443 protein-coding genes, 1 tRNA gene and 20 pseudogenes (2 of these 464 only partly in view) are annotated in these 448,721 nt (G+C 63.4%); 254 read left to right on the top strand and 210 right to left on the bottom strand.

The window, feature by feature from the left end; translation table 11 throughout:
* Together J4G43_RS21365 and J4G43_RS21370 are read right to left on the bottom strand one after the other, a co-directional pair.
* Positions 1 to 173: pseudogene (locus J4G43_RS21365) on the bottom strand (aldehyde dehydrogenase); it reaches 1,388 nt to the left of the window's first position.
* Positions 170 to 820 carry a GntR family transcriptional regulator gene (locus J4G43_RS21370; protein WP_028146609.1) on the bottom strand — a complete coding sequence of 217 codons (651 nt, stop codon included), beginning with the start codon at positions 818 to 820 and terminating at the stop codon, positions 170 to 172. The pseudogene J4G43_RS21365 and the gene J4G43_RS21370 overlap by 4 nt, the downstream one beginning before the upstream one ends.
* A gap of 156 nt (positions 821 to 976) precedes the next feature.
* On the opposite strand from J4G43_RS21370, the gene J4G43_RS21375 reads away from it, so the two are divergent.
* The 5 genes from J4G43_RS21375 to rnz all read left to right on the top strand — a co-directional run bounded on the left by J4G43_RS21375 (position 977) and on the right by rnz (position 6,745).
* On the top strand, positions 977 to 1,750 hold the full coding sequence (locus tag J4G43_RS21375) for an alpha/beta fold hydrolase (protein WP_208086191.1): 774 nt from the start codon (positions 977 to 979) through the stop codon (positions 1,748 to 1,750).
* A 397-nt stretch (positions 1,751 to 2,147) separates the two neighbouring features.
* On the top strand, positions 2,148 to 3,365 hold the full coding sequence (locus tag J4G43_RS21380) for a multidrug effflux MFS transporter (protein ID WP_208086192.1): 1,218 nt from the start codon (positions 2,148 to 2,150) through the stop codon (positions 3,363 to 3,365).
* 15 nt (positions 3,366 to 3,380) lie between these two features.
* A complete protein-coding gene (gene guaD / locus J4G43_RS21385) occupies positions 3,381 to 4,778 on the top strand; it encodes a guanine deaminase (RefSeq protein ID WP_208086193.1) in 1,398 nt (465 codons plus the stop codon).
* Between the two features lie 14 nt (positions 4,779 to 4,792).
* Entirely contained in the window at positions 4,793 to 5,776 is a 984-nt protein-coding gene (locus J4G43_RS21390; RefSeq protein WP_208086194.1) for an antibiotic biosynthesis monooxygenase, read from the top strand.
* Positions 5,777 to 5,842: 66 nt separating this feature from the next.
* Complete coding sequence (gene rnz, locus J4G43_RS21395) at positions 5,843 to 6,745, top strand: ribonuclease Z (protein ID WP_208086195.1); 903 nt, start codon at positions 5,843 to 5,845, stop codon at positions 6,743 to 6,745.
* A gap of 15 nt (positions 6,746 to 6,760) precedes the next feature.
* Here the strand turns inward: rnz and J4G43_RS21400 are convergent, their stop codons facing one another.
* Positions 6,761 to 7,621, bottom strand: coding sequence for an IclR family transcriptional regulator (locus tag J4G43_RS21400; protein WP_225005010.1), 861 nt, complete (start codon positions 7,619 to 7,621; stop codon positions 6,761 to 6,763).
* 96 nt (positions 7,622 to 7,717) lie between these two features.
* On the opposite strand from J4G43_RS21400, the gene J4G43_RS21405 reads away from it, so the two are divergent.
* From J4G43_RS21405 to J4G43_RS21445, 9 genes are all read left to right on the top strand, one after another.
* Positions 7,718 to 8,638, top strand: a complete 921-nt coding sequence (locus J4G43_RS21405; protein ID WP_208086196.1) for a dihydrodipicolinate synthase family protein — start codon at positions 7,718 to 7,720, stop codon at positions 8,636 to 8,638.
* A 27-nt stretch (positions 8,639 to 8,665) separates the two neighbouring features.
* Positions 8,666 to 10,105, top strand: coding sequence for an FAD-binding oxidoreductase (locus tag J4G43_RS21410; protein ID WP_208086197.1), 1,440 nt, complete (start codon positions 8,666 to 8,668; stop codon positions 10,103 to 10,105).
* A 2-nt stretch (positions 10,106 to 10,107) separates the two neighbouring features.
* Entirely contained in the window at positions 10,108 to 11,214 is a 1,107-nt protein-coding gene (locus J4G43_RS21415) for a four-carbon acid sugar kinase family protein (protein ID WP_208089377.1), read from the top strand.
* Positions 11,211 to 12,248 carry a 4-hydroxythreonine-4-phosphate dehydrogenase PdxA gene (gene pdxA / locus J4G43_RS21420; RefSeq protein ID WP_208086198.1) on the top strand — a complete coding sequence of 346 codons (1,038 nt, stop codon included), beginning with the start codon at positions 11,211 to 11,213 and terminating at the stop codon, positions 12,246 to 12,248. Before J4G43_RS21415 ends, pdxA (J4G43_RS21420) begins: the two co-directional genes overlap by 4 nt.
* A 13-nt stretch (positions 12,249 to 12,261) precedes the next feature.
* Complete coding sequence (locus J4G43_RS21425; protein WP_225005012.1) at positions 12,262 to 13,392, top strand: iron-containing alcohol dehydrogenase; 1,131 nt, start codon at positions 12,262 to 12,264, stop codon at positions 13,390 to 13,392.
* A gap of 58 nt (positions 13,393 to 13,450) precedes the next feature.
* On the top strand, positions 13,451 to 14,422 hold the full coding sequence (locus J4G43_RS21430; protein ID WP_208086200.1) for a Bug family tripartite tricarboxylate transporter substrate binding protein: 972 nt from the start codon (positions 13,451 to 13,453) through the stop codon (positions 14,420 to 14,422).
* A gap of 102 nt (positions 14,423 to 14,524) precedes the next feature.
* Positions 14,525 to 14,806 carry a hypothetical protein gene (locus J4G43_RS21435; RefSeq protein WP_208086201.1) on the top strand — a complete coding sequence of 94 codons (282 nt, stop codon included), beginning with the start codon at positions 14,525 to 14,527 and terminating at the stop codon, positions 14,804 to 14,806.
* A 152-nt stretch (positions 14,807 to 14,958) separates the two neighbouring features.
* A complete protein-coding gene (locus J4G43_RS21440) occupies positions 14,959 to 15,774 on the top strand; it encodes a hypothetical protein (protein WP_225005014.1) in 816 nt (271 codons plus the stop codon).
* Between the two features lie 403 nt (positions 15,775 to 16,177).
* A tRNA-Gln gene (locus J4G43_RS21445) sits at positions 16,178 to 16,251 on the top strand.
* Between the two features lie 570 nt (positions 16,252 to 16,821).
* Here J4G43_RS21445 and J4G43_RS21450 read toward each other — a convergent pair.
* From J4G43_RS21450 to J4G43_RS21520, 16 genes and pseudogenes are all read right to left on the bottom strand, one after another.
* Positions 16,822 to 17,808 (bottom strand): annotated as a pseudogene (locus tag J4G43_RS21450) (recombinase family protein); the annotation flags it as partial.
* Between the two features lie 187 nt (positions 17,809 to 17,995).
* A complete protein-coding gene (locus J4G43_RS21455; RefSeq protein WP_208086202.1) occupies positions 17,996 to 18,967 on the bottom strand; it encodes a hypothetical protein in 972 nt (323 codons plus the stop codon).
* 45 nt (positions 18,968 to 19,012) lie between these two features.
* Positions 19,013 to 19,699 (bottom strand): hypothetical protein, encoded by a 687-nt coding sequence (locus J4G43_RS21460; RefSeq protein ID WP_208086203.1) that lies wholly within the window; start codon positions 19,697 to 19,699, stop codon positions 19,013 to 19,015.
* Positions 19,696 to 21,375 (bottom strand): restriction endonuclease subunit S, encoded by a 1,680-nt coding sequence (locus J4G43_RS21465; RefSeq protein ID WP_208086204.1) that lies wholly within the window; start codon positions 21,373 to 21,375, stop codon positions 19,696 to 19,698. The genes J4G43_RS21460 and J4G43_RS21465 overlap by 4 nt, the downstream gene beginning before the upstream one ends.
* Positions 21,372 to 22,829, bottom strand: a complete 1,458-nt coding sequence (locus J4G43_RS21470; protein WP_208086205.1) for a type I restriction-modification system subunit M — start codon at positions 22,827 to 22,829, stop codon at positions 21,372 to 21,374. Before J4G43_RS21470 ends, J4G43_RS21465 begins: the two co-directional genes overlap by 4 nt.
* 3 nt (positions 22,830 to 22,832) lie before the next feature.
* Positions 22,833 to 25,268, bottom strand: a complete 2,436-nt coding sequence (gene hsdR / locus J4G43_RS21475; RefSeq protein ID WP_208086206.1) for an EcoAI/FtnUII family type I restriction enzme subunit R — start codon at positions 25,266 to 25,268, stop codon at positions 22,833 to 22,835.
* A gap of 136 nt (positions 25,269 to 25,404) precedes the next feature.
* Positions 25,405 to 25,584: pseudogene (locus tag J4G43_RS55630) on the bottom strand (HGGxSTG domain-containing protein); the annotation flags it as partial.
* Positions 25,520 to 26,203, bottom strand: a complete 684-nt coding sequence (locus J4G43_RS21480; RefSeq protein WP_208086207.1) for a hypothetical protein — start codon at positions 26,201 to 26,203, stop codon at positions 25,520 to 25,522. The pseudogene J4G43_RS55630 and the gene J4G43_RS21480, both read right to left, overlap by 65 nt.
* Positions 26,200 to 26,685 (bottom strand): hypothetical protein, encoded by a 486-nt coding sequence (locus tag J4G43_RS21485; protein ID WP_210387620.1) that lies wholly within the window; start codon positions 26,683 to 26,685, stop codon positions 26,200 to 26,202. Before J4G43_RS21485 ends, J4G43_RS21480 begins: the two co-directional genes overlap by 4 nt.
* A gap of 14 nt (positions 26,686 to 26,699) precedes the next feature.
* On the bottom strand, positions 26,700 to 28,655 hold the full coding sequence (locus J4G43_RS21490) for an AICE element replication initiation protein (protein ID WP_208086209.1): 1,956 nt from the start codon (positions 28,653 to 28,655) through the stop codon (positions 26,700 to 26,702).
* A complete protein-coding gene (locus tag J4G43_RS21495) occupies positions 28,652 to 29,548 on the bottom strand; it encodes a DUF7146 domain-containing protein (protein WP_208086210.1) in 897 nt (298 codons plus the stop codon). Before J4G43_RS21495 ends, J4G43_RS21490 begins: the two co-directional genes overlap by 4 nt.
* Complete coding sequence (locus J4G43_RS21500; RefSeq protein ID WP_208086211.1) at positions 29,538 to 29,780, bottom strand: hypothetical protein; 243 nt, start codon at positions 29,778 to 29,780, stop codon at positions 29,538 to 29,540. Before J4G43_RS21500 ends, J4G43_RS21495 begins: the two co-directional genes overlap by 11 nt.
* Positions 29,781 to 29,915: 135 nt before the next feature.
* Complete coding sequence (locus J4G43_RS21505) at positions 29,916 to 30,134, bottom strand: hypothetical protein (protein ID WP_208086212.1); 219 nt, start codon at positions 30,132 to 30,134, stop codon at positions 29,916 to 29,918.
* Positions 30,127 to 30,393 (bottom strand): DUF5659 domain-containing protein, encoded by a 267-nt coding sequence (locus J4G43_RS21510; RefSeq protein WP_208086213.1) that lies wholly within the window; start codon positions 30,391 to 30,393, stop codon positions 30,127 to 30,129. Before J4G43_RS21510 ends, J4G43_RS21505 begins: the two co-directional genes overlap by 8 nt.
* Before the next feature lie 12 nt (positions 30,394 to 30,405).
* On the bottom strand, positions 30,406 to 31,194 hold the full coding sequence (locus J4G43_RS21515; RefSeq protein WP_228411357.1) for an ImmA/IrrE family metallo-endopeptidase: 789 nt from the start codon (positions 31,192 to 31,194) through the stop codon (positions 30,406 to 30,408).
* Positions 31,195 to 31,242: 48 nt separating this feature from the next.
* Positions 31,243 to 31,593 (bottom strand): helix-turn-helix domain-containing protein, encoded by a 351-nt coding sequence (locus tag J4G43_RS21520; protein ID WP_208086214.1) that lies wholly within the window; start codon positions 31,591 to 31,593, stop codon positions 31,243 to 31,245.
* A 278-nt stretch (positions 31,594 to 31,871) separates the two neighbouring features.
* On the opposite strand from J4G43_RS21520, the gene J4G43_RS21525 reads away from it, so the two are divergent.
* From J4G43_RS21525 to J4G43_RS21535, 4 genes are all read left to right on the top strand, one after another.
* Positions 31,872 to 32,810 (top strand): tetratricopeptide repeat protein, encoded by a 939-nt coding sequence (locus J4G43_RS21525; protein WP_208086215.1) that lies wholly within the window; start codon positions 31,872 to 31,874, stop codon positions 32,808 to 32,810.
* A gap of 74 nt (positions 32,811 to 32,884) precedes the next feature.
* Complete coding sequence (locus tag J4G43_RS21530; protein ID WP_208083632.1) at positions 32,885 to 34,153, top strand: IS256 family transposase; 1,269 nt, start codon at positions 32,885 to 32,887, stop codon at positions 34,151 to 34,153.
* Between the two features lie 26 nt (positions 34,154 to 34,179).
* Positions 34,180 to 34,551 (top strand): tetratricopeptide repeat protein, encoded by a 372-nt coding sequence (locus J4G43_RS56015; protein WP_225005737.1) that lies wholly within the window; start codon positions 34,180 to 34,182, stop codon positions 34,549 to 34,551.
* Positions 34,548 to 34,880 carry a hypothetical protein gene (locus tag J4G43_RS21535; RefSeq protein ID WP_208086216.1) on the top strand — a complete coding sequence of 111 codons (333 nt, stop codon included), beginning with the start codon at positions 34,548 to 34,550 and terminating at the stop codon, positions 34,878 to 34,880. The genes J4G43_RS56015 and J4G43_RS21535 overlap by 4 nt, the downstream gene beginning before the upstream one ends.
* 170 nt (positions 34,881 to 35,050) lie before the next feature.
* Here J4G43_RS21535 and J4G43_RS56020 read toward each other — a convergent pair.
* A pseudogene (locus tag J4G43_RS56020) lies at positions 35,051 to 35,148 on the bottom strand (Hsp70 family protein); the annotation flags it as partial.
* 542 nt (positions 35,149 to 35,690) lie between these two features.
* Between J4G43_RS56020 and J4G43_RS21545 the strand changes: the two are divergent.
* Genes J4G43_RS21545 through J4G43_RS21590 form a run of 10 tightly spaced genes read left to right on the top strand, consistent with a single transcriptional unit; the run spans position 35,691 to position 41,681 of the window.
* Positions 35,691 to 36,932, top strand: a complete 1,242-nt coding sequence (locus tag J4G43_RS21545) for a phage portal protein (protein WP_208086217.1) — start codon at positions 35,691 to 35,693, stop codon at positions 36,930 to 36,932.
* The gene (locus J4G43_RS21550; protein WP_208086218.1) at positions 36,932 to 37,594 is read left to right on the top strand and encodes a tail assembly protein; all 663 of its coding nucleotides are present in this window, start codon (positions 36,932 to 36,934) and stop codon (positions 37,592 to 37,594) included. Before J4G43_RS21545 ends, J4G43_RS21550 begins: the two co-directional genes overlap by 1 nt.
* Before the next feature lie 2 nt (positions 37,595 to 37,596).
* Entirely contained in the window at positions 37,597 to 37,917 is a 321-nt protein-coding gene (locus J4G43_RS21555) for a gene transfer agent family protein (RefSeq protein ID WP_208086219.1), read from the top strand.
* Positions 37,914 to 38,459 carry a hypothetical protein gene (locus J4G43_RS21560; protein ID WP_208086220.1) on the top strand — a complete coding sequence of 182 codons (546 nt, stop codon included), beginning with the start codon at positions 37,914 to 37,916 and terminating at the stop codon, positions 38,457 to 38,459. The genes J4G43_RS21555 and J4G43_RS21560 overlap by 4 nt, the downstream gene beginning before the upstream one ends.
* 3 nt (positions 38,460 to 38,462) lie before the next feature.
* A complete protein-coding gene (locus J4G43_RS21565) occupies positions 38,463 to 38,957 on the top strand; it encodes an HK97 family phage prohead protease (protein ID WP_208086221.1) in 495 nt (164 codons plus the stop codon).
* A gap of 16 nt (positions 38,958 to 38,973) precedes the next feature.
* A complete protein-coding gene (locus J4G43_RS21570) occupies positions 38,974 to 40,110 on the top strand; it encodes a phage major capsid protein (protein WP_225005016.1) in 1,137 nt (378 codons plus the stop codon).
* Between the two features lie 12 nt (positions 40,111 to 40,122).
* A complete protein-coding gene (locus tag J4G43_RS21575; RefSeq protein WP_208086223.1) occupies positions 40,123 to 40,707 on the top strand; it encodes a hypothetical protein in 585 nt (194 codons plus the stop codon).
* On the top strand, positions 40,707 to 41,048 hold the full coding sequence (locus tag J4G43_RS21580; protein ID WP_208086224.1) for an HNH endonuclease: 342 nt from the start codon (positions 40,707 to 40,709) through the stop codon (positions 41,046 to 41,048). The genes J4G43_RS21575 and J4G43_RS21580 overlap by 1 nt, the downstream gene beginning before the upstream one ends.
* 4 nt (positions 41,049 to 41,052) lie before the next feature.
* On the top strand, positions 41,053 to 41,493 hold the full coding sequence (locus J4G43_RS21585) for a hypothetical protein (RefSeq protein WP_208086225.1): 441 nt from the start codon (positions 41,053 to 41,055) through the stop codon (positions 41,491 to 41,493).
* A 17-nt stretch (positions 41,494 to 41,510) separates the two neighbouring features.
* On the top strand, positions 41,511 to 41,681 hold the full coding sequence (locus tag J4G43_RS21590) for a phage head-tail connector protein (RefSeq protein WP_208086226.1): 171 nt from the start codon (positions 41,511 to 41,513) through the stop codon (positions 41,679 to 41,681).
* On the opposite strand, the gene istB (J4G43_RS21595) is transcribed toward J4G43_RS21590, so the two are convergent.
* The 4 genes and pseudogenes from istB (J4G43_RS21595) to J4G43_RS21610 form a co-directional block, all read right to left on the bottom strand.
* Positions 41,628 to 42,491, bottom strand: coding sequence for an IS21-like element helper ATPase IstB (gene istB, locus J4G43_RS21595; protein ID WP_208083951.1), 864 nt, complete (start codon positions 42,489 to 42,491; stop codon positions 41,628 to 41,630). The two genes, J4G43_RS21590 and istB (J4G43_RS21595), sit on opposite strands and share 54 nt — an antisense overlap.
* Positions 42,451 to 43,990: pseudogene (istA, locus tag J4G43_RS21600) on the bottom strand (IS21 family transposase). Before istA (J4G43_RS21600) ends, istB (J4G43_RS21595) begins: the two are co-directional and overlap by 41 nt.
* A gap of 92 nt (positions 43,991 to 44,082) precedes the next feature.
* Positions 44,083 to 44,274, bottom strand: a complete 192-nt coding sequence (locus J4G43_RS21605) for a hypothetical protein (protein ID WP_208086227.1) — start codon at positions 44,272 to 44,274, stop codon at positions 44,083 to 44,085.
* An 86-nt stretch (positions 44,275 to 44,360) separates the two neighbouring features.
* On the bottom strand, positions 44,361 to 44,654 hold the full coding sequence (locus J4G43_RS21610; protein ID WP_208086228.1) for a hypothetical protein: 294 nt from the start codon (positions 44,652 to 44,654) through the stop codon (positions 44,361 to 44,363).
* 190 nt (positions 44,655 to 44,844) lie between these two features.
* Between J4G43_RS21610 and J4G43_RS21615 the strand changes: the two genes are divergently transcribed.
* The 4 genes from J4G43_RS21615 to J4G43_RS21630 all read left to right on the top strand — a co-directional run bounded on the left by J4G43_RS21615 (position 44,845) and on the right by J4G43_RS21630 (position 47,620).
* The gene (locus tag J4G43_RS21615; RefSeq protein WP_208086229.1) at positions 44,845 to 45,114 is read left to right on the top strand and encodes a hypothetical protein; all 270 of its coding nucleotides are present in this window, start codon (positions 44,845 to 44,847) and stop codon (positions 45,112 to 45,114) included.
* A gap of 90 nt (positions 45,115 to 45,204) precedes the next feature.
* Entirely contained in the window at positions 45,205 to 45,444 is a 240-nt protein-coding gene (locus J4G43_RS21620) for a hypothetical protein (protein WP_208086230.1), read from the top strand.
* Positions 45,445 to 45,473: 29 nt separating this feature from the next.
* Positions 45,474 to 45,869: a hypothetical protein gene (locus J4G43_RS21625; RefSeq protein ID WP_208086231.1), complete on the top strand. Its 396-nt coding sequence runs from the start codon at positions 45,474 to 45,476 to the stop codon at positions 45,867 to 45,869.
* Positions 45,870 to 46,490: 621 nt separating this feature from the next.
* Positions 46,491 to 47,620 (top strand): IS3-like element ISRj2 family transposase gene (locus J4G43_RS21630; protein WP_129557670.1). Its coding sequence is split into 2 segments (ribosomal slippage): positions 46,491 to 46,743 and positions 46,743 to 47,620, totalling 1,131 coding nucleotides; the frame shifts between segments, so codons are not numbered across the junction.
* 228 nt (positions 47,621 to 47,848) lie between these two features.
* Here J4G43_RS21630 and J4G43_RS21635 read toward each other — a convergent pair.
* Complete coding sequence (locus tag J4G43_RS21635) at positions 47,849 to 48,181, bottom strand: site-specific integrase (RefSeq protein WP_249814806.1); 333 nt, start codon at positions 48,179 to 48,181, stop codon at positions 47,849 to 47,851.
* Positions 48,182 to 48,236: 55 nt separating this feature from the next.
* Here J4G43_RS21635 and J4G43_RS21640 point away from each other — a divergent pair, with 55 nt between their 5' ends.
* On the top strand, positions 48,237 to 48,542 hold the full coding sequence (locus tag J4G43_RS21640; protein WP_208086233.1) for a hypothetical protein: 306 nt from the start codon (positions 48,237 to 48,239) through the stop codon (positions 48,540 to 48,542).
* A gap of 20 nt (positions 48,543 to 48,562) precedes the next feature.
* Here the strand turns inward: J4G43_RS21640 and J4G43_RS21645 are convergent.
* The 4 genes and pseudogenes from J4G43_RS21645 to J4G43_RS21655 form a co-directional block, all read right to left on the bottom strand.
* Positions 48,563 to 49,830: pseudogene (locus J4G43_RS21645) on the bottom strand (IS256 family transposase).
* Positions 49,831 to 49,904: 74 nt separating this feature from the next.
* Positions 49,905 to 50,720 carry a site-specific integrase gene (locus tag J4G43_RS21650; RefSeq protein WP_208086234.1) on the bottom strand — a complete coding sequence of 272 codons (816 nt, stop codon included), beginning with the start codon at positions 50,718 to 50,720 and terminating at the stop codon, positions 49,905 to 49,907.
* A gap of 147 nt (positions 50,721 to 50,867) precedes the next feature.
* Positions 50,868 to 51,005: pseudogene (locus J4G43_RS56025) on the bottom strand (DUF6538 domain-containing protein); the annotation flags it as partial.
* A gap of 294 nt (positions 51,006 to 51,299) precedes the next feature.
* Positions 51,300 to 53,123, bottom strand: coding sequence for a caspase family protein (locus tag J4G43_RS21655; protein WP_208086235.1), 1,824 nt, complete (start codon positions 53,121 to 53,123; stop codon positions 51,300 to 51,302).
* A gap of 205 nt (positions 53,124 to 53,328) precedes the next feature.
* Between J4G43_RS21655 and J4G43_RS21660 the strand changes: the two genes are divergently transcribed.
* From J4G43_RS21660 to J4G43_RS21685, 6 genes are all read left to right on the top strand, one after another.
* On the top strand, positions 53,329 to 53,691 hold the full coding sequence (locus J4G43_RS21660; protein ID WP_208086236.1) for a DUF1428 domain-containing protein: 363 nt from the start codon (positions 53,329 to 53,331) through the stop codon (positions 53,689 to 53,691).
* A 369-nt stretch (positions 53,692 to 54,060) separates the two neighbouring features.
* A complete protein-coding gene (locus tag J4G43_RS21665; RefSeq protein WP_208086237.1) occupies positions 54,061 to 55,314 on the top strand; it encodes an ABC transporter substrate-binding protein in 1,254 nt (417 codons plus the stop codon).
* A gap of 67 nt (positions 55,315 to 55,381) precedes the next feature.
* Positions 55,382 to 56,245, top strand: a complete 864-nt coding sequence (locus tag J4G43_RS21670; protein WP_071914968.1) for a branched-chain amino acid ABC transporter permease — start codon at positions 55,382 to 55,384, stop codon at positions 56,243 to 56,245.
* A 13-nt stretch (positions 56,246 to 56,258) separates the two neighbouring features.
* A complete protein-coding gene (locus J4G43_RS21675; protein WP_063983868.1) occupies positions 56,259 to 57,230 on the top strand; it encodes a branched-chain amino acid ABC transporter permease in 972 nt (323 codons plus the stop codon).
* On the top strand, positions 57,220 to 57,987 hold the full coding sequence (locus tag J4G43_RS21680) for an ABC transporter ATP-binding protein (RefSeq protein WP_208086238.1): 768 nt from the start codon (positions 57,220 to 57,222) through the stop codon (positions 57,985 to 57,987). The genes J4G43_RS21675 and J4G43_RS21680 overlap by 11 nt, the downstream gene beginning before the upstream one ends.
* A complete protein-coding gene (locus J4G43_RS21685) occupies positions 57,984 to 58,703 on the top strand; it encodes an ABC transporter ATP-binding protein (protein ID WP_166352472.1) in 720 nt (239 codons plus the stop codon). The genes J4G43_RS21680 and J4G43_RS21685 overlap by 4 nt, the downstream gene beginning before the upstream one ends.
* On the opposite strand, the gene J4G43_RS21690 is transcribed toward J4G43_RS21685, so the two are convergent.
* Positions 58,685 to 59,350, bottom strand: coding sequence for a TetR/AcrR family transcriptional regulator (locus J4G43_RS21690; RefSeq protein WP_208086239.1), 666 nt, complete (start codon positions 59,348 to 59,350; stop codon positions 58,685 to 58,687). The genes J4G43_RS21685 and J4G43_RS21690 overlap by 19 nt on opposite strands.
* A 107-nt stretch (positions 59,351 to 59,457) precedes the next feature.
* On the opposite strand from J4G43_RS21690, the gene J4G43_RS21695 reads away from it, so the two are divergent.
* Positions 59,458 to 61,746: an arylsulfatase gene (locus J4G43_RS21695; protein ID WP_208086240.1), complete on the top strand. Its 2,289-nt coding sequence runs from the start codon at positions 59,458 to 59,460 to the stop codon at positions 61,744 to 61,746.
* Positions 61,747 to 61,794: 48 nt separating this feature from the next.
* Here the strand turns inward: J4G43_RS21695 and J4G43_RS21700 are convergent, their stop codons facing one another.
* The 4 genes from J4G43_RS21700 to J4G43_RS21715 all read right to left on the bottom strand — a co-directional run bounded on the left by J4G43_RS21700 (position 61,795) and on the right by J4G43_RS21715 (position 68,124).
* Complete coding sequence (locus tag J4G43_RS21700) at positions 61,795 to 62,970, bottom strand: IS481 family transposase (RefSeq protein ID WP_208085346.1); 1,176 nt, start codon at positions 62,968 to 62,970, stop codon at positions 61,795 to 61,797.
* 207 nt (positions 62,971 to 63,177) lie between these two features.
* Complete coding sequence (locus J4G43_RS21705) at positions 63,178 to 63,744, bottom strand: invasion associated locus B family protein (protein ID WP_063983864.1); 567 nt, start codon at positions 63,742 to 63,744, stop codon at positions 63,178 to 63,180.
* Positions 63,745 to 63,808: 64 nt separating this feature from the next.
* A complete protein-coding gene (locus J4G43_RS21710; RefSeq protein WP_208086241.1) occupies positions 63,809 to 66,955 on the bottom strand; it encodes a multidrug efflux RND transporter permease subunit in 3,147 nt (1,048 codons plus the stop codon).
* Complete coding sequence (locus J4G43_RS21715; protein WP_208086242.1) at positions 66,952 to 68,124, bottom strand: efflux RND transporter periplasmic adaptor subunit; 1,173 nt, start codon at positions 68,122 to 68,124, stop codon at positions 66,952 to 66,954. The genes J4G43_RS21710 and J4G43_RS21715 overlap by 4 nt, the downstream gene beginning before the upstream one ends.
* Before the next feature lie 397 nt (positions 68,125 to 68,521).
* On the opposite strand from J4G43_RS21715, the gene J4G43_RS21720 reads away from it, so the two are divergent.
* The 6 genes from J4G43_RS21720 to J4G43_RS21745 all read left to right on the top strand — a co-directional run bounded on the left by J4G43_RS21720 (position 68,522) and on the right by J4G43_RS21745 (position 74,628).
* Positions 68,522 to 68,761 (top strand): hypothetical protein, encoded by a 240-nt coding sequence (locus J4G43_RS21720; protein ID WP_071914955.1) that lies wholly within the window; start codon positions 68,522 to 68,524, stop codon positions 68,759 to 68,761.
* A gap of 424 nt (positions 68,762 to 69,185) precedes the next feature.
* Positions 69,186 to 71,735: a TonB-dependent receptor gene (locus J4G43_RS21725; RefSeq protein WP_208086243.1), complete on the top strand. Its 2,550-nt coding sequence runs from the start codon at positions 69,186 to 69,188 to the stop codon at positions 71,733 to 71,735.
* A 20-nt stretch (positions 71,736 to 71,755) separates the two neighbouring features.
* Entirely contained in the window at positions 71,756 to 72,445 is a 690-nt protein-coding gene (locus J4G43_RS21730; RefSeq protein ID WP_208086244.1) for a Fe2+-dependent dioxygenase, read from the top strand.
* Complete coding sequence (gene exbB / locus J4G43_RS21735; RefSeq protein ID WP_208086245.1) at positions 72,442 to 73,344, top strand: tonB-system energizer ExbB; 903 nt, start codon at positions 72,442 to 72,444, stop codon at positions 73,342 to 73,344. Before J4G43_RS21730 ends, exbB begins: the two co-directional genes overlap by 4 nt.
* Positions 73,345 to 73,347: 3 nt before the next feature.
* Positions 73,348 to 73,803, top strand: a complete 456-nt coding sequence (exbD, locus tag J4G43_RS21740; RefSeq protein WP_208086246.1) for a TonB system transport protein ExbD — start codon at positions 73,348 to 73,350, stop codon at positions 73,801 to 73,803.
* Between the two features lie 9 nt (positions 73,804 to 73,812).
* A complete protein-coding gene (locus J4G43_RS21745) occupies positions 73,813 to 74,628 on the top strand; it encodes an energy transducer TonB family protein (RefSeq protein ID WP_208086247.1) in 816 nt (271 codons plus the stop codon).
* Here J4G43_RS21745 and J4G43_RS21750 read toward each other — a convergent pair.
* From J4G43_RS21750 to J4G43_RS21760, 3 genes are all read right to left on the bottom strand, one after another.
* Positions 74,616 to 75,035, bottom strand: a complete 420-nt coding sequence (locus J4G43_RS21750) for a hypothetical protein (protein WP_208089379.1) — start codon at positions 75,033 to 75,035, stop codon at positions 74,616 to 74,618. The genes J4G43_RS21745 and J4G43_RS21750 overlap by 13 nt on opposite strands.
* Before the next feature lie 62 nt (positions 75,036 to 75,097).
* On the bottom strand, positions 75,098 to 75,778 hold the full coding sequence (locus tag J4G43_RS21755) for a site-2 protease family protein (protein WP_208086248.1): 681 nt from the start codon (positions 75,776 to 75,778) through the stop codon (positions 75,098 to 75,100).
* Positions 75,779 to 75,848: 70 nt separating this feature from the next.
* Positions 75,849 to 76,715 (bottom strand): LysR family transcriptional regulator, encoded by an 867-nt coding sequence (locus J4G43_RS21760; protein WP_208086249.1) that lies wholly within the window; start codon positions 76,713 to 76,715, stop codon positions 75,849 to 75,851.
* 90 nt (positions 76,716 to 76,805) lie between these two features.
* On the opposite strand from J4G43_RS21760, the gene J4G43_RS21765 reads away from it, so the two are divergent.
* Positions 76,806 to 77,717, top strand: coding sequence for a DMT family transporter (locus J4G43_RS21765; RefSeq protein WP_208089380.1), 912 nt, complete (start codon positions 76,806 to 76,808; stop codon positions 77,715 to 77,717).
* Between the two features lie 2 nt (positions 77,718 to 77,719).
* On the opposite strand, the gene J4G43_RS21770 is transcribed toward J4G43_RS21765, so the two are convergent.
* The 6 genes from J4G43_RS21770 to gntR form a co-directional block, all read right to left on the bottom strand.
* Positions 77,720 to 78,112, bottom strand: a complete 393-nt coding sequence (locus tag J4G43_RS21770; RefSeq protein ID WP_208086250.1) for a GFA family protein — start codon at positions 78,110 to 78,112, stop codon at positions 77,720 to 77,722.
* A 3-nt stretch (positions 78,113 to 78,115) separates the two neighbouring features.
* Positions 78,116 to 79,249: a serine hydrolase domain-containing protein gene (locus tag J4G43_RS21775; protein WP_225005017.1), complete on the bottom strand. Its 1,134-nt coding sequence runs from the start codon at positions 79,247 to 79,249 to the stop codon at positions 78,116 to 78,118.
* 69 nt (positions 79,250 to 79,318) lie between these two features.
* Positions 79,319 to 80,065, bottom strand: coding sequence for an SDR family NAD(P)-dependent oxidoreductase (locus J4G43_RS21780; protein ID WP_014495989.1), 747 nt, complete (start codon positions 80,063 to 80,065; stop codon positions 79,319 to 79,321).
* A 119-nt stretch (positions 80,066 to 80,184) separates the two neighbouring features.
* Entirely contained in the window at positions 80,185 to 80,916 is a 732-nt protein-coding gene (locus J4G43_RS21785) for an SDR family oxidoreductase (protein ID WP_014495988.1), read from the bottom strand.
* A 164-nt stretch (positions 80,917 to 81,080) separates the two neighbouring features.
* Positions 81,081 to 82,910 (bottom strand): IlvD/Edd family dehydratase, encoded by a 1,830-nt coding sequence (locus J4G43_RS21790; RefSeq protein WP_208086252.1) that lies wholly within the window; start codon positions 82,908 to 82,910, stop codon positions 81,081 to 81,083.
* A 122-nt stretch (positions 82,911 to 83,032) separates the two neighbouring features.
* Positions 83,033 to 84,133 (bottom strand): HTH-type transcriptional regulator GntR, encoded by a 1,101-nt coding sequence (gene gntR, locus J4G43_RS21795; RefSeq protein ID WP_208086253.1) that lies wholly within the window; start codon positions 84,131 to 84,133, stop codon positions 83,033 to 83,035.
* A gap of 201 nt (positions 84,134 to 84,334) precedes the next feature.
* Here gntR and J4G43_RS21800 point away from each other — a divergent pair, with 201 nt between their 5' ends.
* The 13 genes from J4G43_RS21800 to J4G43_RS21860 all read left to right on the top strand — a co-directional run bounded on the left by J4G43_RS21800 (position 84,335) and on the right by J4G43_RS21860 (position 96,946).
* Positions 84,335 to 85,396 (top strand): ABC transporter ATP-binding protein, encoded by a 1,062-nt coding sequence (locus J4G43_RS21800; protein WP_208086254.1) that lies wholly within the window; start codon positions 84,335 to 84,337, stop codon positions 85,394 to 85,396.
* Positions 85,397 to 85,467: 71 nt separating this feature from the next.
* Positions 85,468 to 86,781, top strand: a complete 1,314-nt coding sequence (locus J4G43_RS21805) for an ABC transporter substrate-binding protein (protein WP_208086255.1) — start codon at positions 85,468 to 85,470, stop codon at positions 86,779 to 86,781.
* 67 nt (positions 86,782 to 86,848) lie between these two features.
* Positions 86,849 to 87,796 carry a carbohydrate ABC transporter permease gene (locus tag J4G43_RS21810; protein WP_063983847.1) on the top strand — a complete coding sequence of 316 codons (948 nt, stop codon included), beginning with the start codon at positions 86,849 to 86,851 and terminating at the stop codon, positions 87,794 to 87,796.
* 2 nt (positions 87,797 to 87,798) lie between these two features.
* Positions 87,799 to 88,674, top strand: coding sequence for a carbohydrate ABC transporter permease (locus tag J4G43_RS21815; protein ID WP_208086256.1), 876 nt, complete (start codon positions 87,799 to 87,801; stop codon positions 88,672 to 88,674).
* 79 nt (positions 88,675 to 88,753) lie between these two features.
* Positions 88,754 to 89,740 carry a D-erythronate dehydrogenase gene (gene denD, locus J4G43_RS21820; RefSeq protein WP_208086257.1) on the top strand — a complete coding sequence of 329 codons (987 nt, stop codon included), beginning with the start codon at positions 88,754 to 88,756 and terminating at the stop codon, positions 89,738 to 89,740.
* 29 nt (positions 89,741 to 89,769) lie between these two features.
* A complete protein-coding gene (locus tag J4G43_RS21825; protein WP_071917523.1) occupies positions 89,770 to 90,756 on the top strand; it encodes a sugar kinase in 987 nt (328 codons plus the stop codon).
* Between the two features lie 13 nt (positions 90,757 to 90,769).
* Entirely contained in the window at positions 90,770 to 91,420 is a 651-nt protein-coding gene (gene eda, locus J4G43_RS21830) for a bifunctional 4-hydroxy-2-oxoglutarate aldolase/2-dehydro-3-deoxy-phosphogluconate aldolase (protein WP_208086258.1), read from the top strand.
* A gap of 57 nt (positions 91,421 to 91,477) precedes the next feature.
* The gene (locus J4G43_RS21835) at positions 91,478 to 92,647 is read left to right on the top strand and encodes an acetyl-CoA acetyltransferase (protein WP_063983845.1); all 1,170 of its coding nucleotides are present in this window, start codon (positions 91,478 to 91,480) and stop codon (positions 92,645 to 92,647) included.
* 123 nt (positions 92,648 to 92,770) lie between these two features.
* Positions 92,771 to 92,977, top strand: coding sequence for a hypothetical protein (locus J4G43_RS21840; protein ID WP_014495977.1), 207 nt, complete (start codon positions 92,771 to 92,773; stop codon positions 92,975 to 92,977).
* A gap of 119 nt (positions 92,978 to 93,096) precedes the next feature.
* A complete protein-coding gene (locus J4G43_RS21845) occupies positions 93,097 to 94,299 on the top strand; it encodes a CaiB/BaiF CoA transferase family protein (protein ID WP_208086259.1) in 1,203 nt (400 codons plus the stop codon).
* 124 nt (positions 94,300 to 94,423) lie between these two features.
* On the top strand, positions 94,424 to 95,416 hold the full coding sequence (locus tag J4G43_RS21850) for an OmpA family protein (RefSeq protein ID WP_208086260.1): 993 nt from the start codon (positions 94,424 to 94,426) through the stop codon (positions 95,414 to 95,416).
* A gap of 37 nt (positions 95,417 to 95,453) precedes the next feature.
* Positions 95,454 to 96,590 carry a thiolase family protein gene (locus tag J4G43_RS21855; protein WP_208086261.1) on the top strand — a complete coding sequence of 379 codons (1,137 nt, stop codon included), beginning with the start codon at positions 95,454 to 95,456 and terminating at the stop codon, positions 96,588 to 96,590.
* The gene (locus J4G43_RS21860; RefSeq protein WP_208086262.1) at positions 96,587 to 96,946 is read left to right on the top strand and encodes a Zn-ribbon domain-containing OB-fold protein; all 360 of its coding nucleotides are present in this window, start codon (positions 96,587 to 96,589) and stop codon (positions 96,944 to 96,946) included. Before J4G43_RS21855 ends, J4G43_RS21860 begins: the two co-directional genes overlap by 4 nt.
* A gap of 448 nt (positions 96,947 to 97,394) precedes the next feature.
* Here the strand turns inward: J4G43_RS21860 and J4G43_RS21865 are convergent, their stop codons facing one another.
* Positions 97,395 to 98,138, bottom strand: coding sequence for a FadR/GntR family transcriptional regulator (locus tag J4G43_RS21865; protein WP_225005018.1), 744 nt, complete (start codon positions 98,136 to 98,138; stop codon positions 97,395 to 97,397).
* A gap of 124 nt (positions 98,139 to 98,262) precedes the next feature.
* Here J4G43_RS21865 and J4G43_RS21870 point away from each other — a divergent pair, with 124 nt between their 5' ends.
* From J4G43_RS21870 to J4G43_RS21895, 6 genes are all read left to right on the top strand, one after another.
* Positions 98,263 to 99,669, top strand: coding sequence for an aspartate aminotransferase family protein (locus J4G43_RS21870; protein ID WP_208086264.1), 1,407 nt, complete (start codon positions 98,263 to 98,265; stop codon positions 99,667 to 99,669).
* Between the two features lie 20 nt (positions 99,670 to 99,689).
* Positions 99,690 to 101,294 carry an ABC transporter substrate-binding protein gene (locus J4G43_RS21875; protein WP_208086265.1) on the top strand — a complete coding sequence of 535 codons (1,605 nt, stop codon included), beginning with the start codon at positions 99,690 to 99,692 and terminating at the stop codon, positions 101,292 to 101,294.
* A 13-nt stretch (positions 101,295 to 101,307) separates the two neighbouring features.
* On the top strand, positions 101,308 to 103,365 hold the full coding sequence (locus J4G43_RS21880) for a N,N-dimethylformamidase beta subunit family domain-containing protein (protein ID WP_208086266.1): 2,058 nt from the start codon (positions 101,308 to 101,310) through the stop codon (positions 103,363 to 103,365).
* Between the two features lie 29 nt (positions 103,366 to 103,394).
* Entirely contained in the window at positions 103,395 to 103,544 is a 150-nt protein-coding gene (locus J4G43_RS21885; RefSeq protein WP_208086267.1) for a hypothetical protein, read from the top strand.
* 95 nt (positions 103,545 to 103,639) lie between these two features.
* Complete coding sequence (locus tag J4G43_RS21890; protein ID WP_028146557.1) at positions 103,640 to 104,167, top strand: carboxymuconolactone decarboxylase family protein; 528 nt, start codon at positions 103,640 to 103,642, stop codon at positions 104,165 to 104,167.
* Positions 104,168 to 104,193: 26 nt separating this feature from the next.
* Complete coding sequence (locus tag J4G43_RS21895; protein WP_014495972.1) at positions 104,194 to 104,496, top strand: nucleoside triphosphate pyrophosphohydrolase family protein; 303 nt, start codon at positions 104,194 to 104,196, stop codon at positions 104,494 to 104,496.
* A gap of 14 nt (positions 104,497 to 104,510) precedes the next feature.
* Here J4G43_RS21895 and glsA read toward each other — a convergent pair whose 3' ends face one another.
* The 6 genes and pseudogenes from glsA to J4G43_RS21925 form a co-directional block, all read right to left on the bottom strand.
* Positions 104,511 to 106,358 carry a glutaminase A gene (gene glsA, locus J4G43_RS21900; RefSeq protein WP_208086268.1) on the bottom strand — a complete coding sequence of 616 codons (1,848 nt, stop codon included), beginning with the start codon at positions 106,356 to 106,358 and terminating at the stop codon, positions 104,511 to 104,513.
* A 21-nt stretch (positions 106,359 to 106,379) separates the two neighbouring features.
* A pseudogene (locus tag J4G43_RS21905) lies at positions 106,380 to 107,219 on the bottom strand (TRAP transporter large permease subunit); the annotation flags it as partial.
* Between the two features lie 281 nt (positions 107,220 to 107,500).
* Complete coding sequence (locus tag J4G43_RS21910) at positions 107,501 to 108,526, bottom strand: IS110 family RNA-guided transposase (RefSeq protein ID WP_166353271.1); 1,026 nt, start codon at positions 108,524 to 108,526, stop codon at positions 107,501 to 107,503.
* A 155-nt stretch (positions 108,527 to 108,681) separates the two neighbouring features.
* Positions 108,682 to 109,950, bottom strand: a pseudogene (locus tag J4G43_RS21915) (TRAP transporter fused permease subunit); the annotation flags it as partial.
* A 42-nt stretch (positions 109,951 to 109,992) separates the two neighbouring features.
* The gene (locus J4G43_RS21920) at positions 109,993 to 111,156 is read right to left on the bottom strand and encodes a TAXI family TRAP transporter solute-binding subunit (protein ID WP_208086269.1); all 1,164 of its coding nucleotides are present in this window, start codon (positions 111,154 to 111,156) and stop codon (positions 109,993 to 109,995) included.
* A gap of 167 nt (positions 111,157 to 111,323) precedes the next feature.
* Positions 111,324 to 111,545, bottom strand: coding sequence for a biotin/lipoyl-containing protein (locus J4G43_RS21925; RefSeq protein WP_014495968.1), 222 nt, complete (start codon positions 111,543 to 111,545; stop codon positions 111,324 to 111,326).
* Positions 111,546 to 111,639: 94 nt separating this feature from the next.
* On the opposite strand from J4G43_RS21925, the gene J4G43_RS21930 reads away from it, so the two are divergent.
* The gene (locus tag J4G43_RS21930; protein WP_208086270.1) at positions 111,640 to 112,614 is read left to right on the top strand and encodes an IclR family transcriptional regulator; all 975 of its coding nucleotides are present in this window, start codon (positions 111,640 to 111,642) and stop codon (positions 112,612 to 112,614) included.
* Positions 112,544 to 114,102 (top strand): annotated as a pseudogene (locus J4G43_RS21935) (acyl-CoA carboxylase subunit beta). Before J4G43_RS21930 ends, J4G43_RS21935 begins: the two are co-directional and overlap by 71 nt.
* 491 nt (positions 114,103 to 114,593) lie before the next feature.
* Here the strand turns inward: J4G43_RS21935 and J4G43_RS21940 are convergent.
* The gene (locus tag J4G43_RS21940) at positions 114,594 to 114,869 is read right to left on the bottom strand and encodes a DUF3303 domain-containing protein (RefSeq protein ID WP_038941960.1); all 276 of its coding nucleotides are present in this window, start codon (positions 114,867 to 114,869) and stop codon (positions 114,594 to 114,596) included.
* A 269-nt stretch (positions 114,870 to 115,138) separates the two neighbouring features.
* Between J4G43_RS21940 and J4G43_RS21945 the strand changes: the two genes are divergently transcribed.
* From J4G43_RS21945 to J4G43_RS21960, 4 genes are all read left to right on the top strand, one after another.
* Positions 115,139 to 116,224 carry a molybdopterin-containing oxidoreductase family protein gene (locus J4G43_RS21945; RefSeq protein WP_208086271.1) on the top strand — a complete coding sequence of 362 codons (1,086 nt, stop codon included), beginning with the start codon at positions 115,139 to 115,141 and terminating at the stop codon, positions 116,222 to 116,224.
* A 12-nt stretch (positions 116,225 to 116,236) separates the two neighbouring features.
* Positions 116,237 to 117,265 carry an IS110 family RNA-guided transposase gene (locus J4G43_RS21950; RefSeq protein ID WP_038953117.1) on the top strand — a complete coding sequence of 343 codons (1,029 nt, stop codon included), beginning with the start codon at positions 116,237 to 116,239 and terminating at the stop codon, positions 117,263 to 117,265.
* A gap of 288 nt (positions 117,266 to 117,553) precedes the next feature.
* A complete protein-coding gene (locus tag J4G43_RS21955; RefSeq protein WP_208086272.1) occupies positions 117,554 to 117,811 on the top strand; it encodes a molybdopterin-dependent oxidoreductase in 258 nt (85 codons plus the stop codon).
* Positions 117,812 to 118,549, top strand: a complete 738-nt coding sequence (locus J4G43_RS21960; protein WP_208086273.1) for a molybdopterin dinucleotide binding domain-containing protein — start codon at positions 117,812 to 117,814, stop codon at positions 118,547 to 118,549. It abuts the gene before it with no gap.
* A gap of 20 nt (positions 118,550 to 118,569) precedes the next feature.
* Here J4G43_RS21960 and J4G43_RS21965 read toward each other — a convergent pair whose 3' ends face one another.
* The 6 genes and pseudogenes from J4G43_RS21965 to J4G43_RS21990 form a co-directional block, all read right to left on the bottom strand.
* Positions 118,570 to 120,045: an FAD-binding oxidoreductase gene (locus J4G43_RS21965; protein ID WP_208086274.1), complete on the bottom strand. Its 1,476-nt coding sequence runs from the start codon at positions 120,043 to 120,045 to the stop codon at positions 118,570 to 118,572.
* Positions 120,046 to 120,216: 171 nt separating this feature from the next.
* Positions 120,217 to 120,984 (bottom strand): amino acid ABC transporter ATP-binding protein, encoded by a 768-nt coding sequence (locus J4G43_RS21970; RefSeq protein ID WP_063983835.1) that lies wholly within the window; start codon positions 120,982 to 120,984, stop codon positions 120,217 to 120,219.
* Positions 120,985 to 121,024: 40 nt separating this feature from the next.
* A complete protein-coding gene (locus J4G43_RS21975) occupies positions 121,025 to 121,717 on the bottom strand; it encodes an amino acid ABC transporter permease (RefSeq protein WP_208086275.1) in 693 nt (230 codons plus the stop codon).
* Complete coding sequence (locus J4G43_RS21980; RefSeq protein WP_208086276.1) at positions 121,714 to 122,508, bottom strand: amino acid ABC transporter permease; 795 nt, start codon at positions 122,506 to 122,508, stop codon at positions 121,714 to 121,716. The genes J4G43_RS21975 and J4G43_RS21980 overlap by 4 nt, the downstream gene beginning before the upstream one ends.
* A 62-nt stretch (positions 122,509 to 122,570) precedes the next feature.
* Positions 122,571 to 123,463 (bottom strand): annotated as a pseudogene (locus J4G43_RS21985) (amino acid ABC transporter substrate-binding protein).
* A gap of 29 nt (positions 123,464 to 123,492) precedes the next feature.
* A complete protein-coding gene (locus tag J4G43_RS21990) occupies positions 123,493 to 124,653 on the bottom strand; it encodes an aminotransferase class V-fold PLP-dependent enzyme (RefSeq protein ID WP_208086277.1) in 1,161 nt (386 codons plus the stop codon).
* Positions 124,654 to 124,890: 237 nt separating this feature from the next.
* On the opposite strand from J4G43_RS21990, the gene J4G43_RS21995 reads away from it, so the two are divergent.
* From J4G43_RS21995 to J4G43_RS22010, 4 genes are all read left to right on the top strand, one after another.
* Positions 124,891 to 125,685: an IclR family transcriptional regulator gene (locus tag J4G43_RS21995; protein WP_208089381.1), complete on the top strand. Its 795-nt coding sequence runs from the start codon at positions 124,891 to 124,893 to the stop codon at positions 125,683 to 125,685.
* 380 nt (positions 125,686 to 126,065) lie between these two features.
* The gene (locus J4G43_RS22000; protein ID WP_071917521.1) at positions 126,066 to 127,490 is read left to right on the top strand and encodes a TadE/TadG family type IV pilus assembly protein; all 1,425 of its coding nucleotides are present in this window, start codon (positions 126,066 to 126,068) and stop codon (positions 127,488 to 127,490) included.
* Positions 127,491 to 127,500: 10 nt separating this feature from the next.
* Positions 127,501 to 128,058 carry a TadE/TadG family type IV pilus assembly protein gene (locus J4G43_RS22005; protein WP_135214335.1) on the top strand — a complete coding sequence of 186 codons (558 nt, stop codon included), beginning with the start codon at positions 127,501 to 127,503 and terminating at the stop codon, positions 128,056 to 128,058.
* Positions 128,058 to 128,711 carry a TadE/TadG family type IV pilus assembly protein gene (locus J4G43_RS22010; protein ID WP_208086278.1) on the top strand — a complete coding sequence of 218 codons (654 nt, stop codon included), beginning with the start codon at positions 128,058 to 128,060 and terminating at the stop codon, positions 128,709 to 128,711. Before J4G43_RS22005 ends, J4G43_RS22010 begins: the two co-directional genes overlap by 1 nt.
* 117 nt (positions 128,712 to 128,828) lie before the next feature.
* On the opposite strand, the gene J4G43_RS22015 is transcribed toward J4G43_RS22010, so the two are convergent.
* Both J4G43_RS22015 and J4G43_RS22020 read right to left on the bottom strand, forming a co-directional pair.
* On the bottom strand, positions 128,829 to 129,629 hold the full coding sequence (locus tag J4G43_RS22015) for a type 1 glutamine amidotransferase domain-containing protein (RefSeq protein ID WP_208086279.1): 801 nt from the start codon (positions 129,627 to 129,629) through the stop codon (positions 128,829 to 128,831).
* A 467-nt stretch (positions 129,630 to 130,096) separates the two neighbouring features.
* On the bottom strand, positions 130,097 to 131,272 hold the full coding sequence (locus tag J4G43_RS22020) for a patatin-like phospholipase family protein (RefSeq protein ID WP_208086280.1): 1,176 nt from the start codon (positions 131,270 to 131,272) through the stop codon (positions 130,097 to 130,099).
* 220 nt (positions 131,273 to 131,492) lie between these two features.
* Between J4G43_RS22020 and J4G43_RS22025 the strand changes: the two genes are divergently transcribed.
* The 5 genes and pseudogenes from J4G43_RS22025 (at position 131,493) to J4G43_RS22040 (ending at position 136,238) form a co-directional block, all read left to right on the top strand.
* Positions 131,493 to 132,275 (top strand): acetoacetate decarboxylase, encoded by a 783-nt coding sequence (locus J4G43_RS22025; protein ID WP_208086281.1) that lies wholly within the window; start codon positions 131,493 to 131,495, stop codon positions 132,273 to 132,275.
* Between the two features lie 113 nt (positions 132,276 to 132,388).
* Positions 132,389 to 133,339, top strand: a complete 951-nt coding sequence (locus J4G43_RS22030; protein WP_225005019.1) for a transporter — start codon at positions 132,389 to 132,391, stop codon at positions 133,337 to 133,339.
* Between the two features lie 63 nt (positions 133,340 to 133,402).
* Positions 133,403 to 134,671, top strand: a complete 1,269-nt coding sequence (locus J4G43_RS22035; RefSeq protein ID WP_208083632.1) for an IS256 family transposase — start codon at positions 133,403 to 133,405, stop codon at positions 134,669 to 134,671.
* Positions 134,672 to 134,705: 34 nt separating this feature from the next.
* Positions 134,706 to 134,813 (top strand): annotated as a pseudogene (locus J4G43_RS56030) (cobalt transporter); the annotation flags it as partial.
* A 21-nt stretch (positions 134,814 to 134,834) separates the two neighbouring features.
* A complete protein-coding gene (locus J4G43_RS22040) occupies positions 134,835 to 136,238 on the top strand; it encodes a carbohydrate porin (RefSeq protein ID WP_208086282.1) in 1,404 nt (467 codons plus the stop codon).
* Here the strand turns inward: J4G43_RS22040 and J4G43_RS22045 are convergent.
* Both J4G43_RS22045 and J4G43_RS22050 read right to left on the bottom strand, forming a co-directional pair.
* The gene (locus tag J4G43_RS22045) at positions 136,235 to 137,530 is read right to left on the bottom strand and encodes an MFS transporter (RefSeq protein WP_085401962.1); all 1,296 of its coding nucleotides are present in this window, start codon (positions 137,528 to 137,530) and stop codon (positions 136,235 to 136,237) included. The two genes, J4G43_RS22040 and J4G43_RS22045, sit on opposite strands and share 4 nt — an antisense overlap.
* Positions 137,531 to 137,643: 113 nt before the next feature.
* The gene (locus J4G43_RS22050; protein ID WP_208086283.1) at positions 137,644 to 138,840 is read right to left on the bottom strand and encodes an acetyl-CoA C-acyltransferase; all 1,197 of its coding nucleotides are present in this window, start codon (positions 138,838 to 138,840) and stop codon (positions 137,644 to 137,646) included.
* Between the two features lie 355 nt (positions 138,841 to 139,195).
* On the opposite strand from J4G43_RS22050, the gene J4G43_RS22055 reads away from it, so the two are divergent.
* Entirely contained in the window at positions 139,196 to 140,371 is a 1,176-nt protein-coding gene (locus J4G43_RS22055) for an IS481 family transposase (protein ID WP_208085346.1), read from the top strand.
* A 31-nt stretch (positions 140,372 to 140,402) separates the two neighbouring features.
* Here the strand turns inward: J4G43_RS22055 and J4G43_RS22060 are convergent, their stop codons facing one another.
* Entirely contained in the window at positions 140,403 to 141,173 is a 771-nt protein-coding gene (locus J4G43_RS22060; RefSeq protein WP_208086284.1) for an enoyl-CoA hydratase, read from the bottom strand.
* A gap of 153 nt (positions 141,174 to 141,326) precedes the next feature.
* Here J4G43_RS22060 and J4G43_RS22065 point away from each other — a divergent pair, with 153 nt between their 5' ends.
* On the top strand, positions 141,327 to 141,857 hold the full coding sequence (locus J4G43_RS22065; RefSeq protein ID WP_208086285.1) for a PaaI family thioesterase: 531 nt from the start codon (positions 141,327 to 141,329) through the stop codon (positions 141,855 to 141,857).
* A gap of 69 nt (positions 141,858 to 141,926) precedes the next feature.
* Positions 141,927 to 142,547, top strand: a complete 621-nt coding sequence (locus J4G43_RS22070) for a TetR/AcrR family transcriptional regulator (RefSeq protein WP_208086286.1) — start codon at positions 141,927 to 141,929, stop codon at positions 142,545 to 142,547.
* A gap of 109 nt (positions 142,548 to 142,656) precedes the next feature.
* Here J4G43_RS22070 and J4G43_RS22075 read toward each other — a convergent pair whose 3' ends face one another.
* Complete coding sequence (locus J4G43_RS22075; protein WP_028157678.1) at positions 142,657 to 143,565, bottom strand: LysR family transcriptional regulator; 909 nt, start codon at positions 143,563 to 143,565, stop codon at positions 142,657 to 142,659.
* 101 nt (positions 143,566 to 143,666) lie between these two features.
* On the opposite strand from J4G43_RS22075, the gene J4G43_RS22080 reads away from it, so the two are divergent.
* From J4G43_RS22080 to J4G43_RS22115, 8 genes are all read left to right on the top strand, one after another.
* Positions 143,667 to 145,163: a CoA-acylating methylmalonate-semialdehyde dehydrogenase gene (locus J4G43_RS22080; RefSeq protein WP_208086287.1), complete on the top strand. Its 1,497-nt coding sequence runs from the start codon at positions 143,667 to 143,669 to the stop codon at positions 145,161 to 145,163.
* Between the two features lie 23 nt (positions 145,164 to 145,186).
* The gene (locus J4G43_RS22085) at positions 145,187 to 146,332 is read left to right on the top strand and encodes an isobutyryl-CoA dehydrogenase (RefSeq protein ID WP_208086288.1); all 1,146 of its coding nucleotides are present in this window, start codon (positions 145,187 to 145,189) and stop codon (positions 146,330 to 146,332) included.
* Positions 146,329 to 147,396: an enoyl-CoA hydratase/isomerase family protein gene (locus J4G43_RS22090; protein ID WP_208086289.1), complete on the top strand. Its 1,068-nt coding sequence runs from the start codon at positions 146,329 to 146,331 to the stop codon at positions 147,394 to 147,396. The genes J4G43_RS22085 and J4G43_RS22090 overlap by 4 nt, the downstream gene beginning before the upstream one ends.
* A 30-nt stretch (positions 147,397 to 147,426) precedes the next feature.
* Positions 147,427 to 148,317 (top strand): 3-hydroxyisobutyrate dehydrogenase, encoded by an 891-nt coding sequence (mmsB, locus tag J4G43_RS22095; protein ID WP_208086290.1) that lies wholly within the window; start codon positions 147,427 to 147,429, stop codon positions 148,315 to 148,317.
* Entirely contained in the window at positions 148,317 to 150,032 is a 1,716-nt protein-coding gene (locus tag J4G43_RS22100; RefSeq protein WP_208086291.1) for an AMP-binding protein, read from the top strand. Before mmsB ends, J4G43_RS22100 begins: the two co-directional genes overlap by 1 nt.
* Positions 150,033 to 150,512 carry a MaoC family dehydratase gene (locus J4G43_RS22105; protein WP_208086292.1) on the top strand — a complete coding sequence of 160 codons (480 nt, stop codon included), beginning with the start codon at positions 150,033 to 150,035 and terminating at the stop codon, positions 150,510 to 150,512.
* Positions 150,513 to 150,631: 119 nt separating this feature from the next.
* Positions 150,632 to 151,549, top strand: coding sequence for an SDR family NAD(P)-dependent oxidoreductase (locus J4G43_RS22110; protein ID WP_071914878.1), 918 nt, complete (start codon positions 150,632 to 150,634; stop codon positions 151,547 to 151,549).
* 38 nt (positions 151,550 to 151,587) lie between these two features.
* Positions 151,588 to 152,766 carry a BaiN/RdsA family NAD(P)/FAD-dependent oxidoreductase gene (locus J4G43_RS22115; RefSeq protein ID WP_249814815.1) on the top strand — a complete coding sequence of 393 codons (1,179 nt, stop codon included), beginning with the start codon at positions 151,588 to 151,590 and terminating at the stop codon, positions 152,764 to 152,766.
* Here J4G43_RS22115 and J4G43_RS22120 read toward each other — a convergent pair whose 3' ends face one another.
* Positions 152,767 to 153,762 (bottom strand): MFS transporter, encoded by a 996-nt coding sequence (locus J4G43_RS22120; RefSeq protein ID WP_249814869.1) that lies wholly within the window; start codon positions 153,760 to 153,762, stop codon positions 152,767 to 152,769.
* A gap of 57 nt (positions 153,763 to 153,819) precedes the next feature.
* Entirely contained in the window at positions 153,820 to 153,984 is a 165-nt protein-coding gene (locus J4G43_RS22125; protein ID WP_225005023.1) for a hypothetical protein, read from the bottom strand.
* A gap of 94 nt (positions 153,985 to 154,078) precedes the next feature.
* On the opposite strand from J4G43_RS22125, the gene J4G43_RS22130 reads away from it, so the two are divergent.
* Complete coding sequence (locus tag J4G43_RS22130) at positions 154,079 to 154,981, top strand: LysR family transcriptional regulator (RefSeq protein ID WP_135214319.1); 903 nt, start codon at positions 154,079 to 154,081, stop codon at positions 154,979 to 154,981.
* Here J4G43_RS22130 and J4G43_RS22135 read toward each other — a convergent pair.
* The 3 genes from J4G43_RS22135 to J4G43_RS22145 all read right to left on the bottom strand — a co-directional run bounded on the left by J4G43_RS22135 (position 154,978) and on the right by J4G43_RS22145 (position 158,483).
* On the bottom strand, positions 154,978 to 156,057 hold the full coding sequence (locus J4G43_RS22135; RefSeq protein WP_208086293.1) for a D-TA family PLP-dependent enzyme: 1,080 nt from the start codon (positions 156,055 to 156,057) through the stop codon (positions 154,978 to 154,980). The two genes, J4G43_RS22130 and J4G43_RS22135, sit on opposite strands and share 4 nt — an antisense overlap.
* Before the next feature lie 108 nt (positions 156,058 to 156,165).
* Complete coding sequence (locus J4G43_RS22140; RefSeq protein WP_208086294.1) at positions 156,166 to 157,977, bottom strand: ABC-F family ATP-binding cassette domain-containing protein; 1,812 nt, start codon at positions 157,975 to 157,977, stop codon at positions 156,166 to 156,168.
* A gap of 2 nt (positions 157,978 to 157,979) precedes the next feature.
* Positions 157,980 to 158,483 (bottom strand): YaiI/YqxD family protein, encoded by a 504-nt coding sequence (locus J4G43_RS22145; protein ID WP_135214316.1) that lies wholly within the window; start codon positions 158,481 to 158,483, stop codon positions 157,980 to 157,982.
* Positions 158,484 to 158,590: 107 nt separating this feature from the next.
* On the opposite strand from J4G43_RS22145, the gene J4G43_RS22150 reads away from it, so the two are divergent.
* A complete protein-coding gene (locus J4G43_RS22150; RefSeq protein WP_208086295.1) occupies positions 158,591 to 159,391 on the top strand; it encodes a hypothetical protein in 801 nt (266 codons plus the stop codon).
* Between the two features lie 18 nt (positions 159,392 to 159,409).
* Entirely contained in the window at positions 159,410 to 160,834 is a 1,425-nt protein-coding gene (locus J4G43_RS22155; protein WP_208086296.1) for a DUF5107 domain-containing protein, read from the top strand.
* A 55-nt stretch (positions 160,835 to 160,889) separates the two neighbouring features.
* On the opposite strand, the gene J4G43_RS22160 is transcribed toward J4G43_RS22155, so the two are convergent.
* Positions 160,890 to 163,262 carry a xanthine dehydrogenase family protein molybdopterin-binding subunit gene (locus tag J4G43_RS22160; protein ID WP_208086297.1) on the bottom strand — a complete coding sequence of 791 codons (2,373 nt, stop codon included), beginning with the start codon at positions 163,260 to 163,262 and terminating at the stop codon, positions 160,890 to 160,892.
* 212 nt (positions 163,263 to 163,474) lie between these two features.
* On the opposite strand from J4G43_RS22160, the gene J4G43_RS22165 reads away from it, so the two are divergent.
* The 4 genes from J4G43_RS22165 to J4G43_RS22180 all read left to right on the top strand — a co-directional run bounded on the left by J4G43_RS22165 (position 163,475) and on the right by J4G43_RS22180 (position 168,283).
* Positions 163,475 to 164,548 (top strand): Ppx/GppA phosphatase family protein, encoded by a 1,074-nt coding sequence (locus J4G43_RS22165; protein ID WP_208086298.1) that lies wholly within the window; start codon positions 163,475 to 163,477, stop codon positions 164,546 to 164,548.
* Between the two features lies 1 nt (position 164,549).
* The gene (locus J4G43_RS22170; protein WP_063983800.1) at positions 164,550 to 165,242 is read left to right on the top strand and encodes an RlmE family RNA methyltransferase; all 693 of its coding nucleotides are present in this window, start codon (positions 164,550 to 164,552) and stop codon (positions 165,240 to 165,242) included.
* A 116-nt stretch (positions 165,243 to 165,358) separates the two neighbouring features.
* Positions 165,359 to 167,116, top strand: coding sequence for a hypothetical protein (locus tag J4G43_RS22175; protein ID WP_208086299.1), 1,758 nt, complete (start codon positions 165,359 to 165,361; stop codon positions 167,114 to 167,116).
* 37 nt (positions 167,117 to 167,153) lie between these two features.
* A protein-coding gene (locus tag J4G43_RS22180) for an IS3-like element ISRj2 family transposase (RefSeq protein ID WP_129557670.1) occupies positions 167,154 to 168,283 on the top strand; the annotation gives its coding sequence in 2 pieces (ribosomal slippage) (positions 167,154 to 167,406 and positions 167,406 to 168,283; 1,131 coding nt in all).
* A 300-nt stretch (positions 168,284 to 168,583) separates the two neighbouring features.
* Here the strand turns inward: J4G43_RS22180 and J4G43_RS22185 are convergent.
* The 3 genes from J4G43_RS22185 to J4G43_RS22195 all read right to left on the bottom strand — a co-directional run bounded on the left by J4G43_RS22185 (position 168,584) and on the right by J4G43_RS22195 (position 171,869).
* The gene (locus tag J4G43_RS22185; RefSeq protein WP_208086300.1) at positions 168,584 to 169,516 is read right to left on the bottom strand and encodes a TorF family putative porin; all 933 of its coding nucleotides are present in this window, start codon (positions 169,514 to 169,516) and stop codon (positions 168,584 to 168,586) included.
* A gap of 5 nt (positions 169,517 to 169,521) precedes the next feature.
* Positions 169,522 to 170,205, bottom strand: a complete 684-nt coding sequence (locus J4G43_RS22190; protein ID WP_208086301.1) for a VIT1/CCC1 transporter family protein — start codon at positions 170,203 to 170,205, stop codon at positions 169,522 to 169,524.
* Positions 170,206 to 170,378: 173 nt separating this feature from the next.
* A complete protein-coding gene (locus J4G43_RS22195; protein ID WP_208086302.1) occupies positions 170,379 to 171,869 on the bottom strand; it encodes an MFS transporter in 1,491 nt (496 codons plus the stop codon).
* A 469-nt stretch (positions 171,870 to 172,338) separates the two neighbouring features.
* On the opposite strand from J4G43_RS22195, the gene guaB reads away from it, so the two are divergent.
* The 3 genes from guaB to J4G43_RS22210 all read left to right on the top strand — a co-directional run bounded on the left by guaB (position 172,339) and on the right by J4G43_RS22210 (position 175,575).
* Positions 172,339 to 173,832, top strand: a complete 1,494-nt coding sequence (gene guaB, locus J4G43_RS22200) for an IMP dehydrogenase (protein WP_028150953.1) — start codon at positions 172,339 to 172,341, stop codon at positions 173,830 to 173,832.
* 196 nt (positions 173,833 to 174,028) lie between these two features.
* Complete coding sequence (locus J4G43_RS22205; protein WP_208086303.1) at positions 174,029 to 175,051, top strand: NADPH-dependent curcumin/dihydrocurcumin reductase; 1,023 nt, start codon at positions 174,029 to 174,031, stop codon at positions 175,049 to 175,051.
* Positions 175,052 to 175,278: 227 nt separating this feature from the next.
* Entirely contained in the window at positions 175,279 to 175,575 is a 297-nt protein-coding gene (locus J4G43_RS22210) for a hypothetical protein (protein ID WP_085402226.1), read from the top strand.
* A 9-nt stretch (positions 175,576 to 175,584) separates the two neighbouring features.
* Here J4G43_RS22210 and J4G43_RS22215 read toward each other — a convergent pair whose 3' ends face one another.
* From J4G43_RS22215 to J4G43_RS22260, 10 genes are all read right to left on the bottom strand, one after another.
* Positions 175,585 to 176,649 (bottom strand): LacI family DNA-binding transcriptional regulator, encoded by a 1,065-nt coding sequence (locus J4G43_RS22215; protein WP_208086304.1) that lies wholly within the window; start codon positions 176,647 to 176,649, stop codon positions 175,585 to 175,587.
* Positions 176,650 to 176,690: 41 nt separating this feature from the next.
* Entirely contained in the window at positions 176,691 to 177,719 is a 1,029-nt protein-coding gene (locus J4G43_RS22220) for a succinylglutamate desuccinylase/aspartoacylase family protein (protein WP_208086305.1), read from the bottom strand.
* A gap of 62 nt (positions 177,720 to 177,781) precedes the next feature.
* The gene (locus tag J4G43_RS22225; protein WP_018645782.1) at positions 177,782 to 178,126 is read right to left on the bottom strand and encodes a RidA family protein; all 345 of its coding nucleotides are present in this window, start codon (positions 178,124 to 178,126) and stop codon (positions 177,782 to 177,784) included.
* 58 nt (positions 178,127 to 178,184) lie between these two features.
* Positions 178,185 to 178,982: a transporter substrate-binding domain-containing protein gene (locus tag J4G43_RS22230; RefSeq protein WP_208086306.1), complete on the bottom strand. Its 798-nt coding sequence runs from the start codon at positions 178,980 to 178,982 to the stop codon at positions 178,185 to 178,187.
* 31 nt (positions 178,983 to 179,013) lie between these two features.
* A complete protein-coding gene (locus J4G43_RS22235) occupies positions 179,014 to 179,742 on the bottom strand; it encodes an amino acid ABC transporter ATP-binding protein (protein WP_208086307.1) in 729 nt (242 codons plus the stop codon).
* A complete protein-coding gene (locus J4G43_RS22240; protein ID WP_208086308.1) occupies positions 179,729 to 180,379 on the bottom strand; it encodes an amino acid ABC transporter permease in 651 nt (216 codons plus the stop codon). The genes J4G43_RS22235 and J4G43_RS22240 overlap by 14 nt, the downstream gene beginning before the upstream one ends.
* Before the next feature lie 10 nt (positions 180,380 to 180,389).
* The gene (locus J4G43_RS22245; RefSeq protein ID WP_208086309.1) at positions 180,390 to 181,049 is read right to left on the bottom strand and encodes an amino acid ABC transporter permease; all 660 of its coding nucleotides are present in this window, start codon (positions 181,047 to 181,049) and stop codon (positions 180,390 to 180,392) included.
* A 13-nt stretch (positions 181,050 to 181,062) separates the two neighbouring features.
* A complete protein-coding gene (locus J4G43_RS22250) occupies positions 181,063 to 182,220 on the bottom strand; it encodes an alanine racemase (RefSeq protein WP_208086310.1) in 1,158 nt (385 codons plus the stop codon).
* A gap of 141 nt (positions 182,221 to 182,361) precedes the next feature.
* A complete protein-coding gene (locus tag J4G43_RS22255) occupies positions 182,362 to 183,204 on the bottom strand; it encodes a metallophosphoesterase family protein (protein WP_208086311.1) in 843 nt (280 codons plus the stop codon).
* 70 nt (positions 183,205 to 183,274) lie between these two features.
* Positions 183,275 to 183,874, bottom strand: a complete 600-nt coding sequence (locus tag J4G43_RS22260; protein ID WP_208086312.1) for an acriflavin resistance protein — start codon at positions 183,872 to 183,874, stop codon at positions 183,275 to 183,277.
* A 167-nt stretch (positions 183,875 to 184,041) separates the two neighbouring features.
* On the opposite strand from J4G43_RS22260, the gene J4G43_RS22265 reads away from it, so the two are divergent.
* A complete protein-coding gene (locus tag J4G43_RS22265) occupies positions 184,042 to 184,416 on the top strand; it encodes an MAPEG family protein (protein WP_208086313.1) in 375 nt (124 codons plus the stop codon).
* Positions 184,417 to 184,527: 111 nt separating this feature from the next.
* Positions 184,528 to 185,826, top strand: a complete 1,299-nt coding sequence (locus J4G43_RS22270; protein WP_208086314.1) for an RsmB/NOP family class I SAM-dependent RNA methyltransferase — start codon at positions 184,528 to 184,530, stop codon at positions 185,824 to 185,826.
* Between the two features lie 212 nt (positions 185,827 to 186,038).
* On the opposite strand, the gene J4G43_RS22275 is transcribed toward J4G43_RS22270, so the two are convergent.
* From J4G43_RS22275 to J4G43_RS22285, 3 genes are all read right to left on the bottom strand, one after another.
* Positions 186,039 to 186,248: a cold-shock protein gene (locus tag J4G43_RS22275; RefSeq protein ID WP_008141931.1), complete on the bottom strand. Its 210-nt coding sequence runs from the start codon at positions 186,246 to 186,248 to the stop codon at positions 186,039 to 186,041.
* Positions 186,249 to 186,513: 265 nt separating this feature from the next.
* The gene (locus J4G43_RS22280) at positions 186,514 to 186,846 is read right to left on the bottom strand and encodes a DHCW motif cupin fold protein (RefSeq protein WP_208086315.1); all 333 of its coding nucleotides are present in this window, start codon (positions 186,844 to 186,846) and stop codon (positions 186,514 to 186,516) included.
* A 256-nt stretch (positions 186,847 to 187,102) separates the two neighbouring features.
* Positions 187,103 to 187,471, bottom strand: a complete 369-nt coding sequence (locus J4G43_RS22285) for a nuclear transport factor 2 family protein (RefSeq protein WP_208086316.1) — start codon at positions 187,469 to 187,471, stop codon at positions 187,103 to 187,105.
* Between the two features lie 149 nt (positions 187,472 to 187,620).
* Between J4G43_RS22285 and guaA the strand changes: the two genes are divergently transcribed.
* Both guaA and J4G43_RS22295 read left to right on the top strand, forming a co-directional pair.
* The gene (gene guaA, locus J4G43_RS22290) at positions 187,621 to 189,219 is read left to right on the top strand and encodes a glutamine-hydrolyzing GMP synthase (RefSeq protein WP_028150935.1); all 1,599 of its coding nucleotides are present in this window, start codon (positions 187,621 to 187,623) and stop codon (positions 189,217 to 189,219) included.
* A 291-nt stretch (positions 189,220 to 189,510) separates the two neighbouring features.
* Entirely contained in the window at positions 189,511 to 190,767 is a 1,257-nt protein-coding gene (locus J4G43_RS22295) for a tyrosine-type recombinase/integrase (RefSeq protein WP_208086317.1), read from the top strand.
* Here the strand turns inward: J4G43_RS22295 and J4G43_RS22300 are convergent.
* Positions 190,721 to 191,017 (bottom strand): helix-turn-helix transcriptional regulator, encoded by a 297-nt coding sequence (locus tag J4G43_RS22300; RefSeq protein ID WP_208086318.1) that lies wholly within the window; start codon positions 191,015 to 191,017, stop codon positions 190,721 to 190,723. The genes J4G43_RS22295 and J4G43_RS22300 overlap by 47 nt on opposite strands.
* Positions 191,018 to 191,380: 363 nt before the next feature.
* Positions 191,381 to 192,136, bottom strand: a complete 756-nt coding sequence (locus J4G43_RS22305; RefSeq protein WP_208086319.1) for a DUF4238 domain-containing protein — start codon at positions 192,134 to 192,136, stop codon at positions 191,381 to 191,383.
* A gap of 90 nt (positions 192,137 to 192,226) precedes the next feature.
* On the opposite strand from J4G43_RS22305, the pseudogene istA (J4G43_RS22310) reads away from it, so the two are divergent.
* Both istA (J4G43_RS22310) and istB (J4G43_RS22315) read left to right on the top strand, forming a co-directional pair.
* Positions 192,227 to 193,983 (top strand): annotated as a pseudogene (gene istA / locus J4G43_RS22310) (IS21-like element IS1631 family transposase).
* A 4-nt stretch (positions 193,984 to 193,987) separates the two neighbouring features.
* The gene (gene istB, locus J4G43_RS22315; RefSeq protein WP_038952109.1) at positions 193,988 to 194,755 is read left to right on the top strand and encodes an IS21-like element IS1631 family helper ATPase IstB; all 768 of its coding nucleotides are present in this window, start codon (positions 193,988 to 193,990) and stop codon (positions 194,753 to 194,755) included.
* On the opposite strand, the gene J4G43_RS22320 is transcribed toward istB (J4G43_RS22315), so the two are convergent.
* Together J4G43_RS22320 and J4G43_RS22325 are read right to left on the bottom strand one after the other, a co-directional pair.
* Complete coding sequence (locus tag J4G43_RS22320; RefSeq protein WP_208086320.1) at positions 194,747 to 195,091, bottom strand: DUF4238 domain-containing protein; 345 nt, start codon at positions 195,089 to 195,091, stop codon at positions 194,747 to 194,749. The two genes, istB (J4G43_RS22315) and J4G43_RS22320, sit on opposite strands and share 9 nt — an antisense overlap.
* Positions 195,092 to 195,151: 60 nt before the next feature.
* A complete protein-coding gene (locus J4G43_RS22325) occupies positions 195,152 to 195,376 on the bottom strand; it encodes a hypothetical protein (protein ID WP_208086321.1) in 225 nt (74 codons plus the stop codon).
* 99 nt (positions 195,377 to 195,475) lie between these two features.
* Here J4G43_RS22325 and istA (J4G43_RS22330) point away from each other — a divergent pair.
* Positions 195,476 to 197,015, top strand: a pseudogene (gene istA, locus J4G43_RS22330) (IS21 family transposase).
* On the top strand, positions 196,975 to 197,838 hold the full coding sequence (gene istB, locus J4G43_RS22335) for an IS21-like element helper ATPase IstB (RefSeq protein ID WP_208083951.1): 864 nt from the start codon (positions 196,975 to 196,977) through the stop codon (positions 197,836 to 197,838). Before istA (J4G43_RS22330) ends, istB (J4G43_RS22335) begins: the two are co-directional and overlap by 41 nt.
* Here istB (J4G43_RS22335) and J4G43_RS22340 read toward each other — a convergent pair.
* The gene (locus tag J4G43_RS22340; protein WP_208086322.1) at positions 197,785 to 198,183 is read right to left on the bottom strand and encodes a hypothetical protein; all 399 of its coding nucleotides are present in this window, start codon (positions 198,181 to 198,183) and stop codon (positions 197,785 to 197,787) included. The two genes, istB (J4G43_RS22335) and J4G43_RS22340, sit on opposite strands and share 54 nt — an antisense overlap.
* A 46-nt stretch (positions 198,184 to 198,229) precedes the next feature.
* Positions 198,230 to 198,625 (bottom strand): hypothetical protein, encoded by a 396-nt coding sequence (locus J4G43_RS22345; protein ID WP_208086323.1) that lies wholly within the window; start codon positions 198,623 to 198,625, stop codon positions 198,230 to 198,232.
* Positions 198,626 to 198,771: 146 nt separating this feature from the next.
* On the opposite strand from J4G43_RS22345, the gene ku reads away from it, so the two are divergent.
* On the top strand, positions 198,772 to 199,704 hold the full coding sequence (gene ku, locus J4G43_RS22350; protein ID WP_208086324.1) for a non-homologous end joining protein Ku: 933 nt from the start codon (positions 198,772 to 198,774) through the stop codon (positions 199,702 to 199,704).
* A gap of 170 nt (positions 199,705 to 199,874) precedes the next feature.
* Entirely contained in the window at positions 199,875 to 200,489 is a 615-nt protein-coding gene (locus tag J4G43_RS22355) for a cell envelope biogenesis protein TolA (RefSeq protein ID WP_208086325.1), read from the top strand.
* A 27-nt stretch (positions 200,490 to 200,516) separates the two neighbouring features.
* On the opposite strand, the gene J4G43_RS22360 is transcribed toward J4G43_RS22355, so the two are convergent.
* The gene (locus J4G43_RS22360) at positions 200,517 to 200,780 is read right to left on the bottom strand and encodes a hypothetical protein (RefSeq protein WP_208086326.1); all 264 of its coding nucleotides are present in this window, start codon (positions 200,778 to 200,780) and stop codon (positions 200,517 to 200,519) included.
* Between the two features lie 850 nt (positions 200,781 to 201,630).
* Between J4G43_RS22360 and J4G43_RS22365 the strand changes: the two genes are divergently transcribed.
* Positions 201,631 to 202,875 carry an IS110 family RNA-guided transposase gene (locus J4G43_RS22365; protein WP_208086327.1) on the top strand — a complete coding sequence of 415 codons (1,245 nt, stop codon included), beginning with the start codon at positions 201,631 to 201,633 and terminating at the stop codon, positions 202,873 to 202,875.
* A 541-nt stretch (positions 202,876 to 203,416) separates the two neighbouring features.
* On the top strand, positions 203,417 to 204,607 hold the full coding sequence (locus tag J4G43_RS22370; RefSeq protein ID WP_208089383.1) for a DUF932 domain-containing protein: 1,191 nt from the start codon (positions 203,417 to 203,419) through the stop codon (positions 204,605 to 204,607).
* 184 nt (positions 204,608 to 204,791) lie between these two features.
* Here J4G43_RS22370 and J4G43_RS22375 read toward each other — a convergent pair whose 3' ends face one another.
* Entirely contained in the window at positions 204,792 to 205,043 is a 252-nt protein-coding gene (locus tag J4G43_RS22375) for a helix-turn-helix domain-containing protein (RefSeq protein WP_208086328.1), read from the bottom strand.
* A 158-nt stretch (positions 205,044 to 205,201) separates the two neighbouring features.
* Here J4G43_RS22375 and J4G43_RS22380 point away from each other — a divergent pair, with 158 nt between their 5' ends.
* The 5 genes from J4G43_RS22380 to J4G43_RS22400 all read left to right on the top strand — a co-directional run bounded on the left by J4G43_RS22380 (position 205,202) and on the right by J4G43_RS22400 (position 207,732).
* The gene (locus J4G43_RS22380) at positions 205,202 to 205,474 is read left to right on the top strand and encodes a DUF2285 domain-containing protein (RefSeq protein WP_225005026.1); all 273 of its coding nucleotides are present in this window, start codon (positions 205,202 to 205,204) and stop codon (positions 205,472 to 205,474) included.
* Between the two features lie 164 nt (positions 205,475 to 205,638).
* On the top strand, positions 205,639 to 205,833 hold the full coding sequence (locus J4G43_RS22385; protein ID WP_225005028.1) for a transcriptional regulator domain-containing protein: 195 nt from the start codon (positions 205,639 to 205,641) through the stop codon (positions 205,831 to 205,833).
* Between the two features lie 115 nt (positions 205,834 to 205,948).
* Entirely contained in the window at positions 205,949 to 206,413 is a 465-nt protein-coding gene (locus J4G43_RS22390) for a DUF2285 domain-containing protein (protein WP_225005031.1), read from the top strand.
* A 134-nt stretch (positions 206,414 to 206,547) separates the two neighbouring features.
* The gene (locus J4G43_RS22395) at positions 206,548 to 206,829 is read left to right on the top strand and encodes a helix-turn-helix transcriptional regulator (protein WP_050625973.1); all 282 of its coding nucleotides are present in this window, start codon (positions 206,548 to 206,550) and stop codon (positions 206,827 to 206,829) included.
* Between the two features lie 21 nt (positions 206,830 to 206,850).
* Positions 206,851 to 207,732 carry a replication initiator protein A gene (locus J4G43_RS22400; RefSeq protein ID WP_208089385.1) on the top strand — a complete coding sequence of 294 codons (882 nt, stop codon included), beginning with the start codon at positions 206,851 to 206,853 and terminating at the stop codon, positions 207,730 to 207,732.
* A gap of 587 nt (positions 207,733 to 208,319) precedes the next feature.
* Here J4G43_RS22400 and J4G43_RS22405 read toward each other — a convergent pair.
* Positions 208,320 to 209,369 carry an IS110 family RNA-guided transposase gene (locus J4G43_RS22405; RefSeq protein WP_208086329.1) on the bottom strand — a complete coding sequence of 350 codons (1,050 nt, stop codon included), beginning with the start codon at positions 209,367 to 209,369 and terminating at the stop codon, positions 208,320 to 208,322.
* A 278-nt stretch (positions 209,370 to 209,647) separates the two neighbouring features.
* Between J4G43_RS22405 and J4G43_RS22410 the strand changes: the two genes are divergently transcribed.
* The 18 genes from J4G43_RS22410 (at position 209,648) to J4G43_RS22495 (ending at position 225,746) form a co-directional block, all read left to right on the top strand.
* Positions 209,648 to 210,112, top strand: coding sequence for a DUF2840 domain-containing protein (locus J4G43_RS22410; protein ID WP_208086330.1), 465 nt, complete (start codon positions 209,648 to 209,650; stop codon positions 210,110 to 210,112).
* On the top strand, positions 210,109 to 210,621 hold the full coding sequence (locus J4G43_RS22415; protein ID WP_208086331.1) for a S26 family signal peptidase: 513 nt from the start codon (positions 210,109 to 210,111) through the stop codon (positions 210,619 to 210,621). The genes J4G43_RS22410 and J4G43_RS22415 overlap by 4 nt, the downstream gene beginning before the upstream one ends.
* A 179-nt stretch (positions 210,622 to 210,800) precedes the next feature.
* Positions 210,801 to 211,520, top strand: a complete 720-nt coding sequence (locus J4G43_RS22420; RefSeq protein ID WP_208089386.1) for a lytic transglycosylase domain-containing protein — start codon at positions 210,801 to 210,803, stop codon at positions 211,518 to 211,520.
* Positions 211,513 to 211,770: a hypothetical protein gene (locus J4G43_RS22425; RefSeq protein ID WP_208086332.1), complete on the top strand. Its 258-nt coding sequence runs from the start codon at positions 211,513 to 211,515 to the stop codon at positions 211,768 to 211,770. The genes J4G43_RS22420 and J4G43_RS22425 overlap by 8 nt, the downstream gene beginning before the upstream one ends.
* Positions 211,767 to 213,530, top strand: coding sequence for a relaxase/mobilization nuclease domain-containing protein (locus J4G43_RS22430; RefSeq protein WP_208086333.1), 1,764 nt, complete (start codon positions 211,767 to 211,769; stop codon positions 213,528 to 213,530). The genes J4G43_RS22425 and J4G43_RS22430 overlap by 4 nt, the downstream gene beginning before the upstream one ends.
* Positions 213,531 to 213,574: 44 nt before the next feature.
* Entirely contained in the window at positions 213,575 to 215,566 is a 1,992-nt protein-coding gene (locus J4G43_RS22435) for a conjugal transfer protein TraG (protein WP_208086334.1), read from the top strand.
* Between the two features lie 4 nt (positions 215,567 to 215,570).
* Positions 215,571 to 215,996 (top strand): CopG family transcriptional regulator, encoded by a 426-nt coding sequence (locus J4G43_RS22440; protein WP_208089387.1) that lies wholly within the window; start codon positions 215,571 to 215,573, stop codon positions 215,994 to 215,996.
* A gap of 249 nt (positions 215,997 to 216,245) precedes the next feature.
* Complete coding sequence (trbB, locus tag J4G43_RS22445; RefSeq protein WP_210387348.1) at positions 216,246 to 217,166, top strand: P-type conjugative transfer ATPase TrbB; 921 nt, start codon at positions 216,246 to 216,248, stop codon at positions 217,164 to 217,166.
* Entirely contained in the window at positions 217,163 to 217,489 is a 327-nt protein-coding gene (locus tag J4G43_RS22450) for a TrbC/VirB2 family type IV secretion system protein (protein ID WP_208086335.1), read from the top strand. The genes trbB and J4G43_RS22450 overlap by 4 nt, the downstream gene beginning before the upstream one ends.
* A complete protein-coding gene (locus J4G43_RS22455) occupies positions 217,489 to 217,752 on the top strand; it encodes a VirB3 family type IV secretion system protein (protein WP_044587821.1) in 264 nt (87 codons plus the stop codon). Before J4G43_RS22450 ends, J4G43_RS22455 begins: the two co-directional genes overlap by 1 nt.
* A 10-nt stretch (positions 217,753 to 217,762) precedes the next feature.
* Positions 217,763 to 220,204, top strand: coding sequence for a conjugal transfer protein TrbE (gene trbE, locus J4G43_RS22460; protein WP_208086336.1), 2,442 nt, complete (start codon positions 217,763 to 217,765; stop codon positions 220,202 to 220,204).
* The gene (gene trbJ, locus J4G43_RS22465) at positions 220,201 to 220,932 is read left to right on the top strand and encodes a P-type conjugative transfer protein TrbJ (protein ID WP_208086337.1); all 732 of its coding nucleotides are present in this window, start codon (positions 220,201 to 220,203) and stop codon (positions 220,930 to 220,932) included. The genes trbE and trbJ overlap by 4 nt, the downstream gene beginning before the upstream one ends.
* Before the next feature lie 65 nt (positions 220,933 to 220,997).
* Positions 220,998 to 221,312, top strand: coding sequence for a putative entry exclusion protein TrbK-alt (gene trbK-alt / locus J4G43_RS22470; protein ID WP_249814873.1), 315 nt, complete (start codon positions 220,998 to 221,000; stop codon positions 221,310 to 221,312).
* 3 nt (positions 221,313 to 221,315) lie between these two features.
* Complete coding sequence (trbL, locus tag J4G43_RS22475) at positions 221,316 to 222,569, top strand: P-type conjugative transfer protein TrbL (RefSeq protein WP_208086339.1); 1,254 nt, start codon at positions 221,316 to 221,318, stop codon at positions 222,567 to 222,569.
* On the top strand, positions 222,569 to 223,252 hold the full coding sequence (trbF, locus tag J4G43_RS22480) for a conjugal transfer protein TrbF (protein WP_208086340.1): 684 nt from the start codon (positions 222,569 to 222,571) through the stop codon (positions 223,250 to 223,252). The genes trbL and trbF overlap by 1 nt, the downstream gene beginning before the upstream one ends.
* A 74-nt stretch (positions 223,253 to 223,326) precedes the next feature.
* On the top strand, positions 223,327 to 224,283 hold the full coding sequence (trbG, locus tag J4G43_RS22485) for a P-type conjugative transfer protein TrbG (RefSeq protein WP_208086341.1): 957 nt from the start codon (positions 223,327 to 223,329) through the stop codon (positions 224,281 to 224,283).
* Positions 224,280 to 225,497 (top strand): TraB/TrbI/VirB10 family type IV secretion system protein, encoded by a 1,218-nt coding sequence (locus J4G43_RS22490; protein ID WP_208086342.1) that lies wholly within the window; start codon positions 224,280 to 224,282, stop codon positions 225,495 to 225,497. The genes trbG and J4G43_RS22490 overlap by 4 nt, the downstream gene beginning before the upstream one ends.
* Before the next feature lie 6 nt (positions 225,498 to 225,503).
* On the top strand, positions 225,504 to 225,746 hold the full coding sequence (locus tag J4G43_RS22495) for a DUF2274 domain-containing protein (RefSeq protein ID WP_166342318.1): 243 nt from the start codon (positions 225,504 to 225,506) through the stop codon (positions 225,744 to 225,746).
* On the opposite strand, the gene J4G43_RS22500 is transcribed toward J4G43_RS22495, so the two are convergent.
* The 6 genes from J4G43_RS22500 to J4G43_RS22525 all read right to left on the bottom strand — a co-directional run bounded on the left by J4G43_RS22500 (position 225,716) and on the right by J4G43_RS22525 (position 230,847).
* A complete protein-coding gene (locus J4G43_RS22500) occupies positions 225,716 to 226,648 on the bottom strand; it encodes a LysR family transcriptional regulator (protein WP_208086343.1) in 933 nt (310 codons plus the stop codon). The two genes, J4G43_RS22495 and J4G43_RS22500, sit on opposite strands and share 31 nt — an antisense overlap.
* A 163-nt stretch (positions 226,649 to 226,811) precedes the next feature.
* The gene (locus J4G43_RS22505) at positions 226,812 to 227,618 is read right to left on the bottom strand and encodes an amino acid ABC transporter ATP-binding protein (RefSeq protein ID WP_208086344.1); all 807 of its coding nucleotides are present in this window, start codon (positions 227,616 to 227,618) and stop codon (positions 226,812 to 226,814) included.
* An 8-nt stretch (positions 227,619 to 227,626) separates the two neighbouring features.
* A complete protein-coding gene (locus tag J4G43_RS22510; protein WP_208086345.1) occupies positions 227,627 to 228,277 on the bottom strand; it encodes an amino acid ABC transporter permease in 651 nt (216 codons plus the stop codon).
* Positions 228,274 to 228,939: an amino acid ABC transporter permease gene (locus J4G43_RS22515; protein ID WP_208086346.1), complete on the bottom strand. Its 666-nt coding sequence runs from the start codon at positions 228,937 to 228,939 to the stop codon at positions 228,274 to 228,276. The genes J4G43_RS22510 and J4G43_RS22515 overlap by 4 nt, the downstream gene beginning before the upstream one ends.
* Positions 228,940 to 228,963: 24 nt before the next feature.
* Positions 228,964 to 229,806 (bottom strand): transporter substrate-binding domain-containing protein, encoded by an 843-nt coding sequence (locus tag J4G43_RS22520; protein WP_225005036.1) that lies wholly within the window; start codon positions 229,804 to 229,806, stop codon positions 228,964 to 228,966.
* A 123-nt stretch (positions 229,807 to 229,929) separates the two neighbouring features.
* Positions 229,930 to 230,847 carry a LysR family transcriptional regulator gene (locus J4G43_RS22525; RefSeq protein WP_208086348.1) on the bottom strand — a complete coding sequence of 306 codons (918 nt, stop codon included), beginning with the start codon at positions 230,845 to 230,847 and terminating at the stop codon, positions 229,930 to 229,932.
* 191 nt (positions 230,848 to 231,038) lie between these two features.
* On the opposite strand from J4G43_RS22525, the gene J4G43_RS22530 reads away from it, so the two are divergent.
* Genes J4G43_RS22530 through J4G43_RS22540 form a run of 3 tightly spaced genes read left to right on the top strand, consistent with a single transcriptional unit; the run spans position 231,039 to position 234,532 of the window.
* Positions 231,039 to 231,929, top strand: a complete 891-nt coding sequence (locus tag J4G43_RS22530) for an NAD(P)-dependent oxidoreductase (RefSeq protein ID WP_225005037.1) — start codon at positions 231,039 to 231,041, stop codon at positions 231,927 to 231,929.
* A 23-nt stretch (positions 231,930 to 231,952) separates the two neighbouring features.
* Positions 231,953 to 233,458, top strand: a complete 1,506-nt coding sequence (locus J4G43_RS22535) for an aldehyde dehydrogenase family protein (RefSeq protein ID WP_225005039.1) — start codon at positions 231,953 to 231,955, stop codon at positions 233,456 to 233,458.
* A 27-nt stretch (positions 233,459 to 233,485) separates the two neighbouring features.
* Complete coding sequence (locus J4G43_RS22540) at positions 233,486 to 234,532, top strand: glutamate cyclase domain-containing protein (protein WP_208086351.1); 1,047 nt, start codon at positions 233,486 to 233,488, stop codon at positions 234,530 to 234,532.
* A gap of 185 nt (positions 234,533 to 234,717) precedes the next feature.
* Here J4G43_RS22540 and J4G43_RS22545 read toward each other — a convergent pair whose 3' ends face one another.
* The gene (locus tag J4G43_RS22545) at positions 234,718 to 235,134 is read right to left on the bottom strand and encodes a hypothetical protein (protein ID WP_225005041.1); all 417 of its coding nucleotides are present in this window, start codon (positions 235,132 to 235,134) and stop codon (positions 234,718 to 234,720) included.
* Between the two features lie 84 nt (positions 235,135 to 235,218).
* On the opposite strand from J4G43_RS22545, the gene J4G43_RS22550 reads away from it, so the two are divergent.
* The 10 genes from J4G43_RS22550 to J4G43_RS22600 all read left to right on the top strand — a co-directional run bounded on the left by J4G43_RS22550 (position 235,219) and on the right by J4G43_RS22600 (position 246,214).
* A complete protein-coding gene (locus J4G43_RS22550; protein WP_225005043.1) occupies positions 235,219 to 236,052 on the top strand; it encodes a hypothetical protein in 834 nt (277 codons plus the stop codon).
* Positions 236,049 to 237,065, top strand: a complete 1,017-nt coding sequence (locus tag J4G43_RS22555; protein WP_028181943.1) for a glutamate cyclase domain-containing protein — start codon at positions 236,049 to 236,051, stop codon at positions 237,063 to 237,065. Before J4G43_RS22550 ends, J4G43_RS22555 begins: the two co-directional genes overlap by 4 nt.
* Before the next feature lie 17 nt (positions 237,066 to 237,082).
* Complete coding sequence (locus J4G43_RS22560) at positions 237,083 to 237,832, top strand: amino acid ABC transporter ATP-binding protein (RefSeq protein WP_081494947.1); 750 nt, start codon at positions 237,083 to 237,085, stop codon at positions 237,830 to 237,832.
* A 44-nt stretch (positions 237,833 to 237,876) separates the two neighbouring features.
* Positions 237,877 to 238,752: a transporter substrate-binding domain-containing protein gene (locus J4G43_RS22565; protein WP_035677874.1), complete on the top strand. Its 876-nt coding sequence runs from the start codon at positions 237,877 to 237,879 to the stop codon at positions 238,750 to 238,752.
* Positions 238,753 to 238,805: 53 nt separating this feature from the next.
* Positions 238,806 to 239,468: an amino acid ABC transporter permease gene (locus J4G43_RS22570; protein ID WP_225005044.1), complete on the top strand. Its 663-nt coding sequence runs from the start codon at positions 238,806 to 238,808 to the stop codon at positions 239,466 to 239,468.
* A complete protein-coding gene (locus tag J4G43_RS22575; protein WP_208086353.1) occupies positions 239,465 to 240,127 on the top strand; it encodes an amino acid ABC transporter permease in 663 nt (220 codons plus the stop codon). Before J4G43_RS22570 ends, J4G43_RS22575 begins: the two co-directional genes overlap by 4 nt.
* 219 nt (positions 240,128 to 240,346) lie before the next feature.
* A complete protein-coding gene (locus J4G43_RS22580) occupies positions 240,347 to 241,606 on the top strand; it encodes a Glu/Leu/Phe/Val family dehydrogenase (protein WP_208086354.1) in 1,260 nt (419 codons plus the stop codon).
* 344 nt (positions 241,607 to 241,950) lie between these two features.
* On the top strand, positions 241,951 to 243,186 hold the full coding sequence (locus tag J4G43_RS22585) for a DUF3422 domain-containing protein (RefSeq protein WP_208089389.1): 1,236 nt from the start codon (positions 241,951 to 241,953) through the stop codon (positions 243,184 to 243,186).
* Between the two features lie 132 nt (positions 243,187 to 243,318).
* Complete coding sequence (locus J4G43_RS22590) at positions 243,319 to 244,116, top strand: IclR family transcriptional regulator (RefSeq protein ID WP_208086355.1); 798 nt, start codon at positions 243,319 to 243,321, stop codon at positions 244,114 to 244,116.
* Positions 244,117 to 244,531: 415 nt separating this feature from the next.
* Positions 244,532 to 246,214 (top strand): methyl-accepting chemotaxis protein, encoded by a 1,683-nt coding sequence (locus tag J4G43_RS22600; protein WP_208086356.1) that lies wholly within the window; start codon positions 244,532 to 244,534, stop codon positions 246,212 to 246,214.
* A 306-nt stretch (positions 246,215 to 246,520) separates the two neighbouring features.
* On the opposite strand, the gene J4G43_RS22605 is transcribed toward J4G43_RS22600, so the two are convergent.
* Complete coding sequence (locus tag J4G43_RS22605; protein WP_225005045.1) at positions 246,521 to 247,000, bottom strand: hypothetical protein; 480 nt, start codon at positions 246,998 to 247,000, stop codon at positions 246,521 to 246,523.
* Between the two features lie 239 nt (positions 247,001 to 247,239).
* Here J4G43_RS22605 and J4G43_RS22610 point away from each other — a divergent pair, with 239 nt between their 5' ends.
* The 6 genes from J4G43_RS22610 to J4G43_RS22635 all read left to right on the top strand — a co-directional run bounded on the left by J4G43_RS22610 (position 247,240) and on the right by J4G43_RS22635 (position 251,320).
* Complete coding sequence (locus J4G43_RS22610) at positions 247,240 to 247,776, top strand: hypothetical protein (protein ID WP_208086357.1); 537 nt, start codon at positions 247,240 to 247,242, stop codon at positions 247,774 to 247,776.
* 1 nt (position 247,777) lies between these two features.
* Positions 247,778 to 248,242: a hypothetical protein gene (locus J4G43_RS22615; protein WP_208086358.1), complete on the top strand. Its 465-nt coding sequence runs from the start codon at positions 247,778 to 247,780 to the stop codon at positions 248,240 to 248,242.
* Between the two features lie 117 nt (positions 248,243 to 248,359).
* On the top strand, positions 248,360 to 248,728 hold the full coding sequence (locus J4G43_RS22620) for a hypothetical protein (RefSeq protein WP_208086359.1): 369 nt from the start codon (positions 248,360 to 248,362) through the stop codon (positions 248,726 to 248,728).
* A gap of 40 nt (positions 248,729 to 248,768) precedes the next feature.
* Positions 248,769 to 249,101, top strand: coding sequence for a septal ring lytic transglycosylase RlpA family protein (locus tag J4G43_RS22625; RefSeq protein WP_208086360.1), 333 nt, complete (start codon positions 248,769 to 248,771; stop codon positions 249,099 to 249,101).
* A 211-nt stretch (positions 249,102 to 249,312) separates the two neighbouring features.
* A complete protein-coding gene (locus J4G43_RS22630) occupies positions 249,313 to 249,666 on the top strand; it encodes a hypothetical protein (protein WP_208086361.1) in 354 nt (117 codons plus the stop codon).
* A 25-nt stretch (positions 249,667 to 249,691) separates the two neighbouring features.
* Positions 249,692 to 251,320 carry a hypothetical protein gene (locus J4G43_RS22635; protein WP_208086362.1) on the top strand — a complete coding sequence of 543 codons (1,629 nt, stop codon included), beginning with the start codon at positions 249,692 to 249,694 and terminating at the stop codon, positions 251,318 to 251,320.
* Positions 251,321 to 251,572: 252 nt separating this feature from the next.
* On the opposite strand, the gene J4G43_RS22640 is transcribed toward J4G43_RS22635, so the two are convergent.
* Positions 251,573 to 251,899, bottom strand: a complete 327-nt coding sequence (locus tag J4G43_RS22640; protein WP_208086363.1) for a hypothetical protein — start codon at positions 251,897 to 251,899, stop codon at positions 251,573 to 251,575.
* 276 nt (positions 251,900 to 252,175) lie between these two features.
* Here J4G43_RS22640 and J4G43_RS22645 point away from each other — a divergent pair, with 276 nt between their 5' ends.
* The 3 genes from J4G43_RS22645 (at position 252,176) to J4G43_RS22655 (ending at position 254,148) form a co-directional block, all read left to right on the top strand.
* Positions 252,176 to 252,388 carry a hypothetical protein gene (locus J4G43_RS22645; RefSeq protein ID WP_208086364.1) on the top strand — a complete coding sequence of 71 codons (213 nt, stop codon included), beginning with the start codon at positions 252,176 to 252,178 and terminating at the stop codon, positions 252,386 to 252,388.
* 142 nt (positions 252,389 to 252,530) lie between these two features.
* Positions 252,531 to 252,869, top strand: a complete 339-nt coding sequence (locus J4G43_RS22650) for a hypothetical protein (protein ID WP_208086365.1) — start codon at positions 252,531 to 252,533, stop codon at positions 252,867 to 252,869.
* A 322-nt stretch (positions 252,870 to 253,191) separates the two neighbouring features.
* Positions 253,192 to 254,148, top strand: a complete 957-nt coding sequence (locus J4G43_RS22655) for a hypothetical protein (protein WP_208086366.1) — start codon at positions 253,192 to 253,194, stop codon at positions 254,146 to 254,148.
* An 8-nt stretch (positions 254,149 to 254,156) separates the two neighbouring features.
* Here J4G43_RS22655 and J4G43_RS22660 read toward each other — a convergent pair whose 3' ends face one another.
* From J4G43_RS22660 to J4G43_RS22680, 5 genes are all read right to left on the bottom strand, one after another.
* Positions 254,157 to 254,450, bottom strand: a complete 294-nt coding sequence (locus J4G43_RS22660; RefSeq protein ID WP_208086367.1) for a hypothetical protein — start codon at positions 254,448 to 254,450, stop codon at positions 254,157 to 254,159.
* A complete protein-coding gene (locus tag J4G43_RS22665) occupies positions 254,441 to 254,662 on the bottom strand; it encodes a hypothetical protein (RefSeq protein ID WP_208086368.1) in 222 nt (73 codons plus the stop codon). The genes J4G43_RS22660 and J4G43_RS22665 overlap by 10 nt, the downstream gene beginning before the upstream one ends.
* 539 nt (positions 254,663 to 255,201) lie before the next feature.
* Positions 255,202 to 255,462, bottom strand: coding sequence for an antitoxin Xre/MbcA/ParS toxin-binding domain-containing protein (locus J4G43_RS22670; RefSeq protein ID WP_208086369.1), 261 nt, complete (start codon positions 255,460 to 255,462; stop codon positions 255,202 to 255,204).
* A 182-nt stretch (positions 255,463 to 255,644) separates the two neighbouring features.
* Complete coding sequence (locus tag J4G43_RS22675; RefSeq protein ID WP_208086370.1) at positions 255,645 to 255,860, bottom strand: hypothetical protein; 216 nt, start codon at positions 255,858 to 255,860, stop codon at positions 255,645 to 255,647.
* 139 nt (positions 255,861 to 255,999) lie between these two features.
* A complete protein-coding gene (locus J4G43_RS22680) occupies positions 256,000 to 256,185 on the bottom strand; it encodes a hypothetical protein (protein WP_208086371.1) in 186 nt (61 codons plus the stop codon).
* A 645-nt stretch (positions 256,186 to 256,830) separates the two neighbouring features.
* Between J4G43_RS22680 and J4G43_RS22685 the strand changes: the two genes are divergently transcribed.
* From J4G43_RS22685 to J4G43_RS22715, 7 genes are all read left to right on the top strand, one after another.
* Positions 256,831 to 258,495: an acetolactate synthase large subunit gene (locus J4G43_RS22685; RefSeq protein WP_208086372.1), complete on the top strand. Its 1,665-nt coding sequence runs from the start codon at positions 256,831 to 256,833 to the stop codon at positions 258,493 to 258,495.
* A 180-nt stretch (positions 258,496 to 258,675) separates the two neighbouring features.
* Complete coding sequence (locus J4G43_RS22690; protein ID WP_063983745.1) at positions 258,676 to 259,023, top strand: Lin0512 family protein; 348 nt, start codon at positions 258,676 to 258,678, stop codon at positions 259,021 to 259,023.
* A gap of 4 nt (positions 259,024 to 259,027) precedes the next feature.
* On the top strand, positions 259,028 to 259,720 hold the full coding sequence (locus J4G43_RS22695; RefSeq protein WP_208086373.1) for a GNAT family N-acetyltransferase: 693 nt from the start codon (positions 259,028 to 259,030) through the stop codon (positions 259,718 to 259,720).
* A gap of 75 nt (positions 259,721 to 259,795) precedes the next feature.
* Positions 259,796 to 260,980: a serine hydrolase domain-containing protein gene (locus J4G43_RS22700; protein WP_208086374.1), complete on the top strand. Its 1,185-nt coding sequence runs from the start codon at positions 259,796 to 259,798 to the stop codon at positions 260,978 to 260,980.
* 95 nt (positions 260,981 to 261,075) lie between these two features.
* On the top strand, positions 261,076 to 261,285 hold the full coding sequence (locus tag J4G43_RS22705; protein WP_208086375.1) for a YgaP family membrane protein: 210 nt from the start codon (positions 261,076 to 261,078) through the stop codon (positions 261,283 to 261,285).
* On the top strand, positions 261,282 to 261,803 hold the full coding sequence (locus tag J4G43_RS22710; RefSeq protein WP_063983741.1) for an RNA polymerase sigma factor: 522 nt from the start codon (positions 261,282 to 261,284) through the stop codon (positions 261,801 to 261,803). Before J4G43_RS22705 ends, J4G43_RS22710 begins: the two co-directional genes overlap by 4 nt.
* A gap of 3 nt (positions 261,804 to 261,806) precedes the next feature.
* Entirely contained in the window at positions 261,807 to 262,148 is a 342-nt protein-coding gene (locus tag J4G43_RS22715) for a carboxymuconolactone decarboxylase family protein (protein ID WP_208086376.1), read from the top strand.
* 42 nt (positions 262,149 to 262,190) lie between these two features.
* Here the strand turns inward: J4G43_RS22715 and J4G43_RS22720 are convergent, their stop codons facing one another.
* Entirely contained in the window at positions 262,191 to 263,531 is a 1,341-nt protein-coding gene (locus tag J4G43_RS22720) for an RtcB family protein (RefSeq protein WP_208086377.1), read from the bottom strand.
* 311 nt (positions 263,532 to 263,842) lie between these two features.
* Between J4G43_RS22720 and J4G43_RS22725 the strand changes: the two genes are divergently transcribed.
* From J4G43_RS22725 to J4G43_RS22735, 3 genes are all read left to right on the top strand, one after another.
* Positions 263,843 to 264,508 carry a DUF429 domain-containing protein gene (locus J4G43_RS22725; protein ID WP_208086378.1) on the top strand — a complete coding sequence of 222 codons (666 nt, stop codon included), beginning with the start codon at positions 263,843 to 263,845 and terminating at the stop codon, positions 264,506 to 264,508.
* A 118-nt stretch (positions 264,509 to 264,626) separates the two neighbouring features.
* Positions 264,627 to 264,770, top strand: coding sequence for a hypothetical protein (locus tag J4G43_RS22730; protein WP_208086379.1), 144 nt, complete (start codon positions 264,627 to 264,629; stop codon positions 264,768 to 264,770).
* A gap of 92 nt (positions 264,771 to 264,862) precedes the next feature.
* On the top strand, positions 264,863 to 265,567 hold the full coding sequence (locus tag J4G43_RS22735) for a glutathione S-transferase family protein (RefSeq protein WP_208086380.1): 705 nt from the start codon (positions 264,863 to 264,865) through the stop codon (positions 265,565 to 265,567).
* 2 nt (positions 265,568 to 265,569) lie between these two features.
* Here J4G43_RS22735 and J4G43_RS22740 read toward each other — a convergent pair whose 3' ends face one another.
* The 3 genes from J4G43_RS22740 to J4G43_RS22750 all read right to left on the bottom strand — a co-directional run bounded on the left by J4G43_RS22740 (position 265,570) and on the right by J4G43_RS22750 (position 267,573).
* Complete coding sequence (locus J4G43_RS22740) at positions 265,570 to 266,352, bottom strand: sulfite exporter TauE/SafE family protein (protein WP_208086381.1); 783 nt, start codon at positions 266,350 to 266,352, stop codon at positions 265,570 to 265,572.
* Positions 266,353 to 266,355: 3 nt separating this feature from the next.
* Positions 266,356 to 266,988: a TetR/AcrR family transcriptional regulator gene (locus J4G43_RS22745; RefSeq protein WP_208086382.1), complete on the bottom strand. Its 633-nt coding sequence runs from the start codon at positions 266,986 to 266,988 to the stop codon at positions 266,356 to 266,358.
* A gap of 213 nt (positions 266,989 to 267,201) precedes the next feature.
* Positions 267,202 to 267,573 carry a tRNA-binding protein gene (locus tag J4G43_RS22750; protein WP_208086383.1) on the bottom strand — a complete coding sequence of 124 codons (372 nt, stop codon included), beginning with the start codon at positions 267,571 to 267,573 and terminating at the stop codon, positions 267,202 to 267,204.
* 104 nt (positions 267,574 to 267,677) lie between these two features.
* Between J4G43_RS22750 and J4G43_RS22755 the strand changes: the two genes are divergently transcribed.
* A complete protein-coding gene (locus J4G43_RS22755) occupies positions 267,678 to 268,031 on the top strand; it encodes an ArsC family reductase (protein WP_208086384.1) in 354 nt (117 codons plus the stop codon).
* Between the two features lie 39 nt (positions 268,032 to 268,070).
* Here J4G43_RS22755 and J4G43_RS22760 read toward each other — a convergent pair whose 3' ends face one another.
* The gene (locus J4G43_RS22760; protein WP_208086385.1) at positions 268,071 to 268,751 is read right to left on the bottom strand and encodes a PAS domain-containing protein; all 681 of its coding nucleotides are present in this window, start codon (positions 268,749 to 268,751) and stop codon (positions 268,071 to 268,073) included.
* A 302-nt stretch (positions 268,752 to 269,053) separates the two neighbouring features.
* Between J4G43_RS22760 and J4G43_RS22765 the strand changes: the two genes are divergently transcribed.
* From J4G43_RS22765 to J4G43_RS22795, 7 genes are all read left to right on the top strand, one after another.
* Complete coding sequence (locus J4G43_RS22765) at positions 269,054 to 269,809, top strand: ABC transporter ATP-binding protein (RefSeq protein WP_063983735.1); 756 nt, start codon at positions 269,054 to 269,056, stop codon at positions 269,807 to 269,809.
* A complete protein-coding gene (locus J4G43_RS22770) occupies positions 269,802 to 270,548 on the top strand; it encodes an ABC transporter ATP-binding protein (RefSeq protein ID WP_208086386.1) in 747 nt (248 codons plus the stop codon). Before J4G43_RS22765 ends, J4G43_RS22770 begins: the two co-directional genes overlap by 8 nt.
* Before the next feature lie 48 nt (positions 270,549 to 270,596).
* Positions 270,597 to 271,820 carry an ABC transporter substrate-binding protein gene (locus J4G43_RS22775; RefSeq protein WP_208086387.1) on the top strand — a complete coding sequence of 408 codons (1,224 nt, stop codon included), beginning with the start codon at positions 270,597 to 270,599 and terminating at the stop codon, positions 271,818 to 271,820.
* Positions 271,821 to 271,892: 72 nt separating this feature from the next.
* Positions 271,893 to 272,756 carry a branched-chain amino acid ABC transporter permease gene (locus J4G43_RS22780; protein WP_208086388.1) on the top strand — a complete coding sequence of 288 codons (864 nt, stop codon included), beginning with the start codon at positions 271,893 to 271,895 and terminating at the stop codon, positions 272,754 to 272,756.
* Position 272,757: 1 nt separating this feature from the next.
* The gene (locus tag J4G43_RS22785; protein ID WP_085402820.1) at positions 272,758 to 273,726 is read left to right on the top strand and encodes a branched-chain amino acid ABC transporter permease; all 969 of its coding nucleotides are present in this window, start codon (positions 272,758 to 272,760) and stop codon (positions 273,724 to 273,726) included.
* Positions 273,727 to 273,882: 156 nt separating this feature from the next.
* Complete coding sequence (locus J4G43_RS22790; RefSeq protein WP_014495845.1) at positions 273,883 to 274,527, top strand: DUF47 domain-containing protein; 645 nt, start codon at positions 273,883 to 273,885, stop codon at positions 274,525 to 274,527.
* Between the two features lie 15 nt (positions 274,528 to 274,542).
* Complete coding sequence (locus J4G43_RS22795) at positions 274,543 to 275,550, top strand: inorganic phosphate transporter (protein ID WP_008143644.1); 1,008 nt, start codon at positions 274,543 to 274,545, stop codon at positions 275,548 to 275,550.
* On the opposite strand, the gene sugE is transcribed toward J4G43_RS22795, so the two are convergent.
* A complete protein-coding gene (gene sugE, locus J4G43_RS22800; RefSeq protein WP_208086389.1) occupies positions 275,543 to 275,857 on the bottom strand; it encodes a quaternary ammonium compound efflux SMR transporter SugE in 315 nt (104 codons plus the stop codon). The genes J4G43_RS22795 and sugE overlap by 8 nt on opposite strands.
* A 151-nt stretch (positions 275,858 to 276,008) precedes the next feature.
* On the opposite strand from sugE, the gene J4G43_RS22805 reads away from it, so the two are divergent.
* The 8 genes from J4G43_RS22805 (at position 276,009) to J4G43_RS22840 (ending at position 284,936) form a co-directional block, all read left to right on the top strand.
* Positions 276,009 to 277,628: a peptide chain release factor 3 gene (locus J4G43_RS22805; RefSeq protein ID WP_208086390.1), complete on the top strand. Its 1,620-nt coding sequence runs from the start codon at positions 276,009 to 276,011 to the stop codon at positions 277,626 to 277,628.
* Positions 277,629 to 277,837: 209 nt separating this feature from the next.
* Entirely contained in the window at positions 277,838 to 278,416 is a 579-nt protein-coding gene (locus tag J4G43_RS22810; RefSeq protein ID WP_028149740.1) for a UCP034077 family protein, read from the top strand.
* A gap of 166 nt (positions 278,417 to 278,582) precedes the next feature.
* A complete protein-coding gene (locus J4G43_RS22815) occupies positions 278,583 to 279,167 on the top strand; it encodes an NnrU family protein (RefSeq protein WP_063983728.1) in 585 nt (194 codons plus the stop codon).
* Between the two features lie 75 nt (positions 279,168 to 279,242).
* On the top strand, positions 279,243 to 280,835 hold the full coding sequence (locus J4G43_RS22820; RefSeq protein WP_208086391.1) for a class I adenylate-forming enzyme family protein: 1,593 nt from the start codon (positions 279,243 to 279,245) through the stop codon (positions 280,833 to 280,835).
* A 166-nt stretch (positions 280,836 to 281,001) separates the two neighbouring features.
* Positions 281,002 to 281,655 carry a tetratricopeptide repeat protein gene (locus J4G43_RS22825; protein ID WP_063983726.1) on the top strand — a complete coding sequence of 218 codons (654 nt, stop codon included), beginning with the start codon at positions 281,002 to 281,004 and terminating at the stop codon, positions 281,653 to 281,655.
* A gap of 44 nt (positions 281,656 to 281,699) precedes the next feature.
* Positions 281,700 to 282,251, top strand: coding sequence for a hypothetical protein (locus tag J4G43_RS22830; RefSeq protein ID WP_208086392.1), 552 nt, complete (start codon positions 281,700 to 281,702; stop codon positions 282,249 to 282,251).
* A 49-nt stretch (positions 282,252 to 282,300) separates the two neighbouring features.
* Positions 282,301 to 283,683 carry a ribosome biogenesis GTPase Der gene (gene der, locus J4G43_RS22835; protein ID WP_208086393.1) on the top strand — a complete coding sequence of 461 codons (1,383 nt, stop codon included), beginning with the start codon at positions 282,301 to 282,303 and terminating at the stop codon, positions 283,681 to 283,683.
* A complete protein-coding gene (locus J4G43_RS22840; RefSeq protein ID WP_208086394.1) occupies positions 283,680 to 284,936 on the top strand; it encodes a TCR/Tet family MFS transporter in 1,257 nt (418 codons plus the stop codon). The genes der and J4G43_RS22840 overlap by 4 nt, the downstream gene beginning before the upstream one ends.
* Before the next feature lie 105 nt (positions 284,937 to 285,041).
* Here J4G43_RS22840 and J4G43_RS22845 read toward each other — a convergent pair whose 3' ends face one another.
* From J4G43_RS22845 to radA, 7 genes are all read right to left on the bottom strand, one after another.
* Positions 285,042 to 286,268, bottom strand: a complete 1,227-nt coding sequence (locus tag J4G43_RS22845) for an ABC transporter substrate-binding protein (protein ID WP_063983724.1) — start codon at positions 286,266 to 286,268, stop codon at positions 285,042 to 285,044.
* A 166-nt stretch (positions 286,269 to 286,434) separates the two neighbouring features.
* A complete protein-coding gene (locus tag J4G43_RS22850; protein WP_208086395.1) occupies positions 286,435 to 287,598 on the bottom strand; it encodes an NHL repeat-containing protein in 1,164 nt (387 codons plus the stop codon).
* 78 nt (positions 287,599 to 287,676) lie between these two features.
* Positions 287,677 to 288,417 carry an SDR family NAD(P)-dependent oxidoreductase gene (locus tag J4G43_RS22855; protein ID WP_208086396.1) on the bottom strand — a complete coding sequence of 247 codons (741 nt, stop codon included), beginning with the start codon at positions 288,415 to 288,417 and terminating at the stop codon, positions 287,677 to 287,679.
* Positions 288,418 to 288,487: 70 nt separating this feature from the next.
* A complete protein-coding gene (locus J4G43_RS55335) occupies positions 288,488 to 288,619 on the bottom strand; it encodes a hypothetical protein (RefSeq protein WP_256461572.1) in 132 nt (43 codons plus the stop codon).
* Between the two features lie 15 nt (positions 288,620 to 288,634).
* On the bottom strand, positions 288,635 to 290,140 hold the full coding sequence (gene purF, locus J4G43_RS22860; RefSeq protein WP_208086397.1) for an amidophosphoribosyltransferase: 1,506 nt from the start codon (positions 290,138 to 290,140) through the stop codon (positions 288,635 to 288,637).
* A gap of 29 nt (positions 290,141 to 290,169) precedes the next feature.
* Entirely contained in the window at positions 290,170 to 290,799 is a 630-nt protein-coding gene (locus J4G43_RS22865) for a CvpA family protein (RefSeq protein WP_071914705.1), read from the bottom strand.
* Between the two features lie 166 nt (positions 290,800 to 290,965).
* Positions 290,966 to 292,414, bottom strand: a complete 1,449-nt coding sequence (radA, locus tag J4G43_RS22870; protein WP_208086398.1) for a DNA repair protein RadA — start codon at positions 292,412 to 292,414, stop codon at positions 290,966 to 290,968.
* Between the two features lie 201 nt (positions 292,415 to 292,615).
* On the opposite strand from radA, the gene J4G43_RS22875 reads away from it, so the two are divergent.
* Together J4G43_RS22875 and J4G43_RS22880 are read left to right on the top strand one after the other, a co-directional pair.
* On the top strand, positions 292,616 to 293,773 hold the full coding sequence (locus J4G43_RS22875) for an ABC transporter substrate-binding protein (RefSeq protein ID WP_225005046.1): 1,158 nt from the start codon (positions 292,616 to 292,618) through the stop codon (positions 293,771 to 293,773).
* A complete protein-coding gene (locus J4G43_RS22880) occupies positions 293,773 to 295,851 on the top strand; it encodes a putative bifunctional diguanylate cyclase/phosphodiesterase (RefSeq protein ID WP_208086399.1) in 2,079 nt (692 codons plus the stop codon). Before J4G43_RS22875 ends, J4G43_RS22880 begins: the two co-directional genes overlap by 1 nt.
* Positions 295,852 to 295,857: 6 nt before the next feature.
* Here J4G43_RS22880 and J4G43_RS22885 read toward each other — a convergent pair whose 3' ends face one another.
* From J4G43_RS22885 to J4G43_RS22920, 8 genes are all read right to left on the bottom strand, one after another.
* Entirely contained in the window at positions 295,858 to 296,583 is a 726-nt protein-coding gene (locus tag J4G43_RS22885) for a sulfite exporter TauE/SafE family protein (protein ID WP_063986422.1), read from the bottom strand.
* A gap of 104 nt (positions 296,584 to 296,687) precedes the next feature.
* Positions 296,688 to 297,134 (bottom strand): ribose 5-phosphate isomerase B, encoded by a 447-nt coding sequence (gene rpiB / locus J4G43_RS22890; RefSeq protein ID WP_028149726.1) that lies wholly within the window; start codon positions 297,132 to 297,134, stop codon positions 296,688 to 296,690.
* Between the two features lie 68 nt (positions 297,135 to 297,202).
* Positions 297,203 to 297,997 carry a transporter substrate-binding domain-containing protein gene (locus J4G43_RS22895; RefSeq protein WP_071914695.1) on the bottom strand — a complete coding sequence of 265 codons (795 nt, stop codon included), beginning with the start codon at positions 297,995 to 297,997 and terminating at the stop codon, positions 297,203 to 297,205.
* A 19-nt stretch (positions 297,998 to 298,016) separates the two neighbouring features.
* Positions 298,017 to 298,778: an amino acid ABC transporter ATP-binding protein gene (locus tag J4G43_RS22900; RefSeq protein ID WP_208086400.1), complete on the bottom strand. Its 762-nt coding sequence runs from the start codon at positions 298,776 to 298,778 to the stop codon at positions 298,017 to 298,019.
* A gap of 1 nt (position 298,779) precedes the next feature.
* Positions 298,780 to 299,454: an amino acid ABC transporter permease gene (locus tag J4G43_RS22905; RefSeq protein WP_208086401.1), complete on the bottom strand. Its 675-nt coding sequence runs from the start codon at positions 299,452 to 299,454 to the stop codon at positions 298,780 to 298,782.
* Between the two features lies 1 nt (position 299,455).
* The gene (locus tag J4G43_RS22910; RefSeq protein ID WP_208086402.1) at positions 299,456 to 300,139 is read right to left on the bottom strand and encodes an amino acid ABC transporter permease; all 684 of its coding nucleotides are present in this window, start codon (positions 300,137 to 300,139) and stop codon (positions 299,456 to 299,458) included.
* 11 nt (positions 300,140 to 300,150) lie between these two features.
* Positions 300,151 to 301,050 carry an NAD(P)-dependent oxidoreductase gene (locus J4G43_RS22915; RefSeq protein ID WP_208086403.1) on the bottom strand — a complete coding sequence of 300 codons (900 nt, stop codon included), beginning with the start codon at positions 301,048 to 301,050 and terminating at the stop codon, positions 300,151 to 300,153.
* A gap of 53 nt (positions 301,051 to 301,103) precedes the next feature.
* Positions 301,104 to 301,844, bottom strand: a complete 741-nt coding sequence (locus J4G43_RS22920; protein WP_208086404.1) for a FadR/GntR family transcriptional regulator — start codon at positions 301,842 to 301,844, stop codon at positions 301,104 to 301,106.
* Between the two features lie 180 nt (positions 301,845 to 302,024).
* Here J4G43_RS22920 and J4G43_RS22925 point away from each other — a divergent pair, with 180 nt between their 5' ends.
* The 3 genes from J4G43_RS22925 (at position 302,025) to J4G43_RS22935 (ending at position 303,701) form a co-directional block, all read left to right on the top strand.
* Positions 302,025 to 302,342, top strand: a complete 318-nt coding sequence (locus tag J4G43_RS22925) for a hypothetical protein (RefSeq protein WP_208086405.1) — start codon at positions 302,025 to 302,027, stop codon at positions 302,340 to 302,342.
* A gap of 77 nt (positions 302,343 to 302,419) precedes the next feature.
* On the top strand, positions 302,420 to 302,788 hold the full coding sequence (locus J4G43_RS22930; protein ID WP_028149720.1) for a GFA family protein: 369 nt from the start codon (positions 302,420 to 302,422) through the stop codon (positions 302,786 to 302,788).
* Positions 302,789 to 302,888: 100 nt separating this feature from the next.
* On the top strand, positions 302,889 to 303,701 hold the full coding sequence (locus J4G43_RS22935) for an SGNH/GDSL hydrolase family protein (RefSeq protein ID WP_208086406.1): 813 nt from the start codon (positions 302,889 to 302,891) through the stop codon (positions 303,699 to 303,701).
* 142 nt (positions 303,702 to 303,843) lie between these two features.
* Here the strand turns inward: J4G43_RS22935 and J4G43_RS22940 are convergent, their stop codons facing one another.
* A complete protein-coding gene (locus J4G43_RS22940) occupies positions 303,844 to 304,620 on the bottom strand; it encodes an exodeoxyribonuclease III (protein WP_208086407.1) in 777 nt (258 codons plus the stop codon).
* 68 nt (positions 304,621 to 304,688) lie between these two features.
* On the bottom strand, positions 304,689 to 305,069 hold the full coding sequence (locus tag J4G43_RS22945; RefSeq protein WP_208086408.1) for a hypothetical protein: 381 nt from the start codon (positions 305,067 to 305,069) through the stop codon (positions 304,689 to 304,691).
* Between the two features lie 50 nt (positions 305,070 to 305,119).
* Here J4G43_RS22945 and J4G43_RS22950 point away from each other — a divergent pair, with 50 nt between their 5' ends.
* A complete protein-coding gene (locus tag J4G43_RS22950) occupies positions 305,120 to 305,344 on the top strand; it encodes a cysteine rich repeat-containing protein (protein WP_071914679.1) in 225 nt (74 codons plus the stop codon).
* A 150-nt stretch (positions 305,345 to 305,494) separates the two neighbouring features.
* On the opposite strand, the gene alr is transcribed toward J4G43_RS22950, so the two are convergent.
* The gene (alr, locus tag J4G43_RS22955) at positions 305,495 to 306,772 is read right to left on the bottom strand and encodes an alanine racemase (protein WP_208086409.1); all 1,278 of its coding nucleotides are present in this window, start codon (positions 306,770 to 306,772) and stop codon (positions 305,495 to 305,497) included.
* 46 nt (positions 306,773 to 306,818) lie between these two features.
* Positions 306,819 to 308,327, bottom strand: coding sequence for a replicative DNA helicase (locus J4G43_RS22960; protein WP_063983703.1), 1,509 nt, complete (start codon positions 308,325 to 308,327; stop codon positions 306,819 to 306,821).
* 541 nt (positions 308,328 to 308,868) lie between these two features.
* Between J4G43_RS22960 and J4G43_RS22965 the strand changes: the two genes are divergently transcribed.
* The 4 genes from J4G43_RS22965 to J4G43_RS22980 all read left to right on the top strand — a co-directional run bounded on the left by J4G43_RS22965 (position 308,869) and on the right by J4G43_RS22980 (position 311,533).
* On the top strand, positions 308,869 to 309,072 hold the full coding sequence (locus J4G43_RS22965) for a transcriptional regulator (RefSeq protein WP_208086410.1): 204 nt from the start codon (positions 308,869 to 308,871) through the stop codon (positions 309,070 to 309,072).
* Positions 309,073 to 309,384: 312 nt separating this feature from the next.
* Positions 309,385 to 310,350, top strand: a complete 966-nt coding sequence (locus J4G43_RS22970) for a hypothetical protein (RefSeq protein ID WP_208086411.1) — start codon at positions 309,385 to 309,387, stop codon at positions 310,348 to 310,350.
* A gap of 108 nt (positions 310,351 to 310,458) precedes the next feature.
* Positions 310,459 to 311,055 (top strand): TetR/AcrR family transcriptional regulator, encoded by a 597-nt coding sequence (locus J4G43_RS22975; RefSeq protein WP_208086412.1) that lies wholly within the window; start codon positions 310,459 to 310,461, stop codon positions 311,053 to 311,055.
* 10 nt (positions 311,056 to 311,065) lie between these two features.
* Complete coding sequence (locus J4G43_RS22980; RefSeq protein ID WP_208086413.1) at positions 311,066 to 311,533, top strand: PaaI family thioesterase; 468 nt, start codon at positions 311,066 to 311,068, stop codon at positions 311,531 to 311,533.
* A 36-nt stretch (positions 311,534 to 311,569) separates the two neighbouring features.
* On the opposite strand, the gene rplI is transcribed toward J4G43_RS22980, so the two are convergent.
* The 5 genes from rplI to J4G43_RS23005 form a co-directional block, all read right to left on the bottom strand.
* Positions 311,570 to 312,172 (bottom strand): 50S ribosomal protein L9, encoded by a 603-nt coding sequence (rplI, locus tag J4G43_RS22985; RefSeq protein WP_063983702.1) that lies wholly within the window; start codon positions 312,170 to 312,172, stop codon positions 311,570 to 311,572.
* 48 nt (positions 312,173 to 312,220) lie between these two features.
* On the bottom strand, positions 312,221 to 313,198 hold the full coding sequence (locus J4G43_RS22990; RefSeq protein ID WP_208086414.1) for a YybS family protein: 978 nt from the start codon (positions 313,196 to 313,198) through the stop codon (positions 312,221 to 312,223).
* A gap of 220 nt (positions 313,199 to 313,418) precedes the next feature.
* Positions 313,419 to 314,606 carry a site-specific integrase gene (locus tag J4G43_RS22995; RefSeq protein WP_208086415.1) on the bottom strand — a complete coding sequence of 396 codons (1,188 nt, stop codon included), beginning with the start codon at positions 314,604 to 314,606 and terminating at the stop codon, positions 313,419 to 313,421.
* Positions 314,607 to 315,361: 755 nt separating this feature from the next.
* Entirely contained in the window at positions 315,362 to 316,903 is a 1,542-nt protein-coding gene (locus J4G43_RS23000; RefSeq protein WP_208086416.1) for a glucosaminidase domain-containing protein, read from the bottom strand.
* A 50-nt stretch (positions 316,904 to 316,953) separates the two neighbouring features.
* Positions 316,954 to 318,564 carry a phage tail tape measure protein gene (locus J4G43_RS23005; protein WP_208086417.1) on the bottom strand — a complete coding sequence of 537 codons (1,611 nt, stop codon included), beginning with the start codon at positions 318,562 to 318,564 and terminating at the stop codon, positions 316,954 to 316,956.
* A 757-nt stretch (positions 318,565 to 319,321) separates the two neighbouring features.
* On the opposite strand from J4G43_RS23005, the gene J4G43_RS23010 reads away from it, so the two are divergent.
* Complete coding sequence (locus J4G43_RS23010) at positions 319,322 to 319,948, top strand: recombinase family protein (protein WP_028149706.1); 627 nt, start codon at positions 319,322 to 319,324, stop codon at positions 319,946 to 319,948.
* A 370-nt stretch (positions 319,949 to 320,318) separates the two neighbouring features.
* Here the strand turns inward: J4G43_RS23010 and J4G43_RS23015 are convergent, their stop codons facing one another.
* The 6 genes from J4G43_RS23015 to J4G43_RS23040 form a co-directional block, all read right to left on the bottom strand.
* Positions 320,319 to 320,606, bottom strand: a complete 288-nt coding sequence (locus J4G43_RS23015; RefSeq protein WP_028149705.1) for a hypothetical protein — start codon at positions 320,604 to 320,606, stop codon at positions 320,319 to 320,321.
* A gap of 15 nt (positions 320,607 to 320,621) precedes the next feature.
* Positions 320,622 to 321,026, bottom strand: coding sequence for a hypothetical protein (locus J4G43_RS23020; RefSeq protein ID WP_155257817.1), 405 nt, complete (start codon positions 321,024 to 321,026; stop codon positions 320,622 to 320,624).
* Positions 321,023 to 321,208 carry a hypothetical protein gene (locus J4G43_RS23025; RefSeq protein WP_028149703.1) on the bottom strand — a complete coding sequence of 62 codons (186 nt, stop codon included), beginning with the start codon at positions 321,206 to 321,208 and terminating at the stop codon, positions 321,023 to 321,025. Before J4G43_RS23025 ends, J4G43_RS23020 begins: the two co-directional genes overlap by 4 nt.
* Before the next feature lie 463 nt (positions 321,209 to 321,671).
* On the bottom strand, positions 321,672 to 322,004 hold the full coding sequence (locus J4G43_RS23030) for a hypothetical protein (protein WP_208086418.1): 333 nt from the start codon (positions 322,002 to 322,004) through the stop codon (positions 321,672 to 321,674).
* Positions 322,005 to 322,117: 113 nt separating this feature from the next.
* Entirely contained in the window at positions 322,118 to 323,152 is a 1,035-nt protein-coding gene (locus J4G43_RS23035; protein ID WP_049832040.1) for a helix-turn-helix domain-containing protein, read from the bottom strand.
* Positions 323,153 to 323,226: 74 nt separating this feature from the next.
* On the bottom strand, positions 323,227 to 323,406 hold the full coding sequence (locus J4G43_RS23040) for a ribbon-helix-helix protein, CopG family (RefSeq protein ID WP_028154119.1): 180 nt from the start codon (positions 323,404 to 323,406) through the stop codon (positions 323,227 to 323,229).
* A gap of 506 nt (positions 323,407 to 323,912) precedes the next feature.
* Between J4G43_RS23040 and J4G43_RS23045 the strand changes: the two genes are divergently transcribed.
* Together J4G43_RS23045 and J4G43_RS23050 are read left to right on the top strand one after the other, a co-directional pair.
* A complete protein-coding gene (locus J4G43_RS23045) occupies positions 323,913 to 324,617 on the top strand; it encodes a hypothetical protein (protein WP_028154118.1) in 705 nt (234 codons plus the stop codon).
* 37 nt (positions 324,618 to 324,654) lie between these two features.
* Positions 324,655 to 325,083, top strand: coding sequence for a hypothetical protein (locus J4G43_RS23050; protein ID WP_028154117.1), 429 nt, complete (start codon positions 324,655 to 324,657; stop codon positions 325,081 to 325,083).
* Between the two features lie 49 nt (positions 325,084 to 325,132).
* On the opposite strand, the gene J4G43_RS23055 is transcribed toward J4G43_RS23050, so the two are convergent.
* The 6 genes from J4G43_RS23055 to J4G43_RS23080 form a co-directional block, all read right to left on the bottom strand.
* Positions 325,133 to 325,792: a hypothetical protein gene (locus tag J4G43_RS23055; RefSeq protein ID WP_028154116.1), complete on the bottom strand. Its 660-nt coding sequence runs from the start codon at positions 325,790 to 325,792 to the stop codon at positions 325,133 to 325,135.
* Positions 325,793 to 325,803: 11 nt separating this feature from the next.
* Complete coding sequence (locus J4G43_RS23060) at positions 325,804 to 326,499, bottom strand: hypothetical protein (protein WP_028154115.1); 696 nt, start codon at positions 326,497 to 326,499, stop codon at positions 325,804 to 325,806.
* Between the two features lie 73 nt (positions 326,500 to 326,572).
* Positions 326,573 to 326,836: a hypothetical protein gene (locus J4G43_RS23065; RefSeq protein ID WP_208086419.1), complete on the bottom strand. Its 264-nt coding sequence runs from the start codon at positions 326,834 to 326,836 to the stop codon at positions 326,573 to 326,575.
* A 634-nt stretch (positions 326,837 to 327,470) separates the two neighbouring features.
* Positions 327,471 to 327,881, bottom strand: coding sequence for a hypothetical protein (locus tag J4G43_RS23070; protein WP_155258219.1), 411 nt, complete (start codon positions 327,879 to 327,881; stop codon positions 327,471 to 327,473).
* Between the two features lie 931 nt (positions 327,882 to 328,812).
* The gene (locus J4G43_RS23075) at positions 328,813 to 328,980 is read right to left on the bottom strand and encodes a hypothetical protein (protein ID WP_155258218.1); all 168 of its coding nucleotides are present in this window, start codon (positions 328,978 to 328,980) and stop codon (positions 328,813 to 328,815) included.
* A 3-nt stretch (positions 328,981 to 328,983) separates the two neighbouring features.
* Positions 328,984 to 329,559, bottom strand: coding sequence for a hypothetical protein (locus J4G43_RS23080; protein ID WP_212479342.1), 576 nt, complete (start codon positions 329,557 to 329,559; stop codon positions 328,984 to 328,986).
* Between the two features lies 1 nt (position 329,560).
* On the opposite strand from J4G43_RS23080, the pseudogene J4G43_RS23085 reads away from it, so the two are divergent.
* Positions 329,561 to 330,657, top strand: a pseudogene (locus tag J4G43_RS23085) (IS3 family transposase); the annotation flags it as partial.
* 350 nt (positions 330,658 to 331,007) lie between these two features.
* Here the strand turns inward: J4G43_RS23085 and J4G43_RS23090 are convergent.
* The 5 genes from J4G43_RS23090 to rpsF all read right to left on the bottom strand — a co-directional run bounded on the left by J4G43_RS23090 (position 331,008) and on the right by rpsF (position 335,568).
* Positions 331,008 to 332,033: an IS110 family RNA-guided transposase gene (locus tag J4G43_RS23090; RefSeq protein WP_166353271.1), complete on the bottom strand. Its 1,026-nt coding sequence runs from the start codon at positions 332,031 to 332,033 to the stop codon at positions 331,008 to 331,010.
* A gap of 195 nt (positions 332,034 to 332,228) precedes the next feature.
* A complete protein-coding gene (locus J4G43_RS23095; protein ID WP_225005047.1) occupies positions 332,229 to 332,777 on the bottom strand; it encodes an acyltransferase family protein in 549 nt (182 codons plus the stop codon).
* Between the two features lie 172 nt (positions 332,778 to 332,949).
* A complete protein-coding gene (locus J4G43_RS23100; protein ID WP_208086421.1) occupies positions 332,950 to 334,293 on the bottom strand; it encodes an IS1380-like element ISBdi2 family transposase in 1,344 nt (447 codons plus the stop codon).
* A 523-nt stretch (positions 334,294 to 334,816) separates the two neighbouring features.
* Entirely contained in the window at positions 334,817 to 335,056 is a 240-nt protein-coding gene (gene rpsR / locus J4G43_RS23105) for a 30S ribosomal protein S18 (RefSeq protein ID WP_208086422.1), read from the bottom strand.
* A gap of 5 nt (positions 335,057 to 335,061) precedes the next feature.
* Entirely contained in the window at positions 335,062 to 335,568 is a 507-nt protein-coding gene (gene rpsF / locus J4G43_RS23110; RefSeq protein ID WP_014495806.1) for a 30S ribosomal protein S6, read from the bottom strand.
* Positions 335,569 to 335,912: 344 nt separating this feature from the next.
* Between rpsF and J4G43_RS23115 the strand changes: the two genes are divergently transcribed.
* The 9 genes from J4G43_RS23115 (at position 335,913) to gmk (ending at position 344,519) form a co-directional block, all read left to right on the top strand.
* Complete coding sequence (locus J4G43_RS23115; RefSeq protein ID WP_208086423.1) at positions 335,913 to 336,617, top strand: TetR/AcrR family transcriptional regulator C-terminal domain-containing protein; 705 nt, start codon at positions 335,913 to 335,915, stop codon at positions 336,615 to 336,617.
* Between the two features lie 3 nt (positions 336,618 to 336,620).
* Positions 336,621 to 337,646 (top strand): fatty acid desaturase family protein, encoded by a 1,026-nt coding sequence (locus J4G43_RS23120; protein ID WP_208086424.1) that lies wholly within the window; start codon positions 336,621 to 336,623, stop codon positions 337,644 to 337,646.
* A 172-nt stretch (positions 337,647 to 337,818) separates the two neighbouring features.
* Positions 337,819 to 338,778 (top strand): ACP S-malonyltransferase, encoded by a 960-nt coding sequence (gene fabD, locus J4G43_RS23125; RefSeq protein ID WP_038931867.1) that lies wholly within the window; start codon positions 337,819 to 337,821, stop codon positions 338,776 to 338,778.
* Positions 338,779 to 338,790: 12 nt separating this feature from the next.
* Positions 338,791 to 339,528 (top strand): 3-oxoacyl-[acyl-carrier-protein] reductase, encoded by a 738-nt coding sequence (gene fabG, locus J4G43_RS23130; RefSeq protein ID WP_208086425.1) that lies wholly within the window; start codon positions 338,791 to 338,793, stop codon positions 339,526 to 339,528.
* Positions 339,529 to 339,835: 307 nt separating this feature from the next.
* Positions 339,836 to 340,075: an acyl carrier protein gene (locus tag J4G43_RS23135; RefSeq protein WP_008130699.1), complete on the top strand. Its 240-nt coding sequence runs from the start codon at positions 339,836 to 339,838 to the stop codon at positions 340,073 to 340,075.
* A gap of 108 nt (positions 340,076 to 340,183) precedes the next feature.
* Complete coding sequence (fabF, locus tag J4G43_RS23140) at positions 340,184 to 341,449, top strand: beta-ketoacyl-ACP synthase II (protein WP_208086426.1); 1,266 nt, start codon at positions 340,184 to 340,186, stop codon at positions 341,447 to 341,449.
* Positions 341,450 to 341,574: 125 nt separating this feature from the next.
* Complete coding sequence (gene mltG, locus J4G43_RS23145) at positions 341,575 to 342,852, top strand: endolytic transglycosylase MltG (RefSeq protein WP_208086427.1); 1,278 nt, start codon at positions 341,575 to 341,577, stop codon at positions 342,850 to 342,852.
* Positions 342,853 to 342,968: 116 nt separating this feature from the next.
* The gene (locus J4G43_RS23150; protein ID WP_063983695.1) at positions 342,969 to 343,856 is read left to right on the top strand and encodes a YicC/YloC family endoribonuclease; all 888 of its coding nucleotides are present in this window, start codon (positions 342,969 to 342,971) and stop codon (positions 343,854 to 343,856) included.
* A gap of 3 nt (positions 343,857 to 343,859) precedes the next feature.
* Positions 343,860 to 344,519, top strand: a complete 660-nt coding sequence (gene gmk, locus J4G43_RS23155) for a guanylate kinase (RefSeq protein ID WP_208086428.1) — start codon at positions 343,860 to 343,862, stop codon at positions 344,517 to 344,519.
* Here gmk and J4G43_RS23160 read toward each other — a convergent pair.
* The 17 genes from J4G43_RS23160 to lptF form a co-directional block, all read right to left on the bottom strand.
* The gene (locus tag J4G43_RS23160) at positions 344,452 to 345,699 is read right to left on the bottom strand and encodes a hypothetical protein (protein ID WP_208086429.1); all 1,248 of its coding nucleotides are present in this window, start codon (positions 345,697 to 345,699) and stop codon (positions 344,452 to 344,454) included. The genes gmk and J4G43_RS23160 overlap by 68 nt on opposite strands.
* A gap of 151 nt (positions 345,700 to 345,850) precedes the next feature.
* Complete coding sequence (locus J4G43_RS23165; RefSeq protein WP_063983692.1) at positions 345,851 to 346,363, bottom strand: hypothetical protein; 513 nt, start codon at positions 346,361 to 346,363, stop codon at positions 345,851 to 345,853.
* Between the two features lie 28 nt (positions 346,364 to 346,391).
* Positions 346,392 to 347,738 carry a caspase family protein gene (locus J4G43_RS23170; RefSeq protein ID WP_208086430.1) on the bottom strand — a complete coding sequence of 449 codons (1,347 nt, stop codon included), beginning with the start codon at positions 347,736 to 347,738 and terminating at the stop codon, positions 346,392 to 346,394.
* 189 nt (positions 347,739 to 347,927) lie between these two features.
* A complete protein-coding gene (locus tag J4G43_RS23175; RefSeq protein WP_208086431.1) occupies positions 347,928 to 348,149 on the bottom strand; it encodes a hypothetical protein in 222 nt (73 codons plus the stop codon).
* A gap of 60 nt (positions 348,150 to 348,209) precedes the next feature.
* Positions 348,210 to 348,386, bottom strand: coding sequence for a hypothetical protein (locus J4G43_RS23180; protein ID WP_166095994.1), 177 nt, complete (start codon positions 348,384 to 348,386; stop codon positions 348,210 to 348,212).
* Between the two features lie 34 nt (positions 348,387 to 348,420).
* Positions 348,421 to 348,612, bottom strand: a complete 192-nt coding sequence (locus J4G43_RS23185) for a hypothetical protein (RefSeq protein WP_063983688.1) — start codon at positions 348,610 to 348,612, stop codon at positions 348,421 to 348,423.
* A 106-nt stretch (positions 348,613 to 348,718) separates the two neighbouring features.
* Positions 348,719 to 348,934 (bottom strand): DUF6894 family protein, encoded by a 216-nt coding sequence (locus J4G43_RS23190; protein ID WP_208089391.1) that lies wholly within the window; start codon positions 348,932 to 348,934, stop codon positions 348,719 to 348,721.
* A gap of 48 nt (positions 348,935 to 348,982) precedes the next feature.
* A complete protein-coding gene (locus J4G43_RS23195; protein ID WP_208086432.1) occupies positions 348,983 to 349,693 on the bottom strand; it encodes a Crp/Fnr family transcriptional regulator in 711 nt (236 codons plus the stop codon).
* A gap of 242 nt (positions 349,694 to 349,935) precedes the next feature.
* A complete protein-coding gene (locus J4G43_RS23200; RefSeq protein ID WP_208086433.1) occupies positions 349,936 to 350,172 on the bottom strand; it encodes a hypothetical protein in 237 nt (78 codons plus the stop codon).
* Between the two features lie 72 nt (positions 350,173 to 350,244).
* Positions 350,245 to 350,406 carry a Flp family type IVb pilin gene (locus tag J4G43_RS23205; protein WP_028147743.1) on the bottom strand — a complete coding sequence of 54 codons (162 nt, stop codon included), beginning with the start codon at positions 350,404 to 350,406 and terminating at the stop codon, positions 350,245 to 350,247.
* A 163-nt stretch (positions 350,407 to 350,569) separates the two neighbouring features.
* Positions 350,570 to 351,628, bottom strand: a complete 1,059-nt coding sequence (locus J4G43_RS23210) for an alcohol dehydrogenase (protein ID WP_208086434.1) — start codon at positions 351,626 to 351,628, stop codon at positions 350,570 to 350,572.
* Between the two features lie 22 nt (positions 351,629 to 351,650).
* Positions 351,651 to 352,508 carry a 16S rRNA (adenine(1518)-N(6)/adenine(1519)-N(6))-dimethyltransferase RsmA gene (rsmA, locus tag J4G43_RS23215; RefSeq protein WP_085402860.1) on the bottom strand — a complete coding sequence of 286 codons (858 nt, stop codon included), beginning with the start codon at positions 352,506 to 352,508 and terminating at the stop codon, positions 351,651 to 351,653.
* Entirely contained in the window at positions 352,508 to 353,542 is a 1,035-nt protein-coding gene (gene pdxA, locus J4G43_RS23220; RefSeq protein WP_208086435.1) for a 4-hydroxythreonine-4-phosphate dehydrogenase PdxA, read from the bottom strand. Before pdxA (J4G43_RS23220) ends, rsmA begins: the two co-directional genes overlap by 1 nt.
* Positions 353,542 to 354,477: a peptidylprolyl isomerase family protein gene (locus tag J4G43_RS23225; protein ID WP_208086436.1), complete on the bottom strand. Its 936-nt coding sequence runs from the start codon at positions 354,475 to 354,477 to the stop codon at positions 353,542 to 353,544. Before J4G43_RS23225 ends, pdxA (J4G43_RS23220) begins: the two co-directional genes overlap by 1 nt.
* Before the next feature lie 68 nt (positions 354,478 to 354,545).
* Positions 354,546 to 357,032, bottom strand: a complete 2,487-nt coding sequence (locus J4G43_RS23230; protein ID WP_208086437.1) for an LPS-assembly protein LptD — start codon at positions 357,030 to 357,032, stop codon at positions 354,546 to 354,548.
* Positions 357,032 to 358,129 carry an LPS export ABC transporter permease LptG gene (lptG, locus tag J4G43_RS23235; RefSeq protein WP_063983680.1) on the bottom strand — a complete coding sequence of 366 codons (1,098 nt, stop codon included), beginning with the start codon at positions 358,127 to 358,129 and terminating at the stop codon, positions 357,032 to 357,034. Before lptG ends, J4G43_RS23230 begins: the two co-directional genes overlap by 1 nt.
* On the bottom strand, positions 358,126 to 359,295 hold the full coding sequence (gene lptF / locus J4G43_RS23240) for an LPS export ABC transporter permease LptF (RefSeq protein WP_063983679.1): 1,170 nt from the start codon (positions 359,293 to 359,295) through the stop codon (positions 358,126 to 358,128). The genes lptG and lptF overlap by 4 nt, the downstream gene beginning before the upstream one ends.
* A gap of 341 nt (positions 359,296 to 359,636) precedes the next feature.
* Between lptF and J4G43_RS23245 the strand changes: the two genes are divergently transcribed.
* A complete protein-coding gene (locus J4G43_RS23245; RefSeq protein WP_208086438.1) occupies positions 359,637 to 361,136 on the top strand; it encodes a leucyl aminopeptidase in 1,500 nt (499 codons plus the stop codon).
* Positions 361,137 to 361,142: 6 nt separating this feature from the next.
* Complete coding sequence (locus J4G43_RS23250; RefSeq protein WP_208086439.1) at positions 361,143 to 361,595, top strand: DNA polymerase III subunit chi; 453 nt, start codon at positions 361,143 to 361,145, stop codon at positions 361,593 to 361,595.
* Positions 361,596 to 361,761: 166 nt separating this feature from the next.
* Here J4G43_RS23250 and J4G43_RS23255 read toward each other — a convergent pair whose 3' ends face one another.
* A complete protein-coding gene (locus J4G43_RS23255) occupies positions 361,762 to 363,105 on the bottom strand; it encodes an IS1380-like element ISBdi2 family transposase (RefSeq protein ID WP_208086440.1) in 1,344 nt (447 codons plus the stop codon).
* Between the two features lie 626 nt (positions 363,106 to 363,731).
* On the opposite strand from J4G43_RS23255, the gene J4G43_RS23260 reads away from it, so the two are divergent.
* Positions 363,732 to 364,220: a hypothetical protein gene (locus J4G43_RS23260; RefSeq protein ID WP_208086441.1), complete on the top strand. Its 489-nt coding sequence runs from the start codon at positions 363,732 to 363,734 to the stop codon at positions 364,218 to 364,220.
* Between the two features lie 484 nt (positions 364,221 to 364,704).
* Positions 364,705 to 367,554 (top strand): beta strand repeat-containing protein, encoded by a 2,850-nt coding sequence (locus tag J4G43_RS23265; protein WP_208086442.1) that lies wholly within the window; start codon positions 364,705 to 364,707, stop codon positions 367,552 to 367,554.
* A 172-nt stretch (positions 367,555 to 367,726) separates the two neighbouring features.
* Here J4G43_RS23265 and J4G43_RS23270 read toward each other — a convergent pair whose 3' ends face one another.
* Both J4G43_RS23270 and J4G43_RS23275 read right to left on the bottom strand, forming a co-directional pair.
* A complete protein-coding gene (locus J4G43_RS23270) occupies positions 367,727 to 369,070 on the bottom strand; it encodes an IS1380-like element ISBdi2 family transposase (RefSeq protein ID WP_060907906.1) in 1,344 nt (447 codons plus the stop codon).
* A gap of 469 nt (positions 369,071 to 369,539) precedes the next feature.
* A complete protein-coding gene (locus J4G43_RS23275) occupies positions 369,540 to 370,604 on the bottom strand; it encodes an IS630-like element ISRj1 family transposase (RefSeq protein ID WP_026192128.1) in 1,065 nt (354 codons plus the stop codon).
* A 67-nt stretch (positions 370,605 to 370,671) separates the two neighbouring features.
* Here J4G43_RS23275 and J4G43_RS23280 point away from each other — a divergent pair.
* Both J4G43_RS23280 and J4G43_RS23285 read left to right on the top strand, forming a co-directional pair.
* Positions 370,672 to 372,803, top strand: a pseudogene (locus J4G43_RS23280) (type I secretion system permease/ATPase).
* Positions 372,790 to 374,238, top strand: coding sequence for an HlyD family type I secretion periplasmic adaptor subunit (locus J4G43_RS23285; RefSeq protein WP_208086443.1), 1,449 nt, complete (start codon positions 372,790 to 372,792; stop codon positions 374,236 to 374,238). The pseudogene J4G43_RS23280 and the gene J4G43_RS23285 overlap by 14 nt, the downstream one beginning before the upstream one ends.
* Before the next feature lie 106 nt (positions 374,239 to 374,344).
* On the opposite strand, the gene J4G43_RS23290 is transcribed toward J4G43_RS23285, so the two are convergent.
* The 3 genes from J4G43_RS23290 to J4G43_RS23300 form a co-directional block, all read right to left on the bottom strand.
* Positions 374,345 to 376,207 (bottom strand): ABC-F family ATP-binding cassette domain-containing protein, encoded by a 1,863-nt coding sequence (locus J4G43_RS23290; protein ID WP_208086444.1) that lies wholly within the window; start codon positions 376,205 to 376,207, stop codon positions 374,345 to 374,347.
* A gap of 57 nt (positions 376,208 to 376,264) precedes the next feature.
* The gene (locus J4G43_RS23295; protein WP_208086445.1) at positions 376,265 to 376,438 is read right to left on the bottom strand and encodes a hypothetical protein; all 174 of its coding nucleotides are present in this window, start codon (positions 376,436 to 376,438) and stop codon (positions 376,265 to 376,267) included.
* A gap of 216 nt (positions 376,439 to 376,654) precedes the next feature.
* Entirely contained in the window at positions 376,655 to 376,906 is a 252-nt protein-coding gene (locus J4G43_RS23300) for a sulfur globule protein precursor (protein WP_208086446.1), read from the bottom strand.
* Between the two features lie 310 nt (positions 376,907 to 377,216).
* Here J4G43_RS23300 and ndk point away from each other — a divergent pair, with 310 nt between their 5' ends.
* The 4 genes from ndk (at position 377,217) to J4G43_RS23320 (ending at position 382,401) form a co-directional block, all read left to right on the top strand.
* Complete coding sequence (gene ndk, locus J4G43_RS23305) at positions 377,217 to 377,639, top strand: nucleoside-diphosphate kinase (RefSeq protein ID WP_027535388.1); 423 nt, start codon at positions 377,217 to 377,219, stop codon at positions 377,637 to 377,639.
* 41 nt (positions 377,640 to 377,680) lie between these two features.
* Positions 377,681 to 378,541, top strand: coding sequence for a TerC family protein (locus J4G43_RS23310; RefSeq protein ID WP_135215298.1), 861 nt, complete (start codon positions 377,681 to 377,683; stop codon positions 378,539 to 378,541).
* A 635-nt stretch (positions 378,542 to 379,176) separates the two neighbouring features.
* A complete protein-coding gene (locus tag J4G43_RS23315; RefSeq protein WP_208089392.1) occupies positions 379,177 to 381,222 on the top strand; it encodes a TonB-dependent receptor in 2,046 nt (681 codons plus the stop codon).
* Positions 381,223 to 381,321: 99 nt separating this feature from the next.
* Positions 381,322 to 382,401, top strand: a complete 1,080-nt coding sequence (locus J4G43_RS23320; protein ID WP_249814818.1) for a PepSY-associated TM helix domain-containing protein — start codon at positions 381,322 to 381,324, stop codon at positions 382,399 to 382,401.
* Here J4G43_RS23320 and ppx read toward each other — a convergent pair.
* The 4 genes from ppx to J4G43_RS23340 form a co-directional block, all read right to left on the bottom strand.
* Positions 382,398 to 383,900 (bottom strand): exopolyphosphatase, encoded by a 1,503-nt coding sequence (ppx, locus tag J4G43_RS23325; RefSeq protein WP_208086448.1) that lies wholly within the window; start codon positions 383,898 to 383,900, stop codon positions 382,398 to 382,400. The two genes, J4G43_RS23320 and ppx, sit on opposite strands and share 4 nt — an antisense overlap.
* Before the next feature lie 15 nt (positions 383,901 to 383,915).
* The gene (locus tag J4G43_RS23330) at positions 383,916 to 386,108 is read right to left on the bottom strand and encodes an RNA degradosome polyphosphate kinase (protein WP_208089393.1); all 2,193 of its coding nucleotides are present in this window, start codon (positions 386,106 to 386,108) and stop codon (positions 383,916 to 383,918) included.
* Between the two features lie 144 nt (positions 386,109 to 386,252).
* A complete protein-coding gene (locus J4G43_RS23335) occupies positions 386,253 to 386,930 on the bottom strand; it encodes a P-loop NTPase family protein (RefSeq protein ID WP_208086449.1) in 678 nt (225 codons plus the stop codon).
* 112 nt (positions 386,931 to 387,042) lie between these two features.
* The gene (locus tag J4G43_RS23340) at positions 387,043 to 387,585 is read right to left on the bottom strand and encodes a CDP-alcohol phosphatidyltransferase family protein (protein ID WP_208086450.1); all 543 of its coding nucleotides are present in this window, start codon (positions 387,583 to 387,585) and stop codon (positions 387,043 to 387,045) included.
* Positions 387,586 to 387,739: 154 nt separating this feature from the next.
* Between J4G43_RS23340 and purM the strand changes: the two genes are divergently transcribed.
* Positions 387,740 to 388,813 carry a phosphoribosylformylglycinamidine cyclo-ligase gene (gene purM / locus J4G43_RS23345; RefSeq protein ID WP_085402875.1) on the top strand — a complete coding sequence of 358 codons (1,074 nt, stop codon included), beginning with the start codon at positions 387,740 to 387,742 and terminating at the stop codon, positions 388,811 to 388,813.
* A gap of 14 nt (positions 388,814 to 388,827) precedes the next feature.
* On the top strand, positions 388,828 to 389,481 hold the full coding sequence (purN, locus tag J4G43_RS23350; protein ID WP_208089394.1) for a phosphoribosylglycinamide formyltransferase: 654 nt from the start codon (positions 388,828 to 388,830) through the stop codon (positions 389,479 to 389,481).
* A 95-nt stretch (positions 389,482 to 389,576) separates the two neighbouring features.
* Here purN and J4G43_RS23355 read toward each other — a convergent pair whose 3' ends face one another.
* A complete protein-coding gene (locus tag J4G43_RS23355) occupies positions 389,577 to 389,783 on the bottom strand; it encodes a cold-shock protein (RefSeq protein ID WP_007591938.1) in 207 nt (68 codons plus the stop codon).
* A gap of 373 nt (positions 389,784 to 390,156) precedes the next feature.
* Between J4G43_RS23355 and J4G43_RS23360 the strand changes: the two genes are divergently transcribed.
* Positions 390,157 to 391,323, top strand: a complete 1,167-nt coding sequence (locus J4G43_RS23360; protein ID WP_208086451.1) for an autotransporter outer membrane beta-barrel domain-containing protein — start codon at positions 390,157 to 390,159, stop codon at positions 391,321 to 391,323.
* 19 nt (positions 391,324 to 391,342) lie between these two features.
* On the opposite strand, the gene J4G43_RS23365 is transcribed toward J4G43_RS23360, so the two are convergent.
* Positions 391,343 to 392,383, bottom strand: coding sequence for a LysR family transcriptional regulator (locus J4G43_RS23365; protein ID WP_208086452.1), 1,041 nt, complete (start codon positions 392,381 to 392,383; stop codon positions 391,343 to 391,345).
* A 71-nt stretch (positions 392,384 to 392,454) separates the two neighbouring features.
* Here J4G43_RS23365 and J4G43_RS23370 point away from each other — a divergent pair, with 71 nt between their 5' ends.
* Genes J4G43_RS23370 through J4G43_RS23385 form a run of 4 tightly spaced genes read left to right on the top strand, consistent with a single transcriptional unit; the run spans position 392,455 to position 394,473 of the window.
* Complete coding sequence (locus tag J4G43_RS23370; protein ID WP_208086453.1) at positions 392,455 to 393,072, top strand: hypothetical protein; 618 nt, start codon at positions 392,455 to 392,457, stop codon at positions 393,070 to 393,072.
* Complete coding sequence (locus tag J4G43_RS23375) at positions 393,059 to 393,679, top strand: GNAT family N-acetyltransferase (RefSeq protein ID WP_063983664.1); 621 nt, start codon at positions 393,059 to 393,061, stop codon at positions 393,677 to 393,679. The genes J4G43_RS23370 and J4G43_RS23375 overlap by 14 nt, the downstream gene beginning before the upstream one ends.
* 25 nt (positions 393,680 to 393,704) lie before the next feature.
* Complete coding sequence (locus tag J4G43_RS23380) at positions 393,705 to 394,268, top strand: isochorismatase family protein (protein WP_208086454.1); 564 nt, start codon at positions 393,705 to 393,707, stop codon at positions 394,266 to 394,268.
* Positions 394,269 to 394,302: 34 nt separating this feature from the next.
* Entirely contained in the window at positions 394,303 to 394,473 is a 171-nt protein-coding gene (locus J4G43_RS23385; protein ID WP_166096098.1) for a hypothetical protein, read from the top strand.
* Positions 394,474 to 394,503: 30 nt separating this feature from the next.
* Here J4G43_RS23385 and J4G43_RS23390 read toward each other — a convergent pair whose 3' ends face one another.
* Positions 394,504 to 396,096, bottom strand: coding sequence for an FAD-dependent monooxygenase (locus tag J4G43_RS23390; protein ID WP_225005048.1), 1,593 nt, complete (start codon positions 396,094 to 396,096; stop codon positions 394,504 to 394,506).
* Positions 396,097 to 396,196: 100 nt separating this feature from the next.
* The gene (locus tag J4G43_RS23395) at positions 396,197 to 396,943 is read right to left on the bottom strand and encodes an IclR family transcriptional regulator (protein ID WP_208086455.1); all 747 of its coding nucleotides are present in this window, start codon (positions 396,941 to 396,943) and stop codon (positions 396,197 to 396,199) included.
* A gap of 155 nt (positions 396,944 to 397,098) precedes the next feature.
* Here J4G43_RS23395 and J4G43_RS23400 point away from each other — a divergent pair, with 155 nt between their 5' ends.
* Complete coding sequence (locus J4G43_RS23400; protein ID WP_208086456.1) at positions 397,099 to 398,430, top strand: MFS transporter; 1,332 nt, start codon at positions 397,099 to 397,101, stop codon at positions 398,428 to 398,430.
* A 195-nt stretch (positions 398,431 to 398,625) separates the two neighbouring features.
* The gene (locus J4G43_RS23405; RefSeq protein ID WP_208086457.1) at positions 398,626 to 400,008 is read left to right on the top strand and encodes an aspartate aminotransferase family protein; all 1,383 of its coding nucleotides are present in this window, start codon (positions 398,626 to 398,628) and stop codon (positions 400,006 to 400,008) included.
* A 255-nt stretch (positions 400,009 to 400,263) separates the two neighbouring features.
* Here J4G43_RS23405 and rnd read toward each other — a convergent pair whose 3' ends face one another.
* Positions 400,264 to 401,433, bottom strand: coding sequence for a ribonuclease D (gene rnd, locus J4G43_RS23410; protein WP_085402881.1), 1,170 nt, complete (start codon positions 401,431 to 401,433; stop codon positions 400,264 to 400,266).
* Positions 401,434 to 401,786: 353 nt separating this feature from the next.
* On the bottom strand, positions 401,787 to 402,683 hold the full coding sequence (locus J4G43_RS23415) for a LysR family transcriptional regulator (protein WP_063983659.1): 897 nt from the start codon (positions 402,681 to 402,683) through the stop codon (positions 401,787 to 401,789).
* A gap of 103 nt (positions 402,684 to 402,786) precedes the next feature.
* Between J4G43_RS23415 and J4G43_RS23420 the strand changes: the two genes are divergently transcribed.
* On the top strand, positions 402,787 to 403,776 hold the full coding sequence (locus tag J4G43_RS23420) for a zinc-dependent alcohol dehydrogenase family protein (protein ID WP_208086458.1): 990 nt from the start codon (positions 402,787 to 402,789) through the stop codon (positions 403,774 to 403,776).
* 30 nt (positions 403,777 to 403,806) lie between these two features.
* Here the strand turns inward: J4G43_RS23420 and J4G43_RS23425 are convergent, their stop codons facing one another.
* Entirely contained in the window at positions 403,807 to 404,541 is a 735-nt protein-coding gene (locus J4G43_RS23425) for a FadR/GntR family transcriptional regulator (protein ID WP_208086459.1), read from the bottom strand.
* 193 nt (positions 404,542 to 404,734) lie between these two features.
* On the opposite strand from J4G43_RS23425, the gene J4G43_RS23430 reads away from it, so the two are divergent.
* The 4 genes from J4G43_RS23430 to J4G43_RS23445 all read left to right on the top strand — a co-directional run bounded on the left by J4G43_RS23430 (position 404,735) and on the right by J4G43_RS23445 (position 408,733).
* Positions 404,735 to 405,874 (top strand): ABC transporter substrate-binding protein, encoded by a 1,140-nt coding sequence (locus J4G43_RS23430; protein ID WP_208086460.1) that lies wholly within the window; start codon positions 404,735 to 404,737, stop codon positions 405,872 to 405,874.
* Between the two features lie 66 nt (positions 405,875 to 405,940).
* Entirely contained in the window at positions 405,941 to 407,005 is a 1,065-nt protein-coding gene (locus tag J4G43_RS23435) for an ABC transporter ATP-binding protein (RefSeq protein ID WP_208086461.1), read from the top strand.
* Positions 407,006 to 407,016: 11 nt separating this feature from the next.
* Positions 407,017 to 407,901: an ABC transporter permease gene (locus J4G43_RS23440; RefSeq protein WP_071914578.1), complete on the top strand. Its 885-nt coding sequence runs from the start codon at positions 407,017 to 407,019 to the stop codon at positions 407,899 to 407,901.
* A gap of 10 nt (positions 407,902 to 407,911) precedes the next feature.
* Positions 407,912 to 408,733: an ABC transporter permease gene (locus J4G43_RS23445; RefSeq protein WP_014495741.1), complete on the top strand. Its 822-nt coding sequence runs from the start codon at positions 407,912 to 407,914 to the stop codon at positions 408,731 to 408,733.
* A gap of 75 nt (positions 408,734 to 408,808) precedes the next feature.
* Here the strand turns inward: J4G43_RS23445 and J4G43_RS23450 are convergent, their stop codons facing one another.
* The 4 genes from J4G43_RS23450 to J4G43_RS23465 are packed head-to-tail and all read right to left on the bottom strand — an operon-like array spanning position 408,809 to position 412,821.
* A complete protein-coding gene (locus J4G43_RS23450) occupies positions 408,809 to 410,140 on the bottom strand; it encodes an ABC transporter substrate-binding protein (protein ID WP_208086462.1) in 1,332 nt (443 codons plus the stop codon).
* A gap of 11 nt (positions 410,141 to 410,151) precedes the next feature.
* Positions 410,152 to 411,021, bottom strand: coding sequence for a carbohydrate ABC transporter permease (locus J4G43_RS23455; RefSeq protein ID WP_085402888.1), 870 nt, complete (start codon positions 411,019 to 411,021; stop codon positions 410,152 to 410,154).
* Positions 411,018 to 411,968 carry a carbohydrate ABC transporter permease gene (locus J4G43_RS23460; protein WP_208086463.1) on the bottom strand — a complete coding sequence of 317 codons (951 nt, stop codon included), beginning with the start codon at positions 411,966 to 411,968 and terminating at the stop codon, positions 411,018 to 411,020. Before J4G43_RS23460 ends, J4G43_RS23455 begins: the two co-directional genes overlap by 4 nt.
* A 1-nt stretch (position 411,969) precedes the next feature.
* Positions 411,970 to 412,821 (bottom strand): phosphodiesterase, encoded by an 852-nt coding sequence (locus J4G43_RS23465; protein ID WP_208086464.1) that lies wholly within the window; start codon positions 412,819 to 412,821, stop codon positions 411,970 to 411,972.
* A 260-nt stretch (positions 412,822 to 413,081) separates the two neighbouring features.
* On the opposite strand from J4G43_RS23465, the gene J4G43_RS23470 reads away from it, so the two are divergent.
* Positions 413,082 to 414,092 carry a M23 family metallopeptidase gene (locus J4G43_RS23470; RefSeq protein WP_208086465.1) on the top strand — a complete coding sequence of 337 codons (1,011 nt, stop codon included), beginning with the start codon at positions 413,082 to 413,084 and terminating at the stop codon, positions 414,090 to 414,092.
* A 75-nt stretch (positions 414,093 to 414,167) separates the two neighbouring features.
* Positions 414,168 to 414,701 carry an REP-associated tyrosine transposase gene (locus J4G43_RS23475; RefSeq protein ID WP_135215315.1) on the top strand — a complete coding sequence of 178 codons (534 nt, stop codon included), beginning with the start codon at positions 414,168 to 414,170 and terminating at the stop codon, positions 414,699 to 414,701.
* A gap of 120 nt (positions 414,702 to 414,821) precedes the next feature.
* On the opposite strand, the gene J4G43_RS23480 is transcribed toward J4G43_RS23475, so the two are convergent.
* Positions 414,822 to 416,300, bottom strand: coding sequence for a protein adenylyltransferase SelO (locus J4G43_RS23480; RefSeq protein WP_208086466.1), 1,479 nt, complete (start codon positions 416,298 to 416,300; stop codon positions 414,822 to 414,824).
* Between the two features lie 198 nt (positions 416,301 to 416,498).
* Between J4G43_RS23480 and aspS the strand changes: the two genes are divergently transcribed.
* A complete protein-coding gene (gene aspS, locus J4G43_RS23485) occupies positions 416,499 to 418,271 on the top strand; it encodes an aspartate--tRNA ligase (protein ID WP_208086467.1) in 1,773 nt (590 codons plus the stop codon).
* A 171-nt stretch (positions 418,272 to 418,442) separates the two neighbouring features.
* Here aspS and J4G43_RS55635 read toward each other — a convergent pair whose 3' ends face one another.
* Both J4G43_RS55635 and J4G43_RS23490 read right to left on the bottom strand, forming a co-directional pair.
* Positions 418,443 to 418,838, bottom strand: a complete 396-nt coding sequence (locus J4G43_RS55635) for an aq_1923 C-terminal domain (RefSeq protein WP_321576340.1) — start codon at positions 418,836 to 418,838, stop codon at positions 418,443 to 418,445.
* An 84-nt stretch (positions 418,839 to 418,922) separates the two neighbouring features.
* Positions 418,923 to 420,413 (bottom strand): hypothetical protein, encoded by a 1,491-nt coding sequence (locus tag J4G43_RS23490; protein WP_321576341.1) that lies wholly within the window; start codon positions 420,411 to 420,413, stop codon positions 418,923 to 418,925.
* Positions 420,414 to 420,659: 246 nt separating this feature from the next.
* Here J4G43_RS23490 and J4G43_RS23495 point away from each other — a divergent pair, with 246 nt between their 5' ends.
* From J4G43_RS23495 to J4G43_RS23505, 3 genes and pseudogenes are all read left to right on the top strand, one after another.
* Complete coding sequence (locus tag J4G43_RS23495) at positions 420,660 to 422,969, top strand: NADP-dependent malic enzyme (RefSeq protein WP_063983646.1); 2,310 nt, start codon at positions 420,660 to 420,662, stop codon at positions 422,967 to 422,969.
* Positions 422,970 to 423,319: 350 nt separating this feature from the next.
* Positions 423,320 to 423,682, top strand: a pseudogene (locus tag J4G43_RS23500) (DoxX family protein); the annotation flags it as partial.
* A gap of 397 nt (positions 423,683 to 424,079) precedes the next feature.
* Positions 424,080 to 425,393 (top strand): outer membrane protein, encoded by a 1,314-nt coding sequence (locus J4G43_RS23505; RefSeq protein ID WP_225005049.1) that lies wholly within the window; start codon positions 424,080 to 424,082, stop codon positions 425,391 to 425,393.
* A gap of 15 nt (positions 425,394 to 425,408) precedes the next feature.
* Here J4G43_RS23505 and J4G43_RS23510 read toward each other — a convergent pair whose 3' ends face one another.
* The 4 genes and pseudogenes from J4G43_RS23510 to J4G43_RS23525 form a co-directional block, all read right to left on the bottom strand.
* Positions 425,409 to 425,960, bottom strand: coding sequence for a dihydrofolate reductase family protein (locus J4G43_RS23510; RefSeq protein ID WP_208086470.1), 552 nt, complete (start codon positions 425,958 to 425,960; stop codon positions 425,409 to 425,411).
* 7 nt (positions 425,961 to 425,967) lie between these two features.
* A complete protein-coding gene (locus J4G43_RS23515) occupies positions 425,968 to 426,981 on the bottom strand; it encodes a polysaccharide deacetylase family protein (RefSeq protein WP_208086471.1) in 1,014 nt (337 codons plus the stop codon).
* Positions 426,982 to 427,146: 165 nt separating this feature from the next.
* Positions 427,147 to 427,712 (bottom strand): annotated as a pseudogene (locus J4G43_RS23520) (glutathione peroxidase).
* Positions 427,713 to 427,822: 110 nt separating this feature from the next.
* Positions 427,823 to 429,433, bottom strand: coding sequence for a L,D-transpeptidase (locus tag J4G43_RS23525; protein WP_208086472.1), 1,611 nt, complete (start codon positions 429,431 to 429,433; stop codon positions 427,823 to 427,825).
* A gap of 208 nt (positions 429,434 to 429,641) precedes the next feature.
* Between J4G43_RS23525 and J4G43_RS23530 the strand changes: the two genes are divergently transcribed.
* The gene (locus tag J4G43_RS23530; RefSeq protein ID WP_028157500.1) at positions 429,642 to 430,190 is read left to right on the top strand and encodes a CreA family protein; all 549 of its coding nucleotides are present in this window, start codon (positions 429,642 to 429,644) and stop codon (positions 430,188 to 430,190) included.
* An 11-nt stretch (positions 430,191 to 430,201) separates the two neighbouring features.
* Here J4G43_RS23530 and J4G43_RS23535 read toward each other — a convergent pair whose 3' ends face one another.
* A complete protein-coding gene (locus J4G43_RS23535; RefSeq protein ID WP_208086473.1) occupies positions 430,202 to 430,405 on the bottom strand; it encodes a hypothetical protein in 204 nt (67 codons plus the stop codon).
* A 413-nt stretch (positions 430,406 to 430,818) separates the two neighbouring features.
* Here J4G43_RS23535 and J4G43_RS23540 point away from each other — a divergent pair, with 413 nt between their 5' ends.
* Both J4G43_RS23540 and J4G43_RS23545 read left to right on the top strand, forming a co-directional pair.
* Positions 430,819 to 430,983: a hypothetical protein gene (locus tag J4G43_RS23540; protein WP_166096179.1), complete on the top strand. Its 165-nt coding sequence runs from the start codon at positions 430,819 to 430,821 to the stop codon at positions 430,981 to 430,983.
* A 59-nt stretch (positions 430,984 to 431,042) separates the two neighbouring features.
* Positions 431,043 to 431,408, top strand: a complete 366-nt coding sequence (locus J4G43_RS23545) for a hypothetical protein (RefSeq protein ID WP_063983641.1) — start codon at positions 431,043 to 431,045, stop codon at positions 431,406 to 431,408.
* 3 nt (positions 431,409 to 431,411) lie between these two features.
* Here J4G43_RS23545 and J4G43_RS23550 read toward each other — a convergent pair whose 3' ends face one another.
* On the bottom strand, positions 431,412 to 431,657 hold the full coding sequence (locus J4G43_RS23550; protein ID WP_071914551.1) for a DUF6719 family protein: 246 nt from the start codon (positions 431,655 to 431,657) through the stop codon (positions 431,412 to 431,414).
* Between the two features lie 67 nt (positions 431,658 to 431,724).
* On the bottom strand, positions 431,725 to 433,197 hold the full coding sequence (gene pdxR / locus J4G43_RS23555; protein WP_208086474.1) for a MocR-like pyridoxine biosynthesis transcription factor PdxR: 1,473 nt from the start codon (positions 433,195 to 433,197) through the stop codon (positions 431,725 to 431,727).
* 75 nt (positions 433,198 to 433,272) lie between these two features.
* Between pdxR and J4G43_RS23560 the strand changes: the two genes are divergently transcribed.
* The 5 genes from J4G43_RS23560 (at position 433,273) to kynU (ending at position 438,496) form a co-directional block, all read left to right on the top strand.
* On the top strand, positions 433,273 to 433,998 hold the full coding sequence (locus J4G43_RS23560) for a pyridoxamine 5'-phosphate oxidase family protein (protein ID WP_208086475.1): 726 nt from the start codon (positions 433,273 to 433,275) through the stop codon (positions 433,996 to 433,998).
* Between the two features lie 52 nt (positions 433,999 to 434,050).
* Entirely contained in the window at positions 434,051 to 435,328 is a 1,278-nt protein-coding gene (locus J4G43_RS23565; RefSeq protein WP_085398721.1) for an ArgE/DapE family deacylase, read from the top strand.
* A gap of 275 nt (positions 435,329 to 435,603) precedes the next feature.
* Positions 435,604 to 436,413, top strand: coding sequence for a hormone-sensitive lipase (locus J4G43_RS23570; RefSeq protein ID WP_208086476.1), 810 nt, complete (start codon positions 435,604 to 435,606; stop codon positions 436,411 to 436,413).
* A gap of 33 nt (positions 436,414 to 436,446) precedes the next feature.
* Positions 436,447 to 437,286 carry a tryptophan 2,3-dioxygenase gene (gene kynA, locus J4G43_RS23575; protein WP_208086477.1) on the top strand — a complete coding sequence of 280 codons (840 nt, stop codon included), beginning with the start codon at positions 436,447 to 436,449 and terminating at the stop codon, positions 437,284 to 437,286.
* A gap of 7 nt (positions 437,287 to 437,293) precedes the next feature.
* The gene (gene kynU, locus J4G43_RS23580; RefSeq protein ID WP_208086478.1) at positions 437,294 to 438,496 is read left to right on the top strand and encodes a kynureninase; all 1,203 of its coding nucleotides are present in this window, start codon (positions 437,294 to 437,296) and stop codon (positions 438,494 to 438,496) included.
* A 185-nt stretch (positions 438,497 to 438,681) separates the two neighbouring features.
* Here the strand turns inward: kynU and J4G43_RS23585 are convergent.
* Positions 438,682 to 439,469, bottom strand: a pseudogene (locus tag J4G43_RS23585) (cobalamin-binding protein).
* 119 nt (positions 439,470 to 439,588) lie between these two features.
* Here J4G43_RS23585 and J4G43_RS23590 point away from each other — a divergent pair.
* Positions 439,589 to 439,990 carry a PaaI family thioesterase gene (locus tag J4G43_RS23590; protein WP_208086479.1) on the top strand — a complete coding sequence of 134 codons (402 nt, stop codon included), beginning with the start codon at positions 439,589 to 439,591 and terminating at the stop codon, positions 439,988 to 439,990.
* Positions 439,991 to 440,140: 150 nt separating this feature from the next.
* On the top strand, positions 440,141 to 440,752 hold the full coding sequence (locus tag J4G43_RS23595; protein ID WP_028147806.1) for a GNAT family N-acetyltransferase: 612 nt from the start codon (positions 440,141 to 440,143) through the stop codon (positions 440,750 to 440,752).
* 78 nt (positions 440,753 to 440,830) lie between these two features.
* Here the strand turns inward: J4G43_RS23595 and J4G43_RS23600 are convergent, their stop codons facing one another.
* The 3 genes from J4G43_RS23600 to J4G43_RS23610 form a co-directional block, all read right to left on the bottom strand.
* On the bottom strand, positions 440,831 to 441,136 hold the full coding sequence (locus J4G43_RS23600; protein ID WP_135216870.1) for a hypothetical protein: 306 nt from the start codon (positions 441,134 to 441,136) through the stop codon (positions 440,831 to 440,833).
* 85 nt (positions 441,137 to 441,221) lie between these two features.
* Positions 441,222 to 441,521: a putative quinol monooxygenase gene (locus J4G43_RS23605; protein ID WP_208086480.1), complete on the bottom strand. Its 300-nt coding sequence runs from the start codon at positions 441,519 to 441,521 to the stop codon at positions 441,222 to 441,224.
* 25 nt (positions 441,522 to 441,546) lie between these two features.
* A complete protein-coding gene (locus tag J4G43_RS23610; RefSeq protein WP_208086481.1) occupies positions 441,547 to 442,233 on the bottom strand; it encodes a DUF2161 domain-containing phosphodiesterase in 687 nt (228 codons plus the stop codon).
* Between the two features lie 143 nt (positions 442,234 to 442,376).
* Between J4G43_RS23610 and J4G43_RS23615 the strand changes: the two genes are divergently transcribed.
* Positions 442,377 to 442,724: a GrlR family regulatory protein gene (locus J4G43_RS23615; protein ID WP_208086482.1), complete on the top strand. Its 348-nt coding sequence runs from the start codon at positions 442,377 to 442,379 to the stop codon at positions 442,722 to 442,724.
* On the opposite strand, the gene J4G43_RS23620 is transcribed toward J4G43_RS23615, so the two are convergent.
* Positions 442,721 to 443,401, bottom strand: a complete 681-nt coding sequence (locus tag J4G43_RS23620; RefSeq protein ID WP_208086483.1) for an SDR family oxidoreductase — start codon at positions 443,399 to 443,401, stop codon at positions 442,721 to 442,723. The two genes, J4G43_RS23615 and J4G43_RS23620, sit on opposite strands and share 4 nt — an antisense overlap.
* 118 nt (positions 443,402 to 443,519) lie before the next feature.
* Here J4G43_RS23620 and J4G43_RS23625 point away from each other — a divergent pair, with 118 nt between their 5' ends.
* A complete protein-coding gene (locus J4G43_RS23625; RefSeq protein ID WP_208086484.1) occupies positions 443,520 to 444,263 on the top strand; it encodes an SGNH/GDSL hydrolase family protein in 744 nt (247 codons plus the stop codon).
* Here the strand turns inward: J4G43_RS23625 and J4G43_RS23630 are convergent.
* Positions 444,253 to 445,001: pseudogene (locus tag J4G43_RS23630) on the bottom strand (tyrosine-protein phosphatase). The gene J4G43_RS23625 and the pseudogene J4G43_RS23630 overlap by 11 nt on opposite strands.
* A gap of 63 nt (positions 445,002 to 445,064) precedes the next feature.
* Between J4G43_RS23630 and J4G43_RS23635 the strand changes: the two are divergent.
* Positions 445,065 to 445,391, top strand: a complete 327-nt coding sequence (locus J4G43_RS23635) for an MliC family protein (protein WP_208089396.1) — start codon at positions 445,065 to 445,067, stop codon at positions 445,389 to 445,391.
* Positions 445,392 to 445,502: 111 nt separating this feature from the next.
* Here J4G43_RS23635 and J4G43_RS23640 read toward each other — a convergent pair whose 3' ends face one another.
* The gene (locus J4G43_RS23640; protein WP_028147811.1) at positions 445,503 to 445,706 is read right to left on the bottom strand and encodes a DUF2735 domain-containing protein; all 204 of its coding nucleotides are present in this window, start codon (positions 445,704 to 445,706) and stop codon (positions 445,503 to 445,505) included.
* Between the two features lie 535 nt (positions 445,707 to 446,241).
* Here J4G43_RS23640 and J4G43_RS23645 point away from each other — a divergent pair.
* The 3 genes from J4G43_RS23645 to J4G43_RS23655 form a co-directional block, all read left to right on the top strand.
* Positions 446,242 to 447,276 carry a glutamine synthetase beta-grasp domain-containing protein gene (locus tag J4G43_RS23645; protein ID WP_208086485.1) on the top strand — a complete coding sequence of 345 codons (1,035 nt, stop codon included), beginning with the start codon at positions 446,242 to 446,244 and terminating at the stop codon, positions 447,274 to 447,276.
* A gap of 198 nt (positions 447,277 to 447,474) precedes the next feature.
* Positions 447,475 to 448,176 carry a GrlR family regulatory protein gene (locus J4G43_RS23650; protein ID WP_208086486.1) on the top strand — a complete coding sequence of 234 codons (702 nt, stop codon included), beginning with the start codon at positions 447,475 to 447,477 and terminating at the stop codon, positions 448,174 to 448,176.
* 18 nt (positions 448,177 to 448,194) lie between these two features.
* On the top strand, positions 448,195 to 448,721 hold the 5' portion of the coding sequence (locus J4G43_RS23655) for a substrate-binding domain-containing protein (protein ID WP_208086487.1). The gene runs 157 nt beyond the window's last position; only the first 527 of its 684 coding nucleotides appear in the window; the start codon lies at positions 448,195 to 448,197; its stop codon lies beyond the right edge, outside the window.

Consider the following 448,721-nt stretch of genomic DNA (forward strand, 5'->3'; position numbering starts at 1 on the left):
ATCGCGCGGTCGATGTCCTCGGCGGTCGAATTGGGGATGCGGGCGATGACGTCGCCGGTCGCGGGATTGCGGACGTCGAGCATCACGCCGTTGCCGGCTTCGACTTCACGTCCGTCGATGAAATTGCCGTGGGTTTCGACGTCGATCGACGCGGGTTTTGACGGAATGTTCATGATGATCTCTCCTCGACGATGACGGCGTTGCGCTTGAGCGCCGGCAGAACGCGTTTTTCGGTGGCCCCGATATGGGCCTTGATGATGCGCGCCGCGGTTCGCGTTTCGCGGCTCTGCATGGCGTCGATCAGGGCGACGTGCTCGGCGACGAGCTTTGCCGGATCGTGACCCTTCAGGTTGGACACGCTGACGCGGACCAGCCGGTCGGCCTGGCCGATCAGGTCGCACAGCGCCGTCGCCATGCGGCGATTGCCGGACGCATGAGCCAGCGCGGAGTGGAAACCGCGGTTGTAGGCGATGAAGTCTTCGTGGTTGCCGGAGAAGCGGCGAAATTCATCGAGCGATTTCAGGACGCTGTCCGGAGCGCTCTCGATCGCCTCGGCGACGCAGGCCGGCTCCAGCGCAAGACGGAAGCGGAGGAGGTCGCGGGCGTCCGACAGCGAGATCGGCGTGACCCGGTAGCCCTGGCGCGGCTGCACCGTCACCAGGTGCTCGCGCTGCAGCCTCAAAAGCGCATCCCGAACCGGTTGGCGGCTCACCGAATAGCGTTCGGCCAGATCCTGTTCCCGCATTTCATCACCCGGAGCGAACCGGCATGCTAAAATATCAGACCTCAGAAGATCGTAGATGTTTTCGCGCAAAAGCATGATTCGAGGGACCTCGTTGGCTTCAATCTGGCAATCCTGATATTTCACGTCAAGAGCCAAATGCTTGAATTCCCTGACAGTTGATTTATCAATCGGGGGCCTCCACGGCACGCAAACGGGCGTGATCCCGCCGACGAAGTTAAGGAAAGACCGGACATGGACAGGCTTCTTGCCAACGGGACCGTCAACGCCGCGCAATCGGGCGATGGGCCGCCGCTGTTTCTCTTCCACTCGCTGTTGTCGGACCGTGCGAGCTTCGATGCGATCGTGCCCGAGCTTGAGGGATCGTTTCGTACCATCGTGCCGGAGTTGCCGGGGTTCGGCCGCTCACGCGCGGTCGAGGGCGGGCTCGTCGTTGTCGCAGACAGAATGGCGGAGGCCGTGAAAGAGGCTGCGGGCGGTGCGCCGGCGATCGTGCTCGGCAACGGCTATGGCGGCTTTGTCGCCTTGCAGATGGCGATCCGGCACCCGGAGATCGCCAGCAAGCTCGTTCTCGCCGATTGCGGCGCGGCGTTCTCGGAGCCCGGCCGCGAGGCGTTTCGCAACATGGCGAAGGTGTCTCGGGACAAGGGCCTCGAGGCGATCACTGACGTTGCGATGCGGCGCTTGTTTGCGCCCGAGTTTCAGGAGCGGCATCCCGAACTGATGCGGGATCGTCGTGAAGCTTTTCTGCAGACGGATCCCGATGTGTTTCGCAGCGCATGCGACGCGCTGGCAAGCCTCGATCTCCGCGCCGAACTTGCCGCGGTGAAAGTTCCTGCCCTCGTTCTGGTCGGTGAGCACGACGAAGCGACGCCTCCGCCAATGTCGCACGAGCTGGCCGCCGGTTTGCCGCGCGCCGAACTCAAGGTCATTCCAGGCTGCGCCCATGTGCCGCAGCTTCAGTCGCCGCGGCAGTTTCTCGGAGCTCTCAAGGGCTTCCTGCTTTGATCTGCGCCTGGCCGATGCCGACCCTGCGCTCGAAACGGCGATGCCTTCCGAACGGTTAATGGCTTCTGTGCGACGACGAATTCACAAGCGGGGATGGTGCAGTCCTGCGCCTGTTTTGCCCGACGTGTCAAACGTCCTCGGGGCCACGCTCGCGCCATGCCGGAGCGAAATTCTTCAATGATTTGTACTGTGCATGGGGTTGTTTTCGCATTTTTTATTGGAGCAGCCCCAGGCAGCGAGGACCAGGGCATGAGCCGCCCGCATTGAAGCGGGCCTCCTAAGAGTTTTTATACACAGTTCTGGCACGCTCCGCGCGTCAATATCCGCAACCTGCATCGTCGCCTCTCATTGCACGCACGAAAAGACAGGATCCGCGGGCATCGAGGGGGCGTGAGCCATGACTGCAGTTGCTTCGGACGCTGGTCGCGCGAAGGGCGGGATCGTGCCGATCCTGCTATGCGTGGTGCCGTTCAGCCAGATTCCGCTCGATGCCTATACGCCGGGCCTGCCGCAGATGGTGGTGGACCTCGCAACCGATTCCGCGTCGATGCAGAACACCGTCACCGCCTACATGCTCGGCATGAGTCTGGCGCTGGTGCCCGTCGGCATTGCCTCCGACACGCTCGGCCGCCGTAACGTCCTGCTCGCGGGACTATCGGTTCTCATCGCGATGAGCATCGCCTGTGCGCTCGCCACCAGCGCATCGCTGCTGCTTTCGCTGCGCTTCCTGCAGGGCGTCGGCGGCTGCACCTGCCTCGTCGTCGCCTATGCGATTGCGGCCGACTGCTTTCGCGGCCGCGAGCTCACGGCGATCTCTGGACTGCTTGGTGCCGCCTGGGGGCTTGCACCCGTGCTCGCACCGGCGGCTGGCGGCTTCATCGTCGAGCTGACGTCCTGGCGCGGGGTCTTTGTCATCATCGCCATCGCCGCGGCCATCGTCGCTGCGATCGTCGTGCTGCTTCTGCCCGAGACGCTGCCGGCCGAGCGACGTGCGCCGTTCGATCCGCGCCGCACGGCGAGCATTCTCCGCGAAGCGCTCGTCCGTCCGGGTTTCCTGGCCTTCGTGCTGGTGTTCGCCGCCGCGGCCAGCGCGCAACTGGCGTTCGGCGTCGTCGCGCCGTTTTTCTATCAGACCGGCCTCGGTTATTCCGCGGCCATCTACGGCCTCGTCGCGCTCGGTCTTGGCGGCGTCAATCTCGCCGGTGAGCTCGGCTGTGCGCATTTCGCGCGCTTCATGCCGGCCCGCGTGATGGGCTTTGGCGCCTTCGCGCTGTTTGTCGCGGGTGCCGCGGTCCTCACCGCGACCGGCATGACGCTTGGTCTCGACTTTATGTCGATCACGATCGGCGGTGCGCTGGTGCTCGGCGGTTGCGGCGTGCTGTGCCCGATGATGTACGGCATGGCGCTCGGCCTGTTCGAGCGCGACCACGGCCTGATCGGCGGCCTCATCAGCGCGCTCTGCTATCTCGCGGTCAGCGGCGCCATGGCGATCGCGGCGGTGTTGCCCGAAGCGACCCAGGCGCCGATCGGCTGGCTTTATCTCGGCCTCTGCGCCGTCGCAGGGACGCTGCTTGCGATCTCGTTGCCTGCGGCACGCCACGCCACACAGACTTAAGGAAGGAACCAATTCATGACCACCGTCGGTATTCGCGGCACGTTCTTCGACTTCGTCGACGACCCCTGGAAGCACATCGGCAACGAGCAGGCTGCCGCGCGCTTTCACAAGGACGGCCTCATGGTCGTCACGGACGGCGTCATCAAGGCGTTCGGTCCACATGACAAGATCGCCGCCGCGCATCCGGGCGTCGAGGTCACCCATATCAAGGACCGCATCATCGTCCCGGGCTTCATCGACGGCCATATCCATCTGCCGCAGACCCGTGTGCTCGGCGCCTATGGCGAACAGCTGCTGCCGTGGCTCCAGAAGTCGATCTACCCCGAGGAGATCAAGTACAAGGATCGCAACTACGCGCGCGACGGCGTGAAGCGTTTTCTCGACGCACTGCTCGCCGCCGGCACCACCACCTGCCAGGCCTTCACCAGCTCCTCGCCGGTCGCGACCGAAGAGCTGTTCGAGGAGGCGGCCCGCCGCAACATGCGCGTGATCGCGGGCCTCACCGGGATCGACCGCAACGCTCCGGCCGAGTTCATCGACACGCCCGAAAACTTCTATCGCGACAGCAAGCGGCTGATCGCGCAGTACCACAACAAGGGCCGCAACCTCTACGCCATCACGCCGCGCTTCGCCTTCGGCGCTTCGCCGGAGCTGCTCAAGGCATGTCAGCGCCTCAAGCACGAGCATCCGGACTGCTGGGTCAACACCCACATCTCCGAGAACCCGGCCGAGTGCAGTGGCGTGCTGGTCGAGCATCCGGACTGCCATGACTATCTCGGCGTCTATGAGAAGTTCGACCTGGTCGGGCCAAAGTTCTCCGGCGGCCACGGTGTCTATCTCTCGAACAACGAGTTCCGCCGCATGTCCAGGAAGGGCGCCGCGGTGGTGTTCTGCCCTTGCTCGAACCTGTTCCTCGGTAGCGGTCTGTTCCGCCTCGGCCGTGCCACCGATCCCGAGCATCGGGTCAAGATGTCGTTCGGCACCGACGTTGGCGGCGGCAACCGCTTCTCGATGATCTCCGTGCTCGACGACGCCTACAAGGTCGGCATGTGCAACAACACGATGCTCGACGGCAGCATCGATCCGGCGCGCAAGGATCTCGCGGAAGCCGAGCGCAACAAGCTCTCGCCCTATCGCGGTTTCTGGTCGGTCACGCTCGGCGGCGCCGAAGGCCTCTATATCGACGACAAGCTCGGCAATTTCGAACCCGGCAAGGAAGCCGATTTCGTCGCGCTCGATCCGAATGGTGGCCAGCTGGCGCAACCCTGGCACCAGTCGCTGATCGCCGACGGTGCTGGTCCGCGCACGGTCGACGACGCCGCGAACATGCTGTTCGCCGTCATGATGGTCGGCGACGATCGCTGCGTCGACGAGACCTGGGTGATGGGCAAGCGTCTCTACAAGCAGAGCTGAAGCGAACGGTCGCGATGAGCGCATCTCCGGATCCGGCGGCCCAGGCGGTCGCCCTCGTCATCCAGCGTCGCATCGCCGACGACGGCTTTGCCGCGTTCGCGCGGTGGAACGGCGAGGTCGGCGAGGTGCTGAAGGCGTGGCCCGGCTTCCTCAGCCAGGAGGTCGTGCCGCCGCAGCCGCCGGCGCATGTGGACTGGGTGACCATCCTGCGTTTCGCGAACCCGGCCGCTGCCCGCGCCTGGCTTCAGAGCGATGTACGGGCGCGGCTGATCGCGGACGTGCAGCGCTTCTTCGTCGGGTCGGAGGACGTCCATATCCTTCCCGTCACCGGCGTTCAGCGCGACAGCGCGGTCTCCGCCGTCATCTCCTTCAAGGTCCCGGATGGACTCGAGGATGCGTTCCTCAAATGGCAACAGCGCATCCAGGCCGCGGAGGCCGAGTTCAGGGGGTTCCTACGTCACAAGATCGAGCGGCCTATCCCGGGCCTGCACGACGAGTGGATCGTCATCCTGTCGTTCGACAGCGATGCCAACCTCAACGCGTGGCTGGACTCGCCCTTGCGGCAGACGCTGCTTGAGGAAGGCGCGCGCTTCAACGCCGGCATGAACGTGAAGCGGGCAAGCTACGGCTTCAATTTCTGGTTCCCGGCCGGCAAGACGCAGGCTCCGGAGCAAGGGCCCAGCCTGATCTGGAAGAGCAACCTCATCGTCCTGCTGGTGCTCTATCCCGTGGTCTATCTCTGGGGCTATTTCATCAGCGCGCCGCTGATCGACAGCCACGGCGTGCCGGTCTGGCTGTCGCTGTTCGTCGGCAATCTCGTGAGTACCCAGCTGCTCGGCTGGTTTCTCGTGCCGGTCGCCTTCAGGGCGCTCGACTGGTGGATCAAGCCGAAGGCAGCGCTCGGCCGCCGGATCGCGGGATATGCACTGCTCGCCGTGCTCTATGCGGGCTCGATGGGCCTGTACGCGCTGCTGCTCGCATGGCATTGGGGACGGTGAGGCCATCCACCGTGCGGACCGTTGCGGTGCTGTCGGGGAGAGGTCGGTCTCTGGACGCTGACGACCATGTTCGCCCTGACATTTCTCGGCACCTCGGCAAGCGTTCCCTCAGTGGAGCGCAACCATCCGGCCCTCCTGGTGGAGGCCGCGGGCAAGCGTATCCTGGTTGATTGCGGCGAGGGCACGCAGCGCCAGTTGCTGCGCGGCGGCGCCGGCTTTCGCCGGCTCGACCGCATCCTGCTGACGCACGGGCATCTCGATCATGTACTCGGCATCCCCGGTCTCTTCTCGACGCTGGGGTTGCGGCAGACCTCCGACGTGATGACTGTTCATGCGGGCCCGGGCACGCTCGACATAGTCGTTCGCATGCTCGCGGGCTTGTGGGGCGCGGGCAGGGCGCCGATCCCCGTGGCGTTCGCGCAGCTGACCGAGGGGCAAGTCATCGATGCCGGTGACTTCACCATCGACTGCTTTCCGGTTCGCCACCGCGACACCGACAGCTTTGGCTTCTCTTTCCAAAGCCCCGCGCGTCGCCACCTTCTGCCCGAGCGCCTCGCATCTCTCGGCGTCCCGGACGGGCCGATGCGCGGAGAGCTGGCCGCCGGACGGCCGGTCGTGATCGCCGGTCGAACCATCGATCCGGAGGACGTCCTGGGCCCGCCGGGCGGCGGCAGGAAGCTCGTCGTGGTCGGCGACACCGAAACGACCGATGGTCTATCCCGATATGTCGCCGACGCCGACTTGCTGGTGATCGAGGCGACGTTCCTCGATCGTGACGCCGCGACCGCGCGGGACTACGGCCATCTCACGGCGACCGAAGCCGCTTCGTTTGCCGCCGCCAACAACGTCAGGCAGCTCGTGCTGGTCCACATGTCGGGACGATACGAGGATGAAGAGATATTGGCCGAAGCGACAAGGGTGTTTCCGAATACGCGGATCGCCGCCGACTTCGATCGCATCGTGATCTAATCGCCATCACCGCACTCAGCTCGTCAATCCCGACTTGATCGCGAGATCCTGGACTTGGGCCGTCGCCTGCATGAGCCGCGGCAACGCCTGGTCGCGGAAGGCCGCCATGTCCATGCGCATCGCATCGACCGTGACGCTCAAGCCGCCGATCACAAAACCCTGAGCGTCGAAGATCGGCGTTGCCAGCGTGCGCAGGCCATAGGCATTCTCGCCGTCGGAGACGGCATGGCCTTTTTTCTTCACCTGATCGAGCCGGGCGAGCAGTGCATCGAGATCGGTCAGCGTTCGCTCCGACAGTTTGACGCGAGGACGCAACTCGAGCCGCTCGATCTGCTGGTCGCGTGGCAGATGCGCCAGCATGACATGGCCGAGCGCGGCGCTGTAGGCGGGAATGCGCGTGCCCGGCCGGCGGTCCATCTTGTGACGGTCGAGGCCGGCACCGATGCGCGCGAGATAGACCACGTCGCCGCCATCGAGAATGCCGAGCGAGGCCGCATCGCCGACATCAGGGACGAGGTCGCGCAGCAGCGGCTCGACGATCGGCCGCAACGAGCCGCGCGACAGCACGGTGTAGCCGAGGTCGAGACAGGCGACGCCGAGACGGAACCGGCGGCTTTGCGGAACGGCCTGGAGATAGCCGAGCTCGGTCAGCGTTTGAATCAGGCGGAACGCCGTCCCACGATCGAGATCGGCCCGTGCGGCAATCTCACTCAGGGTCAGCTCGAAGGTTTCGCTGGTGAAACTCTTGAGCACGGCAAAGGCCTTGCCGACGGAGGCGACATAATTCTTGGGATTTTTGGCGCTAGTTTCCGATACGCGCTTCGCGGCCTTCCCTGCGACCTTGGCCATGCTCGAATGCCCCACCATGACAGCCATGCCCTTGACGTCGGGCCGGGCTGATTTTACGACTGCACCAGCAAATAACAAATGTTCGCATTCCGAACAATATCGTTCTGACGATCGGAGGAAGTTTTGTCGACATCATCGCTGCACCCTCATGGCGTGTTCTCCGCCGCGTTGACGCCGCTCGACGCCGAGCTCGCTCCCGATCATGCGCGCTTCGTGGACCATTGTCGCTATCTGCTCGACGAAGGCTGCGACGGCATCGCGATGCTGGGCACGACGGGTGAGGCGAACTCCTTTTCGGTGGCCGAACGCACGGCGCTGCTCGAGGCGGTGGTGGCCGCCGGCATCGCGCCGCGGCGGCTTTTGCCCGGCACCGGCGTTGCCGCGCTCAGCGACACCATCGCGCTGACGCGCCACGCCCTCTCGGTCGGCGTCGACACCGTGGTGATGCTGCCGCCGTTCTACTACAAGAACGTCACAGATGACGGCATCTTCGCCTCCTACAGCGAAGTGGTGCAGCGCATCGGTGATGCGCGCCTGAAAGTCATCCTCTATCACTACCCGCAGATGTCGGCGCAGCCGATCTCGCATGCGCTGATCGAGCGGCTGCGCAAGGCCTATCCGGCCACGTTCACGGGCATCAAGGATTCGTCCGGCGACTTCGCCAACATGACGGCGATGGTCGAGCGCTTCCCGGGCTTCGCTGTCCTCGGCGGCGCCGATCCATTGATGCTGCCTCTGCTGCGCAGGGGCGGCGCGGGCTGCATCACCGCGACCTCCAATGTCATCGCGCGCAGTCTTGCCTATGTCTTCAAGCACTTTGGCGACAGCGACGACGATCCGGCGCTCAAGGCGGCGCAGGCGCGCATCGTGAAGGCGCGCGAGCTGGTCTCGCAATTTCCGCAGATGGCCTCGCTGAAGGCGCTTGCGGCTGATCGCACCAGGCATGCCGGTTGGCAGCGCCTGCGGCCGCCACTGGAGTCCTTGCAGCCGGACCAGCTGAAAGAGCTGCTTGCGAATGCGGCGGCATTCGCAGCCTCAGCCTAGGCCCGGTACGGACGACGAGGCGATCTGATGTCCGACTCATTCCAGGATGCATTGGCCGGGCTCGCCGCGATCGTCGGCGACAAGCACGTCATTGCGTCCGGAGCCGACCATGAGCCTTATGTGGTGGACTGGCGCGGGCGCTATCGCGGCCGCGCGGTCGCGGTGGTGAAGCCCGGCTCGACCGCCGAGGTCGCCTCAATCGTCAGATACTGCGCCGACAAGCGCCATGCGATCGTGCCGCAAGGCGGCAACACCGGCATGTGCGGAGCGGCGACGCCGGACGATCACGCGGGCAATGTCGTGGTCCGGCTCGACCGCATGCGAGCCGTGCGCGACGTCAGTCCGCTCGCCAACACGATCACGGTGGAGGCCGGCTGCATTCTCGCCGAGGTCCAGAATGCGGCGCGTAGCGTCGATCGCTACTTTCCCTTGAGCCTGGGTGCCGAGGGTTCCTGCCAGATCGGCGGCAACATCTCGACCAATGCCGGCGGCACGGCCGTGCTGCGCTACGGCCCGACGCGCGATCTCGTGCTCGGGCTCGAAGCCGTGCTGCCCGACGGGCGTATCTTCAACGGCCTGCGCGCGCTGCGCAAGGACAACACGGGTTACGCGCTCAAGCAGCTCTTCATCGGGGCGGAAGGCACGCTCGGCATCGTCACCGCGGCGGTGCTGAAACTGTTCTCGCCGCCGCGCAGCTCGGCGCTGGCGCTGGTGAAATTGCCGGGTGTCGCGCAGGCACTCGAGATCATGGCGCGCCTGCGCGGCGTGGTCGGCGACCGGCTCGGCAGCCTCGAAATCATGTCGCGCTCGCAGATCGAGGCGATCGCGGAGACCGTGCCGCATGTCACCATTCCGTTCGAGCTGACGACGCCGTGGTATCTGATCGTTGAGTTGAAGGACACGCTCGCGGGCGTCGATCTCGACGAGCCGCTCGCCACGGCGCTGGCGGATGCGATGGAGGCCGGCATCGCCGAAGACGTCATCCTGGCCTCCAACCTCGCGCAGGCGAAAGCGATCTGGGCCGTCAGGCACAGCGTGTCCGAAGGCAACAAGCGCAGCGGCTATGTGGTCTCGCACGACAGCGTTGTGCCGCTGGAGCGCCAGGCGGACTTCGTCACCAATGTCGAGGCGCGAATTGTGGCCGCGGTACCGCATGCCCGCGTGGTGATGCATGGCCATATCGGCGACGGCAACATCCACGTGATCGCCCTGATCGACCGTGCGCATTGTCGGGAGCCGGCGACGACGGCCGCCCTGGTGGCGCAAATCAATGAGATCGTCGACGACGAGACCGCAGCGCAGGGCGGGGCGATCAGTGCTGAGCACGGCATCGGCATCACCAATCGCGTCCGGCTGGCCCGCGTCGCCGATCCGCTCGATATCGAGCTGATGCGCGGCATCAAGCGCTTGCTCGATCCGAACGGCCTGATGAACCCCGGCAAGATCTTTGGCGCGGGAGCAGCATGACGATGACGGTCGTGCGCCTGCTTGCCGACGATCTCACCGGCGCACTCGACACCGCGGCGGAGTTCGTCGGCCTGTGCGGACCGTTCGACGTCACCTGGGCGGATTCGCCCACGACTCCAGGCGCGCAAAGCCTCGCGATCGACAGCGGCACCCGCGAGCGGTCGAAAGCCGACAGCGTCGAGATCGTCGGACGGCTGGCGCCGCAGCTTCAGGGTGGGACGATCGCCTACAAGAAGGTCGACAGCCTGCTCCGCGGTGCCTGGGCGGCCGAGCTCGGCGCCTGCCTGCGCGGCGGCGATTGGGCGTCATGCGTGGTCGCACCGGCCTTCGACTATCAGGGACGCCGCACCATGGGCGGCCAGCAATTTGCGCGTACGGTCCAAGGCGACTGGCATCGTGTCGGTGACAATCTCCTGGCTCAACTGCAGCTCGAGGGCATCGATGCACGGCAGGGCCGGGCCGATACGCTGTCGCAAGGCGGTGTTCAGGTCTTCGATGCCGAGAGCGACATCGACCTCGATCGCGTCGTCGAAATGGCGCGGCAGATGCCAGGGCCCGTGCTCTGGTGCGGAAGCGGCGGGCTGGCCGGCGCGCTCGCCCGCGGCCATCGCGCCGATGCCGCGAGCCGGCTGAAGCGGCCGGTGCTGGGGCTGTTCGGTTCCGACCAGGCCGCCACTGCCTCCCAGCTCGCAGCATGTGGCGAAGCCACCATCGCGTTGGCCGAAGGTGAGGGGGGCGCAGGCGTTCAACGCAAGCTGGCTGACGATGGCGTGGCGCTGGTGAAATTCGCGCTCGCGGATGGCCTTTCGCGCACCGAGGCCGCCCAGCGGATCGCGCGCGAGCTCACGACGCTGATTTCGGCGCTCGATCCGCCCGGAACCCTGATCGTCGCTGGCGGCGAGACCTTGAAGGCCGTATGCGTTGCGCTCGGCGCGCATGCGCTCCAGGTGACGGGGCGTATCGTGCCGGGGCTGCCGCGCTCGGTGCTGCAAGGCGGTCGCTGGGCCGGCGTCGACATCATCTCGAAGTCCGGCGCGTTCGGCCCCAGCGAGCTGTGGCGCGATCTGCTCCGGGACAATCATTTGCTCAATACGGGGAGCCCGACATGACCTCTCGTCATCTTGCCATCACCATGGGCGATCCCGCCGGGATCGGCCCGGAGATCATCGTCAAGGCCTGCGTCGGGCTGAAGGACCGGATCGCGAAAGGCGATCTGCGCATCCTGATCATCGGCAGTGGCGCCGCGCTCGAGGGTGCCAAGGCCGCGCTCGGCGCTGCCGTTGCGATTCCGGAGGTGAGTGCTGACGATGCTGACTGGCCGAACCTCTGTTTCCTCCAGGCGGATGTCGAGGGCACCCCGGTCAAGCCGGGCGTGCTCAGCGCAGACGGCGGCCGCTTTGCCTACAAGGCGATCGAGCAGGGCGTGCGTCTGACCCAGGCCGGCCGGACTGCGGCCATCGTCACCGCGCCGCTCAACAAGGAAGCACTCAACAAGGCCGGCTATCACTTCCCTGGCCATACCGAGATGCTGGCGCACCTCACCGGTGTGCGCGGATCGGTGATGCTGCTCGCCCACGGCAACATGCGCGTCAGCCATGTCTCGACCCACGTGGCGCTGGAAGACGTGCCGAAGCGCCTGACGCCGGAGCGTCTGCGCATGGTGATCGATCTCACCAACGAGGCCTTGCTGCGGCTCGGTATCGCCAAGCCGAAGATTGCGATCGCCGCGCTCAATCCGCATGCGGGCGAGGGCGGTCTGTTCGGCCGGCAGGATATCGACGTTTCGGCACCGACGATTGCCAAGGCCGTCGCCGATGGCCTCGACGTCGTCGGCCCGGTGCCCGGCGACACCATCTTCGTCAAGCTGCGCGCCGGCCAGTACGATGCTGTGGTCGCGATGTATCACGACCAGGGGCACATCCCCGTCAAACTGCTGGGCTTCCAGGTCGATCCCGCGACCGGCCGCTGGCAGGAGCTCTCCGGCGTCAACATCACGCTGGGCCTGCCGATCATCCGCACCTCCGTCGATCACGGCACCGCCTTCGACATTGCCGGCAAGGGCATTGCCAACGAGCACAGCCTGATCGAGGCCATCGACTATGCCGAGCGGCTCTCCGCCGGCGCCTCCGTGTCCAAGTCATGAGATCGAACGCACGATGACCAACGCCTTCACGCCCATCGAAATCCAACGTCCCACCATCCTGGAATTCGGCAACGGCACCATCACGGCTGCTGCGCGCTTCGCCGAGCGGATCGGCGCCAGGCGGCCGCTGGTGATTTCCGATCCGTTCAATGCGCGCCGCGTCGACGCGCTGGCGCTCCCGGGCGCAGTGAAAGTGTTCGGCGACGTCAAGCCCGAGCCGGACCTGCCCAATCTCGAGAAGGCCGTCGCGATGGCACGCGACGTCAAGCCCGATCTTGTGGTCGGCTTCGGCGGCGGCAGCGCGATGGATCTTGCCAAGCTGGTTGCAGTGCTCTGCACCAGCGACGTGGCCTTTGCCGATATCGTTGGGCCGGAAAAAGTCGCCGGCCGCAGCGTACCGCTGATGCAGATCCCGACCACGTCGGGCACCGGCAGCGAGGCGGGTACCCGCGCGCTCGTCACCGATCCCGTCAGCCAGAACAAGCAGGCGGTCCAGAGCCGCTTCATGCTTGCTGATATCGCCATCGTCGATCCTGATCTCACGATGACCGTGCCGAGGGAGGTCACTGCGGCCACCGGCGTCGATGCGCTGGCGCATTGCGTCGAGGCCTATACCAGCCGCAAGGCGCATCCGATGATCGACCTTTATGCGCTCGAGGGCGCGCGGCTGGTCGGGCAATATCTCAAGCGGGCGGTCGCCGACGGCGGCGATCGCGAGGCACGCGCAGGTCTCTCCCTGGCCTCGCTCTATGGCGGCTATTGCCTTGGACCGGTGAACACCACCGCCGGGCATGCCGTCGCTTATCCGCTCGGCACGCGCCATCATGTCGCGCATGGGCTCGCCTGTGCCGTGATCTTCCCGCATACGCTGGCCTTCAACATGCCGGCAGTCGAGGCGAAGACGGTCGCGGTGCTGGCGGCGCTCGGCCTGCCGGCGCAGAACGATGCGAAGCTCGCATTCGACGCCACTTACGAGTTCTGCAAGAACCTCGGCATCGAGATGCGTCTGTCCGCGCTCGGCGTGCCCAAGGGCGATCTCGGCGTCATGGCCGACGAGGCGCACGCCATTCGCCGCCTGCTCGACAATAATCCGCGAGAACTCGGCCGGGATGCGATCCTGAACATGTACGAGGTCGCGTTCTAGTCACCTCCGCCGCGCGCGGCACCCAATCAACAAAACAGTAGCAGTAGAGGAAACTTCGATGAGATCGATGTGGCTTGGTCTTGTGTCAGCCGTGCTGCTGGCGACGTTGCCGGCAAAGGCGCAGGACGGCTACCCGTCCAAGCAGGTGACGGTGATCGTCCCCTTCGCCGCCGGCGGTACCGCCGACATCTTCGCGCGCATGGTGTCGAACCATCTGCAAGTGAAGCTGGGCAAGCCGTTCGTGGTCGAGAATGTCGGCGGCGCCGGCTCGATCCTCGGCGTGACGCGGCTGGCGAAATCGGCGCCTGACGGCATTACGCTCGGGCTTGCCAGCACCTCCGCGCTCGCGATCAACCCCACGCTCTACGGGCCCAAGCTCAGCTACCAGCCGGACAGGGACCTGGTGCCGGTCGCCCAGATCAGCGTCGTGCCGAACGTACTCGTCGTGAACCCCAACAAGATCAAGGCGCGCACCGTGCCGGAGCTGATCGCCTATCTGAAGGCGAACCCGGACAAGGTCTCGTTCGGCTCGGCCGGCGTCGGCACCTCGCAGCATCTTGCCGCCGAACTGTTTCAGCAGATGACCGGTACCAAGATGGTGCATGTGCCCTACAAGGGCTCCAGCCAGATGCTGACGGATCTGTTGAGCGGCCAGATCGATCTTGCCTTCGACAACGTGCCACTGCTGCTGCCACAGGTGAAGACCGGCCAGCTCGCGATGCTCGCCACTGCAACGCCCAAGCGCGCCGCCTTCGATCCGGAAGTCCCGGCCGTCGCCGAGTTCCTGCCGGGCTTCGAGGCCGTGGCCTGGCACGGCTTCTTCGTCCCCGCGGTCACGCCGAAGCCCATCGTCGAAAAGCTGTCGGGCGAGATCCGCGCCTTCATGCAGCAGCCGGAGACGGTGCAGAAGATGGCCGAGCTCGGCGCGGCCGCGGTTGCGGTCGATTCCGAACCTTTCAAGGCCTACATCGCCTCCGAGACGGAGCGGTGGAAGAAGGTGATCGAAGCGGCGAATATCAAGCTGGAATAGGGGTGGTAGCTTATCCGGAGATGACGATCGGGTCGCTGTCGGCTCGGCTTCCTCACGAGCCCCCGCCGCTTCAAGGACGTGTTTGACGGGTCGGCGTTTCTGGTGTCGATCGTTATCGGATGCGTGGCGGGGATCTCCGCGGGGCTTATGGTCGAGCCGAAGGAAATCGGCCGGCAATTTCTCCTGAGCGTCCTGGCGGCCGGATACGCTGGCGCTGACTTCATCGACGCGTTCGTGAAGAAGAGCGTCCCCGACATCAACAAGGTTGCGGAAGCGGCCAAAGCCGTCGGTGGGCCGGAAAACTTGCCGGCCGTGAAGGCGCTTGGCGGTGAGGCTCCGGCCGTCGCTTACGCGATCCGCGCCAAGGTGGCAGCCGGGACTTGAAAGCCTGGTCGGAGGGGGAGGCGGTGATCGGGTGGTTTGTCGGGGCTTGATATCTGTCCGTCCGGCTGCGCCGATTTCACAGGCGAAAGGTCGGCGCCGCAGGTCGGGACGAGGGGCGGACAATTCGCAGCTTGGCAAAGGAGAGACGTGTCATGACTGTCCTGCTGAGAAACACCTTCAAGGCCTGGATCGACCGGGCGCCGGGCGCGCCGCCCAAGCTGGTCATGGTCGGCGACGTGAGGGTACCTACCGATGGCTGGCAGGCCCGGCTGACCAGGCGCTCGCCGCAGGGGATCAATCCGAAGATCCTGATCCTCGACGTGAACACGCAGCAGCCGGGCGGCGAAGCGCAGGAAGCGATCACCACGATCCCCCTCCGCTACGAGGAGAGCCCGCCGCAGGACGAATACGGCCAGGTGATGATCGCGAACGGCAAGGCTGAGATTGTGGTGCCTTCGCAACCGAGGCCGGCGGCGCGGCTGCTGGTCTTGATCGTCGGGCTCGTGGCGGCGGTGCTCGCTGGTCTCTACACCGCTTATGTCATTGCCTATTTTGCGACGGCGGAGGATCTCGCGACGCGACGGCGGAATGAGGTGGTGGTTTTTCTTCTTGCCGGAGGGGGCTGCGTCGTCGCCCTGGCTGCCCGCTTCCTTCCCTCCCTGGGCCATCATGCCCATGTTCGCATGGCGGCCCTGGTGGCCTGCGGACTCCTTTCTTTTTTGCTCCTCGATAGCGTCGCGCTGGGATACGTCCGCGCCGAGGAGTCGCAATTCGCGACCTTCTGGAGCGAGAGTGTCCAGAGGCATCAATTTCTTCGGACGACCAAGGACCTGGATGTTGTCGTCCCCAAGAGATCGGTCAAGCCGTCCATGCTGATGGACGGTGAGCTAACCAAAAATCCGGGCCAGCTGCCGAATGATTGCGTCGGTGAATTCTATGGCAAGCGATCCGTGGTCTTGGGCGATTAGGTCAGCGGATCAGGCTGTAAACCCTCCCGCGCTTCGTTCGGGCGATCGCCGGTTGCGGCGTGCCGGCGTCGAGCGCGCGCATCATGCCTGAGTAAAGCCGACAGACCATCCCCATTGATCGACGTGAAGCGGCACGCCGGCGCGCCCGTTGATCGTGGCATGTGGACGTCGTCGAGGCATGCGTGCCAAGTCTCCTGGTGCTGATTGCCGGAGCCGGCCGCGGGTGAGGGCGGACATGCCGCTACGGCGCGAACGCAGCGAGAACAAGCTGCGATGCTTACAGAGGGGCTAGACCGCGAACGCCGGCGCGGCTATATGAGCGCCAGCGCGCCGCTGATTTGCAAAACTTTTGCTGCGGCTTGCAAAACTTCCGAAGAAAGTCTTGTGATATCAAGTGCTTCGGTGGGGAATGGTGTAACGGTAGCACAACAGACTCTGACTCTGTTTGTCTTGGTTCGAATCCAGGTTCCCCAGCCAAATCTCATTTTTCGCCGACTTGGACTTCTCGCCCGTTCCCGACTGGGCGGAGTTACTTGCGGTTTGTGCAAGCAGATCAAAAGGTTCGCGGAAAGTGGCGACCACTTCACCATCTTCCCAAGTGCAGTTCGATAGTACGAAGTTGAGAAGGCGCCGCTTTTCTCGCGGTTCCTGCATCGCGAACAACCGTTGCGCGTTGCGAGCGAGGTCGAGGAGCGCAACGCCCTCGTCCTTGTAGGATTTATCGGCATTCTGGTGCCGCTCGATCTCGCGCTGGCAACGATTCTGCTCCTCGCGCCACTGGTTCGACATTCGCTCGTAAAAGGCAGTGTCCACCAGACCGTCGAGCTTATCGACATACATGGCGTTGATGCGATCCTGAAGCCGCTTGAACTCGGCCTGATGCCGCTTGATCGCTTCCTCGTGCTCTCGGCGCTCGTCGGCGTTGCTGGCGTGGAGAGCGTCGCGCACCCATTCCAGAACCTCATCGTCGAAGCGAAGCCGCCCGAGCAACTCGGCAAACTGCGCTTCGAGCGCTTCCTCGCGAACATATTTGCGTCGGCAGGATGCGGGATTCCCTTGGCACTTATCGGCGTAGCCGGTGCAATGATAATAGACGTAGCGTTGCTTCTTGATCTCGCCGACCACCGCGCAACCGCAGGCATGGCAGGCGATCAGCCCGGAAAACGCGAAGTCATGCCGGCCGCGCTTGGCCTTTTTGGCGAAGCGGCCGTCGAGCACGCCCTGCACGCGCTCCCACAACTCGACTGGCACCAGCGCCTGATGCTTGCCCTGAATGAGCTTGCCGTTCCATTCGAACCAGCCGGTATAGAGCCGATTGCGCAGGATGGTGTGAACAGTGCTCACCGGCACCTTCGCCCCGCTCTTGGGATAAGTGAGGCCCGCCTCGTGCGCCTTGCGCGCCGCCTCCTTCAGCGAAATGTTGCCGTGCGCATACCATTCGAACAGCCGCGCGACGATCGGCGCGAGCGCCGGATCGACGGCGATGATCTTCTTGCCGTCCGGGCCGGTGATGTTGCGGTAGCCAAGCGGCGTCTTGGTCGGCCAGATGCCCTGTTCGGCCTTCTCCTGCATCCCCTTGCGAGCTTCCTCGGACAAGTTGTCGATGTAGTTCTTCGCCATCAGCACCTTGATGCCGTGCATGAACTTTTCTGAAGACCGCGACTCGCGCGATAGCACTACGCCTTCCTTGGGGAAGTGCATCTCGACGTCCAGTTCGTCCACCGTCACCCAATCCTTTAGGTTGCGGTAGAGCCGGTCGGTCTTTTCGACAAGCATCAAGCGTACCGACGGATGCGCCTTAAGATAGGCGACCATTTCGCCGAACGCGGCACGGCCGGTCTGTTTAGCGGTCTCTACATCTACATATTCCTGCGCCACGGCGAAGCCGTTGGTGGCGGCATATTCCTTCAGGAGCTTCAACTGAGCCGGGATCGAAAAGCCCTCCTTCTCCTGCTCTTTCGAGGAGACGCGGGCATAGATCACTGCTTGGCGGCGAGTGGGATCGGCGGGCGGGAATTTTGAGGCTCTTTTCATTCGTTTAGTGTACACTAAACATAACACGAAATCAAGCGATCTTGTTCAGCCAACCGCCCCTGCAACGAGTGCATCGAACGACGCCAGCAATCCGCGCCCGCGCGGGCACCGCTGGCGCAGCGACGGTATCGGGTCAAAGGCATCGTCTGCATGGGCAACGGACGCAGATCCAGGATGACCTCGACGCTCAATCGTCTTTCGACATAACGTGCGCGTGGTAACTGCACAGATGGCCATCGCCATAGCGATAGTCGTCCAGGGTCAAACCCTCACCACAAACGCCGCACTCATAGCCGTGGAGGCTGAACTCGCAACCTGGATTGAGACATTTCTCCTCGGCAACAACATAGGTTTCCTTCAAGCACTCCGGGCATTCATCCAGGACTGGATCGCCACTTTCCATTGCAGCGATGTGGCCTTCAGCCCAAAGGCTTTCTTTGAGGGCCGCCTCGATCACCTCAACATGATCAGCCGGCTCGCCGCATTTGGAACAAACAAGAGCCAATTCATCGGGCTTCGTCGCCTTCGCGTTGTCATTGCGAACAAGAGTCGAGGAACACTTCGGGCATTGGAAGTCCTGAAACGCTTCCCCGAGCGTGTTGGTTTCCCAGTTAACTGCATCGAAGCTCGCCCGGCACGCTCTCTGTTCCTCCTTGAAAACGCGCGCCTCCTTGAGCAGTGCTTCCCACGCATCGTTACCAAGTAACGCTGATGGTTCCTCTTTAAGCTCCTTCACAATCACGTCGCGAATGATCGGCATCGCGTCGGCGATTGCCTCTTGGATCAGCGCTGGCGCATGATTTGGGTGCATGTGCTCGATGTCATTTCGGATACCAGCTAATCGTTTCAGGTTTGACAAATCGACAGCCGATTGGAGCTGTTTGAATGTCTCCTCAATTTCAAAGCGGTCGATCGTCTTCTTGCCATCGCCAACGAGCTTGACGGTCCCGTCCGCTTCCTTCACCGCCTTCTTCTTGGTGCGGATAAGGATTTCGTTTGAACCGGGCGGCGACAATTGACGCAATACTTCCTTGGCGAGCAAGAGCACGCCCGAATAAAGATTTCGAGCAGCGGAAATAATGCGGCGCTCGTCATCCGACGCGAAATCTTCCAAGCCGAGTTGTATCGAAACCACCGCGTTCTTCAACAATGGGTTCATTTCGCCCCTCCAGCTCGCGATCCTCGGCCGGCGGCGGCACTTCCGCTACCCATCGCGCACGCCAATGAGGTGCAAAGCCCGCCCAATGAACTCCTGCGCGCCGGCGGACTGATCGGCCAGCCGCTTTATCTTGCGGCCCTCCAGGTCCCACTGATCCACCTGCGTCTTCTGCTGCCGATAACGGTGGAATCGATCCCAGATAAACGCCAGCATGTCTGACCAGAGCAGTTGCTTCACTTGGGGATACGCCGCCTCAATTTCCTCGCTTCGATCGCGCCCCACCGCCACTAGGCGGATGCGAAGCGTGTCGCTGAGATGGAAACCCGCCCGATAGATATCCGTCGCCGCCGCTTCGATCCGCTCGGGCGGAAGGCACCCGATCGCTGCAAGCACGCGATGGACGTTCCGCCGATCTTGCCGCGTCCACGGCCCGTTCAGGGTGCAAGGCTGATTTGTTTTTACCTCGGCAATGACGATGTCGATCAGATCGCCGGATAGCGCGAGCTTCTGCACATCGTCGGCCATGATGTCGTTCGGATCATCGAACAGTCGCTCGGCACGAAACGGAAATCGAATTGCCAACAGATCGGCGTCAGTTCGCTGGCCGCCGCGCCTTTCGGGGTGAACGACGAAATTCTCGATCTGGAAGAAGCCGTTCAAGCGGAAATACCAGTATGCCAACTTCTCGGGATCGAGGCGCTCAACTAAGCGGCTTTCCGGGACGCGGCTCATTCCGCCGCCTCCATCTCGCGGGCGTCCACTGGCGCCAGGGCTTCCGCCAGCAGCGCGTCGAGCAGGCGGCGGCGGGTGGAGGCAGTGGCGGTGAGGCTCGCCTCCAGCCGGTCACACAGCGCCATAAGTGCATCGACCTTGGCGACGATGCGGTGTTGTTCGGCAAGCGGTGGTAGGGAAATGACGACTTGGGCTAACTGCCCGGCAGAAAGTTGAGGCGTAGCGCTTCCGCTGGCGCGGGTATCTAGTTGCGTCGAAAACACCTCAGACTTCATGAACGTCAGTAGGAAATCAACGAACTGAGGCAGTAGGCTTCGTACAATCAGAAGCTGCGCATTGATGAAGCCAGTTTTAATTTCCTCGCTCGCTCTAAACAGGCCAAACTTTCCAACCGAACCTCGGAGAGTTACAAGAATATCGTGGTCTTGCAGTTTGCCGCTTCTAAGAGAAGCAAATTTCGCTTCTGAAATGTAGTCCAGGTTTGTGAAATGCAATTTATGACCTGAAAGGTTCTTAGTGCTAAAGAATGCAACGCCAGATCCTAGAATATCTGCGCCGCTTGGATAGTTGGAACTGCGGTCTCCATTCTCGAAGATCGCGAGCTCGGCCAAGGTTGCATCAGTCCAACCTTCCGGCAGCGAAGTTGCAGTCGCAACTCGTGACAACGATGGTGCGCGGCTAGATTTTACTCGTCTCTGCCTTTCCTTCGCGATCCGCTTCAGCAGTTCCGCCGCTGGCTCGTCTTTTTCATTTTGCGGCACGAGTTTGCCGCGCACGGCGAGATTCAGGATGGTCTGGCGCAGGGCCTTGATCTGGTCGGGGCGCGCGGTGAGCGACGGCAGCGCGTCGTGGGCGAAGCGGGCGTCGACTTCGAATGTTTCGGGATCGGGCACGTTAAGTCGGGCGAGGCTCGCCGCCGCCAGCCGGTCGCGCACCCCCTCGCGGCCCGCCCAGGCCGACTCCAGCCGGTCGCAGAGGCCCATCAGTTCATCGACCTTGCGCTGGACCAATGGTGGAACGAGCGGCACCGGAACGTGAGAAACCTTGCCAACACTCAGCGAGACATTCGCCGTCCCGATCATTTGGGACACAAGCAACTCGTCCTTGAATGAGGTCAGATATTCGAAAAGAAAACGCGCCGAGATAAGTTCGGGCGCATGGGGAAAAATCGCGGCCAAAATACTGCCGAGGGCGAACTTACCTTCCTGATAATGGAGCCTTTGCAAGCTGGCCTTGCCATGGCCTGCCGATGAAACAAGCGGTACGATTGCAGCCGAACCCTCAAAATCAAAGTGATCGCAAGTCCCGCGTTCCTCAGCCGTAACCACAAGGGGATAAGCGCCGGGCTCAGCCTTCATGATGCCCGTCTGCCCTTTTTCGATCCTCGCGATTTCTCCAAGGCGGACAAAACTTGACGGGTCAGTGAAGCCTTTCGGCAAGTCCTCAAGAGAAACGGCGCTCAACGGACTTTGGTTACGAAGCGCTCCTTGTTGAACGAGAACGCGCTTCCTTGTTTCAATCTCCTTTAACAAACTTGAGGGTGCCAGCGCCGCTTCATCGGGTGCAACCAGCTTGCCGGACATGGCAAGGCCAACGACAAGTTTTCGAAACTGCTGGACCGTTTCCGGTCCATCACCAAGGCGATTGAAAGCATCGAGAAGGCGTTCGGAGTTCATAGAGCGAGCGCCTCGGCCAGGATCGCCTTCAATTCATCCCGCAAGCCCGCCGTCTCGGCTTCGGCGCGGGCGAGTTCGGCCAGCAGCGTTTCCGGGTCGCCGTGATCGTCGGCGACGCTGTGCGGGTTTTTGATATCGAGATTGTAGCCGCCCGCCTTCACCTCCTCGGCGCTCACCTTCCACGCCTGCGGCGTCTCCTCGCGGCCCTTGCGCTCCTTGCCGCCCCACCAGTCGATGCAGCCCTGAAAATAGTCCAGCCGGATTGGCTTGGTCATCGAATAGGCTTTCTGGCCTTCCGGCACGCGGTGCTCGTAGAACCAGATGTCTTTCGTCGGCGCGCCCTTCTCGAAGAACAGGAGGTTGGTGCCGATCGAGGCATAAGGCTTGAACACGGAATTGGGCAGGCGGACGATGGTGTGGAGGTTGCATTCCTCCATCAGATGTTCCTTGAGCCGCGTCTTCACACCCTCGCCGAACAGCGTGCCATCAGGCAGCACCACGGCGGCGCGACCTTCCGGCTTCAGTAGGCGCACGATCAGCGCCAGGAACAGGTCGGCCGTCTCTTTGGTACGGAAGGTCGGGAAATTGTTCTCAATGCCGTCTTCTTCCTTTCCACCGAACGGCGGATTGGTGACGATGATGTCAACTCGCTCATCCTTCGTCCAACTAATCAGCGCGCGTCTTAGCGTGTTGTCGTGGCGCACGAAGCTTGGGTCTTCGATGTCGTGGAGCAGCATGTTAGTGACGCAGAGCATGTGCGGAAGCTGCTTCTTCTCCACGGCCCGCAGGGCGCCTTGCATTTTTTCGCGCTGTTTCGGCGTGCGGACATACCCCTTGGCCTCCATGTGGCGGATGGCGCAGGTGAGAAATCCGCCCGTGCCGCAGGCCGGATCGAATAGGACTTCGCCCGGATGCGGATCGATGCGATCGACCATGAAGGCGGTCACGGCGCGCGGCGTGTAATATTCGCCGGCATTGCCGGCCGATTGCAGGTCGTTGAGCAATTGCTCGTAGAACTCGCCGAAGTGCCGCCGCTCGTCGAGATTATTAAAATCGACCTGATTGATCTTGTTCACCACCTGCCGCAGCAGTTGGCCGGATTTCATGTAATTGTAGGCGTCCTCGAACACGTCCCGCACCACGCGGCGGCGGTCGCCAGGTTTGGCCGAAATCTGCAGGCCCTTCAGCGCTGGGAAAAGCTGGTCGTTGATGAAGTCGAGCAACGCCTGCCCTGTGATGCCCTCCGGGTCCGCAGCCCAGTTGCGCCATTGGAATTTCTTCGGCAGCGGCGAGCGGTAGCCGTCCTTGGTCAGTTCGAGTTCCTGATCCTGATCGTCGATGATCTTTAGAAAGAACAGCCAAGTGAGCTGGCTGATGCGCTGCGCATCGCCGTCGACCCCCACGTCTTGGCGCATGATGTCTTGAATGGATTTGACAGAAGTGCGGACGATCATGGGTTAGGCGGTCTCCTGATAAAGCGCGTCCTGCATTTCGTGGACGGCTTTTTCGAAGCCTTCCTTGCCGCCGAACGCCCTGATGAGTTGCATGACGCTGCCCATCGCGGTGAAAGGCGTCACCTTCAGCACGTTGGCGTCGTCGAGATTGAGCACACCCTCGTCGCGGTACTTTTCCAGAAGCGCATCGAGCACGGTGCGAGCCTGCGGCCCGTATTTGGTGAACACGTCGCGCTTCTTCACGTTCTCGGCCCGCTCGCGGCGGGTCAGCGGCTTCTTGTCGAAGGCGACGTGGCAGATCAGATCGAAGGGATCGAGGTTCTTGCCGAGTTCGTCGGCTATGGCGTCGAGCGCCAAGCCCTCGGCTTCCAGTTCCTCGATGATCGCCTGTTTTCGTTCGGCCGATTTCCAGCGCTTGAGGAAATCGTCGAGGCTGGCGAAGCGCTTCTTCAGCGCCGTCTTGGTGAAGTCGCGCAGGGATTCGGTGACGAGCTTGCCGTTCTCGTCGAGATATTCGACGCGCTCGGCGAGGATGCGGGCGCCGACGCCATCAACATAAATCTTTCGAATCGGATCGCCGGGCGGGAGCGGCAAGCCCGGCTGATCGACCACGGTTTCGTCGTTGCCGGGTGTGGGCGGGATCGTGTGGTCGCCCTGCGGCGCGTCATCGGGCGGCGTGATCGGGTCGCCGTCGCCGGGCGCGTAAATCTGCACCGGCTCGCCGTCGAAATCCGGGTCGGCGAAATGGCTGGTCGCGCCGCGAAAGTCGATCAATGTGAAGAAGAACTTCTTGGTGTCCTCGTGAACGCGGGTGCCGCGCCCGACGATCTGCTTGAACTCGGTCATCGAGCCCACCGCGCGATCAAGCACGATCAAGCGGCAGGTCTGTGCATCGACGCCGGTCGAGAGAAGCCGCGAGGTTGTCACCAGAACGGGATATTTCGATTCCGGGTCGATGAAGTTGCCAAGCTGGTCCTGGCCTTCCTTGTCGCTGCCCGTGATGCGCATAACGTAGCGCTGGTTTTCGGACACCAGATCGGCGTTCTCGTTGACGAGCGCCTGCCGCATGCGCGCCGCGTGTTCCTCGTCGACGCAGAACACGATGGTTTTCTGGTAGCGGTCGCCACTTTCCTTGAGGAACTCAGTGATCTTCTTCGCCGTCAGCACCGTGCGGTCGTCGAGCACGATGTGCCGGTCGAAATCCTTGGCGTTGTAGATGCGGTCCTCGACCTCGTTGCCGTCGCGGTCGAGCTGGCCAAGTTCGGGCCGGTAGCCTTCTACGTCGCGGTCGATGTGCACCTTGATGACCTTGTACGGCGCGAGGAAGCCGTCGCTGATCCCCTGCTTCAGCGAATAGGTGAAGGCCGGTGCGCCGAAATAGTCGGTGTTGGAGACATATTCAGTTTCCTTCGGCGTGGCGGTGAGGCCGATCTGTGTGGCGCCCGAGAAATGGTCGAGGATTTCGCGCCAGGCAGAGTCCTCGGCAGCACTGCCACGGTGGCATTCGTCGATCACGATCAGGTCGAAGAAGCCCGGCGAGAACTCGCGGTAGAGCTTCTGGCGCTCTTCCGGTCCGGTTATCGCCTGATAGAGTCCGAGATAGACCTCGAAGGCGGTGTCGATCCGCCGTTTCTTGTCGAGCGCAAGCGGCAGTTCTTCCTTGGTGCCGTCCTGCTTCTCGATCGTCTTCGCGTTGGTCGAAAGTTTCGCCATAGCCGGGCCGAACGGGCGGAAATCGTTCACCATCGTCTGGTCGATCAGCACGTTGCGGTCAGCAAGGAACAGGATGCGCTTCTTGCGGCCGGCCTTCCAGAGACGCCAGATGATCTGAAAGGCCGTGTAGGTCTTGCCGGTGCCGGTCGCCATTACGAGCAGCACGCGGTCGCGGCCCTTGGCGATGGCCTCGATCGCGGCGTTGACGGCGTTGACCTGATAATAGCGCGGGGCCTTGCCGCTGCCGTCGTCGAAATAGTCCTGCAGCACGATCTGCTCGGCCTCGTCGTCCAGGCCTTTCCAGGCGCGATAGCGCGCCCACAGGTCTGCCGGCGAGGGGAAGGCGTCAAGGCCAAGGTTTGCCTCCACCGGGGCGCTCAGTCCGGTGCGGTCGTGAAAGACGAAGCCGTCGCCATTCGAGGAAAACACGAAGGGAATATCCAGCGTCGCCGCGTAGTCGAGGCCCTGCTGGATACCGTGGCCGACACTGTGATTATTGTCCTTGGCCTCGATCAGCGCGATTGGGATGTTCGGCTTGTAGTATAGAACGAAGTCGGCCTTCTTGGCCTTGCCACGCGTGACCAGCTTACCGCGCACGATGATCTGGCCTTTGGTAAAATAGACCTCCTCCCGAACCTGCACCATTTCGTCCCAGCCGGCGCGCTTGATGGCTGGCAGGATGAACTTGGTGCAGATATCGCGCTGAGTGAGGCTTCGTTTGTCCATCGTCCCGCGCGAATCCCCGCCCCAGTTCAACCCAAAAATCATTATTGGCACGGTTGCGAACCGATTGCACCGGGTGCGCACCCCTAAACCCACAACGTGGCCGGGCGTTTGCGAAGGAAAGGGCTCCCGCGCGTGTTCATTCTTCGCCCTCGACCTGCTCGGAAAGGGCCCTCATGTCCCGCAACAAAGACCTCAGCGCTCGCCGTTCGGCGACCCCCTCGGCGGAATAGCGGCCATGCTTCAGCGCGCGGCTATTGCCCTTGGGCGCGCCCGGCGCCTTGCCGCCGTGCATCCGGCAGCGCCCGTTCGGCATCGCGGGCGACTGGCAGGGCGTCCCAGCCCGCGTCCGGGCCCGGCAGCGTGGGCTCAGGTGCATGGCAAATTTGCTTTGCATGGGGTTGTTCCTCCAAATTGCTGCGGACCCCACCCCCCGGTAGACTTGGCGAGGGGGTAACCATGCCGACGACCGCCTGACCGCCTGCATGAACGTGGACGTGCTCAACCGTGACCTTTTGCTGGCCTTTACCGCGATGGCGGTTGAGGGCTTCGAGCAAGGCCGCGTAGGTGCGCGACAGCTTGTTGGCTTGGGCGAGGTTTTCCCGGCGTCCCTCGAACGTCTGTTCGCCGATCATGGCGCGCCGGTAGCATTCCATCGCGGCGTTGTGGGCGGCTATTAGCTGCGCCGCCATCATCCCTTCCAGCTCGTCCTTCGGCCCGATCCCGGAGAGCGCGGCAACGGTGGCGCTCAACTGCTTGTCGCGGTCATCCGGGCTTGAGTTTTTCACCCAGAGTGCCTGCATCGCCTGATTGGCGAGGACGTTGTTCCAGCGATCGGATTGCGAACCGCCGAGGTCTTTGAGTCTGCCCTTGCGATCGTCGGGATCGTCGGCGACCACGGTCTTCGACGACTTGGCAGTGGGCTTCGCGGCGCTCATGGCAATGTCCTCATGCAGATTCCAACGCTTGAAAGAGCGGCGACCGCCTCGACCTTCCGGCTCGCCAGCCAAGCGGGCCAGCAGCGCGAATGCAGCCAGGCATGGCCGGTCTGTTCGGTGCCGAACGGCAGCAGCTTGTCGTGGGCAAGGTGGCCTGCACCGCAGCCGAGGCAGCGGCCAGGCGGCGACCGGACTGGATTGCGGTTGAGCCACTCGGCGACGCAGCAGGCGAAGGCGCTGGCCTCGGCCGACCCGCGCGGCAGCCCGCCATCGAACTCGGCGATGCCCGCCCGTTCGTCGAACAAGGCCCGCCAGTCCTCACCCGACCAGCCGTCGCTGCCGGTGCGCAGCAGCTCGACCACGCCCGCCTTATGACGCACAAGCAGGTTCAGGACGGCCGCAGGTGGCGCGGCGTCGGCGTCCAGTAAGATGGCGTCACCTTCGATAACGATCCGAATCCCGGCATCGCGCGCCGCCTTCAAGGCTTGAAGAGCACTCACAGCCTTGCCCTCCAGCCCGTATTTTTTGGCGTGGATTGGCGGGGGTGCCTCGCGTCCGCACCGTCCGCAACGGTCTCGATGTTCGATCTCAGCGGGTTGGTGCACACCGGTGAGCCATTCCCGCCCGTTGAACCGTTCGCGAGACTGCTGACCGTCCGCAAGCCCGGCAATGCAAAGCCGTTGCCGGAATTGGGCTTCGGCTGACAGGCGGGCGGTGTGGACGATACGGACGGTTGAGCCCCTTCGGTTTCGGACGAAGCCGATTTGCCGGTCGTGGTGATGCGGATCATCCGTGTCCGTGCCCTTCCTTCCCGCTCGAAGCCAATGTCGATGCCGATCTTGCGCAGGAAGGTCGCTGCCCGGCGTAACCGGCCCGCAAGTGCCCGAGGGCTGTCGGGCCAAGTCTTCGATTTGGCGACCCGCTCGCCCACCAGTTCGGCAAGGGCGCCCAGAAGCGCCGAGGCGGTTCCCGTCCACTCCGGCCGCGTGGTCATGACGGCGCGCACGGCGGCGGCGATCGGATCGGCGTCGATCACCCCTTCCACCGCGTCGTCGCGGTTGCCGCAATAGGCCGACCAGAAGGTGCCTTGAGGCCAGAGCGCGGTTTCGCAGGCCGTCGCCCACAGCGCGAAATCCGCCATGCGCGGCAGTTTGTCGAGTTTGGTGTGCGGCAACTCGGCCAGGCCCTTCGCCACCGCGTCGAGCAGCACCCCGAGGATGCGCGGGCGTTCGGCCTCGAACGCCGCCCATAACTCCTGTTCCGGGCGGCGCCGGTCCTCGGGGATCGGCTCCAGCGTGAGGAACACAGCGCGATCGGCCAGATCGGGCCTTGTGACGATATCCTCGATCCCGTTTAGGATCACCGGCCGGGCGGCGTCGAACAGCACTTCATCCTGGTCGGAATAGAGTTGCCGCACAGCAAATCCGCCGCCCGTGGCAAGACGGCAAAGCGTGTCCGATATCCAGGCCGGCAGGCCCGACACATTGTCGAAGGCGAGCACATGGCCGTTACTGGCAGCGATGAACAGGTCGCGATCCTCGCGCGGCAAGGCCCGTAATGGCGCGGTGTTCGGATCGAGCAGCGCCCGCAGAATCGCCGAGAAGGTCGACTTCGCCGAACCCTGTTCGCCCGAAAGCACAATCACCGGATAGGGACCGCGATTGCGCAGGCAGGCGAGTGCCCACGCGACCACCAGCACGAAGTCGACTTCGGTCTGCACGTTGAGGAAAGAGCGCAGGCTTGCGACCGAACCACCGCGCACCGGGACCGGCATCGGCTTCATGCCGGAAGCGCGACGAAATCGGACGGGCGGGTTGTCAATGACGCGCCAGCCCGTGGCGTCGATCTCCACTGCCCGCCACGTTTCATCGCCGAGGTCGAGATAAAGCCGGCCGTCGAGCCCGCCGACGCGGATATGGACCGGCCGTTCCGGCGCATCGAAATGCGCCTTGGCCTCGATCACGTTCAGTGCCGATTGCAGTGCCTCCGAACTCGGCGCGCCGCCTGTTTCCTCGAAGAAGCGGCGGGCGAGCCAGCGGCGGAAGCCCTTGGCGCGGATCGGCCAGGTTTCGCGATGGCCGTTGATGTCGAGGTCGGCGAAACCAGCGCCGTCCGGAGTGTGGAACATCTCGGCGGTTTGCGCGAGGTCGATCAGGATATCGGCCTGCGTCGGCCCGCGTCCGCTTGGTGTCCCATTCTCCTCGGCGATGGCGTCATCGAGCGCCGTCACCCGGCATCCGGCTTTCTTCAGTTGCGCCCGCAGCGCTTCGAACGCGGCGCGGTTGTTTTGTCTGAGTGCCGCCAAGGCTTCCAACGCCTCGGGCATGAAGGGCGCGCCAGGATCGGCGGCCGTCTTTTCGGCCAATCCCGCAAGCGGATCGGGCATTTCCTCGGCGCTGCCGATCGCGTCGGCGATCAGCTGATCGGGTTCAACGGTGGCGTCAGCGCTCATCGCACGCCCTCCGTGACGGCCGATGCGCGTGCCTTGAGCAGATCGTTGAAATCCATGCCTTGCGGCGGGCGGGCGATCCGAACGCGGCGTCCGTCCCGTTTCCAGCGCCGGGCACAATCCCGCGCGGCTGCTTCGCCGGGTTCGTCGCCATCGGCGAGCACAATCACGTCGCGAACGTCGCGCGGCAGATCGAGCGACCGAAGGCCCGAGGTTGAAAGCGCCGCCCAGGCGGCGTTTCCCGTCGCCTGCATGGCCGCAAGGCAGGTCTCGATCCCTTCGCCGACCATCAGCACGTCGCCGGGCGCGCCCAGACGTACGACGCAGCCGCGACAAGGCCCGAGCATCATCTTCGCCGGATTGACCGGTGCTTTGCCGCCGCCGTCACCGGCGAGAAAGGTGCGGTGAACGGCGATTGGCGATCCGGTGCCGCCGAGCGTCACCAGCGCCACCATCGCGGGCCAGACGCCGCCCGAGGGGTGTTTCAAGCGGGCGTGGAAGCGCAGGGCCGGCCAAGCCGGAACGTTGAGCCCGCGCGAGCGCAGATAAGCTTCAACGGGTGTTCCCTCGACCCCGCGCGACGCCTGCCAAATCGCCAGTGCCGCCTCCGTGCGCGCCTTCGCATCAAGATCGGGTTCAGCGGCAATGCGAGTGCGGCGCTTATGGGCAAAGCGACCAGCACTCTTGCTCGTTGCATCCCATAGACCGCGATCAACAAGGGCGGTGATCACGTCGCGCTGCTCGCAGCCGGCATGGCAGCGGACGAGCACCTTGCCGTCCTTGCCCGAACTGATCGAAAGGCTCGGCGCGCGATCGTCATGCGCCGGGCAGCGGGCCATCCATGTTGCGCCCGCGCGGTGTCCGCCGAGCGCCTTGGCGATGGTTTCAGCGGTCATGGCGCACCTCGCCCTCTGTCTGCTTGGCGGGCGCAGCGGCGTCATTGGCGGCGGCAAGCCTTTCGGCTCGCGACCATTCGGCGAGCACACCGAAGAATCCGGTAACGTTGTGCATGATCTGGCGGGCGTCCTCGTCGGTGAGGTCCCGCCCGAGGCGCGGTTGCCAGAATTGCCCGGTGCGGGCGATCTGCTTCCCCGCGTCATTGTCGTTTGCAGCGTCGAGACGTTTCATCGAAGACCTCACGGGCGGTTTTGCCGCTCCGTGCTCCTGGCCTCCGGTCTCGGAATCCCACCGATGACTCTGGACCTTGACCTAATTTGCATCTTTGGCGTCCCCATCGCAGGGATCGCCGCCTTAGGTGCCGCATCAGCGCGGCAGTTCTTCCTCGGGGATGGTGAACTTGTGCGACTTGCCGGCGCGGATCACGAGTTGGCGCTTCCCGCCGTTTCCAATCTCGCAGGCGATGGAACAGTCGAAGAAACCGTGGCGCAGCCCATCCACCACGACCTCTTCGATACGCGCGAGCGCTTCGGCGATCTGGCCGCGATGCGCGCGAGTAACAGGGGAAACCGGAGCATCACGCATTGTGCAGCAGAGCCTTCATATCTTTGATGGTTGCGGAGAACGCCAGCGGCGGGATCGCCACGCCCTGGCCGTAAAAGGCCAGCACGTCGTCCCGGCGCGTGGGACGATCACGGAAGACGAAAACTTTGCGCCGGCCTTCGGGGCGAAGGTCAATGAGGTCGTAGCCCGTGCAGCGCAGAAAGCATGCGAGATAGAAATCGCGCGTCTCGAACGGCGCTTCGTCGCCCGCCAAACCGCTGTTTTCCTGTCCAGTTGACACTTTACGTTCTCCTTAAAAAAAAGACCTATCCGCCGCCGGCAAGAATGCGCTGAAGCGGCACCTCGCGATGGAGCAGGCCGAGCTTTTCCAGCCGGATGCGCATCGCGATCGGCGAGACCAGGAACTGCTCGGCCAGCGGACGGGCGATGCGGTCCAGCACATTCTCGTCAGTCTCGGAGCAGTCGTGATCCCCGATCTGGCAGTCGACGCGCGGGACCTCGACGAAGGGATGGTTGATGGGGGTTCGCGGTTGCAGGACGCGCGGCTTGCGATCAGGAACATCTCGTCCCATGCAGCCATGACCAGCTTGCGCGGCATCAGCAGACACGACGCATAGAAATCCGCCTGCCACTCGATGGGTTCTTTCGCCTGGCTCGAACGGCAGACGACCGAGGGCGGGGCTGGCTCGTTGAACAAGGAGACCTGTGCTGGGTCCTTGGCGAACAGGTGACGGTGCAGCCGCCAATGCCCGCCGCCCTCGTGCGCCAGCGTGAAGCGATAGCGGCCTTCCATCGACGGGTTCTCCTCCGGGTCGAGGCTCTCGTCGATGACGATGCGGCGCTCATCGAAGAACATCGCACCGAGGATGTCGGGATCGCGACCGAGGCCGGAGCGCGGATGGTTGAGCAGCCGGTGCATGTCGTCAAATTCGATGCCAAGCTTCAGGTGCTTTTCGACGATATCCTCGATCGGGACCTGACGTGTGATGACGACGCCACGAGCTTGCTGGTATTCGGCCAGTAGCGCCGCAGCGTCGCGCTCGATCCGCTGCTCGTCGAGGTAGGGCACTTTCTTCGGCATTAGGTCGTCATCCTTTATCTGCATCATCGAAGCCGTGGTTTACCGCAATCAGTCTTTTGCCTTCTGTGCCTGCCGGGCCAGCCGGGTGATGTCGTCGGCCGTCAGACCCTTGGTGGTACGCAGGAGCGCCGCCAATTCAACGGGATGGCGCTTGATGATGTCCGAGATGTCGGTGGACACACGCCCGGCACGTGCCAGCAGGTCGTCGGCATCGCACTGGATGATCTTGGCGATTGCCTTCACCTTGTCTTCAGCCGGCGGTGGGAACTCATCCCGTTCGACTTTCGACAGGTAGGTCGGGCTGACCCCGATCATCTTCGCCATCTCGCGCAAACCGATATCCTTGCCTTCTCTCTCTCTGCGGATGAACGCCCCGAACTTGTCCTTTGCACTGGTCATTGCTACTCACTCCCGTCTTCTGTTTAGGTGTCACTATACAACCGATTCGCCGCGAAACGTCAACTGTTTGCTAAACACTGATCGGCTGATGTCGGGGTGGCGATCCGCATCTCCCAGATTTTCTCGAGGACGCGTTGGAACTCTAGACTCTATTTCAGCTCTCGGCGGGGCCGTCTGCCGCTACGCACAGTCACAAGCGCCACGCGCCTTCCTGCTCCGATTCGCATTCAATCGTCGCTTGTCTTGTGCTAATATCAAAACCGACAAGGCTACTTCCCGTGAACCAAGTACCGCATGATTACGCGGAAAAATTTATGTCATTCCAGGCAAGGGTAGTCGTTGCTGTGAATGGTGGAAGACAGGGGCGTCCCGCAGTCGCCGCGCTGGTTTCAATGATTTTGCTTTTTTCTGCCCACGCTCATTCGCAGGATAATAGTGCGTCTGACTGGCAGGCACTTAATGCCGAATCGCTCAACTCATTTCGATCGGGAGATTTTGCGCGGAGTTCTATCCTGGGTGAGCAAGCTCTTGCCGCCGCGCGAGGAAGTTTCGGAAATTCGGACCCTCGTACAGCAATAAGCCTCAACAACCTCGCAGCTCTCTACCGTAACCAGGGCCGTTATGCGGAAAGCGAGGCGCTACTGAGGGAGGCACTGAACGTGCGCCGAAGCATGCTCGGGGCGCTTCATCCTGACACGCTTGCAAGCCTCAGCAATCTTGCTGTCCTCTATCAAGCTCAGGGCCGCTACGCGGAAGCCGAGGTGCTGCTCAAGGAGGCGCTGGAGGGCAGCCGCGCAACGCTCGGGCCGCGCCACCCCGCCACCCTCGCAACCCTCAGCAATCTTGCTGTCCTCTATCAAGCTCAGGGCCGCTACGCGGAAGCCGAGGTGGTGCTCAAGGAGGCGCTGGAGGGTAACCGCGCAACGCTCGGGCCCCGTCATCCTGACACCCTCACAAGCCTCAACAACCTCGCGGCCCTTTACCAGGCCCAGGGCCGCTACACGGAAGCCGAGCCGCTGCTCCAGCAGGCGGTAACACTGCGCCGGGAGGTGCTCGGGCCGCATCAGCCCGCCACCCTCACAAGCCTCAACAACCTCGCGACCCTTTACAAGGCCCAGGGCCGCTTCACGGAAGCCGAGCCGCTGCTCCAGCAGGCGGTAACACTGCGCCAGGAAGTGCTCGGGCCGCGCCACCGAGCTATGGCGGAATCTGGGTGATGACGGTGTGAGGAAGGCGGCGTATCGAGGCGGGTGACGAGCCTGCCAGAACCTCTCGAGGAGAGCGATACGCCATGACCGAGACTACCAATGTTCTTGCTTTCCGTCAGCCGTCCGCGGTTGATGATCCACTGACCGATATCGTTCGAGCCGGCGCGCGGGACCTGCTTGCCAGGGCGATCGAGATCGAGGTTGGCGCGTTTCTGGCCAGCAAGGCCAATCTGACGCTGCCCGACGGTCGAGCGCGCCTGGTCCGACATGGGCACGGTCCGGTGCGCGAGATTGCGACCGGCATCGGTCCGGTGGAGGTCGCTCGTCCCAAGGTCCGCGACCGCGGAGCGAGCGGGCCAGGCGACCGCCTCCGCTTCAGTTCGGCAATCCTGCCGCTATGGGCGCGGCGGACGAAGAGCCTGGATGCCTTGATCCCGGTCCTCTATTTGCGCGGCATCTCGACCGGCGACTTCCAGGAGGCGCTCTCGGCGCTGCTCGGCAAGGATGCGCCGAACCTGTCGCCTTCGGTGATCGCCGGCCTGAAGGCCGATTGGCAGGTCGAGTACGAACGCTGGCAGAGACGCGATCTGTCGGCGCGTCGCTATGTCTACATCTGGGCCGATGGCGTGTACCTGCAGGCCCGCATGGAAGATCACAGCGAATGCATGCTGGTGCTGATTGGCACCACGCCGGAAGGCAAGAAGGAGCTGATCGGCTTCCAGGTCGGCGTGCGCGAGAGCGCGCAGAGCTGGCGCGAACTCCTGATCGACCTGCGGCAACGCGGGTTACGGATTGCCCCGCAACTCGCCATCGGCGACGGCGCCCTCGGCTTCTGGAAGGCACTGGACGAGGCCTTTCCCGGCACGCGGCACCAACGATGCTGGTGCCATAAAGTGAGCAACGTACTCGACAAGGTCGCCAAATCCGTGCAGGGCCCCATGAAGAACGACCTGCGGAACATCTATCTGGCCCCACACCGGGCCGAAGCTGAAACCGCGATCGACGTCTTCGTCGAGAAATACCACGTCAAATACGGACGTGCGGTGGAGTGCCTGATCAAGGATCGCCATGCGCTGCTCGCCTTCTTCGACTTCCCTGCTGAGCACTGGATCCACCTACGCAGCTCGAACCCGATCGAGAGCGTCTTCGCCACGGTGCGCCACCGAACGGTGCGGACCAAGGGATCGCTGTCGCAACAAACTGCGAAGCTGATGGTGTTCAAGCTCATCGACGCCGCATCGAAGACCTGGCGGCGATTGAAGAGCACGAACCAGTTGCCGAAAGTCATCGCCGGTGTAAAGTTCATCGACGGAATCGAAGTCATTCCGAACACTGAAAGCCACGCCGCCTGATCAGGCCGCGTCACCCAAAATCAGCCATAGCTCCGCGCCACCCCGCCACCCTCACAAGCCTCAACAACCTCGCGGCCCTTTACCAGGCCCAGGGCCGCTACGCCGAGGCCGAGCCGCTGCTCCAGCAGGCGGTAAGCGCCAGCCGGGAGGTGCTCGGGCCGCGCCACCCCGCCACCCTCACAAGCCTCAACAACCTCGCGACCCTTTACCAAGCCCAGGGCCGCTACGCGGAGGCCGAGCCACTGCTCCAGCAGGTGCTAAGCGCCAGCCGGGAGGTACTTGGTGCGCGTCACCCAGACACCGTCGCTACAATACAAGCTTTAGCCTCACTCTATCGGGCAGAGGGTCGGAACGCAGAAGCAGAGTCCTTACTCAAGGACGGGAACCCGCCTAAATGAACTGGATCAAAGAGAATTGGGACAAAATAATTGGTGTCTTTCTTTCCCTAATTCTCGGAGGGGTTGTGGGATTTTTTAGCGCGACGTCCAAACTCGGCGACGATATTTCTGAGCTCAAGACACAAATTGCTATCTCAAAAAACACACTAGAAGAAATTACCAGGAAAGTATCCGAGCTATCTGCTGTGAACAACAGAATACAAGGGATAGAGATAAGGCTAGTGTCCATTGAAGCCCAATCTATTGTGATAAAAAGTCAAACCGATATTATGCTTCGTACCCAAATAGAAAGACTTCCCCCGAACGCAGGCACGCCTCAGCGGAGATAAATGTGCTGATCCCGATGTTTACCGCCCTGTTGGCTGCGGGTGCTGCTTTGGCCAAGGCTTTCGCCGGGTAACATCCCAATACGCCGTGCCGCTTCGATTTGATTCCGCAGGCTCAGTTCGCGGAGTCCATAGATCGCCTGTCTCTCGCCGGCGACCTTCCAGAGCCCATCCGTCGCGTCGGGATTGGTCACGGCCTGCCGTTGGCGGGCTGGCCGACGAGACGCTCGCGATCGTCAGCAAACGCGACGATCGAAGGCGTCGTGCGCATGCCCTCGAAATTCTCGATGACTTTGACGTTTTTGCCATCCCAAAACGTATTTCACCGAAGAGGAAAGATCCGCGGATAGGTCTGCACTCAAGTTTCCCATCGATCCCGATCTCCTCTGTGAACGCCTTTGGCACCACTTTGCCGGGCACACCCTTTCAGGCAGCTTTGAGCCGCGAAGCACCAACATTGAGCTTTACACGGGCAGGCGCGCTAAGCGGCTCTGAGGTGGCCGACACTATCCAAAAGTTGCCGAAATGCCGGGTCCGGCGCGTGGCACAGAGTGCGATATTTATCCAGGAAGGGCAGCCAGAACACCATTACACCAATAAAATCAGCTAGTTAGGTGAATTCGAGGGCTTCGAGAACGTCGCCACTCGTAACCGGTTTTCGGGACCGGCCCGCGTAGCCGCGACTCATTTTTGCCGCAATCACCCCGCATCATATTGTGACGTTTCGGGATCAGATTCCGAAACAAAATTGCACAGACAGAGAATCGTTCCTCGCTCGCCTAACCAGCGGGCCAATCTCTGTGCTGTGTCGTTTTGTCAATCGCGTCCCGCCTCAAATCCTTTCTCGGTATAGAGACCAAAGCCGCGCCCAGCCTCGCTGACGGCAGTGGCTTCTATTTCGACCTGTTTGGTGCAAGCCCGACCCTGGCGGGCGTAACCGTCACGGCCCGCAGCGCCATGACGTGCGCGCCGGTCGCGTGCGCGGTGCGCTCGATCTCTGAGGCAGCTGGCTCGCTTCCCCTTCACGTTTACAAGAAGCTCCCGGACGGCGGCAAAGAGAAGGCCACCGACCATCCGCTCTATAAGCTCCTGCATGACGCGCCGAATAGCTGGACGCCCGCCGCGCTGTTTCGCACCCAGCTTATGGCCGACGCGCTATTGCAGCCGCACGGTAGCTTTGCGCTCATCAATCGCGTTGACGGTGGCAAGCCTGCCGAACTGATCCGACTCGATCCACAAACTCAATCTGTGGCCGTCGATACCAGCGACGTAGAACCGACCTACAAGCTGAATGGCCGCGAGATCGACGGCGCCGACCTGATCCACATTCCGACGCCGGCATACGATGCACGCAAGGGCCTTGTCGGCGAAGGCCGCAACGCCATTGCGCTCGCCCTGGTCCTCGAGCGTCACGCCTCGCGCCTGTTCGGTAACGCGGCGCGCCCGTCCGGTGTGCTGAGCCTCAAGGGCAACGCAACGCCGGAAACAGTCGCGACCGCGAAGGCCTCCTGGCAGGCCTCGCAGGGCGGCGACAAGTCGGGCGGCACCGCCGTCCTTCCTCTCGACGCCTCTTGGCAACCGCTCACGTTCAACAGTGTCGATTCACAGTTCCTCGAAATGCGGACGTATGCGGTGGCAGAGATCGCCCGGCTATTCCGCGTGCCACTGCACATGCTGATGCAGGTCGATCGCGCTCAGCCTCGCTCGATTGAATCGATCGGCCAAGAATTTCTCTCACAAGCGCTGTTGCCCAGGTTGAAGTCTTTCGAGCAGGAGCTTGAGTTGAAGCTTCTGACGCCGGAAGAGCGCGACCAATTTGCCATCGAATTCAATATCGACGGCTTCGCGCGCGCCGACTTACTCGCGCGCGCCCAGGCCCTTAGCGTCACCGTCTCGGCGCGCATCCTCAATCCGAATGAAGCTCGCCAGATCGGCTTTGGTTTGCCGGCCTATGAGGGCGGCGACGTATTCGAGAACTTCAACACCTCATCTGCACATGCCGGCGGTGCGCTCAATACCGGCGGCGCCAATGACAGCCAGAAGGAAGCCGCCTGATGATGCGAACCGTTCACCTGCACGGCCGGCTTGGCAAAGAATTCGGCGCCTCGCATCGTTTTGATGTTTCGACGGCTGGCGAAGCGCTGCGCGCGCTTAACTGCGCTTTTCCTGGTCGCTTCGTGAAGGCGATCCAGGAGGGCTATTACAAGATCGTGCGGGGCGACAAGCGCTCCGGGATGCAGCTCGACCTGGATCTCGTCAACCAGTTCAACCTGGGTATCGCCGATCTGCATATCTTTCCGATCGTCAAGGGCGCCAAATCAAGCACTGCTAAGGGCACCGCTAAGGTTGTGCTCGGTGCCGCTCTAGTCGGAAGCGCCATCTTCATGTCCGGCGGTGTGCTCGCTACGCCGCTTGCGGCGTCCGGCATTCTCTCCGGCACTACCTATGGCACCGTTGCCGCGATCGGTCTTGGCCTCGCGCTCTCCGGCGCGTCAACGCTGCTCACCAAGCCGGCGGGCCAAGATACGCAAGCTTCCAATGCCCTCAGTGCCAATGGCGGCAACATCGGCAATTCGGGCCGGCAAGGCAACGCAATCCCCCTGATCTATGGCGAGGTCCTAGTCGGCTCGACGCCGATCGAGGCCTGGTCTGACGTGGAGGATATCAACGTCTACGCCGACAACGCCGGCTCAATCGAGACGGCGTTCGGACAATGACCATGACCGCTTACACCACCTTCTTCGGCGACGGCGAACATGCGTTCAGGCTCACGCCGGCGCTGATCGGCGAGCTCGAAACCAAGTGCGGCTCCGGCATCGGCATGATCGCCAACCGGCTGTTCTCGCGCAACTTCGCCCAGGCAGACGTCACCGAAACAATCCGTCTCGCCCTCATCGGCGGCGGCACGACGCCCAAGCGCGCGCGCGAATTGATCGTGGCCTACGTCGATGGCCGCGCTCTGATCGAAACCTACGAACTGGCCGTCAAGATCCTTGAGCGGACGCTGTTCGGGAATCCATCGAAAGGAACAGACAAGTGAGCTTCGCTACCGGCACGCCCATTGCCGACAACAACCCGTTGCCCATCACCGGCAACAGTGCAGTCGTATCTGGATCGCTTCAGCGTCCTGCCGACACGCTGGCTTACGCTGTTGGCGATATCGTAGCACAATCGGCCACCGCCTCATCATGCTCCGGCGTTCCCGTCGCAGCGTCGCGAGACAATGACACTACCGGCGTGCTTCGCCGATGCCGCGTCAAGGTCAACGACCTCGCATGGTTCAACGCGAACCTTTACGTGCACGTCTTCAAAGACGCCCCAACATTTGCATCCGGCGACCACGCCGCGTTCGCCGCCGCGCTGTCAGAAAGCAACTATCTCGGTGCGTTCAACATCACGCTTGACCAGAAATTCTCTGGTTCGACCGTGAAGGGTATCGGCGCTCCGCTCGCAGGATCAGAGATCATCTTTGATCCGTCCGCCGGCACGAAGAACGTCTTCTTTGTTCTCGAAACCCGCACCGCCGTGACGCCGGGCTCTGCCAAGACGTTCACCGCCGCGTTTGAAGTGTTCCGGGACTAAGCAATGGATCGCCTGGAAGTCAAAGCAACGCTCAGCGTGAGTGATGAAGGTGAGATCACTGGCATCGCATGGCCGTTCAACGCCGGCCCCGATAGTTACGGCGACTTGATCACCAAGGGCGCGTTCGGATCGATCCTTCCCGACCTGCCGATTCTGTATCAGCACCGTCCCGACGATTTGGTCGGCACCTGGAACGAAGTGAAGGAAACCGAAGACGGATTGACGGTCAAAGGTCAGCTTCACCTAGACCAGCCGCGCGCGCGATCAATTCGCGCGATGCTAAAGACCGGCCTCGTCACCGGCCTTTCCATCGGCTTCCGGACCAAGGCGTCCCGTAAGCAGGCCCATGGCCGGATTATCGACGCCCTCGACCTCGCTGAGATCAGCTTGGTTCGCGATCCCGCTCATTCCCGTGCCCGGATCACCGGCACGAAATCCGACGACGCGGCGCGTGCCGTGGCCGACCTCATCAAGCGTTTCACGGCAACGCTGAACTAGGAGCTAGATGACCTCAATGAAGACTGCGAACGCACTGGAATTCAAGGATGCCGGCGAAGACGGTGACCCGATCGCCGACGTTGCCAAGCAACTGGCGGACCTGAAGGCGGCCCTCGAAACGAAGGCAGCCAACGACGCCACCAAGCTCACAGAGCGCCTGGACCGTATCGAGGCCAAGGTCAATCGTCCCGGCAACAAGTCGGCGGCGAACGACAACGAATCCAAGATCGAAACCAAGGCTTTCGAGTCGTTCCTTCGCGGCGGCGCCGACAAGATGGATGACCTCGAAAAGAAGTCTCTTGTCGTCAGCAACAACCAGGCGATTTCACCGCCGGAATTCGGCAGCGAGATCCTGAAGCTCCTGCGCCAATTCTCGCCCATCCGGCAGTATGCGAACGTCCGCACCATCGGAGCGTCGCAGGTCAAGTATCCCCGCCGCACCGGCAGCCCCGCCGCCGTGATCGTCGGCGAAACCGAGGACCGCACCGGGAGCGAGCCGTCCTATGAGCAGATCGGCATCACCCCGTATGAGTATGCGACCTATACGGACATCTCGAACTGGCTCCTGGAAGACAACGCCTACGGCCTGGAAGGTGAGCTTCACAGCGAGTTTGGCGAGAGCTTCGGCATTGGCGAGGGCACCCACTTCGTCAAGGGCAACGGCACCACCCAGCCGATGGGCCTTCTGAGCGCGACTGGCATCACCACCGTCATCACCGGCAACGCGACCAACTTCCCGGCCTCGACGCCCGCCGACGTGCTGATCAGCATGTTCCACAAGCTTCCGGGCGCGCACGCCCAGAATGGCGTGTGGCTCATGAACCGCAACACGCTCGGCGCGATCCGCCTTTGGAAGGATGGCATGGGTCGCTATCTGGTCCTGGACCCGATCTCGGACGGCGCACCGACTACGTTGCTGGGCCGCCCGATCGTTGAGGCGGTCGATATGCCCGACATCGCTGCGAACGCCTTCCCGGTCATGTTCGGCGACCTCAAAGGTTACCGCATCGTCGATCGCGTCGGCATTTCGATCCTCCGTGATCCCTACACGCTGGCGACCAAGGGCCAAGTCCGTTTCCATGCGCGCAAGCGCGTCGGCGCCGATGTGACCCATCCCGATCGCTTCGTGAAGCTCAAGGTCTCGGCGACCTAAGAGGACATGAACATGCGGCTCGCAGCGAATACTTTTGCCCTCCAGCTCGGCAGCAGGTCGTTTGACCTGAAGCCCTCGCTGCGGGCCGCATTCGTTTTGAACGAGAAATACGACGGTTTCCAGAACCTGGACCGCTACCTCGCGGAGGGCCGCCTGACAGCTGCCCTCGATCTCATCAACGCGACCATCACCGATCAGAAAGCCTGGGCATCCTACGCGCTGCCGAGCGAGAGCACGGTTGTCACCGACCTATGGAACGCCTTCGACCAGCTCCAGGAATTCGTCGTGATCTTGTGCGGTGCCGACACCGAGAGCACCAGCAAGCCGACCACCGGAAAGCCCATCCCATTCGAGGAAGCATTCACGCATCTGTTCGAGGTTGCGACAGGATGGCTGGGCTGGCCCCCATGCGACGCTTGGGATGCATCAATCTCCGAGATCCTCGCCGCTCAGCGAGGTCGCGAGGCGATGCTTAAGGCGATCTTCGGCGGCGGCAAGGACGATCAGGCCGCAGGCGTAGCCGATGGATCGCTGGCCAACATCAAGGCCGATCTCAACGCCATCGGCGACATGACCAACCATGTGAGGCCGCGCTGATGGCCTGGAAACGGCGCCGCGTCTGTCGCTGCGGCAAGATCATCGCGGCAACCGATCTCTGTGCCTGCCAGATCAAGCGCAAGGCTGAGACCGATCGTCTACGGCCGAATGCGAACGATCGCGGCTATGACAGCAAGTGGCGCCGCGAGAGCAAGGCATTCCTTGCCCTCCCTCAGAACCGGTTCTGTGCCTGTGGCTGTGGTCGAATCGCCGATTGCGTTGATCACATCGTTCCCCATCGCGGTGACATGAAGCTGTTCTGGTCGCGCTCCAACTGGCAGCCGCTCGCCAGCTCACCTTGCCACGCCAACCGCAAACAATCCCTCGAAAGGTCGAAATAGTCCCATGTCCCTGATCGAATTCAATGGTGAGACGCGAACCGTCGCTGATTGGGCTCGGCTCATCGGTATCCACCCAGATACGCTTGGCAAGCGGTTGGCCCTGGGCTGGTCCGTGGAAGAGGCTTTGACGACGCCAGTTGGCAAGCAAGGCCGAAAGCCCAAGCCGATACGTGCACCATCAATAGCGCACGCGTTGCCCGCCCTTCGCGACTGGCAGCGCGATATGCACGCTGCACATCGGCAGATGACGCGCTCTGTCCGCTCGTTCGTCCGCCAGATGGAAGAGCAGATGGCTGAGCTTCGTCATGGCCTCGACCAGCACCTTGCTGCACAGCGCGACGAAGCGAACCGCAACATCATCGCCTCACATACCCCGGGGGTGGGTCAAAACCCTCAAGAAATCGTCCGCGACCGGTGCTCTCGGGTCGCGCAAGAGAGCGTCTAATTGGAGTTTTTTCGACCATGCCAAGCATCACCCTGGACCAGGCCAAGGCCCATCTGAACGTCACGCTAGACGCCGACGACGCGCTGCTTACTGACAAGCTGGCGGCGGCAAAGGGGTGGGTTTCGGCTTACATGTCAATCGGCGTTGGACTGGGACCCCCGATCGGCGTCCAAAGGGGACCCCTTTGATCGGCGAGTCTTGATGGTAGCGCTCGCGGCGTCGGAGCTGGCCGGGGTTGCGGAGACGGCGCGAGCGCGGGTTGTTTGATCGTCGTCGCGGCTTTTAAAGCGCCAGCTGTCGTTACCGGTCTCGACGATGTCGCAGTGATGAGTCAGCCGGTCGAGCAGCGCGGTCGTCATCTTGGCATCGCCGAACACGCTCGGCCACTCGCCGAATGCCAGATTGGTGGTGACGAGGACGGAGGCGCGCTCATAAAGCCGGCTGACGAGGTGGAAGAGAAGCTGACCGCCGGACTGGGCAAAGGGCAAATATCCGAGCTCGTCCAGGACAATGAAGTCCATGCGGGTTAGGTGCTCGGCAAGCCGGCCCTGTCGCCCGTTGCGGGTCTCGGTCTCGAGGCGGTTGACGAGGTCGACCACGTTATAGAAGCGGCCACGGGCGCCGGATCGGATGCAGCTTCGCGCGATAGCGATGGCCAGATGGGTCTTGCCGGTGCCCGTTCCACCGACCAGGACGACGTTGCGTTGCTGGGCGATGAAGCCGCCGCCGGCGAGATCATTGACAAGCGTCTGGTTGATCGGCGTGGCGTCGAACTGGAAGTCTGCGATGTCCTTTGCAAGCGGCAACTTGGCGATGGTGAGCTGGTATTTGATCGAGCGGGCCTGCTTCTCGTTGATCTCGGCGGAGAGCAGATCGCCGACGATGCGCTGGGGTTCGTGCTGGCGTTTGACGGCGGTCGCCATGATCTCGTCGAAGGCGGCCTTCATGCCGTAGAGCTTAAGCTCGCCCATGAGATCGAAGATTTGGGTTCGTTCCATCAGTTTGTCCTCCGGAGGTTGTCGTAGCGGGCACAATCGGCGATCGGCGCATGGCGAAGCGTCAAGGCGGCCGGCGTCATGATGTTGGCCGGTGGGGCAGGTTCACGTTGACGAGCCAGGATGTTGAGCACGACATCGGCGGAATGAACGCCATGAGCGACCGCCTCGGCGCAGGCGGCTTCCACCGCGGGCAATCCGTCTGTCAGCACCGCATTGAGGATATCGACCATCTGTCGATTGCCATCGTCGGCACCGGCGAGTTTGCGCCGTACACGCTCAATCGCTGCGGGCAGCACCCAGTCCTTGAAGGGAGCGCCATTACGCAAGGCACCGGGCTTGCGCACAAGCACGGGCACATAGTGCCAAGGGTCGTAGACCGTCTCGCCGCGACCGAATGATCGCGGATGTTCGGCAACGACCCGGCCGTCCTGGCGGATCACGATGCGGTCCGCATAAGCCTGGACCTCAATGGGCCGCCCGACCGCGCTTGCCGCAACCGAGTACTTGTTGTTGTCGAAGCGCACCAGGCAGGTCTTGGAGACCGAGGCCGGGACGGCATGGAAGCCATCGAACCGACCTGCATAAGGCACGAGATTGGGTCGCTCGGCCTCGAAGATCTCCCAGACAGTCCGGTCGGCGAACTCTGGATGCCGATGCGCCTTGGCGTAGGCGATACATTTATCGAGCAACCAGGCGTTCAGCTCGTCCAATGTCTTGAAGCGCAGTCGCGGGGTGAAAAAGCGTTCGCGGACCAACCCGACCTGGTTCTCGACCTGTCCCTTCTCCCAGCCCGACGCTGGCGTGCAGGCAACCGGATCGACCAGATAATGGCTACACATCTGCAGGAAGCGCTGATTGTAGAGGCGGCCTTTGCCGACAAAGATCGTCTCCACCGCCGTCTTCATGTTGTCGTAGATGCCGCGCCGGCAAGTCCCCTTGAACAGTGCGAACGCCCGGTCGTGGGCGTCAAACACCATCTCCTGCGTCTCGCGCGGATAGGCCCGAACAAACAGCATCCGACTGTGGCAAAGCCGGACATGCGCCGCCTTCACGACCACCGTGGTTCCGCTCAACAGGACGACTTCGTGGCTCCAATCAAACTGGTAGGCTTCGCCGGGCGCAAAGCTCAACGGCACATAAGCTGAGGTCGTCGAGGCGCCACGCTCTCGGCTCCACCGCCGCGCATAGCGACGAACCGCGTCGTAGCCGCCGGCATATCCGAGGCCGCGAAGCTCTTCGAACAAGCGAATCAGCGTCAGCCGTTCGCGCGTCGTCTTGCTCTCGTTCGCCGCCAGCAACCGGTCAAGCTCGGCACTCCACGGGCCCATCTTCGGAAGCGGCTGCGTCTCTCGCTCGTACCGGAACTCCGTCGCCTCCGAGCGGATGACCTTGCGGACCACCTTGCGCGATACGCCAAGCTCCCGGCAGATCGCCTTGATCGGCTGACCATGAACAAAATAAGCGCGACGGATCTTCGCAATCGTCTCCACCACCAGCATCCCAACCTCGGCTTCCATGACTTGATGGAAGCCACTGTGGACCCTTGTCCCGGGGTCCCGATTGGATGCCGATTACCCCGAATACGGGGTCCTTATTCCATGCCGAAACACAGATAGGCCGGCTGAGCCACAATATCCTCGCGCTCATAGACGCGAGTGCTGAACGGCTTGTTACCGTCGCTCGATTCCATGACCTCGATTCGGAAGACCTCAAGGTTCACTACGATCTCGACGGTTCGTTCGATCGTGTAGAATTCTGTTGCAAAGTCCGGCGGCGTGATCACGGGCACTCCCTTCTAAAAGTTGCGATCGGGACTGTTAATGAGCAACTCGTCAAACTGCAACGGTTGCCTAACGATCCTCGCCCCTCTTAGTTAGCCAACCGCTGCACCAGGGCGGTGCCGTTCGCATTCACCGCGCAGAGATAGAACCACTTCTGAGACTGCCCGGCCGCGCTCCATTCGATCTCGACGCGCAGGGGCGGACTAGGACTAGGCCAATTCGGTGGCGCTGGCTGTTGGGTAGTCGTGCTCTTTCCGATCTTCATGCCGGCGATCTTTGGCAGTGTGTCGGCGGCTTTGATGATGCACGCGGACTCATTCGGGCTCGCGGCGAGCGCCGGCGTGGCGACGATCAGAAAAGATGCAGTCAGAATGGCGCGCATGTGTTCAGTCCCCAACCAGTTCGCAATATGAGCGACGTGGGTCTCGCTCACAACTGCGACTTGAGTCGAACGGGATCTTGTAAGTCAGCACTGACTTACAACCTAAAAGAGAAAATACTGTTGACGCCACTTAACGAATGTGAGTCTAGTGACGCTACACCGCCAATGGTGGGGCTGAAAGGGAATACCAATGTTGATTGCCGACGATCGTTACTTCGCGCTCGTGACCACGCTCACCGACGCGCATGCCGGCTCTGATAGCTACGCCGTAATGGGCCGCGCCTGGGTGGAGAGCCAGATTCAAGTGGCGCTGTGCGCGGCCGACATCTATCCGGCGTCGAGCGCCGATTGCGAGCCAGATCATCCGGCGATCGTGTTGCACGGCGAGAAGCCTTCGGCTGAGCTGGTCGCGGAGATCGACCAAGCGCTTGCCGGCCTGGGCAGCGCCCTTCTGCATTGAACCACAAACCGCGCCGCTTCTACTAAAGCGGAATGCCCTCTCTCTTGCCCGGAATCGCCCCTCGCGCATAGATTGCGCGGGGGATTTTTTATGCGACTTATTTTGATTCTATTGACGGCGCTCGTGCTCGCCGGCTGCGCTGCCCGCAGGCCCTATTTGGAGCCGCCCGTGGTCGACATGGCCGGCGTCGACCAGAACCGCTACAACAACGACCTGTCAGCCTGCCAGCAGGAGAAGATCGCCCGCACGGCGGACACGATCCTGACCTTCGACTGGGTCTCCCAGTGCATGGAGCGGAAGGGCTACAAGGTTCTCATTCACAAGGGCTGAACCATACCCTTTTCATCGAGAGTGTTTGAATGAAGGTTTTCCTGTCTGTCTTTCTCGCGATTATGGCTGCGCTTTTCGTGGCAAAACTCTTGGATGATCCACCCGACACACAAACGACAAACGGGCCGGCCCCTCGCTCAGTCAGACCGGCCCGTCACTTGGCCAGCCCGAACTTCAGGGTGCGTGTCCGCAAGTCCAACATGGGAGGCGCAAGCTTCCTGGTGAGGATCCTGGATGTCCAATCCGCCAACGACGATCCCGTGCTCGTGAAGACGGTTTCGATCAACGAAAACAAGGACTGCACCGAGAACCCGAACAAGACGCTGGCACTGGGAGAAACCATAACCCTCCTTGCCGAGTTCTGTGACCCGATTAAGGTCCGCATCGTCACCGATCGAGGTGAAGTGACCTACCACTTCGACTAGGAGAGAGCTTGGCAGAGATTGAGGTCTACACCGCCCGCTACGAGCGGGAGCAGCCAGATACGGTTGAGCAGCCTTTTGATAGCGATAATCTTCTTTGAAAAACTCTGCCAAGATGGTGCCCCCCCATGCTCAAAAGTCATACGTGATTGCCTCGATCATCGTCACGCGGTCTCGCAGCGGCCCCTCTGGCAACACGCCGTAGCGGCCGATCACGAGACGCTAGGGGCGGGACGCAGTCTCCCGAAAGCCCGTCCTGACCCAGCGGGCGATCCAGACGAGAATATAGACGAGCAGCCATGCCAACCCTAGGAGTGCGAAGGTTTCGAAGGAGGCGGCTACGAGAGTCTCCGTGTCATTGTAAAGTGGGGCCTTTGCCGAGGCTCGATCTAAGCACTTCGAGAAAGTTTCCACGCTCCGATTCGGGTCGTTGACATCGTATCCGGCGCTGCACATCTCCATCGCGAAGGCTATGGGTCGCATCGCAATTTCACGATTGGCACCTAGCCGCCACAATCCCCCTCCGATGATCCATGAGAGCTGGCCCCGCAAATTCGGACAGTAGCTTGAGTGGATTTTCTGCCTGACAGCGGCGAGGATTCTTGCTGCGAATCAGGAGCGAAGATGACGAAGAAGAGCCGCCGGACGCATTCTCCGGCATTCAAGGCGAAGGTTGCTTTGGCTGCGGTCAAAGGCGACAAGACACTGGCGGAGCTGGCGCAACTGTTTGATGTTCATCCGAACCAGATCACGATCTGGAAAAACCAGCTCCTGGAAGGCGCCGCCGGCGTGTTTGGGCATGACAAGACATCGGCCGAGACGCCGGTCGATTTGAAGGCGTTACATGCCAAGATCGGCGAGCTGGCGTTGGAAAACGATTTTTTGTCCGGCGCGCTCACCAAGGCGGGCCTGCTGAGCGCAAAGCGATGATCGACCGCGATCATGATCTTTCTATCGTGCGCCAGGCGAAGGTCCTGAAGCTGGCTCGCAGCACGGTCTACTATGAACCTCGGCCAGTTTCGGCCGAGGACCTTGCCTTGATGCGTCGGCTCGATGAGCTGCATCTCGATTATCCCTTCGCGGGAGCGCGTATGCTGCGATCGTTGCTGCGGCGGGAGGGCGTATACGCCGGTCGCCGCCACATCGCGACGCTGATGAAGCGCATGGGGATCGAGGCGGTCTATCGTCGCCCGAACACGAGCAAGCCGGCTCCGGGTCACAAGATCTACCCGTACCTGTTGCGCGGATTGAAGATCGAGCGGCCCGACCATGCGTGGGCAATGGACATCACCTACATTCCGATGCGGCGTGGCTTCGTCTATCTCGCGGCGGTCGTCGATGTGTTCAGCCGACGGGTCCTGGCCCATCGCGTCTCGATCACAATGGAGGCGGCCTTCTGCGTCGAAGCGGTCCAGGAGGCGTTGGCGAAGCACGGCAGGCCCGAGATTTTCAACACGGATCAGGGCAGCCAGTTCACCAGCCTCGAGTTCACCGATGTGCTGCTGGACGCGAAGATCGCCATCAGCATGGACGGCAAGGGCGCCTGGCGCGACAACGTGTTTGTCGAGCGGCTCTGGCGCACGGTCAAATACGAAGAAGTATATCTCCGCGCCTACGACAGCGTGTCCGAGGCGCGAGCGTCAATTGCCAAGTATCTGGCCTTCTACAATCAGGGACGCCCTCACTCGAGCCTTGACGGGCGCACGCCCGACGAGGCTTACTTCGGCACGCAAGCTATGGTGATGGCCGCATGACCGTCGCCGACGGTTTTGTCGTCGCTCTGGTCGGGCTACGCCCTCCCGACGCAACGACAAAACCGTAAAGCCCCGCGTTCAGCATAACCCGGCAGGAATCCACTTAAATCCAGCGGGGCGCTGTCCAAACAACCGGGGCCAGCTCTCATGCGATGCTCAGGATCACCCCAATGCGTTGCCATCCGTTCAATCGTTTCATCATTTTGCCCGACTCATTTACTCGCCCGATCAGAAGCCATACCTGATTGCCTCAATCATCGTCACGCGGTCTCGCAGCGGCCCCTCTGGTAACACCCCGTAGCGTCCAGTGGTGCTCGCCTTGGTGTGCCCCAGCAACACGCCATGCTGCTCATCGAGATAACCAGCGGCGCGGAACGCGTCCGTGACGTTGTGGCGTAAGCTATGGAAGTTGACTCGCTTGTCCACCTTCACGCCGACGGCCCTAAAATAGGCGTTGAAGAACTTTGAGGCGTCGCCGAAATAGCCGCGTTTGTCGCGCTCAGCCTCAGGGAACAGCCTCTGTTCGCCGCGCGCGACCATGCTGGAGTGGTATTCGAGCAAGCCAAGTTCGACAAGCCCGGAGTGCACTGGCACTACGCGCTTCGACCCTTCTGTCTTGGTCGACGTCGCTAATGTGGAAGATCCAGACGCCGTGCAGTTGCCGAACGTCGGCGACCAGCAACTGACACAGCTCACCCAGCCGGGCGCCGGAATAGATGGCGATCAAGGGGACCCAATAGCGCCAGTCTCTGATGGCAACATTGCCGGGTTCGCTCTCAACCCCATCACCAAGGCATGTCCGGAACAGGGGAGAGCCGAAGATCGTTTGAAGCTGTTGCTCGGAGAACGTCCGATCTTTGCGCCGCTTGTCGATCGACAGATACATTCCGCTCATGACGTCGTCGTCAAGAGCTATGGCTGATTTTGGGTGACGCGGCCTGATCAGGCGGCGTGGCTTTCAGTGTTCGGAATGACTTCGATTCCGTCGATGAACTTTACACCGGCGATGACTTTCGGCAACTGGTTCGTGCTCTTCAATCGCCGCCAGGTCTTCGATGCGGCGTCGATGAGCTTGAACACCATCAGCTTCGCAGTTTGTTGCGACAGCGATCCCTTGGTCCGCACCGTTCGGTGGCGCACCGTGGCGAAGACGCTCTCGATCGGGTTCGAGCTGCGTAGGTGGATCCAGTGCTCAGCAGGGAAGTCGAAGAAGGCGAGCAGCGCATGGCGATCCTTGATCAGGCACTCCACCGCACGTCCGTATTTGACGTGGTATTTCTCGACGAAGACGTCGATCGCGGTTTCAGCTTCGGCCCGGTGTGGGGCCAGATAGATGTTCCGCAGGTCGTTCTTCATGGGGCCCTGCACGGATTTGGCGACCTTGTCGAGTACGTTGCTCACTTTATGGCACCAGCATCGTTGGTGCCGCGTGCCGGGAAAGGCCTCGTCCAGTGCCTTCCAGAAGCCGAGGGCGCCGTCGCCGATGGCGAGTTGCGGGGCAATCCGTAACCCGCGTTGCCGCAGGTCGATCAGGAGTTCGCGCCAGCTCTGCGCGCTCTCGCGCACGCCGACCTGGAAGCCGATCAGCTCCTTCTTGCCTTCCGGCGTGGTGCCAATCAGCACCAGCATGCATTCGCTGTGATCTTCCATGCGGGCCTGCAGGTACACGCCATCGGCCCAGATGTAGACATAGCGACGCGCCGACAGATCGCGTCTCTGCCAGCGTTCGTACTCGACCTGCCAATCGGCCTTCAGGCCGGCGATCACCGAAGGCGACAGGTTCGGCGCATCCTTGCCGAGCAGCGCCGAGAGCGCCTCCTGGAAGTCGCCGGTCGAGATGCCGCGCAAATAGAGGACCGGGATCAAGGCATCCAGGCTCTTCGTCCGCCGCGCCCATAGCGGCAGGATTGCCGAACTGAAGCGGAGGCGGTCGCCTGGCCCGCTCGCTCCGCGGTCGCGGACCTTGGACGAGCGACCTCCACCGGACCGATGCCGGTCGCAATCTCGCGCACCGGACCGTGCCCATGTCGGACCAGGCGCGCTCGACCGTCGGGCAGCGTCAGATTGGCCGTGCTGGCCAGAAACGCGCCAACCTCGATCTCGATCGCCCTGGCAAGCAGGTCCCGCGCGCCGGCACGAACGATATCGGTCAGTGGATCATCAACCGCGGACGGCTGACGGAAAGCAAGAACATTGGTAGTCTCGGTCATGGCGTATCGCTCTCCTCGAGAGGTTCTGGCAGGCTCGTCACCCGCCTCGATACGCCGCCTTCCTCACACCGTCATCACCCAGATTCCGCCATAGCTCCGTCGTCAATATACTCGTTCTGGAGCAGCCAACGCGCGAAGCTACCCAACGCCGCGAGATACTTGTTGGTCGTCTTCTGGCTGATCGGGGGCTTTTTGATCGTCGCATTCGCCTCGATCACCTTGCGGAAGGACAGGCCCTCAAACGCCTTACTATCCGCCGCTTTCACGGGCCAGCTCGCCAGCGCTTGCTTCCAATTACGGACGGCCTTCCGGGTGAGGGCAGTGATGTGCGAGGACTCGCCGACGAACTCGGCGAACAGCTTCACGATCTTGCGATTCTGGTCCCAGGTATCGGGCCGCGCGTCTCCAACCCGCTCGGTTTTAAACTTGTCGTAAAGCTCCATGAGGGTTTCGCCCGGCGCGGCAATCCGTTTGCCCTGGGTAAGATCAGCCGGCGCCACGATTGCGTCAGTAGGAACGCCGGCCCAATTGCCGGCATCGCGTTCGGCGGCTCGATCCAAGACCTGGACCTGGGCGCGCTGCAATCGTTGGCATAGATCGCGGTAGGCAGACGAGCCCTTCGCGATCAACAGCCGCTCGCTCTGGATCACATCATCGGCTTTCCATTCGATGAGGGCCGTCTCGCCGGTCGCGAGGTGCTTCCTAAGCTGAGCAAGTTGAATGGTCCGGCGCTCGCGATCCATCGTCGCCGCGTTCTTCATGGCGATCAGCTCAATGGTCGCGTTCAACTGCACGATTGGATCCGCGGACCAGGGAACGCGCCCGGCCTCGACATCACGTGCAAGCTTGCTCTTTGCTTCCTGGATCTCCGTGTCAATCGGAAGCGCCAAGCGCGCCCGACCGTCCTGGGCGAGCTCGGTCTCATAGTGCGACCACACTGTGGCCTGGAGATCGGCGGGCGAGGGCTCTCGGCGCTGCTCCAGCTCGGCGAACTGCGCGCGGAAGGAAGCGATCACGGGCGCAGCTCTATCGCGTGCTTGGCGAGGATCGGTCGTCTTGAGGGACTGCCAGATCTCTTTGCGCTTAAGGACCGGCTGGAGCTTCAGGGGCACGCCGACGCGGACGTAGTAGGAGGTGCGGCCGGGTCGCTTTTGGATGTTTGTGGCGATCGACATTCGAGTCCTCGTAACCGTGACTCGTAACCACTACTCGTAACCGCTCAGCCAGAAAAGATGTTTATTTTCATGTGATTATTGAAATCATTGAATTTTTGCTGGGGGTCCTCAGGGTCCAGGTTCCCCAGCCAGTTCCGGGCGATTTACCCAGATCATAACCTGCTCTGAATCAGGCCCCCGGCGAGGAGCCTGACGTGCCGTCGGCAGTCCGCGCCTTTGGTCGGTCCGGCCTCGGCGCCTTGGCCCGACTCATGGCGCCCGCGATGCGCCGCGCGGCGATGCAAGGCGAAATGATTAGCGGCGCTTCTTCCGGCCCGTCTTGGCGGCACGCTTCTTCGGCGCCCGTCGCTGGCCGCGACCTGCATCTGCAGCGCCCCATGGAATTTTTGCGCTGACGCGCGTCTTGGCGCCGACGAGATTGGGCGTCTGGTTGTATTTGAGGCGACGGAGTTTGGCCGTGACGAGTTCGCTCAGCTCCTGGAACGACGGATTGGCGCCGCGGTCTCGTTGTTCGCGCAGCACCTTCGCCATGCAGAACGTGTAGGCGCCATACGACGTGACGCCGTCACGATATTCATAGGACAGCTCCTGCTCCTGGCAGGCCTCGAGGAGAATCGGCAGGTAAGGACCGTGATGCCCGAGCTCGGCTCGCGTCTTGTTGTATTCCTTGTCGGGCTGGGTGCGGAGCGCCATGCTGCGCCCGAGCCGTTGCGTGGCGCCGTTGTCGCCGAGATAGTCGGCGCCGTTTTTGCTCTTGCTCAGGCTCTCGTTGAGGGGAGGGAACTCGCGCGGCACCCACATGCCTTCGCTTGCCTCCCACCGCAGCGCCCGGTGGCGGATATCGTCGGGCGGCGTCAGGCCGCGGATACGCGGACCACCGTCACGTGTCATGCCGCCGGAATGGCAGCAGTCGAGCATGGCGACGAAATAGCAGTCGTACGGGAGCTGTGAGTAGAGCTGGCTGAACTGGCGGTCGAGAATGGCGTGCTCGGGCGTCCAGTCGAAATCATAGGGAACGAGGCACTCGTCGACGCTATCCGGTGCGCCGCGAGGGCTGTATCTGGGAATCTGGGCGCCATGGCCCGAGTAGAACAGCATGCGCTCGTCGCCGTCGCGCACGCCCTCGAGCAGCCAGTGAAGCCTTTCCATGATGCCCTGCGCCGTCGCCCGCTCATTGAGCACGACGCGTATTTCGTCCGGCTTGAAGCCGCTTTCCTGTAGCACCGAGCTCATGAGGAATACGTCGTTGACGCATCCTTCGAGCCTGTCCGCGGGTTTGGGATAGTCGTTGATGCCGATCAGCAGGGCGCGGCGGGTCGGCCGGGTGTCAATGCGGGCAATCCCCCGCGCGGCGCTGACGATGGAGCGGGACGTCGGCACCGGGACCACGTCGTGCCAGACGGTGGCGACGGTCTCGGGGCGCGACAGGTACCAGGTCGCGTTGTGATTCAGGAGATCGTTGGGGACATCGAACGGTGTCAGTACCTGCTGAAAATTGTCTGCGGCGATCTCGAGCGGATAGGTGAGAACGCGATCTTCCCGGTTGAACAGATGGTACCATTTCCGGCAGGGAAGGTCCTGAATGCGGCCTGCGAAGACGTCGCGCACGGCGGGATTGCCGATCTGCGAGCCGAACGTGACGAAGACTTTGTCCCTGATCGCAGCGGGGTTGCGCACGAACGTGTCGTAGCAGATCAGCGAGCCGAGGCTGTGAGCCAGGACAACGTCGTAGTTGCCGCTCTTCAGCTTGTCGAGGACCGCGCCGCGCAGCGCGGCCTGCAACTGCTCATCCACCGACCACTGGGCGACCATGCCCGCGGTCCATCTGATCAGGGTTGGTACATCATCGAGGCCGCGTGTGCCCGCGAGCAGATCACCGATCCCATGGACGGTCGCGCTCGCCAGCAGTTTCGCCAGCGCGATGCCGTAGGTGACGAGGTTGGGCGGGCTCTTGTCGAACAGGTCGTCATACGAGAGGAAGTCGATGGCCGGGTTGAGGCTCTGATCGACGGACTGGACGGCGCGTATGATCGCCTCGGACCATGACTTTCGAAACTCGGCGTCGATCTCCGCGTGACCGACGCCGTGGACACAAAGCAATGACAGGCGGGTGCTCATGAAAGCTGCCTTCTCAACTGCAATCTGAAGTAGCCGATGTGCGAGCGCAAACGTCCGGGATGATGTCACGGCGCGGCGAGCTTCAAATGTGAAGTAGCGCACGAAATCCTCGCGACAGTTTGCCTCACCTTGTGGGTGCGATGACGTGTCGGATCGTTGTGCGCCGCTACGTCCTTGGGGCAGGCAACCCAAAGGAGATCCCGTGATGCCCTATGTCGATGGTTTCGTGCTGGCCGTGCCGAAGGACAAGATCGAGGCCTACAAGGCGCTGGCGCGAAAGGCCTGCGCGGTGTGGATGGAACACGGCGCGCTCGATTACGTCGAGTGCATCGGCGACGACGTGCCCTATGGCGAGTTGACCTCGTTTCCGCGCGCGGTGATCGCGAAGGAGGACGAGGTCGTGGTGTTCTCCTGGATCGTCTACCGTGACCGGGAGACCCGCGATGCCGTCAACAAGAAGGTGATGGCCGATGAGCGGCTCAAGGGCGCCGACATGCCCTTCGACGGCAAGCGCATGATCTATGGCGGCTTCACGACGCTGCTGCGGGCGAGCGACGTCGTCGGCTGACGGCGTTTCGCAGGGTGGGTTGACGACAGCCTCACCCACCGCCTCTGCGTTCGCAGAAACACACGGGGGCCGGGTTACGCCAGCGGACCGCGCTTGGCGCAGTCGCAGTGTTAACCCACCCCTGCAGATGGCAATGACGTCCGCCGTTCGGGTTACCGCGTTCGCGCCGGACGACGCCGGATTTGAACGCCGCCCGCGCCGGCGCGTTCGCTGCCTCCTATGCAGCAATGCGCAAGTCCGTTTCACCTTGCCGGTGTCCGGCTGGCATGCCATCCTAGATCCACCAGGCATAAACAAACGGAAGCGGGCGCTTAGCCTGCAGCTTCCAAAATAGCTTGGTCGGGGAAACCCTTTGGGAGGTCTGATTTGATGAATTTCAAGCACGTCACCGGGCTGTTTTGCGCAGCCGCGATCTTCCTTGCGCTGGGCTCCGGCACGCAGGCCCAGGACAAGGTCATCAAGATCGGCGTCATCATGCCGATGTCCGGCGGCACCGCCTCGATCGGTGCGCACGCCAAGGCGGCGCTCGAAGTCGCCATGGACATCATCAACAACGCCCATCCTGAGCTTGGCAATCTGCCGCTGGCGAAGAACGCCGGCCTTGCCGGCCTCGGCGGCGCCAAGATCGAGGCTGTGTTCGCCGACAACCAGGGCAACCCGGCGACGGGCCAGAATCAGGCGCTACGCCTGATCACGGAGGAGAAGGTGGCGGCCGTGTTCGGCTCCTACCAGTCCGGCGTCACGCTGACTTCGAGCGCGATCGCCGAGAAATACGGCGTTCCTTTCCTGAACTCGGAATCGGTCGCCGCCAATCTCACCGAGCGCGGCTTCAAATGGTTCTTCCGCACCACGCCGATTGCGACCGATTTCGCCAAGATCTATGTCGACTTCCTCGCCGACATCAAGGCGCAGGGTGCCAAGACCGACAGCGTCGCGGTGGTCCATGACAACACCGAATACGGCACCTCGGTCGCCAACACGATCGCCGGCGCCTTCAAGGAAAAGGGCCAGCCGATCGCGCTCGACATCGCCTATCCCGTCAATGCGACCGACTTGCAGGGCCAGGTGCTCCAGCTCAAGGACAAGAAGCCCGACGTCGTCATCATGATCAGCTACACGTCGGATGCGATCCTGTTCGCCAAGACCATGCAGTCGCTCGACTACAAGCCGGCCGTGCTGCTGGCCGACGATGCCGGCTACTCCGATCCGTCCTTCACCAAGGCGGTCGGCAAGATCTCGCAAGGCGTCTTCAACCGCTCGTCCTGGGTCGTGGGACCGCCGGGCTCGGCGTCCGCCATCATCGCCGAGATGTACAAGAAGAAGAGCGGCGAGGAGATGGACGACACGGTCGCCCGGCAGATGCAGGGCTTCTTCGTGCTGGCCGATGCCATCGACCGCGCCGGCTCGACCGAGCCTGCAAAGATCCAGGCCGCGCTGAGGGCGACGGACCTGAAGCCCGAGCAGCTCATGATCGGCTACAAGGGCGTGAAGTTCGACGACAAGGGCCAGAACATCCTGGCTTCCGGCGCCATCATCCAGCTCCAGGATGGCGAGAACTACGTCGCGGTATGGCCGAAGACCAATGCCGAGAAGGCACCGGTACTGCCCTACAAGGGCTGGTAAGATTGCCTGAAGGCGGGACCGCGCGTCCCGCCTTTCCCAGAATGTTTTGATCAGAGCAACGCAGCTCATGTCCTTCGTACTCGTGCAGGTGATTGTCGGCGGGCTTCTGCTTGGCGCCGTCTACGCCCTATTTTCCTCGGGCCTCACGCTGGTGTGGGGCATGATGAACATCGTCAATTTCGCGCATGGCGACTTCGTCATGCTTGGCATGTACGTCGCCTATGTCGTCTATACGCTGATGGGGGGAGGGCCCATCCTCGGCGCCCCACTGGCGACACTGGTGCTCGCGACCGTCGGGGTCGTCGTCTATTTCGCCCTGATCCGCGACATCATGAAGGGGCCGATGCTGGCGCAGATCCTCGGCACGTTCGGGCTCGCGCTGCTGCTGCGCTATTCCGTGTTCTGGTGGTTCGGCGCCAACTTCCTGTCGATGCCGTCGAATATCGTCGGCGGCACTTATGCGTTTGCGGGCCTGCGGATCGAAGCCTCGCGGCTGCTTGCCGGTGTCGTCGCGCTGCTGGTGACATTCGGCCTCCACCTGCTTCTGACGCGCACATCGCTTGGTTCAAAAATGCTGGCGGTGGCGGAGGATCAGACCGCGGCTCAGCTTATGGGCATCAGGCCCGATACCATGCAGGCGATTGCCTGGGCCATCGCGGCCGGCGCCACCGGCCTTGCCGGCGCGCTGATCGCGAACTTCTTCTACATCGTGCCGACGGTCGGCGAGACGCTCGGCATCGTCGCCTTCGTCACGGTATCCCTTGGCGGCTTCGGCAGCGTGCCCGGCGCGCTCGTCGCGGGCCTGTTGATCGGCGTGATCGAGTCGCTCTCCGGCTATCTGATCGGTGCGGTCTACAAGGACATCGTCGTCTATGTCCTGTTCCTGTTCTTCCTCTGGTTCCGGCCGCAAGGCCTGATGGGCAAGCTCTGATGAGAAAGCTGCAATGCGGCGCTTGATCTGGCTCTCAATCGTCGCAGCACTGGCGATTGCCTATCCGTTGCTGCTGTCCTCGCCGTTCCAGCAGCGCCTGGGCGCACTGGTGCTGCTCTATGCCATCGCCGCGTCGGCCTGGAACATCGTCGGCGGCTATGCCGGCCAGGTCTCGGTCGGCCACGTCGTGTTCTTCGGCTGCGGCGCTTATGCCGCGATGGGGAGCTACGCCAAGTTCGGGCTGTCGCCGCTGTTCGGCATCCCCGGCGGGATCGTGCTGGCGGTGGGGCTCGCTGCGATCATCGGCGTGCCGACGCTACGGCTGTCGGGTCACTATTTCAGCATGGCGACGATCGCGGTCGCCGAGACCGTGCGGCTGATCGTCACCAACACCGACTGGCTCGGCGCGGCCGTGGGTCTTTCCGGTCCAACGGTCCCCCGCAACATCTTCGATCTCTCGTTCCTGTCGTCGCTGCCGTACTACTACCTCTTCCTGGTCGTCCTCGTGATCACGCTGTTCATCACCTGGTGGATGACCAACAGCCGCATGGGATTCTATCTGCGCGCGATCAAGGATTCCGAGAGGGCCGCACGTTCCCTAGGCGCACCCGCGAGCCGGACCAAGCTCTACGCCTACATGCTGAGCGCGGCGCTGACGAGCGTTGCCGGCGCGCTCTATGCGATGATGTTCGGCTTCGTCGATCCCGAGTCCGGGCTCGGCATCCTGATCTCGGTCAAAATCCTGATCATGGCGGCGCTGGGCGGGGCGGGGTTGCTGTTCGGTCCGCTGGTGGGAGCCGCGATCCTCGTGCCGCTGGAGGAGATCTCCAACAGCTGGCTTGGCGGCAAGGGGGCCGGCCTCACCTTCGTCCTGTATGGCGCGATCATCGTGCTGATCGCGCGCTTCCAGCCCGGCGGCCTGCTCAGCCTGTTCATGGGACGACGCAAGCCCGGCGCAGATAAGGGAGCCGGCCATGCTCCTTGAGGCGCGCGGGATCACAAAGGCGTTCGGCAGCTTCAAGGCGGTGGACGATGCGTCCGTCACGCTGGAGCAGGGCGATATTCTCGGCCTGATCGGCCCGAACGGCGCCGGCAAATCCACCTTCTTCAATTGCCTCACCGGCGACCTCAAGACCACCTCGGGCCGCGTGCTGTTCGAGGGGGCCGACATCACCGACTTCGCGCCGGAGCAGCGCGCCGGGCTCGGGCTTGCGCGCACCTTCCAGGTGCCGCAGACCTTTGAAGGCATGACGGTGCTCGAGAACGTCATGATCGGCGCCTTCCTGCGCACCTCGCATCGCCATGAGGTCGAGACCAGGGCGCGCGCGGTGCTGGAGCGCGTCGGCATGAGCAGGCTTGCGGATGCGCCGGCGCGCTCGCTGGGCACGCCCGGCCGCAAGCGGCTGGAGATCGCCCGCGCACTGGCGACCGAGCCAAAGGTGCTGCTGCTCGACGAGGCCATGGCCGGGCTCAACGCCCACGAGGTGAGGCTCGCCATCGATCTCGTCCGCGACATCCACCGCTCCGGCATCACGCTCGTCATCGTCGAGCACATCATGGAAGTGATCATGTCGCTCGCGAGCCGCGTGATGGTGTTTCACCAGGGCAAGGAGATCGCCCGCGGCTCGCCGCGCGAGGTCACCTCGAACCCGGCGGTGATCGAAGCCTATCTCGGCAAACGCGCGGCGAAGGCCGCGGCCGGCCATACGCCGGTCGAGCTGATGGGCGGGCGGGACCTATGAGCGGCGCGCTTCTTCGGATCGAGCACCTCGAGGTGCGCTATGGCGACCTCATCGGTGTCTCCGACGTCTCGCTGGAGGTGCCGGAGGGCAGCGTCGTCGCGCTGCTCGGCTCCAATGGCGGCGGCAAGACCACGACGCTGAACGCAATCGCGGGTCTCATTCCCGTGCATTCCGGATCGATCAGCTTTCGCGGCGAGGACATCGCCGGCCAGAAGGCCTTTGCGATCGTGCGCAAGGGGCTGGCGCTCTCGCCGGAGGGCTGGCGGCTGTTCGTGCAGCAGAGCGTCGAGAACAACCTCCTGCTCGGCGCGACGCCGCTGCACGACAAGTCGCGCCAGGCCAATTTGCTCGAACGCGTCTACGAAATCTTCCCGCGCCTGAAGGAGCGCCGCAACCAGCGCGCCGGCACGATGTCCGGCGGCGAGCGGCAGATGCTCGCGGTCGGCCGCGCGCTGATGAGCGATCCGAAGCTATTGATGCTGGACGAACCGTCGCTCGGCCTCGCGCCGGCGGTCGTCGAATCCATGTACGAGACCTTCGGCCGCCTGCATCGCGAGGGCCTGACCATCCTGCTCGCCGAGCAGTCGATCGAGCTCGCGCTGGAAGTCTCGGACTTCGCGACCGTGCTCCAGGTCGGCAAGAGCGTGCTGTCCGGCACGGCCGCGGCGCTCGCACAGGATCCGCAGGTGCAGAAGGCCTATCTCGGCGTCGACTGATTGATCTCCGCCTGGAGCAACAGCAACAGGCAACCGGCCAGCCGCGTCTCCATCTCTTTTGATCCAAGCGACAGCGGCCCGGGATCGTTGAGGATCGCGTTCACCAGCGTGCCCAGCACGACCTGGAAGCCGAAGGCGATCGTGCGGGTCTTGGCGGCCTTGCGTCCCTTGTCCATGGCCGGGAGCAGCAGAGGGGTCGCGCGTTCCGTCGTTGCCTTCGCGAGGGCCTTGAACGGCGTCCATTTGTCCGGACGGGTGTCATCGTGCTGAAGCGCGGCGCGCAGCACGCCCTCGTGGTCACGCATCCAGGCGATGATCCCGCTGACGATGATGTGGCAGAGCTTGTCGAGGTCCGTATCCGGTGACGGTCGCCTCATGTCGCCGAGCCGTTGCTCGCCGTCGCGCGCGGCCAGCGCCATTAGTGCGTTGAAATAGGCCTCCTTGCTCTCGAAGCGGCTGTAGAAGGCGCCGACGGTGGCGCCGACCTCGGTGCAGAGCGCCTCGATCGACAGCTCGGCCAGGCTGCGCGTGCGCAGCATGTCGGCGCCGGCGCGCAGCAGCGCCAGTGTCGTCTCGCGGCTGCGCTTCTGCCGCGACGGGGCAACGCCGGGCAGGTCGAAATCGGGTTCGTCCGAGCTTGGCCGCATCCGCGCTTGCATCCGGCAAAAATCATAATCATAATTCTGATTATAATTTAGACGTGGCCGAGCCGCGGGTCAACCGCAGCCGCCGGGCAACCAGCAGGGAGAAGCAGATGAGCGCAAACAGCGGCACGCCGTTCCGCGGCACCGTCGGCAAGACGGTCGCGGAGTCGAAACCCTGGTGGCCGGAGGCGCCAAGGCCGCCCGACGGTGCGCCGAACATCCTGGTCGTGCTGTTCGACGACGTCGGCTTCTCCGATTTCGGCTGCTATGGCTCGGCAATCAAGACGCCGACCATCGACCGGCTCGCCGCGGAGGGGCTGCGCTACTCCGGATTCCACACCACGGCAATGTGCTCGACGACGCGCGCCGCGCTGCTGACAGGACGCAATCATCACTCGGTCGGCGTCGGCTGCCTTGCCAATTTCGATTCCGGCTATCCCGGGTACCGCGGTAAGATCGCGCGCGAGGCGGGGACGCTGGCCGAGATGCTGCGCCACCATGGCTATCGCAACTACATGGTCGGCAAATGGCACGTCACGCCGCTGACCGAAAGCGGAGCCACCGGCCCGTTCGACGGCTGGCCGCTCGGCCGCGGCTTCGACCGCTTCTACGGCTTCCTCGATGCCGAGACCGACCAGTACGCGCCGGAGCTCGTCTCCGACAACACGCATATCGATCCACCGGGCACGTATGCGGACGGCTATCATCTGACCGAGGACCTGATCGACCAGTCGATCCGCTTCATCGGCGACCATGTCGCCGACCGTCCTGACGTTCCCTGGCTCACCTGGGTCGCACTTGGCGCCTGCCACGCGCCGCATCAGGCGCCGGCCGATATCATTGGGAGTTACGACGCCGAATTCGCGCACGGCTGGGACGTCGAGCGCGAACGGCGTCTGGCGCGCCAGAAGGCGATGGGGCTGGTGCCTGAGGGAACGCGGATGCCGGCGCGCAACGATAGCGTGAAGGCCTGGGAGGAGCATTCGGCCGACGAGCGCCGCGTCTTCACCCGCCTGCAGGCGGCCTTCGCCGGCATGCTCGATCATTCCGATCGGCATCTTGGACGGCTTGTCTCGTTCCTGGAAACGGCCGGCATTCGCGACAACACCGTGATCATCGTGATGTCCGACAACGGCGCGAGCCAGGAGGGCGGGCCGCTCGGCTTCGTCAACGCGATGGGGCCGTTCAACTTCAAGCCGGAGCCGATCGCCGAGAAGCTCAGCCGTATCGACGACATCGGCGGGTCCGACACCCACAGCAATTTCCCGCATGGCTGGGCGATGGCGTCGAACACGCCGCTGCGGCGCTACAAGCAGAACACCCATGGCGGCGGCATCCGCGATCCCTTCGTCATCAACTGGCCGAAGAAGATCGCAGGCAAAGGCGAGCTGCGGCACCAGTTCGTCCACGCCTGCGACCTCACGCCGACGCTACTGGAGCTGATCGGCGTCGAGTCGCCCAGCACGATCGCGGGCTGCCCGCAGATGCCGCTGGAAGGCGAGAGCTTTGCGCGCTCGATCATGGATGCGTCCGTGTCCTCAAAAAGCTCGCCGCAATATTTCGAGATGTTCGGCCATCGCGGCCTCTGGCAGGGCGGCTGGAAGGCGGTCGCCTTCCATCCCTCGGGCACGCCGTTCGAGAACGACAAATGGGAGCTGTTTCATCTCGACAAGGATTTCTCCGAGACCGACGATCTCGCCGCAAAGGAGCCGGAGCGTCTGGCCGCAATGATCGCGACCTGGTGGGCGGAGGCCGAGAGGCACAAGGTGCTGCCGCTCGACGACCGCTTCGGTCCGCGCTTCGCGGAGAACGCCGCACGCTTCCACGGTGCGCGCCACCATTTCGTCTTCCACGCCGGCATGGGCCACGTGCCGACCGACGTCGCGCCTGATGTGCGCAGCCGCAGCTACACGATCGAGGCGCATGTCGAGATCGACGGGCAGGGCGCCGATGGCGTGCTGATCTCGCATGGCGACGCGACGTCGGGCTACAGCCTCTACGTCAGGGACGGCCATCTCGTGCACGACCTCAACATCGGCGGCAGCCACCAGGTCGTGCGGTCGGACCGCAAGGTGTCGTCAGGCGCGCGGCGGCTCGGCGTGCATGTCGAGCGGCTCGTGCGCAAGGAGCCGCCGGCGAAAGGCTCGCGCACCGGCGTCACCGAATACACGCTGCTGATCGACGGCGAGCCGGCGGGGTCGCTCCAGACCCAGCTCGGCTTCCACACGCTGATCTCGTGGTCCGGCCTCGACATCGGCCGTGACCGCGGCAGCCCCGTGTCGCATTACGAGGCGCCGTTCGAGTTCGAGGGGCGGCTGCTGCGCGTCACCGTCACCATGCACGACGACCAGAAGCTCGACGGCGATGCCGTCGGCAACGCGCAGATGGCGCGGCAGTAGGGGCGGGAGGTTGGGCGGCGAGAACCGGTGTCATGCCCCGCGCAGTGTTTAGTCCGGAGACATGGCTGACACCTGTTCGGACACATCACTGACAGGTTGGCCATTGGTCAAGTCGATCGATGCGACCTGCCAGCTGGCGAAGAAGATTCCGTAGTGGCCGTCACGAACCAGTGGCCGGATGGCAAGGCGTTCGCGGGCGAAGGCCTGGGGAACTTTCCAGAAGCGTCCCTTGAAGGAGATGTAGGGTCTTGTCGATGAGACCCTGCGCACGATCTCGCCGCTGTCGTATTCGACGTTCGGAACGCGGGCCGGCATGGGGCGAGCACTTGGCCGGAAGCGATCGGCAGGGACCTGCATATCGAGGCCTTGGTGAGGCCGCTCCAGATTGTAGACCGGCCGCCAGGCGTCGAAGGCGCGCTGGACTTCCGGGAGAGTTCGGAAGCGGCGCATTGCAAACACCTCGGCCTTCAGGGTGCGATGGAAGCGCTCGTTCTTGCCGCGGGCCTGTGGGTGGCATGGCCTGGCGTGCACCACCCTGACGCCAAGCTTGAGCAGCCACACCTTCAGTCCGGTCCAACGAATGCCGGACGTATCGCCCCAGGGTGAGCCATTGTCGGTGTAGAAGGCCTCTGGCAGGCCATAGCAGCGGAACGTCGTCGACAGGTGATTCTGCACGGTGAGACGCTGCTCGTCGGCACATGCCTTCAGGCACAGCACGTAGCGCGAGTGATCGTCGACGATGGTCAGCGGATGGCATCGTGTCCCGTCGGCCAGCGGCAGGTGGCCCTTGAAGTCCATCTGCCACAGCAGATTGGGAGCTTCCTTCTCGAACCGGTGGCCCGGATTGGGCGGCGCATTCTCACTCGGTTTGACCCGGCCGTTCCGACACAGGATCTGGTGCACCGTTGATGGCACAGGCACCGTCTGCCCGCCCCGCTTCAGGCAATGGGCAATCTTCCGTGCTCCCCAAGCCGGATGCTTGTCGCGTACAGCCAGGACTTCTACTTCGACCGCAGCCTCACTCCGCTTGGGCATCGCATGCGGGCGCCGGGAGCGGTCGGCCAGCTCCCGATCGCCGGCCTGCCAGCGCGCCAGCCACTTGTAGCCGACGTCAGGACTGACGTTGAACCGACGGCACAGTTCGCGCCGGTTGGCGCCCTCCTGCAAAGCCAGCCGCACAAACTCGTGACGCTGATCCATCACTGACACCTCGCTCCAAGGCATGGACGGCCTCCCGAATCGGACCAATCCAGCCAATGTTGATGTGTCAGCTATGTCTCCGAACACCCGTCAGTGATCTGTCCGGGCTAAACAGCAGGCGGGGCATCCAGTACGCCGCGGCCTATCGATTGAACTATAACCGTCTCGGAGCACTGGATCGCCCGCCCCAGTGCGCAACCGCGCACAAGGCGGGAGATGACAGTGTGGGCCTTACTTGATCTTGTCGTAGGCCGCTGCGAAATCGCCCAGCGGCATCGGGATCGCGATCGCCTCCTTGGCCATGTTCTGGAAGGAGACCTTCAGCTGCTTGCCCGACCGCAAGGCCGCGAGCAGGTCCGCCGCGATTGGCGTCGAGGCGTAGCAGCCGCGGTTCTCGCAGGTCTGGATCTGAAGATCGAATGTCTTGCCCTCGTCGACCTGGAGCTTGGCGCCGACGGGCAGGTTGAGGCCGAGCGGCAATTGCAGCAGCGCCACCGGCGTGCGGGTGTCGGGCGCGATACGGATGTTGATCAGGACGATGGTCTGGCCGGTCTTGGTCAGCACCGCGTTCTGCTCCATTGCGCATTCGAGCGGCGCGTCGCGGCTGACGCTGGTGCAGCGCACGACCCATCCGGCTTGCTGCGCACCGTCAGCCTGCGGCTGGGTCGGAGCTGGCGCGGGCTGTGCGGCCGGTGCAGGGGAAGCGGCGTTCTTTTTGGCGCTCTGCTGGGCATACGCGCCGCCTGTCGACAGCAGAAGGGCGGCGGCGAGGGCGACAAGTCTGGATTGCATGGACATGGCGAAACCGCGTTGGCGTGAACCGAGGGCCTCGCTGTAGCGTCGCGGAAGCCGCGGTGCAAGCTTACTCGGCGGCCTGCTTGACGGTGCTGTGCTCGGGCGCCTCGTGACCTTTGCCGTCACCCGAACGGCCCCAGCCCGAGAACCAGTTGTTGAGCTCGTCGAGATAGAGATAGACCACCGGAGTGGTGAACAGCGTCAGCGCCTGGCTGACGATCAGGCCGCCGACCATGGCGTAGCCGAGCGGCTGGCGGATCTCGGCGCCGGTGCCGTGGCCGAGCATCAGCGGCACGCCGCCGAGCAGGGCGGCCATCGTCGTCATCATGATCGGCCGGAAGCGCAGCAGCGCGGCCTGACGGATCGATTCATCCGGCGTCTTGTGTTCGTCGCGCTCGGCCGCGATGGCGAAGTCGACCATCATGATGCCGTTCTTCTTCACGATGCCGATCAGGAGAATGATTCCGATCAATGCAATGAGGCTGAAGTCGAAGCCGGCCGCCATCAGGATCAGGAGCGCGCCGACGCCGGCCGAGGGCAGGGTCGACAGAATCGTGATCGGGTGGATGTAGCTCTCGTAGAGAATGCCGAGGATCAGATAGACCACGACGAGGGCTGCGAGGATCAGCAGCGGCACGGTGCCGAGCGACTGCTGGAACGCCTGCGCGGTGCCCTGGAAGCTCGAATTCAGGGTCGGTGGTGCGCCGAGATCGGCCATCGCCTTCTGCACGGCCTCGGTGGCCTGGCCGAGCGCGACGCCCTGGGCGAGGTTGAAGCTGATCGTGATCGCCGGGAACTGGCCCTGGTGGCTGATCGAGAGCGGGCGGACCGGATCGGTGGTCCAGGTCGCAAAGGTCGACAGCGGCACCTGGTCGCCGGTCAACGGCGATTTCAGGTAGAGCTTGTTCAGGCTGTCGAGACTGCCCTGCATCTCCGGCAGGATCTCGAGGATCACCTTGTAGGTGTTGAGCTGGGTGAAATACTGCGTGACCTGCCGCTGTCCGAAGGCGTCGTACAGCGTGTCGTCGATCAGCTGCGGCTGGATGCCGTAGCGCGATGCGGTGTCGCGGTTGATCTTGAGCTGGACCGTGGTGCCCTGCGTCTGCTGGTCGGTCGCGACGTCGCGCAGTTGCGGCAGCGTCTGCATCTTGGCGAGGATTTTCGGCGCCCAGTCGTTGAGCTCGGTGAGGTCGGCATCCTGTAGCGTGAACTCGAACTGCGTGCGCGTCGGCCGGCCGCCGAGCCGGACGTCCTGGGCCGCCTGCATGTAGAGGCGGGCGCCCGACACCTTCTCGAGCTTGGGGCGCAGCCGGGCAATGATCTCCTGCGCCGATGCGTTGCGCTCGTTACGCGGCTTCAGCGTGATGAACAAATTGCCGTTGTTGCCGGCGCGGCCGCTGCCGCCGATGTTCATCGCGATCGTGGCGACGTCGGGATCGTCCATCACGATCTTGCCGAGCTCGACCTGGCGGCGCTGCATCTCGGCGAAGGAGATGTCCTGGGACGCTTCCGAGGTCGCCGTGATCAGGCCGACGTCCTGTTGCGGGAAGAAGCCCTTCGGGATCAGGATGAACAAATAGATCGACAGGCCGAGCGTGGCGAAGAAGATCAGGAGCGTGGTGCGGCGCCAGGCCAGGGCATGATCGAGAACGTACTCGTAGCCGCGCAGCATGCCGTCGAAGGCGCGTTCGCTCCACTGGTAGAACTTGCCGTGGGTCACCTCGCCATGGGCGCGCAGGAAGCGCGAGGCCATCATCGGCGTCAGCGTCAGCGACACGAACATCGAGACGAAGATGGTCATCGCCAGCACGACGGCGAACTCGCGGAACAGGCGTCCTATGATGCCGCCCATCAGCAGCAGCGGGATCAGCACCGCGACCAGCGAGATGCTGATCGAGACGATGGTGAAGCCGATTTCCTTGGAGCCCTTGAAGGCGGCCGCCATCGGCGATTCGCCTTCCTCGATGTAGCGCGTGATGTTCTCGAGCATCACGATGGCGTCGTCGACGACGAATCCGACCGCGATGGTGAGCGCCATCAGCGACAGATTGTCGAGCGAATAGCCAACCACCCACATCAGGGCGCACGCGCCCAGTAGCGCCAGCGGAACCGTGATGGTGGGAATGACCGTCGCCCAGAAGCTGCGCAGGAAGACGAAGATGACCATGACCACGAGGGCGATGGTTAGCAGCAGCGTGAATTGGACGTCCTCGACCGCGGCGCGGATGGTCGTGGTGCGGTCGCTGATCAACTCGATCTTGATCGCGGGCGGAATTGCCGCGACGAGGCGGGGCAGGGTGGCCTTGATCCGGTCGACGGTCTCGATGACGTTGGCGCCCGGCTGCTTGAACACCACCAGGAACACGCCACGCTTGCCGTTGGCCCAGGCTGCCTGCTTGGCGTCCTCGGCGCCGCTCACCGCCTGTCCGATGTCGCGGATTCGAAGCGGACCGCCATTGCGATAGGCGATGACGACGTCGTTCCAGTCCTTGGACTGGGTGAGCTGGTCGTTGGCGTAGATCGTGTAGGCGCGCTTCGGCCCGTCGATATTGCCCTTGGGGCTGTCGACCGTGGTGATCGCGATCTGGCTGCGCACGTCCTCCAGCGACAGGCCCTTGGCGACGAGTTTCGCCGGGTCGATCTGAATGCGGATGGAGGGCTTCTGCTGGCCGCCGATGAAAACCTGCGCGACGCCCGAGAGCTGGCTGATCTGCTGGGCAAGCTGGGCGTCGACGGCATCGCTGACGGTGGTCAGCGGCAGTGTATCGGATGTTGCCGAGAGCAGCAGGATCGGCGCGTCGGCCGGGTTGACCTTGCGGTAGGTCGGCGGCGAGGGCAGATTCTTCGGCAGCTGGCCGCTTGCGGCGTTGATGGCGCCCTGCACGTCGTTGGCGGCGCCGTCGATGCTGCGGTTGAGGTCGAACTGGATGGTGATCGAGGCGGTGCCGAGATAACTCGTCGAGGTCATCTGGGCGATGCCGGGGATCTGGGCGAATTGCCGCTCGAGCGGCTGGGCCACCGACGAGGCCATCGTCTCGGGGCTGCCGCCCGGCAAATTGGCCGTGATCTGGATGGTCGGGAAGTCCACCTGCGGCAGCGGTGCGACCGGCAGCAGGGGATAGGCGACGAGACCGACGAACAGAATGCCGGCCATCAGCAGCGAGGTGCCGATGGGATAACGGATGAAAGGTGCCGAAATCCCGCCCTCGGTCATTCCTGTCGTACCTTGTTCTGGCTCGGATCCGAGCTTGCTACGGCCGTCGAGACGAGGCTTCCGGGCTGGACCTTGAACTGGCCGCCGGTGATCACCTGTTGACCCGGGCTCAAGCCTTCGTCGACCACCGAACGGCCGTCGATGGCGTAGCTGACCTTGATCTTGTGCACTTCCGCCTTGTTGTCCTGATTGACGGTATAGGCGTAGAGGCCGTTGGTCGAATGCTGAACCGCGTCATCCGGAACCACGGTCGCGTCCTTCAGGGTGCGTACCAGAAGGCGCGTCGAAACCGACTGGCCCGGCCACAGCGTGTGTTCCTTGTTGTCGAACACCGCCTTGAGCCGAATAGTCCCGCTGGTCGTGTCGACCTGGTTGTTGATGACCGCAAGCTTGCCTTCGGCAAGCGTCTTTTTCCCGTCGGTGGTGAACGCGATCACCTTGAGCGCACCGGCCTTCTGGCCTTCGCTGATATAGGGCAGCTGGTCTTCCGGCGCGGTGAAGATCACCGAGATCGGCTCGACCTGCGAGATCGTTACGATTCCCGTCTGCGTGGAGGCGTTGACGATGTTGCCGACGTCGACCAGGCGCAGCCCGGCCACGCCGGTGAACGGCGCCTTGATCTGGGTGTAGTCGAGCTGGGTCTGCGCGTTGGAGATCGCGGCTTCGTCGGCGGCGATCTGGGCGGTCAGCTGCGCGACGGTGGAACGCTGGGTGTCGACCCGCTGCGCAGTCGCGAACTCGCCAAGCTTCATGGCACGCTGGAGCTCGAGGTTGGCGTTGGCGAGATTCGCCTCGTCCTGCGCCTTCTTGGCCTTGGCCTGGTCGAGCGTGGCTTGATAGGGCCGGGGATCGATCGAGACCAGAAGGTCGTCCTGCTTGACCATCTGGCCTTCGCTGAAGGCGATCTTGTCGATCTGGCCGTCAACCCGGCTCCGGACCTGTACCGTATTGAAGCCCTGAACCGTGCCGAGACCGGTCAGATATACCGGGAAGTCGGCCTTCTGGACCGGCGAAACGCTGACGGGGATGGCGGGCGGGCGCGCCGGACCCTTCTGAGCCGTCTGGGTTTTTCCGGCCTCGGGCGAGCCGAATTTCTGCCAGCCATAGTAACCCGCGGAGGCCACGGCCGCGATGATCAGAATCCAGAGGATCGGCCGTGTTTTTTTCATGTCGGCTCGTTGGCTCTTACGCCCAAAACTACGAATTGTGGAGCAATCATAGGGTTCCAGCGCGCTTGTATAATACACGCCAAGTTCCAGTGTAAACAGCACTATCGGTTCGGAATCCTAAACAATTGGAAAGCTTTGCACTGTCTAGGCAGCTTCGTGACACTACGGTGTGCAGTGCTGCATTTTCCCGGCGCGAGCGATCCGCGCGCAAATCTTGGGCAATGCCCGGAGCCGGTGTGGGCGGCCTGCAGAGCTGTCCGCAAGGCCGCCCCGGCTGCGCTGCGAAGTGAGCCGGAAACAACTCCCGTGAGAACGGTTCTAATTCGCCTGCACGGCGTTTCGGTTGTCAGGAAATCCGGCATCGGTCATATCGGCCCCGCCACAACGGGAGCGCAGGATGGACGAACTGAACGGCAAGCTGATCGCGTGCCAGATTCTGATCACGGGACTGATCGCGCGCGTCGCCAACGAGCAGCGCGATCCCTTGCGATTTCTGACCGACTTCCGCGACGAGATCAAAGCCGTCGTTAGCGGCGTCAACATCGCCGGCATGGACAACTCCGATCGCGTGCGCGCCGTCGCGCAGAAAACCGTCGACGAATTGTTCTCGCTGATGAAGCCGCCGAGCAGCGATTGAGAGCGGCGCCGCCGCTCGCGCCTGCGCAGCTCTCGCATGCGCCCATGTTTCCAGATTGAAATCTGCACCGAGTCCGATCTGGATGAATTCAAATGTGCAGGCAGATCAATCGCATTGACCTGCTTTTCTCCGACCGATAGCACCGCCCCATCGTTCGCGTTTCTGCATCGACGAAGCGCATCAGCTCGAAGGTTGATGCGGCACGACGAGATCGCAGCGATCAATGTCCAGATTAGAACGGTTCAAGTTTAGAACCATTTAAAACTGTGGCGCACTCAACCGAGTTTAGAATTGCTTTGAAATGGTCGGATTCAAACGGAGTGTGGCCGAGATCGCGTTGACCCCCATGAACACGCCCGATAGCACCAATGCGTCGCGTTGTCGCAACGCGACCAATGGAAGCATAAGCACTGTGGGGCGTGTGATGGGCATGATGAAGACGCCGCGATCGTTGCGTTCGGTTGCGGATCGGAAATCCTTCGGCAACAATTTCGACACTGCGACCGGCAAGACTGTGTCCACGGTCGCCAGTCTGATCGCGGTCGCGACGGTCTCGACCGGCGCACAGGCGCAGCAGACCAATCTGCCCCCCGTGAACGTCGATGCGCCTCAGCAGCGTCCGCGTCCGACCGCTTCGAAGCCCACCGCCGATCAGATTCGCGCGCGCAACGCGCTGCGGCGCGCGGCGCAGCGGCAGCAGGCCGCACAAGCGCCTGTCGCCAATCCGAGCCCTGGTCCTGCCGATCGTGATCCGTACGCAAATCCCGCCGCGCCTTATATGGCCACCCGAGTGCAAGCGTCGGGTAAATTCCCTGAGCCAATCCTCAACACGCCAAAATCGATCACCGTGCTTACAAAGGATGTGCTCGCGGACAAGAACGCCACGACGCTGAAGCAGGCGATCCTGAGCACGGCAGGCGTGACGCTCGGAACGGGTGAGGGCGGCAATGCCTTCGGTGACCGCTTCTTCATTCGCGGCTTCGATGCCCGCAACGACATCTTCATCGACGGCGTGCGCGACGCGGGCGTCAGCGTCCGTGAAAACTTCTTCACCGAGCAGGTCGAAATTCTGCGTGGTCCGGGCTCAACTTTCGCGGGCCGCGGTGTCGCCGGTGGTGCGATCAACATCGTCACCAAGCAGGCGACGACGCAGAACAGTTTCTACAACATGGACACGACGTTTGGCACCGACCAGACCAAGCGTGTGGTGCTCGACGTCAACCAGGTGATCAACCCGACGCTGGCCGTTCGTGCCGGCGGTCTGTTCCAGGACGCCGATGTCGCCGGTCGCGATTTCGTCAAGGATAATCGCAACGGCGCGTTCGTCGCCACGACCTGGAAGCCGACCGACACGATCAGGGTGACCGGGGGTTACATCCACACCGAGTTGACCGGCGTGCCGGACTTCGGCGTGCCCTACTACCGGCCGAGCACGGCGACGACCGCCGGTGGGCCGTTCCCGGACTTCGGCTCCAACCGCAACAACTGGTATGGCCAGATCAACCGCGACTTCTACCGGACCGGCCAGGACATCGGCTCGTTAAACGCGGAAGTGCAGATCACGCCCGACTTGATGGTCAGCAACAAGTTCCGCGTATCTCGTTCGACCCAGAACTATGTCGGAACGCTGCCTGAGCAGCCGGTGATCGCCAACCCGCTTTCGAATTCGACGCTCACGATGAATCCGCAGAGCCGTCTCCAGATCACTGACGTGCTCGCCAACCAGACGGAAGCGACCTACAAGTTCCAGGACTGGGCCGGCTTCAAGCACACCGCGCTGGCCGGGATCGAAGTCGATCGCGAGCGGTCGTCGATCGACAAGTATCTCGGGCTCACCTCGGAAGGGAACGGAGTTACGATCACTCCAGGCGGCTCGCCGACAGGTGTCAGCGTCTTCTTCCCTCAGGACACGTTCTTGCCCGGGAAGGCGCTCGCACTGGCCGGTCTGCCGGCCAAGATCGGCATCGACACTGTCAGCGGCTACGTCATGGACAGTGCGAACTATCGTGACCTCCTGATCCTCAATGGCGGCTTCCGCTACGACAACTACAACCTCGATACGTCTGCATACGGGGCGGGCAACGCTCTCAAGCAGCAATCGGCAAACTTCCTGATTCCCAACTTCAATCTCGGTTTGACCTTGAAGCCGGCGCCAAACGGCAGCGTGTACGTGGCCTACGCGACCTCAGCGAACCCGGTGGGCGCCGAGTTCGACGGCACCAGCACCGCGTATGGCGGCGTCAATCCCGCTCTGGCCGGCGGCAACAATCAGATCTTCGGGCCGGAGAAGAACACGGCCATCGAACTCGGCACCAAGTGGGAGCTGTTCGACCGCCACCTGCTCCTGACGGCTGCGCTGTTTCAGACCACCAAGGACAATGCGCGCGAGGCACAGAACGTCAATAGTGTGGCCACGGCGTCCGCGTTGGGATGCGTCTATCCCGCCGGCACGACCGGCAACATATCGTGTATCACCGCAGGTTCCGCTTATCGTATTCGCGGCATCGATCTCGGCGTGAGCGGCAAGATCACCGACAAATGGAGTGTGTTCGGCGGCCTCGTCCTGATGCAGTCGGAGGTTACGGCGTCCAACGTGAAGCCCGCGAACATGCCCGCGCCGCTTCTCTACACCACCAATGTCGGGCTTCCTCTGGCCAACGTTGCCCATCAGTCGTTCAGCATGCTGTCGAAGTACCAGTTCAACGATATCTGGGAACTGGGCGGGCAGGCCGTCTACCGCTCGAAGATCTACGGTGGCTCGTTGCTTGCGGCCAACGCAGGCACGTCGCTTCCGAGCTACTGGCGCTTCGATGTGTTCGCGGAAGCCAAGATCAACAAGAACTGGCAGTTGAAGCTGTTCGTGAACAACATCTTCGACAAACGCTACTATGACGCGCTGTACCAGAGCGCCGCGCCCTTCGTGCTGGAAGCACCGGGACGCGCCGCCTATCTGGTGATCTCGGCGCGCTACTGATGGAGTAACGACGAGGTGCCATGCTGACATGCATAGACGGCGTCCTGAGCAAGGATGATGTGGCGGAATTCCGCCGCATCATGGACCCCAGCGAATGGGAAGACGGCCGTTCCACCGCGGGCGCGCAGTCAGCAATGGTCAAGCGCAATGAGCAGTTGCCGCCTGACAGCGAGGTCGCGCGCAAGCTCGGCAACCGCATCATCTCGGCGTTGACGTCGAACCCGCGTTTCCTGGCAGCGGCGATCCCACTGCAGATCTTCCCGCCGCTGTTCAACCGCTATGCGGCGAACAGCGGCCATCATTTCGGGCTGCATGTCGACAATGCGATCCGCGGCGACCGCCTGACCGGCCTTCGCATCCGCACAGACTTGTCTGTCACGCTGTTCCTGGCCGAGCCGGAAGAGTATGACGGTGGCGAACTTGTGATCGAGGACACCTACGGTTCGCACGAAGTGAAGTTGCAAGCCGGGGACTGCGTGCTCTATCCCTCGACCAGCCTCCATCTCGTCACGCCGGTGACGAGGGGGACGCGGGTTGCGTCTTTCTTCTGGCTTCAGAGCATGATACGGGACGATCAAGCCCGGAGCATGATCTTTGACCTCGACACCGCGATACAGGCGCTGGTGGAACGGCTCGGGCGTGACGATCCCGAAACGGTCAAATTGACGGGTATCTATCACAACCTCATTCGCTACTGGGCCGAAGTATGAAGATCATGTCCTTCCAAGCAAGCCTTGCCGCCGCCTTGATGCTGGCGACCGCCTGGCTCGTATCCCCTGTTTCTGCCCAGACACAGACCCCGCCGGCGGCACCGGCACAGGCGACGGCTCAGCCGGCCACCGCCAGCCCGGCTCCGGCTGCCGCTCCGGCGGTGGTGGCGCCCGTGGCGAAGCCCGACGCGGCCGCTATCGTGCCGGCCATGAAGGAGCTGTCCCCCTGGGTGATGTTCATGTCGGCGGACGTCATCGTGAAGGCGGTGATGATCGGGCTCGCCTTCGCATCGCTGATGACCTGGACCGTCCTGATCGCCAAGTCGATCGAGCTGTCGGTCGCGTCCGGCAAGCTTCGTTCGGCACTGAAGAAGATCTCGGAGGCGCGCTCGCTCGCGGAAGCGCAAATGGCGCTCGGCGCCAAGCAGGGCATTCTGCCGTCCTTCCTGGCGGCAGCGCTGCGTGAGGCGCGGATGTCGGCCGGCCTGTCCAGCGATGCCGGCATCAAGGAGCGCGCAGCCTCGAGCTTTTCCGAAATCGTGCGCGCGGAGGCGCGGCGCATCCGCGTCGGCATGGGTGTGCTCGCGACCATCGGCTCCACGTCGCCCTTCGTCGGCCTGTTCGGCACGGTCTGGGGCATCATGAACAGCTTCATCGGCATCTCGAAGTCGCAGACCACGAACCTCGCCGTGGTCGCGCCCGGCATCGCCGAGGCGCTGCTCGCGACCGCGATCGGCCTCGTCGCCGCCATTCCCGCCGTCATCATCTACAACCACTTCTCGCGCATGACGAAAAGCTATCTCGAGCTCGTCAGCCGTGCCTCGGGCGCGGCGGCGCGGCTGCTCTCGCGCGATCTCGACCGCAGCCACGGCAGCGCGCATTCGCGCGCGGCGGAGTGAACCATGGGCGTTTCGCTCGCAGACAATGATGACGACGACGATTTCGGCGAGACGCATGACATCAACGTCACGCCGTTCATCGACGTCATCCTGGTGCTGCTGATCATCTTCATGGTCGCAGCTCCGCTCTCCACGGTCGACCTGCCGATCGATCTGCCGACCTCGAGCGCGACCCCGCAGAAGAAGCCGGACAAGCCGACCTATCTCAGCATCAAGCCCGACCTGACGCTTGCGATCGGCGAAAACCCGGTCCACCGCGCCGAGTTGATCGGGACCCTCGACGGCCTGTCCGACATGAGCAAGGACAAGTATGTCTTCCTGCGCGCCGATCGTTCGGTGCCGTATGGCGAATTGATGAGTGTCATGGAGCTCTTGCGCTCAGGTGGCTATTCCCGGGTGAAGCTGGTCGCGCTGGAAGGCGCTCCCCGAGCGCCCGTGGCAGGCGCCGGTCAGCCTTAGAGGCGCACGATGTCGGACGAAGCCAGACCATCCCGGAAGCTCTGGATTTTGGCGGCGGTGGCGGCGCTCGCGCTCCATCTGGGCGGTGCCGCGCTTGCCCTGGCCCATCTGCGGACCGATGACGACGACGATGGCCTGGGCGCGTCCGGCGCGGAGTTCGCCGTCGAGATGGCCTCGCCCAAGGCGCCCGAGACCGACCTTCCGCCGGGACCGGACAGCGAAGCGATGCAGGAGCAGCAGGCGCTTCCCGAGCAAAAGGCCGAGACCAAGGAAACCGAGCTTCCAAAGGACCAGTCGCAACAGGTCGACGATCCCGATCGGGTCGTTCCCGAAAACATCTCGAAGAAGCCGCAGGACGAGGATCCCAAGATCGCGGCGGTCGAGACACCCGCTGCCGAGGCTTCGCCGCAGTCGGTTGCAACGGCGCGGCAGACACTCGACGAGGACGCGCGCGAGGCCGAGAAGGCCCTGGCGCCGGTGCTTGGCCTCGGCAAGGACATCCTCAGGATTACGACCGACTGGAATCGCAAGATCAGCGCGCACCTCACGGCCCACAAGGTCAACCCGGAGGGCAAGCAGCCCAATAATCAGAAGGTGAAGGTCAGCTTCGCGATCAATCGCAGGGGCAATGTGCTGTCCGTCGACGTCGTGGAGTCATCGGGGGATGTGGCCTACGATGCGGCCGCGCTCTCGATTGTCCGCAAGTCCGATCCCATCCCGCAGCCCCCGGCCGGACTGACCGAAGACCGGTTCGAGCGTACCGTCGACATCATCTTCACGCCGCCGGACGAGAAGAAAAAGAAGAAATCGGCTCAGCGCCAGTAGAGCCGGATCCCGACATAGACCACGACCAGGCAGACGAAGATCAGCGCTACCGGGAGCGGCCGTTTCTGGGCTCCGCTAAACGCCGCCGTGAAGGAGGCCGTCCTCGTCGGTTTCGGAGGCGGGCGGCGGAAAGCGGTAACATTGTCCGCCGCCGGCTCGGGCGGACGGGTGCGGACGTCGGGCGGAGTTCCCGCGCCGCCCATCTCGGCATAGTAGGCCTTGTAGATCGCCCCGATCGTGGCCTCGGTGGCCTCGCCCTCGCTCATCCGCGCCAGCAGGTTCTTGTAGCTGACCAGGAACTCCTGCGCCTCGGCAGGCAGCGCGGAGGACCCGTTGAGCTTGGCCATCATCTTCCAGGTGGCAAAATCGGCGCGGGCGCGGGTGTCCGCGCGTCGCGCGATCAGCATATCGGCAGCTTTGACCAAGTCGGCCTCGAGCCCTTCGGCTTATGTTCGGGTGTTCTGTTGAACTACGCGTTGCCGGTCAGGAAGAGAACAGCCTGAATCACATAACCGGTCAACGTTCGCAGTATTCCTGAAATAACATCAAGATTTAGACCGAACTGCGAGCCCGCGAGCGGCAGCAGGATCAGAAGACCAATCAGGATCAGCATTCCGAATGGCTCGAGCCGGGCCAGCGGCATGGCGAGGGCCCGAGGCAACAGCCCGACCGCGACGCGCCCGCCGTCGAGCGGCGGGATCGGCATCATGTTGAACACCGCCAGCACCGCGTTGATGACCAGCGCGTTCTTGAGGTTGTCGAAAATCCACTGGGCCGAGCCGGCGGGCGCAAAGGGCACGGCATGGAGGGCAAGAGCCGCCGCGAGCGCCAGCAGGATGTTGGTGGCGGGCCCGGCAAGGGCCACCCAGACCATGTCGAGCCTGGGATGGTTGAGCTTGCGGAAATTGACGGGAACCGGCTTGGCATAGCCGAACAGGAACGGCGAGTGCGCGAACAGCAGCATCGCCGGCAGGATCAGGGTGCCGAACGGGTCGATATGCTTGATCGGGTTGAAGCTGACGCGGCCGAGCTGCCAAGCCGTGTTATCGCCAAGGCGATGCGCGACGAAGGCGTGAGCGGCTTCGTGGAAGGTGATGGCGATCAGGACCGGGAAGATCCAGACTGAGATGTCATAGAAGGAAACGTTCACAGCTCGTCCGTCCCGTTTGTGCCTCGTGGCCTTGCAGCTAACCCGGCCGATCCGGTGATGGGGCAACGCGTCAGGTCAGGATATGGGACGCGGGTTCCGAAATCCCAAGCCGTAAATGATCCGCCAGCAGCGCCGCCGGCTGCGACAGGTTGCGCGCGCGGTGAAGGCGAATGTCAGCGGCGGGCAGCGGCGGCAGGCCGTTCGACACGACGCGCAGGCGGGAGGGCAGGGTGCCGGCCTTCATGACCGTGATCGCGAGGCCCTGCGCCGCGATCGCTTCCACCGCTGCCAGCGTCCGGCTGACAAAGGCCAATCGCCAGGGCCGGCCGGCGGCATCGAGGGCGTCCGCGGCCCATTGCCGGAACAGGCAGCCCGGCGGGTAGAGCGCGACGGGCAGCGTGTCCTGCGCTTCGGCTCGATATGTCCTGGCCGCGGCCCAGACCGCCTGCTCGCGCCGGAGGAGTTCGCCATCGCCGCGTCCTTCCGGATGCATGGCGATGACGAGGTCATAGGCCTCGCCGAGCCGTGCCGGCATCGTCGCGGTCAGGCCGGTCTCGATCTCGACCCGGATCTCCGGGTGGTTTCGGGCAAAGCGCGCCAGCAATGGCGGAATGACGATCGTGCCGTAATCGTCCATCACGCCGAGGCGGACCACGGCGTCGCGCTTGCGTGCGCGGAGCACATCGATCGCCTCTGCATTGAGGTCGAGAAGCCGTCTGGCATAAACGAGGAGTTCATCGCCCGCCGCGGTCAGCGCGACACCGGCCCTGGTACGTTGAAACAGCTTGGTGCCGATCCGCTCTTCCAGGCGCCTGATCTGGACGCTGACCGCCGACTGGGTCCGGTTGAGCAATTGGGCTGCGTGCGTGAACGAGCGATGCTCGGCGACGGCGAGAAATGCCTTCAGTAGATCGGGATCGAGAACGGGCGTGGTCATGACGAAAACTTATCCCAGCATGACGGAAACTCCATTCCCTGTTTCGGCGCGCCTCGTATGCTGCGTTCAAACCTCGTCAAGGGAGGGAGTGTGGGCGAAATCTCCGGCGTTCTGGCCGCGGTGCTGTCGAGCGGCCTCGGCGGCACCTCGATCGGCGCCACGCGCTATCTGGTGAGCAGCCTCGATCCGCTCGCGATAGGCTCGTTCCGGTTCGGCATCGGCTTCTTGCTGCTGTTACCCCTGACGCTGCTCCGCGGTGACCGCTGGCCGGGGCGAGGGGACTGGGCCGCCGCGACCGGGCTCGGCATCCTGTTCTTCGCGCTGTTTCCGATCCTGTTCAACGCATCGCTGATCTTCACGACCGCCGCGCGCGGCGCGCTCGCTTTGTCAACACTTCCGCTGTTGTCGCTCGTGATCGGCGCCGCGCTCGGCGCCGAAGCCCTGAGCTGGCGCAAATCGATCGGTGTCGTGATCGCGACGTTTGGCGTTGCCGTCGCGCTGCTCTCCGACCTGACCTCGGCACCATCCGGCGCCTGGCGCGGCGATCTCCTGATGATGGCGGCTGCGCTGTGCATGGCGCTGTACGGCATCTGGTCGAAGCCGCTGATCCGGCGCTCCAGCCCGATCGCCTTCACGACCATGAGCATGGCCGCCGGGGCAGTCTGCCTCATCCTGCTCTCGTATATCCGCGGCAGTTTTGCGCCCGTCGCCGGCTTCGGTGCGCCGCAATGGCTGGCGGCTTTCTATCTCGGCGCCTTCGGCGCAGCGCTGACCTTCTATCTCTGGGCCTTCGCGCTGGAGCGGACCACGCCGACGCGCGTCGCGATCTCGGTGACGGTCAATCCGATCACGGCCTCGCTGGTCGGCGCCTGGCTGCTGAACGAACCGCTGCGCTGGAATCTGGCGGCCGGCATTGTCGCGGTGTTTGCCGGGATCTGGATCGCGACGACGACGGGACGGCGCGCTCAGGCGGCGAGAGTGCCTGCGTCAGGGCAAGCCTGACATCACGCCGGGATGGTGCCCTGATATTGCGTCAGGCCGTCGTCGAGCTTCAGCCAGGCGACCTTCTCCGAGACCCAGATGTGCTCGGTCGGCGCGAAGGCGTTGCGATCGTCGAAGGTCGTGAGCGAAACGCCCGCCAGCGTGCCGTTGCGCCGCCAGGAGAACAGGCGCGTGCCGCAGCGCTTGCAGAACACGCGGTCGATGTTCTCGGACGAGGCATAGCGCTCGGTGTCGCCCTCGACGGTCAGCGCGCGCTGGTCGAATTGCGCGCGAGCAAAATAGGGCGAGCCCATCGCCTTCTGGCACAGGCGGCAATGGCAGATGCGGACGTTGAGCGGCTCCCCCTCCGCCTTGAACCGCACCGCGCCGCACAGGCATCCACCTTCCCGGATCATGGCTCAGGCCACCCGCCATTCGCCGATCTGGCGCGCCATGCTCCAGTTGAGATTGTCGAGATCGCCATCCATGTTGGAATTCCCGCGTCTGGTGTTGGTGAAGGCGGCCCAGCAGAAGCCGCCATGGGTGCGCACGGCAATCGTGCTCGTGCCCGGCAGGCTGCCATTGTGCCACCAATTGTCGAATTTGTTGACACAGAAGCCCTTGGCGTAGTTCGGGCTGTAACTGGGTGCGGTGGTCATGACCTCGATGGTGCGCGGCCGCAGGATGTTCGCCGGTCTGGTGTAGCCGTCGACATGCAGCAGGAACTGGACGAGATCCGCCGGCGTCACGATCCAGCCGCCATGGGAATCCATCCGCCTCACCTTCATCTCATACGGACTTTCACCCTGACCGTAATAGGCGACTTCGCCGGCCTGACGCTGGTCGCGGGTATTACCGGCGATGGTCATGTCGGTGACACTGCAGCGCGTCAGCACCTCGGTGCGGACGTGCTCGGCATAGGCCTGGCCGGTGAGCTTCTCGATCACGCGGCCCAGAACGCAATAGCCGAAATTGGAATAGGCGTAGTGCTGGCCCGGAGGCCGGTTCAGCGGCCGGTTGGCGAGCGTCCAGGCGATCAGCTCGGCATGATCCATCCGCGGATGCGTGAACATGGGATCGCGGTTGTCATTGCTCCAGCCGCCGGCAGCGTGCGTCAGCAGATGCTCGAGCGTGATCTGGTCGATGCCGGCGGAGTAGGGCGGTGACCCGTAATCGGTGCCGAGCAATGCACCGGGGCAGAACACGCGATCCGTGAGCTTGAGGCGGTTCTCCTCGATCAGGCGGAAGATCGTGACCGAGGTGATCATCTTGCTGACGCTGGCGATCCGGAACAGATGCCGCGGCGTCACGGTCTCGTTCCGCTCGCGATCGGCAAGACCGCAGGCGTCCTCGTGGACAACAGTACCGGCATAGCCGATCGCAAAGGACAGCGCCGGCACGTCGTATTTGTCCATGAAGCTGCGCGCGAGCCGCGCCATGGCGCCGCGTTCGGCCGGCGAGGGCGGGCGGATGCTCGGCGGGCTGGGCGCCAGTTGCGCGGGCGCAACCCGCGACAGCAGCGGCAGCGCGCCTGCGCCCGCTGCGAGCTTCACGAAATCCCGACGCCCAAAATCCCGACGTCCAAGCCGCATGGTCCACCCCTTCAAGGGGCGGCCAAAGCTTCAGTAGGTCGCCCGTCCGCCGGAAATATCAAACACCGCGCCGGTGGAGAAGGCACAATCTTGGGATGCGAGCCAGCTCACCATCGCGGCGAGCTCTTCCACCAGCACGAAGCGTGCCTTGGGGATTTTCGACAGCATGAAGTCGATATGCTGCTGCGTCATCTGGTCGAAGATCGCGGTCTTCGCCGCGGCCGGCGTCACCGCATTCACGAGGATGTCATGTGCCGCCAATTCCTTGCCGAGCGATTTCGTCAGCGCGATCAGTCCGGCCTTGGAGGCCGAGTAATGCGAGGCGTTGGGATTGCCTTCCTTGCCGGCGATCGAGGCGATGTTCACGATCCGCCCGTATTTCTGCTTGAGCATCGTCGGCACGATCGCCTTGCAGACGATGAAAGGGCCGTCGAGATTGATGCGCAGGACCTTGCGCCACTCCTCGAGATCGGTCTCCCAGACCGGCTTGTTGACGCCGGCGATGCCGGCATTGTTGACGAGGATGTCGATCTTGCCGAAGGCGGCAAGCGTCGCATCGCGCGCCTGCTCGACGGCGGCGGGGTCGGTGACGTCGACCTTGAAGACTTTTGTCTCGCCGCCGACTTCATTCGCGGTCTTCTCGGCGAGAGCCGAGTCGAAATCCCAGATCGCGACTTTGGCGCCGGAGTCGATGAAACGCCGGGTGATGGCACGGCCAAAGCCCTGCGCGCCGCCGGTGACGACGGCAATGCGGCCGTTGAGATCGATCTTGTTCATCGAGAACTCCCTTGTCTATCCCTCATGGTGAGGCGCGCGCACTTGCGCGCGTCTCGAACCATAAGCCCGTGGCCCATCCTCGAGACGGCGCTGTCGCGCCTCCTCAGGATGAGGAGCGATCAGAGCATGTAGCCGCCGTCGACGACAAGGTCGACGCCGGTGGTGAATGCGCTTTCGTCGCTGCCGAGATAGACCGCCATTGATGCGATTTCGTCGGCGGTGCCGAGCCGGCCCATCTTCTGGCGGGAGACGAACATCTCCTTGCCCTGCGGACCCTGCGCGGCGGCGCGGTCGAGCATCGAGGGCGTCTCGACGGTGCCGGGGCAGATGCTGTTGCAGCGGATGCCCTTGGTGATGAAGTCGAGCGCGACCGCGCGCGTCAGCAGCGACACCGCGGCCTTCGACGCGCTGTAGACGTAGCGGTTGGCCGGCGGCCGCAGCGCCGCGCAGGACGAGATGTTGACGATGCTGCCGCCGCCGCCCGCCAGCATCTCGGGCAGGAACGCCCGGATGGTCCGGTGCATCGACTTGACGTTGAGGTCGAACGAGAAGTCAAAATCCTCCTCCGAGCACTCCAGGATGGTGCCGTGATGCACGAAACCGGCCGCGTTGAGCAGGATGTCGACCTTGCCGACGCGCTTGGCGAAGGCGTTGACGTCGGCGGTGTTGCGGACGTCGAGCTTTGCGACCTCGGCGATGCCTTCCTTGGTCAGGCCCGCGATGCCGGCCTCGTTGATGTCGGTGGCGATGACGGTTGCGCCTTCACGCGCGAATGCGATGGCGCATGCGCGCCCGATGCCTGCCGCTGCAGCCGTGACGACGGCGCGCTTTCCCTTGAGGCGGTCTGCCATGTTGTTTTTCTCCTTGGCTTGAATTTGTCTATCGGCTCGTCATTGCGAGGAGCTCGTGACAAAATTGCGCAGCAATTTTGCACTGTTGCGACGAAGCAATCCAGACTGTCTCCTTGGAGATATCTCAGGATTGCTTCGCTTCGCTCGCAATGACGACGTGGCTGTTAGTGGTTGTCCCTGGCGACACCAAATGTGCCGGCGACGTTCTGGTAGCGCGTGGCGAGCTCCATGCAGGCGCCGGTCGATTGCTGGCCGACCGTGTTGCGGTAGATCTCCTGCCACGGCGTCTGGTTCGCCGGATGCTTGAAGCCGCCATTGGCCATCAGCTCGGCGTGGCGCTTCTTCACCTCGTCGTCCGAAATGAGAATATTGGCGCTGCCCTTGTTGAGGTCGATGCGTACCTTGTCGCCGGTCTTGAGGATCGCGAGCCCGCCATTGGCGGCAGCTTCCGGCGAGGCGTTCAGGATCGACGGCGAGCCCGAGGTGCCGGATTGGCGGCCGTCGCCGATGCAGGGCAGGGCGAGAATGCCGCGTTTGATCAGCGCAGCCGGGGGCTGCATGTTCACGACCTCGGCGCCACCGGGGTAGCCGATCGGGCCGGTGCCGCGGACGAACAGCATGCAATTCTCGTCGATGTCGAGTGAAGGATCGTCGATCCGCTCGTGATAATCCTCCGGGCCCTCGAACACGATGGCGCGGCCCTCGAAGGCGTTGAGGTCCTTCGGGTTGCTGAGATAGCGGTCGCGGAATTCCTTGGAGATCACGCTGGTCTTCATGATCGCGGAATCGAACAGATTGCCCTTCAGCACCAGGAAGCCGGCGTCCTTCACCAGCGGCTTGTCGTAGGCCCGGATCACGTCATTGTCGGGCGCGTGCGCATTGGCGCAGTTCTCGCCGATGCCGCGGCCGTTCACCGTGACCGCGTCCTCGTGGATGCGCTTGTGCTTCATCAGCTCGCGCACCACGGCCGGCACGCCGCCGGCGCGGTGGAATTCCTCGCCGAGATAGAAGCCGGCCGGCTGCATGTTGACCAGCAGCGGCACGTCGTGGCCGAATTTCTGCCAGTCGTCGATCGACAGCTCGACGCCGATGTGGCGCGCCAGCGCGTTGATGTGGATCGGCGCGTTGGTCGAGCCGCCGATCGCCGAGTTGATCACGATGCAGTTCTCGAACGCCTTGCGGGTCAGGATGTCCGACGGCTTGAGGTCTTCCCAGACCATCTCGACGGCGCGCTTGCCGGTCTCGTAGGCGATCTGGCCGCGCTCGCGATAGGGGGCGGGGATCGCCGCGCAGCCCGGCAGCGAGAAGCCGAGCGCTTCGGCAAGCCCGTTCATGGTCGAGGCGGTGCCCATGGTGTTGCAATGGCCGACCGACGGCGCCGAGGACGCCACGATCTCCATGAATTCCTCATAGTCGATCTCGCCGGCGGCGAGCCGTTCGCGCGACTTCCAGACGATGGTGCCGGACCCGGTGCGCTCGCCGGCATGCCAGCCGTTCAGCATCGGCCCGCCCGACAGCACGATCGCGGGCAGGTTCACGGTCGCCGCCGCCATCATGCAGGCAGGCGTGGTCTTGTCGCAGCCGGTGGTCAGCACCACGCCGTCGAGCGGATAGCCGTAGAGGATCTCGACGAGGCCGAGATAGGCGAGGTTGCGGTCGAGCGCCGCGGTCGGGCGCTTGCCGGTCTCCTGGATCGGATGGGTCGGGAATTCCATTGCAATGCCGCCGGCCTCGCGGATTCCTTCGCGGACGCGGTGCGCCAGCTCGATATGGTGGCGGTTGCAGGGGGAAAGGTCGTTGCCGGTCTGGGCGATGCCGATGATCGGCTTGCCGGACTGAAGCTCGGCCCGGGTGAGGCCGTAATTCAGGTAGCGCTCCATATAGAGCGCGGTCATGCCCGGATTATGCGGATTGTTGAACCATTCCTGCGAGCGGAGGTGGCGGCGAGCGCCGTTGCTGGCGGGCGCATGCCCATTGGTTGGTTTTTTTGTCATTGGTTTCTCCTGCAATGCAAACGCACTGGCGTCGGGAGCTCAGCTTCGGCTGGTGCGATGCCCAACGGCGCGATCCATGGTTCAAAGGCCCGTTGGCGGGTCATTCCCTCACAAGCGCGATACTAGTCTTGGCCACTTGGTAACGCTATCATTTTGTTCGCGGCGCCCGCGCCTGAAGCGGCAGGCCTGTCGTCCGAACGCCGCGACGACGAGCTTTGCCGCTCGATCACCTTGAAGCCGAGATCGAGCACCGGCTGCTCGGGGCGGCGTCCGTCGATCGCTTCGATCAGCATGGTGGCGGCCGTGTTGCCCATCTCGTAGCGGTTGGTGCGCACGCTGGTGAGGGTGGGGACCGCGGAGGCCATGAATTCGAGGTCGTTGAATCCGACGATCGCGATCTGCTCGGGGACCGCGATCTCCCGGCGCCGGCATTCGAACAGCACGCCGAGCGCGAGGTCGTCATTGGCGCAGAACACCGAGTCGATATCGGGCTCGCGCGCCAGCAGATCGGTGAACAGGGTGCCGCCGAGCGTCACCGAGGTCGGTGTCGCCGTCGTGACGACGAGGCGCTGCTCGAACAGCGCGGCGTCCTTCATGGCCGAGACATATCCGTCCAGCCGCCGCTGCACCCGCGGATCCATGCGCGCGCCGACGAAGCCGATCTTGCGATGGCCTTGCGCGAACAGGTGGGAGATCGCCGCGCGGGCCGCATCATAGTGCGAAAAGCCGATCATCATGTCGACCGGATTGGGCCCGATCTCCATGATCTGCACGATCGGGCAGTCGGCGGCCTCCAGCATCGCGCGCGATTCCGCGGTCTGGTCGATGCCGGTGACGATCAGTCCGGCCGGCTTCTGCGCGAGAAACAGGCGCAGCAGCTTCTCCTCCTGGAGAATACTGTAGCGTGTGTTGGACAACTGGATCGAGTACCGGCTGCCTTCGGAGGCGTCGTAGATGCCGCGCAGCACGTCGGAAAACACGTTGTTGGTCAGTGACGGGATCAAGACGCCGATCACTTCGGTGCGCTGCGAGGCCAGCGCCCGCGCCGCCAGGTTCGGCACATAGCCGAGCTCGTTGGCCGCGCTCTCGACCCGCGTCCGCTTGGCGACCGACAGGGCCTCCGGATTGCGGAAGAACCGGGACGCCGTGATCGGGCTGACGCCGGCAAGCTCGGCAACTTCCGCCAGCCGGATTTTACCTGACTTGGTGCGTTTTCGACCCATTAGTTGCTCTTATCACAGTCGGTCCGGCAAACAAAGGAACGTTGACAGCGCTACCAGCAACGACTAACCAAAGACAAATTGCCAAAACCGCACAAACTGCCGACAATGTCGCTCGCTAAGATCGGGCTTCGTTCGGTGAAGTCTGAAAAACAAGACGGTCGCGGCGCGTGAGGCGTCGTGGACTTTCGAGGAGGGAGCTAGATGTCGTCTGTGCAAATCCGCGACGTGCGGAAATCGTTCGGCAATTTTGAAGTCCTGCACGGCGTTTCGATTCCGATCGAGGGCGGCCAGTTCGTCGTCCTGGTTGGCCCCTCCGGCTGCGGCAAGTCGACGCTTCTGCGCATGCTCGCAGGCCTCGAGAACATCACGTCCGGTACGATCTCGATCGGCGACCGCGTCGTCAACAATATCCAGCCCAAGGAGCGGGATATTGCGATGGTGTTCCAGAACTACGCGCTCTATCCGCACATGACCGTCGGCGAGAACATGGGCTTCTCGCTGAAGCTGCGGAACGCGAGCTCCGACGAGATCAACAAGCGCGTCAAGCGCGCCGCCGAAATTCTCGCGCTGTCGCCGCTGCTCGAGCGCTATCCGCGCCAGCTCTCCGGCGGCCAGCGCCAGCGCGTCGCGATGGGCCGCGCCATCGTGCGCGATCCGCAGGTGTTCCTGTTCGACGAGCCCTTGTCGAACCTCGACGCCAAGCTGCGCGTCGCCATGCGCACCGAGATCAAGGAGCTGCACCAGCGGCTGAAGACGACGACCGTCTACGTCACCCACGACCAGATCGAGGCCATGACCATGGCCGACAAGATCGTCGTCATGCATGACGGCATCGTCGAGCAGATGGGCACCCCGCTGGAGCTCTACGACAAGCCCGACAACCAGTTCGTCGCCGGCTTCATCGGTTCGCCGGCCATGAACTTCCTGAAAGGCCATGTGCGCGTCAACGGCGTTGCGACCTTCGAGGGGCCGAACGGCGTCAAGCTGCCGCTCAAGAACGCGCCGGCGGCGTCCGACGGTCGCCCTGTTGTCTATGGCGTGCGACCCGAGCATTTCACCATCGCGGACGACGGCGCCGATGCCGAGATCATCGTGGTCGAGCCGACCGGCTCGGAGACGCAGGTGTTCGCGAAGGTGGGTGGCGAGCAGGTCGTCGCGGTCTTCCGCGAGCGTCACCAGTTCAATCCGGGCGACAAGGTCAAGCTGAAGCCTGACCCGTCACTGGTTCATCTGTTCGACGAGGCGACGGGCAAACGCATGTAGCCGCGCCGAAGGATTGCCCAACGACTGTTCAAGAACGACCCAATATAAATATAAAATTCAGGGAGAGAACGATGAGCAATTTCGACAGGCGAAGTGTGCTTAAGGCCGGCCTGGGCGGCGCAGCGTTGCTGGCCGGCCAGGGCATCGTGCCGGTCCGGGCCGCGGAGTGGACCAACACGCCCGAACCGAACGCGTCCATCCGCGTCTTGCGCTGGAAGCAGTTCATCCAGGCCGAGTTCGACAAGTTCGCCGAGCAGACCAAGAAGTTCTCCGAGAAGACCGGCGTCAAGATCAAGCTCGAGGCCGAGAGCTGGGAAGACATCCGTCCCAAGGCCGCGGTGGCCGCCAATGTCGGCGCCGGCCCCGACCTCATCATCGGCACGCTCGACGATCCCCACAAATTCCCGGAAAAGCTGATCGATATGACTGATGTCGCCGACTATCTCGGCGCGCAGTATGGCGGGTGGTATCCGGTTGCCGAACGTTATGGCAAGAAGGGCAACAGCTGGATCGCCATTCCGCAGGGCGCGACCGGCGGCTGCCTGAACTACCGCATCAGCCACGTGAAGGCTGCGGGCTTCGAGGAATTCCCCAAGGACACCGCCGGCTTCCTCAAGCTCTGCCAGGCGTTGAAGAAGAACAACACGCCGGCCGGCTTCGCGCTCGGCCATGCCACGGGCGATGCCAATGGCTGGTGCCAGTGGGCGCTCTGGGCGTTCGGCGGCAAGGTCGTCAACGACAAGAACGAGGTCGTGATCGACTCCCCGGAGACGGTCGCCGCGCTCGAATACGTCAAGCAGCTCTACGAGACCTTCATCCCGGGCGTGCTGTCGTGGAATGACTCGAACAACAACAAGGCGTTCCTGAACGGCGAACTCAGCCTGACGCTGAACGGCATCTCGATCTGGACCGTCGGCAAGAACTCCACCGATGCGAAGCAGCAGGAGATCGCCAAGGACATGAACCACGCGCCGATGCCGATCGGCCCCGTGGGCGTGTCGACCGAGCAGCAGAACGTGCTGGTCTACTACGGCTACAAGCACTCGAAGTATCCCAAGGCGGTCAAGGAATTCATCAAGTTCATGATGGACAAGGAGAACTACGACGCCTGGGAGGTCGCTTCCAACGGCTACGTGTCGCCGCCGCTGCCGGCCTACAACGACAACCCGGTGTGGACGTCGGATCCGAAGATCACCCCGTATCGCGACTGCCTGAAGCGCTGCCGCGACAACGGCTTTGCCGGCGATCTCGGCTATGCCTCCGCCGCGGTGATGGGCGACTTCGTCGTCGTCGACATGTTCGCGGAAGCAGCCTCCGGCTCGGCGACGCCGAAGCAGGCGGCGGCGCGCGCCGCCGAGCGCGCCAAGCGTTACTACCAGGTCTGATCAACGCCAATCCGCGCGGCGTCCGGTTCGCCGGACGCCGTGACTTTTCTCCCGAGGGGAATCCGACATGGCAGTCATGGCCGAGTCCGCTGTCGCGCAGGTCAAGCGCGCCAGCCTCTGGACCAGAGCATTCGAGAGCCGGAATTGGCTCGGCGCGATGTTCATGGTGCCGGCGATCGCGATCCTCATCCTGTTTCTGGCTTATCCGCTGGCGCTGGGCTTCTGGCTCGGCATGACCGACACCAAGATCGGCGGGGCCGGGCGCTATATCGGCTTTGCGAACTTCGTCTCGCTCTCCAAGGATTCGGTGTTCTGGCTCTCGGTCTTCAACACCATCTTCTATACGTTCACCGCGAGCATCGTGAAATTCGCCATCGGCCTTTACCTCGCGCTGCTGCTCAACGAGCGGCTGCCGTTCAAGTCGATGATTCGCGCCATCGTGCTGCTGCCCTTCGTGGTGCCGACGGTGCTGTCCGCGATCGCGTTCTGGTGGATCTATGACAGCCAGTTCTCGATCATCTCCTGGGTGCTGATCAAGGCCGGCCTGATCACGCGCTACATCGACTTCCTCGGCGATCCCTGGAATGCGCGCTTGTCGGTCGTCGCCGCCAACATCTGGCGTGGCGTGCCCTTTGTGGCGATCACGCTGCTGGCGGGATTGCAGACGATTTCGCCCTCGCTCTACGAGGCGGCCAATCTCGATGGCGCCACCAACATGCAGCGCTTCCGCCACATCACGCTGCCGATGCTGTCGCCGATCATCGCGGTCGTGATGACATTCTCGGTGCTGATGACGTTCACCGACTTCCAGCTGATCTACACCATCACGCGGGGCGGGCCGATCAATGCCACGCATCTGATGGCGACGCTGTCGTTCCAGCGCGCCATCACCGGCGGCAATCTCGGGGAGGGCGCAGCGATCTCGAACGCGATGATCCCGTTCCTGGTCGCAGCGATCCTGCTCAGCTTCTTCGGGCTTCAGCGCTCCCGCTGGCAGCAGGGCGGGAGGGACTGACCATGAGCACCGCAGACGACCAAAGCGTCGGAATGGATTATCTTGAGAGCTTACCGCGGAAGTTCTTGCGGGTGTACTCTCCGCTCGGCCTGATCATCTTCTTCCTGCTGTTCCCGTTCTATTGGATGGCGGTCGCGACGTTCAAGCCGGACGCGGAGATGTACGATTACGAGAAGTACAATCCGTTCTGGATCGTGAATCCGACCATTGAGCACATCAAGAAGCTGTTGGTCGAAACCGACTATCCGCTCTGGATGTGGAACACCGTGATCGTCTCGGTGTCCTCCACCTTCATCTCGCTGTTCGCCAGCGTGTGCGCCGCCTACGCGATCGAACGTCTCCGCTACAGGGGCTCGCGCTATGTGGGGCTAGCGATCTTCCTCGGCTATCTCGTGCCGCCCTCGATCCTGTTCATTCCGCTGGCGGCGATCGTGTTCCAGCTCGGCCTGTTCGATGGCAATCTGGCGCTGATCCTGACCTATCCGACCTTCCTGATCCCGTTCTGCACCTGGCTCCTGATGGGCTATTTCCGCACCATTCCCTACGAGCTCGAGGAATGCGCGCTGATCGACGGTGCGACGCGGCTCCAGATCCTGGTCAAGATCACGCTGCCGCTATCGCTCCCGGGGGTCATCTCGGCCGGCATCTTCGCCTTCACGTTGTCCTGGAACGAGTTCATCTACGCGCTGACCTTCATCTCCTCGTCGGAGAACAAGACGATTCCCGTCGGCGCCATCACCGAGCTCGTCAGCGGCGACGTCTACCATTGGGGCGCGCTGATGGCGGCGGCCCTGATCGGCTCGGTCCCCGTAGTTATCCTTTATTCCTTCTTCGTGGAGTACTATGTGTCGGCGATGACCGGCGCCGTGAAGGAATGATCGCGGGGCCTGCCTTGAGAGCGTGCCAGGAGAACGTGTCAGGAGCGGCGCGCTCCGGCCAATAAGAAGGAGTAGGCTCTTGCACATTCTGGTTCTGGGCGCCGCCGGCATGGTCGGCCGTAAATTGTGTGAACGGCTGTTGCGCGACGGCCGGCTCGGCAAGAGCGACATCACCAAGCTGACCATGCACGACGTGGTCGAGCCCAAGAAGCCGGAAAAGGCCGGTTTCCCCGTCGAGACCGTGTCAGGCGATTTCGCCGTGCCGGGCGCCGCCGAAAAGCTGATCGCCGGCCGACCCGACGTGATCTTCCATCTCGCCGCGATCGTCTCCGGCGAAGCCGAGCTCGATTTCGACAAGGGCTACCGCATCAATCTCGACGGCACGCGGATGCTGCTCGATGCCGTCAGGCTCGTCGGCGGCGGCTACAAGCCGCGCGTGGTCTTCACCTCGTCAATCGCGGTGTTCGGCGCCCCGTTCCCGGACGCGATCGGCGACGAATTCTTCCACACCCCGCTGCTCAGCTACGGCACCCAGAAGGCGATCGGCGAATTGCTGCTCGCCGACTATTCGCGCCGCGGCTTCCTCGATGGCATCGGCATCCGTCTGCCGACCATCTGCATCCGGCCCGGCCTGCCCAACAAGGCGGCATCGGGCTTCTTCTCCAACATCCTGCGCGAGCCGCTGGCCGGCAAGGAAGCGATCCTCCCGGTCTCCGAGGACGTCCGCCACTGGCACGCCACGCCGCGTTCCGCCGTCGGCTTCCTGCTCCATGCCGGCACCATGGACCTCGCCAAGGTCGGTCCGCGCCGCAACCTGACCATGCCCGGCTTCTCGGCCACCGTCGGTGAGCAGATCGCAGCCCTCCGTCGTGTTGCGGGCGACAAGGTCGCCGCACGCATCAAGCACGAGCTGGATCCGTTCATCGTCGGCATCGTCGGCGGCTGGCCGCGCAATTTCGAGGCGAAGCGGGCGCGCGAGCTCGGCTTCACCACCGAAGAAAAGACTTTTGACGACATCATCCGCATTCACATCGAAGACGAGCTCGGCGGCAACTTCGTCGCCTGATCCAACCGATGAACAGCGTGGATATGACGATGGCGAGCGTTGCTTGCATCGGTGAATGCATGGTCGAGCTCCGGCAGGCCCAGGGTGGACAGTCCGCTGGACAGTCCAGCGGGCATGGCCAGGGCGGCGGCCTGTATTCGCGCGGCTTCGGTGGCGACACCCTCAATACGGCGGTGTATCTGGCGCGGCTCGAGGTCAAGGTCGACTATCTCACCGCGCTTGGCGACGATGCCCTGAGCGACGAGATGATCGCGGCCTGGAATGCGGAGGGCGTCGGGACCCGCCGCGTCTCCCGGCTGCCGGGCAAGCTGCCCGGCCTCTACATGATCCAGACGGATGCGAAGGGCGAGCGGCAGTTCTTCCACTGGCGCGACAGTGCGGCGGCGCGCCAATTGATGAGCCTGCCGGAGACGGATGAGCTGCTCAACTCGCTGATGAGCTACGACATCGTCTATCTCTCCGCGATCACGCTCTCGATCTACGATGCGGCCGGGCGCGAGCGCCTGTTCGCGGCGATCAAACGCGCGCGCCTGCTCGGCACCCGCTTCGTGTTCGACACCAATTTCCGCGCGCGGGGATGGCCGGACCGCGATGTCGCCCGCGAGGTCTTTGCCACGGCGTTTGCGACCGCCGACATCGTGCTGACCTCAACCGAGGATCTGCTCGCGCTCTATCCCGGCGAAAGCCACGAGCAGTTGATGGCGCGCATTCCCACGCCCGAGCTGGTGTTCCGTCTCGCCGAGCCCGTCAGCCTGTTGCGCTTTCCCGGCGGCACCAGCGAAGTCCGCGCCGAACCAATGACCAAGCCGGTCGTTGACACCACGGCAGCCGGCGACAGCTTTGCGGCGGCCTATATCGCGGCCCGGCTCGCCGGATCCGATCCGGTCGAGGCAGCCCAGGCCGGGCACCGCCTCGCCAGCCTCGTGATCTGCTATGCCGGCGCCATCATTCCGGGCTATGCCATGCCGCCGAAGAAGCGGCACCGGCCGGCGACCACGCGTCAAGCGACCAAGTGAAACGAAAGTCAAGATGACCACGACCGCCCAACAGAACCATCTCGTCGCGCTGTTCAAGGCCGCGACCGTCATTCCCGTCCTCACCATCGAGCGGATCCAGGATGCCGTGCCGCTGGCAAAAGCGCTGGTGGCCGGCGGCGTCCGCACGCTGGAGGTGACCATGCGCACCCCCGTTGCGATCGAGGCGGCGAGGGCGATGATGGCCGAGGTGCCCGAGGCGGTCGTCGGCATCGGCACGATCCTCAAGCCGGCCGATTTCGTCCGTGTCGAGAAGTTGGGCGTCGCGTTCGGCATCAGCCCGGGTCTGACCCCCGATCTCCTGAAGGTCGCCGCGGACAGCTCCTTGCCGTTCGCGCCGGGCATTGCCACCGCGTCCGAGCTGATGCTGACGCTGTCCTACGGCCTCGACGTCGCAAAATTCTTCCCGGCCGAGCAGGCCGGCGGCATCAAGGGCCTGCGCGCGCTGGGCGGGCCGTTCCCGAATGTGCGGTTCTGCCCGACCGGCGGTGTGGGCGAGGCCAATGCGGCGACCTGGCTCGCCGAGCCCAACGTGGTCGCGGTCGGCGGTTCCTGGCTATGCCCGACGGCGGAGATCAAGGCCGGGAACTGGGCCGGCATAACTGCCATCTGCCAGCGCACCCTCAAGGCCCTGAAAGCCACGTGAAGTCTTGCGGTTGGTGGGCTAAGACTTAGGTCAGTAAGAGACCCCAGGGAGATGACCATGACCGCCAGCATCGTCGGATGGGCGCATACGCCGTTCGGCAAGTTCGACACCGAGACCGTCGAAAGCCTCGTCACCCGCGTAGCCAACGAGGCGATGGCCGATGCCGGCATTTCCGCCTCCGACGTCGACGAGATCGTGCTCGGCCATTTCAACGCCGGTTTCTCGCCGCAGGATTTTACCGCCTCGCTGGTGCTCCAGGCCGACCCGAAGCTGCGCTTCAAGCCGACGACCCGCGTCGAGAACGCCTGCGCCACCGGCTCCGCCGCGGTCCATCAGGGCCTGCGTGCGATCGACGCAGGCGCGGCCAGGATCGTGCTCGTCGTCGGCGTCGAGCAGATGACCCGCACCCCGGGGCCCGAGATCGGCAAGAACCTGCTCAAGGCATCCTATCTGCCGGAAGACGGCGACACCGTCGGCGGCTTCGCCGGCGTGTTCGGCAAGATCGCCAGCTCCTATTTCCAGAAATACGGCGACCAGTCCGATGCGCTGGCGCTGATCGCGGCCAAGAACCACAAGAACGGCGTCGCCAACCCCTTCGCCCAGATGCGCAAGGACTTTGGCTTCGAGTTCTGCCGCGCCGAGAGCGAGAAGAACCCCTACGTCGCGGGTCCACTGAAGCGTACCGACTGCTCGCTGGTCTCCGACGGCGCCGCGGCGCTGGTGCTGGCCGACGCCGAGACCGCCAAGGGCATGAGCAAGTCGATCGGCTTCCGCGCCACCGCGCACGCCCAGGACTTTTTGCCGATGTCCAAGCGCGACATCCTCCAGTTCGAGGGCTGCACGGTCGCTTGGCAGCGCGCGCTGGAGAAGGCGGGCGTTGCGCTCACCGATCTCTCCTTCGTCGAGACCCATGACTGCTTCACGGTCGCCGAGCTGATCGAGTACGAAGCGATGGGCCTGACGCCGAAGGGACAGGGCGCCCGCGCCATCAAGGAAGGCTGGACGCTCAAGGACGGCAAGCTGCCGGTCAATCCGTCCGGCGGGTTGAAGGCCAAGGGCCATCCGATCGGCGCCACCGGCGTCTCCATGCACGTGATGACCGCGATGCAGCTCGCCGGCCAGGCGCCCGAGGGCATGCAGCTCAAGAACGCCAAGCTTGGCGGCATCTTCAACATGGGCGGCGCAGCGGTCGCGAATTACGTTTCCGTGCTGGAGCCGCTGAAGTAAGTTCTCGTAGGGTGGGCAAAGGCGCGTTTGCGCCGTGCCCACCTTTTTGTTGCGCTAGATCATGGTGGGCACGCTACGCTTTGCCCATCCTGCGGCTCTTCATTGATTGGCAGGGAATGCATCATGGGCAATGACTACGAAGACTCGCTGTCGATAGACGCACTCAACGATCGCATCGCGATCCTCGAGGACAATATCCGGCAGCTCATCGAGCAGGCCGCGGCCGCCTCCGGCGAGCAGAACGAGTCGCGGATCGCCGACCGGATCAACCAGCAGAACGATGAGCTCGACCGTCTCATCAAGATCCGCGAATCCCGCCAGAAGAAATAGCGGCCGCGGCACCGCGCATGCGGCCATACCCCGGCCGCCCTTGCGCGCGCGGCGTCGCTGCCCTTAGCTGGACCGAAATCGCAGGGCCAGGTTGAGCCCGCGCAATCGGGAGCGAACGGATGGGGCCGCTGAAGGGCATCAAGGTCGTGGATATGACCACCGTGCTGATGGGTCCCTATGCGACCCAGATGCTCGGCGACTACGGTGCCGACGTGATCAAGGTGGAATCGCTCGACGGCGACGTCACCCGCCTGATCGGCCCGATGCGCCATGCCGGCATGGGCCCGGTGTTCCTCAACACCAACCGCAGCAAGCGCTCGATCTGTCTCGATCTGAAGAAGCCCGCCGGCCGAGAGGCCGTGCTGCGGCTGCTGAAGGACGCTGACGTTCTCGTCTACAATGTCCGCCCGCAGGCGATGGCGCGGCTTCAGCTCGGCTACGACGTCGTCTCCGCAATCAACCCGCGTCTCGTCTATGCCGGGGTGTTCGGCTTTGGCCAGGACGGGCCTTATGCCGCCAAGCCCGCCTATGACGATTTGATCCAGGGCGCGACCGCGCTCCCCGCCTTGATGGCGCAGACCGGTGACGGCGTGCCGCGCTATGTGCCCAACGCGCTGGTCGATCGCATCGTCGGTCTCACTGCGGTCGGCGCGATCTGCGCCAGCCTCGTGCATCGGGATCGCACCGGCCGCGGCCAGCGCGTCGACATCCCGATGTTCGAGACCATGGCCGGCTTCGTCATGGGCGACCACATGGGCGGGCTCACCTACGAGCCGCCGCTCGACAAGGGCGGCTATGCCCGTCACCTCTCGCGCGACCGCCGGCCCTACAAGACCTCGGACGGCTATCTCAGCGTCATCGTCTACAACGACAAGCAGTGGGAGAACTTCTTCAAGGCAACGAGCCGCGACGATCTGCGCGCCGATCCCAAATTCGCGACCTTCGCCGGCCGTGCCGCCAATATCGACGTCGTCTATGCCGAGCTCGCGCGCATCTTCGAGACGCGCACCACGGCCGAGTGGATCGATTTGCTGACCAAGGCCGATGTGCCTGTGATGCCGATGCACGACCTCGCGTCGATCCTGCACGACGAGCATCTGGAAGCCACCGGCTTCTTCCCGGTCGTGAACCATCCGACCGAAGGCCCGATCCGCAGCATGAAGGTGACGGCGACCTGGTCGGAGACCGAGGCGGAGCCGGTGCGGCTCGCGCCGCGGCTCAACGAGCACGGCGCGGAGATTCTGCGCGAGGTCGGCTACTCCCCGGACGAAATCGCCGCCATGGTGCGCGACGGTGTCACCGGGGCTATTGCCGGCCAGTAGGGATTGGCTATGTCGATTCGTACTCTGCGGCGGCGCAGTCGTGAAAATGTATCCATTGTTGGACAAGATCCCTGGGCCTGCATCAAGCTCCCGTCGCTCCCCAAACTCGTAAACGGACCTTCTCATGATCGTCTTCACCCGTCTGCTCATGATCGCGTGCAGTATCGTACTCGCAACTGCCGCCGCTCGTGCTGCGATGCCGGCCGATGCGCCCGATGCCCGCGACCACGCGCTGACCAGTCGTTATGCCGGCTCCTGGCTGGTGGCGCAGGACGTCCAGGGCTTCGATCAGGTCGGGATGCCGCGCGGGAGCCAGAATGGCGAGGTCGTGAAAGTCGAGGGCCGTGTCACTCGCTTGTTCTACCTTGCCCCGGCCGGCAAATCGGCGCTGGAGGTTCAGCGCAACTACGAGCAGGCGTTGGAGCGAGCTGGCGCGGCCAGGCAGGATAGCTGCGCCGAGGACTGCGGGGCGCGCGACTTCGGCCAGCTTCGCAAGCTTCCGGCTAACCCGTCGCTGCCAAAGGCCCAGCTTGAAGGGTGGAGCCCCATCACCTTGCTCCAGCAATGGCAGGAACCCGGGACCGAGCGCTACTGGTACGGGACCGTGAACGCATCCGGTGCAATGCTGCATGTCGCGATTGTCACGGCGAAGCCGGGAACGGTTGCGCTGACCGGCAAGTACGTGGCCACCATCGTGGAGATCGTCGAGGCCAAGGCGATGGAGTCCGACAAGGTGGTGGTGGACGTGAAGGCCCTGACGAAGGGCTTGCAGGCCGAGGGCAAGGTGGCGCTGTACGGCCTGTACTTCGATACGGGCAAATCCGTCATCAAGCCGGAGTCGAAAGCTCAACTCGACCAGATGGCACAGTTGCTCCAGTCCGATGGATCTCTCAAGGTCCATATTGTCGGGCACACCGACAACCAGGGCGCCCTGGACGCCAATCTGGCCCTGTCGAAAGCACGGGCGCAAACGGTCGTGGATGCCCTGGCGACGACGTACAAGGTTGACCCGAAGCGGCTGTCGGCGGCCGGCGTCGCCAGCTATGCGCCGCTCGGTAACAACGCAAGCGACGCGGGCCGTGCGCGGAACCGCCGGGTAGAGATGGTGTTGCAGTAGCGCGCCGCTACCAGATCGCAGGAGCACGAACGTCACCATGAGCTTCATCACCGGCGTCGGCCTCACACCTTTCGGCAAGCACGAAGGCTCGTCCTCGCTCGACCTGATGAGCAAGGCGGCGCAAGCCGCGCTCGACGATGCCGGGCTCAAGCGCGCCGAGATCGACGGCATCCTCTGCGGCTACTCGACCGTCTCGCCCCACATCATGCTGGCCACTGTCTTCGCCGAGCATTTTGGCATCCGCCCGTCCTACGCGCACGCCGTGCAGGTCGGCGGCGCCACGGGGCTGGCGATGACGATGCTGGCCCATCACCTCGTCGAGGCGGGCGTCGCGCGCAACGTCCTCGTCGTCGCCGGCGAGAACCGGCTCTCGGGGCAGAGCCGCGACGCTTCGATCCAGGCGCTGGCGCAGGTCGGCCACCCCGACTACGAGGTGCCGCTCGGCCCGACCATTCCCGCCTATTACGGCCTGGTCGCCACCCGCTACATGCACGAATTCGGCGTGACGGAAGAGGACCTCGCCGAATTCGCGGTGCTGATGCGCGCGCATGCCTGCACCCATCCCGGCGCACAATTCCACGATCCCATCACGGTCGCCGATGTCATGGCCTCGAAGCCGGTGGCAATGCCGCTCAAGCTGCTGGACTGCTGCCCGGTGTCGGACGGCGGCGCGGCCTTCGTCATCAGCGGTGAGCGGACCGGCGAGGCCGGTGTGCGCATCCGCGGCTGCGCCCAGGCGCATACCCATCAGCACGTGACGGCCGCGCCCGCGCTCAGCGAGCTCGGTGCTGAAATCTCCATCGCCCGCGCCAAGGAGGCCACAGGCCTTGCGATCTCCGACGTGCGCTACGCCGCGATCTACGACAGCTTTACGATCACGCTCGCCATGCTGCTGGAAGACCTCGGCCTTGCCGGCCGCGGCGAGGCGGCTGCGCGCGTGCGATCAGGTCATTTCAGCCGCGACGGCGCGATGCCGCTCAACACCCATGGCGGCCTGCTCAGCTATGGCCATTGCGGCGTCGGCGGCGCCATGGCGCATCTGGTCGAGGCGCATTTGCAGATGACGGGGCGGGCGGCTCACCGCCAGGTGCGCGATGCCTCGATCGCGCTGCTGCACGGCGACGGCGGCGTGCTGTCGTCCCACGTGAGCATGTTTCTGGAGCGCGTGCGATGAGCGAACGAATCGCGGACTGGACCAAGGGTGAGCAGGCCATCACCTACCAGACCTGTGGCGCATGCGGCCATGTGCAGTATTTCCATCGCGCCTTCTGCGCGGCCTGCGGCGCGCCCGATCCGCGCAACGCGCGCGCCAGCGGCAAGGGCAGAGTCTACGCGACCTCGCTGGTCTGCCGCGCCGCCACGCCCGAGACGCGTGCGCACGTGCCCTACAACATCCTGCTGGTCGATTGCGCCGAGGGATTTCGCATGATGGCGCACGGCGAGACGAATCTAGCTATCGGCGATGAGGTCACCGCGAGCTTCCCGACGTTCGCCGGCAAGCTCGTGCCGTTTTTCAGCAAAGGGAAATAGTAGGATCCGTCATTCGGGGGCGGTCCAAGGGACCGAGCCTGGAACGGGATTCTGGGCCTGGCTTGTGCGAGAGCCACCCCGGAATGACGAAAACACTCTACGCAACTCTTTTGCTAACGCCCGTAGAACAAGATGCTGGCGATGACGAGCATCGCCGTCACCGCCAGCATATGCGCGAGCGCTCCCGAGGCCGCCCCCTTGGTGGCTTCCTTCATGCCTATTCTCCCTAGACTTGGGCGTGACTCATCGTTGCGCGCACTGCGCACCCGACGGTCAATTGTTTTTACTCGGAACACCCCTTGCGAGTATTCACCGTGATTTGTCCCCACACGGCGAATATCGACTGTGCCAAGGTCGATCAGCAATGCGGCGGCATTTTGACTCGATGATGTTGCTGTTGCGGTCGCGCAGCACAGGGTTTGCGGCAACTTTCTTCAATCGCGACAAATCATCGGATTTTCCCGCGAGAATTCGCGGGTTTCTTTGTGGCCATCGATTTGGCCTTCGAAGCCTCCATCAGCGCATCCCTGATGTTGGTGAGGTGACGCGTCATGGCGTGGCTCGCCTTGCGCGGGTTCCTCGCTTGAACGGCTTCGAAGATGGCCTCGTGATCCCTGCGCCACATGGGCCGGTAGTCCTCCATCTGCATGTGGTTGTGAATCTCCTGCCAGATGCCGGACTCGGTCTGTGCGCGCCACAGCGAGTCGCTGATCGACACCAGCGCGCCGTTCCCGGTCGCCTCGGCCAACACCATGTGGAAGCGGTGGTCGGACGTGTCGGCCTCGCGTCCCTGCGCATGTTCCCAGCGCATCATCGCGAGCGCTTCGGCGAGCTGCGCGAAGGCGGCCTCGGAGCCGCGCTGCGCCGCGATCGCCGCGATCTGCGGTTCGATCAGCTGGCGCGCCTCCAGGTTCTCGAATGGCCCAAAACCTTCGAGCACGTGCACGTCAGGTGCCTCCTGACGACTGATCACATAGACGCCGCTGTTACTGCGCACCTTCAGCATGCCGGCCATCGCCAGCGACAGGATGGCCTCGCGCACCGTCGGCCTCGACACGCCAAACGTCTTCGCGAGATCGCGCTCTGCCGGCAGGCGCTGGCCGATCCGGTAACTCGCCTGGATCATCGCAGCAATGCGCCGGGCGACGATCTCGAAGCTGCGTTCAGGCTTGGACGGGGGATCGTGCAACATCTTCGTGCTCATCAGTCCTTTTTTTGAGTTTGACAAGCTGCCGCTCGAAAGCCAAGCTGGTCAGACCAATTTGAACTGACCAGTTTCGCGCGACCGGGGTTGGGAATACTCTGTCGGTGGGACGATGGAGGCTGCGCGCGTGTTCGACAGCAAGCCGAATTCAGCCGAGGCGCGTGACATCGCGTTCCATCTGCACTCGCAGACCAACCCTCAGCGACATGCAGAAATCGGACCGCTGATCATGGCGCGCGGCGAGGGCGTCCATGTCTTTGACGCGAACGGCAAGCGTTATCTGGAAGCGATGGCCGGGCTCTGGTGTACCTCGCTCGGCTTTTCCGAGACGCGCCTGAAAGCGGCAGCAGCGGCGGCCTACGACAAATTCGGCTTCTATCACAGCTTCAATCACAAGACGCCGGACAACACGATCGACCTCGCCGAGAAGCTGGTCGAGATCTCGCCGATCCCGGATGCTCAAGCATATTTTGCAACGTCAGGCTCGGAAGCCACCGAGACGATGGTGAAGCTCGCCTGGGTGTATCACGCGGTTCACGGCAAGCCCGGAAAGCGCAAGATCATCGCCCGCGATCGCGGGTTCCACGGCTCGACGATCGTTGCTGCTTCGATGTGCGGTCTGCCCCGCATGCACCGCGAATTCGGTCTTCCGCTCGATGGCTTCCTGCATACGCATTGCCCGGACGCCTATCGCGGCACCAGACCAGGCGAAAGCGAGGCGGCGTTTGTCGACAGGCTCGCAGCCGATCTCGAAGCACTGATCATGGCCGAGGGGCCCGATACGATCGCAGCCTTCATCGCTGAGCCGATCAACGCCGGCGGCGGCATCGTCGTGCCGCCGAAGGGATATTTCGCGAGGATCGAGGCGGTGCTGCGCCGTCACGACATCCTGGTGCTTGGTGACGAGGTGGTCTGCGGCTTCGGCCGCACCGGCAACTGGTTCGGCTGCCAGACGGTCGGCATGAAGCCGGACATGGTGGCGCTCGCCAAGGGCATCACCTCGTCCTATTTCCCGATGTCGGCCGTGTTGCTGGGCCGTCCGATCCGAGACGCGCTCAGCGAGATGAACAAGGGCGGCGAGCTGTTCGGGCACGGTTTCACCAATTCCGGGCACCCGGTCGGCGCGGCGATCGCGCTCGAAACGCTGAAGATCTATCACGAGATGGATGTGGTGCCGCACGTCCGCCGCATGGGCTCGAGGCTCCGCACCGGGCTGGAGCAGATCGCGCGGGATTCGCGCATCGTCGGCCAGGTGAGGGGCGAGGGACTGATGATCGGGGTCGAGCTGGTCGCGGACCCCGCGACGCGGCAGGCCTTCGATCCCGCGCTGAAGGTCGGCGCGATGTTCGATGCGCTCGCAATCGAGAATGGCCTGATCATCCGCGCGATGGGCGACACGATCGGGTTCTGCCCGCCGCTGATCATCGACGAAGCCGGAGTTGACGAGGCGCTCGACCTGTTCGCGCGGACCTTGCTCAGCGCCGAGGCCAAGCTTGCCGAGACACGTCCATCTGCGTAACCCCTTGAGGAGACCATAGCATGCGCCGTCGAGACCTGCTCCGATCCACACTGGGCGCCGGTCTCGGCGTCGCCCTGGGCTCGAGTCTTGCGATGCCGCGGCTGGCCCGCGCGCAAGGTTCGCGCGTGCTGCGCTTCGTGCCGCAGGCCGATGCGGCCATCCTCGATCCGATGATCACGACCGGCCTCGTCAACCGCAACCACGGCTTCCTGATCTGGGACACGCTCTACGGCGTGGATGAGAAATTCCAGGTTCAGCCGCAGATGGTCGCCGGCCATACCGTCGAGAACGACGGCAAGCTCTGGACGATGACGTTGCGCGACGGCTTGAAATTCCACGACGGAGAGCCCGTACGCGGGCGCGATGTGGTGGCGAGCCTGAAACGTTGGGCCGCGCGCGATGCCTTCGGCAATTCGCTCTTCAATTTGGTGGACGAACTCTCGGCGCCTGATGACAAGACCGTGCGCTGGCGTCTGAAGTCACCGTTTCCGCTGTTGCCGGAAGCGCTCGGCAAGGTCGGTGCCATCATCGCCTTCATCATGCCGGAACGTCTTGCGCAGACCGATAGCGTCACGCCGGTCAAGGAGCTGATCGGTTCCGGTCCGTTCAAATTCCAGGCCGATCAGCATGTGCCCGGCGCGCGCCTGGTGTATACGCGTTTCGATGCCTACGTGCCGCGCCCCGAGGGGACGCCGAGCCTGCTCGCCGGTCCGAAGATCGCGCGTTTCGACCGGGTCGAGTGGCAGGTCATCCCGGACCCCGCGACGGCCGCGGCTGCGCTTCAGCAGGGCGAGATCGACTGGTGGGATCAGCCCATCGTCGACCTGTTGCCGAAGCTGAAGGGCAACAAGACGCTGACCGTCGAACTGCTCGACCCCATCGGTAATGTCGGCGTGCTGCGCTTCAACCATACGCAGCCGCCGTTCGACAACCCGGCCATCCGCCGCGCGGTGCTCTCCGCCATCAGCCAGAAGGAATTCATGTCCGCGGTTGCGGGCGACGACACCAGTCTCTGGCGCGACAAGGTCGGTTTCTTCGCGCCCGGCGGCATCATGGCGAACGATGCCGGCATGGACGCGCTGAACGGCCCCCGGGATATCGCCGCCGCGGCCAAAGCCATCAAGGACGCCGGCTACAAAGGCGAGAAAGTGCTGCTGATGGCGCCGGGCGATTTCCCTGTCATCGGGCAGATGAGCGAAGTCGCGGCCGATCTGTTCCGCAAGCTCGGCTTCAATGTCGACTACGCGGCGATGGACTGGGGCTCGATGCTGCGGCGCATGGGCAACCGCGAGACACCGGACAAGGGCGGATATAGCGCCTTCTGCACTTACTCTGCGGGCGTCACGCAGCTGAACCCCTCGGCGCATAACTTCATCCGCGGCAGCGGTGACAAGGCGACCTTCGGCTGGGCAAAGAGCGAGAAGCTGGAGCAGCTCCGGGATGCCTGGTTCGCCGCGCCCGATGCCGCCACGCAGACGAAGATTGGCGTCGAGATGCAGAAGCAGTGCTTCATCGATGTTCCCTATGTTCCGCTTGGTGTCTTCTATCAGCCGACGGCTTACAAGAAGAGCCTGACGGGCATGCTCAAGGGCCTGCCGTTGTTCTGGAACGTGCGCGGCGCCTGAAGAGGGATTTTCGATGCTTCCGATCACCGGTTATGCGGACCGCTGGAGCGTGCGCTCCGGCGACGACATCAACTTCATGATTGCGGTCAAGGGCGGCGGCCGCTATTCGGCGCGGATCGCCCGCATCATCTGTGGCGACCCGAATCCCAGGGGACCAGGCTATCGCGAGATTCCGGTCAAGTGGGACCTGGAAGGCCAGCACGATGGCATCGAGCAGACCATCGCCAAGGGCTCATGGGTCGATGTGTCAGCACTGACGCTGCCGGCGGGCCCGATCGCCTTTGCCGCCACTGTCTGGCCGACCTTGCTCGCCGCGGGCCAGCAGGCCGTGCTGAACTGGGCGGGTATCGGCGGCTCGCTGACGCTCGGCGTCGGCGCAACCGGCGCTTTCGCCCGGCTCGTGACCGGCGAGGGCACCATCGAGGTCGAGACCGGCGTCGGGCTCACCGAGCGGGCGTGGCACGACATCGCGTGCGTGTTCGACCCGGCAACCGGATTGTTGGCGATCGCACAGGCACCGCGCAAGATCAGGCTCGATCGCGACGAGCGCGCGACGAAATCGCTGAGCGCGCCAAAGGCCGCGTTGGCCGGCACGGGGGCGGCGGCGATTGCAGCGGAGCGCGCAGGCCGGGGCGTAGTCCACCATTTCAACGGCAAGATCGAGCGGCCGCGCATCACCGATGGCAGCACCGGCCTTGACGGCACCATCGCCGTGCAGGCTTCTGGCACGGCGGCTCCGTCCGTCGCCGAATGGGATTTTTCCATCGGCATTCCGACCGACTCCGCGACCGATATCGGCGCGGCCAAGGCGCACGGCACCTGCATCAATTTGCCGACGCGCGCGATGACGGGGTCGCGCTGGACCGGCGGTGTGACGCATCGCTGGACAGAAGAACCCAAGCTCTGGGGTGCGATCCATTTTCACGACGACGATATCGGCGATTCCGGCTGGCAGCCGTCGCTGACCTTCACCGTGCCGGAGGATTGGAAGAGCGGCGTCTACGCACTGCATCTCGAAAAGGATGGCACGCGCGACAACATCGTCTTCTATGTCCGCGCCCGGATACCGGGATCGCAGGCCAAGGTGGCTTTTCTCGCGCCGACCTTCAGTTACACGGTCTACAGCCAGTATCAGAAGAAGGGCAGGCAAGCCCTGATCACGGAGCGCTCGCTGGCCTGGGGCGCGCTGGCACAGGCGCCGGACGGTCATCCCGAGTACGGCGTCTCGCCCTACAACTTCCACTCTGACGGCAGCGGCGTGGTGATGTCGACGATGCGCCGGCCGCTGATCGACAAGCGTGTGAACCAGATCCATCTGGTCGATCCCAGCGACTACGGTTCCGGCCTCTACTGGATCTCCGCCGACAGCGCCATCACCGATCTGCTGACCCGCAAGGGTATCGACTTCGAAGTCATCACCGATCACGACGTCCATGCCGAAGGCGTCGATCTGCTGTCGAAATATTCTGTGGTTCTGACCGGGCAGCATCCGGAATATCACACCCATGAGACGCTCGACGCGCTCGGCGCCTATCTCGGCAATGGCGGCCTCTTCATGTATCTCGGCGGCAACGGCTTCTACTGGAAAGTGGTGCCCCATGCGACAGGCACCTGGGCTTTCGAGCTGCGCCGCGCCGAGGGCGGCATCCGGCTCTGGGAAACGCTGCCCGGCGAGAGCTATCACGCGTTCGACGGGTCCTATGGCGGCCTCTGGCGGCGGCTCGGCCGCCCGCCGCAGGCGCTGGTCGGCGTCGGCTTCAGCACGCAAGGGGAGTATATGGGTTTCCCCTACACCTTCCTCGACGGCATTCTCGATTCCCGCGTCGCCTTCATGCGCGAGGGGATCGAGGATCTGGCGAAGCCCGGTGCCAAGCTTGGCGAGCGCGGCTTCATGGGCGGCGGCGCAGCGGGTCACGAGCTGGATCGGGCGGACACGCGCCTTGGACCCCGCATCATGCGATCATCGTCGGCCGCGCAGTTCTCACTGATCCGACCTATCAGCCCGTCAACGAAGAGCGCTACGACCATACCTGGCCGGCATCGCGCGAGGACATCATCCGCTCCGACCTGACCTTTTTCGAGACGCCGAATGGCGGTGCGGTGTTCTCCGTCGGCTCGATGAATTTCATCGGCGCGTTGCCGGTCGACGGCTACAACAACGTGGCAGCCCTGCTGGTGACCAACATCGTCAGGCGCTTCGCCGATTCGACGCCATTCCCGGTGCCGAAGGCCCCCGCACAAGGGGGATGACCTCACGCGACGATGTTGCTCTTGGGCCGGTGCGAGAATACTCTTGGGACCTCTGCTCGAAAAAACGACAACAAGACCAAGACCCAAGGTGACTGATGGCCCGTATCAACTACAGCGACCCGTTCAAGGCGTCCGACCGCACCCGCGAAATTCTCGATAAGAACCGTAACGCCAACATCTTCCGCATGATGGCGCACTCGCCGAGCTATTTTGAGCAGTATTGCCGGCTCGGCGGAGCCATCCGCCACAAGGGCGAGCTCGATCCCATCGTGCGCGAGCTCGCAATCACCCGCACTGGCATTTTGTGCGAGGCGCCGTATGAGATCGTCGCGCACAAGCGCATCGGCAAGAATGTCGGCGTCACCGACGAGCAGAACGAAGCGCTGGAGAATTGGCAGGCCGCGACCTGCTTCAACGAGGTGCAGCGCGCCGCACTCGCCTTCACCGACGAGATCGTGAAGCTGAAGAAGCCGACGGATGCGACGTTCAAGGCGATCGCGTCGAAGCTGACACCGGCCGCGCTGGTCGAGCTCCAGCTTTCGGTCGGCTTCTACATCATGACCTCGAAATTTCTGGAGACTTTTGAAATCGATCTCCAGCCCGTCACGGAAGTGGTGGGCTGATCCAAAAACTGTGGCGAGGTCTGCCGATGACGATCGATGAATACGCGGTCTGGGCCGCGAGCATTGCGAAAGTCGATGAGCATCCGTCCAACGAGCGGCTGTCCTATCTCGGGCTCGGCCTCGCCGGCGAATCCGGCGAGGTGGCCGACCACATCAAGAAGCTGCTGCGCGATGACTGGCTCGACAAGGCGGGCCTCGTCGATGAGCTCGGCGACGTCATCTACTACTGGGCTTGCCTGTGCGCCGCGACCGGCCAGCAGCCATCCGAATTGCTCAAGGCGAGCGCTGCCAAGATCAAGCGACGGCTGAGCGAAGCCGCGAGCCGCTGACCCGATCAGCGCGCTCACGTCGACGTCAGAATGTCGACCTTGGCATTGGCGACGATCAGGCGGTCGGCGAGGAGCTGCGCCAAATTGCGCATGATGCGCTCGGAAGCGCGTGGGTGCTGCTTGCGGAAGCGCTCGAAATCCTTCAGCGGCACCTCGAATGCGGTCGCCGCCATGTCCGCGAACACGTCAGCCGAACGCGTCGGCTCCAGCAGCGCCATCTCGCCGAAGGCCATGCCGGCGGTCAGCGTCGCCAGCCGCACGCCGTCGGGCAGGGTGACATGCACGGCGCCGCTGCGCAGGAAGAACAGGAAATCGGCGGGGTTGCCTGTCGTGATGATCTTTGCCCCGGATGGAAAGGTCCGGATCGTGCAGATCGAGGCGAGGTCGGTCAGCTCTTCCTCGCTCATGCCTGATAGCAGCGGCTGTTCGGCAAGCTCGGTGGTCTCGTGGAAATCGATCGAGCCGCCATAGCGGTAGACGATCTGGTCTTCCGCCCATTCGATCGCGGTGTCGAGCAAATAGAAGTCGCGGACGTTCTTCAGCTCCGCCGTCCATTCCCGCAGGCTGTCCCATTCCTTCGACGCACGCCTGACCCCCGACAGTACGACGGTCACGTTCAGCGCTGCCAGCTCCTCGAACGCCTCGGCCACGAGCCGCGCCCCGGCGCGCGTGGTGGAGGTGACGCGGTGGAGATCGAAGATCACGATTTGCGGCCGGGGCTGTCCGGCCAGCCGGCGCGAGACATAGTCCACCGCCGACAGCGACAGCGTGCCGACCAGCTCGATAACCCGCACCTCCTGCTCGTGCCCGGCCAGAATCTCGCGCTCCTGCGGCCGGCGCACGCGCCGCGACGGGCTCTTGCCGATGTCGTAGTCGGCGATGACGGCGTTGCGCGCGTCGTCGCTGCGGTTGAGCATGTGCAGGTCGTAATGCGAAGACAGCGCCTCGCAGACCTTGATGCCGCGCACGCTGTTGCCATGCTTGTCGAGCCTCGGCGAATAGCTGCCGAGCCCGAGCCGGGCGGGAAGGGCCGCGAGGATGCCGCCGCCGACGCCGCTCTTGGCGGGGATGCCGATCCGGTAGATCCACTCGCCGGCGTAGTCGTACATCCCCGACGACGTCATCACCGACAGCGTGCGCGAGATCGCGTAGGGCGTCAGCACCTGCTCGCCCGTCACGGGATTGACGCCGCGGTTGGCGAGCGTTGCCGCCATCACCGCGATGTCGCGCGCCGTGACCAGCACCGCGCATTGCCGGAAATAGACGTCGAGCACGCCCGCAACATTGTCCGAGATCACCGCATTGGTCTTGAGGAGGTAGCCGATGGCGCGGTTGCGGTCGCCGGTCTGGCTCTCCGAGCTGTAAACGGCCTCGTCCACGGCGAGATCGCGCCCCGCAAAGCGGCTGAGCGCAAGCCGGATCTGCTCGAAGGCGTCCGTGCCCTTGCTGTCATAGATCAGCCCGGTGCAGGCGATCGCGCCGGCATTGACCATCGGGTTGAACGGATGGTTCTCGGAATTGAGCCGGATCGAGTTGAAGGGATCGCCCGAGGGCTCGACGCCGATCGCGCTCTCGACGCGGCCGGCGCCCAGGAGGTCCAGCGCCAGCGCGAACACGAACGGCTTTGACATCGACTGGATGGTGAAGGGCACCCGGCTGTCGCCGACCTCGTAGACATGGCCGTCCAGCGTCGCGAGGCTGATGCCAAAATGGGCAGGGTCGGCCTTGCTCAGCTCGGGGATGTAGTCGGCGACGGCGCCGGAGGTCTCGGCCGAGAATTCGTTGAGACAATTGCCCAGAAACCGCAGCAAGGGCGGCTTCGAGCGGGTCCAGGCGGAAGCGAGAGGCGAGAGTGATGTCATCGCCCCTGTTGTGCAACGCAATCAGGGCACGCGCAACCCGTCCGGCACCACGGCCTGCCGCCGGACCAGCAGCAGGGCGATCAAGACCGTGGGCACGAGGATCGTGAGGCCCAGCAGCGTGACCTGCATCTGCGACAGCGGCATGATCCCGCCGCCGGGGGTGGCCACGACGAAGCCGCCGATCACCAGCAGCACCCGCAAAGGCCACTCCATCAGGCCGGCGCCGCGAAGGTCGCCGACAAAAGCCTGGTAGCCCTGGATGCCGCCGCAGATGAAGACGATGCCGAAGCAGGCAAGTCCGGTCAGCCCGAATGCCTCCAGATACGGGTTGCTGCCCTGAAGCAGCAGCGCCGGATTGAGCACGAAGAAGAACGGGATGAAATAGATGATGCTGCCGACCCACATGCTCTCCCAGCCCGTCTTCATCGCGGGCGCACCGGCGATGCCGGCTGCGGCGAAGGAGGCGATCGCCACCGGGGGTGTGATCGAGGACAGCATGCCCCAGTAGAAGATGAACATGTGCACCGCCATCTTGTTCAGCCCGAGCTTCTCCAGCGCCGGCGCCACCAGAATGGCCAGGAAGATGTAGCAGGAGGTCGTGGTCAGCCCGAGCCCGAGGATCAGGCTGGTGATGGCGCACATGATCAGCAGCAGGAAGGCATCGCCTCCAGCGATGCTGAGCAGATCGTTGGCGAGGCTCGAGATCATGCCGGTGAGCGAGAAGGCGCCGATCAGCAGGCCACAACCGGCGAGGATCGCGATCAGCTCGACGAAGGTCTTGCCGTTGAGTTCGAGGAAATGCAGCCAGCGCGCGCCGCCCCAGTTCTTGCCGGGGAAGAATTCGTTCAGCGCGGCCAGCAGGCACATGCCCCATCTGTGGACGCCCCGGTGGATGCAAGAAGAATCTTTCGATTAGGTGTTGCGCGTAGTCGGGTGCTGACATCTGTCCGGCCTTGATTGCGACCGTCATATGTCGCGGGCCCGTATGGGAGTTCGCGGATCAGGTCCAAATCACAGCGGCGTACTTGGAAGCACTTGGGCATGTACTGGTTTTCCCGACCCCGTCTCATCGACTGTTGCGCCGTACCTTCCGTTTGACCTTCCTACCTCCTCGACGACCTCTGGTCGGGCGGACTAAGCGATTAAGCCGCTGCGACCGGAGCTTTGTAGACCCCACCGTTGACCATCAAAGCCCACACGGTGCGAGCCATCTTGTTGGCGAGAGCGACGGCGACAAGCATGGGCGGCTTACGAGCGAGCATGCGCTCCAGCCATGCCCCTTGCGATTGACCGCGTCGGCGAGCCAGCTTCACCACCGCACTCGCCCCGATGATGAGGAGACGCCGCAGCGTTCGCTCACCCATTTTCGATATTTGGCCGAGCTTCTGTCTTCCACCAGTGGAACGTTGCAGCGGCGTCAACCCCAACCACGCGGCGAAATCCCGGCCACGTTTGAAGTTTTCGGGCTCAGGCGCTAGCGCCATCAGAGCTGTCGCAGTGATTGGGCCGATGCCAGGAACTGTCATAAGCCGTCGAGCAACTTCCTCTTCTCGGGCTCGTCGCGCGATCTCAATATCGAGTTGCTTGATTTGCTCTTCCAGCACCGCCAGCATCTTGACTAGGATATCGAGCGCCGGTTGCGCCGCCGTTGGCACGCTGCTCCCGGAAGCTTGCGCGTGCTCAACCAGCGCGGCGACATTGGACGCCCCCTTTGCAACGACCAGGCCGTATTCGGCGAGGTGACCTCGCAACGCGTTTATGATCTGAGTACGTTGCCGGACCAAAAGATCGCGAGCGCGAAACACGACCGCGCTCGCCTGCTGGTCCTCACTCTTCACGGCGGCAAAGCGCATGGTGGGGCGTTGGGCTGCTTCGCAAATCGCTTCTGCATCGGCCATATCGTTTTTCTGGCGTTTCACAAAGGGCTTTACATAGGACGGTGGAATCAGACGCACTGCGTGACCCAGCTTGCCAATCTCACGAGCCCAGTGATGGGCGCTGGCGCAGGCTTCCATCGCTACCAGGCACGCAGGCTGCTGAGCAAAGAAAGCCAGCACATTATCACGACGCAGCTGTTTGCGGAAAACAACAACGCCGCCAGCGTCTGCGCCATGTGCCTGAAAAACATGTTTCGCCAAGTCTAGTCCAATCGTGCTAACTTCGTTCACGGACGCTTCCTCTTTCTGACGGTTCAACACCCTTCACTTTGGCACATCGATGCCGTCGAGGGGCGTCCACCCCATCACAGCGCGGCGTTGAGCACGCCGAACCAGAACATCGCAGCCGTTGCCGCGATCGAACCGGCGAGCACCAGCGTATTCCCGAGCCTCCAGCGCGCCGGCCCGGACCATTGATGCAGGATCACGAGCAGCACGGAGGCATAGAACGGCGCGTGGCTCTCGCGCTTGAAGTAGAGCAGCATTACCACGAGCACGACGATCACGAAGAGATAGTACCAGCCCTCTTTGAAAGCGTCCCAGAAGCGCGGCAGCTCGGCGCGCGGCAGGCCCTTCAGCTTGTGGCGGGCGGCATAGGCGTCGACCTGCGCGAACAGGCCGACATAATAGAGGATCGAGGGGATGGTGGCGGCGAGCGCGACGTCGGCATAGCCGGTGTTCATGAACTGCGCCATGACGAAGGCGGTGGCGCCCAGCACCGGCGGCGCCAGCACGGCGCCGGTCGAGGCGCAGGCCTCGATCGCGCCGGAATAGGACGGCGTGAAGCCGGTCTTCTTCATCGCGGGGATCGTCATCGTTCCGGCCGTCAGAACATTGGAGACGATGCTGCCGCCGACGGTGCCGAGCAGACCGGAGGCGAACACGCAGACTTTTGCCGCGCCGCCGCGGAAGGTGCCGCACATCGCGAAGGCGATGTTGATGAAGAATTTGCCCGCGCCCGTCATCATCAGCGCGGTGCCGAAGACGAGGAAGCCGATCACGGTGTCGGCGAAGGCCTGAATGGGAATGCCGAGCAGGCTCTCGCCGGAGAGCATGTGATAGGACGTGGTCTGCGCCAGCGTCGATTGCGTGCCGCGGAACGGACCGAGCCAGGAGGAATCCGCAAACAGCGGATAGAGCGTGAAGGGCAGCACGCTGAGCAACAAGCTCCAACCGCCGGTGCGGCGCAGCGCCTCCATCAGCACGAACCACATCACGAGTCCGGCGGCGATGATGCTGCCAGGCGCGCCATCGAACTCCCAGCCGAATTGCGCGGCCTTGCGGATGTTAAGCATCAGCCAGATCGCCGAACCGAAGGTCGCGGCGAACAGCAGCAGGTCATACCAGGGAATGCGGTCGAGCGGCGCCTTCTCCGACCCCGGAAAGATCAGGAAGGTGAACGGCAGCATCAGCGCGATCAGCAGGTAGAAATATTCGGTGTTGAGCTGGGTGTAGTCGATGAAGAAGCGCAGCGAGAATTGCTGGTTCACACACAACAGAATGGTGGCCGCGGTGGCCGTCATCAGCACCCAGCGCCACGCGCCCTTCAATGTGCGGACGCGCGTGACCTCGGCTTCCTGCAGATCGGCGGCGGCGCCGAGATGCGGATCTGCGAACTCAACCTTCGTCGCCGGCGCTGCCGCAGTCTCTGACATCGGCGCTCTCCTCAAACAGTTCTGCGGCAGGCAGCTTGACGGTCAGTCAAACCCGTTCGGCATGTCGGCCTTGGCCAGCGCCGTGGCGCGCGCCTTCATCCAGCCCTCGAGGAAGGCCTTTTCGTCCGATGGCGGATTGGACTTGCCGTAATCCGCCCACGCCGCACCGAGCACGTCCTGTCGCTTGAACAGCTTGTTGTTGTGGGTGTCCTGCGCGTCAGACCATTGCCGGGCTTCTTTCAAGGCCTTCACCGCGCCGGGATGCACGGGCACCACCCAGTTCTTAGTCTGCCGGTCGGCGGCGAGCCCGCCGGCGCCGGGTGCGGAATCCTTGTAGGCGTCGTAGCTGACGATCATCGCCTTGGTCATCGCATAGACCTGGTCTGCCGGTTGCGAGGCGTAGGTGACGAAGATCGGGTAGGGGTAGTTGCCGAGTTCGATTGGCTTCTCCGGCGTGATGCCGGCACCGCAGGTCGCGGTCTGCGGGAAGAAGAACGAGCCGACCTTCTGCATCCGCGCCCAGCCTTCCTTGTCCTTGGCGGGCAGCGGCGGCCAGACCAGGCCGCGCGGCGAGGTCTCGGCTTCCTTGGCGGGGCCGGTGATGGTGGTGCCGAAGGCGGCGTCGGTGTCGTTGTTGATCAGGCCTTTCCACATCGCGCCGTAGCTCGCGAACTCGACGACCTTGACGTCCTTTTGCGTCAGGCCTGCGAAGGCGAGCACCGCGAGCGAGTTCTGGTTCAACGCGGGCGAGCCGACCACGAAGCCGACGCGCTTGCCTTTCAGGTCTTTCAGATCTTTCACGCCGCTATCGGCTGCGACCCCAAGCGAACCGCAATTGCAATCGACGCTCGAGAGCATGATCTGGAGCGGCTGCGGGCCCCATTCCTTCGAGCCGAACTCGAACACGCCTTCCTGCGCGAAATAGGTGCCCGATCCCATCGCGGACGACGCCGCGCGCTTGGCGCGCAATGGTGCAAGCCGCGCGACGTCGTTGCCTGCGGGCAGCACGCGCACATCGGTGCCGTATTTGTCCTTCATCATTTTGCCGACGCCGACCGCGATGTTGAAGCCGGCGGTGCCGGTGTCATAGGCGGTGAACGTCAATGTCGCCGGCAGCTTGATGTCTTCGGCGATTGCATAGCGTGTAGACGCAAAAGAAATGCCCGCAACCAAGGCAGGCGCGAGCATGGTCAGCCCACGAAGCATGTTTCCCTCCAATGATCCTCGCGTTTGCCGCGAAGAGTTTCATTCTTTGTTTGAAACAGATTTTTGTTTGAAACAGATCATGTCATCGCGATCAGGCGATGGCAACGCCGTACCGCGAACGCGGCGATGAGGCAGACAGATTGTCGCGGAAGCCACGGATAATGCAGTCAGTTCGCGACGATCGCGATCGCCTGTCCTTCGGCGACGACATCGTCGAGCTTGACGAGCAGCGATGTGATCGTGCCGCTCGCGGGCGAGGGCACAGGTATCTCCATCTTCATGGCCTCGACGACTACAACGTCATCGCCATCAGCGACGGTTCCTCCAACTTGCACGGGAGTTGCGCAGATGCGACCCGCGACCTCCGTGACGATCTTAATTTCTGGCATGCCATCGCCTTTTTGTTGTCGTCGCAAAATGCCTGAGGTAGCGTCGTCTGCAAGTGGAATTTAATTCCGCAGAGCGGAACGAACGGTAGGGAACATGGGACGACGATCGGAGCGGTTAAGCAGGCAAGGTGCGCTCGCTGGCGATGCCGGCGAGGGTGATGTCATCCAGGTGGTGTCGCGCGCGTTCGACGTGTTGCGATGCTTCGAGGGCCATGAGGCCCGGCTCGGCAATCTCGAGATTTCAAATCGCTGCGGCCTGCCGCGCTCGACGGTGTCGCGGCTCACGCACACGCTGACGCGGATGGGGCAACTCGTGTACCTGCCGCGCGACCAGAAGTATCGCATCGGTCCGAGCGCCGTGGCGATGAGCGCCTCGATGATGAAGGGCGCGCAGCTGCGCAGCATGATCCGGCAGCGGCTGCAGGAAGTCGCCGAGCAATTGCCAGGCACTGTCGGCTTCGTCGTTCCCGATCGATTCCATCTGGTCTATCTCCAGTTCGCGCGCTCGGCGACTGCGCTCGGCCTGCATGAGGGCACCGGCAGCCGCATCTCGATGGCCTCGACGGCCGCGGGCGCGGCCTACACCGCGGCGCTGGCGCCTGAAGTCGGCGATGCCTTCATTACAGACATGGAACGGGAAGCGCCCGAAGCTGCAAAGATCCTGCGGCCCCGCATCGAGGCCAACAGGCAGTCGTTGCTCGAGCGCGGTTATGTCACGGCCTGCGGCCTGTGGAGCCCGCACATCAACGGCCTCGCGGTGCCGATCTGGTCGCCGCAATACCAGACCTTCGTCGTCATCACGATCGGGCTGCTGTCGTCGATGTATGACGAGCAGCGTCTGCATGCTGAAGTCGCGCCGTTGATGGTCGCGCTCGGCCGCTCGCTCGGAAGCCTGATGGAGGGCGCGGAAGGCGACGTCTTCAACAACCGTATCTCGCGTAAACCGGTCGCAATGGCCGTGCACAACAATAACAAGCCGATCAATTCGGAGGGAGTGAATGAACTGGAAGCCGGAACTCGACGAGCTCGCCCGGCGCGAAGCCTTCGCGCGGGAGATGGGCGGCGTTGACAAGGTCAAGCGTCAGCATGACCAGGGCCGACTGACTGTTCGGGAGCGTATCGACAGACTGATCGACAAGGGCAGCTTTCACGAAATCGGTGCCGTCTCCGGAATCGGTGAGTACGATTCCAGCGGCGAGCTGCAGAAATTGACGCCGGCGAACTGCGTGTTCGGCCGCGCGCGTGTCGACGGCCGCACCGTGGTGGTCGTCGGCGACGATTTTACCGTGCGCGGCGGCTCGGCCGATGCGTCGATCTCGGCAAAGCCGTTGATGGCGGAGGAGATGGCGCATGATTTCCGTCTGCCCATCGTCCGCATCATCGAGGGCTCCGGCGGCGGCGGCTCGGTCAAGACCATCGAGACCAAGGGCGCGGCCAATCTGCCGGGCGGCATCGGCGGCACGCGCTGGTATCGCTTCACGACGGAGAATCTGTCGCGCGTGCCGGTCGTCGCGCTCGGTCTGGGCTCAGTCGCGGGCTTAGGCGCGGCGCGCCTTGCCGCCAGCCACTATTCCATCATGACCGGAAGTCCGCGATGTTCGTTGCGGGGCCGCCGGTGGTGAAGGCGCTCGGGCAGGACCTCTCGAAGGAGGAGCTCGGCGGTGCCGACATCCAGACTCGCGCCGGCGCGGTCGATCACGCCGTCGATACGGAAGAAGAGGCGTTCGCCTGCGCGCGGCGTTTCCTCTCTTATCTGCCGTCATCGGTCTACGAGCTGCCGCCGACCTTGCCCTGCACCGACAATCCGGAGCGCACCGAAGAAGCGCTGATGAATGCGGTGCCGCGCAACCGCAAGCAGGTCTACAAGATGCGGCCGATCGTCGAGCAGGTCGTCGACAAGGGCTCGTTCTTCGAGGTCGCCAAGAATTTCGGCAAGCCAATCATCGTCGGTCTTGCCAGGCTCGAGGGCAGGGCGGTGATGGTGCTTGCGAGCGACAGTTTCCACTATGGCGGCTCGTGGACAGCGGATGCGTGCCAGAAGGTGGTGCGCTGGGTCGACTTCGCCGAAACCTTCCACCTGCCGATCGTCTATCTCATGGACTGCCCGGGCTTCATGATCGGCCTCGATGCCGAGAAGGCGGCCACCATCCGCCACGGCGTCCGCGCCATGGCCGCGGTCAACCAGACCACCGTGCCCTGGTGCACCGTGATCCTCCGCAACGCCTTCGGTGTCGCCGGCGTGGTGCATCAGCCCGCCGACCGCTTCTCGATCCGCTACGCCTGGCCGTCAGCCTATTGGGGCTCGCTCCCGCTCGAAGGCGGCATCGAAGCCGCCTACCGCGCCGACATCGATGCGGCCGAGGACAAGGCGGACAAGCTCAAGGAGATCCAGGAACGTCTCAACAAGCTGCGCTCGCCGTTCCGCTCCGCCGAAAAATTCTGGGTCGAGGAGATCATCGATCCCAGGAAGACAAGGTCGCTGCTGTGCGAGTTCGCAAGGCTGGCCGAGCCGTTGCGGAAGGCGGGGCCGCCGGAGAACATGACGATCAGGCCGTAGGTTGCGGTCATTGCGAGCAACCGGGTGCGCGCGAAGCGAGGCCCCGATGACAGGCTCCGCGAAGCAATCCAGACTTTACCCGCGGAGGCCGTCTGGATTGCTTCGTCGCTTCGCTCCTCGTGGAGCGGCGCGGTGAAAGTCGTGATGGATGGAACCATTTCCGGCGCGGTGCATTCAAACGCGCATGAGGAACCTGTATTTCGGCATCGGGGCTCTCGCCGCCGCGCTGGTTCTCTTTACGGTTTGGCTGGGCCAGCATGAACGGGAGGCATCAATCGATCGCCTCGAGCAATGGGTGATTCCACGCCCGCCACCTGAGCGCTAAAGGAATCGCGGGCGTCACTGACGGCCCTATCGAAATACCCGCAAACACATTCGTTGTAAGCCGCCACGGAAACGGCCACGCCTTCGGCCGGACAGATCGACATTTTAGACCTGCCGGGGATGTCACTGCCGCCGGTCTTCAGCGGCAGCGACATGAGGATTGACGATTATCGCTTGGGCAGCGAGGCCATCACTTCGCCCGCGTCGCCATCCTCCAGACAGGGTGTGACGGTCAATGGGAGCAGGTCAGCCCACTGCGCGAGCCAGCGATACATGGCCTTTGGATCGCTCGATTCAGAGATCGCAAATCCCTGTCCGTTCATGCCATGCCACCGGCCCAGCATCTTGACGCCTTCGGGTGGCGCTCCGCCGGTTTCCAGAAAGCGGCTGACGGCCGCATTGAAGGTGCCTTGAGGTACACTCCAGGTTGTAATGAATTTCATGCGATTCTCCCATAATCTGAATTATTGGATGAATGCCGCGGCTGCGCCGCCCGCGCACAATAGCGCTGGCGTGTCGAATAACAACGGCGAATGAAGCCGTGGGTTAGTGCGATGGAGGCGCCGTAGCGGACTCGGTCGTGTGTCACCGGCGTCCGCCGGAGAACATGACGATACGGCCGTAGCGGCGCGAACGGGGAACTCATTGGAGCTGCCGACCTATCCCGTCTCTGATAGGATCATCTCGGGAATGAGACCGGGAGGGCTCGCTCATGTCGGCTGTCGATGCGAAGATCGTCCGCACCATGTGTCCGATGAACTGCCACCCGACGTTTTGCGGAATGCAGGTTGAGGTCGAGAGCGGTCGGCTCAAGACGCTGAGCGGAGACAAGGATAATCCGGACAGTGCCGGGTTTCTTTGCGTTCGCGGGCGCGCGACCAGCGAGATCTTCGGCAATCCGAAGCGACTGCTCTACCCCCAGATTCGCGACGATCGCCGCACCGACATCTGGCGCCGGGTAAGCTGGGACGAGGCGCTGGATTTCATGGCGAAGCGGATGCGGTCGGCTGGACCCGAGGCGGTGGGTCTATGGGCGGGGCATGGCGGCTTCACCGTGGGCAGTGCCGTGACGGTGCAGTTGATGCAGCGTTTCGCGCATATGTATGGATGCCAGAACTGGCATCCTGCAATGGTCTGTTGGGGGCTTGGCGGTTTTGGAGTGGGTCTGACGGGCGCGCTCAAGGTCAATACCAAGGAGGATATGGCTGAGAACTCGAACATGATCGTGCTTTGGGGCGCGAACATTTCGAGTCAGCCCAATACCGCCCGTCATATCGTCGCCGCTCGGCGTCGCGGGGCAAAAGTCATCACGATCGATGTAAGGAGAACGGAAGCGGCGGCTCAATCGGATGAAGTTTTCCTGATCCGCCCTGGATCGGACGCTGCGTTCGCTTTGGCCGTCATGCACGTCATCGTCACTGAAAAGCTCCATGACTCTGAGTTTATCGAAGCGCATACCGTCGGCTTCGCGGAATTGTCGTCTCACGTTCTGCCCTTCACGCCGGCCTGGGCAGCAGCCGAGACCGGTCTTGAGGAAGGCCAGATTGCGTCGTTCGCCAGAGCGTACGCGTCCACGCGACCAGCCATGATCCTTCTCGGCGGCAGCTCCATGCACAAGAGTGCCAACGGCTGGCACGCGGCGCGTGCGATCAGCTGTCTGCCGGCGTTGACCGGCAATTTTGGGGTTGCAGGCGGCGGTCTCGGCCCACGTCATGGCGCCCACAGTGCGGCCATGTGCTGGTGTGGACGGCCTCTCATCCCCACGGTTCTATGGCGCTCCGGCGTCATAGCTAGATGAGAGGAAAGTCTGATGAATCTTCCCATTCGTATCGGTATGGATACTTCCAAGTCGGTCTTCCAGCTTCACGGTGTTGACGAGAACGAGGCGGTAGTTGTCCGGCGGCAGTTTCGGCGAGCCGAGATGATCCGCTACTTCGAGCGCCTTCCGCCGGTCCTCGTCGCCATCGAGTCCTGCGGCAGTTCGCATCACTGGGCGCGCCTGCTGCAGTCGTTTGGTCATGAAGTGAAGCTGATCCCGCCCCAATATGTGAAGGCTTTCGTAAAGCGCGGCAAGAACGACGCGGCCGATGCCGAGGCGCTGTGCGAGGCGGTCACCCGGCCGAGTATGCGGTTTGTACCGGTGAAGTCAAAAGAACGGCAAGCGGCCTGCATGTTGATGACCGTGCGGGAACGCCTGGTCAGCGTGAAGTCCCAGCTTTCTAATGCCTTCAGGAGTTATGCGGCTGAGTTTGGCATCGTTGGCCCCGCCGGTCGGCAGAACGTCACGGCTCTTATCAAGCGGGTGCTCGAGGATGACAACTTACCGGAAATGGCGCGGGATCTCTTCCGCCTTCAAGCGGAGGAGTATGCCGCGGTCGAAGCCCGCCTGGCAAAGATCGAAGCCAAGCTGATGAAGTGGCATCGTGAGGATGATGTCAGCAGGCGGATCGCGACGATTCCCGGCGTCGGTCCGATTGGGTCGTCCATGCTAAGCATGAAGGCGCCCCCGCCGGAGACGTTCAGATCAGGCCGCGACTTCGCGGCTTGGCTCGGACTGACACCCAAGGATCACTCAACTGGCGGCCGGCAACGATATGGCGGTATCACAAAGGCCGGAGATTCAATGCTCCGATCGACGTTGATTGTCGGCGCGACTGCGCTGCTGAGGCACATTCGAAAGGGCCGTCATAAGCCGACACCCTGGCTCACTTCGCTGCTGGAGCGAAAGCCGCCGAAGTTGGTCGCGGTGGCCTTAGCCAACAAGTTCGCCCGTATCGCCTGGCGCTTGATGATATCGGGTGGCGTGTACAACCGGCCGGTAGCCGCCATGCCCATCTGATCTGAACTCGGTGTACCGGTCGAGATTGCTCGCCGGATAACCCACGAACTTGCAGGACGCAGTAGATGGAAGGTGGACCGATCGGTCGATACGCGCGAGCTTCCGTAGATTACACTGGCATCACGAATGTCGCCTATGTGCTTGGAGCGTGCGTAGCGAACACCATCTTGGCCAGCGGGCTTTGTCCGCGCAAACAGGCCGGACATCTGATAGCAAGCGATCTGGCCAGAAGTCTGCTATAATCCTGACAAGCGGGGGGCCGTCCACATCTGCAATCTGAATACGGGTGTGGCACGCGCGCCGGGCAATTATGTTGCCAATCAAATGCCCGACATCGCAAAGGCCTTGTCCGACGGGCAGCTCAAGGTTCTGCTCCTGCTGGGGACCAACATGCTGTCGTCCTTCGCGGACGCCGGTGAAATCTCCCATGGTCTCGGCAAGACGGGTCTGGTCGTTTGCGTCGATCTGTTCATGAATGAAACGGCGCGGCGTTTCGCCGATGTGTTGTTGCCTGGAACCGCCTGGCTCGAGGAATTGGGATTTTAGGTGACGAACACGCACCTCTATCTGATGGAGCGTGCACTGGAGCGGGAGGGAGAGACGCGCCCGATCTATGAAATCCTGAGTTCTTTGGCAGACTCCCTCGGGCTTGCTGACTTCTTTCCGTGGGCGTCGATCGAAGAGGTGATCGATGTCATCTTGAATGACACGACAACCGGCCATGCGACTGTTGCGTCGCTGCGCGCTGCCGGTGGCTTTTTGCCTCTTAACGTGCCCGCGGTCGCCTATGCGGATCGGAAATTCGATTCATCGTCCGGGAAGATCGAATTCTGCTCGCCGCAGGCGGCAAGGCTCGGGCTTCCGCCACTTCCGGTGCACGGCGGCGACCAGGCTTCGCCCTATCCGTTGTCGCTGAGCTTCGGAAGGACGCTGACACATTTTCATTCGTTCTATGACGAGGGCCAGGCTCTCCCGGCATTGGCAAAGCACAATGTTGCCCCGCAACTCTGGATATCGCCGGTGGATGCAGAGGCGCGTCAGCTCAGCAACGGGGATGCGATCAGGATTTACAATCAGCGGGGCGAGTTCGCGGCAAAGGCCTGCGTCACCGACGACGTCAAGCCCGGGGTGGTCTGGATGCGCGATGGCTGGGTTGGCCTCAATCATCTCACGTCCGGCGACGCGGTCCTGACCGGAGACGCTCTTAGTCTTTTTCACTTCTCCGTTGGCCAGTCCGACTACGGCGCCCGCGTGGAGGTCGCGCGAAGGCAGGCATCGTTGTAGACGAGGCTATCCGGCGTCGATCACAGCCGCAGCACCTTGCCTGGATTCATGATGTTCTGTGGGTCGAGCGCGCGCTTGATCGTTCGCATGATGTCGAGCTCGGTCTTCGACCGGTAGTGACTGAGCTCGTCGAGCTTGTCGATGCCGATGCCGTGCTCCGCCGAGATCGAGCCGCCCATGGAAGTGATGAGATCGTTCACGGCCCGCGTGATAGCGGACGAATATTGGGTCAGCGTCTGCTGATCCATGCCTTTGGGGCCCATGAACGAGAAATGCAGATTGCCGTCGCCGATGTGTCCCAAAGGATAGGGGCGAATGGTCGGAAGAATGTCGAACACGGCCTTGAGCCCCTGGTCGATGAACCCGGGAATCCTGGAGATGGCCACCGACACGTCGTAGCTCAGTCCCGGCCCCTCGGCACGGGAGGCCTCGGCGACGCTTTCCCGGATGCGCCACATGTTGCGCGATTGACCGACCGTCTGCGCCAATGCCGCGTCGAGCACGCGGCCGGCCTCGAGCTGATCGGCGAGAAACTGCTCCAGCTTCTCGGTCATGCCCTCGGTCCCGTCCTGTCGGGCCCGCGAGGACGACCATTCAAGCAGGAGGTACCATGGCGTGTCCGCCTTGAGAGGGTCCTGGGTGCCGGGGATATGGCGCAGCACCATGTCGATGGCGCTGCGGCTCATCAGCTCGCAGGAGCCGACATTGTCCCCTGATGCGGCATGGGCTTCGGACAGGATCTCCAGCGCCGCGCGCGGATCGCGGATCGCCAGCCACGCCGTGCAGACGTCCTTCGGCGCCGGCCATAGCTTGAGGACGGCCTTCGTGATGATGCCCAGCGTTCCCTCGGCGCCCATGAAAAGGTGCTTGAGGTCGTAGCCCGTGTTGTCCTTCTTGAGCGCGCGCAGGCCGTCCCAGACGTCCCCGTTGGCCAGCACGACTTCGAGCCCCAAGACGAGATTGCGGGCATTGCCATAGCGGAGCACCTGAACGCCGCCGGCGTTGGTCGAGAGATTGCCGCCGATCATGCATGAGCCCTGGGCGCCAAGGCTGAGCGGCAGGAACCTGTCGTGACGGCTTGCGGTCTCCTGAAGCGTCTGGAGAACGCAGCCGGCCTCGACCGTCATTGCGTAACCGACGGCATCGACGTCCAGCACGCGGTTCATGCGGCCAAGCGACAGCACGATACCGGTGTGCGCCGGCCAGGGCGTGGCCCCGCCCATCAGACCGGTGTTGCCACCCTGCGGCACGATCGCGACGCCGTGCTCGTGGCAAAGCCGGACAACTTTCGAGACTTCCTCGGTGCTGCCAGGACGGACGACGGCGCCCGCGCCGCCGACCAGCAGTCCACGCCAATCCGTCACGAACGGCTGCTTGCCGTGCTCGTCCTCGATCAGGCCCTTCTCGCCGACGATCGCGCGCAGCGCATCGCGCATCCGGGCGGTCAAAGGAGCGGTCGGGATGGTGGGTAGGGAGGACGGGAAGGCAGCTGGCATTTTGTTTCCCCTGGCGCATCTTGGTGTGCACTGCGCACGTAACGTGCAGGGGTATTCTCCACGTTTGCGGCGGGGAGTCTAATGGCAATATGTCTCGAAGCGGGGACCGTGGACGAACGCGTCCAGCAGGTGCCCGTCACCGACGGCGCTTGGTCTCGGCCGAGCGGAATTCTAGTGGATGATCTGGTTCAGGAAACCCTTCGCCCGTTCCGTGCGCGGAGCCCGGAAGAACGTCTCCGGATCCGCTTCCTCCACGATGCTTCCGCGATCCATGAAGACGACCCGATCGGCGACCTCGCGGGCGAATCCCATCTCGTGCGTCACGCAGACCATCGTCATTCCATCTCGCGCCAGCTCGACCATGGTGTCCAGCACTTCCTTGACCATCTCGGGGTCGAGAGCGGACGTCGGTTCGTCGAACAGCATGATCTTGGGCTGCATGCACAGCGCCCGCGCGATGGCGACGCGTTGCTGCTGGCCACCCGACAATTGTGCGGGATACTTGTCCGCCTGATCCTGAATGCGGACCTTCCGCAGCAAGCCGAGTGCGCGATCGCGCGCTTCCGCTTGCGAGATGCCACGAACCTTCATCGGAGCCAGCATGCAGTTCTCGGCGACCGTGAGGTGCGGAAAGAGGTTGAAGCTCTGAAAGACCATCCCGACCTCGCAGCGCACGCTGTTGATGTCGGCCATGCGGTTGCTCAATTCGACACCGTCGACGACGATCCTGCCGCCGTCGTGTTTCTCGATGTGGTTGATGCACCGGATGAGCGTCGACTTGCCGGAGCCCGAAGGACCGCACAGGACGATCTTCTCGCCCTTGCCGACCCTGAGATTGACGTCGTTCAGCGCATTGAATGCGCCGAATCGCTTCATCACATTCTCGACGAGGACGATTGCATTGGGCTGCGTGGCATTGCTGACAGTCGCTTGAGGCATGTTCGTCTCCCGAATACGAGGCCGTTTGGTATCCCGATGATCATCGTGCCGTGGCAAGGCCATATCGCTTGCGAAGGGTGGCGACGCACTGGGAGGCCGCCGAGCTGATGACGAGGTAGGCCACCGCGACGACGAGGTACATCTCGACGAGACGTCCATTGAGCTGTGCGAGCTTGGAAGCCGCGCCCAGAAGATCCGTCAACGACAGCACGTAAACGAGAGACGTGTCCTGAAACAGGATGATCGTCTGGCTCAGGATGATCGGGCTCGCCACGCGAAGGACTTGCGGCAGGACGACATGGCGGTAGGTGTCGTAGGTCGACAGCGCGAGCGCCTGGCAGGCCTCGAATTGCCCCTTGTTCACGGCCCGCAGTCCGACGCGGATGATCTCTGAGTAGTAGGCGGCTTCAAACAAGCCAAAGGTGATGAACGCCGTGTAGGTCGCCCCGATCGGAATCGGGCGGCCGTTGCCGCTCAGGTGCCCAAGCACGATCGGCACCAGGAAGAAGAACCAGAAGAGGACGAGGATCAACGGGATCGACCGGATGATCGCGACGTAGCCGCGGACGATCTGCGCGAACACCGGGACCTCGAAGTGCTGTACCAGCGCAAGACAGGTTCCGAGGACCATGCCGATGGCGAATGCGGCCACCGTGAGCGAAAGCGAGAAGAGCAGGCCCGACCAGAGATAAGGCCACGACTGCGCGACGATCGAGAAATCGAGGGTATTCATTTCACGGTCTCCATGGCGCCCGGCAGAGCGCTGCCCTGCTGCATGTCAGCGGCGAGATCCTGTTCAGCAGTGAGCTTCACCGGGGCGCTGCCCGGAATCCTGACGGCCTTGTCGATGAGCGTCATGATCTGATACGCAACCAGCGCCAGGCAAAGATAGATGATCGTCGCCGCGCCGAAGGCCGAGAATGTCTGGAACGTTGCCTCGCTGATCTGGCGCGCCTGTGCGGTGAGCTCCATCAAGCCGATCGTGAGTGCGACGGAGGTGTTCTTGTATATTCCCATCACCTCGCTGGTGAGGCTCGGCACGATCAGGCGCAGAGCCTGCGGCACGACGACGTAGCGATAGGTGAGGTAGCCGCTGAGGCCGAGAGCGTTGGCGGCCTCGATCTGCCCCTTCGGAAGCGCTTCGATGCCGGCCCGGACCTGCTCGGCTATTCGAGACGCCGTGTAGAGTCCCAGGCAAAGGAGTGCCGGGAAGAACGATGCCCAAGGCGGCGGCATCTGCTTGATGGGGTTTCCGAGCGCGGCCGGTACCACCTCCGGGAAAACGAAGTACCAGAGGAACATCTGCACCAGGACAGGGATGTTCCGGAATATCTCGACGTAGAGCCGGGCCGGAATCGAGACGAAGCGATTCTGGACTGTGCGGCCCACGCCGACGAACACGCCGATGCCAAAGGCGATCCACCAGCCGAAGAAGGCCAGAGCCAGGGTCCAACCGAGACCCGACAGAAGCCAGTCGATATAGCGCTGGCCGTCTGCCGCCTGTTCAAAAAGCACTCCGAACATCGCGAGCCTCCGGGTTGCAGGTGCGGACGAGGATGACTTTCCGGGACGATCAGCTCCGTCAATCAGTCGACGGCATCGCTGGGATGTGCGATCCGCGCCATCAACTCGTCGGTGAGCGGGAATGCGAGGTTCTCACCCTTGGGCGGGATTGGCCTGGTGAACCATTTCGCGTAGGTCTTCTCGAATTGGCCGGATGCCATCTGCTTGGAGAGAACGTCGTCGACGAGCCTCTTGAAGCCGGCGTCGCCCTTGGTGAACATCAGCCCATAGTAGATCTTCGCGTAACCCTCGGAAAGGAACAGGAGCGCGTCCGGATTCGGCGCCGCAGCCTTGAGCCCGGCGAGGAGGATATCGTCCTCCATGAAGGCGACGGCGCGGCCGGTGTTTAGCATCAGGAAGGACTCCGCATGGTCCTTGGCCTGGACGATGTTGAGGCCGAGCTGCTCCTTGGCGTTGACGCTCTGCGCGAAACCTACTGCGTTGGAGCCTTGCGTGGCGACAACCGTCTTGCCTTTCAGGTCGCCGGCGGTCTTCACGCCACTGGCGGCCTTGACGAGCCAGCGCGGCTGGCTGACGAACGTTGCGACCGAGAACGAGACCTGTTCCTGCCTCTTCTTGTCGTTCGCGGTGCCGCCGCATTCGATGTCGACAGTCCCGCTCTGGATCAGGGGTATCCGGTTCGAGGAGTTCACCGGCGTGTAGTTGACCGACCGGGCAACTTCAGCTCATCCTTGATGCGATCGATGATCGCCGCGCAGAGATCGAGCGAGAAGCCGATCGGCTTCTGATCCGGCCCGAGGTACGAGAACGGTATCGAAGCCTCACGGTAGCCGATCGTGATCGCGCCGCTGGATTTGACCTTGTCGAGCGTCGGGCTGTCGGCTGCCGCGGACGGGCTTGCGTTGATAGCCAGGAGCGCCGGGAGAAGTCCCAATACCTGAACGAGCTTCTTCATGGTCTTTGCCTTCCCATCGTTTGTCAAACTCAAGCTGCGACGGACGGGCGTCCGAGCCCTCGCCGGCGGATGACGTCGATCAGGCGATCGATGTCGGTGGCGGTGTTGAACATGCCGAGCGAGACGCGAATGCCATCTCGTTCGGGCGACACGCGCACATCGTTCTCCTCGAAATGGCCGAGCCAGTCTGCCGCGGGCAGGGCGATGACATAGATGTGCGGAGCGCGATGCTTGCGCTCGCGCGGACCAACGAGGCGGACGCCCAGCTCGTCCAGGCGTGCAATCAGGTGATCGCCGAGATCGAAGCAGTGGTTCTGGATGTTCTGCACCCCGATCTGCTCGATCATGTCGAGCGAAGCACCGAGGGCGTGGACTGCGGGCAGGTTGAAGTTGCCGAGCTCGAAGCGCCTGGCGGCCGGCGAGGGCGCCATCCCGTCGGCACGCGCGATGAGATCGCTCGGGATCTCGGCGAGGCTCGCAGCCGCCAGATAGGTCGGCTCGAGCTCTTTGAGCGTCTTGTCCCAATAGAGCAGCCCGAGCCCTTGCGGAACCAATAATCCCTTGTGGCTGCCGGAGCCGATGAAGCTTGCGCCGATCGCCTTGGCGTCAACAGGCACGACTCCGATGGCCTGCATCACGTCCACCACGAAGTGGAGCTTGTTCCTGACGCACATCGCGCCGACGCTCTCGATGTCAAAGCGGTGACCGGCGTGAAAAGTCACATGCGACATCGAGATCGCACGCGTCCTTTCGTCAATGAAGGGAGCAAAGCTGTCGGCGTCGACGACGTCCGTCATCGGGATGAAGCGGATCTCGACGCCTTTCCGTTGCAGATTGAGGAACGCGTAGGCGTTGTTCGGGTGATCGCCGTGGATCATCAGGACGTTGTCGCCGGCCTGTAGCGGCAGTGCGTTTGCCGCAATGTTCATGCTTTCCGACGTGTTTTTCGTGAAGGCAATCTCATCCGCCGTCACGCCGAGAAAGCGGGCGACCTTGGCACGGGTCTGCTCGACCCGATCGAGCCAGATGCTCTTCGGACCGGCTGTCTCGAAGCCCTCGCGAAGGAAAAGCTCGATCGCGGCCTTCACGGGACGCGCGAGCGGCGTTTGAAACCCGGAATCCAGATAGACCATCCGTTCGACGGCGGGGAATTCCTTCCTCACGGCGTCCACGTCGTAATGACGAGACATGCACATCTCCTGTTGAGCGCGCCGGCAGAACTTGGCTCCCGGCCAAGCGGCGGAGCGCGATTTTCGGAACGGCGAGACCGCACTGCACAATTTCTGGTCAATCGCCGGTGACGCCAAGAATATGAGCTTTCAGGATTTCGACAATCGATTATATCGAATTTCAATAGGTTTTATTCCGAAAAATGATAATACTTGGCGTTGATCTTGATTTCACTTCCAGTTTTGGCCGTGCGGGAAATGACGAAGCGAATTGGGAAGGATGGACCGTTGGACCGGGCTTTCGCGATCGTTCGGCATGTTGCCGACCAACGCAAAGCCGTCTCGGCCGCGGAGATCGCAAAGGCTCTTTCGCTGCCGCTTCCAACGGCACACAGGTTGATCGGAAACCTCGAAGACCGCGGATTGCTTCAGAAGGCGTTGGGTACCAAGCGGTACGTTGTGGGAAACCAGCTCGTCACGCTGTCCGCCACCGTCATCGGCGCTGCATTTCGCACTGCGCGGCGGCACGCGGTGCTTCGGGCGGTCGCGGGAGAAATCGGCGAACAGTGTGAGATCGGCGTCGTGCGCGACAACGTCGTTGCCTATGTCGACAGCGTTCGCGTTTCGGAGCCGCAAGGTCTCCAGTTCAATCCGGGAGAAGCGGCGCCGTTACACTGCACGTCGACCGGAAAGATCTATATGAGCAGACTGCCCGAGCGGATCCGGGCGAAGCTGTGCCGCGCGCTACCCCTAACCAAGTTCACCGAAACGACGATCGTCGATGTCCACGCTCTGATGAAGGTTCTCGAGGAGACGCGACAACGCGGCTGGGCCAAGACAAACGAAGAGTACGTCAAGGGGGTGGTGGGGTGCGCCGTCCCCATTCTGTCACCGGATCGGGAGTTGATCGCTTGCCTCGGCGTCTCTGTACCGGTGGCCCGCGTGAGCTTCGCCGAACTGGACCGGTTCATAGCGCCGCTTCAAAAGGCCGCCGCTCTGCTATCCGACACCATTCTGCAAGTTGAAGACGACGATGGCGCAGATGCCCGATGACGGCATGATGCCTTGGCCTCCGTGCCATAGCCGTCCTTAACCAGACCGACGTGCCTGCTGCGCGGTGATGCTGCGCAGCCCACCGGACGCACCCGCCAGCGCCGGCGTTGAGGCCGTATCGACCGCACCTGAGGCCGCTTACCCCTCAATCTCTGCGATCGCGTTTAACCGACGTTAATGATGTCTTCTCGATATGGAACATCCCACTCCGTTGCACTCCCTGTTTGTGGATTGCCCGTAAGTGTTGATTAAGAAGGCCATATCCATATTCCAGCCTGCGATTGGCGGGCTGACCGGCAGCGGTAATCCCACCGGTTGCCCCGATCAAAAGACTTTAGGAATTGCTCTCTGCCGCCACGACGGCAATCAGGATGAAGGTCATGCTCCGCCGGGTAGTGCTCCGTTTCGCAAGAGACCGGAAGGCCAACATCGCCGTTATCTTCGCCCTCACGATGGTGCCGATCGTCTTTCTCCTGGGCATGACGCTCGACTACACGCAGGCCGTCCGCAAGCGGGAGCAATTGAACGCAGCCGCCGACGCGGCCGCGATCGCAGCCGTGCGGCCGGCGATGCTGACCCAGACCGACAAGACGGTCGTCCAGGCGACCGCCGCAGCCGTCTTTGCAGCGAAGGCGAATCTTCCCGGTCTGACGGCGACGCCGACGCCGACCATCACCGTCACGGATTCCGGCCTCGCACGAAGCATCACGGTTTCGTACACCGCGCAGTCCGTCAATAATTTCCCCAGCGTTCTCGGCAAGCAGACCTGGGACGTCTCTGGCTCCTCAACGGCGAAGGCGTCGAGTGCGCCCAACATGAATTTCTACCTGCTGCTGGACGACTCGCCGTCGATGGCGCTCGCCGCGACGCAGGCCGACATCACCAACATGATCGCGGCCACGAAGAACCAGCCCAGCTACGCGAAGAATTGCTCGTTCGCCTGCCATGAGGCGCGTCCCAACAACGCAACTGCCAGCTCGACGAACAAGGACAATCTCACGGTCGCACGCGCAAACAACATCACGCTGCGCATCGATCTCGTGACCAACGCCGTTACGCAATTGCTGAAGGGACCCTGGACGTGCCCGCAGGCGGGTGTGACGGGCGGCGTCATGCAGTGCATGTCGGCGCTCAACAACACGACCTACAAGGCCGCCATCTACACCTTCGACTACGCCCTCAACACGATTCAGGTGCTGACCACGCCGGACACCGCCGCCACGAAGATCAACAACATTCAGCTCCTGACGGTCGACCACCAGAACTGCCCCATTGTCGATAGCAAGGGCAACTGCACCTACACCACCGACTACGGCACGGATATCTCGGGCGGGCTCACGGGCGTCAACACCGTGATGCCTGCGCCAGGCACCGGCACCAATCAGGCGGGCGATACGCCGCAGGAAGTGGTCTTCCTCGTCACCGACGGCGTCGAGGACAAGCTCATCCCGAAGACGGGGGGCTCCTGCGACCCCAATGCCACCTATGCGCTTCCGACAGCCAACTCGACGACCTTGCGGTGCCAGCAACCGCTCGACACGACGGTCTGCACGACGATCAAGAACCGCGGCATTCGCATCGCGGTCCTCTACACCGAGTATCTGCAGCTGAGCGACAGCTGGTACACGAGCCGCATCTCGCAGTTCAACAATCCATCCTCGTCAACCGGCACGATCGCGACACGGCTGCAATCGTGCGCATCGCCCGGTCTGTATGCGAGCGTGCAGACAGGTGGCGACATTTCCGCGGCGCTGACCAACCTCTTCATCAAGGTTGCGTCCAGCACGGCCAGCCTCGTGCAGTAGGGAAGGCGCCATGACCCGACAGGTCACGACAACGAAAAGACGCCGCAACCGCTGCGCCGCCTTCGCCGGCGATAGCCGCGGAGCCACGGCCGTCGAATTCGCGCTCGTTGCCGCGCCGTTTCTCGCCCTCATCATCGCGCTCATCCAGACGTTTCTGGTTTTCTTTGCCCAGCAGATGCTTGAAACCGTGGTGCGCCAGTCGGCGCGTCTCGTCATGACGGGGCAGGTTCAGTCGGCGCAGATGAACCAGGCGGTTTTCAAGCAGAAGGTCTGCGATCAGATCGTGATCCTCTTCAATTGCAGCGGTCTGATGGTCGACATGCAGGTCGCAACGTCCTGGTCTTCCGCGAACACGGCGACGCCCACGCTGACCTTCGACGGCTCGGGCAATGTGACCAACAGCTGGCAATACAATCCGGGCGATTCCGGCGATATCGTCGTTCTCCGCGTCATGTATGTCTGGCCGGTCGTGCTCGGGCCGCTCGGCTTCAATCTCTCGAACCTTAGCAATGGCAACCGGCTGCTCATGTCGTCCGCCGCGTTCCAGAACGAGCCAGGAGCTACCTGATGATCTCCGCCCTGTCGTCTCGCGCTCGGCAGATGTTGACCGATGTACGCGCTGTTGCAGCGACGGAGTTCGCCGTCGTGACGCCGTTCATGCTGGTGCTCTATGTCGGCGGCGTCGAGCTCGGGAACGGGCTCGCCATGAACGTCAAGGTCAGCGCGACTGCGCACAGCGTTGCCGACATGATCTCGCAGAACACGGCCGTCACGTCGACCCAGATGGACGGCATTCTCGCTGCGGCGAGCTCCATCATGGCTCCCTATCCCATCAAGAACGGCAGCACCTCGCTGATGACGATCACGGTCTCCGAGGTCTCGACCGACAGCAATGGCAACGCGACGGTGCAATGGAGCAAGTCGACCAGTACGTCGGGGGCGAGGGCCGCCGGTCAGCAGATGACCTTGTCGTCCTTTACCGCGCCGGGCGGCACCAGCAATGCCAACATCTCGCTCATTCTGAGCGAGGTGTCCTACGACTACGCGCCCAACCTCGGCTTCACGACCGCTGGCACGGTGAAGCTGTCCGACAGCTATTACCTGTTCCCCCGCTGCTCGACGAACACCCCCGCCACGTCGAGTTTTCCCTATTACGACGTGAAATATCCGGCGGCGAAGACCTGCACCTGCGTGCAGCACTTGCAGCAGAAGACCTGTTAGTTTCACGGAACGCGGTCCGAAAGAAGCCGGATGCCGCTGAGGCACGCTTCCGTCCCGATTTCCTCCCGGCCCCTGTGCGCAATTGCGCACCGGGCCGGATGACATTGGAGTAAACGCTTACGCCGCCACAGTGGCGCGGTCGAGCGCTGCGATCAGCTTTGCCGCGATGGGATGGTCGGACCGCGGATTCTGGCCGGTGATCAGCTCGCGGTCCTCGACGACGTAAGGCTCGAAGTCGACGGCGCTTCGGCTGACCTCGGCACCCGCAGCTCCCAGCGCGTCCGGCATGGTGAAGTAGATCTTGCCGTGCAGGAACTGCTCCTCGATCGGTATCTCTTCCGAGGCGGTGAACACCGTCATCTTGTATCCCGCATATTGCCAGCCCTTGCCCAGCTCCGCGACCTTGGCCTTGTCGCCGGCGATCAGGGCGGCGCGATAGGCCTTGGCGTCGGGCAGGGCGGCCAGAGTTGCGATCGGTCCGTGGCAGAGCAGCGCCGTGATCTTCTTCCGTTCGTGGAAATATCGCAGAATCTTGCCGAGCTCGGGATCCTGCATGAGGTCGACGACCGGGCCCTGCCCGCCGGGGACAAAAACGGCGGCGTATTGATCCAGTCCTCCGTCCACGATCGCGCGCAACGTATGGACGTTGGTCATCGCCGGGTCCTTGTCGAAGAAGTCGCGTCCCCGCCGGTAGGCCTTCTCGTCGCCGTCAAAATGGGCCGCATGATCGGAGGCCGGATCGATGTACGGTTGCTTGCCGTTCGGCGTCGCCAGCACCACCTCGTAGCCGGCATCGATCACGGCCATCGCCGGCACGACGGTTTCATTGAGGTATTGGCCGGTCGGTCCGGTGCCGCCGCCCTGGATTTCGATGCGGGTGGCATTGGAGCCGACAACGAGCACTTTTCCTTTGGACATGGTGTCTCCTGCGATTTGCTTGATCGTCTTGCGGTTAGAACTTCATAACAATCCGGCCGACGCGAACGGCAACCTGACGCGACGACCGTTCTGGCGTTTCAAGCAACGACTGGAGCAGATCGGGCGGAGCACGCCGCTTCGCTCCGCAAGCTCGCCCCGAAGGCTCCTGCGGAGGGAATAATCTGTCGCTGCCGAAGAAGTAAGCGGCTTCGCTGATGGCGCGCAAGCCAGCCTCCCAACGTCATTCCGCGCGCAATTTAGGGGATGCGGCGTAGTCTGACCATGTGGCGCGATCGGCCTGGAGCGGATACATCGTGCGATTTTGCAATGATGCCATCATGCTCCTGTTTTGCCCGACGAGTCAAGTTTACTTCGGTAAAACGTAAGTCATTGATCCGCCACGCGCCGGCTACTGTGCATGGGGTTGTTTTCGCAGTTTTTGTTTGGAGCAGCCCGCGCGAGGTGCTTTACGCGCTCTCCGTCTCCCGGTGCACGTCGTGCACCACGAGGCCCATGCCTTCGTCCGGCATCTTGATCCAGTCGCGGCGCTTCAGCGTGCGCTTGGTGTCCTCGTAGCCGCTCGTCCAGTGCTCGCGCATCGAGGTCCCCGAGAATTCGTGGTCCTTGGCGTCGCCCTCATAGGCCTTCTGCTGGTAGATCAGGTGCAGGATCGCGATCTCCGGCATGTTGCGCAGGCTTGCCTTGAGGCTACGATCCTCGTCGCAGAGTTGCTCGTCCGGGACTTTCGCCAGCGCCTTGTAGAGCAGAACCTTGAGGTTGTGGGTGCGGCGGTAGACGTCAGTGTTGTGGCGCGTGCGCGAGGAATACATGATGTCCTTGTGGCGGGCCATTACGTCCTGGATCGAGCGCGGCAGCACGCCCCGCGCGCTGAACAGGTCGACCTGGAACACCAGCGAGTTGAGCGCGTCCTCCTGGTCGAGCAAATGCTGGAGCGGCGTGTTGGAGACGATGCCGCCGTCCCAGAAATGATCGGTGCCGATCCGCACCATCGGCAGCGCCGGGGGCAGGGCGCCGGAGGCCATGATGTGCTCCGGCTCGATCTCGTCATGGGAGTTGTCGAAATAGATGAAGTTGCCCGAGAGCACGTTGACCGCGCCGACCGCGAAGCGGACCTTCTTCTCGTTGATGAGGTCGAAGTCGACGAGCTCCAGCAGGCTCTCCTTCAGCGGCATCGTGTCGTAATAGCTGGTGGCGGTGCGCGCGCCGACCGGGCTGAACCAGGGATTGACCTGGTGCGGGGTGAAGAAGCCGGGCTGGCCCATCGCCGACGTCATCCACGCACTGGTGAGATTGCGCCACTGGCGGAAGATGTCGCCGTCGGGCGTGTAATGCCAGATCTTGCGGTTGGTGATGCGCTCCCAGAAGATGCGCAGCGCCTCCAGCCGCTTCTCCGGCTTGTTGCCGGCGATGATGGCGGAATTGATTGCACCGATTGAAACACCGCAGACCCAGTCGGGCTCGATGCCGGCTTCGTGCAGCGCCTGGTAGACGCCGGCCTGGTAGGCGCCGAGCGCGCCGCCACCTTGCAGCACCAGCGCGACGCGGTCGCAGCGTTCGGGGCGCCAGCCCCGTGCGGGAGGCTGATGCGTCTGATGAGCCGGTTGCGACGTGCGGGCGTCCATGGGTGCCTCCTAGCGTGGACCAAACGATTGCGTCCGGCAGTGACGGCGTGATGACAATTTCAGCGCCGATGCATCGTCTGTATGCAGGCCGACCGCAGCGGGAATGGCGGGAGGTCGTGCGCCTGACGGAAATCCTTCACATCGCGGTCAATGACGGTGGCTAGCAATTTGCGATCCAGGCCTGACGCCGCCGGGCGGGCATCACACACAGGAGATCAGGATGCGCAGGGAAGACGTGCTGAGACTTCCGTCCATGCCGGCGGCGGGGCCGAGCTATCCGGCCGGGCCCTATCGCTTCGTCAACCGCGAATTCCTCGTCATCACCAACGAGACCGATCCGGAGCTGATCCGCGCCGGCCTGCCTGAGCCGCTGGAGCCGATCGACCAGCCGATCGTGCATTACGAATGGATCAAGATGCCGGACTCCTCAGGCTTCGGCAGCTACACCGAATCCGGCCTCGTCATCCCCGCGCGCCTCAACGGCGAGGAGGTCAATTTCGTCTCGCAGATGTATCTCGACGACGATCCGCCGATCGCGGCGGGCCGCGAGATCTGGGGCTTTCCCAAGAAATACGCCCATCCCAAGCTCGAGATCGTCAAGGACACGCTGACGGGCACGCTGGAATATGCCGGCCAGCTCGTCGCCATGGGCACGATGGGCTACAAGCACGAGAGCATGGCCGGCAACGGCGATCGCACCCGTGCGACGCTGTCGAAGACGCAGATCAATCTGAAGATGATTCCGGGCGTCGACGGCCGTCTCGAAGTCTGTCAGCTCGTCGCGATCAACCTCATCGACATCGTGCCGAAGGGCTCCTGGATGGGGCCCGGCCGGCTGCATCTGGTGCCGCATGTCAACGCGCCGGTCGCGGATTTCCCGGTTCGCCGCTGCCTGGGCGCGCACCACTACATCGCCGATCTCACGCTGCCGTTCGGCCGCGTCGTGCACGACTACGTCAAGGAGGCCGAGGCGATGGCCGCGACGGGGCGGGCCGCGGAGTAGGGCGGCCATCATCAAACTGTAACAAAGCCGTAATTGAGTACCCGTGAGAGGTCCGGAAGATGCCGTCAGCCATCTTCCGGAAGCGGGGCATTTGTTGACGGTTGGGGTTGGCCATGGCTGAGCCGGCGAAGCTTGTCAGCGCGATATCGGATTCCGTGCCCGCCATTCCCGGCCTGGTCTGGGCGTTCCGGCTGCACGGCGACGGCAGTGCCGAGGCGCTGCCGATCGACCAGCCGATCGAGTTCAGCCATGACGGCCGGCTCTGGCTGCATTTCAATCTGACCGATGCGCGCGCGCGGCCCTGGATCGCGGCGTCACAGCTGCCGCCGCTCGCGCGTGACCTCCTGCTGTCCAACGACACTTTCCAGCAGCTTCACGTCATCGACCACTGCGTCTACGGCGTCTTCTCCGATCTCGTGCGCGACATCGACAGCGCGACGGAAGAGACCGCGTTCCTGCGTTTCGCCATGACCGAGCATCTTCTCGTCAGCGGCCGGCATCAGGCGTTGTGCTCGGCCGATGCGACGCGGCGCGTGCTCGAAGGCGGCTACCGCGTCGACAACGTCGCCCATCTCCTGGAAAAGATCGTCGACGAGGTCGCCGACACACTGGACCGGATCGCGGACAAGCTCGGCCAGGAGATCGACGACATCGAGGAGCGGATTTTGGCCGACGACGCCAAGCCGGAGATGCGCCGCAATCTCGGCCGGCTGCGCCGGACCTGCGTCAGGTTGCATCGCCAGCTCACCGGCCTGCGCGTGCTGTTCCACCGGCTCGATCAGAAGAACACCGATCATCTCGCGCCGGCCTTGCGCATCCACGCCGGCAAGCTGGCGCAGCGGCTGGACGGGCTCGATCACGACATCGTCGAGCTCCGCGAACGCAGCCGCCTGCTCGAGGAGGAGCTGCGCTTCAAGAACGAGGAGGAAAGCAACCACCACCTCCACACGCTCTCCATCGTGACCTCGCTGCTGCTGCCGCCGACCTTGATCACCGGCATCTTCGGCATGAACACCAAGGGCCTGCCGCTGAGCTATGGCGGAATCTGGGTGATGACGGTGTGAGGAAGGCGGCGTATCGAGGCGGGTGACGAGCCTGCCAGAACCTCTCGAGGAGAGCGATACGCCATGACCGAGACTACCAATGTTCTTGCTTTCCGTCAGCCGTCCGCGGTTGATGATCCACTGACCGATATCGTTCGAGCCGGCGCGCGGGACCTGCTTGCCAGGGCGATCGAGATCGAGGTTGGCGCGTTTCTGGCCAGCAAGGCCAATCTGACGCTGCCCGACGGTCGAGCGCGCCTGGTCCGACATGGGCACGGTCCGGTGCGCGAGATTGCGACCGGCATCGGTCCGGTGGAGGTCGCTCGTCCCAAGGTCCGCGACCGCGGAGCGAGCGGGCCAGGCGACCGCCTCCGCTTCAGTTCGGCAATCCTGCCGCTATGGGCGCGGCGGACGAAGAGCCTGGATGCCTTGATCCCGGTCCTCTATTTGCGCGGCATCTCGACCGGCGACTTCCAGGAGGCGCTCTCGGCGCTGCTCGGCAAGGATGCGCCGAACCTGTCGCCTTCGGTGATCGCCGGCCTGAAGGCCGATTGGCAGGTCGAGTACGAACGCTGGCAGAGACGCGATCTGTCGGCGCGTCGCTATGTCTACATCTGGGCCGATGGCGTGTACCTGCAGGCCCGCATGGAAGATCACAGCGAATGCATGCTGGTGCTGATTGGCACCACGCCGGAAGGCAAGAAGGAGCTGATCGGCTTCCAGGTCGGCGTGCGCGAGAGCGCGCAGAGCTGGCGCGAACTCCTGATCGACCTGCGGCAACGCGGGTTACGGATTGCCCCGCAACTCGCCATCGGCGACGGCGCCCTCGGCTTCTGGAAGGCACTGGACGAGGCCTTTCCCGGCACGCGGCACCAACGATGCTGGTGCCATAAAGTGAGCAACGTACTCGACAAGGTCGCCAAATCCGTGCAGGGCCCCATGAAGAACGACCTGCGGAACATCTATCTGGCCCCACACCGGGCCGAAGCTGAAACCGCGATCGACGTCTTCGTCGAGAAATACCACGTCAAATACGGACGTGCGGTGGAGTGCCTGATCAAGGATCGCCATGCGCTGCTCGCCTTCTTCGACTTCCCTGCTGAGCACTGGATCCACCTACGCAGCTCGAACCCGATCGAGAGCGTCTTCGCCACGGTGCGCCACCGAACGGTGCGGACCAAGGGATCGCTGTCGCAACAAACTGCGAAGCTGATGGTGTTCAAGCTCATCGACGCCGCATCGAAGACCTGGCGGCGATTGAAGAGCACGAACCAGTTGCCGAAAGTCATCGCCGGTGTAAAGTTCATCGACGGAATCGAAGTCATTCCGAACACTGAAAGCCACGCCGCCTGATCAGGCCGCGTCACCCAAAATCAGCCATAGCTCCCTGCCGCTCACCGACGTCGAGAGCGGATTTCTCTGGGCGGCGCTCCTGATGGCCTCGTCGGTCGGCGCGGCCTATCTGTTCATGCGACGCACGGGTATCTTCAGGTAGCGTACGCAGCCGGTATCAGCCGTGATCGGCACGTCCCACAGATTTCCGCTGCGAAATGCGGCCGCGATAGTGCTGGCCTCAACGGTGGCGAGCACCGGCGCGCTCGCCGGCGCCAAGGACGAAAGCGCGGCCGAATGGCTGGCGCCGAAATGGTTCAACGAATGGCATGACGGGCTCGCCAACAAGGGCCTGAATTTCGGCGCCACCTATATCGCCGACAACATCGCCAACGTCTCCAGCGGCGTGAAGCGTGGTGCCATCCATTTCGGCCGCCTCGATCTCTCGATCGATGCCGATCTCGACAAGCTCGTCGGCTGGACCGGCGGCCGCTTCTACGCCAATGCGTTCGTGATCTACGGCCAAGGGCTGAGCCGCAACTATGTGATGAACCTCGCCACCATCAGCGAGATCGAGGCGCTACCGGACCAGCGGCTCTACAACGCCTATTTCGAGCAGAGCTTCTTCGGCGACCGCCTGAACATCAGGGTCGGCCAGCAGGCCGCCGACGTCGAGTTCTTCGACAGCCAGACCGACGACCTCTTCATCAACGGCACCTTCGGCTGGCCCGCGATCAAGGCGAGCAATCTTCCGGCCGGCGGCCCGGCACCGCCGATCGCGGTGCCCGGCATCCGCATCAAGGCGGCGCTGACCGAGAGCATCACGGCGTTCGGTGCGGTGTTCAACGGCGATCCGTCAGGTCCGGGCGATCAGGATCCGCAGCTGCGCGACCATCATGGCCTGGCGTTCCGCGTCAACGATCCGCCGTGGGTGATCGGGCAGGTTCGCTTCAACTACGACGTCGATATCGGCGGCCGGCCGCTCGCCGGCAATTTCACGCCGGGCGCCTGGAAGCATTACGGCTCGTTCGACAGCCAGCGTTTTACGGCGGAGGGGCTGTCGATCGCCGATCCCAGCGGAAGCGGTGTGCCTGCAAGACTTCGCGGCAATTACGGTGTCTTCGCCGTCATCGAGCAGGTGCTCTATCGCCCGCCGGAGGTAAAGGACAACACCACGTCAGCCTCGATCCCGGGCATCACCGCGTTCGGCCGCATCGCTTACAGCCCGCCGGACCGCAATCTGATCGACCTTTATGTGGACGGCGGCATCGGTTTCGTGGGCTTCACGCCAGGCCGTCCGCTCGATCGCTTCGGCGTGGCCATGGCCTATATGCGGATTTCGAACACCGCGCGCAATCTTGACATTGATACGCAGGCTTTCACCGGCATCCAGAGTCCGGTGCGCAGCAACGAAACGCTGATCGAGATGATCTACGAGGCGCATATCAAGCCGGGCTGGCTGATCGCGCCTTACTTCCAATACGTGTTCCGCCCCTCCGGCGGCATCCCCAATCCGAACGATTCGACCGGCGTGTCGCGGATCGGTGACGCCGCAGTCTTCGGCGTCACCTCCACGATCAGGTACTAGGCCATGGCCGGCTTCGGCTCGGCCTTGGGTTGCCGCGACAGCGCCAGCACGATCAGCGAGGCGAACACGCAGAGCGCGCCGGCGATGAAGAACGCGGGCAGGTAGCTCTCATAGACCGTCCGCGAGAAACCGGCGCCGAACGCCGCGGTGCCTGCGCCGAGCTGATGGCCGGCAAAGATCCAGCCGAACACCAGATTGGCGCGCTCGGGCCCGAACTTCTGCGCGGTGAGCCGCACCGTCGGCGGCACCGTGGCGATCCAGTCGAGGCCGTAGAACATCGCGAAGATCGACAGCCCGTAGAACGAGAAGTCGCTGAAGGGCAGGAAGATCAGCGAGAGCCCGCGCAGGCCGTAGTACCAGAACAGGAGGTAGCGGTTGTCGTAGCGGTCCGACAGCCAGCCCGACATGATGGTGCCGAAGAAGTCGAAGATGCCCATTGCGGCGAGCAAGCCTGCGGCCTGCACCTGCGGGATGCCGAAATCGAGGCACATCGGGATCAGGTGCACCTGGACGAGGCCGTTGGTCGAGGCGCCGCAGACGAAGAAGGTCGCAAACAGGATCCAGAACGCGCGCGACTTCGAGGCGTCGCGCAGCGTGCCGAGCGCCACGCCCGTGATCGAGCCATGGCTGACCGGCGGGGCCGGCAGGGGCTCGGTGCCTTCGTCGCCGAACGGGCGCAGGCCCACATCGCTCGGCCGGTCGCGCATCGCAAGGAGAACCGCCACGGCGGAGACGCCGAGCGCGATGCAGACGAAGCCGAGCGCGAGCCGCCAGCCGTAACGTTCGGTCAAGCTTGCGAGCAGCGGCAGGAATACAAGCTGGCCGGTGGCGACGCTTGCGGTCATGATGCCGACCACGAGGCCGCGCCGCGCGGCGAACCAGCGCGTCGCGATGGTGGCGCCCAGCACCAGCGCGGTCATGCCGGTGCCGATGCCGATCACGACGCCCCACAGCAACACGAGCTGCCAGACTTCAGTCATGCCGAGCGAAAGGACCAGCGCCGAGACCACGATGAGCTGTGCGGTCAGCGTGACGTTACGCAGGCCGTAGCGGTTGAGCAGGGCGGCCGCGAACGGCGCCATCAGCCCGAACAGGATGAAGCGGATCGACAGCGCGGAGGAAATCTGCGCCGTGCTCCAGCCGAACTCGTGCTGAAGCGGGACGATGAAGACGCCGGGCGCGCCGACCGTGCCGGCGCTGATCAGCGCGGTGAGGAAGGTCACGCCGACCATCACCCAGCCGTAGTGGATATTGCGGCGGCCGAGTGTCGCCGCGAGCCAGTTCGAGATCATTGGGCCTCAATGTTTGATGGGCAGGCTTTGAGACACCTGCACGAGCTTCTAGAATGGCACGGGACGTGTCTGTCGAAAATGACAGAGTTCCCTCATTTTCGGACGTGTCTAGGTCAGTGCGTCAGACGCTCCACGGCGATGGCCGTGGCTTCACCGCCGCCAATGCAGAGTGCCGCAACGCCGCGCTTGAGGTTTTGCGCCTCGAGCGCGTGCAGCAGCGTCACGATCAGCCGCGCGCCGGTGGCACCGATGGGATGGCCAAGCGCGCAGGCGCCGCCGTTGATGTTCAGCTTCTCGCGCGGGATGCCGAGGTCGCGCTGCGCCGCCATCGCCACCACGGCGAAGGCCTCGTTGATCTCGAACAGGTCGACGTCGCCGGCGCTCCAGCCGACCTTGTCGAGCAGCTTGCGGATCGCCGGGATCGGAGCCGTCGTGAACCATTGCGGCTCCTGGCTGTGGGTGGCGTGGCCCTTGATCTCGGCAATTGCCGGCAGGCCGTTGCGATCCGCCAGTGAGCGCTTCGTCAGCACCAGCGCCGCGGCGCCGTCGGCATTGGCGGACGAGGCCGCCGGCGTGATGGTGCCGTTGGCGCGGAACGCCGGCTTCAATCCGGGGATTTTCGCAGGATCGACCTTCAGCGGATGCTCGTCATTGGCGACGATGCGCGGGCCGGCTTTCTCGGTGAGCGTGATCGGCGCGATCTCGGCCTTGAACGCGCCGCCCTCGACCGCCCTGCGCGCGCGGCTCAGCGTCTCCATCGCGTAGGCATCCTGGTCCTTGCGGGTGAACTGATAGGCTTCCGCGGTGGCCTCGCCGAAATCGCCCATGGAGCGGCCGGTCTCGTAGGCATCCTCCAGCCCGTCCATCATCATGTGGTCGATGATGCGATCATGACCGACGCGGTAGCCGCCGCGCGCCTTGGCGAGGAGATAGGGCGCGTTGCTCATGCTCTCCATGCCGCCAGAGACGACGATCTCGGCCGAGCCGGCGCGGATGATGTCGTGCGCCAGCATGGTCGCCTTCATGCCGGAGCCGCAGACCTTGTTGACCGTGGTCGCGCCCGTGGCGTCGGGCAGGCCGGCCGCGCGCGCCGCCTGGCGAGCTGGCGCCTGGCCTTGTCCGGCCGGCAGCACACAGCCCATGAAAACTTCATCCACCTTCTCGGGCGCAAGCTTGGCGCGCTCCAGCGCGGCGTTGATCACATGCGATCCGAGCTTGTGTGCCGCCAGCGGCGACAGCTCGCCCATGAAGCGGCCGAGCGGGGTACGGGCGGCGGAGACGATGACGACGGGATCGGCGGCTTCGGCCATGATGAAACTCCCAGCGATGACGGAAAAGATTATGACCATCATATGATGCGGCGCAAAAAATGCAACCGCGGCCGGCATGAGAAATTGTCGTGGTTCGGATGAGATTAGGTCGTTCGATTGGAGGAGGTGAGCGGCTTGGGCTGCGGCTAGGGGGGCGGTAGCCGCCACACCAAACACTGTCATCGCCCGCGAAGGCGGGCGATCCAGTACTCCGAGACAGCTGTGATGAATCGAGGGGCCGCGGCGTACTGGATGCCCCGCCTTCTGTTTAGCCCGGACAGATCACTGACGGGTGTTCGGAGACATAGCTGACACATCAACATTGGCTGGATTGGTCCGATTCGGGAGGCCGTCCATGCCTTGGAGCGAGGTGTCAGTGATGGATCAGCGTCACGAGTTTGTGCGGCTGGCTTTGCAGGAGGGCGCCAACCGGCGCGAACTGTGCCGTCGGTTCAACGTCAGTCCTGACGTCGGCTACAAGTGGCTGGCGCGCTGGCAGGCCGGCGATCGGGAGCTGGCCGACCGCTCCCGGCGCCCGCATGCGATGCCCAAGCGGAGTGAGGCTGCGGTCGAAGTAGAAGTCCTGGCTGTACGCGACAAGCATCCGGCTTGGGGAGCACGGAAGATTGCCCATTGCCTGAAGCGGGGCGGGCAGACGGTGCCTGTGCCATCAACGGTGCACCAGATCCTGTGTCGGAACGGCCGGGTCAAACCGAGTGAGAATGCGCCGCCCAATCCGGGCCACCGGTTCGAGAAGGAAGCTCCCAATCTGCTGTGGCAGATGGACTTCAAGGGCCACCTGCCGCTGGCCGACGGGACACGATGCCATCCGCTGACCATCGTCGACGATCACTCGCGCTACGTGCTGTGCCTGAAGGCATGTGCCGACGAGCAGCGTCTCACCGTGCAGAATCACCTGTCGACGACGTTCCGCTGCTATGGCCTGCCAGAGGCCTTCTACACCGACAATGGCTCACCCTGGGGCGATACGTCCGGCATTCGTTGGACCGGACTGAAGGTGTGGCTGCTCAAGCTTGGCGTCAGGGTGGTGCACGCCAGGCCATGCCACCCACAGGCCCGCGGCAAGAACGAGCGCTTCCATCGCACCCTGAAGGCCGAGGTGTTTGCAATGCGCCGCTTCCGAACTCTCCCGGAAGTCCAGCGCGCCTTCGACGCCTGGCGGCCGGTCTACAATCTGGAGCGGCCTCACCAAGGCCTCGATATGCAGGTCCCTGCCGATCGCTTCCGGCCAAGTGCTCGCCCCATGCCGGCCCGCGTTCCGAACGTCGAATACGACAGCGGCGAGATCGTGCGCAGGGTCTCATCGACAAGACCCTACATCTCCTTCAAGGGACGCTTCTGGAAAGTTCCCCAGGCCTTCGCCCGCGAACGCCTTGCCATCCGGCCACTGGTTCGTGACGGCCACTACGGAATCTTCTTCGCCAGCTGGCAGGTCGCATCGATCGACTTGACCAATGGCCAACCTGTCAGTGATGTGTCCGAACAGGTGTCAGCCATGTCTCCGGACTAAACACTTCGCGGGGCATGACACTGTTTTTGGATTACCGCTTCCTGTTCACGAAAGCCTGCATCAGCCGCGTCGGCTCGTCCGTCAGGAACGACTCGCCGAACACCTTGACGCTGAGATTTACCGACTCCGTCAGCGGCAGTTCCTCCCACTGCCGCAGCAGGGCCTTCTGCGAGCGCAGTGCCTCGGGGCCGCATTCGAGCAGCGCGTTGACGAGATGCTCGACTTCAGTATCCAGCCCGCCCTCGGGGGCGACCTTGTCCACCAGGCCCCACGCCAGCGCCGTCGGCGCGTCGATGTTCTCCGCCGTCATCACCAGCCAGCGGGCGCGGGCCCAGCCGATCAGGCGCGGCAGCATGGCGGCGTGGATCACCGAGGGGATGCCGACGCGGACCTCCGGCATGCCGAAATGCGCATCGTGTGCAGCGATCCGGAAGTCGCAGGCGGCTGCGACTTCGAGGCCACCGCCGAGGCACCAGCCCGGCATCCGCGCGATCACGGGGGCCGGGAATTGGCGGGCGGCCTCGCAGAGATCACGCAGGCGGCTGATGAAGGCTTCGGCCGACTTCTGGTCGAGCTTGGCCATCTCCTTGATGTCGGCGCCGCCGATCATGCTCTTCTCGCTCTGGCCGCGCAGCACCACGACGCGGATGCTGCGGTCAGTCGCGAGGGTCTGCAGGCCTTCGCGCACGGCATCGGTGACGGGCGAGCCCAGAATGTTCAGCGGGCCGGCGTTGCAGATCGCGACATGAACGACGCCGCGCGCATCGCGCGTCACGCCGCAGTGATTGTTGAGCATTTCCATCGGGGCATCTCGGAGTTTCGTGGACATGCGCGAGGCGCGCGGGTCGGGATCACTTCGGTGCCGAAACGCCCTGCTTGTCAAGCGGGTGGGAGACGGAGTTGCCATGGCGAAGTTCGTGACATAGTATGACACGTATCATACAAAGAGGCCGCCATGACCTGTAACGATCAACTCGACCTGTTTTCGCCCGCGCAGCGGCGTGAGCGCGTGGTGGACTGGCAGGTGCCTGCGCCGGTTGCAAAAGCAGCGATGGGGCTTTCAGGCATGGACGCGATGCTGGGTATCCGCGACGGCCGGTTGCCGCCGCCGCCCTTCGCAAAATTGATCGGTTTCACTATGGCCGTGGTCGAGCCGGGCCGGATCGTGATGGAACTTGAGCCGCGCGAGGATCTCGAAAATACCATTGGCCTCCTGCACGGCGCGACCGCCGCGGCGCTGATTGATACCGCCATGGGCTGCGCCATCTCGACGCGGCTGGAGCCCGGGCAATCGTCCGTGACCCTCGACCTGAAAATGACGTTCCTGCGCCCGCTGTCGGTCCGTTCCGGGCTGATCTCGGCCGAAGGCAAGATCATCAAGCTGGGACGTCAGACCAGCTACACCGAAGGTTTCGTGCGCGACGGCAAGGGTGCGCTCGCAGTCCATGCAACTGCAACCTTTTCCATGATCGGCGCGACAACTTAATATGAATTAATGCGCCGCCTGGTCCATTTCTGTGTTATGAGATGATCTCCGACATTCAATGAGACCCGCATGCGCTATTCCCGGGAACACAAGCAGGAAACCCACGACCGAATCGTGAAGAAGGCCTCCGTGCGGCTGCGCGAAAAAGGCGCTCACGGCATCGGCGTCGCCGACCTCATGAAGGAGGCGGGCCTGACCCATGGCGGCTTCTACGCGCATTTCGACTCGCGCGAGGCGCTGGTGATCGAGGCCTTTGCCTACGCCATGGACCGCTCGATGGAGCACTGGCGCAAGCAGTCCGATCAGGTCGCGCCCGAAAAGCAACTGACCCAGATCGTCGAGACCTATCTCTCGGCGCTGCATCGGGACAATCCCGGCCACGGCTGCTCGATTCCAGCGCTCGGCGCCGAGATCGCCCGCGAGAGTCCGAAGACGCGCAAGGCCTTTGCCGGAAAGCTCGACGAGATGGTCGAGATGATGACCGATTTCATCCCCAACCTGCCGCGCAAGGCCGCGCGCAAGCAGGCGATCGCGACATTGGCCACGATGGCCGGCACCATGCTGCTGGCGCGCATCGCAGGATCGAGCGAACTGTCGGACGAGGTGCTGAAGGCGGGCAAGGACAGCGCGCTGGAGGGCGCGAAGCGCGAGCCGAAGGTGACGGCGGCGAAGAAGGCGAAGCAGAACTGAGATGCGGTAGGGTGAGCAAAGGCGCTCCAGCGCCGTGCCCACCATATCTCCACGCCTGCAAGAGACATGGTGGGCGCGCTTTCGCTTTGCCCACCCTACGAGACCGTCGTTATCGCCCCGCGAACAACGCCCGCTCGCGCTCCACGATCTCGCCGATGTAATCGGCCACCGCGCGGATCCGCGCGAGGTCCTTGCTGTCTGCGTGCATCAGCATCCAGAACGTCCGCGTGATCGATATCTCCTCCGGCAGCACCGCCACCAGCTGCGGGTAGTCGCTCGCCATGAAGTGTGGCAGCACGGCGATGCCGAAGCCCGCGAGCGTGGAATTGAGCTGTGCGATCAGATTAGCGCTGCGAAAGCGCGCCGAAATCCGCGGCGATACCTGCGGGAGGTAATCGAGCTCGGGCGTGAACAGCAGCTCCTCGATATAGCCGACGAAGCGATGCTGCGGCAGGTCCTGCCGCGAGGTGATCTTCGGGAAACGGTCGAGATAGGCCGGCGCCGCATAAAGCCCGAGGCGGTAGTCCAGGAGCTTGCGGCCGACGATGCGGCCTTCCTTCGGCATGGTCAGGCTGATCGCGATATCGGCCTCGCGCTTGGAGAGACTGAACAGCCGCGCGGTGGCCACAAGTTGCAGATCGAGGTCGGGATAGCGATCCGCGAACGGCGCCAGCCGCGGCGCCAGGAAGGCGGTGCCGAACCCGTCGGGCGCGCCGATCCGCACCGTTCCGGTCAGCCGTGCCACCGAGCCGCCGACCTGTTCCTGGTTGGCGACGATGGTCGATTCCATGGCTTCCGCGCTGTCGGCGACGCGCTGGCCGGCCTCGGTGAGGAGATAGCCGGTCTTGCGCCGGTCAAACAGCTTTGCCGAGAGGTGTCTCTCCAGCCGGTCGACACGGCGGATCACAGTGGCGTGGTCCACTCCGAGCTGTTTAGCCGCAGCCGAAACCGAGCCGCCCCGCACGATGGCCAGCACGAAGCGGAAGTCGTCCCAGTCGATGCTACCTTGATCCAGCATTTTCGCACATCTATGGTGCATTATCTCAGACTTGAATCCTATAAAATGCAGGTCGATAGGATTTGTCAAAGCGTTCACGCTCGACCTCAGGAGATCATTCCATGCGTTCAATCGGACATTTCATCGGTGGCAAGGAGGTCAAGGGCACCTCAGGCCGGACGGCGGACGTATTCGAGCCGATGACCGGTGACGTCCAGGCCAAGGTGGCGCTGGCGTCCAAGGCCGAGGTCCGCGCTGCCGTGGAGAACGCCCGTGCCGCCCAGCCGAAATGGGCCGCGACCAACCCGCAGCGCCGGGCCCGCGTCATGATGAAGTTCGTGGAACTGGTGCAGCGCGACTACGACAAGCTCGCCGAGCTGCTCGCGCGTGAGCATGGCAAGACCGTGCCGGACGCCAAGGGCGACATTCACCGCGGCCTCGAAGTCGCGGAGTTCGCCTGCGGCATCCCGCATCTGATGAAGGGTGAATACACCGAAGGCGCCGGGCCCGGCATCGACATCTATTCCATGCGCCAGCCGCTCGGCGTGGTCGCCGGTATCACGCCGTTCAACTTCCCGGCGATGATCCCGATGTGGAAGTTCGCCCCCGCCATCGCCTGCGGCAATGCCTTCATCCTGAAGCCGTCCGAGCGCGATCCCGGCGTGCCGATGATGCTCGCCGAACTCATGATCGAGGCGGGCCTGCCGGCCGGCATCCTCAACGTCGTCAACGGCGACAAGGAAGCGGTCGACGCCATCCTGGACGATCCCGACGTCAAGGCCATCGGCTTCGTTGGTTCCACGCCGATCGCGCAATACATCTACGAGCGCGCAGCCCAGACCGGCAAGCGCTGCCAGTGTTTTGGCGGCGCCAAGAACCACGCCATCATCATGCCCGACGCGGACATGGACCAGGCAGTCGACGCGCTGATCGGCGCCGGCTACGGCTCCGCCGGCGAGCGTTGCATGGCCGTCTCCGTCGCCGTTCCCGTCGGCAAGTCCACCGCCGACCGGCTGATGGAAAAGCTGATCCCGCGCGTCGAGTCGCTCAAGATCGGCACCTCGATCGATCCGTCCGCCGACTACGGTCCGCTGGTCACGCGCGAGGCGGTCGAGAAGGTCAAGAGCTACATCGACATCGGCATCAAGGAAGGCGCGACCCTCGCCGTCGACGGCCGCGGCTTCAAGATGCAGGGCTACGAGAAGGGCTTCTATCTCGGCGGTTCGCTGTTCGACAACGTCACCAAGGACATGCGGATCTACAAGGAAGAGATCTTTGGGCCCGTGCTCTCGGTCGTGCGCGCGCACGACTACAAGGAAGCGCTGGCGCTGCCGTCGGATCATGACTACGGCAACGGCGTCGCCATTTTCACCCGCGACGGCGATGCCGCGCGCGACTTCGCGGCCAAGGTCAATGTCGGCATGGTCGGCGTCAACGTGCCGATCCCGGTGCCGATCGCCTATTACACTTTCGGCGGCTGGAAGAAGTCGGGCTTCGGCGATCTCAACCAGCACGGCCCGGACTCGGTGCGCTTCTACACCAAGACCAAGACGGTGACTTCGCGCTGGCCGTCCGGCGTCAAGGAAGGTGCGGAGTTCTCGATCCCGCTGATGAAGTAACCCTCTCAAGAGCGAGGCCGGGGATGCAGTTCGCTCTGAACGAGGATCAGGTCGCGGTTCGCGACATGGCGTTGGCGTTTGCGGCCGAGAAGATCGCGCCGCACGCGTTGCGCTGGGACGAGGAAAAGCATTTCCCCGTCGACGTGATGCGCGAGGCGGCGACCCTCGGCATGGGCGGCATCTACATCCGCGAGGATGTCGGTGGTTCCGCGATGACGCGGTTCGACGCGGCGCTGATCTTCGAGGCGCTGGCGACGGGCTGTCCGACCACCTCGGCCTTCATCTCCATCCACAACATGGCGTCCTGGATGATCGATGCCTTCGGCAGCGACACCCAGCGCCACAAATGGCTGCCAAAACTCTGCTCGATGGAGCTGATTGCGAGCTACTGCCTGACCGAGCCGGGTGCCGGCTCGGACGCCGCGGCGCTGCGCACGCGCGCGGTGCGCGACGGCGATCATTACGTCCTCAACGGCCAGAAGCAGTTCATCTCCGGCGCCGGCGGCACGGATCTCCTTGTCGCCATGGTCCGAACTGGCGGTGACGGCCCCGGCGGCATCTCGACCGTCGTGATCGACGGCAACACGCCCGGCGTCTCCTACGGCGCCAATGAGCGCAAGATGGGCTGGAATGCGCAGCCGACCCGCGCCGTGATGTTCGAGAACGCCCGCGTGCCAGTTGCCAACCGGCTGGGCGAGGAGGGCATCGGCTTCAAGATCGCGATGGCCGGCCTCGATGGCGGCCGCCTCAACATCACCGCATGCTCGCTCGGCGGCGCGCAGACCGCGCTCGACAAGGCGCGCACCTACATGAAGGAGCGCAAGGCCTTTGGAAAACGTCTCGACGAATTCCAGGCATTGCAATTCCGGCTCGCCGACATGGCGATCGAGCTCGAGGCCGCGCGCACCTTCCTGTGGCGCGCCGCCGCCGCGCTCGACCGTAAGGACCCCGATGCCACCATGCTCTGCGCCATGGCAAAACGCTTCGGCACCGATGTCGGCTTCGAGGTGGCCAACCAAGCGCTCCAGCTCCATGGCGGCTACGGCTATCTCAGCGAATACGGCATCGAGAAGATCGTGCGCGATCTGCGCGTGCACCAGATCCTCGAAGGCACCAATGAAATCATGCGGCTCATCGTGGCGCGCAAACTGATCGAGGGCGCGCGATGAGATCAGTGGAGGAGGGTGATCTGGTCGCCCGGGTCGAGGGCGCGGCCGGCGTGATCCGGCTCAACCGCCCCAAGGCCATCAACGCCGTGACGCTGGAGATGTTTCGCGACATCGAAAAGGCGCTCGACCGCTTTGAGGCTGATCCGGCTGTTGCCGTGATCCTGCTGGAGGGGGCCGGCGAGCGCGGCCTGTGCGCCGGCGGCGACATCCGCACGCTCTGGGAAAGCTCGAAGGTCAACGGTGACCTCGGCAAGATCCTGTGGCGCGAGGAATACATCCTCAACGCCCGGATCAAGAAGTTTCCGAAACCGTATGTCGCGTTCATGGACGGCATCGTGATGGGCGGCGGCGTCGGGCTCTCCGCCCATGCCAGCCACCGCGTCGTCACCGACCGCACCAGGCTCGCCATGCCCGAGGTCGGGCTCGGCTTCTTCCCCGATGTCGGCGGCACCTTTCTGTTGTCGCGCTCGCCGGGCGAGATCGGCACGTATTTCGGGCTGACCGGCCAGACCATGAACGGGCCCGATGCGATCCACGCGAGGTTCGCCGATGCCGTGGTGCCGGCCGCCAAATGGCCGGAGCTGCGCAACGCGCTGACGAAGGTTGGTCAGGGGGCGACTGCGGCCGACGTGAGCAAGCTCATCAACGGTTTTGCGACCGGTGAGACCGCGGGGCCGGTCGCCGCGAAAGAGCCTGTTATCGACGCGCTGTTCGGCTTCGACCGCATGGAGGACATCGTCGCTGCGCTCAGGCGCGATGGCTCCGAGTTCGCGCTGGCGACGTTGAAGACACTCAACGAGAAATCGCCGCGCGGCATGGTGGTGACGTTGAAGCTGCTGCGGCTCGCGCGCACCGCATCGAGCCTGGAAGAGTGCCTGGTGCGCGAATATCGCGCTGCGCTGGAGGTCTTCCGCAGCGACGATTTCCGCGAAGGCGTGCGCGCGGCCGTGATCGACAAGGACCGCAATCCGACCTGGTCGCCGCCGCGCATCGAGGACGTGACGCCGGCGATGATTGCGCCGTATTTCGCCGAGATCGGCGCCGACGAACTGAAGTTCAACTAATCAACGAAACGTCTAGCGGAGGATATCGATATGGCCACGATCGCATTCATCGGTCTCGGCAACATGGGCGGCCCGATGGCGGCCAATCTGGTCAAGGCCGGCCACAAGGTGACGGCGTTCGATCTCGTCGAAGCCTCCCGCAATCAGGCCAAGGCCGATGGCGCCGGCATCGCCGATAGCGCTGCGGGTGCGGTGAAGGGAGCCGATGTCGTCGTCACCATGCTGCCGGCGGGCAAGCACGTGCTCGGCGTCTGGAGCGAGGTTGTTCCGGCGATGGCCAAGGGCGCGCTGATCATCGACAGCTCCACCATCGACGTCGAGAGCGCGCGTCAGGCGCATGCGCTGGCGGCCAAGCATTGCGTGCTCTCGGTCGACGCGCCGGTATCCGGCGGCACGGGTGGTGCCAAGGGCGCGACGCTCACCTTCATGTGCGGCGGCGAGGAGGGCGCGTTTGCTGCGGCAAAGCCTGTGCTGGAGAAGATGGGCAAGAAGATCGTCCATTGCGGCGGCGCCGGCGCCGGGCAAGCGGCAAAGATCTGCAACAACATGATCCTCGGCATCTCCATGATCGCGGTGAGCGAGGCCTTTGCGCTCGGTGAGAAGCTCGGGCTCTCGCATCAGGCGCTGTTCGACGTCGCCTCGACCTCGTCGGGCCAGTGCTGGTCGCTGACGACCTATTGCCCGGTGCCGGGCCCGGTGCCGACCTCGCCGGCCAACAACGATTACAAGCCGGGCTTTGCCTCGGCGCTGATGGTGAAGGATCTGACGCTGGCGCAGGACGCCGCCAAGGCCGCGGGAGCGGCCACGCCGCTCGGCAAGCATGCGCAGGAGATCTATCAGTCCTTCGATGCCGCCGGGCAGGGCGGGGTGGATTTTTCCGGAATTATCAAGCACGTTAGGGGGCTAGCCGGGAAAGCCTAATGACGACATTTCAGGACGCGCGCGCGTTTCTGCTAAAACACCGCACGGATTACGAGACAGCGGTCAAAGACTTCCGCTGGCCCGATCCAGTTCCCTTCAATTGGGCGCTCGACTGGTTCGACGAGCTCGCGAAGGATGCGGACACCAAGGACCGTCCCGCGCTCTGGATCGTCGATGCCGCACAGGACAAGCAAACCAAGCTGTCTTTCGCGGCGCTCTCGCAGCGCTCCAACCAGGTTGCCAACTTCCTGCGCGCGCAGGGTCTGAAGCGCGGCGACCACCTGCTGCTGCTGCTCGGCAATGTGGTGCCGTTGTGGGAGACGATGCTGGCGGCGATGAAGCTCGGCGTCGTCGTGATTCCCGCCACCACGCTGCTCACCGCGGATGAGCTGCGCGATCGACTCGATCGCGGCAAGGCGAAGGCGGTGGTGGCAGCGCAAGACCAGGTCGCGAAATTCGCAAGCCTTGGTGCCGAGAATGTTGTCCGCATCGTCGTCGGTGCGGCCTCCGATGACTGGCTTGCCTATGACGAGGCAGCGGAGGCTTCGGAGAGCTTTACGGCTGAGGGTCCGACCAATGCCGACGACCCGATGCTGCTCTATTTCACCTCGGGCACCACGGCGAAACCAAAGCTGGTGCTGCACAGCCAGCGCAGTTATCCCGTCGGCCATCTCTCGACCATGTACTGGATCGGGCTGAAGCCGGGCGACGTCCACCTCAACATCTCGTCGCCCGGCTGGGCCAAGCACGCCTGGAGCTGCTTCTTCGCGCCGTGGAATGCGGGTGCGACCGTGTTCGTGGTCAACCAGCCGCGCTTCGATGCCAAGGGTCTGCTTGCCACCATCGGCCGCTGCGGCGTCACCACGCTGTGCGCGCCGCCGACGGTGTGGCGGCTGTTCATCCAGGAGAACCTTGCGGCGTTCAAGGTGAGCTTGCGCGAGGTCTGCGGCGCCGGCGAGCCGCTCAATCCGGAAGTGATCGACCAGGTGCAGGCCGCCTGGGGTCTCACCATCCGCGACGGCTACGGCCAGACCGAGACCACCGCGCTGGCCGGCAACTCGCCGGGCCAAAAGATCAAGGTCGGCTCGATGGGCCGGCCGCTGCCGGGCTATCGCGTGCAGGTCAGCGACGCCGACGGCAACCCGGCGAAGGAAGGCGAGGTGGCCCTGGTGCTCGGCGCTGACCGTCCGGCCGGCCTGATGCAGGGCTATCAGGGCGACGACGGCAAGCTCTCGGGCGCGGAAGGCGCGCTCTACCGCAGCGGTGACGTCGTGTTCGCGGACGAGGATGGCTATCTCACCTTCGTTGGCCGTTCCGACGACGTGTTCAAATCCTCCGATTACCGCATCAGCCCGTTCGAGCTCGAGAGCGTGCTGCTCGAGCATGAGCTCGTCGCAGAAGCTGCGGTGGTGCCGAGCCCGGACCCGATCCGGCTCGCGATCCCCAAGGCCTTTGTGCTGCTGACATCAGGTGCGGAGCGCTCGCCCGAGACCGCGCTCTCGATCTTCAGGCATCTGCACACGCGCCTTGCACCGTTCAAGCGCATCCGCCGCCTTGAAATCGTCACCGAGCTGCCGAAGACGATCTCGGGCAAGATCCGCCGCGTGCAGCTCAGACGGCTGGAGCGCGACGACGACCGCAACGATCCCCTGCGCGGTCGCGAATTCCGGGAAGAGGATTTTCCGGAGCTGCCGAAAACACGGAGTGAGACCTAAGTGAACGAAGTCTGGAAGAAGCCGCCGATTTCCCTCGAAGCCTATCAGGCCATGGTCGGCAAGGAGATCGGCGTGTCGTCGTGGCACCTGGTCGATCAGCCCCGCATCGACACCTATGCCGACGTGATCGAGGATCACCAGTTCATCCATGTCGATCCGGAGCGCGCGAAGAAAGAGACCGCCTTCGGCACCACCATCGCTCACGGCTTCCTGACGATGTCGCTGCTGTCGATCATGTCCTATGAGGTGACGCCGGTGATCGCCGGCACCACGATGGGCGTCAATTACGGCTTCGACAAGCTGCGCTTCATCTCGCCGGTGCGCTCGGGCAAGCGCGTCCGCGGCCGTTTCGTGCTGGCGGAAGCCAAGCTGCGCAAGCCCAACGAGTTGCAGTCCCGCACCAACGTCACGGTGGAGATCGAGGGCGAGGACAAGCCGGCGCTGGTCGCCGACTGGCTCGGGTTGATCTATTTCGCGTAGGCCCAAGCCGGTATGGCCGGGCTTGACCCGGCCATCCATCGCTGCTCAAAAGCCTGTCGATTTTGATAGCTGGCCGGGTCACGCCCGGCCATGACGCCTAACATCCAGGAAGCACACTCATGGCAATCAGGTTCGACGGACGTGTGGCCATCGTCACCGGCGCGGGTAATGGCCTCGGACGCGCCCATGCGCTGGGGCTGGCCAGCCGCGGCGCAAAAGTCGTCGTCAACGATTTCGGCGGCGCGCGTGACGGCAGCGGCGGCTCGCTGTCGCCGGCCGAAGCCGTCGTCGAGGAGATCCGCAAAGCAGGCGGCACCGCGATGGCCGACGGCGCCGACGTCTCCAATTTCGAGCAGGTCACCGCGATGGTCGAGCGCGCCACCAAGGAGTGGGGCAGCGTTGATCTGATGTGCGCCAATGCAGGCATCCTGCGCGACAAGTCGTTCGGCAAGATGGAGGCCGCCGATTTCCAGAAGGTGCTCGACGTGCATCTCGTCGGCACCTTCTATTGCTGCAAGGCGGCCTGGGCCGGCATGCGCGACCGCAATTACGGCCGCATCGTGCTGACGACCTCGTCCTCCGGCCTCTACGGCAATTTCGGCCAGGCCAATTACGGCGCGGCCAAGTCCGGCATGGTCGGCCTGATGAACGTGCTGGCCGAGGAAGGCCGCAAGACCGACATCCGCGTCAACATCATCTCGCCGACCGCGGCGACCCGCATGACGGAAGAGCTGCTGCCGCCGCAGGCGCTGCAACTGATGAAGCCGAACGCGATCACGCCCGCTGTCGAGTACATGCTGAGCGAGGACGCACCGACCCGCACCATCATGGGCGCCGGTGCCGGCTCCTTCGCCGTGATCAAGATTGTGGAGAGCGAAGGCATCAACCTGCCGGAATCCGAATGGACGCCGGATGCGGTCGCCGCGCATTTCGCCGAGATCAGCGACATGTCGAAGGCGAAGGCGCTGCAGGGCGCGTTCGAGCAGACGCAGAAATACGTGGCGCAGGCCGCGGCACGGGCGGGGATCAAGCTCTGACTGACGTCGCCGTCATCGGTGCCGGTCCCGCCGGGCTGATGGCGGCGGAGGTGCTGGCGCAGGGCGGCGCCCGCGTCACTGTCTACGATGCGATGCCGTCCGCGGGCCGCAAATTCCTGATGGCTGGCCGCGGCGGGCTCAATCTCACCCACAGCGAGCCGCTGCCGCAGTTCATGACGCGCTATCGCGAGGCAGCGCCGATGCTGCAAGCGGCGATCGCGGCGTTTTCGCCGGATGCGCTCCGCGCCTGGAGCGCGGCGCTGGGCGAGCCGACTTTCGTCGGCAGCAGCGGGCGCGTGTTTCCAAAGGCGTTCAAGGCCTCGCCCTTGCTGCGCGCCTGGCTGCGACGCCTCGACGCCGCCGGTGTGCGTTTCGCGTTTCGTCATCGCTGGACCGGCTGGGACGACCAAGGACGGCTTCGGTTTCAAACAGCCGACGGCGTGCAGGCCATCGCGGCCAAGGCCACAGTCCTCGCGCTCGGCGGCGCAAGCTGGCCGCGGCTGGGCTCCGACGGCGGCTGGGCCGATATCCTTGCGTCCAAAGGCGTTGCGATCTCGAAGCTGCGGCCGGCCAATTCCGGCTTCACCGTCGCATGGTCCGACGTGTTCCGCGACCGCTTCGAGGGCCAGCCGCTCAAGGGCGTGGCGCTGACGATCGGGGCGCATACAGTCCGCGGCGAAGCCATGATCACGCGCAGCGGCATCGAAGGTGGCGCCATCTACGCGTTGTCGGCCGAGCTGCGCGAGGCGGTGCTGGGTCTCGGGCAGGCGACGCTGACGATCGCATTGCGGCCCGACCTCGACGCTGCCTCGCTGACCACGCGCCTGTCGGGCACGCGCGGCAAGCAATCGCTGGCGAACTTCCTGCGCAAGGCGGCGCAGCTGTCGCCGGTCGGCATCGGCCTGATGCAGGAGGCCGCCATCGCATCCGGCCGGCCGCTGGCGTCGCTCTCGCCGGTGCAGCTTGCGAAGCTGATCAACGCCATTCCGGTTCAGCTCACGGGCGTTTCCCCGATCGAGCGCGCCATCTCGACGGCGGGCGGGGTGACCTTCGACGAGCTCGATGACCACTTCATGCTGCGAAAGCTGCCCGGCGTGTTCGCCGCCGGCGAGATGCTGGACTGGGAGGCGCCGACCGGCGGCTATCTGTTGCAGGCGTCGTTTGCGACGGGGGCGGCGGCCGGAAGGGGCGTGTTGCGATGGCTCGCGTCGTCCTGATCACGACGTGCCGGTCCTGGTCAGAAGATCGGTGAGAAGACCTAGCACACCAAAGCTCGCCGCGACCACGCAGACAGCGGTCCAGCCGCCAAAACTCCAGGCCAGCGAGGCCGCTGCGGAGCCGACGCCGCCGCCGATGAAGAACAGCGCAACGAACAGGCCGTTGATGCGGCCGCGCGCCTCGGGGTGCAGCAGATTGATGGCGCGGCGGCCGAGCGTCTGGTCGGCGGTGATGCCGACGTCGAGCAGGATCGTGCCGAGGCTCAATACCAGCAGTGCCGCCATGCGGGACTCCATCGCACCGGCCACGGCGCAGAGCGCGAGCGAGCCGATGATGAGCAGATGCGCCACAAGAAACAGCGGGCGCGCCCAGCCCTTATCGCCCCAGCGGCCAGCGAGCGGTGTCGCCGCGGCGCCTGCGACGCCGATCAGCGCGAAGGCCGCGATGCCCTTGGAGTCGAGGCCGAATGGCGCCTCCGGCAGGCGCAGCGCGACCGCCGACCAGAAGGCGGTGAAGGAGGCCATGACCAGCGATGCGGTCCAGGCCCGCACGCGCAGCACAGGTTCTTCCCGCAACAGCTTTGGGAACGAGCGGAGCAATTCGCCGTAGCCGACGCGGGCTGCCGGTCGCAGCGTCGGCAGATAACGGCCGAGCGCACCCGCGAGGAACGTGATCAGGATGGCTGAGGCGAGATAATAGGCACGCCAGCTCCAGAGATCTGCGATCAGGCTCGCTGCTGGCCGCGACAGCAGGATGCCGATCATCAATCCGCTCATGACTTCACCGATGGCCTGGCCGCGACGCTCGGGCGCCACCATCGAAGCCACGAGCGGAACCATCATCTGGATCGCGGCGCAGGAGGCGCCGAGAACGAACGTGGCGAGCAATAGCAGTGACGGCGTCGGCGCTAGCGCCGTTGCCAGCGCCGCGAAGATCGCGCAGCCGAGCGTGCGCAGGATCAGGCGCCGGTTCTCGATGAGATCGACCAGCGGCACCAGCAACAACAGGCCGAGTGCATAGCCGAGCAGCGTTAGCGTGCTGACGAGGCCAGCCTACCAGGCGGTCATGGCCAGCGACCGGCCGATCAGTCCAACGAGGATCTGCGGCGCGAACAAATTGGTGACGACGCCGCCGGTGGTGATGGCGCCGAGCCAGATCAGGGATCGCTCGGCAAGTTGCTTCGGGGATACGAGCTTGGTGGTTTCGGAGATGGTCATGGGACCTCGCGGGCTGGGTACGGGGGTCCCCTTTAAGCGGGGTGACTAATATGCTACAATTCAATTAAGCCTATAAAGAATATGCGAGTTAGTTATGAATACCCATGACCTCGTCGCCTTCGTCGCTGTGGTCGAGACCGGATCAATCGTTGCCGCCTCGACGCGCCTCAATCTCACGCAGCCTGGCGTAACCCGGCGCATCCAGAATCTCGAGGAGATGCTGGGCGCGCAGCTGTTGGACCGCCTGTCGAAACCGTTGAAGCCCACGGCCGCAGGTCGTGAGGCCTATGAGCAGGGCCGGCGCCTTCTTCGGATGCTGGACGACCTCAAGTCAGGCGTCGCCAATGACGGCGTTGTGCGCGGCGAGTTCAGGCTCGGCCTCACGCCGTTTCTCTCCGAGGCCGGACTCAGCGCGCCGCTCGACGCGGTGCGTGCCGAATTTCCGGCACTGAGCGTGCGCGTCGTCTCGGGTTGGTCGCCCAACCAAGTCGAGCGGGTCAGCCGCAACGAGCTGGATGCCGCCGCGATCTGCCTGCCTGACGGGGCAACGCCGCCTGCCGATCTCGTCGCCGACGATCTCGGGTCGCAGCCGGTGGTGTTCGTCGTCGCGCGCGACATGAAGATTCCGCGCACCGTCGACCTGGAGCGCCTGTCGCAGCTCTCGTGGGTGATCAACCAGGACGGTTGCGGATTTCGCGACACACTCAAGCGCCGCTTCGATGCAGAGCATTTACCGTTCACCGTCGCTGTGGAGGCGCTGGACAGCGAGCTTCGGCTGTCGCTGGTGTCACGCGGCCTGGGCGTCGGCCTGGTCACGCCGATCGGGCTGAAGCGCAGCGCATTTCGCGACAAGCTCAAGCCGGTCGCTGCGCGGGAGTTCAATCCCGCCGTGCGCGCATGGCTGGTGCATCGCCCGCCGGCCGGGCGACTGACTCGCCCGATCAACCTGTTCCGCGACGGACTGGATCGGGAGCTGCAAGCTCTAATTCGCGCCTAGCGCAGCTTCCCGCGCGCCGCCACCGGCAGCGTGCCGATGATCTCCTCGCCGCGCACCATCACCACCTCGTCCATCATGTTGACGACGACGCAGACGTGGTTCGGCACGATCCGCACGACGTCGCCGACATTGGGACGCGTGTTGCTGCGTGAGAGGTCGAGGAAGCCGTGTTCTTCCGCGAAGCGCGCAATTTTGGCCTCGGGGTGCTCCAGGATCAGGCCGTGGCCGTCGAGCCCGCCGGTGTCCGTCGTCAGCGTCTTCGAGCCGGCGTCCAGAATGCCGCGCTCGGGCGCGGCGCGGCTCACGACCGTCGAATAGATGTGCAGGGCGCAGTCGTCCCAGGTCGCGGAGCCCGCGGCGACCTGCATGCGGTCATTGTAGATGTAGGTGCCGAAGCGATGCTCGGTGCCGCCCTTGAGCTTGCCGAGATTCTTCAGGTTCGGCGTGCCGCCGGTCGAGACGATCTTGGCGTCCAATCCGTGCGCGCGCACGCCGGCCAGCGCCTCGTCGTAGAATTTCTGCGCGTCGGCCCAGCCGGTCTCGGTCGGGTACAGCATGAAGCCGGCGAATTCGAGCCCCTTGGACCCGGCGATCTCGCGGGCCAGCGCAATCGCCTCAGCCGGGGTCTCGACGCCCGCGCGCTTGCGCCCCGTGTCGCATTCGACCACGACCGAGAGCGGACGACCCGAAGCCGCTGCTGCCTTGGGCAGGCCGGCGACGACCGTCGAGTTGTCGGCAGCGACTGTCATGTTCGCCTTCGCCTGCAGCGCGCCGAGGCGCGCCATCTTCTCTTCGCCGAGCAGATTGTAGCTGATCAGGATGTTGTCGATGCCGGCATTGGCCATGATCTCGGCCTCGCCGAGCTTCTGGCAGGTGATGCCCTTCGCGCCGGCCGCAACCTGCAGCTTGGCGATCGTCGGGTTCTTGTGCGTCTTGATGTGCGGCCGGCTGGCGACACCCGCATCGTCGCAGGCCTTCTGGATCCGTGCGATGTTGCGCTCGACCCGGTCCATGTCGATGACGGCGCAGGGCGTGCCATATTCACGGGCGATTTTGGCGGCGAGGGGAGTGGTCATGTGATCTCTCTATTTCTGGACCCGTAGGATGGGTAGAGCGCAGCGAAACCCATCAATACCTAATCCCGTTGTGCGATGAGTTTCGCTGCGCTCGACCCATCCTACAAATTACGCTTGCTCGATTTCTTCGCGGAGCATTTCCAGTTCGAGCCAGCGCTCTTCGGCGGCAGACAATTCGTCATGCGCCTTGGCGATGGCGGCGGAGGTCTCGTCGAATTTCTTGCGGTCTTTGGTGTAGAGATTGGGATCATCGAGGAAGCGCTGCAGCTTGGCAATGTCGGCGTGCAGGGTCTCGATCTTCTTCGGCAACGTTTCCAGCGCGTGCTTCTCGTTGAAGCTCAACCGACGTTTTGCCGTGGCGGGCGGAGCAGCCAGCCGCTCCTCTTTCTTCTCCGCGGGGGCTTGCGCCTTCGTCGTGTCGCGCTTGAGATCGGCACCGCGCTGCGCCAGCATGTCGCTGTAGCCGCCGGCATATTCGGTCCACTTGCCGTTGCCTTCGGGGGCGATCACGGACGTGACGACGCGGTCGAGGAAGTCGCGGTCGTGGCTGATCAGGATCACTGTGCCCTCGTAGTCGCCGAGCATGTCCTCGAGCACGTCGAGGGTTTCAAGGTCGAGATCGTTGGTCGGTTCGTCCAGCACCAGCAGGTTCGAGGGTTTTGCCAGCGCGCGGGCCAGCATCAGCCGGCCGCGCTCACCGCCCGAGAGCACCTCGACAGGCGTGCCGCGCTGCTCCTGGGCGAACAGGAAGTCCTTCATGTAGCCGACCACATGCTTCGGTTTGCCGCCGACCATGATCTGGTCGCCACGGCCGCCGGTTAGCGCCTCGGCCAGCGTCGACTTGGGATCGAGGCTTTCGCGGTGCTGGTCGAGCGTGGCCGTCTCAAGATTGGCGCCGAGCCGCACGATGCCGGCATCGGGCTCCGCGCCGCCGGTGAGCAGGTTGACCAGCGTGGTCTTGCCGGCGCCGTTCGGTCCGACGATGCCGAGCCGGTCGCCGCGCTGGATGCGGGTCGAGAAATTGTCGACGATCACGCGGTCGCCGAAGGCCTTGGTGACGCCCTTGGCCTCGATCACGAGCTTGCCGGATTGCTCCGCTTCGGATGCGGCGAGACTGGCGGTGCCGGCCGTGCCGCGATAATTGCGCCGCTGGTCGCGCAGTGCGTGCAGGTTGCCGAGCCGCTTGACGTTGCGCTTGCGGCGGCCGGAGACGCCGTGGCGCAGCCAGTGCTCCTCGTCGACGATCTTGCGGTCGAGCTTGTGCTGGTCGCGCTCTTCCTCGGCCAGCACCTCGTCGCGCCAGCTCTCGAACGAGGCGAAGCCACGATCGATCTGCTTGATCTTGCCGCGGTCGAGCCATGCGGTCGAGCGCGAGAGATTGGTGAGGAAACGGCGGTCATGGCTGATGATCACCAGCGCGCCGCGGCGGCTGTCGAGCTCCTTTTCCAGCCATTCGATGGTGGAGAGGTCCAGATGGTTGGTCGGCTCGTCCAGCAGCAATATGTCGGGCGAGGGCGCCAGCACGCGAGCCAGCGCGGCACGGCGGGCCTCGCCGCCAGAGACGTTGGCCGGGTTCTCGTTGCCGGTAAGCCCGAGCTGCTCCACGAGGTAGCGTGCCTGGTACGGGTCGTCGCCGGGCGCGAGGCCCGCCTCGACATAGGCGAGCGTGGTCTTGTGGTCGCCGAAATCCGGCTCCTGCGGCAGATAGCGAACGGTCGCGCCCGGCTGCACGAAGCGCGTGCCGCCGTCGGGCTCGACGAGGCCGGCTGCGATCTTCAGCAGCGTCGACTTGCCCGAGCCGTTGCGGCCGATCAGGCAGACGCGCTCGCCCGGCGCGACGTTGAGCTCGACGCCGCTCAGCAGCGGCGTGCCGCCAAAGGTGAGCTTGATGTCTTTGAGTTGGATCAGGGGCGGCGCCATGACTAGCCTTGATTCAAATTCTGGCTCGTCGCGGCCTGGTCGGCACGGCGGCGCTGGATCCGGCGCAGCGTCTGGTCGAGCGCGGAGAGGAACGCGGAGCGGTCGCGTGGCGCGAACGAACGTGGGCCGCCGGTGACCTCGCCGGCCGAGCGCAGATCCGTCATCAGATTGCGCACCGCCAGCGTCATCCCGATCGACTCTTCCGTGAACGGCTTGCCGTTCGGTGCGATCACGTCGGCGCCCGCTTTCACGCAACGGCTCGCCAGCGGAATGTCCGATGTCACGACGACGTCGCCCGGCTTGGCCCGCTCCGCGATCCAGTCGTCGGCGGCATCCATGCCGGCGCCCGCTGCAATCCGCTCAATGAACGGATCCTGGGGAACGCGAATAAAATTGCCGGCAACCACGCTCACGGGCACTCCGTGCCGGAGCGCGACACGGTAGATCTCGTCCTTCACCGGACAGGCGTCGGCGTCGACATAGATGCGGGTGGGGGTATCAGTCATTCGCCGCGTGGTACCCCATTCGGGCCGCAAAGGCGAGGGGATTGACCGGTGTTCCCGGGGGCCTACGATCAACCCTGAAACAACAAGAATTCAGGGAAAGGCCCGCCATGCCGAACCGGCTCGAAACCTACCGCGTCGAGGCCTACAACACCGCCAAACAGTCCGAAAACAAGATGCATGACGACACGGTGGCGCGCCGCTTCGGCTTTTCCGGCGGGCTGGTCCCCGGCGTCGATGTCTTCGCCTACATGATGCACGTGCCGGTGGCGCGCTGGGGCCACGATTTCCTGTCGCGCGGGCTGGTCGAGGCCCGCTTCATCAAGCCGGTCTATGACGGCGAGACCGCGGATGTGGATGCGACCGAGCACAACGGCCTGCTCACGATCGAGGTCTTCAGCCGCACCGAGCTGTGCGCCACGGGGACAGCGTCGCTCCCGGCGGCCGCGCCCGTGGTGTCATTGAACGACTTTGTCGAGGTCGCGGCCATTGCCGAGCGCAAGCCTGTGAGCCCGGCAGCGTTCGAGGTGGGCAAATGGCTGGGCACGACGCCCCGACGCTGGGCCGGGCAGGATGCGACCGACTATCTTGCCGACATCAGGGAAACCGATCCGATTTTCGCGCTTGAGGGGCTCGGCCATCCTGGCCTGGTCCAGCGCGTGATGAACCGCGTCCTCGTCGACAACACGATTTTGGGCCCGTGGATCCATGTCGGCAGCGGCATGCAGCTGCTGTCAGCCGCGCGCGCCGGCGACGAGATCACCGCGCGGGCAAAAGTCACCGCGAACTACGAGAAGAAGGGCCACCGCTTCGTCGAGCTCGACGCGCTGGTCGTCGCCAACGGCACGACGCCGCTGGCGCACTGCCAGCATACTGCGATCTACCAGCCGCGCGAGCAGGCGGCGGACTGAAAGCCAGTTGAGGTCTCCTTGCGCGCCCTCGTTTGTTTCGGAATAGCATTCCTTTTGTCGCTCCATGCCCTTTGCGTCGTGCATGCCGCCGCACCGATGCCCGATAGTGTGTCGCTCAGCGAGCAGACGACGACGTGGAGCACCGTCAAGTTCGCGGTCGATGCGGAGAATGGCTTTGTCAGCGGCTCGCTCGACAAGAGCGTGATCGTCGAACGCAGTTTCAAATCCTACCTGCTTGAGAATCGATATCTGAGGGTAACGATCGTGCCCGAATTCGGAGGGCGTATTCTTTCCATCGTCTACAAGCCGACCGGCCACGAGCAGCTTTATCGAACGGACGTCGGAGTGCCCTACGGCATGAAGGCCGGAAATTTCTACTACGACTGGCTGATGGTGTACGGCGGAATCTTCCCAACGTTCCCGGATGCCGAGCACGGCAAGACGTGGTTGAAGCCGTGGGCTTTTCGGGTGGTGAAGGAGGGCCCCGACGAAGTCACGGTCGTGATGTCGTTCCAGGATGACTTCGACTATTCCGCGCGGCCGAGCAAGTTCAGGGGCGCGACCGGCATCGAGGCGAACTACTACGTCACGCTGAAGGCCGATCGTGCCGCACTCGACGCGCGCGTGGTGCTGAAGAACCCGAACGACGAGGCTGTCCAATACGAATACTGGACGTGCACGACGCTCGCTCCGGGATCGGAGCCGAAAAATCCCAGGGCAACGGGCGGCGCCGAAATCATCGCGCCGATCCGAACTTACACGACGCCTGCCTGGTCGGCCAATCTGGCAGACGGCGACGAGAGCGCGGGTATGGGCAGGCGGCGCTTCGAAAACCTGCGTTACTTTAAGAACTGGCCAACGATGGGCATCACCTATGCTGCGCCAGATATGCAGGGCGGGAATTTCTGGGGCGTCATCAACCATGACAATGCAGAAGGAATTATTCGCATTGCGGACAATACCCTCACGCGGGGCTTGAAAATGTGGACGTGGGGGTTTCCGTCGCTCACCGGCGAAACCGATGCCCGGAAGGATCCGAACGAGTGGCGGCCGTATGTCGAATTATGGGCGGGCGTGTCAGACCAGTTTTTCCACAGCGCAGACTTTCCCGCACGCAGTGAGGTGTCGATTCCAGAAACCTACAGCCCGACCGTCGGCATGAGCAACGTGACGCATGCGAACGAGAATGTGCTGATCAATTTCTCGGCCGAGGCGTCTCGCGCCGTGCTCGAGTTCTTCAGCATCGAACCGGCCATCCCGTTGCTTGTCACGTTGAAACGGGGTGACACCGCTCTGTTCAGCGGGGTCGTGAGCGCCGATCCGAACAACGGAAATCGCATTTCGGCAGCGATTGCCGACGGCCGTAGCGGGGAAAAGATACGGCTAACGATCACGACCACGGAGGGAAAGGAGTTGATCGCCGCCGAAACGGCGATCAAGTGATCTCTTTCGGAATGCCGGTCGAACCCCCGGCGTTGTCACGATCGCGGAACTGGCCCTACGCCGCGTTGCCCTTCGCATCCTGGATCGCACGCCACACCCGCTCCGGGGTCAGCGGCATGTCGATGTGCTTGATGCCGTAGTCGGAGAGGGCGTCGAGTACCGCGTTCACCACCGTCGACAGGCTGCCGGCGCAGCCGGCTTCGCCGCAGCCCTTGCTGCCGAGCGTATTGGTCGTGGCCGGCACCGGATGATCGCCGACCGTCATGTTCGGAACGTCCTCCGCGCGCGGCAGCGCGTAGTCCATCAGCGAGCCCGTGATCGGCTGGCCGCTCTCGTCGTAGCGGACATGCTCCATCAGCGCTTGGCCGATGCCCTGGACCACGCCGCCATGAAGCTGGCCCGCGACCAGCAGCGGGTTGATCACCGTGCCGAAATCGTTGACCGCGCTGTAGCGCACGATCTGCACCACGCCGGTCTCAGGGTCGATCTCGACCTCGGCGACGTGGCAACCGTTCGGGAACGCCGAGGGCACCGGTTCGCTGGTATGGTCGACGTCGAGGCTGTCAGGCACGCCGTCCGGCACCTTGCCGTCATGCAGCTTCCTGGCGAGCTCCATGATGTCGATGCTGCGATCGGTGCCGGCAATGGTGAAGCTGCCGTCGGCGAATTCGATGTCGGCCTCGGAGGCCTCCAGCATGTGCGCGGCGGCGCGCTTGCCCTTCTCGATGACGAGCTTGGCGGCGCCCACGATGGCCATGCCGCTCGCCGTGATGGAGCGCGAGCCGCCGGTGCCGTTGCCGGTGTGGACGATGTCGCTGTCACCTTGCTCCAGCTTCACGCTGTCGAACGGCACCCCTAACTGCGCGCACAGCACCTGCGCGAACGCGGACGCGTGGCCCTGGCCGTAATCGAGTGTGCCGGTGATGAGCTGTACCGAGCCATCCGGATCGAACACGATCTTGCCGAGTTCGGGGCTGGGCGGCGCGGTGACCTCGAGATAGGAGCCGACGGCGATGCCGCGCAGCTTGCCGATCTTCTTGCTCTCTTTCTTGCGCTTGGTGAAGTTCTCGTGGTCGGAGATTTCGAGCGCCTTGTTGAACACCGCCTGGAAGTCGCCGCTGTCATAGGTCACGCCGGAGGAGGCCGGGAACGGCATCTGGTTCGGCTTGATGAAGTTGCGCTTGCGCAAGGTCAGCCGGTTGATGCCCATCTCGTCGGCGGCGCGGTCGATCAGCCGCTCCATGTAGTAGTTCGCCTCGGGCCGGCCGGCGCCGCGATAGGCGCCCATCAGCGTGGTGTTGGTGAGCACCGCCTTGATGTCGACCGCCATCAGCTGCGTGCGGTAGACGCTCGAAAAGTTCTTGCCGGTGTTGAGCGAGAGCGGTCCCGGCGCGACGCCGGTGATGTAGGCGCCGAGATTGCCGTAGCCTTCAAGCTTTGCCGCGAGGAAATGCCCTTCGGCGTCGAGCGCCAGCTCGGCATGGATTTTCTGCGCACGGCCGTGGCTGTCGGAGAGGAAGCTCGTGGAGCGTTCGTCCAGCCATTTCACCGGGCGGCCAAGCTCCTTGGCCGCGTACAGGATGCACATGTATTCGGGGTAATTGACGTTCTTCATGCCGAAGGAGCCGCCGACATTGGCGGTGAGGACCCGCACCTTCTCGTTCGGCACCTTCAGGTTCTTGGCGAGGTTGGCGCGGTTGCCCGCAACGCCCTGCGTCGGCATCTGGATGGTGTAGCGCTCGGTCTTCTTGTCGTAGGAGGCGAGACCCACGCGCGGCTCCATCGAGACGACGGCGACGCGGGTGTTCTCGATGTCGACCTTGGTGACGTGGGCGGCACTGGCGAAGGCCGCGTTCACCTTGTCCATGTCGCCATAGTGGTAGTCGAGCGCGACATTGTTCGGGATGTGGTCATAAAGCAGCGGCGCACCGGGCCTGGCGGCTTCCTCGGGATCGGTCACCGCCGGTAGCGGCTCGATATCGAGCTCGACGGCTTCGGCGGCGTCGCGCGCCTGCGCCAGCGTGTCGGCGACCACGAAGGCGACGGGATCACCGACGAAACGGACCTTGTCGGTCGCCAGCGGCTGCCGGTTGGTCTGCAGCAGGGGGGAGCCGTCGCGGCTCTTCAGCGGCAGGCCGCAGGTGAAGGGGCCGTAGCCGGCGGCATCGAGGTCCTTGCCGGTCCACACCCCCAGCACGCCCGGCATCGCCCTGGCGGCGTCGGTGCCGATGCCGCGGATGAGCCCATGGGCATGGGTGGAGCGGACGACCACGGCATGGGCCTGGCCGGGCAGGTTGAAATCGTCGGTGTAGCGGCCCTTGCCGCGCACCAGCGTATCGTCTTCCTTGCGGCGGACCGGCTGCCCGACGCCGTATTTTTGCAGTGCAATAGCGTTTTCGAGCGTGGACGATTTGGTGTGTTCTTGCATGGAATTGACCTGAAAAGCCGGCAATCGCGCGTTTTGGGGGGCGCCTGGAGGACCGGACCCTCCAAAAATAACCCACGGTCCCGTTCACGACAACGCACGAATGGGCATGGTCCCATGTGATGCGTTGTTGCGCAGGCTTGCCGCGCTGCTAATGTTTCAGGCGAAAAAGCAATTCCAGATCGGCCCCATCGGGCCGCGGAAAGACAATTTGTATGAATGACCACACGCGGCTCCGCGACGGCCATGCGCCGCACGGTGGGCTGGAGGGGTCGATGGCGGCGGTGGCGTTGGCCCCCGAACCGGCCGTCGTCGCGCAAGCGCCGGGAACCGGCGTCTATGCGGCGCTGGACCTCGGCACCAACAATTGCAGGCTCCTGATCGCTTGTCCGACCAGCGACGGCTTTCGCGTGGTCGATTCCTTCTCGCGCATCATCCGGCTCGGTGAGGGCGTCTCGGCGACCGGCTGCATCAGCGAGGCCGCGATCGAGCGCGCCGTCGCCGCGCTCAGCATCTGCCGCGACAAGATCAATCTGCGCAAAGCCAAGCGGCTGCGGCTGATCGCGACCGAAGCCTGCCGGGCCGCCTCGAATGCGGAAGGTTTCCGCAGCCGCGTCGCGGCCGAGACCGGTATCGAGCTCGAGGTGATCGACCGCGAGACCGAGGCCTCGCTCGCCGTGCTCGGCTGCGCGCCGCTGGTCGACCCCAGGGGCCGGGGCGCGATCCTGTTCGACATCGGCGGCGGCTCGACCGAGCTGGTGCGGATCGAGCGCGATCCGCAAAATCCGGAGCCGCGCATCAAAGCCTGGATGTCGATCCCGCTGGGCGTCGTGACGCTGGCCGAGCAGTTCGGCGGCCGCGACGTCACGCCGGAAATCTATGCCGCGATGGAGCAGGAGGTCGCCAACCATGTCGCGCCGTTCGCCGAAGCGCACGGCGGCGATCTCGCCGACATGCACCTGCTCGGCACCTCAGGCACGGTGACGACGCTCGCCGGCATCCATCTCAACCTCGCGCGCTACGACCGCCGCCGCATCGACAGCATCTGGATGAACGATTCCGACATCACCGCGACCATCAGCAAGCTGCTCGGCATGAGCTACGAGGAACGCGCCAACAACAGCTGCATCAGCGTCGAGCGCGCCGATCTCGTGCTGGCCGGCTGCGCCATCCTCGATGCTATCCGCCGCGCCTTTCCGCTGCCGCGCCTGCGCGTCGCCGACCGGGGCCTGCGCGAAGGTATGCTGGTTGAGATGATGCGCGAGGACGGCGCACTCAGGAGCTGGTGAGATGGCCAAGGACACCACCGGCCGCTTGCACGTCCAGGTCAAGACCGGCGGCAAGCGCAAATTGTCGTCGAAGCTGTGGCTGGAGCGGCAGCTCAACGATCCCTATGTGGTCAAGGCGAAGGCGCTCGGCTATCGTTCGCGTGCCGCATTCAAGCTGCTCGAGATCGACGACAAATACCGCCTGCTGAAACACGGCATGGCGGTGGTCGATCTCGGCGCTGCGCCGGGCGGCTGGAGCCAGATCGCCGCCAAGCGCGTCGGCTCGGTCGACGGCAAGGGCAAGGTGGTCGCGATCGACCTGTTGGACATGCCCGAGATTGCCGGCGTCGACTTCGCGCAGCTCGACTTCATGGACAACGACGCACCCGCGAAGCTCACTGCGATGCTCGGGGGCGGCGCCGACATCGTGATGTCCGACATGGCCGCCAACACCACCGGCCACCGCAAGACCGACCAGCTCCGCATCGTCGGCCTGATCGAGACGGCGGCCGCATTCGCGTGCGACGTGCTGAAACCGGGCGGGGCATTCCTGGCCAAGACGTTCCAGAGCGGCGCCGACGCCGATCTGCTGGCCCAGCTCAAGCGCGATTTTGCGACAGTGCGGCATGTGAAGCCCGCGGCCAGCAGACAGGATTCCTCCGAGCGCTATGTGCTGGCGACGGGGTTTCGCGGCGGGCAGCCGGACCCGGGCTGACGTGTCACGCTCACATGAGCATGACATTCACATCGATAACATCTTGAGCTGATAGATCCATCGTCTGCAATTTCAGCGGGTGAGATCAATCCATGCCGTGCCTTCATCGACAACGCTTGCGCGTTTGCAAGCATCGCCTGTCCCTTGCCTCGGTCTCCTTTCTGGCGTTGGCGTCGCTCGGCTTTGCTTCGGCGACGACGTCGCGTGCAGGGACGTCGATCACGGTCAGCACCCAGAGGCCTTACAATATCGGCCTCAGCGGCAACGACGATCTCGGTGATCTCAAGAAGATCTACCAGAGCGCGAACAGCCCGTCCGAGCAGGCTCTCGACCAGTTCAACCAGATCATCACCGATACCGGCATGAAGCGGACGCGCCTGCTGCTCAGCGATGTCTATTGCGATGTCGATCAGACCGGCGATGTGTTCGGGTACACGCAGGACGGCGTTTTCCATCCGGGCGACTGCCAGCCTCTGGCCTGGCATCTTGAGTGGGCCCTGGGTCGCGGGCTCTCGCCTCACGTGGCGGTCGCGGCCTTCATGCCGCCGCGCCTGGTGCAATACGGACCTGGCGAGAGTTGGAATCGGAACGGGCCGGCTCCGGCACTTTTCCAGAAATACGCCAACGCTCTCGTGCGATATATCGCGAAGAAATCGTTCGACGGCGGGGCGTCATCCGTCATCTTCGAGGTCAGCAACGAGGCCGATATCGCCGATTCAGCCCCGGAGAACTGGAGTGACACCAATCCATCCGCCTACAGGCTCAAGCCATTGGGGTCATGGGGCCGTTGGCTGTGGTGGATGGATCCGGCCAAGTATGTCCTCAAGCAGTGGACCCCGCTGCAGACCCACGTGATGTCCAACGCCGAAGATCCGACCTTGTCGTACCCCTACGGGCTCGATGCGCGCCGTCTGCCCAGGCAGCTCTTGCCGGTTCAGAAGGTCTTCTCGCAGGCGATCGTGAACATCAGAAACGAACTCGCCGCCAACCAGGGTTATAACGGCAAGACGCTGGAAATGGCCGGGCCGGCCCTGGTCGGACTGAGCTTCAACTATTATCCGGCGGAGAATCTTCCGACGCTGGAGGAAGTCTTCCTCGACCAGACCTTCAATCCGCTGGCAGACACCTACTTGGCAAAATTCAACGCGCGGCTCGATCGTTTTTCGTTCCACTATTACGGCTCGACAGACGGCACCGGCGGTTTCGCGTTCTTCGACAATCTGGTCGACAAGGCCAAGGCCAAGCTGGACGCCTTGAAGAAGAACAATGCCAACATGCCCGACGTTAAACTGTTCCTGTCGGAATGGGGCCCTACGGCCTATGAGGCGACTGACGTCAATTATTCGCACAAGGGGGCGGCCTGGACGGCGGCGTTCCTGTCCGAAGCCGTGAAAAAGAAGATATCGATGGGGTCTTACCTCATTATCGGCGACGGCCAGGGGGATCCAAACATCACACCTTTCCTCGGCCAGGCCAGCCTGCTGCACAAGGTGCCGCACGGCGACAACCCGGCCGATTACTACCCGAAGCCGGTCGCGAACCTCTTCAAGATGTACAACAAGATGTCCGGCCAGCGCGTGCAGGCCGCTCTCACCGGCGGGCCGGGCTCCCACCTCGATGCGTTCGCGACCTGGGATGGCGCTAACTCGACCGCGAACATCATGGTCTACAACTATGATCCGACACGTGTCTTCGGCAACAACATTTCGACCGAGACGCCGGAGGGGATTTCGCTTGAGGTCGACAACCTGCCGTTCAGCGACGGCTCGACCGTGACGATTGAGCGCTACCTGATCGATGCGAATACCAGCAACCTGGCGAAGAGAGCTGGCCCCGCAAATTCGGACAGTAGCTTGAGTGGATTTTCTGCCTGACAGCGGCGAGGATTCTTGCTGCGAATCAGGAGCGAAGATGACGAAGAAGAGCCGCCGGACGCATTCTCCGGCATTCAAGGCGAAGGTTGCTTTGGCTGCGGTCAAAGGCGACAAGACACTGGCGGAGCTGGCGCAACTGTTTGATGTTCATCCGAACCAGATCACGATCTGGAAAAACCAGCTCCTGGAAGGCGCCGCCGGCGTGTTTGGGCATGACAAGACATCGGCCGAGACGCCGGTCGATTTGAAGGCGTTACATGCCAAGATCGGCGAGCTGGCGTTGGAAAACGATTTTTTGTCCGGCGCGCTCACCAAGGCGGGCCTGCTGAGCGCAAAGCGATGATCGACCGCGATCATGATCTTTCTATCGTGCGCCAGGCGAAGGTCCTGAAGCTGGCTCGCAGCACGGTCTACTATGAACCTCGGCCAGTTTCGGCCGAGGACCTTGCCTTGATGCGTCGGCTCGATGAGCTGCATCTCGATTATCCCTTCGCGGGAGCGCGTATGCTGCGATCGTTGCTGCGGCGGGAGGGCGTATACGCCGGTCGCCGCCACATCGCGACGCTGATGAAGCGCATGGGGATCGAGGCGGTCTATCGTCGCCCGAACACGAGCAAGCCGGCTCCGGGTCACAAGATCTACCCGTACCTGTTGCGCGGATTGAAGATCGAGCGGCCCGACCATGCGTGGGCAATGGACATCACCTACATTCCGATGCGGCGTGGCTTCGTCTATCTCGCGGCGGTCGTCGATGTGTTCAGCCGACGGGTCCTGGCCCATCGCGTCTCGATCACAATGGAGGCGGCCTTCTGCGTCGAAGCGGTCCAGGAGGCGTTGGCGAAGCACGGCAGGCCCGAGATTTTCAACACGGATCAGGGCAGCCAGTTCACCAGCCTCGAGTTCACCGATGTGCTGCTGGACGCGAAGATCGCCATCAGCATGGACGGCAAGGGCGCCTGGCGCGACAACGTGTTTGTCGAGCGGCTCTGGCGCACGGTCAAATACGAAGAAGTATATCTCCGCGCCTACGACAGCGTGTCCGAGGCGCGAGCGTCAATTGCCAAGTATCTGGCCTTCTACAATCAGGGACGCCCTCACTCGAGCCTTGACGGGCGCACGCCCGACGAGGCTTACTTCGGCACGCAAGCTATGGTGATGGCCGCATGACCGTCGCCGACGGTTTTGTCGTCGCTCTGGTCGGGCTACGCCCTCCCGACGCAACGACAAAACCGTAAAGCCCCGCGTTCAGCATAACCCGGCAGGAATCCACTTAAATCCAGCGGGGCGCTGTCCAAACAACCGGGGCCAGCTCTAAGTTCTATTCCGATCCGACCCACCCCGATCCCAACCTGCAGAGGATATTGCTGCAGCGAACGATCCATAGCGGAAAGCTCGTCCTGACGGGCGACGCGCTCGGGCTGGGTGTCGTGCTCTACCGCATATTGCCGCCGACGGTGGTTCCCTAAATTAGTTGAACGCAAACCAGACCTTGGCGACGAATGTCGCGCCGCACCAGTTCGAGACCAGGCCGTCCGGGTTGGTGATCGGATTGACACGGCCGCCCGGCCGCGCATTTGGATCGCCTGTAAAGACGAAGCAGTTTTCCTTCGACAGATTGGTGTCATAGTAGCGCAGATCGAGGTTGAGCGCCTTGTGCGTGAACGTCACGCCGGCCTGCCAGTTGAGATAGGCAGGCAGCGGGAAGCCGCCGAGTTGCGGGGTCTGGTTGCCAAACCAGGAATAGCCGGCGGCGGTGGTGAACGACACGGTCAGGTTCTGCAGCAGAAGCCGCTCCGGCACGTCGAAGCCGACTCCGGCCGCCACATATTGGCTCCAGGCGCCGGTGTTCGAGACGTTCGGAGAATAGGCGTAACCGCCGGCGACGCGGAACTGATCGCCGATGCGTCGATCGCCGCGGACCACGATCTCCCAATAATTGATGCCGTTGGTCTCGCCAGGAAGTCTTTCACCGGGATAGGCGAAATAGGTCGCCCCAAGATCAAAATCGATCGTGGCAATCTGCGGGCGCATGCCGGCGGCAAAGGTGAGTTCGGCGGCCGGTTGGGTCGGCAGCTTGACGGTGGCGACCGTTGTGCCGGCGTAGAGCGGGCCCCATCTCGTCTCGAAGGCGGCGCCGGCCGCGGGGCCATGATCGGACAGCGTGGTCCCGCGATAGATGTAGTCGGATGCAAGCCCCGCGCGCGCGCTGAATTCGAACTCGTCGGCAGGCGTTGCGTGGGTGGTGTCGGCCGCCGACCAACCGCGGTTGCCGAGGCCGAGCGCCCCGGCCGGGGATTGGGCCAGCGCCAGACCGCCGGTCACGGGTGCAAGCCACAATCCGGCCAGCGCGGCAAATAAGGCGCCGCTTGCACCCCGAAACGATGTTTCGTGTCGCCGCAAGTCGATCATCCTCCCAGAGCGACCGCGATGCCAACCAGCGTACTACCGACAGCCACCATCGCAAGTCCCGCCACTGAAGGCCGCAGCCCGCTACGAACCCCGAACACGTAACCGCAACAGAACAGCATCACGATGGCGACGGCATAGGAGACGCGCAGCGCCAGTCTGGCATCGCTCAGGAACAGGAACGGGATGACCACCGGGAAGGTCGACAGGAAGCTCAGCAGGCAAAGGCCGAGCGCTCCGATCCAGTCACGCTTCGACAGCCCTGGACCGGGAGCCGGCTCAGGCAATTGTTGCAACCGTTGCCGCAGCGATTCCAATTGCTCTACGGGCAGCATGGCCGACAATTCCGGCGGCAGTGCGTCGGCAATGACGCGGCGCGCTGCTTCGGGATCCGGCGCCTTGCGGATCGCGCGGAGGGTCAGAATCTTGTCTCCCCGGTCATTGATGCGCGCCAGCAGATAAAGACCGCCGTCAACGATGCCCCAGGCGAGGTTGCAGCCGAGCGCACCAACCAGCATCGTCTGAACATTGATATTGGTCCCGGTCGCGACACCAAGCGAGCAGATGAAGGTAAGGGCCATGATCAGCCCGAACAAAGTCTCCGAGATCCGTTCCATCGGATCAAGTACGTCCCCGAACGGAGTATCCCGTCCCAATAGAGCCATGGCCTGGTCTTCGATCACCGTTTGCAGGTGTCATCGAGGCTCATGTCCGGCTTTCGCTCCTTGAGCTAGGTCAAGGCGGCTGGGCACGAGTGCTGGGCCGACCGGCCGGCGGACGCCGCCCGTGCCCGCCACATCGTGGACGATTTTGCGACGTCGGGTTCTGACCGACGTCACTCGGGCCTGATAGCGCCTTAGCCGAGCCTTTGGTCCCGCACGTCCTGCGTATCCTCCGTCGCCGTCTTGACGGCGGCGGTCGCGGCGCTCTTTGCGGCCCCCTTGCGGCTGGCGATCTCCACCGCCTTGCGGCCGGAGATCTCGTGGCCGGCGTCGGCCGGCATCTGCCAGAAGAACCAGCTCGACGCCGCCGAGGTCAGCGCGATCACGACGAAGGCCGGCGCGAACACGGTGGCGTCGATCTCGCTGACATGGCTGAACCACATCGTCGTTTCCACGCAGGCCGCGCCGACCGCGACGCCGGCGGAGACCGCGAGCTGCTGGTTGACGCTGACCAGCGTGGTGGCGCGGCTCATCTGCGCGGTCTCGACGTCGGCATAGGCCACCGTGTTGATCGCGGTGAACTCCAGCGAGCGGAAGAACCCGCCGACCACCAGGATCACCATGATGATGAGCAGCGGCGTCGTCACCGTGAACAGTGCGCAGACGCCGAGGAAGAACGCGCTGACGATCGCGTTCACCGTCATCAAGTTGCGGAAGCCGAAGGTGCGGATGATGCGCGCGGCCAGCGTCTTCATGCCCATGGCGCCGAGCGAGGAGCCGAAGGTGACGAGGCCGGAACGGAAGGGCGACAGCCCGAATCCGATCTGCATCAGCAGCGGAAGCAGGAACGGTAGCGCGCCGATGCCGAGCCGGAACATGAAGCCGCCGAAAACGGCCGCGCGCAGCGTCGGCAGCTTCAGTAGCGAAAAATCCAGCACCGGCGAACCCGTCCGCCGCGCGTGCAGGACGTACAGCGTCATCGAGATCGCTCCGCCCACGACCAGCGCCGCGACCGTGCTCCAGGGCAGAAGGTTGAGCCCGGCGACGGACAGGCCGAACGCGATGCCGGCGAGACCAACGCCCGCGAGCACCATGCCGTAAAGATCGAACGGTTCCCGCGTCTCGCTCTTGATCGGATCGATGAAGCGCAAGGCCATGAAGATACCGAGCAGCCCGATCGGAATGTTGATCAGGAAGATCCAATGCCATGACGCATAGGTCGTGATGAAGCCGCCGAGCGGCGGGCCGATCACGGGACCAATGAGGGCAGGGACCGTCACCCAGGCCATTGCGTTGACCAGCGCGCTCTTGTCGACCGAGCGCAGCAGCACCAAGCGCCCGACCGGCGTCATCATCGCCCCGCCCATGCCCTGAAGGATGCGCGCGAATACGAAATCGGTGACGGAGGTCGAGAGTGCGCAGCCGATCGAGCCGACCATGAACACGCCGACCGCGATCGCGAACACCATGCGCGCGCCGAACCGGTCCGCAGTCCAGCCGCTCGCCGGGATGAACACCGCGAGCGACAGCAGATAGGAGGTGATGGCAAGCTTGAGCGTCAGCGGGCTCGTGCCGATGTCGGCCGCGATCGCGGGCAGCGAGGTGGCGATCACCGTCGAATCCATGTTCTCCATGAAGAGAGCGGTGGCCACGATCAGCGGAATGACGCGTTGCTTGTCGACCATGACGGATTGGTAATGAAAATCAGAAGGAAAGGTGGACTTGCGGCTTATCACCGCCGCTCCGCCGGGACCATTGCGGATCAACGCATAGCACCTAAATCCTGCGTAACAACGGTGTGACCCTCGACGGCGGGTGCGCGCGCTCCCTCGTCATTCCGCGGCGCGCCCCTTGGCGGGCCCGGAATCCATCGGGCCCCAGAGACCGCTGCGGGATGGATTCCGGGCTCGCGACTTCGTCGCGCCGGGGAATGACGAGGGGGGCCGCCACCCGGCCATCCACGCCGAATTTACTTAAAAAGCCTGTGCATGGCTGGCCGGCGGTCCGATTTGCTTTGATTCGTCGCGTGGCCGTGCTATCGACCCGCGTCAACCCCACCGATGGGCTCCGATTCTCCGGCGATGCCGCAAGGCACGCTGAGGGCGGCGCTCATCCATAGCTATTTGCGGCAGGGCCGCAGGAAGGAGTTGGCAGATGGCCACGGTGCAACTTCAAGGCATTCGCGAAGCCTTTACGTTCGACGACGTGCTGTTGAAGCCGGGCCTGTCGGACGTCATGCCGGGCGAAGTCGACATCCGCTCCCGCGTCACCCGCGCCATTCCGCTCAACATCCCGATCATGGCGTCCGCCATGGACACGGTCACCGAAGCCCGCATGGCGATCGCCATGGCGCAGGCCGGTGGCCTCGGCGTCATCCACCGCAATTTCGATCCCGAGGGGCAGGCCGCCCAGGTCCGGCAGGTCAAGCGCTACGAGTCGGGCATGGTGGTGAACCCGCTCACCATCAGCCCCGAGGCCACGCTCGACGATGCGCTCAAGCTGATGAGCGACCACGGCATCTCCGGCATTCCCGTCGTCACCGGTGCGAGCAAGAATACGCCCGGCAAGCTGGTCGGCATCCTCACCAACCGCGACGTGCGGTTTGCCACCGACCGCCGGCAGAAAGTCTCCGAGCTGATGACGCATGACGGGCTCGTCACCGTGCGCGAGAATGTCAGCCAGGACGAAGCGCGGCGGATGCTGCACCAGCATCGCATCGAGAAGCTGCTCGTGGTCGACGAGCAATATCGCTGCGTCGGCCTGATCACCGTGAAGGACATGGAGAAGGCGGTCGCTCATCCGCTCGCCTGCAAGGACGCGCAGGGTCGCCTGCGCGTCGCCGCCGCCACCACCGTCGGCGACACCGGCTTCGAGCGCACCGAGCGGCTGATCGATGCCGGCGTCGACCTCGTCGTCGTCGACACCGCGCACGGCCACTCCCGCCACGTGCTGCATGCGGTCAACCGCATCAAGCGTCTGTCCAACTCCGTCCAGGTCGTTGCCGGCAACGTCGCCACCACCGAGGGCGCGCAGGCGCTGATCGATGCGGGCGCGGACTGCATCAAGGTCGGCATCGGCCCGGGCTCGATCTGCACCACGCGCATCGTCGCCGGCGTCGGCGTTCCCCAGCTCACCGCGATCATGGATGCGGTCGAGGCTGCAAAGAAGTCCGACATTCCCGTCATTGCCGACGGCGGCATCAAGTTCTCCGGCGACCTTGCGAAAGCGCTCGCCGCCGGCGCCGACATCGCCATGGTTGGCTCGCTGCTCGCCGGCACCGACGAGACCCCCGGCGAAGTGTTCTTGTGGCAGGGCCGTTCCTACAAGGCCTATCGCGGCATGGGCTCGGTCGGCGCGATGGCGCGCGGTTCGGCCGACCGCTATTTCCAGCAGGACATCAAGGACACGCTCAAGCTCGTGCCTGAAGGCATCGAGGGCCAGGTGCCCTACAAGGGTCCGGTCGGCAACGTCATGCACCAGCTCGCCGGCGGCTTGCGCGCCGCGATGGGCTATGTCGGCGCAAAGGACATGAAGGACCTGCACGACAAGGCCCAGTTCGTCCGCATCACCGGCGCGGGCCTGCGCGAAAGCCACGTCCACGACGTCACGATCACGCGCGAGAGCCCGAACTATCCGGGCGCGGGTTAGGCGCTCCGCACAACGCTGTCATGCCCCGGCTTGACCGGGGCATCCAGTACGCCGCGGCTTCTCGGCTCAATCACAGGCGTCTCGGAATACTGGATCGCCCGCCTTCGCGGGCGATGACAGCGAGAGTGTGCTTTTGTATTGACGCGCTCCTTTCCCTCCGCTTCCGTCCATGCCGAAACAAAATCCGGAGGAAGCCATGTCCCAAGCAAAACGCATCGTTCTCGCCGCGCGTCCCGTCGGCGAGCCAAAGCCGTCCGATTTCCGTATCGAGGAATTCGCGATTCCGGCGCCCGGTGCAGGTGAAGTCCTGCTGCGCACGATCTGGCTTTCGCTCGATCCCTATATGCGCGGGCGCATGAGTGACGGTCCGTCCTACGCAGCACCTGTGCCGGTCGGCGGCGTGATGGAGGGCGAGGCGGTCAGCGAGGTCGCGGCCTCCAACAATCCTGATTTCGCCAAGGGCGACATCGTGCGAGCCCGTACCGGATGGCAGTCGCACGCAATCTCCAACGGCAAGGCCTTGATCAAGGTCGATCCGAAGCTCGGTCCAATCTCGACCTCCATCGGCGTGCTCGGCATGCCCGGCATGACCGCCTATACGGGCCTGCTCGAAATCGGCAAGCCGCAGGAAGGCGAGACCGTCGTCGTCGCCGGTGCCTCCGGTGCGGTCGGCTCGGCCGTCGGCCAGATCGCGAAGATCAAGGGCGCGCGCGTGGTCGGCATCGCCGGCGGCAAGGACAAGTGCGACTACGTGGTGAAAGAGCTCGGCTTTGACGAGTGTCTCGATCATCGTGAAATCGATTTCGCCGCGAAGCTGAAGTTTGCCTGCCCGAAAGGCATCGACGTCTATTTCGAGAATGTCGGCGGCGCCGTGTTCGAGGCGGTGTTCCCGCTGCTCAATCCGTTCGCGCGCGTGCCGGTCTGCGGCCTGATCGCCCATTACAACGACACCGAGGCCAAGCCGCCGAAATGGGCGGCCAGCATGATGCGCGCAACGCTGACCAAGCGGCTCACCTTCCGCGGCTTCATCGTCTCCGACTTCGCCAACCGCCATGGCGACTTCCTGCGCGACATGTCCGGCTGGGTCCGTGACGGCAAGGTCAAGTACAAGGAGTTCGTCACCGAGGGCCTGGACAGCGCACCCGGCGCCTTCATGGGGCTCCTGAAGGGCGCCAATTTCGGCAAGCAGCTGGTGCGGGTCGGGCAAGATAAGGCGTAAGGCGTTTTGGGGTCGCGTGAGGAAAACGCGCCAGACTAGACGCTAGAGCCCCGGAACAGGGCTCTAGCTGCAAGGCCTAGTTGCAAAGGCGTCACACCCCGGACATCGATGGTTAACAAAGAGTGACCGATTGGCCACACCTGCCCGCAAAAGCCGCAGGTGTGACCGTCGGTTCATTGACGGCTGAGCGAAGGCATTGAATCATCGCGCATATTTTAGGTGCTGCGATGTTAGAGATTGGTATTTTCAGCGTAATCCTTCTGGCTGCCGGCTATTGGGCGACCTTGTTTGTCATGGGCCGTCGCGACGACGTCATCCATGGCAAGTTCGTCCACGTCGACGAGGAGGGCGATTTCACGCCAGCCGCGATGCCGGCGCCACCACCGCCATTCCCGAAGCGTCCGGGCAAAGCTGCGCAGCCTGACAAGGTCCAGCCTGCGAAGGCGGAGGCGAGGCCGGTGAACAGCGATGCGCTGCAATCGCTGCTGGCTGCGATCCAGCAGGATCTCAAGACCATCGCCTGATCCGCAACCTCAAACGCTGCCGCGCTCGACCAGGAACAGTTCGACGGCGAGCCGCTGTTCGGCGCGTGGCGTGCCTGATAGCCGCGCCAGCAGCAGTTCGCCCGCGATCCGTCCCACAGCCGCCGCATCGAACGAGATGGTGGTGAGACCGGGCGTGATCTGATCGGCGACGTCGTTGTCGCCGAAGCCGAGCAGCGCCAGATCGCGCGGCACCGAGAGGCCGCGGGCGCGGGCCTCGATCAGCGCGCCGGTCGCAAGCAGATCGTTGGCGCAGAACACCGCATCGACGTCGCCGCCGCGTTCGAGCAGGGCGGTGAAGGCGGCGCGGCCGTCGGCCAGTCCCGTGATCTCACCGACGCCGATCTCGTGGACGATCTCGAGGCCCAGCTGTGCCGCTGCGTTCTGAAATCCGTCGCGGCGGAGTGCGCCACGGCCGCTGCCGCGTCCGATGAAGGCGACGCGGCGATGTCCAGCTTCAGCCAGCCTGCGCGCCGCCATCGCGCCGGCATCCGCATTGGGCAGGCCGACCAGCATGTCGATGGGGTCGCGCGGAAACGCCCAGGTCTCGATCACGGGAATGCCGAGCTCGAGCAGCGCGGCACGATTCTCCTCGAGCTCGATCACGCCGGTGAACATCACCGCTGCGGGGCGGATGCCGCGCAGCGACTGGATCATCGCGACTTCCTTGGCATAGGAGTAGGAGGTCTGGCCGACCAGCACCTCGAAGCCTTCCGGCTCCAGCGCGGCGGCGAAGCTGCGCACCGCTAGGCCGAACTGCTGGCTGAGGATGTTCGAGACGAAGGCCATCACCACGTTCGAGCGCCCCGAGCGCAGCGCGCGCGCATGCGGATTGGAGGCGTAGCCGGTCGCCTCGATCACTTCGAGGATGCGTTCGCGAGTCTCGCGATTGACCTTCTCGGGGTGGCGTAGCACCCGCGACACCGTGATCGGCGCGACGCCGGCGCGCTCCGCGACTTCCTCGATGCGCGGCGGCCGCCCGCTCGCGCTGGCGCGGCCGGGCGGCGCTGGAATGCGCACAACGTCGTCATAGGTCGGCTTTGCCGGATCGGTCATCGAATCCCGAGTGTAATCGCAGTCGGTATCGTCTCCAAAACTCAGCGCGCCGGCAGCTCGTCTCGCAACAGCGCGCGGCCGACCTGGACCAGGCAGTCGCCGCTCTGGCTGTCGGTGTGCAGGCGCTGCGAGATCACGATGCCGTCGGCGGGGAAGCGCAACGCCTCTTCCGGCAACTCCGGGCGCTCGAAATCATGGTACCAGCCGGCGACGTCGCCGGCCGCAACCCGCGTGCCGACCATGACGGCGGGCTCGAACCAGCCGCGCCGCGTCGCGAACACCGCCTGCGCATGGCTTTGCAGCGCCAGCAATTCGGTGGCGCGCTCGACCGGCGCATGCGGCCCCAGCACCGGCGCCTGGACGAGGCCGAGCGCGAGCAACAGCCGGTCGATCGCGCGTGCCGTGAGCGCCATGGTCTGCGGCGTGACGGTGCCGCCGCCGCCGAATTCACCGGAGAGCCCGATCGCGCCGGCGCGTGCAGCCGCGGCCATCGAGGTCGGAGCGGTCGCGCCGTTTTCCGCGACGAAGGCGAAGGGCATCCCCAACCCCTCCATCAGGCGCAGCGCGTGGCCGAACATCTCGGGCGTGCCCTGCCGCTCGATCAGCGCGCAAGGCACATGCGCCATCGAGGTGCCGCCGGAATGGATGTCGAAGACGACTTCGTGCCGCGGAAACAGCTCGTGCTCGAGGAAGTGCGCAAGCCGGAACGTCGGCGTGCCCGCGGCATCGCCGGGGAAGGCGCGGTTGAGGTTGCCTTCGTCGAGCGGCGAGCGGCGGCGCGCGGCCATCACGGCCGGCCAATTGGCGAAGGGCAGGATGGTGATCTCGCCTTTGACGTCCTTTGCATCGAGCCGGCGATACAGCCGTGTCAGCGCGATCTCGCCCTCATATTCGTCGCCGTGATTGCCGGCCATCAAAAGCAGTTTTGGCCCGGCGCCGTTCTTGATCCGGAAGATCGGGATCTTGAGCTGGTAGTAGGGGGAGCGATCGATCGAGAAGGGAATGCCGAGATGGCCCGACCATTTCTGGTCTTTCTCGAAATCGATCTCGTGGAAAAGTCCGGTATGCATGGCTTGCCTCGCGGCCGCGCCGTCGCCGGCGCCGGCCAAAGGTTGAAAGGGTGGCGGTGCCTTTAAAGCAAGGCGACCGCGGTCATCTCGACGCGCAGGTCGGGATCGGCGAGGCGGGCTTCGACGCAGGCGCGCGCCGGCGGGTTGGCCGGATCGATCCAGGCATCGTAAACCGAGTTCATGGTGTCGAAGTCGGTGATATGAGGCAGGAAGACGTTGACCGCGATCAGCTTGGAGCGGTCCGATCCGGCCTCCTTCAGCAGCGCGTCGATCTTGGCGAGCACCTGCTGGGTCTGCGACACGATGCCGGCCTTGCGGTCGTCAGCGACCTGGCCGGCGATGTGCACCATACCGCCGGCGGCGACGGCCTGGCTCATGCGCGAGCCGACGACGTAACGTTTGATCATCTCAAAATTCTCCTCGTGAAGCTTGGCTCCCACATTGGTGCGGGAGCCGTGTGCTAGTTCACAGCGTCGGCAGCGTCTGCTCTTCCTTGAACCATTTCAGCTGAAGTGCGCCGAGCTTGCCGTTGAGCTTGTTGAAGAAGATGTCGGTGTTGATCCAGTTGAGCAAGTTCTGCTCGCCCTGGCGCACGCCGACATGGGCTGGCGACTGGCGGATCAGGAATTTCAGCTCGACCTCCTTGGTCGGGTTCTGGTCCTGAACCTTCAACGCGATGGCACTGTTCTCGGCAAAGGTGTCGGCTTGTCCTGCGAGAAACGCGGCGAGCGCGGCCGGCGTGTCCTCGAAGCGCACCAGCTTCACCTTCGGCGCGTTGTCGGTGAGCCAGACGTCGAGCGTCGAGCCCTTGGCCACCGCAACGCTGCGGCCATCGAGATTGTCGGGCTTCTTGCCGGTCGCGGCCGGAATTGCCTTGGCGCCATAGACGCCGAGATTCACCACCGCATAGGGCTGCGAGAACATCACCTGCTGGGCGCGCTCGGGCGTCGCGCCGAGGCCCGCGATCAGGATATCGATCTTGTCCGAGAGCAGGCTCGGGATGCGCGCTGCGCCCGTCACCGGCACGAGCTCGAGCTTCACGCCCATGTCGGCGGCGATCAGCCGCGCGAGATCAGCGTCCAAGCCCGCGATCTCGCCCTGGTCGTCCTTGAAGCCCCACGGCGCGGCATCGGTCAGGAGGCCGACGCGCAGCTTGCCCGCGCCGAGCACGTCCTGGAGCTTGTCGGCCTGTGCGAGGGTGGGGGCAGCGAGCACGGCGAGCGCGGTGGCTGCAATCGCAAAGAGGGACTTCAGTTGTCTCATGACTCTCTCCTGGTGGCGGATGGCTGGTTGATCATTTGGCGGACGCGATGAAGCTAGCGAGCTCGGGGGTTTCAGGATTGGCGAACAGTTTTGCCGGTGGGCCCTGTTCCCAGACGCGCCCCTGATGCATGAAGACGATGCGGTTGGCGACGTTGCGGGCAAAGCCCATCTCATGGGTGACGAGGATCATCGTCATGCCCTGCTTCGCCATCGCCTCCATCACCTTCAACACTTCGCCGACGAGCTCGGGGTCGAGCGCGGAGGTGACCTCGTCGAACAGCATGAGGTGAGGGGCCATCGCGAGGCAGCGCGCGATGGCGACGCGCTGCTGCTGGCCGCCGGAGAGCTGCTCCGGCCAGGCGTCGATCTTGTCGGCGAGGCCGACGCGGGTCAGCACATCTTCCGCCAGTGCACGCGCTTTCGCTTTGTCGGTGCGGCCGGTGAGGAGCGGGGCGAGCGTGATGTTGCGCTCGACTTTCAGATGCGGAAACAAGTTGAAAGCCTGGAACACGATGCCGACGCGCTGACGGAATGCCTTCAGGTCAGGCATCCTGGCGTGGACCTTCTCACCCTCGACGCGGATCTCGCCGGAATCGACGCTCTCCAGTGCATTGATGCAGCGGAGCAGGGTCGACTTGCCCGAGCCGGAGCGGCCGATGATCGTGACGATCTCGCCTTCCTCGACGTCGAGCGAGACGCCCTTGAGCACCTCGACCTTGCCGAATGTCTTGTGCACGTCGCGGATTTCAACGAGAGCCATCGAGGCGGGCCTCCAGGGAGCGGGACCAGAGCGTGAGCGGCAGGCACAGCGCGAAATAGATCGCGGCGACCAGCGCGTAGGTGAGCAGCGGCTGGAACGTCGCCGCGCTCACCACTTGGCCTGCGCGGGCAAGCTCGACGAAGCCGAGGATCGAGGCGAGCGAGGTGCCCTTGATCAGCTGCACCAGGAAGCCGACGGTCGGCGGCAGCGACAGCCGCAGCGCCTGCGCCGCGATGATGTGGCGGAATTGCTGCCAGGCGGAGAGGCCGAGACAGCTGCCTGCCTCCCATTGCGCCTGCTTCACGGCTTCCAGCCCGCCGCGCCAGATCTCGCCGAGGAAGGCGGCGGTGTAGAGCGTGTAGGCGACGGTGACGGCAACGAGGGCCGGCACCTGGATGCCCAGGAACATCGGCATGCCGAAATAGAAGAAGAACAGCAGCCCGAGCAGCGGCACGCTTTGGACGATCTGGATGCACGCCGCCATCGTCCAGCGCAGGCCGGCGAAGCGGCTGATGCGGCCCGTGGCGAACGCCAGCGCCAGCGGCGCACCGAAGGCGAGCGCGAGCACGACCAGCGCAACGGTCCAGCGCAGCGCCGCGAACAGCGAGACGAAATCGATGAGGGTGAAGGATCGCATCGCCTTGTCCTCAGCGCCGCCGCGGCCAGCGGAAGGCCGCCAGACCGATGATGGCGAACAGCGCCTTGAACGACATCGCCATCGTGAAATAGACGACGCAGATCACCGCATAGACCTCGAAGCTGCGATAGGTGCGGCTCTCGATGAAGCCCGCGACATGGAACAGCTCGTCGGCGGCGACCTGCGAGGCGAGCGAGGTGCCGAGCAGCAGCAGGACGAACTGGCTGGTCACGGCCGGATAGGCGTTGCGCAGCGCCGGCGGCAGCAGGATGTGGCGAAACACCTGCCAGCCCGACAGGCCAAGGCACTGGCCGGCCTCGATCTGGTTCTTCGGCACGGAGTCGAGGCCGGCACGGATGATCTCGACCGAGTAGGCCCCGAAATAGAGCGACAGCGCGACGGCGGCGGCTTCGAACGCCGGCAGCTTCAAGCCGAAGTTCGGCAGCACGAAGAAGACGATGAAGATCTGGATCAGCGACGGCGTGTTGCGGAACAGCTCGATGTAGCCGCGCACCAGCCAGCGCAGCGGCGTGATGCGGCCGTTCAGCGCGACCGCGCCGGCAACGCCGATCAGGAGCCCGGCCAGCGCCGCGATCACCGTCAGCTCGAGCGTGACGATGGCCCCGTCGATGAGCTGGTTCTGATAGCGCCACAGCGGCAGGAAATTCATCGCGCGAGCCGCCTCAGCCGAACTGAGTGGGGAGGGCGCGCGTCACGACGCCGTCGGCGTCGAGGCCGAGGATGACGCGCCAGCGGTCGAGGCAGGTGCAGGGATGCGAGATGCCGAAGGCGATGATGTCGCCGACCGCAAGCGTGCCATCGGGCGCAACGGACAGGAACGCATGCTGGTCATTGAGACGGGTGACCGACAAGGTCTCGGCGAGCCCCTGCTGCGCGACGCTGTCGCGGAAGACGCGCAGCGGCACCGGCAATCCCTGATCGAAGGAAGCATCGCGCATGCCGAAGCCAGCGATCGCGAGGCCTGCCTCCGGCCGCGACAACACTTCGGCCCAAAGTGTCAACGCAGGCCGGAAACCCTCGGCCGCCGAGTGCCGCGCGCCGTCGACGACGTCGAAATAGGCCGAGCCGCCGGCGCTGATGATCAGCGGCCGGCCCGGAGCAGCATGACGTACCAGCGCGAAGGCCTCGATGGTGCGCTCCATCAGCGCCGCGATCGCGCGCATCGTCTCGTCGGCATCGGGCGTTGCGACCGCGCCTTCGTAAGTGGCGACACCGCCGAGCAGGAGGCCGTCGGCCGCGAGCACGGCCGCGATCGTCGCTTCGACCGCGGCGCGATCTCGCGCGCCGGCGCGGCCCGCACCGAGCTCGACCAGCACGGACAATTCGCGGCGGTCCGCAATCCGCGCCGCTTCCGCCAGTGCTGCGACCGCCGCCTGTGAATCCGCGAAGGCGTGAAATTCGACGTCGGGATAGGCGCCGAGCAACGCGCCGAGCCGCCGGCCGGCCGCGAGGCCGCCGATTTCGTTGGCCAGCAGCAGGCGCCGCTCGCCGCTCGCGAGCAGCACGGCGGCCTGCTGGATGTTGGCAACCGTCGTGCCCCAGGCCCCGGCCTCGCGCAGCGATCGCGCGAGCTCCGGCGACATCGGCGTCTTGGCGTGGGGCGCAACGGCAACGCCGGCGCTCTTGCACCAGCGCAGGAAGAGGTCGCGATTGGCCGCGAAGGCGGCTCCATCGAGGGTGAGGGCGGGCAAAGCGAGATCGCCGCGGGAGGGCTGCCAATCCTGGCCGGCGATCTCCTCGATCGGCAGGCCATCGACCAAGGGAATGCCCCGCGTGGTCGTTGAAAGACGTTGGCTCTCCCACCGGGACAAGAACTGCATCGTCGCTCCCTCAGCGGCCCCTCGACCGCCAAGGAACGATATGTCGGAATGACAACGTTGTCATTAGGGGATTCTAGCCAATCTCGGCGCGAATTCGATGCAATGAGGTAATTAGGTAAGGTATTGTGCCCGTGAATTGGGCTAGTGCTCGCCGCCCATCTGGGCGAGCAGCTCCTCGATATCGACATCGACCTGGCCCGCGGCCCTGACATGACGAACTTCAAGACTGCTCGGACGGAAGCGGTATTCGACGAGCCCGACTTCCTTGATCGCGATGCGGTCCTGGCGCGCGTCGTTGATCCTGAAGCCGGCCGACGGCGCCCAGACGTGGCGGGTGTGGCGGTAGGTGAAGTCGCGCCGCTGGTGCACGTGCCCGCTGGCGATGAGGCGCAGGTCCACTGTCGAGAACATCTCGATCAGGCGCGCGCGTGCCGGCTGCGGCACGTAGCGGATCGAGGTCTCCGGCGTCTCGGGGTCGTCGGGCAGGTTGAGAAACATCGGCTTGTGCACGAACAGCGCGATCGGCCTGCCGTTGATGCGCGCCATTTCCCGGGACAACCAGTCGAACTGCTCAGCCTCGAAGGCGAGCCCGGAATTCATCACCAGCGAGTTGAGGCCGATGAAGTGCCAGCCGGCCGCTTCGAACGACCAATGGTCTTCGCCGATGATGTCGCGGAATTGTTGGCGGTGCTTTTCCTCGACCGGCGGCTTGGGCGCAGGCCCGCTCGCGGTTGGATTGTCGCCGATGTCGTGATTACCGGGGAGGTAGCGGCAGGCGACGGGCAGGGCGTCGTGCCGGCTCTTGGCGAATTCGACATCGTCGCGACTTGTCGGCCCGTCGAAGGAGACGTCGCCGGTGTTGACGACGAGGTCGGGCCTATCAGCGTCGATGTGTTCGCTGACGCGATCGAAGTTGGCGATCAGGCCGGGGAAGCGCCGGCCGAGATGGGTGTCGGAAATCTGCGTGAGGCGAAATTCGGACATGGCATGAGCATACGCGTTGTCGCACGTCGGAACGATGACGGCGCGCGCATGCATCGCCATGAAACAAAGTTTAAAGCACGCGATAGCGGATCGTGTAGGCGTCCTGCGGGGCGACGCTGCCGGTTGCCGGCGAGGCGATGCGGTCGGCGAGGTGCCAGGGCCCGAACTGCTCGGACCGATGCGGCTCGGCGGGCAGGCGGAGGCGGAATTCGAACGTGCCCTTGCCGGGCAGGTTCACGACCAGCATGCGGTCGGCGGTGCGGTGGTTGAGCGCCACCGCGCCGCGCAGCACGGAGCGGCCATCACCGAGCTCGCGCACGCCGTCGACCAGCGCCAGCGTCTGGTTGCGGTCAGTGTGCAGCTCGATCTGGCTGTCGGTCGCCGCCGTCAGCGTTTCCCTGGGCATCCGGATCTCGAACTCGACCGCCGGCTTGGACGGGTTGAGGCCGAGATAAGCCAGCGCGGCGTGACGCATGTCGTAGGCGGCGAAGGCGAACAGGGCGAGGGCGGCCAGAGTGGCGAGACCATGCCTGACGACGTCGCGCCAGCTCCGGTAGCTCAGGCGGAAGTACACTGTCATCGCCAGCGCGACCGCGAGCGCGGCCGCGATTCCCGCTAGTGCCGACATCAGGACGCCGGATTCGGTCAAAAGGCTGGAGAGGGTGTTCATGTCAGTCTCTTGGCGCTAGCTCGCCTTGCGGTCCCAGGGGCCGAAATCGCTTTAACTATCGGCCTTTGGTCGCGGGACCGGGAACACCGGTTCAACTCGTTGATTGTCAGCGCCAGCAGTCGCGGCTAATGACGGTCCGCGGTGTTCCGCCTGACGGGAAAGTTCCGATGTCCATCCAAATGGTTTTGCTGCCTGTCTTCGTGCAGGTCGGTCTCACCTTCGCGCTCCTGATCGGAATGGTACTGGCGCGCCGGCGCTCGCTGGTCTCCGGCGAGACCAAGAGCCGCGACATTGCGCTGGGCGAGCAGTTCGAATTGCCGGTGCTGTTCTACGCGCTGATCGCCCTGGCGCTGCCCTTGCGCCATGCCGATCTCTTCATCGTACTGATGTCCTGGGTGTTCGTGGTGACGCGGTTCGCCCATGCCGGCGTGTTCGTCTCCTCCAACGATCCCGGCCGGCGCTCCACGATCTGGCTCGCGGGCGTGCTTGTGCTGCTCGCGATGTGGATCTACTTCGCGGCGAAGATGCTGTTGTTGATCTAGGCGCGCGCATGATCCGGACCCGGAGGGCCGCGTTAGCGCAAAGTGGATACCGGTTTTCCGACAAGATCATGCGCAAAACAAAAATAGCCATTCCTGACCTGAAAGATTCAAATGACTCCCGCTGCCCGGCTGTCCGCAGCCATCGAACTGATCGACACCATCGAGAAGGACCGCGTGCCGGCGGCCAAGGCGCTCAAGGAGTGGGGCACCGCGCACCGCTTCGCCGGCTCCGGCGACCGCGCCGCTATCGCGGGCCTCGTCTGGGACGTGCTGCGCCGCTATGCCTCGAGCGCCTTCCTGATGGACGCCGACACCGCACGCGCCCGGCTGATCGGCATGCTCCGCCTCGAGCGCAACATGGACGCGGCCACCCTGGGCGCGCTGTTCGACGGCAGCCGGTTTGCACCGGCGCCGCTGACCGAGGCCGAGCAGGCCGCGCTGGCCTCGCGGTCCCTCAAGGACGCGCCGGCTGCGATCGCCGGCGACTATCCGGACTGGCTCGACCCGTACTTTGCGAAAGTGTTCGGCGAGGAGCGCGCCGCGGAGGCGGCCGCGATGGCGAGCCGTGCGCCGCTCGATTTGCGCGTCAACACGCTAAAATCCAATCGCGACAAGGTGCTGCGCGGGCTTGCTCATCTTCATGCGGAACCGACGCCATGGTCCGCAAACGGCCTGCGCATCGAGCTTTCGGCCGATGCGCGCAATCCCGGTCTCCAGGCGGAGGAGGATTTCATCAAGGGCGCCGTTGAAGTGCAGGATGAGGGATCGCAGCTTGCGGCGAGCTTCACCGCGGCAAAACCCGGCGAGCAGGTGATCGATCTCTGCGCCGGCGCCGGCGGCAAGACGTTGGCGCTCGCAGCCCTGATGCAGGGCAAGGGCCGGCTGATCGCCACCGACAGCGACAAGCGCCAGCTTGCCCCGATCCACGAACGCCTGTCGCGCGCCGGCGTCCACAATGCCGATGTCCGCACGCCCAAGGGCGAGGCCGATCCGCTGGCCGACATCAGCGGCACCGCCGACCTCGTCGTGATCGACGCGCCCTGCACGGGAACCGGCACCTGGCGCCGCAACCCCGACGCCAAGTGGCGCATGCGCCCCGGCGCGCTCGAGATCCGCCTGCGCGACCAGGCCGAGGTGCTGGAGCGCGCCGTGCCGCTGGTCAAGGCCGGCGGGCGCATCGCCTACATCACCTGTTCGGTGCTGGCGGAAGAGAACGGCGAGCAGGTGAGGGCGTTCACCGCCCGCCATCCCGAGTTCGCGGTCGTGCCGCCGGAGCAGACCGCAAGCGTGCTCTGGGACAAGGCGGAGGATTTTGCAAAGGCCGCGCTGCAGTCGGACGAAGGCTGGCTGATGACGCCGCGCCGGACGGGGACGGACGGGTTCTTCGTCTCGGTGCTGAAGAAGACGTAGCTCTCGTAGTGACCCTCGTAGGGTGGGCAAAGCGAAGCGTGCCCACCGTTCGTAGTGTGAAAGATGGTGGGTACGGCGCGCGAAGAGCGCGCCTCTGCCCACATGTGCCGCGCCGCAGTTCCCCAAAACAAAAGCCCCGCGAACCGAAGCTCGCGGGGCTTTCTAACTCGACGTTCTGCCGGTACGTCCGTGGTCAGAACGGTGCGTGGGCGTTAGCCGACGCGGAGATTGTCAGCCGACGACTTGCCGCTGCGGCGGTCGGCGACGATGTCGAACGAGACCTTCTGACCCTCGTTGAGGGAGGAGAGGCCAGCGCGCTCGACGGCGCTGATGTGAACGAACACGTCCTTCTGGCCGTCATCCGGCTGGATGAAACCATAACCCTTTTGGGTGTTGAACCACTTCACGGTGCCCATAGCCATGGGAATTTCCTTTAGTTAGTTAGAGAGGATACGCACGTGGACCGGTACGCGAAATTGCGCCCATGATCCTGTTCAGTCGATGTTTGGGGAAGTCATCTGAAGCGTGCGCGCCCGTCTGCAACGAAGCGAAGCGGCCCAGTCGTTCGGCCAAGTATCGATGATCACAATATAGCGAGAATTTGGGGCTACTTCAAGGCACCACCCGTGGGCCGGCATGTGGCGCGGCTTTGCTATTTTGCGGTGCAAATGAGCCGCCCGACAGCCCTCAATCCACGATGAAAAGCGTCGCCCCCGTGGCCGTCGAGGACCGGTGCGCGGCGTCGCCGAAGTCCGAGACCTGGTAGCTCAGCCCCGCGGTGAGCTTGAATTTCCGCCCGTCGCGCAGCTCGCTGTCGAGCTCGCCCTCGAGCACGTAGAGCACGTGGCCGCGGTCGCACCAATGGTCGGCGAGATAGCCCGGCGAATACTCGACCATCCGCACCCGGAGATCGCCGATGTTGAGCGTCCGCCACTTGGCTTGCCCGGTCTCGCCGGGATGCGTTGTGGCCTCGACCTTGCTCCAGTCGGTGACGGTGAAGGGGGAGGCGGGGAGTTTCATGGGTGGTGATCCTGTCTCAGAGCCGGCGGGCGCAGTGTTAGCGCACGCTCGTCCGGCAGTCTCCGTCATTGCGAGCGATGCTCGGTGTCATCGCCCGACTTGATCGGGCGATCCAGTATTCCAGAGGCCGCGCCGTGATGCGGAAAAGCCGCGGCGTACTGGATTCCCCGCTTGCGCGGGGAATGACAGCGGTGGATGGGGCGGCACCGTCTGCACACGATAAGCGCGTGGCTGGCAGCAATGCGCGCAAGCGTCACTACACCAAATGGTTCGCCGACCCCTGCACGATCAGCCCCGCGTCATTCACCCGCAGATATTCGCAGATCCGCTTCCCCCGCTCGTTCGCATAAAACACAACCACGCTGTCCGGGCTCACGAACAGGTCGATCAGCGTAAAATGCAGCTCCGGCAGCAGGGCGAGCGCCTTGCCCCAATACGCCCGCAACGCGTCCTTGCCGCACACGGTGCCGCTGGCATCGAACCCCATCGCGGGGATGCGGTCGGAGGTCATCACGGTGTCCTCGGCGTAGAGCGTCAGCACGCGCTCGAGATCGCGCGCGTTCCAGGCCTCGACCCAGGTCCGGCCGAGCGCGGCAAGCGTCGATGGCTGATGGTGCTGTGACATGGCGTTCTCCCTGATTGGCCCCTGTTTGACGCGTGGGCCAAATTAGGTCAATAATACTTACCTATATCCGTTTGTCCATACCCAAAGAAGAATGTGGGCGCGCGCATCGCGCGGTTGCGGGCAGGGGCACGGTCGCGTATTTGCTGGCCATGACAGCAGCACAGAACGACCGCTCCGCGTCGACGCCCTCGGTGGCCTCGGCGCACGACAAGATTCTCATCGTCGACTTCGGCAGCCAGGTGACGCAGCTGATCGCGCGCCGCGTGCGCGAGGACGGCGTCTATTGCGAGATCGTCCCGTTCAACAAGGCCGAAGAAGCCTTCAAGGAGATGAAGCCGAAAGCGGTGATCCTCTCCGGCGGCCCCGAGTCGGTGCATGAAGCCGGCTCGCCCCGCGCCCCGCAATTGATCTTCGCCTCCGGCGTGCCGGTGCTCGGCATCTGCTACGGCCAGATGACCATGGCGGAGCAGCTCGGCGGCACCGTCGAGGGCGGCCATCACCGCGAGTTCGGCCGCGCCGATGTCGAGGTCAAGGCGCCCAGCAAGCTGTTCGAGGACGTGTGGTCGCCCGGCGGCAAGAATCAGGTCTGGATGAGCCATGGCGATCGCATCACAAAAATGCCGCCGGGCTTCTCGGTCGCCGGCACCTCGCCGAACGCGCCGTTCGCGATCATCCAGGACGAGACGCGCAAGTACTACGGCCTGATGTTCCACCCTGAAGTGGTGCACACGCCCGATGGCGCAAAACTGATCCGCAATTTCGTGCGCAAGATCGCCGGCCTCTCCGGCGACTGGACCATGCGCGCCTTCCGCGAGGAAGAGATCGCGAAGATCCGCGCCCAGGTCGGCAAGGGCAAGGTGCTCTGCGGCCTCTCCGGCGGCGTCGATTCCGCGGTCGCGGCCGTCTTGATTCACGAAGCCATCGGCGACCAGCTCACCTGCGTGTTCGTCGACCACGGCATGCTGCGCCTCGACGAAGCCAAGACCGTGGTCGATCTGTTCCGCCACCACTACAACATCCCGCTCGTGCACGTGGATGCCTCGAAGCAATTCCTCGGCGAGCTCGAAGGCGTCACCGACCCCGAGACCAAGCGCAAGACCATCGGCCGCCTCTTCATCGAGGTGTTCGAGGCGGAGGCCAAGAAGATCGGCGGCGCCGACTTCCTGGCGCAAGGCACGCTCTACCCCGATGTGATCGAGAGCGTCTCCTTCACCGGCGGCCCTTCTGTGACGATCAAGTCGCACCACAATGTCGGCGGTCTGCCCGAGCGCATGAACATGAAGCTCGTCGAGCCCCTGCGCGAGCTGTTCAAGGACGAGGTGCGCAAGCTCGGCCGCGAGCTCGGCCTGCCCGAAATCTTCGTCGGCCGCCACCCGTTCCCGGGCCCCGGCCTCGCCATCCGCTGCCCCGGCGACATCACTAGGGACAAGCTCGACATCCTGCGCAAGGCCGATGCCGTCTACATCGACCAGATCCGCAAGCACGGCCTCTACGACGACATCTGGCAGGCTTTCGCCGTGCTGCTCCCCGTGAAGACGGTCGGCGTCATGGGCGACGGCCGCACCTACGACTACGTCGTGGGCCTCCGCGCCGTCACCTCCACCGACGGCATGACCGCGGACTTCTACCAGTTCGACATGAAGTTTCTCGGCGAGACCGCCACGCGCATCATCAACGAGGTGAAGGGCGTGAACCGGGTGGTGTACGACGTGACGAGCAAGCCGCCTGGGACGATTGAGTGGGAATGATTTAGGCCCATCCGGGCGTATCCGAAAATACGCCAGCCTGCGATATAAGCCATTGAAATTATAAATAAAGTTGTCTTACTGCTGTCGCTACCTATCGGCACGCAAGGTTTGGCTCTGCCAGACCGCCTGACGGTCCTCCGGTATCTTGCTCAGCCGAATCTTTGAAAGTACCGTCATGAGAGAATGGCTCGTGGCGGTACTTTTTTTGACTTAACGGATTGAATTCGTTTGAAATTCTCCGTTGCGAGCCTCCGAAAAAGCGCTGACGGTACTTTGCGGGAGACGGCAGGAATGCTGACAGACGTTGCTCTTAAGGCTCTGAAACCACGAGAAAAAATCTACAAAGTTGCTGACCGCGACGGCCTGTATGTCCGCGTCATGCCCAGTGGAGCGATTTCGTTTCGGCTGGATTACAGGCTCAACGGACGTCGGGAGACGGTCTATCTGGGTAAGTATGGACGCGATGGAATCTCGCTCGCACGGGCCCGAGAGAAGTGCCTCGACGCGAGGCGCGCTGTCCGCGAAGGACGGTCGCCCGCGATAGAGAAGCAGCGCGAGAAGCGCCGTCTGAAGGAGGCGAAGAGCTTTGGAGAGTTCGGGGAGAAGTGGCTCACCTCTGCGCCGATGGCCGATAGCACGCGCGCCATGCGGCGTTCTATCTTTGAGAGAGAGCTTCTGCCGGTTTGGCGCAATCGTCTCCTAACGGAGATCACGCCGGACGACCTAAGAACCCATTGCGGCAAGATCGTCGACCGCGGCGCTCCGGCGACCGCAATCCATGTGCGAGACATTCTGAAGCAGATCTATGGCTTTGCAATTCTGCACGGTGAGAGGGTTAGCAATCCAGCCGACGAAGTGGGACCAGCATCGATCGCGACCTTCGTTCCGAAAGATCGTTCACTCTCGCCTTCCGAAATTCGAGTGATGCTGAAACAGCTCGAGCACATTGCCACGCTTCCTACGATCCGTTTGGGAATGCGACTCTACCTGCTCACGATGGTGCGGAAGAGCGAACTGCAGGACGCAGTCTGGGACGAAGTCGATTTTGAGAATTCGGTCTGGACGATCCCGAAGGAGCGAATGAAGCGCTCGAAGGCGCATAACGTCTACCTGTCGCGCCAGACGCTCGACATCATGATCGCCCTGAAGACCTGCGCCGGCAATTCGCGATATCTTCTTCCGTCGCGTTACGACGCAGATGCTCCAATGTCTCGCGCCACCTTCAACCGAGTGACGTATGCAGTCGTCGAACGGGCGAAGGCGGAAGGGTTGCCACTGGAGCCGTTCACGGTTCATGACCTGCGGCGGACCGGCTCAACTCTGCTGAATGAACTCGGCTTCAACAGAGACTGGATTGAAAAGTGCCTGGCGCACGAGGACGGCCGTTCGTCTCGAGGAGTCTATAACAAGGCCGAGTATGAGGTGCAACGTCGACACATGATGCAGGAGTGGTCAGACATCTTGGACGCGTGGGTTGTTGGCAAAAAGCATGTGCCGACGCTCATACCGCCGTCGATGTCGGTCTTGGAACCCGATCCGGCACTTTGACAGGACGGGCGCGCCTTTGCTTCACGTTGGGGCCAGGCGCACGTAGAATTGGTTTGGAGCGGCGGGCCGTGAGCCATGCCTGAACCTCGCTGAGATCCCAAACCACGCATCGTGGGGTCAAAGCGAAGCGTCTCGGAAATTCTCCCCGCTGCTCCATTTCGTAGATGGTGCTGTCGGCTAGCGGGACGATCTCGCGCAGTTCCTTCCTGCGGATCGTCCGTTTCATGGCAATATTTTTGTGTTGGACCATCGTTTCATCTCCTCTTCGGTTCGATACAGGGCAGAATGAAATCGATGGTTGCCAAAGGGGAGATACGAAGGAAGGGCAGGGTATTAAAGGCGGCCATGGCGCACGTACGGGACGGTTGCCCCTCGTTTAATTGTGCCAGATGCGATGGCGTTTTTCATACAGCCTAGGCCGAGATGGCTTGACGGCGATATCTTCATTCTACCCCGATAGCGACCGTAGAAACGGCTATCAGGGTCCCCAGCGCAGCCGAGTGGGGGACGGCTAGGGCAGCCCTGGTCGTGCGCAAATCCTGTGCACGCAGGTTCTACTTTTCTTTCCTTTTCGTTCTCGCGACGTTGCGCCCCATCATCTTTCGCTCGCGCACTATTTCACGCCTCTGCATCTCGGCCACTTCCGCAAGAACCGCTTGTCAGAAATGAGTTGGTTGCCGGTGCGCGGCTCTTCCTCGCGCGTGCGAGCGTATTTAAACTTGTGGTCTGGAGAGTAGACCTGCCGGTCTGCTCCATCGGGCATTGTGCTGTTGCAGACTGCCACGGTCTCTTCGCTGGCATCCTCCACCGTGTTGCCGACGTTGAACGCGCCGACAACGGCGAGGGTGGGAGAGACAGGGAAATAGATGTCCGTGCCCGTCATTGCGAGGCCGGGCGCTAGCGGGCCATCTCGCATCGCGGGATCTTCCCACATGAGGTAAAATGGCCGGTCTGATGTGATGAAGCCGCCTGAGCCCTCGGGTGCGCGCAGCAGATGCCAGCCGCGCTTGTGCAAGAGCGGTATGGTGTGGTCGAGCATTTGAAATTCGAGACTGATGAGCGCGTTGTTATCGAGTTCAATCTTGAAGTCGCCTTCGTCGAATGCCTCTCGCATTTCCTCATAGGTGATATCGTAGTTGTCGGGCAGCGCGCCGTCTGCCTTGGCCTCCGCGACACTGGCGTCGTACGTTGCCTTGCTTTGGAGGCGGGCGGCGATATGCATGCGCCCTAGGCCGTCAGCGATGCCCTTGATGTTCTTGCGCATGTCGGGGTTTCTGAGCGCCGCAAGCCCTATGAGCGTGAGCAGGTAGGCCTTGTCGTCCTCGTTCTCAAGATTGTGCGCCTCATTGATTCCCCGTGGGTCGGTCAAAATCCCCCGGGTATGGTCACTTGAAACTCCCCCACCTGATGATCGCCGTCAGCGCCGCTGAACAGCAGTAGCCGGTCAGGCAGGACGTTTATGTTCGACCCCTTTAGCCAGCAAGGGGCCGGGGAGTTGAACGTCTTGAAGCGACATCTGCAAAGCACCGTACTTACATTACTTGATCGCAACACCAGCCAGCGCGAGATTCACCGGCTGACGGGTGTCGATCGCAAGACGATCCGGCGTTATCAGGCGCTGCGGGCCGGTGCGGAGGCAAATTCCCCCGGGGAAGTGACCACCGGCTCGGTGAGCGCGGACGGCCAAATTCCTCCACCCCGACCACCGGCTTTTGGGACATCGGAAGCGACGGTCACCAGCAGCCTGGCCCGTTCGGCTTGCGAAGCGCATCGGACGTGGATCGAAGAACAGGTCCGGCTGAAGCGGAACGCGCAGGCGATTTACCAGGACCTGGTTGATCAATTTGGCTTTCCGTCCAGCTACCAGAGTGTCAAGCGGTTGTGCGCCGGTTGCGGCACGCTGATCCTGAGCAGTTTGATCGTCTTGAGTTCCTCCCCGGCGAGGAAGCTCAGGTCGACTATGGCGAGGGCGCGCCGACGGTTGATCCGAAGAGCGGGCGGTACCGTCGTCCCCGCCTGTTCGTGATGACGCTACGCTACTCGCGGCGCAGCTTCCGGCGGGTAGTCTGGAAGTCCAGCCAACAAGTCTGGGCGCAGCTCCACGAAGAGGCGTTCCGGTATTTTGGCGGGGTCCCCAGCTATGTCGTGCTCGACAACCTGAAGGAAGGCGTCCTCAAGCCGGATTTGTACGAGCCCCAGCTCAACCCGATTTACAGCGCGATGCTGGCTCATTACGCCGTGGTCGCCGATCCCGCGCGCGTGGCCGATCCAAATCGGAAAGGATGCGTCGAGAATGCGATTCAACATACCCAGGGCACTGCGCTGGCCGGACGGCGCTTCGAGACGCTGGAGGCGCAAAACGAGTTCTTGAGGCACTGGGAGGAGAACTGGGCTTCCAAACGCATCCACGGCAGCACGCGCCGTCAGGTCGAGGCGATGTTCCAGGAAGAGAAGCCGCACCTGCGGCCGCTGCCTGTCGCTCCCTTCCGCATCTTCACCGAAGTCGTCCGGACTGTCTGCGACGACACCACCGTACGCGTCGACAACAGCTATTACGCCGCGCGGCCCGCGCCGATCGGCAGCCAGGTCGTCGTGCGCATCTACACCACCACGATCGAGATCCGTGATCGCCACACCCGTGCGCTGCTGCGTGTTCATTCCCGGATGGCGCACCCCGGTTCTGTCGTCCTGCCGACCAGCGAACGGCCGTTCAACCCGTCGCGGCAAACCGCCGTGCTGCTGGCGAGCGCCGAGCGCATCGGACCGCAGACCAGGGCCTTGTGCCAGCAGGTGTTCGACACCGAAGGGCGCCCCGGACAGCGCGCGATGTGGGGCATTGTCGGGCTGGGCCGGAAGTATCCGGCGCGGCTGGTCGAGCAGGCCTGCGCGCACGCCATCGACAACCGCATCTACCGCTACAAGCACGTGCGTGCGACCGTCGAGCGGTTGTTCGAACAGGCGATCGAGCAGGTTGGAGTGACGCCACAGCCGGCATCGCCGCTCACCCAGGATCATCCGCTGATCCGTACCCCCGCGGAATACGGCGACCTCTTCAGCCGCGCTGTGCGGCGCGACGCCGACGACAATGGTCGGCAGGCCGAGGCTCACGACGATCACGCCACGGCAATCCGCGCTCGTGTCGCCTGCGCAACCCCGGCCAACTCCGGCGCCACGAGCGCTCCCGCTGCACCTTCTCACCTTAAACTGGAGACCTAGCCACATGATGACCATGCCGGAAATTGAGCGTTGCCTACGACAGCTGCGCCTGTCGGGTGTCCGCGACACGCTGCAGACGCGCGTGCTCCAGGCGCAGGGCGCCAACCAGCCCTTCCTCGAGACCTTCTCCCTTATCCTGCAGGATGAACTGGACCGTCGTCAGTCCCGTCTTATCGAGCGGCGATACCAGCAATCCGGGCTCGACGAAAAGCTGACGCTCGCCGAGTTCGACTGGTCCTTCAATCCCAAACTGCCACGTCAGACCTGCTTCCAGCTCCACACCCTGGCGTTCATTGCCGCTGGCGAGAACGCTCTGCTTGTTGGCAAACCTGGCACCGGGAAGTCGCACATCGCCAAGGCGATTGCCTATCAGGCGATCCTGCAAAGCCACAAGGTCCAGTATCTTGAGACCGACGACTTCTTCCACCGCTACGCCCTGAACTCTCCGGCACAACGCGAGGTCCGGCTGCGAACCATCATCGACTGCGATCTCCTCGTGCTGGACGATCTATTCCTCGCACGCGCCATCCCCGACGACGCCGGCACTTTGCTGCAGACCCTGATCCATCAGCGTTACAAACTGCGCCGCAGCGTCATCGTCACCTCCAATCGCGTCGTGCAGGATTGGGGGGCATACCTTGGGGACAACACTATGAGCACGACGATCCTCGATCGCCTTATGCATCATTGCCATCTGCTTGAGTTCGACGGACGCAGCTATCGGCTCAAAGAAGCCGCTGAAGCTCTTGCCCGGGAAACAAACTCAAACTAACAGTCCCTTGTCCTGCCTCGCGGGTGGAGGAATTTGACTGACCACACCCGGAGGAATTTGAAGTGACCCGCGGGGGATTCGGACGAGCGCTTCGGCGAGACCGCTCTCGAATTCAGACATTGCGCTTTCAAGCGCGTTGGGGTCCATGCCGTCGAGGTGAATTCGGTTGAAGTAGTTTTGGCAGGCCACGTCTTTGACGTTGTTCTTGAATGAGCGCTGCTCCTCCCGATCGAATACCGAGACCTGAAAGGCCTTGCCCTTCGTGTTGGCGAATTGGCGCAGATAGCACTGCGGCACATAGTGATGTTTTACGGGCCTATTTCGACTTTTCCCCACCTCTGCGCTCCAATCAGACTCTTTCGCACTCAATCGTGCAACGCATCATACCTGGTTCTTTTATGTCGCGGTCGCCGCGACCCAGACAATCTCACCGATCGTTGCGAATACGAGCGCGCCACTTGCCGCTCCGGTCGCCATTAAATAATCGCGCAGTTGTCCAGCGTACATGCTTCGAACAGCGGGAGTAGGATCGATGTCGGATTTCCAATCGACCGCCAATTCGACCAGACCGTCTCGGATCGCGAGCGCGTCTGCCCGACCTGCGAGGATGTGTTTCGGCATGGAATAAGGACCCCGTATTCGGGGTAATCGGCATCCAATCGGGACCCCGGGACAAGGGTCCACAGTGGCTTCCATCAAGTCATGGAAGCCGAGGTTGGGATGCTGGTGGTGGAGACGATTGCGAAGATCCGTCGCGCTTATTTTGTTCATGGTCAGCCGATCAAGGCGATCTGCCGGGAGCTTGGCGTATCGCGCAAGGTGGTCCGCAAGGTCATCCGCTCGGAGGCGACGGAGTTCCGGTACGAGCGAGAGACGCAGCCGCTTCCGAAGATGGGCCCGTGGAGTGCCGAGCTTGACCGGTTGCTGGCGGCGAACGAGAGCAAGACGACGCGCGAACGGCTGACGCTGATTCGCTTGTTCGAAGAGCTTCGCGGCCTCGGATATGCCGGCGGCTACGACGCGGTTCGTCGCTATGCGCGGCGGTGGAGCCGAGAGCGTGGCGCCTCGACGACCTCAGCTTATGTGCCGTTGAGCTTTGCGCCCGGCGAAGCCTACCAGTTTGATTGGAGCCACGAAGTCGTCCTGTTGAGCGGAACCACGGTGGTCGTGAAGGCGGCGCATGTCCGGCTTTGCCACAGTCGGATGCTGTTTGTTCGGGCCTATCCGCGCGAGACGCAGGAGATGGTGTTTGACGCCCACGACCGGGCGTTCGCACTGTTCAAGGGGACTTGCCGGCGCGGCATCTACGACAACATGAAGACGGCGGTGGAGACGATCTTTGTCGGCAAAGGCCGCCTCTACAATCAGCGCTTCCTGCAGATGTGTAGCCATTATCTGGTCGATCCGGTTGCCTGCACGCCAGCGTCGGGCTGGGAGAAGGGACAGGTCGAGAACCAGGTCGGGTTGGTCCGCGAACGCTTTTTCACCCCGCGACTGCGCTTCAAGACATTGGACGAGCTGAACGCCTGGTTGCTCGATAAATGTATCGCCTACGCCAAGGCGCATCGGCATCCAGAGTTCGCCGACCGGACTGTCTGGGAGATCTTCGAGGCCGAGCGACCCAATCTCGTGCCTTATGCAGGTCGGTTCGATGGCTTCCATGCCGTCCCGGCCTCGGTCTCCAAGACCTGCCTGGTGCGCTTCGACAACAACAAGTACTCGGTTGCGGCAAGCGCGGTCGGGCGGCCCATTGAGGTCCAGGCTTATGCGGACCGCATCGTGATCCGCCAGGACGGCCGGGTCGTTGCCGAACATCCGCGATCATTCGGTCGCGGCGAGACGGTCTACGACCCTTGGCACTATGTGCCCGTGCTTGTGCGCAAGCCCGGTGCCTTGCGTAATGGCGCTCCCTTCAAGGACTGGGTGCTGCCCGCAGCGATTGAGCGTGTACGGCGCAAACTCGCCGGTGCCGACGATGGCAATCGACAGATGGTCGATATCCTCAATGCGGTGCTGACAGACGGATTGCCCGCGGTGGAAGCCGCCTGCGCCGAGGCGGTCGCTCATGGCGTTCATTCCGCCGATGTCGTGCTCAACATCCTGGCTCGTCAACGTGAACCTGCCCCACCGGCCAACATCATGACGCCGGCCGCCTTGACGCTTCGCCATGCGCCGATCGCCGATTGTGCCCGCTACGACAACCTCCGGAGGACAAACTGATGGAACGAACCCAAATCTTCGATCTCATGGGCGAGCTTAAGCTCTACGGCATGAAGGCCGCCTTCGACGAGATCATGGCGACCGCCGTCAAACGCCAGCACGAACCCCAGCGCATCGTCGGCGATCTGCTCTCCGCCGAGATCAACGAGAAGCAGGCCCGCTCGATCAAATACCAGCTCACCATCGCCAAGTTGCCGCTTGCAAAGGACATCGCAGACTTCCAGTTCGACGCCACGCCGATCAACCAGACGCTTGTCAATGATCTCGCCGGCGGCGGCTTCATCGCCCAGCAACGCAACGTCGTCCTGGTCGGTGGAACGGGCACCGGCAAGACCCATCTGGCCATCGCTATCGCGCGAAGCTGCATCCGATCCGGCGCCCGTGGCCGCTTCTATAACGTGGTCGACCTCGTCAACCGCCTCGAGACCGAGACCCGCAACGGGCGACAGGGCCGGCTTGCCGAGCACCTAACCCGCATGGACTTCATTGTCCTGGACGAGCTCGGATATTTGCCCTTTGCCCAGTCCGGCGGTCAGCTTCTCTTCCACCTCGTCAGCCGGCTTTATGAGCGCGCCTCCGTCCTCGTCACCACCAATCTGGCATTCGGCGAGTGGCCGAGCGTGTTCGGCGATGCCAAGATGACGACCGCGCTGCTCGACCGGCTGACTCATCACTGCGACATCGTCGAGACCGGTAACGACAGCTGGCGCTTTAAAAGCCGCGACGACGATCAAACAACCCGCGCTCGCGCCGTCTCCGCAACCCCGGCCAGCTCCGACGCCGCGAGCGCTACCATCAAGACTCGCCGATCAAAGGGGTCCCCTTTGGACGCCGATCGGGGGTCCCAGTCCAACGCCGATTGACAGATCGTGCACGAAGGTGGTCGGCGGATGCTTCATCGCCGCGAGGTCAACGTCGCTCGGCGTCTTGCAGCGTGCGCACTGGATCTCCAGCCAAGGGAAGCCGCCATTCACCGCTTGATCGATCGTCGGGGACGGATCAATCGGTTCTCCGTCTGACCACATGCGTTCGTTCCAGCTTTCGCATAGCAGCTTGTCGGCCTGCTGGATGAGCGCCTCCCCCTTCGCGCGCGTTTCCGCCGATCGGGTAGCCAGGATGTTGGCCATGGCCCGCGCCTTGCCGAGCTCTTTCGCCAGAGCCTTTCGGTCGCCGCCCGACAGGGGCGTAGGGTGATACTTCGGGGCCATCCGGACATCCAGGCGCTAAAAGATCGGATTGGCGATCCAGAGCGGGCTACGGCGTCTCGAACGCCGGCCAGCACCCGTCTTCTTCATGCCTGCCGGTGCGCTGCTGGCAGGTGTTGTCGAGCAGCCGCTGCGCGACGTCCTTCCAGACCGCGTTGCCGCCATACAATCGGACTGCATCGGCAGTCTGGATTTCCACAGTTCGCTCGCAGCGGCGGCAGGTGATGCGCAGGACGTGGCGCTGCATTTCCGAAAGGCGTCGCTGCCGCATCTGGGCCTCGGTCGCCTCGGCGCGTGGGTCTTTGAGAACAGATTCCCAGTATTCGGCCGGGAGCGGCGCATCTGGAGCGGCAGCGGGGAGCGCCGGCCTCCGGGCGGCTTCAGCGGCCAGTTTCTCCATCTGATTCGGGGTCGGCATGCGCCAGCTCGCGGGTCGGTCGGTCATTCCGAATTAGAACATAAAGTGAACAAAAGTCGAGTCCGACCAAGTGGCCTCTGAGAAAAAATCATCCCGTTGGGCAGGCCGCGATGTCGGAACCAAGGCCGGCAGATCGTCTTGAATCCGGCATCAGTATCGGAGTTTTCCTCGCCATGGCCCCCCGCGCTAACTGGAAAGGCTTCCTGCGCCTTTCGCTCGTCACCTGTCCGGTCGCGCTGTATCCGGCCACCTCCGATTCCGAAAAGGTCTCGTTCAACCAGCTCAACCGGAAGACAGGCCACCGGATCAAATACGCCAAGGTCGATGCCGACACCGGCGAGGAGGTTGCCAATGAGGACATCGTCAAGGGCTACAAGGTCGACACCGACACCTTCATTGAGGTGACGAAGGAGGAGCTCGAGAACGTTGCGCTGGAATCGACGCGAACCATCGAGATCGACGAGTTCGTCGACCGCAGCGAGATCGATCCGCGATATCTGATCCGTCCTTACTACCTGGTGCCGGACGGAAAGGTCGGCCACGACGCCTTCGCCGTCGTCCGCGAAACCATCCGTGAGATGAACAAGGTCGCCATCGGACGGGTGGTGCTGACCAACCGTGAGCACATCATCGCCCTCGAGCCCATGGACAAGGGCCTGATGGGGACGCTGCTGCGCTATCCTTACGAAGTGCGTTCCGCGGACGAATATTTCGACGATATTCAGGACGTCAAAGTCACCAAGGACATGCTCGATCTCGCCAGGCACATCGTCAATCAGAAGGCGGGCCACTTCGAGCCGGACAAGTTCGAAGACCAGTACGAAACCGCCCTCATCGATCTCATCAACCAGAAGCGCGCCGGCAAACCCATCACGGCGAAAGCGCGTCCCCGCGGCGAGAACGTGGTTGATCTGATGGACGCACTGCGCAAGAGCATTGGCGCCGAAAAGGCGGCAGCGACAGAGGTGCCGAAGAAGCCAGCCAAGAAGGCGCGCAAAGCGTCGGCCGGGCAGAAGGAAATGCTGATGCCGATTGCCGGTAAGAAACCGGCCAAGGAGGCCGTGGCAAGGAAGCCGGCGGCCAAACCGCAGCGGAAGTCGGCTTAAGGTATCCTTGTGGTGGGCTCACGGGAAGCTTGCTCCGACATGCCGGATGCGTCGAGATATTTCCCGGACCGGCCGCTCTGTTCGCCCGCTTTGGAATTCTCTGCTCCCGAGCTAGACAGCACGGCTGATCGCATGGCAGCAGTTAGGAGGTCGGTGCGGGGAAGCGTCTCATGGCGAGAAAACTGAAGACCTACCAGACTTCGCTGGGCTTCTTCGATCTGGCGATCGCCGCTCCGTCCATGAAAGCGGCTCTGGAAGCGTGGGGCGCCGACAGCAATCTCTTCCATCAGGGCGCGGCGAAGGAGAGCCACGATCCGGACGTCATCGCCGCAACCATGGCAAAGCCCGGCGTTGTTCTCAGGCGCCCGGTTGGCACCGACCGACCTTTCAGCGAACATGCCGAGCTGCCCACCGATCTTGCCGGCGGCGGACCAACGAAAGCCGCCCGTAAGTCGAAAGGGCCAAAGCCGAAGAAACCTTCCTCTCGCCCCGTCGACAAGGCTGCCGAACGAAAGGCCGCTCTCGCTTTCGAAAAGGAGCAGAAGCGGCGGCAGCTTGAACAGGCGAAGGAAGAGACTGCCAGGCAGAAGGATCGTGAACGCCGTCAGCAGGCGGTCGACAAGGCGCAGGCTGCGCTGGACAAGGCTGAGCAAGAGCACGCGAAGCGGGCCGCCGTCATCGAGGCCGAGGTCGAGGCTCTCGAGAAGAGATCGCAAGTCGAAAAAGCCCGCTGGGATAAGGAGAAGGAACGATTGGAAGCGACGCTGCGGCGCGCGCGGGGTTAGCTTCCGTCATGCTCGGCGCCGGGCCTTCTAATCAGGAGGGCATTCTGGGCAGGTATCACCGATCGAGTTCAGCACGTCGCGAACCTCGGCCGCCGCTGCATCAGGGGAGACGCCTGCGGGCGGGTCTAGGCGGGCGATATCGAAGGCCCGCTCCATTGCATGCGGATCGGCGCGGTCCTGCATCCAGCCGTGCTCCTCGCACTCGCGGATGGCGCCAGCTTCCTGGAGCACGTCAATCGCCCATCCGCGCATCGTCCGTATCGCCGGTCTTCGTTCACTTGTCATCAGCATAGGAATAGCTCCTGATACGGCGAATCGTTTTGTCCGTCATTCGTTCCGGCTGCTAACACATGGCTGGGATTCGCAATGGCAGGAACTCAGGGTTTGGAGTGCTACCGCCCGCGAAGCCGTGAGGAAAACCAAAGCCCCCAGCGCTTCATTTCCGTTTGTGCGCGTCCGGCAGATGCCGGACCGGGCTCTCGTGAACCGAGCCGCGTAGCGTCTCGGCCGTGCGGCTTCGATCCCTCGCGCAGAATAATGTGTCGCTCGCCGGAGGCACTCGCTCGCGGGCCCCGCCGTCATTGCATGACGGCGTCGCTATCACTGTCCCGCGTTCGGGTGCCTTCTTAACCGGTCTCGCGACTGCACTCGGTCCCGGGTCCCGCCGCTACGCGTCGGCGCTATGCTGACCCTCCTGCGGGTGCCTTTTTCTCTGCCGGGCACGGCCTGCACGAGCCAACATGCCCCTCTTCTAGATCTAAGGGGCTCCGCCCCTCGCGCGCGCCAGGGTGAAGCGCCGGCCGATGCCGGCGCCGACCCGAGCGGTCTCCCCGGTCTTCCGCGCTTTCTCAGATTCTCAACACCGGAAATCCTGGCACGCGCTTGTGCAGACCCGCTCTTCGAGCGGCCCTCTCCGGGCGGGCGATCCCTGTTCCAATCAAAATGCTCCTCACGGGGCTATCGTTGGCCTACGGGCTGATTCGTTGGGAGCCACCTGGCGATCCTGCGCCGTGAGCGCCCAGAGGGGACGAGTGCCCCGACGGATGAGCTGCGTTCGACGCCCCGTGGGGAGTTGCGCCTTTGAGCGCCAGAACAGGGCCGGCGAAGATCGCAGCTGCCCGACTGCGAAGGAGGGAAGGGAATGAATGAAGACATAGCTGCCTACGTGGGTGTCGATTGGGCATCGGCGACACACTACGCTTACGCTTTGGATGCCCAAGGAGCAAAACTCGGCCATCGTTCGTTCCAACATAGCGGTGACGGGTTGGCTGAACTGGCAGACTGGATTCAGCGCACGACGGGTGCCGAGCCAGGCCGGATCGCGATTGGCATCGAGGTCCCGCACGGGCCCGTCGTCGAGAGCCTGATGGATTCGGGTTTCCTGGTTCATGCGCTAAATCCAAAGCAGCTTGATCGATTTCGAGATCGCTTCACCATGGCAGGCGCCAAGGATGATCGGCTCGACGCTTTCGTGCTCGCTGATGCTCTGCGGACCGATAGCCGTTTCTATCGATTCCTGGAGCCAGTGCATCCGACGATCATTCAGCTACGTGAGTGGTCGCGCATGATGGAGGACTTGTCCGCCGAACGCAATCGCCTGGCCAACCGCTTTCGTCATCAGCTCTGGCGCTATTTCCCGCAAATGCTCGAGCTCGCGGAAGACTGGTCGCAGCAGTGGATTTTGGATCTTTGGGATCTGATCCCCACACCGGCAAGGGCGCGGGCCGTGAGGATGTCGACGATCGCAAGGCGCCTTAAGGAGAGCAGGGTAAAGAGGTGGACTGCGGACACCTTGCTCAATCATCTCCGCAGCACACCGATATCTGTTGCATCCGGTGTCACGGAAGCCTGCGTGGCGCATTGCGAGCTCATTCTAGGCCGTCTGCGGCTGGTTATGCAGCAGATGAAGCTCGCCATGAAGGAACTCGAGCGCCTGTGTTCGGCGGTGGCCGAACTTCCATCAGCGACCGGCATCGCGCCTCACGCCGATCCCAAGATCTTGCGGTCGATGCCTGGAATCGGAACGATCGTCCTCGCGGCACTTCTGTCCGAAGGACACGATGCGATCGTTCGTCGAGACGCTCAGGCGCTTCGGGGATTATCGGGCGTCGTGCCCGTCACGAGACGCAGCGGTAAGCAAATTGTCGTGGTCATGAGGCAGTCTTGTCCGCACCGTCTGAGGACCGCTGTCTATCATTGGGCACGCGTTGCGGTGCTGCATGACTTCCAAACACGCAATCGATATGCCGCCTTACGCAAGCGTGGACATTCCCATGCCCGCGCGCTCCGATCAATCGGCAGCAGGTTGATTGGCGTTGCTTGTGCCATGCTCAGGACCGGCGAACTCTTCGACAACGGCCGACCGCCGCAGTCCGCGGCGGCCTGATCCTGCCGTCGGCGAGACGCGAAGCTTCCAAATTGCGTAGCGTCGCGACGACGACAGGCCCGGATGTAACCAGTCGTTCTTCACATCAGCGAGCGATGGCACTTATGAGTGTTGTCGCCGTGCCGGCGTTGTTTTGCGCGTCGCTGCGCTCGCGCGGCGAAGGCTTAGGGCTCCGCCCTCAGCGCGCTGCGGAGTGCTTTCCGCCCAGCTTCGGTCGCTTCTCACTGACGCGATCGGCGACAGATATCCACGCTCCCTGCAGCCGGTTCCCCGCGAAGGCACTCGCTCCGCTTGCACACCCGCTGCTCGCCGCGAGGCAGGGCTTCGAGCGCGATGTTGCGCTCTTCACCCTGCCCAAAAGGTGAGAACGGGAAGCTGCAAATGTTTGGCCGAACTTGCGAGAAAATGGCTCTTGCAAAAGGTGGGGAGTCCCCTGCGGTCCTGCCGCCCTTGCCCTTGCTACCCCAGGTCTCGCCGACGGGCAGGGTTGCAGCGCAGCGCTGCGCTTCAACCTCAGCCCATTGGAGAAACGACCATGAACATGATGACTTTATCGCAAGGCCAACAGTCGGCTTCCGGCGCCTTTCGTGTGGATGTATCGCGTGGCCAACGAATTGGCCGTGTGTCGTCGGAATGGTTCTCGCGACCGGATGACGAACGTTATTTGAACCTGCCTGACCTCTATGACGCCGTACGCGGTCGCGCCGAGCGCGCGCAGGCGCGGACGGTGGAAAGCCGGGCCATCCGGGTAGAGGCCAACAGCACCAATTCCGAGCGACTGGCCTTGACGGTACCCGGACGTGACGAGCCAGTGGCGCCCACCCATTGGAGCTTTGGCCAGTTGTGCACGCTGGTCGGCGCGCCGACCTCCTATCTGCGGCAACTTCCTGCGGCGCTGTCAGGCATCAACCTGCAACATGGTCTGCTCTCGCACCGCGCCGAGCTCGTGAAAACCCTCGAGGCCGATAACGGGAGGGTCGAGCTTCGTGCCGTCACCGGGCCGGACTATGGCCGCATCTGGGATCATGAACTCGTCGCCGCCGTGATGAAGATCGCAGGCAACGGCACAGGCGATACCCGGTGGAAGGTGCCGGGTGTGCTGGATTGGTCAACGATGACCCACAATCCCTTTGTGGACGTGACCAAGGACACAACGACGCTTTACGCCAGTGACCGCGACGTGTTCCTGTTTCTGGTCGACGATACCAACCCGATCGAGGCGGGGCGACTGCCGGACGGATCTCCGGATTTGTATTTTCGGGGATTTTACTGCTGGAACAGCGAGGTCGGCAGCAAGACGCTAGGCATTGCGAGCTTCTACCTCCGGGCCGTCTGCATGAACCGCAATCTTTGGGGCGTCGAGAATTTCGAGGAGATCACGATCCGGCATTCCAAATTTGCGGCGCAACGTTTCGCGCATGAAGCCGCACCGGCACTGATCAGCTTTGCCAATTCCTCGCCCGCGCCATTCGTTGCGGGAATCAAGGCCGCGCGGGAGCGGATCGTTGCGCGGACGGACGAAGACCGGGAGACCTTCCTTCGCAAGAATGGGTTTTCCAAATCCGAGACCGCGAAAATCATCGAAACAGTTCTAGGTGAAGAAGATCGCAAGCCGGAGAGCATCTTTGATTTCGTGCAGGGCATCACCGCCTTTGCCCGCGGCAAGGCTCATCAGGACACACGTCTTGAGCTAGAGGGCAAAGCAAAGCGCTTGATGGAGCGCGCCATCTGAAGACACGGGCAGCGTAACCGGGCGCCGGTTGCGCGGCCTTGCTGCGCCAGGCCTATGCGCCGCCGCCGATCCGGCTTACCGGATCGGCGGCGGTGACGCTGCCCGCGTCCGACGCTCGCCGGGCCTTCGGCCCGGCTCGCGAAAGTCACAGTCTACGATTGTTCAAAATTGGCTTCGCACCCGATCATTTCCGCTTTGCAGGTTTTGATCGCTCGCTTCGTGCCTCTTCGTCTGGCAGGACGAGGTCGACGTGACTGACGCCTAAAGTGCTTGCCAGTTCAAACAGTGTTACAACAGTTGGATTGCGGCGGCCACGCTCCAGGTCACTGACATATTGTTGGGTAAAGCCGGACGCTTCGGCGAATTTTTCCTGCGTGAAGCGCTTCTGCTTCCGCAGTCTTGCGAAATTCCGACCGACCAACTTGCGCATGTCCATCGGCGCAAGTTGCGGCTTTACATACTATGAGGTTTATCTCCTATAATATGTATTCAACTATCGCGTGCTGGCACCGTCAATGGAATGCGGCTAAATTTGGACGCGTTCACCACTCTGGCGGCCAAGCGTCTAGAATTGTTGTAAGTGGATTGGAAGCCATGAAGAAGCCGCCGCTCGATCCCGACATTGCGGACGTTGCCCCCTCGGATCCGAAGCTGACGCCGTATGACGAGCAGCATGTTGTGACGTATATGCGACTTCTGCAGGCAGAGGGTGAGGGCGCTGACTGGAGAGAAGTCGCTCAGCTCGTGCTTAAGATTGACCCGGTGCGTGAGCCGGATCGTGCGCGGAATGCATACCAGAGTCACCTCGCGCGCGCTAAGTGGGCCAGCGAGCAAGGACGTCTCTTGCGTGGTACTAGCTCAAACTAGAAAAGCTTTATCGACCGGAACGTCTATTGAAAATCGTTTCCTTCAGCCGACACGTGGTCATCCGGAAGCACCACGTGGTGCCAAACTAGGGACTTCCTGCAACCCAATCGATTAGAACTATTGCGCCGCAATCCTTGTTAGCTGCGTGCAATGGGGCGAAAGCAATGCCTAAATTCGACTGGCGGTCGTCAGAGTCCTACAAGAGCCTTCAAGATGCCGATGTTATCGATGTCGCCTGGGAGTTCCTTCGTCGAAACCCGGATTACCGACGCGACTATGAAGAGACGATCAAGAACAGCCCGGATGGCGAAGTAACCCCCGAGTTTAGGAGGAGATGGGGCATCTGCTTTCGCCCATGACCCGCAGAGGTCCTTCGACGAACAGACGATCTTCTGGGCGCCGGAGGTTCTGTCGTCCGTCGTCCCGGTCGCAGTGACCGTGTCGCCCGTCAGCAGTGGCGCAGCGTCTCGGCCGGTGCTTGATCTCGCCACTGGCCAGGTCCGCCGCGCTGCTGACGGCTGGCATGCTGTGCTGCGCATCGGTGCGGTGGAACATCGCGTCTGGTTCAAAGCGCCGCTGGAAGTAGGGGCCCACTACGTCGCCGAGTTACCGTTCGACGGCGACTTCGACGAACGCGCGTACGCGGCACGACGGTTATGGCGCGCAATAAAGGGGCGCACGGCAGGCCCTGCGTTTCGCGATCTGTCAAAGCAAAGGCGCGAGCGGTTGAGTGAAGCTATTCGCGCGCTCGATGCACAGAGCGATGGCAGCACATATCGCGCCATCGCAGAAGCGCTGTTCGGCAAGAAACGCATCCCAGATCGAGCCTGGAAAACTCACGATCTGCGCAATCGAACCGTCCGTCTGGTGCAAACCGGCCTCGCACTGGTGCACGGCGGTTATCGCCGACTTCTGCGACCCGGGCGTAGAGACGAATAGCGCCCTCGGCTTGGGGGTATCGAAAATCGCCCCCTCAATCTTCGGCATCCCCATCCGATATCGCGCTTCTCCATGATGACCGCACTCACGCCGGCGCCGCCATCCGCAGCGCGCTGTCACCTTGGAGCTCCCAAATGCCCGATCCGATGGCCGGACTACCCCCGCGCTTCCTGCGTACACCGGAGGCCGCGCGCTATCTTGGCCTTTCCGGTCGCACGCTCGAGAAGCACCGCACGTACGGCACCGGGCCGACGTATCGGAAGATCGGCGGTCGTGTGGTCTATGCACTGGATGATCTGAAAGCTTGGGCCGATCTCGGCGCCAAAACGTCGACGTCCGATCCCGGCAAGGGGACGGTCTTGCCTGCCAAGAAGCATCCGACCCTGCGCCCCTATGCGGGCCAGGAACGTCGCTGATCGGCGCGTGAGGCAGTGACCATGCGGCGCAAACACCATTCCGAGCGCGACCAGCTTGAGCTCTTTCGGGCGCTACCCGGCGATCTAGCGCCCCGCGACGCACAGGATCTGATGGCTTATCCGTTCTTCTCGCTGGCAAAAACAAAGCGCATCGTGCCGATCGATTTCCGTACCGGTGCGATCGCAATTCGTGTCGAAGCCGTGCCGGAACACGGCATGGCAACCATCTGGGATGCAGACGTTCTGATCTGGGCTGCTTCCCAGATCGTCGAAGCTCGTGACGCCGGCTTGAAGACGTCGCGCCTGATGGCTGCAACGCCTTACGAGATTCTGACGTTTGTCGGCCGCGGCACCAGCGCGAGGGACTATGACCGACTGAAGGCGGGTCTCGACAGACTTCAGTCAACGACCGTGCTGACATCGATCCGCCAGCCGGCAGAGCGGCGACGGCATCGCTTCTCCTGGATCAACGAGTGGAAGGAGACGGCCGATGCAAATGGTCGCCCATTTGGCCTCGAGCTGATCCTGCCGGACTGGTTCTACGCGGGCGTAATCGATGACGCGCTCGTGCTGACGATTGATCGCGCTTATTTCGATCTGACGGGCGGGCTTGAGCGCTGGCTTTATCGTCTTGTGCGTAAGCACGGCGGTCGGCAGGACGGCGGTTGGAGTTTTGATCTTGTGCACCTCCATGCCAAGTCCGGCATCCTTTCTCCGCTCAAGCACTTTGCTTACGACGTACGTCAGATCGTTCAGCGCCAGACATTGCCTGGCTATCAGCTCGTGCTCACGCGCGATCCGAACGGCGCCGAGCGACTGAACTTCGCGCCTACGCCTGTTGATCCCTTAACGGCACGTCTGCGCCGGCGCGGTCTCATTCCAAATTCGGAGGACAATCTGTGAATCAGCTCGTGCTATCGAGGACCGCAACCCTCGTGCTATCGGGGACCCAATCCTCGTGCTATCGAGGACCGAAATCGAGCTTAAGAGCTTGCTTCTCCTCGTTTTCTAGCCCCTCTAACTTTACTAACGTACTGACACTAACTTCTTGTTGTGAATCAGTGCGTTGTGAACAAGTAGGCCGCGCGCGCAACGAGGATGCCTCATGCATCTACTCTCTCACGCGGAAATCCTTCCTGCAATGCGATTCTTGTCGCCAATGCACGCGCACGGACGCGATCGCGCGCAAAACCACGCGATCACCAGCATCGTCGTCACCGCATTACACTCGTGGCTTTCCCTTGCGGCAGCTCGCTCGTCGAGGAGAACTCGCTAACGTCCGTGGTTGGCACGACGGCCACCACATGCCGGAATCTGGAGAATGGGCGGTCAGGCTAACCAGCGCCGTGCTTGTTGGCTTCAAAAGTGTGCATGAAGCCGCCGGCAAGAGAAGTTGCGATCTCACCCAAAACCCCGTCTCCTCGGGAGACGCCGCTCCGCCGTGGCGGAAGGAGAAGGCGCGCGTGGAAGCGGCCGGGTCGCGGAGGCCCTTACATCGCCGCAGCGACCCGGCCGCGCTTGCCGCCGGCGCCAAACCGGAAGGTCGTGCCATCGATCCAGATCTTGTGCAGCAGCACGGCGAGCGCGCGCGCCACGGCCGTCGCGGCGCGCTTCAGACCCTTCTTCCTGGCCAGCCGCAGGCCCCACAGCCGCAGCTTAAAATTCTTATGGATCCGTGTCAGGATCGCGATCGCCGCCTCGTACAGCATCGTCCGCGTCAGCTCATCGCCGCATTTGGAGATGCTGCCGATCCGGTCGGTTTGTCCGGACTGGTAACGTCGTGGCGTCAGCCCGAAATGGGCGCCGACATTGGTCGACTTCCTGAATCGCGCCGGATCGTCGACGGTGGCGCGGAATGTCAGCGCCACCGATGCGCCCACACCGGGCACGGTCATCATCCGTCTAACCGCGCTGTCGCTGCGCGCTGCCGTCAGGGCCAAGCGGTGCAGTTTTGCCAGCTGCAGCCGCATCGCGCTTCTAGCGTCCAGCAACGGCGTGACGATGGCCTCCAGCTCCGTCTTCCCGGCCATGATCTCGCGCACCCGCGCATCAAAACGGCCGACCGAGATCTCGCCGACCTTAAGGCCGAACGGCCGCAACAGGCCGCGGATCATGTTCTCCATGTCCAGCACCTTGCCGAGCAGCGCCTTGCGCCCGACCAGCAGCGCCCGCAACGTCTGTGCGCTCTCCGACTTGACATGGATCGCGCGGAACCAGCCGGTCCGCATCATCTGGGCGATGCCCTTGGCGTCATTCCGGTCGGTCTTGTTCAGCATGGCGTTCAGCGCCGCCTTGGCGTGCCGGGTCTCGATGCAAAACACGGGGAGGCCCTTGTCGGCGAGCGCCGTGTACAACCAGGCGCTATAGGAAAAGGCCTCCAGGCCGACGCGCCGGAGGTGAATGCCCCATTCCGCCAAAAACAGCTCGATTGCGTCCGGATCGGTCTCGAGTTTCCCTTCCCGGACGACCTTGCCGTCGCCGTCCACCACGCAAATGTTTGTCGCCTCCAGCGACACGTCGAGCCCTGCATAGAAGTCCATCGTTCGCCTCCACCGCCGACCGCCGGACCGCACCGCGCGCCCCGTTCGCGAATCGCTGCGAGGCATCATCGCCGCAACGCGGCCGGCGAGGGGGCAAAAGTCGGTACCCCGGCTAACCAGAAATCCTTCGGATTTCTTCTAACGGACCAGACCACAAGCCGCATTGGGGGCGAGTGGCAACGGCGGGCCGTCAGTCCTGCTTCCCATCAGAAGCCGTACCCGTACTTCACCGACCGCAAAGCTCACGACTCCCGGTCCCAGCTTCAGAGATCGGCAGCATGAGCGACCTCACCGAAGTGGAAGTGTTGTGGCTCGAGAAGCGGATTGAAAACCGTATTCGGTTCGGGCGCCTCGCTGAGGAGAAGAAGATCGATCGTCACCGACGCGTCTTGTCATTCGCGCCAGGCAGCATCTTTGCCTTCGTCCGATGGACCTCCAACGACTTTGGCACGATCATCTCGCGAATTGACATCTTGCGCGCGGTCGCACCGGGACAGCGCTGCTCGACCGTGCCGTATGTGAAGCCCGGCGGGGAGATTTTGCTGAGCCTCTCCGGTTGGCCAAAAGTCGAACGGGTGCTGCAGATGGTCGACGCCATCGAAGCGCTCGGCATTGATCCCGCCGACGTCGCTCCCGATCATTGGCATCACATTCATAATCGTCTGTCCGTCAACGAAAACCCGCGCCCCTACACGAGAGCCCGCCACCAGGCATGGCTTCACCGGCAGAGGGTCATGCGATGACACCGCGGCTCAAGACGTTGACCACGATGCTCTGCGGTGCCGTCGCACTTATCGCTCCAATCGTTCTGGAGATTGCGCCGGCCTACATCTGGAATGCATCCGAGAGCGTACCGATCGGGCTCTACCGTGTGCAGCCGGCGGACAAACTATTCGTTACGGAACTCCTTGCTGTACAGCCACCGGAGCCGCTCGCGACATTCCTCGACCTGAACGGCTATCTGCCGGCCGGGCTGCCGATGCTCAAACGCGTGCTGGCGCTTCCCGCGCAGACCGTTTGCCGAAGCGGGCTCACCATTTCGGTTGACGCCATCGAAATGGGCGAGGCCAGAGATCGCGATGGCCGTGGTCGACCGCTGCCGAGATGGCAGGGTTGCCGCGTCGTCGGCGAGGGCGATCTCTTTGTCATGAACTGGCAGTCCACCAACTCGCTGGATGGCCGCTATTTCGGGTTTTTGCCAGCATCGGCCGTCATTGGCCGTGCGCTGCCAGTGTGGACCTGGGAGGATTGATCGTGCGCGTACTGAGTTTCCGGCTGGCGATTCCTCTGTTTGGCCGCGTGCTGCACCATTCCTCCGTCCCGACCAACGATTGCGCAGCCGTCGCGCGCAGCGGCGGTCCAGGGCGGCCGAAAGGCCGGCGCGAAGCAGCTTTACCCTGGACGGGCGAGAGCACGGCGGCATGCTTGCGCTTGTTCGAGAGGAGCCTGCGCGCAGTCGTAGCGTTGTTCGTTGGGCTGATCGTGAGTAACGTTGCTGTTGTCGCCGAGACGCCGCCCACGGACCCTGCCGCAACGTATGCGACTAGCGATCCATTTGCAGATTTCATCGAAGACGCCTCGCGTCGCTTCGGCGTTCCGGTGCGCTGGATACGCGCAGTCATAAACGTCGAAAGCGCCGGAGATGCGCGCGCCAGGTCACCGAAAGGCGCCATGGGGCTGATGCAGATCATGCCAGGGACGTGGGCAGAGCTACGTCTGCGGTACGACCTCGGCAACGATCCCTACAATCCCCATGACAACATTCTTGCGGGTACCGCGTACCTGTGCGAACTGCGCGACCGCTACGGTGCGCCGGGCTTGCTTGCAGCCTACAACGCGGGGCCTGCTCGTTACGAAGAGCATCTTGCCGGCCGTCCATTGCCAGCAGAGACCCAAGCCTATTTGCAGAAGCTAGTGCCAATCATCGGCAGTGAAATTGCAGCGCCCAGCGCAGTCGCGAGTCTGCAGCCATCAGCAGCCACGCTCTTCGTTGTGCGGTCTCAAAGTTCAAAGACCGCTGCCCGGCTCCGGCCTGGGCGTCCACTGAACCAGGCTCCGACGGCTGCCTCCGTTCACGACATCTCGGCCATTGTGCCACAGGCAACAGGGTTGTTCGTCGCGAGATCTGATGCGGGGGCCCGCAATGACTGAATGCGCAAACTCGCATGCGTTGGCGTGCTCTGGAGAAGAATGGGCGGAATGGGGAGAGCAGTGGGGAAACACGACAGCAGGACGGCGAGATAAAAGCGGCTCGCCCGTCGAACCACAAGCCATTGGAATGGCTTGGGTTCGGCCGTGCCGGTCGGTCGTGGCGCGTGCCGCGCTTGATGCTTTCAGCAATGAATTCAACAATGTTTTCGGCACGGTCCGCGATTTCATGGCCGAGGAGCCGTTGCCGTGAGCGTAGGCGACAGCGATTTGCGCATCCGGCCTGGCCGCATCCGCGGTACGCGAGCGCCAAAGCCAAAGAGCTTCATCAACCAGGTGCTGCGCGCGGCGAAGAAGTCCGGTCACAGCCCTTCGCATGCGGCTACGGGTAAGCGTTCCTCGAGCTACGGGCGCTCGACCTTCGGGCGCGGCCGGATCAGTTTTAGCCGTAGCCGCCTGTTCAGTCCGGCGCGGCGCGTGGTGGTGAAGGCGCGTGTTGTTCGTCATCAGGGACGTTCCTTCCGTTCCGCGCCGCTGGCCGCCCAGCTCTCGTACCTCAAGCGCGACGGCGTCACCCGCAACAGCGAGAAGGCGGTGATGTTCGATGCCGGCAGTGACCGCACTGACGACGCAGCCTTCGCGGATCGCTGCAAGGACGACCGGCATCATTTCCGGTTCATCGTCTCGCCCGAGGACGCCGCTGAGATGACCGATCTCAGAGCCTTCACGCGCGATCTTGCCAGGCAAATGGAAGTCGATCTCGGCACTCGGCTCGATTGGGTCGCCGTCGATCACTGGAACACGGACAATCCGCATGTCCATCTGCTCGTGCGGGGTGTCGATCAGACCGGCGCCGACCTCGTGATCTCACGAGATTACATCAGCCGAGGCTTGCGCTCGCGCGCCGAGGAATTGGTCTCGATCGAGCTTGGCCCGAAGCCCGAGCACGAGATTCGCAATGCCCTGGAAAAGGAGATCGCGGCCGAACGCTGGACGCGGCTCGACGTCGAGATCCGCATGGCCGCCGATGAAACCGGCGCCATCGACCTACGCCCCGAGAATCCCGGCGCAGCCGACCCTGAAATCCGTCGTTTGATGATTGGACGGCTCCAACACTTGGAGAAGATGGGCCTCGCTGCGCCTGCCGGCTCCGGCGAATGGATGGTCGGGCTGGAGGCTGAGCGCAATCTCCGCGACCTCGGCATGCGCGGCGACGTCATCAAGACTATGCACCGCGTCTTCACCGACCGCGGGGAGGCACGCGGCGTCGCCGACTATATGATCGATGGTGAGAAGCCGGATTCGCCGATCATCGGCCGGTTGGTCGACAGGGGACTCCATGACGAACTGACCGGCGAGGCTTATGCCGTGATCGACGGCACAGACGGACGCGCCCACCACGTTCGCTTCCGCGGCATCGAGGCATTCGAGCACGCCCCGCCGATCGGAGGGATCGTCGAGGTCCGCCGCTTTGGGGGGCCGGACGATCGGCACCCGACGTTGGTGCTCGCCAACCGCAGCGATTTCGACCTCAACCAGCAGGTCACCGCTCCCGGCGCGACCTGGATCGACCATCGCCTCGTTGAGAGCGATCCGATGCCGCTCTCCATGGGTGGGTTTGGTCGCGAAACGCGCGACGCCATGCAGGCCCGTGCCGAACATCTCGCAAGCGAGGGGCTCGCCAGGCGGCAGGGTCAGCGCGTCATCATGCAGCGCGATCTCTTGAACACCTTGCGTCGACGCGAACTGGACGCGGTGGGTGCAAAACTATCAGCCAAGACGGGGTTGACGCACATAAAGGCCGCGACCGGCGAGCATGTGAGCGGCACCTATCGTCAACGCCTGACGCTCGCCTCCGGTCGCTTCGCCATGATCGACAACGGCCTCGGCTTCCAACTCGTGCCCTGGTCGCGCGAGATCGAGAAGAAACTCGGCCAGCACGTCGCCGGCGTCACCAAGGAGGGTGGCGGCATCGAGTGGGCCATTGGTCGCAAACGAGACCTGGGCTTGTAGCTTCGTCGTTTACACAACGCCTAATCACGAGAAGGACGTCGGCCATGTACGCGACCAAAATCCTCTGGGGCCAGATCACCGTCGTCTTCCTGATCGTGTTGCTCACGATCTGGGGTGCAACTGAATGGACGGCGTGGCGGCTCGGCTTCCAGCCTGAACTCGGCCAACCCTGGTTCGAACTCGCCGGGATGCCGGTCTACTATCCGCCGGTCTTCTTTTGGTGGTGGTACATCTACGACGCTTATGCGCCACAGGTCTTCGTCGAGGGCGCCTATATAGCCGCGTCCGGCAGCTTCATCTCGATCGCGGCGGCGATCGGCATGTCGGTCTGGCGGGCGCGGGAGGCGAAGAACGTCGAGACCTATGGTTCGGCGCGCTGGGCCCAACCGCGCGAGGTGAAGACAGCCGGGTTGCTTGGCGCAGATGGCGTCGTGCTCGGCAGGCTCGGCCATGACTATCTCCGTCACGACGGCCCGGAGCATGTGCTGTGCTTCGCGCCGACCCGTTCCGGCAAAGGTGTCGGCCTGGTCGTGCCGTCTCTATTGACCTGGCCAGGTTCCGCGATCGTCCACGACATCAAGGGCGAGAACTGGCAGCTCACCGCCGGCTACCGCTCGCAGCACGGCCGCGTATTGCTGTTCGATCCGACCAATGCCAAGTCGTCGGCGTATAACCCGCTGCTCGAGGTCCGCCGCGGCGAGTGGGAGGTGCGTGACGTCCAGAACGTCGCCGACGTGCTGGTCGACCCGGAGGGATCGCTCGACAAACGGAACCATTGGGAGAAGACCAGCCATTCACTGCTCGTCGGCGCGATCCTGCATGTCCTCTATGCCGAGGTGGACAAGACACTGGCCGGCGTCGCCGCGTTCCTCTCGGATCCGAAGCGGCCGATTGAGACGACGCTGAAAGCGATGATGACCACGCGGCACCTCGGCGAACGAGGTCCGCATCCCGTCGTTGCCTCGACCGCACGCGAACTGCTCAACAAGTCCGACAATGAACGGTCGGGCGTGCTTTCCACCGCCATGTCATTTCTCGGCCTTTATCGCGATCCTGTCGTGGCCGAGGTGACCTGCCGCTGTGATTGGCGGATTGCCGACCTGATTGCCGATCCGCGGCCAGCGACCCTCTACCTCGTGGTGCCACCGTCTGATATCTCGCGGACCAAGCCCCTGATCCGCCTGGTGCTGAACCAGATCGGCCGCAGGCTCACCGAGGATCTGCATGCGAAGGATCGCCGTCACCGTATCCTGATGATGCTCGACGAGTTCCCGGCGCTTGGCCGGCTCGACTTCTTCGAATCCGCGCTGGCCTTCATGGCAGGTTACGGCATCAAGAGTTTTCTGATCGCCCAGTCGCTGAACCAGATCGAGAAAGCCTATGGCGCCAACAACTCGATCCTCGACAACTGCCATGTCCGCGTCAGCTTTGCCACCAACGACGAGCGCACGGCAAAGCGTGTTTCCGATGCGCTTGGTACGGCGACCGAGATGCGCGCCATGAAAAACTATGCTGGCCACAGGCTGAATCCTTGGCTTGGTCACCTCATGGTCTCGCGGCAGGAGACGGCGAGGCCACTGCTCACGCCGGGCGAGGTGATGCAGCTCCCGCCCTCTGACGAGATCGTCATGGTAGCCGGTACGCCGCCGATCCGGGCGAAGAAAGCTCGCTATTACGAGGATCACCGTTTCACCGAGCGGGTGCTGACGCCACCCGATCCGGTGAAGTCCGGCCGGTCGTCACGGACGGATGGGTGGTCAGCTCTAACACAGCAGACACCGGACGCCGTGCTGCTTGGTGAGATCCAGAAGGCGGAACAGGATGCCGCCAATAGCGGCTTGCGCCGCGAACCCGAGCTTCCCGATCACGTCGCCATCGTCAAGGAGACGACCGACCCGGGGCCGGCGGAAGAGTTCGCCATTGTACTCGATGACGAGTCGGACGATGCCGCCAGTCAGGCCCGCATTCTGCGCCAGCAGATGCGTGGCATCGCCCGCCAGGTCTCGCTCGACCCGAATGACGGCATGGAGTTGTGAGACCATGCGGGACCGGATGAATGTGTATTTCCCGCCGGAGCTTCTGAAGCAGATCGCCGATCTTGCCGACCGCAAGAAGCTTTCTCGATCGGCGATCGTGGAAGCAGCCGTCACCTCGTTTCTGTCTCCGGATGGGGAGGATCGGCGCGAGGCGGCATTCGCGCGCCGTCTCGACCGGCTGTCGCGCCAGGTCCAACGTCTCGAACGCGATCTTGGCGTTACCGCCGAAACGCTGGCCCTGTTCGTCCGCTTCTGGCTGACGATCACGCCACCCTTGCCGAACGACGCGCAGGCTGCCGCCCAGATCAAGGGCCGCGAGCGGTTTGAAGGTTTTATCGAGACCCTTGGCCGCCGCTTACAGAAGGGCCAGAATTTCTTGCGCGAGATTCCGGACGACATCGTGAACGAAAAACCGGATGACCGGGGCTGATGGACTGCTCAGAAGCCAGAATCTTCGTAGCCAAGGCGTCGATAGCAGAGTCTTCTGTATCACTCATCTCGCCGAGTCTTTCTCTTTCTACGCCAATCTACGATCGCCTCGCGAGCGTTGTTGCGCGGGGCCAATTCCTGCCTTTTCTATTCATCCCCATCTGAGGGCGCTTTTTAAGCGGCCTCTTTGTTGGGGGCGGCGGTGGCAATTCATTCGGCTCAAGCAGAGGCGATCTCGCGCGGCGCGCGCATGCTCCGCAGCGCGCTTGGCCCCGCCATTGCGCGATACCTGGAGGACGCCTCGATCGTCGAGGTGATGCTCAACCCCGATGGCCGGTTGTGGATCGACCGGCTGTCAAGCGGCTTGACCGACACCGGAGAGAGCCTCTCTTCCGCTGATGGAGAGCGCATCGTTCGGCTGGTGGCGCACCACGTCGGTGCCGAAGTGCATGCTGGTGCGCCGCGCGTTTCCGCCGAACTGCCGGAGACCGGAGAACGTTTCGAAGGTCTGCTGCCGCCAGTCGTCGCGGCTCCGGCTTTTGCCATCCGCAAGCCAGCGGTCGCCGTGTTCACGCTCGACGACTACGTCGCCGCCGGCATCATGACGTCGGAGCAGTCTGCGGCCTTGCGCAGCGCCGTCGCCGACCGCAGGAACATTCTGGTCGCCGGCGGAACCTCCACCGGCAAGACCACCTTGACCAACGCCCTTCTTGCGGAAGTCGCCAAGACCTCTGACCGGGTCGTGCTGATCGAGGATACGCGCGAGCTGCAGTGCAAGGCGCCGAACCTCGTCGCCTTACGCACCAAGGACGGCGTGATTTCACTGTCAGATCTCGTGCGGTCGTCACTTCGTTTGCGACCGGACCGCATCCCCATCGGCGAGGTGCGCGGCGCCGAAGCGCTCGATCTCCTCAAGGCCTGGGGCACCGGCCATCCCGGTGGCATCGGCACCATTCATGCCGGGACGGCGCTCGGCGCACTACGCCGACTCGAGCAGCTCATCCAAGAAGCGGTCATCACCGTTCCGCGCGCCCTGATCGCTGAAACCATCAACATCGTTGCGGTGCTTGCCGGCCGCGGCGCGGATCGTCGTCTCACCGAACTTGCCCGCGTCACCGGGCTCGGACCAGCCGGCGACTACAGTCTTTCACCAGCAGGAGACGAAACATGAGACCTCGATCATCTCTTTCTCTACGTGCCATGTCGCTCACCGTATCAGGCATGGTTCTATTCGCTGCCGCTCCGGCTTGGGCTGCCGGTTCCAATATGCCGTGGGAGCAGCCGCTCAATCAGATCCTGCAATCGGTCGAGGGGCCAGTCGCAAAGATCATCGCGGTGATCATCATCATCGTCACCGGTCTCACGCTCGCCTTCGGCGACTCCTCCGGTGGTTTTCGCCGGTTGATCCAGATCGTGTTCGGCCTGTCGATCGCCTTCGCCGCATCGAGCTTCTTTTTATCGTTCTTTTCGTTCGGCGGTGGGATTTTGATCTGATGGACGAGCCCGTCGCTGGCTTTGTCGCGCCCGTGCATCGCGCGCTGACCGAACCGATCCTGATGGGTGGCGCCCCCCGCGCGGTCGCCATCGTCAACGGCACGCTCGCAGCCGCGCTTGGTCTCGGTCTGCGGCTCTGGATCGCAGGTCTTCTGCTGTGGGCGATCGGCCATGCGGCCGCGGTCTGGGCTGCCAAGCGTGATCCCGCCTTCGTCGATGTGGTGCGCCGTCATCTGCGCATCCCCGGTCATCTCAGCATCTGAGTTCGCGATCATGATCAATCTTGCCGAATACCGCCGCTCAAACACCCGCCTCGCGGATTTCTTGCCCTGGGCCGCATTGGTCGGGGAGGGCGTCGTCCTCAACAAAGACGGTTCATTCCAGCGTACTGCAAGGTTCCGCGGACCGGATCTCGACAGCGCTGTGCCGGCCGAACTCGTCGCCGTCGCTGGGCGCCTCAACAGCGCCTTGCGCCGTCTTGGCTCAGGCTGGGCCGTTTTTGTTGAGGCTCAGCGCCATGCTGCATTCCGATATCCGGCAAGCACGTTTCTGGATGTGGCGTCCGCCCTGGTCGACGCCGAGCGAAAGGCCCAGTTCGAGGAGGCGGGAGCTCATTATGAATCGAGCTATTTCCTCACCTTCCTCTATCTGCCGCCGGCCGAGGACGCCGCGCGAGCGGAACGGTTTCTCTATGAGGGCCGCGATCGGACCGAGAACGCCGACGCCCTCGAAGTGTTGCGCGGATTCGTCGACCGCACCGATCGGGTGCTCCAGCTGGTCGAGGGTTTTATGCCCGAATGCGCCTGGCTGGATGACCCGGAGACGCTGACGTATCTACATTCATGTGTGTCGACGAAACGCCACCGCGTTCGGGTGCCCGAGATCCCGATGTATCTCGATGCGCTGCTGGCGGATCAGCCGCTGACCGGCGGCCTCGAGCCGATAGTGGGTACATCTCATCTGCGCGTTCTGACTGTCGTCGGATTTCCGACCGCGACGACGCCGGGAATACTCGATGAACTCAATCGTTTGGCATTTCCGTATCGCTGGTCGACGCGTGCGATCATGCTCGACAAGACGGATGCGACCAAGTTGCTGACGAAGATCCGCCGGCAATGGTTCGCCAAGAGGAAGTCGATCGGCGCCATCCTCAAAGAGGTGATGACGAACGAGGCATCGACGCTGCTCGACACCGATGCCCACAACAAAGCGATGGACGCCGATGCCGCGCTCCAGGAACTGGGGTCGGACCAGATCGGTGAAGCCTATGTCACGGCGACTGTCACCGTATGGGATGACGACCCGCGCGTGGCCGATGAGAAGCTGCGTCTGGTCGAAAAGACGATCCAGGGTCGCGACTTTACCTCGATGACTGAGACTGTGAACGCTGTCGAAGCCTGGCTCGGCAGTTTACCGGGACATGCCTATGCCAATGTCCGGCAACCGCCGGTCTCGACCCTCAACCTGGCCCATATGATTCCGCTATCAGCTGTCTGGGCCGGCGAGGTGAGGGACCATCACTTCGCGGCACCGCCTTTGCTGTTCGGAAAGGCCGAGGGTTCGACGCCGTTCCGGTTTTCTCTCCATGTCGGTGACGTCGGTCATACGCTGGTGGTTGGCCCGACCGGCGCCGGGAAGTCGGTGCTGCTGGCGCTGATGGCGTTGCAGTTCCGGCGCTATCCGAGATCGCAGATCTTTGCCTTCGATTTCAGCGGATCGATCCGCGCGGCTGCTATCGCCATGGGTGGCGACTGGCACGACCTCGGGGGCGCGCTGTCGGACGATGCGTCAGAGGCAGTCGCGCTGCAGCCGCTGGCCTGGATTGACGATCCCTCGGAGCGCGGTTGGGCGACGGAATGGATCGCCGCGATCCTGACGCGGGAAAAGATCGAGATCACGCCCGAGGCAAAGGACCATCTGTGGTCCGCGTTGACGTCGCTGGCCTCGGCGCCGATCCAGGAGCGCACCCTGACAGGCTTGTCGGTGTTGCTCCAGTCGAGCGCACTGAAGCGGGCCCTGCAACCTTATTGCCTCGGCGGGCCCTACGGCCGGTTGTTGGATGCCGAACTCGAGCGCCTCGGCGAAGCATCGGTTCAGGCGTTTGAAACCGAAGGACTGATCGGCACCGGCGCCGCACCCGCGGTGCTTGCTTATCTCTTCCATCGCATTGGAGATCGCCTTGACGGCCGCCCAACCCTGCTCATCGTCGACGAAGGTTGGCTTGCGCTCGATGACGAGGACTTTGCCGGGCAGTTACGCGAATGGCTGAAGACGTTGCGGAAGAAGAACGCCTCCGTCATCTTCGCGACGCAGTCGCTCTCCGACATCGATGGCTCAGCGATTGCGCCCGCCATTATCGAGAGCTGTCCGACACGCATATTGCTGCCGAACGAACGCGCTATCGAGCCGCAGATCACGGCTATCTATCGGCGCTTTGGTCTCAACGACCGGCAAATCGAGCTTTTGAGCCGGGCAACACCGAAGCGCGACTATTACTGCCAGTCCCGCCGCGGCAATCGGATGTTCGAGTTGGGTCTGGGCGAAGTCGCGCTCGCCTTTACGGCCGCTTCTTCCAAGACCGATCAGGCGGCGATCGAGCGGCTGCTCGCAGAACACGGCCGCGACGGCTTCGTGCCCGCGTGGCTGCGACATCGCGACGCTTCGTGGGCCACTGACCTGATCCCCAATCTGAGCAATCTGGAGCCATTGTTATGAGGCGTCTTTGCGTTCTTGTGGCGGCGAGCGCCGTCGCGTTGTCGCTTGCTGCCGTATCGCCGTTATCCGCGCAGTGGATCGTCTTCGATCCGAACAATTATGCCCAGAATGTCCTGACGGCGGCGCGTGAGCTGCAGCAGATCAACAACCAGATCACGTCGCTGCAAAACCAGGCGCAGATGCTGATCAATCAGGCGAAGAACCTGGCGAGCCTGCCATACTCGTCGCTACAGCAGCTTCAATCGTCGATCCAGCGCACGCAGCAGTTACTCGCCCAGGCGCAACGCATTGCTTACGACGTACAGCAGATCGACCGCGCGTTCTCGACCAATTATGCGCCCGCGACGAGCAGCCAATCCAATCAAGCACTCATCACCAACGCGCAATCGCGTTGGCAGAACTCGGTCGCTGCGCTGCAGGACTCCTTGCGTGTGCAGGCTGGCGTTGTCGGCAACCTCGACACCAACCGCACACAGACGTCGGCGCTGGTATCTTCGAGCCAGGGTGCAAGCGGCGCCTTGCAGGCCACACAGGCCGGCAACCAGATCCTTGCGCTTCAGGCTCAGCAACTCGCCGATCTCACGGCGACCGTTGCAGCGCAGGGTAGGGCGCAAAACCTTGAATCGGCTCAACGCGCGGCGGCGCAGGATCAAGGCCGCGAGCAGCTGCGGCGGTTCCTGACCCCGGGCCAGGGCTATCAATCCTCAAATGTGCAGATGTTTCATTGATGAGTGCGTTCAGCAGGTTCAAACGACTGTCAATTGCCGCGGCAGCCGCGTCTTTGGTGCTGGTGATGGCGGCATGCGCCATCCAGCTCCGCGGTGATGGCGACGGAACGGCGTCGAACTCGGCGGGCCCACAGTCCACGAGCGCGCTCGCTTCCAGCCTCGCGCGGTGCCGAACGGTCACGCCGGAACAGACAGCAACCTACGACGACTGTCGTCGGGGCTGGGCTGAGAACCGTCGCCGGTTTTTCGGTCAGAAGGGAAGTGCGACGGCTCCCGCTGGCAGCGACGCGCTCCCCAGCCAACCGTCTGAGTTGTCGCCAAAGGATCAGAGCCGGATGCCGCAAGGTTATCCATCGGTGGCCCTCCCGGAGAGCGAGTAAGCCATGACCGGCACCGGCGTGATCGATCAGTTCCTCGATACCTATACCCGCTATATCGATTCTGGCTTCGGCTTTCTGGGGAGCGAAGTTGGCTTTCTTGCAACGACGTTGGCTGCCATCGACATTACCCTCGCGGCGTTGTTTTGGAGCTGGGGGACAGATGACGATCTGATCGCACGGCTCGTCAAAAAGACTCTGTTCGTCGGCGTCTTCGCCTACCTGATCGGCAACTGGAATAATCTTGCCCGTATCGTATTCGAGAGCTTTGCCGGTCTCGGGCTGAAAGCCTCCGGTACAGGACTGTCATCCGCAGATTTCCTGCGGCCGGGTCGAATCGCCCAGGTTGGGCTCGATGCCGGCCGGCCGATCCTCGACGCGATCTCAGGTCTGATGGGTTACATCAGTTTTTTCGAAAATTTCGTCCAGATCGTCGTTTTGCTGTTCGCCTGGGTCGTGGTGCTGCTCGCCTTCTTCATTCTGGCGATCCAGCTCTTCGTGACTCTCATCGAGTTCAAGCTGACGACACTCGCTGGCTTCGTGCTGATCCCCTTTGGTCTATTCGGCAAGACCGCATTTGCGGCTGAGCGTGTGCTCGGTAACGTCGTCTCGTCAGGCATCAAAGTCCTGGTTCTGGCCGTCATTGTCGGCATCGGCTCGACGCTGTTCTCCCAATTCACGTCTGGGTTCAACGGCGGACAGCCGACCATCGAAGACGCTATGGCGTTGGTGCTCGCGGCATTGTCGCTGCTCGGTCTTGGCATTTTTGGTCCTGGGATCGCTAACGGCCTGGTGTCTGGCGGCCCTCAGCTCGGGGCAGGAGCTGCGGTCGGGACCGGACTTGCAGCGGGCGGCATTGTTGCCGCCGGTGCCGGCTTGGCTGCGGGAGGTGCTGGACTCGCTGGTGGAGCGTTCGCGGGAGCCGCGCGGGGCGGCGCCGCGCTCACAAGCAGTGTGTCAGCGGCTTATCGCAGCGGCGGCCTCAGCGGAGTCGCCGATGCCGGGTTCTCGGCAGTGGCAAGCCCGCTGCGTCGGGCCGCGGCAACTCTCAGTAACAGCGCTCAATCGGCTGGCCAGGCGCCAACCACAGGGAGCGCCGAGACCGCGAACACCGCGTCAGATAGTCCGCCCGATTGGGCGCGGCGGATGAAGCGTGCCCAGACCGTCAGCCATGGCGCATCAGCCGTTACCCATGCCGTTCGCTCAGGCGACCATGGTGGAGGCGGCGCATCGATCGATCTCTCTGAAGGAAACCACTGATGTTTAAACGTCCCTCCGTTCACTACGGCCGCACGCCCGAGCCCGTCACGCCCTATCAAAGAGCAGCGCAAGTCTGGGATGACCGTATCGGGTCAGCCCGCGTGCAGGCAAAGAACTGGCGATTGATGGCATTTGGATGCCTCGCGCTGTCGACGGGTCTCGCCGGCAGTCTCGTCTGGCAATCAACCCAAGGCACGATTACGCCCTGGGTGGTCGAGGTCGATCGTCTTGGCCAGGCCCAGCGGGTGGCACCGGCCAACACCGACTACCAGCCGACTGACCCGCAGATCGCCTACCACCTGGCGCGATTCATCGAGGATGTCCGAGGCCTACCGGCTGACGCCATCGTGTTGCGTCAGAATTGGCTGCGCGCCTATGACTTCACGACCGATCGCGGTGCCGCCGCCCTCAATGACTACGCCCGCACCAATGATCCCTTTGCCAGGCTCGGCAAAGTGCAGGTGTCGGTCGAGGTATCCAGTGTTATCCGCGCATCGACGGAGAGTTTTCGAGTGGCATGGGTTCAGCGTGCCTACGACAACGGGTCTCTCAGTTCAACCGAGCGCTGGACAGCCATTCTCTCCGTCGTGATCGAGACGCCGCGCGATGCCGATCGCCTGCGCAAGAACCCGCTCGGTGTCTACGTTCACGCCATCAACTGGTCGAAGGAGCTTGGGCAGTGAATACGCAATTTCGCAATAGGACTTCTCCGCGCCGTGCTTCATGCAGACGCTCCGTCTCATTCAGATCAGATGGTTTGGCGTTCCGAAAGGCGATACTTCCAGCACTGTTGCTGTGCGCTTCGGCATTGGGTGGTTGCTCCACGTTCACGCCGCCCGAGATCAGCTACGACAGTGATATTCCGCCATTGCCTCAGCCGCCCGTACCTGCCGACGACAAGCCGCGGCCGCTTCATGTTCCTCCACTGTGGAAACCGGCCCTTGGCGGTAAGTTCGGTACTAAGGAAGAAACCGAGCCGGTGAGCCGCGTCGAGACTGCGAACAGCGCGGCTCGGGTCGAACCACGCAAAAAGGGATATTTTAACGCCGCACAAGTCTACGCCTACAGTCCGGGTGCGCTGTACCAAGTTTACGCCGCGCCCGGACAGATCACCGATATCGCGCTCGAGGAGGGTGAACAACTCACGGGATCGGGTCCGGTCGCGGCAGGCGACACCGTTCGTTGGGTCGTCGGCGACACCGAAAGCGGCAATGGAGATACACGCCGCGTCCATATTCTGGTGAAGCCGACCCGCGCTTCGATCGAAACCAATCTTGTCGTCAACACCGATCGGCGCACGTATCTGATCGAGCTACGCGCCCGCGAAAAACCCTACATGCCTTCGGTCGCCTGGTACTATCCGCAGGATAGGTTGGGAAGGGTGCGGCCCGTGTCTTTGACGCCGGTGCTACCCGATTCGACGCAGCGTCGTTTCCGCTATGCCATTGAGGGCGACGGTCCGCCCTGGCGGCCGCTGACCGCTTATGACGACGGACGCAAGGTCTATATCGAGTTCCCGCAGGGCATCGTTCAAGGCGAGATGCCGCCTCTCTTCGTCATTGGCCACGATGGCAAGAACGAGATCGTGAATTACCGCGCCTACGGCAACGTCCTGATTGTCGACCGGCTCTTTGCTGCCGCGGAGTTGCGGCTCGGTGGCGAGCACCAGCAGAAAGTCCGGATTGTCCGGACCGATGGGAGGTCGTCGTCATGAGCACCCTTCAGAGCAATGACAGTAACGAGCAGCCTGGCGAGCCAAACAGGTCGGAAGAATTGGCGCATGGGTTCCGGTTGCGAGCAGATCATCCGCGCGTCACGCGGCTGTCCCGTAAGGTCCTGGCGGGAGGGACCGCAGTTGCATTGGTCCTTGTTGGGGGTGCCGTGCTTTGGGCCCTCCAAAACAACCGCTCCCGCGGACCCGCGCCGGACGAACTTTACAGCACCGATCATCATAACGTCGCTGATGGCCTCGCCGGATTGCCGCGGGACTATGCTGGTGTTCCGCGTCAGGTGCCCTCGCTGGGCCCACCGCTTCCTGGTGATCTCGGCCGCCCGATCCTTGCCGCTCAGGGACAGACGCCAACCCCAACCACGACGGGCTTCGATCAGGAGCAGCAGCGCCGCGACCAGGAGATCGAAGCCGCGCGCGTGAGCCGTCTGTTCGCCTCCACCAATATTCGCGAGACGACGCCCGCTGCAGCCCAGGCTTCGAGCGTGGACCGAGCCGCTTCATCGTCCATGCCGGGAACTGATGACGGCTTTGCGCAGAATGGCCAGGATCGCAAACTTGCCTTCGTCAATGCGTCGGTTGACCGCCGTACCACAAGCCCGGACCGCGTCACGAAACCAGCTTCTCCGTATGTGGTTCAGGCAGGGACCGTTATTCCTGGGGCTCTCATTACCGGAATCCGGTCGGATCTCCCTGGACAAATTACCGCGCAGGTGACCGAAAATGTCTATGACACACCCACCGGTCGCTTGCTGCTCGTCCCGCAGGGAGCGCGCTTGATCGGCGTCTACGACAGCCAGGTCGCGTTCGGCCAGTCTCGTGTCCTGCTGGTTTGGACTCGGTTGATCATGCCGAATGGTCGCTCGATCGTTCTGGAGCGACAGCCAGGCGCGGATGCGGCAGGATATTCGGGGTTGGAAGATGAAGTCGACAACCATTGGGGCGAACTGTTCAAGGCTGCTGCGCTTTCCACATTGCTAGCTGTCGGCACCGAGCTTGGCGCTGGCTCCGACACCAACAGCAATGACAGTGCAGTTATCCAGGCCTTACGACACGGAGCAGGGGACTCGCTGAATCAAACCGGCCAGCAAGTTGTCCGTCGCAGCCTCAATATTCCGCCGACGTTGACCATACGTCCCGGATTCCCGGTGCGCGTTATCGTCAATCGCGATCTCGTTCTCGAGGCTTACAGAGGGTGATACCAAATGGCGAAACTGAAACTCACAGCCCTTCAAGACGACAAGCCGGTCAAAGTCACTCTTGAGCTACCAGCGCCCGTTCATCGAGATCTTGTCGCGTATGCTGAAGCATTGGCGGGTGAATCCGGCCAGCAGATCGATCCGACCAAGTTGATTCCGCCCATGTTAGCGCGATTTATGGCCACTGACAGAGGGGTCGCCCGGCTGAGGCGCAGCCTTCACTCACCATCAACGGGCGGTGATGGATAGCGCTCGGCCAAGAGCGCCAAGAACCGCTGAAGAGCGGGATTTTCGTTGTCCTCTCGCCAATGAGCATGGAAGCTTATTCGACTTGGACCGGTACCGTCCTGTATTTCGCGATAAGTCAAACCAGCAAAGCTGGCGCCGATATCTGATTCCATCACCAAACTAATTCCTAGTCCCATACTGATAAGGCTCTTTACGATACCGCGGCTGACATCATGACGTTCGATCCTAGGGCGCTTTTCTTCAGCCACCAAGTTAGACACCAGCAGATCCTCTATATCTGTTCCTGGATCATATTGGCTCAATAGGACCGTTTCATTCCGAAGATCGGTCCAATGGATGTCCTCGTGCGAGGCGAGGGGATGGTCTTTCGGAAGCAGGATCAAGATGCGCTCGCTCCAGACCGGGAGACGCGCGCTATCCGACAATGGGCCTTGTCCAGGAACAATCGCGATATCGATCGTACCATTCCGGAGTGCGCTCATGAGACGGATACGCGATCGTTCGACCGTTGCTAGTTCGACTTGGGGCGCGCGATGTTTAAATTCAGTAAGGCTTGCCCTCAAGTTGCCGGCGGAAATTGACGTGCAAAAGCCTATCGAGAGACGCCCCGAGTCGCCGTTGCCGCTAGATCGGCCCGTTACGACCAGTATGTCGACTTGTTCGAGGATCATTCGCGACATTCGCAGAATGCGTCGTCCGGCAAGAGTCGGAACAACTCCCACGCGCGATCGCTCAAATAATGTCGCTCCGACCCAGTGCTCAAGTTGACGAATCGAGCGGCTCAGCAAGGAATGACGAATGCCAAGCATCTCTGCTGCCTGCCGAAAACTTCCACAGTCGGCAGCAGCAACCGCTGAACGGAGATGATTTAGACCGATATTGTTTGCTCCGGCAATCGGCATTTCGGTGTGCGCTTCGTCATCACGTCCAATTTTTGCCTACCCGGCAGCGACTATCCGAATGATGATCTTCGAGGCGGTCCTCGGTTTCCTGGGGCTTGGCACGAAACTGGTGCGTCTCCTCGTTCGCGGCGACGGCACCGGTGGCTCCCGGAAAGAATGATAGTTACGTATCTTGAGGTCTGCTCGTGGGTCGATCAGTTCCCAGAAACGATCGAAACCTCTCGGATTGAGGATTGGCCATGATGTCGCGCGGCGCGCCATGCTCCACGATCACGCCACCGTCCATGAAGATGACGCGATCGGCAACCTCTCGGGCGAATCCCATCTCATGCGTGACCACGATCATCGTCATGCCTTCGTTGGCCAATTCCCGCATGACGCGGAGCACTTCGCCGACGAGCTCGGGGTCGAGGGCCGATGTCGCTTCGTCAAAGAGCATAACAGCCGGGCGCATCGCGAGAGCGCGGGCGATTGCCACGCGCTGCTGCTGGCCGCCGGAGAGGCGAGCGGGATATTGGTCGGCCTTGTCGGCCAAGCCGACCTTCTCGAGCAACTCCAGCGCCTGCTTCCTCGCTTCAGTCTTGTCTCGGTGTTGGACCGACACTGGCCCCATCATAACGTTCTGTAGGACGGTCCGATGCGGGAACAGATTGAAGCTTTGAAAGACCATGCCGACATGCTCACGGTTCTTCGCAACCACCTTCTCATCAAGCATGCGGCGATGGCCTTCGCTGCCGCTCCTATAGCCGACCGGTGCGCCATCCACTGTGATGGTGCCGTCCTCGAATGTCTCAAGGAAGTTGACGCAGCGCAGCATGGTGGACTTGCCCGATCCGCTCGGGCCCAGAACGACTACGACTTCACCGCGCCGGACATCGAAAGAAACGCCGTTCAGGACACGATGCGTCCCGAAGGATTTCACGAGGCCATTTACCGACACGACGATGGGCGATTCAGCGGATATGGTCATGGGCACCCTCATTGATCGAAGGAGAGTTTCCGCTCGCAATAGTTCGCGAGCAGCGAAATGGGGTAGCAGATCAAAAAGTAGATCAGCATGACCCCCAGGAAGATTTGGAAAGCCGCGAGTGTTCTCTCCACGACCTCGCGAGCCGCAAAGGAGAGTTCCCAGGCTCCGACGACCGAGGCGTAAGAGGTCTGCTTGATCGCCATAAGCGAGATGTTGAGGATCGGCGCAATCGAGAGACGGGCTGCCTGAGGGAGGACGACCTCACGGAGCATCGTCAGCCGCCGCATGCCAAGGCTCTTAGCTGCTGCGATCTGGCCGGTCGGCACGGCTGCTATGGCGCCGCGCACTGCCTCGGTGACGAAGGCGCCGACATAGAAGATCATCGATATCATGACTGCGGCGTAGGCGCTGAGACGGATTCCAAATGCCGGGAAAGTGTAGAAGCCGAGAAACATCACGACCAATACCGGAATGCCCCGAAATACGAAGACGTAGGACGTAACGATCGCCCGGAGGATCGGTCCGCTGCCGCTCGCGATTGTTCCAACGACCGCGCCAAGAAACGTGCCAGCTATGACGACGACGAAGGCAAGCCAAAGCGTCACCAGAGCACCCTGCAACAGGTAGGGCAGATTTGCGAGAAGGACGGATATGCTCATCCGAGCCTCCGCGCGAAGCGCATCTCGCTGATCCGAAACCCGACGCCGATGACGGAAGTCAGGATCAGATAGAGCGCTGCAACGAGAATGAAGACTTCGAAGGATGCCCCTGATCTTTCGATGATGACCTTGCCCGATAGCGTCAGGTCGAGCACACCGATCGCCGATACGAGAGACGTATCCTTCACAAGGACGATCAGTTGGTTCGAGACGGGTGCCATGACCTTGATAACGGCCTGCGGAAGAACGATCAGGCGAAAAACCGCCCAACGACGCATGCCGATCGCCTGTCCCGCCTCCCACTGCTTGGTGCCCACGGCCGCGATGCCGCTGCGAATGAGCTCAGACAAAAAGGCTGCGTGCTGAAGCGCGACGGCGAGGACACCGCAGGTGATCTCACCCCAGAAGATTCCCACGAGTGGCAGGCCGAAGAAGAGGAGGTACATCTGGACGAGGAGCGGTGTATTCCTCATCACCTCGACATAGGCTCGTACAAGAGCGCTGGGTAGCCGCCAGCCGGCGACGCGCGGCACAGTGAGAAGCACGCCGATTGCGAGAGCCGTCGGCGCCGCGAGCGCCGCGACAGCGATGGTAACGAGCATCCCGTTCCAGAGTTGCGGAAGGTAGCGGACGGCGAAGTTGCCAAACTGTGACCAATCCATCACCCGCCCTCTCTGCGCAGTCGATCAGTTATTGTTGAGATACCACTTTGCATTCTTCGGCTTTTCGCCGAACCACTTCTCGTAGATCGCGCTGTACTCGGCGAAGAGATACCCGCCGGTCATCTCGGACACGACGAGATCGAGGTACTGCCAGAGCCGGAAGTCGCCTGGCTTCATGAAGATGCCCGTGTTGACGACATCCGTCAGGCGAGTTTCCATCACGCGCATGTCCGGGTTGGACTTGACATACCAGGCGGCGACGGGAGCATCGAGCTGAGCGGCCTGGGCTCGGCCAAGCTTCACAGAGTTGAATTGCGAGGCGATGCCGTCAAAGGTCTGGAGCTTGGCCTGCGGGAAGAGGCGCTTGGCGCGCTCCTCCTGGGTCGGCGTGGTCAGATTGGCGATGGTGATGTTCGGCTTGTTCAAATCGTCGAGCGTCTTGAAGGGCGCATCCTTGCGGACGATGAGGACGATGCCGCCATCGATATAGTTGCGGGTGAACGCGACCCGCTGCGCGCGGTCGGCGTAGATGGTTGTCGTCTGCGCGCCAAAGTCGATCGTGCCGTTCTGGGCATTGGGCCAGCGCTGGGCTGCGCTCTGGCGAATGAACTCGACCTTGTTGGGGTCACCGAAAGTCGCTTTGGCGATCAGCCGGGCAACATCGATGTCGAAGCCGACCAGCTCCCCCTTCTCGTCGACGAAGCCGAAAGGAGGTGACTCGCTCGACACGCCGACGACCAGCTTGCCCCGCGCCAGGATTTCATCCAGCCTGGACTTCTCCTGAGCGTGGCTCGCCCCGGCCGCGAGCGCGAACCCGCAGAATGCCGCAACCAGACCGGTGACGAACCGGAGTCCATAGCTTCGCATGTCCATGTTCCATTGGTTGTTGGAAAGATGTGGCCTTTGCTCAACGACTAGCGCTCGACTTGCCGCGGCGAAAGAACACGGTTCCTGACGGAGCACGTTAGAAATAGTTACGCTGCCAACGTTTTAGAGGCGGCAATTGAGGGCCGCTCGCTCCAGGGCCGCCAATGCAGCGGCAACGATAGGGCGCCGGGATGTGCCCTTGGGAACGGCGCTGAATATGTGTCTGTGTAAGGCGGGCGCAATGGGAAGAACGCGAAAGTCGGGATCCTTGTCGAGGGGCTGCACCGCAAGACCGGGCAGGACTGTTACGAATTGTCCGGTGCGTACCATCTCAAGGGTGGCAGAAATATTACGAGCGCTGCAGCCAATCTTCATTTCGAATCCGGCAGCCAAGCACGCGTTAGTCAAGTTCTGCTGATAGGCGACCGCCGTTTGGTTGATCGCCCACTTCTCGTTCGAGAGATCCTTGAGCTCTATGCTTGTCAAGTCGGCCTTCGCGAAGCGGTGGTCTGACGAAAGGATCGCACTCAAGGCGTCGACATAGAGGGGGTGGAATTCGAGGGCCTGTTGGTACGCACTTGCATCGGCATAATCGTCGACAATTGCGATATCGACCTGCTTGGCGACGGTTGCCTTGAGGCCTTCGGTCGGCTCGAGTTCGACGAAGCTTGCATCGATCAGGGGGTGTGTCTTGTGGAGATAGCCCAAGGCTCTTGGAACGATGCTGGTCGCGACACTCCCGAATGCGGCAAGTCGTAGTTCGCCCGCAGGAGGTCCGTCCTTCTCGTCGAGCTCGGCTTGGATGCGCTCTGCCAGTTGCAGCAGCGGCGTGACGCGATCCAGGAGTTGCTGCCCTTTGGTTGTCAGGCGCAGCCCTCCTGCCGAACGCTCGAAAAGTACCGCTCCCGCCTCGCGTTCGAGCAGCGCCAACTGTTGCGACACGGCTGGCCGTGTCTGGCCGAGCGCTCGTGCCACCGCCGAGATCGTGCCGAGCTCGGAAAGCTCATGAAAGAGACGTAGTCGTGAAAGACTGAGGGCCAAACTCGCATATCTCCAAAGAACCAGAGAGTAAGAATTTCTTTCGCCTCGCGTCAATTGGACTGGTCTTCCGGGGCCGGTCGAACCGGCCCAAAACCGGCGGCATCACCCTTGTGATCGCGATCATCGCGAAGATGAGGCCGCGATCGCCGAGTTTTGACCGGCCTATTGGCCAATATCGCGAGGATTTATCGATGCCGACGATCGCCTTCTTGGGTGTTGGCCGCATGGGTTCACATATGGCGCGTCGGCTTGCCGAAGCCGGACATAAGGTGCGGGCCTTCGATCCCAACGCGCCGGCCGTCGCCAAGCTTGCCCCGGCTGGCGTGGAAGCTGCCGCAAGCCCCACGGCCGCTGCCGCTGGAGCCGATTTTATTCTGGCGAGCCTCCCTTCTCCAGTGGCCCTGAGGGCGGCAGTAACCGGTGAGGACGGGATCCTCGCCGCTGCGAAGAAGGGCGCGACAGTGGTCGATTTCAGTACGGTAGACCCCGCGACCACCAAGGCGGTCGCTGCGATCTGCGACAAAGCCGGGATCAACTATCTCGATGCGCCCGTCAGCGGCGGCGTCGCCGGCGCAGAAAATGGCAAGCTCCTGATCATGATCGGGGGCGACCAGACCGTGCTGGATGCGACGCGCCCTGTGCTTGAGACGCTGGCTGGCAAGATCATTCATTGCGGCCCGGTCGGTTCCGGACAACTTATGAAGTTGAGCCACAACCTGTTGACCGCGATCAACACGGTAGCACTCGGCGAGGTGCTGGCAGCTAGCGTGAAGTCCGGCGCGAAGCTCGACGTGTTGCTCGAGGTTCTCGGCGGAGGTCTCGCCGGCAGCAAGATGCTGGATTGGCTCGGCAAGACGCTCTTTACGCAGGAGCGGCCAGCCTTTTTCGCGCTCGACCTGATGCACAAGGACATCTCGCTCGCACTCGACGAGTTCACGGCTTCACCGATGTATCTCGGGCAGCTCGTTCGCCAGATCTACAATACCGCCCGCGCGGACGGTCTGGGCGGAAAGGATTCCACTAGCGTCTCGGAGGTCTACGAGCGTTTGCTCAAGGTCAATCTCCGTCAGCCCGCAGCATGATTTCGAAGAATAGGAACGAACAAATGAGAGCGCAACGCACCACCACCAGCTACGATTCCGAACTGACGTTGCCCCGCTCCGGGCTGCTTGGCAACTTCATCGGCGGAAAGTGGATCAAGCCGGTCTCGGGCCGCACGATGGCAGTCGAGAATCCCTGCCGACGCGACACCATCGCCATGGTCGGGGCTGCGGAGAAGCAGGACGTCGATGCCGCAGTCGCGGCGGCCAAGGCGGCCTTTCCGAACTGGCGCCGCATGGCGGCACGAGCCCGCGGCGCGCTTTTGACTGAACTCGGCAATCGCGTATCGGCGCATGCCGAAGAGATCGCCAACATCCTCGCGGCCGAAACGGGTAACGCGCTGCGCACGCAAAGCCGACCTGAGGTCGCGAGCACTGCCGAGGTCCTGCGCTACTACGGCGGCGTGGTATCCGAGCAGAAGGGCGAGACGTTGCCGCTCGGCCCGGGGATATTCAGCTACACTACGCGAGAGCCGCTTGGCGTCGTCGGCGCGATCATCCCCTGGAATTCGCCCCTCGTACTCGCGGCCGTGAAGATCGGCATGGCGCTCGGCACCGGTAACACGCTGGTTCTGAAGCCTGCCGAGGACGCGCCGCTAGCGGTCATCAAGGTCGCGGAACTTGCAGCCGACATCTTCCCAGCCGGCGTCTTCAATGTCGTCACCGGAACGGGCATCGAGGCCGGTGCGCCGCTTTCGAACCATCCCGACGTGTCGAAGATCTCGTTCACAGGCTCGGTCGAGGTGGGAAAGCTCGTGGCGCATGCCGCCGCCGACCGCATTGCGAAGGTCACCCTTGAGCTCGGCGGCAAGAGTCCCTGCGTCGTCTATCCAGATGCGGCGACGCCCGAGCAACTCGATACCTGCGCGACAAACGTCATCAATGCCATGCGCTTCGCGCGCCAAGGGCAGTCCTGCACGGCGGGCTCGCGGCTCTTCATCCACCGGGACGTGTTCGCGCCGGTGGTTGCAAAGGTTGTCGAGAAGCTGAAGGCCATGAAAGTCGGCGACGCGCTCGACGAGGCCTCTGACATCGGCGCGATCATCAACGCCGAACGCTACGGAGAGGTTTGCGCTTTTATCCGTGAGGCCGTCGATCGTGGCGCGAAGGTGGAGATTGGCCAGGTCCCAGCTCCCGCCAACGACACCGACGGCTTCATGCCGGGCCCCGTCGTGCTGACGGGCGTCGACAATAGCTGGCGGGTTGTGCGCGAGGAGGTCTTCGGGCCTGTCCTGGTTGCGATCCCCTGGACGAATGAAGACGAGATGATCGGCTGGGCGAACGACACCCATTACGGTCTCGCCGCCTACATCTTCACGAACGACATCACCACCGCCCTGCGCGCAGCGGAGCGAATCGATGCAGGCTGGCTCCAGATCAACCGTGCCGGCGGGCAGATCCCGGGCATGTCCTACGGCGGCGCCAAACAGAGCGGCATCGGTGCCGAATATTCCATCGAAGGAGCCCTCGAGAGCTACACCTATCGCAAGAGCGTGACCGTCACGGTGTGAGCCGAACAGACAGGCCAAGAGGTCTCCATGGTTATGCTCTTAACCGAAGACTCCACCGGTCCGGACCCTCTTCTGGCCATGGCGGGCGAGCGGTTTGATCGTCTGATGACGATTGAATCCCGTCCTCTTTCGGGCGGGCTTCCACCGGGTCTCGTCGTTCCGATGTACGAGATCTGCCGTCGTCATCACGGCGAGCCGTTGTCCACGTTGGCAGCCAGGGCACTCATGTCGCGCGTCGTCTACGGTGACAACGTCATCGTGGCGACAGGTGCCGGCGTTCCGCCCAAACTCCCGCAGGGCGAAACCGACGGACCGCCAGGCGCCGCTGTCCTTGCCCGGGCCATAGCTCTCGGTCTTGGCGCCCAGGTCACGATCGTCTCGGAAGAGGCTCATTCTAAGCCGGTGGAGGCCTGCGCCGCGCTCGTTGGATCCTTCACGGCAAGGCCGATCAAGGTGGAGACTATCCCGCCTCATCCTAAGTATGGGCCCAAGGCCGTCGAGGCGCTGATGGCGCGATACCAGCCATCGGCAATCGTCTTCGTCGAGCTCGACGGCCCCAACCCCGATGGTCTTTTCCACGGTGTCCGGGGCGACCGTCGCCCTGCAGGCACGATGGCGCATCTTCATTTGCTCGCGGAGGCCGGACGCGCGGCGAAGCGCTTGACGATAGGAATTGGCGACGGCGGTAACGAGGTCGGCTTCGGCGCGGTGCGGACCGCGCTTGCCGCGTTCCATCCCAACAGCTTCGTTGTCACGGCAGTCGAGACAGACGTGGTCGTCAGCGCTGCGATATCGAACTGGGGTGCGTACGCCGTTTGCGCCGGACTTGCTGTCGGAATAGGCAGTCCCGACCTGCTACATAACGATGCTCTCGAAGGGGATCTGATCAGAGCCTGCGTTAGCGCGGGCGCTCGTGATGGCGCTACCGCAAGAACCGAACCCCTCGTTGACGGTGTCCCTGAGAGCGGTCATCGGGGCTTTGTCAGTCTACTCCAAAGCATCGTTGCAAGTTCGTCAAGCGAACCTGGTCCGGATTCGTCGTCGCGTCAGCGATCTCGCGAGGTGACCCAATGACGCCGAGCTACGACCCCGCTGTTGGGCCCGACTTCGTCGGTCTTGTACCGGGCTTGAAGCATCGAGAATGCCTCGCGTGGCGTATTCGCGCGGCAAGACGCTTTCGCCGAATGCTCCTGACAAGAACGCCCATTTCATCGCGCATCGCCGGTCACCTTGGCTCCCTGGTTATCCGCATCGCCAAGTCACACTGGTTCTAGGAGAAGATGATGACAGCCGTCGCCTCGGAGTCGAAAACGCAATCCCCGAAGCCCACAGATCGCTTCGGCAATCCCATCGATCCCATTGTCGGCTTTGCGCGTGGTACCATCATCCGATCCAGTGTCGACGAAGCGCGTCGCCTTCGGCAGGGACAGGCCGTAGCGGCCGATCGTGTCCGCAAGCTCGGCCCGCATTCCATTGGTGTGTTCACAGGAAATCAGCGAGACTTTCCGCTCAAGCCGGAGGATCTTACGACACTGTGCGAGGAATGGGTCGGCCCGGGCCTCTTCGCCGAAGACCTCAGAGTGGCAGCTATCACTCACCTCGGTGGTGAGGACGGGGATGGCGTCGCTGTATTCAATCGCACCAGCGCGGGAATCATTGCCACCATCGTCGCTCATGCCGCCGGCAGCCCCGTGATTTCGGTCGTCCCTCCGGGCGGGCGATCGCACGCTTCGGTGATCCGAGGCTGTTCCATCGCCCGGGTGGAACTCGTCGAAATCGGGGGCGATCGCGACTGGCAGGCGGCTCTGACCAAGGCGAAACCCAACCTCGTCGTCGTCACCACCGTAACGAGCGCCCTCGAGCTTCTGGACGACACCGTGACCTCGGCTGTCGTCAAAGCCACCCACGCGGTCGGCGCTATTGCGTTCGTGGACGACGCTTATGGCGCCCGTCTGCGTCCTGTGCTCCACGGCGGTAAGCCGGGCCTCGCCCTCGGCGCCGATCTCGCGATTACCAATTGCGACAAGGCGGGTCTCGCCGGACCGCGCGCAGGCGTCCTTGCCGGCCGCCCCAATCTTGTCACGGCGGCGTCAGCTAAGGGCGCTGAATTCGGGATGGAGGCACGGGCGCCGATCGCCGCTGGCGCCATGCGGTCTCTCCTGGCTTTTCGGCCCGAGGACCTGCGGGAGGAGGCTCGCTCCGGACAGGCGCTCGCTGTCGCACTCGCCGAGAAGCTGGGTCGTGACCTCGTGGTTGTCAGCGATCTCGGACCAATGGTCGACGAGCAAGATGTGCTCGCCGTTGTCCTGCGGCGCGCCGGCCGTTCCGCCGAAGGCCTCGGGCTCGTTCCCTGCGAGGTCTCCTCTGCGCTCGGCATGGTCCTCCTGCGCGACGCTGGAATCCTCACGGTCAACACCCACGGACAGCCTGGGGCGCGTGTGTCGCTGCGCCTGAAGCCGACACTCGACGCGATCGGGAGAGTTGGCGGCCAGGATGCCGTCGTCGCCGCCGTCGATACTGCACTCGATCATCTCGCCTCGCGGATCGACGATGTATCCGCAATCTCACAGCTCGTTCTCGGAGACCAGGCATGAGCAACGCCAACACTGCCTTTGCGGGCATGGATGACCGGCTCGACCGACTGGTCAATCTCGATCTCGGGGGCCGAGGCGTCGAACATCTTTACGAGGCGGCTCGCGCGCGGCAAGGCGGTGCCCTGTGCGGCGCGGCCGCCGAGGCGCTCGCCGCTATCCCGGTGGGGGCGACGGTCGTGGTGACGACGGGCTCCGTCTCGCGGGCCTGGATTTCGCCCACTATCGGCGAGAACGACGGGCCTGCCGGCGCCGCCGCGGTCGTGCGAGCGCTTGCCCTATCCAAGCGAGCGACCTGTGTCGTTGTCGCGGAGGAGACCCTGCTCGACGGCACCGCCAAGATCCTTACCAGCGCCGGCCTGTCGGTGCTCCCCTACGAGCAGGCGCGGATTGCGAGCGGCGACGGAAGCCTCGCGGTCGCCAGCACGCGCTCCTTTCCCGTGACGGACGCCGAGGCGAAGGCCGCCTCCGCCGCCTTGCTCGATGAATTCAAGCCTGCCTTGGTCTTCTCAACGGAGCGGGTCGGCCGTAACGCCGACGGCATCTATTGCTCGATGCGCGGTATCGACTACGGCATGGGGCGGGCCCGGATTGACTACTTGTTCGACGAGGCGCTCGCCCGCGGGATTCCTAGCGTCTGCGTGGGCGACGGGGGCAATGAGATAGGCATGGGGGTCGTCGCCGACGCCGTGCGGCGCCATGTGAAGTTCGGCGACGCGCGGCCGGAAGGCGGTGCCGGCATCGGAGCGGTGACTGGCACCGATGTCCTAGTCACCGCAGCCTGCTCGAACTGGGGTTGCTACGCCATCCTGGGGGCGCTTGCGGCCCGTCTGAAGAGGCCCGACCTCCTCCATGCGCCAAAAATGGAAGAACACCTGCTGCGTCGCGGTGTCGACATCGGCTTGATCAACTCGGTCGGCAACGTCGTCGATGCTGACGTCGATGGGATTCCTCTCCAGACGCATGTCGCGATGACCGACTTGATCTCCGCGGTCGTTCGACCAGCGTTGCGCTGAAAACAGAGAGGCGCCCAGTGTCAACCGAACCGATTGCACCCTTCCTCGATCTGCGTGGCATACGCGTTTCGTACGGATCAAACGAGGTTCTGAAGGGCGTCGATCTCTCGGTTCGTCAAGGCGAGGTCGTCGTCATCATTGGCCCGAGCGGCAGCGGCAAGAGCTCGCTCCTGCGAACGGTTAACATGCTTCAGCCGGTCGTCGGCGGTGAGATCGTGCTGGAAGGCCAGGACTTGCTCTCCGGCAAGCAGGACGTGAATAAGGTCCGCCAGCGCGTGGGAATGGTGTTCCAGCACTACAACCTGTTTCCGCATCTCACCGTTTTGAAGAATCTCACCTTGGTTCCGCGTCGCGTTTTGAAGGAGCCGACTGCGGAATCGGAAGCTCGCGCCCGAGAGTTGCTCGCGAAGGTCGGTTTGGCAGACAAGGAGAGCAGTTATCCCGACCAGCTTTCGGGAGGCCAGCAGCAGCGTGTCGCGATTGCCCGAGCCCTAATGATGCGTCCTCACGTGATGTTGTTCGATGAGGTCACATCGGCGCTCGATCCTCAGCTCGTACGCGAGGTCTTGAACGTCATGAAGGATCTCGCGCGCTCCGGCATGACTATGCTCGTCGTGACGCACGAAATGAGTTTCGCGCGAGAGGTCGGCGACACACTCGTATTTATGGCCGACGGTGTGGTCGTTGAGAAAGGGCATCCGGCCGACGTCCTCGATCGACCAGGTCACGACCGCACGCGCCAGTTCCTGTCGCACACTGACGTCTGACCTACTTTTTTCGCCATACCAAGATCAACAGGAAGGTTGAGATTATGAACATGCTGAAATGCCTAGCCGCGATCGCGGCCCTGTCATTTTCGATAGTGGCGTTGCCGGCCATCGCGCAGTCGAAGGTGGACGTGCCGCTGCCCACGGACCTCGCCACGCCAAAGGTGCTGACGATCGGCATCAATTGCCAGTATCCGCCCGCCGGCTATGTCGGGCTCGATGGAAAGCCTGCCGGCTTTGAGTATGGGCTCGTCAAGCGCATCGCCGAATTTGCCTTCGGCACCGAAGCCGGTCTCCAGACCCAATGTATGAATGACAGCAACCGTATCCCGTTCTTGCAGTCCAGCAAGGTCGACCTCGTGCTCGCGTCGCTTGCCAGAACTCCGGCGCGCGCCGAGCAAATCGACTTCTCGGATCCGATCTGGTTGAGCAATCTCCAGCTTGTTGTGAAGAAGGATTCTCCCATCAACAACTACGCCGACCTCGCCGGTCGCACGGTCGTGACGCCGACAGGGAGCACCTACCAGACCTGGTTACAGAAGTGTCATCCGAAGGCGAACCTGATCACGGCCCAAAGCCCGGCCGATTCCTCCACGATGCTGATCCAGGGGCGTGCTGACGCCTTCGCCTATATCGACGTCTACGACTACAACTTCGTGCAGAACAACAAAAACTTCAAAGTCGTTGGCGAGCTCGCTTCACCTGCGATCCAGGGTATTGGCGTCAAGAAGGGCAATGCGGCCATGCTTGCCTGGATCAACGCAGTGATCGCCAAGATGCGCGAAGAAGATGCCTTCTACAAAGCCTTCGCCGAAGAAGTCAAGGATCCGACGATGGTCGCGAAGTATCGCAATGTCGTCCCGGGGCCGAAGGTCAAGCTCGACTATGCCGGCGTCGATCCCATGGAGTGCAAATCTTGAGGGTCCCGGCAGCGCGATAGCGTCCCAATTCGGCTTGAGCGGAGGTGCGGATCGTGCAGAACGATCTCATGAAAGAGGTAACTGAGCTGCTGGCGGGGCTCGGCAACAGCCTCCTCATCAGCGCGATCGGCATCGCGCTCGGAATTGGGATCGGGCTCGTGCTCGGGGCAATACGCTATGCACGGATCCCCATCACCAACATTGCAATCGTTGGATTCGTAAATGCATTCCGCTGCACGCCGCTCCTCGTACAGATATTCCTCCTGTTCTACGCGCTACCCGACATAGGCATCCGTCTGACGCCATTCGAAACTTCCTGGCTAGCGCTCGCATTGTGGGGCGGTGCTTATCAAACGGAGGTCTTCAGGGCCGCATTCGAAGCTGTGCCGAAAGGCGAAGTGACGGCAGCTCGCGCTCTCGGCTTGCCGGCGTTCCAGACCTTTCTTGACGTCACACTCCCGATCGCGTTGCGCATGGCGATCACCGGAACAACGACCACGGCGATCACGCAGTTCAGATCGTCCTCCTTCATGATCGTCGTCGGCTATCAGGAATTGACTTATGTCGCCAACCGGATCGTGTCGGATACGTTTAAAGTGTTTGAGACCTTCGGCATCGCTTGTCTCATGTACCTGCTGGTGTGCAGCATTCTCAGCGCTTTGTCTCGTACGTTCGAGCGCAGGCTCGCGATTCCGGGGCTGGGAGTAGTTAAATGAACAACTGGGTTTGGCCTGTCACCCTTTACCTTGGTAAGGGCCTTTTGGTCACTTTGTGGATCTCGCTGCTCACCGTCATTTTGGCGACAATGCTTGGTCTCCTGATCGCGGCGCTGTCGCAAAGCACGCTCACGTTCGCGCGCTTTGTCGGACGGCTTTACGTCGAGTTGTTCCGCGGCGTGCCGTCGCTTATGATACTCCTCTTCGTGTTCTTTGCCCTTCCGCAAATTGGTCTCCGCACGGGCCCACTCACTGCCGCAATAATCGGATTGGGGCTCTGGGGCGGGGCGAACATCGGTGAGGTCTTTCGAGGCGCCTTGGATTCAATTCCACATCGCCAAGAGCAGGGCGCCCGAGCGCTTGGCTTGAGCGCAACGGAAGCGCTTGTGTTCGTCATTTTGCCACAAGCATTTCGGCGTGCGTTGCCGCCCTACGTCGGGCAGCTCACTGTTCTCGTCCAGGCGAGTGCACTGACGTCCGTTGTCGGCGTGTCGGATCTCTTGGGATCGGCGCGTCAAATGATAGAAAGACTAGCGTATGTCGGAACCGGAGACTCACACGCCATCGAGATCTATCTGGGTGTGCTGAGCATATTCTTTGTGATCTGCTACTCGTTGACCGGGCTGGCCAGTATGATCGAACGCCGTCTTCGAGTCTGAAAACAATTCCTAGTCGATCGAAACCTTCGAGGGAAAGGCAATTGCCCCGTTTTGGCGAGACCCGATCGACTCCATCGAGGGCTTTGCGCGGAGACGTGTTCTAGTTCAAGCAAAGCCCAAACTACACCGAGAGCGCGCCCATACCCGTCAGATCATCGCCTAAAAAGCAGCCGTGCGGACGACCATCGACCGTCAACGCTAACTTACAAGGATTGTGCAATGAGCATCTACAGCGGACCGGTGTTCGCAATGGCGCAGGAGCAGTTTAATCTTGTCGCAGACTACATCGGAATCGAATCGGAACATCGTGACCGGTTGCTATACCCGAAGCGCGCGATCAGCGTGTCGATACCGCTGCACACAGACGATGGGCGAACAAAAGTGTTCCAAGGGTATCGTGTTCAGCATCATCTTACTTTGGGACCGACAAAGGGCGGTACTCGATTCTCGCCGCAGTTAGATGTTGGCGAAGTCGCTGCCTTAGCGATTTGGATGAGTTGGAAATGCGCATTGTCGGGGTTGCCTTATGGTGGCGCTAAGGGCGGAGTTGCCTGCGATCCCAATAGCCTCTCCGCGCGCGAACTCGAGGCGATAAGCCGCCGCTACATGCAAGAGATGATTCCTTTCGTAGGACCGAATACGGATGTCATGGCGCCCGACATGGGGACGAATGAACAAGTCATGGCCTGGTTCATGGACACGTACTCCATGTACAAGGGGCACGCGATCAATGAGATAGTAACCGGGAAGCCCGTCGCGATTGGCGGCACTGCGGGACGGCGGGAGGCGACTGGACGGGGTGTTGCGCATCTCGTCAAACGCGCGCTGGAGTCAATTCAGCTCGATTCGTCCAGATCGACAGCGATCGTTCAAGGGTTTGGCAACGTAGGAAGTATCTCGGCGTATATTTTGGCCCGAGAGATGGGCGTGAGAATTGTAGGTCTGAGCGATCACACGGCTGCCTACTACGATCCCGCTGGACTACCGGTAGATGCGATTGAGCGCTACGTCGGTCAGAAGCGGTATTTGGCTGGCTGGTCCAACGAGTCGGCCATTGATCCTTCGGAGCTTTTGACCCGCGAATGTGACATTTTGATCCCCGCCGCCACCGAACAGGTCATTACAGCCACAAATGCTTCGGAGCTTTCGTGTCGGATTCTAGCCGAGGGAGCAAATGGTCCGACAACGCCAGATGCCGACGCGATTATCGAAGAACGAGGCGATATCTTTGTATTGCCGGATATCCTCTGCAACTCCGGCGGAGTGATCGTTTCCTATTTTGAGTGGGTTCAAGACCTGCAGCGGCTCTTCTGGACCGAGAAAGAAGTGAATGATCGATTGAAAGACATCCTAAATGTGACTTTCGATCGGGTCATTCGCCGCGCCCGCAAAGATGCCATTTCCCACCGCATGGCTGCAATGGCGATAGGGATTGAAAAGGTTCGTGAAGGGAAAAAGCTGCGTGGATTGTTTCCTTAATTGAGCTTGGCGTGGTCATCCAACCCGCTGAAGCCGAGACGGTGAAAAGTTCAACATGACGGTAACAAGGTCGTGCAAGCGACCCATGATCTTACGGTAGGCCGTGCTGAGCATGGGTGAATTCGATGCGGGCAATCTTCGTTGCGGATGCGGGAGGACCCCCCTGTCAAGATGTGTTGACCAATGTTCCCAGTTCCTCCCTGACTGGGCCACCGCGTGAGCGGTGGCCCTTCTTTTTGTTGAGCTAGCAAATCTTAGCTTCGCCGTCGTCGCAAGGTGACGTCGCCGTTCGCTAATAAAGATGCATTCGACCCCAGTTTCGAAGCATGCGTGAGTTGGACATTATGGACTTGAATTTCTCGCATCCCTTGCGTGCGGAGCTTCACAATGAACTCCACGCACGACCATCCTTGTATTTCGAGGGTGATACAGACGTCTGGCATGTCGCCATAGTAGACGACAACCGTCAGCCCTGTGTACCGAGTTGCCTCTCATCCCTTGAGGGATTGTCGATCACGCAGCAAGGGAAGCACGGGATCGCACGCTATATGGACGGGCGCATTAAGTGGGAGTTGCACGCTGAGTTTCTTACGTTGACCTTTGTCACTGCCCCCTCGGAACAATCGGCGGTGCCACCGGAGTCATTTCTCAAGCTGTGCGCTCTTGTTGAAGGACAGACAATTGCGGCGATTCATGTGCGCGTTCGCGATGAAAAGTGCGGCAAGCGAACTGATGAGCCAAACGTCGATTGTGTGGCCTCCGAAGTCGGGGGTGGCGACGCGGAAGTGCACTCTAACTTCCGCCTCGACCAGAATGGCTTTGTTGAGATGATCCTCTTCAATAAGAGTCTGAATGCATATCGAACCGGTCGGATGGTTCGCCGCCTTCTCGAGATTGAAACGTATAGAATGATGGCGTTGTTGGCCATGCCAGTGGCGCGTCGGACTCTCCTAGAGCTTGCCGGATACGATCGTCGGTTGAGCCGTCTGATTGCACACATGCAGAGTGCTACAAAAGTCGACAAAGCGTTGCTGTCGGAAGTAACCAGCCTTTCATCCGACGTCCTCAACTTTTCTGCGACGGCGCGCAAACGATTCGGAGCGGCCAGAGCATATGCCGAAATTGTCGCAAGCAGGATCGAGGAGATTCGGGAGGGGCGCGTCGAACAGCGACAAAGAATTGGAACGTTCATAGGGAGGCGCTTCCAACCAGCGATTCGTACCTGCCATGCCGCCGAAAGGCGCTTGGACGAGTTGTCGGAGCGGGTCCGTTTGGCAGGAGATCTCTTGCGCACTACCGTCCAGGTGCAACTGGAGGACCAGAACGCGTCTCTTTTGGCTGCGATGGGGGAGCGCGCGAAAGCCGCGCTGCACATCCAGCAGGCGGTAGAAGGGTTTTCGGTGATAGCGATCACCTACTACGTTATCGGCCTTGTAAAGAACGTTCTAGAAAGTGTTTCTGAGCTGGGGGTTAATACGCATTTTGCGAAATCTCTATTGCTCTTGGCAATCCCGCTTGTTCTCTTTGCCGTCTGGCGGAGCATTCAGCACATCCGCGGATCCCATCCGTCGCTTAGTTGAATCCGTAACGTAACGCTGCGGCAATCGCCAGTGCACCAACTCGGGTGTTCGCGACCCGCCGGTGAGCCGACTCGCAAGTTATCTTGCGTCGCCGCAAGGGGCGGGTTTCCGTCGGTGAGAGATGAGAATCGTATGGTAAAGCCACCGAAATCTGACGGACCTCTCGACCGCGCATTCGCGATCGTTGGCCATGTCGCCAATCAGACGAAGGCCATTTCGGTTGCGGAGATTGCGAACGCGCTTTCGTTGCCTCTTCCGACCGCGCACCGGCTGGTCGGAAACTTGGAAGAACGCGGGCTACTTCAGAAGGCGCTTGGATCTAAGCGCTACGTGGTCGGCAATCAGTTGGTCACGCTGTCCGCCAAAGTGATCGGCGCAGCCTTTCGAACGGCGAGCCGCCACGCCGTGTTGCGCACCGTTGCGGGCGAAATCGGCGAGCAATGTGAAATCGGGGTCGTGCGCGACAACGTCGTCACCTATGTCGACAGCGTGCGCGTATCCCAGCCGCAAGGCCTTCAATTCAATCCGGGCGAAGCCGCTCCACTTCACTGCACGTCGACGGGAAAAATCTACATGAGCCGCTTACCCGCGAGAGCGCGTGAGAAATTGTGTCGTTCACTCGCTCTGACTAAGTACACGGAGAACACTATCGTTGATTGCGATACGTTTCTGACGGTTCTTGAGGAGACCCGCCGTCGCGGCTGGGCTAAGACGAATGAGGAGTACGTGAAGGGCGTTGTCGGTTGCGCCGTGCCCATCGTTTCGCCGGATCGCGAGCTGATCGCTTGCCTTGGTGTATCCGTCCCCGTGGCACGGGTCAGTTTCGCTGAATTAGACCGGTTCATTCCCCCGCTGCAAAAGGCCGCCGCCCTCCTATCGGAAACTATCCTTCAGACCGACAGCGAGGACGAAACGCTAAAGGACGCTTGAAAGCGAAATTCGCCCCATCGGCTTAGATCGTCATCATGGAGCAGAGGAGGGTATGATGAACGTTGCACGTCTATTGGGAGTTTGCCCGCCCTCATGATGGCGAGCACAATGGTCGAGCCGCCGGCTGCAGCCGACAGTCCGACGCTGAACAAGATCAAGTGCAGCGGCGCCATCACGATAGGCTACCGTGAGGCCTCCATTCCTATTTAATGGAGGTAGTTCGCGCTTGTGCGCTCATGTCAGCTTTGTTGCTTCCAATGATGCCAGCGCAACTTGATGTCAAACATTTCATTTCCGAGGGCAAGCAAGCGAAATTATCATTTTTCGGAATTGACGATCCGATGAGGTTAGCCAAGGCAATCTGATCTTAATTCTTGTCAAACAGGATATGTCGATTCCAACTTGGAGACGTCAGGTGAAGCAAACCAAGATTGCGTGGCGCCTTGCTATCATTACTCTCGTCATGTTCGTCGGCGTGATTGCCGTGGCGACAACGGCGTTGCTCGAGCTGCGGACTCAGATCGAATCTGAAAGAGCGCGGTCGCTGCGCAGCGTCGTGGATGTAGTTGCGTCGCAGATCGACGGCCTGGCGCCTGATTTGCGCTCGGGACGACTGACAAGGGATGGTCTCATAGAAAAGGTGAGATCGATCGTCTCCGCGGCTCGATACGATGGAAACAACTACTTTTTTGTTTGGGACTGGGATGGGACCATCCTGGCGGACCGTGGCACTCCTCAGAACATCGGGAAAAACCTGCTCGATAAGGGAGACGTGAAGGGGACCCTGTTCCGCAAGGAGATTGTAGACAAGGCGCAGCAGACGGGGTCCGGCGTCGTTACTTATTACTTTCCCCGAGCGGGGCAAACGGAGCCACTCCGAAAGAAGGCGTTCGTGATAGGTCTTCCGGAGTTGAAACTGATCGTTGCCTCCGGCATGTACGTAGACGATCTCGAAGGTGCTTTCGGTGCTGCTGCGTTTCGACTTGGTGGATTTATGTTGCTGATCGTCCTGGTCAGCGGAGCTTTCACGATGCTGGTTGCGAGGTCCATCTCGAGACCGCTTGTGGCGATGGATCGGCGTCTTCGGGAGATAGTTGCGGGCGACCTCGATGGGGAGATACCCGGACTGGATCGCCGTGATGAAATTGGTCGGATGGCGTCCTCGGTGGCGGTGCTGCGGGATCACTCGGTCGAGGTGGTGCGTCTGAGAAAGCTCCAGGAGGAGGCTGAGCGACAGGCTGCTGAAACCCGTCGCATCGATATGAACAGTCTGGCTGACCGGTTCGAGCAAGCTGTGGGCGAGGTCGTAGAAGCCGTATCATCTGCTTCGACCGAACTCGAAGCGTCGGCAAAAGCCCTGCGGAACACGGCGGACCATTCCGAGAACCTCACGGGCATCGTCGCGGATGCATCAGGGGTGGCTTCGACGAATGTTCAATCCGTAGCTGCCGCAACGGAACAACTGTCTTCTTCGATCAATGAGATCAGCCGTCAGGTTCTGGAATCTGCCCGAATTGCCTCTGAAGCCGTCGGCCAAGCGCGAGATACAAATAGACGTGTCAGCGAACTGACAGAGGCTGCAGGCCGCATCGGAGATGTAGTCGAGCTCATCAACGGCATTGCTGGACAAACCAATCTCCTGGCCCTTAACGCCACGATCGAGGCGGCGCGGGCTGGTGAGGCGGGGCGAGGCTTCGCGGTAGTGGCCTCTGAAGTCAAAGCCCTGGCGGAGCAGACGGCAAAAGCGACGGGTGAAATCGGTCAGCAAATATCGGGAATTCAGGTTGCGACGCAAGAGTCGGTTGTTGCGATCAAGGCGATCTCAAATACCATCGAGCGTCTCTCCGAATCCGCTTCGGCTATTTCGGCCGCAGTCGAAGAGCAGCACGCTGCCACCCAGGAGATTTCACGCAATGTGCAGCACGCGGCCGAAGGTACTCACCGTGTGTCGACCAACATCGCGGACGTAAAGCGCGGAGCAACCGACACGGGTTCAGCGTCCGCCCAAGTCTTGTCCGCTGCCCAAACTCTGTCGGTCGACAGCGAGAAACTTAGGTCGGAGATCGGCCACTTTCTCTCGTCGGTCCGGGCGGCGTGAGGGCCAATCTAGTAAGAACTCGATCGTCATCAGGTGAGAGTTCTTTCATGTGAATAGAACCAACTGGCGTTCCTTGGCACCGTCGATCCGAAACATGGTCGTATCGGAGACGGCTGATCTTGTCGCAACCGGAAAGGTAGCGATCTGGATCGACGGTGCACGGGTGCAACCGCGAATTAAGCGCAGTGCATGAATAGATGGGCTGGAGCGACACTTGTCGCTCCAGCCCTCTCGCTTATTCAGGCGCGACGAGCTGGCGTTCATCGTCTTCGGCAGAGTGCGCGAGCAGGCTCCTCTATGGTCGTTTCAGCTTTTGCGTGGGCCAGAACAGTTTGCAGAAAAATAGTCGATCAGCTCGGACGCCTGGGTGCCTTGCCTGAAACGGCGTTGCTCCTCGAAGTCGATGGATGGGATCAGATGGATATATTGATTGTCGGCGTAAAGTGACATCACCGCCTCGGGGTCTAGCCCGCCGGATCGCAACCCAGTCAGATTAGTTGCCGCCTCGATCGCGGCGCCGATCATGACGTCGGCCAGTTGCACCGCGGAACTCGTCTTGGAATCGACCTGGGTGACTTCTGCGAGCTTGAGCGGGAACTTCAGGGATGCAATTTCGGTTTGGTGAAACTCGATTTCCTGGTCGTGATCGATGAAGCGCTGGAGTAGGTTGTGATAGGTCAGCAGGTTCTTCGACTGGTCGTGCTCGACCCGATACGCGCTCTCGGCCATCACTTCCATTCGATTGATGAGCGACTGCAACACTACCAGAGCAGCGTCGGTGTTCACGTCGGGTGTCGCGATTGCCGACAGACATTCCGGCGCCGCGTACTGGGCAAGTGGTCCCAGGGCTTCTGGGAGCTCTCGCCAACGGGTCGCGCGCGCGGCGGCAACTAGCCCGTCCTATTCGTGAGAGTGCGGCTTTTGGGCCCGATTGATGCGGCCGCACATCTTGTCTGACGAGGCGCACAGGATTGCCTTCGGCTTTTCGCCGCCTGACGACCGGTACTTTGCAACGCGCTTGAGGGATGGGTTGGGCGAACGGGGGCGGACGCCCCGCCGGTCAAGGACCGAGCGGCAGCAGCGCGCCGGGCAAGCCGCAGATCAGGTCGGCTTCGGGACATGCCGCGTACGCCATTTGGGGTCGTGATCTGCTGAAGCAAATTCCGTGGTTCCAGCCGTTCTTCGACTGGATCGAGCCGTGGGAAGTCACGCTCTACAAGAAGTCTCAGACGATTCTGTTCGCGCGCTTGAAGATGATCTCGGGCGTCGTCCTGATGGTCCTCACTCAGGCCGGAACCATCGATCTGACCCCGATCATGCCGCTGGTCCCGGATGCTTACGAGCCGTATCTCAGGATCGCGTTCAACCTCCTTCCTCTGGTCCTCACCTTGATGGGCGCGGTCGACGAGAAACTCCGTAACGCAACGACGCTTCCCATCGAAGTCGTCGCTGTCACCGATAAGGATGTCGCTGAAAATCCCAAGGTGGCTGCGGCCGTACAGGCGGCGGTTGTGGCGAAGACTGAGGCTGTCGCCGTGGTGCAGGAAGCGAAGGCCGCCTGAGATGTTCTCCGCAATCATCTCGTCGCTGGGCGGCGTCTTCATCAACAAGTTCATTGATGGAGCGCTTGCTGCCTTCACTGCCTACCAGAACAAGCAGATCAGCGTAGAGCAGCTGAAGGACCAGCTTTACGGCCTCATGGTCAACGCTGCGCGAGATGTCGAAGTGTCACACGCCGATGCGCTCGCAAAGACCTACGCGAGCTTCATGGATGCCATGAAGACGAACAAGCTCCTTCAGATCATGTGGGCGTTTACCGTTGGAACGCAGTTGTTCGTTCTGGTTTGGTCGCAGTTCTTCGTTCCGCTGCTATTCGCCTACGCGATCCTGCCGAGCTGGAAGGCCGGCACCACAGGAGAGTGGGCATATCTGCTGCTTGGCGCTTGCCTTGGTCTTGGACCTTTGGTTTTGCGGAATGGTCCAGGCGCGATGTCAACGGACAAATTTAAGGCGCTGATCACGAAATGAAGCGGCCCGCACCTGCGCTGGAACGCCGGTGCGAGCCTGACCCGCAAAGAGAGGGTATCTCTTCACAGGCTGGGAATATCCTAGCGAGTACTTCTTAATGAAAGCTGGGAAAGCGTAATGTGGGAGCCTGGTGTTGTCATCTCTTTGGTGGTCGGAGTTGTTGCCATCGTAGGGCAAATTATCTCGATCACGGTTTTCGTCGTTAAGTTGGGCGGAAAAATAGACGTGAACAATTCGCGGCTAGTTGGGAAGATTGACGTCATTGACCACCGTGTCAAAAACGTTGAGGCGAGCATCATTGATCTAAAAAATACCGATCGGCGCCTCTCACTGGTCGAAGACAGGCAGGCCGCTCTCGCAACCCGGCAGGGAAATATGGAGCAGGACAATCTCCTGATCCGCGAGGATCTGGGCAAGCTTCACCAAGGGCTGGATCGTCACGGCTCTGTAATGCAGCGGTTCAACGAGACGCAGTTTTCAAAATAGAGCTGCTGCCCGAACTAAAGTTTCAATTAGAGAGCATCACATGATCCGCCTACTTCTGGCGGCGCCGCTTTTGTGCGCCGCAACGAACCTGCGTGCCGAAACCTGCATCGCCAGCCAGTATGGGGTGGGGGACGGTTACCACGGGCGCCGGACGGCCTCCGGGGAGCGCTTCAACACCTACGCACTCACGGCGGCGCACCGGACGAAGCCCTTCGGAACGATCCTCGCCGTGACCTCTCAGGCGACCGGCAGAACGGTCCTGGTGCGCGTCAACGATCGGGGACCGTTCGTGCGCGGGCGCTGCGTCGACCTTTCCAGGGCCGCCGCAAACGCCATCGGCATGGGCGGGACGGCGAGGGTGTCGGTCCGATGAACCGAGACGATCGGAAGGTCTTCCTTTGGGCCGGCCTGATTGCTGCTGCCATCGTGCTGACAGCGGCAGGCGTGGCCGGCGCGGCCGAGCTCCCGCCGGGCGTCGACTGCCAGACCGTCAGGCGCCTTGTAGCCGAGCACGGGAAGGCTAGGGCACTCGCTTGGGCTCTCAGGCAGGGTTACTCGTGGGACCAGATCCAGGAGGCGCGCAAATGCCTCCGGTGATCCGCGTGGCTCTCACGGTCCTCGTACTGGCGCTCCCGAACTGGGCCGTTGCTCGAGATGATGGGCGCTACGCCAATTCTCCGCTCAAACCATGGTTCGATAGCCTCAAGAGCAAGGGCGGCGGGCCGTGTTGCTCAGACGCCGACGGCTTGGCCCTGTCCGATGTCGACTGGGACACGAAGGATGGCCACTACCGCGTCCGCATAGAGGGGCAGTGGATCGACGTTCCCGACGACACCGTAATCACCGAGCCCAACCGCGCCGGCCGCACCATGGTTTGGCCAATCTACCTGAACGGCCGGCCGGTCGTTCGCTGTTTCATGCCCGGCAGCATGATCTAAAAAAACCGACAAGGAAGAGATAGAGATGACACGCAACCTCACGGTCCGCGAAAACGAAGAGTGGGCCGAGACCATCATCACCTATCACGAGTCGATTGGATATACCTTCGATCGCTCGTCACAGTCACTCGCGAGATACCTGGCCTACTTGCTGAGCTCGCTCACGGGATCGAGCTACACGATCTACAATCGGTCCGTGAAGGCCTTGGTTATCCATCTGGCCGATTACTATACCGGCTTCGGTCTTACCACAAAGAATATCGATTTCGATGATGCCTTGGCTCTGCTGAACAGCTCTCTCCTTACTGGTAGCGGTGCGTTGCAACCTCCATCCGGATTCAACTGGCCGTTTGCGACCTATCCACTGAAGGTCCGCCAGACAGGCGCTTACGCCTTCACGACCAACTTCGTCCCTGAGGCCTATGCTGCTCCGGCGCTCGCAGGGGTCGTCTATTGGGCAGACGTTGGCGCCGGCTCAAACACCAATCCTGGGTCTCAGGCTTCCCCCGTTAAATCGATCTGGAAAGCCACTCAGCTCGCGAACGCTGGAGGCGTGCCGGCGACCGTAATGGTGAAATACAACTCCGCCGGTTATGGCCGCGCCGATGGGTTTACCAATACGTCTACGCCCGTTCCGAACACTGTCCCCATCGCCTACATCGCTTACGGGGCCACCTTCCCGGCTCAAGGTGGGATCGTCGATTGCTGGGTGGGAGATGCATTGACATGGCCCGGCACGCCGGACGGCACGTTCACGAATTGCTATGTCGCCGCGCGCTCGAACGTCTCCCAGATCATCGACGTCAGCGCCACGGATGCGAACGGCGACTATCTGCGCATGGTCCAGGTGGCAGATGCGGCAACGTGCAACAGCACGCCTAATTCATGGGCTCAGGTCACGACCAACATCTACGTGCATCGCACCAACAACGACGCGGTGACGAACGCGAATACCCGCGCGATGCTGAAGGCGACCCCGAACTTCGTTCAGGATGGAACATCCAAAGATGTCTACCTCAAGGGCTTCAATTTCCAAGGCGGCGCTGCCGCCGCTGTAGCCTGCACCGCCGCGGCCACGATGAACTTCATGGCCGTAAATTGCAGCGCGAAATATGCCGGCGATTCCGCCACCAACGTCAACGGCTGGAAGCTCGACTACATGACCGGGCTGGCGGCGCTGGTCAACTGCATCGGCTCCCAGAACGAAGCGGACGGCATTAACACGCACTGGACGCCCGGCGGCACGCCTGCGTTGTTCACGCTCACGATCAACTGCAAGGGCTACAACAACGGCCGGGATGCCGTGCAGTCCTGCAATGGCCTGACCTCGCATGACAATGCGATCAACATTGAGGTAACCGGTGAGTATTATGGCAACTACGGCGCCAACGTGATCCCGATCAACGGCAACCAGATGTGGTGCCTTGGGACGTATGCCCATGACAGCGTCGGCGACGTCAGCCATGGTGGATCAACAACCCCGACCGACTTCCAGACGCAGGCGACCGCCGTCATGTGGCTTCAGAATTGCCGCTCGGCGGTCTCGGCAACGTCGCTGCTCGCCTCGAACACCTCGACGATCAAGACGAGGAACTTCCTGCCTGGCGGTGGTCAGACTCCGGGGGCAGGGGGCGGGACGATCACGACGTTCTAGCGGATCACCCGATAAGTCCGCGCCGTCTTCTCCCTGACCGGCTCTGGCTTGCCGTGGTTCAGCGCCCGCAGCATTCCGACGCGGGCATGGAGGGCCGGACCAGTCCCTTCCGCTGCCATCAGCAGGGCCTCTCTGCCGCGGCTTGCCAGTGGGGTTTGGCCTGCTCTACCTTGGGCAGGCGGGTGATGTATTCGGCCGCATCACGCAGCGTCCTCATGCCGGGAACTGGATCGTCGAACGCGCGGGACCAGGTCATTTGTGCCAAGGTCGGCTACGGTCGCTATCAATCGCGCGGGCTTCCTTGATCTGGTCGTAGCTGATCTGCGATTGCAGGTCCGTCCAGGCGGTCCGGAAGGCGCCCTTGGCTGCCTCGAGGCTATCGGCACGGCCGCGATGCGTGCTCCGCTGTGGCACGTTCGGCAGGGCGCATGACCACGACCATACGTCCTTGCCGCCGAGGCCGATCGAGCGGTGAATACGGCCGATCGCAAGCTCATCCCAGATCACAATGTAATCGTCGGGCGCTGTTTGGCCGCCGATCACGGTGCGGCGCAAGGAGAGGTCGTCGGGGCCAGGCATGCCGGGGATCTATGTGCGGGCGGGGGAAATGGGAGTCTGCAGCTTCGCCCGGAACGGGCTTGGGCCCCCCGCGTTGAAAACCATGCGACAATTTACTATGTGACGTTCGTCACAGTCACCCCTTTGTGCTGTTGCGAGAGCGGCACACCAGGGCCATAATTGTCTCACACATGCACTGAACCTTATTGGACCAACTGGAAACTACAGTTAGCGTAAGGCTTCCTTAACTCGAACGCGCAGAATCAAGAATCAGAATATGCGCTGGAAAGACGCGTCATGGCTGCTCTGATGAGATATTTTCAGGCTACCGTTGCCGACTTCTCCGAGTGGGTACATCCGTCCAAAAAAGCCGAGCCAACGGTCGACGTCGACTCGCCGATGGTTGGAAAGTATCGGGCGAACTACTCCAGGCTCACCCCTGAGGAGATCGCTCAGGAAGACCCCGAGCTGACCGACCTTTACGCTAACAGCCGCCCGGTTTCGCGTTAACCGCGAGTGTGATAGTTCCATCCCTATGGGATGGACGTTCTACGATTCTGCCTCCGCTCCAGCAGTGTTCGATATCGTTTGGTGCAAATGGCCCTATTCGAAGGCCAAGCTCCAGCCGAGCGATGAGGCGCGTCCTGTCCTGGTGATCGACGTCAGGGACCAAGTCTACGACCCGACGGGGGAGACTTTCAAGGACATCACCGTCGCCTACGGCACTGGCGCCGAAAACATCGAAAAGCCCAACTGGCGCAGCGATCTCGTGATAGGCCCCTCCGAATACCGCGCGGCCGGCTTACACAAGCCCACGATCTTTCGGCTCGACTTGATGAACAGAAAGCGGCTGCCTTGGTGCGAAAAATACTTCGTGCCAAACGACTATGTCCGTGGGCAGAACATCATCTGCGGTACGCTTTCAGATGCTCAGAGGTCCGCCGCGCTCTCGTGCTTCGTCGCGCAAAACCTCAAATTCCCGCTTCCGTAATTCGGTAGGTGCTCGTTCCTCAGCGAGAGTGAGATAGACAATAAAAACCCCGGAGCAATCCGGGGTTTTGCTTTTTGGAAGGTGACCTATGATCAACTCGCCCGGCTCAGCCCTCCCGATCATCTGCGCAGCGCAATTCTCATTCGCGCCGCTGCCGACCGTCACGCAAATCATGGCGATGCTCGCCAACACAGGAGCGACCGGCCTCCGGATTGATGTCCCATGGGCCGACACCGAGCTTGCGGTCGGGGTCTATGCGGTCTCGCCATATCTCGATGGGCTCATTGCGGCAGTGCGCGCGTCGGGCCGCTCGGCTGTGCTTGTGCTCGACTATGGCAATCGGCTTTACCCGGGGTCTGGCGACTGGAACCTGCCACCGCGCGATGCGGCTTCATGCGCGGGCTTCGCCAATTACGCAGCTTGGCTGGTCGGGCAGTACGCCGCGCCCGATGTCTGGTTCGAGATTTACAACGAGCCGAACAATCCGGCCTTCTGGGCGAACGCGGTCAACCCGACGCAATACGCGGCGCTGCTCTCGGCGTGCATCTTGAAAATGCGGGCTGCGCCGAAGGGCGCGAGTGCGCAGATCATCAGCGCGGGGGTCGGCTCCGCGATGGCGCAGGACGATCAGAACCCCTTCATGAACACGGTGGCGGCGACGGTGGGCGCGACGACCATGGCGAAGCTGACCGCACAGGCTATCCATCCTTACGACGCCAACAACCCGCCCGAAGCGCTCCTGTCGTTCATCGACCGCTATCGCGCGGCGGTGCCGTACAGCGGGCCGCTTGCGGTGACTGAGTGGGGTTACTGCAATCAATGGCTCGGCGCCGACGAGACGAAACGCGCGCTGTACGTGGCCCGCATGATCGGCTCTGCGGTCCTCGCGGGTGTGCCGCTGGTCACGATCTTTTCCCTGCACGATACCGGGACGGACGCGGCCAATCCGGACATGAGCTTTGGTCTTCATCGCTTTGACAATACGCCGAAGACGGCAGCGAAGGCGGTCAAGGCAATGGCGGATGCTCTGTCGGGCACAATCACCTATGACGCGGAGAAGGTTGGCACGATCTATCGGATCACGCTGCGCAAGGCGAACGGCGTGGTGACGAAGATCATCTGGAGCGACGCTCCGATCACGAGCATCGTAGAGCCGATGGGGTCACTGACTTTTGTCGATGACAGCAACGGGTATCATCCATGGTTTCGGACTGTAGCCGGCGGGGTCATGATCACGGTCGGTCCGGCGATCGCGCCGCAGATCATCACTGGCACATAGGGGCTCACTCAGGGAGAGCGCGGATGTGCCCGGGCGAATTCGCGGTCATAGGCCTCTGAGCACCGCTTCTGATCGGCGTCCAGACTTGCTTCCAGTTCGCGCAACGGTGCGGTGATTGCATCCCGTTCGGCAATCTTTCGCACGTGGCGAGGGTGGAAATTGCCCGTGTACTGGCTATGGAAGCGCTGGCGCATTGATCGAACTGCCAACAGCGCGTGAATGTATCCATCACGTGCGCCGAGGAGTCGGCTTAGAGCCTCATCCGTCCAGATTGGCAGATCCTCAGCTTTCTTTACCGCCATCCTCGTCTCCGCTTCGTGCTGCGCTCAGTATCGATCAGGACGCCTTGAGGCTTCGGCCCAAGGCCGTCTTGCCACAGCGCCACTTCCGTCTCCAGTGCGGCCATGCGCTCGAACAAGGCCCGTTTCTCCGGTGAGAGCCCCTTGACGAACCCCGCGCGGTCCTCTTCCTCTGGACTCAAGCCCAAGAACGCCGCCATCTCCTCGTCGGTCACTTCAGCGCTCCTTGCCCAGGATCGTAAGGGCAGCCAGGGAGCGGTCCGCCCGGAAGACCGGAGCAGTCCCATCCGCCGCACGGGCAATTGTAAGCGCGGTCGCGAAGCTCCTTGTCTCTCGCCTCTTCAATTTCGCGTTCCTGCTCCGGCGTGATGTCGTGATAGCCGGAATCAATTAGGTGGTCGCCATAGGTTATGCCCATGCTATTTCTCGCTCCCGTTAAAGCCAGTCTCCTGCTCCAGAACGGAAAGGAGAATTTCTCCAATCCAAAACCCGTCGCCCTTCGTGTTTTCTACAATCGAATCCCATAACTTTTGGAGTTGGTTGGTCGGATTAACGGGAGGTGCCGGGTGGTCGGTCGGAAGCGGCTCAATGTGCGGTCTTGCTCTCATGGGTTCCTCGGTGTTCGGTCACAAATGTGGATGAGGCCAGCCGGCCGCCATACGGCGACCTTTCGCGGCGCGTCCGCGTTCCTCATATCCCCGGCCGTTGACGCGCGTTACCTTTACGCAGGGGCGCTCCGGGTGCTGGTAATTGGTCAAAGATTCCGTTCCTTGTTGACCTGATCTAGTACCTGATCGATATGGCCCGCCAATAGCTTCGTAAGAGGGCGACCGCGGAAGACTTGGTGGGGCGCGTGCATCCAGTTACGTTCGGCCTCAGCGTCTTCGTTGAAAAGGGCACCAAGCCCAATGCTTATGGCAAGTAGCTTCCCGACCTGGTCACGATCCATGGCGGGGTAGGCGCTCGCACCCCAGCGCTGGAAAAGCTTTCTCGCTATCTCGTTCCAGAGGGTCATCTGTTCAGCACTCATCGGTCAGGACAGGTGGACAGTCGGGGCGCGGGTCACCAAAGGGTCTCGGTTGCGCCGCCACTCGACTGTCGTAATTTCGTCTATGCAGCCCAGCGGCGGTATCCGCACGACTGGAAACCAACGGCAAAGCCCGTACCGCTTCGCCATTTCGATGGCTTCTTGATCGCTCATCCGCGCGTTCCATTCGAGACCGTTGGGACGTCGCGCCAATCCTGGCGGCACTCGACGATCTTCCCATCCTCGTACTCGACCACTTCAAACCGTTGCTGAAGGATCTGGAGCGGGCCTACCTCGTCGGGCTTAGCCTGCCTGAACCGCACCTCGCCGGCACAGGTGACGAGTTCATATTTCTGGGCGACGTTCGCAAAAGTTAGCTCGCCCATGGTCGTTCCCTACTGAAGAGTTCTGTTGGACACTTCCAGCTTCCACTTCAGGTACAGCCACCAAACGGCCATTCCATTGTCGAGCCGATAGAGTTGCCGCGCTATTTTCTGCTTCATGCTCATTTGCCTTGCCTCTGCGCTAGCGTGTGCTGGCGACGATCTCGCCAGTCACTTTGTCGATCAGAACGAGTTGAACCAAGGACTGCGGCTTCGGACCATTGCGCCGCGCCTGACAGACGCCGCGGACGGGGTCCTTACCTTCCTTCGTTGCGCCGCAGACGCAGGGCGTGTCCTCGTCAACGGCTTCGCAATATTCCGGTCTCATGTTTGTTGGCCCCTGCTGAGCGGTTATGCGGGTACGCGTTCTGGTGTGCATCGGACCCACTTCCTCGGGTCGGCGTCTTTGGTCAGCTGCTTCGCGCAATGACCGCACAGCTCATACTGGCCGCCTGACCCCGGACTAGTCCCGGTGAATTCCACGCGAACCGTGACCTTCTTGATTAGGTCGTTAGCCACCTGCTCATCGCAGCCATCGCAGTAATACTTGATTGCCATCGGCATCTCCATGCAGCTACACGCTGCTGTTTGCGGTGGAGATGACTGACCCTGATCAATGATTTCAACGACTTAATTCTGTATCCGCAAAACCGCCAGCTCGCGCTCCGCCTGCGCGTCTTCCTCGACTGGATATCAGGCATCTTTGCCGAGGCGAAGCTGTAGCGCTTCGCAGCCCGACAGGCAAAATGCCCGAACAGTCGGTCAATCCGCTCTACCGGAATTCGGAAACGGCGTCGTTGCGAGCGCGGCGGAGCAATCCAAAAATATCCGCGGAAAGATTCTGGATTGCTTCGCCGCGATCGTATTGACGATGTTGGAACAATCGCCCGCCTCTTTGTGAGTTGTGCCTGCGCCACGAGCCGCTACCATGTGACCGCTCCCGACCACGGGACGCACAGCGAGCGGAGGCGACATGAGCGGGCAGGAACGCAAGGCAAAAGGATCGGACCTGTTTGTGGCGGCGCTGGAGAACGAGGGCGTCGATCGCATCTTCGGTATCCCCGGAGAGGAAAATCTCGACCTTGTCGAATCGCTGCGCACCTCCAAAATCGAGCTGGTCCTGACCCGTCACGAGCAGGCCGCGGCCTTCATGGCCGCCACGCACGGTCGGCTGACCGGCAAGCCGGGAGTGTGTCTCTCGACGCTCGGCCCGGGCGCGCTCAACCTGTCCACGGGCGCCGCCTATGCCCATCTCGGCGCGATGCCGATGATCTTGATCACCGGCCAGAAGCCGATCATGAGCAGCCGGCAGGCGCGCTTCCAGATCGTGGACGTGGTTGCGACCATGAAGCCGCTGACCAAGCTCTCTCGGCAGATCATCAGCGCCTCCAGCATTCCGACCGTGGTGCGCGATGCCTTTCGCGTGGCGATGGAGGAACGGCCGGGGCCGGTGCATCTCGAGCTGCCCGAGGACATCGCGGGCGACGAAGTGCCGGCCGTCCCCGTGATCCCGGTCCATCCGATCGAAATTCCGGTCGCCCATCGCGCCGCCCTCGACCGCGCCGCCGAGATGATCCTGGCCGCAAGACGTCCATTGGTGATGATGGGAGCTGCGACCAGCCGGCCGCGCTCGACCCACGGCATCGCCAGCTTCGTGCGGCGAACCGGCATTCCGTTTTTCACGACACAGATGGGGAAGGGCACGGTGCCCGGCGGCACCAATCTCTACATGGGCACGGCAGCGCTATCCGAGCGCGACTATGTCCATGACGCGATCGACGCAGCCGATCTGATCGTGGCGATCGGCCATGACCCGATCGAGAAGCCGCCCTTCATCATGGGGCCGTCGGGACCGAAGGTCATTCACGTCAGCTACACGCCGGCGAGCGTCGAGCTGGTCTATTTCCCCGATGCCGAGGTCGTCGGCGACGTCGGTCCGAGCCTGGAGCTGCTCGCCGACCGGCTCGAAGGCAAGCTGCCGCAGGCGGCGGCGCTGTTGCCGTTGCGCGAGGAGATCCTCACGCACATCGCAGACCGCGCCACCGAGGCGCGCTGGCCGCCGACACCGCAGCGCATCGTGCACGACATTCGCCAGATGATCCCGGAGAATGGCATCGTCGCGCTCGACAACGGCATGTACAAGATCTGGTTCGCGCGCAACTACCGAACCCGCGTCGCCAACACGCTGCTGCTCGACAATGCGCTGGCGACGATGGGCGCCGGCCTGCCGTCGGCCATGATGGCCGCGATGCTTTATCCCGATCGCCGCGTGCTCGCGGTGGCCGGCGACGGCGGTTTCATGATGAACAGCCAGGAGATGGAGACCGCCGTCCGCCTCAAGCTCAATTTGGTCGTGCTGGTGCTCGAGGACAACGCCTACGGCATGATCCGCTGGAAGCAGGCCGTCGATCACTTCGCCGATTACGGCATGACCTTTGGCAATCCCGATTTTGTCCTTTACGCGAAGGCCTACGGCGCCAAGGGACATCGCATCGAGAGCATCGACAGCTTCGGCCCGACGCTCGATGCGGCCTTCAAGGAGGGCGGCGTGCATCTGGTTGTAATCCCGATCGACTATTCGGAGAACGTGCGCGTGCTGGTCGACGAGCTGCGGGCGCACGAGAAGTCGAAGGCGTGATGTGGTCGATGCTCTCGCCACATCGTCATTGCGAGCGCAGCGAAGCAATCCAGAATCTTTCCGCGGAGGCAGTCTGGATTGCTTCGTCGCTTTGCTCCTCGCAATGACGGAGTATGCTGATCAGCCAAAATCCGATAACAACCTGCATCAACGTAGCTCAACCAACCACAGGAATAAGACATGACTCGCGTTCGCTGTATCACCGAGATGGGCATGGGCGTTGACGTCCACGGCAGGGACGCCACCAAGGCGGCGAAGCGTGCGGTGTCGGATGCCATCAGGCATTCGAGCCTTGGTTTCTTCCGGATGATCGGGAAGACCGCGAACGATATGTTCGTCGATGTCACGATTGCGGTGCCCAATCCTGAAGCGGTGGACAAGGACGCCGTTGCGAAAGAGCTGCCTTACGGCACGGTGACCGTAACTGCGGTCAAGGGCGGGCTAGAGATTCCCTCGGCCACGGAAGTGGCCAACGATCCCATCCTGATCGCCAATGCGGCGGTGATCGTCAGCTTCGACAAGGACTAGGCCGGTGTCCGACAGCGATGAGCGGCTACTGGATCGTCCGATCTGGAGCGCGCTGACGACGAGCCAGAAGCATCTGGCGGAGGGCGGCCCGCGCGCGCGGCGCTATCCCGTGGACATGACACCGTTTGCCGACATGGTCGACATGTCCGAGGCAAGCTTCGCCGCGCTCGGTGATCTCCTGGCGGGCTCGCAGGTCGCCGCGCTGTTCACGCCGGAGCCGGTCGACGTTCCCGCCAATTTCAAGGTCGTTCTGGCCGAGACCGGCGAGCAGATGATCGGCTCGCCGGCCGACAGTCCGCTTCGCGATGCCGAGATCGTCAAATTGGGCGCGGCCGACGTCGCCGCCATGATGGCGCTGACGGAGCTGACCAAGCCTGGTCCGTTCGCGTTGCGCACGCATGAGCTCGGCACCTTCCTTGGCATCCGCGTTGGTGGAGAATTGGTCGCGATGACGGGCGAGCGGATGAAGCCGGGCAAGTTCGTCGAGATGACGGCCGTCTGCGTGCATCCGGACTATCGTGGGCGCGGCTACGCGCAGGCGCTGCTCGCGGCGGTCGCGCGCCGGATCGAGGCGCGCGGCGAAATTCCGTTCCTGCACGTCTTTTCGAACAACGCGTCGGCGATCGCACTGTATCAGCGGCAGGGCATGCGCATCCGCCGCCGCCTGTATGTGACGGTGCTGGCGAAGCAGGGATGAGCTGCGCGGTCCGGACGGGCTTTATATCCCACGAATTCGCGCTATATCCGTCCCAACCATAATTTGGGGAAACACATGGACGCCAGAACACCTGATTTTTCCGCCGCGCGGACGGCAATGCAGCGCTACGTCGATCAGGAGATCGTTCCAGGCGTGTCCTGGGCGGTGCTGCGGGGGCGCGATGTCGTTGATCAGCAATGCGTCGGCTTCGCCGATCGCGAGGCAAAAGCCGCGCTCCGGCCCGACCACATTTTTCGCGCGTTCTCCAACACCAAGATATTCGTGACTTGCTCGATCATGCTGCTGGTCGAGGAGGGCCGCATCGGGCTTGATGACCCCGTCGAGAAATTCCTGCCGCAGCTCGGCAATCGCAAGGTGCTGAAGCAGGGTGCCTCGAGCCTTGCCGATGTCGAGCTGGCGAAGGGCCTGATCACGATCCGCCAGCTTCTGACCCACACCTCGGGTCTCAGCTACGGCATCTTCGATCCCGGCACGGTGCTGTTCAAAGGCTATAACGAGGCGCGCGTGCTCAACCCGCTGACGCCGCTCTCCGACATGATCGACAAGCTCGCCGATCTGCCGCTGTCCTATCATCCCGGCACGGGTTGGGAATATTCGGTGGCGACCGACGTGCTCGGCCGCGTGGTCGAGGTCGTCTCCGGCCATGCGCTCGACACCTTCCTCAAGGCGCGCATCTTCGATCGCCTCGGGATGGTCGATACCGGCTTCTCAGTGCCCGAGACGCAGCAGGGCAGGCTGGTTGCGCTCTACACCGGCGCCGACGTGCTCGATCCGATGAAGCCGGGCCTGACGCGGGCCGACAATCTGCCCTATCCGGGGGCCTATCGGCAGCCGTTTCCGCGGCTCTCGGGCGGCGGCGGTCTGGTCTCGACCTTGCCCGACATGCTGGCGCTGGTACGCGCGCTGCTACCCGGTCCGGATGCACTGCTGAAGCCCGACACGCTGCGGCAGATGATGACGAACCAGTTGCCCGCGGGCCAGACCATCCGATTTGCCAATCTCGGCCCGATCCCCGGCAAGGGCTTTGGTCTCGGCGGCGCCGTCACCTTTGCGCCGACGCCGTTCGATCCCCCGAATTCGACCGGCGAATTTCAGTGGGGTGGGCTTGCCGGCACCCATTGGTGGATTTGTCCGCAGGCCAACACCGCCGGCGTGCTGATGGCCCAGCGCCATATGGGCTTTTGGAACCCCTTCTTCTTCGAGTTCAAGCGCCTGGCCTACCAGGCGGTCGGGGGCTGATCGCGAAAAAATTGCCGGCGTCCGCGAATCCTTTCCGGCCTTCGCGTCCTCTTGATGGTCGAGGCATTTTGCTTCGGCTCATTTCGGAGGATGTGATGGCATTCAACAGGAAGAATATCGGCGGTCTGCATCAGGCGGTACGGGTTGCGCTCGGAATTGCGGTTGCGATTGCCGCATTCGTTTTTCTCACCGGCGTCGCAGCGTGGCTGGTGGCGCTCGGTGGCGCAGGCTTCGCATTGACGGGGCTCGTCGGCTATTGCCCGATGTGCGCGATGGCCGGGATCGGACGAGGAGGCGTGTCGTGAGTGCGGCGGCGATCTCGTCAAGCCTGTTCGAGGCGGCCCGGCTCGGCGATCCCCAGGCGATCGCGTCTCTGCTCGAGACGGCGCAGCCGGATATCCGCCGCTACGCACGCGCCACCTGCCGCAGCTCGGCGGATGCCGAGGATGCAACCCAGGAGGCGATGTGGATCCTGTTCCGCCATGTCGGTACGATCCGCTCGCTCGTCGCCTTTTCCGCGTGGCTGTTCAGCGTGGTCCGCCGCGAATGTCTGCGGCTCGCGCGCAAGGCGGGGCTTGCGCCATCGATCGACGACGGCGAGGCGGAGGCTCTGCTGCTGTCGCGCTCCGAAGCGGATTTGCGTCTTGACGTGGCGGCTGCGTTTGAAGCGTTGCCAGCGCACTATCGCGATGTCGCGCTGATGCGGGACGTCAAGGAAATGACCATCGACGAAATCGCCGCCGCGCTTGGTGCGTCCAGGCAGACCGTGAAGGCGCGCCTGCATCGCGCCCGCGCCCTGATGCGCGAATATCTGACGAGGTGAGACATGACCGATTATCAAACGCCTGACGATCTGAAGTCTGTCCCGGCTTTCGTGGCGCTGGCGCCGGTCGAGGCCAACGCGTTTCTGGCGTTCAACCACGCGGTCGAGCGCAAGGACGGATTGATCCCGCCGAAATATCGCGAGCTGATCTCGCTCGCGGTCGCGCTCACCACGCAATGCGCCTATTGCCTCGACGTGCATACGGCGCAGGCAGCGAAGGCCGGCGCGACGCGTGAGGAAGTCGCGGAAGCGGCATTGATTGCCGCGGCCGTGCGCGCCGGCGGCACGCTCGGCCATGCGCTGCTGGCGCAGCGCTTGTTCGATCGCAGTGAAACGAAAGCATAGATGATGCAGGCGGGAGGTGATGCCTCCCGCCTGCGGTTCGCGTCAGTCCTTCCAGGGGTCGAACTCGCCTTCACCGGCCATGGCGACGGCGAACGGCCGCAGCGTGTGCAGCACCCGCACGGTGCCGGCATGCTGCGCGAGCACGTCGGGCAGGCGGCGATAGGCCATCGGGCTCTCGTCGAGGTCGGCACCGATCAAGGTGACGCCACGCTCGTTCAGCCAGTGGTCCATCTCCGCACGCGAGAAGCGCCGCTTCGCCTCCTTTCGTCCGAACATGCGGCCGGCGCCGTGTACGGTCGAGTAAAGCGAAGCCCTGGCTTCCGGACTGTCGACGCCTTCGAGAATGACGGCGTCGTCCCCCATCGAGCCGCCGACGAATCCCTTCTGGCCGGGAAACGCCGGCGTCGCGCCCTTGCGCACCACCCACAGATCACGCCCGTCGTGGGTCTCACGCCAGGCGTAGTTGTGGTGGTTGTGCACGCTCTCGGTCGCGCGGCCGCCGATGATCTGACGGACGCGTTCGACGACCCACTCGCGGCCCGCATAGGCATAACGCCCGGCGAGCTGCATCGCCGCGATGTAGCGGCGGCCGAGCTCGGACTCCTCGTCGACGACGGCGGGCGGGACGTTCATGCCGTCCTTGCCGCCGGCGGCCTTGAGGTAGCGCGTCGCGGAAGTATGCCCGAGACCACGGCTTCCGAAGTGGACGCCGATCCAGACAAAACCTTCCTCGTCGCGCATGAGGTCGACATAGTGGTTGCCCGACCCGACCGTGCCGAGCTGCGCCACCGCCTTCTGACGGTAGGCTTCCATGTCGCTCTCGCGCCAGGCGTCACCGTCGTCGAACAGCTCGTGCTCGGCCCGTTCGGCGTTGGCGCGACCAACACCAAACGAGATGACCTTGGCGACGTCGCGGATGATCGTGGGCACGATCGCCGCAATGTCGTCGAAGCGCGTGTCGAGCCGTGCGGCCATGTTGCCGCAGCCGATGTCGAAGCCGACGCCGGAGATGCTGATCTGCTTCTCGTAGGCGATGACCCCGCCGACCGGCTGGGCGTAGCCGAGATGGCCGTCGGCGCAGATCACGCCGGACACGACATTGCCGACCGCCATGCAGTTGCGCATCTGCGCGATGGTCGCTTCCTCATGCGGGCCAAAAATCTTCAGCGGCGCATTCTGAAAGCGGGCCTCCTGCGGATGGAGCTGCGCGATCGCGTCGGCCGTCGCATTGGCCTCGCGTGCCAGATGCTCCTTGCGCGCGGCGTCCTTGTACAGGCACCAGGCCGGCTGGCCGCGTCCTTCACCGACGCGCGAGTCCGGATCGACGCCGACGGCGAGGCAGAGCTCTGGGGCGCGTTCCATGTAGGGATCAGATCGTCGCATGGTCATGTGTCCTGCTTAACATATTGCTTTGAATAACAAAAAACCCTCCGGAGCGTTGGCTCGGGAGGGCCCGTGATACCTGGACTTTTGATCTCGCTATCAGGCAAGACCTCTCCCATGAGCCAAGCGTGCGCAATCGATTGACCGTAGGTCATTCGACGGGCCGACCAGGATTGCGTAGCGGTGCGGCATTGCTCGGTTCATGATGTGTGTCACGAACGGAAGTGCTCGTGAGGGCGCGGGAAATACTCTCGCAACTTACGGATGTCAAGCGACGCGTGTGTGAAGATTGAAAACGATGGACGCATGATTTGCCAAACTATCTCGGTCTCGATGGATTTCGCTTCGGCTGGGTCGCAGCCTGGATCGACGGGCGCGGCGATCACGGCTTCGATTATTCGCCTGGCCTGACGCGCTTGCTTGCGTTGCCGCATGCGCGTGCGATGATCGACATGCCGATCGGATTGAATCCGAGCGGCTATCGAGCCTGCGACTTGCGTGCACGCGAGCTGGTCGGCCCCGCCGTGTTTCTTGGCGCGCGCCGCGATCTCTGGACATTTCCCGACATGGCGGCAGCCAATCGCCACTATTGGGAGCGGGAAGGCAAGGGCAGGGGCGTGTCGGCGCAGCTCTGGAACATCAGGGACAAGATCAGGGATGTCGACGAGATCATGACGCCGGTGCGGCAGGCGACAATTGGCGAAGCGCATCCGGAATTGATTTTCTGGAATCTGGCAGGGCGCGTCCTTCTTCCGAAGAAGACGTCGGCGCAAGGTCGTGAGCAGCGCATCTCGCTGCTGGCGCAACGCGGCTTCACGCGCCTGGAGACATGGCTGACGCAGCGTCATGGCACCGGCATCGGCCGCGACGATCTCATCGATGCCTGTGCCTGCGCGGTCGCGGCCCGCGACAGCACACAGCGTGTCGGCGGCGAGGAGGTCGATCCGCGCGGACTGCGGATGGAGATCAATTATTGAGGTCGCGGCCTCGTGCGTCTCGAGTCGGGATAAAGTGGCAATTTATTTGAAGCGTGCAGGAACTGTCGATGGTCAGCCCGCGTTCCCCGTGCGAACCGATGACGGAGAAGCTCGTGCGATGAAGGATGCCAGTCAGTTCGCGACCGCGATGCTCGCGCTCGTTTTCACCGGAGCGCTGCTCGTCACCGGGCAGCTCTTCATCGAGCAGCGCGCGCAGCGCGATATCGCGTACGCCGCCAGGAATTTGCTGCGGCCCTTGTAGTCCGGCTTCGATGCATGATCACTGCTCGGCCTTGCGTCGTTCGACGGCTCGCCTAGATTAGGCGGCATCTCACGAACGAAGCCGGGGTTCCGATGCCTGATCTGTCCGCCTTTCCCATCACCAAGCGCTGGCCTGCCAGGCATCCGGAGTTGCTTCAGCTTTATTCGCTGCCGACGCCGAACGGCGTCAAGGTTTCGATCATGCTGGAGGAGATCGGTCTGCCTTACGAGGTCCACCTCGTCGACTTCGGCAAGGACGACCAGAAGACGGCGGAATTCCTCTCGCTCAATCCGAACGGCAAGATCCCGGCGATCCTCGATCCCAACGGTCCCGGCGGCCGGCCGCTGCCGCTGTTCGAGTCCGGGGCGATCCTGCAATACCTCGCCGAGAAGACCGGCAAGCTTCTGCCGGAGGACGCCGCGCGCCGCTACCAGGCCATCCAGTGGGTGCATTTCCAGATGGGCGGCATCGGGCCGATGTTCGGCCAGGTCGGCTTCTTCCACAAATTCGCCGGCAAGGATTTCGAGGACAAGCGGCCGCTCGACCGCTATGTCAGCGAGGCCAAGCGTCTGCTCGGCGTGATGGAGACGCATCTTTCCGGCCGGCAGTGGTTCATGGATGACGACTACACCATCGCCGACATCTCCATGCTCGGCTGGGTGCGCAATCTCATCGGCTTCTACGGCGCCGGCGATCTCGTCGAGTTCAGCCAGTTCAAGTCGGTCGGTGCCTGGCTCGAACGGGGGCTGGCGCGTCCTGCCGTGCAGCGCGGGCTGAACATTCCGGAGCGGCCGTAGAATCAGGTCAGCGCCTTATGCGTCATGTAGAGCGCCATCACCGAGATGAGGGCGATCATGACCCTGTGCAGCACCGCTTTGCCGACGCCGTTGGCCGCGCGTGCGCCGAGATCGGTGCCGATCCAGAGGCCGGCGAGAATCCCGATGATGGCCGGCCAGCCGACCATGAGCCCCTTGCTCCAGTAGATCCAGGCCGCCGGAATGTTGGTCGGGATGACCGAGAAGATGAGGCTGACGAGTTGCGCCTGGTGCTGCGGGACGCGTAGGCCCGCGGCGAGGCCGACGGTGATCGCGAGCCCGCCGCCGATGCCCATGAAGCCGGAGGAAAATCCGGCAAGCGCGCCGATGAGGAGCAGGGGGAGCCAAGGCAGTTCGTCTCGGTCGGCGGCCGCGTGGCTCCCGTCCTTGCGGTCGCGGCGCAGGATCAGAAGGGCGATCAGCGCGACGAGATAGACGACGTAGGTCCATTGCAGCACCGAGTCGGAGACCGCCGCCGCGGCGTAACCGCCGCCGGCGCCGCCGATGAGAAATCCGAGGCCGATCCAGGCGATCCATTGCAGCGGGCTGCGATTGCCGCTCTGCCAGTAGCGGCGTACGCCGGCGAGGCCAGTGGGCGGGACCTGCGTGATCAGCGACGTCCCCTGGGCGACATGCTGCACCGCGCCGAGCAGCAGCACGGTGAAGACGACAAGCCCGCCGCCCGGGCTCGTTCCCATGAAGCCCGATGTCAGCCCGCCGACGAGACCGACGCCAATGCCTGCGAGGAGATGGTGAATCCAGGACATCGCTTACGTCCTGGTCCGTCGCTTGATGTCAGGCCTGGTCGTGCGAAATCCCTCGATCACGCCGCCGACGGCCTTCATGCAGGCCTCGATGTCAAAATCCTCGCCCCAGCATTTCTGTAGCACGAAGCCCTGGAAGATCGCGATGAGCACGCGTGCGACCGCGTCGGCGTCGAGGTCGCGCTTGATCAGGCCGTCATGCTGGCCGCGCTCGACCAGCGCCACGATCAGCGCGCGCGGCATGTCGATGCCTTCGACGACGCTGGTGCGGACGCGGCGGTTGCGCAGGGCCTCCGCCCAGCCGTGGATGCCGACGCGACGCCGCGCTTCGCCGGCGGGATCGGTGAGCCATTGCGCGTAGACGCGGATCAGTGCGTGGAGTCCTTCGATCGGATCACCCGATCCCTGCGCCACCGAGTTGAGCACGGCCTCGCGACGATGCCGGTCGTCGGCGAGCGCCTCGATCAAATCGTCCTTGCTCTGGAAGTAGAGATAGACCGCGCCGTGGCTCAAGCCCGACCGTTTGACGATGTCGGCCATGCCGGTCTGGTGGAAGCCTTGCTCGGCGAAGCAGGCGAGGGCCGCTTCGAGGATCTGCTGCCGCCTTCCTTCGCGTTGCTTGTCGCTGATCTTGGGCATTTTGGCCGTCCATAAATAACTGACAGATCGGTCGTTTTGACCGTTTGCTCGAGGCGGCAACTACAAAGCCGGGTATTAATAAAAAACGATCAGTCAGTCAGTTTTATTATCAAAGGCGATCTTGGTCAAGTCCAGACGGTCCGGAAACAGGAGGATCAAACCGTTGCCGGGGCCGTGGCTGAGGTGACGGCGGCCCGGCCCGCGATCGCGCGGCTAGAACAGCCGTCCGCCGTTCGGCACAGGCCTGCTCGGCTGCACCAGCACGACCTTGCCCTCGGCATCGGGGAAGCCGAGCGTCAACACCTCGGAGACGACCGGGCCGATCTGTCGCGGCGGGAAGTTCACGACGGCCGCGACCTGCTGCCCCACCAGCGTCTCGAGCGGATGATTTTCGGTGACCTGGGCCGAGCTCTTGCGCACGCCGATCGCGGGACCGAAGTCGATCCACAGCCGCCAGGCCGGCTTGCGTGCCTCCGGGAACGGTTTTGCATCGACGATGGTGCCGACGCGGATATCGACCGCGAGGAAGCTGTTGAAGTCGATGGTTGGCGACACGGCCGCGGCGGGATCGTGAGTGACGTGCATTGATGTATCCGTTCGGAGAGCGAGGTTCGTTCGCAATGTTGTCGCGCGAACCGGAGTTTCGTACAACGCTGCAGTCATCAAACGACGCATGCGCGAGGAAGGTCTTGCCCAACATCATCTACGGCATCAAGAACTGCGACACCATGAAGAAGGCACGCGCCTGGCTCGACACCCATGGCGTCGCCTACGAGTTCCACGACTACAAGGCGGCGGGCGTCGAGAAGGACAAGCTCAAGCAGTGGAGCGACAAGGCTGGCTGGGAGACGCTGCTCAATCGCGCCGGCACGACCTTCAAGAAGCTGCCGGATTCCGACAAGGAAGGCCTCACCGAGAAGAAGGCGCTGGCGCTGATGCTAACGCAACCATCGATGATCAAGCGGCCGGTGCTCGAAGTCGGCGGCAAGCTTCTGGTCGGCTTCAAGCCGGATATCTATGCCAAGGAAGTCAAGGCCAAGTAGGTCAAGGCCGAGTAGGTCGGCGCCAGATCGCGCTGGCCTCTAATTCAGCTCGACGATCTCGGTGGTGACGCCGGGCTGATCGGCGAACTCGACGACGTCGGCCGCAGCGATCCGGCCGGGAGCGCGATGGAAGAGATCGCGGTCGATCACTGCGCGCAATTTCGGGCGCGGCAGCGCGTCATTTCCGCGCATCAGATTCTTGATCTCGAAGCCGCCGTCTTCGCAGAACGTCTTGAGCGAGGCGATCACGTGGCAGACCTTGCCATCGGTCTGGAACGGCAGCAGCAGCCGTTCATAGGCAACCACGCGGCCGTAGACGTCGTCGACGTCGGCCACGCTGTAAACCGGAAGCCCGCGTGCCACGCATTCATGATAGATCGGCATCACGAAGGGTGCGAGGCGCGGCCCGATATAGTCGTCGAGCAGAACGCCCTTGCCGGTCTGTCCATAGGCGCGCGAGATGCGCGTGCCTTCGCTCTGGATGATGAGGCGCGGCGCCGGCGCCGAGATGTCGACGGTATAATAGATGAGATCGGACAGCTCTTCCTCGAGCCGCGCGGGCTGATACTCCCAGATCGCCGGCACCATCTGCCCGCGCGCATAAAGTCGCAGCCACGTGTTCAGGAGATCACGCTGCCTGATCGACTTGACGACAGAAGGAGCCGCGCTTGCAAAATCCAAGACAATATTCCCGACGCATAAAACCCGCGCATGATCCATGCGGCGGGAAAATTTTCTATGAAGGCTGGCGCGCGGGATGAAAGACCGTTAACGACGGCTTGATGACCGGTGCCTTGCGAACCGGGAGGCCGGGCAGGCGACATCAAAACGCGTCCGACTAAGGGAGCATAAGCCTCCCGGCCGGAGACCTGATCTGCTCAGCTTTCCGCCTTGCCTAACCCCCGTCACCTCCGGCATATTCCGCGCCCGGAGGCGACGTTCCGGGACAGGCTCCAAGGCCCCCGGAAAGCCGAAGTAACTAAGGACAGCCACGCGTATTGTGCGGGCAGGGGGAAATCTGTTTGGCCGATGAGTTCATTCTCGAAACGGAAGGCTTGACCAAGGAGTTCGCGGGCTTCTTCGCCGTCCGCGACGTTGCGCTCAAGGTTCGCCGTGGGAGCATTCACGCGTTGATCGGCCCGAACGGGGCGGGCAAGACGACGTGCTTCAATCTTTTGACCAAGTTCCTCAAACCGTCCGCCGGCAAAATTCTGTACAAGGGGCAGGACATCACGGCGATGGCGCCGGCCGATGTGGCGCGCCTGGGACTGGTCCGTTCATTCCAGATCTCGGCAGTGTTTCCGCATCTCACCGCGCTGGAAAACGTACGCGTCGCGCTTCAGCGCCAGCACGGCAGTTCCTTCGATTTCTGGCGCTCCAAGTCCGTGCTCAACCGCTTCAACGATCGCGCGCGTGAACTGTTGAACGATGTCGGCCTTAGCGAGTTTGCCAATACGCCCGCGGTCGAGATGGCCTACGGCCGCAAGCGCGCGCTCGAGATCGCAACGACGCTCGCGCTCGACCCCGAGATGATGTTGCTGGACGAGCCGATGGCCGGCATGGGCCACGAGGACATCGACAAGATCGCGGCGCTGATCAAGCGCATCTCGGCGAAATACACCATCCTGATGGTCGAGCATAATCTGAGCGTCGTGGCCAATCTCTCCGACATCATCACCGTGCTGACGCGCGGGCAGGTGCTGGCGCAGGGCCATTACAGCGAACTCACCAAGGACGAGCGCGTCAAGGAAGCCTATCTGGGAGCCGGTCATGCCTGAGACTGCAACCGCGGACGCTCCCGCAAAAGCCGCAACCGGCGGCAACATCCTCCAGGTCCGCAACCTGGAAGCATGGTACGGCGAGTCCCACATCCTGCACGGGATCAATTTCGACGTGAACGCGGGCGAGGTGGTTACGCTGCTCGGCCGCAACGGCGCCGGCAAGACGACCACGCTGAAGTCGATCATGGGCATCATCGGCAAGCGGACCGGCTCGGTGAAGTTCAACAACCAGGACATCATCAGCGCGACCTCCGACAAGATCGCGCGGATGGGCATCGCGTTCTGCCCGGAGGAACGCGGCATTTTCTCCAGTCTCGATGTGCGGGAGAATTTGTTGCTGCCGCCGGTGGTTCGCCCGGGTGGATTGCCGCTCGAGCAGATCTTCGATCTGTTTCCGAATCTGAAGGAACGTCTCAACAGCCAGGGCACCAAGCTCTCCGGCGGTGAGCAGCAGATGCTCGCGATCGCGCGCATCCTGCGCACCGGCGCGAGCTTCCTGATGCTGGACGAGCCGACCGAGGGCCTTGCGCCCGTCATCATCCAGCAGATCGGCCACACCATTGCACGGCTCAAGAAGGAGGGTTTTACCATCCTCCTGGTCGAGCAGAACTTCCGCTTCGCATCCACCGTCGCCGACCGTTATTACGTGGTCGAACACGGCAAGATCATTGACGGATTTTCCAATTCGGAGCTTGCCGCCAACATGGACAAGCTCCACACCTATCTCGGCGTCTAGAACGGCCAAGCGTCAAACGGCCAACAGAAAATTCACAAGGGAAGTAGCATGAAGACAAAGTCGATTGCATCGTTTCTGCTCGGCACGGCGTTGGCCGTGACCACCGCCGGCGTAGCCTTCGCGCAGGACAAGACCGTCAAGATCGGCGCACTGTCTGATCAGTCCGGCCTCTACGCAGACCTCGGCGGTCCCGGCTCGACGCTCGCCGCCCAGATGGCCGTTGAAGATTCCGGCCTTGCGGCGAAGGGCTGGAAGATCGACATCATCTCCGGCGATCACCAGAACAAGCCCGACATCGGCACTGCGATCGCGCGGCAATGGTTCGACGTCGAAAAAGTCGACGTTATCGTCGACGTGCCGAACTCCGGCGTGGCGCTTGCGGTCAACAACGTCGTCAAGGAGAAGAACGGCGTCTACATCAACTCCGGTGCGGCGACCTCGGACCTCACCAACGCGCAGTGCTCGCCCAACACCGTGCACTGGACCTACGACACCTACATGCTGGCCCACACCACGGGCCAGGCTCTGGTGAAGGCCGGTGGCGACAGCTGGTTCTTCCTGACCGCGGACTACGCCTTCGGTGCGGCGCTCGAGCGCGACACCACGGCCGTGGTCACCGCCAACGGCGGCAAGGTCGTCGGCGGCGTCAAGCATCCGCTCAACACGCCGGACTTCTCCTCGTTCCTGCTGCAGGCACAGGCTTCCAAGGCCAAGATCATCGGCCTTGCCAATGCCGGCGGCGACACCACCAACTCGATCAAGCAGGCGGCCGAGTTCGGCATCGTCAAGGGCGGACAGAAGCTCGCGGCGCTGCTGCTGTTCCTGACCGACGTCAAGGCGATTGGCCTCGAGACCGCGCAGGGCCTCAACTTCACTGAGACGTTCTATTGGGACATGGACGACAAGACCCGGGCCTTCTCCAAGCGCTTCTCCGACAAGATGAAGAACAACGCGCCGCCCACCATGGTGCAGGCCGGCGTCTATGCGGGCGTGCGTCACTATCTCAAGACGCTGGAAGCGCTCGGCGACAATCCCCATGACGGCGTCAAGGTCGTCGAGAAGATGAAGTCGTTGCCGACGGAGGACGACCTGTTCGGCAAGGGCGAGATCCAGCCGAACGGCCGCACCATCCACAGCGCCTACCTGTTCGAGGTGAAGAAGCCTTCGGAGTCCAAGGGGCCGTGGGACTTCTACAAGCTGGTCGGCACCGTGCCGGGCGACCAGGCTTTCACGCCGCTGTCCGAGAGCAAGTGCGCGCTCTTGAAGAAGTAAGATAACCGCCCGCAGGCCATCCGGCCTGCGGGCGATTTTCAGGGAACGCCGAAGGGACCGGGTGCGGGATCGATGCAGGCTCTTTACGCTCAGCTACTGGTGGGATTGATCAACGGCTCGTTCTACGCGCTGCTCAGTCTCGGGCTTGCCGTGATCTTCGGCATGCTCAACATCATCAATTTCGCCCATGGCGCGCTCTACATGATGGGCGCGTTCGTTGCCTATTTCCTGCTGAGCCTCGGCGGCATCAACTACTGGTGGGCGCTGCTGATCGCGCCGATCATTGTCGGCATCTTCGGCATGATCCTGGAGCGGACCATGCTGCAATGGCTGACCGGGCTCGACCACCTTTACGGCCTGCTCCTGACCTTCGGCATCGCGCTGATCGTGCAGGGCGTGTTCCAGAACTATTTCGGCTCCTCCGGTCTGCCTTATGCCATTCCGGACCAGCTCAAGGGCGGCATGAATCTCGGCTTCATGTTCCTGCCGATCTATCGCGGCTGGGTCGTCATCTTCTCGCTGGTGGTGTGTATCGCCACCTGGTTCCTGATCGAGAAGACGCGGCTCGGTGCTAACCTGCGCGCCGCCACTGAAAATCCGACGCTGGTGCGCGCTTTCGGCATCAACGTGCCGCGCATGATTACGCTGACCTACGGTCTTGGCGTCGGCCTTGCCGCGCTCGCCGGTGTGCTCTCGGCGCCGATCAACCAGGTGCGGCCGTTGATGGGCGCCGACCTCATCATCGTCGTGTTCGCGGTGGTCGTGATCGGCGGCATGGGATCGATCATGGGCTCCATCATCACCGGCTTTGCGCTCGGTGTGATCGAGGGCCTGACCAAGTATTTCTACCCCGAGGCCTCCAACACCGTCGTCTTCGTGCTGATGGTGCTGGTGCTCTTGGTGAAGCCAACGGGACTGACGGGAAGGGCGGCCTGATATGACAGCCTTGACGGACGACACGCTGCCGGTAACCCCGCGCGCGATGCGTGACGAGATGGTCGTGTTCGTGGTGATGGCGCTGCTGCTGGCGTCGGTGCCCTTCACGGGCGTCTATCCGTTCTTCGTGATGCAGGCGCTGTGCTTTGCGCTGCTTGCCTGCGCCTTCAACCTGCTGATCGGCTATGGCGGCCTGTTGTCGTTCGGCCACGCAATGTTCATGGGCACCGCCGGCTATTGCAGCGCGCACGCGCTGAAAGTGTGGGCGTTGCCGCCGGAGCTCGGCATCCTCGTCGGAATCGCCGCGGCGTTCGGGCTGTCGCTCATCACCGGCTATATCTCGATCCGCCGCCAGGGCATCTATTTCTCGATGATCACGCTGGCGCTGTCGCAGCTCCTGTACTTCATCTACCTCCAGGCGCCGTTCACCCATGGTGAGGACGGCATCCAGGGCATTCCGCAGGGGCGGATGTTCGGTTTGCTCGATCTCTCCAAGCCGACGGTGCTTTATTACGTCGTGCTGGTCGGCTTCCTCGCCGGCTTCCTGCTGATCTACCGCATCATCAACTCGCCGTTCGGTGAAGTGCTGAAGTCGATCCGCGAGAACGAGCCGCGCGCGATCTCGCTCGGCTACCGGACCGACCAATATAAATTCCTGGCTTTCGTCCTGTCCGGCACGCTGGCCGGCTTTGCCGGATCGCTGAAGGTGTTCGTGGCGCAGAATGCCTCGCTCACCGACGTGCACTGGACGATGTCGGGCGAGGTCGTGCTGATGACGCTGGTTGGCGGTCTCGGCACCATCTTCGGCCCCGTGGTTGGTGCCTTCGCGATCATCGCCATGCAGCAATATCTGGCGGGTTTTGGCCAATGGGTGACGGTGATCCAGGGCTCGATCTTCGTGGTCTGCGTGCTCACCTTCCGCCGCGGCGTCATCGGCGAAATCGCCCATTACTTCCGGCGCTCGCTATAAACCTTTGATATCGCACCAATTTCATTGGTGCGCGAATCCGGTGGATGATCCTGCTCCGCGGGCGTGAGATGACACGCGCGCGGAGCGGAAATGGTCTATGACAGTTTTGTGACGGCCTATTCGGGCCGGGCCATTTCCAACCGGTAGCCTATCCCCATGATGCGATGGTTTCGCGCTTTCCTGCCCAAGGAAGAACGGTTCTTCGACCTGTTCGACCGCCATGCACAGACCGTGATCCAGGGCTCGATCGCACTCCAGGGCATGCTCAACGGGGGCGAGGAGACGCCGGTCTACTGCCAGCGTGTCAACCAGTTCGAGAACGACGCCGACAACATCACCCGTGAGGTGCTGACGGCGGTGCGCCGTACCTTCATCACCCCCTTCGACCGTGGCGACATCAAAAATCTCATCACCTCGATGGACGATGCCATCGACCAGATGCAGCAGACGGCCAAGGCCGTGATGCTGTTCGAGGTCCGCACCTTCGAGCCGCCGATGCGGGAGATTGGCGGGCTCCTGATCGAATGCGCCAATCTCGTGGGGCGCGCGTTGCCGCTGATGCAGTCGATCGGCCCGAACGTCGCGATGCTGACCGCGATCACGGAAGAGCTGGGCAAGCTGGAGGGCCGGGTCGACGATCTCCACGACATTGGGCTGAAGGAGCTGTTTCTCAAGCACCGTGATGGCAGCGCGATGGATTTCATCGTCGGCGTCGAGATCTACGACCATCTCGAAAAGGTGGCCGACCGTTTCGACGACGTCGCGAACGAGATCAACAGCATCGTCATCGAGCAAGTTTAGGGCAGGGGTCGCGCCGTGGATGCTGCGCTCGGACTTCCTGTCCTCGTCGGCTTGATCGCCGTCGCGCTGCTGTTCGACTTCCTGAACGGCCTGCACGACGCCGCCAATTCGATCGCGACCATCGTGTCCACCCGCGTGCTGCGGCCGCAATTCGCGGTGCTCTGGGCCGCGTTCTTCAATTTCATCGCCTTCATGGTGTTCGGGCTGCATGTTGCCCAGACCATCGGCACCGGCATCATCGATCCCGCGGTCGTCGACGCCCAGGTGATCTTCGCGGCGCTCGTGGGTGCGATCGTCTGGAACCTGGTGACCTGGGGGCTGGGCATCCCGTCCTCCTCCTCGCATGCGCTGATCGGCGGTCTCGTCGGCGGCGGCATGGCCAAGGCGGGGATCTCGGCGGCGGTGTGGAGCGGCCTGTCCAAGGCGGTGCTTGCGATCGTGCTGTCGCCGCTGGTCGGCTTCCTGCTCGCGATGATGCTGGTCGCGATCGTGTCCTGGCTCTCGGTGCGCTCGACGCCGTTCGCTGTCGACCGCGCCTTCCGGATCCTGCAATTCGCCTCCGCCTCGCTCTATTCGCTTGGCCATGGCGGCAATGACGCCCAGAAGACCATGGGCATCATCGCCGTGCTGCTCTATTCGCAGGGGCATCTCGGCGGTGAATTCTCGGTACCGTTCTGGGTGGTGCTGTCCTGCCAGGCCGCGATGGCGCTGGGCACGCTGATGGGCGGCTGGCGCATCGTCCGCACCATGGGCCTGCGCATCACCAAGCTGACGCCAATGCAGGGCTTTTGCGCCGAAACCGGCGGCGCCGCGACGCTGTTCATGGCGACCTTCCTCGGCGTTCCCGTCTCGACCACCCACACCATTACCGGCGCGATCGTCGGCGTCGGCGCGGCCCGCCGCGTCTCGGCGGTGCGCTGGAACGTCGCGAGCTCGATCGTCTATGCCTGGGTGATCACGATCCCGGCCTCGGCCATTGTCGCGGCGCTGACCTGGTGGGCGGTCCAGATTTTCGTCAGGTGACGAATTTCAGCCCGGCGATGCCGGCGACGATCAGCCCGATGCTGGCGAGACGGAACGCGGTGGCCGGCTCGCCGAACAGGATGATACCAAGCGCGGCGGTACCGACCGCGCCGATGCCGGTCCAGACCGCATAGGCGGTTCCGACGGGCAGTGTTTTGAGAGCAAGTCCGAGCAGAATGACGCTGCCGGCCATCGCCACGAGCGTAATGACGGACGGAACAAGCTTGGTAAAGCCCTCGGTGTATTTCAGGCCGATCGCCCAGGTGATCTCGAGAAGACCGGCGACGAACAGGATGCTCCAGGCCATGACGACCCTCCATTCAAGGCAGGGTCGTCCCCGCGGGCTGATGAGGGGGGAGGCCGTCCTCCCCGAGAGCGGATATGGGGCTGGCCGAGGGGCTCCGCAATCACCACATGAGGCTTGATCAGGCCCATTTTCCCTGCCAAACGCTCCCGCCATGTCCGACATCGTCATATCAGCCGACTCGCCGGCCCGTTCCCCGCTTGCCACCGAAGTGGCGCGGCGGCGCACCTTCGCGATCATCTCCCACCCGGACGCGGGCAAGACCACGCTGACCGAGAAGCTGCTGCTGTTCGGCGGCGCCATCAATCTCGCCGGCCAAGTCAAGGCCAAGGGCGAGCGGCGCAACACCCGTTCGGACTGGATGAAGATCGAGCGTGAGCGCGGCATCTCGGTCGTGACCTCGGTCATGACGTTCGAGTTCGAGGGGCTCGTGTTCAATCTGCTGGACACGCCGGGCCACGAGGACTTTTCGGAGGACACCTACCGTACGCTCACGGCCGTCGATTCCGCCGTCATGGTGATCGACGCTGCCAAGGGCATCGAGGCGCGCACCCGAAAGCTGTTCGAAGTCTGCCGCCTGCGCGACATTCCGATCATCACCTTCATCAACAAGATGGACCGCGAGAGCCGCGACGTGTTCGAGCTGCTCGACGAGATCGAGAAGACGCTCGCGCTCGACACCACGCCGATGACCTGGCCGGTCGGCCGCGGCCGCGATTTCCTCGGCACCTATGACGTTGCCAATGGCGGCGTGCGTCTGCTCGAAGGCGGCGGCGCCAAGACCGGCGCTGCCCAGCAGATCGAGATCGCCGAGCTCGGCAAGCTCAACGCCAACCTCGATGTCGGCGCGGTCAAGGACGAGCTCGAACTCGTCACCGAGGCTTCGAAACCGTTCGAGCTCGCCGCGTTTCGCGAGGGCCATCTGACGCCGGTCTATTTCGGCAGCGCGCTGCGCAATTTCGGCGTCGGTGACCTCCTGGAAGGTCTCGGCAAGTTCGCGCCGGAGCCGCGCGCGCAGGAGAGCGACCAGCGCAAGATAGAGGCGACCGACCCGCGCATGAGCGCCTTCGTGTTCAAGATCCAGGCGAACATGGATCCGAACCACCGCGACCGCATTGCTTTTGCGCGCCTGTGCTCCGGCAAGCTCAGCCGCGGCATGAAGGCCAAGCTGGTGCGCACCGGCAAGAGCATGCCGCTGTCGAGCCCGCAATTCTTCTTCGCGCAGGACCGGTCGGTCGCGGACGAAGCCTTCGCCGGCGACGTCGTCGGCATTCCCAATCACGGCACGCTGCGCATCGGCGACACCCTGACCGAGGGCGAGGATTTCACCTTCGTCGGCGTACCGAGCTTCGCGCCGGAAATCGTCCGCCGCGTGCGTCTCACCGACGCGATGAAGGCGAAGAAGCTGAAGGAAGCGCTTCAGCAGATGTCCGAAGAGGGCGTTGTGCAAGTGTTCCGCCCGCGCGACGGCGCACCGGCGCTGGTCGGCGTGGTCGGCGCGCTCCAGCTTGACGTGCTGAAGGCACGGCTTGAGGCGGAATATTCGCTGCCCGTCGAGTTCGAGGTCAGCGAGTTCCAGCTCGCCCGCTGGGTCTCATCCGAAGATCGCAAGAAGCTCGACACTTTCATCGCCGCCAACACCTCGAGCATCGCCGACGATGTCGACGGCGATCCCGTGTATCTGGCGAGAAACGAGTTCTATCTCGGCTACGCCAGGGAACGCGCCGAGGGCATCGAGTTCACGAATGTCAAGGACGTCAAGAAGAAGGGGTAGGGGCCACACTCCGCTGTCATTCCCCGCGAAGGCGGGGAATCCAGTACGCCGCAGCCTCTCGATTCCATCACCGCCGTCTCGGAGTACTGGGTCGCCCGGTCGAGCCGGGCGACGACACCGGAGCCAAACGCGAGCATGTGAACAGCCGCAGGCTTGACGCGTTCATTGTCGATGCCACGTTGGTTCGTGTGACATTGTGAGCTCGCATCATGTGGCGCGGCATCCTGGTTTTTCTCCTGCTGGCGATATCGACGGTTGCCGCCGATGCGCAGCGCCGCCAGATCAATCCGATCCCGTTTTCGCATGAGCCGTGCAGCGTGCTCGACGGCCGGCCCTGCACGCCGTACTATTGCAGCCCGCTCGAGCCCGGCCCCTGCATTCCCGAGATCGATTATCCCTATGGTCAGAACCTCCAGCTCACGATCGAAACCGTGCCGGCGGAGGCTGATCGCGCCAAATATCAAAAGCCGGATCACGATCTCGATACGATTGGCGATCTCTTCGCCGAGCTGCGCACATGCTGGTCACCGCCATCGGACAATGCGCGCGCGGGCATGCAGATGGCGGTGCGCTTCAGCTTCAACAAGGCGGGCGGCATGATCGGTCCGCCGCAGCTGACCTATGCGACCGCGGGCGTCCCGGCCGATACCCGAACGACCTATCTCAATGCGATCAATTCATCGCTGAAAGCCTGCCTGCCGCTCAAATTCACCAGCGGCCTCGGCGGCGCTCTGGCCGGACGCCCGATCGCGATCCGCTATGTCGATAATCGCGAGCTTGGAAAATAGCTCTATCCCCGCATCTTGCGGACTGCGCTTGCGCGGGTCTCGCAGGATGAAGGCCGCGCTGTTGCAGACCCGAGCCTGCACGCCTCACCATGAGGCGTGAGAGTTGCGACCCGCGCCCAATCGATGATACGCCATGGGCGGGGGCGCTGGTTGAGGGGAGGATGTCGTGGGTCTGCTGGTCATGATCCTGGGGCTGATGCTGTTTTTTGCGGCCCATGTTTTCACAACGAAACGAGAGGCGCGCGCGCAGGCGATCGCGAGACTGGGCGAGGGGACCTACAAGATCCTCTATGCGGCCGTCTCGCTTGCGGGACTGGCGCTGATCATCTGGGGCTTTGCCCATTATCGCGCTGCCGGAATGATCCCGGTTTGGGAGCCGCCGGTCGCATTCAAGCACATTACAGTCGCGCTGATGCTGCCCGCTGTCATCCTGGTGGTGGCGTCCTACTTGCGCGGGCGCATCTATGCGACGCTGAAGCATCCGATGCTGGCGGGCATCAAATTGTGGGCGGCCGCGCATCTGCTCGCCAATGGTGATCTCGGCTCCATCATCCTGTTTGGCTCGTTCCTGGGCTGGGCCGTGTACGACCGCATCTCGCTGAAGCATCGCACCGATGGCGGCGGCCCGCCGATTCCGGTGGGCGGGGTCACCAATGATCTGATCGCCGTTGCAGTCGGTGTCGTCGCTTATCTCGCGCTGGCCTTCGCATTCCACCCGGTTGTGATCGGCGTTCCCGTCATGGGAGGCTGACGACAGCCGATCAGCGCAAGGCGGTTCCGCGCAGCCGTGCGCGGAACGTGACAAGCAACAGCCGAGGGCATCCCGATGGACTGGTCGCAATCTCAGATCCCGCCGATGCGGTTCGAGGCGCGCTTTGGCGATCGGGTGGTGCCGGCCTTCAGCGACCGGCCGGCGAGCCTGTGGGCGATGATCGCGGACGCTTGCGCCCGCAATCCGGATGGCGAAGCGCTGATCGCAGGCGATGTCCGGTTGAGCTGGCGACAGGCGGTGGAGCAGGCAGCGCGGATCGCGGCGGGCTTTCGCAAGCTCGGCCTGCAGCGCGGCGACCGGGTCGCGATCCTGCTCGGCAATCGTATCGAATTTCCGCTGCTGCTGTTTGCCGCCGCGCATGAGGGGCTGGTGACGGTGCTGCTCGGCACGCGCCAGCAGAAGCCCGAGATCGCCTATGTCCTCGCCGATTGCGGCGCCAAGATCCTTATCCATGAAGCGGGGCTCACCGGGCGGCTGCCCGATGCGCTTGATGTCCGCGCTGTCATCCACCGCATCGCCGTCGACAGCAATCAGGCCCTGTCGCGTTTCGCCGTGCTCGCCGACAACGTCCCGGCATCGGCGCCGGTCGAGATCGGCGAGGAGGACACCGCGATGATCCTCTACACCTCGGGCACGACGGGCAAGCCGAAGGGCGCGATGCTCGCCCATTGCAACATCGTCCATTCCTCGATGGTGTTCGTCTCCTGCCTGCAATTGACGGAAGCGGACCGCTCGATCGCGGCAGTGCCGCTCGGCCACGTCACCGGCGTCGTCGCCAACATCACGACCATGATCCGCTGCGGCGGCGCGCTGATCATCATGCCGGAGTTCAAGGCTGCCGATTATCTCAAGCTCGCCGCGCGCGAGCGCGTCACCTACACGGTGATGGTGCCGGCGATGTACAATCTCTGCCTGCTCCAGCCCAATTTCGAGGGCTACGATCTCTCGAGCTGGCGCATCGGTGGCTTTGGCGGCGCGCCGATGCCGGTCGCGACCATCGAGAAGCTCAAGGCGACGATTCCCGGCCTGAAGCTCGCGAACTGCTACGGCTCGACCGAGACGACGTCCCCCTCGACGATCATGCCGGGCGAGCTGACTGCAAGCCACATCGACAGTGTCGGCCTGCCGTGTCCCGGTGCCCGCATCGTCGCGATGGGAGCGGACGGGCGCGAGCTGCCTCATGGCGAGATCGGCGAGCTCTGGATCCAGAGCGCCTCCGTCATCAAGGGCTACTGGAATAACCCGAAGGCCACGGCCGAAAGCTTCACGGGCGGATTCTGGCATTCCGGCGATCTCGGCTCGGTCGACGCGGAGGGGTTTGTCCGCGTGTTCGACCGGCAGAAGGACATGATCAATCGCGGCGGCCTGAAGATCTATTCGGCCGAGGTCGAGTCCGTGCTGGCCGGCCACCCCGCCGTGGTCGAGAGCGCGATCATTGCCAAGGCCTGCCCGGTGCTGGGCGAGCGCGTCCACGCCGTGGTGGTGACGTGCGCCCCGGTGACCGGCGAGGCCTTGCGCGCCTGGTGCGCGGAGCGGCTGTCCGACTACAAGGTCCCCGAAACCATGGCGATCACCCCCGAGCCGCTGCCGCGCAATGCCAACGGCAAGGTGCTGAAGCGGCAGCTGCGGGAGCTCCTGGGAACCTGAGCCGGACAGGCCGGTCCGGGCTGTTCCGGGTGGTTAACGCCTTGATTGGGCTCGCTTTGCCTTGCCACCGCCATATCGTTAGGGTACCCCGCCGCCACGTGGGGGACGGGATTCCTGACGCGAACGCATTGGCGCGCGCACCCGGACGGGCATGGGATTAACATAAGTGTCTGAATTATTTGACGAAGTCGACGAGGAAGTACGTCGCGAACAGCTCAAGAAGCTGTGGGACAAGTATTCGATCGTCTTCATTGCCCTGATGGTGCTGATCGTGGCTGCTGTGGGCGGCTGGCGCGGCTACCAGTACCTGGAGGGCAAGAAGGCCGCCGAGGCCGGCGCCGCCTTCGAGAAGGCCGCTGAGCTGTCCGACCAGGACAAGCACGCGGAGGCCGAGGCCGCCTTCACCGCGCTCGCCGCCAAGGCTCCCTCGGGTTATCGCACCCTGGCGCGGCTACGTGCCGCGGCCGAGGCAGCGCCCCGCGATCCCAAGGCGGCCGCCAAGATGTTTGACGACATCGCCGCCGATCGCAGCATCGGTGGTGAGTGGCAGGATCTGGCGAAGATCCGCGCCGCCGGCTTGCTGGTCGACAGCGCGTCCTATGCCGACATGCAGCAGCGGCTGGAGTCCTCCGCCGCGCCCAAATCCACGTTCCGCCACAGCGCCCGCGAGTTGCTGGCGCTATCGGCCTGGCGCAACAACGACATGACCGCGGCCCGCAAATGGCTCGACGCGATTGCCGAGGACGGCGAAACGCCGCCCGGTTTGCGCTCACGCGCCGAGGCGCTCCAGGCCCTGCTGCCGCCCGTCGCCAAAAGCTGACCAAGAGCTGACCTTCGGGCTCTCTGACGTAGACGAGACACAAGATGCGCCGCACGCCCCGCTTGATCGCAGCCGCCGTCCTGATCGCCTTCACGGGCATCCTGGGCGGCTGCTCCAGCTTCGATCCAAGCGACATGCTCGACTTCCTCGACACCAAGAAGAAGCTGCCGGGCGACCGCAAGCCGGTCTTCCCGGAGGGCGTTCCGGGCCTCGAGCAGGGCGTGCCGCGGGAGATGTACAAGGGCGCAGCACAGCAGCAGCCGGATCCGAACGCACCGGCCGTCGCGGCTCTGCCCGCCGAGCCGTCGCCCGAGGCCAAGCCGGCAAAGGGTGCCAAGGCGAAGAAGACCAAACAGCCTTCCAGCACCGCGGCCGCGCCCGCTGAGGCGCCCGCGGGCGAGGTCGACGGCGAGGCCCAGCCGGAGGCCGCGCCGCCCACGGCCGCTCCGCCGCCCAAGCAGAAGATCGTGCGCAAGCGCACCACCGCCCCGCCGCCGGATCAACCCGTCCAGCAGGCGCAACCGACCCAAACCACCCAGCAGCAATCGCAGGGAGCTTTCCCGGCACCGATGCCGAGCGGCAGCTTTTCGCGCTGATCACTTCATTACATTGACAGGCGCGGCCTTCGCAGCGCACGAATGACCGATGTCCTTCACGATTGCTATTATCGGCCGGCCAAATGTCGGCAAATCGACGCTGTTCAACCGCCTGGTTGGGCAGAAGCTCGCGCTCGTCGATGACCTGCCGGGCGTCACCCGCGACCGCCGCGAAGGCGAGGCCAGGCTCGGCGACCTCGAATTCACCATCATCGATACCGCCGGCCTCGACGAGGGCGCCAAGGGCTCGCTGACCGCGCGCATGCAGGAGCAGACCGAGGCCGCGATCGCACAGGCCGACGCGCTGTTCTTCGTCATCGACGCCCGCATCGGCCTGACGCCCACCGATCGCGCCTTCGCCGATTTCGCCCGCAAGGCCGACAAGCCGGTACTGCTGGTCGCCAACAAGAGCGAAGGCAAGCACGGCGATGCCGGCGCGATGGAGGCCTTTGCGCTCGGCCTCGGCGATCCCATTCAGGTCTCGGCCGAGCACGGCGAAGGCATGGGCGAGCTGTATGACGCCCTCCGCGAGTTGATGCCGGAGCCTGTCGAGGAAGATGAAGACGAGGACGACGAGCCGCTGACCGAGGAGGAGGCCGCGACGCGTCCGATCCGCGTCGCCATCGTCGGCCGGCCCAATGCCGGCAAGTCGACGCTGATCAATCATCTGCTCGGCGAGGAGCGCCTGCTGACGAGCCCGGAGGCCGGCACCACGCGCGATTCCATCGCGGTCGAGATCAACTGGAAGGGCCGCGATTTTCGCGTGTTCGATACCGCAGGCCTGCGCCGTCGCTCGCGCATCGAGGAAAAGCTGGAGAAGCTCTCGGTCGCCGACGCGTTGCGCGCGGTGCGCTTTGCCGAAGTCGTCGTGATGATGATGGACACGCAGAACCGCTTCGAGGAGCAGGACCTGCGCATCGCCGATCTGATCGAGCGCGAGGGCCGCGCGGTCGTGCTCGCCGTCAACAAGTGGGATCTGATGGAGACCAAGGGCGGCGGCGCCATCTCGGGCCTGCGCCGGGATGCCGACCATTCGCTGCCGCAGATCAAGGGCGTGCCGATCGTCGCCGTATCAGGTCTGATGGGCGAGGGCATCGATCGTCTGATGCAGGCGATCCAGGACGCCTACGCGGTCTGGAACAGGCGCGTGCCGACATCCGCGCTCAATCGCTGGTTCGAGCAGGCCGTGCAGGCCAATCCGCCGCCGGCCGTGTCCGGCCGACGGCTCAAGCTGAATTACATCACGCAGAACAAGGCGCGTCCGCCGAGCTTCGTGCTGTTCTGCTCGCGCGCGGACGCGGTGCCGCAGTCCTATTTGCGCTACCTGACCAATTCCATGCGCGAGACCTTTGAGCTGCCGGGTACGCCGGTGCGCATCACCTTGCGCGAAAAGGCCAACCCCTTCGCCCACAAGCGCAAGCGGCCGTCGTGAGCAACGATGCCGGCGAGGCGACGGCGCGAAGCGCTGCGCCGGTCCGGCGTGGTGCCGTCGCCTTCATCTTCGTCACCATCCTGCTCGACATGCTCGCGCTCGGCGTGATCATGCCGATCCTGCCGAAGCTGATCGAGAGCTTCGTCGACAACGACACCGCGCATGCGGCCCGCATCTTCGGCCTGTTCGGCACCGCCTGGGCGCTGATGCAGTTCGTGTTCTCGCCGGTGCTCGGCGCGCTGTCGGATCGCTTCGGACGGCGGCCGGTGGTGCTGCTGTCGAATTTCGGGCTCGCCGCCGACTATGTGCTGATGGCGCTCGCGCCGTCGCTGCTCTGGTTGTTCATCGGCCGCGTGATCTCGGGCATCACCTCGGCGAGCATTTCGACCGCCTTTGCCTATATCGCCGACATCACGCCGCCGGAGCGGCGCGCGGCCGTCTTCGGCAGGATTGGAGCTGCCTTCGGCGCCGGCTTCATCCTGGGCCCGGCGCTCGGCGGCCTGCTCGGCGATATCGATCCGCGGCTGCCGTTCTGGGCGTCGGCGGCTTTGAGCTTTGCCAATGCGCTCTATGGGCTCTTCGTCCTGCCGGAATCGCTGGCGCCGGAGCGGCGCGCGCCGTTCCGCTGGACCAGCGCCAATCCGGTCGGAGCGCTGCACTTGCTGCGTTCCAACGCGGCACTGGCCGCGTTATCCATCGTCAACTTCATCGCACAAGTCGCGCATGTCGTGCTGCCCTCGACTTTCGTGCTCTATGCGACCTATCGCTACGGCTGGGATTCCAAGACCGTGGGTCTGACGCTCGCGATGGTCGGCATCTGCGCCATGGTGGTGCAGGGGCTCGCCATCGGCCCGATCGTACGCGTGTTCGGTGAGCGGAATGCGCTGGTGCTCGGTCTGTGCTGTGGTGCGATCGGCTTCGTGATCTTCGGCGCCGCGCCGACCGGCCCGCTGTTCTGGATCGGCATTCCCGTGATGTCGCTGTGGGGCATCTCGGGCGCCGCCATGCAATCGCTGATGACCCGACTGGTCGCGCCCGATCAGCAGGGCCAGTTGCAGGGCGCGACCGCGAGCGTGCAGAGCGTGTCGCAACTCGTCGGACCGTTCCTGTTCACGCTGACGTTTTCCTATTTCATCGGCGCCAGCGCGCCGTTGCATCTGCCCGGCGCGCCGTTCCTGCTTGCGGCGGTATTGATGGTGGTATGTGTCGCGATCGCGATGCGGACGCTGGTGACTACGAAGACGGTTTCGTAGGGTGGGCAAAGCGAAGCGTGCCCACCGCTACTTCGTCAACTCGCGGAGAGAAGGTGGGCACGGCGCTTACGCGCCTTTGCCCACCCTACGGCGGCGTCGACGGTCTTACTTCTTCACCAGCGGGCACTCGCTGTCCTTGAGCGGCTTGGCCGCGTCTTCCGCCGCGATCGTGGCGATCTGCTTGTAGTAGTCCCACGGGCCCTTCGACTCCTCGGGCTTCTTCACCTCGAACAGATAGGCCGGGATGAGACGGCGTCCGTCTTGGCGGAGCGGGCCATTGCCGAACAGCGGATCGTCGGTCGGCAGCTCCTTCATCTTGGCGACGACCTTGGCGCCGTCATGCGGGTTGCCGCCGAGCGCTTCCATCGCCTTGAGATAGTGCAGCACCATCGCGTAGTTGCCGGCCTGGGTCATCGACGGCATCGCGTTCTTGCTGGCCAGGGCGGCGAAGCGCTTCGACCAGGCGCGGGTCTGCTCGTTCATGTCCCAGTAGAAGGACTCAGTGAAGGTCAGGCCGTGCGCGGTCTTTAGGCCCAGCGAATGCACGTCGTTGATGAACAGCAGCAGCGCCGCGAGCTTCTGGCCGCCCGATACGATGCCGAATTCGGCCGCCTGCTTGATCGAGTTCGTGGTGTCGCCGCCGGCATTGGCGAGGCCGACCACCTTGGCCTTGGACGATTGGGCCTGCAGCAGGAAGGACGAGAAGTCCGAGCTGTTGATCGGGTGCTTGACGCTGCCCAGCACCTTGCCGCCGTTCGCCGTCACGACGGCCGTGGTGTCGCGTTCCAGCGCGTGGCCGAAGGCATAATCCGCGGTAAGAAAGAACCAGGTGTCGCCGCCGGCCTTGGTCAGCGCCTTGCCGGTGCCGTTGGCGAGCATGTAGGTGTCGTAAGTGTAGGAGATCGTGTTCGGCGTGCAGGCCTTGCCGGTCAAGTCGGCAGAGGCGGCGCCGGAATTCAGCAGCACCGAATTCTTTTCCTTGACGAGGTTGCTGACCGCGAGCGCGACGCCGGAGTTCGGCGTATCGGCGATCGCATCGACCTTCTCGTTGTCGATCCACTGCCGAGCGATATTGACGCCGACGTCCGGCTTGTTCTGGTGATCGCCGCTCAGCACGTCGATCTTCCAGCCCTTCTTGAGCAGGCCGGAATCCTCGACGGCCATCTTGATCGCGACCACGGAGTTCGGGCCGCCGATATCGGCATAAAGGCTCGACATGTCATTCAAGACGCCGATCTTGACGGTCTTGTCCTGCGCGTAGGCGGATGTTGCAAAACCGAAGGCGGCACAGGCCAGAAGGGCCGCATAGCGGCGCGCGAGCGTCGTCGTCATAAAAGGTCTCCTCCATTTTCAATATGCGGACGGCTCTCTTGCGGAGCCTTGTTCCGGCTGATCGCTCTACCGTGTCCCACGGCCGGCGGCAATGCGCCTAAAGCCGGATGACGCTGCGGCGTAGCGTCATCCGTCGGTTAACCTTTGGGCAAAGTGTGTTGAGACGCTATTTGAGCGCGTCCGACGTCAGCCTGAATTTCTGGATGCGCTTTCCGGTATCGACCTCGGCGGTATAGACGTTACCCTTGGCGTCGACCGCCATCGCATGCACCCAGTGGAATTGCCCGGCATTGCGGCCGTTGTGCCCGAAGCTGCCGACCACGCTGCCGTCGTCGCGCTTGATCACCCTGATCTCGTTGTTCTCGCCGTCGGCGCTGAGCAAATAGGTCTGCTTCGGATCGGGCCAGATCGCGACGTCCCACACCGCGCCGTTGCCAAGGGTGTTCTTCTCGAAGAAGAACTCCTTCACGAAGGTGCCGTCCTTCCTGAACACCTGGATGCGGTTGTTGATGCGGTCGCAGACGTAGACGAGACCGTCATTGGCGAGCTTCACGCAATGGACGGGATTTCCGAATTGCTGGGAGACGGGCGCCTTGGGATCATACGCCGCCTGCTTGCTGTCATCGGGCTTGTTGCCATAGGCGCCCCAGTGCCGCTTGTAAGCGAGCGTCGTCGCATCGAACACGATGACGCGGCGGTTGCCATAACCGTCGGCGACGTAGATTTCGTTCGCCGCCTTGTCGATCGCGGTTTCGGCGGGCTTGCCGAGCTGCGTGGTGTCGTTGCTGCCGAGGCTCGGCGCGATCTTGCCGATCTGGGCGACGAACTTGCCGTCGAGCGAGAACTTCAAAATGGCGTTGTCGTTGTCGGCGTTGCCGCCGACCCAGACGAAGCCGCGCTCGTCGACCTCGATGCCGTGCTCGCGGCCGACCCATTCATAGCCTTCGCCTGGACCGCCCCACGACCGCAGCAAATTGCCGTCGGTGTCGAATTCGAGCACGGGAGGCGCCGACACGCAGCACTTCGAGCGCGGCGGGCTGAGGCTCGCGCCTTTCTCGTCATCGGTGAGCGAGCGCGGGCGATGGATCACCCAGATATGGCCCTGCCAATCCACGGTGATGCCGCCGACCTGGCCGAGGATCCAGTTGTTCGGCAGCTGTTTTGGCCAGGAGGCATCGACCGCGAAGGTCGGGACGTCACCCGCAGTCGCCGTGCCTGGAAGCACGAACGCGATGGCGGCAATCAGGATGGAGAACGTGTGAGAGACTCGTACGAGCGCAGGGCCGAGCCTTGTACAGACAAGCCCTGCGCGATCATGCCACGGCGCCATGGCAACCTCCCTTTTTTGGCTTGCGGCTTGTTGCCGCTTGAGCGTGGGCAGTCAATCGCGGGGAGGCACACGAGTCAATCAGGCCGGCGAGCGGAAGCTCATCAGTGTGCGGGTCTTGTAGTCGTAGAACTTGCCGGTTTCGGTCCAGTCAGGCCCGCACATCGGGACGATGAATTCGGCCACCTGCTCGGGTGTCTCCAGCGTCGCCGGATCTTCGCCCGGCATCAACGCGGCGCGCATGCGAGTGCGGATCGGGCCCGGGTTGAACAGGTTGACACGGAGCGGCGTGTTCGCGGTTTCCTGTGCCCAGGCGCGGGCCAGCGTTTCCAGCGCGGCCTTGGAGGCGGCGTAGGGGCTGACATAGGCGGTCGCCTTGTTGGCGGCGCCCGAGGTGATGAACACGGCCCGGCCTGCATCGGACTGCCTCAGCAGCGGCTCCATGCAGCGGATCAGCTGGAAGTTCGCGGAGACGTTGACCGCCATCACGTCGGTGAAGGCTTTCAGTTCGATGTGGCCGACCGGCGAGGAGGGACCGAGCACGCCGGCATTGCCGACGAGGATGTCGAGCTTGCCATAGCGTTCGTGCAGGCCGGCCCCGAGCCGCGCGATGCCGTCGGAATCGGTGAGATTGAGCGGCACCAGCGTGGCGCTGCCGCCGTCTTTCCGGATCTCGTCATCGAGCTCTTCCAGCCCGCCCTGCGTGCGCGCCGTCGCAACGATATGCGCGCCGGCCCTCGCCAGCGCCCTGGCCGTGGCGAAGCCGATGCCGCGCGAGGCGCCGGTGACGAGAGCGATGCGGTTGGCGAGGGGTTTTGTCATGGCGGGGTTTTACAGGCGTGGATGGCCGGGACAAGCCCGGAATTTCTGCCCTTGAGCTCCCGCCGCAGCCCTACTGGATATTGGTACTATTGTTCGGGCCGTTCCCCGAGCTGTCAGGCGGCACCTTCATGCCCTGCCTGAAGGCGAAGACGATGAAGCCGACCAAAAGCCCTCCGCAGAGAATGGCGATGGCCAGCTGCATCGTCGCGGTCTGTCGTCAGCTCGCCTCCGCCAGCAACGACAATTGCCGCGGCTGCTGCTCGGTCTGGGTCTGGTCGGTGAGATGGGTCGGATACGCCCCGGTGAAGCAATGATCCGAGAATTTCGGATTGGCGGGGTCGCGGCCGGGCTCGCCCATGGCGCGATACATGCCGTCGATCGACAGGAAGGCGAGCGAGTCGGCGCCGATGATCTCGCGCATCTCCTCCAGCGAATGCGTCGCGGCCAGGAGGCCGCCGCGATCCGGCAGGTCGATGCCGTAATAATCGGGATAGAGGATCGGCGGCGAGGCGAGGCGGAAATGCACTTCCTTGGCGCCGGCATCGCGCATCATGCGCACGATCTTCTTCGAGGTGGTACCGCGCACCAGCGAGTCGTCGATCAGGATGATGCGCTTGCCTTCGATCGCGGCGCGGTTGGCCGAATGCTTCATGCGCACGCCGGACTCGCGGATCGCCTGGGTCGGCTGGATGAAGGTGCGGCCGACATAGTGGTTGCGGATGATGCCGAGCTCGAACGGCACGCCGGAATGCTGGCTGTAGCCGACCGCGGCGGGGACGCCGGAATCCGGCACCGGCACGACGACGTCGATCGGCACATGGCTCTCGCGCGCGAGCTGCGCACCAAAGGCCTTGCGCACTTCGTAGACCGAGCGGCCGTGAACGATGGAGTCCGGGCGGGAGAAATAAATGTATTCGAAGATGCAGGGGCGCGGCGCCATCGGCGGGAACGGCTTGTGGATGTCCTGGCCGTTCTCGTCGAACACGATGACTTCGCCGGGCTCGATGTCGCGAATGAAGCGCGCGCCGATGATGTCGAGCGCGCAAGTCTCCGAGGTCAGGATCGGACAACCGTCGAGCTCGCCGAGCACCAGCGGGCGGATGCCGCGTGGATCACGCGCGCCGACCAGCTTCTTGTTGGTCAGCGAAACCAGCGCATAGGCGCCCTCGATCTCGCGCAAGGCGTCGATGTAGCGCTCGATGAAGCGGCTGCGCCTGGAGCGCGCGACGAGATGCAGGATCACCTCGGTGTCGGTGGTCGACTGCATCATCGCGCCGTTCTTCACGAGCTCGCGGCGCAGCGTCAGGCCGTTGGTGAGGTTGCCGTTGTGGGCGACCGCAAGGCCGCCGGCATTGAGCTCGGCGAACAGCGGCTGCACGTTGCGCAGGATGGTGGCGCCGGTGGTGGAGTAGCGGACATGGCCGACGGCCATATTGCCGGGCAGGCGGTCGATCACCTCGCGGCGGGAGAAGCTGTCGCCGACGAGGCCGAGGCGGCGTTCCGAGTGAAAGCGGCTGCCGTCGTAGGAGACGATGCCGGCGGCCTCCTGGCCGCGATGTTGGAGGGCGTGGAGGCCGAGCGCGGTGATGGCGGCGGCGTCAGGGTGGCCATAGATGCCGAAGACGCCGCATTCCTCGCGGAGCGTATCGCCCTCCAGGTCGTCCTGAAGCTCTAGCGCGGCTGGGCCGAGATCAAGTTGGGCGTCCTGGTCAGGGTGTCGCATCTCGTCCGCGCCTCTCTTTTAGGGCCTAATCAACGCGCCGCAGGTTTCTCGATCAGCTTCTTGAGGCTGTCACGAGCCGGTTTGCTGTATCCGTCGCCAGTGCCCGAAGGCTGCTGTTCGGAATCAGCTTGATCATCATCTGGTTTGTTTTTCTTGAATCTCTTCAAGATGGTGTTCTCGGGGTCGTCAGGCAAGAGGGCCATCAGCCAATCCCCGGTTCCCTGGAGCACCACGCGAGATTTGGCCCCCGTGACCCAGTCCGGGCGCTGCTTGTCCGGCACCAGCCAGGTGAAGAACAGGAACGCGACCACGACGATCAAAAGCCCGCGAGCGAGGCCAAACAGGAAGCCCAGGGTGCGGTCCAGCGCGCCGATGCGCGAATCCAGGATCATGTCGGAGATCCGGACCGTGATCACGGAAACCACGACCAGGGTGCCGACGAACACACCGGCGACCACGACGACGCTCGCCACCGTGTCGTTGTTGAAATAGGTCTTTGCGGTCGGCAGCAGCTTCGAGAACGAGTACAGCGTCACGATCGCCGCTGCGCCCCAGGCCGCGATCGACAGGATTTCGCGCATGAAGCCGCGGACCATGGCGAGCAGGCCCGAGATCAGCATCACACCGAGCAGGATCAGGTCGAGGAGTGTTACTGGCATCGGCTGGTCGGGTCCGCTCGTACTTCAAAGGTGCTCAGCGAATCGGTGCTTGGCCGTGGCCCTAAGTGAGGGCCAGACGGCGTTCCCGGCAAGGCCGCAACCACGCAATCCCATGCTGCTTTTGTGACGGCTGTATAGCGGTGGGGGCGGAGGACGTCACCTCCACCTAACCCTCTCCACGGCGGAATCTTGCCGAAGTGGCATTTTTCTCCGCCGGCGGGCTCGAGTCGCCGCGGCGGGAGCCCCGGGCCGCGATCTCGGCCACCAGTGTCGTCAGGCTGTTGATTGCGTTCAGGGACAGTGCGGCGTCGCCGCCAGCATCGCCGCCCCGGGCCGATTCGGGCAGCACGGCGCGCTTGAAGCCGAGCTTGACCGCTTCCTTGAGCCGGGCCGGGGTCTGCGCCACCGGGCGGATGACGCCGGAGAGCGAAATCTCGCCGAAATAGACAGCATCGGTAGGTAACTGCGCATTAACCAGGGATGAAACCAGTGCGGCCGCGGCGGCCATATCGGCCGCCGGCTCGTGGATGCGCAGGCCGCCCGCGACGTTCAGATAGACGTCGTGGCCGGACAGCTTGACCCCGCAATGGGCCTCCAGCACCGCCAGCACCATGGAGAGCCTGCTCTGATCCCAGCCGACCACGGCCCGGCGCGGGGTGCCGAGCGAGGTGGGGGCCACCAAGGCCTGCAATTCGACCAGAACGGGCCTTGTGCCCTCGATGCCCGCAAAGACTGCGGTGCCCGGCGTGCCCAGATCGCGCTCGGACAGGAACAGCTCGGACGGATTGGTGACCTCGCGCAGGCCAAGGCCGGTCATCTCGAACACGCCGATCTCGTCGGTCGGGCCGAATCGGTTTTTCACGGCGCGCAGGATGCGGAATTGCTGCGAGCCTTCGCCCTCGAAGGACAGCACCGCATCGACCATGTGCTCGACCACGCGGGGGCCGGCGATCTGGCCGTCCTTGGTGACATGGCCGACCAGGATGATGGCCGCACCGGTCTTCTTGGCGAAGCGGATCAGCGCCTGCGCCGAGGCGCGCACCTGAGTGACCGTGCCGGGCGCGGATTCCACCGTGTCGGTCCACATGGTCTGGATCGAATCGATCACGATCAGCCGCGGCACCGCGCCTTCCGACAGCGTCGAGACGATATCCTCGACAGAGGTCTCGGCCGCGAGCTGCACCGGCGCGTCCGACAGGCCGAGCCGCTCGGCGCGCAGCCGCACCTGGGCGACCGCCTCTTCACCGGAGATGTAGACGATGCGGTGGCCGGCGCGCGCCATCAAGCTGGTGGCCTGCGTCAGCAGCGTCGACTTGCCGATGCCGGGATCGCCGCCGACCAGCAGCACCGAGCCGCGGACGAAGCCGCCACCGGTGACGCGGTCGAGCTCGGTCATGCCCGAGGACAGGCGAGGAGCGTCCTGGGTCTTCCCCGACAGGCTCTCCAGCGCAAACGTCCGTCCCTTGCGCTTGGAGCGGATCGAGACCGGCACGCTGCCGGTCGTGTCCTCCTCGGCAAGCGTGTTCCACTCGCCGCAAGACTCGCACTTGCCCTGCCAGCGGTTATAGGCCGCGCCGCAGTTCTGGCAGACGAAGGAAAGCGTGTTCTTGGCCATGGGGACAGCGAGTCGGGGTTTTCAGGTTTGCTGATAGCACGGAATGACGGGCGAGACGGCGATCGCCGGCACCCCCATTAGCCCAATTCACCGCAGCCGATACACCCTTTGTTAGCTCTACGCCGCCGCGCCGTTCCGGACTTTGCCAAATGTTAGCGGACGCGGGTCCAGTTTCGAAACCGATACGGGATGGCGAAACGAATGACGGTAGTCTTGCGGATAATGCTCGCCGTGGGCATGGCCTGCGGCCTTCTTCTGCCGGTAGGCGGCGCCGTTGCGGCCGACGCCGGGCGTCTCAACATCGTTTTCGTCAACCCCGGCAAGACCGGCGAGGTCTACTGGGACATGGTCGCGCAGACCATGCAGGCCGCGGGCCGCAAGCTCGACGCGCATGTCGAGGTGCTGACCAGCGAGCGGAATTACCGCACCATGCAGGAGCTTGGCTTCGGCGTGGTGGCACGCGCCGACAAGCCGGACTTCCTCATCCTGTCGAACGAGGAATCCGCCGCCGTTCCCATCCTGGAGGCGGCCGAGGCCGCCGGGGTCAAGACGCTGCTGCTCTCGAACACGCTGATCGGCGACGACGCCGCGCGCCTCGGACCGCCCCGGCAAAAGCTCAAGACCTGGCTCGGCGACATCACGACGGATCTCCAGACCGCGGGTGCGAGGATGGCCAATGCCTTGATCAACGTGGCGCGCGGCGAGAAATGGCAGAGCCCGGACGGCAAGATCCACATTCTCGGCATCGGCGGCGACGAGATCACGCCGGCCTCGATCGCCCGTAACGCCGGTCTCAAGCTCGCGGTGGACGCCGCGCCCGACGTGGTGGTGGACCGGATGCTGTTCGCCAACTGGACCCAGTCGGAGGCAGAGCAGGTCACCAGGAATTATCTGAACTGGGCCGCGCGCAAGGAGATCCGGCCTGCCGGCATCTGGGCCGGAAACGATCCGATGGCGCTCGGCGCGCTTCGCGCGGTGGTCGCGGCCGGCCTCACGCCCGGCCGAAACATCCAGCTGGTCGGCCTCAACTGGTCGGAGGACGCGCTGCGCGAGATCAAGGCGGGCCGTCTGCTCATGACCGATGGCGGACATTTTCTGCTCGGCGGCTGGTCGATCGTCCTCCTGCGCGACTACGCCGACGGCTGCGATTTCGCGACCGCATCGCCCCGCGTCGAGGCCAGGACGTCCGCGATCACGCGCGACAATCTCGCTTCGGTCGGAGACCTCATCAAGACGCGCGCCTTCGATCGGATCGATTTCTCGCGCTTCAGGGCGAGGGCGGGGCGCTGCGGCCAGTACGATTTCTGCATCGATGCGCTCATCTCTTCGCTGACGCTTCCGGAAGGCGCTGCTGACTGATGCGAAACGGTAACGACATGACCGACCCGGATCGCAAGCAGCAGCAGACGGCGCCGTCGCGCTCGCGCTCGGTGGTCCGTGCGATGATCTGGGCCACCGTGCCGGTGCTGCTGGTGGTGCAACTGCTCGCCTCTGCCGGCGTCGAGGCATCGAGCTTCTGGTCGCAGATCAGGCAGCTCGACGCGCGCATTGCCCGCACGGCCGAGAGCCGCGCCGAACTGATCGCCGAGCCGCTCTGGAAGATGCGCTACGATCAGGTCACGAGCGTCCTCAACGAGATCATGCACGACGAGACCATTGCCGCGGCGGCCGTTTATGACGACACCGGCGTCGCGATCGCGCGGGTGGTGGCGCGGCCGACGGACCAGGCGGTATCGGAAGTCTCGCGTCCGATCCGCTACAGCAACGGCAACATCGCCGTGCAGGCCGGTCGTATCGCGATCGCCTATTCCTATGCGACGGTCTACACGGACACGGGCAGCCGGCTGATGCTGCTGCTGGTGGTCGGCCTGCTCGCGACATTTGCCACCCTGATCGCGATGCGGATCTCGGCCAACATCTTCATCGGCAAGCCGCTCACCGCGATCATGTCGGCGATCCAGCGCAGCAAGCAGGACGGGCGCGCCTATCCGGCCGACATCAAATCGACGAACGAATTCGGCCAGCTCGCGCGTGCCTTCAACGCCATGCAGCACACGACATCGGGCGCGCTCGACCGGCTCGGGCACATGGCCGCGCACGATCCGCTCACGGGCCTGCCCAATCGTCGCTCGCTGTCCGAGCATCTGGTGACCCTGAGCGGCGATGCCGGCTCGCCGGACTCGCTGATCGCCTTCTGCTTCATCGATCTCGACGACTTCAAGGGCATCAACGACACCTTCGGCCATGATGCCGGCGACAAGTTCCTGGTGCACATCTCCGAGCGCCTGCGTGATGCGGTCGAACCGCAGGATTGGGTCGCCCGGCTCGGCGGCGACGAATTCGTCGTGATCCGCCCCGAGGTCAGCAATGAAGCGACCGCCCAGGCGTTCGCGCGCCAGCTGTTAGATGCGATTTCCGAGCCGATCCGGCTGCACGACAAGCAGGTCGTGCCGCGCGCCAGCATCGGCCTTGCCGTGCGCCGCGCCGGCGATCCCGAGCTGTCGCATTTGCCGGCGCTCGCCGACATCGCGCTCTACCATGCCAAGAGCAAGGCGCCCGGCACGGTCGCAGTGCTCGACGAAGCGCTTCAGCGCGACTATCGCCGCCGCCGGGATCTCGAGCTCGCCATTCCCGCAGGCTTCGCCGAGGGGCAGTTCGAGGTCTGGTATCAAAGCCAGGTCGACCTCGAGAGCCAGGCCGTTGTCGGCCTCGAGGCGCTGATCCGCTGGCGCCATCCCGAACTTGGCTTGATCGGTCCCGGCGAATTCCTGCCGCTGATCGAGCGCAGCGGCAACAATGCGCGGCTGACGCGCTACGTGCTGACCGATGCCTGTCGCGCGCTGCAGCGACTGACGTCCGCCGGCAGGCCGCAGATCCGGATCGCGATCAATCTGCCGCCGTCCGAGCTTGCCGACCATTCGCTCGCCGCCGAGCTGCGCGCGACCTGCGCGCGTTTCAACGTTGCGGCATCATTGCTGGAGCTCGAGATCACCGAGGGATCGCTGATCAACAACATCGCCAGCGCCTCCGAGACGCTGCACCGCCTGCGGCGCCTGGGCGCGACCATCGCGCTCGACGATTTCGGCACCGGCTACAGCTCGCTCGCGCATCTCAGGCGGTTCCCGCTCGACAAGGTCAAGATCGACAAAGCCTTCATCAGCGAGATCCCTGACAGCGCGGAAGACAAGGCGATCGTCGGCGTCATCGCCTCGCTCGCCGGCACGCTGGGGCTGACGCTCGTCGCGGAAGGCATCGAGCGGCCCGAGCAGGCCGACGCCATGCGCGAGATGGGCGTGATGCTCGGGCAGGGTTATCACTACCATCGGCCGCAGCCGCTCGACGCCGTGCTGCAATGGCTCGAAAAGCAGGCGGTACCCACTGAGACAAGCCGCGTCCTCGCCGGCAGCCCTTCGATCGCGCCCGAATTCGCCGCCTGAGCGCGATTACGACTGCGTTGCGTTCCAGAGCATGGAGAGGCCCGCAGCGATCATGATCGCGTCCATCACCAGGCGGAACATCTCCGGCTTGAGATGCAGCACGAAGCGTTTTGCGATGAAGGCGCCCGACATCAGCGAGGAGCCTGCGACCAGGCCCTTGATGAAGACATCCTGCGTCAACGCGCCGAAACGTTCGAAGGTCACGGATTTCGCGAAGTAGAGGCCGAGTGAGGAGGCCGCTTCGGTGGCGAGGAAGGCGCCCTTGGACAGGCCGTAGAACAGGAACAGCGGCACGCTGAGCGGGCCGGTCGAGACCACGATGCCGGTGAGATAGCCGATGATCGCCCCGCCGATCGCGAGGTGCCAGAGATTGGCCTTGAGGTCGTGCCGCGCCAGCCAGTGCCGCACCGGCACCATCGCGATCAGGAAGACGCCGATGGCGAGATCGACGGCGTGCGAGGGGAGCGCGAGCAGCGTGCGCGCGCCCAGCACGGCGGCCGGAATGCCCGTCACCGAATAGGCCGCGCAGGCCCGCCAGTCGACCTCGCGCCACCAGGCCAGGATCCGGGAGAAATTCGCCATCACGGAGGCGACCGCCATGATCGGCACGGCTTCCTTCGGCCCATAGGCATAGACCAGCACCGGCATCAGCATGATCGACGACCCCGTGCCGACGATGCCTGAGACGGTGCCGGCGATCAGGCCGACGATGAGGACGAAGAGAAAGGCCAAGGTGCTCTCCACGAATCGGGAGAGTTTAGCCGTGGCCGGCGATGTGGGCGATCCATTCCAGGCGAGGGAACCGATCGCTCAGCGCATGCGGTCCGGGCCGGCCGTCAGCCTTGCTCGTCCATGATGCGCAGCTTCTCGACGCGGCGGCGAAAATCCTCGTCCGTCGAGAATTCGGCGGAGAGATAGGACGAGACCAGATCCACGGCGAGCCAGGCGCCGACGATCTGCGCGCCGATGCACATGACGTTGACGTCATCATGCTCGACGCTCTGATGGGCGGAATGAACGTCGTGGCAAACCGCGGCGCGGATGCCCTTCATCTTGTTGGCCGCGATCGAGGCGCCGACGCCGGTGCCGCAAACCATGATGCCGCGTGCGGCTTCGCCTGACGTCACCTTCTGAGCCACGGCCCGCGCGATGTCGGGGAAATCCACCGGCTTGTCGTCATGGGAGCCGACATCGACGACGTCGTGGCCGAGGCTGCGGATATGGTCGATAACGGTCTGCTTGAGCGGCCAGCCGGCGTGGTCGGATCCGATGACGAGACGCATGTGATGTCCTTCTTGATTTTACATTGGCCGTGACAGCCGCTTCGCGGCTGTCACGATTTTCCCTGGCTTCAGCTGCGCATGTCGGGGGGCAGTTCGACCCCGTGGAATTTCTTGTAGATCGCGTTGAGCTTGCCGTTCTTGACGTTCTCGGTGATCCAGGCGTTGAGCTTGTCCATCAGGCGCTGCTCGCCCTTCTTCAGGCCGATCGCGAGGTCGAAGGTCGCCAGCGGGATCCGGGATTCGAACACACGCGACGGGTTCTTCACCCCGATCTGGTTGATGATCGTCGCCGACGAGGCGACGCAGTCGACCTGGCCGGAGACGGCCGCCGTCACCATCGTGGCGTCGTCGTCGTAGCGCGAGATCTTGAGGTCCTTGTCCTTCATGTTGGACAGGGTGGTGTCCTGCGTGGTGCCGCGGGAGACGCCGATCGACTTGTCCTTCAGGTCGGGCCAGTCCTTGACGGTCGAGGATTTCAGGCAACCGACGTCGGATTGCAGCGTCGCATAGCGCTTGGTGAAGTCGATGACCTTGGCGCGATCGGGCGTCACCGACAGGGTCGAGATGATGATGTCGGCCTTGCCGGTCAGGACGTTGGGGATGCGTGTCGCGCCGGTGGTCTGGATGAATTCGAGCTCGAGCCCCCAATCCTTGGCGAGCAGTTGCGCCACTTCGACGTCGGAGCCGGTCGGCTTCATGCTGCTGTCCATCATACCCGAGGGCGGAATGGCGACGTCCGTCGAGATGCGGATTTTCTTGGCCTGCGTGATGTCGTCGAGCAGGTCGGCCGACGCCGGCGTGGCTGATATCATGACGAGGCCGAACAGCGCGGTGGCGGTCCCCAGCAGTGTCTTGTTTGTCATCCTTGGTTCTCCTCTCCTGTTATGATTTTAAGTTTCCAGTGCCCACGAATTGCGTGAGTTCGGGCGTCGCCGGCGACGTCAGGATCGAGGCGGGGCCGGTCTCGTGGACCTTGCCCCGATGCATGAAGACGATTCGGTCGGCGATGCCTTTGGCAAAACCCATCTCATGGGTGACCATCACCATGGTCATGCCGTCCGCCGCCAATTGCTCGATTACCTTCAGCACCTCGCCAGTAAGCTCGGGATCGAGCGCGGAGGTGACCTCGTCGAACAGCATCACTTTCGGCTGCATCGCGAGCGAGCGGGCGATCGCCGCGCGCTGCTGCTGGCCGCCCGAGAGCTGCTCGGGATAGGCGTGCAGCTTCTCCTCGAGCCCGACCTGCGCGAGCACTTTTCGGGCGAGGTCCCTGGCTTGCGAGGCGGCCATGCCCTTCACGGCGCAGGGGGCGAGCGTGATGTTCTGTTCGATCGTGAGATGTGGAAACAGATTGTAGCTCTGGAACACGATGCCGACGTCCTGGCGCAGCGCGCGCAGATCGACATCAGGGCGGTCGACGCGATGCCCGCACACGACGATCTCGCCCCCGTCGACCTTCTCGAAGCGGTCGATGCAGCGCAGCGCCGTGCTCTTGCCGGAGCCGGAGCGGCCGATCAGTGCCAGCACCTCGCCGCGTTCGACGGCAAAGGAGACGCCATCGAGCACCCGCAGCGGGCCAAAGCTCTTCTGCACGTCGCGGAGCGACACGATCGGTTCGGAGGAGGAGGAGGGGTTTTGCTGCATGTCAGGCTGGTGCGAGGTTGGACCTGCCACGCCCCATCCGCCGTTCCAGCTTCTGGCTGAACAGGGACAGGGGATAGCACATGGTGAAATAGACGACGGCGATGATCGCGTAGATGGCGAACGGCTCGAACAGCGAGTTGTTGACGATCTGGCCCGACCGCATCAGCTCGACGAAGCCGACGACCGAGGCGAGCGAGGTATTCTTGATGATCTGCACCATGAAGCCGACGGTCGGCGGCGTCGCGATGCGGATCGCCTGCGGCAGGATCACCTTCATCATGCGCTGGGTCCGGCTCAGCGCGAGGCCTTCGGCGGCCTCCCATTGCGGCTTCGGCACCGACTGGATGCAGCCGCGCCAGATCTCGCCGAGATAGGCCGAGACATAGAGCGTGAGCGAGGCGCCGGCGGCAGCTAACGGCGAGACCTTGAGGCCGATCGCGGCGAGGCCGAAATAGCCGAGGAACAGGATGACGAGCAGCGGCGTGCCCTGGATCAGCTGGACGTAGACGCCGCTGGCGATCCGCACCGATTTGAGCGGCGAGATGCGCGCCAGCGCGATCACGAAGCCGACGATGCCGCCGCCGATCAGCGCGATCACGGACAGGCCAATCGTCCACAGCGCGCCCTGGCCGAGGAACATCAGATGATTGATGTTGAGATGTCCGCCCAAGGTCATCTCACAATGGTGTGCCGAGCCGGCGCCGGCGCGGAAACAGCACGAGGCCGAGGCCCCAGAAGCCCGCGCGCATCACCAGCGACAGGATGACGTAGAGCACGGCGACGATGATGTAGGTCTCGAACGCCCGGTAGGTGTCCGACTGGATGTAGTTGGCGACGGCGGTGAGTTCTTCCGCCGAGATCTGCGAGCAGACCGAGGAGGCCAGCATCAGCAGCACGAACTGGCTGGTCAGCGCCGGATAGACCTTCTCGACCGCCGGCAGCAGGATGATGTGCCAGTAGATCTGGAGGCGCGACAGCGCCAGCCCTTCGGCGGCCTCGATCTGTCCGCGCGGGATCGCCTCGAAGCCGGCGCGCATGATCTCGGCGGTGTAGGCGCCGACATTGATCGTCAACGCGGCCACCGCCACCGTGAACGCCGAGAATTTCAGCCCGAGGCTGGCAAGGCCGAAATAGACCAGGAAGATCTGGACCAGCAGCGGGGTGTTGCGGATCGTCTCGACATAGACTTTGCAGGCGCCTGCGATCAGCGGGCTTCGTGAGCCGCGGCCGACGGCTGCGAGCGTGCCGAACAGGGCGCCGAGCACCGTCGCGAAAGTCGCCAACTCCAGCGTCAGCGCCGCGCCGGCCAGAAAATTCGGCCAACGCCCCAGCACTGCGGGAAAGTCGAGTTGGAGGCTCATCGCCGTCAGGTTCAGCCGGTGGTCTGGTTGGTCATGCGGTCATAGACGCGGAACAGCGCCTGATTGCCGTTGCTGCCTTCGCCATGGGCGCGCGCATCGACATATTGGCTGGTGACGAACGCGGTGCCGGGCAGCGGCACGCTCAGCGCCTGTGCGTGCTCCTGCACCAGGCGGAGATCCTTGAGTTGGAGATCGATCCGGAAGCCGGCGGAGACGTCGCCCGCGATCATTGCGGGGCCGAGCTTGTCAAGCATCCAGGACGCGGCGGAGCCGCCGAGCAGAACGCGACGCAGCAGATTGAGATCGATGCCGGAAGCGCGCCCGAGCGCCAGTGCCTCGCAGATCGCCTGGATGTTGATGCCACAGATCAACTGATTGCAGAGTTTCACGGTCTGACCGGCGCCGGCCGCGCCGACATGCGTGATGGTCGTGCCCATCGCGCGGAAGAACGGTTCGGCCTGGGCGAAAGCGGCCGCATCACCGCCGGCCATGATCGAGAGCGCGGCGTTCTTGGCGCCCACCGGCCCACCCGAGACCGGTGCGTCGATGAAGCTGACGCCGGCCTTTTGCAGGTCGGCATGGATGCGGCGGACGGCGACCGGCGAGATCGTGCTCATGTCGACGATCAGCTTGCCGGGCGGGGGAGACTTCAGGAGACCATGTTCGCCGTAAACGGTCGCCTCGACATGAGGCGTGTCGGGCAACATGGTGATGACGATGTCAGCGCCTTGCGCGGCGTCGGCGGGGCTGTTGGCGCCGGCCGCGCCTTCCTTGACGCTGTCGGCCAAGGCTGCTTCGTTGAGATCGAAGACACGAACCGCATGCCCGGCCACCAGGAGGTGGCGCACCATCTCGCGGCCCATCGTGCCGATGCCGATGAAGCCGACATTGCCCTTGTCGTTCCGTCCCATGTCAGTCGTCCGTTTCTTGGTTGATTGGTTTCTTGCTTGTTGGCCTGCCGCGATCAGCCTGAGGCGCTGGTCTTGTCGATGTCGCCGACGACGGCGCGCCTGCGGTATTCGTCGCCGATGGCAAAATGCTTGCGCAGCGTCGCATCTGCTCGCTCGGGGTCGCGCGCGATGATCGCGTCGAAGATGCGCCGGTGGTCGTCGATCAGGTACGTCTTCATCGACGGGAAGGCCTGCACCAGCTCGCGGCGGCTGCGATGCGAATGCGTCAGCAGTCCCGCCAGCGAACCGTGCAGGACCGTCAGCGTTTCCGAATGCGATGCCACGACGATGGCGCGATGGAATTCGAAGTCGGCCATGCCGCCGGCATCCGCCTCGTCGATCGTCTCTCCGATCTTCGCGAGCGCACGCTGCAGGCGTTCGAAATCGGCGATGTTGGCGCGCTCGCAGGCGAGCCGGATCGCCTGACACTCGATCGCGACGCGCGCCTGCATGACGTCATCGAGCATGTCGGCCTGCTGGGCGAGCGCGAAGGTGAAGAAGTCGTTCAGCACTGAGACGTCCGGCTGTGTCACCACAGTGCCGATGCGGTCGCGGATCTCGACGATGCCGAGCACGGTGAGGGCGCGCAGCGCTTCGCGGACGATCGGCCGGCTGACGCCGAGGAGGGTCGCCAGCTCGCGCTCGGAAATCAGGCGGTCGCCGGGCTTGAGCGAGCCCGCAAGCAGGCGTTCGCGCAGGAAGGCGAACACCTTCTCGAACCCTTTTTCGCCCTCAGCGGCCCGCTTCACTTCCATCCCGGTCTCTTTTTGGTCTGATCTTGGTCAGACCAGTAGGCTAACCAGAGCGTCGGCGTCAAGAGCCTTGGTTAATTGCGGGTGTCGCAGGCGCGGCCAATCCGATCGGTTCCCCGGCCGGATCCTTCAAATTTGAGGCGTATTGATCGGAGCGCTCACTCAAAGAACTTGAGGTCCGCGATGCCCGATCATCGTTCTTTCTCCGCCCTCGACCGTCATGCGGCGCTCAGCGGATCCGACAACGGCTTTCCCTGGTATGCGAGCGCGATGCTCGCGGTCGAAGCGAGCGAGGTGGTGCGGCTGCGCTGCGAGAAGCTCAGCCACGGCGACGAGGGCGCCCGGCAGGAGGCCGCGCTGATGGTCAGCGAGAAGATCGCTGCGGCTTTCGAGGCGGCCGCGAGCCTGCTTGCGGGAGCAACGCCGGCCGCCATCGTCCAGCGCTATCGCGAGCACGTGGCCGCGAACGCCAGGCGGCTGTCCGCGAACGAGGCTCCATGACCGAGTTGCGCTGCTGACAGCATGTTGGCAGCAGGGGCAGGCTACGACCATCTCCTGACAAAACGGAGAGCGGGTCCATGCCGATCGAGGCAAGCTGTCATTGCGGTGAGACGGTGTTCGAGGTGACGGAGGTGCCGGCGAGCGTGACGCGCTGCACCTGCTCACTCTGCGCCAAGCGGGGCGCGTTGTGGGCCTATTACACGCCGGCGCAATTTCGCCTGCTGTCGCCGCCGGAAAATGTCGCGACCTATCTCTGGGGCAGCCGCACGGTCAAACATCATTTCTGCGCGAGCTGCGGCTGCGGTACCTATTCGGAGTCGCCGGACTGGTCGACCGGCAAGGCCGATTTCGACAATCCCAAGGTTGCCGTGAACGCGCGGCTGTTCGACGATTTCGATCTCGATGCCGTGCCGGTGAATATGATCGACGGCAGGAATTTGTGGTGAGCATGCAGGGCGCGCGCATGTCCGCTGCGCGTTTGTGACCTTGAGGCGATTTTGAAAAGCTGATTTGGTCCGGCCCCAGAGAAAAAGGGGGGAAGCCACGATGCGTCTTTTTGCGCGAGTGATGCTCGCAATGTGTCTGGCCGTTGCAGCCGGCTTCAACGCGCAGGCGCAGACCAAACCGAAGGTCACGACATCGGGACCTGACTTCCTCAAGGCCGCGCTGTTCGTCGGCAACAGCTTCTTCTACTACAACAACGGCATGCCCGGGCATCTCTCCTTCATGGAGCGCGCGGCTGATGCTGACAACAAGGCGGCGTACCGCAACACCATGGCCACGATCGGCGGCTCCGGCCTCGATTGGCACGACATGGACAACCTGCTGCGGCCGGGCGGCATCGGCGCCTATTCCTTCGACGACCAGAACAACGTCGTCTTCAACAAGCCGGGCAGGCAGTTCGATGCCGTCGTCATGATGGATTGCAGCCAGTGCCCGATCCATCCGCAATTGAAGGACGCGTTCGCGACCTTCGCCAAGAAGGACAGCGAGATCGTCCGTGCCCACGGCATGCGGCCGGTGTTCTTTATGTCCTGGGCCTATGCCGACAAGCCGGAGATGACCGAGGCTCTGGCCGAGGCCTATACGACCGCGGGCAATGCCAACGATGCGCTCGTGATCCCCGCAGGCCTCGCCTTCGCGCGCGTGCGCAAGCTCCAGCCGGAACTCAATCTCTATGCGCCGGACAAGCGGCACCCGAGTCCGGCGGGCACGTACCTCGCAACCTGCGTGACCCTCGCCGCGCTGACCGGGCGCTCGCCGGTCGGCAACTCCTATACGATAGGCTTGGATGCGGAGACCACCCAACTGCTGCAAAAGGCGGCGTGGGATACGGTGCAAGACTATTACGGGCGGTGATCTCGGGTGATCTCGTAGGGTGGGCAAAGCGACTTGTCCACCGTAGCTCGAAGAGCGAAGGCGGAAGCGTGCCCGCCACCTTACTCGCGATAGAAGATGGTGGGCACGGCGCGAGAGCGCCTTTGCCCACCCTACGGCACCGTCAACGCTCCTTCAGCACCACCCACGCCGGCGCGTGATCGCTCGCACCATCTTCGCCGCGCACCTTCTTGTCGACACCTGCCCTGGCCAGCCGCGAGACGAGGGCAGGGCTGAGCAGGAGATGATCGAGCCGCAGGCCGGCATCGCGCGGCCAGCGGTTTCGCTTGTAGTCCCAGAACGTGTAGATGCGCTTGTCCGGATTCAGTTCGCGGATCGCATCACACCAACCCTGTTCAATGAGCGAGGCAAATGCAGCGCGGCTCTTCGGCTGAATCAAGGCATCCTTGTCCCATGACCGCGTCGGATAGATGTCGATCTCATCAGGCGCGACGTTGTAGTCGCCGGCGAGCACCACGGGCAGATCCTGCTTGATGAAGGTCTTGGCGTGGCGCTTGAGCCGCGCGAACCAGTCGAGCTTGTAGTCGAATTTCGGTCCCGGCTGCGGATTGCCGTTCGGCAGGTAAATGCTGGTGACGATGATTCCGCGCACGGCGGCCTCGATGTAGCGGGCTTCGCGATCATCAGGCTTTCCCGGCAAGCGATCGCGCGTGAGAATGGGCTCGGCATTGCGGGCGAGGATGGCGACGCCGTTCCACGTCTTCTGTCCACACCACACCGCGCCGTAGCCGGCCCTTTCGATGGCTGCCGCCGGAAATTCGCCGTCGGCTGCCTTCAGTTCCTGGAGCGCGACGACATCAGGCTTCGCCGCGCTCAGCCAACGCAACAGGTTGGGCAGGCGGCGGTTGACATTGTTGATGTTGAACGTCGCGATCCTCATGGGCCCAACGACTGGAAATCTTCAGAAATGACTCGCAACCGTTGTCATCGGCGTTCCACGATGTATGCTTACAACCCAAAATTGCCGATCGACACGATGGAGGTTTGACGATGACCAAGCTTTGCCTTGCCGTAGTCGTGGCCGCAACCGCATTTTCCGGAGTGGCTCTTGCTGCCGAGAAAATGGAAATCGCCTGTAGGGTGGAATATTTCAAATACTGCCCCAGTGTCGTGCCGGGGGGCGGGCGCATTGTTGCTTGCCTGAACAGGTACAGGAGCCATATCGGCAACGCGTGCAAAGAGAGCATGGATGCGTGGGTTATCGATAACAAGGTGTGCGGATAATCGAGCGCGATGAGATCGACGAAGCGTCATCGCCCCTAGCGACATCAGGCTTCGCCGCGCGGTCGTCGGACAGATTCGGTTGACGTTGAGTGCCGCAATCTTCATGTAGAGATTGCGGCCGCGGTCGTTTGCGCCGCCACCGGAGATCCAAATCCATGTTGAAGTCCAGTCTGAGCCTCGCCATCGTCGCATTCGTCGTCGCGTTCTCCGGTGTCTCGTCGGCACAATCGTCCGATCCACGCGGCGCGTGCAAGGCGGACTATGACAAATTCTGCGCCGGCATCGCGCCCGGTGGTGGCAAGATCATCGCCTGCCTCAACGCCAAGCGCGATCAGCTCAGCGCGTCCTGCAAGACGGCGCTCGACAGCCGGAAGAAGTAAGTCTCGTGTCCCGGACGCGGCGCAGCGTGTGACGCTGCTCCGCAGAGCCGGGACCCAGAAAGCGACACAGTACGGTGCGGGGAGATGGCCCCGGCTCTGCAGCGCATTGCTGAAGGAGCGCTGCGCCGCGCCCGAAGAAGGGGCGCGTCCCTAACTCGGCAGCGGCGGCGGGCTCGCGGGCTGCTCGATCGGCGGCGGGGAGGGCGACTGCTCGGCCGTCGGCGCGGGCTCCGGCTTGACCAGCGGCTCCACCTCATTGCCGCCCTTGTAGACGCGGGCGTAGCGGTGGCCGAGGCTGGTCAGCACCTCGTAGCCAATGGTGCCGAAATGATGCGCGAGCTCGTCGACGGTGATGCCCTCGCCGAGCAGCGTCACCATGTGGCCGCGCCGCGCCGCATTCGGGGCCAAATCGGTGATGTCGATCGCGATCAGGTCCATCGAAACGCGGCCCGCGACCGGGCAGCGCTTGCCGGCGACAACGACCTCGGCGCCGCGGGTGCCGTCATTGGAGCTGGCGGCGCGGAAATAGCCGTCGGCATAGCCGACCGCGATGATCGCGAGTTTTGTCGGCCGCCGCGCGGTCCAGGTGCCGCCATAGCCGACGCTCTCGCCGCGCTCGACATTGCGGGTTTGCACGATGCGCGCCTTGAGGTCGACCACCGGCTGCATCGGGTTGTCGGCCTCAGGCGTCGGGTTGACGCCGTAGAGCGCTGCGCCCGGCCGCACCAGGTCGAACTGGAAGGGCGCGCCGAGGAAGATTCCGGAGGAGTTGGCAAGCGCAGCCGGCACGCCGGAAAATTCGCTGGCGATACCGCGGAAGGTTGCCAGCTGTTTTGCATTCACGGGACTGTTGAGCTGCTCGGCCGAGACCAGATGGCTCATCACCAGCGTGATGCCGTGATCGCCGGCATTGATGCGGGGGATGATGGCCTGCGCGTCCGCGAGCGTCAGGCCGAGCCGGTTCATGCCGGTGTCGATGTGAACAGCGGCGCCCCCGGTCCAGCCGGTGCGGCGGCAGAACACGTCCCATTCGGCGAGTTCGTTGAGGTCGCCGATCACCGGCCGGCAATTGATCCTGGCGTAGTGCTCGCCGGTGTTCTGGAAATAGCCGCCCAGCACGTAGATCGCGGCTTCCGGCACGGCTTCGCGCACAGTGCGCGCTTCCTCGATGGTGGCGACGAAGAAGGTCTTGCAACCGGCCTTGCTCAGGGCCCGCGAGACCTGCGCGGCGCCGCAGCCATAGGCATCGGCCTTGATCACGGCCGAGCATTCGGCCGGCACGGCCGTCTTCTCGAGCTTGCGCCAATTGGCGATGATGGCGTCGAGATCGACGGTGAGCACGCCGCCATAGGCTGCGAGCGCGGCAGCCTGATTGGCCGCCGCGGAGAGGAGGCCAGCTTGCGGAATCATTTTCGGGTCGGACGCCATTGCCATGGCGCCGTTTTACGCAAGAGGCCGGTCTGGTTCAAGGAACTCAGTAGTCGTTGCCGCTGCGAACCGGCAACTGACTGTCAGGCGCGAGGTCGCCGAACCGCGTGACCGAGGCTTCGAACGCCAAATCGACGGTGCCTGTCGGGCCGTGGCGCTGCTTGCCGATGATGACCTCGGCCTTTCCGTGCGCAAGACTCATGTCAAGCTGCCACTTCTCGTGTTCAGGCGTGCCTGGGCGGGGCTCCTTCATGGCGAGGTAATATTCCTCGCGGTAAACGAACAGGACGACGTCGGCGTCCTGCTCGATTGATCCGGATTCACGCAAGTCGGAGAGCTGCGGCCGTTTGTCGTCGCGGGATTCGACCTGGCGTGAGAGCTGGGACAGCGCGATCACGGGAACGTTGAGCTCCTTGGCCAGCGCCTTCAGGCTGGTCGTGATTTCCGTGATTTCCTGTACTCGGTTGTCACTCCGCTTGCCGGATCCGGAGAGCAACTGGATGTAGTCGATCACGAGGAGATCGAGGCCCTTCTGCCGCTTCAGCCGGCGCGCGCGTGCCATCAGCTGCGCGATCGACAGGCCGCCGGTCGCGTCGACATAGAACGGCAGCGACTGCAGCTCGATCGAGACTTCCCGGATCTTGTCGAAATCGGCTTCCGAGATGCCGCCGCGGCGGATGTGGGAGGAGGGAATGCCGGTGCGCTCGGCGACGATACGCGTGGCGAGCTGGTCGGCCGACATTTCGCAGGAGAAGAAGCCGATCACGCCGCCATTGGCGGCCTTCATGGTGCCGTCAGCCTGGACCTCGCCGACATAGGCCTTGGCGACGTTGTAGGCGACGTTGGTCGCCAGCGAAGTCTTGCCCATGCCCGGGCGTCCGGCCACAATGATGAGGTCGGAGTGCTGGAGGCCGCCCATCTTGGTGTCGAGGTCGCGCATGCCGGTCGAGATGCCGGACAGCTTTCCATCGCGCTGGAACGCTTTGGCCGCGAGATCGACCGCGACCGCCAACGCCTGCGAGAATTTCTGGAAGCCGCCGTCATAACGGCCGGATTCGGCGAGTTCGTACAGGCGGCGCTCGGCGTCCTCGATCTGCGCCCGCGGTGCGAAGTCGACCGGCGCGTCATAGGCGACATTGACCATGTCTTCGCCGATGCCGATCAGGTCGCGTCGCAGCGCCAGATCATAGATGGTGCGGCCGTAGTCCTGGGCGTTGATGATGGTGGTCGCTTCCGCCGCGAGCCGCGCCAGATATTGCCCGATGGTCATGCCGCCGACATCGGTGTCGGCCGGGAGGAACGTCTTCAGCGTGACGGGCGTGGCGATCTTGCCCATCCGGATCAGGCTGCTGGCCGTCTCGTAGATGGTCTGATGCAGCGGCTCGAAATAATGCTTCGGCTCGAGGAAGTCGGAGACGCGGTAGAAGGCGTCGTTGTTGACCAGGATCGCGCCGAGAAGGCTCTGTTCCGCCTCGATATTATGCGGCGCGCTCCGATACGCCGGAGTTCCGGGCTCGGGCGCGAGTTTGAGGACGTTCGAATCAGTCAGGGCCATGGTCGAGCGTTAGCAATTTTCTGGGGCGGATACGGGGCCGGGATAAAGCGCCGCCTCAGGCCAAAGCGGAAGCAAAAGCTGATCGCTATCAACCGCTCAGTTAAAATGGTGGATGATTGGCAGCCGCGGCACGCGCCGCGCTTGACGGTTTTTGCGGAACTCGTCCGTCCCGGAAGCGGCCGTGACCGCGCCACGGAAAACTCCGGGTGACATGAACCTAATGGATTGGCGCGCAGACGTATCAAAAAGCGCGCGAAATGACGCACGCCGGGAGCCTTGGGCTCGGATTCAGACCAGCAGGAGGTAGACCAGCGCAACCAAGGCCGCTCCGACGCCGGTGGCGATCAGGGCGTAATCGGTGCGGAGGTCGTCCTGCACGTCGAATGAGGTTTGGGTCCGCTTGCTCATGGCGACGGTCTAAGCCGGGCCCGACGAGACTTATGTGAAACAGATCACATCTCCCCGGATTCTTTCGGGGTACGACCCGGAACAGGAAGGCGGGCGGGGGGTTGTCTCCCGCCACCAGGGAACGAGGCGAGCGATGCGGCCAGAACGGCAGCAGAATTGGCGAAGCGAGGCGGCCAGCCGGCTTTGGCTGTCGGGCCTCATCGCGGCCATGCAGCACGCCGAGCGGCCCGAAGTGCGGCGCGAGCCGGTCTCGCCCGAGACTCTTGCGAAGCTGAGGGCGCAGCTGGCGTTAACAGCCTCTTTCCGATCGTCCCAGATCTCGACCCTGCGTCATTAGGATTCATTCACCAACCAGCGTCAGGCCCGGGTTCGGCGCCGCCTTCGCGCGCACGATGACGGGTGTCTGCGGCGTCGTGACTTTGCGACGATGTGCCGCTTCCGACAGGCGACGCGTCGTCTCACGAGGCCACCGGCACTCGAACGAGCTGCAGCGCTATTGCGCTGTGATCACAGCCGATATTCCAAAAGCGCTTAATCACATCCTTGCGTGTGGAGGCTGCTTCCATTCGCGGCTCAATCCGCTAAAAGGTGACCCGCCGCCGCGCCTTATGCCGGCTGCATTCGCGTAAATTCAATGGAGATGATGGGAATGTCGAGCCGAGCGCTCAGCCTCGCGACGGTATTGCTTCTGATCGGCTTCGGCGCGACCGATACCGTCCTTGCGCAGGCGACGAACCTCGAGGCCGGCAAGGCCCCATCCCAGCTTTTCGCGCAGACCTGCAGTGCCTGCCACAAGAGCCCGCGCGGCCTGTTGAAGACGGTGGCGCCGGGCTCGCTGCCAGGCTTCCTGCGCCAGCACTACACGACCAGCTCCGACATGGCCGGCGTGCTCGCGTCCTATCTCGTCTCCAACGGTGCCACCGACACCCGCTACCAGGCCAAGGACGGCAAGGACAAAAAGGACGGCGCCAAGGAGAAGGAAGCCAATACCGCGCCGGAGCATCAGGGGCGCCGCCAGCGCTCCCAGGACGCCGCCAAGCCGGACGGCGAGGCTGCCGCTCCCGCGTCCGAGGGGGCGCGTCAGAAGCGCGCGGCACGGCCACCCGAGGAGGGATCGAAGGAAGGTGCGAGGCCCGAGGGCCAGGCAGCGCCCGAGGGACGCAAAGCTAAGCGTCGCGCCAAGCCCGGGACCGAGGAAGCCCCGAAGGTCGACGCTGCCGCGCCGGCCATTGAAGACAAGAAGAGCGAGCCGAAGGCCGAGACCAAGCCCGACACGGCCAAGGTCGAGCCCGGCCGTGACGAGGCGAAGCCCGAGAACAAGCCGGCGGAGAAGCCGGCTGAGGCCAGGCCTGATAGTGCCAAGGTCGAGCCGCGCGGCAGCGATACTCCGGCGCTGCGGCCCGATCCGGTACCGCAGGTCACGCCTGCTGCACCGTCTGCCGCCGCGAAGCCCGCGGAGGCCAAGCCGGCGGAGGAGGCTGCTCCCAAGCCGGCCGCGAGCTCCGAACCGGCAGCCAAGCCGCAGGAGCCTGCACCGCCCGCGACCGCTGCGGCCCCGCCCGCGGCGGGGCCAGCCGACTCGTCCGGTCCGCCCACACCGCCGATTTCGCGCTAAGCGAGCCAGATTTTCCGTCGATTTGCGAAGGCCGCACGCATCGCGGCCTTCGCATCGTCTTGACCACAATTGGAGCGTTACTCTAGAGTAATGCTCTAGGAGGCGTCGATGACGACGAGCGTGCGTGACGACCTGTTGGCGGCCGGGCTTTTCGTGTTCGACCGCGTCGGCTTCGAAGCCGCGACGGTGGCAGCGATCCGCGCCCGGGCACGCGCCTCCAACGGTAGCTTCTTTCATGTCTTCGGATCGAAGAAGGAACTGGCCGGTGCGCTGTTCCTGGAGGTGCTGCGGCACTATCACGCCGCGGTGCTGGCCGCGCTCGATCCGATGCCCAGTGCCTGGCAGGGCATCGATCGGTTGATCCGGGCCCATCTCGACTGGGTGGTGTCGAGCCGGCGCGAGGCCCGCTATCTCTTCGAGATATCGCGCAGCGAATGGAGCGAGGACGTCCGCGACGCTCAGCGCGCGCAGAATGCGCGCCTTGCCGAAGGCATCGAGCGCTGGCGCGCGCCGTTGGTCGCCGGTGGCGAGCTTTTGCCGATGACGCCGGTGATGTTCGTCAGCCAGCTCATCGGCCCTGCCCAGATATTCTGCCGCGCCTTTCTCTCGGGACGTGACCGCGCCGATCCGCGCAGCGAAGCCGACACGCTTGTCGCCTGTGCCAACCGTGCGCTGCGCCCGCCCGATCGCATCCACAAGCAATAGGAGAAGCCGCATGCGAGCCGAAGCAGATCCCGAATTCGGTCCGATCGCCGAGCGCATCCACGCCAATGTCGGCCGGCAGGGGTTTATGAACCTGGTGGGCGCCGAGCTCTCGGAATTGTCGCGCGGCACCTGTACGATTGCGGTCGCGCACCGGCCCGAGCTGCTCCAGCAGCACGGCTTCTTCCATGGCGGCGTCACCGCCTTCCTGGTCGACAACGCCACGACGATCGCAGCGGCGACCTCGCGCGGCCAGCCGGCGTTGACGGCGGAATACAAGCTCAATCTGTTGTCGCCGGCAATCGGCGAGAAACTGATCTGCCGGGCCAGGGTGATCAAGCCGGGCCGCCAGGTTTCGGTGGTCGCGGCCGACGTGTTTTGCGTCAACGACGGTGTCGAGAAGCATACGGCAACTGCGCTCGCCTCGATCGCGATGCTGAGCGAGGACGTCGCCGCGAAAACAAAAAGCCCGGCCGCCTGAGGCGGCCGGGCGTCGCAACCTGCGCGAACGCGGGTCTTACTTCTCGGTCTCGTCCGCAGCCGGCGCCGGCTCGTCGTCCTGCTGGGCTTCCGGATCGAAGAACTCGCCGGCGGCGGCGATCGCTTCGGCGGCCGCATCGCGGTCCTCGTTGCGGGTCGAGATGTCCTCGCCGCGGTTGATGCGCTCGGCCTCGTCCTGGCTGCGCGCAACCGTGACGGAAACCTCGACCTCGACCTCGGGGTGAACGGCGACGGTGATGGTGTGCTTGCCGATGGTCTTGATCGGCGCGTCGAGCTGCACTTGCGGGCGCTCAAGCGAGACACCGTCGGCTTCGAACGCAATGACGACGTCGCGCACCGTGACCGAGCCGAACAGCTGGCCGGCTTCGGAAGCCTGACGGATCACGATGATGTTCTTGCCTTGGATCTTCTCGGCGACCTTGGACGCCTCGCCCTTGGACTGGAGGTTGCGAGCCTCGAGATCGGCCTTCATGCCGTCGTACTTGGCGCGGTTGTCGGCGGTGGCGCGCAGCGCCTTGCCGCGCTTGAGCAGGAAATTGCGGGCATAGCCGTCGCGAACCTTCACGACTTCGCCCATCTGGCCGAGCTTGCTCACGCGTTCCAGCAAAATGACTTCCATATTCGTTCTCCTTTGAAGTGTTGAGTGAGTTGGGTTTTGGGGTTGAACTTAAGAGGTTGGCAGCGGCGGTGGCTGGCGGCTGCGCAGGAAGCGCTCGCGGAAGCCGAACACGGCATCCGCAAGGCCGAGGATCACCATCGCGATGACGGGCCAGCCGAACACCACGACGACGGCATAGGTCGAACCGAGCCAGAAGGTGCGGCTCTTCAGCGCCAGCGTCAGCGTATGCAGCACGGCAAATCCGGTCAGCGCATAGCCCATCATCAGCGCCGCCGTCGTGATCTGCGCGACCGTCGCGAGCAACCCGCCGGTGAAGCAGAACGCGAGCGCGATGCAGAGCGCCACCAGCGTCATCGGCGGCAGCTCGGCCGTCATCATGTCCGGCCACGGACGCAGCAGGCGGCCCGATGTCGCCGTTATCTTGCCGCTGAGCCAGAGATTGAGGGTGAGCGTCATCATCGCGACGATGGTGGCGGCGGCCGGAGCGATGAGCACCAGCGCGTCGACGAACTGACCGGCTTCGCCTGACGTCTGCGGGTCGGCGGTGCGGAGCAGGCGCATCAAGCCGCGCCGCAGCGTGCCGGTGATGGTCTCGGCGTCGGTGCCGAGGGTGAGCAGGGCGGCGATCGTGGTCAGCGCGGCGAAGCCCGCGATCCACAGCAGGATGCGGCCGACCGGATACCATTCGAGCTCGGGCTCGGCCGGCGGCTCGGTGGTGGCTTCCGGCGCGACGGGTCCAACCCGCCGGCTGAGCAGGACGAGATGGCCGAGCCACCACGCGGGCAGCGCGACGGTCACGGCAAAGGCGATGCAGTAGGGCAGGCCGAACAGGGCCCCGAGGCCGATCGCAGCTGCGATGCCGCCGAGGCTCGCGCAAAGCGGGCCCCAGCCGATCGAGGCGACCATCAGCGGCAGCGGTGCGAGATAGAACAGGACGAGCGAGATCAGCGCGCCCGATACGATCGAGGCGAACATCAGGGCCGACGCAGCGCCGGCGATCAGAGCTATCAGTCCAAGAGTCATCATCAGCTGTCCCGCTCCCTTCGAGCGGTTAGAGTGAGACCAGCGAAAACGCTAGTATTATCAGAGGCTTACGCAGATCGGTTGATGCCTTGTAGCAGAAACCGTAGCAGAAACCTCAGCTCACTCAGCCCTGCGAACTACCTCGCGGCAGTCGCAAACGAATGAGGCTCCCCGCGGGAGCCCCAAACCAATGCCGGCCTTCTAGCCAATCCGGACCCGATATTCAACGCCCAATCTGATGGGCGGCGCTCAACAGGTCGTCAAAGGTTCCCGGCATGACGTGGCGATAGGTCTTGCGGATGGTCGCCACGGAGACGCCGCAGTAGAGGCTGACCTTCTCAATATCGACGCCCTGATCCAGATACCATGTGATTGCTGCGTGGCGCAGGGTGTGGCGGAGGACCTTCTGTTGCTTGTCCTCAGTCGCCAGACCGGCGCGCTCCACCACGCTCTCCCAGCCCTCCCGGATCGTCACGACGGGCTTGCCGTTGAACTCGATGACGGCGCGCTGGGAAATGCCCAGCCGCTGCCAACGCCGCATATGGGCCAGTAGCCGGGGCGGGATGGGGACCGTGGGCTGCCGCTTGGAGGTCTCCTTCTTGTCGTCGGGCTTCCGCCTGAAGATACCCTTCTCCAGGTCAACGTAGCCGCGTCCGATCGTCGGAATGGTCGCGGCCCCGCAGATGTCGCCATTGCGGGAGCCGGTGTAGAGGCCGACCAGGATGTACCGGGCGATGTGCCGCGAGGTGTGGCGTCCCTTGCTCCCTGGCAGCTTTGTTTCCTTCCGTCCCCGCCACGCTGCCCAGAGCAGCCTGGCAGCCTCGGACCGCGTCAACCACCGGATACGGGACTCGGGAGCGTCGGGCAGGACCGGGCTGAACTGGGTGACGACGCCGCCAACCTTGTGCTTGAAGTACCGGTTGATGGCAGCGGCAAGAAACTTCAAGTCACGATAGGCCGCAACGGGGGCATGTTCGCCGGTGTCCACATTGGTCCTGACACCTTCAACCATCCTGATGACGTGGCGCGTCCGCTCAGCCGCATAGCGTTCCTGTAGCTCGCCGTTCAGATCGCCGACGACCCGATGGCCGAACCAATTGCCCATGTTCTGGCAGACCGCGATCAGTTCTTTCTTCCTGTGCTCGTCCAGGTGCCGCTTCGCAGCAATTCGGGTCATCTCCACAGCGAGGATGTCGGCTATCTTGACCTCATTGGGACTACCTGACCGGATTGCCTTGGCCGGGTCGTGCTTGGCGAGGATGTACTCTGCAAGCTTCGCCTCAGCCTGTTCGCGGTCGCGTTCATCGCATCGAGTGCTGACGTTTTTTGCCCCGTCTCGGATGATCCATTTTGGGGTACGGCCTTCTCCGGTTTGAAGCTCAAGTCGGGGGCCTTTGCTACGACGCGGCATGATGCGCGGAACTCCTCAATTGCATTCAACGTGACGAAGGATTTTCCAGCAAAAAACTCGTGGGTGATCTTGCCTGAGACCACGAGTCGCCTCAACGCCGAGACTGACATCGAGCCATCGGGAAAAGCGAGACGTGCGGCTACATCCAGCCGGAGGGGGGTCGTCGCGGTGATGATACCGACATCAGAGTTTATGGTCGTCATTTGCCGTAAGCCAACATGGGGTCGGGTGGTGAATTATGGGGGTGCTGTTCTTCGTGAGTCCACGCGAACGAAAGCAAAACGCCCCCGGCTACATCGACCGAGGGCGCTGCAAATGAAATCGGTGGTCGGATAACTGAGTTTCAGCAGGCACCGCGGGAGTACTGTACATCTAGATCGACTTCTCCGACTGGATCGTTCTCCCACTCGCGCCGCCATCTCGGTGCACCGCTCTCATCCGCAAGCCCGTGCGACCTGCCGATGACGCATGGCAGCCACAGTGCATCGATACCGGCCTTGAGCCGCCTCAGGTCACGCGAGAGGATCTTGAAGGCCTCAGGCTCATTCGGATCGAACGCGACGAAGCGACCCTTTTCTCTGGTGACGCTGTAGCTGCGATAGTGCATCGGAGTCCTTTGCGTGTTTACGTGCGACACCGTGGCGAAGGTCGCATTTGCTTACAAGGGCGTTGCAATTTGCATTCAGGCAAACGGGAGAGCCATCACAGCGAGGTTACATCCGCCTGCACAGTGATGACTCTCTCCTCCCAAAGGGTCAGGTGTATTCGGACTCGCTGTCGTGGGTGCGCCAGTTCATCTGCTCGTCGACCCGGCGCTGGACCAGGTTGGCGAGGGCTTCCGGATCGTGGCTGTTGCCGTTGATGTGGATCGCGACAGAGCCGCGGCCAGCACCACCGAAGTCGCCCCTCATCGGGACGCCAGACTGCGGAGCAGCAGGAACGTTCTGGATCGCATCAGCAGGCGTTGGCACCTGACTGATGGGGTTGCCGCGACGAACCATCAGGTTCCTGTCGGCATCGATCCAGCGCTCGCGGACGGCGTCACCGTCGTTCCCGGCCAGCATCTTGATTTGCAGCCGGCCGTTACGCATGCGGGTCTCGCCAGTCGCGAGGCCAACGTGACCACCGGGTTGGTTGTAGCCGAGCCCGTGCGTTTGCAAGAGCACGTCATTGCGCCTGACATCGGACGGGTTGATCGCGGAGCCCCATTTTTGGAAGCTGTTCGCAACCGCGCTGCCCGTGCCCTTGCCGCCGACATCCGCCAGCGCCCGGTTCACGAAGCGACTGCACCAGGCGTTTGACTGGCCCCGAACATCTGCACCGAGATAGGACGCCAGCACCTTGGCGTCGCTGTACTCGTTCATGCCGAGGTACTTTTCACCAGCACTGACAGCGTCACCGGCGCCAGCGCTGCCGACGCCACCGGACAGAACATTCATCTGTTTCGAGACGCCGGACTGCCAGCCACTGTTCAATCCGCCCGGATCATTCGTCGCACCGACTGGCGCATATCGTTTAGCCATCGCGCCAAGGTCTCGGCCTGCCGCGTTGTAGTTCTTCGCGACGGTGCGCCCGGCAGCGTCGATGCCGGCGTCGATGCTCGGAAACGCGAGCTTCGTTCGCGAGCCGGTCTCCGGGTTCATGAGACCGGCGACGTTGTTGTAACGGGTGTTCGCCCCGTTGCCGGTCTCGTGCGCGATCACGCCCGCGAGCAATGCGGGCGGGATGCCGTTCGCGTTGGCGGCTGCAACGATCTGATCGTATTTGCCCGCAAGCGCTGTGCCAGCGAACTTCCTATCGAACGACGCCTTGTCGAGGCTGCCCGCTACTCCACCGCTCCCGTTGAAGCTCGGCACGCTGTTCGTGAAAGACGAACGGACCTTCTTCGCGGTGGAGTCCCAGGAGCCGGAAGCGCCACTGCCGGAAGATCCATCTGTCCATGATCCGGAAGCGCCATGTCCGCCGTCCGTGCCTTCCCCGCCGATAGGAGAGAGGCCGATCCAGCCACGCACCTTGTTTATCATGGACAGCGCGACGTTTTTGATTGCATCGACGATGGAGACGAACGCGGTAAACATCTTGTCCGCGACCCAATCGAGCGTTTTCTTCAACGCAACTACTGAAGCGATAAAGAGAGCAAATGGACTGCTCAGCAGCGCCATCGTTCCGGCGAGCAGCAACAGCAAGGGATTGATGACGATCAGCGACGTCGCGAGGACAGCGAGATTGGCGACAAGCTTGCCCGTGCTCTCCGGGTCGCTGCCAGTCAGGCGCCGGACGATGCTGAAGGCGGACATGAGGCTTTCGCCCCAAGACTTGATGCCGGCAGCGAAGCCACGGCCCCCTTCTATGATGCAATCGTGCTAGGGCTGAACTGGCCTGCCAGCCAGTCGACCGCCTGGCCCCAATTTTTCAGTCCAAAGCCCTGAAGCAGTCCATCGGTGAGCGCTTCGAAGTGGTCCCTGATCGAGTCAAAGTTGAAGGTGTCCGCGTGCCGTAGGATGGCGTCAGCGATCTGCGTGAAGGCCTTGTCGAATCCTCCACCGATCTTCTCTTGTGCCAGCTTCGCTGCGGCCACGACACTGGCATATGCTCCCGACATGGATCTGACCGCCTTAAGTGCTGCCTTGTCGAGGAACCCCTTGTCGGTCGCGATATCTTGTTCGATCTGCTTCAGCTTGTCCTTAGCAAGGACGAGCTGCAAAATCTCATCGAACCACATCTCGCCGCCGAGGTCTTTCGCTACGCGAATGCGCAGCTTCTCCGGCAGCTTCGAGAGGTGGTCGAGGAGCTGATAGACGGACGCCAATGGGTTGTTGCGCATGGCCTGCGCCATTTCATAGCGCCCGCCAAAGCCGAGATAGGCAGCGGCTTCCTGCATATCCTTCGCCTTCTGCCCGTGCATCGTGTCCGCTGATCCGACGCCACCGATCAGATGGCTGATGAAGTTACCGGACTTGCCGGGCTGAATGCCGACGTCGATGGCCGTACCGACGAGGCCCGCGAGTTGTTCGGGAGTCAGCTTGCCGCCGGTCGTCGCGAGCGCGGACAGGCCCCGTTTCATGCCCTCAACGATTTGGGTGCCGGTTGCCTTTGAATCCTTGTTGGCAATGGCAATCGAATTCGAGATCGAAGCGTATCTGTTCTTGTCGAACTGGATGAAGCTCGCGAGGCCGCCGAAAAGCTCGGCGGTTTCCTTCGCGGAAATGTCCATCGCAGTTTTGGCTTTGAGCGCGAGTTCGGTCGCATCCCCCAGGACTTGCTTGCCGATACCGGCCTTGCTCAACTCGGTCGCAACGCCGAGCGTTCCTTCGGCGCCGACGCCGAACTTGATACCGAGCCGGTCGAGCGACTCCTTGCGCAGCTTGCGGACTTCCTCGCTGGAGAGGTCGGCGAACATCTCGGCATTGGTTTCCGATTTTGCGATGTTCAGCCGTTCCCGAAACGCCGACGCGATGCCCCGGCCGATGCTTCGTTCCGCTGCGACCACGTCATGGCTGAGCTGGCGAACGGCCGATGCCGCGCCAACACCGAGGAACGTCCCGCCTGCGATCTTGCCAACGCTGGTGCCGCTTCCACGCGACGGGGATGCACCGGCAGAACCTCGCCTGCCGAGTAGCGCTTGATACGCGCGTTCATCCCGCATCAGCGCACCGTACATGCGGCTTGCGGACTTCTCCCGGTCCTGATCGGCTTTGGTCCAGGCGCTCCGGTATGACGCCGCCGCGCGTTCCGCGACATTGGTGAGTCCTCGCATCGAATCTGCGGCGGACTTGCTGGCGCGGGTCACGCCGTCGAGAGACTGGAATGCGGTCTTGCCAAGGCTGGAGAACTCAGCGTTGAAGCGTCTCGCGGATGCTCTGAGCGCGTCGATATTTTTCATGAGTCCCCGGAGGACCGGGGATGCGCTCTCGGTTGCCGATAGGGTTACGCTGACGTGAAGGGTTTCGTCGGACATTTTTTAGTTGATCTCGTTGTAGTTGGGTTCTGCCGGGGAGCGCAGAGAAAAGGGCCTTTTGGGCGCTGCGCTGGAAAAGCGGTTTCGAATGTGCCCGTCAGATTATTTTGACGGGGTGGGGTCATGCGGATGAACCTCCCGAACGGACGGGCCGGGGGCGTAAGTCCGCTTTTTGTTGGTGGCTAAGAAATTCGGCTTTACCGATATGAGTACCTATGCCGCACAAAAATCTCGCCTTCACCCCTCCCACGCTCGCGAGCGCTGGGAAACCTTCGCAGCCCGTGCAGCGGCGAGGATGATGATGGTGGTGGTGCTCCGGCAGAAGATGACGCGAGAGAAGCCCTGGCCGTGGCCGCGTCGACTGTCACCGTGACGAACGGTCGGCGCTGGGGGCGACCCGTCGAGTCCATGGCAGCCACGGGCCAGCATTCTCTCAGTTGCAGGGGCAGACGGTTTCACTGGCTTGTATGACTGACGGCCGCCACGCGAGCGGGACGCTGGCGGACGGCTGAGCCGCTGGCTGTCGATCGAAGGAGCACCACCGTGGCCGTGCCTCTCGGCGCCCTCTCGCCATGGCGCGCGGCCAGCACAGGGGCCGGGCAGGGCCACCGCGCGGCGCTGGTGACCAAGGCCAGGAGCCTAGTTCACTTTGGGTATATCCCAGCAGTACCGGCTCAAAGGTTCTGGAAAATAATTCTTGAACCACTCAAACAGAACTCGTATAAGAGAACCACTCAAACGGAACTAGGGGCTTCCAATGTTCGTTCGTGCATATCTTCGGGCCAGCACTCAGGATCAGGATGCGAACCGGGCGGAGGGCCAGTTGAAAGCCTTCGCCAAGGATCACGGACTTAAGATCGCCGCGTGGTATCGCGAGAACGAGTCTGGCACGAAGCTTGATCGGCCGGAGTTGTTCAAGCTGTTGTCCGACGCGCAGGAGGGCGACGTGCTCTTGATTGAGCAAGTTGATCGGTTGAGCCGGCTCGACGAGTCCGATTGGAAGAAACTCCGGGCGATGATCGATGCCAAGGGTGTCCGCATCGTCGCTCTTGATCTGCCAACGTCACACCAATTCATAGGGGCTAACGCGGATAGCTTCACTGGCCGCGTTCTGGCGGCTGTGAACGGCATGGTGCTCGACATCCTGGCCGCGACCGCGCGGAAGGATTACGAGGACAGGCGCCGCCGTCAGTCGCAAGGAATTGCCAAGGCCAAGACGGATGGGAAGTTCAAGGGGCGGCCTGAGAACGTGGATCGCAATGCCGGCATCGAGGGGATGCTGAATTCCAAAATGTCCTGGGGCGATATCCAGAAAGCGACTGGATGCGGCCGGGCGACGATTGCGAAGATCGTCAAACGCATGAAGGATCAGAAGGCGGCCTGATCAATCACCGGAACGCCCTGCACGCATCCCCGCTGCGGAACGACCCGGACGGACAGGTCTTGCCCGGGATCACCGGGAAGGCGTGCGGCGTGTCCTGGTGCAGTGCCTCACAGAAATTGCCTTTGCCGACGAAGCCCGTAGGACAAGCGCCGGTGCGAGGGATACGTTCACGACCATCGCGGGTCGGTGTCGCATACGGGCTTTCGGCCAGAGCCGGCTTTGGAAGCATGGCGGGAGGCGCGACGATGGCGAGAGCCACCGCGAGGGCGTGCAGATTTGCGAGTCTCGTAATCACCGGGTGTCGCGCCTCCCTATGCGAACGGCAGCCTCTGGAGAGAGTGAGCTGAACCGCCGTTCGAACCTAGATGATCTAGCCAGCCATCAGGACGTTATCACCTTGCAGCTCAGACAGCTTTGCGTCGATATCGGCCTGTTCCGCAAGTGCTGCTTCCAACTCAGCTCGCAACGCGAACACGTCAACCGACTCGAGCCGGTCCCGTGCTCTGGCGACTCGCTGATCAGCCGCAGTCTTGCGGTGGCGGAGATCGAACAAGTTCAATGCCACGCTGCGGGCAGCCCTGACACCGTCGTGAACTTGATACTGCTCCCCCTTCAGCCGAGCGGCCGTCTGGCGTGCGAGGATTCCAGGTCGTTTCATTTTCGTCGCTTTCTTTTATTTTTGGGCAGCGCGGCGGCGCTCTTCCATGTGTTGGCGGGTGACACCGGTATATCGGGCGAGATCCGCATCCGTGATCCGGGCCTGCTTCCGGCTCGCTGCGACCTCAACCATCATCGCTACGGTCAGGTTGCCGACCGGTCGTTCGATCGTCTGGCCGTCGCCCTGACTGACGAAGAGGCGCTTGCTCTCTGCGTCGGCATAGAGCGCTCTCAACTCATCGATCAGCGGCTTGCCATCGTGCGAGACGACGCCATGTCCAAGCACAAGGCCCGTCGAGAACCGTGCTGACAGTGCGTCAACGCCTTCCGGCGTGAGTAAGGGCAGGCCGTGCTCCTGAAGAAGTCCCTTGAGGACGACGGCGGCGTTTGCCTGTCCCTGGATTGAGAGGACGCTCATCACGCTGCCTCCCGGCGAAGAGCGGCGATCAGGGCGCGCCTGCACCAGCTTGAGCGATTGGGTGCGGATGGATCATCGACCTGTGCAGCCCGGTCGATGTGTTCAACCAGGACCGCCGGCAGTAACATCGTGACGTGCTTCATGGGGCTCGTCACAAATTCGTGGGCGTCGAACTTAAGTTTCATAGGTTCTCCAAAACGGAAAAGCCCGCGTGCCGGGGGGCAGCGGGCGGGTGAATTACGGTGATGGATGGGCTAGGCAGCTCTCGAACGGGTCAAATGTTTGTTCATGTTTAGTTCTGCCATCGTCTGGTATTGCTAATCACGATATGATGGATGCGTCAAGTCAAAATTGATGCTTTTTTGCATGGCATTCATGCAAATTCAAATGGCCTTTTAATTCGGAGGCGACCCGCCGAGTCGGCGGACCTTTCCAAGCCCTAGTGGCTGACAGGTCAGGTCTATCAAGGAAGCCTGTGGAGAGGCTCGTGAACCGGGGCAAGTGTTGGGCGCCTCTCGTTCAAAATAACGGATGGAAGCCCGTTTAGGGGGCCTCAACTACCCTAAGGATCAGAAAGGCACGGCTCATGGACGACGCAGCACTGGAAGCTCTATCCACGGCTCGCCAGCGCAGTAAATTTTCTCCGTGCTACAGCGGTCTGGCGAGTTTCATGATGCCCTCGCAGTCCCCGTCCTGGTGGATGGTCAGGAAACTGAGGTTCCGCTTGGCGTTGGTCCACGCTCTTGCGCTGGTGCATGCGAGAGAGGCGTAGAGGGCAGCGCCGTCCGTCGAGAGATGGCCGGCCAAGCCGGTTAAAGTCCAGTCGCCACAGGCGTCCCGCTTCATGCTGGTACGGGCTGCACCGATGGTCGCAGCGAACGCGGCCAGCTTGGTCCGATCGGCTGCCTTGTCGTCGAGGTCGGAGCGGCGGCGGATGTTGTTGGTCTTTGCCGGCTTGCGGCGGGTGGTGGTCGTGTTCATGCTCGAATGCTTCCGGCCGGTGACGCGCTCTGGCAGCCCGGCATAGGTAATCATGGTGGTGGGGAGGGTGATCGGCAGCGCGATCGTGGGCGGCTGCCGATCAGGGTGGCCGGCTAGATCGCCATGCGCTTTTGGGTCTCACCAGCGCCGCTGGCTGTTGCCCGGTAGGTCTTCCAAACTCGTTTCGTCAGGAAATTCACCGGGCTCTTCTGCCACTTCGGTTCGGTATCCCGCAGATGACACATGAGGCCGTACCGCACTTCTTCTGAGCTGTTGATCTCACCCGCTTGCGCCAGTTCAACGAACAGTTTGATAAACTCGTCATGCTGGTCAACCGGAGCCTTGTGGAACATCAGCCAGATTTTCTCGCCGGCTTTCCGGTACTGCTCAAGATGTCGATCGTCCTTCTGGTTATCTTGGACCACCTTGCCTTGTTGGGTCTCGCGGCTTTGGCAATCCTCTGGCGGCGTGGTGTCGATCCGATCATCAGAACCAACATCCGGCCCGCGCTCGCCGGAAGCGGGCGCCGCTTGGGTCGGGTCTTTGGGTTGGGTCTCTGAGCCGGGTCCCTGAGAAGAGTCGGGTGCGGTGACCGGACTCTCATGCACAGGTGACCGCACCCCTTCTGACAGGTCACCGCACCCTTCCTGACCGGTGACAGCACCCTCATCGGATTGTTGGGATGCGGTGAACGCACCCTCCGCAGGTGCGACAGCGAACGCTCCCCAGTTCTTCAGTCGGTACTCATTAACCTCGTCAGACTTGCCCTTCTTGGTGCTCTTGACGTTCAGCACTGCCTTGCACGGGACGAGCTTCCTCTCCCCGCTCTTGGAGCGGATTTCACGCTGGCCAGTTTTCAGTTCCTTGATGATGCGCTTTGCGGCGCGTTCGTCCTTCGCGATATCCTTCGCGAGGGTTTCGTAATTCGGATAGGAGCTTCCCCACCGGCTCTCATCTCCGGAGCGTCCCTCATTCAGACGATCAGTGATGCAGACCAGCGCCCGGAACTGGGCGTCTGTGATTTCGAGATCTTCAGCGTAAGACCGGATCATTTGCAGCTTTCGGCCGGCGGTGATCTGTATCTTCACGCCTTCCGGTGACGTGAGGACGGGAGCATCAGATTTGATTTTTGCCTTGTTTCGTGACATAAGAACTCTGCTAGATTTTGAACTTCTCTCAGCCCCGGCGTTCCAGCGCTGGGGCTTTTGCTTGATGGGTGTCGTTACGTCGCAGCGGCTTGGAGCCGTTGCAGGCGATCATCGATGGCCTGCCTCACGAACTCTGACCTGCTTTGACGTAGGTTCAGGCGTGCTTCGTCCAGCGCGCCCAGCTGATGCGCTGAGAGCCTGAGGCCGACATAGGGTCGTGCCGTGTCGGGATCGTAGAAAAAGCGGTTAGTCATAAGTTCCTCCAAAACAAAAACGCCCCGGCGGGATTGCCGAGGCGTCGGATAGGTCGACGACAAAAGCCCCACCTACGGCGGGGCTTCCGATCAAAAATTACAGCGATGATGGATCAAGGCCTAACACGAACCCGTGCAGGCGTCAAATTTTGAACCAAGAACCACTCTGCTGAGCGACCCGGCGCAACGATGCTGAGTCAGTGACGCGCGTTCGCATCGTCAGAGGAGCCAGCGGGCGTTCCGCCTTGGGTGATGCACGGTCGATAGAGCCAAGGCAGAACATAACCGCCGGACCACATGCCGCGCCCGTTGTGTTCGGCTTCGCGCTGAGCAGCGGTGTACTCCCCTTGGAGCTCGGGGCCAATCGAATGCGAGCCCGCTGCGGACAAGCCACCCTGTCGTTCGCTCCAGCCCTTGAACCGACAGCCACTGTGCAGCCATATTGATCTAACGTCGTCCATCGGCTCGCAACTGAATCCCGGGAAAGAGAAACGAGGAGTCTCAACATGGGAGAGATCAACATTCCTAGCAATCAACAGATTGCCCTGGCGTCGATCGACGAAATCGAGTTGGACAAGCTCGTTGAGCAAGCGGTCCGGGAGGAACGTGCAGCGGCTTTGTACCGTCTCGGTCTCGCGGACTGCGGCCCGTACATCGCAACCCGATTTCATCGTTTCGAACAGTCGCTGGAGAGGCACCGTCAAGCCAAGGCGGCACGAAAGCGGGCGGAAACAGAAAGCGCCCTTCGGAAAGCAGCGAGTGACTTATCCTTCGCTGTCGGGGCCATGAAGCAACGGATGGAAACGGAACAGAGGGAGGGGCAACTCTTTTCCATTGATGACCAGATCACTCCGCCTTACCGCTTCAGCAAACATCTGAGGGTGAGAGTAAGCTATCGCTGGCGTCCGACCGTAGACGACAAGTGGACGCTTGGCAGCATAACGTTCGTCCACGACGTGGACCTAAGTCCGGACTACAGGACGCCAACCCCAAAACGAAAGCCGAGCGCTGCCAAGCGGGAACAAGACCTGCAAGACAGGCTGTATCAGACCTGGGAGCAGCTCATGAGAGGAGCGCTCTATTCGGTTCGGGATTATTTCAGGGAAGGTGGTGACGGTGGCAAAATCCCGGAAACCTTTCAGGCGATTGTTGATTCTCACAGCCGCGGATTGAACAACTACAGCACGCAGTTCTGGCGCCCGCAGACCTAAAATTTTTCGGGTGTCAGGGGCAGCCACAGGAGACCTGATGAAAAAGCAGCAGGCACCATGCAACACGCAGAACCAAGAGCAGGTCGAGAACTACTATCGTGGTGTCAAAGCGGCCGACACGGCGGTGATCCGCGCCACTCAGGGCAACATGCTCCGCTACCATTTGGCCAAGGTAATCGAGACGAAGAAGGGGCGTGTCTACGTCGAGCAGGGAGACCCTTGGGGCGGAGAGCGTTGGTACATGAAGAGCGGTAAGAGCTGCGATCACCCAACCGGCCAGTCCAATCTCGTCGTGCCGACACCAGAAGTCCTGAAGTGGATTGAGGATCACCCGCGCGGGGACATCAAGTTCGAGACGGACTACATCTATACGCCACCCGGGCAACGCGACGGCGATCCGGCTAGATACAGGCTCAGCATCACTGAGCGCATGATTCACGACAGGAAGAAGAGAACGGAAGGATAAAACTATCGGCGGTCGGGGGCGTGACCAAAAATCACGTCGTGCTGGTAGCTCAACCAACAGAGGACCGCGCCAGCGGAAATCGGCAGGCAGCACTGCTCTCCGGGAAGATAGTCCCGGGGCTCTTGTTCGCGATGGCGCTCCAGAATGGAGCGACCAGTTCCTTACGGAATTGATCCCGGTTGGGCATTGCCGAGAGTGGGACCGCGAACAGCCAAGCGCGCTTCGTCCAGTCTGTGATGTCCTGCTCCTCTGGTTCCAGATATTGGATCAATCTGCCGCCTTCGTGGGCCACGAACAAATCTGCGTGGATGGGCCATCCGTCCGTAGTGAATTGAAGAGAGACCGGATCATACGTTTTGTCATTGACATTGTTGCCGGCGATGAAGACGCAGGTCAGAAAGCTCTCCGTTGAATGAGGCAGCACGGTCCTGGTGATGGCAGGAGACGTTTGTCGGAACAGGTCCATGCAGAGGAGCAACCGTCCGATAGGTCTATTTTTCTTCTGTCCCTCAGAGAAAACCGTTGCGCCGATGGCTGCCCAGACGCACACCCACTCGTGCTCCGCAAACTTCTCATGCGGCGTCCACGCGAACGAAGAGAGCCCGAAGCCCTCCGGTGCCTGAAACAAATCTCGAGCCGACTGCTGAAGGGCCGAGAGTTCGCTGGTGACCTTCACAACGTTCGCAAATGAATTGTAGATGTTGGACATCCTCAATCTCCTCACCGCAGGGAAAAGCTGACTGGCGTCGTAACCTCAATCAAATGATCAACAGACAATCCGCGCCAGACTGAGAGGTCCATCTCCTCGGTCGTCACCGGCGCTAGATCTAACAGTCCGAATCCCTTGAACGTGCCGACTCCAAGTTTTTCCAAAAACTTGATCGCATCTCGGCACCATATCAAGCTCGCGCCTTCCGCCGCGTTGGAGCGCAGAACATCTTGAAGGATCGCGAGAGTCTGGTTCCACTGGATGATAGTGGTCTGCGAGTCGAATGCCGCAAGCTCTGCCGACTTGATCAATGATATGTGGCGCCACCCTCGCAGATCTTTTGTGCAAATCCTAACTTGATCTTCGATCTGGTGACGCAACAACACGGCGTCCCACTTCACTTCGATGATCCAACGAAACGGTTGCCCCTTCAGAACCCCGTCGATCACCAAGTCTGGTTCGATAGTGTATTGATTCGTGGACGCCCCATCGACTTCAAAGCGTGGCCACAGTTGCACGCTGTGAACCCCAGCTTCTTCCTCGCGGTGGGCGCCCGTCAACCACGACAGGATTTGGCCTGCCTCGCGAGGCGTCATGAACTTCAGCGGACTGAACACCGTGGACGTGATCACGTCTTCGATGACACGGCGTCCGTCACTGGCCTCCGTCGGTAGCCTCGCCCCCTTCCTCAAATATGCGTCGAGCATTTGGAAACTCCGGACGTGCGCAAAGGTAAAGGGAACAGGCTACAGAGGGGCGACGAGTGCGCGACCGGAAGCGCTATGATCTCGCACTACCACCCGGCTTCTTCGGTATACCTACCTCACTCAGAAGCGCTTCCTGCCGTTCGGCTATCTCGTCGAGCTTGCCCAGCGTTTGTCTGTAGTCCTCCATCCAGGCTGTCTCATTTCTCGGTGACGCGACTTCAAGCGCTCGAAGAAAATCGACGTTGGCGAGCACATCCGCGATCTGTTGTACCCTCTCTGCGTATATGCGAGAGCGACGCTCCAGTTCTCGGAGTTCGCGCTTCTGATCAGGCGTCACCCGAGGTCTCCCGAATTGCAGTGATGATCTTGCGCCTTCAGACTACAGATTCGTTTGGTCGCCCTCAAGTGGTCCCAGTATCAACGCACACGGAATGCGGGCTTCCCGTGAGATGGCGTGCACATCTTCGGAACGTAGTCTGACAGATGGTCCGCGCAACGGATAGGAAAGCGGGTGTGTTGCGTCCCGCCTGCCTTTTTTCAGCCCTGGCACCTGCGAGCCGGGGCCAGTGATCAGGCGGCGATGGCGGGAGCCGCGCGGCGTTGCCAATGATCCTGCGCAGCTCGCCAATAGGAAAGGTGCGAGGGGCAGGGTATCCTGCTCTTGGAGTGGATGGGGTTAGCGCGTTGTATGGTTGGCTCCGTGCCGCCGTCTCGAAAGCTGGAAGGGGGCTCCTCATGTCAAAGCGTTCTGAGTCGAACTTTGCGACTCACAGGCGGATATGGATCATCAGGTCGTGTCTTGGCTTTGCGTCGCTGCCCGCGCTGATCGCCACCGCGCTGGCTGAGCCAGTCACGTTTCGCGGGATCCCGATGGGGGTTCGCTTGGCAGATTTTCGGAAGACGCCGTTTCCCGACGAGTCCAAGCATCCCAAGACGCGGATCATGTGCTCGGGCGACAAGGGGCTAGCTCTTCAATACCGCGTCTGTGGGCGCACGAAGCATTGGATAGTGTAACCCATCAGATAAACGTATGCTTGGCCTGAAGGCGAATACTCTTCTACGATTTTCTCTGGTGGCACTTTCACCCACTTGTATCCACTCGGTGTGTCGTCGGGTTTATGCGCCCTAATCCACACGTACCACTCAGGCTCCGGATACTTAGCGCCTGTGGGCACGACCATCTTGTATTCGACGCTTACGGCATCCTTTTCTGTGCAGCATGATTTGGATTTCTTGTCACGACCATCATCAGGACGGTTGTCCGGTCGCTGAAGATTGTCGAGAAACTTCCGGTCGATCTCCGGTACGGCATTCGTGTGTTCATGAGCAAAAACCAAAGGCAAAAGCAGCAAATAAAACAACAAGGCAAATATGGCCCTCATGATGAGCCTCCATGAGTAGACGCGGCCGCCAATGCCGGGTCCGCGAAATCGAGACGTTCCCTGCACAATCGAGCGCTATCCCGCACCCGCGCGTACCGATATCCGGTTGGGGTCACGAGCCGTAATACTTGCAGTGAGCAACTCAAGTCGGCTCTGCGTCCGATAGGAGACCTCAGCAAGACCTCCCAAACTTGTCGCGATGGGCCACAAGCGGTCATTCGGTCGGTGCTTGTTGCTAGCCCGTCTCTCACGAATAGGACGGGCTAGACAGCCCGAAGTCGCAAAGGACATGGCAGCGGTTCGTGCGTTTGTGCAACTCAGAAGCTCCGGGACGGCTACAGGGCGACGTTTCCCACTGTCGGTACTGTCGCGCGGTCTCATCAAGACGCCTTACCGCGAAGGGCAGCAACGGGATCGTGCTGGCGACCGTCCACTGTCGGGATGACCTTCACTGAGCAACGATGCAAGAGCCGATGTGGAAGCCACCGCAATGGCAAAACCGAACGCGCAACGCTTCTGAATGGCGCTCGCTAGTGTTGAAAAGGTATGAACAAACGTTCGCATTGCCTTCTCCTTCTGGAAAAGCACACGTGGCAAAACAGAAAGGTTTAAGTTACTGTATCTTGCAACTTTAGAGCGCCGCATTTGACAACTCAAGGCTTACTATAGGATCGCGGTGCGACTCTCGCGCGCAGTCCGGGAACAGTTGGCAATCTCCGAGACTACGGTTCAGGCCCGGTTTGGTGTCGAAGCACGGCGACCGCACCTATCGCGCCGGGCGATGCGGCCACTGGATCAAGGTCAAGAACCGGCAGCACCCGGCCTTTCACCGCGTTCCAGATACGGTCTCGACCCAAAGAAATAGCCCCTGTGCCGTGTGGCACAGGGGGATCGCGGGTCGAGGCGTGCCATCACGCTCATGGCCTGCCTCCTATTTGATGCAGCGTTCGAGCATCGCGTCACGCCGGGCAATCGCCTTGCCGACCTCGCGCAGCGTGAACGCGAAGCCGATCAGCACCGCCAGATTGATAATCAGGATGGCGAGCAGGAACGGTGTTGCCCGCATGGTTTCGACAACCTGCTTGGCGATCTCCCGCATGGCCTAGCCGTAGATGCCGCCCGCGCTGATGCTGCCTGCGATGCTGCCGGGGAAATAGTTGGCGCCGCCGCCGCCTGTCGCGATGACGCCGTTCGAGGTTGCGGCGTAACGTGGCCCGGTCACGGTCGCGCCCGCCGGGTTGAACGTCATGCCGGACGTGTAGAGCACACCGCCCTGGTTGGCGTAGGCAAACCCTTGGCTGAAATTGAGCGTCCCAGTCAGCGGCACAGTGCCCGCGAGGTAGTTTGCCATATAGCCGTTGTTGACGGCCAACAAGTGGAAGCCCGCGTCGCCGCTGATGGTGTAGTTGCCGGTTGCGGCAATGATCGCGGCCCCGCTCGCCCGCATGTGAGCGTAACCCTGATTGAACGTCTGGAAATCAATCTTCTGGAAATAGATGATGCCGCCGCTGCTGGCATCAAAGCCGCTCCCGGCAGAGGTGGCGCGTATCCTCATGCCGCGCAAATGCCACGGGCGCACATTGTCGGAAATGAAGGCCGACGACCTGAAATGGACCCCGGTTTTGGGACCAGAGGCTAAGTTGGAAAAGGGCCGCTCCGTTTGATAGACGGAGGGCATGATGACGAAGAAGACACGACGGAAGATCGACGCGGCGTTGAAGGCAAAGATCGCGCTGGAAGCGGTGCGGGAGCAGGCGACGGTGGCCGATCTGGCCCAGCGCTATGAGGTTCACCCGAACCAGATCTATGCCTGGAAGAAGCAGCTGCTGGACCAGGCGGCCCGGGCTTTTGACGCGGGTGTCGGGCGCGAGAGCGAGGAAACGCGCGAACGCGAGATCGAGAAGCTGCACGCCAAGATTGGACAACTGACAGTCGAGCGCGATTTTTTAGCGCGGAGGTCCGGAAGATGAGCACGCCGGACCGTCGAGGAATGCTCGATCGCGCCGACCAGGCGCTGTCGATCCGCCGGCAATGCATGTTGCTTGGCATCGCCCGTTCTGGGGTCTACCGGCCGCCACAGCCGGCCAACGACAACGACCTTGCCCTGATGCAGCGGATCGACGAGCTGTTCACCGCCTGGCCATTCCTGGGCTCGCGGCGAATGACCGCGATGCTGAAGGCTGAGGGGCTTCAGGTCAATCGCAAGCGCGTGCAGCGGTTGATGCGCAAGATGGGCATCGCGGCGCTGGGACCGAAGCCGAACACGACAAAGCCGGCGCCGGGCCACAAGATCTATCCCTATCTGCTGCGCAACATGACGATCGACCGGCCGAACCAGGTGTGGGCGGCCGACATCACGTATCTGCCCATCGGCCGCGGCTTTCTCTATCTCGTCGCCATCATCGACTGGGCGAGCCGTGCGGTTCTGGCGTGGCGGTTGTCGAATACGATGGACGTCTCGTTCTGCGTGGCGGCTCTGGAAGAGGCGCTGGCGACCTACGGCACGCCGGAGATTTTCAACACCGACCAGGGCAGCCAGTTCACCAGCGCGGCCTTCACCGGCGCGTTGGTGGGCGCAGGGATCAAGATCTCCATGGATGGCCGCGGTCGTTGGATGGACAATGTCTTCATCGAGCGGCTGTGGCGGTCGCTCAAGCATGAGGACATCTATCTCAAGGGCTATGCCGACGGCCGCGAGGCCAAGGCAGGGATCGCGAGCTGGATCGCCTTCTACAACGATCGTCGCCTTCATCAGTCCCTCGGCTATCGCACGCCGATGGCGGTCTGGCGCGAACGGATGCAGGCCGCGCAGGCTGTGGACATGGTGGACAACGCTGACGCGTTGACCACATGCCCATCTGTGGACGCCCCGGTGGATGCAAGAAGAATCTTTCGATTAGGTGTTGCGCGTAGTCGGGTGCTGACATCTGTCCGGCCTTGATTGCGACCGTCATATGTCGCGGGCCCGTATGGGAGTTCGCGGATCAGGTCCAAATCACAGCGGCGTACTTGGAAGCACTTGGGCATGTACTGGTTTTCCCGACCCCGTCTCATCGACTGTTGCGCCGTACCTTCCGTTTGACCTTCCTACCTCCTCGACGACCTCTGGTCGGGCGGACTAAGCGATTAAGCCGCTGCGACCGGAGCTTTGTAGACCCCACCGTTGACCATCAAAGCCCACACGGTGCGAGCCATCTTGTTGGCGAGAGCGACGGCGACAAGCATGGGCGGCTTACGAGCGAGCATGCGCTCCAGCCATGCCCCTTGCGATTGACCGCGTCGGCGAGCCAGCTTCACCACCGCACTCGCCCCGATGATGAGGAGACGCCGCAGCGTTCGCTCACCCATTTTCGATATTTGGCCGAGCTTCTGTCTTCCACCAGTGGAACGTTGCAGCGGCGTCAACCCCAACCACGCGGCGAAATCCCGGCCACGTTTGAAGTTTTCGGGCTCAGGCGCTAGCGCCATCAGAGCTGTCGCAGTGATTGGGCCGATGCCAGGAACTGTCATAAGCCGTCGAGCAACTTCCTCTTCTCGGGCTCGTCGCGCGATCTCAATATCGAGTTGCTTGATTTGCTCTTCCAGCACCGCCAGCATCTTGACTAGGATATCGAGCGCCGGTTGCGCCGCCGTTGGCACGCTGCTCCCGGAAGCTTGCGCGTGCTCAACCAGCGCGGCGACATTGGACGCCCCCTTTGCAACGACCAGGCCGTATTCGGCGAGGTGACCTCGCAACGCGTTTATGATCTGAGTACGTTGCCGGACCAAAAGATCGCGAGCGCGAAACACGACCGCGCTCGCCTGCTGGTCCTCACTCTTCACGGCGGCAAAGCGCATGGTGGGGCGTTGGGCTGCTTCGCAAATCGCTTCTGCATCGGCCATATCGTTTTTCTGGCGTTTCACAAAGGGCTTTACATAGGACGGTGGAATCAGACGCACTGCGTGACCCAGCTTGCCAATCTCACGAGCCCAGTGATGGGCGCTGGCGCAGGCTTCCATCGCTACCAGGCACGCAGGCTGCTGAGCAAAGAAAGCCAGCACATTATCACGACGCAGCTGTTTGCGGAAAACAACAACGCCGCCAGCGTCTGCGCCATGTGCCTGAAAAACATGTTTCGCCAAGTCTAGTCCAATCGTGCTAACTTCGTTCACGGACGCTTCCTCTTTCTGACGGTTCAACACCCTTCACTTTGGCACATCGATGCCGTCGAGGGGCGTCCACCCCATCACAGCAACTCCAGCAGACAGAGTCTCTGGCTGCGTGATAGAAAGGGATCAGGAGCGATCCGTTTCCAACTAACAAACCGGTTCAACCGGTCCCGCTCCGCGGGTCCATTTCACCCTGCATTAGCCTTTGAGGTGCTCAAATGATCTGTGACGCAAAGTGGCTCGGATCGGTTCGTCGAGATATCGCTTAACAAGAAAGCTAAAAGCGATTGCAACTAGCGTCATGGTTGGTACCGCTAGCGCTGCATGATTCTGCGCAACCCAACCTGCCGAAGTTCCGCCGAACAATAGCATGAGTAGAACGTAGTGGGTCATATAAAGCGGATATGAAAGATCTCCGATAAACTCGCTAAAACGGTTGATCGACGGACTCCCGATTGCATTAGCGCCCAGCCAAACAAGGAGCGGATATACGATTGTGACGATCAGGAAATCGTAGGGCTTCCAAAGGAAGGGCCAAAAGAAGGTCGCAAGCAGGATAAGTGGAAGGTAATATGCTGCCCGTGGCAACAGCGGTTGCCTGCCAATACGGTAAGCAACAACGCCCGCGATAAATGAAAAACCTACCCGTACAAAGCCAATCCAGAAGGTTCTGCGGTCGAAACCGCCGTTTAGGCTTCCGAAATCGTAGCACGTGTATGCCGTTGCAACCGCGGCGAAGGCGAGCATCGCTAGCCCGTCCTATTCGTGAGAGTGCGGCTTTTGGGCCCGATTGATGCGGCCGCACATCTTGTCTGACGAGGCGCACAGGATTGCCTTCGGCTTTTCGCCGCCTGACGACCGGTACTTTGCAACGCGCTTGAGGGATGGGTTGGGCGAACGGGGGCGGACGCCCCGCCGGTCAAGGACCGAGCGGCAGCAGCGCGCCGGGCAAGCCGCAGATCAGGTCGGCTTCGGGACATGCCGCGGCAAACGCAAGGCGAATGCGGCTCGTGGTCTCGACGACACGGGCGGCGATTTTCAAGAGCCGAAGACGCAGCGTCGCGAACTCGGCAGCGGCCAATTCCCGGGCTTTGGGAATGGCGTCGCGCACGGTCAGCATCAGCCAATAAGCGGCCGTATGGAGCACGAGACGGACCTGGTTGGCGAGCGCCGAACGGCAGCTGGTGCGATCGGAGGCGAGCTGCGTCTTATGCAGCTTGATCAGATTCTCGGCTTGGCCGCGCGCGCAATACAGGCTGTCGTAGATCCACTCGGCCGAGCCGACATCGAGGCTGGTGACGACGAAGCGGATGTCGAGGCCGAGCATCGTCGCCTCAATACGGGCGACAGTGCGCCGTTCGCGATCCCAGGACTTTGCCTTGTGGCGCGTCTCGGTATAGCCACGCAGAACCGGCAGGTTCTCGATGGCGCGTCGCGTGCGGATGTCGTCGGCGACCTCGTCGACTTTTCTGGCGAGAGGCTTGGTGCCGGACAGACCGAAGATGTAGTCGATGCCGTTGGTCTCGCACCACGCCATGGCCTCCGGCCGGGCATAGTGCCCGTCGCCACGGAACGTAATTTGCGTGTTGTGCCATCGCGTCCGGATATGCCGTACCAGGCGGCGCAGATGGGCACGCACCTCGACGCCGCCCGGCGTCTTGCCGGGCCGCAGCACGACGGCCACGGGCCGGCTCTTCTCCGTGTCGTAGACGTGGATCGGCAGGAAGCAGCGTTCGTCATAATGAGCGTTGAACAGCGAGAGCTGCTGATGGCCGTGGACGACGTCGCAGGTATCATCGATGTCGAGCGTGACGGATGCCGGCTCGTGGGGGTAGCTATCCATCCATGCGTCGACCAAAATGTAGGTCAGCCGGATCACGTCGCGCAGGCGCGGAGCATTCTCCAGCCGCGACAGCGTCGGCTGGGAACACAAATCCCGGCCCGTGTCCGGCAGCCGTCCGCAGGCCAGTTTGAATGCCGGATCGGACCTCAGATGATCGAGGTCGTCGGCGTCCTCGTAGCCGCAGCAGATCGCGAACATGCGAGCGCGGAACATATCGACCAGGCTGTGCACGACCCGCGTCGGATCGCGCCGATCCGGGAACACCCGGGCCAGATTGTTGGCCAAACCGAGACGCCGCTCGGCCATCGCCAGAAGCATCACGCCCCCGTTCGAGGTTAGGCGCCCACCATCGAAGGCAGCTGTGACTTTCTTGGCGTGAACGGCTGGAAACGAGAAGGGCGGAATCGTATCGTCGGTCATGGCGGGCGTGGCGTTCGCGGTTGGAGGTGATGGGGTTGGCTTCGCAACCGAATCCTACGCCGCATCAGCGCTTTACCCCTCAGGCGCACTCTTACGAATAAGACGGGCTAGTGCAGCTCTTGCGTCCGAGAACGCGAAAAAGCTGTGACATCTCGCGCGCCTGCACAGGCACGGTGATCCAGCGAGGGGCAACCTGAGCCGCAGGGGGAGCCCGTGCAGGAGCCTTTTGATGGCCGGGGTGGCAGAGCCTCACGGTCTCGGGGCGCGCGTGGGCGGGGCTCCCAGCGACGGGAGGAACGGAGCCTCAACCGTAGCGGTTTCGTAGCAGAAACGGGGTGAAAAACCCGGTACCTACCGTGAACGTTTGGCAGTAGATTCGTTGATATTACTAAAGAAAATTCTTGTGGCTCAAACGAGCGGTTAGAGGCATCTTGCCCCAACCATCGGCGACCGGACGACCCGGAAGCCTTATGAAACCAAAAAAGCGCGGCCGGCGGCGATGTCGCCGCCGGCCGAATTCGTCTTAGCGAATGACGTAGGGCAGCAGGCCCAGGAAGCGCGCGCGCTTGATGGCGCGGGCGAGCTCACGCTGCTTCTTGGCCGACACCGCGGTGATGCGGCTCGGCACGATCTTGCCGCGCTCGGAAAGGTAGCGCATCAAGAGCTTGGAGTCCTTGTAGTCGATCTTCGGAGCATTTGCGCCCGTGAACGGGCAGCTCTTGCGACGACGGAAAAACGGACGGCGTGCACCAGCTTCAGCCATTGATCTTACTCCGCATCCGGCGTTGTCGTTTCAGCTTCGTCGCGCGGACGGCGCGGACCGCGGTCACCGCGGAAGCCACCACCGTCGCGATCGCCGCCACGGAAACCACCCTCGCGGTCGCCACGGAAGCCACCGCCTTCACGATCGCCGCGGAAGCCGCCGCCACGGTCGTCACGCTCGCGGTCACGGTCAGCCTTGCGCATCATCGCCGACGGGCCTTCCTCGAGCTCCTCGACGCGAACGCTGAGATAGCGGATCACGTCTTCGCTGATGCGCTCCTGGCGCTCGATCTCGGCGATCGCCGCGGACGGCGCGTCGATGTTGAGCAGCACGAAGTGCGCCTTGCGGTTCTTGTTCATGCGGTAGGTGAGGGAGCGAACGCCCCAATTCTCGGTCTTGGTGACCTTGCCGCCGAGACCCTCGACGATGCCGGTCATCTGCGCAGTCAGCTCTTCGACCTGCTGCGTGCTCGCGTCTTGGCGCGCGAGAAAAACATGCTCATAGAGAGCCATAGTGGTCCTTTCCTCATGTTGGCGCATCGCCCGGCGTCAAGCCCTTAAGAGGCCTTCGGAAAGGACTCTGGGATTAAGCTCAGAAGGCGGAAACACGGGACGACGGGCCGACTGGCCCTGCCACACCAAAATCACGAATGATTTGCTGAGACCGTCCGTTCAGCTCCCGGCCGGGGTCTGCGGATGGCGCGCTTATACGGATTTTGGCCGGCTTTGCAAGGTTGGAGGCCGTGCTTTCGGCCCCGGATGGTTCCGGTGCGGGCAGCGGGACCGGTCCTCGCGGACCATACCAGCTTGATTTATTTGTTTGTATAGCATACAAATAAATCAACGCAGAGACCCCAATGGCGGAAAAGTCGGTCCATGAGCCGTTAGAGGCGGCTGGCGACCCCAAGCATGCTGCCCGGGCTACACGTTCGGCCGGCCGCAAGATGCGGTCGCTGCTGCTGGATGCGGCGAGCCCGCTGTTCAGGGAGCGGGGGCTGTCCGGCACGGCCATCACCGACATCGCCGCCGCAGCGGACGCGTTCCCGAGCCAGATCACCTATTACTTCCGCACCAAGGAGGCGCTGTTCGTCGAATGCGCCTGCCGCGAGCTGCTGTATCTGGCGCGGGCGACGGAGCAGGCAGCGCTGAAAGCGCGCACGCCGCGGGACTACACCCGTGCGCTGGCCGAGACCGTGACGGCGAGCGATTCGGTCGCCTTCTTCGCCGAGGCGCTGACGCTGACCCGCCGGCGCCAGGATCTTGCGCCGCTGGTCGAGCGCACCATCGAGCGCCTGCACGGTGAAGGCGCACGCGCCTATGCGAGCCAAGTTGCGCGGCACGGCTGGCGCTCCCTGCGTGCGCCCGACGAAAGCTCGCGGCGATTCTGGGCCGTCGCCATCGGCGTCATTCTCGAGGGGTACGCGATGGGCCGGTCGCCGGATGAATTGTGCGCCGAGATGCTGCGTGTGCTCGGCGAGCAGGCGAAATCAGCCAGCGACACGGCGCGGCTCCGTCTGGTCGCCGAGCGCGACGCATCTGGCAGTTCGAATGAGGAGGGTTAGGCCATGACCGCACTTCGCATGCGTGCCCGCGATTTCCTGACCGACGACCAGCTTGCCGACGTGCGCCAGCGCGTGACCTGGAAAGGCGTCGCGCTGATCGCCCACGCCTGGGCACTCATTGTCGCAGCGATCGCTTTGGTCGCGTGGTGGCCCAACCCGATCACCTACATTCTCGCCGTTGCCATCATCGGTTCGCGCCAGCTCGGGCTTGCGATCCTGATGCATGACGGCGCGCATGGCTGCCTGTCCGCTGACGAGAAGACCAATCTGACCCTGAGCCAATGGTTCTGCGCCTATCCTCTCTTTGCGGAGACGCGCAGCTATCGGCGCTACCACCTTCAGCATCACGCGCGCACCCAGCAGGAGGACGACCCCGATCTCGTACTGTCGGCGCCGTTTCCGATCACCAGGCTGAGCTATCGCCGCAAGTTCATTCGCGACATCACTGGGCAGACCGGCTACCAGCAGCGCAAGGCGCAACTGCTCAACGCGCTCGGGCCGAAGGACTGGACGTTGCGGCAGCGCGCGGCGCATTTCTGGGAGAAACTCGGCCCGCAATGCCTCGCCAATGCCGCGATGTTCGCAGCGCTTGCGGCAGCCGGCGTGTGGTGGGCCTATCCGCTGCTATGGCTGGTGCCGCTGTTGACCTGGATGATGGTCATCACCCGCATCCGCAACATCGCCGAGCACGCTGTCGTGCCCGACAGCAGCGATCCCTTGCGCAACACCCGCACCACGCATGCGAATTTCCTCGAGCGGCTGTTCATCGCGCCGTACTACGTGAACTATCACCTCGAGCATCATCTCTTATTCTACGTGCCCTGCTACAATCTGCCGAAGGTGCATCGCCTGCTGAGTGCGAGCCGGCACGCCGGCCGCATAGAGGTGCAGCCGGGCTACGCCGCGGTGCTGCGGCTGGCGACCGCGAAGCCGGACCGGGATGACCGGCCGGGGCAACTCGTGAACAGCGCGCGCCGCGCGCAGGCAGGGGCGGCGGTCGACGCCAATCAGACCAATGGTGGATTCTAGGGCCAGCATTCCCCGTTGAATCCCGGGCGAAGTTCCTATCTTGGCTTGACATTCCGGCCCCGGACAGTGTCTACGGCCCCCTTTGGAGCATGATCCGGAACCATGGCCTAAGGCCGTGCGTCGTCGGCTGCCGGTTCTCGCAGGGATCACGCCCGACAAGCAGGGAGCGCCGATGACGGCAGCATTCACATTTCCAGGGCAGGGGTCCCAGGCGGTTGGCATGGGCAAGGCCCTGGCCGACGCCTTTCCGGTGGCACGCGCCGTGTTCGACGAGGTCGATGCCGCGCTTGGGGAGAAGCTGACGGCGATCATCTGGGATGGTCCTGCAGAAACGCTCCAGCTTACAGAGAACGCCCAGCCGGCGCTGATGGCGGTATCTGTCGCCACCCTGCGCGTGCTGGAGGCCGAAGCCGGGTTTTCCGTGGGACGGGACGCGGCCTTCGTCGCCGGCCACTCGCTCGGTGAATATTCGGCGCTGGCTGCGGCCGGCAGCCTGACGATCTCGGATACCGCGCGGTTGCTTCGCACCCGCGGTCTCGCAATGCAAAAAGCCGTGCCAGTCGGCGCCGGCGCGATGGCCGCTCTCCTTGGTCTCGACTACGAGGCCGCGATGGAGGTCGCGGGCGAGGCGGCACAGGGCCAGGTCTGCCAGGCCGCCAACGACAATGGTGGCGGGCAGGTGGTCGTCTCCGGCGACAAGGCTGCGGTCGATCGCGCCGTCGAAATCGCCAAGACCAAGGGCGCCAAGCGCGCAATGCTGCTGCCGGTGTCCGCACCGTTCCATTGCAAGTTGATGCAGCCCGCCGCCGACGCCATGGCGGAGGCGCTGGCGAAGGTCACGATCAAGGCGCCGGCGGCGCCGCTGGTGTCGAACGTGCTGGCGAGCGCCATCAGCGATCCCGACGAGATCCGTCGCCGCCTGGTCGAGCAGGTCACCGGCACGGTGCGCTGGCGCGAGTCGGTTGCCTATATGGCAGGGCAGGGCGTCAACCGCTTCTTCGAGATCGGCGCCGGCAAGGTGCTGTCGGGTCTCGTCAAGCGCATTGCGGATGGCGCTGTCGGCGTGTCTGTCGGCGGGCCGAACGACATTGCCGCCGCCAAGGATGCATTGGCCGCTGCGAAGCAGGCCTAGAGGAGTTTTTCAATGTTCGACCTGACTGGCAAAAAGGCGCTCGTCACCGGCGCGACCGGCGGCATCGGCGGCGCGATCGCGCAGGCGCTGCACGCGCAGGGTGCTACCGTTGCGATCTCCGGAACGCGCAAGGAAGTGCTGGATGAGCTCGCCGGCAAGCTCGGCGAGTGTACCCACGTGCTGCCCTGCAATCTCTCCAAGGCCGACGAGGTCGAGGCGCTGGTGCCCGCCGCGGAAGCCGCGATGGGGCAGGTCGACATTCTCGTCGCCAATGCCGGCATCACCCGCGACAATCTCTTCGTCCAGCTCCGTGACGAGGACTGGGAGGAGGTCATCAACATCAATCTGACCTCGACCTTCCGCCTGGCGCGCGCCGCGACCAAGCTGATGATGCGCAAGCGCTTCGGCCGTATCATTGCCATCACGTCGATCGTCGGCGTCACCGGCAATCCCGGGCAGGGCAACTACACGGCATCGAAGGCCGGCCTGATCGGCATGATCAAGACGCTCGGTGCCGAATACGCCAAGCGCGGCGTGACCGCGAACTGCATCGCGCCGGGCTTCATCAAGACGCCGATGACCGATGCGCTCAACGACAAGCAGCGCGAGACGATTCTGGCCAAGGTTCCGGCTGCCCGCCTGGGGACGCCGGAGGACATCGCAGCCGCCGCCGTCTACCTGAGTTCGAACGAAGCGGCCTACGTCACGGGACAAACCATCCACGTCAACGGCGGCATGGCCATGATCTGACGTCTCCTTCCGCACTGCCCACAAGGGCGGTGCGGGATGCGGCAAACGGCCGTTTCCGGTGCGAAATGAGGCTTGTAGTCAAGGCAGTTGAAGTATGATAACCGGACGCTCAACGGATGGGCAAAGAACGCCATTGCAGGTTTTTGAAACCCTGTATATTGGCGATGCGGAGCCTTGGCCGTCTCGCCGGGCCTGCATCGGTTAAGATGGGGCCAATCAAAGTTCGTAAGCGAAGGCAGTCAACGACCACGACGGCTCGTATCGTCCCGGGGGGTCGGGTCTACAGGGAACAACACGAGGTTATGCAATGAGTGACATTGGCGAGCGGGTTAAGAAGATCGTGGTCGAACACCTTGGTGTTGAACCCGAGAAGGTTGTCGACGCTGCGAGCTTCATCGACGACCTCGGCGCCGACAGTCTGGACACCGTCGAGCTGGTGATGGCGTTCGAAGAAGAATTCGGTTGCGAGATTCCGGACGACGCCGCGGAGACGATTCTCACCGTCGGCGACGCCACGAAGTTTCTCGAGAAGAACGCGAAGAGCTAAGGCTCTTCATTTTCGCGGGGACAACATTGAAACCGGACGGGCCGCTGACCAGCGGTCAGCCGGTTTCTTGTTATTGGCCGTGAATCTTTCGATGCGGAGTTTTCGAATATGAGGCGGGTTGTCGTCACTGGTCTCGGCATGGTGTCGCCGCTCGGCTGCGGCGTCGAACCGACCTGGAAACGCATCCTCAACGGCGAAAGCGGCGCACGCAGGATCGAGAGCTTCGATGTCTCCGATCTTCAGACCAAATACGCCTGCACCGTCGTGCGCGGCGACGGCACGAACGATACTTTCAATCCCGATACCTGGATGGAGCCGAAGGACCAGCGCAAGGTCGACGACTTCATCATCTTCGGCATGGCCGCAGCCGGCCAGGCGCTCGATGATGCCAACTGGCATCCCGAGACCGAAGAGGACAAGTGCGCGACCGGCACCATGATCGGTTCCGGCATCGGCGGCCTCACCGGCATTGCCGAAACCGCGATCCTCCTGAAGGAGCGCGGACCGCGCCGGGTGTCGCCGTTCTTCATTCCGGGCCGCCTCATCAATCTTGCTTCCGGCTACGTCTCGATCGCGCACGGTCTGAAGGGGCCGAACCATTCGGTGGTCACGGCCTGCTCGACCGGTGCACATGCGGTCGGCGACGCCGCCCGTCTGATTGCGCTGGGCGATGCCGACGTCATGGTTGCCGGCGGCGCCGAGTCGCCGATCAGCCGTATCGGCATTGCCGGCTTCAACGCCGCGCGCGCGCTCTCGACCGGTTTCAACGAAACGCCCGAGAAGGCATCGCGTCCCTACGACAAGGACCGCGACGGCTTCGTGATGGGCGAGGGCGCCGGTGTCCTCGTCCTGGAAGAACTCGAGCACGCTCAGCGCCGCGGCGCCAAGATCTACGCCGAGGTGATCGGCTACGGTCTTTCGGGCGATGCCTATCACATCACCTCGCCGTCGCCCGATGGCGATGGCGGCTTCCGCAGCATGTCGGCAGCGCTCAAGCGCGCCGGCCTCACGGCATCCGATCTCGACTACATCAACGCCCACGGCACCTCGACACCGCTCGGCGACGAGATCGAGCTCGGTGCGGTCGAGCGGCTGCTCGGCAACGCCGCTTCCAAGGTCGCGATGTCCTCGACCAAATCCTCGACCGGCCATCTCCTCGGTGCCGCCGGCGCGATCGAGGCAATCTTCGCCATTCTCGCGATTCGCGATAATGTCGTGCCGCCGACCATCAATCTGGACAATCCGTCGGTCGAGACTGCGATCGATCTCGTGCCGCACATTGCGAAGGAGCGCGAGGTCAACGTCGCGTTGTCGAATTCTTTTGGTTTTGGCGGTACCAACGCGTCGGTGATCTTCCGCCGCCTGGTTCATTAGTTTGCGTTTGAAACGAATCCACCGTTTTGCCGTATTCAGCGATAGTCATACCCCGTGGGCGCGTGCATTGGCTCGACAAGCGATTGTCTGGCCGCGATTGAACCGGCAGGATTCAGGTTGCTTCGATGAGTGAAAGGCCGCCCATTTCGCCCCGGAGTCCGCGGGCAGCGCTGGAGCCCGAGCAGGTTCCGCCGCCGCCGAGGCGATCGGACCGGGCGCGCAATCCCTTCGTGATCGTCGGCAACGCCATCATCACCCTTCTGCTGATCGCCATGTTGGGCGCCGGCGGCGTCTACTATTACGGCCGGCAGTTGCTCGAGGCGCCGGGGCCGCTGAAGGAAGACAAGATCGTCAACATCCCGCAGCGGGCCGGCAAGCGCGACATCGCCGAGACGCTGAACCGGGAAGGCGTGGCCGACGTCAATCCCTGGGTGTTCATCGCCAGCGTCGCCGCGCTGAAGGCGAGCTCGGACCTCAAGCCGGGTGAATATTCGTTCCAGAAGAACGCCTCCTTGCGCGACGTCATCGCCACTATCGTCGAGGGCAAGGTGGTGCAGCATTCCGTTACGATCCCGGAAGGCCTGACCTCCGAGCAGATCGTGGCGCGGCTGTCCGACAACGACATCTTCACCGGCAGCGTCCGCGAGTTGCCGCGTGAAGGCACGCTGCTGCCAGAGACCTACAAGTTCCCGCGCGGGACCCCGCGCGATCAGGTGATCCAGCGCATGCAACAGGCGCACAAGCGCGTGCTGGCCGAGATCTGGGAGCGCCGCAGCCAGGACATTCCGGTGAAATCTCCGGAGCAACTGGTGACGCTGGCCTCGATCGTTGAGAAGGAAACCGGCAAGCCGGACGAGCGCAGCCGTGTCGCTGCCGTATTCGCCAACCGGCTGAAGCAGAAAATCAAGCTGCAGTCCGATCCGACCATCATCTACGGCCTTGTCGGCGGCAAGGGTACGCTCGGCCGACCGATCAAGCGCAGCGAGATTACGCAGCCTTCGCCCTACAACACCTATGTGATCGAGGGACTGCCGCCCGGCCCGATCTCCAATCCCGGCCGCGCCTCGCTGGAAGCCACCGCCAACCCGGCCCGCACCCGTGACCTCTATTTCGTCGCCGACGGCACCGGCGGCCATGCCTTCACCGAGACCTACGACGCGCACCAGAAGAACGTCGCCAAGCTGCGCGCGATGGAGAAGCAGATCCAGAACGACACGGTCGAGCCGGCCGAGGATGCGCAGCCGCCGGCGGCCGCCGCGCCCGGCGCTGCCGCGGATCCGCCGACCGCGACCACGCCGGCGCGGCCCAATCAGCAGAAAAAGCCGCCAGCCGCTCGCCCCGCTGGTCCCGCGCCCGCCCGCCAGGGCGCGGTGCAGCCGTCGCCGCCGGTGGTCCAGCGCTAGGTTCGCGCAGATCTGCCTGCGGGACTTTGCGGATTCCACTTTCCTGCAAAATAGTCTTAAGATTCGCGTGGCCTGATGGGCCTCGCGAATCCTGTGTTTCCGGAGAAATTGACCTGATGGCGCTGTCGTCCATGACCGGCTTTGCCCGAAGCCACGGCGCTAGCGGGCCGTATACGTTCGAATGGGAATTGAAGTCGGTCAACGCCAAGGGCTTTGACCTCAGGGTGCGGTTGCCGCAGGGGTTCGACGAGCTCGAGGCCCACGCCAAGAAGCGCGCCGGCGAGCTTCTGTCGCGCGGCACCGTCTATGCCAATCTCAACGTCAAGCGGGCCAACGCCGCAGCCTCCGTCCGCGTCAACGAGGACGTGCTCAACGCCGTCCTGAAGGCGGCCGCGATGATCGCCGGCAAGGTCGACGCGGTTGCGCCGAGCGTCGACGGCCTGCTCGCCATCAAGGGCGTCGTCGAGGTCGCCGAGCCCGAGGGTGACGAGGAGGAGGACAAGGCCGCGCGTGCCGCGGCTGCGGAGGCCTTCGACAAGGCGCTCGCCGATCTCGTCGAGATGCGCAAGCGCGAGGGCACATCGCTCGGGCAGATCCTGACCCAGCGGGTCGACGAGGTCGAGGTGCTGGCGAGGAAGGCGGAAGCCGCGCCGGGCCGCAAGCCCGAGGCGATCAAGGCGAGGCTCGCCGAGCAGATCGCAACCCTGCTCGACACCTCCGACCGTTTCGATTCCGACCGCCTGATGCAGGAGGCGATCCTGATTGCCACCAGGGCCGACATCCGCGAGGAGCTCGACCGCATCGCCTCCCACATCGCGCAGGCGCGCGAGCTGATAGGCAAGGGCGGCCCGATCGGCCGCAAGCTCGACTTCCTGGCGCAGGAATTTCACCGCGAGGTCAACACCTGCTGCTCGAAGTCGAACGATATCGAGCTGACCAATACGGGCCTGGCCATGAAGAACGTGGTCGAGCAATTCCGCGAACAGGTCCAGAATCTGGAGTGATCGATGACGGCGGGCGGTCACGGAACTGACGGTGTCGAGCGGCGTGGATTGATGTTCGTGCTGTCCTCGCCGTCGGGCGCGGGCAAGACGACGCTGTCGCGTCTACTGATCGACCGCATGCCCGGCCTGCGGATGTCGGTCTCCGCGACCACGCGTGCGATGCGGCCCGGCGAGGTCGACGGCCGCGACTACCTGTTCGTCGACAAGGCCAGGTTCGGCGCGATGGTGAAGGGCGACGAGCTGCTGGAATGGGCGACGGTGTTCGACAACAGCTACGGCACGCCGCGTGCGCCGGTCGAGGCGGCGCTGTCGGCCGGGCAGGACGTGCTGTTCGACATCGACTGGCAGGGCACGCAGCAGCTCCGCGAGAAGGCGCGCGCGGACGTTGTCAGCGTGTTCATTTTACCGCCCTCGGCCGCCGATCTCGAGAAGCGGCTGCATTCGCGCGCGCAGGATTCCGACGAGGTGATCCGCAAGCGCATGAGCCGCGCCAGCCACGAGATGAGCCACTGGGCCGAGTACGACTACATCGTCATCAACCACGCGGTCGACGAGGCGTTTGCCGAAGTGCAGTCGATCCTGAAGGCCGAGCGCCTCAAGCGCGAGCGGCGGACTGGCCTCGTTGGTTTCGTACGAGGTTTGCAAGGCCAGCTTCAAGGTTAGGCTTCGCGAGGCGCGGTCCTTCCTGCGCCAGCCGTTCCAGCATCGCCGTGATCACGTCGACGTCGACGGCGTCCTCGATCTGCACGTCGTCATCGCGATCGGCCGCCCCCTTGTCATTGACGTCGTTGGCCGCGAGCCGGGGGGCCGATGCCTCGATCTCGAACTCTCCGTTGAACATGTTGGCCTCGTCGAGCTCTGCGACCTCGTTGCTGGCTTGGGGCGCCCGCTGATCGACGGCATCGATCGCGTGATCGATCGCCTTGAGCTGCGCGGCTTCGCGCTGGGTGGCTTCGCGCTGGGCAGCTCGGGGACGCCCGGCCGCCTGGGGACGGGCGGCATCGAAATCCACCGGACGCGGCTGTTGCGCGCGCGGCGCGGCAGTCGGCATCGCCTCGAGCCAGGGTGCGCGGCCGTCGTCGTTCGGCTCCCGATTGTCCCAATTGACGCGACGATCCTGAACTCGGACGCGTCGTCCGCCTGCGAAGCGATAGATGATGCTGGCGAGGAGGCCGGCGAGCGCCAGCGCGCCACCGATCACGAGCAGCAGCGTCTGGAGCGAGCCGGTCGCTTTATCGGTGGTGGCATCTGCTGCGGCAAGCGCGACCGGGGCAGGGGATTTTGACGGCTTCGCGCTCGGCGGCGCAGGCGAGGCAACAGGAGCGGGCGCAGCTTGCGGTGCGGGCGACGTGGCCGCGGCGGAGGCATCGGGCCAGCGCGTGGCGACCGCGGGCTGCTGCGCGTTGCTGTCGGCGGAGGGAGTGGCAGCTTGTTGCATCGGCGCCGGTTTCGCTGGTGCGGGCGCATTCGGCGTCGTCGGCGCGGTATTGCCCTGCGGCGTCAGATATTCGGCGCGTGCGTCCTGCACTGGGTGCTGCTGCTGCGGCGCTGCTGAATCTGCCGTCGGTGCATCGGGCGCAGCCTGCGCGGTCTGCACGGCCTTGGCGCTGTCCTTGCTGCCTTCGGCGCGCAGATACCAGCATTGCCGCTTGCTCCCGCGCTCCAGGCGATAGTACCAATGCTGCCCCTGCGGCGCCACGCCCTTTGGCGAGGCGAGGCAGTCGCTGGCGGCATTTGCCGAGCTCGTTGCCTCCGGCGCATTCTGCGACACGGCGGCCAGTGGTGCGCCGGCGATGATGCTGCCGACAAGCGCAGATATGAACTTCGCGGTGCGGTTGCCCATCCTGGTCTCCCGATTACGCATAACGCAACTCTTTACCTTCCCTTTGTCATCAAAGACTTGGGTGGCAATGAGCCGCAAATCCGGAGAGGATGTGGCTTGAATCGGGCCTGCGCGGCGTTCGTTCCGCCGCGAATTCAGGCGTTTTCGAGGGCTATTGCTTCGCCGAACTCCAGGTTCCGCCGCAGCCGTCGGAGCGGCGCCACGTTCCGGAACCACTGCGGCCCGAGAGCCGGCCCGTGCTGGTAAAGGTCACGCCTTGGCCCTGGCCGAACGTGCTGACCGAGCCGCCCGTGCTGACGGTTCCGCGAACGCCTTCGCCGATGATCTTGCCCGAGCTCACGACGACAGCGCCGCTCGTGCTGCCGCCGCAACCAACGCTGACGACCGCCCAGGCGCCGTCGAAACCACCGCCGCCACCTCCACCGCCACCTCCGCTTCGCCGAGGCGACGAGCGTTCCTCGGTCGCCGGCTTGCTCCGGCGTGAGGGCGCGGCCGGTTCGGCCGAGCGGCCTGAAGAAGTATCCTGGCGCGAGCCGGACAGCGACTTTTCGTCGTTGCCGATCGAGCCGCCGGCGCTGCCGGACTGCGCGAAGGCGGACGACGAGGCGAGGGCGAGGTTGAGGAGGGACGCAAGGGCGATCGTACGGACGACGGCATTGGGCATGAGGAAACAATCCGAAATGAAAAAGGTATCAGCGGCCGGAGCCGTCGGCGCAGACGGATCCGATAATGCGGCAAGCTTTGCCAGCCTTGCCGCATTCGTCAAGCGCGGCATCCCTGGCGTGCTGGATGCTGTCGCGCTGGACCAGCGACCAGGATTTGTCTGATATCGCGAACGCGCCGCAGCGGTTGCCGTAGAAGGAGAGCTCGATCGGACATTTGGCGCCGGCGCAATTGCCGCGCGCATCCGCCACCGCCGCGCGCCGCGAGGCGTGGTTCCACGATATGCCCCATTTGCTGCTGTCGGGACCGTACACGATCGAGCCCCACGGCTTCAGATCCTCCATCTTGCGCATCCGCAGCAGCAGGCCTTCGGTTGCCTCGCCCGTCGGTGCCATCGAGATCCGCTGCTGGAGCTTGGTGATCGCACGGGTCAGTCCATCGGGCGTGTCAGGATCGAAATTGAGCTCGTAGAGCCGCTCGCTCAATTCGCTCAGCAGCGCGGCATCGCGCAGCGGCACGCGATCGGGATCGGCGCGCAGCCGATCCGCCGGCAGCGGATCGGGCTGCATCGCGGCGACCTGCGGCGGCGGGCTTTGCGTCGGCGGCACGAAATAGAAGGTGCCGTCGATCGGCGAGGACGACACCCAGGGCTGCTGCGCGCCTGATGTGGCGCGCTTCACGGCGAGGCCGACCTGGTTGAAGGTCTGGAACACGTCGAGGCCCGCGGTCCGGACCGTCGCCGCCAGCGCCTTGGTGTAGGGGCTGTGGCCGTCGCTGCCGTCCTGCGCGACGTTGCCGGGCTGCGTCGCGTAGGAGATCAGCGTGCCCTCCGGCGCGCGCATCTGCGCAAGGCCGCCGTCGGAGGATCGCAGGCCGCGCGAGCCAAACGGGTTGTTGCGGCAGGCGTCGAGGATCACGAGGTTGAGGCGCGTACCCGATCCCTGCATCTGCCGCAGCACGAGGTTGACGTCGGTCATCTGGAAATCGACATCGGCCTCGCGCGTCGGATTGGCGCCGACAGGCACGAGATAGTTGGAGCCGGCGACTTGCACGCCGTGGCCGGCATAATAGAACAGCGCGACGTCGGCGCCCTGGACCTGCCGGCCAAAGCTCTGCACCGCGATATCCATCGCGCCCTTGTCGAGATCGAGCTGGGCGCGCCCGCCGACCAGCGTGAAGCCGAGCGCGCCAAGCGTCTCCGCCATCAGGCTCGCGTCCTTGGACGGGTTGTCGAGCGGCGTGATGTTCTTGTAGGCGGAGTTGCCGACGACCAGCGCAATGCGCTTCCCGGCCGAGGCGGGCGCCGCCCCGGCGACAAGCAGGGCTGCGGCCAGCGCCGCCAGCCCCACGACGCGATTGAAAATCCTCGCGCGCATGAAAACCCCCAAAGCGAAAACTCTTCAAGGCAATGACGCCAATCTACCAGCCCGGCGCCCCGGCGAAAAGCGGTGCGACATTCTGTGCAGGGCAATCGCATGGGAGCGTTACAGGCCGTCATGCCCGGGCTTGTCCCGGGCATCCACCCCGGGCCACGCACGCCGGAATGATGACGGATGGATCGGTGTTTACTTCCAGACCCGCGCCAGCGTCAGCGCTAGACACCCCAGCGCAGTGCCGATCAGCCCCACCATCGCGTAGGACTGCGCGAACACGCCGGTCTGGATGAAGACCTGACAGGCGATGGCGATGCAGATCGCGGCCAGCAGCAGGCAGGCGCAGCCGGCGATGGTCGACAGATAGCGCATCGCGGTTGCGACGGGCCCTGCGGGTGATGCGGGATCGTTCATGCGGGGATACAACGGCGCGGCCGGCGGCGGTTACTCCGCCGCGGCGTGCACGCAAGAGCATCAGTCGCGGGCGCAGCAATCGACAAGTGCGCGCCAGATGCGCTGAACTTCGATGGTCCGCTGCAGCTCAAGGACGTGGTTCTCGCTTGCATGAGAGGACTTTTCCTCCAGTCGTGATTCACGCGGTGCGATCCAGCGCTCGGATATCGGATCGTACCATTTGCCGAGATCGACCAAGTTCGTGTCTCCTCTCTTCGATCCCCCTGGTCTTTCAGCCCATGCGCCTGTTCGTGGTGTTCTGGGTGATGTTGCCGTGCTCGGCCTGTTCGCGAATGTTCTGCTTCTCGTCGTCGCGATGGCCCTTGGTGGTGTCGAGCGGAATTGACGGCGTGCTGCCGGGACCCTTGTGGCTCTGGTTCTCCGCGGGAACAGGCTTGACCGTTTTCGTCAGCGGCTTCGTCATGGGCTTTGACTCCGTCGTTGCCTCACGAGATGCCAACGCATGGGACATTCGCGGCGTTCCAATTGGTGGTCTGATGTGATCGGTGCGGAGGCGACGGGAAGGGCTGTCAGCGAAACCGCCGTGTCACCATTGCAAGCACGAAGACAGGCTCGCTTCCGTCAAACACGCTGAGTGTCCAGCTGTCGCCGGGGCGCAGCGCATGCTCGACGTCGCGGGAGAGGCGGACGGCTTCGCACCAGGCGGCATCGTCGTCGAGGAGCGTTTCACCGGTCGTGTCGGTGTGAGGTTGCTGGCCCTCGAAATGAAAGAAGTACCGCGCCATGTCGGGCAATGCGGGCCACGCGAATATGTTCCGGCTGCGCGGATCGTTCTAGCCCGCCGCGCGTCCCAGCACTTCGCGAAAGTGCTTCTTCACCGCGCCGTTGCAGGTGCAGGCGCTTGTCTCGAGCGCCGGCGCATCGAGAATCAGGATGGCGCCGCGGCGGGTCGCGAGGATGCGCCTGGCCTTGAACGTCTGGATGACGCGGCTGGCATAGCTGCGGGAGACGCCGAGCATCCCGGCGAGCTGCTCGTGGGTGAGGCGGATTTCGTCGCTGCCGATATGCTCTCGGGCCGCGATGATCCATTTCGCCGCGCGTTGCTCGATCGAATGCGCCGCGTTGCAGGCCGCGGTCTGGAGCAGCTGCGCGAACTGGCAGGCTGCGTAGCGCGAAAAAATCTCATGCATGCTGGGCGATCGCTGCTGCGCCTGCTCGAGCGCGCGCAGCGGCAGGCGGACCAGCGTGCCGCCGACCTTCACGACGACGCGGGAAAAGGCCGGCGACGGGCTGCGGCCTGCGGAAAGACCGATCCCGCCCTCGCGGCCCACCAGGAGACTTTCGACCTCGCGGTCATCCTCAACCGGCACCGCGAACGACACGAACGCGGGGCCGCAGGGGAAGTGGACCACGGAGATGCCGTCGCCGGCGTGATGCAGAACGTGGTTCGCGGCGACCTCGACCGATTGCAGGTGCGGCGCGAGCAGCTCGAAATCCTGGGCGCTGAGCCTTCGCAGCAGATCGTTCCTGGGCCGGCCGGTCACGCTTCTTGTCTCTGGGCTCTTCGTTGGCCGGGAATCGGCGTCTCCAGGAAAAAGCCTACGTTTCCGCGCAGGAACCGACAGTTCCAAAGTGAACACAAGTGTTTGCGGGAAACCGAAAAGTTCGCAGCAGCGAGGCGTCGCGCCGTCCGGCGTTGCCCGCGGGACACGCTGCGAACTTTGTTCTCATCCGGAGAACTACGGAATTTCCAAATGAGCCAGCGCTTGTGGGGCGCCGCGGGCTCTTATCCGAGACGGATCTGGCGTTCGGCCAGGAGGCGGCTTTGGGCCACCTGCTTGCGGTAGTCACCGATCGCCTTGTTGGCGAGCATCAACTGCCGGCGTTCACCGGTCCTGAGCTGCGCTTCGATGGCATCCAGAATGGTGTGCGCGGTCTCGTCCGGAGGTCCGAGCTCGCCGCTCTGCTCCAGGAAGCTCCAGGCGATGAAGAAGGCGCTTTCGACGGTGCAACGAATGGACATGCGCTGCCAACGCGGTGTGGTCGCAGCCGTTCCGCGCACGCCGTCGTGCCTTCAGCGCGCACTGGTTTGGCGCTACTTCAGCGAGGTGCTGATCGAGCCGAACTTCAGCTTCAACGACGAGCCGAGATTGTTGACCACGGCGATGATCGCGAGCGCGATGCCGGCTGCGATCAGGCCGTACTCGATCGCAGTGGCGCCGGTTTCATCGGCCAGGAAGCGGCGGATGGTCTGCATGGCCTCACCAGAATTCCAAAGAGAAAGCTGGCGAGGACTTCGCGGCTTGCCGGTTCCCCTATTTGGAACCGGGGCTTGCGTCAATTCCGGGTTAATTCGGCGGAGGAAAGCGCGGCGGCGAGACCTCGTCCCGCCGCCAAGCCTGTCCAGATTTTCCTGCGCGTCAGTTCTTCAGCACGATGCGGCCGACGACCTTGCCGGCGCGCAACTCGTCGATCCATTTCTGGATGTCGCCCATCGGCTCCTCGCGCATCGGCGTCGGCTTGATCTTGCCGGCGCGGGCGAGCGCCATCAGCTCCTGGGCTTCCGCGAGCGTGCCGACCATGAAGCCTTCGACGGTTAGGCGCTTGTAGACCCATTGCACCATCGGCAGGGTGAACTGGCCGCCCATCAGGCCGGAGACGACGACCTTGCCGCCGCGCGCGGCGACCGCCACGGCAAAGGCCATCGACTTCTCATTGCCGGCGAAATCGACGACCTCGTCGAAGCCGCCCTCGGTTTCCTTCAGGATGCGTTTGATCACGTCGGGCTCGGACGGATCGTAGGCGTTGGCTGCGCCGTTCTTCAGCGCGGTCTCGCGTGCGGCCGGCGAGAGATCGGCCACCGTGATCGGCTGCTTGAACATCGCCTGCGCGAACGACAGGCCCATCATGCCGACGCCACCGAGACCGATCAGCAGCAGATTGCGCTGGCGCGGGCGGTCGACGAGGCGCTTGAGCGCGCCGTAGGCGGTCACGCCGGAGCACATCAGGGTCGCGGCCTGGTTGACGGGCAGGGGATCGTAGTCGAGCAGGTACTTTGCGTCGGGCACCAGCACGTGGGTGGCGAAGCCGCCGTCGATGGAGACGCCGAGGAAGCGCTGTTTCGCGCAAAGGTTCTCGTCGCCATTGGCGCAGTCGCGGCACTGGCCGCAGCCGATCCACGGGAACACCGCCTTCTTGGCTCCGACAAGGTTCGCCGGCACGTCCGAGCCGACTTCGTCGACCACGCCCGCGATCTCGTGGCCGAGCGTGAAGGGCAGCGTCATGCCGCGCGTGGTGTCGAGCTTCTTGCCGCCGCCGAGATCGGCATAGCCGTCCTGGATGTGCAGGTCGGAATGGCAGAGGCCGCAGCGCTCGATGCGCACCAGCACCTCGCGGCCTTTCGGCTTCGGCGTGTCGACGATGGTCTCGCACAAGGGCGCATCGAACTTGACCAGGGACTGCCGACGCATCAACGCCATATTCCTTCCTCCGAAATTCCTGTTATCCAGCTTGCTTTCGTATATCCGCCAATTCACGTGCCATGGCAACAAAGCCTGATATCGGAATGGTCTCGGCACGGCGCGTCGCATCGACACCTGCGGCGGCGGCAAGGCGAGCGGGATCCGCTTGAAGCGATTTCAGGCTCTGCCGCAGCATTTTTCGTCGCTGCCCGAAAGCGGCGGCTGCGACCTGTTCGAGCAGCTTGCGATCGCAAGGCAGAGGCTCTGCGCGCGGCACCAGCCGCACGACGGAGGAGGTGACCTTCGGCGGCGGCACGAAGGCGGAGGGCGAAATGTCGAACAGGATCTTCGTCTCGCAGCGCCAGTTGGCGAGCACGCCGAGGCGGCCATAGGCCTCCTCGTCCTCGCGTGCCACGATGCGCTCGCCGACCTCGCGCTGGAACATCAGGACCATCATGTCGTACCAGGGCGGCCAAGGGTCGGTGGTGAGCCAGCCGATCAGGAGCTGGGTCGCAATGTTGTAAGGCAGGTTCGCGACGATCTTTGCTCTTTCGCCATTGAGCAGCGGACGCGGGTCGAAGGTCATGGCATCGCCATGCACGATCTCGAGCCTATCAGGGTAGCGCGCGGAAATATCCTGCAAGGCGGGGATCGCGCGCTCGTCATGCTCGATGGCGATGACGCGTTTGGCGCCGAGCGCGAGCAACGCGCGCGTCAACCCGCCCGGGCCGGGACCGATCTCAACGATGGTGGAGTCCTCGAGCGGCGCGGCGGCACGCGCGATGCGCGCGGTGAGATTGAGGTCGAGCAGGAAGTTCTGCCCCAGCGATTTGCGTGCCGACAGTGCGTGCTGGCGAATGACCTCGCGAAGCGGCGGGAGGTCGTCGATCGCGCTCATCAGCTTTGCGCAGCCGCCATGCGGCTTGCGAGCTTGAGCGCCGCGATCAGGCTTGCCGGATTGGCCTTGGCCGTGCCGGCGATGTCGAAGGCGGTGCCGTGATCGGGCGAGGTGCGGATGAAGGGCAGGCCGAGCGTGACATTGACCGCGTCGTCGAAGGCGACCGTCTTGATCGGGATCAGCGCCTGGTCGTGGTACATGCAGACGGCGCAGTCATAGGTGCTGCGTGCGGCCTCGTGGAACATGGTGTCGGCAGGGAGCGGTCCCTTCGCCTCGATGCCGTCGCTACGCAACGCCTTGAGCGCTGGTGCAATCACGGTCTGCTCCTCGTGGCCGAGCGAGCCGTCCTCTCCGGCATGCGGATTGAGGCCGGAGATCGCGATGCGCGGCCTTTCGATGCTGAAGCGGGATTTCAACTCGGTCGCGACGATGCGCACGGTCGAGACAATGAGTTCGCTGGTGAGCTGGGCCAGCGCATCGCGCAAGGAGACGTGGATGGTCACGGGCACCACGGCGAGCCGCGGCGACCACAGCATCATCACCGGCTGCGGCACGCGGCCGTTCTCTGCAGCGAGCTCGGCGAGGTATTCGGTGTGGCCGGGATGGCGGAAGCCTGAGCGGTAGAGCACGCTCTTGGCGATCGGGTTGGTGACGACGGCGCCGGCGCGGCCTTCACGGACGTCGGCGACCGCCTGCCGGATCGAAGCGAGCGCGGCCGGCGCGCTCGCTTCATCGGGCTTGCCGGGCTCGGCTGTTGCACTCTCGCCCGTTGCGACCACGGGCAGGGCCTCGGTGAACGCGGCTGCGGCCTCGCCGGCGCTTACCGAGGCAATCCGGATATCGGCGCCGAGGGCCTTGGCGCGGCGGGCGACGAAGGCCTCGTCGCCGAGCAGATAGAAGGCGGGCAGGTTCAGTTCGCGGCGTCTGAGCCAGGCTGCGATCGTGATGTCGGGGCCGATGCCGGCGGGCTCACCCAGGGTCAGGGCGAGGGGCTTCGAAGGCTTGATGGAAGGTTCTAAGGCGAAGTTGGCCATCAGCGGTTGCGATATTCGATCATCGCCGCTTTCCGGAGATCATCGAGATAGGCCTTCTGGGTCTTCTCGTATTTCTCCGAATACATCTTCTCGCGGACCTCGCGCTTTTTCGGCGTGTCGATCATGGTCGGCTTGCGCGAGCACAGCACGACCATCTCGATGCCCGCCTTGGTGACCTCCGGCGCGGTCAGGTGGCCGATCTGGGTGTCGTCGAGCACCTTGCGAAGCGCCTCGGGCAGTTCCGCGGTGGTCTTGGTGACGGTGTCGCGGATGGTGGCGTTCGGCGTTGAGCGGAACAGCGAATTGGCTTCCTCGCAGCTTCCGACACGCGAGCGATAGGTCTCGGCTTCCTTCTGCCGCGTCTCCAGGAACGCCGGGGACGAGCCGCGCGGCACGATCAGCACGATCGGCTGCATCTTGTACTCGGTGCCCTCGATCTGGAGCTTGTCGCCGGTCTGGGCCTGCACGGCCTGCGCGACGTCGCGCTCGCCGACCATCAGCTTCTCCTTGAAGCGTCCGCGTACGAGGCTGGTCCAGACCATCTCGGCCTTCATGCGGCCCTTCAGCGTCTCGGGGCGGACGCCCTTGACCTCGAGCGACTTGGTGAGCTGATCCGGCGTGATGCGCATGCGCTGCGCCATGCCCTCGTAGGACTGGTTGATGTCGGAGATGCCGGGGTCGACGCCGTATTTCTTGCCTTCCTTGAGCTTCACCTTGTCGTCGATCAGCTCGTTGATGACGTCCTGGCGGCTCGGGGTCTTCTGCGTGGTCAGCTGGTCGAGCTTGGAGCGCTGCTCGATGTCGAAATCGGTGATCGGGTCGCCGTTGACCATCACGACGATGTTCTGCGCGCGCGACGGCGCGGGCAGGCCGGTGAGGATCAACCCGGCACCGATGGCGAGGAGGAGGCGAAAAACAGGCAATTGGGTCGTCATGATTCTCGCTCGCATGTCAGCCGGGATGAGCTCGCTCTTGGGAGAGCCCGGCCGTCATTTCAGACGGTTCATTGGTAGCCGGCGGACGAGCTGGACCCCGTCGAGGTCGCCAGCGTGCGCAGGCCGATCTGGAACATGAACGCGTGGTTCAGCACGGGCGGCGCTGTGCCCGCAGAGTAACTATACGAAGTTACATAGTTCACGCCGAGCACGAAGCAATCGTCGACATAGCCCGCTCCGAGCACATACTGGTTGATCTTGTTGGCCTCGAGGTCCCAGCGCGCCGAGCCGGTCACCACCCAATTGGCCGCGACCTTGATCGAGCCCGAGGTCAGGATGCCCTCGCGCCGCGTCAGATAGCCGAGCTCCGGCTGCTCGGCGTAATTGCCGTACATCATGCTGACCGACCAGCGATTGAAGTTGGCGCGGCCTTCCGCCTCGAAGCGCTGCACGTTCCAGGTCTGCTCGTCCATGCGGGAGCGGACGCTGAACGTGTAGGTGCTGTTGGGTGAGTAGCTGGCGCTCGCCACGTAATCCGAGCGCGGCTTGTCAAGGCCGGAATCAAGGCCGGTGTTGATGGTGTCCTGGACCGTGTAGGAGTTCAGGCCGAACAGCTGGTAGGACTGGCCGAACAGCACCTTGACGGCGCCGCCCTTGTCGAACTGCGTGGTGGACTGCACGCCGACATTGGCGCGGCCGCCGCCCTCGACGCGGTCGTAACCGGAGAACTTGTCGACGCTGAACAGGTTCGAGGTGTCGAACACCATGCTCTGGGCGTCCTCGTTCGGGAACTTGCCGGCATAGGGCTCGTTCGGCCGGATGATGACCTGCGCGATCGGCTCGATGGTGGTCGAGCCCCAGGGCTGAACGTTGATGAAGGGATAGCGGTATTCGAGGCCGACGGTCGGCATCAGGCGGAATGCCTGGGTGTCGCCGACCGGCAGGTAGTTCGACACGCCCGGCTGGTTGGAGATCGAGGCGTTGATCGCGTCGGCACGGAGGCTGGCGAACGGCGTCCAGATCTCGCCGAACGGGTCGGTGTAGGACTTGCGCCACTGCGCTTCCGCCGTGAGGCGGGTGTAGGTGCCGGGGACGCCGCGCAGCAAGCACTGCGACGGCGTGCGCGCGAGCGGATCGGCCGACGTCGTCGTGCACAGGCTGGCGGTATTGGCGAGCGTGGTGATCGGATCGAACACCGCCGTGTCACGCGACAGGTTCGTGAAGTTGGTCTTGTAGCTGAACTCGCCGCCGAACACCGGATAGTTGAGCACGTTCGAATAGTCGATCACGGGATAGACGATCGGCACCTGGCTCTGGTTGCCCGAGTAGCTCAGCCAGTACATCGTGCGCGCATCGAAGAAGCTGCGATTACCGACGCCGGTCAGATAGAGCTGCGACAATGCGTCGGTCGGCAGATACAGGAACGAGCCCAGCGGATCGCGGTATTGCGACAAGCGGTAGTCCGAGAAGAAGTAGTAGTCGGACATGACGACGCCGTCCCAGCCCCAGACCCACTTGTCGTTCAGCGCGAACTGACCCTTGGTGTCGACGGCGCCGCGGAACTGGCGGTCGCCGGGCTGGCCGGCGAGTGCGCCGGGGTCGAGTTGGTCGATGCCGTAGACTCGGATCTGGTAGGCGCCGTCCATCAGGCGCTGGCGGTATTCGGCCTGGAACAGCACGCCCTGCCTGGAGGTGATGCGCGGGCTGAAGGTCATGTCCATATCGGGCGCGATCGCCCAGTAGAACGGAACTTCGACACCGTAGCCGAACGGCGTGTTCGACGTGAAGCCCGGCATCAGGAAGCCGGTCTTGCGCTTCACGGTCGGGTCGGGCGTCGAGAAATAGGGCATGTAGGCGATCGGCACGCCGAAGAATTCGAGCTGCGCCGTCTCGAAATACAGCATCTTCTCCTGCTGGTCGTGGATGATGCGCGCACCCTTGACCTGCCACAGCGGCGGCTTCTTCGGATCGTCCTTACACGGCGCGCAGGCCGTGTAGACGCCGTTCTCGAACACCGTGTAGTTGCCGCTGGAGCGGTCGGCGCGGCTCGCCGCCATGCGGGTCTGGTCGGCGGTGTCCACGCGCAGCGAATCGACGAAACCGTCGCGGTAGTCGTCGGAGAGATCCAGGATCTCGGCATAGGTGATCTTGCCGTCGGCATCCGTCATGCGGACGTTGCCTTCGGCATGCAGCCGCTTGGTCTTCTGGTCGTAGATGACCTTGTCGGCCTCGACGCTGGTGCCGTTGTAGAACAGCTGGACGTTACCGACCGCGGAGACGCGCGAATTGTTGTAGTCGTAGTCGACCTCGGTCGCCTGAACCAGCATCTGGTTGTCGTTGGCGACCTTCGGCGGCTTCGCACGCGGCGGCAGCGGATTGTAGGTGAAGCTCTGAGCGGAGGCCGGCGTCACGGCCGCAATGTCCATCAGCCCGCCGAGCGACGCCACGGCGGCGACAGCCAGCAGGAGCCTGCGAATGGACAAGCCGTATCCGTTCGCGCGCACCACAGTACGCTGCGTCAAACGAGACACGAGCCCTCGATGGACGGCAGTCACTAACCGTCCTCCTGATACAACAAGGCCAAAAAGCCGGTGAGGCCGCCCACCACCGCGGGCAACCACGCCGCAGCGATCGGATGCATCAACTCAGCCTTGCTCAAGTCTTCAGTCACTTTCGACAAAACGTAGAGCAGAAAGCCTGCGCCCACGCCACTCAAAACCATCTTCTGCACGCCGCCCATCCGGAAGAAACGCAACGACACGGAAGCCGCCAGCATCACCATGGCGGCCAGTAAAAACGGCTGTGCCAGGAGCTTGTGATACTGGAGTCGATAGCCGGCTGTCGCGAAGCCTGAGCTCTCGGAGGAGCGGATGTAGCTCGGTAGTTGCCAAAAGGACACAGTCTCGGGTGTGGAAAAGCTGTTGCGGATCTGGGCTTCGGTCAGCGTCGTCGGAATCTCCAACGTCGCCTGGTCGATCGGTGGCGAATCCAGCGAGAAGCGGCGCACGGATTTGAACAGCCAGTGACCGGACTCCAGCGCCGCCTCGCGCGCCTCGATCCGCTCCTTGAAATGCCAGTCCGTATCGAATCGGAACAGGGTCAGGCCGGTCAGCCGGACGCCCTGCTGCTCGCTGCGCGCCGCGTTGATGATGACCTGGCCGTCATTGGTGACCTGGTTGAGCCAGAAGCCGGAGGCGTCCTGGATGCCGCCGCCGGGGGCCGAGCCGAACAGCTCGGCTTCCATGCGCTTGGACAGCTCGCGCAGGTTCGCCGACATCGGATTGTAGGCGACGGTGGCGATCACCCCGATCAGGAGCGCGCTGCCGAGAGCCGGCGAGATGAATTGCCACGCGGAGATTCCGGCGGCGCGCGCGACCACGAGCTCGAGCCGGCGGGAGAGGGCGAGATAGCAGGTCATGGCGCCGATCAGCATGCAGAACGGCGTCAGCTTCTCCAGCAATTGCGGGACCCGAAACAGCGAGGTCTCGGCCACCATGATCGCGGAGGCGGATGCGAGCCCTGAGGTCTTGCGCACCATCTCAATGTAGTCGACCAGCACCAGCAGCAGGAAGATGCCCGCGAACACGCCGAGCGCCGCGACGACGAAGCGTCCGGCGAAATAGCGCCCGAGGGTGTTGGTGAGCATGCTCATGCGGCGGCCGGCCGTCCGAACAGCCGCGCGATGCGCGCGTTCGACCTGTTGATGGCCTCCATGAGGCGGGGCGGCGGCTCGACCACGATGCCGCCGATGATCAACCACAGCCCGACGCCGATGGCGCCCAGGACCATCGCGTATTGGAACAGCACCGGGCCAGGCGACTTTACCGCCATCACCGAGCAGGCGAATCCTGCCATGCGCAGGCCGAACACGGCGATCACCGAGCCGCCGATCGAGAAGTTGCGGCTCTGGCGCGTGGTGCGCGGCGCGCCGAGGAAGGCGAAGGTCAGCACGGCAAAGGCGAAGGGATAGATCGGCGCCAGCAGGCTGTCGTGCAGAGCCGAGCGGAACTGTCCGGGAATCTGCTTGTAGACCGGATCGTCCTCGGACGGGGAGAACAGCTCCCAGAGATAGCGCTCGCGGATGCCGAGGGTGACGTCGTGACCCTGGCCCGAGAACTTCGACATGTCGAAGCCGTAGCGGCCGAACGCCACCAGCGCGGGATCGCGCTTGCCGGCCTCGAAGCGCTGGAGATTGCCGTCCTTGAGCACCAGGAACGAGCCGTTGTCGTTCTTCACGACCTCGCCATGCTCGGCGACGATCGAGACGCGCTCGTTGGGATCGCGGCGATCGTCGATGAAGATCCCGGCGAGGATGCCGCCGGGCTGGCGTTCGCGGATCCGGATCGTCAGGTTCTTGTCGAGCTGGGCGAAGCGGCCGGGCTGGAGGATGTTGGTGAGCACGTCGGCGGTGATCTCGGCGTCCCACTGCTTGATCCGCCGCATGCCGTCGGGGGCGAGATAGGCCGCGATGAAGGCGACCAGCAGCGCCACGACACAGGTGGCGTAGAAGAACGGATAGAACAGCCGGAACGGCGAGAAGCCGGCGGCATTCATCACGATGATCTCGGAATCGGTCGCGAGCTTGTTCAGCGTGTGCGAGATCGCGATCATCAGCGCGATCGGCGAGATGATCAGGACCAGTGCCGGCACGACGAGGCTGGTGATGCCGAGGAAGGTCAGGATGGTCTGACCCTGGCTCGTCATCAGGTCGATGCCGCGCAACGCCTGCGTAATCCAGATCACGCCGGTGAGGCTGACCAGGACCAGCGCAAACGACGCCAGCGTCGTGCGGAAGATATACCTATCGATTGACCCCATGCGCTACCGCACGAATCCCCACCAGCGCCCCAATGCAGGCCGGAAGTCCGGCTGCCCAACCAATCCCCGATCAGGGGATCCCCAAGGTCGGCCAACCACCTCTACCACCGGCTTACTCTCTCACTACCATCCCTTTGATCCATCAACAAAATGGCTGCCCCGTGGCGCCGTCAATATATGGTTAATATTTCCCTCGTTGTGGCCCGGCGGCCACGGGGGTGCTTGGCAGCCACCGCGCCAGTGGCCCATAGTGGGGAAAGTCCAGTGAATCGTCGTTCAGCTCCGGCCCCTGGCCGGGTCCGCCCAGCGACGAAAAACCCGATGTTTTGAAGGAGTTACCCATGTCCGATGCCATCAAGGTCGGCTTTGTTCCGTTGTCTGCTGCCGCCCGTGGCATCCTGGTCGTGTTCTGCGACGACACTCTGAAGCTCGGTCCGGCGACGGCCAAGGCACTCGGCGGCGCCACTGAGTTGGTCAAGCGGGCGGCCTCCGCCGCCGGCTTCAAGGGCAAAAGCGGCGCCGCGCTGGACATCCTGGCGCCGGAGGGGGTGAAGGCTACCCGCCTGGTCGTGATCGGCGCCGGCAAGGCGGCGAGCCTGAAGGCGAACGACTTCCTCAAATTCGGCGGCGTGGCGGCGGGCAAGCTTTCGGCCGCGGCCGCTGCCATGACCATCATCGCGGAACTTCCTGATGGCGCCATGACCAGCGAGCAGGCGGTTGCGATCGCCTCGGGCCTGCGGCTGCGCGCCTACAAGTTCGATCGCTACAAGACGAAAAAGAAAGACGGCGAGGAGGGCGGCTTGCGCGCCGACATCTTGCTTGCGGTCGGCGATGCCACCGCGGCGAAGAAGGCGTTTGCCTCGGCCGGCCATGTCGTCGACGGCGTGATCATCGCGCGCGATCTCGTCAACGAGCCGCCGAACGTGCTTTTCCCCGAGGAGTTCGCGCGCCGCGCGGGCCTGCTCCGCAAGCTCGGCGTCAAGGTCGAGGTGCTCGACGTCAGGGCGATGGACAAGCTCGGCATGGGCGCGCTGCTCGGCGTCGGCCAGGGTTCGTCGCGGCCGAGCCGGACCGTGATCATGCGCTGGGACGGCGGCAAGAAGGGCGAGGCACCGGTCGCCTTTGTCGGCAAGGGCGTCTGCTTCGACACCGGCGGCATTTCGATCAAGCCGGCCGGCAGCATGGAAGACATGAAGGGCGACATGGGCGGTGCCGCCTGCGTCGTCGGCCTGATGCACGCGCTCGCCGCGCGCAAGGCCAAGGCCAACGTCGTCGGCGCTATCGGCCTCGTCGAGAACATGCCCGACGGCAATGCGCAGCGGCCGGGCGACATCGTCACCTCGATGTCGGGCCAGACCATCGAGATCATCAACACCGACGCCGAAGGCCGCCTCGTGCTCGCCGACGTGCTCTGGTACGTGGCCAAAAAGACCAAGCCGAAATTCATGGTGGATCTGGCGACGCTGACCGGCGCGATCATGGTCGCGCTCGGCACCGAGCATGCCGGCATGTTCTCCAACAATGACGAGCTCGCCGACCGTCTGCTCGCGGCCGGCATCGAGAGCGGAGAGAAAGTCTGGCGCATGCCGCTCGGCCCCGAATACGACAAGCTGATCGATTCCCAGTTCGCCGACATGAAGAACACCGGCGGCCGCCATGGCGGCTCGATCACCGCGGCGCAGTTCCTCCAGCGCTTCGTCGACGGCACGCCGTGGGCGCATCTCGACATCGCCGGCACCGCGATGGGCGCGCCGAAGACCGACATCAACCAGAGCTGGGGAAGCGGCTACGGTGTGCGTTTGCTCGACCGTCTGGTCGCCGACCACTACGAGCGCAAATGAACTGAGATGACCGAAGTCCTTTTCTACCATCTGCAAAACATGACGGTGGAGAACGTGTTGCCGCCGTTTCTCGAGAAATCGCTCGAGCGCGGCTGGCGCGTCGTGGTGCAGTCGACCTCGCCGGAGCGCGCCGACGCGCTCGACGCGCACCTATGGACTTACCGCGACGATTCGTTCCTGCCGCACGCGACATGGCGCGTGAACGATGCCGCCGATCAGCCGATCGTGCTGGCGATCGAGGAGGACAATCCCAACGGCGCCAATGTCCGCTTCCTGGTCGACAACGCCGCGCTGCCGCAGGACGCGCAGGGCTATGAACGCATGGTGCTGCTGTTCAACGGCGACGATCCTGACGCGCTGGCGTTTGCCCGGAGCGCCTGGACGGATTGCAAGGCGCAGGGATTTGATGTCACCTATTGGCAGGCCGACGAACGGGGCCGTTGGCAGCGCCGGAATTAGCCCGTCCTATTCGTGAGAGTGCGGCTTTTGGGCCCGATTGATGCGGCCGCACATCTTGTCTGACGAGGCGCACAGGATTGCCTTCGGCTTTTCGCCGCCTGACGACCGGTACTTTGCAACGCGCTTGAGGGATGGGTTGGGCGAACGGGGGCGGACGCCCCGCCGGTCAAGGACCGAGCGGCAGCAGCGCGCCGGGCAAGCCGCAGATCAGGTCGGCTTCGGGACATGCCGCGGCAAACGCAAGGCGAATGCGGCTCGTGGTCTCGACGACACGGGCGGCGATTTTCAAGAGCCGAAGACGCAGCGTCGCGAACTCGGCAGCGGCCAATTCCCGGGCTTTGGGAATGGCGTCGCGCACGGTCAGCATCAGCCAATAAGCGGCCGTATGGAGCACGAGACGGACCTGGTTGGCGAGCGCCGAACGGCAGCTGGTGCGATCGGAGGCGAGCTGCGTCTTATGCAGCTTGATCAGATTCTCGGCTTGGCCGCGCGCGCAATACAGGCTGTCGTAGATCCACTCGGCCGAGCCGACATCGAGGCTGGTGACGACGAAGCGGATGTCGAGGCCGAGCATCGTCGCCTCAATACGGGCGACAGTGCGCCGTTCGCGATCCCAGGACTTTGCCTTGTGGCGCGTCTCGGTATAGCCACGCAGAACCGGCAGGTTCTCGATGGCGCGTCGCGTGCGGATGTCGTCGGCGACCTCGTCGACTTTTCTGGCGAGAGGCTTGGTGCCGGACAGACCGAAGATGTAGTCGATGCCGTTGGTCTCGCACCACGCCATTGCCTCCGGCCGGGCATAGTGCCCGTCGCCACGGAACGTAATTTGCGTGTTGTGCCATCGCGTCCGGATATGCCGTACCAGGCGGCGCAGATGGGCACGCACCTCGACGCCGCCCGGCGTCTTGCCGGGCCGCAGCACGACGGCCACGGGCCGGCTCTTCTCCGTGTCGTAGACGTGGATCGGCAGGAAGCAGCGTTCGTCATAATGAGCGTTGAACAGCGAGAGCTGCTGATGGCCGTGGACGACGTCGCAGGTATCATCGATGTCGAGCGTGACGGATGCCGGCTCGCGCGGGTAGCTATCCATCCATGCGTCGACCAAAGTGTAGGTCAGCCGGATCACGTCGCGCAGGCGCGGAGCATTCTCCAGCCGCGACAGCGTCGGCTGGGAACACAAATCCCGGCCCGTGTCCGGTAGGCGACCGCAGGCCAGTTTGAATGCCGGATCGGACCTCAGATGATCGAGGTCGTCGGCGTCCTCGTAGCCGCAGCAGATCGCGAACATGCGAGCGCGGAACATATCGACCAGGCTGTGCACGACCCGCGTCGGATCGCGCCGATCCGGGAACACCCGGGCCAGATTGTTGGCCAAACCGAGACGCCGCTCGGCCATCGCCAGAAGCATCACGCCCCCGTTCGAGGTTAGGCGCCCACCATCGAAGGCAGCTGTGACTTTCTTGGCGTGAACGGCTGGAAACGAGAAGGGCGGAATCGTATCGTCGGTCATGGCGGGCGTGGCGTTCGCGGTTGGAGGTGATGGGGTTGGCTTCGCAACCGAATCCTACGCCGCATCAGCGCTTTACCCCTCAGGCGCACTCTTACGAATAAGACGGGTTAAGTTGAAGAAAGATTGAGTGACTCCCGATCATTTCTGTGCCGAAACGTGGAGTCGCGGTCGTGCCGCGTCCAAAGAAACCGGCGCGAGCGGCCTATTAGACGCGGTAGGTGATCAGCCTCCGAAACGAGACTATCAAGCATGAAGAGATCGAGCGCGAGGCAGAGGTTTTATTTGTGTTGAATTCTTGCTTCTCGATAGTGGTCTGAAATCGTATCATCGGTCATGGCGGGCGTGGCGTTCGCGGTTGAAGGTGATGGGGTGGCTTCGCAACCGAATCCTACGCCGCATCAGCGCTTTACACCACGCTCGCCAGCCTCTCAGGCGCCCTCTCGCGAATAAGACGGGTTAGCGGTCGTTTGCAATCAATGATAATTTGCACTTTTCGGGCGATGCTGGCTTTTGTCACCTTCGTGCCGCAAAGTGATGTTGGGACAATCGCTTAGGGCCGGTCCTTCATGCGGGGAATTTAGTTTATCGTGCGACATCAAAAGCTTCCCAGCTCGCTCATAGTTGCGTTGGCTGCCGTAGCACCGCTGCTCGCGGGCTGCTCGGGGACCGACCTGTTGTCCAAGGATGCCCAGTGGTTCAACACGCCGAGCCGCCTGTTCATCAAGAGCATCTCAATCGAATCGCCACCGTTGACCCCCGACAAGCCCGTGACGGCCGAGGATCTGGTCAGCGCCGACGGCGCCTGTCGCGGCATGACGCCGCCCCCTGGGCCGGCTGACGCCAATGCTTCGACGACGGCGCCGGCGCCCATGGGCGGCACGGTCGCGCTCGGTCACACCGAATGCGACGTGGTGCGCGGCATCGGGGCGCCCTCGACCGTCAATCTCTCCAGTGACGCCGCCGGTCGGCGCGTTGCCGTGGTCACCTGGAGCACCGGTCCGCGCGCAGGCATCTACACCTTCACGTCCGGCCGTCTGTCCTCGATCGAGGGCACGCCGGAAGCGCCTGTCATGCCGAAGGCGACCAAGCCGAAGCCGAAGAAGAAGTCGGCGTAAGGCGAACTCTCGCGTCCCGGACGCGCTGCAGCGCCATCAGCGCGTTCACGCGCGTCTTCGACGCGCTATGCGCTGCTGCGCAGAGCTGGGACCTAGTCTCTCTCGATCCAGTCTCTCTTGATCATGAGCCCCGGCTCAGCAGCGCACCACTATCGTGCTGCGCTACGTCCGGGGCACGAGAGCAACGATCGAATTCGCCATCTCATCAAACTTAATGCGTCGTCGCTTCGAGCTGTGGCTTCTGCGCGCGCATCAATGTGTTTGGTGGGATTCGCGCGCGCCTTCGAAAGTCACGCTGCCGTTATACGTGATCGGCAATTCGTGATGTGAGAGCGTTTGCATCCGCTGTCGAAACCAGCCCGGAGGAAAACTGGAGGAAATCTCCAGAATAATCACGTGCGTCTAAAGCAGTGCTTCAAGTAAGACATCCGCACCACTGCTACGCATCGAGGGGAGGGGCTAGATCGATCGAAGGAATATTTGGATGTCTACTACCTCTGTTTTCTCCCCGGTTACGGGCCAGCTCACCATTTTCGGCGACAGCGCCAATAACGGCGTCGTGATCAGCCGCGACAAGTCGGGCCGCATTCTCATCAATAACGGGCAGGTGAAGACGATCGGTGGCGATCCCACTGTGGCCAACACCAATGAGATCGACATCTTCGGTCAGGGCGGCGACGACACGATCACCGTTAACGAATCCAACGGCACGATGCCCGCGGTGCACATTTTCGGCGGCGACGGCAATGACAGGATCACGGGCGGCTCGGGTGCCGATTTGCTGTTTGGGCAGGCCGGCGACGATACGATCAAGGGCGGCGGCGGCAACGATCTGCTGTTCGGCGGCGCGGGCAACGACACGCTGGACGGCGGCAGCGGCGACAACCAGTTGTTCGGGGAAGCGGGCAACGACCTCATGATCTGGAATCCGGGGGGCGGCACCAACCTGTTCGAGGGCGGTGACGGCAACGACACCGCGCAGGTCAACGGAAGCAATGACCCGGAGACGTTCACGATCACGGCGAACGGCACGCGCGTGCGATTCGACGGGACGGGCGCGGCGCCATTTTCGCTCGACATCGGCACGACGGAGAATCTCGTGCTGCACGCCGGCGGCGGCGACGACGTCATCACCGCAAGCAATGGACTCGCCAGCCTGATCTCGCTGACGCTCGACGGCGGCGCCGGCAACGACAGGATCACCGGCGGCGACGGCAACGACCTCCTGATCGGCGGCAGCGGCGACGACATCGTCAATGGCGGACGCGGCAACGACGTCGCGCAATTGGGGACGGGCGACGACACCTTCATCTGGAATCCCGGCGACGGCAGCGACACGGTCGAAGGCGGATCGGGCAACGACAAGCTGCTGTTCAACGGCGCCAACGTCAACGAGAAGATCGATATCTCGGCTAACGGCGGCAGGGTGCGCTTCACCCGCGACGTCGCCAACATCACGATGGACCTCGACAGCATCGAGCAGATCGAATTCGATGCACGCGGCGGCGCCGACAACATCACCGTCGGCGATCTCTCCGGGACCGGCGTCAAGCAGGTGCTGGTCGATCTCGGAGCCGTTCCCGGCGGCACGCAAGGCGACGGCGCGGCCGACACGGTGACCGTCAACGGCACTAACGGCGGCCAGCACATCGAGGTCACGTCCAACGGGACGACCGTGACGGTGACGGGCCTGCCCGAAGTCGTGACGATCGCGAATGCGGAAGCTGCCAACGACCGGCTGCTGATCCAGGCGCTCGGCGGCAACGACGTCATCGATGCATCGCTACTTGCTGCGGCGATTGGGCTGACCATCGACAGCGGCGCGGGCAACGATACCATCACCGGCAGTCAGGGTGCCGACACCCTGATCGGCGGTGACGGAAACGACAAGGTCACCGGTGGCCGCGGCAACGACGTCGCGCTTCTCGGCGCAGGCGACGACCTCTTCACGTGGAATCCCGGTGATGGTAGCGACACCGTCGAAGGTGGCGCGGGAACGGATACACTGGTGTTCAACGGCTCCAACGTCGCCGAGAACATGTCGATCTCGGCGAATGGCGGCCGCGCGCTTCTCACCCGCGACGTCGGCGCGATCACCATGGATCTCAACGGCGTCGAGCATGTGCAGATCGCTGCCGCCGGCGGCGCCGACAACATCACCGTCAACGATCTCTCCGGCACCGGCGTCACGCAGGTGGCGATCGACCTCAGTGCCGGCCCCGGCAGCCAGAGTGGTGACGGTGCGGCAGATCGTGTGACCGTGAACGGCACCGCAGGCGATGACAACATCTCGATCACGACCTCTGGCGGATCGATCGTTGTCAACGGCCTTGCGGCGCAGGTGACCATCGCTCACGCCGATGCCGGTGACGTCCTGACCGTCAACGGCGGAGGCGGTAACGACGTCATCAATGCCTCGTCCATCAAGGCGGGGCAGCCGTTCAGCCTCAACATCAATGGCGGTGACGGCAACGACACCATCACCGGCAGTGCCGGCAATGACATCGTGAACGGCGGCCGTGGCAACGACGTTGCCAATCTCGGCGCTGGCGATGATACCTTCGTCTGGAATCCCGGCGACGGCAGCGACATTGTCGAAGGCGGCAAGGGCACCGATACGCTGCTGTTCAACGGCGCCAACATCAACGAGAACATCAACATCTCGGCCAATGGCGGCCGGGTGCTGTTCACCCGCGATGTTGCTTCCATCGCGATGGACCTGAACGGCGTCGAGCATATCAACTTCAACGCCCTCGGTGGTACCGACAACATCACGATCGGCGACCTCTCGGGGACCGGCGTGAATCAGGTCAACCTCGACCTCGGCGCCAATGACGGTGCCGCGGATACGGTGACGATCAACGGAACCAGCGGCAGCGACGTCATCACGGTGACCGAGCACGACGGCATCATTACGGTGTCGGGGCTTGGCCAGGACATCAACATCACCGATGCCGGAACGGGCGACAGGATCGTGATCAACGGGCTCGATGGCGACGACGTCATCACGGCCTCCGGTCTGCACGGCGGCATCCAGCTCGTCGCCAATGGAGGCAATGGCGATGACATCCTGATCGGCAGCCCCGGCAACGACACGCTCGCGGGCGGTGCGGGTGACGACGTGCTGATCGGTGGCGGCGGACAGGACGTCCTCGACGGTGGCCCCGGCAACAACGTCGTCATCAACGGGGGCGGGGCGATGGCGGCCGCGATGCTGCTCAACCAGGCCATGGCGGCGAACCTTATCCCGGCAGGTGACGGTCACGGCGAGATGCCGTTGCCCGATCCGCACGCGGCGCAGAGCCAGACCCTCGCACCGCCGCAACACGCCTGACACTAGCCCGTCCTATTCGTGAGAGTGCGGCTTTTGGGCCCGATTGATGCGGCCGCACATCTTGTCTGACGAGGCGCACAGGATTGCCTTCGGCTTTTCGCCGCCTGACGACCGGTACTTTGCAACGCGCTTGAGGGATGGGTTGGGCGAACGGGGGCGGACGCCCCGCCGGTCAAGGACCGAGCGGCAGCAGCGCGCCGGGCAAGCCGCAGATCAGGTCGGCTTCGGGACATGCCGCGGCAAACGCAAGGCGAATGCGGCTCGTGGTCTCGACGACACGGGCGGCGATTTTCAAGAGCCGAAGACGCAGCGTCGCGAACTCGGCAGCGGCCAATTCCCGGGCTTTGGGAATGGCGTCGCGCACGGTCAGCATCAGCCAATAAGCGGCCGTATGGAGCACGAGACGGACCTGGTTGGCGAGCGCCGAACGGCAGCTGGTGCGATCGGAGGCGAGCTGCGTCTTATGCAGCTTGATCAGATTCTCGGCTTGGCCGCGCGCGCAATACAGGCTGTCGTAGATCCACTCGGCCGAGCCGACATCGAGGCTGGTGACGACGAAGCGGATGTCGAGGCCGAGCATCGTCGCCTCAATACGGGCGACAGTGCGCCGTTCGCGATCCCAGGACTTTGCCTTGTGGCGCGTCTCGGTATAGCCACGCAGAACCGGCAGGTTCTCGATGGCGCGTCGCGTGCGGATGTCGTCGGCGACCTCGTCGACTTTTCTGGCGAGAGGCTTGGTGCCGGACAGACCGAAGATGTAGTCGATGCCGTTGGTCTCGCACCACGCCATGGCCTCCGGCCGGGCATAGTGCCCGTCGCCACGGAACGTAATTTGCGTGTTGTGCCATCGCGTCCGGATATGCCGTACCAGGCGGCGCAGATGGGCACGCACCTCGACGCCGCCCGGCGTCTTGCCGGGCCGCAGCACGACGGCCACGGGCCGGCTCTTCTCCGTGTCGTAGACGTGGATCGGCAGGAAGCAGCGTTCGTCATAATGAGCGTTGAACAGCGAGAGCTGCTGATGGCCGTGGACGACGTCGCAGGTATCATCGATGTCGAGCGTGACGGATGCCGGCTCGCGCGGGTAGCTATCCATCCATGCGTCGACCAAAGTGTAGGTCAGCCGGATCACGTCGCGCAGGCGCGGAGCATTCTCCAGCCGCGACAGCGTCGGCTGGGAACACAAATCCCGGCCCGTGTCCGGTAGGCGACCGCAGGCCAGCTTGAATGCCGGATCGGACCGCAGATGATCGAGGTCGTCGGCGTCCTCGTAGCCGCAGCAGATCGCGAACATGCGCGCGCGGAACATATCGACCAGGCTGTGCACGACCCGCGTCGGATCGCGCCGATCCGGGAACACCCGGGCCAAATTGTCGGCCAAACCGAGACGCCGCTCGGCCATCGCCAGAAGCATCACGCCCCCGTTCGAGGTTAGGCGCCCACCATCGAAGGCAGCTGTGACTTTCTTGGCGTGAACGGCTGGAAACGAGAAGGGCGGAATCGTATCGTCGGTCATGGCGGGCGTGGCGTTCGCGGTTGGAGGTGATGGGGTTGGCTTCGCAACCGAATCCTACGCCGCATCAGCGCTTTACCCCTCAGGCGCACTCTTACGAATAAGACGGGTTAAGTTGAAGAAAGATTGAGTGACTCCCGATCATTTCTGTGCCGAAACGTGGAGTCGCGGTCGTGCCGCGTCCAAAGAAACCGGCGCGAGCGGCCTATTAGACGCGGTAGGTGATCAGCCTCCGAAACGAGACTATCAAGCATGAAGAGATCGAGCGCGAGGCAGAGGTTTTATTTGTGTTGAATTCTTGCTTCTCGATAGTGGTCTGAAATCGTATCATCGGTCATGGCGGGCGTGGCGTTCGCGGTTGAAGGTGATGGGGTGGCTTCGCAACCGAATCCTACGCCGCATCAGCGCTTTACACCACGCTCGCCAGCCTCTCAGGCGCCCTCTCGCGAATAAGACGGGCTAGTACCCGGAATCAGAGCTGAGTGATACGGCGGCCCTTGAAACGGCGTTGACGGACCTTTTTCTTGGTCCAGACGAAGGGTTCGGCTCTGTCGTTGTATGCGTTGACGTAGGCATCGATGTGTTCCTGAAGCTGCTTGAGGCTCGTGAAGGAGGTGCCGCTGAGCGACTGCCCCTGCAAGATGGAAAACCATACTTCGACCTGATTGAGCCATGACGCACTTGTCGGCGTGAAATGAAATTGCACGTTGGGGTGGGCCTTGAGCCAGTCCTCGTTCTTTTTATGGGTGTTGAGGTTGTCGAGGATGACGTGAAGCTTGCGGTTCGGAAAAGCCGCGGTGACGCTGTTCATGAAATCGAGAAACTCGACGCGGCGCCGGCGTTTTGAATGGGTCGCGATGATCTTTCCGGTGGCGACTTCGAGCGCCGCAAACAATGTTGTGGTGCCATGCCGCTTGTAATCGTGGCTTTGGCCGGTCAAGGCGCGGCCATTGGGCAACTTCAGATAACCCTGCGCTCGCTCCAAAGCCTGGATCGAGGGCTTCTCGTCCACGCACAGCACAATGGCCTTCGCCGGCGGCGCGACATAGAGGCCGACAACATCGGCGGCTTTGGCCGTAAAGTTCGGGTCGTTGCTCTCGCACCAGGACTTGCGAGCCACCAGGTCAATCTTGTGGCTGCGCAGGAACCGCCAGACATATTGGACATCGACATCGCCCAGCGCCTCGGCCAGCAGGGGGCCGGTCCAGCGCGCAAACCCTTGCGGTGGCGGCTTATCCAGCAGCTTCAGAATCCGCTTGTCGGTCGTCTTCGTATAGATCGGCTGCTTGCCAGGCCGCGGCTTGTCTTGCAGCCCTTCAAGGCCATGGTCGGCATAGCGATGCCGCCAAAGGCTGACAATCCGCGGCTGGACCCCAACTTCCTTGGCGATCGACCGGGTGCTGCGCCCATCCGCCGCCAACAGAACTATCCGCGCCCGCTTCAAATCGCGCTGCAACGTCACCGGTGAGCGACAGCACGCCTCAAGCACCTTGCGATCTTTCCTCGAAAGGTGGACTTCTCTTGCTTCGGGTATCATCCCGACCTTGAATCACGACTCACGTTCCAAGAAAAGTGGGTACTAGGCTCCGGCCGGGAGAACGCCCATGACCACGAACGCGGTCTCGACCGATACGGGGTTGGACGCGCTGCTCACCCTGCTGCATTTGCAGGGTGTTGCGGCCGACCGCGACCAGCTCAGGCACCGGACCGGAACGGCTATCTTTGGCGCAGCGGAGATCATCCGCTGCGCCAAATCTCTCGGCCTCAAGGCACGAACCTATCGAACGCAGTGGAGTCGTCTATCGGGCAGCCCGCTGCCGGCGATCGCGATACTGCGCGACGGCAGCTTCATGGTCATCGCGAAAGCCTCCGCCGACAAGGTGCTGGTGCAATCGCCGCAGGCCCAGCGCCCGGTGCTGATGGAGCGCGACGAGCTGTGCGCGATCTGGGACGGCGGATTGATTCTGATGGCCCGGCGCGCCGGGCTCTCCGACCTCGGGCGCCATTTCGACATCACCTGGTTCATCGGCGCGATCGGCAAGTACCGGCGGCTGTTCGGCGAGGTGCTGGCCGCCTCGTTCTTCCTCCAGCTCTTTGCGTTGGTCTCGCCGCTGTTCTTCAGGTCGTGATCGACAAGGTGCTGGTCCACCGCTCGCTGTCCACGCTCGACGTGCTCGTCATCGGTCTCGTCGTCGTCTCGCTGTTCGACACGGTGCTGGGTATCCTGCGCAATTATCTGTTTGCGCATACGACCAACCGCATCGACGTGGAGCTGGGGGCGCGGCTGTTCCACCACCTTCTGGCATTGCCGATGGCCTGGTTTCAGGCGCGGCGCGTCGGTGATTCCGTGGCGCGGGTTCGCGAACTCGAGAACATCCGCAACTTCATCACCAGCTCGTCGCTGACGCTGCTCATCGACCTGTTCTTCACCTCGGTATTCCTGGCGGTGATGTTCGCCTATTCGCCGTTGATGAGCTGCATCGTGCTGGCATCGTTCCCGTTCTACATCGCGATCTCGGCGGTGGCGACGCCGCTGTTTCGCCGCAGGCTGGACGAGAAATTCCGCCGCGGTGCCGAGAACCAGGCTTTTCTGGTCGAGAGCGTCAGCGGCATCGAGACATTGAAGGCGATGGCGGTCGAGCCGCAGATGCAGCGCCGGTGGGAAGAGCAGCTGGCCGGCTATGTCTCGGCGAGCTTCGGTGTCACCAGCCTCGGCAACACCGCAAGCCAGCTCGTGCAGTTCGTCAGCAAGGTCGTGACCGCCGCCATTCTCTATGTCGGCGCGCGCCTCGTGATCGGCGACGCATTGACCGTCGGCGAGCTCGTAGCCTTCAACATTTTTGCGGGGCGCGTTTCGGCGCCCGTGCTGCGGCTGGCCCAGGTCTGGCAGGATTTTCATCAGGCGCGGCTCTCGATCGCGCGGCTTGGCGACATCCTCAACAGCGCGGCAGAGCCGGCTTATTCGGCGGCGCGTGCGGGGCTGCCGCCGATCCGGGGCAATATCCGGTTCGAGCACGTGTCGTTCCGCTACCGGCTCGATGGGCCGGAAATCCTGCATGACGTCTCGTTCGATGTTCCGGCCGGGCAAACCGTCGGCATCGTCGGATCGTCGGGCTCGGGCAAGAGCACGTTCGCCAAGCTGGTGCAGCGGCTCTACGTTCCGCAAGGCGGCCGCGTGCTGATCGACGGAATGGATCTTGTGATGACCGATCCGGCCTGGCTCCGCCGTCAGATCGGCGTGGTGCTCCAGGACAACATGCTGTTCAACCGCTCGGTGCGCGACAACATCGCGCTGGCCGATCCGACCCTGCTGATGGACCGCGTCATGGACGCAGCAAAACTTGCGGGCGCGCATGATTTCATTCTGGAGCTTCCCGAAGGCTACGACACGGTCGTCGGCGAGCGCGGCTCGACGCTCTCGGGCGGGCAGCGCCAGCGCATCGCGATCGCCCGCGCATTGGTGACCAATCCCCGCATCCTGATCTTCGATGAAGCGACCAGCGCGCTCGACTATGAAAGCGAGCGGATCATCCATGAGAACATGAAGGAGATCGCGAGGGGCCGCACCGTTCTGATCATCGCGCATCGGCTGTCCACCGTTCGCGGCGCCGATCGCATCTTCACGCTGGAGCGCGGCCGTCTGGTCGAGGACGGCACGCATGACGCGTTGATCAAGACCGGTGGCCGATACGCGGCCCTGCATCGTCTCCAGGGAGGGATCTATGAGGTCGGCTAGCGCGGCGCCGGCCCCGCGGCCGGAGCAGACCGTCGTTCCCTTCCGGAAAGCGAAGGGGCGGCGCACGGAAGAGATCGCTTTCCTGCCCGCGGCGCTGGAGATTGCCGAGGCACCACCGTCACCGATCGGCCGGGCCATCGCGATCGCCCTGATGCTCCTTGTCTGCGCGGCACTCGCGTGGTCGGCATGGGGCACGATCGATATCGTGGCGTCCGCAACCGGGAAGGTGGTGTCGAGCGGGCGAAGCAAGGTGGTCCAGCCGTTCGAGACCGGGGTGGTGCGCGCCATCCACGTGCAGGACGGGCAGGCGGTCAAATCGGGCGACGTGCTGATCGAACTCGATCCGACCGTGAATGCCGCGGAGCGCGATCACCTGCACGACGATCTCATGGCCGAACGGCTCAATATGGCGCGTCTCCGCGCCGCACTGGCAAGCGGCGAAGATGCCTCCACCGATCTCGTCCCGCCTGCGGATGCCGATCCCTCGCTGGTCGCGACACAGCGGCAGCTTCTTGCCAATCAGGTCAGCGAGCATCGCGCCAAATTAGCGTCGCTTGCGCGCCAGCAGGCGCAGAAGGAGGCCGAGCATCAGACCATTGCGGCGACGATCCACAAGCTGGATGCGTTGCTCCCCGTCACCCAGCAGCGCGTCGATATCCGCAAGATTCTGATGGAGAAGGAAATCGGCTCGAAGCTGACCTATTACGAGACCCTTCAGCTCCAGATCGAGCAGCAGGAGGAGCTTCGCGTCCAGAGCAGCCATCTGAAGGAAGCCGAGGCAGCCGTCGCCGCGATCCGGGAGACCCGCACCCAGGCCGTGGCGGAGTATCGCAAGAGCCTGTCCGACGAACTCGCCAAGAGCGAGCAGAAAGCCAACGGCGTCGCGCGCGATCTGATCAAGGCGCAGCAGCGCACCCAGCTCCAGCGGCTGACCTCGCCGGTCGACGGCGTGGTGCAGCAGCTTGCGGTCCACACCGTGGGCGGTGTGGTCACGCCCGCGCAATCGCTGCTCGTGATCGTGCCGTCAGATACGCGGCTCGAGGTCGAGGCGATGATCTCCAACCGCGACATCGGCTTCGTCGAGGCCGGACAGGATGCCGCCGTCAAGATCGACACCTTCAACTTCACCCGCTACGGCCTGCTGGAGGGGCGGGTGCTGAGCGTCTCGCAGGACGCCATCATCCGCGATCGTCCGCCGGGGAGCGACCGCGCGCTCGGGACGCAGCGCGACAGCAGCGAGCCCAACGGCCAGGAGCTGAGCTACAGCGCACGCATCTCGCTCGATCGCACGCAAATGCAGGTGGACGATCGCCTCGTCAGCCTGTCACCGGGAATGGCCGTGACAGTGGAGATCAGGACCGGCTCGCGCACCATTTTGAGCTACCTGTTATCGCCATTGCAGCGCTACCGGCACGAGATCATGCGGGAACGCTGATGTTTGCTGATTAAGCCAGGCGTTTCAACGGCTTGGGTGGTCTCACCGACGCGCCGGCCGCACCAGCCCCGCTACTGTGCATGGGGTTGTTTTTCAGATTTTGAGTCTAGCCCGCTGCCTCGTCGAACTGCGTGCTCGCCTCCAGCCACTGTTCCTCCGCACGCGCCAGCGCGTCGGCGGCGTTGGCGCGGGCCTTCGACAGTTGCGCGGCCTGCTTGGGATCCCTGGTGAAGATGTCGGGCAGGGCGAGTGCGGTGTCGATCTTGGTGATGATCTCGCTGACGCGGGCGATCTCGCTCTCGGCTTCCGCGATGCGCTTCTTCAGCGAGCCGCGATTGTCCGATCTCGGGCGCTGCGGCTTCTCGCTCGCGGCGCTACGCTCGCGCGGGGCGGGCTCGCCGTTGCGCGCCGACAGCACCAGGCGGCGGTACTCGTCGAGGTCGCCGTCGTAATTGGTCACGGTCCGGTCGGCGACGATCCAGAGTTGGTCGGCGCAGGACTCAATCAGATAGCGGTCGTGCGAAACCATGATGACGGCGCCGGGGAATTCGTTGATCGCCTCCGCAAGCGCAGCGCGGCTGTCGATGTCGAGATGGTTGGTCGGCTCGTCGAGGATGATCATGTTCGGGCCGAAGAAGGTCGCAAGGCCCAGCAGGAGCCGCGCCTTCTCGCCGCCCGAGAGCTTTGCGACCTTGGTATCGGCCGCCTTGCCGGAGAATCCGATGGCGCCGGCGCGTGCGCGCACCTTGGCCTCGGGCGCTTCACCCATAAGCTTGCGGACGTGGTCGTAGGTCGAGGCATCCTCGTTCAATTCGTCGAGCTGGTGCTGGGCGAAATAGGCAATCGAGAGCTTGTCGGCACGCGTCACCTTGCCCGAGAACGGTGCGAGGCGGCCCGCGAGCAGTTTCACCAGCGTCGACTTGCCGTTGCCGTTGGAACCAAGGAGCGCGATGCGGTCGTCATTGTCGACGCGCAAGGTGACGCGGTTAAGCACGGGCGTGTTCGGATCGTAGCCGACCACGACGTTGTCGGCGGCGATGATCGGCGGCGACAGGATTTTCTCCGGCGCGGGAAAGTTGATTTCGCGCACATCCTGGGTGACCAGCGCCGTGATCGGCTTCAGCCGCTCCAGCATCTTCACGCGGGACTGCGCCTGGCGCGCTTTCGAGGCCTTGGCCTTGAAGCGGTCGACGAAGGCCTGCAGACGGGCGCGTTCGGCTTCCTGGCGCTTGACCGCTTTGGCATCGAGCAGCTCGCGCATGGCCCGTTGCTCCTCGAAGGAGGAATAGGTGCCTTTGTAGAGCGTGAGCTTGCCGCGCTCCAGATGCAGGATCTGGTCGACCGAGCTTTCCAGGAGGTCGCGGTCATGGCTGATCACGATCACCGTGCGCGGATAATGCGCAAGGTGATCCTCGAGCCACAGCGTGCCTTCGAGGTCGAGATAGTTGGTGGGCTCGTCGAGCAGCAGGAGGTCAGGGGCGGCGAACAGCGTGGCGGCGAGCGCGACGCGCATGCGCCAGCCGCCGGAGAATTCGGCGCAAGGGCGGAGCTGGTCGGTGGCGGAGAAGCCTAGGCCGGAGAGGATCGCGGCCGCACGGCTCGGCGCCGAATGGGCGTCGATATCGACGAGGCGGGTCTGGATCTCGGCGATCCGGTGCGGGTCGGTCGCGCTCTCCGCTTCGTGAAGCAGCGCGTCGCGTTCGAGGTCGGCCTTGAGCACGACGGAGATCAGGCTTTCGGGGCCGTTCGGGGCCTCCTGCGCGAGGCTGCCGACGCGCCAGCGTGGCGGCAGGGTGACCGTGCCGTGCTCGGCCGCCAGCTCGCCGCGGATCACCTTGAACAGGGTCGACTTGCCGGTGCCGTTGCGCCCGACCATGCCGACGCGCGCGCCGGGCGTGATCTGCACGGAACTCTGGTCAATCAGAAGGCGTCCGGCAAGGCGGATGGAGAGGTCGGTGATAGCAAGCATGCGGCCTTGTCACCGCAAGGCGCGTCGAACGCAACCCGTTTTTGCGTGAGCCTCACGTCAGTGCGAATCGCGGTCGCGCTGCTTCAACTCGTCGAGGAGCTGTTTGAGATGCGTCGGGAGCCGTGGTTCGGGGCGCAGGCTCTGCTGAAGCCGTTCGGCCACCGCATCGCAAATCGAGCGGCTGGTGCGCCGGTCGATCTGTTCGCTGTCATTGGCAAAAAGGCCAGCCATTGTGGGGTTCCGTGTTCTCAAAGTGATGACACGGTACCAAGTCCTTGGCCCCCCAAATGGTTTCGCCGCTCGCGGAGATTGCCCGGCCCTCTAGTAAAAATTGCATGAAGCCGGGCAAAGGCCGCCCAAATACAAAGCCCCGGCGCAGGGGAACGCCGGGGCTTCGCTTGGAAGGTACCTGGGGGGCCTAGGTACCTCAGGAAGGTGCTGTCGGGCTCAGTAGCAGCGGTTGATCAGCCGCCAGCGGGGTCCCCAGGGGGTCGGGACCAGCCGGCGCACGTAGCAGCCGCCATAACCGTAGGAGACGGGGCCGCCGGCATAGAAGCGCGGTCCACCCCAGCCGTGATGCCAGCCGCCGCCGCCGTGCCAGCCCCAGCCGCCATGCCAGTGAGCGGAGGCGGAGGTCGGCGCCAGCGCGGCACCCAGCGCAACCGCGGCGACGGCGGCAAGCGAAAGTTTCCTCAACATGGTGATCTCCTAAGACTGCCGGCGCGGGGCTATCGCGTCGATGGAAAGGCCGCCGAAACGGTCTGCCTGATGATCGGGCTTTCGGTTTCGATAGGCCCGACCTTACGCCGGCGAAGCTGAACCAAGCCCTGAACGGAGCCTTCAGATTGGGTTCATCTGGGTGAAATCTCGGTAATCCATGACTAGATCCGGCGGGGCAGCCTGCGGCGAAGCGTCCGGGGGCGGTTTTGGCGGTCGCTTGCCGTCCGGCAAAGGCGCCGATATAAGCCCGGCAACTCCGAACCACCGCTTTCTTCTCAAGGACAAGATTATGGCCATCGAACGCACTTTCTCGATCATCAAGCCCGATGCGACCGCGCGTAACCTGACCGGTGCGGTCAACGCCGTGATCGAGAAGGCGGGCCTGCGCATCGTCGCGCAGAAGCGCATCCGCATGACCAAGGAACAGGCCGAGACCTTCTATGCCGTGCACAAGGCGCGCCCGTTCTTCGGCGAGCTCGTCGAGTTCATGACCTCGGGCCCCGTGGTGGTCCAGGTGCTGGAAGCCGAGGGCGCCATTGCCAAGTACCGCGACGCGATGGGTGCGACCGATCCGTCCAAGGCCGCCGACGGCACCATCCGCAAGCTCTACGCAAAGTCGATCGGCGAGAATTCCGCTCACGGCTCGGATGCGCCGGAGACCGCCGCGATCGAAATCGCGCAGTTCTTCTCGGGCAACGAGATCGTCGGCTGATCAGCCGATAGGTTAATATCGACGGGGCGAAAGGACGTATTGTGAACTGGCTCTGGCAGGTCTTCGATCCCGCTACGATCGGGGCATTCTTCACCCAGTTTCGCAACGAGATGGCCGAACCGACCTTCTGGATTGCGGTCGGCAAGATCATCTGGATCAACATCCTGCTCTCCGGCGACAACGCGCTGGTGATTGCGCTCGCCTGCCGCGGACTCAAGCCGCGGCACCGGCTGTGGGGCATGATCTTCGGCGCCGGCGCAGCAGTGCTGCTGCGGATCATCTTCACCGGCATCGTCGCGAGCTTGATGGAGCTGCCGTATCTCAAGCTCGTCGGCGGTCTCGCGCTGATCGTGATCGCGGCGAAGCTCCTGGTGCCGGAGAACGAGGACGAGGAGGGCGTCGAGTCCGCCTCGCATCTGTGGCAGGCGGTGCAGATCGTCGTCGTCGCCGACATCGTCATGAGTCTCGACAACGTCATTGCGGTGGCCGCCGCCGCCAATGGCAGCGTGCCGCTGCTGATCCTCGGCCTTGCCATCAGCGTGCCGCTGATCGTCGCCGGTGCGGCCCTGATCATGGCGCTGCTCGCAAAGCTGCCGGTCCTGGTCTGGGCGGGTGCAGCACTGCTCGGCTGGATCTCGGGCGAGGTGATCGCGACCGATCCCGGCATCGCGCCGAAGCTGCACACGCTGTTCGACGGCCCGCTCGGTGCCTCGCTGGACAGCATGCTCGGCGCACTTCGCATCCCGCCCCAATTCGCCCATGGCGGCGGAGGCGGCGAATATCTCTGCGCCGCTCTCGGCGTCGTCGTCGTGCTGGTCGTCGGCAGCATCTGGCGCCGGCGTAGCCTGAGCGCGGCCGCGCTGGAGTCCTCAGAGCGCCACGCCAAGGCCTCGGCGGAGTAATCTCTACGGCATGATCTGGTTTTGCTTGCCTCTTCCCGGCGGGGAGAGGTGTTGCGCGCGATCATTCCGACAGACGTTGCGACAGCAGCCGTCCCCACTGAACCGGTCATCATAGCTCCGCACGCTGGCGCGCATTGCCGCCCCATGGCGGACTCGCGCGTCAGGCGGTCACGCACAGTGCGGTCCGGCACTTCGTGAGTGACCCACAGCGCTCTCAACCTCTGCGCGATTTAGACTTTGACTTATTATAAACTACTGAAAATAAAGGCGTTTTTATTGACTTGGCGGCTCATGCCGCGGCACGTCGCTCCGGTATTTATTCCTGTCAAACCGGAAGCTGTTGAGAGATGTCTTCGAGAGCCACCTGCCGCCCTGTTGCTATTCTTGCCGCTACCGTCAAATCACATCCGAAGTTCTCCAGACCGACGGCCTTCGCGGCCTCTCTGGTCTCCATCGCCTTGTTCGGCGACGGCTTCCTTCACCGCACCAGCGCGCAAGGCGCTGCGCCGGAGACGGCGACAGCCGTGCCGGCGGTGACCGTCACCGCCGACGTGCCGAAGCAGCGTGCACGCCCGCGTTTGAACCCAAGTCGAAGGGCGGGCCGTCAAAGCGCGCCCGCGAATGAGCGGGCCAGGATGCAGGCGGAAGCGAAGCCCGCTGCCGCAAGGCCCGGCGCACTCCCGCCCCCCTACTCAGGCGGGCAGGTCGCCCGCGGAGGCCAGATCGGCTTGCTGGGCAACAGGGATTTCATGGACACGCCGTTCAACGTCACCAGTTACACGGCGAAGAAGATCGAAGATCAACAGGCCAGCACGATAGCCGACGTCGTCAGCAACGACCCTTCGGTCCGTTTCACCGGTCAGACCGGCGGCATTCTCGACTCCTTCTTCATCCGCGGCTTTCCGATCGGCGAGGGGAATGTCGGAGAAATTGCCTTCAACGGTGTCTACGGTGTTGCACCGAACTACCGTGTCTTCACCGACTACGTCGAACGGATCGAGATCATCAAGGGCCCGACCGCGCTACTTTACGGGATGGCCCCGAACAGCAGCGTCGGGGGCACCATCAATATCGTCCCGAAGCGTGCCTCTGATGTCGATCTCACACGGGTTACGACCGACTACGCGACGAACAGCCAGTTCGGCACGCATCTCGACGTCAGCCGACGGTTCGGCGAGAGCCGCGAATTCGGAATTCGCGTCAATGGCAGCTATCACAATGGTGATACGCCGCTGGACAACCAGAACCGGGAGGCGCATGTCGGCGCCGCCGCATTCGATTATCGCGGTGAGAAATTCAGAGCATCGCTCGACTTCATCGATCAGGAAGAAAAGTTCGAGGCGCCCACGAGACCGTTTCTGGTCGCAACAGGCGTAGCTGTCCCGACCGCGCCGGTCGGGAGGCGCAATGTCACGCAGGCCTGGGAATGGGCCAAGGTTCATGACAACTCGCTGCTGGCGCGCGCCGAATACGATGTGACGGATTCCGTGACGGTGTTCGCCGACGGCGGTGGCGGCAGGACCCAGGTCGATCGCTTGTTCGGCACGCCGACGATCCTGAACGCGGCCGGCAACACCACGTCGACACCGGGACGCTTCAAATTCGATATCGACAGGAATGTCGCCGACGCCGGTGTGCGCGCCCGGTTTGAAACCGGCGCGATCAGTCACACCGTGAGTTTCCAGGGCAGCTACTACACGGATCAGATCTCACGGGGCTCTGTGTCCGGGACGCCGGTTCTGTCCAACATCTATGCGCCGATCGCCCGTCCTGAGCAGCTCGTTGCTGCTCCCGCGACTGTTCCGAAGCTTTCGGATACCGAATTGACCGGCCTGGCGCTGGCTGACACTTTGTCGGTTTTTCAGGAGCGCCTTCAGCTGACCGTCGGCGTGCGCCAGCAGGGGGTGAAGTCCAACAACTTCAATACCACCACGGGAGCGGTCACGTCCTCCTATGACCAGACGGCGCTCACGCCGATGGTCGGCCTCGTCGTCAAGCCCTGGAGCAACGTTTCGCTCTACACCAACTACATCGAAGGGCTCAGCAAGGGCGACGTCGCACCGGCGACCGCGAGCAATCAGGGGGAAGTTCTTGCGCCTTACTTCAGCAAGCAGCACGAGGCAGGCGTCAAGGTCGACTTCGGAATGCTGGCCACCACGATCAGCGTGTTCCAGATCACCAAGCCGTCGGGACAATTGGGTGTCGACAAGATCTTCCGGGCCGACGCCGAACAGCGCAATCGCGGCCTGGAGTTCACCGTATTCGGAGAGGTGCAGCCGGGCATACGAGTCCTTGGCGGCGTGACGTTGATCGATGTAGAGCTGACAAAGACAAGCACGCCAACCAATCTCGGCAAGACGCCGATCGGTGTGCCTCAGGTGCAGGCAAACCTGTCCGCTGAATGGGACACGCCGTTCGCACCCGGACTGACGTTGGTCGCAAACACCATCTATACGGGACACCAGTATCTGGATGCGGCGAACACGCAGGTCGTTCCGGCCTGGACGAGGCTCGACCTGGGTGCCCGCTACAACACGCGGATCAACAACCGGCCGGTGACGCTGCGGGCCCTGGTTCAGAACGTGTTCGATACCAATTACTGGGGTGGCGTGGCGAGCTTCTCCGCATTGTCGCAAGGTGTCCCGCGAACCCTGCTATTGTCGATGTCGACGGATTTCTGAGGCAGGTCGGCTTTGACGCGTGCAACGGCGATGTTGCCGGCCCCGAACCTCACCGGACGCGCACGGCGCGGGCTTCTGTGGGCTCATCGATGGCTCGGATTGCTCGGCGGCATCGTCGTGGTGCTGATCGGCCTCACGGGTAGCTTCATCGTCTTCTATCGGGAAATCGACGCCGCCCTGAACCCGGCGCTTTACACTCCCGCAGGTCGGGAACGAGAGGCTACGTTGAGCGAGGTGATGCGCGCGGCCGCGGCAGCGGATCCCGCGCCGATTGCCACGATCCTCGCGCCGGATCGGACCTGGCCGGTCTGGGTCGTGATACATGCGCATGAAACTGCGAAAGGCAGTTACCCGAATCGTTGGACGACCATGGTCGATCCTTCGAACGGGAAGGTGCTCGGGCGGCGTGACTACATCAACGCGTTCTCCCTCAAGGTTTACCGTCTGCACTACACGCTGCTGCTCTACGAGTGGTGGGGCAGGGAGCTGGTCGGCGTTGCCGGGTTCATGCTGCTCGGCCTGGCCATGTCGGGCCTCATCTTGTGGTGGCCGAGGCCGGGTCGATTCTGGCGATCGGTGTCGGTCCGGAAGGACGTTTCGCTGCTTCGATTTGTTTTCGACGTCCACGGCACGGCCGGCTTTTGGGCGCTGCTCGCGCTCACAGTGATCTCGATGACCGGCGTCGGGATCATTTTTCCCGACGTGGTGCGTCCCATCGTCGGCCTTGTGTCGCAACCGACGGCCGATCCCTCGCCGCGGATCGAAGCGCCGCCCCCCACGGGGACACCGCCGCTATCACCTGATGCGATCATGCGGAACGCGCAAGCGGCCAAGCCGGGCCTGGCGGTTGCCATGCTGAACCCGCCAACCGAAACGCGCAACACGTGGCGCGTGCAGTTCCGGGACGAGGGCGCTGATCCCGCGGTACGTGCCCGGGGAGCGATCTGGCTCGATCCATGGAGTGGCGCAGTGGTGCACGATCGCACTTCGGCCGCGATGTCGATGGGGGATCGCTATCTGGCCGAACAGCTCTGGATCCATAACGGCGCGACGTTCGGGCTGATCGGGCGCCTGTTCGTGTTCGCAACCGGCTTCGCACCTCTCGCCCTGTTCATCAGCGGCGGGATCATGTGGCTCAAGAAGCGTCCAGGGAGGATCAGGACCGGCCGGCGAGTCTAGCGCCGCACGATCGAGCCGGAGCGGCCGATCAGGCGGGCGAGGGCGCGGAAGCGGCTGCCGACGCGGTCGGCGACAAGGTCGACGAGCCGGTGCTCGAACACCAGCATCAGATTGCGGCCCTGGCTGCGGAAATGCGTGGCCGGCAGCACACCCGGGCGTGCTGCCGAGATCAGATGGGCGACGCGGAACGCCGCGCCCAGCAGACGGGCGCGTTCGAGCTGGGCCGGTGTCAGCAGCTCCTGCATGGTCACCGGCGGCTGGTTCTCCTCACTCAGGCCCGCATAGCGGTAGAACACGGACAGGCCGACGAAGGCGCGCTCGGTGTGGGTGATTGCGCCGAAATTGCCGTTGACGACGAGGCTCAGCGTCTGCTCGCCGCGATGGTCGGGATGCACGCGCCAGCCGATGTCGGAGAGCAGGCACGCGGTGTGGCGCAAGCGGCGGTCCTCCTCGGTCTCGCGCAGCTTCACCACGCGCGCGAGGCGGTCGGTCCAGGCGATCAGCTCGCGGGCGTGCTTTGCGGAACGCGACAGCAGCTGATTGAGCTCTTCCGCGGCGCAGATCAGCCCGTCCTTGTTGCGCTCGGATTCCGACAGCTTCTCGTGCAAGAGGCCCTCGCGCACGCCGAAGGTCGAGAACACGATGGACTTGGGTTTCGCCACGCGGATGATGTGCTCGAGCACCAGCGCCGCATAGGTGAGGAGCGGGCGCCTGGCATCCGCGACGATCTCGATGTCGGCCAGCATATTGGCGGCCGCAAGCCGGCGGAGACGACGCGAAAAGTCCAGCGCTTCGGCTGCGGAAATGGAATAGCCGTGCATCACCTGGAGCGGATAGCCGCTCTGGATGATGTGGATGCGTGCGAGCGCGCGCCAGGTGCCGCCGACGGCGTAGAAGGTGCGGCCGCGGCCGGCGGTGAGCTGCGGCACCTCGTCGAGCTCCTCGCGCACGATGCGGTCGGCGCGCTTGAGCGATTTGTGCGCGAGGTCCTGGAGCGCGAGGCCACCGAGCGGCAACGTCACGCCGCTGCGCACGCTGTTCTTGCGCACGTCGATCAGCTCGAGCGAGCCGCCGCCGAGATCGCCGACAATGCCGTCGGGGTGATGGATGCCGGAGATCACGCCGAGCGCCGACAACCGCGCCTCGCGCGGGCCCGACAGGATCTCGATCTTCACGGCGCAGATGCGCTCGGCTTTCGCGATGAAGTCGGGGCCGTTGGAGGCGTCACGGCAGGCTGCGGTCGCAATCGCAAACACGCGACCGACCTGCATGACGCGGCACAGGGCCCGGAACCGCTTCAGCGAGGTCAGCGCCTTGTCGACGGCGTCGGGCGCAAGCAGGCCCGTGCTCTGCACCTCGCGCCCGAGGCCGCACAGCGTCTTCTCGTTGAAGATCGGAATGAGGCTCCGCGTCAGTCCCTCGTAGACGACGAGACGGACAGAGTTGGAACCGATATCGATGACCGCGACGCTCGAGCCGCGCTTACGCGGCCGCTTCACGTCCTCGATCCCGGATCAAGATTGATGACGTTCATTACGGCGCGTGAGACGGCGCGGCGAGGATTCCTTGAGCGACTTTCCACGGCCAGATAGACTCGGATTTGTCATGAAGTAGTTGTGGACGTTGAAAGGCTCCTCGCCCTTCGCGGTCTTCATACGCGTCGAGGACCCGTCCGGCAACAATTGCCAGCTCTGCTCATTGTCCTTCAGATTCGCGACCATGATCTGTTCGAGAACCTGCTGATGCACCGTGGGATTTTGCAGCGGACACAGCACCTCGACGCGGCGGTCGAGGTTGCGTGGCATCATGTCGGCCGAGGAGATATACACAGCCGCTTTCGCGCTCGGCAGGCCCTGGCCCATGCCGAAACAGTAGATTCGGCCGTGTTCCAGGAAGCGCCCGATGATCGACTTGACGCGGATGTTCTCCGACAGGCCTGGAATGCCGGGCCTGAGGCAGCAGATTCCGCGCACGACGAGCTCGAGCTGGACGCCGGCTTGCGAGGCCTCGTAGAGCGCGTCGATGATGTCGGGGTCGACCAGCGCATTCATCTTCATCCAGACCGCGCCGGGTCGGCCATGCCGCGCATGCGCGGTCTCGCCTTGGATGTGCTCGATGATGCGCTTGCGCAACGTCAGCGGCGACACCGCCATCTTTTCCAGATCGCTCGGCGCGGCATAACCGGTGATGAAGTTGAACACGCGCGCCGCGTCGCGGCCGATGGTCGGATCCGAGGTGAAGTAGGAGAGGTCGGTGTAGATACGTGCGGTGACGGGGTGATAATTGCCGGTGCCGGTGTGGACGTAAGTGGTGAGGCCGCCGCCCTCGCGGCGCACCACCATCGAGAGCTTCGCGTGCGTCTTCAGTTCGAGGAAGCCGTAGACGACCTGCACGCCGGCGCGTTCGAGGTCGCGCGCCCAGCGGATGTTGGCCTCCTCGTCGAAGCGCGCCTTCAATTCGATCAGCGCGGTGACGGACTTGCCGGCTTCGGCGGCTTCCGCCAGCGTGCGCACGATCGGCGAGTTGTTGGAGGTGCGGTACAGCGTCTGCTTGATCGCGACGACATCGGGATCGCGGGCGGCCTGCTGCAGGAACTGCACGACCACGTCGAAGGATTCGTAGGGATGATGGACGACGAGGTCCTTCTGCCGGATCGCGGCAAAGATGTCGCCGCCATGCTCGCGCACGCGCTCGGGATGGCGCGGTACGTAAGGGGTGAATTCGAGATCGGGCCGGTCGAGGCGGGTGAGCTGCGAGAGCTCGTTCATGGCGAGCACGCCGTCGACCAGGAAGACCTCGTCGTCGGCGGCCGACAGCGCATGCTGCACGAAGCTGCGCAGCTCCTCCGGCATCTTGCCGTCGATCTCGAGCCGGATCACCGACCCGCGGCGGCGGCGCTTCAGAGCGGTCTCGAACAGGCGAACGAGGTCTTCGGCCTCTTCCTCGATTTCGAGCTCGGAGTCGCGGATGATGCGGAAGGCGCCCTGGCCGTGGAGATTGTAGCCGGGGAACAGGCGGTTGATGAACAGCCCGGTCGCCTGCTCGAGCGAGATCAGCCGCACGACCTTGCCCTCGGCCGGCAGCCGGATGAAGCGGTCGATCTTGCCGGGCATACGAATTAGCGCGTTCATCTGCTTGCCGTCGGCGGCGCGCGTCAGCTGGAGCGCGATGGTGAAGCCGAGGCTCGGAATGAACGGGAAGGGGTGAGCCGGGTCGATCGCGAGCGGGGTCAACAGCGGAAACACGTTGTTGAGGAAGTAGTCCTCGATCCAGGTCCGTTCCGCCTTGGTGACGTCCTTGCCGTCGACCAGCACGATGCCGACGTCGGCCAGCGTGCCGCGCAGGTCGCGCCAGATCGCCTGCTGGTCGGAGGCAAGCTGCGAGACGGTGCGGTTGATCAGCGCGAGCTGCTCGGACGGCGTCAGGCCGTCGGGGCTGCGCTCGGCGATGCCCTCGCGGATCTGGGCCTTGATGCCAGCGACGCGGACCATGAAGAATTCGTCGAGGTTATTCGCTGAAATCGACAGGAATCGCACCCGCTCCAGCATGGGGTGGCTGGGATTGACCGCTTCCTCGAGGACGCGGCGGTTGAAATGCAGCCAGGAGAGCTCGCGATTGATGAAGCGCTCGGGACTTGAGGCAATCGCCGGCAGGCCCTCGGTCTCCGGGGCTTTTTCTTTAATTTCAACAGCTTGCGCAGAGTCCATCAGAAGTCGATCCATCCAGTTCGCCTCAATTTGCGACTTATGCGCAAAACCGGCGGGAGCATGTGTTAGTCCGATGACGTTTCGATGACATTGATGTTCCGCCGCTGCGCCGCGTCAAGCGGCCTTGGAGCCAGGGTGGAGGGGTCAGGCGTCCCGAAGCAGCTCGGCCGCCAGGGCCCGCGTGACGGGGCGACCGAGGCGCAGGGCCTCGCTGTCGAGCAGCTCAACGGCCTCCCGTGCGGCCGCCGAGGACCGCTCCAGGCGGGTGGCGAGGTAGCTGACCACGCTCTCATCCACGGTGAGCTGGCGGTCGGCGCAGAACTTGACGATCAGGCCGCGGAAAAGCTGGTCGTCGGGCGGCAGCAGCGAGATGACAGGCACCGCGCGCAGCCGCGAGCGCAGGTCGCGCAGCTCGATCTCGATCGACGCCGGTACCTCGCGGCCGGTGAAGAGCAGGTAGGCCCCATCCTCGCGGGCGAGGTTCATCAGATGAAACAGGGCCCGCTCGTCGAACTCTTTTGCCTTGAGATCCTCGACCACCAGCGCGCCGGTGGCGAGCGTGCCCGGGACGTTTTCGGCGGTCAGCCCATTGGCTGTGGTCGAGCGGGCGCCGGAAGCCTCGGCCCAGATCGCGGCGAGATGGCTCTTGCCGCTTCCTTCCGGGCCGGCCAGCCACATGATCCGGTTCGGCCATTCAGGCCAGGCATCGATGAGGGCAAGACCGGCTTCGTTGGCGGGGCCTTCGAGAAAATTGTCCCGGCTGAGGCTCTCCGCGTGCGGAAGCGAGAATGCCAATTGTCGGGGATGAACGCGGCCTGCCACGCTTGCTGTGCTCCGTGCCGGCGCGCCGGCTTCGTTTGAAGAGATTCGACGTCATCGAGCGGGAGTTGGCCTTTTGCGGGGCCGCATCCCGGTTCATTTGGCCTCGATCGTGCTACTTGGCTTCGATCGTACTCATGTGCCGCAGCCACTCGACGAGATAGAGCGACACGGACGAGAGCGTGAAGATCGTGACGAGGCCCATCAGGATCATATCATAGGGCGCCGGCTTGAAGCCGAAAGCGAGGGAGGCCAGCACCAGCGCCGCGTAGGCCACCTGGGCGGCGGTGTTGAGCTTCGACACCTTCGACGGCTTCATCTCGACCGGCTTGTCGAACAGCCAGGACACGATCACGGCGGCGACGATCATGATGTCGCGCGACACGACCAGGATCACGATCCAGCGCGGGATGTCGCCCCAGATCCCCAGCGCCAGATAGATCGAGACCAGCAGCGCCTTGTCCGCGAGCGGATCGAGCAGGGCGCCGAGCTCGCTCGTCATGTTGAAGCGCTTGGCGAGGAAGCCGTCGACCGCGTCGCTGACGCCGGCAATGAGGAAGACGGCGAACGCAACCTCCATTTGGCTCGACACGATGGCCCAGACGATGATTGGGACCAGCATGATGCGGCCCAGGGTAATGATATTCGGAATACTCACGCGGCGCTTCCTGGCACCCGGCCTGACCTCGAATCCGGCCCGATTGAAGGCTGAACCGGTTGATATCTACATAGTATAGGGCGGGGCGCCACGCTTGCCATTGCGCGTCCCCGGAATTCGACGTAACCAGCCGCAAACCCACTGGAAATCGGGCATGACCGACCGCAAAAACGGCCTCACTTACGCCGATTCAGGCGTCGATATCGACGCGGGCAACCGCCTGGTCGATCTGATCAAGCCGATGGTGCGCGCCACCGCGCGGCCCGGCGCCGACGCCGAGATCGGCGGATTCGGCGGCCTGTTCGACCTCAAGGCGGCCGGTTTCAAGGACCCCGTCCTGGTCGCCGCGACCGACGGCGTCGGCACCAAGGTCAAGATCGCGATCGAGACCGGCCTGCATGGCGGGATCGGCATCGACCTCGTCGCCATGAGCGTCAACGACCTCGTGGTGCAGGGCGCCGAGCCGTTGTTCTTCCTCGACTATTTCGCCTGCGGCAAGCTCGACCCGGAGGCGACCGCCTCGATCGTCGCCGGTGTCGCCGAAGGCTGCCGCGAATCCGGCTGCGCCCTGATCGGGGGCGAGACCGCCGAGATGCCCGGCCTCTACAAGGACGGCGACTACGACCTCGGCGGCTTTGCCGTCGGCGCCGCCGAGCGCGGTACCTTATTGCCGCGCAAGGACATCGCCGCGGGCGATGCCGTGATCGGCCTTGCCTCTTCTGGCGTGCACTCCAACGGCTTCTCGCTGGTGCGCAAGATCGTCGAGCAGTCCGGCCTCAGCTTCGAGGCGCCGGCCCCGTTCGCGCCGGTCATGACGCTCGGCGGCGCGCTTCTGACGCCGACGCGGCTCTACGTCAAATCCTGCCTGCGTGCGATCCGCGAGACCGGCGCGGTGAAGGGGCTTGCCCACATCACCGGCGGCGGTTTCACCGACAACATTCCACGCGTGCTGCCGAGCCATCTTGGCGTCGGCATCGATTTGGCGCGCCTGCCGGTGCTGCCGGTGTTCAAATGGCTGGCTGCTCAAGCCGGCATCGCCGAGCTCGAGATGCTGCGCACCTTCAACTGCGGCATCGGCATGATCGCAATCGTCGAGCCCGACAAGGTCGATCAGGTCGTGCAGGTCTTCAGCGATGCCGGTGAAACGGTGGCGCAGCTCGGTACCGTGATTCCGGCCGAGGGCGAGCACCGCGTCGTCTACAACGGCCACCTCGACCTGGCGCTGTGATGACTGGCGCTGTGATGAAGCGCCGCGTCGCCATCCTGATCTCCGGCCGCGGCTCCAACATGTCCGCGCTGATCAGGGCCGCTGCTGCGGCGGAGTTTCCAGCGGAAATCTCGCTCGTCATCTCCAACAAGGCCGACGCTCTCGGGCTCGAACGCGCAAAGGCGAGCGGCGTCAACACGCTGGTGATCGAAAGCAAGCCGTTCGGCAAGGACCGCGCCGGCTTCGAAAAGCTGCTGCAGGCCGCGCTCGACCAGCACGGCATCGAGCTGATCTGTCTCGGCGGCTTCATGCGCCTGTTCACGGCCGAGTTCACCAAGGCCTGGTATGGGCGGATGCTCAACATCCATCCGTCGCTGCTGCCGTCATTCCCTGGTTTGGACCCGCACGGTCAGGCTTTGCGCGCCGGCGTCAAACTGTCTGGCGCGACAGTGCACTTCGTGATCCCCGAGACCGATGCTGGCCCGATCGTGATGCAGGGTGCAGTCCCTGTTAGCGACCACGACACGGGCGCTACGCTGTCGGAGCGCATTCTCGAGGTGGAGCATCGCATCTATCCCGAAGCGCTGCGGTTGCTAGCGACCGGCAAGGTCCGGATCGAGGGCGATGTGTGCAGGACGGACGGAAGCGGGCCCTCGGAGAATTTCCTGGTATCGCCGGTGGTGCGCTGAAGCGCCGTCGCACCGTGTTTCGTCTTCGCAAACAAAATCCCCCGGCAGAGCCGGGGGCATCGTCATGATCTCTCGCGCGAGAGCTTTGAGAGAAATCAGGAGACCTTGAGGTTCTCCGCGGATGCTTTGCCGCGGTTCTCCACGAGGTCGTATTCAACCACCTGGTTCTCATTAAGGGTCGAGAGTCCGGCACGCTCGACGGCCGAGATATGGACGAACACGTCCTTATCGCTGCCGTTCGGCTTGATGAACCCATAGCCCTTGGTCGGGTTGAACCATTTGACGGTGCCCTTTTGCGGCATCGCTCATCTCCTCCACTAGATACAAAAAAGACGCGGCCGCAGTTTCGCGTGCCACGCCACAAACGGGCTTCCGGTAGTCTGTTCGAGTCTCAATGTCGCGAAACGCACAGCCGAGCGGCCAATTCCGATTGTGTCCAATATTGCAACATGAAATTCGCGCGTTAGCAAGCGGTGCACGGCTTTCAAGATCGCGGCGGGTGTCGCTGTCTGCTATTTGCGACCTGTGGCAAGGGAACCACAATCGAGGCAATAGCCCCGCTCCAGCGCGCCCAACCGGTTGACCCTGCGTGGCAGTTCGGCACAAATCGCCGCAAGCGCGCGCCGTTCGTGTTGCATTTTTGCGCTCCGCCACTTTGCTTTGGGATTAGTCGTCATGCGCTGCGCCTTGCAGCTCTCCGGGACACGGCAGACGGTCGGGCTGGGCCGTGTCCGCCGGATCGCGGCTGCGCTCGTCATGGCGCTTGGACTCGTCGTGATGATGTCGGGGACATCAGCCTTCGCGCAGAGTCCCACGCCCACGCCCACGCCGACCCCGACCCCGACCCCGACACCCACGGCGTCACCGACCCCCACGCCGACCGCGACCAATTACGACCAGTCGGCCGGCAACAGTGCGCTCTATCTTGGCTCCAATTTCCTGGAGCGGCTCGGCAACCAGGCCTCTGGCGGCGTCAACCGTGCATCGCGCAACAATCCCGGTGGGGGCGGCGCCTCGGCGAGCACGGAGGATCCGCTCTACCGCACCTGGTTCGAAGGCTATGGCATCTCGGTCCGGACCGACGCGCAAGGCGACTTCCTCGGCGACAAGCGCAAGACCTTTGGCGGCGTCGCCGGCTTCGGCGCGCGGGGCGCGCCGGGCGTCAATCTCGGCTTCTCCGTCGACCAGAGCCATACCGACATCGACGTGCCGCTGGCGCTCCAGTCGGCGACGCTCGACCTGACGCAAATCGGTTTCAACGGCTCGGTCGACAAGGGACCGTGGACCTGGGCATTCGCAGTGGTGCACGGTTTCGGCAAGGTCCGTTCCAGCAGGGACACCGGCGTTGGTCTTGCGACCGCGGGTTATCGTGCCGCGATCGACGGTGGCCTGACCGAGATCAGCTACTACTGGACCAAGGACCAGATGCGCGTCGTGCCCAAGGGCGCGCTCGAATATGTGCGCGCCACCAGCGCTGCGTTCCAGGAGGCCGGAGGGCTCGATCCATTGAACGTCGGCTCCACGGCACTCTCACGCGCACGCGTGATGATCGGCGCGGAGATCGGGCGCTACTTCATCTACGACCAGAAGATCCTGGACCTGTCGGCCTACGGCAAGTTCGTCGACAATTTCTACCAGAACCTGGGATCGGTGCAGGTCAGCCTGGGAACCCAGAGCATCGTCGTTCCCGGCATCGGGGAGAGCCGTTACGGCATGGATGCCGGCGCCTCGGCCTCGCTCAGCCTCACCAGCGTCGCGCGGCTCTACATCAACTATGACGGCAAGTTCCGCAACGAATTGACGTCACACCAGGGCACGGTCGGCTTCGAATACAGATGGTGAGGCGAAGCGCCCCCTGCGTCTAAGTCGGCGTTGCCGCGACATAACCCGTTAGCCCAAAGCCCTCGCGCGCGGCCGTCATCATTGGCACCAGTGCATTCGGATGGATGAACTCGTCGCGGAAGCAGGGATAGGTCTTGGCATCGAAGATCTTCTTCAGCCAGTCGACCACGATCTTGTGGCGCTCGGAGTTGCGGAATTCCTTGTGATAGGTGAGCCAGAGATCGGCGTGGTGGCTGACGCCGAGATCGACGGCGACGAGCGGTGCGCCGAGCGCGATCGACACGGTCGGCAGGAAGCCGATGCCGGCGCCGCGCTCCACGGCATAGAGCACGCCGACCGAGGAGTTGGTCTTGATCCCGACGATGCCCTCGAGCGACTTCAGTCCAAGCACGCGGGCGTAGGCGCCGTCGTCGACCTGCGGCGCGCTCTGCTTGATGATGCGGTGGTTCTTCAGCTCGGCGAGGGACGCCGGCACGCCGTAGAGGCTCTCGTATTCCCTGGAGACGAAGGGATAGATGTGCAGGCGGCCGAGCTTGGCGACGATCAGGTCGGGATTGGTCGGCGGCTCGAGCTGGATCGCGATGTCGGATTCAAGCCGGGCGACGTCGGCCTGCTCCATCGCGCAGCGCAGATCGACGGTGATCTTGCGATAGGTCTTCTGGAAATCGATCAGCCGCGGCAGGATCCAGAAATTGCCGGGGCCTTCCGTCACCGCGACGCGCACGGTGCCTGACGTGTCGCTCGACGATCGCGAAGCACGCCGGAAGACGTTGAAGGCATGACGCTCCATATGCGCGACGTCGGCGATCATCGCAGCGCCTTCATCGCTGAGCGTCAGTCCGCTCTGGTCGCGCAGGAACAGCTTGCAGTCGATGCTCTCTTCGAGCCGGTCGATCCTGCGCATCAGCGTGGTGGAGGTGAGGCCGAGTTCTTCGGCCGCGTTGCGGAAACTTTTATATTTTGCGCACGCTAAAAAGAGTTTCAAATCGTCCCAGGACGCGTCCAGGGCTTCTTCACGGTGCTGCATCAAAGCAGCACCCCGGTGCAATAACTGCTGCATACGCCAGATCCCCAACCGCTAAGGTCATCGTCATAGCGGGGCACTAAATCCTCGGACGATAGAGGGGTGACATGAGTATGGAAAGGGGCTCCTTTGCCGCAAGGCATGATTTCGATGCATTGCCGCTCAGTCCGGACGTCGATGTCCGATGTGCGCAATCTTCCGAAATTGCTGCGCTTTCTGAAATGGCGCACCGGCTGGTGCCGGGTGTGCAGATCGGAACGGCAGAGCTTGCGCGATATTTCACGTTCGATCCTCAGAGCATCCTGACATTCAGTCGCAAGGGCAATCTGGTCGGCGGCATGGCCTTCTTGTTCCTCAACGACCGCGGACACGATGCGCTGCTGCTCGACGAGATCTGCCTGACCGCACCCGAAACGCGCTATCTCGCTTCCGCGAAGGAAGACGTTGCAGCGATCTACATCTGGGCGATCGCGGCGACAGGCCGGGGTATCGCCGGTCTCGGCAAGGCCGCGGCTCATCTACGTCAGGTAAGGTTTCGCGGCGCGGATTGCTATGCGCAGCCGTCAACCGTGGCCGGACGCGACATCATGAAGGCGACGGGATTCGACCCCGTCCCGAGCTTCCAGCCCGATCTCTGGTGTTACGAGCGGCCCTGGCATCGGCAGCCGATGCGGATGCCGGGCGCGATCATCCAAACAAGGAGTTTTGCAGATGCACGGCACTAGGATTCCCCTCGCCAAGCCCGACTCCCGCGCCATCACCATTCGCCTCGCGCGCGATCCCAACGACCTCATGCTGGTCACCGCCATTCGCGCGGCGGTCTATCTCGCCGAGCAGGATTGTCCGTTCGACGAGGAGTTCGACGGCAACGACATGGTCGCAGCGCACTTCATCGGCTACGTCGGCAACGAGCCTGCGGGTTGCCTGCGGGTACGCTTCTTCGGGGATTTCGCCAAGGTGGAGCGGCTCGCGGTGCGTCATCAATATCGGCGCTCGCGCGTCTCGTTCAAGCTGGTTCAGGCGAGCGTCGACTATGTGAAGCGCAAGGGCTTTCGCAAGATCTACGGCCAGGCGCAGGACCGGCTGGTCGATTTCTGGGCTCATTTCGGCGCCAAGCCGCTCGGTCACAACCGCAAGATCACCTTCTCGGATTTCTCCTACACGGAGATGCTGCTGGAGATCGAGCCGGGGCCGGACGCCATCACGCTGGACAGCGATCCCTATGTGATCATCCGTCCCGAGGGCGATTGGGACCGGCCCGGCGTGCTCGACGCATCCGCGGGGCGGGCGGTGACCTCGCCGCTACGGGACCTCGCACTCGCCGATCACTGAAATTGGTGCAGCTCTGCGCAAGACAATGCTGGCTTCCATTACCGATGATCCGTCGATCCTGGTCTGTGCGGATCTCCAGGTCGAATATCTGACCCCCGGGCGTCGCCATGTCATCCTCGACGGCGAAGCCGCCACCGTGCGCTGCCTGGAGCTCCTGACACTGTGGCGCACCAATCTCTGGCCGGTGATGCATCTGAAGCGCATCGCCCAGGCGGCGTGGTTCAATCCGGCATCCAGGCTGACCGATTGGATCGCGGAGGCGAAGCCGCGGCCCGGCGAAATGACTTTCGAGCACCCGCTGCCGTCGGCCTACAGCTCTTCGCGGTTCGTGGACTACATGTCCAATATCCGCAATGTGCGCTGCATTCTGGTCGGCTTTTCCCTGGACGAAACCATCCTGGCCACCGCCGTCGACGGGTTTCACCGCAGCCATCGCTACCAGATCGTCACTGACGCCGTGGCCTGCCGGCAGCCGGGCACGGGCGATGCCGCCGTCTACAAACAGTCGGTGGTGAATGTGATCGGGAATTTTGCTACAGTCCATGCCAGCGCCGAACTGATCAGAACCAGCGGCGCCATCGCGGTCTAGGCGGCCGTGGTCGGCGGATGGATGGGGTGGGACATTGTCACGGGGGGACGAGCTCAAGGAGCTGGCAAGCGATTTGTCGCGTGCTGTGGAGACGGCGCGCAGCGTCGGCTTGCCCACGACGGTCTATCTGCTCTCGATGGCGCTGGTGGAGGTGAGGGAAGCCGCTCGCGCTGCCGACGAAGAGGATGACGACGGCGCGGCGTAGGGTTTCGGGCCTGCGGCGAAAGCGTTTCTCTCAGGATCGGCCGATGGCGCGCATCAGGATATCGGATGCGTCATCAGCGTTGTCGCCCGCGTAGGCGACGAATTGATCGGGCCGCACCAGGATCAGCCGCGCCTCGTATTTCTCGCGTCCGCCTGATGCGGTGTCCCTGATCACCGTCAGCGGGATGCCAAGCCGCGCGGCGGCTTGCTCAAGAGCTGTTGCCGCGGCGCCTTCCGTCAGATCGATCAAGGTGAAGCCGTCGCCCAATTCCTCGAACACGTTTTTGCCTGACGACAGAGGTTGCGGGGTGAGATGATGACCTGCGCGCGCCGGATAGGCGTGCGAGCCGATCGCGCTGCAGACAGCGCCGGCCGGACCAAAGACGATTGGTGACCCCTCGTAATTCGGCTCGAAGGCGTTGACCTCGGCGCGCGCGCCGGAGTGCCGCTCGTGCCAGGCGGCCTCGAAATCCGCCCGATCGCGCGCCGGATCGTGCCGGCGAAGAAAATCGCGGTCGCGGAAGATCGGAGTCTCGATGAAATCGCGCGCAGTGGACGCAAACACCGGACGCCGCTCGGCATCGTAGCTGTCGAGCAGACCGGCTGGCGCCCAGCCTTGCAGCGTCGCGGCGAGCTTCCACGCCAGATTTGCGGCGTCCTCGAAGCCGGTGTTGATGCCATAGCCGCCGTAGGGCGGATGGCTGTGCGCGGCATCTCCGGCGAGGAAGACGCGGCCGGCGCGGTAGCTGTCCGCGACCGTGAAGCGAAGATCCCAGAATCCGATGTGCTCGAACTCGATGTCGAATTGTGCGCCGGCGGCATCGTGCAGCAAGCGTCGGAAATCGAAATTGTCGGCGGTGGCGTCCGCGGGAACGGGGGCATGGAAGAACCAGGTGCTGCCGAGATCGACCCGGCCGAAGAACTTCCAATAGCCCTCGAGGTCCGGATGCAACACGCTGTAGAACGACTTGCCTGGAAAGGCCTCGAGCAGTCGATGCAATTCGACGGAGCGAAACACCAGCAGCACCATCAGCCGGTCGTGGTCGGAGCGGGTCTGGGTGATGCCGGCGCGTTCGCGCACGATCGATCGGCTGCCATCGCAGCCGATCACGTAGTCGGCGCGAAGGCTCTGCATCATCCCGTCGCGATTTTCGATGTCGAGGCTCACGCCCTCGGCGTCAGGCCGGACATCCCGGCAGGTCCAGCCGTATCGCAGGTCATTGGAGGGAAGCTGTGCCGCCCGTTGCCGCAACACGGCTTCGGTCGCGTATTGCGGCAGGCGTTCGTTGTCGGTGAAATAGAAGGGGCGGACGAGTTCGCGCTGCAGCCAGTTGTAATTGTAGCCGCTGAGCAGCGTCCCGTAGCTGGTCATTCCGCCGATGCCATAGTCGGGAGGAATGGTGCGGGCCGCGCGCAGCGCTGCCTCCGCGCCCCAGAAATGGAAATGCTCCATCGTCCGCTGCGTGAGGTTCTGTCCCTTGGGGATCGGCTGCGGCTGTTCGTGGCGTTCCACGACGATGGTCTTGATGCCGCGCTGGCCAAGGCCGATCGCCAGACCCATCCCGACCGGTCCGCCGCCGACGATCACGACGGGCGCGTCGCTATCCGCTGAAGCCTGCCTCACATCGCTTCCCCACGATTGTCATCGCGCGAGGCGCGATCGCTCGTCCTCATGAGATGTCGCACGGATTTCGTCAGGTAAAATCTCAAATAATGAGATTAGATTACGATGTCATTACCTCGGAGATTTGCCGGGCCGCTTCGCTGACCTCCGCGCTGATGCGATCGATCAACTCGCCCTTGGCATGTGGTCCGGCGATCGTGATGCAGAGGCTTGCGATCGGGTAGCCCGCATCGAGGATCGGCGCGGCGATCCCGACCGCGCCCGGTGTCACTTCGCCAAAGGCAACCGCGACGCCAGCGCGCCGCACGCGTTTCAGCGCTGCCAGGATTTCGTCGGAGGTGTCGCCGACGCCGACGCTGCGCAGATCGGCGGCATAGCGCGTCACCAGTGGCATTACGCGTTGCTTGGGCAGAAAGGCCATGATCGAGCGCGCGATTGCCCCACGTCCCATCGCCATCGGTCGGCCACGCGGATAGCTGCTTACGGGATTCACGACGGAGGCGATTGAAGCCACGCACAGCATCTTTTCGCCATACCAGCGCACGACCAGGGCCGTACAGGGGTGCGCGGCCGACAGCCGCTCCAGATGCGGGGTGGCTGCTGCGATCAGCGGATCGGAACGGCGGCTGAGATAGTCCATCTCCACCACGCGCGGGCCAAGCGCGAACCGGCCGCCGCGCGTCGGCATCACGAAGCCGCTGTCCTTCAAGCTCTTCAGATAGCGATACAGCGTCGGCCTTGTGTAGCCGAGCTCCTTCATGAGCTCTTCGGGCGACCATTGCGGCCGTGCCTCGGTGAAGAGATCGAGCACGGCAAGAACCCGATCCTGACTGTTTGCTTTGACCAAGTGAGATTCGATCCAGCTTCGCGTATTCGCCGTGATACCCGCATTCGCGTCGGCCGCAAAACGGCGGCACGGCAGTGGCTTGCCTTCGTTATAATCTCACTATAAGAGATTTTAAGAAGAATAATAGTGCATGAGCTGCCGGGGAGGGGTTGGGCATGGCCGTCACAGCTACGGATGGGATCGTGTCGGGCACGGTCGACGTTCCCGCCTATGTCGATCGTCAGCCGGTCGGCGCCTTTCAGATCCGGGTTCTGCTCGTCTGCGCCGCGGTGCTGTTCATCGACGGCTTCGACACCCAGGCCATCGGTTATGTCGCGCCTGCAGTCGCGCAGGAATGGAAGCTGGCGCGTGGCAGCCTGGGTCCGGTGTTCAGCGCGGGGCTTCTGGGTCTCATGATCGGCGCCCTGATCTTCGGTCCGATGGCCGACAGGATCGGTCGCCGCCGCATCATCCTCGCAAGCACGCTGGTGTTCGGCATCGGGACGCTGCTCACCGTGTTCGCGGTGGATACGACCTGGCTGATCGCGTTGCGCGTTCTGACCGGTCTCGGTCTCGGCGGTGCAATGCCCAATGCGATTGCGCTGATCTCCGAGTTCAGCCCGCATCGCCGCCGCGCCACCATGGTCATGATCATGTTCGCAGGCTTTTCGATCGGTGCGGCCCTGGGCGGGCTGCTGGCGGCCGCCATGATCCCGGCTTTCGGCTGGCGCTCGGTGTTCCTCGTCGGCGGCCTCGTGCCGCTGCTGCTTCTGCCTTTCCTCTTCAAGGCGTTGCCGGAGTCGATCCGGTTCCTGGCGATGATGGGCGGCCGCGACCGCGAGGTGGCGAACCTCCTGCAAAAGATAGCCCCGGGGGTATCCTTCGCCGGCAATGCCAAATTCGTGGTCCAGGAGCCCAAATTGTCGGGATTGCGCGTCGCGCATTTGTTTGCAGAGGGCCGCGCATCGGTGACGGTTCTGCTCTGGGTCGTGTTCTTCATGAGCCTGCTCGACCTGTATTTGCTGTCGAACTGGCTGCCCACCGTGCTGAACGATCTCGGCGTGTCGGTTTCGGGGGCGGCCGCGATTGGTGCGATGCTCCAGGTCGGCGGCGTGGTCGGCACGTTCACGCTCGGCCAGTTCATCGACCGCTTCTCGTTTCGCGCGCTGTCGCTGACCTATCTCGCTGCGGCGGTCGCGGTGGCCGCCGTTGGGATGGCCAGCCATTCGATCGTCCTGGTCACGATCGCGATCTTCGCGTCGGGATTTTGCATCGTCGGGGGACAGATCGCCTCGAACGCGCTGACGGCGACCTTCTATCCGACGGCGATCAGATCGACCGGCGTGGGCTGGGCGCTGGGCATCGGCCGCATCGGCTCGATCGTGGGGCCTCTGATCGGCGGCGTCATGCTGGCCCGCGACATGGGACCGCAGCCGCTGTTTGGCGCTGCGGCCGTCCCGGCATTGATCGCCGCGGCGGCGGCCTTCGTGCTGGCACGGCGAGGCTAGCCGAGGCGATATATCCTGCCGAAGTGCCAGCGCTGCTTTCCTGCAACGCTCGTGTGCGCTTGTTGCCAACGAAATGACGTTGCAAGTTGCGGCCTGCCGCAATAGCCAAGATGTCGACGTTTTCTTTGGACAAGCTCGTCGTTTGGACAGGTCTGCGTCATGACCTCCAATGACGCACCGTTGAGGAATCCCGCAATGTCCATGCTGCCCAATTCGCAAGAGGCCCGGGATGTGGCCTACCAGCTCCATTCCTATACCAATGCGCGCGCGCATCAGCAGGCCGGTCCGCTGGTGATCGAGCGTGGCGAGGGTCCTTACGTGTTCGACGCGTCGGGCAAGCGCTATTTCGAGGCCATGGCCGGCCTGTGGAGCGTCGGGCTCGGCTTCAACGAGAAGCGGCTGGTCGAGGCGGCGCACAAGCAGATGCTGGCGCTGCCGTTCTACCATACGTTCTCCGCCAAATCGCACGGGCCCTCGATTGACCTCGCCGAGAAGCTGGTGGCGCTCGCGCCGGTGCCGATGAGCAAGGTGTTCTTCACCAATTCCGGCTCGGAGGCCAACGACACCGTCCTCAAGCTGATCGCCTATCGCTCCAACGCGCTTGGCCAGCCGCAGCGCAAGAAGATCATCAGCCGGATGCGCGCCTATCACGGCGTCACCATTGCCTCGGCAAGCCTCACCGGCCTGCCGAACAACCACCGCTCGTTCGACCTGCCGCTGCCCAACATCTTGCACACGGGCTCGCCGCATTTCTACAAGGACGGCGCGCCCGGTGAGAGCGAGGAGGCGTTCGCAACGCGCCGGGCCGAGGAGCTCGACGCGCTGATCCAGAAGGAGGGCCCGGATACGATCGCGGCCTTCTTCGGCGAGCCGGTGATGGGCGCGGGCGGCGTCGTCGTGCCGCCGGCGACCTATTGGGAGAAGATCCAGGCAGTCCTGAAGAAATACGACATCCTGCTGGTCGCAGATGAGGTCATCTGCGGCTTCGGCCGTACCGGCAAGATGTTCGGCTGCGAGACCTACGGCATCAAGCCGGACGTGATGGTGGTCTCCAAGCAGATCACCTCGAGCTATTTCCCGCTGTCGGCGATCATCCTGAACGACCGCATGTTCGAGCCGATCGCGGACGAGAGCAACAAGATCGGCGTGCTCGGCCACGGTTTCACTGCGGGCGGCCATCCCGTCGGCTCGGCCATTGCGCTGGAGAATCTCAAGATCATCGAGGAGCGCGGCCTGGTCGCGCACGCCGCCGAGCTCGGCGGCTACATGCAGGGCAAGCTGCGCGAGCTCACCAGCGATCCGCTGGTCGGCGAGGTCCGCGGCGTCGGCATGATCGCGGCGATCGAGCTCGTGCTCGACAAGGGACGCAAGACGGCCGCCAGCACGCCCGGCGCCGTCGGCGGCATCGCCAGCCGCATGCTCCAGGAGCGCGGCGTGATCTCGCGCAACATGCTGGATGCCATCGCCATCTGCCCGCCGCTGATCGTCACCAAGGCCCAGATCGACGAGCTGATCGCGGCCATTACAGGCGTGCTGAACGACATGAAGCCGGAAGTGGCGAAGCTGACGCCGGCGTAGGCTCTCTCCTCGTCATTGCGAGGAGCCCGCAACAAAATTGCGAAGCAATTTTGCGCTGGCGACGAAGCAATCCAGACCGTCTCCGCGGAAAGATTCTGGATTGCTTCGCTTCGCTCGCAATGACGGCGTTGATGCAGTGAGCCTCGATTTATCACCGTCACCCTGAGGTGCTCGCCTCTTCGGCGAGCCTCGAAGGGCGACGGCCGACTGGCCGCAGCGGGGGCCGCTCATCCTTCGAGGCTCACGCCTCGCGCCTCAGGATGACGGTTTAACCGGCTCCACCCGTTGGACCCCGATCACGCGGCCTTTCTCGATCGCGAGCGCCAGCTCGCCGCGCTTGAGCTTCAAGGCGGCGTCGCCGAACAACTCGCGGCGCCAGCCGCGCAAGGCCGGCACGTCGGCCTCGTCGTCCGCTGCGATCTCTTCGAGATCGTCGACAGTGGCGATCACCTTGCTGGCGACCGCGTGGCGCTCCGCGGTCATGCGCAGCAGCACCTTCAACAGCTCGACGATGGCGGCGCCATTGTTGTTGTTGCGCGGCTTCTCCAGCTTCGGCAGCGTCGCGAAATCCCGCGCCAGCCCGCGCTCGACCGCGGCGACGATGTCCGCGCCCCATTTGGATTTCTCGAACCCCTTCGGCACCGAGCGCAGATGGGCGAGCTTCTCCAGCGTGTTCGGCGCGTGGGTCGCGATGTCGCTGATGGCTTCATCACGCAGCACGCGGCCGCGCGGCACGTCGCGGCTCTGCGCTTCCTGCTCGCGCCAGGCCGCGACCTCCATCAGGACCGCGAGGTCCTTGGGCTTGCGGACCCGCGTCTTCAGCCGTTCCCAGGCGCGCTCGGGGTGGAAGTCGTAAGTGCGGGGCGAGGTCAAAACCTCCATCTCGATGGAGACCCACTCGCTGCGGCGCCGCTTCTTGAGGTCGGCATCGAGCGCGGCGAACACGTCGCGCAGGTGCGTGACGTCGGACACCGCGTAGTGCATCTGCTCTTTCGTCAGCGGCCGGCGCGACCAGTCGGTGAAGCGGTGGGTCTTGTCCGGGCGGTGGCCCGCGACCTTCTCGACCAGCGCGTCATAGGCGATGCTGTCGCCATAGCCGAGCACCATGGCCGCGACCTGGGTGTCGAACACCGGGTGCGGGATGATGTTGGCCTGGTGCCAGATGATCTCGATGTCCTGGCGGGCGGCATGGAATACCTTCAGCACGCCCTCGTTGCCCATCAGGTCGAAGAACGGCTTGAGGTCGATCCCCTCGGCCAGGGTGTCGATGACGATCGCTTCCTCGGGGCTGGCCATCTGCACCACGCACAGCAGCGGGTAGTAGGTGGTTTCGCGCAGGAACTCGGTATCGACTGTAATAACGGGGTGCTTGGCCAGCCGGCTGCAGGCAGCCGCGAGGTCAGCGGTGGTGGTAATCAAATCCATGAACGGCCCATGACACTTGGTATCAGCCGTTCTGCCGAAAGCGCTGTGATGTCAAGGGGCTCTAAGCGAATTCGAGCATTGCATCGGGCCGGAATCGTCTCTTTCCGACGAAATTCCTATTCGTAACGGATCCGGTGCGAGGATTTGCGCGCGCAGGGCAGCGCCACCACGACCACGCACATGGCGACCAGCGCCAGCCCCAGGAACTCGAAAACCAACAGATCCACGGCGAAATCTCCAGAAACATTGATAGATTTGTCGGGGGTACGTTGAGGGTCTGTTAATGCTCGTGGTTACCGGCCGCCCGGCAAGCCGGATGGTGGACGGGGAGTTAACGGGGGCGGGCTCGACCATCACCCCATGAGCTTCGGCAAGGCGGCGAGCGCGTCCACGGCGGCACGCACTTTTGGCGGAATCCGGGGCGAACGGGGCCACAGCGCGTGGCAGTCGTAGAGGAATTCGGGCTGGCCTTCGAGGAGGCCGACCAGCGCGCCGCTGTTGAGACGCTCGCGGACCAGCCAATAAGGCAGCCAGGCGAGCCCCATGCCCTGTGCGGCGGCGTCCGCGATCGCCTCCATATCGTCGAGCCTCAGCCTGCCTGACGGCATGATCTCGCGTGCCGGCTGGTCGGCTTGTGGAAACAGCCATGGCCGGACGCGTCCAGAGCGGCGATAGATGATCGCCTGATGCGCGGCGAGATCGTCGAGCGATTTTGGTTTGCCGTTGGCGCGTAGATAGGACCGCGCGCCGCACACCACCATGCGCTGGCTTGCGATGCGCCGCGTGATCAGACCGGACTGGTCGTCGAGATCGCCGGTCCGGATCGCAAGATCGTAGCCGGCCTCGATGATGTCAGCGATGGGATCGCCGAAGGAGAGGTCGAGCTCGAGATGCGGATATTTTCGCGCGAGCTTCATCAACAGAGGGGCGATGCAGTGCCGTCCGAGCAGGGCAGGCATGGTCACGCGCAGCCTGCCGCGCGGCGCGGAGAGTTCATCGGCCACGACGGCGTCGGCGGCTTCGGCCTCGCTGAGTACCGCGCGGCAGCGCTCGTAGTAGGCCTGGCCAGCCTCGGTCAGGCTCTGGCGCCGCGTGGTGCGGTTGAGGAGGCGGACGCCGAGACGTTCTTCGAGGAAGCGCACATGCTTGCCGACCATCGGCCCCGACATCTCCAGGGCGTCGGCCGCGGCCGCGAACGAACCGAGATCGACGGCCCGGACGAATACGGCCATGCTGGTCAGGCGGTCCATGATTGAAAACTCCTGGTTTCGACTGTTCGCGTATTCGGGCCATTTATCCACTTCGGTGGGATCGGCATAGCTCCATTCAGTTCAATTGTTTTGGAGTGTATCCATGACCCGCGTCGTTCGCTTTCACCGGCATGGCGGTCCCGAAGTGCTGTGCATCGAGACCGTCGACGTTCCACCGCCGGCAAAGGGCGAGGTGCAGATCCCGGTCAGGGCGCTCGGTCTCAACCGTGCGGAGGCGCTGTTGCGGACGGGCACCTATATCGAGACCGCGACATTTCCGTCCGGCCTTGGCCTGGAGGCGGCAGGTATCGTCGAGGCGATCGGTGAAGGCGTGGCCGGCTTTGCGCCGGGCGATGCAGTCAGCATCGTGCCGCCGCTGTCGATGGTGCGATGGCCGGCCTATGCCGAACTCGCGACGTTTCCGGCCGAGCTCGTCGTGAAGCATCCGCCCGAGCTTGGCTTCGAGGCGGCGGCTGCGGTGTGGATGCAGTATCTGACGGCCTACGGCGCGCTGGTCGACATCGCCGGACTTGGGCGAGGGGATGTCGTCGCCATCACGGCGGCATCGAGCAGCGTCGGGCTTGCGGCCATCCAGATCGCGAACCGGATCGGCGCTGTCCCGGTCGCCCTGACGCGGACCTCGGCCAAGCGGCGCGCCTTGCGCGATGCCGGCGCCGCGCACGTGATCGCCTCGGACGAGGAGGACATCGGAGCGCGGTTTGCGGAGATCGCCGGTTCAAACGGCGTCCGCGTGGTGTTTGACGCCGTCGGAGGTCCGGCATTCGAGCCGCTGACCGCGGCGATGTCACCGGGCGGAATCCTGATCGAGTATGGCGGGCTGAGCCCCGCGCCGACGCCGTTCCCGCTCTTCAACGTGTTGACCAAGAGCCTGGTCCTGCGCGGCTACCTCGTGCACGAGATCATCCGCGATCCCGTGCGCCTTGCGAAAGCAAAGGCGTTCATCCTCGACGGGTTGTCAGACGGCAGCTTGAAGCCGGTGATCGCCAGAACGTTCCCGTTCGAGGAGATCGTCGAGGCGCATCGCTTCCTGGAGTCGAACAATCAGTTCGGCAAGATCGTGGTGACGATCTAAGCGCGCGGTGCGTGGCTCACATCGCGGCGATCAGCCCCCCTCGAATATTCTCTTGCGGGCATTTTCGACATGCGTGCGCATGGCGCGGCGGGCGCCGTCCTCGTCTTGTGCCTCGATGGCCTCGAACACGCGGCGATGCTCCTGCTGCCCCCTGAGAATGCGGCCGCGCGGCTGAATGAGCGACAGGTTGCGGTTGAGATTGACGCCAATGGCGATCTGCTCCCTCAACGACGTCAGCGTCTCGACAAAGAACCGGTTGCCGCTCGCCTCCGCAATCGTGCGGTGGAAGAGGAGATCTTCCTCGACACCAAGGCCGCCCTCGCGCCCTTGGGCAACCATCGTATCCAGCCTGGTCAGGACCTGCTGAATGCGGCGCAGGCTTTGTCGGTCCCGGTTGCGGGCGGCGAGGGCCGCGGCATCGCCTTCGACCGCCATCCGGAAGATGAAGCAGCGCTGGATGTCGGGGATGCTACTGACGGGCGCGAAGTCGAAGGCATTGGCGGCCGGGCGCCGCGTCACGAACCATCCCGCGCCCTGGCGTGATGCGATCAGCCCGTCGTCGCGCAATCGCGTCAGCGCCTCGCGAACGACGGGCCGCGACACGCCGAGGAGTTCGGCAAGGCCATTCTCGGGCGGTAACCGGCAGTTCACGGGAAGGATGCCGATCGCGATCTGACCCAGCACATGGTCGTAGATCCGGTCGCTCAATCGTCCCGTCGAGGACGACAGCGGCAACTCCGCGGATTTCATCGCAGGCTTTTTCAAGTCCGGCTCCGTCCGGTTTTGCGTTCGGCTTCCAAACAAGTTTTTGACATTTCAGTCCATGCACAAGGCACTCGGGCGGCAGTTCGAAACAGCCACAGAACAGACCGCTTGACAACCAGCGAAGATTTCGTCGATGTTTGCCTTACAAATAAATAACAAGTTGCGCAAAAAATAAAGCGCGTGGGAGGCGAGAATGAAACCGAGGTCAGCAACCCCAATGGTCGCCGTCCTGTTGGGGGCGTGTCTTTGCAGCGGAGCCCTGGCCGCTCCGGTCAGTCTTTCGATCATCGATACCGGCGGTGACCTGGCCTCGGTGCAGACCATCATCGAGAACTACAAGAAGGCGAATCCGGACAAGGTCAGCGAGATCAGGATCCAGCGCGCGCCCGCGCCGGAGCTTCCGGCCAAAATCAAGGCGCAGCAGGATGCCGGACGCCTCGATATCAATCTGGTGCTGACCGGGCAGGATGGCGGCGCGCTGCTGGCCCAGAACGGCCAGCTCATCGCCATCCCCGATTATCAGAAGAACTTTCCGCGCGACGGCCTCACCGACGCGGGCAAGGCGCTTTACGACGAGGGCAAGGGCGTCCTCATTCCGTCAGTCGGCAATGCCGGTGGACCGGTGCTGATCTACAATCCGGCGAAGGTGCCGAGCCCGCCGAAGACCGCGCAGGAACTGCTTGCCTGGGTGAAAGCGAATCCGGGCAAGTTCATGTACGCGCGTCCGGCGAACAGCGGGCCGGGCCGCGCGATCCTCCAGGGCTTTGCCTTCATTCTTGGGGACTCCAAGCCGCTCGACCCCGAAAAGGGCTGGGACAAGAGCTGGGATTTCCTGAAGGAGCTCGGCAAGTCCGTCGAACATTATCCGACCGGTACCGCGATCACGTTGAAGGAATTCGCCCAGGGGCAGCGCTGGATGATCGCCGGGATCATGGAATGGGACATGAAGCCGCGCGCGCAGAGCGTGATCCCGCCGGACTCGAAGATCGCAATTTTGGAGAACACCACGTTCGTGGTGGACGGTCACTATTGGTGCATCCCGAAGGGTGTGCCGCAGGAACAGGTCGATGTCATCGTCGACCTCATGAAGTTCATGTGGAAGCCGGAGCAGCAGGCGCTCACCTGGAAGGCCTTCATCGGTCCGGTCGTGAAGGCCGCAGCCCTCGCATCGGCGCCCAAGGAAATTCAGGACGAGGTCAAGGAGTTCTGGCGTCCTGAATACGATCAGATCGGGACCAAATGGAAGGTATCGCCTCCACTGGGCGTGACCGAGCTGAGCTACGCGATGGAACGGTGGGACCGTGAGGTCGGTGCCGATCAGGTCAAGAAATAACAATAACCGGGACCAAGACGCGAGGGCGCGCAGGTGCGGCCCTCGCGCGCGTATGCGGGGCGGGGAATGGCCGACTCTATCGATAAGCTGCAGATGTCGATCACCAAGCGTTATGGCGGCAAGGTGGTGCTCGACCACTTTCCGCTGGAGATCGGCGGCCGCGAGTTCGTCACCTTCCTGGGGCCGAGCGGGTGCGGAAAGTCCACGGCGCTCGGCATCATCGCAGGCCTGGTGCCGCCGAGCGACGGCGAGATCCATCTCAACGGACGACGGATTGACGATGTCTCGCCCGAGAAGCGCGGGTTCGGCATGGTGTTCCAGAACTACGCGCTGTTTCCGCATCTGACTGTGTTCGGCAACGTCGCCTTCGGCCTCACTCTCCAGAAGCGGCCGTCTGTGGAAATCGAGCAGCGCGTGCGGGACATGCTCGGTCTGGTGCGTCTTGCCGGTTATGAAGACCGCTATCCCGGTCAGCTCTCGGGCGGACAGCAGCAGCGTGTCGCCATTGCGCGGGCTCTTGTGCTGCACCCTCGGTTGATGCTGTTCGACGAGCCGTTGTCCAACCTCGACGCGAAGCTCCGCGTCGAGATGCGCGCCGAGATCAAGCAGCTGCATACGCGGCTTGGCCTGACCTCCATCTACGTCACCCACGACCAGGCCGAAGCTCTCTCGCTCTCCGACCGCATCGTCGTGCTACGCGAAGGTGTGCTCATGCAAGTCGGGACGCCGCAGGAAATCCACGACCGCCCCAAGAACGTCTTCGTGGCGGATTTCATGGGCTTTCGAAATTTCCTCGATGTGACACTCGGCAAGGAAGCGGGCGGTATGATCGAAGCCGGTTTCAAGGGGCAAATCCTGCAGGCCAGGGCCAGGGATAGCTTCCGCCTGGGCGAGCACGCCGTTCTGGCTATCCGGCCGGAAGATGTGCGTCTCGGCAAGTCTGGTGATGGCGTCAACGTGCTGCGCGGCAAGGTCGAGCTGGTCGAATATCTCGGACGCGAGCAGGAGGCCGAGATCGCGCTCGATGGCGGCGCACGGCTCTGGGTCCGTTCGCACGAGAAGCTCGTTTTGAGCGAGATGCTGGATCTGACCTTGCCGGCGGACAAGTTCGTCCTGCTGCGTCGCGAGTGAGGGGACAGATCGTGGGCCGCATCCGCTCTGATTCTCGCAGCGAACTGGACCTCGTCGCGATCCTCTGCCTTGCGCCGTCGCTGCTCTACGTGCTCGCGATGTTCGTCTACCCGTTCCTCTACGGGATCTACATCAGCTTGCAGCCGAAGAAGCGCGACGCCGGGATATTCTCGAACTATGTCGCGTTCTTCAACGACGCCTACCAGTACAATACGATCAAGACGACCTTCATGTTGGCGTTGCCGACGACGGTCGCGGTCGTGTTGGTTGCGCTGTTCCTCGCATACGGCATGCGTCGTGGCATCTGGTTCGAGCGCACCATCACGACCATTCTCGTGCTTCCGATCTCGCTCGGTGTCGTCTTCCTGTCGGAAGGGATCCTCGGCTTCTACGGCCACAATGGCTGGCTCAACCAGTTGCTGCTTGCGGTCGGATTGATCCAGAACCCGCTCGAGCTGACGCATAATTCTATCGGCGTCACCTTCTCGCTGTTCATGCAGAACTTTCCGTTCTGCTTCCTGATGTTGCTCGGTTACATCTCCGGCATCGACCCGAGCCTGGAAAGCTCCGCACGCATGCTGGGCGCCGGGCCCTGGACCATCTTCCGGCGTGTCATGTTCCCGTTGATCGCACCGGGCCTGATCATCGCGTTTGCCCTCGTCTTCGTGATGAGCTTTGCGGTGTTTCCATCCGCGGTGATGGTTGGCCAGCCGGCCGGCTCGACGCGGACGATCTCGATCGCGGCCTACCAGCAGGCCTTCGAGCAATATGACATGTCCTACGCATCTGCGATCGCGGTCATCATGGGGCTCTGCCAGCTCGCGGCGCTGGTGGTCATCGTGCTGGTGCGTCGCCGTATGACGATTGCAACAACCATGGGCGTCGGCAAACGCTGAGGGGAAGCAGATGCGCGGACGGATGTGGAAATTGGCGATCTACCTGTTCCTGCTGGGGTTCATCCTGAACCTGCTCGGCATCGTGACGCATGTCGTGGTCAGCTCGTTCGCCAAACGCTGGTTCGGCAAGCCGTTGCCGCCGGCGTTCACGACGGATTGGTTTACCTACGCCTGGCGGGAGTTCGAGCTCTCCCATGTTCTCTTCATCACGCTGTTCATCGCGCTGGCCGTGGTCTTCATCGCGCTCGCGATCGGATTTCCGGCGGCCTACGTGCTGGCGCGGCGGAATTTCAACGCCAAGCCGGTCCTGCTGCTGCTCTACTTCCTGCCGCTACTGATCCCTCAGATGACCTACGGCATTCCGCTTGCCACGACGCTTTATGGGTTCGGTGTCGGAGGGACGGTCATTGGCGTCATTCTCGCCGTGCTCGTCCCCATGGTTCCTCTTGCGGTCTTCATCCTGTTGCCGTTCTTCGAGCAGATCAGCTTGAATCTTGAATGGTCGGCCCAGATGCTCGGCGCGAGCCGGCTGCAGATATTCCGCCGCATCCTGTTGCCGCTGATGCTGCCGGGCATTTTGACGGCGGGTCTGCTGGTTCTCGTGAATACGATCTCGAACTTCGAGCTGGCGTTTCTGCTCGCGGGCGGGGGATCGCAGACCCTGGTCGTCGCGCTGTATTACAACGTCTTCGCTGGCGGTGTCCGGCCGGTCTATTCGATCGATGCGATGGCTGTCATCTACATGTGCACCGTCATGGCCGTGCTGCTGGTCGCATTGCGGTTCGTGCGTCCGACGCAGATGGTGTTCAGGCTCGACGGCAGGCGCAACTGATGCGATCGCGACCCCTGAAATGATTTCGGCGCCCCACACCGTGGAGCGCCGAGGTTGTTTGGCTGATCGCTAGCCTTACGGCAGCTTCAGCGAGGTCTCCGCGTTGTACGGCTTCAGCGTCTCGTCGGCGGCCTTCTGGGCGGCGACCAGCGCCTCCTTCGGCTGCTTCTTGCCGTTGAGGACCAGCATGACCTCGTCCTCCAGCGTCTTGCGGACCGGCACGGTCTTGTAAGTCGCGAACCAGGGTTTTGCGACGTCGAGCTGCTCGACGGCGGTCTTGGCGTCCGGGTTCTTGTTGAGGAAGTCGACCATGTCAGGCGTCTTGTAGGCGGCCATGTTGGGCGCGAAATAGCCGGTGGCACGGCTCCACCAGGCGCTCTTCTCGGGCGAGGTCATCCACTTGATCAGGGTCCAGGCAGCCTTCTGCTTGTCGGCTTCGAGGCCGGCCGGAACGATCAGCGAGGCGCCGCCGATCGGCACGGCGTTGCGGACGTTGCGCGGGATGAACGCGACCTTGTAGTTGAACTTGGCGTTGTCGCGCACATAGGTCAGCGAGCCCGTCGAGAGCATCATCATCGCGGCATTGCCGGAGATGAAGGAGGTGCTGACGGCCGGTCCCGACGTCGCGCCGGGGGCATGAACCTTGTGCTTGTAGACGAGGTCGTTCCACCAGGTCAGCGCGCCCAGCATCGAGGGCGTGTCGTAATAGACCTCGCCGCCGAACTCCTCGTTGTAGTAGCGCCCGCCGTTGGTCATGGTGAGCGTTTCCATCATCCAGCCACAATAGTCATAGGCGCAGGGGATCGCGATGCCCCATTGGGTCACCTTGTCGCCCTCGCGCTTGGTGAGCTTCTTGGCCCAGTCGGTGAGCTCGGCCCAGGTCTGCGGCGGCTTGCTCGGATCGAGGCCGGCTTCCTTGGCCTTGTCGGCGTTGATGTAGAGCAGCGGCGTCGAATTGTGGAAGGGCACGCCGTAGACCGAGCGATTGATCACCGCATTGCCCTGGAGCGCCGGGAAGAACTGGCCGAGAAACTGGTCCTTGGTGGTGCCGTCGGCGGCGATTAGGGGATCGAGATTGGTGAGCTCGTTCTCGATCTGCATGTCGAGCAGGAAGTTCGCCGACATGATCACGGCGGCCGGCGGCTTGCCGGCCTTGATCGACGCGCGCGTCTTGATCAGCGTGTCGTCATAGGAGCCGGTGTAGACGGCGGTCGCCTTGATGGCGGGATGGGTCTCGTTGAACTCCTTGATCAACGTGCCCATGTCGCGGGCGAGCTTGCCGTCGACGGGAACGGGGAAGAACAGGTCGATCTCGGTCGGGCCTTCGGCCATCGCCGGGACGGCGAGGGCGCCAGCCATGGAGCCTGCCATGGCAAGGCCAAGCATGAGCCTGCGGGTAAACAGCATCGAAAACTCTCCTATTTGATGCCTGAGGTGACGAAAGAACTGATGAAGCGCTTCTGGAAGATCAGGAAGGTGATGAGCAGCGGCGCGATCACCATGAGCGTGCCGGCGGCGATGGTGCCCCAGGCCTGCGTGCCTTCGGCGGTCGCGGTGAAGACGGACAGACCGACCGTGAGCGGCCGCTTGTCCGGCGAGTTGATCACCATCAGCGGCCACAGGAAGTCGTTCCAGTGGCTGGTAACGGAGATGATGGCGAAGGCGGAAAAGCTCGGCATCGACAGCGGCACGTAGATGTGGCGGATGCGCTGGAGAAGGCTGGCGCCGTCGATCAGGGCGGCGTCTTCCAGCTCGGTCGGAATGGCTTCGAAAGCCTGTCGCATCAGGAAGGTGCCGAAGGCCGAGGCGAAGAACGGCATCATCACGCCGGCGAGCGTGTCGTAGAGCCCGAGCTGCGCCACCAGGCTCAAATTCGGCACGATCAGCAGCACCGGTACCAGCATCAGCTGCATCAGGAACAAATAGAAGATCAGCGTCTTGCCGGCGAATTCGAGCCGCGCAAAGGCAAAGCCGGCCAGCGTGATCGTGACGAACTGCACCAGCAGGATGCCGGTGCAGATGATCGTGGTGTTGAGGGTGTAGCGCGGGAAATCGCCGATCTCCCAGGCATCCCTGACATTGTCGAGCGTGGGCTTGAGGCTCGGGATCAGCTCGGCCATCACGTTGATGCCGTCGGACGCCGGGCGCAGCGTCGCCACGCCCATCCACAGGAACGGGATCAGCCAAACGATCGCGAGCAGCACGGTCAGCAGAAAGCCGAGCTTTGGCGTGATCTCGCGGCGCGTGGCGAGCGGGGCGTCCCTAAGCAGCCAGTCGATCAGCGTCATGCTCCGCCCTCACGATTGGCCATCGTCCGGAAGGAGAGCGCGGTGAGGCCCATCAGCGCCGCAAGCGTCAGTAGCGTTGCCGCCGAGGCCTTGCCGATGTCGTAATGCTCGACCGCCTGCTGGTAGATGTAGAACAACACGAGATTGGTCGAGTTCGACGGTCCGCCTTTGGTCATGACGAAGACGTGGTCGACCTGCGTGACCGCGTTGAGCGTGGCGATGACGATGACGAACAGGAAGGTGGGCTTGAGCTCGGGGAGGATGATGTAGCGCAGCCGAATGAACGGGCCGGCGCCGTCGAGATGCGCGGCTTCCATGACATCCTCGGGCACGGCCTGCAGGCCGGCGAGGAAGAACAACATGTAGTAGCCGGCGTTCTTCCAGATGGTGATCACCATGATCGCATAGAGTGCGATGTCGGGGTCGCCGAGCCAGTTCGGCACCACCGGAAGCAGGCGGCCGATGTAGTAGTCGAGCAGGCCGACATTGGGCAGGAAGATGAACAGGAACAGCGTGGAGGCCGCGACCATCGGGATCAGCACCGGCAGGAACAGCGCGGCGCGCAGCGCGCTGCTCACCGCATTGGTGCGCGACAGCGCCAGCGCGAACAGGAGTGCAAGTCCAATGCTCGGGATCGCCGTGCCGATGGCGTAGACGAGATTGTTGACGACCGCGCCGGTGAAGGCGGGGTCGGCTAGCACCGCACTGACATTGTCGAGGCCGACGAAGCGGACCGGCGCCTTCGGCGTGGCGCGCTGGTAGAGCGCGTCGATGAGCGCGCGGCCCATCGCGCCATAGGTGAACAGTGCGAGGAAGACCAGCGATGGCAGAAGCAACAGATAGGCAGGCAGCGAGGCGTTGAAGCGGCCTACAAACCGCTTCAGGACGTGCCGACGCGGTGCCGCCGATGCCGCGACCGGAAGAGCCGCGGGTTCAGCTAGGCTCATTTCACCGCGCCGCGAACTTGAGCGCATAGTCGCGGCCGTCCATTCCCGCCGGTGGCTCGAAGGGGAAGCGCAGACTGGTGTCGAGGAAGTCGTGGCTGTGCACGACCAGGTTCTCGCCGTCGATCAGCACCACGCCATAGGCCGGCGGCTCATGGCTGGCGAGATGGTCGGTCGCGGCAGCGTCAAGCTCGAACCAGACCTGGTGGTTGGTGCCGCGGAGCGTCGAGAACGGGATCTTGCCGTAGCTACCGAAGATCGGCCGGTGCACGTGGCCGAAGAAGAGGTGACGGATGCGTGCGCGATAGGGCGCGATCACCTCGGCGAATTCGGCGCTCTGCGCCAGTGCGATCTCGTCCATCGCGTGGACGCCGACCGGGAAGGGCGGATGATGCATGAAGACGACGAACGGCATATCGGCGGGCGCGGCCGCCAGCGTGCTCGCGAGCCAGCCGAGGCGCTTGGCGCACATCTCGCCGGCGTGGCTGGTTTCGTCCAGCGTGTCGAGGAAGACGAACAGGCCGTGCTCGGTGGTGCGGGTGCCCTGGACGAAGCCGTTCTGGTCGCGCGGCGCGGCCTTCAGTCCGTCGAGGCAGGCCACGCGCTTGTCGTGATTGCCCACCATGGCGATATAAGGGATTTTCAGAGCGGCCATCGCCTCGGCGAAATTGGCGTAGGATTCAGGCTCGCCCCAATGCGTGAGGTCGCCGGTCACGACTGCGAAGGCAGCATCGGACTGGTGTTTGTTGATGTCGGCAACCGCCGCGTCCAGCCGGGCGCGCGGATCGAGGCCATAGAGCTTCAGTCCGGGGTTCGCGAGATGCGTGTCGGTGATGTGGATGAATTTGAAGGGCATGGCGCGTCAGGACTGTTGGAGGATGGGCGCCTCCGGCAGGACGTCCCTGACAGGCCGTTAGAGCGCCAGTGTTTCAGTTTGATGACAGCGGTTCCTACGGCGCGTGGAAGGTGTGGACATGCTTGGGACGACCGGGCGAGCGTACTCTGCGGCCGAATGACCTCTCACGATTGAGGCGCAAGATGCGGTCTACCTTGCCGCGAAGATGCGGTCGTGGTTTGCTCATACGGCGCACCGAATTTGCATCACGAGACCTCCGAATGTTGCCGCCGCGTGGCCTCCCCAAGCTGGGTTTGCTTGCCGTCTCCCTGCTGCTTGTCGTCCTCTCCGCCGTCCCCGATGCGGCGCGCGCCGAATTCAATTTCGCCCGTTACAAGGAGACCGATCTCGACGAGTTCCTGGCACGGCGGCGACCGGCCACCGGCCTCGACGTCTACCCGATGTCGCCGCTGAAGCTCGACGTCACGCTGGCCTCCCACGGGGAGCCGTGCGCAAGTGGCGCGCTCAAGCGATCGCTGATCATGAGCGGCATGCCCAAGACCGACGCCGACGCCTTGCAGGCGACCAACTGCATCACGGTCCGCTCCGCCAAGGGGCGCGAGCTGAAGGTCTTCATCCAGGATGTGGTCTACGGCTTCTTGCCGGCGGAGGTGCCGGTTGGGGACAAGCTCTCGCTCTATGCGATCCATGCCTTCACGTCCCCCGAAGGGCCGGGACTGCTGGTCAATGAATTCCTCACCCCGCGCAGCTTTCCGCGCGCCGACAAGCCTGCAGACAAGACGATGACCTCCTGTGGATGCTGGACCCAGGACGAGCATCCCGGTGTCGATTTCACCTCCGACAAGGCAGGCGGCCCGGTGGCGGCGATGGCGGACGGCGTCGTCGTCAAGATCGAGACCAGCGAGCAGGCGCCGGCTGACCTGCCCGTGATCGGCGGTTGCGGCCGCTACGTCGTGCTCAAGCACACCTATCCCAACGGCGGCGTCGTCTACACGCGCTACGTCCAGCTCGGCCGCATCGTCGGTCCGAAGGGCGAGCCGCTTGCGGTCGGCGCGAGCGTCAAGGCCAAGGACACGATCGGCGAGATCGGCCCGAACAAGGTGCTGCATTTCGAGATCCGCCCCGTCGCGCCCGGAACGACGACGACGAACAAGGCCTGGGCCGAGCGGTACGCCAATGTGCCCGACATGGAGTGGTCCCGCTACGATCCCGTCGATCCGCAGAAGTTCGACGCGGCGTCGTTCGGCGGGATCAGGAAGGCGACGAAGTAAGAAGGTGCGTAGGGTGGATTAGCCGAAGGCGTAATCCACCACTGTGAGCCAACTTCAAGTTGTGTTATCGGTGATATGTCCGACTACCGCCGCGCATTCATCCCCGGAGGGGGCTGGTTCTTCACCGTGAACCTGCTCGATCGGCGGAAAGCTCTTTTGACCCACCACATCGAAATCTTACGGGACGCGGTCGCCGCAACGCGCCGGAGCCATCCTTTCGAGATCGATGCTTTCGTAGTTTTACCGGATCATCTCCACGCGATCTGGAAGCTGCCACCGGACGATGCCAATTTTTCGGTCCGCTGGAGGCTGATCAAGACGCGATTTGCCAAAGCACTCCCAGCGAATGAGCGGCTGAGCGTTGTCCGTGCGGCGCGGAACGAACGCGGCATCTGGCAACGCCGGTTCTGGGAGCATCTGATCCGTGACGAGGCCGACTACGCCCGCCACGTCGAATATTGCTATTACAATCCCGTCAAGCACGGTCATGTCTCGAAGGTTTGCGATTGGCGGTACTCGTCATTTCACCGCGATGTGCGGGCTGGATTATTTCCCGAGGATTCGGGCGGTGACGCCAAGATCGCGGGCGAATTCGGTGAGCGGGCGTGACGATCGCGTTAGCTCGTAGGGTGGATTAGCGAAGCGTAATCCACCTCTGTACTCTCGTCTGGTTGAGAGAAGCGGTGGATTACGCCTTCGGCTAATCCACCCTACGCACCGAGTTTGTTGCTATGTCCCGCAGAACGTCTGCAGCACTCGCTGGTCCGGCAGCGGCGGATCGGCGTAGGCGGCATAGTCCGGCTGCTCCTCGAACGGCTTGGCCAGCACCTTCACCAGCTCTTCGAACGGCGCGTAGTCGTCGTTGTTTACCGCGGCCTGGATCACGGCCTCGACGCGGTGGTTGCGGGGGATGAAGATCGGGTTGGCGGCGTGCATGGCGGCTTGCCGCTCGGCTGCGGCCTGCGGCTCCAGCGCGGTGCGCTCGCGCCAGCGTCTGGCCCAGTCGTCGAAGGCTGAGGGGTCCATGAACTGCGCGCGGACGTCGGCAGCGGCGGCCTCGTCGCCTGCGGCGTCACCGAGCTTGCGGAAGGTGAGGGTGAAGTCGGCCTGGTTCTTGGCCATGGCATCCAGCAGGTCCTGGATCAGCGCCTCGTCGCCGTCGCGTTCCGTGAACAGGCCGACCTTCTTGCGCAGGCCTGCTTGATAGGCGTTGCTGAAGGTCTCGGCAAAGGCGCCGAGAATGTCCTGGGCTTCGGCGACCGCCTTCTCCTGGTCGTCGGAGAACAGCGGCAGCAGGCATTCGGCGAGCCGGGTCAGATTCCACAGCGCGATGCGTGGCTGGTTGGCATAGGCGTAGCGGCCCATCTCGTCGATCGACGAAAACACCTGCGCGGGGTTGTAGGCGTCCATGAAGGCGCAGGGGCCGTAATCGATGGTCTCGCCGGAGATGGAGCTGTTGTCGGTGTTCATCACGCCGTGGATGAAGCCGACCAGCAGCCAGCGCGCGATGAGATCGGCCTGACGCGCGACGACGCCGGCGAGCAGGGCGTGATAGGGGCGCTCTGCATGGAGCAGATCCGGATAGTGGCGGGCGATGACGTGGTCGGCGAGCCGGCGGATCGCGCCGGTGTCGCGGCGGACGGCGAAGAACTGGAAGGTGCCGACGCGGATGTGGCTCGCGGCGACGCGCGTCAGCACAGCGCCGGGCAGCGCGGTCTCGCGGATGACGTGCTCGCCGGTGACGACCGCGGCGAGCGAGCGCGTGGTCGGGATGCCGAGCGCAAACATGGCTTCGCTGACGATGTATTCACGCAGCACCGGACCCAACGCAGCACGGCCGTCGCCGCGGCGGGAGAACGGGGTGGGGCCCGAGCCCTTGAGCTGGATGTCGCGGCGGACGCCGTCTTGGTCGATGACCTCGCCGAGCAGGATCGCCCGGCCGTCGCCGAGCTGGGGCACGAATTGCCCGAACTGGTGGCCGGCATAGGCCATGGCGATTGGATCGGCGCCAGCGGGAACCGTTTTCCCGGCCAGGATTTCGGCACCCTCAGGGGTCTCCAGCAGATCCGGGTCGAGCCCGAGCTGGACCGCCAGCGGGCGGTTCAGCTTGATCAGCCGGGGGGCGGCCACAGGGGTCGGCGCGACCCGGGCAAAGAAGCTGTCCGGCAGTGCCGAATACGAGTTCTGGAAGGGGAAATGGACGGTCATGGAGGTAAAGATAGGCGGGGAACGCCTGATGGCAAAGGCTTGAGGCCCAATCGGCCAAAAATGGGCGCTTCTGGCCCCAAAACAGCCCGTTCCCTTAGTTGCCGCCTCCGGCCTCGTCGGGTAAACCCTGCCGCAACTTCGGACCGGTCGTTTCAGGCCGTCCGATTCGACCCCTCCGACATTAATTTTGGGACGACCATGCATCGCTACCGGTCACATACATGCGGCGCGCTCCGCGAGAGCAACATCGGCGAAACAGTTCGCCTCTCGGGCTGGGTCCATCGCGTTCGCGACCATGGCGGCGTGCTGTTCATCGACCTGCGCGACCATTACGGCCTGACCCAGTGCGTGGTCGATCCGGACTCGCCGGCGTTCGCGCTGGCCGAAAAGCTGCGCTCGGAATTCGTGGTCAAGATGGACGGCAAGGTCCGCCGCCGCCCCGAGGGGACCGACAATGAGGATCTGCCGACCGGCAAGATCGAGATCTATGTCAGCGAGATCGAGGTGCTCGGACCGGCCGGTGACCTGCCGTTGCCGGTGTTCGGCGATCAGGAATATCCTGAAGACATCCGCCTGAAGTACCGCTTCCTCGATTTGCGCCGCGAGAAGCTGCACCAGAACATCATGACGCGCGTCGAGATCATCAAGTCGATGCGTCGGCGCATGGAGGGGCAGGGCTTCTTCGAGTTCAACACCCCGATCCTGACTGCGTCCTCGCCGGAAGGCGCGCGCGACTTCCTGGTGCCGTCGCGCATCCATCCCGGCAAGTTCTATGCGCTGCCGCAAGCGCCGCAGCAGTACAAGCAGCTGCTGATGATGTCGGGCTTCGACCGCTACTTCCAGATCGCGCCCTGCTTCCGCGACGAGGATCCGCGCGCCGACCGTCTGCCGGGTGAGTTCTACCAGCTCGACGTCGAGATGAGCTTTGTCACGCAAGAGGACGTGTTCGCGGCGATGGAGCCCGTGATCACCGGCGTGTTCGAGGAGTTCGCCAAGGGCAAGCCGGTGAGCAAGTACTGGCGCCGTATCCCGTTCGCCGAAGCGCTACGCAAATACGGCAGCGACAAGCCGGACCTGCGCAACCCGATCGAGATGCAGGACGTCTCCGAGCATTTCCGCGGCTCCGGCTTCAAGGTCTTTGCGCGCATGCTCGAAGACCCCAAGAACCAGGTCTGGGCGATCCCGGCGCCGGGCGGTGGCAGCCGCGCGTTCTGCGACCGCATGAACTCGTGGGCGCAGGGTGAAGGCCAACCCGGTCTCGGCTACATCATGTGGCGCGAGGGCGGCGAGGGCGCGGGTCCGCTCGCGAACAACATTGGGCCAGAGCGTACGGCTGCGATCCGCGCGCAGATCGGCGTCAAGGAAGGCGATGCCGCCTTCTTCGTCGCCGGCGACCCCGACAAGTTCTGGAAATTCTCAGGTCTTGCCCGCAACAAGGTCGGCGAGGAATTGAACCTCACCGACAAGGAGCGGTTCGAGCTCGCCTGGATCGTCGACTTCCCGATGTACGAGTACAACGAGGACGACAAGAAAGTCGACTTCTCGCACAACCCGTTCTCGATGCCGCAGGGCGGTCTCGACGCGTTGAAGGGCCAGGACCCGCTGACCATCAAGGCGTTCCAGTACGACATCACCTGCAACGGCTACGAGATCGCCTCGGGCGGCATCCGCAACCACGTGCCGGAAGCGATGGTGAAGGCGTTCGAGATCGCGGGTTACGGCGAGCAGGAAGTGGTCGACCGCTTCGGCGGCATGTACCGCGCCTTCCAATACGGCGCGCCGCCGCATGGCGGCATGGCCGCGGGCGTCGACCGCATCGTGATGCTTCTGTGCGGCACCAATAATCTGCGCGAGATCTCGCTTTTCCCGATGAACCAGCAGGCCATGGATCTGCTGATGGGCGCGCCGTCGGAGCCCAGCACCAAGCAGCTCCGCGAGCTGCATGTGCGGGTGAATCTGCCGCAGAAGTGATCTGAGCCGGTTTTCGGTCCCGTACCCCGGACGCAGCGCAGCGCGACTTCGGCGGTGCGCTGCGGAGCCGGGGCCCACGTCTCGGCGAGCAGCGGCGCTTCTGGGTCCCGGCTCTGCGCAGCAGCGTAAGAACGCTGCAGCGCGTCCGGAACACAAGACCACCGCCGTCGCCTACAGCCCCGTCGACGCCTCGATCCTGAACTGCGCCAGCGCGACGATCGGCTCGCTGTTCAGTGCGTCCATGAGCTGAAGCACCGGCACCTTGCCGAGCGGGGTCAGCTTGATCGTCAGCGTCTGACCTGAGGTCTCGACGAAGCCGGCGAGTGCATCGACCGCCGCTTTGGCATCGAGATTGGCGGCCGTGACCTTCTCGCCCTGCGCGCGGATCATCTCGGCGATGGCGCTGCGGGCGGCGTCGCGGCTGACATTCTGCATGCGCGAGAACTGCGCCACGATCAGATCGACGACGCCGCTGTCGCGCAGGGAGAGCTCGATCGCGCCGGTCTCGACCTGCGCCGCCTGGCCCACGGCCTGCGCCGGGTCGGTCGTGAACAGGCCGCGCGGCACGTTGGCGAGCGCGAAGCGGGCCTGAGCTTTGGCAAGGTTGCCGAGATCAATGGTGGCGGGCGCAAGCGCAAACGCGCCCGACGACTAGGTCCAGGCGGCACCGAGATCGAGGTCGATCGCCAGCTTGTCCACGCCCGCCATGATCAGCGGCCGCTGCGCCGGACTGGAGGGATCGGTCGGCGTGACCATCTTCACGACCAGATTGGCCTTGCTCGGGATCGATCCGACCAGCTGGCCCCAGTTCAGGCTGATCGTATCGATGGTGACGAGCTGCCGCGTGTTCTTGTAAGGCGAGACCACGCCCTTGATCTCGGCACCTTCGAGCACCCGGAACAGGCCCAGCAGCTGGTCCGGCGAGGGCGCCTGGCCGGGATTGGTGAGGCCGGTTGCCCAGCGCATCAGATTTGCCATGCTGAAGGATTTCAGCGCGAAGCGCTCCATCTTGAACTGCCCTTGCGGCGACGGCGTATCGACGCCTTCGACGGCGAAGTCGCCCTCGCGGTACCTGACCGCATTGATCTTGGCTGTTCCCTGCGGCGTCCCGATCGACGTCTTGCCCATCTCGGCCTTGCCGATGCGAACACCCTCGTAGACCCCGGCGAGCTTCTCCAGCAGCTCGCGCGCCTGCGCCGGCGCCAGTGGGACGGATTTGTCCTCCGGCAGCCCGGCAAAAATCTCGGCCGGCCGGAATTTCGACGGCTGCACGGCGATGTCCTCGATGGTGAAGCTGTCGATATCAACGCGCATGCCCTGTGCCGATTTGAGCGCATAGGGGCCGACCGAGACCTGCCGGTAGATCCGGCGGTAGCTGTCGTCACCCGCCGCCTGCGGATCGAGCGTAGCGAGGATCGCGGTCGCGTCGAAATCGTTGACGATGATGTTCGACAGCTCGCCTGTCAGCTTGTCCGGCTTGCCTGGCTGCTTCACCTCGACCGAGATGACGGCGCGGTCGGCCTTCATCGCATCGATCTTGCCGTGCTTGAGGTTTTGGATCGCCAGCCCGGTATAGGTGAACTCGCCGCTGCCGGCGGCAGCGTTGCCGGAATCGAAGCTCATCGTCAGTGTCGGGGCCGTAAGCGACGAGGCCGTGACGCCCGTGTACTGGCTGAGCGCATAGCGGTACATCTCGATCAGGGAGTTGTCCGCTGGCGCAGCCGCGGCGTGAACGGGACCGGCGTAGTCGCGCATCGTCAATTGCGGGATCTTGTAGGAGACTTTCAGTTTTGCCGGGGGAGCCTGGTCCAGTGCGACCTCAACACCGGTGATGTCGATGCTGTCGGCCGAAAACCTGATATCGTCGACCAGGCGAACGCCCGTCCCTTTGATGCCGGCGATCTTGATCTGCGCCTGCGGCAGGTTGCCGGGAGTGACCGCGATATCCTCGATCGTCAGCGTCCGGGTCGCGAGCTCGAACGTGATCTTGCCGTGGCTCGCCTTGCCGCCCTGTTGGCGCATCTGCTCGAACGCCGCCTCGACCTCGCTGGTCGCGCGGTGCTGGACATAGAGGTTGAAGCCGAACCATCCGCCCGCGGCAAGCACGGCTGCCACGATCAGGCCGATCAGGATCCGCTTCATTCCCAGCTCCAGTTGCCCGTTTTGCACTGCGCAACCTGCCATATTCGGGAAATGCCGCGCGGTCTAGGGAAAGCTAGCGCTATCAGGTATTTGACCATGCGCCCTGTTGATGGGGCCGTAATCGGATGTTGCCACCGGGGCGCCCGCCGTGCTTCATCCCGTTTCCATGACCCGGAAATACCGTCCGCTTGGGCGGCGGCTCCGGATGAGGCATTTTGAAGCCGGTAACGCGAGGCGAGACACCGCATGTCGTCTTATTCTGATGATCTCCACCAGGCGGCGCTGGCCTATCACCGTCTGCCGCGCCCCGGAAAGCTTGAGATCCAGGCGAGCAAGCCGCTGGCCAACCAGCGCGACCTCGCGCTTGCCTATTCTCCGGGCGTTGCCGCCGCCTGCACCGAGATCGCCAAGAACCCGGCGGAAGCCGCCACGCTCACCACCCGCGCCAATCTGGTCGCGGTGGTCTCGAACGGCACCGCGGTGCTCGGCCTCGGCAATATCGGCCCGCTGGCCTCCAAGCCGGTGATGGAGGGCAAGGCCGTCCTGTTCAAGAAATTCGCCGGCATTGACGTGTTCGACATCGAGATCGCCGCCGACACCATCGAGCGCGTGGTCGAGACCGTGGCGGCGCTCGAGCCGACCTTCGGCGGCATCAATCTCGAGGACATCCGCGGACCGGAATGCTTCGAGATCGAGGCGCAGCTGAAGGAGCGCATGAAGATCCCGGTCTTCCATGACGACCAGCACGGCACCGCCATCATCGTCGCCGCCGCCATCACCAATGGTCTCAGGCTGAACGGCAAGAAGCTGTCCGACGTCAAGATCGTGGCGTCGGGGGCGGGGGCCGCCGCGATCGCGACGCTCAACCTTCTGGTATCGATGGGCGCGCAGCGCAAGAACATCTGGGTCTGCGACATCGACGGCCTCGTGCATGAGGGCCGCAACACCACGATGGACCGCTGGAAGGCGGTCTACGCGCAGAAGACCGACAAGCGCACGCTGGGCGACGTCATCGGCGGCGCCGACATCTTCATCGGGCTGTCGGCACCCGGCGTGCTCAAGCCGGAGATGGCCAAGGCGATGGGCGACAAGCCGCTGATCATGGCGCTGGCCAATCCGACCCCGGAGATCATGCCGGAGGAGGCGCGGAAGGTGCGCCCCGACGCCATGATCTGCACCGGCCGCTCCGACTATCCGAACCAGGTCAACAACGTCCTGTGCTTCCCCTTCATCTTCCGCGGCGCGCTCGACGTCGGCGCCAGCGCCATCAACGAGGAGATGAAGCACGCCGCCGTCGAGGCCATCGCGCAGCTCGCGCGCGAGGCGCCGTCGGATGCGGTCGCGCAGGGCTTTGACACCGGCGAAACGCAGGGCTTCGGCCCGGGCTCGCTGATCCCGAGCCCCTTTGATCCCAGGTTGATTCTGCGCATCGCGCCCGCCGTCGCCAAGGCGGCGATGGAGTCGGGCGTCGCGACGCGCCCCATCACCAACTTTGACGAATACACCGCGCTGCTCGAGCGCTTCGCCTTCCGCTCCGGCCTTGTCATGAAGCCGATGTTCGCCAAGGCCAAGACCCAGCCGGTGCGCGTGATCTACGCCGAAGGCGAGGACGAGCGCGTGCTGCGTGCCACGCAAGTGGTGCTGGAGGAGAAGCTGGCGACGCCGATCCTGGTCGGGCGTCCGTCGGTCGTCGAGGCGCGCATCAAGCGCTTCGGCCTGTCGATCAAGGCAGGCAAGGATTTCGACCTCGTCAATCCCGAGGACGATCCGCGCTATCGCTCCTATGTGCAATCCTATGTCGAGGTCGCCGGCCGCCGCGGCGTGACGCCGGATGCGGCGCGCACGGTGGTGCGCACCAACAACACGGTGATCGCCGCGCTCGCGGTCATGCGCGGGGAGGCGGATGCCATGCTTTGCGGCGTCGAAGGCCGCTACATGCACCACCTCCGCCATGTCCGCGAGATCATCGGCTTCTCCGCGGGGATCATCGACTATGCGGCACTGGCGCTGCTGATCACCAGCAAGGGCGCCTTCTTCATCGCCGACACGCAGGTTCGGCCCAATCCGAGCGCCGAGGAGCTCGCCGAGATCGCCTCGCTGGCGGCGGTCCACGTCCAGCGCTTCAACATCAAGCCGAAGATCGCCTTCGTCTCGCACTCGGATTTCGGCAGCTACGACACCGAGTCCTCGCGCAAGATGCGCCGGGCGACCCAGCTGTTGAAGGAGAAGCATCCGGAGATCGAGGCCGACGGCGAGATGCAGGGCGACACGGCACTTTCAGCTGCTGCGCGGAAAATGGTGCTGCCGCACTCCAAGCTCGAGGGCGAGGCCAACATCATGATCATGCCGAGCCTCGACACCGCCAACGTCGCCTATCAGATGATCAAGTCGCTGGCGGATGCGCTCCCTGTCGGCCCGATCCTGATCGGCCCGGCACGCCCCGCCCATATCCTCACGCCCTCGGTGACCGCGCGCGGCATCCTCAACATGACGGCCGTTGCGGTCGTGGAAGCGCAGGAGCGCGCTGCACGGCAGCAGCCGACGTTGTTTACGTAAGATGCCGTCTTACCCTCTCCCCCTGTGGGAGAGGGTGGATCGCGGCGTTAGCGGCGAGACGGGTGAGGGGTCTCTATCCACGAGTCCCACCGCTATTGAGCTCGCGGAGAGATACCCCTCATCCGGCGCCATAGCCGAAGCTTCGCTTCGGCGTTCTTAAGAACGGCGGCCGCAGGCCGCCTATGCCACCTTCTCCCACAAGGGGAGAAGGTGCACCGCCCGTGCCGCCAACTTTGAATTGCTCGCAGTTCGCCATTTCCCCGTTTGTAAACCGGCGCACGACTCTTCATAATCGCCCGGTACTCTCGTCAAGACGCCTTTTTCAAAAAGCCTGAGCCAAGAGGCCGATCATGCCAGCGTTCGTGACTTTCGGGCGAATCCTGTTCGCCGTGCTGTTCATCTACACGGGCGCGACCAAGTTCTTTCCCCTCCAGGCGACGGCCGATTTCATCGCCACCAAGGTGGTGGTGCCTGAGGTCATCGAGTCCTACACCAAGCAGATCGAGACGGCGACCGCCATGACCACGCCGCAACTGCTGGCGATCGCGGGCGGTGGGCTCGAGATCATTGCAGGCCTGATGATTGCGCTGAACTTCGGCGCGCGCTTTTTCGCATTGCTGATGATCATCTACATCGCGGGCTCGACCGTTCTGTTCTCCGATTTCTGGAATCAGGCCGCGCCCGACAACGCCAGGATGGTGGTCGATGCGCTGAAGAATCTCTCGATCATCGGTGCGCTGTTCATGATCATGGGCTATGGCCGCGCTACGCGCTCGGCCGAGACGGCCTATGGGGACGTGTAAAGCGAGTTGATGGCTCGTCCGTTTGCGACGAGTGCATGAACCATCATTCACAGATTATGGTTTTGAGATCACAGCGGTTCCACAAAATCGTGGCCGCTGCGGATCGACCGGTCTCTCCACTTGTCGGAATCCGTCCTAGCCCAATAGTACCGACGGTTCCGGTTGCACAGGCGCAATCGGCACTGGGTGATTGGGGGCGGACTTGGTCCAATCGAAGCGCAAGGCGGCGGCATGCGTTGTTGTCGTTCTGGGGGCGGCGCATGTCGTAGCCGTTTCTGTAACCACGGCCTGTGCAGCAGACTTGCCCGTGAAGGCGCGGCCGTTCGCGGCGCCCGTGGCGAACTGGACCCAGTTTTACGTCGGCGGCGGACTGGGCTTCGACTTCGCGACCGGACGGTCGAACCTGACGCCGGTCGGCGGTGGCCCGGATTTGTTCAGCCTCGACGGCTTGCAGGGCGCCGATCTCGGGCTGTCTGTTTTCGCCGGATTTGACGTCCAGGTTGCGCCGCGTTTCGTGGTCGGCGGTTTCGTCGATTACGACTGGTCGCGCCAGCGCACGACGGCCAGTGCATCGAGCCCGTTCTTTGGCCAGAGCCTGAACGCTGCGCTGCCGTCGCTGGACCAGGGCTGGACGATCGGCGGCCGTGCGGGATTTCTGGTGACGCCCGATATCCTGCTCTACGGCCTCGCCGGCTATAGCGAGATGCGCATCAACAATTGGAACTTGAACTACGTGATCCTCGGGGGAGGGCCTTCGTTCACGGTGCAGGAATCGGGGCTGACGTCGCACGGTTACACGGTCGGCGCCGGCGCGGAATATCGCCTCGCGAGCAACGTGTCACTGCGCGGCGAATACCGCTACGTCGCGCTCGGCCGCAACACGACGGTCGATCCGCTCGGCGCGGTCTGGACCACGGACCTGTCCGAGCATGTGGTCAGGATCGGCGCGGCCTATCGCTTCGGCCAGTTCGGCGGACCTGCGACCGCTTCAGTGGCGCCCGCGCTGAACCCGACATGGACGGGCGTTTACGTCGGCGCGGGTATCGGGGGCGACGTCATCACGCCCCATGTCGCGGGATCGTTCGCCGGTGTGCTGGATTTCGACGCATCCGGTCTGGGCGGCGCCGATGTCGGTGGCACTTTCACGATCGGCTACGATCGCCAGGTCGCGCCGAGATGGGTCCTCGGCGCATTCGGGTTGATTGATGCCGGGACCAATGGCGGCGCCAAGGTCAACGCATCGGGCGGAGGTGTTGCGATCTCGTCGGATCTGGCGGCGGTGAAGTGGGGGTGGACCGTCGGTGGACGCGTCGGCTATCTCGTGGCACCGGAGACGCTGGTCTACCTGCTCGGCGGCTACAGCGGAACGACCGCGCAGTCGATCTCGTACAATTTCCTCGGATTTCCCGGCACCGCTCCGACGCGGGAATATCACGGCGCGACCTTCGGTGGCGGCTTCGAGCGCTTCTTCACCGACAGCATCTCCGCCCGCGCGGAATATCGCGTCACGCATCTCGGGGCGCGAGACGATCTGGCGTCTGATTTCATGACCAGCCTGAGCGCGGGCGGCACGGTGCACACGCTGCGCGGTGTGCTGGCCTATCACCTTCCGACGCCGTAGCGCAGATCGCCTGTGCTAGACTCGACGCCACGGCGTGACGGTGACATCATGCGCCGCGTCGAGCAGATACGGCGCCCCCGGCTTCATCCCGTGTGACGCCAGCACCTCATGCGGCGTCCGCTCCGGCACGCCGACGAAGCAGCCTTCGCCGCCGGGCAGCCGCACATGCGGGGCTTCCGACAGCCAGAACGTGTCGTAGCGGTCCATGAACATGTCGAACACGACGGGGCCGCCGATGATTGCGACCGTGCCGGAGGCGACATCGGCGAAAGCGCAGGCCTCCTCGAAGCTCGCATGCTCGGGATTCCACAGCGTCGCGTTCGGCATCTCCGGGTCGACGGTGAGCGTCTTGATCTTGCGGGTGAGGATCAGCCGCTTGCGCTTCGGCGAATTCGGCTGCTGCTCGTGCGAGTGTCCGCCGTGCACGACGACCGCGGCTCGATCGAGCGCTTGCTCGAAAAAGCGCTTGTCGCCTTCGAACACCAGCGTTGAGGGCATGATGTGCGACGGATCGGCAAGCATGCCGTCCGCCGATATGATGACGTAACCTTCAAACCGGAAAGACAATTGCGGTCTATTCCGAGACCGTCGTCACGACGGAATTGACCGGGCGCGTGCTCACCGTCGGCAGCTTGACGTCCTTGAGCAGCTCCTGGTCGTATTCGGGCAGCGTCGAGGCCGGGAACTTGGCGCGCATCGCCACGACCTTGTAGCCGCCGGCTTTCAGCCGCTTCAGCAACTCGGGCAGGGCTTCGGCGGTGTGCTTCTGGAAGTCGTGCATCAGGATGATGCCCTTGCCCTTGGTGTCGAGCTTCTTCATGACGGTCTCGATCACCTTCTCGGGCTTCGAGGCCTTGAAGTCGAAGGAGTCGATGTCGCAGGAGAAGATCGCGACGTTGCGGTTGCCGAGATAGGTGACCATCTCCGGTGGGTGCTGGAGCGCCGGGAAGCGGAAGAACGGCGAGGGCGAGATGCCGCCGAGCGCCCACTTCACCGCCGAGAATCCCTTCTCGATCTCTTCCTTGCGCTGCGCTTCCGTGAGCTTCTTGTTGTTGAGGTTGGCGTGCGACCAGGTGTGGGCGCCGACGGTGTGGCCGGCCGCATAGACCTGCTTCAGGATCTCCGGCTCATAGGTCGCGTGCTTGCCGATCGAGAAGAAGATGCCGGTGGTGCATTCGTCGGCGAGAGCCTTCAACACCGCGGGCGTGTTCTTCGGCCAGGGGCCGTCGTCGAAGGTCAGCACGACCTCCTTGTCGCGCAGGAAGTCGAGCTCCTTGAAATGCTCGAAGCCGAAGCCCGGACCACCCGTGGTGTCGATCTCGACCGTGCGGGCGACCCCGAGCGCGCCGGGCGTGTTGCAGGCCGCGCGGGCGGGCTGGGGCGCCTGTTTCGGCGGGGGCGGGAAGGCCGCTTGCGTCGGCGCAGCGGCTGCCGCCGCGGGAGCGGGCGCCGGTGCCGCGGCGGGGGGTGCAGCCGGTGCCGCCTGGGTGGCGGCTGCGGGCTTTGCGGCCGGGGTCTGCGACCACGCTGCGCCTGCCATCGCAACCGACATCGCGCTTGCCAAAATCAGTCCTGCCGCCACACGCATGGTGTTGTCCTCGAGATTGATCCCGTTGTTCCGCCGCAGCTTTTCGCCTTTGGCAAAACCATCCTGCCCCTTGATAGTCCTAGCCTAGATGGTGGGCCCTCGTCATTGCAACGGCTGTTTGGCACCCCGCCACAATTGTGCCCAACCGGATGCGGGCTGCGGGTGTCAGCTGTCGGCCAGCGCCTTCGCAATCGCCGTCTTGACCCGTGTGTCCGTCGGATCGACCGCAGACGGATACACCTCGGCAATGTAGCCGTCGCGCCCGATCAGGTATTTGTGGAAGTTCCAGCGCGGAACATCGCGGGGGCGCGCCTCGGCCGCCCATTTGTAGAACGGATGCGCCTTGGCGCCGACCACCACCGCCTTGGCCGCGATCGGGAAGGAACGCCGTATTGGTGGTGCGCGGTCTCCGTGATCTCGCTGGTGCCGCCGGGCTCCTGGCCACCGAAATCGTTGGAGGGCACGCCGATCACGGTGAGCCCGCGCTCGCGAAACTCGCTCCAGAGCTCTTGCAGGCCCGCGTATTGCGGAGTGTAGCCGCAGAGCGAAGCGGTGTTGACCACCAGCAGCGGCTTGCCCGTGAACGCGGCAAGGCGGATGTCGTCGCCTGATAATGCAGGGAAAGAGAAGGCATAGGCCGAGATCCGGCTCATGCCGCTATCGGCACGGCTGCGTCCAGCAGACGCGGTCGTCGCGACAAGCGCGGCGAGCATGGTCCTGCGGTTCAGCATGGCAACGTCCCCCGACGTGATCCGGGACGCACCTTACTGCGTCGGCGCGACGCGCCTGGTCAACACCGCGTTATCGGACGCGGCAAGGCGCCACTTCGCTCGAAAGCGCTCTAGTACAGGCGGACGATGAAGTCGGTGCCTTCGCCGGTCTCGCCCTGGTTGATGCCCTGGTCGGAGACGATGATCGAGCCGCCCGATGTCAGCATCTCGTTGATCTTTGCCATGGTGTCGGCCGGGATCGAGATACGGTCGAGTGCCTCGGCCGGGCTGTCCGGCGTGACCACGGGCTTGGCTGTAACGGGCTTGGCGGCGACGGGGATCACGGCGGCGCCACGCTGGCGGAGTGTCACGCGGCTGTCATCTTCGCGCGCGGCGGCGCGGACGGAGACCGGCAGCGATACCACCGACCAACGCAACGCGTTGGTGTTGGTCTTGTCGACCTCGGCGGTGAAGACGTGGGTGCCGAGCGGCCGGTCGCTCGCAGCGATCGTGACGGGAACCTCGAACAGCGGCGCAAAATTCTGCCGCACGTAGAGCTTGGAATCCTTGCGGCTGATGAACACCGCGATCTGGCCGGCCCGTTTGGGCGTCTCCGGCTTCGCGGCAGGCGCAGGATCGGCGACGCGGGTCTCGTCCTTCTTGGCGTCGGGCGAGGCGGCGAGCGGCGGTGCGGCAGCGGGCGCATCGGGTTTCTTCGCGGGCTCGGCGGCTTCAGCCTTGGGCGCTTCTGCAGTCTTGGGCGCTTCTGCGGCCTCAACGGGCTTTGCGTCGGCGCTTGCGGGCTTGGCTGCTTCTTCCGACTGCGGCTTGACCGGGTCAGATGCGTCGGCGGTCTTTTCAGACTTGGCCTCAACCTTGTCGGCTGGTGCGGCTGCTTCCGCGCGCGCCGGTGCATTGCCGGTGGTCACATCCGACATCACGGTATGGCCGACCGACGAACGCAGCTCGAGCGCGCTCTCCGCGCTGGCGGTCTTCGTCTCGACGGGCTTTGCTTCGCTGACTTTGGTTGGTGCGGCGCCCTTGTCGCCGACATTGGTTTGCGGCTCCAGGCTGACGGCGGGCTGCGGCGGCACGCGCACCGAGGCGAGCAGGGGATGCGAGAAATTTTGCGGCGACATCTGGCTGGGCGAGACGATCACGCGCGCGCCCATCCTGGTCCAGTTCCACATCTTCACCGCGAACGCCATCGGCATGCGGATGCAACCGTGCGAGGCCGGATAGCCCGGCAGCACGCCGGCATGCATGGCGATGCCGGACCAGGTGATCCGCTGCATGTACGGCATCGGCGCGCCGCTATAGATGTTGGACTGGTGGAATTTGTGCTTCTGGATCACGCTGAACACGCCCATCGGCGTCGAGTGGCCCTTCATGCCTGTCGACACCGGGGATTCTGCGAACACGCCGTTGGTGTCGAAGACCGTCACCTTCTGCCGATCGATCGACACGACGATCACGAGCGGACCTTGCGGCTTGGTGCCGGCTTCCTTCTCGGCGACGACCGCCTTCTTGCCAGCCGTACTGCGCTTCTGTGGCTTCTGCCGGGGAATGTCGGGATAGCGCTCCTGCCGGGCGGCGTAGGACCCGTCGGAGTAGTCGCTCCAGTAGTAGAACGCCGCGTCCGCCTGGCTGGTCAAGCCAATCGCACCCGCCGCCGTCAAAATGGCGACCTGCCACAGCCGGGCCGGCCTGGCAGAAAAACTGGCCCCGTTCACGCTATTCATTCCTCGAATCCACAATCCAACTCAGAAATTAGTCTCGCAGAGGGGATACGCGTTCACTAGCACGGCAGTTCTGCCGTCAGCGAATTTTGTCCATGACGTAGCAAAAAAGCCTCACGGAGCGGTAAACGGCGGCCGCGACGGCTGCCGGTCGTCTTCCTGACCGGCTGTCGCATGCCTACATTGCCGGGACTTGTTACCGGAGAACTTCATGTCATCTCGTTTCCCCGGTCTTTCCGGCATCCGCTTGAAAGGCCTTGCTTTATTCCTCCTGTTGCTCGCTGTCCCAGCGAGTTCTGCAATCGCCGCCGACGAGCCGGATCTGATCTTCCGCCGCTCGACGGTATTCAAATGGATGAGCCCGAATGACAAGCTCGCGACCTACGGCCTCGACGACCCCGAGGTCGAGGGCGTGGCCTGTCATTTCACGGTGCCGGAGAAGGGCGGCTTCAAGGGCTGGCTCGGCCTTGCCGAGGAGGTCTCGGATATCTCGCTGGCCTGCCGCCAGGTCGGTCCGATCAAGTTCAAGAACAAGATGGAGCAGGGCGACGACATGTTCCGCCAGCGCCGCTCGCTGTTCTTCAAGAAGATGCAGATCGTGCGCGGCTGTGACGCCAAACGCAATGTGCTGGTCTACATGGTCTATTCGGACCGGCTGATCGAGGGCTCGCCGAAGAACTCGACCTCGACGGTACCGGTCATGCCGTGGGGACCGGCTGACGCAAACGTCCAGAAGTGCGGCGAGTTCTTCACTCAGTGACGCGCGTGCGTTCACTCAGTGACGAGAGTGCGGCTGGCGCGCGGCTTTGCGAGATGCGAGCCGGTCAGCCGCACGAAAGCTTGTGGTGCGGCCTCGTGGCCGCGGTCCGACTGCAGCGACATTGCCCCGATTGAAGCGACGCGGCTGGATTGCTGGTCGGCGCGGTCCGTCCGCAGGTCCGCGTCGCGCGGCGTTGCGCGATCTTGCGCCGTCATGATGGCATCCCTCAACTGAACGCGCCCGGTGGTTCCGGGCTTCTCGGTTTCGATGGCTTGGGTCGCAGTCGAATCGCGCCCGGTTCGACGGAACCCAGCCCCCGTTCGGGCTTCTCTTCAGCAGAAAAACGTAAAATGCATGTGAAGTGCGGAAGGCGTGCGTGTGACGGCGCGCAGTGTGGGTCTGCTTCCAAGCACGGACAGAGCCTGCAAGGCCACTTTCAGGCGCGGCGCGACCCATTTGAAAAGACTGGGATTTTCCGCTGAATGTTTCGTCGCCTGGCGCGTGACGAAACAATTCTCACAAAGACGAAACCATTTTCCGCTTTTGGCGCATCACGCGCGAAACGACGCATGGTTATCAGCTTCACAACGACGACGCACCGCCGGCCAAGGAATTGGGACACGAGATCATGCGCACGCTCAGCTTCATCCTTGCCTTCGCTTTCGTGCTCGCCGGCTCTTCGTTCGCGGGGGCGCCGGACGGCAATCTCCCGGGTGTCGGCACCTTCCAGTACAGCGGCTCGCCGGTCACCACCACGGCGCCGCAGCCGATCGTGGTCGCTGCGCGTTTCTGATCGACAGCCAAGAAAATCAAAAGAAAAATCAAAAGAAAAACCAGCCGATAAAGGCCATCATGATTGTCCGATTCTGCGCCGCAGCGTTCGTTTCGCTTCTGACGATCAGCGCTGCCCACGCGCAGGTTCGCGCTCCTTCGAGGCTACCGGATCCCCGCAGCGAGTTCATGCGTCAGTGTGCGCCGCGGATGCTCGGGCGCTGGGAGCATCCCGAGGAGGTCTGCGGCTGCCTGCATGATCACGCCGTTGCTGCCGTCGAGGACCGCGATCTGCGCGAGGCGCTGTTGCGCGGCATCAGCGAGACCGGCGTGCCAACGATCGAGACTGATTGGGTGCCCGCGTCCAAGCAGGGCGAGATCGGCTCGACCTTCACCAAGATCGCCAAACCGACCTTGCAGTGCATGTTCGACCCGGCGAAGTCGTAACCATCACTTCGATTTCGGACCGAAGCGCGGAACGCAGGCGATGGTCCGCGCCACGCCCTTGTCGGTCATTCTCGCACCGCGCACTTCCTTGACCTGCCCGGCGGGGCAGGTTCCGTCATCCACTTGCACGCGCTGGCCGAGCTTGAGATCGGTGATGTCCTGTTCACGTCCGACAGTGACGGCATGCGCCGCCGTCGCGAGGGCGACCGAGATCAGCAGCGAGAGGCAGGTCGCGCGGCGCAGCAGCATGATGTGAGGTCCCGGCATCGATGCCGCAATGTAGGGAGCGGCAGGCGATTCTCATAGTGAACGTTCGTCACGCCCGCCGGGCCGATTTGCTCCTCGCGCGCAAGGCGCCACGCGACTCCAGCGCGAGCCGTTCGGCGGAGGCCACGAGTTGCGGAACCGCGTGGCCGGAAAATCCCAGCACGAACCCGGGCAGGGGACGCGCGCGCGAATAGGTGTCGGCCAGTAGCCAGCCTTCCGCGCCTGCCGCCTGCTTCGCCTGCGCCGCGACCGTAAGCTCGACCGACGGATCGAACCGGGCGACGAGGTGCAGTCCTTGCGACGGTACCGGCACCGACAGCGCGCCGTCGGATGCTGCTTCCAGCGTCTCAGCCAGCGCATCGCGCGCCTCGCGATAAAGCTTGCGCACGCGCTTCAGGTTGGCGGCGAACGCGCCGGAATTGAGCATGTCGGCCACAGCGCCCTCCATCAGCGTGCCGGGAAAGCGGTCGAGCGCAGCGCGCGTGGCCGTGACGTCCGCGATCAGGCGCTCGGGCAGCGCGCAATAGCCGATGCGCAGGCCCGGAAACAGCGTCTTGGCAAACGTGCCCATGTAGACCACGCGCTGGAGATGATCGATGCCGGCAAGCGACATCAACGGCGCGCCGTCATAGCGGAACTCGCTGTCGTAATCGTCCTCCAGCACGAAGGCGCCGGCCTGCCTCGCCCAATCCAGCAGCTCCAGCCGTCGCGGCATCGACATCTGCACGCCCAGCGGAAACTGGTGGGACGGCGTCACATAGGCCGCGCGTGCGGACGAAGCGGCGGTGCGGCCCTTGGCGACAAATATCCCGTGCTCGTCGACGGGAACGGGCACGGCGCGATAGCCGCAATGCGAAATGGTGTTTCGCGCGGCGGGGTAACCCGGGTCCTCGCACCAGACCTGGTCGTTGGGCTTCAGGATCGCGCTCAGCACGATGCGCAGCGCGTGCAGCGTGCCCGATGTCAGCATGATCTGATCGGGATCGCAGCGCAGTCCACGTGCCGACAGCAGATGATCGGCGATCGCCGCGCGCAGCTCGCGGCTGCCGCGCGGATCGCCATAGTGCAGATGCTCAGGTCCGAACGCGCGCATGCGCCGCCCGACGAAGGCACGGAAGCGCTGCAGCGCGCGCTCGTCGATATGGGTGCAGCCGAGCGAGAATGCGCCCTGTCGCGGCGCTTCGACCACGGTCTTCGGCTTCTTCGGTTCGGCGGCGCGCGCCGGTATCCGCGCTGCAACGAAGGTGCCGGAGCCGACGGTCGCAGCGGCAAAGCCGTCAGCGATCAGCCGTTCATAGGCAGTGACGACGGCGTTGCGGCGGAAGCCGGTCTGCTTGGCCAGTGTCCGCGACGGCGGCAGCGGCTCACCGGGTTTGACCAGGCCGCCGACAATCATCTCGCACAGCGCCTGGTACAGCCGGTGCGCCGACGACGCGCCCGCGGTGATGTGCGGGCCGGTGAGGTCGAGGGGCAACTCCGCCTTGGCCGGCGAGGGGACTAAATTGGTCGGAATTTTTCGCATGGAATTGGCACTATCGCAGACCAAATCCGCGGCTACAACTCTCCTGGAATTGTTCCAAGCCCGACAGGAGCGGCCGTGAGCCAGACTGAAAGCCAGAATTCCTATCCGACGTCAGCGCGCAATCAGGTGAAGCGCCGTCACGACCGCGGCTTCTACGACCACGACACGGTTCACCGCATCCTGGATTCCTCGATGCTCTGTCACGTCTCCTATGTCATCGACGGCCAGCCCTATTGCACGCCGACCTTCTTCTGGCGCGAGGGGACAAAACTCTATTGGCACGGCTCGAGCGCGAGCCGCATGCTGCGCAACCAGACCAGGGGCGAGTGCGTCTGCCTCACGGTCGCCCATCTCGACAGCCTCGTGCTGGCGCGCTGCGGCTTCAACCATTCCGCCGACTACCGCGCCGTGATGGCATTCGGCACCGCCTATCTCGTCACCGACCCCGAGGAGAAGGAGCGGGCGGTGATCGCCATGGTCGATCGCTTCTTCCCGGACCGCACCGCGAGCCTGCGTCAGAGCAGCGCGCAGGAGATCAAGGCGACCTCCTTCATCGCGATGGAGATCGAGGAAGCCTCGGCCAAAGTCCGCGCCAAGGGTGTCGCCGATGACGACGAGGACTACGAATTGCCGATCTATGCCGAGCGCATCCCCGTGCGCACCGTCTTGGGCGCGCCGGAGCCGTGCCCGCGCCTGCTGGATGGTGTAACCCGGCCTGCGACGCTGAATGGCTATTCGGAAGGCCGGCTGCTCGAAGATGCATTGCGGGATGCTTATTTTGTGGAGTACCCGAACGGCTGAAATCGGCTAGCTTGCGCGCACCATTGACCAATTGGATGCCTGGAGTTGCCCGATGAATGCCGAAACGCAGCAGAGGATTCTTGACGCCGTCGATGTCGGCTTCGAAGCCCAGCTTGCGACCACAAGCGATTTCGTTGCGATCCCTTCGACCCGCGGGGCCGAGGGGCCGTGCCAGGACATGATCGGCGACCTCCTGCGCGAGCGCGGCTACGAGGTCGACGACTGGCACATCGATGTCGATGACCTCAAGGATCTGCGTGGTTTCGGTCCGATCGAGCACGATTTCTCCAAGGCGCGCACGGTAGTGGGCACCTACCGCCCGCAAACGAACGGCGGCAAATCGCTGATTCTCCAGGGGCACTGCGACGTGGTGCCCGCGGGGCCGCTGGAACTGTGGGACACGCCGCCATTCTCGCCCGTCATCAAGGACGGCAAGATGTTCGGCCGCGGCGCCTGCGACATGAAGTCGGGCACGATCGGCGCGCTCTACGCGCTGGACGCGATCAAGGCGGCGGGTTTCAAGCCGACGGCGCGGATCCACTTCCAGTCCGTGATCGAGGAGGAGAGCACCGGCGTCGGCGCGCTCTCGACATTGCAGCGCGGCTATCGTGCCGACGCCTGCTTCATCCCGGAGCCGACCGGCGGCAAGATGGTGCGCTCGCAGGTCGGCGTGATCTGGTTTCGCCTGCGCGTGAAGGGCCATCCGACCCACGTTGCCTTCGCCGGCTCCGGCGCCAACGCAATCATGGCGGCCTATCATTTGATCCAGGCGCTGCAGAAACTCGAGATCGAATGGAACGAGCGCGCGAAAGCTGATCGGCACTTCAAGACGCTGAACCATCCCATCAACTTCAACCCCGGCATCATCAAGGGCGGCGACTGGGCCTCCAGCGTGCCGGCATGGTGCGACGTCGATTGCCGTATCGCGGTCCTGCCGGGCTGGTCGATCGCCGATCACCAGAAGGAGATCATGGCCTGCGTTGCGGCTGCTGCGCGCAACCACCGCTTCCTTGCCAACAATCCGCCGGAGGTCGAATGGTCGGGTTTCCTGTCGGAGGGGTATGAACTGACCGACGCCGCGGCGCCCGAGGCCGCGTTCGGCAAGGCCTTCAACACCGTCTATGGCGGCGAAATCCAAGACCTCGTCTTCACCGCGCTCACCGACACCCGCTTCTACGGTCTCAATCACGGTATCCCCAGCCTCTGCTTCGGCGCGAGCGGCGGCGAGATGCACGGCTTCAACGAATTCGTCGACCTGGAGTCGCTGAAGAAGTCGACCAAGGCGATGGCCCTGTTCATCGCGGATTGGTGCGGGGTGGAGAAGGCGTAGCGGTCGAGATCTCGTAGGGTGGGCAAAGGCGCTCTTGCTCTGTGCCCACCATCTCTCTTCGATCTTGCACGAAAGGGTGGGCACGCTTCCGCCTTCGCTCTTCGAGCTACGGCGGACAAGTCGCTTGGCCCACCCTACGGCATCTCGGCCGGGGCGCCCGCTGCCCGAAACACGGGCGCGTTCAAATGCTTTAAGCTTAAAAGAAAGACTAGGACGCCGTCCTGACTGGTGGCAGACTGGCGCCCAGTTCGACGGCCGAATCCTAGGGTGTCACGATGCGCGATTGGGATGATGCTTATGCCAATTCGGCCCATATCCCGGGCTCGGACAAGATGCCGGCCCAATGGGCGGAGCGGGCGGCGGCTTACCGCACCGGACTGAAAGACTTCCGTTCGGACGTCGCCTACGGGCCGCGCGAGCGCCAGCGTCTCGACCTGATCCTGCCAGACGGCGACAGCAAGGGCCTCGTCGTCTTCGTGCACGGCGGCTACTGGATGCGCTTTGACAAGTCGACCTGGACCGATCTTGCCGAAGGCGCGCGGCATCACGGCTGGACTGTGGCGCTGCCGAGCTACACGCTGACGCCGGCCGCCCGCATCTCCGACATCACCGCAGAGATCACCGCCGCGATCACCAAGGCGGCCTCGCTCGTCTCCGGGCCGATCCGGCTCGCCGGCCATTCCGCCGGCGGCCATCTCGTCACGCGCATGCTGTGCAACGATAGCCGGCTCGAGCCCGCCGTCTACAACCGCATCGCCGGCACGCTCTCGATCAGCGGGCTGCATGATCTGCGACCGCTGCTCAAGACGAAGATGAACGACACGCTACGCATGACCATGGAGGAGGCGACGCTTGAAAGCGCGGCGCTGCACCTGCCGCGGGGACATTCGCCGGTCACGGCGTGGGTCGGCGGCGGCGAACGGCCCGAATTCATGCGTCAGTCCGATCTGATCGCCAATGTCTGGACCGGCTTCGACGTGCCGACGCGCCTCGTCGTCGATCCCGGGCTCAACCATTTTACGGTGGTCGACGGACTGAAGGATCCGTCGTCCCCGATCACCGCGCGCCTGATCGGCCTCGACTGACGCGGCGAGGATCGATCGATCGAAGGGCCTGCCATGACGTCCAACGATTACGATCCCACGAGCGAAGGTGCCGAGACCGATTTCGCCCGGCGTATGTCCTACGGCGACTATCTGGCGCTGGATGCGATCCTCGGCGCGCAGCATCCGCTCTCGGAAGCCCATGACGAGATGCTGTTCATCATCCAGCATCAGACCACGGAGCTGTGGATGCGGCTTGCGATCCACGAGCTCAGCGCCGCGCGCAGCGCTATTGCCAGGGACGAAGTGCAGCCCGCGATGAAGATGCTGGCGCGGATGTCGCGCATCTTCGAGCAGCTCAACGGCGCCTGGGACGTGCTGCGCACCATGACTCCCAGCGAGTATACGCGTTTCCGCTCGCAGCTTGGCCAGTCCTCGGGCTTCCAGTCGCGTCAGTACCGGCTGATCGAATTTCTGGTCGGCAACCGCAACCACGCCATGCTCAAGCCGCACGCGCACGATGTGGAAACGACCAGGCTGCTCGAGGGCGAGCTTGCCACGCCGAGCCTGTACGACGAGGTGCTGCGGCTTGCCGACCGCAACGGGCTCAAGATGCCCGCGTCCGTGCTGGCGCGCGACGTTCGCGAGACCCACAGCTTCAACGAGGGCGTGCTTCAGGCCTGGCGGATCGTCTACGAAGCGCCGGAGACGCATTGGATGCTCTACGAGCTTGCAGAGAAGCTGGTCGATTTCGAGGACTACTTCCGGCGCTGGCGCTTCAACCATGTCACGACGGTCGAGCGCGTTATCGGCTTCAAGCGCGGCACCGGCGGTACCGGTGGCGTCAGCTATCTCAAGCGCATGCTGGAGGTGGAGCTGTTCCCCGAGCTCTGGCGCGTCCGCACGATTCTGTAGAGATCCCATGACCAAGCTTCGCGTCTATGACGACACCAGGGCCTTGTTCCATTTGCCTGAGGGCGTGATCTATCTCGACGGCAATTCGCTCGGCGCGCTGCCGCTGGGCGTTGCCGAGCGCGTCGGCAACGTCATCACGGCCGAGTGGGGCAACGAGCTGATCCGCGCCTGGAACACGGCTGGCTGGTATGCCCAGCCGCGCCATGTCGGCGATCGCATCGCGCGATTGGTCGGTGCGGAAGCCGGCTCCGTGATGGTCGGAGACACGCTGTCGCTCAAGGTCTACCAGGCACTCGCCGCCGCGCTCGACATGAACGCATCGCGCAAGGTGGTGCTATCGGACACCGGAAACTTTCCGACCGATCTCTACATGGCCGAGGGCCTGATCGCGACGCTCGGCCGCGGCCATCAATTGCGCCTGGTGGCGCCGGAGGAGATCGAGGCCGCGTTGTCGAAGGAGATCGCTGTCCTCTACATCACCGAGGTCGACTATCGCACCGGCCGCCGCCACGACATGGCGAAGCTGACGGCGAGAGCGCATGCACTCGGCATCGTCACGGTCTGGGATCTCGCCCATTCCGCCGGCGCGCTGCCGGTCGATCTCGCTGGCTGCGGCGCCGATTTCGCCGCCGGCTGCACCTACAAATACATCAACGCCGGCCCCGGGGCGCCGGCCTTCCTCTACGTCGCCCCGCGCCACGCCGACGGCGTGCGCGCCGCGCTGTCGGGGTGGATGGGTCACGCAAAGCCGTTTGCGTTCGAGCTTGGCTACGCGGCGGCCGGCGGCGTCGAGCGCATGCGCGTCGGCACTCCGCCGGTGCTCGCAATGGCGGCGCTGGAGGCCTCGCTCAACATCTGGGACAGGGTCGACATTCGTGAGGTTCGTGCGCGCTCGCTGGCACTCGGCGATCTCCTGATCGCCGAGGTCGAACGCCGCTGCCCCGAGCTCAAGCTCGTCACCCCGCGCGCGCACGAGCACCGCGGCTCACAAGTCTCCTTCGCCTTCGACGGCGGCTACGCCGCCATGCAGGCCCTGATCGCCCGTGGCCTCATCGGCGATTTCCGCGCGCCTGACATCATGAGGTTCGGGATTACACCGCTCTACATTGGGGAGAGCGAGATCATGCGAGCAGCCGAGATCATCGAGGAGGTGATTGCAGGCGAGGTCTGGCGTCGGCCGGAATATCAGGTCGTGAACGCGGTGACCTGAAGAAGGTCTCGTGCCCCGGACGCGGCGCAGCGCCCCCCCCCCGGCGATGCGAAGCATCGTCCGGTGCGGTGCGCCGCAGAGCCGGGGCCCACGCTGCGCTGAACTCCGTATCGAGATGGGTCCCGGCTCTGCGCAGCAACGCTGACGCGTTGCAGCGCGTCCGAGACACGAAAGCTGCGATCAAGCTATTTGAGTCCACCCCACAACGTCGTCACGATCGCATCTAGCCCATCCGTCAGCGCCGCCGGCCCCGGCTGCAAGATGATCGGCGACTTGATCTCGACGATGCGGTCGTCGCGCACGGCGGGGATCTCGTTCCAGCAATCGCGCGCGCGGATGCGGGCAGGGACGACTTTCTTGCCGCACCAGGAGGCGAGGATCACGTCGGGCGCTGCCTCGCGCACCGCCTCCGCCGAGACGATGCGATCCTTTGCCGCTTGCCGATGTCGCAGCTCCGGAAACACATCCTCGCCGCCGGCGATCTCGATCAACTCGGACACCCAGCCGATGCCGGAGATCAACGGATCGTCCCATTCCTCGAAATAGACCTTTGGCCGCACCGAGGGCGAGGTGTTGCCGCTATCTCTGCGAGGCGCCGTTCAAGCCCGTGAGCGAGTACCTCGGCGGGCTCAGCCGCGCCGACGAGCGCGCCGAGTGTGCGGATCATCGCCAGGATTCCGGCGATGTCGCGCTGATTGAAAACATGGACGTCCACGCCCGCGCGCACGAGATCGGCGACGATGCCGGCCTGGAGGTCGGAGAAGGCCAGCACCAGATCCGGTTCCAGCGCCAGGATCTTCGGAATGTCCGCGGAGACGAAGGCCGACACCCGCGGCTTCTCCCGCCGCACCTGGGGAGGGCGGACGGCGTAGCCGGAGACACCGACGATGCGGTCCTGCTCGCCGAGCAGGTACAGCGTTTCGACCGTCTCTTCGGTCAGGCAGACGATGTGGCGGGGCGGGAAGTGGCGCATGGGAAGAGCATATGCGCAAATGCCGTCGCCGATGTCAGCAGGGCCATTACCTCGGACGTCATTGCTTTGCCGCGCGAAGCAATTCACGCTGAGACAACAATGAATTGGGAGGAGATCCGATGACGCCGCTCGAGAAACTTAAAGCGATGAAGATGCCGTTTGCCGAGCTCAAGGGCGTCGAATTCGTCGAGGCCGAGAAGGACCGCGTGGTGGCACGGATGACGGTCAGGCCCGACCTCTGCACGCTCCACCACACCATCCACGGCGGCGCGGTGATGGCGCTCGCCGATTCCGTCGGTGCAGCCGCGACCGTGATCAATCTGCCGGAGGATGCCAAGGGCACCACGACGCTTGAGAGCAAGACCAACTTCATCGGCGGGGCGAAGGAGGGAACCACGGTTATCGCCACGGCTACACCGGTCCATCGGGGACGGCGGACCCAGGTCTGGAGCACCCGGCTGGAGACCGAGGACGGCAAGCTGGTTGCCGTGGTGACCCAGACTCAGCTGGTCCTCTTATGACTACGGGGGCTTGATTTTATTAACGAATTGGTCGCTTTCGATGCCTGAAACTTGGGCAGGTTCCCGTCTTGAAAAATATGCTGCGACGCACAATATTGGGGGCCTAGGGATTCGAACGCCTCCTCGAGGGACACCAAGAGGAGTTTTGACGTGGTACTTGAAGACACGACCCGCACGACGCCCGTTCCGGGCTATGTGCGGACCTTGAGCCAGCAGGAAGAATTGCCGCTTCTGCGCGATCACCTCCTGCGGCTTGATTCCGCAAGTCGGCACGACCGTTTCAACGGCTTTCTCGACGACAGCTTCATCGAGCGATACGCCGCCCGCTGCGCCGAGGACGGCACCGTGATTGTCGCCTACATCGTCGACGGCGTGGTCCGCGGTGCGGCCGAGCTGCATCCGCCGGAGGACGATTCGCTGCCCGAGGTCGCCTTCAGCGTGGAAGCCTCGGCGCGGCGCCAGAACGTCGGCACCATCTTGTTCAGCCGGCTGATCGCGGAAGCGCGCTGGAAAGGCTACAAGCGCCTGCGCATCACCACCGGCGCCGAGAATCACGCCATGCGGGCGCTCGCCAGGAAGTTCGGGGCGAATCTGCAATTCCGTCATGGCGAATCGACCGGCACGATCGATCTCGCCAAGACGCCCGAGGCCGAGCTCGCTGAACTCGCGGCCTCGCCCTTCACGGCTGGCCGCGCGCTTCTCAGCTTCAACTCGACCTGCTGGAAGATCATCTCCAGCATGTACGGCAATCGCGCCGCCTAAATCCAAAAGCGGGCTGGAATCAAAAAGCGGACCGGCAAGACCGGTCCGCTTTCGTATTGGGGATAGGAAATTGAGCGCTCAGGTACCGGTGCGCTTGTCGTTGCCGAAGCGGCGGACGACACGGCGTTCGACCACCACCGAGCGCTGCGCACCCTGTTCGCCTGCGATCACGCGCGTGGCGGTGATGCGGCCGTTGGTGCGGGCCTGCTTCTTCACCTCGGCCTGCACGATTTCGAGCGGCATCCCCATCAGCGCTGCCGCGATCTCGGCCTGCTGCTCATGATCATCGGTGATGCCGACGGCGGCGAAGATCGCCTCGTCCAGGGTCGGCGGATCGTGGCGCACGCGCCGCGTGCCATATTTGGTGTTCCAGTCTGCGCTCATAACGGCCTCGGTTTGATGCCGGGATACCTAGTGCCGGAGATGTTGCATTGCAATATGAATTTGGTGTGGCATCACAGCTATGCGCTCACAGCTTTTCGAGCCTGTCGGCCTCATAGAGGTCGAGCGTGGTCGGCCCCGTGGCCAGCGAGCGCAAGGTGCGCACGAACTCGCCGGATGCAGGTACCGCAAAGTGAGCGACGAGCGCGGCGCGGTCGGCCCATTGCTCGAAGAACACCAGCCTGAGCGGGTTCTCGCAGTCGACGTGCACTGCATGTGAGATGCAGCCGGGCTCCTGTCGTGACCGATGAACATGCTCGAGGCTCAGGCGGCGTGCCTCCTCGAACGTCTCGGTGCGGACCGTTACGCTGCCAGTCACAACGATCATGCGATGTCTCCCGACGTGATTTCCGCTAGGGGGGCGATGCCTCGCGGGGCGCTTCTTTCATCGGTGCCTGCGGCCAGCGTTTCAGCGCCGCGTGTCCGGCCTCGGTGAGCCCGTAGATTCCCCGGTCCGCACGTTCGAACCAGCCATACACATTGTTCAGCAAGATCTTGCCGGCATCGGGACAGCGCTTGCGCAATTCGCGCACCTTTCGTGGCCCACCGACGAGTTCCGACGCACAGGCCAGCGCCTGCTGGCGATAGGCCGTCATGATCGGTGCGCGGGTGCTGCCGCCGAGCACGGGATCGCCCTGGCGGCGCTGATGCTCGGCGACGAGGCGCGAACGGACCTTCGGCTCGCGGCGCGGCGCTGCCGTCGGCGGCTTCACCAGCACCTCGACCTGGCCGCGGTCAGTGACCCCAAGCATACCGAAGCCGAGGCGGCGGCAGAGGTTGCGATAACGCGCATCGCTCTCGCGTCCCTTGCCGCGGATCGACATTTTTGCGGCGATCCAGACCTCATCGGCTGCCGATGCACGATCGACCGCCTGGAGGATCAACTCGAGATTGAAGGCGAGCTTCAGCTCGCCAATCACCACGACAGGCGGATCACCGGCGCTGAAGCCCACGAGATCGCAGCCGCCGATCTCGCCCTTGACCGTGAAGCCGAGCTCTTCGAGGAAGCGTTTGACGGGTAGATAAAGCGCGGTTTCCAAGGAAAGCGTCCGGGTCTTGCGTTCCGATCCGAGAATCAGTTGCGGCCAGTTTAGCCCGGAACGCAGTTGTGGCTCTGCGCCATTTGATCGGGAACCGACGGTGCGGTTATCCTGCGACCGGGACAGTCGGGCGCTTTACGAAGATGACAATCAGGAATGGCCTCTATCACATTCGCATCGAGATGCTGGATGCCGTCCAGGGCGGCAACCAGGGCGTCATGGTCCTGCGCGACGGCACCATGCGAGGCGGCGATTCATTCTTCTTCGCCTATGGCAGCTACACCTCGGCCGACGGCAAGTGGAAGGGCGAGCTGACCAACGAGGAACACTCGCCCTCGTTCGACGAGCGCCCGGTGTGGGGCCGCAAGGTCGTGACCATCGGCTTCAGCGGCACCTACACCGGCGAGACCGCCTACGGCGAAGGCATTGCGCTCGCCGGCAAGCAGAGCATCCGCTTCAAAGGAAATCTGCGGCTATTGGTGCCGGACTAAACCCGGCCGCTCACCGGGATCAGCGCGCCGGTGACGCCGCTCGCGGCATCGCTGGTGAGGAAGAGGATCACCTCGGCGAGTTCCTGCGGTGTCACCCATTTGGAGAAATCCGCTTTCGGCATGTCGGCGCGGTTGGCCTTGGTGTCGATGATCGACGGCAGCACCGCGTTCACGGTCACCTTGCCCTTCCACTCGTTGGCAAGCGCCTCGGTGAGGCGATGCACGCCGGCTTTCGACGCCGCATAGGGGCCCATGCCGGAACCTGCCTGAAGCGCGCCAATGGCGCCGATATTGACGATGCGGCCAGCCCCGGACGCGGCGAGATGCGGCAGCGCCGCGTGCGAGGTGTTGAGGGCCGTCAGCACGTTGAGCGCATGCATGCGCTGCCACGTCTTGATGTCGCCGTCGCCCACGGTCTCGAACGCGAAGCCGCCGGCGATGTTGATCAGCGCATCCAGCCTGCCGAAGTGCTTTGCCGCCGCCTCGACCGCCGTCTTCGCTTGTGCTGGGTCGGACAGATCAACGCCGCCGATCTCGATGCGTTCGGGCGTTGCCGACATCTGCGAGGGCGCGTGATCGATGCCGGCCACGCGCGCGCCGCGCGCCAACGCCGTCTCCGCGACAACCTTGCCAAGGGCGCCGAGCGCGCCCGTCACGACAATGACTTTTCCCTGCACGGCGCTCTCCGTCGTTTCAATTCGCGCCAACTATTGCGCGCGGTGAATTGGGTTGCAATGGCGGCGGCTTCCAAATTGGGCTATAAATGCAACTTTAGATGGTTGAGGAGGTTGTTTCATGTCTGACAATTTGCCGACCCTCGAGTTTCCCGCTGCGATCGTTGATCTGCAGTTCCCACTGGAGAATTTCAGGAAGGCATTGGGCGGAAAGGGGCCCGTGCGCATCGTGGCGATGGGGTCGTCCTCGACGGCCGGACTCGGCAACGTCGTTGCATATCCCGCGCGGCTCGAGCTGTATTTGAGAAAACACTATCAAGATGATGACCTCCATAGAGACATCCGGATCGACGTGTTCAACCGCGGCAAGGGCGGTGAAGATGCGCCACAGGAAGTGGATCGGTTCAACGACGATATCTTTGCCGACAGTCCTTCCCTGGTGCTCTGGCAAGTCGGGACCAACGCTGTGTTTCGCAAGGAGCAATTCAACTTCGCTGAAGTGGTTGGGAAGATCGCCGAGGGATTGAAGCTCCTGGGCGGTCACCCGGCCATGGACGTCATTCTGATCGACCCGCAATACGTGACAGCCATGATCGAGGACAATGCCGAGCTTTCGGAGAAGATGGTTTCGGCAATCCGGACCGCGGCGAAAGACGCCAAGGTCAATTTGTTCCGGCGCTGGGCGCTGATGCGGCATTGGCACGCGTACAACAACGCAACGTTCGAGCAGCTGCTCGCGCCTGACGATGAGTTGAAGCTGCATCAGAGCGACTGGAGCACGATGCATGTTGCGCGCGCTCTTCGTTCGGCGATCCTAACGAAGGCCGGCGTGACACAAAGATGCCCGTGTCTGATTACGACTTGAGATAACGCTCTTTCAGCGCGGTCCGCTCGGCCGTGCCCAGCTTGAGCCCGTCGCGCAAATAGGTCTCGAGATCGCCGTACTCCCTGCCGACGGCTTCGAACGCAGCGGCAAGATACGAGGGCTCGACGCTGCCAATGGCGTTGCGCACGTCCGCCGGCAGGTCGATGGCGGCCGTCGCGTCGCGCCTATAGTGCTGGTTGGTCAACAGGTAGTCCTCGGCAATGACCTCGTCGGTCACGCCGAGCGTATGCAGGATCAGCGCGCTCGCAAAGCCGGTGCGGTCCTTGCCGGCGGTGCAGTGGATCACCAGCGGCGCGCGGTCTTCCAGGAGATGGCCGAACAGCATGCGAAAACTGTGCGTGTTGTGGCGGACATAATTGCGGTAGGACTCCCGCATGAGCTCGAGCGCGACCGGCGCGGTGAGCCTGCCCTCAGCAAGCTCGGCGCGCAGCGCAGCGCGGCGACGACCGTCGGCTCGATCGGCAGCGAATGCACGGTGATCTCGTTCACGACGCAGACGCCGGCCGCGCGCTCCTCGACGCCGCGAAAATCGAAGGCGCTGCGCACGCCCAGCGTGCGGACGATCTCGACGTCGGCGGCCGTGAGCTGGCCGAGATGGTTGGAGCGGAAGATGTGGCGCCAGCGCGTGGTGCGGCCATCCGAAGTCGGATAGCCGCCGAGGTCGCGAAAATTGCTGGCGCCTTGCAGGGCGAGGTGGCGGGCAGGGGAATCTGGCATGAGATCAACTTGGGTTTCCACTGGACGCACTGCGGCGTCCTTGAGTGCATTCAGGGGGCAATCATGGGTCGGCACAAGGCCATTGTTTTGGCGATCACCATGCTGTCGGGCGGAATTTTCGGTGTGCGGCAGGCTGATGCGCAGACGTTCCGGACCTATCGCTGCGCCGATGGTACGCAGTTCATCGTGGGATTTTATGACGATGACAAACGCGCCTTCCTCCAGATCGACGGCGAACCTGTCACGTTGAAGAAGCGGCTGGCGCTTTCTGGCACCCGCTATTCGGGGGCAGGGATCACACTGAGGATCGGCAAGACCGGAGCGACCACGGTCCAGCATCTGAAGCGGCCGGTCACTTCCTGCACGGTGATCGAAAAGCCCGCGCTGTAGCCGGGAGTCCAGCAGGAATCGAAAAGGGCCGAAACCTCGTTGTTTCGACCCTTTTTCAAACTTCCGTCGGACGCTTGCGCGAGCGGGGCGGTATCATACCAAACACAAACATTAGCGTTCCCATTTGGGCTTTGCTTCGTCGACCGCATCCTGGTGGTACCAACTGTCGCTGCAGATCGAGACGTTCGCGGGAAGCGAAGCATGATCGGCGGGAAGGCGGGTGTCGCCATAGCGGCGTCCGGCGAGAGCCGCGCGGCCCCCGACAGGGAATTGGTAGATCGTTGCAGATCCGTGATTCAAACCATTATTCATCATTGCGATTGCTCCTGGGTCGAAACGCCTTGGCCTCCATGGTGCGCCCGACTCGTTCGATTGTGGTTACTGGATTCTCCATATCGGCCGCGCATCCCGAATTGGAAAGTGCTGAAAAGGAAATCAGTTGCTGCCCAATCTGTAGGCAGGTGACCCTCTGCACCCCCTAAGGCACCGTGTCGGTGGCTAACGCCTGGGCCATTCCAAAGGTTGCTAGGCAGGGCGCGGGACTTTGCGAAAGTTGCTGGACGTTGATGCGCGTTTCATCGGCAACCTCCGGCAACGGTGCATCTGCTCCAGAATCAGGCGTTTTCCGCGGGATTTTTGCGGTGCAGCTTCACGCGAAGGTGCGCGGCTATGACGCACGCCGCCGGGGACGGTTTGCCGTCGGCGGGCCGATCCCGGCGGCGGTGGAAAACCTCCCGCGCTGCGGCCTTTTGGCACGCAAAATGCTTGTAGAGGGTCGGCCGATGATGGCCGGGTACAAACGTGCGGGGGCTCTCAACCCCACCTTTCGCATCATCTACAGAGAGGCTCAATGACCAAGTATAAGCTCGAGTACATTTGGCTCGACGGATATACGCCGACTCCGAACTTGCGCGGCAAAACTCAGATCAAGGAATTCGCGTCGTTCCCGACGCTCGAGCAGCTTCCGCTCTGGGGCTTCGATGGCTCCTCCACGCAACAGGCCGAAGGCCACAGCTCCGATTGCGTGCTGAAGCCGGTCGCCGTGTTCCCGGACGCCGCGCGCACCAACGGCGTGCTCGTGATGTGCGAAGTCATGATGCCCGATGGCAAGACCCCGCACGCGTCCAACAAGCGCGCCACCATCCTCGATGACGCCAGCGCATGGTTCGGCTTCGAGCAAGAATACTTCTTCTACAAGGACGGCCGTCCGCTCGGCTTCCCGGCCTCCGGCTATCCGGCGCCGCAGGGCCCGTACTACACCGGCGTCGGCTTCTCCAACGTCGGCGACGTCGCCCGCAAGATCGTCGAAGAGCATCTCGACCTCTGCCTGGCTGCCGGCATCAACCATGAAGGCATCAACGCGGAAGTCGCGAAGGGCCAGTGGGAATTCCAGATCTTCGGCAAGGGCTCCAAGAAGGCCGCTGACGAAATGTGGATGGCCCGCTACCTGATGCTGCGCCTGACCGAGAAGTACGGCATCGACATCGAGTTCCACTGCAAGCCGCTCGGCGACACCGACTGGAACGGCTCCGGCATGCACGCCAACTTCTCCACCGAGTACATGCGTACGGTCGGCGGCAAGGAGTACTTCGAGGCGCTGATGGCGGCCTTCGACAAGAACCTGATGGACCACATCGCCGTCTACGGCCCGGACAACGACAAGCGTCTGACCGGCAAGCACGAGACCGCGCCGTGGAACAAGTTCAGCTACGGCGTTGCCGATCGCGGCGCCTCGATCCGCGTTCCGCACTCCTTCGTCAACAACGGCTACAAGGGCTATCTGGAAGACCGCCGTCCGAACTCGCAGGGCGACCCATACCAGATCGCTTCGCAGATCCTGAAGACGATCGCGTCCGTGCCCGCCGACAAGAAGGCCGCGGCCTAAGATCCTCCCGGCCCGGGCCGGGGGGGCTGGCCCGGGTTGGTCTTCAATCCGCCGGAGCCGAAAAGGCTCCGGCGGATTTTTGCATTCCGATGACAGCCGTTGTTGTGGGTCTGCCGGCCATGCCGGCTTGAAGTCTGTTCATCGCCGGCGAAACCGGGATAGAATGCCCCGGGATGCGCGGGGCCGGGGACACGGCTGGTGTTTGAAGGCTTCTACAAGGTGCGATTTCAGCTCGGCGACGCGGTCGGCCGGAGCGTGATGCATGTCGGCAATGGCAAGATGCTCGGCGGCAATTCGGCCTTCGCTCATATCGGCAGCTATGAGAGGACCGAAGCCGGCGTCGACATCGTCATCAAGACGGTTCGCCACAACCCCGACCCGAACTACCGCGCCATGGCCGGCACCGACGATGCGACCTTGCTTGCGAAAGGCTGGGCGGACGGCGATCTCTATCGTTTCAAGGGCGAGCTGAAAGAGCTGCCCGGCGTGCCGTTCCAGTCGGTGATGACGCCGATCACCGAAGACGAGGTGCCGATCGCGGGCGGTGTCGGCGAGGCCGGCATCGCCGATGGTCTCTACTCGATCCACCTTCGCATGCTCGACGGCGTCGATGGCGGGCTCACCGGCGTGATGCTGCTCAATCAGGGCCGCATCCTCGGCGGCGATGCCTCGTTCTACTATCTCGGCAGCTACACCGCGGCCAACGGGCGCTGGAAGGGCCAGATCCTCAATCAGGAGCACACGCCGGCCAAGGACGATCCGATCTTCGGCGGCCATGAGGTCGGTATCGGTTTCTCCGGCACCTATGATGCGGAGCAGGCGGTGCTGGAGGCAACGGCGCTGGCCGGCAAGCGCAGCCTGCGCATGACCGCCGCGCTCAAGCTGATGCACCGCGCCTGATCGCGACTGGAATAGCCCATGGAAAAAATTCGCATGCTCTCGACGCTCGGCCTGATGGGCGCGATGCGCAGCCTGTCCTCCGCCTTCGAGGCCGCTCACGGCATCCATGTCGATGCCGACTTCGCGCCAACCCTGGCACTGCTGAAACGGCTGCGCGACGGCGAGGCCGCCGATCTCGTCATCCTGACCCGCGAGGGGCTCGACGAGATGATCGGCGAGGGCCGCGTGGCCGCAGACAGCGCAGCCGATCTGGCGCGCTCCTTCGTCGGCATTGCCGTGCGGGCAGGGCAGGCGCATCCCGATATCGGCGGCGAAGCCGCGCTCCGCAAGTCGCTGCTCGCGGCGCGATCCGTCGCCTATTCGCGGCTGGGCGCGAGCGGTGTCTATTTCGCCCAATTGATCCAGCGATGGGGCATCGCAGCCGAGATCAACGCCAAGGCCACCATCGTCGAGCAGGGCTTTACGGCGGAGCGGCTCGTCAGCGGCGAGGCTGACCTCGCCGTGCAGCAGATCAGTGAACTGAAGCAGGTCGAGGGCATCGAGGT

The sequence above is a fragment of the Bradyrhizobium barranii subsp. barranii genome (assembly GCF_017565645.3).
Classification (GTDB): domain Bacteria; phylum Pseudomonadota; class Alphaproteobacteria; order Rhizobiales; family Xanthobacteraceae; genus Bradyrhizobium; species Bradyrhizobium barranii.

Bases quoted from the DNA above. Each gene is read 5' to 3' on its own strand.
- J4G43_RS21370 (WP_028146609.1), bottom strand. From the start codon at position 820: ATGCTTTTGCGCGAAAACATCTACGATCTTCTGAGGTCTGATATTTTA.
- J4G43_RS21375 (WP_208086191.1), top strand. From the start codon at position 977: ATGGACAGGCTTCTTGCCAACGGGACCGTCAACGCCGCGCAATCGGGC.
- J4G43_RS21380 (WP_208086192.1), top strand. From the start codon at position 2,148: ATGACTGCAGTTGCTTCGGACGCTGGTCGCGCGAAGGGCGGGATCGTG.
- guaD (WP_208086193.1), top strand. From the start codon at position 3,381: ATGACCACCGTCGGTATTCGCGGCACGTTCTTCGACTTCGTCGACGAC.
- J4G43_RS21390 (WP_208086194.1), top strand. From the start codon at position 4,793: ATGAGCGCATCTCCGGATCCGGCGGCCCAGGCGGTCGCCCTCGTCATC.
- rnz (WP_208086195.1), top strand. From the start codon at position 5,843: ATGTTCGCCCTGACATTTCTCGGCACCTCGGCAAGCGTTCCCTCAGTG.
- J4G43_RS21400 (WP_225005010.1), bottom strand. From the start codon at position 7,621: ATGGCTGTCATGGTGGGGCATTCGAGCATGGCCAAGGTCGCAGGGAAG.
- J4G43_RS21410 (WP_208086197.1), top strand. From the start codon at position 8,666: ATGTCCGACTCATTCCAGGATGCATTGGCCGGGCTCGCCGCGATCGTC.
- J4G43_RS21415 (WP_208089377.1), top strand. From the start codon at position 10,108: ATGACGGTCGTGCGCCTGCTTGCCGACGATCTCACCGGCGCACTCGAC.
- pdxA (WP_208086198.1), top strand. From the start codon at position 11,211: ATGACCTCTCGTCATCTTGCCATCACCATGGGCGATCCCGCCGGGATC.
- J4G43_RS21425 (WP_225005012.1), top strand. From the start codon at position 12,262: ATGACCAACGCCTTCACGCCCATCGAAATCCAACGTCCCACCATCCTG.
- J4G43_RS21430 (WP_208086200.1), top strand. From the start codon at position 13,451: ATGAGATCGATGTGGCTTGGTCTTGTGTCAGCCGTGCTGCTGGCGACG.
- J4G43_RS21440 (WP_225005014.1), top strand. From the start codon at position 14,959: ATGACTGTCCTGCTGAGAAACACCTTCAAGGCCTGGATCGACCGGGCG.
- J4G43_RS21455 (WP_208086202.1), bottom strand. From the start codon at position 18,967: ATGAACCCATTGTTGAAGAACGCGGTGGTTTCGATACAACTCGGCTTG.
- J4G43_RS21460 (WP_208086203.1), bottom strand. From the start codon at position 19,699: ATGAGCCGCGTCCCGGAAAGCCGCTTAGTTGAGCGCCTCGATCCCGAG.
- J4G43_RS21465 (WP_208086204.1), bottom strand. From the start codon at position 21,375: ATGAACTCCGAACGCCTTCTCGATGCTTTCAATCGCCTTGGTGATGGA.
- J4G43_RS21470 (WP_208086205.1), bottom strand. From the start codon at position 22,829: ATGATCGTCCGCACTTCTGTCAAATCCATTCAAGACATCATGCGCCAA.
- hsdR (WP_208086206.1), bottom strand. From the start codon at position 25,268: ATGGACAAACGAAGCCTCACTCAGCGCGATATCTGCACCAAGTTCATC.
- J4G43_RS21480 (WP_208086207.1), bottom strand. From the start codon at position 26,203: ATGAGCGCCGCGAAGCCCACTGCCAAGTCGTCGAAGACCGTGGTCGCC.
- J4G43_RS21490 (WP_208086209.1), bottom strand. From the start codon at position 28,655: ATGAGCGCTGACGCCACCGTTGAACCCGATCAGCTGATCGCCGACGCG.
- J4G43_RS21495 (WP_208086210.1), bottom strand. From the start codon at position 29,548: ATGACCGCTGAAACCATCGCCAAGGCGCTCGGCGGACACCGCGCGGGC.
- J4G43_RS21500 (WP_208086211.1), bottom strand. From the start codon at position 29,780: ATGAAACGTCTCGACGCTGCAAACGACAATGACGCGGGGAAGCAGATC.
- J4G43_RS21505 (WP_208086212.1), bottom strand. From the start codon at position 30,134: ATGCGTGATGCTCCGGTTTCCCCTGTTACTCGCGCGCATCGCGGCCAG.
- J4G43_RS21515 (WP_228411357.1), bottom strand. From the start codon at position 31,194: ATGCCGAAGAAAGTGCCCTACCTCGACGAGCAGCGGATCGAGCGCGAC.
- J4G43_RS21520 (WP_208086214.1), bottom strand. From the start codon at position 31,593: ATGACCAGTGCAAAGGACAAGTTCGGGGCGTTCATCCGCAGAGAGAGA.
- J4G43_RS21530 (WP_208083632.1), top strand. From the start codon at position 32,885: ATGACCGAGACTACCAATGTTCTTGCTTTCCGTCAGCCGTCCGCGGTT.
- J4G43_RS21535 (WP_208086216.1), top strand. From the start codon at position 34,548: ATGAACTGGATCAAAGAGAATTGGGACAAAATAATTGGTGTCTTTCTT.
- J4G43_RS21550 (WP_208086218.1), top strand. From the start codon at position 36,932: ATGATGCGAACCGTTCACCTGCACGGCCGGCTTGGCAAAGAATTCGGC.
- J4G43_RS21555 (WP_208086219.1), top strand. From the start codon at position 37,597: ATGACCGCTTACACCACCTTCTTCGGCGACGGCGAACATGCGTTCAGG.
- J4G43_RS21565 (WP_208086221.1), top strand. From the start codon at position 38,463: ATGGATCGCCTGGAAGTCAAAGCAACGCTCAGCGTGAGTGATGAAGGT.
- J4G43_RS21570 (WP_225005016.1), top strand. From the start codon at position 38,974: ATGAAGACTGCGAACGCACTGGAATTCAAGGATGCCGGCGAAGACGGT.
- J4G43_RS21575 (WP_208086223.1), top strand. From the start codon at position 40,123: ATGCGGCTCGCAGCGAATACTTTTGCCCTCCAGCTCGGCAGCAGGTCG.
- J4G43_RS21580 (WP_208086224.1), top strand. From the start codon at position 40,707: ATGGCCTGGAAACGGCGCCGCGTCTGTCGCTGCGGCAAGATCATCGCG.
- J4G43_RS21585 (WP_208086225.1), top strand. From the start codon at position 41,053: ATGTCCCTGATCGAATTCAATGGTGAGACGCGAACCGTCGCTGATTGG.
- J4G43_RS21590 (WP_208086226.1), top strand. From the start codon at position 41,511: ATGCCAAGCATCACCCTGGACCAGGCCAAGGCCCATCTGAACGTCACG.
- istB (WP_208083951.1), bottom strand. From the start codon at position 42,491: ATGGAACGAACCCAAATCTTCGATCTCATGGGCGAGCTTAAGCTCTAC.
- J4G43_RS21610 (WP_208086228.1), bottom strand. From the start codon at position 44,654: ATGCGCGCCATTCTGACTGCATCTTTTCTGATCGTCGCCACGCCGGCG.
- J4G43_RS21615 (WP_208086229.1), top strand. From the start codon at position 44,845: ATGTTGATTGCCGACGATCGTTACTTCGCGCTCGTGACCACGCTCACC.
- J4G43_RS21620 (WP_208086230.1), top strand. From the start codon at position 45,205: ATGCGACTTATTTTGATTCTATTGACGGCGCTCGTGCTCGCCGGCTGC.
- J4G43_RS21625 (WP_208086231.1), top strand. From the start codon at position 45,474: ATGAAGGTTTTCCTGTCTGTCTTTCTCGCGATTATGGCTGCGCTTTTC.
- J4G43_RS21655 (WP_208086235.1), bottom strand. From the start codon at position 53,123: ATGAGCACCCGCCTGTCATTGCTTTGTGTCCACGGCGTCGGTCACGCG.
- J4G43_RS21660 (WP_208086236.1), top strand. From the start codon at position 53,329: ATGCCCTATGTCGATGGTTTCGTGCTGGCCGTGCCGAAGGACAAGATC.
- J4G43_RS21665 (WP_208086237.1), top strand. From the start codon at position 54,061: ATGAATTTCAAGCACGTCACCGGGCTGTTTTGCGCAGCCGCGATCTTC.
- J4G43_RS21670 (WP_071914968.1), top strand. From the start codon at position 55,382: ATGTCCTTCGTACTCGTGCAGGTGATTGTCGGCGGGCTTCTGCTTGGC.
- J4G43_RS21675 (WP_063983868.1), top strand. From the start codon at position 56,259: ATGCGGCGCTTGATCTGGCTCTCAATCGTCGCAGCACTGGCGATTGCC.
- J4G43_RS21680 (WP_208086238.1), top strand. From the start codon at position 57,220: ATGCTCCTTGAGGCGCGCGGGATCACAAAGGCGTTCGGCAGCTTCAAG.
- J4G43_RS21685 (WP_166352472.1), top strand. From the start codon at position 57,984: ATGAGCGGCGCGCTTCTTCGGATCGAGCACCTCGAGGTGCGCTATGGC.
- J4G43_RS21690 (WP_208086239.1), bottom strand. From the start codon at position 59,350: ATGCGGCCAAGCTCGGACGAACCCGATTTCGACCTGCCCGGCGTTGCC.
- J4G43_RS21695 (WP_208086240.1), top strand. From the start codon at position 59,458: ATGAGCGCAAACAGCGGCACGCCGTTCCGCGGCACCGTCGGCAAGACG.
- J4G43_RS21700 (WP_208085346.1), bottom strand. From the start codon at position 62,970: ATGCCTTGGAGCGAGGTGTCAGTGATGGATCAGCGTCACGAGTTTGTG.
- J4G43_RS21705 (WP_063983864.1), bottom strand. From the start codon at position 63,744: ATGTCCATGCAATCCAGACTTGTCGCCCTCGCCGCCGCCCTTCTGCTG.
- J4G43_RS21710 (WP_208086241.1), bottom strand. From the start codon at position 66,955: ATGACCGAGGGCGGGATTTCGGCACCTTTCATCCGTTATCCCATCGGC.
- J4G43_RS21715 (WP_208086242.1), bottom strand. From the start codon at position 68,124: ATGAAAAAAACACGGCCGATCCTCTGGATTCTGATCATCGCGGCCGTG.
- J4G43_RS21720 (WP_071914955.1), top strand. From the start codon at position 68,522: ATGGACGAACTGAACGGCAAGCTGATCGCGTGCCAGATTCTGATCACG.
- J4G43_RS21725 (WP_208086243.1), top strand. From the start codon at position 69,186: ATGGGCATGATGAAGACGCCGCGATCGTTGCGTTCGGTTGCGGATCGG.
- J4G43_RS21730 (WP_208086244.1), top strand. From the start codon at position 71,756: ATGCTGACATGCATAGACGGCGTCCTGAGCAAGGATGATGTGGCGGAA.
- exbB (WP_208086245.1), top strand. From the start codon at position 72,442: ATGAAGATCATGTCCTTCCAAGCAAGCCTTGCCGCCGCCTTGATGCTG.
- exbD (WP_208086246.1), top strand. From the start codon at position 73,348: ATGGGCGTTTCGCTCGCAGACAATGATGACGACGACGATTTCGGCGAG.
- J4G43_RS21745 (WP_208086247.1), top strand. From the start codon at position 73,813: ATGTCGGACGAAGCCAGACCATCCCGGAAGCTCTGGATTTTGGCGGCG.
- J4G43_RS21750 (WP_208089379.1), bottom strand. From the start codon at position 75,035: ATGCTGATCGCGCGACGCGCGGACACCCGCGCCCGCGCCGATTTTGCC.
- J4G43_RS21760 (WP_208086249.1), bottom strand. From the start codon at position 76,715: ATGACCACGCCCGTTCTCGATCCCGATCTACTGAAGGCATTTCTCGCC.
- J4G43_RS21770 (WP_208086250.1), bottom strand. From the start codon at position 78,112: ATGATCCGGGAAGGTGGATGCCTGTGCGGCGCGGTGCGGTTCAAGGCG.
- J4G43_RS21780 (WP_014495989.1), bottom strand. From the start codon at position 80,065: ATGAACAAGATCGATCTCAACGGCCGCATTGCCGTCGTCACCGGCGGC.
- J4G43_RS21785 (WP_014495988.1), bottom strand. From the start codon at position 80,916: ATGGCAGACCGCCTCAAGGGAAAGCGCGCCGTCGTCACGGCTGCAGCG.
- J4G43_RS21790 (WP_208086252.1), bottom strand. From the start codon at position 82,910: ATGACAAAAAAACCAACCAATGGGCATGCGCCCGCCAGCAACGGCGCT.
- gntR (WP_208086253.1), bottom strand. From the start codon at position 84,133: ATGGGTCGAAAACGCACCAAGTCAGGTAAAATCCGGCTGGCGGAAGTT.
- J4G43_RS21800 (WP_208086254.1), top strand. From the start codon at position 84,335: ATGTCGTCTGTGCAAATCCGCGACGTGCGGAAATCGTTCGGCAATTTT.
- J4G43_RS21805 (WP_208086255.1), top strand. From the start codon at position 85,468: ATGAGCAATTTCGACAGGCGAAGTGTGCTTAAGGCCGGCCTGGGCGGC.
- J4G43_RS21810 (WP_063983847.1), top strand. From the start codon at position 86,849: ATGGCAGTCATGGCCGAGTCCGCTGTCGCGCAGGTCAAGCGCGCCAGC.
- J4G43_RS21815 (WP_208086256.1), top strand. From the start codon at position 87,799: ATGAGCACCGCAGACGACCAAAGCGTCGGAATGGATTATCTTGAGAGC.
- J4G43_RS21825 (WP_071917523.1), top strand. From the start codon at position 89,770: ATGGCGAGCGTTGCTTGCATCGGTGAATGCATGGTCGAGCTCCGGCAG.
- eda (WP_208086258.1), top strand. From the start codon at position 90,770: ATGACCACGACCGCCCAACAGAACCATCTCGTCGCGCTGTTCAAGGCC.
- J4G43_RS21835 (WP_063983845.1), top strand. From the start codon at position 91,478: ATGACCGCCAGCATCGTCGGATGGGCGCATACGCCGTTCGGCAAGTTC.
- J4G43_RS21840 (WP_014495977.1), top strand. From the start codon at position 92,771: ATGGGCAATGACTACGAAGACTCGCTGTCGATAGACGCACTCAACGAT.
- J4G43_RS21845 (WP_208086259.1), top strand. From the start codon at position 93,097: ATGGGGCCGCTGAAGGGCATCAAGGTCGTGGATATGACCACCGTGCTG.
- J4G43_RS21850 (WP_208086260.1), top strand. From the start codon at position 94,424: ATGATCGTCTTCACCCGTCTGCTCATGATCGCGTGCAGTATCGTACTC.
- J4G43_RS21855 (WP_208086261.1), top strand. From the start codon at position 95,454: ATGAGCTTCATCACCGGCGTCGGCCTCACACCTTTCGGCAAGCACGAA.
- J4G43_RS21860 (WP_208086262.1), top strand. From the start codon at position 96,587: ATGAGCGAACGAATCGCGGACTGGACCAAGGGTGAGCAGGCCATCACC.
- J4G43_RS21865 (WP_225005018.1), bottom strand. From the start codon at position 98,138: ATGTTGCACGATCCCCCGTCCAAGCCTGAACGCAGCTTCGAGATCGTC.
- J4G43_RS21870 (WP_208086264.1), top strand. From the start codon at position 98,263: ATGGAGGCTGCGCGCGTGTTCGACAGCAAGCCGAATTCAGCCGAGGCG.
- J4G43_RS21875 (WP_208086265.1), top strand. From the start codon at position 99,690: ATGCGCCGTCGAGACCTGCTCCGATCCACACTGGGCGCCGGTCTCGGC.
- J4G43_RS21880 (WP_208086266.1), top strand. From the start codon at position 101,308: ATGCTTCCGATCACCGGTTATGCGGACCGCTGGAGCGTGCGCTCCGGC.
- J4G43_RS21890 (WP_028146557.1), top strand. From the start codon at position 103,640: ATGGCCCGTATCAACTACAGCGACCCGTTCAAGGCGTCCGACCGCACC.
- J4G43_RS21895 (WP_014495972.1), top strand. From the start codon at position 104,194: ATGACGATCGATGAATACGCGGTCTGGGCCGCGAGCATTGCGAAAGTC.
- glsA (WP_208086268.1), bottom strand. From the start codon at position 106,358: ATGACATCACTCTCGCCTCTCGCTTCCGCCTGGACCCGCTCGAAGCCG.
- J4G43_RS21920 (WP_208086269.1), bottom strand. From the start codon at position 111,156: ATGCTTCGTGGGCTGACCATGCTCGCGCCTGCCTTGGTTGCGGGCATT.
- J4G43_RS21925 (WP_014495968.1), bottom strand. From the start codon at position 111,545: ATGCCAGAAATTAAGATCGTCACGGAGGTCGCGGGTCGCATCTGCGCA.
- J4G43_RS21930 (WP_208086270.1), top strand. From the start codon at position 111,640: ATGGGACGACGATCGGAGCGGTTAAGCAGGCAAGGTGCGCTCGCTGGC.
- J4G43_RS21940 (WP_038941960.1), bottom strand. From the start codon at position 114,869: ATGAAATTCATTACAACCTGGAGTGTACCTCAAGGCACCTTCAATGCG.
- J4G43_RS21945 (WP_208086271.1), top strand. From the start codon at position 115,139: ATGTCGGCTGTCGATGCGAAGATCGTCCGCACCATGTGTCCGATGAAC.
- J4G43_RS21950 (WP_038953117.1), top strand. From the start codon at position 116,237: ATGAATCTTCCCATTCGTATCGGTATGGATACTTCCAAGTCGGTCTTC.
- J4G43_RS21965 (WP_208086274.1), bottom strand. From the start codon at position 120,045: ATGCCAGCTGCCTTCCCGTCCTCCCTACCCACCATCCCGACCGCTCCT.
- J4G43_RS21970 (WP_063983835.1), bottom strand. From the start codon at position 120,984: ATGCCTCAAGCGACTGTCAGCAATGCCACGCAGCCCAATGCAATCGTC.
- J4G43_RS21975 (WP_208086275.1), bottom strand. From the start codon at position 121,717: ATGAATACCCTCGATTTCTCGATCGTCGCGCAGTCGTGGCCTTATCTC.
- J4G43_RS21980 (WP_208086276.1), bottom strand. From the start codon at position 122,508: ATGTTCGGAGTGCTTTTTGAACAGGCGGCAGACGGCCAGCGCTATATC.
- J4G43_RS21990 (WP_208086277.1), bottom strand. From the start codon at position 124,653: ATGTCTCGTCATTACGACGTGGACGCCGTGAGGAAGGAATTCCCCGCC.
- J4G43_RS21995 (WP_208089381.1), top strand. From the start codon at position 124,891: ATGACGAAGCGAATTGGGAAGGATGGACCGTTGGACCGGGCTTTCGCG.
- J4G43_RS22000 (WP_071917521.1), top strand. From the start codon at position 126,066: ATGCTCCGCCGGGTAGTGCTCCGTTTCGCAAGAGACCGGAAGGCCAAC.
- J4G43_RS22005 (WP_135214335.1), top strand. From the start codon at position 127,501: ATGACCCGACAGGTCACGACAACGAAAAGACGCCGCAACCGCTGCGCC.
- J4G43_RS22010 (WP_208086278.1), top strand. From the start codon at position 128,058: ATGATCTCCGCCCTGTCGTCTCGCGCTCGGCAGATGTTGACCGATGTA.
- J4G43_RS22015 (WP_208086279.1), bottom strand. From the start codon at position 129,629: ATGTCCAAAGGAAAAGTGCTCGTTGTCGGCTCCAATGCCACCCGCATC.
- J4G43_RS22020 (WP_208086280.1), bottom strand. From the start codon at position 131,272: ATGGACGCCCGCACGTCGCAACCGGCTCATCAGACGCATCAGCCTCCC.
- J4G43_RS22025 (WP_208086281.1), top strand. From the start codon at position 131,493: ATGCGCAGGGAAGACGTGCTGAGACTTCCGTCCATGCCGGCGGCGGGG.
- J4G43_RS22030 (WP_225005019.1), top strand. From the start codon at position 132,389: ATGGCTGAGCCGGCGAAGCTTGTCAGCGCGATATCGGATTCCGTGCCC.
- J4G43_RS22035 (WP_208083632.1), top strand. From the start codon at position 133,403: ATGACCGAGACTACCAATGTTCTTGCTTTCCGTCAGCCGTCCGCGGTT.
- J4G43_RS22045 (WP_085401962.1), bottom strand. From the start codon at position 137,530: ATGATCTCGAACTGGCTCGCGGCGACACTCGGCCGCCGCAATATCCAC.
- J4G43_RS22050 (WP_208086283.1), bottom strand. From the start codon at position 138,840: ATGGCCGAAGCCGCCGATCCCGTCGTCATCGTCTCCGCCGCCCGTACC.
- J4G43_RS22055 (WP_208085346.1), top strand. From the start codon at position 139,196: ATGCCTTGGAGCGAGGTGTCAGTGATGGATCAGCGTCACGAGTTTGTG.
- J4G43_RS22060 (WP_208086284.1), bottom strand. From the start codon at position 141,173: ATGGAAATGCTCAACAATCACTGCGGCGTGACGCGCGATGCGCGCGGC.
- J4G43_RS22065 (WP_208086285.1), top strand. From the start codon at position 141,327: ATGACCTGTAACGATCAACTCGACCTGTTTTCGCCCGCGCAGCGGCGT.
- J4G43_RS22070 (WP_208086286.1), top strand. From the start codon at position 141,927: ATGCGCTATTCCCGGGAACACAAGCAGGAAACCCACGACCGAATCGTG.
- J4G43_RS22075 (WP_028157678.1), bottom strand. From the start codon at position 143,565: ATGCTGGATCAAGGTAGCATCGACTGGGACGACTTCCGCTTCGTGCTG.
- J4G43_RS22080 (WP_208086287.1), top strand. From the start codon at position 143,667: ATGCGTTCAATCGGACATTTCATCGGTGGCAAGGAGGTCAAGGGCACC.
- J4G43_RS22085 (WP_208086288.1), top strand. From the start codon at position 145,187: ATGCAGTTCGCTCTGAACGAGGATCAGGTCGCGGTTCGCGACATGGCG.
- J4G43_RS22090 (WP_208086289.1), top strand. From the start codon at position 146,329: ATGAGATCAGTGGAGGAGGGTGATCTGGTCGCCCGGGTCGAGGGCGCG.
- mmsB (WP_208086290.1), top strand. From the start codon at position 147,427: ATGGCCACGATCGCATTCATCGGTCTCGGCAACATGGGCGGCCCGATG.
- J4G43_RS22100 (WP_208086291.1), top strand. From the start codon at position 148,317: ATGACGACATTTCAGGACGCGCGCGCGTTTCTGCTAAAACACCGCACG.
- J4G43_RS22110 (WP_071914878.1), top strand. From the start codon at position 150,632: ATGGCAATCAGGTTCGACGGACGTGTGGCCATCGTCACCGGCGCGGGT.
- J4G43_RS22115 (WP_249814815.1), top strand. From the start codon at position 151,588: ATGGCGGCGGAGGTGCTGGCGCAGGGCGGCGCCCGCGTCACTGTCTAC.
- J4G43_RS22125 (WP_225005023.1), bottom strand. From the start codon at position 153,984: ATGACCATCTCCGAAACCACCAAGCTCGTATCCCCGAAGCAACTTGCC.
- J4G43_RS22130 (WP_135214319.1), top strand. From the start codon at position 154,079: ATGAATACCCATGACCTCGTCGCCTTCGTCGCTGTGGTCGAGACCGGA.
- J4G43_RS22135 (WP_208086293.1), bottom strand. From the start codon at position 156,057: ATGACCACTCCCCTCGCCGCCAAAATCGCCCGTGAATATGGCACGCCC.
- J4G43_RS22140 (WP_208086294.1), bottom strand. From the start codon at position 157,977: ATGGCGCCGCCCCTGATCCAACTCAAAGACATCAAGCTCACCTTTGGC.
- J4G43_RS22145 (WP_135214316.1), bottom strand. From the start codon at position 158,483: ATGACTGATACCCCCACCCGCATCTATGTCGACGCCGACGCCTGTCCG.
- J4G43_RS22150 (WP_208086295.1), top strand. From the start codon at position 158,591: ATGCCGAACCGGCTCGAAACCTACCGCGTCGAGGCCTACAACACCGCC.
- J4G43_RS22160 (WP_208086297.1), bottom strand. From the start codon at position 163,262: ATGCAAGAACACACCAAATCGTCCACGCTCGAAAACGCTATTGCACTG.
- J4G43_RS22165 (WP_208086298.1), top strand. From the start codon at position 163,475: ATGAATGACCACACGCGGCTCCGCGACGGCCATGCGCCGCACGGTGGG.
- J4G43_RS22170 (WP_063983800.1), top strand. From the start codon at position 164,550: ATGGCCAAGGACACCACCGGCCGCTTGCACGTCCAGGTCAAGACCGGC.
- J4G43_RS22195 (WP_208086302.1), bottom strand. From the start codon at position 171,869: ATGGTCGACAAGCAACGCGTCATTCCGCTGATCGTGGCCACCGCTCTC.
- guaB (WP_028150953.1), top strand. From the start codon at position 172,339: ATGGCCACGGTGCAACTTCAAGGCATTCGCGAAGCCTTTACGTTCGAC.
- J4G43_RS22205 (WP_208086303.1), top strand. From the start codon at position 174,029: ATGTCCCAAGCAAAACGCATCGTTCTCGCCGCGCGTCCCGTCGGCGAG.
- J4G43_RS22210 (WP_085402226.1), top strand. From the start codon at position 175,279: ATGTTAGAGATTGGTATTTTCAGCGTAATCCTTCTGGCTGCCGGCTAT.
- J4G43_RS22215 (WP_208086304.1), bottom strand. From the start codon at position 176,649: ATGACCGATCCGGCAAAGCCGACCTATGACGACGTTGTGCGCATTCCA.
- J4G43_RS22220 (WP_208086305.1), bottom strand. From the start codon at position 177,719: ATGCATACCGGACTTTTCCACGAGATCGATTTCGAGAAAGACCAGAAA.
- J4G43_RS22225 (WP_018645782.1), bottom strand. From the start codon at position 178,126: ATGATCAAACGTTACGTCGTCGGCTCGCGCATGAGCCAGGCCGTCGCC.
- J4G43_RS22230 (WP_208086306.1), bottom strand. From the start codon at position 178,982: ATGAGACAACTGAAGTCCCTCTTTGCGATTGCAGCCACCGCGCTCGCC.
- J4G43_RS22235 (WP_208086307.1), bottom strand. From the start codon at position 179,742: ATGGCTCTCGTTGAAATCCGCGACGTGCACAAGACATTCGGCAAGGTC.
- J4G43_RS22240 (WP_208086308.1), bottom strand. From the start codon at position 180,379: ATGCGATCCTTCACCCTCATCGATTTCGTCTCGCTGTTCGCGGCGCTG.
- J4G43_RS22245 (WP_208086309.1), bottom strand. From the start codon at position 181,049: ATGAATTTCCTGCCGCTGTGGCGCTATCAGAACCAGCTCATCGACGGG.
- J4G43_RS22250 (WP_208086310.1), bottom strand. From the start codon at position 182,220: ATGCAGTTCTTGTCCCGGTGGGAGAGCCAACGTCTTTCAACGACCACG.
- J4G43_RS22255 (WP_208086311.1), bottom strand. From the start codon at position 183,204: ATGTCCGAATTTCGCCTCACGCAGATTTCCGACACCCATCTCGGCCGG.
- J4G43_RS22260 (WP_208086312.1), bottom strand. From the start codon at position 183,874: ATGAACACCCTCTCCAGCCTTTTGACCGAATCCGGCGTCCTGATGTCG.
- J4G43_RS22265 (WP_208086313.1), top strand. From the start codon at position 184,042: ATGTCCATCCAAATGGTTTTGCTGCCTGTCTTCGTGCAGGTCGGTCTC.
- J4G43_RS22270 (WP_208086314.1), top strand. From the start codon at position 184,528: ATGACTCCCGCTGCCCGGCTGTCCGCAGCCATCGAACTGATCGACACC.
- J4G43_RS22275 (WP_008141931.1), bottom strand. From the start codon at position 186,248: ATGGCTATGGGCACCGTGAAGTGGTTCAACACCCAAAAGGGTTATGGT.
- J4G43_RS22280 (WP_208086315.1), bottom strand. From the start codon at position 186,846: ATGAAACTCCCCGCCTCCCCCTTCACCGTCACCGACTGGAGCAAGGTC.
- J4G43_RS22285 (WP_208086316.1), bottom strand. From the start codon at position 187,471: ATGTCACAGCACCATCAGCCATCGACGCTTGCCGCGCTCGGCCGGACC.
- guaA (WP_028150935.1), top strand. From the start codon at position 187,621: ATGACAGCAGCACAGAACGACCGCTCCGCGTCGACGCCCTCGGTGGCC.
- J4G43_RS22295 (WP_208086317.1), top strand. From the start codon at position 189,511: ATGCTGACAGACGTTGCTCTTAAGGCTCTGAAACCACGAGAAAAAATC.
- J4G43_RS22300 (WP_208086318.1), bottom strand. From the start codon at position 191,017: ATGGTCCAACACAAAAATATTGCCATGAAACGGACGATCCGCAGGAAG.
- istB (WP_038952109.1), top strand. From the start codon at position 193,988: ATGATGACCATGCCGGAAATTGAGCGTTGCCTACGACAGCTGCGCCTG.
- J4G43_RS22325 (WP_208086321.1), bottom strand. From the start codon at position 195,376: ATGCCGAAACACATCCTCGCAGGTCGGGCAGACGCGCTCGCGATCCGA.
- istB (WP_208083951.1), top strand. From the start codon at position 196,975: ATGGAACGAACCCAAATCTTCGATCTCATGGGCGAGCTTAAGCTCTAC.
- J4G43_RS22340 (WP_208086322.1), bottom strand. From the start codon at position 198,183: ATGGCCCCGAAGTATCACCCTACGCCCCTGTCGGGCGGCGACCGAAAG.
- J4G43_RS22345 (WP_208086323.1), bottom strand. From the start codon at position 198,625: ATGACCGACCGACCCGCGAGCTGGCGCATGCCGACCCCGAATCAGATG.
- ku (WP_208086324.1), top strand. From the start codon at position 198,772: ATGGCCCCCCGCGCTAACTGGAAAGGCTTCCTGCGCCTTTCGCTCGTC.
- J4G43_RS22355 (WP_208086325.1), top strand. From the start codon at position 199,875: ATGGCGAGAAAACTGAAGACCTACCAGACTTCGCTGGGCTTCTTCGAT.
- J4G43_RS22360 (WP_208086326.1), bottom strand. From the start codon at position 200,780: ATGCTGATGACAAGTGAACGAAGACCGGCGATACGGACGATGCGCGGA.
- J4G43_RS22365 (WP_208086327.1), top strand. From the start codon at position 201,631: ATGAATGAAGACATAGCTGCCTACGTGGGTGTCGATTGGGCATCGGCG.
- J4G43_RS22370 (WP_208089383.1), top strand. From the start codon at position 203,417: ATGATGACTTTATCGCAAGGCCAACAGTCGGCTTCCGGCGCCTTTCGT.
- J4G43_RS22375 (WP_208086328.1), bottom strand. From the start codon at position 205,043: ATGGACATGCGCAAGTTGGTCGGTCGGAATTTCGCAAGACTGCGGAAG.
- J4G43_RS22380 (WP_225005026.1), top strand. From the start codon at position 205,202: ATGAAGAAGCCGCCGCTCGATCCCGACATTGCGGACGTTGCCCCCTCG.
- J4G43_RS22385 (WP_225005028.1), top strand. From the start codon at position 205,639: ATGCCTAAATTCGACTGGCGGTCGTCAGAGTCCTACAAGAGCCTTCAA.
- J4G43_RS22395 (WP_050625973.1), top strand. From the start codon at position 206,548: ATGCCCGATCCGATGGCCGGACTACCCCCGCGCTTCCTGCGTACACCG.
- J4G43_RS22400 (WP_208089385.1), top strand. From the start codon at position 206,851: ATGCGGCGCAAACACCATTCCGAGCGCGACCAGCTTGAGCTCTTTCGG.
- J4G43_RS22405 (WP_208086329.1), bottom strand. From the start codon at position 209,369: ATGGACTTCTATGCAGGGCTCGACGTGTCGCTGGAGGCGACAAACATT.
- J4G43_RS22410 (WP_208086330.1), top strand. From the start codon at position 209,648: ATGAGCGACCTCACCGAAGTGGAAGTGTTGTGGCTCGAGAAGCGGATT.
- J4G43_RS22415 (WP_208086331.1), top strand. From the start codon at position 210,109: ATGACACCGCGGCTCAAGACGTTGACCACGATGCTCTGCGGTGCCGTC.
- J4G43_RS22425 (WP_208086332.1), top strand. From the start codon at position 211,513: ATGACTGAATGCGCAAACTCGCATGCGTTGGCGTGCTCTGGAGAAGAA.
- J4G43_RS22435 (WP_208086334.1), top strand. From the start codon at position 213,575: ATGTACGCGACCAAAATCCTCTGGGGCCAGATCACCGTCGTCTTCCTG.
- J4G43_RS22440 (WP_208089387.1), top strand. From the start codon at position 215,571: ATGCGGGACCGGATGAATGTGTATTTCCCGCCGGAGCTTCTGAAGCAG.
- trbB (WP_210387348.1), top strand. From the start codon at position 216,246: ATGCTCCGCAGCGCGCTTGGCCCCGCCATTGCGCGATACCTGGAGGAC.
- J4G43_RS22450 (WP_208086335.1), top strand. From the start codon at position 217,163: ATGAGACCTCGATCATCTCTTTCTCTACGTGCCATGTCGCTCACCGTA.
- J4G43_RS22455 (WP_044587821.1), top strand. From the start codon at position 217,489: ATGGACGAGCCCGTCGCTGGCTTTGTCGCGCCCGTGCATCGCGCGCTG.
- trbE (WP_208086336.1), top strand. From the start codon at position 217,763: ATGATCAATCTTGCCGAATACCGCCGCTCAAACACCCGCCTCGCGGAT.
- trbJ (WP_208086337.1), top strand. From the start codon at position 220,201: ATGAGGCGTCTTTGCGTTCTTGTGGCGGCGAGCGCCGTCGCGTTGTCG.
- trbK-alt (WP_249814873.1), top strand. From the start codon at position 220,998: ATGGCGGCATGCGCCATCCAGCTCCGCGGTGATGGCGACGGAACGGCG.
- trbL (WP_208086339.1), top strand. From the start codon at position 221,316: ATGACCGGCACCGGCGTGATCGATCAGTTCCTCGATACCTATACCCGC.
- trbF (WP_208086340.1), top strand. From the start codon at position 222,569: ATGTTTAAACGTCCCTCCGTTCACTACGGCCGCACGCCCGAGCCCGTC.
- J4G43_RS22490 (WP_208086342.1), top strand. From the start codon at position 224,280: ATGAGCACCCTTCAGAGCAATGACAGTAACGAGCAGCCTGGCGAGCCA.
- J4G43_RS22495 (WP_166342318.1), top strand. From the start codon at position 225,504: ATGGCGAAACTGAAACTCACAGCCCTTCAAGACGACAAGCCGGTCAAA.
- J4G43_RS22500 (WP_208086343.1), bottom strand. From the start codon at position 226,648: ATGCCGATTGCCGGAGCAAACAATATCGGTCTAAATCATCTCCGTTCA.
- J4G43_RS22505 (WP_208086344.1), bottom strand. From the start codon at position 227,618: ATGACCATATCCGCTGAATCGCCCATCGTCGTGTCGGTAAATGGCCTC.
- J4G43_RS22510 (WP_208086345.1), bottom strand. From the start codon at position 228,277: ATGAGCATATCCGTCCTTCTCGCAAATCTGCCCTACCTGTTGCAGGGT.
- J4G43_RS22515 (WP_208086346.1), bottom strand. From the start codon at position 228,939: ATGGATTGGTCACAGTTTGGCAACTTCGCCGTCCGCTACCTTCCGCAA.
- J4G43_RS22520 (WP_225005036.1), bottom strand. From the start codon at position 229,806: ATGCGAAGCTATGGACTCCGGTTCGTCACCGGTCTGGTTGCGGCATTC.
- J4G43_RS22530 (WP_225005037.1), top strand. From the start codon at position 231,039: ATGCCGACGATCGCCTTCTTGGGTGTTGGCCGCATGGGTTCACATATG.
- J4G43_RS22535 (WP_225005039.1), top strand. From the start codon at position 231,953: ATGAGAGCGCAACGCACCACCACCAGCTACGATTCCGAACTGACGTTG.
- J4G43_RS22540 (WP_208086351.1), top strand. From the start codon at position 233,486: ATGGTTATGCTCTTAACCGAAGACTCCACCGGTCCGGACCCTCTTCTG.
- J4G43_RS22545 (WP_225005041.1), bottom strand. From the start codon at position 235,134: ATGAGCGACGATGGTGGCAATGATTCCCGCGCTGGTGCGATTGAATAC.
- J4G43_RS22555 (WP_028181943.1), top strand. From the start codon at position 236,049: ATGAGCAACGCCAACACTGCCTTTGCGGGCATGGATGACCGGCTCGAC.
- J4G43_RS22565 (WP_035677874.1), top strand. From the start codon at position 237,877: ATGAACATGCTGAAATGCCTAGCCGCGATCGCGGCCCTGTCATTTTCG.
- J4G43_RS22575 (WP_208086353.1), top strand. From the start codon at position 239,465: ATGAACAACTGGGTTTGGCCTGTCACCCTTTACCTTGGTAAGGGCCTT.
- J4G43_RS22580 (WP_208086354.1), top strand. From the start codon at position 240,347: ATGAGCATCTACAGCGGACCGGTGTTCGCAATGGCGCAGGAGCAGTTT.
- J4G43_RS22585 (WP_208089389.1), top strand. From the start codon at position 241,951: ATGGACTTGAATTTCTCGCATCCCTTGCGTGCGGAGCTTCACAATGAA.
- J4G43_RS22590 (WP_208086355.1), top strand. From the start codon at position 243,319: ATGGTAAAGCCACCGAAATCTGACGGACCTCTCGACCGCGCATTCGCG.
- J4G43_RS22610 (WP_208086357.1), top strand. From the start codon at position 247,240: ATGGGTTGGGCGAACGGGGGCGGACGCCCCGCCGGTCAAGGACCGAGC.
- J4G43_RS22615 (WP_208086358.1), top strand. From the start codon at position 247,778: ATGTTCTCCGCAATCATCTCGTCGCTGGGCGGCGTCTTCATCAACAAG.
- J4G43_RS22620 (WP_208086359.1), top strand. From the start codon at position 248,360: ATGTGGGAGCCTGGTGTTGTCATCTCTTTGGTGGTCGGAGTTGTTGCC.
- J4G43_RS22625 (WP_208086360.1), top strand. From the start codon at position 248,769: ATGATCCGCCTACTTCTGGCGGCGCCGCTTTTGTGCGCCGCAACGAAC.
- J4G43_RS22630 (WP_208086361.1), top strand. From the start codon at position 249,313: ATGCCTCCGGTGATCCGCGTGGCTCTCACGGTCCTCGTACTGGCGCTC.
- J4G43_RS22635 (WP_208086362.1), top strand. From the start codon at position 249,692: ATGACACGCAACCTCACGGTCCGCGAAAACGAAGAGTGGGCCGAGACC.
- J4G43_RS22640 (WP_208086363.1), bottom strand. From the start codon at position 251,899: ATGCCTGGCCCCGACGACCTCTCCTTGCGCCGCACCGTGATCGGCGGC.
- J4G43_RS22645 (WP_208086364.1), top strand. From the start codon at position 252,176: ATGGCTGCTCTGATGAGATATTTTCAGGCTACCGTTGCCGACTTCTCC.
- J4G43_RS22660 (WP_208086367.1), bottom strand. From the start codon at position 254,450: ATGGCGGTAAAGAAAGCTGAGGATCTGCCAATCTGGACGGATGAGGCT.
- J4G43_RS22670 (WP_208086369.1), bottom strand. From the start codon at position 255,462: ATGACCCTCTGGAACGAGATAGCGAGAAAGCTTTTCCAGCGCTGGGGT.
- J4G43_RS22675 (WP_208086370.1), bottom strand. From the start codon at position 255,860: ATGGGCGAGCTAACTTTTGCGAACGTCGCCCAGAAATATGAACTCGTC.
- J4G43_RS22680 (WP_208086371.1), bottom strand. From the start codon at position 256,185: ATGAGACCGGAATATTGCGAAGCCGTTGACGAGGACACGCCCTGCGTC.
- J4G43_RS22685 (WP_208086372.1), top strand. From the start codon at position 256,831: ATGAGCGGGCAGGAACGCAAGGCAAAAGGATCGGACCTGTTTGTGGCG.
- J4G43_RS22690 (WP_063983745.1), top strand. From the start codon at position 258,676: ATGACTCGCGTTCGCTGTATCACCGAGATGGGCATGGGCGTTGACGTC.
- J4G43_RS22700 (WP_208086374.1), top strand. From the start codon at position 259,796: ATGGACGCCAGAACACCTGATTTTTCCGCCGCGCGGACGGCAATGCAG.
- J4G43_RS22705 (WP_208086375.1), top strand. From the start codon at position 261,076: ATGGCATTCAACAGGAAGAATATCGGCGGTCTGCATCAGGCGGTACGG.
- J4G43_RS22715 (WP_208086376.1), top strand. From the start codon at position 261,807: ATGACCGATTATCAAACGCCTGACGATCTGAAGTCTGTCCCGGCTTTC.
- J4G43_RS22720 (WP_208086377.1), bottom strand. From the start codon at position 263,531: ATGCGACGATCTGATCCCTACATGGAACGCGCCCCAGAGCTCTGCCTC.
- J4G43_RS22730 (WP_208086379.1), top strand. From the start codon at position 264,627: ATGAAGGATGCCAGTCAGTTCGCGACCGCGATGCTCGCGCTCGTTTTC.
- J4G43_RS22735 (WP_208086380.1), top strand. From the start codon at position 264,863: ATGCCTGATCTGTCCGCCTTTCCCATCACCAAGCGCTGGCCTGCCAGG.
- J4G43_RS22740 (WP_208086381.1), bottom strand. From the start codon at position 266,352: ATGTCCTGGATTCACCATCTCCTCGCAGGCATTGGCGTCGGTCTCGTC.
- J4G43_RS22745 (WP_208086382.1), bottom strand. From the start codon at position 266,988: ATGCCCAAGATCAGCGACAAGCAACGCGAAGGAAGGCGGCAGCAGATC.
- J4G43_RS22750 (WP_208086383.1), bottom strand. From the start codon at position 267,573: ATGCACGTCACTCACGATCCCGCCGCGGCCGTGTCGCCAACCATCGAC.
- J4G43_RS22760 (WP_208086385.1), bottom strand. From the start codon at position 268,751: ATGGATCATGCGCGGGTTTTATGCGTCGGGAATATTGTCTTGGATTTT.
- J4G43_RS22770 (WP_208086386.1), top strand. From the start codon at position 269,802: ATGCCTGAGACTGCAACCGCGGACGCTCCCGCAAAAGCCGCAACCGGC.
- J4G43_RS22775 (WP_208086387.1), top strand. From the start codon at position 270,597: ATGAAGACAAAGTCGATTGCATCGTTTCTGCTCGGCACGGCGTTGGCC.
- J4G43_RS22780 (WP_208086388.1), top strand. From the start codon at position 271,893: ATGCAGGCTCTTTACGCTCAGCTACTGGTGGGATTGATCAACGGCTCG.
- J4G43_RS22785 (WP_085402820.1), top strand. From the start codon at position 272,758: ATGACAGCCTTGACGGACGACACGCTGCCGGTAACCCCGCGCGCGATG.
- J4G43_RS22790 (WP_014495845.1), top strand. From the start codon at position 273,883: ATGATGCGATGGTTTCGCGCTTTCCTGCCCAAGGAAGAACGGTTCTTC.
- sugE (WP_208086389.1), bottom strand. From the start codon at position 275,857: ATGGCCTGGAGCATCCTGTTCGTCGCCGGTCTTCTCGAGATCACCTGG.
- J4G43_RS22805 (WP_208086390.1), top strand. From the start codon at position 276,009: ATGTCCGACATCGTCATATCAGCCGACTCGCCGGCCCGTTCCCCGCTT.
- J4G43_RS22810 (WP_028149740.1), top strand. From the start codon at position 277,838: ATGTGGCGCGGCATCCTGGTTTTTCTCCTGCTGGCGATATCGACGGTT.
- J4G43_RS22820 (WP_208086391.1), top strand. From the start codon at position 279,243: ATGGACTGGTCGCAATCTCAGATCCCGCCGATGCGGTTCGAGGCGCGC.
- J4G43_RS22830 (WP_208086392.1), top strand. From the start codon at position 281,700: ATGCGCCGCACGCCCCGCTTGATCGCAGCCGCCGTCCTGATCGCCTTC.
- der (WP_208086393.1), top strand. From the start codon at position 282,301: ATGTCCTTCACGATTGCTATTATCGGCCGGCCAAATGTCGGCAAATCG.
- J4G43_RS22845 (WP_063983724.1), bottom strand. From the start codon at position 286,268: ATGACGACGACGCTCGCGCGCCGCTATGCGGCCCTTCTGGCCTGTGCC.
- J4G43_RS22850 (WP_208086395.1), bottom strand. From the start codon at position 287,598: ATGGCGCCGTGGCATGATCGCGCAGGGCTTGTCTGTACAAGGCTCGGC.
- J4G43_RS22855 (WP_208086396.1), bottom strand. From the start codon at position 288,417: ATGACAAAACCCCTCGCCAACCGCATCGCTCTCGTCACCGGCGCCTCG.
- J4G43_RS55335 (WP_256461572.1), bottom strand. From the start codon at position 288,619: ATGCAGCTGGCCATCGCCATTCTCTGCGGAGGGCTTTTGGTCGGCTTC.
- purF (WP_208086397.1), bottom strand. From the start codon at position 290,140: ATGCGACACCCTGACCAGGACGCCCAACTTGATCTCGGCCCAGCCGCG.
- J4G43_RS22865 (WP_071914705.1), bottom strand. From the start codon at position 290,799: ATGCCAGTAACACTCCTCGACCTGATCCTGCTCGGTGTGATGCTGATC.
- radA (WP_208086398.1), bottom strand. From the start codon at position 292,414: ATGGCCAAGAACACGCTTTCCTTCGTCTGCCAGAACTGCGGCGCGGCC.
- J4G43_RS22875 (WP_225005046.1), top strand. From the start codon at position 292,616: ATGACGGTAGTCTTGCGGATAATGCTCGCCGTGGGCATGGCCTGCGGC.
- J4G43_RS22880 (WP_208086399.1), top strand. From the start codon at position 293,773: ATGCGAAACGGTAACGACATGACCGACCCGGATCGCAAGCAGCAGCAG.
- rpiB (WP_028149726.1), bottom strand. From the start codon at position 297,134: ATGCGTCTCGTCATCGGATCCGACCACGCCGGCTGGCCGCTCAAGCAG.
- J4G43_RS22895 (WP_071914695.1), bottom strand. From the start codon at position 297,997: ATGACAAACAAGACACTGCTGGGGACCGCCACCGCGCTGTTCGGCCTC.
- J4G43_RS22900 (WP_208086400.1), bottom strand. From the start codon at position 298,778: ATGCAGCAAAACCCCTCCTCCTCCTCCGAACCGATCGTGTCGCTCCGC.
- J4G43_RS22905 (WP_208086401.1), bottom strand. From the start codon at position 299,454: ATGACCTTGGGCGGACATCTCAACATCAATCATCTGATGTTCCTCGGC.
- J4G43_RS22910 (WP_208086402.1), bottom strand. From the start codon at position 300,139: ATGAGCCTCCAACTCGACTTTCCCGCAGTGCTGGGGCGTTGGCCGAAT.
- J4G43_RS22915 (WP_208086403.1), bottom strand. From the start codon at position 301,050: ATGGGACGGAACGACAAGGGCAATGTCGGCTTCATCGGCATCGGCACG.
- J4G43_RS22920 (WP_208086404.1), bottom strand. From the start codon at position 301,844: ATGGAAGTGAAGCGGGCCGCTGAGGGCGAAAAAGGGTTCGAGAAGGTG.
- J4G43_RS22925 (WP_208086405.1), top strand. From the start codon at position 302,025: ATGCCCGATCATCGTTCTTTCTCCGCCCTCGACCGTCATGCGGCGCTC.
- J4G43_RS22930 (WP_028149720.1), top strand. From the start codon at position 302,420: ATGCCGATCGAGGCAAGCTGTCATTGCGGTGAGACGGTGTTCGAGGTG.
- J4G43_RS22935 (WP_208086406.1), top strand. From the start codon at position 302,889: ATGCGTCTTTTTGCGCGAGTGATGCTCGCAATGTGTCTGGCCGTTGCA.
- J4G43_RS22940 (WP_208086407.1), bottom strand. From the start codon at position 304,620: ATGAGGATCGCGACGTTCAACATCAACAATGTCAACCGCCGCCTGCCC.
- J4G43_RS22945 (WP_208086408.1), bottom strand. From the start codon at position 305,069: ATGAAGATTGCGGCACTCAACGTCAACCGAATCTGTCCGACGACCGCG.
- J4G43_RS22950 (WP_071914679.1), top strand. From the start codon at position 305,120: ATGTTGAAGTCCAGTCTGAGCCTCGCCATCGTCGCATTCGTCGTCGCG.
- alr (WP_208086409.1), bottom strand. From the start codon at position 306,772: ATGGCGTCCGACCCGAAAATGATTCCGCAAGCTGGCCTCCTCTCCGCG.
- J4G43_RS22960 (WP_063983703.1), bottom strand. From the start codon at position 308,327: ATGGCCCTGACTGATTCGAACGTCCTCAAACTCGCGCCCGAGCCCGGA.
- J4G43_RS22965 (WP_208086410.1), top strand. From the start codon at position 308,869: ATGCGGCCAGAACGGCAGCAGAATTGGCGAAGCGAGGCGGCCAGCCGG.
- J4G43_RS22970 (WP_208086411.1), top strand. From the start codon at position 309,385: ATGTCGAGCCGAGCGCTCAGCCTCGCGACGGTATTGCTTCTGATCGGC.
- J4G43_RS22975 (WP_208086412.1), top strand. From the start codon at position 310,459: ATGACGACGAGCGTGCGTGACGACCTGTTGGCGGCCGGGCTTTTCGTG.
- J4G43_RS22980 (WP_208086413.1), top strand. From the start codon at position 311,066: ATGCGAGCCGAAGCAGATCCCGAATTCGGTCCGATCGCCGAGCGCATC.
- rplI (WP_063983702.1), bottom strand. From the start codon at position 312,172: ATGGAAGTCATTTTGCTGGAACGCGTGAGCAAGCTCGGCCAGATGGGC.
- J4G43_RS22990 (WP_208086414.1), bottom strand. From the start codon at position 313,198: ATGATGACTCTTGGACTGATAGCTCTGATCGCCGGCGCTGCGTCGGCC.
- J4G43_RS22995 (WP_208086415.1), bottom strand. From the start codon at position 314,606: ATGCCGCGTCGTAGCAAAGGCCCCCGACTTGAGCTTCAAACCGGAGAA.
- J4G43_RS23000 (WP_208086416.1), bottom strand. From the start codon at position 316,903: ATGTCCGCCTTCAGCATCGTCCGGCGCCTGACTGGCAGCGACCCGGAG.
- J4G43_RS23005 (WP_208086417.1), bottom strand. From the start codon at position 318,564: ATGTCCGACGAAACCCTTCACGTCAGCGTAACCCTATCGGCAACCGAG.
- J4G43_RS23010 (WP_028149706.1), top strand. From the start codon at position 319,322: ATGTTCGTTCGTGCATATCTTCGGGCCAGCACTCAGGATCAGGATGCG.
- J4G43_RS23015 (WP_028149705.1), bottom strand. From the start codon at position 320,606: ATGAAACGACCTGGAATCCTCGCACGCCAGACGGCCGCTCGGCTGAAG.
- J4G43_RS23025 (WP_028149703.1), bottom strand. From the start codon at position 321,208: ATGAAACTTAAGTTCGACGCCCACGAATTTGTGACGAGCCCCATGAAG.
- J4G43_RS23030 (WP_208086418.1), bottom strand. From the start codon at position 322,004: ATGAACACGACCACCACCCGCCGCAAGCCGGCAAAGACCAACAACATC.
- J4G43_RS23035 (WP_049832040.1), bottom strand. From the start codon at position 323,152: ATGTCACGAAACAAGGCAAAAATCAAATCTGATGCTCCCGTCCTCACG.
- J4G43_RS23040 (WP_028154119.1), bottom strand. From the start codon at position 323,406: ATGACTAACCGCTTTTTCTACGATCCCGACACGGCACGACCCTATGTC.
- J4G43_RS23045 (WP_028154118.1), top strand. From the start codon at position 323,913: ATGGGAGAGATCAACATTCCTAGCAATCAACAGATTGCCCTGGCGTCG.
- J4G43_RS23050 (WP_028154117.1), top strand. From the start codon at position 324,655: ATGAAAAAGCAGCAGGCACCATGCAACACGCAGAACCAAGAGCAGGTC.
- J4G43_RS23055 (WP_028154116.1), bottom strand. From the start codon at position 325,792: ATGTCCAACATCTACAATTCATTTGCGAACGTTGTGAAGGTCACCAGC.
- J4G43_RS23060 (WP_028154115.1), bottom strand. From the start codon at position 326,499: ATGCTCGACGCATATTTGAGGAAGGGGGCGAGGCTACCGACGGAGGCC.
- J4G43_RS23070 (WP_155258219.1), bottom strand. From the start codon at position 327,881: ATGAGGGCCATATTTGCCTTGTTGTTTTATTTGCTGCTTTTGCCTTTG.
- J4G43_RS23075 (WP_155258218.1), bottom strand. From the start codon at position 328,980: ATGCGGGAGATCGCCAAGCAGGTTGTCGAAACCATGCGGGCAACACCG.
- J4G43_RS23080 (WP_212479342.1), bottom strand. From the start codon at position 329,559: ATGCCCTCCGTCTATCAAACGGAGCGGCCCTTTTCCAACTTAGCCTCT.
- J4G43_RS23095 (WP_225005047.1), bottom strand. From the start codon at position 332,777: ATGCTCGCCTTCGCCGCGGTTGCAACGGCATACACGTGCTACGATTTC.
- J4G43_RS23100 (WP_208086421.1), bottom strand. From the start codon at position 334,293: ATGACCGACGATACGATTCCGCCCTTCTCGTTTCCAGCCGTTCACGCC.
- rpsR (WP_208086422.1), bottom strand. From the start codon at position 335,056: ATGGCTGAAGCTGGTGCACGCCGTCCGTTTTTCCGTCGTCGCAAGAGC.
- rpsF (WP_014495806.1), bottom strand. From the start codon at position 335,568: ATGGCTCTCTATGAGCATGTTTTTCTCGCGCGCCAAGACGCGAGCACG.
- J4G43_RS23115 (WP_208086423.1), top strand. From the start codon at position 335,913: ATGGCGGAAAAGTCGGTCCATGAGCCGTTAGAGGCGGCTGGCGACCCC.
- J4G43_RS23120 (WP_208086424.1), top strand. From the start codon at position 336,621: ATGACCGCACTTCGCATGCGTGCCCGCGATTTCCTGACCGACGACCAG.
- fabD (WP_038931867.1), top strand. From the start codon at position 337,819: ATGACGGCAGCATTCACATTTCCAGGGCAGGGGTCCCAGGCGGTTGGC.
- fabG (WP_208086425.1), top strand. From the start codon at position 338,791: ATGTTCGACCTGACTGGCAAAAAGGCGCTCGTCACCGGCGCGACCGGC.
- J4G43_RS23135 (WP_008130699.1), top strand. From the start codon at position 339,836: ATGAGTGACATTGGCGAGCGGGTTAAGAAGATCGTGGTCGAACACCTT.
- fabF (WP_208086426.1), top strand. From the start codon at position 340,184: ATGAGGCGGGTTGTCGTCACTGGTCTCGGCATGGTGTCGCCGCTCGGC.
- mltG (WP_208086427.1), top strand. From the start codon at position 341,575: ATGAGTGAAAGGCCGCCCATTTCGCCCCGGAGTCCGCGGGCAGCGCTG.
- J4G43_RS23150 (WP_063983695.1), top strand. From the start codon at position 342,969: ATGGCGCTGTCGTCCATGACCGGCTTTGCCCGAAGCCACGGCGCTAGC.
- gmk (WP_208086428.1), top strand. From the start codon at position 343,860: ATGACGGCGGGCGGTCACGGAACTGACGGTGTCGAGCGGCGTGGATTG.
- J4G43_RS23160 (WP_208086429.1), bottom strand. From the start codon at position 345,699: ATGGGCAACCGCACCGCGAAGTTCATATCTGCGCTTGTCGGCAGCATC.
- J4G43_RS23165 (WP_063983692.1), bottom strand. From the start codon at position 346,363: ATGCCCAATGCCGTCGTCCGTACGATCGCCCTTGCGTCCCTCCTCAAC.
- J4G43_RS23170 (WP_208086430.1), bottom strand. From the start codon at position 347,738: ATGCGCGCGAGGATTTTCAATCGCGTCGTGGGGCTGGCGGCGCTGGCC.
- J4G43_RS23175 (WP_208086431.1), bottom strand. From the start codon at position 348,149: ATGAACGATCCCGCATCACCCGCAGGGCCCGTCGCAACCGCGATGCGC.
- J4G43_RS23185 (WP_063983688.1), bottom strand. From the start codon at position 348,612: ATGACGAAGCCGCTGACGAAAACGGTCAAGCCTGTTCCCGCGGAGAAC.
- J4G43_RS23190 (WP_208089391.1), bottom strand. From the start codon at position 348,934: ATGGCGCGGTACTTCTTTCATTTCGAGGGCCAGCAACCTCACACCGAC.
- J4G43_RS23200 (WP_208086433.1), bottom strand. From the start codon at position 350,172: ATGTCCATTCGTTGCACCGTCGAAAGCGCCTTCTTCATCGCCTGGAGC.
- J4G43_RS23205 (WP_028147743.1), bottom strand. From the start codon at position 350,406: ATGCAGACCATCCGCCGCTTCCTGGCCGATGAAACCGGCGCCACTGCG.
- J4G43_RS23210 (WP_208086434.1), bottom strand. From the start codon at position 351,628: ATGGCGTTGATGCGTCGGCAGTCCCTGGTCAAGTTCGATGCGCCCTTG.
- rsmA (WP_085402860.1), bottom strand. From the start codon at position 352,508: ATGAGCGCGATCGACGACCTCCCGCCGCTTCGCGAGGTCATTCGCCAG.
- pdxA (WP_208086435.1), bottom strand. From the start codon at position 353,542: ATGGCCAACTTCGCCTTAGAACCTTCCATCAAGCCTTCGAAGCCCCTC.
- J4G43_RS23225 (WP_208086436.1), bottom strand. From the start codon at position 354,477: ATGACGACCCAATTGCCTGTTTTTCGCCTCCTCCTCGCCATCGGTGCC.
- lptG (WP_063983680.1), bottom strand. From the start codon at position 358,129: ATGAGCATGCTCACCAACACCCTCGGGCGCTATTTCGCCGGACGCTTC.
- lptF (WP_063983679.1), bottom strand. From the start codon at position 359,295: ATGGGGTCAATCGATAGGTATATCTTCCGCACGACGCTGGCGTCGTTT.
- J4G43_RS23245 (WP_208086438.1), top strand. From the start codon at position 359,637: ATGTCCGATGCCATCAAGGTCGGCTTTGTTCCGTTGTCTGCTGCCGCC.
- J4G43_RS23250 (WP_208086439.1), top strand. From the start codon at position 361,143: ATGACCGAAGTCCTTTTCTACCATCTGCAAAACATGACGGTGGAGAAC.
- J4G43_RS23255 (WP_208086440.1), bottom strand. From the start codon at position 363,105: ATGACCGACGATACGATTCCGCCCTTCTCGTTTCCAGCCGTTCACGCC.
- J4G43_RS23265 (WP_208086442.1), top strand. From the start codon at position 364,705: ATGTCTACTACCTCTGTTTTCTCCCCGGTTACGGGCCAGCTCACCATT.
- J4G43_RS23270 (WP_060907906.1), bottom strand. From the start codon at position 369,070: ATGACCGACGATACGATTCCGCCCTTCTCGTTTCCAGCCGTTCACGCC.
- J4G43_RS23275 (WP_026192128.1), bottom strand. From the start codon at position 370,604: ATGATACCCGAAGCAAGAGAAGTCCACCTTTCGAGGAAAGATCGCAAG.
- J4G43_RS23285 (WP_208086443.1), top strand. From the start codon at position 372,790: ATGAGGTCGGCTAGCGCGGCGCCGGCCCCGCGGCCGGAGCAGACCGTC.
- J4G43_RS23290 (WP_208086444.1), bottom strand. From the start codon at position 376,207: ATGCTTGCTATCACCGACCTCTCCATCCGCCTTGCCGGACGCCTTCTG.
- J4G43_RS23295 (WP_208086445.1), bottom strand. From the start codon at position 376,438: ATGGCTGGCCTTTTTGCCAATGACAGCGAACAGATCGACCGGCGCACC.
- J4G43_RS23300 (WP_208086446.1), bottom strand. From the start codon at position 376,906: ATGTTGAGGAAACTTTCGCTTGCCGCCGTCGCCGCGGTTGCGCTGGGT.
- ndk (WP_027535388.1), top strand. From the start codon at position 377,217: ATGGCCATCGAACGCACTTTCTCGATCATCAAGCCCGATGCGACCGCG.
- J4G43_RS23315 (WP_208089392.1), top strand. From the start codon at position 379,177: ATGCAGGCGGAAGCGAAGCCCGCTGCCGCAAGGCCCGGCGCACTCCCG.
- J4G43_RS23330 (WP_208089393.1), bottom strand. From the start codon at position 386,108: ATGGACTCTGCGCAAGCTGTTGAAATTAAAGAAAAAGCCCCGGAGACC.
- purM (WP_085402875.1), top strand. From the start codon at position 387,740: ATGACCGACCGCAAAAACGGCCTCACTTACGCCGATTCAGGCGTCGAT.
- purN (WP_208089394.1), top strand. From the start codon at position 388,828: ATGAAGCGCCGCGTCGCCATCCTGATCTCCGGCCGCGGCTCCAACATG.
- J4G43_RS23355 (WP_007591938.1), bottom strand. From the start codon at position 389,783: ATGCCGCAAAAGGGCACCGTCAAATGGTTCAACCCGACCAAGGGCTAT.
- J4G43_RS23360 (WP_208086451.1), top strand. From the start codon at position 390,157: ATGCGCTGCGCCTTGCAGCTCTCCGGGACACGGCAGACGGTCGGGCTG.
- J4G43_RS23365 (WP_208086452.1), bottom strand. From the start codon at position 392,383: ATGCAGCAGTTATTGCACCGGGGTGCTGCTTTGATGCAGCACCGTGAA.
- J4G43_RS23370 (WP_208086453.1), top strand. From the start codon at position 392,455: ATGAGTATGGAAAGGGGCTCCTTTGCCGCAAGGCATGATTTCGATGCA.
- J4G43_RS23375 (WP_063983664.1), top strand. From the start codon at position 393,059: ATGCACGGCACTAGGATTCCCCTCGCCAAGCCCGACTCCCGCGCCATC.
- J4G43_RS23380 (WP_208086454.1), top strand. From the start codon at position 393,705: ATGCTGGCTTCCATTACCGATGATCCGTCGATCCTGGTCTGTGCGGAT.
- J4G43_RS23400 (WP_208086456.1), top strand. From the start codon at position 397,099: ATGGCCGTCACAGCTACGGATGGGATCGTGTCGGGCACGGTCGACGTT.
- J4G43_RS23405 (WP_208086457.1), top strand. From the start codon at position 398,626: ATGTCCATGCTGCCCAATTCGCAAGAGGCCCGGGATGTGGCCTACCAG.
- rnd (WP_085402881.1), bottom strand. From the start codon at position 401,433: ATGGATTTGATTACCACCACCGCTGACCTCGCGGCTGCCTGCAGCCGG.
- J4G43_RS23415 (WP_063983659.1), bottom strand. From the start codon at position 402,683: ATGGACCGCCTGACCAGCATGGCCGTATTCGTCCGGGCCGTCGATCTC.
- J4G43_RS23420 (WP_208086458.1), top strand. From the start codon at position 402,787: ATGACCCGCGTCGTTCGCTTTCACCGGCATGGCGGTCCCGAAGTGCTG.
- J4G43_RS23430 (WP_208086460.1), top strand. From the start codon at position 404,735: ATGAAACCGAGGTCAGCAACCCCAATGGTCGCCGTCCTGTTGGGGGCG.
- J4G43_RS23435 (WP_208086461.1), top strand. From the start codon at position 405,941: ATGGCCGACTCTATCGATAAGCTGCAGATGTCGATCACCAAGCGTTAT.
- J4G43_RS23445 (WP_014495741.1), top strand. From the start codon at position 407,912: ATGCGCGGACGGATGTGGAAATTGGCGATCTACCTGTTCCTGCTGGGG.
- J4G43_RS23450 (WP_208086462.1), bottom strand. From the start codon at position 410,140: ATGCTGTTTACCCGCAGGCTCATGCTTGGCCTTGCCATGGCAGGCTCC.
- J4G43_RS23455 (WP_085402888.1), bottom strand. From the start codon at position 411,021: ATGACGCTGATCGACTGGCTGCTTAGGGACGCCCCGCTCGCCACGCGC.
- J4G43_RS23460 (WP_208086463.1), bottom strand. From the start codon at position 411,968: ATGAGCCTAGCTGAACCCGCGGCTCTTCCGGTCGCGGCATCGGCGGCA.
- J4G43_RS23465 (WP_208086464.1), bottom strand. From the start codon at position 412,821: ATGCCCTTCAAATTCATCCACATCACCGACACGCATCTCGCGAACCCC.
- J4G43_RS23470 (WP_208086465.1), top strand. From the start codon at position 413,082: ATGTTGCCGCCGCGTGGCCTCCCCAAGCTGGGTTTGCTTGCCGTCTCC.
- J4G43_RS23475 (WP_135215315.1), top strand. From the start codon at position 414,168: ATGTCCGACTACCGCCGCGCATTCATCCCCGGAGGGGGCTGGTTCTTC.
- J4G43_RS23480 (WP_208086466.1), bottom strand. From the start codon at position 416,300: ATGACCGTCCATTTCCCCTTCCAGAACTCGTATTCGGCACTGCCGGAC.
- aspS (WP_208086467.1), top strand. From the start codon at position 416,499: ATGCATCGCTACCGGTCACATACATGCGGCGCGCTCCGCGAGAGCAAC.
- J4G43_RS23490 (WP_321576341.1), bottom strand. From the start codon at position 420,413: ATGAAGCGGATCCTGATCGGCCTGATCGTGGCAGCCGTGCTTGCCGCG.
- J4G43_RS23495 (WP_063983646.1), top strand. From the start codon at position 420,660: ATGTCGTCTTATTCTGATGATCTCCACCAGGCGGCGCTGGCCTATCAC.
- J4G43_RS23515 (WP_208086471.1), bottom strand. From the start codon at position 426,981: ATGCGTGTGGCGGCAGGACTGATTTTGGCAAGCGCGATGTCGGTTGCG.
- J4G43_RS23525 (WP_208086472.1), bottom strand. From the start codon at position 429,433: ATGAATAGCGTGAACGGGGCCAGTTTTTCTGCCAGGCCGGCCCGGCTG.
- J4G43_RS23530 (WP_028157500.1), top strand. From the start codon at position 429,642: ATGTCATCTCGTTTCCCCGGTCTTTCCGGCATCCGCTTGAAAGGCCTT.
- J4G43_RS23535 (WP_208086473.1), bottom strand. From the start codon at position 430,405: ATGACGGCGCAAGATCGCGCAACGCCGCGCGACGCGGACCTGCGGACG.
- J4G43_RS23540 (WP_166096179.1), top strand. From the start codon at position 430,819: ATGCGCACGCTCAGCTTCATCCTTGCCTTCGCTTTCGTGCTCGCCGGC.
- J4G43_RS23545 (WP_063983641.1), top strand. From the start codon at position 431,043: ATGATTGTCCGATTCTGCGCCGCAGCGTTCGTTTCGCTTCTGACGATC.
- J4G43_RS23550 (WP_071914551.1), bottom strand. From the start codon at position 431,657: ATGCTGCTGCGCCGCGCGACCTGCCTCTCGCTGCTGATCTCGGTCGCC.
- pdxR (WP_208086474.1), bottom strand. From the start codon at position 433,197: ATGCGAAAAATTCCGACCAATTTAGTCCCCTCGCCGGCCAAGGCGGAG.
- J4G43_RS23565 (WP_085398721.1), top strand. From the start codon at position 434,051: ATGAATGCCGAAACGCAGCAGAGGATTCTTGACGCCGTCGATGTCGGC.
- J4G43_RS23570 (WP_208086476.1), top strand. From the start codon at position 435,604: ATGCGCGATTGGGATGATGCTTATGCCAATTCGGCCCATATCCCGGGC.
- kynA (WP_208086477.1), top strand. From the start codon at position 436,447: ATGACGTCCAACGATTACGATCCCACGAGCGAAGGTGCCGAGACCGAT.
- kynU (WP_208086478.1), top strand. From the start codon at position 437,294: ATGACCAAGCTTCGCGTCTATGACGACACCAGGGCCTTGTTCCATTTG.
- J4G43_RS23590 (WP_208086479.1), top strand. From the start codon at position 439,589: ATGACGCCGCTCGAGAAACTTAAAGCGATGAAGATGCCGTTTGCCGAG.
- J4G43_RS23600 (WP_135216870.1), bottom strand. From the start codon at position 441,136: ATGAGCGCAGACTGGAACACCAAATATGGCACGCGGCGCGTGCGCCAC.
- J4G43_RS23605 (WP_208086480.1), bottom strand. From the start codon at position 441,521: ATGATCGTTGTGACTGGCAGCGTAACGGTCCGCACCGAGACGTTCGAG.
- J4G43_RS23615 (WP_208086482.1), top strand. From the start codon at position 442,377: ATGACAATCAGGAATGGCCTCTATCACATTCGCATCGAGATGCTGGAT.
- J4G43_RS23625 (WP_208086484.1), top strand. From the start codon at position 443,520: ATGTCTGACAATTTGCCGACCCTCGAGTTTCCCGCTGCGATCGTTGAT.
- J4G43_RS23635 (WP_208089396.1), top strand. From the start codon at position 445,065: ATGGGTCGGCACAAGGCCATTGTTTTGGCGATCACCATGCTGTCGGGC.
- J4G43_RS23640 (WP_028147811.1), bottom strand. From the start codon at position 445,706: ATGATGAATAATGGTTTGAATCACGGATCTGCAACGATCTACCAATTC.
- J4G43_RS23645 (WP_208086485.1), top strand. From the start codon at position 446,242: ATGACCAAGTATAAGCTCGAGTACATTTGGCTCGACGGATATACGCCG.